This window comes from Rahnella aceris, assembly GCF_011684115.1.
GTDB lineage: Bacteria > Pseudomonadota > Gammaproteobacteria > Enterobacterales > Enterobacteriaceae > Rahnella > Rahnella aceris.
In genome coordinates, this window is sequence record NZ_JAADJV010000002.1 from 176,551 (window position 1) to 637,923 (window position 461,373).

Here is a 461,373-nt window from a genome sequence, read left to right on the forward strand (position 1 = left end):
TTTTCCAAGCTCAGTTAATAACACAACGCTGAACTCAAGTTTCTTACTCTGATCCTCGTCAAATATTTCCATTACCTTATTATCATAAAAAAAGTAGACTGAGAAAGACTCAGCTTTAACTGATTTAAAAGTTGTCGAAAGCCCCAGACCATCCGTCCCAGTAACTATACCAAGATGTTGCATTTTAGAAAGAAAATCAAAATCAAGCTCCTCAGACTCAAACTCACTATTAAGGCCATGGCCTTTTGTTTTAAACAAATAATTAACCATAACGTAAGAGAAAAGCCTTTCTATTTCGATTGCCTCTTTTTGTGATAAATTCTTAATAAAATCTAAAGTTCTTAAAGAAAACAAACCTGGTGTTTTTACTTCGCCAGCTAAAACCTTTCCCCATAAACTCTGCAATTGTTCTGAACTTGTTGCGGCTGCATTATCACGCCATCTCAATAACCAATCGTCTTCGATACTTTCTGTTACAGGCTGGGACTGGTCATTTGAGAGAACCTGTTCAGCTACTAACAATGCTCTTGTGACATTAATCTCTTTCTTTATCTCATTAGCGTACAAATGTTCACTTGCCTGGTGAAGCAATGTAGAAACATCCAGTTTGGGTTCAATTTTTGATTCATCATTTAAAATATTATTAGTTAAATTAATAAGCCTAGGCTTGTTCACATCATTAAAAGCGATAGCTTTTTTCCCATTTTTTATATCCTCAACATCAATCTCCGTCTGTGCTAACATCAGCAGCTCATTTCGCTTTAGCTCAAGACTTATCATCCCCTCCCTTCTCATCTGCCACGGTTTGAACAACCCCCCAATCCCCTTATCAGCCACCGTTTCCCACATTTTCCCTACTAGTTGAGAACCAAACACATTCAACTCCTTAAGTTTGAAAAAAAGTTATAAAATCTTCCTCTAGTTTTCATTAAAATTCACTAATCCACATTAAAAATCAAGCAAACCGACTCACTATAATAAATAAAATTTAACGAATTAGATGATTTTTAACAATATTATATCAATGATTTAAAAATATCTTACTGAAAGAAAATGGATTTTTAAACGTTCCCTACTTTTTAGTAGTGTATGTATAAACAGTGGTTCAGGTTTGGGAGCTATGGATTCCTCACAGGGCTATAATTGGTCTGATAAAAACCCTACATAGGCTGATACCTTCCGAGATGTTCAGTATTTCGAAGTAAACGGCGATAATTTAGGGGCAGGTTGAGTTGGAGCAAGAAAATGGACAAGAGTTACTCATGCAGTAAATATCATTTCCTATATTAAATGCTGACATCTTCTCACTGGATAAAAACTTCGAAAGCCATGCATTCATTGCAGCATGTTTTTGCATGTTCCCGAAGGGTGCCTGATAGCGCCTCTGGCTGCACTTTGCGGCGTTCTGACTCATGCATTAAAAACAGTGAGCCAAGTCAGAAGCGGGCAGACGGGTAACATTGCGCGCGGAGATATAAGTGATACAGCTTGCTGTGCATCAGCGCCTTTTATATTAATTTCGTTTCTTAGTGTGCCGACAACGATGACCAGTGACTCTTGTTTAGCAAGGAAAGATAAAGATAGCAGAGAATAAAATAGACACTTATGCCGATTTTATTAAATAATCTTATTCTCTTACTACTACTGTTTCTTATTTGCACGTTCGAAGTAGTCAAGAACATCACCAGGTTGCGACTTATAATCATCAATATATTTTAATAATTCTCTAGTGCTATTTATCATTGTATTTTCAAGGGATTCAATTTTTCCGAGCGTATCGTATAAATCACTCGGGTATTCTATGTTTTTTATGATGGGTAATAATGGATTAATATAGGCATTTAGATCAGACCTTGCTGTGACAACATTATTAATACTTTCACTTATGCAATTAATCTTGAACTGATTTTCACCAATAGGCTTCCATTGCATAAATCGTAGTCGTCGAAGTTTTTTTATTAAATCTATTTGATACTTAGCTAACTCGGAAAACGCCGTGAATTTAACAAACGATAATAATTCATTATAGTGGGCATCCACATCCTCGACATTTAGTTTACTATTAACATCAAATATATCATATAAAATATTACTAAAGTGAGGGGTTTTAATTCTATTAAAATATAGTATATTTCTTAACCTTGTGCTTTCATTGGCAATTTCATCATATAGAATAAAGTGTATATCTGTAGCCAAATACACTGATTCTTCATCGAGTTTCTTCCCCAACCATTCAGGGGCTTTTCTATAGACTAGATAAGCAACTATTAAAGTACCAAATGTGCTAACTGCACTAATCCAGTCAGTAATGCTTTTCTCAAATACTAATGCATCAAGAAAACAGATTGTAATAACCCCAAGAGAAAAGGCTATTAAGTGGGTAAGGTTTATATTCACTTTAATATATCCCCATAATTTAATAAAAAAATTTGGTGCGTCCATGGAAATCCTTTCGAAACATCAGGCAAATAAAGCAATTTACATGAACAACGGCAAGCTATCAAGCCACCTCATCTCCATAAATTGATATACAATCAATTGATAAACTTTGTTTTTTTGATGTTTCAACATAAAGCATTGAACAAAAAAACATCTTATTTTTGAAGATATAAATATCATATCCAATGAATGAGGAGGCTCACACAAATAAGTAAAACCCCGGTTATCGGTGAGGACTACTCTACTCTGGAGTAAGCTGGTAAGCCTTAAATCTAATCACCTCCTTCCCAAACCACGCATTCAACTCCTTAAACCGTTCCTGCAAGGGCGTCAGCTCATTGCGGACAAATACCAGTGACGCCTTAACCGAATCTCCAAAGCCGCCGCTGTTCTCTGGGATAATCCCCATCATCTGAGGCGGCACGCGGTGCGCGCACAGCAAATCGTTTTGGCTGGCTTTCTTGATGTTGAAGAAATCGTCTTTGGTTGCGACTTCACTTAACGGCAAAATCTTGATCCCGTCTGGCTTTCCGTTTGGTGCGTACATGAACAGGTTGCGGAAATTGCCCAGCCCTTTGGTGTCACGCATCGCCTTACGCATCTGGTCTATGTCCGAGCTGCTTTGTGCCGCGTCGGTCATGTACAGGATATATCCGGCGTGCGCCCGGATTTAAATCCGTGATCGACGCGCAGCCCTGGATAATCAGCAAGGTGACGCACAGCCTGGGCGGCAGTGGATTTGTGACGACGTTGAATCTGGAGGTCTTGCTGTCGGATGTGAGTTATGAGGCGAGCGGGGACGATAGCTTGTGAATGATTGATGCAAAGCTTCATAATTAGCGCATAAAACATCCCTAAAAACAGTAGTATATCCAAAACACCATTGGGAAGAGTGCGTATATAAGAAGGCCAACACACACGGCCTTCATAAACCAACGGGCATGACGCCAGATGTAACGCTCCCTTTCGTTAGCGTCACGGATCGCGCTTTGTATATCGTCCTGATTTGTCATCTCGTCTGCCTTGGGGAATTTGTCACCTGTTATGTAAAACACTGTAATCCCCGATGTATGTTTTCAGCAATAACATATAATGATTGAATATGATTAAAATGATTACATGGTGATTATTATGATGCACTGTCCGAAATGCCAGCACGCCGCCCACGCCCGTTCCAGCCGTTACCTGAGCATCAATACCAAAGAACGCTATCACCAATGTCAGAATATTAACTGCAGTTGCACGTTTAAAACCCATGAATCAATCGCTGACATCATCGTTGAACCAGGAACAGTTCATGCTGTTCAGTTGCACCCAGATAAGCATCAGCAGCAGTCCTTCCAGATGCACTAAAGAAAAAGCCCCGAATAAACGAGGCTTCATTTGTCGATGTGGTCAATGCGTGGACACTGAAATAAATAAATACATTTAATTCATATAGTTAACATCGTTTTCAAAGGCACAAAAATGTGCCTTTTTTAGTGCCTTTTTATTACTCAGCGCCGTTCAACAGTATCTGAACCTGTCAGTCTGATGTTCTCAATTGTCGACGGAGATATAAGCACGCACCAGAATAGCGCATCGTTGCTTCTGCCCCTGACCCGGAGGTTTTGACCGCAAAAAGCGTCTCCGGCGCGCCCCGGCGTTCTGCCAATAACTGCGGGTTGATTAAAAGCTCAGTCACGGAGAATCGACGCCTGTCGGTGTTCAACACAGGGAGAGGAGATTAGTATCACTTGTATCTGTCCAGAAAATCTAATCATAAACAAAGCACTGAGTAAGTATTACGAAACAAAAATGAGTTTAAATGACACCGGATGCCAGACAAGCGAGCAAATAACGTGTAAATAAGAACAATGTCTTGTTCTCTCAGCGCATGGATAGTCAGAAACATTAGCGTATGAGCTTTTTACAATTCCTGGCCTGTTCTTTTCGCTACCCCTGCCGATTTTTATTTCAGCCGCATTAAGAAGCAGTCAGCAAGGTATTCAATAAAAATTCACATGGCAAGCTTACTAGGAAATGTCTTAGCCATAATTTATATTACAAAACCTATCCCCTGTTCAGATAAGGGTTGTATATAGAAATTCAAAATAAGAACAATCTTGGTAAAAGAAGTCATTACTAAAAACTAACAGAACCCCCACATATTCCCTTACGGTTTGCAAGAAAAATCCCCTTGCTAATTTCAAAAGAAATTATGTAAAGTACACTCGAGATAAAGAGTACTAATTAAGATAATAAAATCAAATAAATAACATTTAGCAAAAATTCATACACAGCAAAAGTCAGTCCGAGAGGTTTACGTGAAAAGTAATCATGTTGATGAGCATGCTACATGCGGATTCTGTGATAGTAAATTAAAGGAAAACAGCACCCTATGTCCTTATTGTGGTGCTGAAATAATCATGGCCTATATTGACAGACCTACGAGGAAGTTAATTTTATATTTACGGATCATTTTGATTTTTATTTCAGCTCTTTTAATCCTGTTACTCTACCAAAACTATAACTTTGTTAATCTATCTGTCATTTTAGCGATACCTTTATTCTTACTTGCCTGGGTTATGCCATGGTTATTTTTCAGAATAAAAAACAAGGATAACTATATTTGGAGGAAAAAGAACCCGCTGATTTAGTTTAAAATATTTTTTTGTAATATAAGGCACTGAGGTTATAGCACTATGATTTAGTTACCTCCTCTTTCTACCCTCTTACTTTACTCAACCAGGCAACATTTTTGCAGACGCAGAGGTCGCTTTGAGCCTGAAATCGTAACGACGGTAAATGAGGAGGTTACTTGAAGTTATTTTCCTGGGAAAACCAATGAATTCCAACCCCGGCTTTATGGAGAAGAACTGCATGCAGTACCCGCAAGGATTTTTTATTAATGACATTTTCACAGCAAATCATGAAAAATAATTCTCCTGCAGTCAGGTTCGATTTTCCTGCATAGAAATAAGTACCGTTAAGTTCCTCAACTGTATCTAGTTTTTATCTTTTCATCCCTGATTATTTTCATTAACTTATTTACTCCATTAACTGACATGCATTATATGAAACTATAATAATCCATGTAAATATTAAAAATAACCTATACCTAAAAAGCAGAAGTTTCAATTTTACCGGATATCAAGCAGATAAGTTGAATAGATTATTTATTATTTGAAATGAATATAAAAAAACGGCCTCCAAATCTGAAGGCCGTTTTTAATTAACTGCTGTGCGGGGCGCAGCCGAACTTTACTCGTCCAGCATCACAACCTTACCAACATACGGCAGATGGCGATAACGCTGGGCGTAGTCGATGCCGTAGCCGACAACGAATTCGTCGGGGATCGGGAAACCGACGTATTCGACTTTTACGTCCACTTCGCGGCGCTCGGGTTTATCCAGCAGGGTACAAATGGCCAGAGATTTCGGGCCACGCAGTTGCAGGATTTCACGCACTTTGCTCAGCGTATTGCCGGAGTCGATAATGTCTTCGACGATCAACACATCTTTACCGCGAATGTCTTCGTCGAGATCTTTGAGAATCTTAACGTCGCGGGTGGTAGACATGCCGTTGCCATAACTGGAGGCAGTCATGAAATCCACTTCGTGCGGCACGTCCACGGCGCGACACAGGTCAGCCATAAACATGAAAGAACCGCGCAGCAATCCAACCAGCACCATTTCGCTGCCGCTGTCGCGGTAGTGTTCGGTGATTTCACGGCCCAACTCGGCAATTCGGGTTTTGACTTCCTCTTCGGAAATCATGACGTCAACACGATGTTTCATATAAAGACTAACCACCTGATTTAAGAATACTTATCGCTGTTTTTCAGAAAAACAGCGACCATATAGTGGAAAGGATTATATCAAAGAACCCGCCGATGAGTAGCGCTGGTGTCAGCTTCCTGTGTAACCGGGTCAGCTAAACTTAATCATTAGATACCGCGATATTTTTTATCCCAAAAGCACCATTTTTCAGATACGTAATTCAGTAATGCGTCACTCATCGTCTTCCCCGACCAGAATAATGCGGATCCCCAATTTTTCGATGGCATCGCGGTATTGGCTGCTAAGCCCGCTGTCGGTGATCAGCGTATCGACCTTGCCTAAGTGGCACACAACATTCGGGCTTTTGCGGCCAAATTTTGACGAATCCACCAGCAGGAAAATACGCTCAGCCGCTTTACACATCGCCTGACTGACGCCGTGAACTTCGTTGAATGTGGTAACACCGCCGTCGAGATCGACGCCATCTGCGCCGATAAACAGCTTGTCGAAATTGAATTTATCAAACGCGCTTTCGGCCAGACTGCCGTGGAAGGAGGAGGATTTTTTGCGATAGGTGCCGCCCGGCATCAGGATAGTCTGGTCATTATCCAGTTCCACCAGCGCATTGACGATATGCAGGCTGTTGGTCATGACGGTGATGTTATTAAACTGACTGAGGAAAGGCACCATCTGCATCACGGTGCTGCCCGCATCAAAAATCAGCGAGTCGCCGTCCTGAATTTCCTGAATAGCTGCGCGGGCAATGCGCAATTTTTTTCCGGTATTAATGTGGGTTTTACGGTCGATAGGCTGGTCGCCTTCTTCACGGCTGAGCACCACACCGCCGTAAGTGCGGATTACTGCACCCTCTTCTTCCAGCAGGGTGAGATCTTTGCGGATAGTGGTGCCGGTTGTGGCGAAATGCGCGGCGAGATCGTCCACCGCCGTCTTTCCAAATTGCTGTAAATGCTCCAGTATCGCCGCCTGCCGTTGCTTAGGTTTCATCACGATTTTCGCTCAAATTTTAAGATAAATTCACAGCCATCATTCTTTTTGAAAGATAATAGCTTTTAAAGTGAAAATATCATGATTTCGGTTCAATCGCTAATGATAGTGCAGTTTGAATATTCGGATCTTTCGGGAAGATCACACCTGTCATCAATTGTTCCCGGCTCATGCCATTAAGCGACGTTACCGGCCGGGGGCGGGCGAAAATCGTCAGGCCGCGCAGTAAAAAGCCGTCACAGACTTTTTCCTGTTTATCGAAAGCCAGCGCCAGTACCACTCTCGGTTTGAAACGTCCGCCGGAACGCCCGACGCCCACATTTCCCTGTAAACACAGTCTGTCGAATGCCCGGTTAAAACGCTGTAACTGCCACCAGCCGAGCGCGATTTGTGCCACCCAGGCCAGCACCGCACAGAATATTAATGCCGCAGTCGGGGTCATTATTTTCTCCTTAACATGATGTTGTTAATGACAGAGTAATCCGCCCCTGCATAACAGAGGCGGAGCACATCAGAACATCACCTGTCCGCCGGTGATATTGATCGACTGACCGGTACAATACGAGGCTTTATCGCTGGCATAAAACAGCAGCATATCCAGCACATCCTGATAGTCGCACCCGCGTTTCAGCGGCACTTTATCGATGTAATACTGCTCGACTTCATCGGCCTGAATGCCCAGTTTTTTGGCGTATTGCGGTAATAATGACTGGAACATCGGCGATTTGAGTAAATTGCCCAGCATCAGCGAATGCACGGTAATACCGTACTCCGCCAGATCCAGCGCCAGAGACTGTGTCAGCCCCACGCCGCCGAATTTGGCCGCGCTGTAACCGGCATTATGTTTGCTGCCCACTTTGCCGGATTTGGAGTTGATCTGAATAATGCGTCCCGGAATACGGTCGCGGATCATCAGGCGCGAAAACTCACGGGCGCAAAGGAAATATCCCACCAGATTGACCTGCAACGACAGATCAAAGTCGTTGAGGGCAAAATCCGTGATTGGCGATGCCTTCGCCATCCCTGCGCTGTATACCAGTAAACTGACCCTGCCGAACGTCTGATCCACCGCTTTCGCCAGTTGTTCTACGCTGGCTTCATTGGTGGCATCGACTGCAAATCCGAACGCCCTTTCCTCGCCAAACTGCCGGTTAATCTGCTCTGCCACCGATGCGGCATTCTTCTCATTCAAATCCGCCACCGCCACGCGATAGCCGGATTCAGCCAGCCCCTGACAGAGAAATGCGCCCAGCGTCTGCCCCCCGCCGATCACGACTGCAACCTGTTCCATAACTGACTCCTGACTCTGATAGTTAATCGATAAATTTCAATACGCTGCCCAGCGGAATATCGTCGGGCGTGGTGCCTTTTACATGTACGCTGCCGGGAAACTCAGCCTCGGCACTGCCGTCAAAACGCAGGGTGATATGCCCCAGCTCGCGCAGATTTTGCATCGCCACCTCTCCCACGGCGGTCACCGGATAACGCACATCAGCCAGTTCCATATACGCGCCACGATGCAATTCCCCTTCCATTTTCCCGGGCTGGTGAATGAAGCAATAATCCTGAATATCCGCTGGCGCCCCTTCACGGAAGGTGATCAGCATCTGGTCGGTTAAGGCTTCACGGGCGAAATCGCCGATTTGCGTAATAGTGGTTTGATAAATGGTTTGCACAGTGACTCCTTACTGGTAAATGAAAGCGGAAGCGGCCCAGGCGATAAGTACCGTCGGTGCGCCGGTCAGAAAACGGCTGACCAGCACCGAAGGCACGCCGACGCGCACGGTGTCCTGTTTGGCTTCGGCGAGCGAAAGTCCGACAGGAATGAAATCGCACGCCGCCTGAGCGTTGATGGCGAAAAGTGCAGGCAGCGCCAGATGTGGCGGGATATTGCCCAGCCCGATCTGCACCCCCACCAGCACGCCGATAACCTGCGCGATCACCGCGCCCGGGCCGAGGAAAGGAGAAAGCAACGGGAAGGAACAGATCAGCGCCAGCATCACCAACCCGACGGGGCTTTTCGCCAACGGCGTCAGCCCGTGCGCCACCAGATCACCCAGCCCGGAGGCCATAATGATGCCGATCAGCGCCGCCACGAACGCCATAAATGGCAGGATGGTTTTGAGCACGGTGTCGATGGTGTCGCGCCCGGCCTGGAATAAAACGGCTACGCCGGAGCCCATCCCCATCCCGACTTTCGCCAGCAGGCCGTCGCTTTGTTCGGTAATTTTTTTAGTGGTGTCGTAGTCGCGTCCTGCCGCAGCCGGTGCGGGTTTAGCCGCTGCGCTTACCGGCTCAGCCGCCTCTGCGCTTTCCAGCACGATGTCATGCTCACGGACACCGGAAACATAAATGTCTTCGGTAATAAATTGTGCCAGCGGGCCGGATTTACCGGTCGAATGGATATTAACCGTCGGGATGCGTCGCTTTGGGTAGATGCCGCAGCGCAGCGTGCCGCCACAGTCGATTACCGCCACACCGATTTCCTCTGCCGGTGGCTCACCTTCTTTAAAGCCGTCTACCGTTCCCCAGCCGGTCAGTTCTGCCAGCTTGTCGACAATCGCCGGGCGGGTGCCCGCCGTGATATACATCACTTTTTTGCCGGGTACCGCCTCAATCAGCAACGGACCACCCCAGCCACCTTCACCCCGGTTAATGCGAATCGTAACGCTCATTTTCTGCTCCGCTTTTTAGAATTTGACCTGATTAGAATTGAACCTGATTACAACTGAACCTCACGATCAAGCTGAATGCCCATCTTGCGTTCAAAGATGCGGGTGGTGAGATCCGTTACCCAGCCGCGGAAGAAGTTAGTCACCATACCGACCAGGAAATAACTGACGGCCAGCGGCCCGAGCGGTAATCCCAGCGTGGTCAGTCCGCTGGCAACGCCGAGATACACAAACAGTTCGCCGGGGTTAATATGCGGGAAGAGTCCGTTCATGGAATGGCAGCTGTAGGAGCCTGCGGCGTAATAGCTGGGTTTGTAGATTTCAGGCATAAAACGCCCGAGGCTGAGGGTCATCGGATTGCAGAAAACAAAGGTGCCAATCACCGGTAACAGCAGATAACGTGAAACCGGATTTCCGGCACAACGCTGCGCCAGACGTTCGATCCGCCGCTGTCCGACAAACACGATCAGCGCGTTCATGACGACCAGCAAACTAATTAAGAGAGGCAGAATGCCGGTGACCATGCCGACAAACACCTCTCCCCCTTTTTGAAACAGGCCGATAAACCACTCGGCACCGTGCGTTATTACATCGATCATCATCTTCTCCTGTAGGGATACGTGGGTTTAAGCTTTCATGTTTTGTTACTCCACGCTGAAAATATAATCATATTGAATTTATATTAATTATATATTGATCACATTTTGAAAGTTTAATCTTTCAAATTGAAAGATAGATATTCGAAGGAGTAGCACAGGCAAAGAAAGAAACGGGAGGGAAAGGAAAGACGCGGGCCGGAGGATCGCCCCCGGCCGCTGATTTTTAAGAAATTACAGAAAGGAAAGCAGTAAACCGGATCACGCGGATACCGTAAAGCCGAGCATCATGCCGGTGTCTTCGTGTTCCAGCAGATGACAGTGCGCCATGTAAGCATGTTGTTTATCCGCCAGATGATTAAAGCGCACCAGCACTTCGCTGCGGGCGCCTTCAACGCGCACGATGTCCTTCCAGCCCTGACGATGGGGCGCGACCGGCTGACCGTTTTCAGAAAGAATACGGAACTGTGTGCCGTGGATATGGAAAGGATGCAGCATCATGTCGCCTTCGCCCGAAAGGGTCCATTTCTCATACTGGCCTTGTTTCACATCGAAAGCGGGCAGGTTCATGTCGTAGGCTTTGCCGTTAATTTTGTTGCCCTGCATGAAATCATAACCACCGGACGATTGACTCATGTCCATTCCTGCCATACCGCCATGACCGTCGTGACCGGAACCGGACATACCCGGCATTGCGGCCATCCCGCCCCCGCCGTGATCCATGCTCATGCCGGCCATCGCCTTGTGGCCATAACGTTTCATCAGCGCCGCCATACCCTGCTGATCAAGCTGCGGATCCATCATCAGTTGCAGCCAGCGGGTCGGCAGATTATCCACTGACACCAGCGCCGGAAGCGGCACCAGCGTGTCCGGCAATGAACTGCCGCTTTGGGTCAGCGTCGGCTGAATGCGTAACACCGGCAACGGTTTGTCGAACGGTGCCAGCGTCATGCCCATTTGCTTCACCGGCAGCGTGACCAGATCAAAAGCTTTGCCGTCGCTGCAATCAATCAGCACTTCAAAACGCTCGCCCATCAGCAGCGGCAAATCGCTGACTTTCACCGGCTCAGGCAGGAAACCGCCGTCACTGGCGATGACATACATCGGCCGCTGATCGCTGGTGGCGATGTGCAGCGAGCGTGCATTACAGCCATTGAGTAAACGAAAACGTACCCAGCCACGGGAAATTCCGTGCTGCGGATACACCGCGCCGTTGGTCAGCATGTGTTGCCCGAACCAGCCGGCGGCGGCGGTCATGACGTCCATCTGATAATCGATTTTACCGGCGTCGTTCAGGCGCTTATCCTGCAAAATGACCGGAATATCATCCACGCCCCAGCGTTTTGGGATCTGCAACAGGTCACTGCTTTCATCTTCGATCAGCACCAGCCCGGCGAGCCCCATCGCCACCTGATAACCGCTGGTCTGATGCGGATGCGGGTGGAACCAGCAGGTCGATGCGGGTTGATCAAGTTGCAAACTGACTTTGCGATTCTGGCCGGGTTCGATTAATCCCTGCGGCCCGCCATCCACGTCACCGGGAATTTCCAGCCCGTGCCAGTGAACGGTGCTGGCCACATCCAGCCGGTTATTGATGGTGACGCTGACCGGTTTCCCACGACGGATACGCAGCGCGGGGCCGAGAAGATTACCGTTTACGCCCCAGGTTTCAGTGTTCACGCCAGGCAGAAACTGGCTCTGCCCGCGCTGTAATGTGAGCGTAATGGCGCTGCGGATATCCGGTTCGAGTAACGCCGGGATGGGCAATGCCGGGCGGTCAGCGGCGAGCGCGAAGCGGCTCCAGCCGGGCAGCATACTGGCGGCGCCCATCAGGGTCGTCCACTTCACGAAATCGCGTCGGTTCATTTTTCGGTCCTTTTGAAGGGTGATAACCAGACAGATGGCGCAGGCGTGCCATAATAGTACGACAGCCTATCCCTTCCCCTAAGGGGAAGGTCAAGCGGTTCAGCGGTAAAAGAAATTTGGTGCCGCTCAGTGCAAATATGGTAACGTCCTTTTAACTGCCTGTGAGCCAAGTCCTTCTGACTTTCAATCTACAAGAACAAGAACACACCCATGAAAAAAACAACACTGTGTTTGTTATTACTGTCGCTGCTCGGTTTCTCCTCCGCCAGTCAGGCGCTGAGTGAATCAGAAGCGGAAGATCTGGCGGATCTGACGGCAGTCTTCGTTTATCTGAAAAATAACTGCGGTTACGAACAACTGCCGAACACCCAAATCAAACGGGCTATCGTGTTTTTCGCCCAGCAAAATCGCTGGGACCTGAGCAATTACAACAGCTTTAACATGCAGTCGATGGGCGAAGAAAGCTACCGTGATCTGAGTGGGATCGCCGTGCCTAAACCGACAAAATGTAAGTCTCTGGCCCGCGACTCGCTGAGTTTACTGGCCTACACCAACTGAATTCTGTCAGCCGTTTTTCAGCCGTGTGCTCCGTCATTCTGATGCCGGAGCCTGTTTGCTTTCCTCCCTGTCCCCCGATTTTTCGCACCACGCCTGCCTCGTCTACACTTAATCTACATTCACCTGTCTGAAATTCAACCGTGCATGGACAGGCAGAGTTAGCTATCATGTGCGCCCATTTTTATGGCTGCGATTGATCAGGAGAAACAACGACATGTCCCGGAACTCGTCATCCAAAGAAATATGGTATGAGACGCTGCACGCCCATTTTGGCCAGTACTTCAGCGTCGATAAAGAGTTATACCGTGAGAAAACCGATCATCAGGATCTGGTGATTTTCGAGAATGCGGCGCTGGGTCGCGTCATGGCGCTCGACGGCGTGGTGCAAACCACCGAGCGTGATGAATTCATTTACCACGAAATGCTGACCCACGTCCCGTTGTTCGCCCACGGCAGCGCCCGCAAGGTGCTGATCATTGGTGGCGGCGACGGCGCAATGCTGCGCGAAGTGTCTCGCCACAAAGGCGTGGAGTCGATCACGATGGTGGAAATTGATGCCGGCGTGGTGGAGTTTTGCCGCCAGTATCTGCCCAACCATAATGCCGGTTCTTATGACGATCCGCGTTTCAAACTGGTGATCGACGACGGCGTGAACTTCGTTAATCAGACCACTGAAACCTTCGACGTGATCATCTCCGACTGCACCGATCCCATCGGTCCCGGAGAAAGCCTGTTTACGTCGGCATTCTACGAAGGCTGTGCCCGTTGCCTCAATCCAGGCGGCATTTTCGTGGCACAAAATGGCGTGTGCTTCCTCCAGCAGGATGAAGCGGTGAACAGCCACACCAAACTGAGCCACTATTTCAGTGATGTCAGTTTCTATCAGGCCGCGATCCCGACCTATTACGGCGGCATCATGACCTTTGCCTGGGCGACCAACAGCCCGGAATATCGCCAGATTGACAGCAAAACCTTGCAGGCGCGTTTCGACGCCGCAGACATAACTTGCCGTTATTACAATCCGGCGATTCATCACGGCAGCTTTGCCCTGCCGCAATATTTACTGAATGCCCTGTCAGCCGCACGCTGATACAGCATCCATAAGGGGGTGAACTAAATTGCAAAAGCTGAAACTGCATGGCTTCAACAACCTGACCAAAAGCCTGAGTTTTTGTATCTACGATATCTGCTACGCCAAAACCGCAGACGATCGTGATGGCTACATTGCCTACATTGACAAAGAATATAACGCCAACCGTTTGACGGAAATTCTCACCGAAACCTGCTCCATTATCGGTGCCAATATCCTCAACGTGGCGCGACAGGATTACGAACCACAGGGCGCCAGCGTGACGATTTTAGTGAGCGAAGAGCCGATGGACCCGCGTGATGTCGATACCACCGAGCATCCGGGCCCGTTGCCGAATTCCGTGGTCGCGCATCTGGATAAAAGCCATATCTGTGTGCATACCTATCCGGAAAGCCATCCCGAAGGCGGGCTGTGTACCTTCCGCGCTGACATTGAAGTCTCGACCTGTGGCGTGATTTCGCCGCTGAAAGCGCTGAACTATCTGATTCATCAGCTTGAATCCGACATCGTCACCATCGATTACCGTGTCCGGGGTTTCACCCGCGACGTGAACGGTGTTAAACACTACATCGACCATTCCATCAATTCGATTCAGAACTTCATGTCGCAGGATATGAAAGCACTGTACGACATGATGGACGTCAACGTGTATCAGGAAAACATCTTCCATACCAAGATGTTACTGAAAGAGTTCGATCTCAAACATTACTTGTTTAATGCCAAACCGGATGAACTGAGCGCGCAAGAGCGTAAAGAAATCACCGATTTGCTCTACAAGGAAATGCAGGAAATCTATTACGGCCGCAATCTGCCGTCAGTCTGATCAGAGCTGAATAAAGGAAAGGCCGGGCATTTTTGAAATGTCCGGCCTTTCTTTTGTATAGACAAATTCTGATATTGAATATTCCCCCGCCTGAAACTCAATAAGCATTACTTAAGTAAAATATATTTACATGGATGAATACCCGCTATACTCCTTAAGACAAATTAATATCAAAACAGTCATTAAATCTTTATTTAAGCTAAATTTAACGATGAAGGATCTGATATTTAAGCCAAATTACAGAAATAATATACAGATATTAAGTCAAACAAAATTGTTATATAACCAATAATTTAGCTTATGACAGATCAAAAGATCGCTTTTTTACTAAAAGCAGATAAATAACTTTAATTATCCCCCTCCTGACATTAGCATCCCCTTATTGCTTACTAAGCAACCAGCTCCATCCACCCGTAAGTAGAAATAAAACATGAAAATGATTAAATTAAAGACCGTATCCAGCTTGCTGGTCGCGAGTTCTTTATTGGTTTCCGGGGTTTCCCGGGCCGGGGAAAGTTTGTTGAGCAGCAATACCGAAGGGATGCGGCACTATGTGAGTTATGGTGCTGAATATTATAAGTGGGACGAATCCGTCAGTAATATGGACGGTAAATATGTTGCTGAACATGGCCCGCGCCTGCGCGTTAATTTCGGATCCAATAACTATCTCGATACCCAAAGCGGCTTATTAAAAGCCTGGGACATGAGCGTGATGTTCGGGATCGTCCGTTATAAAGGCAGTACGCTGGACGATCAGGCCAACGTGCCGAACGGCTCGCTGAAGGGCAAAACCTATTACACCGGCTACAGCGCGGACATGACCCGTGGCTACCGTTACCGGGCATCCGACAGTGTGTCTTTCGATATGAAAGGCGCTGTCGGCGGCCAGGCGTGGGTGCGAAATATCCGCTCTGACGATGTGTATATTGCCTCACAAAACACCACCCGGCAGTACACCGCCGTTGAAGTGTCTTTGCAGCCTTACGCCAAAGCGTCACTGGGGGCGAACTGGCAAATGACCGCAGATTCACGTCTGAGTCTGGAAGGCGGTGCGCTGTATCCGATTAAAACCTGGACGCACAGCAATCAGGGAGGGGTCTGGCTGGAGCCGAAATCCAGGCTTTCGCCATTTACCAGCCTGACCTGGAATATCAACAAAGATGTTTTTGTGAAAGCCAGTTATGTGCATCAGAAATACGGCAAGTCGGACGAGAAACAGGGTGATCTGAACGGACGCACCGTTGGCTATTATCAGCCCGCGACCACCACTTCCACCGTGGGTCTGGAAGCCGGTTTCTACTTCTGATGATTTCAGACAATAAGCGCCTCTCAAGCGGATTGTTCCGGTGTAAATAACCGGAACAATCGCTTATCTTAAAAGTCTCCTTTTCCAGAGGCTTACCTTTCTTATGGATCGTTTTGCAACACTGTCTGGCGTTCTCGCCATTTTATTGTGGAGCATGAGCGTGGCGCTCACCCGCAGTTTGTCCGAATCTCTGGGGCCTTTTGGTGCGGCCGCCTCTATTTATACTGTCAGCGGAATTTTAGTCTGGATGGTTGGCGGCAAACCGTCACTGCGTGGTGAATCTGCTGCATATCTGATCATCTGCGGTCTGCTGTTTATCTTTTATATGGTGGCATTTTCACTGGCGATCGGTCTGGCGCATACCCGTCAGCAAACGCTGGAACTCGGGCTGGTGAATTATCTCTGGCCCAGTCTGACATTGCTGTTTGCGGTTCCGCTGCTGAAATTACGCGTTCGCTGGTGGATCTGGCCGGGCGCGGTGCTGGCATTTGCGGGAGTGCTGTGGGCAATCAGCGGCGGTCACGGGCTGGATATTCACCAGATGATGCGCAATGTGCGCGGCAACCCGGTGGCCTACGGTCTGGCGCTGGGCGCGGCCGTGTCGTGGGCACTGTATTCCAATCTGGTCCGCGTATTGTGTAAAGGCAAAGGCGTGCTGCCGTTGTTTCTGCTGGCAACCGGCGGCGTATTGTGGGCGCTTTACTTCACGTATTCCTCCAGCCGTATCAGCCTGACATTACCTGCCATTCTCGAATTACTGGCGATGGGCGCGGTGACCGCAGTGTCGTATCAGTGCTGGGATATTGCGATGAAAAAAGGCAATGCGACACTGGTGGCCGCGCTGTCATATTTCACGCCGCTGTCATCGATTCTGATTGCCGGATTGTGGCTGCATACGTTGCCAGGCGCCAGTTTCTGGCCGGGCGTGCTGATGGTGGTCGGCGGTTCGCTGCTGTGCTGGACCGCCTCGCGGGGCAAGTCACTCAGCGGTTAGTCATCACGAAAGAACGGTATTTGGCGAGGACTTGCAGAAAGTCCTCGACGCCGCAAAACGCCAGACTCTCCTCGTCGTAATAACTCATCCCTTCTTCAATCTCATCGCCGTCGAAATCCAGCTGATTGGCACGGATCATCACTTCATCGTCGGCTAACAGCAGCGTGTATTCATGGCCGGCCATCTGCGTCTGCCGTTCGCTGCCCTTCAGATCGCTCAATGCCGCTTCGACGTTATCGAGCACGCTCAGGTCGCCCTTCACTTCTTCATTCAGCCAGTGACCAAGCACTTCATGGCCCATTGAAAAACGCACTTTGACCTCACCGGTGATGTCGCGCAAAAAATCGTAATCCATGGTGCAGTCCTCTGAAAAAATCACAATAAAAAAGGGAGCCGAAGCTCCCTTTCAACACTGGCGCAAATATAACGAGTTAGACTGCGGTTTGGAAGATCACGCCGTCAGCTTTATCGGTATATTCACTCAGCTTGTCGAAGTTCAGATAACGGTAAGTATCCACTGCGGTCTTATCCACTTCCGCCATATAACCCAGATATTCTTCCGGCGTTGGCAGACGGCCCAGCAGTGAGGCGATCGCCGCCAGTTCCGCCGAAGCCAGATAGACGTTAGCGCCGTTGCCCAAACGGTTCGGGAAGTTACGGGTAGAGGTGGAAACGACGGTAGAGCCGTCCGCCACACGCGCCTGGTTACCCATGCACAGTGAACAGCCCGGAATCTCAACACGCGCACCGCTCTTACCAAAGACGCTGTAATAGCCCTCTTCGGTCAGCTGAGCCGCATCCATTTTGGTCGGTGGCGCAACCCACAAGCGGGTTGGCAACGCGCCTTTATGGCTGTCGAGCAGTTTACCCGCCGCACGGAAGTGACCGATGTTGGTCATGCACGAACCGATAAAGACTTCATCGATTTTGCTGTTCTGTACGGAAGACAGCAGACGCGCATCATCCGGATCGTTTGGCGCACAAAGAATTGGCTCTTTGATCTCGGCCAGATCGATTTCGATCACTGCCGCGTATTCAGCATCCGCATCGGCTTCGAGCAGGGTCGGATTCGCCAGCCACTCTTCCATGCCTTTGATACGACGCTCGATGGTACGACGATCGCCGTAACCTTCAGAGATCATCCACTTCAGCAGAACGATGTTAGAGCTGAGGTATTCTTTGATCGGCGCCTGATCCAGTTTGATCGTACAACCTGCCGCTGAACGTTCTGCGGACGCATCCGCCAGTTCAAACGCCTGTTCGACTTTCAGTTCCGGCAAGCCTTCGATTTCCAGAATACGGCCAGAGAAGAGGTTTTTCTTGCCCTTCTTCTCGACGGTCAGATGACCTTCTTTGATCGCGTAGTAAGGGATCGCATGCACCAGGTCACGCAAAGTGATGCCCGGTTGCATTTTGCCTTTGAAACGCACCAGAACGGATTCCGGCATATCAAGAGGCATCACGCCGGTCGCTGCCGCAAAGGCCACCAGACCGGAACCCGCCGGGAACGAAATCCCGATCGGGAAACGGGTATGGGAGTCACCGCCGGTGCCGACAGTGTCCGGCAGCAGCATACGGTTCAGCCAGGAGTGAATGATGCCATCACCAGGGCGCAGTGAAACACCGCCACGGTTCATGATGAAATCAGGCAGCGTATGGTGGGTGGTCACGTCAACCGGCTTAGGATAAGCAGCGGTATGACAGAATGACTGCATCACCAGATCGGCAGAGAAGCCCAGACACGCGAGGTCTTTCAGTTCATCACGGGTCATCGGACCGGTGGTGTCCTGAGAACCCACGGACGTCATTTTGGGTTCGCAATATTCGTTCGGACGAACACCGGCAACGCCACAGGCGCGCCCCACCATTTTCTGCGCCAGCGAGAAACCTTTGTTGCTTGCAGCGACAGGTTTCGCAATGCGGAACACTTCGCTCTGCGGCAATTTCAGGGATTCACGGGCTTTGGTGGTTAAACCACGGCCGATGATCAATGGAATACGGCCGCCTGCGCGCACTTCATCGAGCAGGACATCGGTTTTCAGTTCGAAAGTCGCGAGCACTTCGTCGGTTTCGTGATTCCGCACTTCACCTTTATACGGATAGATGTCGATAACATCGCCCATATTCAGGTTGGACACGTCCACTTCGATCGGTAAGGCACCGGCATCTTCCATGGTGTTGAAGAAGATTGGCGCGATTTTACCGCCGAGTACCACACCGCCGCCGCGTTTGTTTGGCACATGAGGAATGTCATCACCCATGAACCACAGCACGGAGTTAGTGGCCGATTTACGCGAAGAACCGGTACCGACAACGTCACCCACGTAAGCCAGCGGGAAACCTTTTTTGTTCAGTTCTTCGATTTGTTTGATCGGACCGACGCTGCCCGGTTGATCCGGATGAATGCCTTCGCGTTCATTTTTCAGCATTGCCAGCGCATGCAGAGGAATATCTGGACGGGACCAGGCATCCGGAGCTGGTGACAAATCATCGGTATTGGTTTCACCCGTCACTTTAAACACAGTGACGGTGATTTTCTCAGCCAGTTGCGGACGTGACAGATACCATTCGGCATCCGCCCATGACTGGAGGATTTTTTTCGCGTGTTCGTTGCCCGCGTGTGCTTTTTCTTCCACATCGTAGAAGTTATCAAACATCAGCAGCGTGTGAGACAGCGCTTTCGCGGCAATGGGTGCCAGCGTTTCGTTATCCAGTGCATCGATCAGCGGGTGAATGTTATAACCGCCCTGCATGGTGCCCAGCAGTTCAACGGCTTTTTCAGGAGTGACCAACGGAGAGGTAGTTTCGCCTTTGGCGACTGCAGCCAGGAATCCGGCTTTAACATAGGCGGCTTCGTCGACGCCCGGTGGAACACGGTTAATCAGCAGGTCTAACAGAGTGTCTTCTTCGCCTTGTGGCGGATTCTTCAGGGACTCAACCAACGCTGCCATCTGTGAAGCATCAAGTGGCTTAGGGACGATGCCCTCTGCAGCACGCTCGGCTACGTGCTTACGGTATTCTTCTAGCACGACTTTCTCCTCGCTCTCATTGTCATTTATTATGCCTGGCTTCCATCATCAGCCTCGCGTCATGCCTGTAGGGACAGGGGAATTCAAACGGTCTGATGATTCGGGGACACTGCGGGTATGATTGTTTCTTTGTCGGTTTACGACACATCCTGAACCTGAGCACAGTGCCCTTTAGCGCCCGGGCAGCATAGCAGGATTTTGCCCGCTTGTTAATTCGTTCACATAAAAGCAACATTAAATCTTTGCTGAATCGTTGAGCACAGACGGATCGGCTGTTCATCCCAATTCGCCTTCTAGATCATCACAACAACCCTGATCACACAAGGGAATAAACGGCGGGAAATGCAGAAAAAAGACACAAAAAAACCGCCCCAAAGGACAGCCGGTTTGTATCTTCGAAGTGCTGGCAGGTCAGTGCTTCCTGAACAGAAAGTGAGTGAAAAACAATCTTATAACCCCCGGACTCATCTTGGGCTCGCAAAACACAACATTGGCAGGAAATACTTATTGCTCGGGAAAAACGATTTTGCTCTATTTTTGTACATTGAATTATTTGCCCTCATTCCAAAGCAGCCCGCAGTATGATTTTGATGATAAATAGTCTGAAACCGACACTCAGTGCGGACACGCCGGGAGGTCATCGTACATATCTGACTGTTTTATCTGAACAAACCTCACTTCAGGTCGTCTGCAAAGGCGACCTTTCTCAATAATAAATCATCGTAAACGTCGCCGTGCCATTCGCACTCCCGCTGCTGAGTGTTTGCCCGTTGAGATAGTAGCGGGCAAAAAAGGGAATACTCAGGCTTCCTTCGCTGGCCGAAGGGGTGATTGCCCATTGTTGTCCGAGGCTCACAGGCGAGGTATCGCCTTTCAGGATCTGAATTCCCACTCCGGATGCCTGCCCTTCCGCACCATTGCTGATTTTGATCACACCGGCGGCCAGCGAATCGTCAGCAGTGCCATCGATACGGATATTCACATTCGCCCCGGCATCACAATTGAGTTCGATGCTAAATGGGACATCGGGCGTGACGCCGCCAGCGGAGGCACTGGAAAAAAGCCCCGGCCAGACCGTGCCCAGAGAAACATTAATGGTGTTATTCAGCACATCGCAGCTTTCCGTTCTGATATTGATATTGCCTGTGTAGGAGAGCGTGTTGGCTCCCCCGCCCCCGAGGCCGGATTTGCCATACACACCCAGCCCGAAACGGGTCTGACTTTGCGCCAGTGCCGTATCCGAAATGTCATTGGCGGTTTTGACTAACGATAACGTGACAGCTATCTGATAGCTGAGGCTGCTATCCAGGTTACCCAGCGATGTGTTGCGCGTATCGCAGCTTACCCCGCCGCCAACCACACGTTGTCCGCTGGAGTTAGTCAGGGCAATACCGATACCCTCGACACCGGTAGAGTAAACGCCGGGGAAACCCGCGATTTCTGTGCCGTTTCCGTAGTAACAGGCGATGATCGGGTCGCCGGAGAGTTCGTTGCTGCCGTTTGTACCGCAAGTACCGCTGATGCTGAAAGTATGCTGACTTCCGGGAATATCCGCCCCAACAGGCAAAGAGGATGTTACCGCAACCGAACTTAAATCCCAGGACTGCGGCATTACCGGTGCGGTAGAACAGGCTGCCCATAATTTGCCAGAAAACAGAGCCAGACAAACCAGCAGTATCATCATTTTCATAAATACCTCATCGACATACGCTGCTGGCCTGAGAGACCGCCGCTTTTTGCGCACCAGATAATATAAACGGTGCTTCGCACTGTCCCCCTTGCCATGTCACTCTGACCGCGCCCTGATCCGACAAGCCACTGAGATACACCTGCCCCTGGTCGCCGACGATGGCGCGGTTTCGTTCGTCGCCCACCACAAACGCCTCTGCGCCGAAGGGCACAGGCTGCCCGTTATAGGTAAGGTTGAGCAATAATCTGCTACCGGCCCGCGTGGTAAAGGACGCCATAACCACGGCACCGGCAGTGGGAACAACGGAAAGGATGTTGTCGTCAATATCGACGTTTTCGTCCAGTGATGTGGTATCCAGCGCCACACGGGTTCGCTTGTACGGGCTGAGATAATTCACCACCGCGTAGCCGCGCCAGTCGGTATACACGCCGGTATTATTTTGCAATTTCACGCCCGCCGCCCCCGGGGCGCGGACAATGGCAATGGCAGAGAGATCGCTGGCAAGAGGCTGCGCGAAAGTGACACCGAAGGGATGGCCCACAATGGCACCCTGCCATCCGTAATTGACCTGATGAGTGTCCTGATTGTAGTTGTAGCCCCCGCTGAGCTGCGCGGCGCTGCCCAGATAATTCAGGCTGGCGCTACCACTGTTTCCCTGCCCGTGAGTGCCATAACCTTCACTGACGGCATAAGAGAGGTTGTTATCCTCAAGCAGCATGCCGTTGATACCGGTCTGATAAAGCGTCCGCCCGTGACTGGCGCTGTTCACGTTAGCCGTGGCCCAGGCGTTTGACAGCCAGCGACCCAGGGGGATACTGACATTAAAGGCGATCTGTTTATCGCTCTCAGTGCCGTAAGTACGGTTATCCGATACCGATAAGGCGTAATCGATACTGGCAATATTGACGTTGTAACTGATCCCCAGACTGCGCTGATTAATTTGCGACTGTCGGTAGTTTTGCTGATACCACGAAAGCGAAAGCGATCCCCACTGCCCGTTATTAATCATCTGGGTCAGGTTAAGGCGATACTGTTCCCGTGGCTGACCATAGTAATTTCCGTTGCTTTCGTCCTCACGCCAGTTACTGGCATCACTGAAATGATAAAAATCCCCGGCAAAGCGGATCCCTGCCAGCGACAGCGTTGAGCCTGTTGCAGTCACACTTTTGGCATATTGCAGCCGGTATGCCTGACCGCGTTCTGTGTGATTGTCCGTCAGTTCGCTGTTGGCCAGCGTGGTATCAAATGACAAGGATCCCCAATCCCCGACCATACTGCCGATACCGGCATTCGCCGCTTTGTAGTTCTGCGCCAGCTGACTGCCGCCAAACAGCGTCACGCCATAACCCAGACCATAAATCAGTGATCCCTGAAGAAATTCGGGTTCATCACCCCCGGACTGATAGGTGCGGTATTTCCCCAGTGTCAGGGCATATTTCAACCGGCCTTCGCGCTGCATGATCGGGATAGCAGAAAATGCCTGGGTAAAATGTCGCTCTTCGCCATTACTTTCCCTGACCGTTATCTCCAGATCCCCGGAAGCGGAAGTCGGGTATAAGTCGTCGATGCTGAAAGCGCCGGGCGGCACATAGGTCTGGTAGATCACCATGCCGTTTTGCTTAATCGTCACCTGCGCGTTGCTTCGGGCAATACCGCGGATCACGGGGGCGAAGCCGCGTAAGCTGTCAGGCAACATATTGTCATCGGAAGACAACTGCACGCCGCGAAAGGTAAAACTGTCAAAAATATCCGCAGGTGTCGTGCTTTCTCCCGCGATAAATTGCCCTTTGAGCACCGGCACATCGTGCTGGAGAAAGCTGTACGCCGAATCCCAGTCCTGCTGCGATTGCCCGTCAATGTTGCGGCTGTAACGCCAGGTGCTGTAGTTGCGCAGCCGCCAGCCGCCCCAGTTGGCACCACTTCTCAGGCTCAGAAACTGGCTCTGATCACTGCCGCCTGAATTTTGCCAGGTACGGGCACCGCTGAGGTTGTAATTAAGCAGTAAGGCCGGCGTTCCCTCATCCCATAACTCCGGGCTGACCGCGCCCCTTGCCAGCGTGTCGAGCAATCCCTGAGGGATGGTGATCAGGAGTTTCTGGCGGGAAAAGTCAAACTGGCTCACAACACCGGGCATCAGCGCCGTGAAATCCTCAACCGGCTTTTGTACAGGCCAGTCGCGTAATGCCGGAATGCTGCGGGTTCTGAGTCCCAGATTTTGCCATTGTGCCGGAGTAAAAAGCGGGGAGAGTGTCAGATCCCTCAAGGCGATAAACGTCACATCCTGCCGCCCTTTCGGCACATTGTTCACCAGCACATCCACGCGGTAAACACCCGGCGTCTGCCCGCCAGCCCGGGAAAATTGCGATATATCCACCGGCGCGCCCGGATGTTCTATTTCCAGTGCCTGAACGTTAAAACGGTCATCCGCGCGTGTTTCAGATGTTCCCAAAGCGATTCCCGCCAGAAGCCATGACCGCAAAAGGGAAGATGAAAGATGCGTAACGACATGATTTTTATTCATAACATGCCTCAGCGCATCCGGTTTTTTTCCACTGAACTGGTACCGCCATAATCATTGACGACCTGCCAGCTGACCTCGCCAGTGACCGCTCCCTGAGGCCAGGGATAACGGGCTTCCCCAAAGGGCGGAACCATGGTGTTACCTGTCGCCACACGGTTGCTGCCAAGGTTTAACCTGAAAAATGTGAAGTAATAAGGTGTCGGATTGGTCACCCGCAGCGTTGAGTCCTGACGGGAGAACTGCAACTGCCGCCAGGCGTTTTGCGCGGCGGGGGCGAGCAACGCTGCGGGCCGGTAAAAAAGCTTCAGGCGCGTCTTCACCACGATTTGCAATAAACCGGCGGGGGCATTTTCAGGCAAACGGGGGATGGATTTGATATTCAGCCAGAACAGGGATTCGCGATCTTCAGGCAGCACGCCGCCTGTACGGATAATTCGCAGACTGTTATCTTGACCGGCACTCAGCCGAAATAAAGGGGGAGTCACGATAAAAGGCGCAGGAACGGAGGATTTTTGTGTCCCGTCAGGTCCGTTATTATCCACCCATGACTGGATCAGAAAGGGCTCTGACTGTGCACCCTGATTACTGACGGTCAGCGAGGTTTCTTTTTTATTACCCGGATATATCACCCGCGTGGCTTCTGTAATCACACCCGCATAAACCGGAGGCACCGGAAAGAGAATAAATAACATCCCTGATAAAATAATAAAAAGACGCCGCATATATTCCTCTCATATTTCCGTCAATAAAAAAAAGACATCCGCGTCTGAAGCTCTGGCATCCCTGCCAGTTTAAAGAGATTATTTGTTGATTATTATTATTGATAATTAATGGTGAACTGAGAGGTCCCATTTGCTGCGCCTTCGCCTACGGTTGCCCCGGTACTTTTGTAGCGGGCGATAAAGTTCATATCCACCCCTTCGGCGGTCGCATCAATGGGATAAAAACGTGAGGCCGTGTAAAGAGGAATTGGTGTCCCCTGACTATCCGCAATTTCAATGCCTATACCGGTTGCGCCACCGCTAACTTCCAGCAGCTGATTATCCACTGCATCGGCGGTACCATCAAATTTGACGGCCGCAGCGGTGAAGGTTGTCGGGCAGTTGGTGAGTGAAATCGTGAACGAGGTCGGCGAAGAGGTATCACCGGCTGCCGTAAATGAGGTCGCGGCGACAGTGCCTAAATCCACATTAATGGATGCGTTATTTCCGCCATTCACATCACACGTCGTGGCAACAATTTGTCCGATGAAATTAATGGTGCCATCGGCTGCGTGTACAACGGACTGACTGAAACACAAAACCGTACCGAGAAGTAAAATAAAAGGATTACGCTTATTCATGGAATAATACCTGAGATTAAAATTGAATAAATCCCACCAGATTCATTTATCAAAGCTGGCGATATACATTCACTTTAAACAAGCAGGTATATTTGAGGTAATCACATCCCCTCACATTATTTTATCGATAACATTGAGCTGAAGAAAATAAATGAATGAGGATGTAATGAGATAAATGAGAACAGGCACAGTGTATGCCACGGGTGAAAAAAGGCAAAAAAACCGGAAATGAGAAATATTTCCGGTTTCAGACATGGACGACTTATTGCATAGAAACCTGGCGCACAAACTCTTTTCTGAGCTGCATGCTGTATTCCTTGCCGTAAAACTGCGTGGCAATGTCTGGCTGCACCACGTCTGTTTTCACTTGTTTGTTCATCGGCACCGCGCCGAAAGCGACATTCAACGCCCGCTGGGTTTCAGCTTGCGTTAACCAGTTCAGGAACACCGCCGACGCCGCCGGATGTGTGCTGTTTGCGGCAATAGCCGCAATATTGCCCCCTCCCGGCATACCAAAAGCCGGAATATAAAATTTCAGGCGCCCGGTAATCGCCCCGGATTTTTGCAAACCTGCCAGATGATCTTCCCAGGCGGGTACCAGCAATAATTCGCCATCATTCAGACGGGTCAGGCTATCCGCACCCGATGCGGTCTGGGTGATTTTTTCTTTATTACCGACGAACCATTCCCAACCCTTTTTCCAGTTTTTAATAATGTCAGGATCGACTTGCGTGGCATCGGCATCAAATGTGCCTGAGGAGAGGGTGACCACGCGCTGAATAAAGGCTTCGCCTGCCCCGCCGTTATTCGGATCGTTGTAACCAAACTTCTTCGGATTCGCATCGATAAAGTGTTGTAAATCATCGAGTGATTGCGGCAAAGGTTGATTGCCCATCTGTTGCGGATCGTAGGCCATACCGGTTTGGTTGCCCCAAAAGGCAACCGCATATCCTTCGGTATTCACGCTTTGCAACTGATGCACCGCATCCCCGTAACCCGGCAGCCAGTCTACCTGCGCCAGGGCATTTGCTTTACGGATGATCGGTAATTGCGCCACAGACAAGGCCACCACGTCCATTTTGCCTTTCTCGCGGCGAGCTTCCGCCAGCAGTTTATTCATGTTGCCATCAATCGACCCTTCCGGAATACGCACTTTAATTCCGTACTGTTTCTCAAAATCAGCAACGAAACTGCGCCATTGCGGTTGTAAATACCAGACGTTGAAGGTGACTGAGCCTTCTTTTTTGGCCTGTGCGACGACAAGATCCCAATCTTGTTGCGCCAGTGGCGTGGCGGTCGCTGCCCCGCTCAATAACATGCCACTGAGAAATAAAACCGTGCCTGTTTTCATGTTGAATGACTCCCTTATCAAGGATCACGCCTTGCCGGTTGACTGTGACAGATAATTCCCTTTCAACAGCTTCTCAATAATGACCATCAGGACTACGTTCGGGATCACCAGGATCATTGAGACTACCGCCGCATCCGGGCGCACAAAGGAATAGCCGAGAAAAGAATAAAGAATGGTCGGCACGGTAATAAAATCTGGCGCGCCCAGGACGTATGAAATGCTGAACTCTTCTAAACTGCGCACCAGACAAAAAATCAACGCGGCCAGGAAACTGGGCTTGAGCATCGGTAAAAAAGCATTGCAGAACGTTCCCCAATGGCTGGCACCGAGATCGCGACTGGCATCAATTAAATCCTGCGGCACCGCTTTAAACCCTGCGGACATAATGCGAATCGAGTAAGGCAGTGTCAGCACAGTGTGCCCTAACACGATGCTGATAAACGGGTTGCTGATATTCAGATTCATCAGCATGGCGCTGAAGAAAATCCCGATGATCATACCTGGCATGACCAGTGGGATCAGCGTGAGCATTTCCGCAACGGCTTTGCCCCGAAAAGTCATGCGCCCAAACGCATAAGCGGTGGGTAACGACAGCAGTAAACTCAGCATCGCCACGGCGGGCGCAATGGTGTAGCTGTTAAAGAGGGCTTCTGACAGCGAAGTTTGCTGCCACACCTGTATCCAGCGGTTAATCGACAACACTTGCGGGAATAAGTCCGGGTAGCTCCACGGGTGTTGCGGGTCAACCAGCGACCATAAGATAGCCATTGAAAATGGCAGTCCAAGCCAGACCAGATTGACCAGAATAAAGAACAACAGTGAAATCGTGACGATCAGGCGTCCATTCGCCGTGCGGTTCATTTGACCTCTCCTTTGCGGGTGGCGAGCGGTGTCAGGAGGATGGCGATAAGCAAGGTACCCAATGCTGCCGTCAGCATGATAATCACGGCAATAACCGCAGAGTTATTCCATTCGCCGTATTCCATGGCCGTGGCCTGCATCAGGCGAGCCAGCGAGTAGGTATTGCGCGGACCAGCGACGGAGAAGAAGGCAAAGTCGCCCAGCGCACCGATAAAAATAAGGATCAGGGACACTTGCACTGCGGGTAACGTCAGGGGAAAGATAACGTCCCGAAAACAGCGCCAGCGGCTGGCACCCAGGTTACTCGCCGCGTCCAGTACATCGGTACGGATTGCGTTAACTGAGCCACCGACCAGAATCAGCGCGAACGGCAGATTCTTCCAGATTTGTAAGATAACGACGCCCCAGCCAAAGTCATCGTTCTGCATACGCAGCGGTTGATCAATAACGCCCAGCGCCAGCAATAGCTCATTGATCACGCCGTGATAAGCAATAATATTGATGAACAGAAATGCCGCCACGAGGCCGGGAATAAACATCGGCGCACGCAAAACAGCAACGATACCTTCTTTCGCCACCAGCGGCTGACGGAGCCACAACGCCAGCGGGTAAGAGAGCAGCACCGCACCGAAAGCCCCCAATATTGAGACTTTAACCGAATAGATCAGCGCGCTGTGCAGCACCGGATCTTGTAATACGTTTTGCCAGTATTCGAGCGAAAACTGGCTGTCGCCGGAAAGATTGAAATAGCCGATGCTTTGTACCAGCACCACGTAAAAGGTCGATCCCATCAGCAACACAATGGTGCCTAGTCCACTGATCATCAGCAGCCAGGCGGTCAGCTCATTACGCCATTTCATCGTGCCCCTCCACTACTGGCTCGAGGAAGTGAATCGCATCCTCGGGTAAACGGAAGCAAACCCGCGCCCCGCTTTCGGCCTGCGGTTTTTTGACCAGTTGCAGACGTACCGACAATTTACCGTCATCGTTATCGCCCCATGCTTCGGTCAGGTTGCCCATAAACGCCATTTTGCGCAGCGTGAGGAAGAAATGGTTATCGCCGGTTTGTGGTTGCGGCACAAAGCGCGCATCTTCAGGCCGCCAGCAGATATAGCAATGCTCAGCGAGCGGAGGACGCGGAGAACGTACGTAAAACTCACCTAACTGGCAACGAACCCGATAAAAACCAGGCTGTTCCGCAGGAGTGATGTGGGCGATATCGATATTGGCTGCACCAATAAAATCAGCGACGAAACGGTTAGCAGGACGGTAATAAATCTCTTCTGGCGGCCCAATTTGCTCCACGTTGCCCGCATTGAGCACCACGATCTTATCGGACATGGTCAACGCTTCGGCCTGATCATGGGTGACATAAATGGACGTGAGTTGATATTGCCGCTGTAACTCTTTGATTTCAAAACGCACACTTTCACGCAGTTTCGCATCCAGATTGGACAGCGGCTCGTCAAACAACACCACATCCGGGCGCGTAACCATCGCTCTGGCCAGTGCCACGCGTTGCTGCTGCCCGCCAGAAAGTTGCACCGGCATTTTCAGGTGCTGATCCTGCAAGCCAACCTGCTTCAACGCCTCCGCCAGCCGCAGTTGCTGCTCGGCAAGAGGTAAGCGTTTTTGCTTCAAACCAAAACAGATGTTATGCGCCACATTCAGGTGCGGAAACAGCGCGTACGACTGAAAACACATTGCGGTGTTGCGCTTTTCCGGCGGCAAATTATTAACGGATTGCCCGTTAATCAGAATGCGTCCGCTGTCTGGCTGATGAAACCCGCCGATCATTTTGAGCAGCGTGGTTTTGCCACAGCCGCTCGGGCCAAGCAGGGTGACAAATTCACCTTCCTCGGCGGTGAAGGAGATCTCGCGGGCGGCGTAAAACGCGCCAAATTGCTTTGTAACCTGTTCCAGTGAAAGCGTCGACATAGTGTACAAATCCTGTGTTAATACTCCGGCAATTAAATTTACACACTAAATATAAAATTTATGTGACAAAGATCCTCAAAATCAAAACCAAGCCATAAAAACACAAAAACTAATTATTTATCATAATGTTGAATAATAAAAATAATCACTATAATTATTTTATTCCCATAATTAAATTTAAAGAGTAAATTTAATGGCCATATGTTCACACCATAAAAGGAACAGGCAATGGCGTTTAACTTTCATCAGGCCGCACAAGGCATCGTGCTGGCAAACAGTCACCGCGGCTACTCCAGCCGTTATCCGGAAAACACTCTGCCCGCGTTTATCGGGGCAAAAGAGGCAGGGACTCATTGCATTGAGTTAGATATTCATCTGACCGCAGATAATCATCTGGTGGTCACACACGATCACCGCATTGATCGCGTGTCGACCGGCACAGGTTTTGTCGAGCAAATGACGCTCGCGCAGTTACGGCAATTTGATTTCGGCGTTAAATACCATGCGCAATTTGCGGGCACGCCGATCCCTTTATTGCAGGATATTCTGCGTTGGGCGGTAGAGAATGGCATGGGCCTGATCGTGGAAGTGAAGCAACGTCGTCGACATGACGAATTTGTGTATCATCTGGTTGCCTTGTTGCAGTCAATGCCAGAGGCGCTGTCACATATTCAGTTGCTGGGGTTTAATCATGTGTTGATTAACCGCGTCAAAGCCCTGATCCCAGATTTAGCATTGCAGGTCGTGACGCTGGAGCGTTACAACAATCAACTGGCCGCCGTGCAGCATTCCCATGCCAGTTGCGTCTGTTTTGAATATGAGTTCGCCCATGTTGACGATCTTCGGGCCTATAAACAGGCGGGACTGGGGGTACGCATGTACCTGCATGAAGTGAAAAATGGCATGACGCCACTGGAGCAGTACCAGCACAAATTCGGGTATGATAGTCGCCCCGAGATCATGGGCTGGCTGCGTGAAGGTCTGATCGATATGCTCAGCCATGATGATCTTCCGTACCTGCAGGCGCTGATAGAAGAAGCGGGACTGCGCTGGGCCTGATAACAAAAACGATAGCCATATTATGAATGTAAAACCTGACCGTCTGGAACTGCGTCCTACCCAACGTTTGCTGCTGGAGCTGATTCGTCGCCATGCACCGGTGACACGCGCCGAACTGGCGCGCTATTCAAATCTCACTGCAGGGGCAATCACCCAACAATGCCGGGAGCTTTTATTTTCGGGTCTGGTTATCGAAGGCGAACGCAATATGGGGCAGCGCGGACAACCGTCGCTGCCCCTGCGGCTCAATCCTGGCGGCGCGTGTGCGGTCGGGCTGGCTTTCAGCCCTGGCTTTATCGACATGACGCTGGTCGATCTCAGTGGCCGCAAACTGTTCAGTATTTCTGAGCCTCATCAGGAAAATCAGCCGCTTGCCACCACACTAAAACAGATTAAAAACCTGGTGGAGCAGACGTTAAAAAAACGCCAGCTTAAACATGCGCGCATCCTCGGCATGGGGTATGCCGTGCCGGGTTTTCTCAAGCCCGATGGCAAAAAGCGTCACTGTGTGGCCTGGCTTTCAAGCTGGCGCGATGTCGACCTGCAACAGGCGTTTGAGGACAATTTGCCCTGGCCGACATGGGTTGAAAACAACGCCAATGCCTCGGCGATTGGCGAGCTGTATTCAGGTACGTGGAATTCCTATCGTGACATAACCTTTATCGATCTCGGCTACGGGATCGGTGCCGGGATTATCGCCGATGGCAAACTCCTGCGCGGCGGGTTTCTGAATGCCGGTGAAGTCGGTATGGCATTTCCCGGCGATAAACCGCGTCCATCCTATAAAGATCTGGTCGCGACGCTCACACAAGCAGGGTTAAGCGAAGCGCAACTACCGGCACTCACCGCAGAACAGCATCCCTTGCTGGAAGTCTGGTTTTCACGCTGTTGCGATCAGGTCGAGCAGAGCATCATGGGATGTCTGCAATGGCTGGATCCACAGTTGATTATTTTAGGGGGTGCCATGCCGAAAACCATCACTGAAAGGCTGACTGAGGTTTTAACGCAAAGGCTCGATGCCAGGCTTGATCCAGACCGCCCGAAAGTCCGGCTGGCGAACTCCCCGATGGGTGCCGAAAGCGCCTCGTGGGGCGCGGCGATGATCCCGTTGTATCAGGTGATTAATCAGGCATAGCGCACTATGCCTGACGACCGCGTGTTATATTGCTGTGCCGAATGACCAGTAATAAGGATCCGATAGCGTTGACGGTTTATCGACGTAGACATAGCCATAGGAATAGGCGTAATACAGTTTGCCCGAGTATGCCCAACCCAGGCTCATATGATGGGCATCAATTAGCGAAAACCAATCCTCACTGCCGCTTTTAGGTTGCATCTCCCACAATGTATTCTCCGAGGTGCAATCCTTTTTCCAGCCAACATAATCCCACGAATGGTTGCTCAACGCTGAGCGCAAGCATTGCTCCTTATTATATGCGGGTGAAATACGTACCCGTCCATCGGGTTGTCGTTTAACTGACATCCATGCGTAATAGCCGGCTCGCATCACCGCAATAGGTGGGTCGGGACGATAGGTCCATGCATAGGAATCATTGTTATTATAGAGAGCATAAGCATCTTTCTCGGAAGCCAGACTCTTGCCTTCCATGACTGCACTACCCAATTGCCAGGACAAAATCGATTGCATATAAAAAGAAGGTGTCCAGACATGTGGCGTTAATTTTCTATCAAGCACTCCAGTGCCAGAAAAATAAGTATTAATTGAATCCGTGTCGTCAGCCGTAATGACATTTGCGCCGATATCCCGCAGCCAGCCGAGGTTCATGCGATAATCATTTTTTTCTGCCGCTATTGTTGACGGACTGAGCTTATCCAGCACGCGGTAACAGCATGATGAGTCGTTATTATAAAATGCTTCTCTGACCGAGATATCCTGCGGGATATTTTTGTCATAGACCGTTTCGGTGTAGAAATTTAAATTTTTCCATAACATGTAATCTGGTACGGGTGAGAATATCTCCAGCGCTTTCCCTGCCCCTTTAATTACCGCCACCATTTCAGCCACCGTACCACTCACCGTATTTGATAACTGGAAATTGGCTGGCGCGTCATAGCTGCCCTGTTCATTTTGTTTGGTGCTCACTTCCTCAAAATCGGCGGAATCTTTAATTAACACAGAGACCATCGGGGCCAGTGTCGCTGGCGCGTTTGCCCATGCGCGAACGGCACAAACCGCCTTGCTATCGGAGATCCCGGCGGGACAGGCAAAGGTGGTGTCAGGCAAGTCATTTATTTTACTGGCATCATTAGGTGTAATCACCGGATCGATCATGATGGTGACCCCCGCCGGGATACCGGCGTTAATCAGTGCATTATTCCAAAGGTCTGGCGAGGGATATTCCGCCATATTCACTTTCATAATGATCCGCTGTAACAGGTTGCTGCCCGAATACGTAACCGATTTATTATACAGGGCCAGTGCAGTGGGCATGATGACGGAAGATGACTTGGTTTCGAGATAAATGAGTGACTGGCCATTATAGGCAATGTAATCATCTATCAGTTGATTGACCGTCGGTACCGTATACGTTGTCGGTTGTCGCGTGGCAACATTGACGAGGTACTTTTGCTGCAATTCTGCCAGTGTCAAACTACTCAGCGCCACATTCGGCCCGGAGTTCGCGATAGGATCATAAGTTGGCTCAAGCATCTTACCGATGTTGAGATCATGAAACACAACCAGTTCACCGTCTGACGTCGCGCGGACGTCCGTTTCCACGTTAGCGCGGCAACGATCATAGGACAGATGAAAAGCACCGAGGCTGTTTTCTGGCTGCGTGTCATTAAAATCCTCTCGATGCTGGGCCGTGACTATTTGGTTATTCTTCGCAAGGTTGTTTTGTAATTCATTCAACAATGTCGCCGACGTTGGACATTCCGTGGCATTCTTCCTTAATTCAGCGACAAACTGCACCGTTTCAACCGTTGCCTTCCCTTGCGCATCATCACCATCCGTACCGGAAAGTTTGAAATTGCCGTGTTCCTGTATCGGGATATTTTGAATCGCGATGGTATCTTCCCGCGGCTGGTAATCTGAATTCATAAAGAAAGCCAGGTCAAAATAATAAGGCTCATCACTTTTCAAACACGATTTTTCATCGTCATCGCCAACATCATAGAGAAACGTCCAGTCTTTACTCGGGGGAACATAGCCCCCCATTTCCGGGCATTTTTTGCTATACATTTTTACCGCATAAAATATGCCGGGAATAGACGTGCCATAAAGTTGCACGTTTTTACCATTTATGGCGGTAAAAATATCTAATGACCCCTGATATCCGGCAACACTGCCTGAAAAAGCTTGCCCATCCTGACCTGCATTACAGGTTGAATGAATCTCGGTTGAAGGAATATATTGCGTACTGGTTTGCGTGGTGAGTTGCTTAAAACCATTGGCAGGCGGCGCTTCATCAGTAATTACAATCGTATCGCTGTAGGTGATATTTACGTTTGATTGTGAGGTAAACATACATTCGGTTGCGGCCTTAGCCGACGGACATAATGACAATAAACATAATACGCTGAGCGTAGTCCTTAACTTAACGTCCATTGTTGCTCCATTTATATATCTAATGTAATTAAAACAATTAACCCCCTCCGTTTTAACATTGAATTTAAAATAAAATGCTACCAAGCTCACGAATAAAGCAATCAGACACCAAATATTAAACAATCAACGCATTAAACATATTCAATTTATATTTATCATTAACAACCTATTTGATATATAAATAACTAGCACCTAATATCAGGCAAAAAAAAACGCCTCCGGAGAGGCGTTTATCAGCAAAGGAGAAAATTACTTTTTCTTCGCTTTCGGGTTTGGCAGGTCGGTAATGCTGCCTTCGTAGATTTCTGCTGCCAGACCCACGGACTCGTGCAGAGTCGGGTGAGCATGGATGGTCAGCGCGATATCTTCTGCATCACAACCCATTTCGATCGCCAGACCGATTTCGCCCAGCAGCTCGCCGCCGTTGGTGCCGACAATCGCACCACCGATAACACGGTGAGATTCTTTGTCGAAGATCAGTTTGGTCATGCCGTCTGCGCAGTCGGAAGCGATAGCACGGCCGGAAGCTGCCCACGGGAAGGTGGCGGTTTCGTAGCTGATGCCTTTTTCTTTCGCTTCTTTCTCAGTCAGACCCACCCAGGCAACTTCTGGCTCAGTGTAGGCAATGGATGGAATGACTTTCGGATCGAAGTAGTGTTTCTTGCCGGAGATAACTTCGGCAGCTACGTGGCCTTCGTGAACACCTTTGTGCGCCAGCATTGGCTGACCGACGATGTCGCCGATAGCAAAGATGTGTGGCACGTTGGTGCGCATTTGTTTGTCGACGTGGATGAAACCACGGTCGTCCACTTCAATGCCTGCAGCGCCCGCTTCCAGCAGTTTACCGTTAGGCACACGGCCGATAGCCACCAGCACGGCGTCATAACGCTGTGGTTCAGCAGGGGCTTTTTTGCCTTCCATCGTGACGTAGATGCCATCTTCTTTGGCTTCTACGGCTGTCACTTTGGTTTCCAGCATCAGATTGAATTGCTTGCTGATTTTCTTGGTGAAGACTTTCACCACGTCTTTATCAGCCGCAGGGATCACCTGATCAAACATTTCTACCACGTCAATCTGAGAACCCAGCGCGTGATAAACGGTGCCCATTTCCAGACCGATAATGCCGCCGCCCATGACCAGCAGACGCTCAGGGACGCTTTTCAGCTCCAGTGCATCAGTAGAATCCCAGACACGCGGGTCATCATGTGGAATGAATGGCAGTTTGATTGGACGGGAACCCGCCGCAATGATCGCATTGTCGAAAGTGATGGTCGTCGGACCATTTTCGCCTTCAACAACCAGAGTATTCGCGCCAGTAAATTTGCCCAAGCCGTTAACGACTTTGACTTTACGGCCTTTCGCCATACCGGACAGACCGCCGGTCAGCTGGTTGATGACTTTTTCTTTCCAGACGCGGACTTTATCGATGTCCGTTTTCGGCTCACCGAAAACAATACCGTGTTCAGCCAGTGCTTTTGCCTCAGAGATCACTTTCGCGACGTGCAGCAGAGCTTTAGAAGGGATACAGCCAACGTTCAGACACACGCCGCCAAGCGTGGAATAACGTTCAACCAGAACAGTTTCAAGACCTAAATCAGCGCAACGGAAAGCAGCAGAATAGCCCGCAGGACCCGCCCCAAGTACCACGACCTGAGTTTTAATTTCAGTACTCATCATGACCTCTTAATTTATGTCCGGCGGGTCTGACGTCATTTTATATCGTAACGCCCATCATCCACCGGGTCGTTCTATCCGCCCGCAGTTTACAAAATTGTTAACAAATTTGAAACAACAAACGGCATCCGATTTGTGCTTTGCCCTGGAAAATCTCAAACAGCATGAAGAGATTATCAGAAAAAAGCCGGCCGTCTGGCCGGCTTTTCACTTACATCACCAGGCGGCGAATGTCTGACAACACGTTGTTGATGATGGTGATGAAGCGCGCACCATCGGCACCGTCAATGACACGGTGGTCGAAGGAGAGCGACATTGGCATCATCAGACGCGGTGTGAACTCTTTGCCGTTCCAGACTGGCTCAATGGCAGACTTGGAAACACCGAGGATAGCCACTTCCGGCGCATTAACGATTGGCGCGAAGTGGGTCGTCCCGATACCCCCGAGGCTGGAGATAGTGAAGCAACCGCCCTGCATTTCGCCAGCAGTCAGCTTACCGTCACGGGCTTTCTTGGAGATAGCCATCAGCTCACGGGACAACTCGGCGATGCCTTTCTTGTTCACATCTTTGAAGACCGGAACAACCAGACCGTTTGGCGTATCAACCGCCACACCGATGTTGATGTATTTTTTCAGCGTCAGTTTCTGACCATCTTCGGACAGGGAACTGTTGAAGCGTGGCATCTGCTCAAGGGCAGCGGCAACGGCTTTCATGATGAAGACCACCGGAGTGAATTTCACGTCCAGTTTGCGTTTAGCGGCTTCATCGTTCTGCTGTTTACGGAACGCTTCCAGCTCAGTGATATCAGTTTTGTCGAAGTGCGTAACGTGCGGGATCATCACCCAGTTACGGCTCAGGTTCGCACCAGAGATTTTCTGGATACGGCCCAGTTCAACTTCTTCAATCTCACCGAACTTGCTGAAGTCCACTTTCGGCCAAGGCAGCATGCCCGGCAGACCGCCACCCGTTGCAGCAGCCGGCGCGGCTTCAGCACGTTTGACCGCGTCTTTCACGTAAGTCTGTACGTCTTCACGCAGGATGCGACCTTTACGGCCAGTGCCTTTGACTTTCGCCAGGTTAACGCCGAATTCACGGGCCAGACGGCGGATAACCGGCGTGGCGTGAACGTAAGCATCGTTCTCTGCGAATTCGCCTTTGCTTTCTGCTTTAACAGCAGGAGCAGCGGCTTTTTGTTCCTGTTTCGCCGGGGCAGCCGCTTCTTCTTTCTTAGCCGCCGGAGCAGCAGGCGCAGCGCCTTCTACTTCGAAGACCATGATCAGAGAGCCGGTGCTGACTTTGTCGCCCGCAGCAATTTTGATTTCTTTCACGGTACCCGCGAACGGAGCCGGGACTTCCATTGAGGCTTTGTCGCCTTCAACGGTAATCAGTGACTGTTCTGCACTGATTTTGTCGCCCACTTTCACCATGATTTCAGTGACTTCAACTTCGTCGCCACCGATATCAGGCACGTTCACTTCTTTGCTGCCGGACTGAGCCGGTGCAGCAGGTGCCGCGTCTGATTGGGTTTCTGCTGCTGCGGCCGGTGCGGCTGCACCAGAACCTGCCACTTCGAAGACCATGATCAGGGAACCGGTGCTGACTTTGTCGCCCGCAGCGATTTTGATTTCTTTCACTTTGCCCGCGAACGGCGCAGGGACTTCCATAGAGGCTTTGTCGCCTTCTACGGTGATCAGCGATTGTTCCGCTTCTACTGTATCGCCCACTTTCACCATGATTTCAGTGACTTCAACTTCGTCGCCACCGATATCAGGTACGTTCACTTCTTTGCTTTCGCTGGAAGCAGGTGCGGCAGCAGCAGCAGGTTTCTCTTCTGCTTTGGCTTCCTGTTTCGCAGGTGCTGCATCAGCAGCACCGTCAGCGGCGTCAAAGATCATGATCAGTTTGCCGGTTTCGACGGTATCGCCGACCGCAACTTTAATTTCTTTGACCACGCCAGCTTGTGGAGAAGGCACTTCCATAGAAGCTTTATCGCCTTCAACGGTGATCAGCGATTGTTCTGCTTCAACTTTATCGCCCACCTTCACCATAATTTCGGTGACTTCCACTGCATCTGCACCGATGTCCGGTACGTTAATTTCAATAGCCATCTGTCTTTACCTCTTATGCCAGACGCGGGTTAACTTTTTCTGGATTGATATCGAATTTCTTAATGGCTTCAGCCACTACAGACGTTTCGATTTCGCCGCGTTTAGCCAATTCACCCAGCGCAGCAACCACAACGTAAGACGCATCCACTTCGAAGTGGTGACGCAGGTTTTCGCGGCTGTCTGAACGACCGAAGCCATCCGTACCCAGAACGCGATAATCGCTGGCCGGAACGTATGTACGAACCTGTTCAGCAAACAGTTTCATGTAGTCAGTAGACGCCACCGCTGGCGCGTCGCTCATCACCTGGGCGATGTACGGAACGCGTGGGGTTTCAGTCGGGTGCAGCATGTTCCAGCGCTCACAGTCCTGACCATCGCGGGCCAGTTCAGTGAAGGAGGTCACGCTGTAAACGTCAGAACCTACGCCGTAGTCTTTGGACAAGATCTCTGCCGCTTCACGTACGTGACGCAGGATGGAACCGGAGCCCAGCAACTGCACTTTCCCTTTGCTGCCTTCCAGCGTATCCAGCTTGTAGATACCCTTACGGATGCCTTCTTCCGCACCTTCCGGCATGGCTGGCATGTGGTAGTTTTCGTTCAGCGTGGTGATGTAGTAATAAATGTTTTCCTGCGCTTCACCGTACATACGCACCAGACCGTCATGCATGATGACAGCCACTTCGTAGGCGTAAGACGGGTCGTAAGAAATACAGTTAGGGATAGTCAGAGACTGAATATGGCTGTGACCATCTTCGTGCTGCAGACCTTCGCCGTTCAGGGTAGTACGACCTGACGTACCACCGATCAGGAAGCCACGCGCCTGTTGGTCACCCGCTGCCCAGCACAGGTCGCCGATACGCTGGAAACCGAACATGGAGTAGTAGATGTAGAACGGGATCATTGGCAGATCGTTGGTGCTGTAAGACGTTGCTGCGGCCAGCCATGAAGATGCGGCACCCAGTTCGTTGATACCTTCCTGCAGGATCTGACCTTTCTCGTCTTCTTTATAGTAAGCAACCTGCTCACGGTCCTGCGGGGTGTACTGCTGGCCGTTCGGGCTGTAAATACCAATCTGACGGAACAGACCTTCCATACCGAATGTACGCGCTTCATCGGCGATGATCGGCACCAGACGGTCTTTAATGGAGTCGTTTTTCAGCATCACGTTCAGTGCACGGACGAAAGCGATAGTGGTAGAGATCTCTTTCTTCTGCTCTTCCAGCAGTTGTGAGAAGTCTTCCAGTTTCGGCATTTCCAGCTTCTGCGTGAAGTTTGGCAGACGGGTCGGCAGGTAGCCTTTCAGCGCAGCGCGACGCTCATGCAGGTATTTGTATTCTGCAGAGTCTTTTTCCAGCGTGATGTACGGCAGTTTTTCCAGATTTTCATCGGTTACTGGCACGCTAAAACGATCACGGATATAGCGCACGCCATCCATGTTCATTTTCTTCACCTGGTGAGCAATGTTTTTACCTTCGGCAGCGTCGCCCATGCCATAACCTTTAATGGTATGCGCAAGGATAACGGTCGGCTGACCTTTGGTGTTCTGTGCTTTGTTCAGTGCAGCGAAGACTTTCTTCGGATCATGGCCGCCACGGTTCAGCGCCCAGATTTCGTCGTCGGTCATATCTTTGACCAGAGCGGCGGTTTCAGGGTATTTGCCGAAGAAGTGGTCACGAACGTATTTACCGTCGCGGGACTTGAAGGTCTGGTAGTCGCCATCCACGGTTTCGTTCATCAGCTGGATCAGTTTACCGCTGGTGTCTTTACGCAGCAGTTCATCCCAGCGGTTGCCCCAGATCACTTTGATCACGTTCCAGCCAGCGCCTGCAAAGATGCCGTCGAGTTCGTTGATGATTTTGCCGTTACCGGTTACCGGGCCATCAAGACGCTGCAGGTTACAGTTGATGATGAAGCACAGGTTATCCAGTTTCTCACGGGTCGCGATGGTGATCGCCCCTTTGGATTCTGGTTCGTCCATTTCACCGTCGCCCAGGAATGCGTAAACGCGCTGTGCGGAGGTGTCTTTCAGACCACGGTGTTCCAGATATTTCAGGAACTTAGCCTGATAGATGGCACCGATCGGGCCCAGACCCATGGATACGGTCGGGAACTGCCAGAACTCAGGCATCAGTTTAGGGTGCGGATAAGACGACAGACCTTTGCCGTGAACTTCCTGACGGAAATTGTTCATCTGGTCTTCAGTCAGACGGCCTTCAAGGAAAGCACGCGCGTACACGCCCGGAGAGATGTGGCCCTGGAAGTACACCAGATCGCCGCCGTCTTTTTCGTTGCGCGCACGGAAGAAGTGGTTGAAGCACACTTCGTACACGGTCGCAGAAGACTGGAAGGAAGCCATGTGGCCGCCGAGTTCCAGGTCTTTCTTGGACGCACGCAGAACGGTCATGATGGCGTTCCAGCGGATAGCAGTACGAATGTTACGTTCCAGCTCCAGGTTACCCGGGTATTCAGGTTCGTCTTCAACAGCGATGGTATTGACGTAGTTACGGCTGGCTGCGCCAGCAGCGACGCTTACGCCGCCCTTGCGCGCTTCACTGAGAACCTGATCGATCAGGAACTGTGCACGCTCAACACCTTCTTCACGGATGACCGATTCGATCGCTTGTAGCCAGTCGCGAGTTTCGATCGGATCCACGTCATTATTTACACGTTCTGACATGGTGCTTTTCCTTATCTGTCTCTAATACGTTGGTTTATCTGGAGCCTGTCTTCCTGCGCTCTTTCTAAAACGCGCTTCGCCGCTAAGAGAACGCACGAAGACAGGCCCGTCATGTAGTTGCCGTGAGCCCTCAAATGAAGGCTCTAAAAATTAACCCTGATGGTTAACTTTCATCTTTTCGTTGCTGGAGCCGTCGTAAAGACCGATCCCGCCGGGTGTGTTCCCTGCTGAGATCCAGCAAAACTTCTTCAATGAACGCCAGGTGACGGTGAGATGCGGCACGCGCTATTTCTGGTTCCCGTGCAACAATCGCCTCGAAAATACTGGCGCGGTGGTTGCTTACCGTCGCCAGCATTTCCCGACGTGAGTAAAGCAATTCAAAGTTCTGTCGAACGTTCTTCTCGAGCATCGGCCCCATACAGCGAACCAGATGCAGCAGCACCACATTATGGGCTGCTTCTGTTACAGCGACCTGATACTGCATAACCGCGTCGGCTTCTGCATCCAGATCTCCGCTGTCCTGTGCGGTCTGAATGACCACGTGACAATCGCGAATGCGCTGCAGATCTTCCTCTGTGCCACGAAGCGCCGCGTAATACGCAGCGATACCTTCAAGGGCGTGTCGTGTTTCAAGGAGATCGAATTGTGATTCAGGATGGTCGGCCAGTAACTCAGCCAGCGGATCACTCACGCTTTGCCACAGGTTACTTTGTACGAAAGTACCACCACCCTGACGGCGCAGGAGTAGCCCCTTCCCTTCCAGGCTTTGGATTGCCTCTCTGAGAGAAGGTCGCGATACATCAAACTGTTTGGCAAGTTCGCGCTCTGGCGGAAGCTTTTCCCCGGGTCTCAAGGTGCCTTCGAGGATCAGAAACTCAAGTTGCTGCTCGATCACATCGGATAACTTAGGCTGTCGGATTTTGCTGTAAGCCATATATGTGCGGTTCTCTGCGAGTAGCGACTCTGTTAAGTTGCCGGAGTCAATTGGTAATACCAATTTAAAAAACGTGGCCGTAAAGTAACAAAGTATTCACCTTGTGTCCATATGGCTACCCAGTAAATGCGTCGACCCCGCACATTTTAACAAATTTTTATCATTTATCTTTTTTACCCGGCCTCAGATCACATTTTATGGATCCTGAACAAATTTACAGTCAATTTGGCTATTTGTTATGCAGATGATGCATAAACCCCGTGCAAACTTTTCCGCATAACATTATTCTTGCCCGAACGGTAGATGATCCTGATTTTTAGGCACAATCCAGCCGTAAATAATTAGATACAAAAAGTGTAATTATCGCCTTACATTCTCTCTAACACACAGAATGTTATGGGTTTTGCCCCAATGACAGAGGACAGGTAAATGGTTGATCAACAACAAGGCGATGAGCTGAAGCGCGGTCTCAAAAACCGGCATATCCAGTTGATTGCATTAGGTGGGGCCGTCGGTACAGGGCTGTTTCTGGGCAGTGCTTCCGTCATTCAGTCCGCAGGGCCGGGGATTATTCTCGGTTATGCCATTGCGGGTTTTATCGCATTCTTAATTATGCGTCAGTTGGGTGAAATGGTGGTTGAAGAACCGGTTGCCGGTTCATTCAGTCATTTTGCCTATAAATACTGGGGCGGATTTGCGGGTTTTGCTTCCGGCTGGAATTACTGGGTGCTGTACGTTCTGGTCGCGATGGCCGAACTGACTGCCGTCGGTAAATATATTCAATTCTGGTGGCCGGAAATCCCGACATGGGCTTCTGCTGCGGTTTTCTTCGTGCTGATCAACGCTATCAACCTGACTAACGTTAAAGTGTTTGGCGAGATGGAGTTCTGGTTTGCGATCATCAAAGTGGTTGCCGTGGTGGCGATGATTCTGTTCGGTGGCTGGCTGCTGTTCAGCGACACGGCAGGCCCTCAGGCAACAGTTCGCAACCTGTGGGAGCAAGGCGGTTTCCTGCCCCATGGCATGACCGGGCTGGTGATGATGATGGCGATCATCATGTTCTCTTTCGGTGGCCTGGAACTGGTCGGGATTACTGCTGCTGAAGCGGATAATCCGGAAACCAGCATTCCTAAAGCAACCAATCAGGTTATCTACCGTATTCTGATTTTCTATGTGGGCTCACTTGCCGTCCTGCTTTCCCTGATGCCATGGACCCGTGTCGGGCCGGATACCAGCCCGTTTGTGCTGATCTTCCATGACCTGGGTGATGCACTGGTAGCGAATGCTCTGAACGTGGTGATCCTGACGGCAGCGCTGTCGGTTTATAACAGCTGTGTTTACTGCAACAGCCGCATGTTGTTTGGTCTGGCTCAGCAAGGCAACGCGCCTAAAGCATTGCTCAACGTCGACAAGCGCGGCGTGCCGGTGGCTTCTATCCTCGTTTCTGCTGCCACCACAGCGCTGTGTGTTCTGATTAACTACCTGATGCCGGGTGAAGCGTTTGGTCTGCTGATGGCTCTGGTGGTGTCTGCACTGGTGATCAACTGGGCGATGATCAGCCTGGCGCACATCAAATTCCGTCAGGCGAAACGTCGTGAAGGCGTGGAACCTAAGTTCAAAGCGCTGCTGTATCCGCTGGGTAACTATATCTGCCTGCTGTTTATGGCGGCAATTCTGGTGATCATGGCTATCACCCCGGGCATGGCGATCTCCGTATGGCTGATCCCGGTGTGGCTGGTAGTTCTGGCCATCGGTTACTGGGTCAAAAATCAGCAAAGCGGGAAATCCGTTAACGCTTAAGTATTCGTTTTAAAATTGAAACGAAAAAGCGCCCCGGTTAAGTGCAGACTTACCGGGGCGCTTTGTTAGGTACGTCACATTTCCTCCCGTATGACCAAAATGTCCATCTTCATGACTCTTACCTCCTGACCCCTCTTCCCTTCCCCGGCCAATACTCAGGGCTAACAAACAGTTTTTTAACAAAATCCTTTTATCCACAATCCGGAGAGAACATCCATGAAGGAAGGCGCACTGTCGTTCAAAGAGAAAGTGGCGTACGGAATGGGGGATGCGGGCTGCAATATGATTGGCGGCGCCATCATGCTGTTTCTTAATTATTTTTACACAGATATCTTCGGTTTAGCCCCGGCACTGGTTGGCGTATTGCTGCTATCAGTGCGTGTTATCGATGCCGTCACCGACCCGATCATGGGCGCGATTGCTGACCGTACCACCACCCGCTGGGGCCGTTTCCGCCCGTATTTGTTATGGGTTTCGGTGCCATACGTACTGTTCAGTGTGCTGATGTTCACCACACCAGAATGGAGTTACAACAGCAAAGTTATCTATGCGTTTGTAACCTACTTCCTGATGTCCCTGACTTACACCGCCATCAACATCCCCTACTGCTCGCTGGGCGGCGTCATTACAGCCGATCCGCATGAGCGTGTTGCCTGCCAGTCTTACCGCTTCTTTATGGTAGGGATCGCGACGCTGATCCTGTCTTCCACCTTACTGCCGATGGCCGACTTTTTCGGTGGCGCAGACAAAGCCAAGGGCTATCAGATGTCGATGGGGGTGATGGCAATCATCGCGCTGTTCATGTTCCTGTTCTGCTTCAGCTCGGTAAAAGAACGTATTCAGCCTGCGGTACCGTCAAAACATGCCTTAAAATCTGACCTGAAAGATGTGTGGAAAAACGACCAGTGGGTACGCATCCTGCTGCTGACATTCTGCAACGTGTGCCCGGGCTTTATCCGTATGGCAGCCACTATGTATTACGTCACCTGGGTAATGGAAAAATCCACATCCTTTGCCAGCATGTTTATCAGCCTCGGCGTGGTGGGCATGATGATCGGCAGTGCACTGGCAAAACCGCTGACCGATAAATACTGCAAACTGAAAGTGTTCTTCTGGGCCAATATCATCCTGACCATTTTCTCCTGCGGATTCTATTTCCTCGACCCGCACGCCACCACGCTTATTCTGGTAGCGTACTTCATCCTCAACATCATGCACCAGCTCCCTTCCCCGCTGCACTGGTCGCTGATGGCCGACGTTGACGATTACGGCGAATGGAAAACCGGCAAACGTGTTACCGGCATCAGCTTCTCCGGTAACCTGTTCTTCCTGAAATGCGGACTGGCGGTAGCGGGCGCGATGGTCGGCTTCCTGCTCTCCGCGTATGGCTACAATGCCAGCGCAACGCAGCAAAGCGACCATGCCATCAACGGCATCATGTTGTTGTTCACCGTCATTCCTGGCGTGGGCTACCTCATCACTGCCGGTGTTGTACGCTTACTGAAAGTTGATCGCGAAACCATGCGTACCATTCAGACAGATCTGGAGATTCGCCGCCGTAATTACCGCGAGCTGAATGAATATCACGACGAGAAAAATGCACAGGACGCAGAAGCACTCAGCGTCCCACTGACCAGCAAGGAGTTGAAACATGAGTAATTATCCCAACCCGCTGATTGAGCAACGTGCAGATCCGCATATCTGGCTGCACAGCGACGGAAACTATTACTTTATCGCATCAGTGCCTGAATATGACCGGCTGGAGATCCGCCGCTCGCCAACGCTGACAGGGCTTGCCGACGCGCCAGCTACCATTGTCTGGCATAAACCTGATACCGGCCCGATGAGCGCACTTATCTGGGCACCGGAGTTGCATTTTATCGACGGACAATGGGTGATCTATTACGCGGCCGCCCCCTCACAGGAGATTGTTGACGGCTTATTCCAGCACAGAATGTATGCGCTGGTGTGTGAAGAGGCGGATCCGCTCACAGGGAAATGGCAGGAGAAAGGCCGGATCCAGACGCCGATCGACAGCTTCTCGCTCGATGCCACGCACTTTGAGCATCAGGGCAAAAGCTATTATCTGTGGGCGCAGAAAGACCCGGAAATTCGCGGAAACTCCAATTTGTATCTGGCCGAAATGGAAAACCCGTGGACGCTGAAATCACCGCCCGTCATGCTCAGCAAGCCGGAGCTGGACTGGGAAATCATCGGTTTTTGGGTTAATGAGGGACCGGCGGTGATCAAACACGGTGATAAAATTTTCATCACCTATTCCGCCAGCGCCACCGACGAAAATTACTGTATCGGCCTCCTCACTGCAGACATCAACAGCAATCTGATGGATCCGGTGAGCTGGCATAAATCCCAGCGTCCGGTATTCACCACGCAGGCCCAGAACCGGCAGTTCGGGCCGGGACATAACAGCTTCACGCGCAACGAACAGGGCGCAGACGTGCTGGTATATCATGCCCGAAACTACACTGAAATTGAGGGTGATCCGCTGTACGACCCGAACCGGCATACGCGCATTAAAACCTTCCGCTGGGACGAGAATGGCATGCCCGATTTCGGAGAACCCGCCGCCGATAACCGTCCGCTGACGTTACAAAAACAGCACTGACAAAAAACAAAAAGCCCGGACACTAAAAATGTACCGGGCTTTTTTATGCAATATCGGATGATAAAAGAGAATTAAATCAAGGTGCCGTAAATCGTCAGCAGCGCTACAACCACCAGGATTATCATCGTCACTTTACGCGCGAGGCTCACAGCAGCGCGAGGTGTCTGTACCGGATCGGTATGCGGATCGCGCGCCAGAGAGAACTGCGCCAGCCGCGTTAATACATGGTATTGCGAAGAGTGAATATCGCCCAGCGAAGCAAACCAGGCCGGTAAGGCTTTCTCGCCATGACCAAGCAATGCATAAGCCACGCCAGCCAGACGAACAGGGATCCAGTCGAGAATATGTAACAGGGCATCCACGCCGGACTGCGAACGTTTCAACGGCGGCATATGGCGCGCCAGCCAGGTCTGGTAACCGCGCAATACGGCATAACCGCCCAGCGCTATCGGTCCGTAAGGCCCACAAACCACGAACCAGAACAACGGCCCGAGATAGTAACGGTAGTTAATCCAAAGCAGCGCATTTTGCAGCTCTCTCAGCCGGGCTTCTTCGCTGCAATCTGTCGGCAACCCGTGGATCAAGGCCAGCTCTTCTGCCATTTCCTTACAGGCATCAGCATCGCCCTGACGGGCGGACTTAAGGTAGGCACGGTAATGCTTGCGTTTGATGCCAGCGCCAATACACAGCAGACATAAAATCACCCAGAAAATCAGGGTTGGCACCCCGAAGAAGATCCCCTGCACTGCGCGCAATACTGCCCAGATGATCACCATCCAGACAATCGTAATGACCAGCGTTTTAGCCAGAGAAGCCTGCCGGCCGCGGCGGAAAATCACCTCAAACCGATGATCCAACTGCCAGTGTTCACCCAGTTTGAACAAGCGTTCCCAAGCCAGCACCAGGAGCAAAGTAAATAACGTCATCGATTGTCACTCTCTCTAAACACATCACACCCGTAAAAACGAAACCGAAAACCGGTTAATTACAGGTCAGAAAGGTCATTCTGCCCTACCGGCAGCGCTAACAGCTTGCGATAAAATGCCCAGTCGAATTCAGGGCCGGGATCGGTCTTACGCCCGGGAGCAATATCACTGTGTCCGGTAATCGCTTCAAGACTAATGGGATAATGCTTCATTAACAACTCAGTAACGGCAACCAGGTTGCGATATTGCGCATCAGTAAAAGGCTCAAAATCCGTCCCTTCCAGCTCAATACCAATCGAAAAATCATTACAGCGCTCACGCCCCCGCCAGCTGGATACACCCGCATGCCAGGCGCGTTTGTTAAAGGGCACATATTGCACAATCTCGCCATCACGACGAATTAAACAATGCGCAGCAACGCGTAAGTGACTGATTCCTTGAAAATAAGGATCATCCTGCGGATTCAGCGTACCGGTAAACAATTGATCAATATAAGGACCGCCGAATTTTCCAGGCGGCAAACTGATGTTATGGATCACCAGCAATGAGGGAATTTCATCTTCAGGACGGAGATCAAAATGAGGGGAAACGACCTGCCGGGCTTCTGTTATCCAGCCTTGTTTTAAGTGCATCAAAGACCTCAATGATGTGCTCAGGTGGTACTTATCACAGCAACAGGGTAGCATGTTTTTTTGTCCTTCTTATCCGCCATTTCGGAGTATTTGTATGTCTACCCGCAGCTACAGCCGTGAAAGTCGCCGCGCACAGTTACTCGAACGTATCCAGAATGATATTCCTTCTCTTGTTACTCAGGCTCTCGGTGAGGATCTTGGGGGCGAAGCCAATGCCAACAATGACTTAACTGCTCAACTGTTGCCGCAAGACAAAAATGCTAACGCCACCATCATTACCCGCGAAGCCGGTATTTTCTGCGGCCAGCGCTGGCTGGACGAAGTCTTTCTCCAACTGGCAGGCGATAAAATCACCGTCAAATGGCATGTCAAAGACGGCGACCACGTTTCTGAAAACCAGACCTTATGTGAACTCTCAGGCTCCGCACGCATGCTGCTGACCGGTGAGCGCACCGCTCTTAACTTCGTGCAAACCCTGTCCGGTGTGGCAACCGAAGTGAATCACTATGTGAAAATCCTTGAGGGCACAAAAACTCAGTTGCTCGATACCCGGAAAACCTTGCCTGGCCTGCGTACGGCACTGAAATATGCCGTGTTATGCGGTGGCGGAAGCAATCACCGCCTTGGTCTTGCCGATGCATTTCTGATTAAAGAAAACCACATCATTGCCTGTGGCTCGATAAAAGCCGCCGTAGAACGCGCCTTATGGATCCACGCCGACGTGCCCGTCGAGGTAGAAGTCGAATCCATGGATGAACTTCAGCAGGCGCTGGATGCGGGTGCTAACATTATCATGCTGGATAACTTCACTGTGCCGATGATGCGTGAAGGCGTTGCCATCACCGCAGGCCGTGCGCTACTTGAAGTCTCCGGTAACGTGACGGAAAAAACGCTCCGCGAATTCGCGGAAACCGGCGTGGATTACATTTCTGTCGGCGCGCTGACCAAGCATGTCAGAGCCATGGATCTTTCCATGCGCTTCAGCTAATCGCTGCGCTGTTGCCCCTGAATTCCTTTCGAGGGGCAACACGAATTCTTGCGATCTATTTCATCTTGCCGCACTACCCTCGCATTCACCCTTTCTGAACACCACCCCCTTTTTCATTTCATCTTTATTGTTGCGAGACATCGCACATATGTTTTGCCTGCCTTGCTGGCATACATATTTATCCTGGCAGATGTCGTGGAAAAGTCAGCAATAGCGCTGGAGTCAGGCTTTTTCTCCGTTTAGTTTGCTGCCTGAGAAACAACTACGCAGTCTTACGAAACGGAGAACGCCATGAAACGGCAACAAGGATTTACCCTCATTGAACTGATGGTAGTGATCGCGATTATTGCGATCCTCAGTGCCATCGGCATACCCGCTTACCAGAGTTATATCCAGAAAGCAGCCATGACTGACATGCTGCAAATTATGGTGCCCTACAAAACCGGCGTCGAACTGTGCGTCATCGATACGGGGGCGCTGACGAATTGCAGCGCCGGCAGTCAGGGAATTCCGGCGGCAGCTACCAGTCGTTATGTCAGCCAGATTCAGGTTAATGCGGGCGTAATTTCACTGACAGGTCAGCAGGCACTGGACGGTCTCAGCGTTGTGATGACACCGGTCCGGGATAATCAGGCGGGCGGTATCACATGGAGCAGAATCTGCACCAATGCCAGTAATACTTCGATGGTTGAAGCTTGCGAAAGCGTTTTTCGGTTTGACACCACAGGAGCGCCATAATGAGTGATATGCCACGGCGCCCCGAGTCTCTACCCGATAATGATCGCCTGCAAAGCGAAGCGTCACTTGAAGCACTGTGTCAGCGCTATAAAGCCGTTGTATTGCATCGCGACAACCAGACTCTTCATGTTGCATGCCATGAAACAGAAGCAGACACGGATGCCTTAAGTAATGTATTGCGCTTTACCACCGGCTTAAAAGTGCAGCTTGAACGCTGGCCACAAACGCGGCTTGAACAAGTCATGGAGCAAGGAAATTCAGAAATAAAGAAAAAAACGGCCGCAGACGAATCGTGGTCATCCGCGCAAAGCGATGAAAACAATGAACTGAATAATCAGAGTGATGCGCCGGTCATTAATTCTCTCAATCAGATACTCAGGCAGGCCATCACCCGCAGGGCTTCAGATATACACTTTGAGCCGTACGAGCACAGTTTCCGGGTTCGTATGCGAATTGACGGAGTATTGCAGGAAGTCCCCGGACCTGAATTTTCGATGGCAGCGGGCGTGTGCGCACGACTAAAGATTATGGGGCAGCTGAATGTCGCTGAGCGACGGTTACCCCAAGATGGCCAGCTCTCAGTCATGCTGCAAAATCAGAGATATTCCATGAGAGTATCTTCTCTGCCGACCTTACACGGCGAAAAGATCGTGCTGCGCATTCTGCATATGACTCAGCAGGATCTCTCTATGCCTCAACTGGGCTTCACACCACGGGATCTGGACTATTTCAAAGCTGCGCTTAAACATCCACAAGGGCTAATTCTGGTCACCGGCCCGACAGGCAGCGGAAAAACGGTCACGCTTTACAGTGGTCTTCGTCATCTTAATGCCATCTCCCGCAATATTTGCAGCGTGGAAGACCCGATTGAGATCCCGGTCAGTGGCATCAATCAGACCCAGATTAACAGCAAAACAGACCTCAGTTTTGCCAGTGTCCTGCGTGCGTTATTACGTCAGGATCCTGATGTGATTATGGTCGGAGAGATCCGCGATAAAGAAACGGCCGAAATCGCGGTAAAAGCCGCTCAGACCGGACATCTGGTGCTCTCAACACTGCATACCAATTCCACTTGCGAAACACTGACCCGCCTGCAACAGATGGGGATTGAAGGTTTTCATATTGCTGCCAGCTTGCGTCTGGTTATTGCCCAGCGGCTGGTACGAAAACTCTGCCCGCATTGCCGTAAACCGCATGTATCACTGGTCGAAAAAGGTGCTGATGGCAGCAGCGGACACATGCAGTTGTGGCTACCTGCAGGATGCCATCAATGCTTTTCGGGCTATTACGGACGCACCGGTATTTATGAAACGCTGAACATAACACCCGGTTTACAACAGGCGCTGGTGGCAGAGGCAAGTGTCAATGAGTTGAGTAAGATTGCCCGCGAACAAGGGCAAAAAACGTTGCAGGAAGCCGGTATGGCGCTGGTCGAACAAGGGATCACCTCACTTGAAGAACTTTATCGTGTTACCGGTGAAGGCGCGGATACATGAAAACTGACGGCGGCGCACCTCAGTCCTGGCGGTTATATCACTGGCAGGCTATCGACACTCTGGGAAGCCTTCAGCAAGATCACTGCATTGAGGTGGGTAAGGACGGCATTTACCAGCAGCTTTTTGCTGCTGGATTGCAACCGCTGAAAATCAGAATGAAGCAGCGATTGGGACGACGTTTCTGGAAAAATCAGGAACGTGTTGCATTCGTCAGGCAACTTGCAACGCTGCTACAAGCCGGGCTACCGCTGGTCAATAGCCTGACGTTGCTGGCCAACGAGCACCCGAAACCCGCGTGGCATTGTGTACTGTCAAATGTTGCGAAAGGCGTTCGCGAAGGAAAACCGCTGTCGGTAACACTGAATCATTATCCCGATGTATTTCCTGATATTTACAGACAGATAATTTCTATTGGTGAGCTAACGGGACAACTGGACAAATGCTGCCTGCAACTGGCGACTCAGCAGGAACAACAGGCTGAATTAAGAAGCAAAGTAAAAAAGGCGTTGCGGTATCCGCTGATTGTTAGCGTTATCGCTATCGTGGTCACTCTGCTGATGCTGACTTTAGTATTGCCTGAGTTTGCCAAAATCTATGCTTCCTTTGATGCCGAACTCCCCTGGTTTACACGCATGCTGGTCATTGCTTCTGATGCCCTCATCAGCATCGGCCCCTGGCTGGTGGGTACTTTTTCGTTTTGTTGTTTCGGCTATCTGCAGAAGTTGCACCCGCTTAAGCACTGGCAACTGCGTGAGCAGATGTTACTGCTCAGGTTACCTCTGACGTCACGACTGGTGACAGACAGTTGCCTCAGCCAGATATTTCAAACGCTGGCAATGACACAACAGGCGGGCATGACGTTAATTGCCGGGCTGGCAGCAGCGTCTGCATCAATGTCCAATCTGCATTTTCAGGCCGCACTGAACCAGATACGTGAGCAAATCATGCAAGGAACACCGTTACACAAAGCTTTTGTCCAGTCGCCACTGTTCCCGACCTTATGTCATCAGCTGATAAAAATCGGTGAAGAATCAGGGTCTCTGGACGAGTTACTGCTGAAACTCGCATATCTGCATCATGACAAAGCTAACTCGCTGGCAGAAACGTTGTCACAAACGATTGAGCCGGTACTCATGGCCGTAATGGGGGTGATTGTCGGTGGGCTGGTGATTGCGATGTATCTGCCAATTTTCCAGCTAGGTTCGGTTATGGGATAAATCAAAGAGGAAAAAGCGGCGAAAAATGTTTCGCCGCCATTATGGTCATATCCTTACTTACTGCCGAACAGACGGTTTTCCTGTTCCGCAACGCGGATGAAGGTTGTACGTTTGGTCAGTTCTTTCAGGCGCTCTGCACCGACGTAAGTACAGGCAGAACGCAGCCCACCGAGAATGTCACGCACGGTGTTTTCAACCGGACCGCGCAGAGGCAATTTGACTGTTTTACCTTCCGCTGCGCGGTATTCAGCAACACCGCCGACGTGGCGTTTCATCGCAGATTCTGAACTCATACCGTAGAAAAGCATGAATTTTTCGCCATTCTCTTCAACGACCGTGCCTTCACACTCGTCATGCGCAGCCAGCATCCCGCCAAGCATAACGAAATCAGCACCGCCGCCGAACGCTTTTGCCACGTCACCCGGAACAGCACAGCCGCCATCGCTGACAATCTGTCCGCCCAGACCGTGAGCAGCATCAGCACATTCGATAACAGCAGAAAGCTGCGGATATCCCACGCCGGTTTTTACGCGAGTCGTACATACCGATCCCGGGCCGATGCCGACTTTTACAATATCCGCGCCAGAAAGAATAAGTTCTTCCACCATTTCACCGGTCACCACGTTGCCTGCACAAATGACTTTATCGGGGCAAGCTTCGCGTACACGTTGCAGGAAACCCACAAAGTGCTCGGAATAACCATTAGCGACATCCAGGCAAACAAACTTCAGCAGAGGCGACAAAGCAAGAATTTGCAGGGTTTTAACGAAATCAGCTTCTGACGTCCCGGTCGATACCATGATATTACGCAGCACGGATTCATCGGAGGAAGTCACGAATGCCTGCCACTGTTCTACGGTGTAATGTTTGTGCACGGCCGTAAGCAAACCAAAAGACGCCAGTACGGTCGCCATACGGAATGTGCCGACGGTATCCATGTTCGCAGCAATAATCGGGGTGCCGGACCAGTTAAAACCTGAGTGTTTGAATGTGAATGTGCGCTCCAGTTCAACTTCGGAACGACTTTTGAGAGTGGAACGCTTAGGGCGGATGAGTACGTCTTTAAAACCTAACTTTAAATCTTCTTCAATGCGCATGGCGGGTTAGTCCTGGTTTGGCGACGGGTCGCTAGGGTGCACGAAAAATTTTTACACACCCTTTCCAGTGGTTTTATCATACACAGGAAAATGACAACGGCAAGATGGCTTTTACAACCTTCATCACAGACTTTTGATTGTGCAGATTAATAATTTTTCGCATCAAAACCGAGAACACCACGGCTTGCACTTACTCATAATCTCTTTATCATTTACCTAACTAATTTTATCAGAGCACCAGCATGAGCTATATCGTTGCATTGACCGGGGGTATCGGTAGTGGCAAAAGTACCGTTTCCGAAAGCTTCGCCCGTCATGGCGTAAGCATTGTCGATGCAGATGTGATTGCCCGCCAGGTCGTTGCTCAAGGTGAGCCAGCGCTGGAAGAATTAAGACAGCGATTTGGTGAAAGCATTATTTCCGCTGATGGCTCACTGAACCGCCCGGCCCTTCGGGCGCGGATTTTTAGCAATCCTGATGAAAAAGAATGGGTTAATAAATTATTACACCCCATTATTCATGCCAGAACACAACGTTTGATTGCTGAGGCGCAGACGCCGTACGTGCTCTGGGTCGTACCGCTGCTGATTGAAAATGGATTACAGACGCAAGCAAATCGCGTTCTGGTGGTGGATGTTGAGCCACATATTCAACTTTCCCGGACGATGTCGCGCGATGGCATCAGCCGCCAGCAGGCTGAAAGTATTATTGCTGCACAGGTCAGTCGTGAAAAACGTCGGGCCTGTGCGGATGACATTATTGATAACAGCGGTGATCCGAAATTAATTGAACCGCGTGTTGCCCAACTACATCACCGCTATTTGCAACTTGCGGTGTGAGTAAACAGACAGGATATTGCCAAGCATGACTGATGTAGCTGCAACCGTTCTCTTTGAACATCCACTGAATGAGAAAATGCGCACCTGGCTTCGCATCGAATTTTTGTTGCAACAGATGCATTCCAACGCACAACTCACTGATATTGCTTCTGCTCTGCTATTTTTTCGCACCACTTCAGATTTACTGGATGTACTGGAACGTGGTGAAGTCCGTACCGATTTACTGAAAGAGCTTGAGCGCCAGCAGCAAAAATTGTCTCAATGGAAAGATGTCCCGGGCGTTGATTTAGCAAGGATCGAGGGGCTGCGCGCTGAGCTTAAGCAATGTGCATCTGTGTTAATGAAAGCACCACGCATAGGGCAAGCGCTGAAGGAAGATCGCCTGATGGCCCTGGTTCGCCAGCGTCTGAGTATCCCCGGCGGGTGTTGCAGCTTTGATTTGCCGACACTGCATATCTGGCTGCATCTGGCACAATCACAACGTGATCGTGAAGTGCAAAACTGGCTCGAAACACTGGCTCCGCTGAATAATTCGCTCATGATGGTACTGGATCTGATCCGCCAGTCAGGCGCGTTTCGCAATCAAATCAGTCTGAATGGTTTTTTCCAGGACAACGCTGAAGGCGCAGATCTGTTACGATTGCGACTCTCGATGGAAAATCAGCTTTACCCGCAAGTATCCGGGCATAAAACCCGTTATGCCATTCGCTTTTTACCCCTCGACAGCGAACATGGCGTGGTTCCCGCGCGACTGAATTTTGAACTTGCCTGCTGCTAGGAGTTGCAAATGGACCCTGAAATCATTGAAGTAAATTGCCCGACCTGTCAGAAAATAGTGGTTTGGGGTGAACAAAGCCCTTACCGCCCTTTTTGTTCCAAGCGTTGCCAGCTTATTGATCTCGGCGAATGGGCCGATGAAGAGAAACGCATCCCAAGTAAGGGTGACGTGAATGATCTGGACGACTGGAGTGAAGAAGAGATTTAATCCAGACAACGGGTATAGAAAAAGGGGCTTCGGTCCCTTTTTCTATATGCCATCAAATTCTACACGTAATCAGTACTGATTGTTTTTGAGGGCTGTAACAACCACTTCGTTGGCGGGAGGGAATTCCTCCTCTTTCAAATCGGCCTGCGCAACCCAGCGCTTCGGCTGCCCTTCTTTGCCATACGGCTCGCCCTGCCAGTCTTCCACCAGGAAAAAATAGAGTGTAATGATGCGATCCGGGAATCGGTGCTCCAATGTTTTCAGCAGCACAGGAGATTTAGCATCAATGCCGACCTCTTCCTGTAATTCGCGAATAACAGCCTGTTCAGGTGTTTCACCCGCTTCAATCTTACCGCCCGGAAACTCCCAGAACCCCGCCATATGTGACGATGCATCGCGTTGAGTGATAAAGATTTCTTTGCTGGCATTCCGGATAATGCCCGCTGCGATATTAAGTTGTTTAAGCGCCACAGTTTCCACCTATCCGCTGACTGCAATGACTGTCTTTATGGGGACTTTTTAGACAAAAATAAAGGCGGCAATTACGCCGCCTTCAAGATTAACACGATGACTTAGCCGGAGATCTTACTTTTGCAGGCGGCCATGGCATTGTTTGTATTTTTTACCAGAACCGCACGGGCAGAGATCATTACGACCCACTTTGCGATCACCAGAAGAAGCAAGACGTGCAGCTTCGGCTACTTCGATTTCTTGCTGATCCTGATGGCTAAGCTGCTGCTGACGAGCCAGACGTTCAGCTTCTTCACGACGCTGAATTTCCATCGCTTCAACTTCTTCAGGCATACGAACCTGAACTTTGCTTAGTACGCTGACCACTTCATATTTCAGAGATTCCAGCATGGCAGCAAACATCGCGAAGGATTCGCGTTTGTATTCCTGCTTAGGATCCTTTTGAGCGTAACCACGTAAATGGATGCCCTGACGCAGGTAATCCATTGCCGCCAGATGTTCTTTCCACAGAGAATCCAGCGTTTGCAACATCACGCCTTTCTCAAAATTGCGCATCATTTCAGCGCCAACCACTTCTTCTTTACGGGCATAAGATTCTTTCGCGATTTCCATGATACGTTCGCGCAGGGTTTCTTCATGCAATTCCGGCTCTTTGTCCAGCCATTCTGCAATCGGCATTTCCAGCTCGAAGTCTTTTTTCAGACGTTCTTCCAAACCCTGTACATCCCACATTTCTTCCAGAGACTGTGGCGGAATGTAGCTGTCGATGGTCGCCTTGAACACGTCTTCACGGATGCTGGCGATGGTTTCGCTCACATCAGACACGTCCAGCAATTCGTTACGCTGGCTGTAGATCGCACGACGCTGATCGCTTGCCACATCATCGTATTCCAGCAGTTGCTTACGGATATCGAAGTTACGGCTTTCGACTTTACGCTGCGCATTGGCAATCGCTTTGGTCACCCATGGATGCTCAATCGCTTCGCCCGGTTTCATACCCAGTTTACGCATCATGCTTGATACACGGTCAGAGGCGAAAATACGCATCAGTGCATCTTCCATAGACAGGTAGAAGCGGGATGAACCGGCATCACCCTGACGACCCGCACGGCCGCGCAGCTGGTTATCAATACGACGGGATTCATGACGCTCGGTACCAATAATATGCAAACCGCCGGAAGCCAGAACCGCGTCGTGGCGAATCTGCCAGGCAGCTTTGATTTCTGCAATTTTCTCATCGGTGGCTTCTTCACCCAGGTTTTCAACTTCAACCTGCCAGCTGCCGCCCAGCACGATATCGGTACCACGACCCGCCATGTTAGTAGCGATGGTCACTGCGCTTGGCTGGCCTGCCTGCGCGACGATATCCGCTTCTTTAGCGTGGAATTTGGCGTTCAGAACGCTGTGCGCAATGCCTGCTTTGGTCAGTTCGTTAGAAACAACTTCTGATTTTTCGATGGAAATAGTACCGACCAGAACCGGCTGGCCTTTGGCAGTACACTGACGGATATCTTCGATAATCGCGCCAATCTTTTCCATTTCAGTCATGTACACCAGGTCGGCCATATCTTTACGCACCATAGGGCGGTTAGTTGGCACAACAATGGTATCCAGCTTGTAGATAGAGCTGAATTCGAACGCTTCGGTGTCCGCAGTACCGGTCATGCCAGCCAGTTTTTCGTACAAACGGAAGTAGTTCTGGAAAGTAATGGAAGCCAGTGTCTGGTTTTCGTTCTGAATATCCACGCCTTCTTTGGCTTCAACCGCCTGATGCAGACCGTCTGACCAGCGACGACCTTGCATGGTACGACCGGTGTGTTCGTCAACGATGATAACTTCGCCGTCTTTGACGATGTAATCGACATCGCGGGTGAACAGGACGTGCGCGCGCAGTGCTGCGGTCACGTGATGCATCAGCATGATGTTAGTCGGGGAATACAGAGATTCACCTTCTTCCATAATACCGGCTTCAACCAACAATTCCTCGATCAGGACCAGACCACGTTCAGTCAGGTGAACCTGACGTGATTTCTCATCAACAGAGAAGTGGCCTTCCCCCTGGAAGGAATCGGAATCTTCTTTTTCCTGGCGGATCAGTTTAGGGATCAGTTTATCCACACGCGTATACATTTCTGAGCTGTCTTCGGCCGGACCGGAGATAATCAGCGGTGTACGTGCTTCATCGATCAGGATGGAGTCAACCTCATCCACCAGCGCGTAGTGAAGTTTACGTTGCACGCGTTCTTCAGGGCTGAATGCCATGTTGTCACGCAGATAGTCAAAACCGTATTCGTTGTTTGTGCCGTAAGTGATATCAGCAGCGTAAGCAGCACGCTTAGCCGGAGAAGGCATGCCTGGCAAGTTGATTCCGATGCTCAGGCCAAGGAATTCAAACAGCGGACGGTTATTTTCGGCGTCACGCTGTGCCAGGTAATCGTTGACAGTGACGACGTGAACGCCCTTTCCGCTCAATGCGTTCAGGTAAGCGGGCAGGGTTGCGGTTAACGTTTTACCTTCACCGGTACGCATTTCCGCGATGCAGCGCTCGTTCAGTACCATACCGCCGAGTAACTGCACGTCAAAGTGACGCATCCCGAAGACACGTTTACTGGATTCACGCACCACAGCAAAAGCTTCCGGGATCAGGTTTTCCAGCACTTCACCTTTCGCCAGACGCTCACGGAACTCATTGGTTTTCGCCTGCAGTTGCTCATCAGTCAGTTTTTGGATTTCAGGTTCCATGCGGTTGATCAGGTCAACCACTTTACGCATGCGGCGCAATGTGCGGTCGTTACGGCTACCAAAAACTTTGGTCAATAATTTGATTAACATAGTGCTTAATATCTCTTGGAGGCCACCAAATGCAGCCAATAATTTGTTGATTTATAAATAGAGTTTAGAATTACAGTCTGTTAAATCAGAGAGAACGGGCCGGCACGAATGCCTTGCACCTGTGCTAACCACAGGCCGGTTTGATGCGATGAAGCAAGAGGGAGGAATGGCTGTTGCGTCTGACGGATGATAACCGGAGGTTTTGGCTCATGGGTCAGTAAAGCATTAAGGGTAACCAGCAACGCGAGTTGCTGAACATGCAACGGCTCAGCGGCCTGCATTTCTGCTTCCGGCTGCGCTACGGTGTAAACCACCTGCGGGGCCAAAGCAAAAGAAAGATGACGGATGACCGTGCGTAATGCATGCTGTTGCCAGTAATCAACACCAAAAGCCGGGCGGCGATTCGCCTGGAGTAACGCAAGATTACTCAGCCCTGTACTGGCGATGTTAAGACGATTTAGACTTGAGGACGTATTAGGAACCGCTGGCAGTTCCGTTTGCGACAGGCTCGTGGACACGCCAAGGCTTGCCGCGACCATCCCCAACAGGAGATGCGGCCAAAAATACCTTCTGCCAAATTGTCGCCAACGATTTAGAATGCCAATCACAAGTTTACAATCCGCCGGAGCCCATCATGCGCGATAGTCGCCCACAATTATTAGATATCCTGTTCGATGATGCCTCTTCGACTGAACAAAGCCCGCTGCGTATTGTTCAACAGCGTGCTGCGGCGTTATTGAAACTCAACCGCGCAGTGAAAGGTCTGTTACCGACGCCCATGCAACCATGGTGTCGTGTCGGTAATTATCGACAGGGAGTTTTAGTACTTGAAATAGCTAATGCCAGCTGGATGATGCGATTACGCTATGAACAACCCGCATTACTCTCTGCACTTCGAGCGCAAATTCTACCATCATTGTCATCAATCGACATCAGGATTAATCCTTCGCTCATGGCGAAAATGGAAAATGCTTCGCAGATCGCGATTAAAAATAAAGCGATCGCTGCAGAATCTATGCCCGTCAGGCATTTAAGCGCGCAGAGTGCAGAAGAATTAAGGGGACTTGCGAGCCGTAGCCCAGAGAAACTCAGAAAGGCTTTAGAACGACTGGCTGGCCTGGCCGGAGAGAGTGCCAAATCAACCAGTCGTAATAAGTAATACCAAAAGTACCGATTACGCCAATACTGTAGACGGTGCTTTAAAAGCCAGTGGCATTTCAGCTTCATCCTGGAATGTGACTAATTCCCAGGCTTCCTGCTTAGCCAGTACCGCTTGCAATAACTTGTTGTTCAACGCGTGACCCGATTTGTATGCGGTAAACGCACCAATGATGTTATGGCCACACATGAACAAGTCACCGATAGCATCCAGCATTTTGTGACGAACGAATTCATCTTCAAAACGCAAGCCATCTTCGTTAAGCACGCGATAATCATCCACAACAATTGCGCAATCAAAGCTGCCACCCAGGCACAAACCGCGTGACTGCAGGTACTCGATATCACGCATAAAACCAAAAGTACGTGCGCGGCTGATTTGGCGAACAAATGCTTCTGCGGAGAAGTTCATTTTGTAGCGCTGTGAGCTGGAATCAATCGCCGGGTGATTGAAGTCGATAGTGAAGTCCAGAGAGAAACCATTAAATGGTTTGAACTCAGCCCACTTATCACCGTCTTCAACACGCACGGTATCTTTGATGCGCAAGAATTTCTTCGCGCTGTTCAGCTCTTCAATCCCTGCATCCATCAACAGATAGACGAAAGGTGCAGCACTGCCGTCCATAATCGGCACTTCAGGCGCATCGACTTCGATAACGATATTATCGATGCCCAGGCCAGCTAATGCCGCATTAAGGTGCTCTACCGTAGAAATACGTACGTCATGCTCATTAACCAGGCAAGTACAGAGCATGGTATCACGCACGGATTTTGCATCTGCCGGGAAATCAACCGGTGGATTCAAGTCAGTGCGACGATAGATGACCCCGGTATTTGCCGGTGCAGGACGCAGAGTCAGGGTGACTTTCTTGCCGGTATGCAAACCGACGCCCGTCGCCTGAACGATACGTTTTAATGTACGTTGTTTGATCATCGTTTTTATCTCGCAATGTTTATCCATCCAACCGACCTAAGCATACCTTAAGGTCGGCGGGACAGTTTAGCACAAAGAGCGGAGATCCTACAATTCGGACTAGTCTGCCTGCTTACGCAGGAAGGCCGGGATGTCCAGATAGTCGGGCTCTTTATTAGATTGCGCGCTTTGATCATTCACCACTTTCGCCGCGGGTTTCGTTTCCTGCGGCAACGGAGACATCCCGTGCTGCTGGTAACGATGATCCATGACTGGCTGGCTGGCCGGTTTGTTGGTCACCAGAGTGATCTCAGGACGTTTGTCCATGCCGATACCCGTTGCAACAACGGTCACACGCAATTCGTCGTTCATTTCCGGATCAAGAGACGTACCGATAACGACGGTTGCGTTGTCTGATGCGAAAGCACGAATGGTGTTACCCACGGTTTCGAACTCATCCAGACGCAGGTCGAAGCCCGCAGTAATGTTGACCAGAACGCCGCGCGCGCCGGACAAATCGATGTCTTCCAGCAGCGGGCTGGAAATCGCCATTTCAGCGGCTTCTTCAGCACGGTCTTCGCCACATGCCACACCGGAGCCCATCATGGCATAACCCATTTCGGACATAACTGTGCGCACGTCAGCGAAGTCGACGTTCATCAGACCTGGACGGGTGATCAGTTCAGCGATACCCTGCACCGCACCTTTCAGCACGTCGTTGGCCGCACCGAAGGCGTCCAGCAGAGAGATACCACGGCCCAGAACTTTTAAAAGCTTGTCGTTCGGGATAGTGATCAGGGAGTCCACATGTTTGGACAATTCAGCAATACCCTGCTCCGCGAATGCCATGCGCTTTTTGCCTTCGAAGTTGAAAGGCTTAGTCACAACAGCAACGGTCAGAATACCTAAATCTTTTGCTACTTCAGCAACCACTGGCGCTGCACCGGTCCCGGTACCGCCACCCATGCCCGCTGCGATAAAGACCATGTCAGCACCTTCAAGCGCAGCGCGCAGGGCTTCACGATCTTCTTCTGCAGAATTGCGACCCACTTCCGGGTTCGCACCAGCTCCCAGACCTTTGGTAATACCGCTACCGATCTGAATCGTCTGGCCTACTGCCGTTTTACGTAACGCCTGAGCGTCTGTGTTAACGGCAAAGAATTCAACACCTTCGATGCGCTCACGCACCATGTGTTCGACAGCATTACCGCCGCCACCACCGACGCCGATGACTTTAATCACCGCGTCATTGGTCAGTTCCATAGGTTCAAACATAGTTTCTCTCCGTTTTGTGCCTGTCGCGTCGGGATCAAAAACCTTAACAGCATGATCCCGTTGTTAAAACATTAGAACTCTTTTCTCAGCCAGCTGTTGATTCGTTTGAACCAGTTGCCCACTGAGGCACGTTTTTCTACTTCGGCCTCACCGCTCAGGTGAGACTCCTTCCCGTAGTGCAGCAGCCCTACAGCCGTTGAGTAGTAAGGTTCCTGCGCATAATCCGTCAGCCCGGTGATGTTCAGGGGTTGCCCGATACGCACCTGGGTATGGAATACCCGCTGCGCACAAGCTGCCAGACCATCAATTTGTGCTGCACCGCCTGTCAGAACAATGCCGGCGGCCAGATGATGTTTTACGCCTTGCTGACGTAACTGCTCCTGCAATTGCAAAATTTCATCGTTCACTAAATTCAGCAATTCTGTGTAACGAGGCTCGATAACTTCAGCCAGTGTCTGACGCTGCAGACTGCGTGGTGGACGCCCACCGACGCTCGGCACTTCGACGTTTTCGTCTTTGCCGACAATTGAACCTAATGCACAACCGTGGCGAACCTTGATCGCTTCGGCATCGGTCGGTGGCGTTCCAAACGCATAAGCGATGTCGCTGGTGACCACATTCCCTGCATAAGGGATTACCTTAGTATGACGTAGTGCGCCGCCGGTATAAACCGCGATATCCATGGTTCCACCACCAATATCAACGACACAAACACCTAATTCACGTTCATCTTCCGTCAGAACGGCATAACTGGCTGCCAGACCGGCAAAAATAAGCTGGTCGACTTTTAAGCCACAGCGTTCTACCGCTTTCACAATGTTCTTCGCCATATCGTTATGGCAGGTAATCAGGTGAACTTTAGCCTGCATACGCACGCCGGAAAGTCCGACCGGGTTTTTAATCCCTTCCTGATAATCAATGGCATATTCCTGAGGGATCACATGCAGAACCCGATGCTCATCACGTACGCGTACCGACTTAGCGGTATGCACCACGTTCTCTACATCTTCCTGCGTGACTTCCTCTTCTGAAATAGGAACCATCCCTATTTCATTCTGACAACTGATATGTTTACCAGACAAAGCAAGGTAAACAGAGGAAATTTGGCAATCCGCCATCAATTCAGCCTGATCGATGGCGCGCTGTACGCATTTCACCACCGATTCCAGGTCATTCACGCCACCCTTGTCCATGCCACGGGATGGGCAACTGCCCACGCCAATAATATTGACCATGCCATCGGGCAGAACTTCCCCCACCAATGCGGCGACCTTTGCCGTACCGATCTCCAGCCCAACTACCAGTTTTCTGTCCGTCGACTTGATCATTGTTGTTTAGCCTGTGCCTGATTCTGTTGCTGATTACTGTTTTGCTGGTCAATAAACTCTGGTGCCCAACCTACTGACGCACCGCTGTCATAACGTAAATCGACATAAGTGATGCGTTTTTTATCGGCTTCAGCCTGTTGCTGGAATCGCGGGTAAAGCTCGATAAAACGTTGTAAACGCCCCATCCGGTCATCTCTCCCCAATTCCAGCCGGACGTCATTATCCAGAGTTAACTGCCACGAGTGACGTGCACTCATTGCCACTGCTTTCAACGTGAACTTGCCGGCGGCCAGCGCCTGACTCATCGTTTGAAAGCCCTGCAAAACATCCTGTTCGCTGCCTTCCGGACCGTAAAGCAACGGCATTTTTTGTTTGACCACACGCTCGGCGGGTATGCTGAAAGATTTGCCATCGGCATCAACCATATGCAAATCATTCCAGTGTGCGACCGGCACATACTCCACGAGATGTATCTTCAGTTCATTCGGCCATTGCTTACGTACGCTGACCTGTTTTATCCAGGGTAAACGCTCAATCTGCTGCTGAATGACGTTTACATCCTGCGTCATGAACGTTCCCGGTGCCCCTAAGGACAGAATCGCCTGACGAATATCATCGTTGGTCGTGTAATGCCGCTCCCCGGTGACAACTAACTGGGACAACGGCAATCGGTTTGCATCCTGCATCCAGCCGACAACGGCCCACGCACTCCATAAAATCGTTCCTACCACCAACAGCAGAAACACGATCCCTGCCAGCTGGCCACCGTTACTGCGACGGCCGTTGCTCTCGGCCGTCTCACGCTCTCGGGTATTCAGGGCGGCTTGAGACATATCAGTCTGCCAGTTCCAGAATACGGAAAACGAGTTGCGGGAAACTCAACCCGGCGTGTTTAGCCGCCATCGGCACCAGACTGTGGCTGGTCATTCCCGGCGACGTATTCACTTCCAGTAAGTTGAAGTTGCCGTCACCGTCCTGCATGACGTCGACACGTCCCCAGCCACTGCAATCGAGCGCCTGATAAGCCTGCAAAGCCAGTGAAGTCAACTGCTGCTCCTGCGCTTCGCTTAAACCGCTCGGGCAAAAATATTGTGTTTCATCAGACAGATATTTTGCCTGATAGTCATAAAACGTACCGGCTGGCTGGATGCGAATCGAGGGCATCACCTGGTTGCCCACGATAGCCACGGTATATTCCGGGCCACTCAGCCATTTTTCGATCAGTACGTTATCGTCATGCCTGAAGCCTTCCTGCAGGGCGGGTAACAACTCTTTTTCCGTTGTCACTTTGCTCATCCCGACGCTGGAACCTTCACGGCTTGGTTTGACGATCACCGGCAGGCCTAATTCAGCGATTTTTGCCGCCAGAGCGCCCTGCCCTGCTTCCTCAATTTGTGAACGATGCAGTGCGACAAACGGCGTGACCGGTAACCCTAAAGCCTGCCACACCAGTTTGGTGCGGAACTTGTCCATAGTGAGCGCCGACGCCATCACGCCGCTGCCGGTATAAGGCAAACCGATTTGCTCCAGCAAACCCTGCAACGTTCCGTCTTCGCCACCGCGACCGTGAAGTGCGATAAAGACTTTGCTGTACCCTTCTTCTTTGAGAAGCGCCACATTAAACGTTTTGGTATCGATGCCGTGGGCATCAACACCGGATTCGCGTAAACCAGCCAGCACTGCGGCGCCTGACTGTAATGACACATCGCGTTCTGCGGAAGTACCACCCAACAATACCGCTACTTTCTCAGACATGATGTTCTTCACCTTTCTTTACTGGTTGCAGCTTTTGATCTGCCAATTTACGGGCCACTCTGCCGACATTACCGGCGCCCTGAACCAGAACTAAATCGTCGCCTTCGAGGATTTGCGCCAGACTTTCCGGCACCGCCTCAATATCAGAAACCAAAATCGGATCAAGCTTGCCGCGTGCGCGAATAGTGCGGCACAACGAGCGGCTGTCTGCGCCAGGGATCGGCGCTTCACCGGCCGGATACACATCCAGCATGATCAGCACATCAACCTGCGAAAGCACATTTGCGAAATCGTCGTACAGATCGCGAGTACGGGTATAACGGTGCGGCTGGAAGATCATCACCAGGCGCTTGTTTGCCCAGCCCGCACGCGCGGCTTTGATCGTCGCATCCACTTCTGTCGGATGGTGGCCGTAGTCATCGACCAGCATCGCGCTACCTGTTTTACCGTTCACATTTTCCAGCGCGTATTCGCCCAGAAAATCGAAACGACGGCCAGTACCCTGAAAACCTGCCAGCGCGCGCAAAATAGCATCGTCGCTGATATTTTCGTCCGTCGCGACGGCAACTGCGGCCGCGGCGTTCAGCGCATTGTGACGACCCGGCGCATTGAGCGTAACGCTTATCAGCGGCAAGTCCTGACGGCGCAGCGTAAAGTGACCTTGCGCGCCCACCTGACGGTAATTTTCGATAATCACATCGGCGTCTTCGCTGAAACCGTACGTCGTCATATGACGTCCTACGCGTGGGATCAGCTCACGGATAACCGGATCATCAATACACATCACTGCGCGCCCGTAGAACGGCAGGTTGTGCAGGAAATTGATGAACGTCTGCTTCAGGATTTCAAAGTCACCCTGATACGTGTCCATGTGATCCGCTTCAATGTTGGTCACGATGGCCACCATCGGTTGCAGATGCAGGAAAGACGCGTCGCTTTCGTCTGCTTCAGCGATCAGAAAGCGGCTTGACCCCAGACGCGCATGCGTACCTGCCGCTTTCACCAGTCCACCGTTTACAAAGGTCGGGTCTAGTCCGGCCTCGGCATAAATACTGGTCACCATCGCCGTGGTCGTTGTTTTACCGTGCGTACCTGCCACGGCAATACCGTGGCGAAAACGCATCAGTTCAGCGAGCATTTCTGCACGGCGGATCACCGGAATACGGGCTTCACGCGCCGCAACAATTTCCGGGTTATCGGATGAAATAGCGGTGGAAACTACCACCACACTGGCATCCAGCACGTTCTCCGGGCGGTGATTGAAATAAATCGTCGCGCCCAGCGCGGTCAGTTGCTGAGTCACCGCGTTAGGTGCTAAATCAGAACCGCTGATCTGATAGCCTTCATTGGCCAACACTTCGGCGATACCACCCATGCCGGCACCACCGATGCCAACAAAGTGAATGTGCCGGACACGATGCATCTCGGGCACGAAGGTACGCAGTTTCGCCAATTGTTGTGTATTCACGTTTTTATTCACTATTTCAGGTTACTGATTAATCCGTTTCTTACGGCTGGGACCCCACACTGCGTGGCCCGTTCATTTTCATTTTTTGCTTGCGGCAACCACTTCAGCGGCTACACGCGCTGTCGCATCGGGGATGGCGGCGGCACGTGCTGCCATCGCCATTTCCATCAGATGGGTTCTGTCCCATCCGGCCATCAGATCAGCGACGGCGGCGGCACTAAAATCTTTCTGTTCGATAATCTTCGCGGCACCGGCTTTTTCCAGCGGCAGCGCATTCCAGTACTGTTGACGGTCTTTATGCTGGAAAGGCACAAAAATCGCGGGTAAACCTGCGGCGGCAATTTCACTGACCGTTAACGCACCGGAGCGGCAAACCACCACATCGGCCCAGGCATAAGCCTCTGCCATGTCATCAATGAATTCGGTCACTTTATGCTGCGTCTGACCGGCTTTTTCATAAGCCTGATTCACTGACGCCAGAGCACCTTTACCGACCTGGTGCCACAACGTAATCTTATCGCCCATCAGCGCTGCCACTTCCGGCATGCTCTGATTAAGGACTCGCGCGCCCTGACTGCCACCAATCACTAATACGCGGATTGGACCTTCGCGGCCGGCCAGTCGGGTTGCCGGTAATTCCAGCGCCAGCACGTCAGTACGCACCGGATTGCCAACAACGTCAGCATTTGGAAATGCCCCCGGAAACGCCTGCAATACTTTTTTGGCAATGTGCGACAACCCTTTATTGGTCATGCCGGCAATGCCATTTTGTTCGTGTAACACCACCGGAATACCCAGTGACCAGGCAGCCAGGCCTCCGGGACCGGACACATATCCGCCCATGCCCAATACCACATCAGGCTGGAAGCGCTTCATGATGGCCTTCGCCTGACGCCACGCATGATATATGCGAACCGGTGCCGTTAGTTGCGCTTTAAGACCTTTCCCACGCAATCCGGCAATTTTAATGAAATCAATCTCGATACCATGTTTTGGAACCAAATCCGCTTCCATTCGGTCTGCTGTACCCAGCCAGCGAACTTCCCAACCTTGCGCGATAAGATGATGGGCTACTGCCAGTCCCGGGAAAACATGTCCCCCGGTACCACCTGCCATCACCATTAAACGCCGGGTATTGCCACTCATCGGGCACTCCTTACAAACGCCTGGGCTTTTGCCAGCCGCGTTTCAAAATCCACTCGCAGCAATAACACGATTGCCGTCGACATAATTAACAGGCTCGACCCACCGTAACTGATGAGCGGCAATGTCAGGCCTTTAGTTGGCAACATGCCCGCCGCAGCCCCGACGTTAACCAACGCCTGGAAGCTAAACCACACGCCAATTGAACAGGCTAAAAACCCTGAAAAACGCTGGTCGGTCTCTAACGCGCGACGCCCGATGGACATGGCGCGAAAAGCGACGAAGAATACCATTAACAGGGCGAGAACCACACCGAAATACCCCAATTCCTCGCCTAAAATGGAGAAGATAAAGTCGGTGTGTGCTTCAGGTAAATACTCCAGTTTCTGGACTGAATTACCTAAACCTTGTCCCCAGAATTCGCCACGACCAAATGCCATCAGTGACTGAGTTAACTGGTAGCCACTACCAAACGGATCCGCCCACGGATTCCAGAACGATGTCACACGGCGCATACGGTATGGCTCGGCAAGAACCAGCAGTACCACTGCGAATACGCCCGAACCGATAATGGCCAGGAACTGCCACATTTTTGCCCCTGCCAGGAATAACATCGCCAGCGTGGTGATGAACAGTACAACCACCGTACCAAGGTCCGGCTGAGCCAACAGCAATACTGCCAGCACGACCATCACACCCATCGGTTTGCAGAAGCCCCAAAAGTTACTGCGCACTTCATCCACTTTTCGCACCAGATAGCTGGCGAGGTAGCAGAACAGTGACAACTTGGAGAACTCTGCCGGCTGAATACGCAGCGGCCCGAGAGAAATCCAGCGAGATGCCCCGTTAACCGAGCTGCCCACCACCAGCACCACCAGCAACATGATGACCGACAGCAGCAGCAGGACATTGCTGTACTTCTGCCAGACCGCCATCGGCACACGCAATGTCACCAGCGATAAACCAAAGGCCAGACCGAGATAAATAGCATCACGTTTAGCAAACAAAAACGGATCGTCTGCCAGACGCTGACCAATCGGCATCGACGCTGATGTCACCATCACGAAGCCGACGATAGCCAGCCCGAAGGTCAGCCACAGCAAAGTCCGGTCATACAACACCAGGGTGACGGACTCGCTTTCTTTGGCGCCCATCACCCAATCATTAAATTTGCCGACGAGGCTCAGCCCGGGTATCCGCATCAACCCAACTCCTTCGCCAGCGCGGTAAAGACATCGCCGCGTTGTTCAAAACTGCGGAACTGATCCAGGCTGGCGCAGGCTGGCGACAGTAAAACCATATCGCCGGAAACCACACGCGTGCTGATATCACGCATCGCCTGTTCCATCGTTTCAAACAAGGAAGAAACGTCAGGGCGCAAATCCGCCAGCTCTGCGCCATCACGGCCAAAGCAGTAAATACGCAGATTGTCGCCCTGCAAATAACGCGTCAGTGGCGAGAAATCAGCAGATTTACCGTCCCCGCCTAATAACAGATGCAGCGTGCCTTCAACGTGCAGACCGTTCAATGCGGCTTCGGTACTGCCGACATTGGTCGCTTTAGAGTCGTTAATCCAGCGAACGCCGTTATGTTGCCATGCCACCTGAAAACGATGAGCCAGACCGGTAAAGGTCGTCAGGGCTTTCAGGCTGGACGCATGAGGAATACCGACTGCATCCGCCAGCGCCAGCGCCGCCAGGGCATTGGTGTAGTTATGGCGTCCTGTCAGTGGCATCTCACGGGTATTCAGGACTTTCTCGCCACGCACACGTAACCAGATATCATCCTGCTGACGGGTCAGATGGTAATCACCCACATCAACACCAAAACTCACGCAGCGTTTATCCGCGCCACGTACCGGCATGGTCAGCGCATCGTCGGCATTGACGACGCATAATGCTGCGTTCTCATAAACTTTCAGTTTGGCTGCACGGTATTGCTGCAAACCAAACGGATAGCGGTCCATGTGGTCTTCAGTTACGTTGAGAATGGTCGCCGCCGCCGCGTGAAGACTGTGTGTGGTTTCAAGCTGGAAGCTGGAAAGCTCAAGCACAAACAGATCGTATTCGTGATCCAGCATGGTCAGCACAGGCAAACCGATATTGCCGCCCACGCCCACGCGCCATCCGGCCGCTTTCGCCATCTCGCCGACCAGCGTGGTGACAGTGCTTTTACCGTTCGAACCGGTGATAGCCACAATTGGGGTTTGCGTTTCGCGGCAGAACAATTCGATATCGCCAATGATTTCCACGCCAGCCTCTGCAGCTGCGCTCAGTGCTGGCGTTGCCAGCGCAACACCCGGACTTGAAATGATCAAATCAGCGTCCAGCAGCCAGTCTTCATTGAGTGAACCGAGATGACACTCAATGTTATCCGCCAGTTTATCGAGTCCTGGCGGGCTGACGCGGGTATCAATGACACGCGGCGTGACGCCACGTGCAACAAAGAAATCAACACAAGACAGGCCGGTAAGACCCAGCCCGATGATGACCACTTTTTTACCCTGATAGTCAGCCATAATTACCGTACCTTCAGCGTCGCCAGGCCAATCAGCACCAGCATCAGCGAAATAATCCAGAAGCGCACAATAACGCGCGGTTCCGGCCAGCCTTTAAGTTCGTAGTGATGATGGATAGGCGCCATACGGAAAATGCGCTGCCCACGTAACTTAAAGGACCCAACTTGTAAGATTACCGACAGGGTTTCGACAACAAACACACCGCCCATAATCACCAGCAAAAACTCCTGACGCAGCAGCACAGCGATAGTGCCCAGCGCGCCACCCAGCGCCAGAGAACCGACATCGCCCATGAAAACTTGTGCCGGATAGGTGTTGAACCACAGGAACCCAAGCCCGGCACCGACAATTGCGGTACACACGATCACCAGTTCACCTGCATGACGCAGATAAGGGATGTGCAGGTAGCTGGCGAAATTCATGTTACCGGTCGCCCACGCCACCAGCGCAAAGCCCGCCGCGACGAAAACCGTTGGCATAATCGCCAGCCCGTCCAGACCATCCGTCAGATTGACGGCGTTACTGGTACCGACAATCACAAAGTAGCTCAGCAGGATGTACATCAAACCCAGCTGCGGCATGATGTCTTTAAAGAACGGCACCACCAGCTCGGTCGCTGGCGTATCTTTACCAATGGCATACATCGTGAAAGCGGCGGCCAGCGCAATGACTGACTGCCAGAAGTATTTCCAGCGGGCGATCAGCCCCTTGGTGTCTTTACGCACGACTTTGCGATAGTCATCGATAAAGCCCACCACACCGTAACCCAGCAATACGAACAGCACACACCACACGTACGGATTGGACGGATAGGCCCACATCAATACGGAAATCGTGATAGACGCCAGAATCATCAGGCCGCCCATCGTTGGTGTACCACGTTTACTGAAATGTGATTCCGGGCCGTCGTTACGGACAATCTGGCCGAAAGACATTTTCTGCAGACGGGCAATCATGCGAGGCCCAATCCACAGCGACAGGAACAAAGCGGTCAGCAGGCTGACAATGGCGCGAAACGTCAGATAAGAAAAGACGTTGAAGCCGGAATAATATTTGACCAAATGTTCGGCCAGCCAAACTAACATGTTGCATTCTCCTGTAACGCGCGTACTACCTGCTCCATTGCGGCACTACGTGAACCTTTAATCAAAACGGTAATTACCGCATGTTCAGACAGTAAGCTCGTTAAACGGGCCGTCAGGGCTGCCTTATCTTCCAGATGTTCACCACACCCGCTGACATCACTGATGATGCGGCTGTCATGACCAATGCTGAATACTTTGTCGATACCGGCGTCGCGGATAGCTTCACCGACCTGACGATGGCAATGTTCGCTTTCAGCGCCCAGTTCAGCCATATCGCCCACTGCCATCACGCGGTAGCCCGGCATTTCCGCCAGCACCTGTGCGGCAGCGGTCATTGAACCCACATTCGCGTTGTAGCTGTCATCAAGCAAGGTTTTGCCCTCGCTGATAACGATCGGGAATAAGCGCCCTTTCACGGATTGCAGCGTCGCCAGCCCGGCGCGCACGTTCTCCGGCGATGCACCGACAGACATTGCCAGCGCAGCCGCAGCGAGTGCGTTAGCGATATTGTGACGACCCGGAACCGGCAGCGAGACATCAATGCTGCCCTGAGGAGAATGCAGTGTGAACGCGGTATTCAGCGGGCTGATGTTGACATCAGTGGCACTGAAATCGATGCCTTCACCGAAAGCGGGAGAAAAACGCCAGACGGTTTTACCGTTCAGCTTATGCTGCCAGTTCGCCCAATCGTTGTTATCCGCATTGATCACGGCAATGCCGTTTTCCGGCAGACCATCGAAAATCTCGCCTTTCGCACGGGCCACGCCTGCGAGGGAACCGAAACCCTCCAGATGTGCGGCGGACAAGTTATTCACCAGCGCCGTTTCAGGTCGTGCCAGGGCAGTGGTGTAGGCGATTTCACCCGCATGATTCGCACCCATTTCGATGACAGCAAAATCATGTTCTGCCGTTAAGCGCAGCAACGTCAGAGGAACGCCAATGTCGTTATTGAAGTTGCCTGCGGTATACAGCACATTGCCGCACTCGCGCAAAATCGCCGCGGTCATCTCTTTCACAGACGTCTTGCCGGAAGAACCGGTCAGGCCGACGACACGCGCCGGAACCTGCTGACGCACCCAGCCGCCCAGTTGCCCGAGCGCAATACGGGTGTCAGCAACCACTAACTGAGGAACATCTACCGGTAAGCGCTTACTTACCAGTAAAGCCCCTGAACCGGCTTTTACGGCATCAGCGGCAAAGTCGTGGGCATCGAATTTTTCGCCTTTCAGGGCGACAAACAAACAGCCTTCAGTGATCTGACGGGTGTCCGTCGTCACGCTGTCAATTTGAGTATCAGTGCCGATGAGCTCAGCGTTGAGCGCATCAGCCAGCGTTTGCAGGGAAACACGGATCATGCGATCACCCCCAGCAAACGTGCAACCGTCACACGGTCGGAATAGTCGAGACGCTGGTTTCCGACGAGCTGGTAATCCTCATGCCCTTTACCGGCAATCAACACAACGTCGTCTTCTTTCGCCTGCATGATCGCGCTGGTGACTGCTTCTGCGCGGCCATGGATTTCCTGCACACGTCCTGCATCAAGCAGACCGGCAAGGATATCTGCAACGATAGCGCGAGGCTCTTCGCTGCGAGGATTATCATCGGTAACAATCACGCGGTCAGCGTATTGCTCAGCAATAGCGCCCATCAGCGGACGCTTGCCTTTATCGCGATCTCCACCGCAACCAAAAACGCACCACAACGTGCCACGACAATGTAGCCGCGCTGCCGCCAGCGCTTTTTCCAGTGCGTCAGGAGTGTGCGCATAATCAACCACTGCCGTAGGTTTACCCGGCGCATTGAAAACTTCCATACGGCCACAAACCGGTTGCAGCTGAGAGGCGGTCGCCAGTAATTGCGCCAGCGGATAATCCAGAGAAAGCAGCGTGGCCAGCGCAACCAGCAGATTGCTGACGTTGAAGGCCCCCATCAGGCGGCTCTCCAGCTTGCCTTCACCCCAGCTTGAATCGATGTTTACGGTGGCACCGTTATCGTGATAATTCACGCTACGTGCCACCAGCCAGCGGCCACTCCAGCCTGCCGGAATTTTGTCTTCCATGCTGACCGCAATAGCATTTGGCGTTTTCGCCAGCCAGCGTGCACCGACTTCATCGTCAGCATTGATAATTTTTTGACCGACCTGATGTGAGGCGAAAAGCTGCCATTTGGCATCTTCATAGCTTTGCATATCACCGTGGTAATCAAGGTGATCACGGCTCAGGTTGGTAAATGCGGCAGCGGCAAACGGCAGTGCGGCAACACGGTGCTGAACCAGCCCGTGTGAAGAAACTTCCATTGCGGCAAAGGTTGCACCCAGTTTCACCAGGTCAGCCAGAATGTGCTGAACCTGTACGGCAGAACCGGTGGTGTTTTCCGCTGGTATCACGTTATCCAGCAGGCCATTGCCCACAGTGCCCATCACGGCACTGGTTTCGCCCAGCAACTGGCTCCATTGCGCCAGCAGTTGCGTGGTCGTGGTTTTGCCGTTGGTGCCAGTTACGCCAACCAGACGTAATTCTTTGCCCGGTTGCTGGTAAAAACGTCCCGCCAGCTCTGACAGCAGAATATTGAGATCCTCAAGATAAACCACCGGTACGCCATGCATCTGGCAGACCGTTCCGTGCTGTTGCTCACCCTTTGCCTCGGCCACAACGGCGGCGACGCCCTGGGCAATTGCCTGGGGAATAAAACGACGCCCGTCACTGGTATGGCCTGAAACCGCGACAAACAGATCGCCAGCAGCCGCAACGCGGCTGTCCAGAATCATGTCTTTTAGCGCTACCGCCGGGGCATCACTCACCCAGGGCGCTAAGATGTCGCGCAAATTACGATCTGCCACCTGAAGCCTCTTTTTGATTATTCACTATGTCTGCGTTTTCATCGGCAGTCAGCGCATCCGGTTCAACGTTCATGGTGCGCAATACGCCGCCCATGATGGCGCCAAACACCGGTGCGGAAACGGCCCCACCGTAATATTTCCCTGCCTGTGGATCGTTGATAACCACCACAAGGGCAAATCTTGGATTGCTTGCTGGCGCAACGCCGGCGGTATAGGCAATGTATTTGTTAACGTACTTCCCATCCGGGCCGACTTTTTTTGCGGTACCGGTTTTAATCGCAATGCGATAGCCCTTGATTGCCGCTTTCACGCCACCGCCGCCAGGCAGTGCCACGCTTTCCATCATATGCACAACGGTACGTACCAGCGGTTCAGGGAAGACGCGCTCGCCGGACACCGGCGGATCAACTCGTGTGATCGACAATGGGCGATAAACGCCCATGCTGCCGATTGTTGCGTAGACTCGCGCTAGCTGGAGAGGTGTCACCATTAGCCCGTAGCCGAAAGAGAAGGTGGCCCTCTCTATGTCAGACCACCGTTGTTTTTTAGGGTATAAGCCACTGCTTTCTCCGACCAGCCCCAAATTGGTCGGTTTTCCCAATCCGAATCGCGAGTAAGTATCTACCAGCTCAGCGGATGGCATCGATAACGCCAGTCGTGAAACACCGACGTTACTCGACTTCTGCAAGATACCCGTAACGGAAAGCTCCGCGTAACGGGCCACATCTTTAATCTCATGACCGTTAATCCGGTACGGCAAAGTATTCAGTACGCTGTTCTCGCGCACCACACCGTTTTTCAATGCCGTCATCACCACCATCGGTTTCACTGTGGAACCCGGTTCGAAGATGTCGGTGATGGCACGGTTACGCATCACGTCTTTTGGCGTATCCGGCATGTTATTCGGGTTGTAGGACGGGCTGTTAGCCATCGCCAGCACTTCACCGGTTTGCACGTCAACCAGCACCGCAGTGCCCGACTCGGCTTTGTTGAATGCCACGGCGTTGTTAAGCTCGCGGTAAACCAGCGCCTGCAAACGCTCATCGATGCTGAGCGCCAGATTGTGTGCTGCCTGGCTGTCTACAGTAGAAATATCCTCGATGACGCGCCCGAAGCGGTCTTTACGAATGGTACGTTCACCCGGTTTACCGGTCAGCCAGCGGTCAAAACTCTTCTCGACGCCTTCAATACCTTCGCCGTCGATATTGGTGACGCCAATAACATGCGACGTCACCTGCCCGGCCGGGTAATAGCGGCGGGATTCCTGACGCAGGGAAATCCCCGGCAGTTTGAGTTTACGGATATATTCCCCGACCGCAGGATTGACCTGACGCGCCAGATACACGAAGCGCCCATTTGGATTGGCAGTAATGCGGGAAGAAAGTTGGGTAAGAGGCATATTCAGTGCATCGGCCAGCGCTTTCCATTTGGTATCGGAGGTGATACCGCCGCGATCGCTAATTTCTTTTGGGTCAGCCCAGATGGCATTAACCGGTACACTGACCGCCAGCGGGCGACCAGAGCGATCGGTAATCATGCCACGGGAGGTTGGAATGGTTTGTACGCGAAGGGAACGCAGGTCACCTTCCTTCACCAGCTTATCCGGATTAATCACCTGCAGATACGCCACACGCAACATCAGGCCAACCAATGCCAGCAGGATACAAGCGCACAACAACGCAAAACGCCAGCTGATAAAGCTGGCTTGATTTTCGGGACGCTTTAACTTCGCAGTGCGTGTTGCTTTCATTCGCTGCCTGTATTCTCCGTGCGCATTTTAAGGCTGAACCACAATAATTTCTTGAGATGGATCAACGTGTTGCATTTGCAATTTCTCCGTTGCGATGCGTTCTACCCGGCTGTGATCACCGAGGGCGTTCTCTTCAAGGATCAGGTTGCGCCATTCAATGTCCAGCGCATCCCTTTCCAGGACTAATTGTTCGCGCTGAGCCGTCAGCAAACGCGTACGGTGAGCGGTAGTGACCACTAAAATTGCGCTGACCAAAACGGCGATCATCAGAATTAACGGGATCTTGCCGTTGCGAAGGATATCGCTGGCGATCACTCCTACTAATCCGTGGCGTTCGTTGCCTATCACGCGGTTGTTCTCTCAGCAAAACGCAGAACAGAACTGCGTGCCCGCGGGTTTTCTGCCACTTCGGCTTCAGAGGGCATCATTTTCCCGACTGATTTCAGAGAACGTCCACCAAGTTCCGCGATTTGCGCTTCCGTCATCGGGATACCGGCTGGCACCTGCGCGCCACGGCTATGCTGACGGATGAAGCGTTTCACAATCCGGTCTTCCAGAGAGTGGAAGCTGATCACGGATAAACGTCCTTCAGGTGCCAAAATTTCCAGTGCGCCATCCAGCGCACGTTCAATCTCTTCCAGCTCACTGTTGATGTAGATACGGATCGCCTGGAAGCTGCGCGTGGCCGGATGCTTGTGCTTCTCACGAACTGGCGAGGCATTAGCGATCAGATCCGCCAGCTCTTTAGTCCGGGTCATCGGCAATTCGCGGTTACGCTCAACGATCGCGCGTGCAATGCGTTTGGCAAAACGCTCTTCACCAAAAGTTTTCAACACCCAGGCAATATCTTCGGCTTCGGCTTTCATCAGCCATTCAGCTGCTGAATAACCACGGGTAGGATCCATACGCATATCCAGAGGCCCGTCACGCATAAATGAGAATCCACGTTCAGGATCATCAAGCTGAGGAGAAGAAACGCCTAAATCCAGCAGTACGCCGTCGATCTTGCCTTCGAGACCCCGATCCCGCACATAGTCGGCCAGATCAGAAAAAGGTCCGTGAACGATAGAGAAACGCGGATCATCAATAGATTCTGCGGCTTTGATCGCCTGTGGATCACGGTCAATCGCCAGCAAGCGTCCGTCCGGCCCAAGCTGGGACAGAATCAGACGTGAATGGCCACCACGGCCAAAAGTTCCGTCTATGTAAATGCCGTCCTGTCGAATGTTGAGGCCGTTAACGGCTTCATCCAGCAAAACGGAAGTGTGTTTGTAGTTTTCAACCATGCTTATAATGACAAGTCCTGTAATCGGTCAGAAAGTGGCTCCTGAGACGATTGTTCAGCGTCGATGTCTTCCTTAACTTGTTGATACCAGGTCTGTTCATCCCACAATTCAAACTTATTGAACTGCCCAACCAGCATCACTTCTTTTGCGAGCCCGGCATGCTGACGCAATGTTGTTGCAATCAGCAGACGCCCGGCGTTATCCATCTGACATTCACTGGCATGCCCCAGTAAAAGGCGCTGAATACGGCGCTCAATGGGGTTCATACTCGACAGACGGGACAATTTTTGTTCGATAACTTCCCACTCAGGGAGGGGGTAAAGGAGGAGACATGGGTGATGGAGGTCTATGGTGCACACCATTTGACCTTGCGATTCTTCGCTCAGTAAATCCCGATAACGGGTGGGTACGGCAAGTCGCCCTTTACTGTCGAGGTTAACCATCGTCGCGCCACGAAACATGACCGCTCTACCCCTCTGTGACCCTTTTCACCACTTTCCCCCACAAATTCCCACAGAAAAGAGTTTACGGATGGTTTTAAAACCTTGTCAAGCCAGAGCGGAGACGGTTTGGCAATATTTACGCAGCCACACAAATGCTTAGCGCAATGTGATGAGGTTTTTTAGAGGGGGTATAGAAAATAACGTCATGATTAGTTGAAGAAATTTCGGAGGGTTAATAATTTCGTTTAAAAAAAAGCCAAACTGAACATTATTTAACTATTTATATTCTTCTGCTATCCAACTCTCATTTCCTGACCGTTTTGCCTTAACAAAAATCATTTTCAATTTTTTTCTGGCTGTCACGTCTAAATCAACATCATTTTACATGCCAACCCGCATGGCATAAGCCTTCGGGCAGATTTAAAAGCCATCAGTACCGCAGCAAACTCACACCGCTGGAATTTAAGCGGGGAATTCTACAGCACTTTTGCGGCGAGCATTAACGTATTTTAGAAATTGATTGGAAGGTTTATATCAGCGGAAGGAAAGCAAAAACATTTGTTAATAATTCAGCAGTCTGGGAATGCTCCTAAATTGCCCATTAAAGTCATATGGGAATTCTCGTATTTTGATTATCAGAAACGGCAACGCAAATTACCGGAATGTTTTAACGCGATTCAGCAACGGTGAAAAAGACGGGCAGTCAGGTGAATACCCGTCCGGGGTTTATTTGCGGCTCAGGCGACCACGGCGGAACAAATTACGGCGGATACGGGTCAGCCCTGCTTTCGGCTTCTTCGGCTCATCCAGACAGGCCAGAACCAGCTCCAGTACACGTTCAGCCACATCGCGGTGACGCTGCGCCACGGCCAGAACCGGGCATTCGAGGAAATCGAGCAGCTCGTTATCGCCGAATGTGGCAATAGCGAGATTGACCGGTAAACGCCCTTCCATTTTCAGCGTCACGTCCATCACACCCTGTAACAGCTGGAATGACGTCGTAAATAACGCCTGCGGCATCGGGTGCGTTTTTAGCCATTCGGCAAACACTATGGCCGCTGATTCACGATCATAAGCATTGGCATAAAGGTATTCCGGCTGGCGTGGATCTTCAGCCCATGCCTGGCGGAATCCCTGCTCGCGCAGAAAACTCACGGAAAGCTCAGGCAGCGCGCCGAGATACAATACCGATTCAGCAGGAAAGGTGCGCAACTCCTGCGCCAGCATCAGTGCGTCATCCTGATCGGCACCCACAACACTGATGAAGTGTTCGGGATCCAGAGCGCGATCAAGCGCAATGATCGGGAAATCATCGTTGGCCCAGCGCTGATAGAAAGGATGTTCCGGCGGCAATGACGTGGAGATAATGATCGCATCTACCTGACGTTGCAGCAGATGTTCGATGCAGCGCATTTCGTTGTCAGGCTGATCTTCTGAACAGGCGATTAGCAGTTGATAACCCCGCTGACGGGCCTGACGCTCGAGGAAGTTGGCGATTTTGGTGTAACTGGTATTTTCCAGATCGGGGATCACCAGGCCAATAGAACGGGTGCGACCGGCGCGTAAACCCGCTGCCACCGCATTCGGGTGATAGTTATGTTCCTTCACGACAGCCATAACTTTTTCGACTGTCTTATCGCTGACACGATACTGTTTCGCTTTGCCATTAATCACATAACTGGCCGTTGTACGCGAAACGCCCGCTAACCTCGCGATCTCATCCAGCTTCACTGAGAAACCCCTTAATAAAGATAATGCTTTATCTAACCGCAGAAGCCTCTGCCGGGCAAGGTGTTTTACCGAATCGCTTCACCTGTCTCGCAAAAAATAAAGCCCAACTCAAGAGCCGGGCTTTTAAATATCAGATAAGTTTCACATCTTGCTGATTATTTACGCTTTAGCGCATGATTTTGTCGCCACGGGAGACACCCACTATGCCGGAGCGCGCAACTTCGACGATTTCAGCCACATCACGGATACTGGCTAAAAACGCGTCCAGTTTGTCACTGGTACCCGCCAGCTGAACGGTGTAAAGCGTTGCTGTGACATCTACAATCTGACCGCGGAAAATCTCAGTAGAGCGTTTAACTTCTTCCCGGCCATAACCGGAAGCCTGCACCTTCACCAGCATGATTTCACGCTCAACGTGAGCACCCTGCACCAGCTCAGTGACTCGTAATACGTCTACCAGCTTATGCAGCTGTTTTTCGATTTGCTCGAGCACCTTGGCATCACCCACGGTCTGAATCGTCATGCGCGACAAGGTAGGATCATCCGTCGGTGCAACGGTCAGGCTTTCAATGTTATAGCCACGCTGAGAGAACAGGCCAACCACGCGGGACAACGCGCCCGATTCGTTTTCCAGTAATACTGATAAAATCCGGCGCATGATCAGGTCCTCTCCGTTTTGCTTAACCACATTTCGTCCATCGCACCGCCACGGATGTGCATAGGGTAAACGTGTTCTGTTTCATCCACGCTGATATCAACAAATACCAGACGATTTTTCTGTTCCAGCGCCAGCGCCAGCTTGCTTTCCAGCTCATCCGGCGTGCGGATAGCAATACCCACATGCCCGTAAGCTTCCGCCAGTTTCACGAAATCAGGCAGCGATTGCATGTAAGACTGAGAATGACGGCCGGAGTAAATCATGTCCTGCCACTGCTTCACCATGCCCAGATAGCCATTGTTCAGGTTCACGACGATCACTGGCAAATCGTATTGCAGCGCGGTCGACAGCTCCTGAATGTTCATCTGGATACTGCCGTCACCGGTCACACAAATTACCGTCTCATCCGGCAGGCCGAGTTTCACACCCAGCGCAGCAGGCAGGCCAAAGCCCATCGTGCCGAGGCCACCGGAGTTGATCCAGCGACGCGGTTTATCGAACTTATAATACAATGCGGCAAACATCTGATGCTGCCCGACGTCCGACGTAACATAGGCATCGCCTTTGGTCAGACGGTGCAGCGTTTCGATAACCGCCTGTGGCTTGATGGTACCGGTATTTTTGTCGTAGCTCAGGCACTCACGCCCGCGCCAGTTCTCAATATTTTGCCACCAGTCGCGCAGCGCATCGAATTCCTGCTTTTCGTCGCTTTGTGCCAGCAATTCCAGCATCTGAATCAGCGTCTGCTTCGCATCACCCACAATCGGAATATCCGCATTCACGGTTTTGGAAATGGACGTCGGGTCGATATCAATGTGCATAACCGTCGCATTCGGGCAGTACTTCGCCAGATTATTGGTGGTACGGTCGTCGAAACGCACACCTACACCGAAGATTAAATCCGCGTTGTGCATCGCCATATTGGCTTCGTAAGTACCGTGCATGCCGAGCATACCAAGGCTCTGGCGATGGGTACCGGGAAATGCGCCCAACCCCATCAGGGAACTGGTGACGGGCAGATTCAGTTTCTCCGCCAGTTGCAGCAGTTCAGCATCACACTCAGAATTAATCGCACCGCCACCGACGTACAGCACCGGTTTCTTCGCCGCCAGTAAAGTCTGGACTGCGCGCTTGATTTGCCCGCGATGGCCTTGCACCGTCGGGTTATAGGAGCGCATCGCAACCTGATCAGGATAGGCGTAAGGCAGTTTAATCTGCGGGTTCACCACATCTTTTGGCAGGTCGACAACCACCGGGCCAGGACGGCCGGTAGAGGCAAGATAAAACGCTTTTTTCAGCACAGTCGGAATATCTTCCGCACGTTTTACCAGAAAACTGTGTTTCACCACCGGGCGGGAAATCCCCACCATGTCGCATTCCTGGAATGCGTCATAACCGATGAGTGAACTGTGTACCTGGCCGGATAGCACCACTAGCGGAATGGAATCCATATAAGCCGTGGCAATGCCGGTGATCGCATTGGTTGCGCCGGGACCGGAAGTCACCAGCACGACGCCCACGTCACCCGTGGCACGCGCATAACCGTCAGCCATATGAACAGCACCCTGTTCATGTCTCACCAGCACATGATCTATCCCACCGACCGTATGCAGGGCATCATAGATATCCAACACCGCACCGCCGGGATAACCGAATACGTGCTTAACGCCCTGGTCGATTAACGACCGGACGACCATCTCGGCTCCTGACAACATCTCCATGGTTTTGCCTCCAGGCTTTTTGCTTCTTTTATAGGATGACTTGTGTTTCAGCTAGCTGTTCTATCAGCAGCAATTTAAAGATAAATTGCTGAATTTTAGGACTTTCTATCGGGCTCACAAAACCCTGCTGTTCTTATTGGCGTTCAAGAATCTAACTCAGTACCTTAGCGTCAGAACCGGAGTCAGGCAAACGCCAAAAATTCTGCACAGGCATGATTTTATCGCCTCGCACTGCCTTCATTCTCCCGCTCGGGACAAAACACTGCCTGTGAGCACTAACCAGTCAGAAATATCAGGAAGGCTGGAAAAATTACAGTATTAAATTATGTCCATAGCGGACCTGAAACTAAAACGAGGGAAGAAAACCGGCGAAGTGACATACGCCGGTGATTCAGAAAGGAAAGTGATGAAACGGGCAGATGAAGCATTACTCCTGATAAAGCTGATCGATTTCCTTCTGATAACGGCTGAAAATATTTTTGCGGCGCAGTTTAAGGGTCGGGGTCAGTTCACCCGCTTCCATCGTGAAAGGTTTGGTCAGCAACACAAACTTTTTCACCTGCTCAAAACCGGCAAGATCATGCTGAATCTCGCGTAGCTGGTGGGCAAACAGCGAGAGGATCTGCTCGTTTTTCACCAGTCCGGCGCGATTGAAATAATCAATACGGTGCGCCTGGGCATAGACGTTCAGCACATCAAAATCAGGCACGATCAGCGCAGAAACAAAGTGCCTTTCATCGGCGATGACTGCCGCCTGCTCGATATAACGATCCTGCACCAGCGTGCCTTCGATACGCTGCGGAGCAATGTATTTTCCGCCCGACGTTTTCATCAGATCTTTGAGTCGTTCGGTAATAAACACATTCCCTTGTGCATCCATTTTCCCGGCATCACCGGTTTTAAACCAGCCGTCGGCAGTGAAACTGGCCGCCGTCTCTTCCGGTTTATTGAAGTAACCCCGCAGGAGTGTTGGGCCGCGAACCTGAATCTCATTCTCCTCGCCGATCCGCACTTCAATCTCTGGTAACGCCGTTCCGACAGAACCAAAGCGGAAATCATTTTCTTCCCAGCAGGTCACCGTCGCGCACGTTTCCGTCAGGCCGTAGCCGTATTTGATTTTCAGACCGAGTGATTCGAAAAACAGAATGACATTGTCGTCCAGACTTGCACCGGCGGCAGGCAGAAAACGCAGATTGCCACCCAGCAAATCACGCAGCTTTTTTAGCACCAGTTTATCGGCGAGAAAATGCGCAGGCGCCAGCCAGAACGGATAACGTTCGCCACGGCGCTCGATCAAAAACTTCTCTTTGCCCTGCCCGACGGCCCAGTGGAAAAGCCGCTTTTTGAGGGTTCCCGCGCGAGAGACTTTGTCGTGGATCGCGCTGAACACTTTTTCATAGAAGCGCGGTACCGCACACATTACTGTCGGTTTAATGGCCTGCAAAGCATCACGCACCAGATCAGTTTCGCGCAGGAAGACGTTTTGCGCACCGCAATGCATCACGAAGAAACTCCACGCGCGTTCAAAAACGTGCGCCAGCGGCAGAAAACAAAGGGAAACATCATGCTCCGAAATGCTCAGACGCCTTTCATGCTGCATCAGTTGCGTCGCCATGCTGCGGTAATCCAGCATCACACCTTTTGCTTCTCCGGTGGTGCCCGAAGTATAGATGAGCGTGAACAGATCACTCAGGTCACGGGCATTCACCCGCACTTCACGCTCAGCAGCTAAAGCAGCATCCCGGGGAACAATGCCTGAAACATGCCGGGCAATGGGTACGCCACGTAAATCGACATCATTGTCCAGCACCAGTATGTGTTTCAGCTGCGGGCAGAGATCACGCACAGCCACCGCCGCGTCATATTGTTTCTGACCGACGACAAACAAAATACGGACATCCGCATCATTGAGTACATATGCAGACTGCGCGGGTGTATTGGTGGCATAAACCGGCACGGTGACAGCACGCAATTGCAGGATCGCAAGATCTGCTGTCGCCCAGGCCATCGAATTATTCCCGCAAATGGCGATCCGTTCCTGAACGCCCACTTGCTCCTGCAATAACACGTCGGATAAGGCATCCACTTTCTCGCCCAGCTCACGCCAGGTCAGGGCAGATTCTGCCGCTGGCGACCACTCGCGAAATGCAGTCTGTTCAGCGCGGGCAACGACTTGCTGACGAAAACGGGAAATCAGATGGTAATTATTTAAGGTTGGATTCATTGAGCGTTTATACCGGCGTCCAGCGTAGTCAGTAAAAGGAGGGAGCTGACTGCATTGCTCTGTTACAAAGATTTAACGCAGTCTACCGACAAAGATTGCAAGGCGAAATGAAATTGTAGGAGCTGCAGCAGGGTTTTGGAAATATCACGCGGAATTTCTAAGACAAAAAAAACCTGCAGGACTCTAACGAGGAGAAAAAAACCTGCAGGATAAAAAACTATCTGATAAAGAACAGGCAGCCGCTTTCGCTGCGATCACCTCTGCCAAAAAAGTCGTAATGACTGACTGATTACAGAGAAACAACACACTGGCTCAATAATGTTTTCATCCACATATTACCTTTGTCTTTGCTGGATGATTCGTGCCAGGAAAGATAACAAGTCAGCGTATTTTTCATCCACGGCAGTGGAATGACGGATAAATTAAGTATCCCTGCATTTGCCTGTGCCAGCCAGCGCGGCACCAGTGCAACCATCTCGGTTTTGGAGACAATTTCCATGACGCTGAACAGATCGGTTCCTTGATAGGAAATCAGCGAAACTAACTCAGAGTCGTCGTAATAAGGTGAACTGAAAGAATAGAAGCGGTCCATCATCATGACAGCATGTTTTTCTTTCAGATACTTTTCATCAGACATATGCGGACTGATACGGGGATGATTTTGCGCCGCGACCAGAACCAGCTCATCATTAAATAAGGCATGATTGCAAAAATCAGCACGCTCAAATTTACGATAACTGATCACAAATTCTATATTCTGGTAACGCAGCTGATGTTCAATATCATCGTTAACAATCGTTTGCAGTTTAACACTGACACCCGGCGATAATTCTTCGGCGGCCTTCAGCACCAGGCTGGTGAAGCGTTTATCGAGCGGGCTGCAAATAGCGACATTAAACTGGCGTGTGCTGAGATAAGGGTCAAAACCTGCCCCCGGCAGTTCGTTCATCACCAGTTGCAAAGCCTGTCTGATCGGGCCAAACAGTTGACGTGCGCGCATCGTCGGTTGGATCCCGCGCCCGAAACGCACAAACAAGTCATCATTAAACATCACTTTCAAACGGGCAACGGCATTACTGACCGCTGGCTGGGACATCCCCAACATATTGGCTGCACGTGTAATATTTTGTAATTGCATGACGGCATCAAAAACCGTTAATAAATTTAAATCAACATTGCGAAGGTGCGTTTCTGCCTCAGCGGTTTTAGGTTGTATTTCTGTATCGGCGTCAGACATGATATCCCTCATAATAGACATTCGAATCCAAATAAAATGATTATCTTCAATAATCTATTTCGTAAAGCGCAGCATTGAGATGGTATTGGGGAACATAAATATTGGCAGAGAAAACGCAGCAAATTCTCATCAATTTATTTTCAGAAAAATATGAATTTTTGTTTCCAATAATCAGAAACAGAAATACAAATTTTATTTCCCACAAAGAAACTGATGATATCAAACAGCAAAATATTTCCGTAAACAACATTCTAAAAATGAATAATAAGTTAAGCCATACTAAATCATTTTTAATTCACTGTATTAAATAGAGTATTTATCCAGGCGCCCCCGGGCGGGTGCATTTTTTTTGTTCTTATTTTTCCGCCCCCCTTTAAAACCTTCATCCCGAGTACCTCCGCGACGCCAGTGTTTTATGCTAAATGAGATTCAATATCATTTTGGCGATTTTCTGGAATTTCCACACAGTGAAGGTTGACATACCGCACACATTCCCGTATCACTTTAGTCACTGTTTGAACGATATCCGTTCTGACCACCCGATGATGAGAAGCTGAAACACATGTTCATGATGACCCGTCTCCTAGGCCTACTACTCAACGCAGAATATTTGCGCGGTAAGCCAGTGGGCGAAAATCAGAACTGATTCAACTTCCACAGACAATAAACCCGCGCCGATGCGCGGGTTTTTTTTTATCTCCCGCAGGGCGCGAAAGTAAAAGCAGACAAGGAATAACCCATGAGCGAGCAAGTCATTATTTTCGATACCACGCTGCGTGACGGTGAACAGGCGTTACAAGCCAGCCTGAGTGTTAAAGAGAAGATTCAAATTGCAATGGCGCTGGAAAGAATGGGCGTTGACGTGATGGAAGTCGGCTTCCCGGTCTCCTCTCCCGGCGATTTCGAGTCCGTACAAACTATCGCACGCCAGATTAAAAATAGCCGTGTTTGCGGTCTGGCCCGCTGTGTGGACGGTGACATCGACGCCGCTGCCGAAGCATTACGCGTCGCAGAAGCTTTCCGTATCCACGTCTTCCTGGCCACTTCTACCCTGCACATTGAATCCAAACTGAAGCGCTCGTTTGATCAGGTGCTGGAAATGGCCACGCATTCCGTGAAACGCGCCCGTAATTACACTGACGACGTCGAATTCTCCTGCGAAGATGCCGGCCGTACCCCGCTGGATAATCTGTGCCGCGTGGTCGAAGCTGCAATCAAAGCCGGGGCGACCACCATCAACATTCCTGACACCGTGGGTTACACGACGCCGGTTCAGTTCGGTGGAATCATCACCAATTTGTATGAGCGTGTTCCAAACATTGATAAAGCGATTATTTCCGTTCACTGCCACGATGATCTGGGCATGGCTGTCGGTAACTCCATCGCCGCGATACAGGCCGGTGCGCGCCAGGTTGAAGGCACATTGAACGGTATCGGTGAACGCGCCGGTAACACTGCGCTGGAAGAAGTGATCATGGCGATCCGCACCCGCAGCGACTACATGAACGTTCACACCAACATTAATCACAAAGAAATCTACCGCACCAGCCAGATTGTCAGCCAGATAACCAACATGCCGATCCCGGGCAACAAAGCCATTGTCGGCTCTAACGCCTTCGCACACTCCTCCGGGATCCATCAGGACGGCGTGCTGAAAAACCGTGAAAACTACGAAATCATGACCCCGGAATCCATCGGTCTGAATCAGGTTCAGTTGAACCTGACTTCCCGTTCCGGTCGTGCTGCCGTTAAGCATCGCATGGAAGAAATGGGCTACAAAGAAGCTGATTACAATCTGGATCATCTGTATGCCGCGTTCCTGAAGCTGGCCGACAAAAAAGGTCAGGTTTTCGACTACGATTTAGAAGCACTGGTCTTCATTAACAAGCAGCAGGAAGAACCTGAATTCTATCGTCTGGATAACTTCAGCGTGCAGTCCGGCTCAAAAATTACCGCCACTGCGTCAGTCAATCTGGCCTGTGGCGAAGAAATCATTACCGAAGCCGCTACCGGCAACGGTCCGGTAGATGCCGTGTATCAGGCTATCAACCGCATCACCGGTTATCAGATTGAACTGGTGAAATACCAGCTGAGCGCCAAAGGTCAGGGCCGCGATGCTCTGGGTCAGGTTGACGTGGTCGTCTCCTTCAATGGCCGCCGCTTCCACGGTGTCGGGCTGGCGACAGACATTGTCGAATCCTCCGCAAAAGCGATGGTACACGTACTGAATAACATCTGGCGCAGCAAACAAGTTGAGATCGAAAAACAACGTTTGCAGCAGACAGGTCAGCAACACAACAACATTCAAAATAATCAGGAAACGGTGTGAACATGAGCAAGACCCATCATATTGCCGTCTTACCCGGAGACGGAATTGGCCCGGAAGTCATGGCCCAGGCATATAAAGTTCTGGACGCAGTACGTCAGCGTTTTGGCCTGAAGATCACCACCAGCGAATACGATGTGGGTGGCGCAGCCATCGACAAACATGGCAGCCCGTTGCCGCCAGCGACCGTTGCCGGTTGTGAACAAGCTGATGCGATTCTTTTCGGCTCCGTGGGTGGCCCGAAATGGGAACATCTGCCCCCAAACGATCAGCCTGAGCGTGGCGCATTATTGCCACTGCGCAAACATTTCAAGTTGTTTAGTAATCTGCGCCCTGCCCGCCTGTATCAGGGGCTGGAAGAGTTTTGTCCGTTGCGTGCCGATATCGCCGCAAAAGGCTTCGACATTCTGTGTGTTCGTGAACTGACGGGCGGTATTTACTTCGGTCAGCCTAAAGGTCGCGAAGGTCAGGGCATGCACGAGAAAGCATTTGATACCGAAGTGTATTACCGTTTTGAGATTGAACGCATCGCCCGCATCGCCTTTGAATCAGCGCGCAAACGCCGCAGCAAAGTGACCTCCATCGATAAAGCGAACGTGTTGCAGACTTCCATTATGTGGCGTGAAGTGGTTAACGAAATCGCTAAAGATTACCCGGATGTCAGCCTGAGCCACATGTACATCGATAACGCGACCATGCAGCTGATTAAAGATCCGTCGCAGTTTGACGTGTTGCTGTGTTCAAACTTATTCGGCGACATCCTGTCGGACGAATGCGCGATGATCACCGGTTCGATGGGGATGTTGCCTTCTGCCAGCATGAACGAGCAGGCGTTTGGTCTGTTCGAGCCTGCGGGGGGGTCAGCCCCGGATATCGCCGGTAAAAACATTGCCAACCCGATTGCACAAATTTTGTCCGCCGCACTGTTACTGCGTTACAGTCTGGGTGCTGATGATGCAGCCAATGCTATCGAGCAGGCGGTTAATAAAGCACTGGAAGCAGGCCACCGCACCGGCGATTTAGCTAACGGTCAGCAGGCGCTGGGTACCAATGAAATGGGCGATATCATTGCCCGCTTTGTGAAAGAAGGGGCATAACATGGCCAAAACTCTGTATCAGAAATTGTTTGATGCGCATGTGGTTTACGAAGCGCAAAACGAAACGCCATTGTTATACATTGACCGCCATCTGGTTCACGAAGTGACCTCTCCGCAGGCGTTTGACGGCTTGCGTGCGATGGGCCGTCAGGTTCGCCAGCCAGGTAAAACCTTTGCGACCATGGATCACAACGTGTCCACGCAAACTAAAGACATCAATGCGAGCGGCGAAATGGCGCGCATCCAGATGCAGGAATTAATCAAGAACTGTGCTGAATTCGGCGTGCAGTTGTATGACCTGAATCACCCGTATCAGGGCATCGTTCACGTTATCGGCCCTGAACAGGGCATGACGTTGCCGGGAATGACGATTGTCTGCGGTGATTCCCATACCGCCACGCACGGCGCGTTTGGCTCACTGGCATTCGGTATCGGGACTTCGGAAGTTGAACACGTTCTGGCGACACAAACCCTGAAACAGGGTCGCGCTAAAACCATGAAAATTGAAGTGACCGGCGAAGCTCCTGTCGGTATCACAGCGAAAGATATCGTTCTGGCGATTATCGGGAAAACCGGCAGCGCAGGCGGCACCGGTCACGTGGTGGAATTCTGCGGTAAAGCGATTGAAGCGTTAAGCATGGAAGGTCGTATGACCCTGTGCAACATGGCGATCGAAATGGGGGCGAAAGCCGGTCTGGTTGCACCGGATGAAACTACGTTTGCTTATCTGAAGGGCCGTCAGTTTGCGCCGAAAGATCAGAACTGGGACGCGGCGGTCGAATACTGGAAAACCCTGAAAACCGAAGATGGGGCGAAGTTCGACAGCGTTGTTACGCTGGATGCGTCTGAAATCGCACCACAGGTCACCTGGGGTACCAACCCGGGTCAGGTGATGGCCGTGAATCAGACCATCCCGGACCCGGCATCCTTTGCCGATCCGGTAGAACGTGCCTCAGCGGAAAAAGCGCTGGTGTATATGGATTTGCAGCCGGGCATTAAACTGACCGACGTGGCGATTGATAAAGTGTTCATCGGCTCCTGCACCAATTCCCGTATCGAAGATTTACGCGCTGCGGCAGCGGTGGCCAAAGGCCGTAAAGTGGCGAACGGCGTACAGGCCATTGTGGTACCGGGATCCGGCCCGGTAAAAGCGCAGGCGGAAGAAGAAGGGCTGGATAAGATCTTCATCGAAGCGGGCTTTGAATGGCGTCTGCCAGGCTGCTCTATGTGTCTGGCGATGAACAATGACCGTCTGGAACCGGGCGAACGTTGCGCGTCTACCAGCAACCGTAACTTCGAAGGCCGTCAGGGTCGTGGCGGTCGCACGCATCTGGTCAGCCCGGCAATGGCGGCAGCGGCGGCGGTCACCGGCCGTTTCGCTGATATCCGTGAACTGAACTGAGGAAAACACCATGGCTAAATTTACCCAACACATCGGTCTGGTGGTTCCGCTGGATGCAGCTAACGTCGATACCGATGCCATCATTCCAAAACAGTTTTTACAAAAAGTCACCCGTACCGGTTTTGGCCAGCATCTGTTTAATGACTGGCGTTTTCTGGACGATGCCGGTCAGGTGCCAAATCCTGATTTCGTGCTGAACAAACCGCGCTACAAAGGCGCGAGTATTTTGCTGGCACGCGAAAACTTTGGCTGCGGTTCTTCCCGCGAACATGCGCCATGGGCACTGACCGATTACGGTTTCCATGCTGTGATCGCGCCAAGCTTTGCCGATATCTTTTACGGTAACTCATTCAACAACCAGTTGCTGCCAATCACGCTGAGCGACGCCGAAGTGGATGAACTGTTTGAGCTGGTGAAAGCTAACGAAGGCATTCAGTTCGAAGTGGATCTGGAAGCGCAGACTGTTAAAGCGGGCGATAAAAGCTATCCGTTTGTCATCGACAGCTTCCGTCGTCACTGCATGATCAACGGTCTGGACAGCATCGGTCTGACCTTGCAGCATGAAGAAAATATCTCCGGCTACGAGAAGAATCAGCCTGCGTTTATGCAGTGATTATTATCTGTAAACGATGAAGAAGGCGGGCCCAGCCCCGCTTTCTTCATCAGCCTTCAGGCATCCCCGAAAGCCTCTGCAAAGTTACCCCTGCATAGTCATCCTGTCTTCAGTTTCTTTGTCACGATTATTTCACTTACAGCGATGGGATCCTGGTACTTGCCTGATAAAAAATCGACTGAACCATAATTTTTTTCGATGGAATAACAGTAATCATATTCAAAACACTTCTAATATTTTTACTCAACAACGGCGAATGCACAAATATCGGCCACCATTTAATTAGCTTTTCTTAGAAACTATAAACTCCATTAATGGAACAGCCTCTCTATATACTTTTTTAATATATTTAGTAATATCTAACATAGGATAAGAAGAGGATGTTTTAAATAATCCTAAATTGGGATCGAGAAAAAAACATTCCGAAGCACTGTAGCGAAACGCCGCAACGGCATGATAGCCAACCTCACCCGGTACCTCAGAAAACCGGAAAGCAATGATCGCTCCGGTGAGAGGGTGAGCCTGACCAAAACTGTTTACCCCGTTAAATAACATGAAATCATTACGTGTTATCAGACGATACTGTAAACCGGGAACGCCAGTTATTCTTTCCTTTTCTGCCTGACGGAAATTTTTATAATTAACAAAGACCTGATGGCGTCCTGTCTGACGTTTCGGATCCTGCTGGCTCTCCTTGCAGCTCCTCAGATAGCTCTCGTGCCGCCGGTATGAACGTTCAAGCAATAGCCTCAGCTTCGCAGTATCAGAGGGGATTAAGGCTTTCTTGTCAGGTGTCAGTGGCGTGGAGAACCAACCGGAAAGCCAGCCGGAAAACCAGCCCCCCCTTTGTTGTACCGGCCTTTCTTTTAATATATCGCCCAGCCACGTCAGGCATAACCCAATACAGCAGCCCTCAGATTTTTTCTCATCAATAAATGAATTATATGTTTTCCTGATAAGTACAACTGGAATCATATTTAATACCCTGCATTAGAATTTTAAGAAAGACGATATTATAGAAAATACTTTTCATTAGCCATACAGGTAAAGAGGATGCGAAGTACTTAAAACATTAATCTTTGCAGGATAAAAACAGATATTTCAAAATTATTAAGACGTTGCCGGAACAAGCAAAAAACGGAATATATTATTCAGTTGAATAGGTTAAAGAGCGAATAAATCGCTCATTAACCTTACGTCATTTAAACATCTTTGACTTTATACATCAGCCCGAGCGCCACCACCGCCAGCACAGTTGCCGCCCAGTAGACCGGATAATGGCCGAAGTTTTCCACGATAAAGCCCTGCAGCAACCCCGCGCAAATCACACCGGTGGAAATGCTGTTGGTGAATAGCGTAGTCGCTGAACCTGCCCTTCCCGGCATCAGATCCTGAAAATACAGCATGCCGATCCCCGCCACGATGCCGATGAAAATCGCATTGAACAGTTGCAGGATCATCAGCGCCGCCTTGAACTGAAACGCCACCAGTCCGGCATAGAAAATCACACCACTCGCCACGGCATACAGCATCAGCTTGCGTTTGCCGGTACGTTTCACCAGATATCCGGCCAGCAACATGGCAGGAATTTCCAGCCCGGCCGCCGTCCCCATCAGCAAGCCTGCCAGCCCTTCCGGCAGGCCCAAATCGCTGGTGATGTACAGCGGCATATCAATGACATACATGATATTGCAGGTCCACATCAGCAAAGAAGAAAAGAACAGCAGACGAACATCTTTGTTACGCCAGGCGCTGGCATGCACTACTTTTTCGTCCACTGGCAGTTCAAGGCGTGGTACTGAGGGCAGGAAAAACAGAATCATCAGTATGCTGCCGACAAACACCGCTGCCGCACTCAGGTACATTGGCGTAAAGCCGTAGTTCAACGCCACCATGAACGACAGCGGCGGGCCAAGCACCCAGGCCAGCGAGAGCATCGCACGCATCATCGAGCTGAACATCACCACTTCACTGGCGGAGCGATCCGCATGTTCCCGCGCCAGTGCAAAGAGCTGGGGCATCGACGCGTTACCTATGGCTGCCAGCAACACACCGACAGTGATCAGCACCAGATAATCGCGGCTGAAGGCAAAGACCAGACTGTTGCCGATCGCCATCAGGCAGCAGAACATCAGCAATTTCCGCCGGTCGCCTTTGTTATCGGAACGGTTAGCCAGCAGAAAGCTGATCGCGATCCCCGCGATGGCGTTAACGGTATAAAAGAAGCCGACCCACAGCGGACGGACCTTCACTTCGTTGGTCAGAAACAGACTCAGCGTCGGCGCCTGTAATGCACCCGCCACGCCGCACAGCAAGGAGACCACCAGAAAGGTGACATAAATACGATTAAAACGAGGTTTTGACATGACGTCGTCCCTGAGAAATGAATGCAGATAAAGCAAGACAGACAGTGTAGCGAAGTTTCAGTCGGTTCTGGAAAATGAGCATAAAAAAACCAGTGAGTTTCCTCACTGGCTGGTGACAATACACCATTACTCAGAAAATCGAATTTAGTCAGACCTGAAGTCACAGTCGCCGGCGGTATTGCTCGTCGTCCATCGTTTCCATATCCCACTGCGTGAGACGGGACAGAATATCCAGACGGTACTGCACCGGAACCCAGGACAGCCAGTCTGCATGATTTTTAGAGGCGTTTTTTTTGATGGCTTCAAAATAACGCTGATAGAAACGGGCGTTCAGACTGCGTTTCATGATGATCTCCGGTTGTTCACAACAGGCTTTCGTTGAGAAACAGTATCGGCGTAATATGAGGAAAGATAAATTGATGAAGATCGGCCACGGAGTTCCTCTTTTATGTCCTCATCCCGTTTGCAACAACAGTTCATCCGCTTATGGCAAAGCTGTCACGGTGAAGAAACTGAAACGACATTACAGGCACTGTCAGAAGTCCTGAACTGTTCACGCAGACACATGCGCTCGTTGCTCAGCACCATGCAGGGACAGGGCTGGCTGACGTGGGATGCAGAGGCCGGACGCGGCAAACGATCCACGCTGAAATTTCTTTATACCGGGCTGGCACTCCAGCAACAGCGCGCTGAAGAGCTGCTGGAACAGGACAGCATTGATCAGCTGGTACAACTGGTCGGCGACAAAACCCTGGTGCGCCAGATGCTGCTGTCCCAGCTCGGTCGCAGTTTCCGTCAGGGCAAACATATTCTGCGCGTACTGTATTATCGCCCGCTGATGAATCTGCTGCCCGGCACCATGTTGCGCCGTTCAGAAACCCACATTGCCAGACAAATCTTTAGCGGCCTGACACGCATAAATGAGGAAAATGGGGAAGCGGAAGGCGATTTAGCCCATCACTGGCAGGAAGTTTCGCCGCTGCACTGGCGGTTTTATCTGCGCCCCGCCATTCATTTTCATCATGGTCGCGAACTCGAGATGGCAGATATTATCGCCACGTTTATTCGCCTGAAAACGCATCCGCTGTTCAGCAACCTGAAATCAGTCACGACGCCCACGGCGAATGTCATAGATATCCACCTGAATGAACCCGACCGCTGGCTGCCGTGGTTGTTTGGCAATATCCACGCGATGATCCTGCCGCAGGAATGGCAGTCACTGCCTGATTTTGCCCGCCATCCGGTCGGCACCGGCCCTTACGCCGTGGTGCGTAATCTGAAAACACAGCTGCGCATCCGCGCCTTTGACGATTATTTTGGCTTCCGGGCACTGATCGACGAGGTGAATATCTGGGTATTACCGGAACTGAGTGAAGAGCTGGTGCATTCCGGCGTACAGCTTCAGGCCGATGAATCAGGCAAAAGCGAGCTGGAAAGTCGCCTTGAAGAAGGCTGCTATTTCCTGTTATTTGACCAGCGTTCGCCGGTCGGACAATCTGAAGAAACACGCCAGTGGTTGTGCGATTTACTCAATCCCATCGCCTTACTGAATAATGCCGAACCGATTTACCAGCGCTACTGGTCTCCGGCGTATGGCCTGCTGCCGCGATGGCATCACAAAGCGCCCCGGCCACGTCCGCCCAAACCGCAAAACCTGACGCAGGTAACGCTGACATTTTACGGCGAGCATTCCGAACATCAGGCGATCTGCAACGCCCTGCGCCCGTTGCTGGCGGAAGAAGGTATCGAACTGATTATTCAGATAGTGGATTACGCAGTCTGGCACCGCGGCGATGCCAAAAGTGATCTGTGGCTCGGCAGTGCCAACTTCACCCTGCCGCTGGAGTTTTCACTGTTCGCGCATTTCTACGAATTGCCGCTGGCAAAGCATTGCTTTAGCGAAGAGATGAACGACGATGCCGCCCTGTGGCACGCCGGGAATTTATCGATGGCGAAATGGAGCCAGAAACAGACGGTCAGCCATCAGATCCATCCCCTGTTCCATCACTGGCTGGTGCTACAGGGGCAACGCAGTATGCGCGGTGTGCGTATGAACACCCTCGGCTGGTTCGACTTTAAATCCGCCTGGTTTGCCCCACCGGACAGTTAATCGGACTATCGCATCGCGCCGTTAATCTCTAGAATGACATCCGTTCTCAACGGGGTGCCCGACTTGTTAAAGCTGCGATGTAAACGCCGTGAGCAAGTTTGGCTGAGATTTGAAACCCGTCGAACCTGATCCGGTTAATCCCGGCGGAGGGATTTGAGACTGCGCGATGCTTACTCAAAATCCTTTGCCCTTTCATTTTTTTGGAGCGCAAAGTTGAAAAAATTACTGTCCTGCCTGCTGTTACTTTCTGCACCTGCATTTGCGTCAAAACCTGTTTTGACGGTTTATACCTACGATTCTTTCTCTGCTGACTGGGGCCCCGGTCCCGCCATTAAAAAAGCCTTTGAAGCCCAATGCGGCTGCGAACTGAAATACGTGGCGCTGGAAGATGGCGTGTCTTTGCTCAACCGTCTGCGGATGGAAGGTAAAAACAGCAAAGCCGACATCGTGCTGGGGCTGGATAACAACCTGTTGCAGGCCGCTGAACAAACCGGTTTATTCGCCAAAGCACCGAAAACCAACGCCAGACTGACGGTGCCAGGCGGCTGGAATGACAGCACTTTCGTGCCTTACGATTACGGTTATTTCGCCTTCGTCTACGACAAAAATAAACTGAAGAATCCGCCAAAAAGCCTCGATGAGCTGATCAACAGCGACCAGAAATGGAAAGTGATTTATGAGGATCCACGCACCAGTACACCGGGTCTGGGCCTGATGCTGTGGATGCAAAAAGTCTACGGCGATAAAGCGCCGCAAGCGTGGGAAAAACTGGCGAAGAAAACTGTCACCGTCACTAAAGGCTGGAGCGAGGCTTACGGTTTATTCCTCAAAGGTGAAAGCGACCTGGTGCTGAGCTACACCACCTCTCCGGCATACCATATTGTCGAAGAGAAGAAAGATAACTACGCCGCAGCCGATTTTACCGAAGGGCATTACATGCAGGTCGAAGTGGCGGGCCAGCTGGCAAACAGCAAGCAACCGAAACTTGCTGAACAGTTCATGAAGTTCGTCACCACGGAAGATTTCCAGAAAGTGATCCCGACCGGCAACTGGATGTATCCGGTGGTGAATACCCCGCTGCCTGACGCTTTTAAACAACTGACGATTCCGGCCAAATCTCTGCAATACAGCGCACAGGATGTCGCTACTCATCGTTCACAATGGATCCAGGCATGGCAGAACGCCGTCAGCCATTGATCCCTCGCTGGCTGTTGCCGGGCGTCATCGCGTCACTGGCTATGTTGCTGGTGGCAGTACTGGCCTTAGGCTCTCTGTGGCGTCATGCGCCACAGATAAGCGGCGCATCGCTCTGGCACGATCCTTATCTCTGGCATGTGATCTGCTTTACTTTCTGGCAGGCGCTGCTTTCAGCGCTTTGCTCGGTGCTGCCCGCAATTTTGCTGGCACGCACCTTGTTCCGCCGCCGTTTCCCCGGCCGTCAGCTGTTATTACGTTTATGTGCGATGACGCTGGTCTTGCCGGTTTTGGTGGCGGTGTTTGGCATTCTCAGTGTCTACGGAAGACAGGGCTGGCTGGCGCAAATTTGCGGCTGGCTGGGCATGGATTACCGTTTCTCGCCGTATGGTTTACAGGGCATTTTGCTGGCGCACGTCTTTTTCAATCTGCCGCTGGCAGCGCGGCTCTTAGTGCAGGCACTGGAAAATATCGCCGTTGAGCAGCGCCAGCTCGCCGCACAACTCGGCATGAATATCTGGCAGCAATTCCGCTTTGTGGAATGGCCTGCCATTCGCCGGCAGATATTCCCCGCCGCCGCCTTAATCTTTATGCTGTGTTTCGCCAGCTTCGCCACGGTGCTTTCACTGGGTGGCGGTCCGCAGGCAACGACCATTGAACTCGCCATTTATCAGGCGCTAAGTTACGACTACGATTTAAGCCGCGCCGCCACGCTGGCCCTGATCCAGCTGTTTTGTTGCCTGGCGCTGGTGTTGCTCAGTCAGAAACTCAGTCAGGCGTTGCCGGTGGGCCAAACGCATTCTCAGCGCTGGCGTAATCCTGATGATTCCTGGCTGCGGCGCATCGCCGATGCCGTACTGATTGGCCTGGCGTTGTTGCTGATCCTGCCGCCGTTACTCGCCGTCATTACCGATGGCGTAAACCGTGCAGCGGTCGGTGTTTTGCAACAACCCGCGCTCTGGCAGGCATTATGGACATCCGTGCGTATCGCGCTCGGCAGCGGATTATTGTGTGTGCTGCTGACCATGATGCTGCTGTGGAGCAGCCGCGAACTGCGGTTACGCAAGAGAAATAGCTGGGCGCAGGCGATGGATCTGAGCGGTATGCTGATCCTCGCGATGCCGGGCATTGTGCTGGCGACCGGTTTCTTCCTGTTGCTCGGCGATACCACCGGTTTGCCACAATCGCCATGGCCGCTGGTGATCCTCACGAATGCGCTGATGGCCGTACCTTATGCATTAAAAGTGCTGGATAACCCGATGCGCGACGTGGCAGAACGCTACACGCTGCTGTGTCTTTCGCTGGATATGCATGGCTGGCAGCGGCTGCGCCGGGTTGAACTCAGCGCACTGAAACGCCCGATTGCACAGGCACTGGCTTTCGCCTGTGTACTTTCTCTGGGGGATTTCGGTGTGATTGCCTTGTTCGGCAACGAGAATTTCCGCACCCTGCCGTTTTATCTGTATCAGCAGATTGGTTCCTACCGCAGCCAGGACGGCGCGGTGACGGCGCTGTTATTACTGCTGCTATGCTTCCTGTTATTCACCCTGATTGAGAAACTGCCGGGCCGCCATGCTGACGCTGAATAAACTGACGTATTTGTACGAACATCTGCCGATGCGCTTCGATTTACAGATCGACGCCGGTGAACGTGTGGCAATCCTCGGCCCGAGCGGCGCCGGGAAAAGTACCCTGCTGAGTCTGGTCGCCGGTTTTCTGGCACCGGTCAGCGGGCAGATCCTGCTCAACGGCGCAGATCACAGCGTGACGCCACCGGCAAAACGTCCGGTGTCGATGTTGTTTCAGGAAAATAATCTGTTCTCGCATCTGACGGTGCGTCAGAACATGGGGCTGGGATTGCATCCGGGGCTGAAACTTACCGCGCAGCAGAAGCAGGAACTGGAAGAAATTGCCCGACAGGTCGGGCTGACTGAATGTCTGGACCGGCTGCCATCGCAACTTTCCGGTGGCCAGCGTCAGCGTGTCGCGCTCGCCCGTTGCCTGCTGCGCAGTCAGCCGGTTTTATTGCTCGATGAGCCCTTTTCAGCACTCGATCCGGCACTGCGCAGTGAGATGCTGACGTTGCTGGATAAGGTATGTGAGCAACGCCATCTCACGCTGCTGATGGTGTCGCACAATCTGGATGATGCGGCACGGATCGCGCCGCGCACGTTGCTGATCGTCGATGGCCGGATTTTTTACGACGGGCCGACGCAGGCACTGACCGACGGCAGTGCGCCGCAGGCCAGCGTGTTGGGGATAATGCCGGGGATCAGCGGGTGATCACTTGCCACAGCAAATGACCATAAACCGGCATCATCGGCTGTTCGCTTAACATCACCAGACTCACTGCGGTTGCGACCAGACTTAGCACACAGACGATGCGCAGACGCGCTAAGGGCAACCATTTTGTCATCGCATCAGGTGAAGCTTTGCCCGAACGGAACCAGCGCCACAGCAGCCAGGCACTCAGCCAGATCAGCACCACGGCGGCAAACAGCATCCATTTGAAGACCGAGCTGTTGTGACTGGCCGGAATATCAATGGCCACGCCCGCCAGAATGCCCGGCAGGAAATACACCGGTGGCCAGGTGATGCAGCCAATAATATTCGGCGGTGCAAATTTGTAAGGCGGAAGGTTCAGCATACCGGCAACCATCGGCACCAGCGGGCGTGTTGGTCCGATGAAACGCCCGATAATCACCGTCGCAAAACTATGGCGATCCAGCGCATAACCGGTTTTATCCAGTAATGACTGGTAACGTTTGAGGAAGCGCCAGCGATGCAGCGGTTCCTTGAAACCGCGGCCAATGAAATACGAGGCCCAGTCGCCGAAGAAACATCCCAGCCCCGCCGCCAGCCAGGCTTCGTACAACCCCACCTGACCGCTGCCGATCAACGTCCCGAGCGTCGCCATCATGACGGTACCCGGCAGGATCAGGCCCACCAGCGCCAGCGACTCGAAGAAAGCCACCACCGCGACGATAATTAATGCCAAGCCCACCGACTGAGCGACCAGATGTTGTAGATAGGCTTCCATATCTTCCCAGAATTCAGTTGCGCCAATTGCGCAGATAAATGAGACAAGTGTGAGTTTTCTGCATTCTCATTGTAGTAAATACATCAATCGGCTGAATTGTCAGCGCATGAACTATCACAGTCAACCGGGTAATTGTATGCGTATTTGGCAGAAACCTGAGCCATAGACAAAGACTGTATAAATAACCATACTCTGTTCTGATTCCTTATCTGTTCATCTTTACCGTTCCGAGGCGCTTATCACTTCCACCTTTGTCCGTCCCGCTTCTGCTGCCACTGACACCCCGCCGCGTCAGGGATTTGTGCTGACCCGCCACTGGCGCGACACGCCGCGCGGTACCGAGGTGGAATTGTGGCTGGCGACCGACGAAGGTCCGCAGAAAGTGCGCCTGCCTTTACAGGAATCGGTGGCGTTTATTCCGGCCGAACAACGCGCGGCGGCGGAGCGCATTCTCATTGATGAAAAAAATATCAGTCTGCGTCCGTTGCCGTTGCAGGATTTCCATTCCCGCGCCGTTCTTGGGCTTTACTGCCCGCAACACCGGCAGTTAATGCGGATTGAAAAATTGCTGAAAGAAAATGGCGTCAGTGTTTTCGAAGCGGATATCCGCCCGCCGGAACGCTTCCTGATGGAACGCTATATCACCGCACCGGTGTGGTTCAGCGGTAAACCGGGGCCGGACAAGCTGCTGATGGACACCAAAATGAAACCGGCGGAGGACTACCGCCCGCCGCTGAAACTGTGTTCTCTGGATATCGAAACCAGCGGCAACGGCGAGTTGTACTGCATCGGGCTGGAAGGCTGCGGGCAGCGCCACGTGTATATGCTCGGCCCGCCGAACGGCGATCCTAATGCTCAATTTGATTTCAACATGGTTTACGTCGACAGCCGCCCGCAGTTGCTGGAAAAACTCAATGAGTGGCTGGAAATCTATGATCCCGACGCCATTATCGGCTGGAGCGTAGTGCAGTTTGACCTGCGGGTTTTACAAAAACACGCTGACCGCTACAAAATCCCGCTGAAATTCGGGCGCGGCGGCGGTGAACTGGAATGGCGTGAACACGGTTTCAAACAGGGGCACTTTTTTGCTGCCGCTGCGGGTCGTCTGATCATCGACGGCATTGAAGCACTGAAATCGGCGTTCTGGAACTTCAACTCGTTCAGCCTGGAATTCGTCTCGCAAAGTTTATTAGGCGAAGGCAAAGCCAGCGATAATCCTTATCAGCGGCTGGCCGAAATCGAACAACGTTTTCGGGAAGATAAACCGGCGCTGGCACGCTATAACCTGAAAGACTGCGAACTGGTGACGCGTATTTTTGCCAAAACTGAACTGATGCCGTTTTTGCTGGAACGCGCCTCGGTCACCGGTCTGGCCGTGGATCGCAGCGGCGGTTCAGTGGCGGCCTTTACCCATCTTTATTTACCGCGCATGCACCGCGCCGGTTACGTCGCGCCCAATATGGGCGAATTGCAGGGCGAAATGAGCCCGGGTGGCTTTGTGATGGATTCGCGCCCCGGCCTGTATGATTCGGTGCTGGTGCTCGATTATAAAAGCCTGTACCCGTCGATTATCCGCACCTTTCTGATTGACCCGGTCGGGCTGGTCGCCGGACTGCAACAACCGGATGACGAACATTCCGTGCCCGGCTACCGTAACGCCCGTTTCTCGCGGGAAAAACATTGTCTGCCGGAAATTGTCCGCCAGATCTGGATGGGACGCGAAGACGCTAAAAAGCAAAAAAACAAACCGCTGTCTCAGGCACTGAAAATCATCATGAACGCCTTTTATGGCGTGCTCGGCTCCAGCGGCTGCCGCTTCTTTGATCCGCGCCTTGCGTCCTCCATTACCCTGCGCGGGCACGACATCATGCGCCAGACCCGCGAGCTGATTGAAGCCGAAGGCTTTCAGGTGATTTACGGCGACACCGATTCTACCTTTGTCTGGCTGAACAAAGCCCATTCGCAGGAAGAGGCCGACGCGATTGGCCGCCGTCTGGTTGAACAGGTGAATGCGTGGTGGAAAGGCCATCTGCAACAGGAATACGGGCTGGAAAGCGCCCTGGAACTGGAATTCGAAACGCATTATCAGCGTTTCCTGATGCCGACCATTCGCGGCTCGGAAACCGGCAGCAAAAAGCGTTATGCCGGTCTGGTGAAAGACGCCGACGGCGAGCACATCGTGTATAAAGGGCTGGAAACGGTGCGCACCGACTGGACACCGCTGGCGCAGGAGTTTCAGCAGGCGCTGTATGAGCGGGTGTTTCACCGCCAGCCGTATCAGGATTACGTGCGCGATTACGTGGCGCGCACGCTCAGCGGCGAGTTTGATGACAAACTGGTGTACCGCAAACGCCTGCGCCGCAAGCTGAGCGATTATGAGAAAAACGTCCCGCCGCATGTCCGCGCGGCGCGGCTGGCGGATGACTATAATGTGCTGCACGGTCGCGCCAAACAGTATCAGAATGGCGGCTGGATCAGCTACGTGATGACCACGTCCGGCCCTGAACCGCTGGAAAACCGTCAGTCGCCCATCGACTACGACCATTATATCGAGCGTCAGCTGGAGCCGGTCGCCGATGGCATTTTACCTTTCCTTCACGACGATTTTGCTACACTCATTACAGGGCAGATGGGATTATTCTGAGCAAAAAACGGGGCACTTTGGGATTCACAGGTGACGAAACGCTTACCTTCCATTACCATAGCGCCCTTTCCCATTTCTGAATCATCCTCACACAGTGAACAACTCCGCGCCATCTGGCGGGGAAAGAAAACTATTGCCCGTGAAACATCGCGGGCTGAGCAAGCATTGCGCAGTCGCCGTATACAGAGCACACAACACAGAGAGAGATTATGCCGTTTACATTGGGTCAACGCTGGATAAGCGATACGGAAAGCGAATTAGGATTAGGAACCGTAGTCGCGCTGGATGTGCGCATGGTCACCCTGCTTTTCCCCGCCACCGGTGAAAACCGTTTGTATGCCCGAAATGATTCCCCGATCACCCGCGTGATGTTCAACCCCGGTGATACCATCAGCTGTCACGAAGGCTGGCAGTTGCAGGTCGAAGAAGTTGTTGAAGACAAAGGTCTGTTGACCTATATCGGCACCCGTCTGGACACAGAAGAAACCGGCGTTGCCATGCGCGAAGTGCTGCTCGACAGCAAACTGACCTTCAGCAAACCGCAGGATCGTCTGTTCGCCGGTCAGATTGACCGTATGGACCGTTTTGCCCTGCGTTTCCGCGCCCGTAAATATCAGCGTGAACAGTTCCGTCTGGAATTCGGCGGTCTGCGCGGTATGCGTGCCAGCCTGATCCCACATCAGTTGCACATCGCTTATGAAGTCGGTCAGCGCCATGCGCCGCGCGTTTTACTCGCCGATGAAGTGGGTCTGGGCAAAACTATCGAAGCGGGCATGATTATTCATCAGCAACTGTTGTCCGGCCGTGCCGAACGCATACTGATCGTGGTGCCAGAAACCCTGCAACACCAGTGGCTGGTAGAAATGCTGCGCCGCTTCAATCTGCGCTTCTCTTTGTTTGACGACGATCGCTACGCTGAATCCATCCACGAAGCAACGAACCCGTTTGAAACTGAACAACTGGTGATCTGTTCCCTTGATTTCGTGCGCCGCAATAAATCCCGTCTCGAGCAGTTATCCGATGCGGCCTGGGATATGCTGGTGGTCGACGAGGCCCACCATCTGGTGTGGAGCGAAGACGCGCCGAGCCGCGAATATCAGGTTATCGAACAGCTTTCCCAGCAAATCCCGAGTGTTCTGCTGCTGACCGCTACGCCGGAGCAACTGGGCCAGGAAAGCCACTTTGCGCGCCTGCGCCTGCTGGATCCGGACCGTTTCCACGATTACGAAGAATTCATCGAAGAACAACAGCAATATCAGCCGGTGGCTGATGCCGTGACCCTGTTACTCAACAAAGAACCGCTGACGCCGGAAGCGCTGGCGTTGCTGGGTGAAAGTGTCGGCAATGCCGATACCGATGCCCTGCTGACCGCCGCCAATAAAGGCGACGAAGCCGCAGCGAAACAGCTGGTTTCCATGCTGATGGACCGTCACGGTACCAGCCGCGTACTCTTCCGTAACACCCGTAATGGCGTGAAAGGTTTCCCTGAACGTCATCTGCATGCAGTGAAACTGCCGCTGCCGACGCAGTATCAGACCGCGATAAAAGTCTCGGGCATTATGGGCGCGAAGAAAACCGCCGAAGCCCGTGCGCACGACATGCTGTATCCGGAACAGATTTATCAGGAATTTGAAGGCGAGAACGCCACCTGGTGGAACTTTGATCCGCGCGTCGAATGGCTGCTCGGTTATCTGACCGCCAACCGCGACGAAAAAGTACTGGTGATCTGCGCTAAAGCCGCCACTGCATTGCAACTGGAACAGGTTCTGCGGGAGCGTGAAGCGATCCGTGCTGCTGTGTTCCACGAAGGTTTGTCGATCATCGAACGTGACCGCGCCGCCGCTTACTTTGCTTCCCAGGAAGAAGGCGCGCAGGTTCTGCTGTGTTCTGAAATCGGCTCCGAAGGCCGTAACTTCCAGTTTGCCAGCAAGATGGTGATGTTCGACCTGCCGTTCAACCCGGATCTGCTGGAACAGCGTATCGGGCGTCTGGATCGTATCGGCCAGCAAAACAATATCGACATCATGGTGCCATACCTCGAGCAGACCGCGCAGTCGGTACTGGTTCGCTGGTTCCATGAAGGTCTGGACGCATTCGAACATACCTGTCCGACTGGCCGCACCATTTACGACAGCGCTTATGAGCAACTGATTGCGTTCCTGGCGGCACCTGCCGCGCAGGAAGGTCTGGGCGAGTTCATTCTTACATGTCGCGCCGAACATGACGCGCTGAAAGAGAAGCTGGAAAATGGCCGTGACCGCCTGCTGGAGATGCATTCCAACGGTGGCGAACGTGCTCAACAACTGGCGAAGGAAATCGGCGAGCAGGATAACGACGTTAACCTGGTCAACTTTGCGCTGAACCTGTTCGATATCGTCGGCATCAATCAGGAAGATCGCAGCGATAACCTGATCGTCCTGACGCCGTCTGATCACATGCTGGTGCCGGATTTCCCGGGTCTGCCGGAAGACGGTTGCACCGTGACCTTCGATCGTGAACAGGCGCTCTCGCGTGAAGATGCACAGTTTATCAGCTGGGAACATCCGATCGTGCGTAACGGTCTGGATCTGATCCTTTCCGGTGATACCGGCAGTTGTGCGGTATCGATCCTGAAAAACAAAGCGCTGCCGGTCGGTACCTTGCTGGCGGAACTGGTTTACGTGGTGGAATGTCAGGCGCCGAAGCATCTGCAACTGACCCGTTTCCTGCCACCGACACCGGTGCGTATGCTGATGGATCGTAAAGGCACCAATCTGGCGGCTCAGGTTGAATTTGAGAGTTTTAACCGTCAGCTGAATGCCATCAACCGTCACAACTCCAGTAAACTGGTGAATGCCGTGCAGCAGGATGTTCACGCCATGCTGCAACAGGCAGAAGCGGAAATTGCCGATCAGGCACGCGCCCTGATTGAAGCAGCGAAAGTGGAAGCTGACGAGCAACTGACCAAAGAACTGGATCGTCTGAAAGCGCTGAAAGAAGTGAACCCGAACATTCGCGATGACGAACTGGAATCGGTAGACTCTAACCGTAAGCAGGTGCTGGCGAATCTGAACGATGCCAGCTGGCGTCTGGATGCGATCCGCCTGGTGGTGGTGAGCCATCAGTAAGCCCGACGGGATGCAGCCGGTCTGCATCCCTTATTTATTTCAACCTGAATGCAGACTGAAACCGCTATGAGCGAACATCAACCGACTATCCCTGAACCGTCGAAAACCCGGCCGCTGGAGAATTACAATCCGCCGACCGATCCCTGGTTACAGGTGATTTTTCAGGATGAACACATCATGGTGGTCAATAAGCCGAGCGGGCTGCTTTCCGTGCCGGGCAAGCTGGCCGAGCATCAGGACAGCCTGATGACGCGTATTCAGCAGGAATTTCCTGAGGCTGAGTCCGTCCATCGTCTGGATATGTCCACCAGCGGCGTGATCGTGGTGGCGCTGACCAAAGACGCTGAGCGTGAACTTAAACGCCAGTTCCGCGAACGCGAAACCAAGAAAGTGTATATCGCGCGGGTCTGGGGACGGGTTGAAGAAGATTACGGCATTATCGATTTGCCGCTGATTTGCGATTATCCTAACCGGCCGAAACAGAAGGTCTGTCACGAGACCGGCAAGAAAGCGCTGACGCAGTATGAAGTGATGTCATGGGATGATGACGGCACAACGCGGGTGAAACTGCGGCCGATTACCGGACGTTCGCACCAGTTGCGCGTGCACCTTCTGGCGCTCGGGCATCCGATTCTGGGCGATAAATTCTATGCCCATCCGCAGGCACTGGCAGCGGCCGGTCGTTTGCAACTGCACGCACAGGAATTATCGTTTTATCATCCGATAACCGATGCGCCGCTGGTATTTAACTGCGAGCCGGATTTTTAACCATTCAAATAATACATTTTTCTTCAATCACTATTAAGTAATATGTATTACATTACCATCGTGTTGTTTTATCAGAATTTACCTTGCCAAAAAATATAATATCGGCTTCCTCACCTATTCCCTTCCCTGTTAATTCGCCCCGCACGCCTGATAACATCCCGCCCTATTTATTCAAATTTAATTATTCACCCTTCAGGGAAGACGACATGAAATGGAAACCAAAGCTGCTCAGCAGCCTGATTGCATTGGCGCTTTTTGATGCCGATGCCGGTATCATGCGTGAAGATGTTGCGGTTCAGGACTACCGCGACTTCGCAGAGAATCTGGGCAAATACACCGTCGGTGAAGAAAACATCGAAGTCTTTAAGATGGATGGTACGTCCGCAGGCATCCTGAATTTCCCTATGCCCGATTTCGGCGCAATTAACAGCTTAGGTTTTGCGACAGTCATCGCCCCCTCTTATGTCGTCAGCGTTGCTCACAATGGCGGTTATACCGCTGTCGATTTCGGTAATAAAGCAAAATATAAAACTTCCTATAAATTAATTAACCGAAATATTGACCCTCAATATCTCACCTGGAATAAAGATTTCCATGTTCCACGTTTAAATAAAGTCGTGACCGATGCCGCGCCGGTACCCACCGTGGATACTCAGGATGTGCGTAAGAACCGAGAACGCTATGTTTATTTCGCGCGAGCCGGTGCCGGAACACAATATCAGGTCGACCCCGTCACTAAAAAACCCGTTTATATTACCGGCGCTTACGAATGGAAAAGCGGCGGCACCGTGGTCAACCCAATCTTTGAACCGTCAAGATTACGCTGGGTTAACTACGGGCCGCCTGATGCACGTGCTCAGCCATTCAGTTCAGCGATACAAGCAGGCGACAGCGGAAGTCCGTTGTATGTTTATGATAACGTAGATAAAGAATGGAAAATCTTCGGTGTTTCCCCATGGGGAGGCACAGGAAAAACAGGATATGAATACACCAGTTATACGCTGGATATGCAGCTCAATTTTATGAACAAAGTGATTGCTGCTAATACCGATCCTGATGTGACCGACGTGGCAGCAGATGGCGATATTCATTGGACTGCGGCCAATATTACGCAAGGCGAAAACAGCTGGCAGTGGCACGGTGTTGATAAGCAACTCCCTTCGCAGGCCAGCAATGAAGAACTCGATGCCTCAAAAGATCTGCGCTTTGCCGGTGATGGCGGCCTGATCGTACTTGATAGCGCCGTCAATCATGGTGCCGCAAAACTGCAATTCTCGAACGATTACCGGGTGGTGTCGGCTGAAGGTGCGAACAGCACCTGGGTGGGCGGCGGGATCGAAGTCGATGCGGATAAAACCGTTGACTGGGAAGTGAACGGTTTAGCCGGAGATACTTTACATAAAATCGGCGAAGGTACGCTGTACGTCAATGCCGTGGGGAATAATGGCGGCGCGCTGAATGTCGGCGACGGGCTGGTGGTGTTAGCCCAGCAGGCCAATGAAGCCGGGGAGCAAAAAGCCTTCTCCAAAGTCACCATTGTCAGCGGTCGACCGACCGTGCAGATCGGCGGCGAAAACCAGATTACCGGCAGCGACATTTACTTTGGTTATCGCGGCGGCAATCTTGATCTCAATGGCTATGACATGGCTTTCAGCAGCATCAATCACAGTGATTCCGGTGCGGCCATTATTAACGGCAATGCAGACCAGCTCAGCACCCTGACGCTGAACAACAGCAGTAACCAGACCTTCGTCGGCCATCTCGGCAGTCAGGAAACGGCGTCGAATTTAAACGTCGATTATGCAGCGGACTCTTCCGCAGGCTTCTGGGAACTGGCGGGCGGTGCTGACCTGAATCAGCTCTCCGTGCAAAATGGCATTCTGAGACTGGCGGGTCGCCCGACTCCGCACGCCGGTAATGTAGTGTTCAGTGACGACTGGATTGATGAAACCTATACGATAAACAATGTGGATGTGGCCAGCCGTGCCACCCTGCGCGTTAACGAGCACGCCACACTGGATGCCAACGTGAAGCTCAACGAGCTGGCAAACATGATGCTGAACAGTAAATCGCATCTGAGCGGCAAGGTGGAACTGGCTTCCGGCAGTATGATTTCTGTTGATCAGACAGACAGTAAAACCACCAGCACCGACGGCAATAATGACGTGGTGATTGACGCCACTATTTCCGGTAACGGAACCCTGAAGAAAATGGCGCCGGGCGCGCTGTACATCAACAGCGAGAATACGTTCACCGGTGCCACCAATATTTACAGCGGCGCGCTGATCCTCAACGGCTCCCTTGCGTCCACCGTCACGATGGAGAAAAACACGGTGCTGGCCGGTAACAACACCGTCGCCGATCTGATCCTGAAAGATGATGTGCAGCTTCTGCCACACTGGCCAGCCGAAAACGAAAGCGAGAGCGATACATTTGTCGCGGCCACGCAAACCGTTAACGGCACAATGGCGGCGGGCAGCAATAATCTGCTCAGCCTGCGCACGCATTTCGATCCGGCTTTCACACAAACCGACAAGCTGCTGATCAACGGCGACATGGTTTCCTCTGCACCGGTGAGTGTTCAAGTCACACCGTCAGGGGCGGGTTTCTTCACCGATACGGATAATGATGGCGCGGCGGATAATCAGGAAGGCGTGTCGCTGATCCAGGTGGCCGGTAAGGCAACCAAAGACAGCTTCAGACTGGCGGGGGAATACGTGGCGCGCGGCGCTTACGCCTATAACCTGTATGCCTTCGCACCGGGCCGCAGCTCTGAAGAACAGCGTGAAGTGGCAGGCAGCGGCGATCAGTTCTGGGATTACCGTCTGCAAAACAACATGCTGACCGAAGGCGACAATACGGTACCGGTCGATAACACGCCGGTTCCGCCAGTACCGACGCCGGATGATGAAGACGATGGCGAGGACGACGATACACCGGTTCCTGAACCAACGCCGGATGAAGGTGATGACACGCCGGTCCCGCCGGCACCGACGCCAGATGACGATGATAGCGGAAAAAATACGCGTCCGGCCGTTACGCCGCAGGTGCCTTCTTATCTGTCTTTACCTTCCGCCCTGCTGAGCTACAACAGTCGCGTGAGTGAAACCTTCCGCAATCAGGTTCTGGCACAGGATGATAAGAAACAGAATCTCTTCTTCCAGTATCTCAACGGAGAAGACAACTATCATTCAGCACTCGGCTTTATGGATTATGGCTACGACTACACGCAGAAAGAAGAAGGCTGGCTATTGGGTGCCAAAGTGATGCAACTGGGTAACGACACCCACTCGCTGGCACTCAGCCTTGGCCTTTCCAGCGCTAATCTGGATGTCACGCCGGATGCCGCCGACGGCAACAGCAAAACGCAATACACCACCTGGGGACTCTCTTCACTGCTGTCGTATCAGTATGTCAGCGGTTTAACGGTGGATGTAGCTTCGGACGTCGCCATCTATGACGGCAATGTATCGACTGACCTACGCGGCAGTGACGTGGCGGATATCAGTGCGACCTCCTTCGGTGGCTCTGTGGATGTGGGATATAAAATCCAGGCGGGCAATCATGTGCTGACACCATTAGTTGGATTTGGTATTCAGCGCCTGCAAGTCGATGATTTTACGGATATTGATAATACGAAGGTTCATTATGACGATATCACCCGTCAGACTGCCCGCTTAGGGATGCGTTACCGCTACGACTGGGATACCGCAAATGCTGGTAAATGGGCGATTACGGCGAATACATTGTTCATTACAGATCTCAGAGACGATGCGTCAGTGGACATCGGAGTCACCTACAGCGACGTCAGCAACAGCTTCCACAGCGGTGCTGCAGGCAGTTCCGGGATGCTAGACCTGGGGATTATCAGCAATCCGATGCCGAATGTGTCACTGAATACCGGTGTACAGTATCAGCACAGGCTGGAAGATGAAGGGGTAGATTATTGGCAGGCTGTGGCAGGGGTGACGTTTAAGTTCTGACACCTGACACAAGGCTGTGTCCCACAAAGCAAAAGGCGCTCTGAAAAGAGCGCCTTTTTAATGATGACGTTATTTAAAGCCTTTTTCACGTTTGATCAGGTCATACGCCGCCTGAATCGCCTGTGCTTTTTCCTTCGCCATTTCCATCATTTCAGGCGGTAAACCTTTCGCCACCAGTTTGTCAGGATGATGCTCGCCCATCAGTTTGCGGTAGGCACGTTTAATGGTCGTTGCGTCGTCGGTGGCATTCACGCCCAGCACTTTGCAGGCATCTGCCAGCGTCGGGCCTTGCTGCGTCTGGTGATAACCGCCGCCATACGAGCGTCCCCCCTGCTGGTGACCGCCAAACTGCTGGCCGCCTTCCATCATGCGCAGGAACTGATCGAACTGCATCCGTGAAATCCCGAGCTCTTCAGCAATCACGTACAACACTTCGCGTTCATTGGGATGCAATGAACCGTCGGCGTACGCGGCCTGGATCTGGATTTCCAGAAAAGTCCGTATCAGGTCAAAACGACCAAAACACGCAGTGCGCAGTTCGCGCATTTTCTCACGCAAGGGATAGTCAGCTTCTTTCCCGTCGCGAAAAGCGCGTTGTGCGGCTTCGCGCTGCTCGCCGTGCAACTGCATACGTTCCATGTAAAGACTGGCGATCTGAATATCCGCCTCGGTAACTCTGCCTTTTGATTTAGTCAGATTTCCCATCACCTCAAACGTGGTGCGGAAAAAGATGGTTTGACGTGTCTGCTGATCGGCAAAATATCCTCTGCGTTTCGCTGAACGCGCGGTATCAAACATATGCCCTATCAGCAGCCCTGCTACAATTCCCCAGAAGCCTAAACCGGACCATAAGCCCAGGATAAGTCCGAGCAGTTTTCCCCAATACTGCATATACTCCTCAATTCGCCATGCCGTCGCTTAAAAATTGCTTTATCATAACCGGCATTTATCGTTGTGCCTAACGGCAGCAACGTAACAGGTGGGATTTAACACTAGCGCAACCATGATGAGTGAGATAGTCTCTGACCGTTTGCCGGCATGATGCCTCTGATGACGGAACACCATTTTACGTATGAAAAACAGACGTCTGAAAACACGCTTACCGACAATGCTGGCCGCCACAATCTGGTCAGTATTGTACAGTCACGGCGCAATGGCCGATCTCGCAGCACAATGTATGCTCGGCGTTCCGACCTATGACAAACCTTTGGTGCAGGGTGATCCTAATTCACTGCCTGTGACCATCAACGCCGATAAGGCGACCGGCAATTATCCTGACAGTGCGCTGTTTAGCGGCAACGTTAACGTTGTTCAGGGCAACAGCACACTGGATGCTGATCAGGTTCAGCTTAATCAAATCGCCAATCCCAATCAGCCGACCCCGACCCGAACCGCTACTGCGACCGGCAACGTGCGTTATAACGATAACCAAATCAAGCTGAATGGCCCGAAAGGCTTTGCGAACCTGACCACCAAAGATACTGATGTTCAGGATGGCGACTACCAGATGGTCGGCCGTCAGGGACGTGGTCAGGCTGACAAAATGAAGCAGCGTGACAACAACCGTTACACCATCATGGATAACGGTACATTTACCACCTGTCTGCCTGGCGATAACAGCTGGAGCGTCGTCGGTTCCGAAGTGATTCAGGATCGTCAGGAAGAAGTGGCTGAAATCTGGAATGCCCGCTTCCATATCGGTCCGGTGCCGGTGTTCTACAGCCCGTACATGCAGTTGCCGATTGGCAATAAGCGTCGTTCCGGTTTCCTTATCCCTAATGCTAACTACAGCAGCAATAATGGCGTTGGTGTCACCGTTCCTTACTACTGGAACATTGCGCCAAACTACGATGCCACGATTACGCCCAATTACATGAGCAACCGTGGTCTGCAACTGCAAAATGAATTCCGCTACCTGACCGTTGCCGGTGCGGGTCTGATGGAATTCGATTATCTGGGTAACGATAAGAAAATCGATCAGCAGTATGTCGAAGATGAAAACCGTACCAGCGATAAAACCAAGCGCTGGATGTATTACTGGCGTCATGCCGGTGTATACGATCAGGTTTGGCGCTTCAACGTCGACTATACCAAGGTCAGTGACCCTTATTACTTCACCGATTTCGATTCGAAATACGGTTCCAGTACTGACGGCTATTCCACGCAGAAATTCAGCGTAGGTTACGCGAACCAAAACTGGGATGTCACACTGGCCAGTAAGCAGTTCCAGGTGTTCTCAGATTTCGGGAACGCCAACGCTTACCGTGCACAGCCACAGCTGGATATTAACTATTACAAAAATGATGTGGGCCCGTTTGACCTGCATCTGTACGGTCAGGCGGTGAAATTCACCAGCGTGAACCCTGACAACCCGGAAGCCGTGCGTACACACTTCGAACCGACTATCAGCCTGCCACTCAGTAATGGCTGGGGAAGTCTGGATAACGAAGTGAAGCTGATGACAACCCACTATCAGCAGGATATTCCGGACGCGTATTACGATAGCAATCCGAACACCAAACTGCGTTCATCCGTGAACCGTACGATGCCTGAGTTTAAAAGCGACGGCAAAATGGTGTTCGACCGCACGATGGACTGGAACAGTGACTACACCCAGACCCTCGAACCGCGCGTGCAGTACCTGTATATCCCTTACCGCAATCAGAGCTCGATCAATACCTATGACTCGACGCTGTTACAGTCCGACTACACCGGCCTGTTCCGCGATAAAAGCTACAGTGGTCTGGACCGTATTGCCTCTGCAAACCAGGTGGCGAGCGGTTTAACGACCCGTATCTATGACGAAAATCTGGAAGAGCGCTTTAATGCCTCTGCCGGTCAGATTTATTACTTCCAGCCGCCACGCACCGGTGACGTTGATAGCGTCCTGGATAAAAATGATGATACGGGCAGCCTGGTGTGGGCCGGTGACAGCTACTACAAAATCAACAATTTCTGGGGTATCCGTGGCGGCGTGCAGTATGACACCCGTCTGGATGCGCTGGCTTTAGGCGATGCCGTGCTTGAGTACCGCGCAGACTCAGAAAGAATGATTCAGCTGAGTTACCGTTACGCCAGCCCGGAATATATTCAGGCAACGTTACCTAACGTTACCAACCCGGGTTATCAGGACGGTATTTCGCAGGTTGGCGGCATCGCCAGTTGGCCGATTGCTGACCGTTGGGCAATCGTGGGGGCGTATTATTACGACACCAAAGCACAGCAGCCAGCCGATCAGCTTATTGGTTTGCAATACAACACATGCTGCTGGGCTATCAATGTTGGTTATGAACGTAAGATCACCAGCTACGATACGGTTAAGTCAGAAAGTAAATATGACAATAAGATTGGTTTCAATATTGAACTTAGAGGCCTGGGTAACAATCAAACCCTCGGAACGAAAGAAATGTTGGCCAGCGGCATACTGCCTTATCAACGCGCTTTCTAAGCCCGAAACACGATTCATTTCGTGAAGACACGACGAATTCAGTGAACTTGAAACCCGCGCTTGCGGATTAGACAAATGGAAAAAGTATGAAGAACTGGAGAACACTTCTCCTCGGCGTGACGCTTTGTGCCAGCACTGCGTTTGCTGCCCCTCAGGAAGTTGATAAAGTTGCCGCCGTCGTTAACAACGGCGTGGTATTGCAAAGTGACGTTGATAGCTTGTTTAATTCTGTAAAACAGCAGGCACAGCAGGCTAAACAGCAGTTGCCGGATGATGCGACTCTGCGTCACCAGATCCTCGACCGTTTGATCATGGATCAGATCCAGTTACAAATGGCGACCCGAATGGGCATCACGCCAACCGATCAGGACGTGGATAAAGCCATTGCAGGTATTGCACAGCAAAACAACATTTCTGTTGATCAACTGCGCAGCCGTCTGGCTTATGACGGAATGAACTACAGCACTTACCGTACGCAGATTCGCAAGGAAATGATCATCAGCGAAGTACGTAACAGTGAAGTGCGTCGCCGTGTCACCATACTGCCTCAGGAAGTGGATCAGCTTGCCAAACAGGTTGCGGCGCAAAACGGCAGCGGTGCTGAATTCAACCTCAGCCATATTCTGTTGCCACTGCCAGAAAACCCAACTCAGGATCAGGTTGATTCTGCAGAACAGCTGGCGAAGAAAATTGTTGCTGATCTGAACAATGGTGCGGACTTTGGCAAACTGGCTATCACCTACTCGGCTGATTCCCAGGCACTGAAAGGCGGCAACATGGGCTGGGGCAAATTGCAGGAACTGCCTTCCCTGTTTGCTCAGGCGTTAAGCACCGCTCAGAAAGGCCAGGTCATTGGCCCGATCCGTTCTGGTGTTGGTTTCCACATTCTGAAAGTGAACGATATCCGTGGCGACAATAAAACGGTTTCTGTCACCGAGGTTCACGCCCGTCACATCCTGCTGAAACCTTCTGTCGTAATGACGGATGCGCAGGCGCGGGCGAAACTGGAACAGGTTGCGGCTGATATTAAGAGCGGTAAAGCCACATTCGCTGATGAAGCCAAACAGCTTTCTCAGGATCCTGGCTCTGCTAATCAGGGCGGCGATTTAGGTTGGGCGTCACCAGATATGTACGATCCTGCATTCCGTGATGCGTTGATGAACCTGAAAAAAGGCGAAATCAGTGCACCGGTTCACTCTTCGTTTGGCTGGCACTTGATCCAACTTATCGACACCCGTCAGGTCGATAAAACAGATGCGGCACAGAAAGAACGTGCTTACCGCATGCTGTTCAACCGCAAATTTGCGGAAGAAGCCCAGACATGGATGCAGGAACAACGTGCTGAAGCGTATGTGAAAATTATGGATGGGAATGGAAAATAATACTTCCGTGACACAATCTGTGGTCATTACCCCCGGCGAACCGGCCGGGGTTGGGCCGGATCTGGTACTGGCGCTGGCTCAGCAGGCATGGCCTGTTGAGTTAGTGGTCTGTGCCGATCCGGCCTTACTGCTTGAACGTGCTGAGAAACTCGGCCTGAATATCCGCTTACGCGATTATCAGAGAGCGCGTCCGCCAGAGCCTCAGGCTGCGGGCACATTGACCGTTTTGCCTGTTAAACTCGCCGTCCCGGTGACCGCAGGTAAACTTGATGTGGCTAATGCGCCCTACGTGGTGGAAACGCTGGCACGTGCCTGCGACGGTGCTATCAGCGGTGAATTCGCTGCACTGATCACCGGCCCGGTTCAAAAAAGCATTATCAACGATGCCGGAATTCCCTTCATCGGCCATACCGAATTCTTTGCTGACCGCAGCCATTGCGACCGTGTTGTGATGATGCTGGCAACCGAAGAGTTGCGCGTTGCGCTGGCGACCACGCATTTGCCTTTGCTGGCAGTGCCTGGCGCGATTACCCGCCAGTGTCTGCATGAAGTCATCACCATTTTGCATCATGATCTGAAAACCAAATTTGGTATTACCGAGCCGCAAATTTATGTGTGTGGCCTGAATCCACATGCCGGCGAAGGTGGCCACATGGGGCACGAAGAGATCGACATTATCATTCCTGCACTGGACGAACTGCGCCAGCAAGGGATGAATCTCATCGGCCCGCTGCCCGCTGATACGTTATTCCAGCCTAAATATCTGCAACATGCCGATGCTGTTTTATCGATGTATCACGATCAGGGCCTTCCGGTGCTAAAATATCAGGGATTTGGTCGCGCAGTGAATATCACACTCGGCCTGCCTTTTATCCGGACTTCCGTTGATCACGGTACCGCCCTTGAACTCGCCGCCACCGGCACCGCCGATGCGGGCAGTTTCAAGACAGCAATAAATCTCGCCATTCACATGGCAAATAACAGCAACGATAAATAACAACAATGAATAGTAGAGTCCACCAAGGTCACTTTGCCCGTAAACGTTTTGGGCAAAACTTCTTAACCGATCAGTTTGTTATCGATAGCATCGTGTCGGCCATTCACCCTATGCCGGGCGAGGCTGTCGTTGAAATCGGTCCCGGTCTGGCGGCGTTAACTGAGCCTGTTGCTTCGCGCCTGGACAGCATGACGGTCATCGAACTCGACCGCGATCTGGCAACGCGTCTGGAAAATAACCCTAAGTTTCAGGGCAAACTGCGGGTCATCCAGTCTGATGCGATGAAAATCAATTTCGGCGAACTGTCTGAAGAGCTCGGTCAGCCGCTGCGTGTCTTTGGTAACCTGCCGTACAACATTTCTACGCCGCTGATGTTCCATTTGTTCACTTATACCAACGCCATCAAAGACATGCATTTTATGTTGCAGAAGGAAGTGGTAAACCGTCTGGTTGCAGGCCCGAACAGCAAAGCGTATGGTCGTTTAACGGTGATGGCGCAATATTACTGCAATGTGATCCCGGTTCTGGAAGTTCCACCAGAATCCTTCACACCGGCGCCTAAAGTGGAATCCGCTGTGGTACGTTTAGTGCCGCATGAAGTGATCCCGTATCCGGTGCCTGATATTCGCATTCTGAGCCGTCTGACCACGGATGCTTTCAACCAGCGTCGTAAAACAGTGCGTAACAGCCTCGGCCACCTGTTCACTTCTGAACAAATGACCGAACTGGGTTTAGATCTCAGCATGCGTGCTGAAAATATTTCTGTAGAGCAATTCTGTAAACTGGCTAACTGGTTGTCCACACGACCTAAAACCCCGGAACTTCAGGAGTAGCGTTATGCTTAATTCGCCCCGCGTTTGTGTTCAGGTGCAAAGTATCTACGTTGAGTCACAGTCGATACCCGAAGAAGAACGTTTTGTCTTCGCTTACACCATCACCATCCGCAATCTGGGGCGTTTTAATGTGCAACTGCTTCGCCGTTACTGGCTGATAACCAACAGTAACGGTCGCCAGACTGAAGTCCAGGGTGAAGGGGTCATCGGTGAACAACCGCTGATCCTGCCAGGCAATGAATTTTACTATACCAGCGGCGCCATTTTAGAAACGCCACTGGGCACGATGGAAGGCCATTATGAAATGGTCGCACAAGACGGTGAAACCTTCCGTGTGCCTGTTCCGGTCTTCCGCCTCGCCATCCCTACGCTGATAAATTAATCCTCATGTCGACATATCTTATTGGTGATGTTCACGGCTGCATCGATGAACTCAAGGCGCTATTGGCGCAGGTGGATTTTAATCCGCAAAACGATGTCCTGTGGCTGACGGGTGATTTAGTCGCCCGCGGTCCGTCCTCGCTCGAAGTGCTGCGTTTTGTCAGCGGTTTGGGGGATTGTGTCCGGATGGTGCTCGGTAACCACGATCTGCATCTGCTGGCGGTTTACGCGGGGATCAGTTTCAACAAACCGAAAGACCGCATCACGCCCTTGCTTGAAGCCGAAGACGCTGACGAACTGATCAACTGGTTGCGCCGCCAGCCGGTACTGCAGGTTGATGAAGATCTGAAGCTGGTCATGGCCCACGCAGGGATCACGCCGCAATGGGATCTCGACACCGCTCAAATGTGCGCCCGTGAAGTGGAAGCCGTCCTGAGCAGCGATACTTATCCGCTGTTTCTGGATGCGATGTATGGCGATATGCCGAACAACTGGCATCCTGAACTGACGGGTCTGGCGCGTTTGCGTTTCAGCACCAATGCTTTCACCCGCATGCGTTATTGCTTCCCGAACGGACAACTGGATATGATCTGCAAAGATATCCCGGAAAACGCGCCGAAGCCGCTGAAACCCTGGTTTGATATTCCGGGGCCTTTACAGGAAGCAGGCTACAGTATTGCGTTCGGACACTGGGCATCACTGGAAGGGAAAGGCACGCCGGAAGGCATTTATGCGCTGGATACCGGCTGCTGCTGGGGCGGTGACCTGACCATGCTGCGCTGGGAAGACAAAACCTACTTCGCCCAGCCTTCAAACCGCCAGAGCGAAAAACAGCAGTCTGAAATCCCGAAAGCCGTTTGATCAAACAGCGGACATTCAGACAGCAAAAAGGCACCTGCAAAAGGTGCCTTTTTATTGTCACACGGCTCGCGCAGCCGTAGGATCAGGCGCGGCGATCAAGGATTTCGAAGCAATAACCATGAGAGTTCTGCTCATCCGCATCGTGGAATTCGCTGAATGTGCTTTCCCAGTCATCCGGCTCATAATCAGGGAAATGTGTATCCCCTTCGACTTCGGCATCAATGTGAGTCAGATATAAACGATTGGCCTTCGGCAGCAGTTGCTCATACACGCGGCCGCCCCCCATCACCATCACTTCTTCCACATCGCCGGCAGCCGCCAGCGCAGCGTCAACAGACGTTACCCAGGTCACACCTTCATGCTCGCCCGGTTTAGAGCTGATGACAATATTCAGCCGGCCAGGCAACGGGCGTCCGATTGACTCAAACGTCTTTCGCCCCATGATGACGGGTTTGTTGAGCGTATTACGCTTAAACCAGGCCAGATCACCAGGTAAATGCCAAGGCATAGCGTTTTCCATGCCAATAACGCGATCGGTCGCCAGTGCGGCGATCAGGCTAATAATCATTGTGAAGCCCTGTGTAGAAAAAGGATTTGTGCGTGACCCCAAAAAAGAGCTGCCACTATACGGAAAGCCCCATCAGCCGTCGATAGGGAGACCCACGCTTTACAAAGATATAAGAGAGCTCTTACCCTGCCGGGATATTCCCCGCCAAAAGTAGCGGTTCCGGCGGTAAAGGACGCTCAAAAGCAGGAAGGTACCGCCGTAATCCAGTCGAAAATGCTGAAGCGCTCACCTGCTTTTTTGCATGGTAGCTCCACGTTGTACAACAACGCTTACACACCGGGGCGTTTACGGTACAGCCACAATCCCGGTAACGATAATCCGATAGATAATGCCCCGACGATAAAACTGGCTTTCAGAAAATTGGTGAGTGCCGTCGATAGCAATGCTTCGCTGTAGCCCAGATGCGAAATCTCCACGACTGAGATCATCGCCGTGTAGGCAGAAATGCCGGGGAACATCGGTATAACAGCGGCAACGGTGAAAACTTTAGGATGTGCCAGTAACCAGCGTGACCATCGAATGCCCATAATGCCAATCAGTATAGCTGCCAGCAGGGAGGCCCATTCGATGTTTATCCCGCCGTGGATCAGCAACATCCGCGTGCCGTGGCCAACTGCGCCGAGCAGTGCGCAATAACGTAATGCCCGCGGCGGCACATTAAACACCATCGCAAAGCCCAGTGCGGGCACGGCAGCGAAAAGCATATCCTGAATCAGTGCCCATAAAAGGCTCATGACCACCCCCGTAAATCCCACAATGCCATTGCCATGACTACGCCAATGCAGGTCGCCAGTGTCAGCAGGCTGGCCATAGTCCAGCGCGCCAGTCCGGTATTCACATGCCCTTTGAACATATCCGCCACGGCATTAATCAGCGGAAACCCCGGCACCAGCAATAACACGCTGGCAGCCATTGCGACGTTTGATGACTGCTGAAAAATGCCCAGCCGCAACAGCAACCCTGAAATGGAAGTCGCCACGAATGCCGTGCAGCAAAAGTTGATGAGCGGATTCATATGCCGTGCAGTAAGGCTCTGGCGTACGGCCATGGCGACGCCGCTGGCAAAAAAAGTGACAATGAATGCATCCCAGCCGCCACCATTAAGTTTGCTGAAACACCCGCAGGAGAGCGCCACCATCAGGATCATCAGCCAGCGCGGATACCGCAGCGGTTTGATTTTTTGCAGGCGTTTTGCCACCAGTTGACTGTCGAGCAGTTTATGCTCGGCCAGGATCACCGTATGTTGGACTTGTGTCACAACCTGCATGTTGATCCCGCGGTCAACATTTTTACGCGTCGAGGTCAGACAATAACCGCCGCTTAAGGTGCTGAGCACAATGGCATTGGCGGAGATCGAGCTTTCCACCCGGTCCATTCCCAGCGCGACGCCAAGCCTCGCCGACAGCTGTTCGACCAGCATACTTTCGGCACCATGCTGCAACAGCATCAGGGCACATTCGATGCACAAACGGGTAATTTCACGTTGATGATGCGCCTCGGGGCTTTCACGCACCGGGTATTCTATGACCGGATCCTGCATACCATTCACCGCCCGCAAAAAAGCAATAAGAGTGATTTAACTTACTGAGGATTGGCGTATCATGCCGCCTTCTTTTGTTCCGAACATTGACGACGGTTATTTTCATGCTTGAAACCACCCTTTTTGTTGCCAGTATCGCCTTCCTCGGCATGCTTTCTCCCGGTCCCGATTTCTTTCTGGTCATCAAAAATGCGGCCCGCTATCCGCGCATCGCGGCACTCATGACGTCACTGGGTGTTATTTGTGGTGTGATTACGCATATGTCTTACTGCGTGGCCGGTCTGGCAGTGGTGATCACCACCACGCCGTGGTTATTTGATTTACTGAAATACGTCGGTGCGGCTTATCTGATCTGGGTCGGTATTCAGGCGTTGTTTTCGCGCAGCAACAGCAAAATGAACCTCGACGGACTGGAGCCACAGCAGGTAAAACTACGCACCGCGTTCGTGCAGGGTTATCTGTGTAACCTGCTCAATCCAAAGGCGACACTTTTCTTCCTGGCGATGTTTACGCAAGTCTTGCAGATTAACTCCACCTTCGGTGAAAAGCTGTGGTACGCCTCTATAATCGTCGGTTTGTCGGCCATTTGGTGGCCTTCGCTGGCGTTACTTATCCAGAGCCCGCCGGTGCGTCGTGGTCTGGCGAAAGCGCAGAAACTTATCGATAAACTGCTGGGCGGTGTACTGATCGGTTTGGGCATTAAAGTCGCACTGAGCTGAGTTCAGAAAGAAAAAACCGGTGCATCAGGCACCGGTTTTCTGTTTTAACGGCGGCTTAGCCCTTCGCTTCAATCACCTCTTTCTCAGGCGCTTTTCCGTCAATACTGCCACGCCAGCCCTGTTGCTGACCAGAAGCCAGACGCTCCTGATCCTGCTCGATAGCGGCTGTCAGCATATCTTTCGCACGCTGCATGCTGGCGATACGGAACTCAGTATCTTCGTAATTCTCGATAGTAGCCTCCAGCATTTTCAGGTTATAGCGGCGGAACAGATCTGCCTTCTCGCGGGCTTCGTACGCATCCAGCCCCAGCGCCTCCAGCACATCGCGGCCGACGCGCAAGGAGCCTTCAAACAGTTCACGCTCCGGCGCTTCGACACCCAACTGACGCAACTGATACCAGTGATCGACATCACGGGCGCGGGCAATTACTTTCAGATTCGGGAAATGCTCTTTCGCCAGCGCCGTCAGCTGAAGGTTGGCTTCCACATCGTCGATGGCATTAATCAGAACCTTCGCCTGCGCGGCACCGGCGGACTCCAGCAAATCAACGCGTGTGGCGTCGCCGTAAAACACTTTGGTGCCAAATTTACGCAGCGTTTCGATGTGATCCGGATCGTGATCCAGGACCACCGTGTGGACGTTATTTGCCAGCAGCAAACGACCGGCAATCTGACCAAAGCGCCCGAAACCGGCAATAATTACCTGCGCGTTCTCATCATCAATGGTGTCATGCGGACGGTCATCTTTCGGCGCATTGCGCTCAAGGCGCGCGGACAGTACCAGCAGCAATGGCGTCACCGCCATGGAAAGCGCCACGGCCAGCGTCAGAGCTTTCGACCATTCTACCGGCAACACACCTGCCATTTGAGCGGTGCTGAAAATCACAAACGCGAACTCACTGCCCTGCCCGATTAAGATGGCAAACAGGCCGCGCTGCTTTTTCGGCACACCCAGCCACGGCGCAACCAGCCACAACAAGGCGGCTTTCAGCGCCATAAAACCGACCAGCAATGTGGCAATAAGCAGCGGCTGATGGACCAGCGTGCCGAAGTCAATAGACATGCCGACGCCGATAAAGAACAAGCCGAGCAGCAGACCTTTGAACGGCTGGATATCGCTTTCCAGCGCGTGACGGTATTCAGAACTTGCCAGCAAGACACCCGCCAGAAATGCGCCCATCGCCATCGACATACCGGCCATTTCCAGCAGAATACCGAAGCCGAATACCAGAAATAGCGCAACGGCACTGAACACTTCACGCATGCCGGAGCGTGCCACGAAGTGCAGCAAGGGCCGCGTAACATAGCGCCCGAGCAACACCACCAGCACCAACGCACCGACCACTTTTGCCGCTGACAAACCAAAACTCATCAGCGTTGTGGCTTCGCCGGTGCTCGCCAGTAAGGGGATCATCGCCACCAGCGGGATGGCGGCGATATCCTGGAACAGCAACACCGCAAAAGCGCTGCGGCCAATGGGTGAAGCCGTCAGGCTGCGCTCACTCATCGCCTGCATGGCAATGGCCGTTGAAGAAAGCGCCAGCGTCAGGCCGATCAACAGGGCGATTTTCCAGTCCAGTCCGAGGAAATAACAGAATGCGCTGAGCACTGCGCCGCAGCCCACCATCTGAATGCTGCCGCCGCCGAAAACCGAGGCACGCATCGTCCACAACCGTTTGGGATCCAGCTCAAGTCCGATGACAAACAGCATCAGCACCACGCCGATCTCCGCAAAGGTCAGAATTGATTCGGCATCAGAGACCAGTTTCAGCCCCCACGGGCCGATAATGCAGCCCGCAATCAGGTAACCGAGCACAGAACCCAGACCCAGACGTACCGCAATCGGCACAAACAGCGCCGCCGAGCCGAGATAAATCAGGCCTTCAATCATCAGGTTATGGTTATCCAAGGCTCACCTCCGGCGGGCAGCCTTCTTTCAGACTCAGGCAGGCGGTTAAACGGCGACGATATTCTTCTCCCGCCGCTTTCAGCGCCACTTCATCGCAAATGAAGGTGTTGTGCACGGCGAAATACGGCAGCCAGTGCATGCCGCAATAAATGGCTGTCGCCTGTAACGGCTGCGCCAGCACGTCAAAATCGGGGTGATCACCCAGCTCGAAATGGTGCTCGTTACCGCCGGTCGTTACCGCCCACAAGCAATGTTTGCCATTTAAGGCATTGCCTTCATGGCCGTACGCCCAGCCGTGCTCGAGCACTTTGTCGATCCACAGTTTCATCAGTGGCGGCAAGCTGTACCATTGGAGCGGATGCTGGAAGACCACCAGATCTGCACGTTCAACGGCTTTCTGTTCAGCGGCAATGTCGATATTGAAATCGGGATAGAGGTCGTAGAGCGAACGCACTTCGACGTTGGGCAAATCACTGACTGCCGACAGCAGCCCCTGATTGGCTCTTGAATGGCGCGGATAGGGATGGGCGTAAATTATTAAAATCATCTGTGAACTCATATCGACAAAATATGCATTCATCATAAAGTATTTTTAACATTTATTAACTGCCGTAAATACGATGAAAAACAGGGCCCTCAGGCCCTGTCGATTTACATGAAAGGATTCACGGACAACTGACTGCCCCGAGATCCAGCCAGTTGTCACCTGCAACCGGCGTGACACCCCGAGTCCAGACCTTCGCTTTCCAGTTATGGCCGCCGTAAGTGGCCATTTCCCCCTGAACATAGGTGGCCGCATTGTCGTAAGGCAATGTGATATTGCTGACGAGTTGCCACTGATCGCTGCTGCGCGATGGCGGGTTGTTTTGTGTCCAGTATTTCGCCTTCCATATCAGCTGGTTGTAGCTGACGGCATCGCCGGTATTGTAGATTTTGCTGCTGTCCCAGGCAGGCACTTGCGCCGCCGCAGGATCCGTTGTCACACCACACCCGCCCGTGCTCGCCGGGTTAACCGTCAGTTGTAAGCTGGCAGACGTGGATGATTTTCCATCGCTGACCATCACACTGACCGGATACACTGTGCTGCTGGTGACCGCCGGAGCGGTAACGTTGATGGAGCTGGTGGTCAGCGAGCTGGCGCTCAGACCGGCGGGCAACGTCCACTGATACGTGAGCGGATCGTTATTGGCATCCGTCGCCTGTGCCACCAGCGCGAAGGTATTACCTGCCGTTACAGCCATGGTCGCTGGCAACGTCACCACCGGCGGCTGGTTCGCCTGAACCGCCGAGTTTGTCACCTGAACCTGCGCCGTGGCGCTCAGCCCTTGTGGATCGGTCACTTTCAGCTGGAATACCCACACCTGATCTTGCGCGGTAGTAAGGACATTAAACTGCGCTTTGGCTTTGTCTGCATTGGTCAGCGTCACCGCAGGCCCGGAGACTTTGGTCCACAAATACGTCAGGGCTGCATTTTCCGGATCACGGGAAGCAGAACCATCGAGCGTCACTGTCAACGGACCGGTCACGTTCTGATTTGTCCCGGCACTGGCCAGCGGCGCAAGGTTCGTCGTGCCGCCGCCGGTGCCATTCCCTAAGCCTTCATGCATGGCATTTAAAATATCGCCATTATCCGCATCAATTTCCCATGCAAACAGGCCACCCAACTGATTAGCCAAAACATATTTACCTTTCGCGACCACTGAACGGTTGTCGTCGTAAGTGATCAAATCGCCGGTGGAAGGCTTCCACAAATACGGTGCTTCAGCTGCGGCATCATACTTGTACTGCCAGTCACTGTTGGCTTTAAGTTTCGCCACCTGACGGTAATCAAGAATGCCATTTTCCCAGGTACCGGCGGTCGGGCCGGTCGCGGTCCCGGTGAAAGGATCGTTATTCTGGAAATTCTTCACCCCCGTCCAGCCGCGCCCATACATGGCCGCACCCACTACAATTTTGCCCGGCGTCACGCCCTGTGAAAGCAACGCCTGCACGCCATGATCGGTGGTGTAATCGGTATCGGGTTTCGAGGCGGAGCCGTACAACGCAGTTTGGTGTCCCAGCGTCGTCAGTGAGAAAGCGCCATAGAAGTCATAGCTCATCAGGAAAATATGATCCATATACTGCTGCGCGGCGCTGTAATCCACGTTATCAATTTTGTCCCGGCCTGCACTGATCGCCGAACTCAGTTCATAGGTTTTTCCGGTTTGGGCGGATAATTCATTGAGCATAGTCCGCAGCTCTTTCATCAGCTGCACATAGGTATCTCCATCCGCCGTGCTGCCCAGTGCAGGATTTTCACCGCCACCGCCCGGAAATTCCCAGTCGATATCCACACCGTCGAAGAATTTCCAGGTTTGCAGAAACTCCTTCACCGAGGCCACAAAAACATCCCGCTTCGCTTTGTCTTTCATGAAATAGAACGGGTCGGATAGCGTCCAGCCACCGATGGAAGGGACAATTTTCAGATTCGGGTAGGCTTTCTTCAGCGCCATCAGCTGGCCGAAATTGCCTTTGTAAGGCGCAGAATATTCACTGACACCTTGCTGAGGCATTTGCACTGCAGCCCAGGGATCATGGATCGCGACTTTAAAATCCTGACGCCCTGCACAGGCGCGTTGCAAGGCCTGAAAACTGCCCTCAATGCTTTTTAAGCTGTCGTTAATCCCATCCCCGCCGCAAATCGGCGTAAAGCCGTACAGGATATGAGTCAGGTTCTGCGCAGGGATTTTATCCACCGGGAACCCGCGACCGTACACGCCCCACTCGACAAAATAAGCGCCTACGACCTTGCCGGATTTATTGTTATAAGGCTGGTTGTTTTCCTTCAGCGTGCTGGTCAATGGTAGCAAATGGCTGCCATCGGTATCCGCCACTACAATTTGTTTGGCGTCACTGGTGGTACAGCCTTCGCTGTTACATAACGCAACCTGCAACTGATAGCGCCCGCCTTTATTGACAGCAAACGTGGCGCTGCCCGTTGCGCCGGAAGGGCCGCTCCAGACCTGCGCACCGTTCAGTAACACTTTGGCCGTCTGCCCCGCATCGCCGGTCCACAAATTCCAGGTGACGGTGACATCCGCCGCATTCTTTACAGTGACCAGTTGATTGTAGGCCGAGGCGGACTGATTGATATCAATGATGGCAAAGGTGGTTTCATCCGCACCGAGTGTCGGCTTTCCGGGAAGTGCCGCCTGTGAGACCGGCGCAAGAACCGCGCCGATGAGTAAAGCCAGAAGGGTGACAGGTGTTTTGTACATGTGAAATTCCTCATTTTGACTGAAAGCGCTGCAAGAAGGGTTAATTCTCGATGTGAACTAACCCAAGCTCCGAGTATAAAATCAGGAACAAAAACATAACAATAATTAAACATTAAAACATCATGACACCCATCACATTAACACAAAATATCGATCTAAAATAATAACTTATGATAAATTCACTTTCATATGAAGACTTTCATACATAAAAAATATAATTTTAATGATAAACATATTTAATGATTATATTTAACATTCTAGCCAAACACATATAAAAAGACGCCCGCCCCTTTCGGGAACGGGCGTCTTAACGACCGGATGGAAACAGAAGATACTTATTTGCTGATTTTGGCGTGCATTTCCTGCACCGAAATTACCTGTTCAGTCGGGTCAGAAGATAATGCCATTGCCGTCGCGAAACCACCGTTCAGCGTAGTGTCGTAATGCACTTTGTATTGCAGCGCACTGCGACGGATAAGCTTGGAGTCTTCAATCGCCTGACGACCCGCCGTGGTGTTCACGATATACACATATTCGCCGTTCTTGATACGGTCCTGAATATGCGGACGGCCTTCATGCACCTTGTTGACCAGACGCGGGTTAATCCCGGCTTCGCCCAGCACTACCGCAGTACCGTGAGTCGCATCCAGCTCGAAACCGCGTTTCAGCAGTTTCGCGGCCAGATCCACCACACGGCCTTTGTCGCCTTCACGAACCGACAACAGTGCGCGTCCGGCTTTCTTCATGCCGGAGTTGCTTCCCAGTTGCGCTTTGGCAAAGGCTTCTGCGAAGGTACGGCCAACGCCCATCACTTCACCGGTAGAACGCATTTCCGGCCCAAGAATCGGGTCAACGCCAGGGAATTTGTTGAACGGCAACACCACTTCTTTCACGGAGTAGTAAGGCGGGATGACTTCTTCGGTAATGCCCTGCTCTGCCAGAGTCTGACCTGCCATCACGCGCGCGGCGACTTTTGCCAGCGCCACACCGGTCGCTTTGGACACGAACGGTACGGTACGTGCAGCACGCGGGTTGACTTCAATCAGGTAGACTTCGTTGTTCTTCACGGCGAACTGGACGTTCATCAGGCCGCGAACGCTCAGCTCGAAGGCCAGTTTCTCGACCTGCTGACGCATCACATCCTGAATCTCTTTGCTCAGCGTGTAGCACGGCAGTGAACATGCAGAGTCACCGGAGTGAACGCCCGCCTGTTCGATGTGCTCCATGATACCGCCAATCAGCACGCGCTCACCGTCGCAGATAGCATCAACGTCAACTTCTACGGCGTCGTCAAGGAAGCGGTCCAGCAGAACCGGGGCGTCGTTCGACACGCTGACGGCGTTCTGGAAGTAACGGCGCAGGTCGATTTCGTCGTATACGATTTCCATCGCACGGCCGCCCAGAACATAAGACGGACGTACCACCAGCGGATAACCGATACCCGCGGCTTTCTCAACAGCCTGTTCGATAGTCGCGACTGTGGCGTTTGCCGGTTGTTTCAGGCCCAGACGGTTAACCGCCTGCTGGAAACGTTCACGGTCTTCGGCGCGGTCGATGGCATCCGGGCTGGTGCCGATAATTGGCACGCCAGCGGCTTCCAGTTCACGCGCCAGTTTCAGCGGAGTCTGGCCGCCGTACTGAACAATCACGCCTTTCGGCTGTTCGATACGCACGATTTCCAGCACGTCTTCCAGAGTGACGGATTCGAAGTACAGGCGGTCAGAGGTATCATAATCGGTAGACACAGTTTCCGGGTTACAGTTAACCATGATGGTTTCGTAACCGTCCTCACGCAGCGCCAGCGAGGCGTGTACGCAGCAATAATCGAACTCGATACCCTGACCGATACGGTTTGGACCACCGCCCAGCACCATGATTTTTGGCTTATCATTGGTCGGGTTAGATTCACACTCTTCTTCATACGTGGAGTACATGTAGGCGGTATCGGTAGAGAATTCCGCCGCACAGGTATCAACACGTTTGTAGACCGGATGCAGGTTGTATTTGTGACGCAGTTTGCGCACTTCGCTTTCTGACACGCCGACCAGTTTAGCCAGACGCAGATCCGCAAAGCCTTTACGCTTGAGCATGCGCAGGTAGTCGTGGGTCAGAATGTTGAAGCCGCCCTCGGCCACTTCATTTTCCAGTTTCACCAGCTCTTCAATCTGCACCAGGAACCAGCGGTCCACGTTGGTCAGGTTGAAGATGCCGTCAACAGACATCCCGGCACGGAAGGCATCAGCGATATACCAGATACGCTCGGCACCGGCTTCTTTCAGTTCACGACGAATTTTGGTCAGCGCTTCCGGATCATCCAGACTCACTTTCGGGTCGAAACCGCTCGCGCCGACTTCCAGGCCGCGCAAGGCTTTTTGCAGAGATTCCTGCTGTGTACGACCAATCGCCATCACTTCGCCGACAGACTTCATCTGCGTGGTCAGACGGTCGTTGGCACCGGCAAATTTCTCGAAGTTGAAGCGAGGGATTTTAGTCACAACGTAGTCGATAGAAGGTTCAAACGACGCTGGCGTTTTGCCGCCGGTGATATCGTTCATCAACTCATCGAGGGTGTAACCCACCGCCAGTTTCGCCGCCACTTTAGCAATCGGGAAACCGGTCGCTTTGGAGGCCAGGGCTGAGGAACGGGAGACACGCGGGTTCATTTCGATAACAATCAGACGACCATTTTTCGGGTTCACCGAGAACTGAACGTTGGAGCCACCGGTTTCTACGCCGATTTCACGCAGCACCGCCATCGAGGCGTTACGCATGATTTGGTATTCTTTGTCGGTCAGGGTCTGCGCTGGCGCCACGGTGATGGAGTCACCGGTGTGGATGCCCATCGCATCGAAGTTTTCAATGGAGCAGACGATGATGCAGTTGTCGTTTTTATCACGCACCACTTCCATCTCGTACTCTTTCCAGCCAATCAGCGACTCATCAATCAGCAGCTCTTTGGTCGGGGAAAGATCCAGCCCGCGTTCGCAAATCTCTTCGAACTCTTCACGGTTGTACGCAATACCGCCACCGGTGCCGCCCATAGTGAATGACGGACGGATGATGCACGGAAAGCCAACGTCAGCGGCAACCGCCAGCGCTTCTTCCATCGTGTGTGCAATACCGGAACGTGCGGTGTCGAGGCCGATTTTTTTCATCGCCACGTCGAAACGGCGACGATCTTCAGCTTTATCAATGGCGTCTGCGGTCGCGCCAATCATGGTCACACCGAATTCTTCCAGCACGCCCTGACGTTCCAGTTCCAGTGCACAGTTCAGTGCGGTCTGGCCGCCCATGGTTGGCAGCACGGCATCGGGACGTTCTTTTTCGATAATTTTGCGCACAACTTCCCAGTGGATCGGCTCGATGTAAGTCGCATCCGCCATTTCAGGGTCAGTCATGATCGTTGCCGGGTTGGAGTTCACCAGAATGACGCGGTAACCCTCTTCACGCAGCGCTTTACACGCCTGTGCGCCGGAGTAGTCAAATTCACAAGCCTGGCCGATAACAATCGGGCCGGCGCCCAGAATCAGGATGCTTTTTATGTCTGTACGTTTTGGCATTTTTTATTCGCTCCTGTTATCTGGCGTTGTTTGTGCGAAAAGCTTCAATCAGTTCGATAAAGTGGTCAAACAGCGGTGCCGCATCGTGCGGGCCTGGGCTCGCTTCAGGGTGGCCCTGGAAGCTGAACGCCGCTTTATCGGTACGGTGGATACCCTGCACCGTATGGTCAAACAATGATTTGTGCGTCACGCGCAGATTGGCTGGCAGGCCGGATTCATCAACCGCAAAGCCGTGGTTCTGTGCGGTGATCATCACGATATTTTTATCGAGATCTTTTACCGGATGGTTACCGCCGTGGTGGCCGAGTTTCATTTTCACGGTCTTCGCGCCGCTGGCGAGTGCCAGTAACTGATGGCCGAGGCAGATGCCGAAGACCGGTATGTCGGTTTCCAGGAAGGTTTTGATGGCGGCGATGGCGTAATCACAAGGCTCCGGATCGCCCGGGCCATTGGACAGGAAGATGCCGTCCGGATTCATTTTCAGGACGTCTTCTGCCGGAGTCTGTGCAGGAACGACCGTCAGGCGGCATCCGCGATCCACCAGCATGCGCAGGATATTGCGTTTCGCGCCGTAGTCATAAGCCACCACGTGGAATGGCAAGTCTTCGGCTTTTTTTGCTTCAGGCAGTTCGCCTTCCAGAGTCCAGCTACCTTGTTGCCAGCGGTAAGATTCCGTCGTGGTCACTTCTTTCGCCAGATCCATGCCTTTCAGGCCCGGGAATGCTTTGGCTTTTTGCAGCGCCAGTTCAGCATCCGGTGAATCGCCCGCGATAATACAGCCGTTCTGTGCGCCTTTTTCGCGTAACAGACGGGTCAGTTTGCGGGTATCAATATCGGCGATGGCAACGATATTGTTGCGCTTGAGGTAATCAGAAAGATTTTCTTCACTGCGGTAGTTGCTGGCTATCAGGGGTAAATCGCGGATGACCAGGCCTTGAGCATGTACTGCGGAGGATTCTTCATCAGCGGCATTGGTGCCGACATTACCGATATGGGGATAAGTGAGAGTGACAATCTGGCGGGAATAGGAAGGATCAGTGAGGATTTCTTGATAACCGGTCATCGACGTATTGAAGACCACTTCCCCCACTGCCGACCCTTCTGCCCCGATGGCCCGACCGTGGAATTGGGTTCCGTCTTCCAGAACCAATAGCGCTGACTTTATCAAAGCATCCTCCAAGAATAATAAATCACAATATCTGCATATTAATTCAGATAACCCGATCTAAATCAATGCAAAAATCGCTCCCGAAGCCAATTTTTGGCAAATTGCGCGCATTCTAATGATGGCAGTTCGGTTTGTCTACCAAAAGCGCCAATATTTCTCTGTTTTTCGCACAACTCAGTGAAAATGGACTCTCACTGCCATAAAAACACAGCCTAAGTCAGTATAGTAACCGTTTGCGGAAGAGGATGTCTGAAAAATGACGAAGAAAGGAGTTTTGTTACAGCTCAGGGAAACAAGGGAGTGCAAAAAACAAACAATACAGCATGATGGATCGGGATAAAGTCAGTAAAACACAGGATTCAAAATTAAAACAAACCCAAATAGCCATTTTAAATAAAAAAGAGAAGGGCAATCAAGGAACTGCCCTTTTATCAAAAGATTATGACCAAAACAACCACATCACATCTAAAACTTTGACTACAAATCTTCTAAACCAAGGACATCCCGCATGTCATAAAGACCACTTTTATGCGAGAAAAGCCACTTTCCTGCACGAACTGCGCCATTTGCGAAGGTCATACGGCTGGAAGCCTTATGGGTAATCTCAACACGCTCCCCGATATCGGCAAACATCGCGGTATGTTCACCGACGATATCGCCGGCACGAATGGTGGCAAAACCAATACTTTTTGGATCACGTTCACCGGTATGACCTTCACGGGCATACACCGCACAATCTTTCAGATCACGCCCTAACGCATCAGCAATCGCTTCACCCATTGCCAGTGCTGTGCCTGATGGTGCATCAACTTTATGACGGTGGTGCGCTTCCACGATTTCAATATCCGTGTAATCGCCCATGACTTTGGCCGCTTTTTCCAGCAGCTTGAGGACAACATTCACGCCCACGCTGAAGTTGGCCGCAAAAACCACCGGAATAACCTCAGAAGCCTGCTTAATTGCAGCCTTACCGGCATCGTCAAAGCCCGTAGTGCCGATAATCATACCTTTATGGTGTTTCTGGCAAAATTCCAGATGAGCCAGGGTGCCTTCCGGACGGGTGAAGTCGATCAAAATATCGAAGTCATTCTTCACGGCATCCAGATTGTCATGCACTTTAATGCCAGCAGTACCCACGCCAGCCAGTTCACCCGCATCGGTGCCCACTAAGGAAGAACCGGTACGTTCCAGCGCTGCGCCCAACACCACGCCTTCGGCGTCAGAGATGGCCTGAATCAGCTGCCGGCCCATACGGCCACCCGCGCCAACAACAGCCATGCGAATATCAGCGTTACTCATAATTACTCTCTTCTTTTTGTGGTTCTGCCGTGAAACAGAATCAGGTTATCGACCCCGCGATCTGGGAGCCAGCAAAATTGCCTCATAATTAGAAAATTATGATACAGCCCCGTTAATATCAGTAAAAGCCATCTGGTTTCAGGTTACGCAATCTGTGATTTTGTGTTAAACGACTGGCAAAACTGGAACTAACGGACAAAAAAACACCAAAAAGCCCGCCTTAATGCGGCTCGCATAACCATGCAATGTAGTGCATAAGTTTCAGCTTTCGTCCGCCCTTCTCCCTGCATCTTTCGCGACACTGATTTTATCACTCTCCCCCAGGGCACCGTCTGACAATATGTATTAAAGGAGAAAGAAGAATATGACGGTGATTTCTGAAAACGCGTATTCACATCCTTGCGTGAGACAGATAAGCAGCAAACAAAACATTTCTTAGATCTGAAACATTAAATTTTTATTATATATGGCGAAATAATATTGATAAAATCAATGATTATGATAATAAATAGCAACCTAATTTTAACTGCCGAAATTTGATTTAAACGACAGTCAAAATAAGTAGCCTGGCTTCATAAGGCGCGTCTTCACCCTTACCAGACAGTCATCAGTAAGGGGAATATAAAAAATACACACTGCCAATTTTGTTGCTGATTTTTCAGATCAGTATATTGGCACAGGGACTTAACATGAAATTCAAACTGAACAAAGTCACACAAGTGGCGACTGCAGGTCTTTTATTTGGTTTAGCTTCTTTTGCTGCACACGCAGAAATCACTCTGATTAAACAAGACCCACAGCCGAACGATCCGCTGAGCCGCCTGAACTTCCAGGTTGGCGGCAGTATTCGTCCGCAGTTCCAGTTCCAGAACGGGGTGAAAAACTACAAGACCAATGGTTTTGATGGCGGTACACGTTTCCGTTTTTCTGCTGATTATTATCTGTTTGATGACATCAGCTGGATTAACTACTACGAGCTGGGTGTGAATATTCCTGCCCTGACTGGCTGGGATAATCACCACGCAGATGGCGCGCATAACACCAGCCGTCGCATGCTCTACACCGGTCTGAAAAGCAAAACTTACGGCCAGTTGACCTTCGGTCAGCAAAACAGCGTTTATTACGATGTGGTCGGTGCGAAAACCGATATCTGGGATTACGACATGCTCGCCCAGGCACCGGGTAATGGTGTGAACGGCGATTACGATGGTTCTTACCGTTCCCGTAAGATGCTGAAATACAAAAACACCTTCGGCGATGCAGATGTGTATGCCTCTTACCTGTTCGAAGACAATGAGTTGCTCACCGGCAAAAACGGGCTGCGTTACAAACGTAACGGCGGCGGTTCTGTCGGTGTGGATTACCACATCACCAAAGATCTGACCTGGGGTACGGCGTACAACTACACCGACGCAGAAATGAGAAACCCGGGCGACAACACCTCTAAAGATTACAACCAGAGCATTGTTGGTACTGCGCTGAGCTGGAAACCCGGCAACTGGACAGCGTCCTTCGGTGGCGGTTACTACCATGACTTCCTGACGACTGGTGTGAAAACTGAAGATCGCTTCTTCGCGGGCGATGCTTATGGTCTGGAATACTTCCTGGGGTATGCTTTCCCAATCAATCAGCTGGCGGTCAAAACCATTCAGCCGTACTTCATGGGTGACCGTCTGACCTATGTAACCGGCCGTAATTACCAGCGTATTGATAACGGGTTGGGTGTGTCCTTCCAGCTCGATTACGGCTTCCGTGTTGATTACGAGCACGTGTTCACGTCCTCTACCGATAATCTCGGTGATATGAATCTGATCCGTCTGCGTTACGATTTCTAAATCTTAACGACTGAACTTTTGGGGCCAGCTTTACGTCTTATTGACGGGCTGGCCCTTTCTTTTTACACCATTTCATCTATCCCACGTACGCAAAGCCAGACTAAACTCATAGAGACAGCTGTCGCTATATCCACTATGTAACCTGCAGGAGAGCTTTGCGATGTCAGCATTTTTCCGGTCCGACGTGACTGCCATTGGCGACTACCGAGCCGAATTGGGTGAAACTCCCGTCTGGTGCCAGCGTACACAATCTTTGCTTTGGGTCGATATTCTGGCTCAGTGTGTTTTGCGCTACTGGCCCGACAACGGGCAAACTGAAATTCATGAACTCCCCTCGCTGACCAGCGCCGTGTTGCTGACCGAAAAAAGAAATCAATTTTTGCTGGTTTCCGTCGACGGGATCCATCTTTACGAGTACGAACAGAAAACCCGCCAGAAGCTTTGTGATTATCCCGGCGCGGAAGGCACCCGTCCGAATGAAGCAGCCATCGCGCCCGATGGTTCTCTGTGGTTTGGTACGCTGGATATAAAGGAAGAAAAAGATAACGGCGAATGGTTCCGCTATGAAGCGGGCGCAGAAAAGCCGGAAATGATGCTCGATGGCGTCGGTTGTACCAACACACTGGTCTGGTATGAAGGCAAAGTCTGGTTTGCAGACAGTAAGAAAAAACGCTTTTTCTCCGCCAACGCCCGCCGCATCAATCCACTGAAAATATCCTGTTTTTCTTCGGGCGATAAGATCCCCGATGGCTCTGCGCTGGCACAGAATGGCTGGCTGATCACTGCCTGCTGGGGTTCAAAATGCCTGCTGCGCCAGCAGATCAATCAGGGCGAATTACTGACACTGGATACCCAGCCAGTGCCGGTCACACAACCGAGTTGTTGCACGTTTGGCGGGCCGGATATGACTGAGCTGTTTATCACCTCGGCGCGAAAAAACCTCGATGCGCCACATGCGCTGGAGGGTGCGTTGCTGCACGTTGAAACCACCACCGTGGGTGCACCGCAGAATTTGTTTAAACTCCCGCCTCATTGATGCCGCAGGAGTGCAGACATAAAAAAACCGGCCACTTTGAGCCGGTTTTCATTTAGGGTCTGAGATCAGTCGATCTGACGCACATCAACACGCAGCTCTTTTGGCACTTCGAACACGATATTTTCCTCGCGCCCTTCGATGTTGATCACATCAAGCCCGCCAAAGGTTTTCAGCTTGCTGATCACGTCCTGCACCAGAATATCCGGTGCGGATGCGCCTGCCGTAACGCCAATGCTTTTCGCATCTTTCAGCCAGTTTTCCTGAATATCTGCCGCAGAGTCGATCAGATAAGAAGGTACACCGACACGTTGCGCCAGTTCGGCCAGACGGTTGGAGTTCGACGAGTTCTTTGAACCCACCACCAGCACAACATCTGCTCCGTCAGCCAGCGTACGCACGGCTTCCTGACGGTTAGTTGTGGCATAGCAAATATCATCTTTACGCGGCCCGATGATTTTCGGGAAGCGATCGCGAAGCGCATCAATCACCGCAGAAGTGTCGTCAACCGACAGCGTGGTTTGCGTCATAAAGCACAGGTTGTTTTCGTCTTTCACCTGCAATTTATAAACATCTTCCGGCGCCTCGACCAGATACATTCCCCCGTTCGGATTGCTGTACTGCCCCATGGTGCCTTCCACTTCCGGATGCCCGGCGTGACCAATCAAAATGGCTTCAGTGCCTTTACGGCTGGCGCGCGCAACTTCCATATGAACTTTGGTCACCAGCGGACAAGTCGCGTCAAACAGCATCGTCAGATCACGCGCTTTCGCTTCTGCACGTACCGCCTGAGAAACACCGTGGGCAGAGAAAATCAGAATAGACCCATCAGGTACTTCGCTGATTTGCTCGATAAAAACAGCACCGCGCTGACGCAGGCTGTCGACCACGTAGCGGTTATGCACCACTTCATGGCGGACATAGATAGGTGCGCCGTAAATTTCCAGCGCACGTTCTACAATACTGATTGCGCGGTCAACACCCGCACAAAATCCTCGCGGATTAGCCAGCAATATCTGCATGTTTCCCCTCAAGCTCCGGGTCAATTTCCAGCACTTCAATATCGAAATCGATATGTTGCCCTGCCAGCGGATGGTTGAAATCTACAGTGATTGAATCTTCTGTCACTTCACGGACAACGCCCGGCATTTCGCTGCCATCACGACCACTGAACAACATGATGGTGCCGACATCCGGCACCCCAGTTTCCTGAAAGTCACGGCGGGAGAAGAACTGAATCAGATCCGGACTTTTGCTACCGAATGCCGATTCAGGGGCTAACGTGAACGCCCGTTTATCCCCTACGTTCAACCCTAACAGCTGATTTTCCAGCGCGTCAGACAAGCTGCTGTCGCCAAGGCGAAACAGTGCAGGTTTGCCATTGGCGCGGGTTGATTCCGCCGTAGAGCCATCTTCCAGCTTCAACGTAAAATGCACCAGTACAGCGCTGTCATGTTTCACCTGTTGAGACATAGACCTTATCCTTTACTCTTTGTAGCTTCTGATGGCTTTGCCAGAAAACCTTCCAGCACCACCATGGCCGCGCCGACACAAATAAAACTGTCAGCCAGATTGAACGTAGCAAAATGCCAGTTACCGACGTAAAAATCGATAAAATCGACCACAAAGCCGTGATACAGGCGATCAAACAAATTGCCCAGCGCCCCGCCGATAATCATCGCAAAAGCGATATTGTTCAGCTTTTGCTTCGCGGTGCCGCGGTACATCAGCACGACCAGCGCCACGACAATCACCAGCGCGATTAACGCAAAGAACCAGCGCTGCCAGCCGCCTTTATCAGCCAGGAAGCTGAACGCAGCGCCATGATTTTGGGCGTAGAACAGATTTAAATACGGGATCAACGGCATGGATTCGCCGAGCTGGAAGTTTCCCATAATGAGAAACTTACTGCCCAGATCCACGATGATGACCACGACCGCCAGCCAGAGCCAGCGGAGTCCGGTGGAACAAATCGATTTACTCATTATGCAAACTTGCGCTCTTCGCCGTCACCGGCGATGTTAGTGACACAACGGCCACAGATGTCGCTGTGTTCCGCGTTCTGACCAACGTCAGTTGTGTAATGCCAGCAACGCGGACATTTGTCACCTTCCGCTTTCGCCAGACCGATTTTCAGGCCTTTGAGCAATTCACTCGGCACAGCGGCATCGTCTGCTTCAGACAGTGTGGCAACTTTCGCGCCTGACGTCAGGAGGACAAAGCGCAGTTCGTTGCCCAGAGAACGCAGGTCCGTTGCCAGCGCATCATCAGCAAACAGCGTGACCGCCGCTTCCAGAGAACCGCCCAGACGTTTATCTGCACGCGCCTGTTCAATCACTTTATTCACTTCGCCACGGACTTTCAGCAGTTCATCCCAGAACGCATCGTTCATGGATTCGTTGCCCGCCAGACCGAACAAACCGTCATACCACTCTTCGGTAAAGACAAATTTCTCACGACTTCCCGGCAGTTCTGCCCAAATTTCATCGGCAGTGAACGACATGATCGGTGCCATCCAGCGAACCAGTGCTTCGCTGATGTGATACAGCGCGGTCTGACAGCTGCGACGTGCAACGCTGTCGCTTTTCGCGGTGTACTGGCGATCTTTGATGATATCCAGGTAGAAGGATCCCATTTCGATCGAGCAGAACTGCATCAGGCGTTGAACGACGCCATGGAAATCATAGGCTTCGTACGCGGCAATGATTTCGTCCTGTGCGGCTTTCGCACGGCCAACAGCCCAGCGATCCAGAACAACCATGTCTTCCGGTGCCACGCTGTGCAGCGCCGGATCGAAACCGTTAAGGTTCGCCAGCAGGAAGCGCGCGGTGTTACGGATGCGGCGATAAGAATCCGCAGCACGTTTAAGGATTTCGTCGGACACGGCGATTTCGCCGGTGTAATCCGTTGATGCCACCCACAGACGCAGGATGTCGCCACCCAGCTTGTTCATCACGTCTTGCGGCGCGATGGTGTTGCCGATGGATTTAGACATTTTGCGGCCCTGACCATCCACGGTGAAACCGTGCGTCAGCACTTGCTTGTAAGGCGCTTTGCCTTTCATAGCAGTCGAAATCATCAGGGAAGACATGAACCAGCCGCGATGCTGGTCAGACCCTTCCAGATACAAATCAGGAGAATGACCGTTAAACTCAGGACGCACATCCACCACAGAAGAATGCGTTGAACCGGAGTCAAACCACACGTCCAGCGTATCCGGCACTTTGACGTAATCGGCAGCGTCCGCACCCAGAATGTCTTCCGGATTCAGATCCCACCACGCCTGAATGCCATCCACTTCAACACGTTTCGCCACTTCTTCCATCAGCTCAAGGCTGCGCGGATGCAGTTGCTCAGTGTCTTTGTGAACGAACAGAGACATCGGTACGCCCCAGGTACGCTGACGGGAGATACACCAGTCAGGCCGGTTAGCGACCATGTTTTCGATGCGCGCCTGGCCCCAGTCCGGGATCCACTGCACGCCTTTGATCTCTTCCAGAGATTGCTGACGCAGGCCTTTCTGATCCATGCTGATGAACCATTGTGGCGTCGCGCGGAAGATGATTGGCGTTTTATGACGCCAGCAGCACGGATAGCTGTGCGTTATTTTCTCAACGTGCAGCAATGCGCCTTTCTCACGCAGCAACTCAACGATCAGATCGTTGGCTTTAAAGACGAATTTACCGTCCAGCGTCGGGTAAGTGCCTGGCAGATAGCAGCCGTTCGGCCCTACCGGGTTCGCCACTTCCAGACCGTATTTCTGGCCGATAACAAAGTCGTCCGGGCCATGACCCGGTGCGGTATGCACGGCACCAGTACCGGCATCGAGCGTCACGTGATCGCCCATGATCGCCGGAACATCGAAACCGAGGAATGGATGTTTGAAGCGCAGCAGTTCGAGGTCCGCGCCTTTACATTCGCCCAGTACAGTCCATTCTGCGATACCAGCGCGTTTCATGACGCTTTCAACCAGATCGGTTGCCAGGATCAGACACTGACCTTCTGCCTGAATCAGTTGATAAGAAAACTCAGGGTTCAGTGAAATAGCGCGGTTGGCTGGCATGGTCCACGGCGTGGTGGTCCAGATCACCAGAGAAATCGGGCCGTTAAAGGAAGATACGCCAAACTTCGCAGCCACTGCTGCAGCGTCAGTCGCGTTGAACGCCACATCAATAGAAGGAGACGCTTTGTCGTAATACTCAACTTCTGCTTCTGCCAGGGATGAACCGCAATCTGTACACCAGTGAACCGGCTTAGCCCCTTTGTGCAGGTGGCCGTTACCGATGATTTTACCCAGCGCACGAATGATGTTGGCTTCAGTTTTGAAGTCCATGGTCAGGTACGGATGATCCCAGTCGCCCAACACGCCCAGACGGATGAAGTCTTTCTTCTGGCCTTCAACCTGCTCTGCTGCGTATTTACGGCAGGCTTCACGGAATTCTGCTGCCGTGACTTTCTCGCCGGGCTTGCCGATCAGTTGTTCGACTTTAAGCTCGATTGGCAGACCATGACAGTCCCAGCCCGGCACATACGGCGCATCAAAGCCCGCCAGTCCTTTGGACTTAACGATCATGTCTTTAAGAATTTTGTTTACTGAGTGACCAATATGAATGCTGCCGTTCGCATACGGAGGGCCGTCATGCAAAATAAAGGTTTTCTTGCCTTTCTTGGCAGCACGAATAATCCCGTACAGATCCTGTTCATACCAATTTTTCAGCATGTCAGGTTCACGCTTGGCCAGATCGCCACGCATCGGGAACCCTGTTTCCGGCAAATTCAGGGTGTTCTTGTAGTCACTCATAGATTCTCGGTTCCGTTTTCGGCTGGATTCCAGGCTTTGTTACACGCCTGTCAGTACATGTTTAGCGCAGTGTCTTTAACCCAAAGAATTCACGGGCCGTCACTTCATCGTTCGCAATTTGTTGCTTTAAAGCATCAAGCGAGGAGAAACGCTGTTCGTTGCGCAATTTCGCGCGGAGCACCACATCAATGTGGCACCCGTATAAATCTAATGTGGTGTCGAGAAGGTGCACTTCCAACTGCTTGCGCACGCCTCCGACTGTAGGACGTATTCCAATGTTCGCCACACCCGGCAGAGGTTCAGGCCCGAGTCCTAAGACTTCAACCGCATACACGCCGCGCACCGGAGACACGACCCGCTTCAACGGCACGTTTGCCGTCGGGAAGCCAATGGTGCGTCCCAGTTTATCGCCGTGTACGACCCGGCCCGAGATACTGAACGGATGGCCCAGTAAATTCTCGGCCAGCGCCAAGTCATCGTCGCGCAACGCATTACGGATCGCCGTGCTGCTGATGCGGTTCTCGCCTTCACGGAACGTTTGCGTGCTGATCACTTCAAAACCGTATTCTTCACCGGCTTTCTGCAATAGCTCAAAATCCCCCAGACGGCTGGCACCAAAGCGGAAATCATCCCCGACAGTCAGGAATTTAACACCCAGCTTCTCTACCAGCAGTTGTGAGATAAAGGCCTGCGCCATATGCGCTGCAAACCGGGGTTCGAAACGCACACATAAAAGGTAATCAACCCCGCACTCCGCCAGATACTTGGCTTTGTCACGCAAACTGGTCAGGCGTGCAGGTGCTTTATCACCGGCAAACAATTCCAGAGGCTGTGGCTCGAAAATCATTACCATCACCGGCAGCCCCAGACGTTGACCTTCCAGCTTAAGCTGTTCAATCAGGGCCTGATGACCACGGTGTACACCATCAAAATTGCCAATAGTCAGCACACATCCATGATGACGTGCTCGAATATTGTGTATTCCGCGAATTAGCTCCATAGCTGGCTCAAATCCAATGCTGACTCATAACGATGGAAATCGGCGGATTATACCTTGTACAGCCTCCAAGGTTAACCAGCGATTAGCAGGATCACACCATTCTCTCTTGCATACGGCAGATATTGCGGTTCAAATGGCGGCGTGGCGATGAAAATCTTTCGTTGCATACAGGGAATGCGTGACTTTTCGCATAAACAAAGCGTTAATGGCCGTAGTGGGCAGTTTGTACACTCTCCTGTCGATTTTTCTCGCGAAAGACTGTATTCCGATGCCGGAAGCTGTTAAAATCCTGCGCCATCACAACGTAACAAGCGACGAGTAAAGTTCACTCTTTAAAACGCCGCTTATTTGCACAAATCCGTTGACAAAAGAAGACCGAAAAGGCATATTCCTCGGCCTTTGAATTGTTCATCAATAGAAAAATATTTGGGAGTTGGCCTTGGCTAATATCAAATCAGCTAAGAAACGCGCCGTACAGTCAGAAAAACGCCGTAAGCACAACGCGAGCCGTCGTTCTATGATGCGTACCTTTATCAAGAAGGTATACGCGGCTATTGCAGCAGGCGACAAAGCTGCTGCACAAAACGCATTTAACGAAATGCAACCAATCGTGGACCGTCAGTCTTGCAAAGGCCTGATCCACAAAAACAAAGCAGCGCGTCATAAGTCAAACCTGACTGCGCAAATCAACGCAATGCAATAATCGCATTACGCTGAAATGCTTGATAAAAAAACCGGCTCACGCCGGTTTTTTTATATCTGAAATTTGAGTTCAACACTAAAAGCTATTCAAACAACGCTGAAAAGTCCGTATGGCAAATCCGCTGTACCGAAGGATGCTGAATCATTCTTTCGGCAAATATCACGTAGTACTCTTCCATAATCCCTTCCACCCGTCCGACTTCCTCTATTTTTTCATCCTGAAATTCAGTTGATGAATAAATAGCCGGAGCGACAAATATCGCGTTGTTGTTCATTCCAAACGCTTTCATCAGCGCGGCATCATCAAACTCACCGAGAATATTGACCTTCAGCCCCTGCGTATTAAACCAGTTCAGCAGTTTGCGCCCCAGCATTGAACGCCTGCCGGGGATGAGTAATGAACGACGCTCCAGACAAGCCGGGAAATTCATGCCTGCCGGTGGATTACAACAAAAGAAGCTGATCGGACTTTCACCCAGTTTGACCGAGAACAGCCCTGCCTGCTGCGTGGAGTCCACCGGGCAATCAGACAAAATCATGTCCAGTTTATGCTGGCTCAGTTGTTCGAGCAGCATTTCGTGAGTCGATTCAAAACAGCGCAGGTGAATTTGCGCGTTGTCCGGCACGGCAGCTTCCAATACGCGGCTGACCAGTCGTTTGGATAACGCATCCGCCACACCCACATCAAACAACAGGCTCGCCTCTTTGCGGTAATTCACGATATCCAGCATTTCCTGACTAAGGGTGAACATTTTATCCGCATAGCGGTAAACCAGTTGCCCTAACTCAGAAGGCACCAGCCCACGCCCCTGCCGTTTGAAGAGTTTCCCATCCAATCTTTCTTCCAGGGATTTAATCTGCCCGGTGATCGTTTGCGGAGTAAGGTGCAACACTTCAGCAGCTCCCACAACAGAACCTGATTTACACACGTGCCAAAAATAATACAAGTGGTTGTAATTGATATGAGGCATGGTTTCACCCTTTCCGAAAGTATGAAGTCAGCGTCATTATTAATTTGCACGTTTCTTAGGCAAGGCCCGGCTCAGGAGCAGGTATCCCAGAACCGCTGATGCGACTGATCCCATCAGGATGCCCATTTTGGCGTACGTCAGCAACGCAGGCTCCAGCGTCGCAAAGGCCAGAGAACCAATGAAAATCGACATCGTAAAACCGATACCGCACAGCACGGAGACTGCCGAAATTTGGCTAAAAGTTATGCCGGATGACAGCCGTGTAATCCCTGATTTCAAGGCGATCCCGCCGAACAGAATGATACCCAGCGGCTTACCGAGAAGAAGCCCGGCAGCAATACCCATGGGTAATGTCGAGAATGAACCCGCAACTGTCACGCCCTGCAAAGAGATACCCGCATTGGCGAACGCAAACAGCGGCAAAATAAACCAGGAAACATAGGGGTGGATCCCATGCTCCAGGCGGCGAGCAGGTGACCTTTTATTCTCTTTGGTTCTCAGCGGAATTAAGAAGCCAAGAATGACACCCGCCAGCGTCGCGTGGATACCTGATTTCAGCACACACACCCAGAACACAGCACCAATCAGCAGGTACGGCGTCAGCTTCGTTACCCCCCGCCAGTTCAGTAGAGCCAGTACAGCGATGCACACCGCCGATAACCCCAGTGCCATCATCGACACATCGTGACTATAAAACAGTGCGATGATCACGATGGCACCCAAGTCATCAATAATGGCCAGTGCCAGCAGGAACACTTTTAACCCGGTCGGCACTCGTGACCCCAGCAGTGCCATCACCCCCAGCGCAAACGCAATGTCCGTTGCCGCCGGAATAGCCCAACCCTGACGGGCTATTTCATCGCTGCCGTTAAACAGTAAATAGATTAATGCCGGAACAACCATACCCCCGAGCGCGGCAATAGCAGGAAACATCGCCTGCTCGCGGTTGGCCAGCGCGCCTTCGCACATCTCACGCTTTACTTCCAGACCAATCATCAGGAAAAACACTGCCATCAGGCCATCGTTAATCCACAGCAAAAGTGGCTTGTCGATCAACAGCTCGGAAAAACGCAGGGTGACGGGAATATCCAGAAATGCCTGATAAATCCCCTGCAACGGACTATTCGCCATGATTAATGCCACAATGGCTGCGATGATTAATATCACACCACCGGCGGCTTCCATCCGTAAAAACTGACGAATGATATTTGACATTCTGACTCTCCTGTAGAAAAACGTGGCAAGAAAAAGCTCACCACAAGGGTATGTCTGAATTGTACGCAAACTATCACTTCGTAAAAAGTCGATTATTTCTGGATTATACTTCGCTTTTTACGAATCATTGGTTTTCACATTGTTGAATAAAAATCCATAAAAAATCCCCGGCGCGTCAACCGCTGCCGGGGATGTTATCTGGCTTTCCGTCGCTCGATTTAGCGAAAGCTTAGCGGGTCAGATCATCAAAGAACTTTTTCACGCCGTCCAGGAAGCTTTTAGAGCGCGGGCTATTTTTCTCACCCGAAACGCCACCAAAGCTTTCTTCCAGATCACGCAGCAACTGCTTCTGCTTCTCGTTCAGGCTGACCGGAGTTTCCACTACCACCCGGCACATCAGGTCGCCCTGAACGCCACCACGGACAGATTTCACACCGCGCCCGCGCATACGGAACATTTTGCCCGTTTGCGTTTCAGCAGGAATTTTCAGGCTCACGCGGCCATCAAGCGTTGGCACTTCAATTTCGCCACCCAGTGCTGCCATGGCAAAATTGATTGGCACTTCGCAGTACAGGTTATTACCTTCGCGCTCAAAGATTTTATGCGCTTTAACCTGAACCTGAACGTACAAATCACCTGACGGAGCACCATGCTCACCGGCTTCGCCTTCACCCTCCAGACGAATACGGTCTCCGGTATCCACACCCGCAGGAATCTTCACTGACAGCGTTTTTGAACGTTCTACGCGACCATGACCATGACATTTGGTGCACGGATCTTTAATCACTTTACCGCGACCCTGACAGGTCGGACACGCCTGCTGGACTGTGAAGAAGCCCTGACGCATCTGAACCTGACCTGCACCATGACAGGTCGGACAGGTGGTCGGAGAGCTACCCGCTTTCGCGCCGCTGCCGTGGCAAACGTCACATTCATCCAGTGTCGGGATGCGGATTTCTTTGGTGACACCACGAACGGCCTCTTCCAGAGTCAGATCCATGTTGTAACGCAGGTCTGAGCCCCGGCTGGCACGCTGACGGCGCCCGCCGCCAAAGATGTCGCCAAAGACGTCACCAAAGATGTCGCTGAAATCTGCACCGCCGCCGCCGTAGCCACCACCGCCGCCCATGCCACCTTGTTCAAAGGCTGCATGACCATACTGGTCGTAGGCCGCACGCTTTTGCGCATCGGTCAGAATTTCATAAGCTTCTTTAATTTCTTTGAATTTGCTTTCAGATTCTTTATCGCCCTGATTTCGGTCAGGGTGATGTTTCATCGCCAGACGCTTATAAGCCTTTTTGATTTCACGCTCATCCGCTGTTTTGGATACGCCTAAAATCTCATAATAATCTTGCTTCGCCATGCTTTAACCTACCCTCAACATGCGTGCACGGGCGTAGAGTTTCCTCGACGCCCGTGCTGGTTATCAGTAAAGCTTCTTACTGTGCCCGCTTAAGGGCGATTATTTTTTGTCTTTAACTTCTTCGAATTCAGCGTCAACAACGTCGTCATCTTTCTGCGCGCTGGTATCGCCGCCTTCAGCCTGACCTTGTTGCTGAGCCATTTCCATCAGTTTGCCGGAAACCTGTACCAGCGCCTGGATTTTCGCTTCGATATCAGCCTTATCTTCACCTTTAGCAGACACTTCCAGTGCTTTCAGGGCTTCTTCTACTGCGGTTTTGTCTTCAGCTGGCAGTTTGTCGCCAGCTTCTTCCAGTTGCTTACGGGTACCGTGGATCAGATGGTCCGCCTGATTGCGGGTCTGAACCAGTTCTTCAAACTTACGGTCAGATTCAGCATTGGCTTCAGCATCGTTAACCATTTTCTGGATTTCTTCTTCGCTCAGACCAGAAGATGCCTTGATGGTGATCTTCTGCTCACGGCCGGTATTTTTGTCTTTCGCAGACACGTGCAGGATACCATCGGCATCAAGGTCGAAGGTGACTTCGATCTGAGCCTGACCGCGTGGTGCTGCCTGAATACCGTCCAGGTTGAACTGACCCAGAGATTTGTTATCACTTGAACGCTTACGTTCACCCTGCAACACATGGATGGTGACTGCAGACTGGTTGTCTTCCGCAGTAGAGAACACCTGACTGTGTTTGGTCGGGATGGTGGTGTTTTTAGTGATAAGCGGAGTCATCACGCTGCCCATGGTTTCGATACCCAGAGACAACGGAGTCACATCCAGCAGCAGAACGTCTTTCACGTCACCTGCCAGGACACCACCCTGAACTGCTGCACCGATTGCCACAGCTTCATCCGGGTTCACGTCTTTACGTGGTTCTTTACCGAAGAAATCAGCAACTTTCTTCTGAACCATTGGCATACGGGTCTGACCACCCACCAGGATAACGTCCTGAATGTCAGAAACTGACAGGCCTGCGTCTTTCAGCGCCACTTTCAGTGGTTCGATAGAACGGTTAACCAGGTCCTCAACCAAAGATTCCAGTTTTGCACGGGTCACTTTGATGTTCATGTGTTTTGGACCTGACGCATCAGCAGTGATGTACGGCAGGTTCACGTCAGTTTGCTGAGCAGAAGACAATTCGATCTTCGCTTTTTCAGCGGCTTCTTTCAGACGTTGCATCGCCAGTGGATCGTTACGCAGATCCATGCCTTGCTCTTTCTTAAATTCTTCAACCAGATAGTTGATCATACGGCTGTCGAAGTCTTCACCACCAAGGTGAGTGTCACCGTTGGTCGCCAGTACTTCAAAGGTTTTTTCGCCGTCAACTTCATCAATTTCGATAATAGAGATATCGAAAGTACCACCACCGAGGTCGTATACCGCGATAGTACGGTTGCCGATTTCACGATCCAGACCATAAGCCAGTGCCGCAGCAGTCGGTTCGTTGATGATACGTTTGACTTCCAGACCTGCGATACGGCCAGCGTCTTTCGTTGCCTGACGCTGAGCATCGTTGAAGTAAGCAGGTACGGTGATAACAGCTTCAGTTACAGGTTCACCCAGATAATCTTCAGCGGTTTTCTTCATTTTCTTCAACACTTCTGCAGAGATCTGCGGAGGTGCGATTTTCTGACCTTTAACGTCGATCCAGGCGTCGCCATTGTCAGCGCTTACGATCTGGTAAGGCATGATGCCTTTATCACGTTGTACTTCTTCATCCTGGAAGCGACGGCCAATCAGGCGCTTGATCGCGAACAGGGTGTTCTGCGGGTTAGTCACAGCCTGACGTTTAGCCGGAGAACCTACCAGAGTCTCGCCATCTGCCGCATAAGCGATGATGGAAGGAGTGGTGCGGTCGCCTTCAGCATTCTCCAGTACACGAGCAGTCGTGCCATCCATGATAGCTACACAAGAGTTGGTGGTGCCCAGGTCGATCCCAATAATTTTACCCATCTAAAACGTCTCCACTTAAATTCATATTCGTTCAGGTTGCTACTGTATATGTGGCCGATCTTTTCGATTTCAACAGCCCCATTTAACGGATTTCCCGACGGTAACAACTGCGGTTGGGAATAAGATGGGGCCATGCAGCTCAGCATCAAGGGGCAAAGTGAAAAAAAATCTTCAATTGCTGTTACGCCAGATCAATGTTTGCTGACGCAACCCTCCTTATGATGCCGCGCGCTTCTAAAGATATGTGGGTTTTTTACTCATTTCCCAAGCGTTTCTTCCCCCGATTATCAATTAATAATAATTCCGATACAGAGGATCTATGCACAGCAAAACGTTGGCAAATCCAGGCCCGCTCGGGTTGATGGGATTTGGTATGACCACTATCTTATTGAATTTACACAATGCAGGCTTTTTTCCCCTGACAGCAGTGATTGTCAGTATGGGGATTTTTTATGGTGGTTTGATTCAGATTCTTGCCGGGATGATGGAATTTAAAAAAGGGAATACGTTCGGCACGACCGCATTCACTTCTTATGGCGCATTCTGGTTAAGCCTGGTTGGCATCCTGATGCTGCCGCGCATGGGCATGGCTGAAGCCAGCAGCGAAAGCTTCCTTGGCGCTTACCTCGGCATCTGGGGCGTGTTCACCTTATTCATGTTCTTTGGCACCCTGAAAGCAAACCGTGGTTTACAGATCGTTTTCGGCAGTCTGGTTATTCTGTTCGCGCTGTTGTGCTTCGGTAATATGACCGGAAACACGGCGGTACTGCATTTTGCCGGTTTCGAAGGGATCTTCTGTGGCGCCAGCGCGATTTATCTGGCGATGGCCGAAGTGCTGAACGAGCAATATGGCCGTACCGTTTTGCCGGTCGGTGAGCCGAAAAACCACGCTCCCCAGGTTGACGCGGTTGTGGCATAAGCCCCCTCAGCCAGACGCAAAAAGCCCTGCGATGCAGGGTTTTTTTATGCATAAAAGAAATCACTGGCCGGAAGTTGCGCCTTCGGCAAATTTCTCTGTACGGATCGTTTCGCTGTTCAAATCGCGGCTAAGGTAAATACCGGTCAGCAAGCCAATCACCGACAAGGCCAGCACATAATAAGCCGGAGCCATCGGCGTCAGACGCATAATCAGCGTGACGAAGACCGGAGTCAGGCCGCCGAAAATCGCGTAGGCCATGTTGTATGAGAAAGAGATGCCGGTAAAACGCACTTCCGCCGGGAAGGCCCGCACTATCACATAAGGTACTGCGCCGACCACACCTACGCTCAACCCCGCCAGCGCATACATGCCCATCAGCACCGAGGCATCAGCCGCGACCATGTGATAGAAAGACCAGCTGCAAATCCCGAGGAAGAGACTGCCGAAAATAAAGGTTTTGCTGGCACCGAGGCGATCAACAATGCTTCCCGAGATAATGCATCCAAACATCAGCGCTACTGTAGCCAGACAGTTGGCTTGTAATGCGGCTGCCGCCGGAATGCCGAATTGCTTCTGCAACCAGGTTGGCGTCATCAGGATCACCACCACGATACCGGCGGATAACAGCCAGGTCATCAGCATCGATACCACGATTTCTTTTTTATGATTGGCCACGACAGATTTCAACGGCAATTCTTCCGCCAGCGCCTTATGCGCTTTCATTTCCATAAAGACAGGCGTTTCCTGTAACCATCGGCGCAGATACATCGCGATCAGACCAAAAATGCCGCCGATGAAAAACGGAATACGCCAGCCGTACTGACTGATGGTCGCTGGCGTCAAGCTGGTGTTCAGTAAAGTTGCCACCAGAGAACCCAGCAGAATCCCCAACGTTAAACCGGCGGTGAGGGTGCCGCAGGCGAAACCAATGCGGTTACGTGGCACATGTTCAGCGACAAACACCCACGCGCCCGGCACTTCGCCGCCGATCGCCGCGCCCTGTAACAGACGCATCAGCAGCAGCAACAGCGGTGCTGCCATGCCAATCGAGGCGTAGGTTGGCAACAGCCCCATTGCCAGTGTCGGTAAAGCCATTAATAAAATACTCAGGCTGAACATGCGCTTACGGCCAACCAAATCACCGAAGTGCGCCATGATGATACCGCCCAACGGGCGCGCCAGATAACCGGCAGCGAAAATACCAAAAGTCTGAACCTGACGCAGCCAGTCGGGCATATTGGCCGGGAAGAAGAGATCGCCAATTACCGCAGCGAAAAAGACGAAAATGATGAAATCGTAGAATTCGAGGGCGCCACCCAGTGCCGCCAGGGAAAGCGTTTTGAAGTCCTGCCGGTTCAACCGGCGCGATTGTGTGTGTTGCATAGGATACCGTCAGACACCAGAGTAAAAAATGGAAAAAGGTTTTGCCACCTTATGTAAAGTAATCCTTACTATAGCGGCAAATATTTTTCACACCAGTGGTGTCTGACGCTTAACGTCGCTAAATTTCAAAAAGGAACTGTATTCAGTTTTTTATCTCGCGGCGGGCACTTTTCGGACGGAAAGCTGCTACCACCTCATCATGCGTTTCAACGTAAGGTCCGTCGAGCAACTGGATGCAATAGGGCACACTGGCAAAAATGCCGGAAACAATCACTTTACCGTCGGCATCTTTCAGTCCTTCCAGCGTTTCCTGAATAGATTTCGGCTGGCCAGGTAAATTCAGGATTAAAGCCTGTTTGCGGATCACCCCAACCTGACGTGACAAAATTGCCGTCGGTACAAAGTGCAGGCTGATCTGACGCATCTGTTCGCCGAAACCGGGCATTTCACGATCGGCAACAGCCAGCGTGGCATCCGGTGTGACATCCCGGCGCGCAGGCCCGGTTCCCCCGGTGGTTAACACCAGATGGCAGCCGCTTTCATCAACCAGTTCACTGATAGCCTGTTCAATCAAAGGCTGCTCGTCCGGGATCAGCTTTTTCTCCAGCTTAAAAGGCGTAATAAGCGCTTTTTCCAGCCATTCTTCCAGTGCCGGAATACCTTTGTCCTGATAAACACCGCTTGAGGCGCGGTCCGACACTGATACCAGACCAATCCGTAATGTATCCATGCTATTTCTCCACAGCATTTTTCTTCGTAGTCACAGCACTCAGTATATCGGTAACCGGCCGGTGGTTTTATCGCAGGCACAAAAAAAGCGGCTGATTAGCCGCTTTATGCTGGAACTGAATGCTGATTACAGCAGGTCAGAAATCATTTTTTCCAGTTTACCCTGGTCGATTGCAAACTTACGGATGCCGTCAGCCAGTTTATCGATCGCCATTGGATCCTGGTTGTGCTCCCAGTAGAACTGAGATTCAGTCAGTGGCGCAGGACGTGGCTTGGTTTCGCCGGAGAAGGACAGTTTACGTTCCAGCGGGCCTTCGCTTTCTGCCAGTTCTTTCAGCAGTGCAGGGGCGATGGTCAGACGGTCACAGCCAGCCAGTTCGATGATTTCACCGATGTTACGGAAGCTTGCGCCCATCACGACAGTTTCGTAGCCGTGTTGTTTGTAGTATTCGTAGATTTCGGTTACGGACACAACGCCCGGATCTTCATGCGGTGCGAACTCTTTTTTGTCACCATTGGCTTTGTACCAGTCAAGGATACGACCAACGAACGGAGAAATCAGGAACACGCCCGCTTCAGCACAAGCACGCGCCTGTGCGAAGGAGAACAGCAGCGTCAGGTTACAGTTGATGCCTTCTTTTTCCAGTTTCTCTGCAGCGCGGATGCCCTGCCAGGTAGAAGCCAGTTTGATCAAAATACGGTCGTTGCTGATACCCGCATCGTTATACAGTTTGATCAGGCGTTTGGCTTTGGCCACGCTCGCGTCAGTGTCGTAAGACAGACGTGCATCAACTTCTGTTGAAATGCGGCCCGGTACCAGTTTCAGAATTTCCAGACCGATGTTCACTGCCAGTTTGTCAGCGGCATCAGTAATCTGCTGGTCGTGATCGCTGCTCTGGTCACGTGCCCAGGCGATTGCTTCGTCGATCAGTTTACGGTATTCAGGAATTTGCGCAGCGCTGAGGATCAGTGACGGGTTGGTGGTCGCATCCTGCGGCTGGTACAACTTCATTGCCGCGATATCTCCGGTGTCAGCAACAACCTGAGTCATTTGGCGTAGGGAAGTCAGTTTATCGGTCATTTTGGCATATCTCATCGTTTGGACGTTTTCGTATAGGCATTTTCATGCCTTGCCTTTGGCTGATGATAACATGCAAAAAGCCAGGCGCAAGGCGCATATCACGGCATGCTCGGCTACGAACATCTATGGATTTCTCACCTTCCAAAACACACAAAATTAGCCAAAATGCACATGTTACCCGTTCGATAAAACAGGTATGTTAGCCACCCAAAGTGGTCATTGCCCGCAAGCAAACAAATAAAAATGATGAAGGGCAAATCAACCAAGGACAATTTATGAACGACCTGCTGGATTTTTTCGATACTATTCTCTGGAGTTCAATCCTGATTTACCTGCTATGCGGCACCGGCATTTACCTTACGTTCCGTCTTGGTTTCATTCAGTTTCGTCACTTTGGCCACCTTTTCTCCCCCACTCTTTATAAGCGAAAACACATCACACGAGGTATTTCCCCGTGGCGGACGCTGTGTCTCAGCCTTGCATCGCGTATTGGTACCGGGAATCTCACCGGTGTCGCCATCGCCATTACGCTCGGCGGCCCTGGCGCTATTTTCTGGATGTGGATTATTGCAGTTTTCAACATGGCGACGGCAATGATAGAAAACACGCTGGCGCAGATTTACAAAGGCAATGTAGCCCATGAAAAATTTCGCGGCGGGCCGGCTGATTACATGGAAAAAGGGCTTGGAATGCGCTGGATGGGTATCTTGTTTTCCTTGTTGATGGTGATTTCCTGCGGCTTTATTTTCAGCGCCTTACAGGCCAATTCCATTGCTCAGGCTTCTTTCCATCTTCTGCATGTACCGGCGCTGTCCACCGCCTGCATTTTATCCGTGCTGGTCGCGATACTGATTTTTGGCGGTATACGCGCAATCACCTGGCTTTCGAAATGGCTTGTACCGCTGATGGCCTGCGCCTACTTGTTGCTGGCCATCTGGGTTATTGGTCATCACATTGAAAAGTTGCCACAGGTGCTGGTGCTGGTATTCAAAAGCGCCTTCGGCTTACAGCAGGCCGCTTCCGGCGCACTGGCGTATGGCGTGACACAGGCCATTACGCAGGGCATGCAACGCGGCGCCTTTGCCAGCGAGGCCGGTGTCGGCTCTTCACCCAATGCGGCGGCGATGGCGGGCGTAAGCCACCCGGCTATGGTGGGGTTCAGTCAGATGTTTGCCGTCTTCATCGATACCATGGTGATCTGTACCGCAACCGCGCTGATCATCCTGACGTCAGGAGCCCTTGATCAACCTGACGCCCCGGTTGGCATCCGGCTGATACAGCAATCGATTATGCCGGTGACCGCAGGCTGGAGCCATGTGGTTCTGGCCATTCTGGTCTTCTCTTTTGCGTTCACGTCGATTGCCGGAAACTATGCCTATGCCGAAAACAATCTGAATTTCTTTCACGGTTCTTCGCCCGTTAAATTACTGATTTTCCGGTTGATGGTCATCAGCATGGTGTTCTGCGGATGCCTGATGGAATTACAAGTCCTGTGGAAACTGGCCGATATCGTCATGGCGCTGATGGCAATACTCAATCTCACCGCACTGTTGCTGCTTTCGGGCATCGCGGTCAGCGTGGTGAAAGATTATGAACGCCAGCGACGGATGGGGAAAACGCCGGTGTTTAATCCTGATCACTACCCTGAATTACGCGGTCAGCTCCAGCCCGGCGTCTGGGATAAAAAAATGCCTCCGCGCTGATTTCCTGCGCTTTTACCTATCGATATCATGCCTCCATCGCAGTGACTTTTTTGCTACAGTAAGGCAACAAAAATCCTGAATGTGAACCGTCACTGACCAACGGACGAGACTATGCTGACCATTATTTCACCTGCCAAAACGCTCGATTACGAAAGCCCGCTTGCGACAACGCGCTATACCCAACCGGAGCTGCTGGATAAATCCAGCCAGCTGATTACCGTGGCACGTAAAATGTCTCCTGCGCAGATTTCTTCACTGATGGGGATCAGCGACAAACTGGCCCATCTGAACGCCGAACGTTTTAATGACTGGCAGCCGGATTTCACGCCGGATAACGCCCGTCAGGCCTTGCTGGCCTTTAAAGGCGATGTGTATACCGGTCTGCAGGCAGAAGATTTCAGTGAGAAGGATTTTGATTTTGCACAGAAACATCTGCGGATGTTGTCAGGTTTATACGGCCTGCTGCGTCCGCTGGATCTGATGATGCCTTACCGTCTGGAAATGGGTATCCGTCTGGAAAATCCCCAGGGCGCGAATCTGTATGCCTTCTGGGGAAATTTGCTGACCGAAAAACTCAACCAACTGCTCAGTGAACAAAAAAGCAAAGTGCTGGTGAATCTGGCGTCTGATGAATACTTCAAAGCGGTGAAACCCAAACTGCTGGATGGCGAAATCATCAAGCCGGTATTCCTCGACGAGAAGAACGGCAAATACAAAGTCATCAGCTTCTACGCCAAAAAAGCGCGTGGCCTGATGAGCCGCTTTATTATTAAAGAGCGTCTGGATAAGCCGAAACAGCTTCAGGATTTCAATCTGGAAGGTTATGAATTTGATGAATCACGTTCGCAGGGCAATGAACTGGTGTTTACCCGTCCTGAGCGCTGATTGACCTGATCTGCGGATACAAAAAAGCCCTCACGAAGAGGGCTTTTGCCTGTCTGAAACACAATATTTATTCAGGCAGCGCCATCAGGAATGCACGCATCTCGCTGAAATCAGCCGGAAGATTATGCGACAACAATGGCAGGTCAGCGCGATCCGCCAGTTCTTTCGGTAAACCGATGTCCTGATCCAGAATCGCTTCCACGCTTTCCTTGAATTTTGCCGGATGTGCAGTACCGATGAACAGGCCGAACTCGCCCGGTTGCAGCTGGTCACGCAGCACACGGTAAGCAATTGCCGCGTGAGGTTCAGAGATATAACCGATATTGGCCAGCTCGCGCATCGCGTCTTCGGTGGTGTCATCGCTGACCGCACCGAAGCCCAGATCTTTCAGCTGCCAGGTTTTACGACGATACAACTCTTCCACACGCGGCCAGTTGTTTGGCTGGCTGACATCCATAGCGTTCGACAGAGTGGCAACGGTTTTCTTCGGTTCCCACTCGCCGTTAGACAGGAAACGCGGCACCGTATCATTGGCGTTGGTCGCCGCAATAAAGCGTTTCACCGGCAGGCCGAGGGATTTCGCCAGCAGACCAGCGGTCAGATCACCGAAGTTACCGCTTGGTACGGAAACCACCAGCTGATTGCGCGCTTCCTGAGGCAGTTGGGCAACCGCTTCAAAGTAGTAGCAAATCTGCGCCAGCAGTCGGCTGATATTGATGGAGTTAGCTGAGTTCAGTTTCAGCGCGTGTTTCAGTTCTTCATCATCAAACGCCTGTTTCACCAGCGCCTGACAGGCATCAAAGTCGCCGTCGATGGCGACGGTATGAATATTTCCGCCAAGCGTACAGAACAGTTTTTCCTGCAACGGGCTGATTTTGCCGCGCGGATACAGAATCACCACACGAACATTTTTCAGACCGTGGAACGCATGTGCCACTGCCGCACCGGTATCACCGGAGGTCGCGGTCAGAATAGTCACCGGCTGATCGCCAGATACCTGAGTCAGGATCTGCGCCATGAAACGGCCACCGAAATCTTTAAAGGCCAGGGTCGGGCCGTGGAACAGTTCCAGACAGGCAATGTCGTCTTCTACTTTGGCAACGGGTGCCGGGAAGGCAAACGCATTTTTTACACGCTGATATAATTCTTCTTCCGGAATTTCATCGCCGATGAAAGCAGAAAGAATTCGGCTGCTGCGGGTGACGAAATCCAGTTCCAGCAAGCGATCAATTTCGGTCAGTTCAAACTCAGGCAATTCCAGCGGGAAGAATAATCCCTGCTGTTTTCCAAGACCTTGTTTGACGGCCTGAGCAAAGCTGACCTGCTCGTTGTGATCCTTCAGGTTGTACAGTTTCATTAGTTATCCCAATAAATTATCGAGTTATCCCAATACCCGCGCGCCCGCGGTATCAAGACGACAAATATGAACAAAGCCTTCGTCATTTTGCAGATAATGCGTCTGCAACCAGTCAGCCATACGTTTCGCTGTCGCACTGTCGTTGCACACCGCGAACAACGTCGGGCCGGAACCGGAAATCCCGCAAGCCAGCGCACCAATTTCTTCTGCGGCGCTGCGGGCTTCGGCAAAGCCCGGCAGCAGACGGGTGCGGTAAGGTTCAGCAATCACATCTTTCATCAGTTTTGCGGCCAGCGCAGGTTGCTGAGTGTGGCAGGCATGAATAAAGCCCGCCAGATAACGTCCGTGGCTGATGCAATCCTGACGGCGATACTGCGCAGGTAAAATGGCACGCGCCTCGGCCGTCGAGACTTTAATCCCCGGATACGCCATCACCCACAGCCAGTCATCAAAGCCTGGCACGTCCTGGCTGATGATATCGAGTTCTTCCAGCATCAGCTGAATGCCGCCTAAATAGCATGGCGCCACATTATCGAAATGTACGCTACCGGAAATCCGCCCTTCCAGCTCGCCCATCAGCAACAGCATCTGGTTTTCATTCAGCGGTTTACCGCAAAACTCATTCATCGCCATCAGACCGGCGACCACCGAACAGGCGCTGGAGCCCAGACCTGAGCCGATCGGCATGTTTTTTTCCAGCGTCATCGCCACCGGCACTTCTTTGCCGATTTCCTGACAGAAACGCTGCCAGCACTGATAAACGATATTGTCTTCCATGCGATCCGGCAGTTTAGACACAAACTTGCCTTCGTTTTTCAGACTGAACACTGTGGCCGCCTCAACGGAAACACAGTCGCCCAGCAGCGTGCCATCCACCGGAGACACGGCCGCGCCCAGAACATCGAAGCCTACGCTGACGTTCCCGATTGAAGCCGGGGCATACACCTTAACCATATTAAACTCCTAACTTCCATGACAGCGTTCTCAAAAGATCGGCAAACACACCTGCCGCTGTCACATCATTACCGGCACCGTAGCCACGCAGAACCAACGGCAACGGCTGATAATAGCGGCTGTAAAACGCCAGCGCATTCTCCCCATTTTTTACTTTATAAAGCGGGTCATTACCATCGACGGCATCGATTTTTACTTTGCATTGTCCGTCTTCGATAGCACCGACATAACGCAATACTTTACCTGCGGCGGTGGCATCCGCAACACGCCTGGCAAATTCGGCATCCAGTTCCGGCAGACGCGCCACAAATTCATTCACAGTGCCTTCGCTATTGAAGGACGGCGGCAGAACGGATTCCACGTCAATATCCGTCAGCTCCAGTTTGTAACCGGCTTCACGCGCCAGGATCAGCAATTTACGGGCAACGTCCATACCGGACAGATCATCACGCGGATCCGGTTCGGTATAGCCCATCTCTTTCGCCTGCAATGTTGCAGCAGATAACGACATGCCTTCATCCAGCTTACCGAAGATGAAGGACAGCGAGCCGGAGAGGATGCCGGAGAAACGCATCAGCTCATCACCGGCATTCAGCAGGTTTTGCAGGTTTTCGATGACCGGTAAACCCGCGCCGACGTTGGTGTCATAGAGGAATTTACGGCGTGAACCATCCGCCGCTTTACGCAACTGATGGTAGTAATTCATGGAAGAAGTATTGGCCTTTTTGTTCGGCGTTACGACGTGGAAACCGTCGGCAAGGAAATCGGCGTATTGATCAGCCACTTCCTGACTGGAAGTACAGTCAACAATCACCGGATTCAGCAGGTGGTATTCTTTCACCAGACGGATCAGACGTCCCAGATTCAGCGGCTCTTTCGCGGCACCCAGTTCATCACGCCAGGTTTCCAGCGCAATGCCGTGAACGTTAGTCAGCAATGCGCGGGAGTTGGCGATGCCGCAAACGCGCAGATCAATATGTTTGGTTTTCAGCCACGCTTGTTGACGGCGGATCTGTTCAATCAACGCCCCGCCCACGCCGCCTACGCCGATCAGGAAGACTTCGATAACCTGATCAGTGTTGAACAGCATCTGGTGGCTTACGCGCACACCGGTGGTCGCATCGTCGTTATTGACGACCACCGAGATAGAACGTTCAGACGACCCCTGCGCAATCGCCACGATATTGATATTGGCGCGCGCCAGTGCCGAGAAGAATTTCGCCGAGATACCGCGCAGGGTACGCATGCCGTCGCCGACGACAGAAATAACCGCCAGCTTCTCCATCACATCCAGCGGCTCAAGCAGACCGTCTTTCAGCTCCAGATAGAACTCGTCTTCCAGCGCTTTACGGGCGCGTTCCAGTTCGCTTTGCGGCACACAGAAACTGATGCTGTATTCAGAAGAAGACTGGGTGATCAGCACCACCGAAATGCCTGAACGGGACATCACCGCAAACACGCGCGCCGCCATGCCGATCATCCCTTTCATACCCGGACCGGAAACGTTGATCATCGCCATGTTGTTCAGATTAGTGATGCCTTTCACCGGCGTATTATCGCCGAGGCTTTCGCTGCCAATCAGCGTGCCTGGCGCCTGCGGGTTGGTGGTGTTTTTGATCAGGCAAGGGATCTGGAACTGGGCAATCGGCAGGATGGTACGCGGATGAAGCACTTTCGCACCAAAGTACGACAGCTCCATCGCTTCCTGATATGACATGGATTTCAGTAAGCGGGCGTCCGGCACGATGCGCGGATCGCAAGTATACACACCGTCGACGTCAGTCCAGATCTCACAACAGTCGGCACGTAAACAGGCAGCCAGCACGGCGGCTGAATAATCGGAACCATTACGTCCGAGCACCACCAGTTCGCCCTGCTCGTTACCGGCAGTGAAACCGGCCATCAGCACGATGTGATCGGCTGGAATAGCGCTGGCGGCGATACGCCGGGTGGATTCGTTGATGTCCACAGTCGATTCAAGGTAATGCCCCTGCGCGAGCAGTTTTTCGACCGGGTTAATGACGGTGACGCCAAAACCTTTGGCCAGGAACACCGCTTCCATAATAGCGATAGAGAGCTTTTCACCACGACAGATGATGGAGGCATTTACACTGTCCGGGCATTGTCCCAGCAGGGCAATACCGTGCATCAGTTGTTTAAGCTGAGCGAATTCGTGATCGACAAACGCTTTCACTTTCGGCAAATCAAAACCCGGTTGCGCGGCCGCCAGGCCGGTTATCAGCTGACCAAAAATGTTTTCCGCATCACTCATGATGGTCTGAATGTCCTGCCCTGCGACAGTTCGTTCAATCATAGCAACCAGATAGTTGGTGATTTTGGCAGGCGCGGATAATACCGTCGCGACCTGTCCCTGACGTGCATTGCTTTCCATAATGTCCGCAACCCGCAAGAAGCGTTCTGCGTTTGCTACCGAGGTCCCGCCAAATTTCAACACTCGCATTTCTGGTTCTCTCCTGAAGCTCTCGTTTAAATGTAAAAAAAAAGCCCGCACTGGTTAGGTGCGGGCTTTTTTTCTTTTTCCTGTACGCGTCAGCCCGCCCCGTTACCTGTGGTATCGGTGGTGGTAATAATTGTTGTGTTCAGGCTGATGATTCGCATTTTTATTTTCTGTCTGTCTTTAGGTTTGTACTCTGTCTGCCTCTATTAGCTAAAGCATAAGGCACAATAAGTCAATTTTTTTCTATTTTCGGCAGGTTAATCACGGACAGAATGAAATGGATAATTATCTGCCTTTAAAAGCATTTCCAGTACGATCGATAACTCTGCTATCACCGCACCGGATATCGAACTGTAGCGGTAAGGATTCCCCTCACATCATTGGGTCAGTTTTTTTTCGATGTCATGTAGCAAAGTATGCAGCATTGCCGCATCGCGCTGCTGCAAAAGACCGAGACGCTGATGCAGCCAGTCGGACAATTTCTGGTCATCTTCTGCCCCGACATTTTCCAGTAATCGCCCGACCCGTGCACGCAATGCCGACAACTGTCCCGCTTCGGCATTTTCAGGTTTCACTGAGGTCACCTGATTGAGAGACGATAACTGATAACAGAATACCATCACGGCCTGCCCCAGATTCAGCGACGGGTAATCCGCCACCATCGGAACGCCGGTCAGCACATCAGCCAGTTCCAGCTCTTCATTGGTCAGCCCGGAATCCTCACGGCCAAATACCAGCGCAGCGTGATTCACCCACTGGCTTTTCTCTTCAAGCTGCACCTGCAACTCCTGAGGCGTGCAGTAATAGTGAAATTTAGCCCGGCTGCGGGCCGTCGTCGCGACAGTAAAATCAATATCAGCCAGAGCTTCTGCCAGTGTGCTGAAATGCAGAGCATTTTGCAGGATGTCCTGCGAACCATGTGCCACCCAACCGGCTTCCGGCTTGAGATGTGCCTCGCTGTCCACAATACGCAAGGAAGCAAAGCCCATGGTTTTCATTGCGCGGGCTGCCGCACCGACATTTTCCGGGCGAGCCGGTGACACTAAAATAATATGAAGTTGCATATGACGCCTTTGCAGGAAGGAAAAAGAATTTGCCGCCTGTATTTCAGCGATGAAATTTTATCCTGTTTCAGACCTATTCATCGTTTATATTCTTCACAAGAACTTAACAGTCGACTTGATATATTCCTTTATTTTATCGGAAAAGCTTAACCGGGAGGTAAAAAAGCTGCTGGCAGGGTTAAGCACGTTCCCTTAAAAAATTAGTCATTATTTTTCATATGGATATATAATAATGATACATACAGATTTTGCATTTATCTTGGGTTTCCTGAGGATTAGCTGAATCGTGTACAATAAAGGCCGAAATGTGACTCAAACGTGCATTCTTGTAAGTGTTTTTCACTGTTCTGTTACCGTGCTACAATTGAACTTGATATATGTCAACAAACCGTAATTTTGTTGGGTGGTAATTTCGACACTCGCTGTTATATTGCTGTTAATAGGGTTAGGATATGCGCCGCTTTAGGACCCCGTGGAACTGCAGAAAGTGGAATCCCTGACCGAGCTTGCGATGTTGTTGCCGTTGATGGAAATTGCATCGAGAACGCATTTACGTACTTTAGTCATGTAACGAGTGAGATGGCCAATAAGGCATCGAAATTCATTGGGATATCAAGGACTTCTGTACTCCTATTTTCTATTTGTTGGCAATCTTAGGTAGCAATCATGCAGACCCCTCACATTCTGATCGTCGAAGACGAGTTAGTGACACGTAATACGTTAAAGAGCATTTTTGAAGCAGAAGGCTACATGGTGCATGAAGCCAATGATGGCGCTGAAATGCACCACATTCTGTCCGAAAATGATATCAATCTGGTTATCATGGACATCAACCTGCCAGGCAAAAATGGCCTGCTGCTGGCACGCGAACTGCGTGAACAAGCCAGCGTTGCTTTGATGTTCCTGACCGGCCGCGACAACGAAGTTGATAAAATTTTGGGTCTGGAAATCGGCGCTGATGACTATATCACCAAGCCATTCAACCCGCGCGAACTGACCATCCGCGCACGCAATCTGCTGTCCCGCACGATGAACCTGGGTACTACCGGTGAAGAACGTCGTCTGGTTGAAAGCTACAAATTCAATGGCTGGGAACTCGATATCAACAGCCGTTCGCTGATAAGCCCGCAGGGCGAACAGTATAAGTTACCGCGCAGTGAATTCCGCGCCATGCTGCATTTTTGTGAAAACCCGGGCAAAATCCAAACCCGTGGCGATTTGCTGAAGAAAATGACCGGCCGTGAGCTGAAACCTCATGACCGTACTGTTGACGTGACTATCCGTCGCATCCGTAAGCATTTCGAAGCGACTCCGGATACGCCGGAAATCATCGCCACTATCCATGGTGAAGGTTACCGTTTCTGCGGTGATCTGGAAGACTGATACAGAAGGTTGCCAACCGCTCTGCAGTCGATGTGATAAAACGTAAAGGCCAGCGAAAGCTGGCCTTTTGATTTGGATCCCTTGGTGAAACTCAAGGCTCAGCATGTCCCCACGGAATGATCGGCACCGCGCTGAGGGCATTTTTAGGTGAACCGTCCACGACTTTATCGGAATAACTCAGGTAGATAAGCGCATTACGTTTTTCATCATAAAAACGCACCACCTGCAGCTTTTTAAACACCAGAGAGGTACGTTTCTGGAAAACTACAGTGCCTTTGTCTTTGCCCTGCTTAATCTTATCGCTGAGCTCGATAGGTCCTACTTGCTGACAGGAAATCGCCGCATCCGATGTATCTTCGGCCAGACCTAATCCGCCCTTGATGCCGCCGGTTTTTGCACGACTGATATAACAAGTTACATTTTTAATATCAGGATCATCAAAGGCCTCGACCACAATTTTATGGTCCGGACCGAATAATTTGAAGACGGTATCCACTGATCCCACTTGCTCTGCACGCGCTGCTCCAGAACAAAAAATAAACATCCCAAATACAAAAATCCAACATTTATTCATTAAGTTACTCCACGTCATCAGCATGACGTTGTTTTCTAAAGAAACCACAATCAGAAAGCGTGCATTCACACTTTCGGAATGAAATACTCTGTAACACCTGTAAATAGCACAGATAGCCAAAAAAATCTTAAGCAGTCTTATCGGGAAAAAGTTGCTATTATGCCGCCCATCATTCTGTGCATTTATCTTAGTTCAACGAGGACGATCTATGGATCAAGCAGGAATCATTCGTGACCTTCTTAGCTGGTTAGAAACCCATTTAGACCAGCCCTTGTCACTCGACAATGTCGCAGCCAAGGCCGGCTATTCCAAGTGGCACCTGCAGCGCATGTTTAAAGACGTCACGAATAATGCCATTGGTGCTTATATTCGTGCCCGCCGCCTGTCGAAAGCGGCTGTCGCTTTGCGTCTCACCAGTCGCCCGATATTAGATATCGCCCTTCAGTACCGTTTTGACTCCCAACAAACGTTTACCCGGGCTTTCAAAAAACAATTCGCACAAACGCCGGCATTGTATCGTCGTGCTGAAGACTGGCATTCGTTTGGTATTTGCCCGCCTATCCGACTGGGTGCATTCATTCTGCCGCAACCCGAGTATGTCTCATTACCAGAACAGCATCTGATCGGCATGACGCAAAGCTATTCATGTACGCTGGAGCAAATCACCACGTACCGCAACGAGATGCGTCGTCACTTCTGGCGTCAATATATTGGGGAAGCGAAAACGCTGCCGCCCATTCTTTATGGCCTGCACCATTCACGTCCAAGCCAGGAGAAAGATGACGAGCAGGAAGTATTGTACACGACAGCGCTGGAAGCTCAGCACCTGCCGGAAAACGTTGAAGGTCAGCCTATTGTGTTGCAGCACGGTGAATATGCCATGTTCCACTACAATGGCACGCCGGAACGTTTGCAGGAATTTATTCTGACGTTGTACAGCACCTGTCTGCCAACATTGAAACTGACCCGCAGAAAGGGACAGGATATCGAACGCTTTTACACGAATGGCCATGCCCCCGGCACTGCGCCAACCGAAATACAGTGTGATTACCTGATCCCAATCCGCCGCTAACGCCTTCTGGCGTTAGCGTTGCAACTCGTCTAACGCGGGCAGATCAAGATGTGAGACATCGCCCGCCGTTTCCACAATCCAGCCATTTGCCAGCCAGGCGCTTTGCTGGTGATCAACACGCGACAGCGAACAGTTACGCAGGCGCAGACGGCGTTCCGCATAGGCAGGCAAGCCAAGGATCGTACTGATCAGACAGCCCAGCGCAATACCGTGGCTGACCAGCAGCGGCTTGCTTCCCGCCGGTAAATCCAGACAGCTGTCGAGCGCGGCACGCATACGCACGGCCAGTTCAGTCATCGTTTCACCTTCGGGGATGCGCCCTTTGGGTGAACCATCAACCATCTGCTTACGCCATATTTCTTCCTGCTCCGTCAGACCATCCAGAATACGTTCTTCCAGCACGCCCATGTGCAGTTCGCGCAAACGTGGCTCATTGATCACTTCACACCCGCAGGCATCAGCGATAATCTGCGCCGTGTGGCGGGTACGTCCTAAATCACTGGTGATAACGTGAGTGATCCCTTCTTTACGCACGCGCTCAGCAACCTGACGGGCCTGGTAAAGACCTTTAGCCGTCAGCGGGCTGTCTGACTGCCCCTGAATACGGCGGGCGGCGTTCCATTCTGTTTCGCCATGACGGACGAGATATACCTGTAACATGAGTGTTTTCCGTTATACTGCGTGAAATTTGCTAAAGGATGCTAAAACTCTATGTATCATGTTGTCGCTGCAACCACTAACCCGGCAAAAATCAAAGCTATCGCCATGGCTTTTGAAGACATTTTCGGCGCTGAGGCATTTCGCATTGAAGGCGTTGATGTCGACAGTGGTGTTCCAAATCAACCTATTGGCAGTAATGAAACCCGTACCGGGGCACGCCATCGTGTAATCGGTGCGCGTCAGGTTCGTCCCGAAGCAGACTTCTGGGTCGGCGTGGAAGCGGGTATCGAAGACAATATGACATTCGCCTGGATGGTGATTGAGAATATGCACCAGCGCGGCGAATCACGTTCAGCCAGTTTAATGTTACCTGAAATCATTTTACAGGGGATCAACCAGGGCAGTGAATTGGGGGATGAGATGGAAAAACTGACGGGTATCGCAGAGGTGAAGCGTAAAGGCGGCGCCATCGGCATTTTTACCGCCGGGAAACTGAACCGCACCAGCGTTTATCATCAGGCACTGGTGCTGGCTTTAGCGCCTTTTCATAACCCGGTTTATCAAACCCGCGCCCAGACCCATTAAAATTTCAGACTGAAACGGGCACTTCATTCGCCCGTTTTGTCTGCCAGCAGTTGCCCGCTCAACCAATCCTTTAGCGCTGCCGGAGCCGTTTTCAGGCCATTCGATCCCCGGGTTATCGTAGCGATACCGGCACCCAGCTGGCTTTTCAGTTCGCGCTGACTCATCTCTCCCCGCATCAGCTCCTGAATAATGCGTACCCGCGTTCCCAGCGCCGCACGTTCGTCGGGCGTCAGAAGCAGTTGCAGCAGATCCTGATGCAGATTTTCAGCAAAAGATTGCTGTAGCAGTGCCAGAAAGCACTGCCAGTCCTCATTGCCTTGTTGGGAAAGAGCAGGGTCAGTGATGGGTCGTTGATTCATGATTGGGCTGCCATACTATTAAACTAGTACAGCAGCTTATCATAAACGATACGGGATCAGTAACGCCTCTGCCATTCGGCATCCGTCAAAATCTTGGCCGGTTGATGTAAAAAATAGCGATAAAATGCATCATATGCCAACACATTTTTAACATATCGGCGAGTTTCGGAGAAAGGGATACTCTCAATGAACGCGACCGAATCCACCCTGCCCGCGCTGTTGCCCAGCCAGGTATTCACACGGGAAGGCCCGGCGTTGTAAGCAGCGCTGGATAAAATACGGTTGCGGCCAAACATCTGATAGACATATTCCAGATAGCTGGTACCGATGGTGATGTTCATTTGCGGATCCAGCAGCTGAGCCGGATTGCTGTAACCCTGCAAACCAAACATATCCACGGTATGCTGCGCTGTCGCAGGCATCACCTGCATCAGACCAGAGGCTCCTACCGGCGAACGGGCTTTCGGGTTCCACGCGCTTTCCTGACGGGCAATCGCCATCGCGTAGCTTTGCGTGATGCCTTTGTCATTGGTCGCACGGCGGAATTCATCCGGCCACGCCAGCGGGAAACGTTCTTCAAGATAATCCCAAAGCTTGCCGGTAATGGTCGCCTGCACGCTGAGATCGGGCCATTTCTGCTCGAAAGCGTAACGCGCCAGTGCCGACTGCTGAGATTCAGAACGACTGCTGACCAGATAGCTCCATTCAGTGCGTGCAAGATTGTCCATCTGCCAGTACATCAGTTCACGAACGCGGGCGACTTCCGGCAATTTCGCAATGCTGGCATCAGGCTTCGCAGCCACAGAAATTTGCATCGGATAAGCAACATTCAGCTTTTGCGCGGCGGCCATCGGATAGAATCCACGCCCTTTCATTAATGTGCGCAGCATCGCTTCACCTTGTGAGCGCTGACCGTTGTCGATCATCACTGACGCACGCCAGTACTGCCATTCATCTTCCTGCAGGGCATCCGAAGGTAAACGATCCAGCCACTGTCTCAGTCCCTGACGATCACCGGCGGCCAGCGCCATACGAATCCGACGCTCCACCAGCGTGGTGGAATGGCTGCGCAGAATAACGTTATCGCGCCATGCCGCCTGTTCCGGTGTGGCATCGCTGCCCATATAGCGCCAGGCGACCGCTTCTTCCAGATCCAGACGTTCGCTGTCGCTCATCTTCTGCAGACGTACGAGAACGGGGATCATCGAACGGGCATTTTCCGCATCATCACGGGCGATACGCGCAAACGTAATGCTGGTGGCATTGCGGGTAAAATCAGTCGGCCCGACACTGCGCGCAAAGCTTTCAATGGTATTCGGGTTATTTTGTAAATCCAGCAGCGCATCGCGCATGGTCTGGTAATCCGGCGGTAACTGCTTCGCCAGGAAGTTCACCAGATTCGTATTGCCGGTTTTCATCGCCAGGCCGATGCGTTGCAGCGTAGTCAATGCAGTCTGATTGCCTGCGCCCTGCCAGACGGAGAACAGCTTGTCGCAGGTATTCGGCAGTGACGTGCCGGTCAGCCAGATATCTTTCGCGCCATCAAACGCGGTTTTCTGATCGCCGGTCGCCCATTTGGCGTAATAGTAGTTGCAACGCGCAGCGACCGGTTTCGGCGGCTGCGGGCTGAAAGAGAGCAAACTGTTCCAGTCCTGACGACGCGCCAGCTCATTCACAAAGCGGGCCGGGAGGGAACGCGCAGGCGGCAATGTCGGGTTGGCTTTAACAAAGGCATTCACCTGCGCGGGCGTGGCATCGCCCAGTTCCTGCGTCAGTTGCCGGTATTCCAGATAAGGGTAAAGCGGATAATCTTCCAGCGTGGGCATCAGCTGACTGACGACGTCCAACTGATTGTTATCCCACGCCTGTTTAATCTGCATATAGTGCTGGCGTTGCGAGTCCAGCGAGTCAGCTTTCGCCACGCCCGATACTGTTACCAGCAACACGCTCATTGCCAGAGAGTGCCATTTGTCCACCTTGACCATACTTACCTTTATCCTCACGGGTTGTGCCGAAACTGTTTTGCATTCTGTAGACAGCCACTACGCTAATCGATTCATTTTTAAAATTGAAGCGATGTGCGGACAGCATCACAAACTTTACACAGTGTGGTGCAAGCGACGGACAGTTACCAGACAGCGGCAGATCTATTTTCTGTCACAGAACGTGGCGGCGGGAATAATTTCTCAGGATTCAATATCCGCAATTAATTAGCGGGTATTGCCCGGTAAAACGCCAATAGATAGCACCCTTACCATTTCAACCAAAATAACCACGCTGACAAAACTGAGATTTACTTACTTCAATTTACTTAGATATTTAATTCCTAAACAAACCCTAAATGAAGTGTAATTAATACCGAAATTCCTAAAGTACCTATCCATCTGTTTTTAAAGAAATTTATCCATTAACGTTGATACAAAAAAAAGTATTTATTGGCTCAGATCAAATTTATTCCCAGATAATTAATTATGATCACACCCTATTGTAAAATTGATTTTTTGATATTCACTATTTCGCCGTCAGGATTGAAATATTAATAGCAGCGCAGTTCATGGCTTATGGAAAAGTATATGACTCACTCAACTTCATCTGTAAAAACGAATGCCAGCCCCTCTTCTTCTGTCGCGACAGAAAACAAAAACTGGTATCAGATTAGTGGTAACGACGCCATGCAGCGTCTGGGAACTGGCGAGAATGGCCTGACCCGGCACGATGCCAGCGAGCGTCTGAAAGAATATGGCCCGAACGCCTTACCGGAAAAAGCCGCCAAAAGCGCCCTGATGCGTTTTCTGGCGCACTTCAATGATGTCCTGATTTATATCCTGCTCGCGGCTGCCATCGTCACCGGAGCCATGGGACACTGGGTCGACACGCTGGTGATTTTGGGCGTGGCCGTCATCAATGCGCTGATCGGTTTTTTGCAGGAAAACAGCGCTGAGAAATCACTGAAAAGCATTCAGAATATGCTGTCAAGTCAGGCAGTTGTCATGCGTGACGGACAGATACAAACCATCAATGCCGACCAGCTGGTGCCCGGTGATATCGTGCAGTTGCGCCCGGGAGATAAAATCCCGGCGGACTTGCGCATTGTCAGCGCGCATAACCTGCAGGTCGAAGAAGCCATTCTGACCGGTGAATCCACCGTGGTGGTGAAAAACGCACAGGTCATTGACGATGAAGTCATGATCGGCGACCGCCACAACCTGCTGTTCTCCGGCACCATGATCAGTGGCGGCACCGCAACCGGTGTGGTTTATGCCACAGGTAAAGACACCGAACTGGGTCACATCAACCAGATGATGTCGTCGATTACGCCGCAGCGCACCCCGCTGTTGCAGCAAATCGACAAACTGGGCAAAGGCATTTTCGCCCTGATTCTGCTGATGATGGCGTTCCTGTTTGTCTTCGCCTTTATCCTGCGCGATATGCCATTGGGCGAACTGCTGTTGTCGCTGATTAGCCTGGCCGTGGCTTCGGTTCCCGAAGGTTTACCGGCGATTATCTCGATTATTCTCTCCCTTGGCGTGCAGTCGATGGCGCGTAATCACGCCATTATCCGCAAGCTGCCGACAGTCGAAACACTCGGCTCCATGACGGTTATCTGCTCGGATAAAACCGGCACGCTGACCATGAATGAAATGACTGTGAAAGCCGTCATTCTGGCAGACCGCGCTTATCAGGTTGAAGGCGAAAGCTATCAGCCTAAAGGCCGGATTGTTGACGCACAAACCCGGCAACAGATTGATGTCACTCATACACCGGTGCTCAATACCTTCATCACTGCAGTTGATTTATGCAACGACAGCCAACTGATGCAGGACGATAAAGGCCACTGGGGCATTACCGGCGGGCCGACTTCCGGCGCACTGAAAGTGCTGGCGGCGAAATCAAACCTGAATACCGGCAAAGTCGAGCCGCTGGATAAAATCCCGTTCGATTCCAAACACAAATACATGTCGACACTGCAACGCATCAACGGCAAAACCCGGTTGTTCGTGACCGGCGCACCGGACGTACTGTTCTCTTTAGCCTCGTTTGAACTGACCGAAAACGGCGTGCAGCCTTTCCGCCGGGAATACTGGGAAGAAGAGATGGCGCGCTATGCCCGTCAGGGTCTGCGCATGGTCGCTGCGGCATTGAAAGATGAGCCGGAAATCGGTGGCGACCTGAACCATAGCCATCTGCAACAGGGTCTGATTTTTGTCGGTATCGCTGGCATGATGGATCCCCCTCGCCCGGAAGCCATTGATGCGATTGCCCAGTGTCAGCAGGCCGGGATCCGCGTGAAGATGATCACCGGCGACCATCAGGAAACCGCGATGGCCATCGGCAAAATGTTAGGGATTGGCAACAGCAGTGATTCCATCACCGGTTACCAGCTCGAGCATATGGATGATGCAGAACTGGCCGCTGCCGCCAGCCAGTATGATATTTTCGCCCGTACCAGTCCCGAGCATAAATTACGGCTGGTAAAAGCGTTACAGGATGACGGTGAAGTGGTCGGAATGACCGGTGACGGTGTCAACGATGCGCCCGCGTTGAAACAGGCTGACGTCGGTATCGCGATGGGGATCAAAGGCACCGAAGTTACCAAAGAAGCCGCTGACATGGTGCTGACCGATGACAACTTCGCGACCATCGCCAGCGCGGTCAGGGAAGGTCGTCGCGTTTACGACAACCTGAAGAAAACCATTCTGTTTATTCTGCCGACTAACCTCGCGCAGGGACTACTGATTATCCTGGCCATTCTGGCCGGGGCAGTCATCCCGCTAACGCCGGTTCAGATCTTGTGGATGAACATGGCGACGTCGACCACGCTGTCCTTCGGTCTGGCCTTTGAGCCGGGTGAGAAAGGCATGATGAGGCGCCGTCCGCGCGCGCCGGGTCAGCACGTCCTCGACCTGCATGCTGTCTGGCGTATCGCCTTCGTGGGTATTCTGATTGCCTGCAGTGCCTTTGTGCTGGAAGCCTGGATGCAACCGCGTGGTTACAGCAGCGATTTGATCCGCACCGTGCTGTTACAGACGCTGGTCACCGCGCAGTGGGTGTATATGTTTAACTGCCGCGTAATGGACCGTTTCCCGCTGACGCGCGAAGTGTTCGTCAACAAAGGGTTATGGATTGTTTCCGGTGTCTTACTGCTCCTGCAACTGGCGTTGATTTATCTGCCAGTCATGAACCAGTTGTTTGGCACCGTGCCGATGCCCCTGAAATTCTGGGGTATCACGCTGGTGGTTGGCGCGATGATCTTCGTGATCGTCGAAATCGAGAAATGGCTGGTTAACCGCTTCATCCGCAAGAAAGTCTGACGATTTATGCTTATGCCGGGTTACCTTGTGTAACCTGGCTTTTTCACATAAAAAACGTCACAATTCTGAAACTTTAGTCTTTTCCCCGCTCAATTCGTCTCAAAGATCTCACAAAACGTCCCAAAGCCCATTCTGCTGATTTACATCAATTCTTTAGCGCCTTATTACTCTCTCCAGGGGCATCCCTTCTCACAGCAATGTTAGTTTGGCCAGCGTCCGGCAACTTTTACGGGAATGCCCCATCGCTATACGATCAGTTTTATAAAAACGAGCTCTCTGGCTGTACCGCAGTCAAACAAAGGCCAACAAACAGGTAACACACAATGTCATCGCTCATTGTAGATAAGTGCTATTACACACAGCTGGCATTGCATTCGCTATTGCAATTAAACGGACAACATCCGAAAGATATTCTTTCGCTTAAGGACATCGACGAACTGCAAGCGACGTGCAATTCCCTGACGCCTGAAATCATCTTCGTGAATGAAGATTGCTTTACGTCTGATGCGCAATCAGGTCACGTTCTGCGGGAGGTGATCGACGCGCATCCCGGTACGCTTTTTTTTGTTTTCATTTCCAAGGAAAACCTGAATTATCAGAACTATGTGCCGATCCGTAAAAACATCATTATTTTGTCAAAATCCATCCGGACAGCCACTATTTATCAGTTGATTGCCCATAACCTGCTGCTGGCGCGCTCGGCAGAAACGGAACAACCGCTGGATCTCACGCCGGTCAGCCTGAGCCGGACTGAATCCAGTATTCTGAAAATGTGGATGTCGGGGCTGAACACGCAAAACATTTCTCAGCACCTGAATATCAAGCAAAAAACGGTGGCGTCACACAAAGGCAATATCAAGCGTAAAGTAAAAACTCAGAATAAACAGGCTATTTATCATGTTGTTAAACTCACCGATATTCTGACATCCGGGATGTTTGTCGGGCGTACTCAGCCACTGCGCCCGGACCGCGAAACGGATGAATTCACCATTCCATTCGGCTGATTTCTCCGCCACCTGCCGCCTGCCAGCAACATTCTTGCCTTACTGTGAACCTGATGGTTGGGAACCCGACTGAAACACGCTAAACTTCGCAGTCGGAACCCTTATCAGTCATGCCGCAATCAGGCGGGGCTGGCTTTAATTTGCCGCAGCGCCTGCCCTTCGCAGACAGCGCGCGGCCCGCAGAGAAAGAGGCTCAAAACAACGTGGCTCAATACGTATATTCCATGCATCGCCTCGGCAAAGTTGTTCCGCCGAAGCGTCATATTCTTAAGAACATCTCCCTGAGTTTCTTCCCTGGCGCCAAAATCGGTGTTCTGGGTCTGAACGGTTCAGGTAAATCCACGCTGCTGCGCATCATGGCCGGTATCGATACTGACATCGAAGGTGAAGCACGTCCGCAGCCAGATCTGAAAATCGGTTATCTGCCGCAGGAACCGCAACTGAACATGGAACACACCGTGCGTGAGTCCGTGGAAGAAGCCGTTTCTGAAGTCGTTGGCGCGTTAAAACGTCTCGATGAAGTGTATGCGCTGTACGCCGAACCGGACGCTGATTTCGACAAACTGGCGGCCGAACAGGGCAAGCTGGAAGAAATCATTCAGGCACATGATGGCCATAACCTGAACAGCCAGCTCGAACGTGCCGCCGATGCGCTGCGTCTGCCGGACTGGGATGCGAAAGTGGCAAACCTGTCCGGTGGTGAACGCCGCCGTGTGGCACTTTGCCGCCTGCTGCTCGAAAAGCCGGACATGCTGCTGCTCGACGAACCGACCAACCACCTGGATGCCGAATCCGTGGCATGGCTGGAACGCTTCCTGCATGACTTCGAAGGCACCGTTGTGGCGATTACCCATGACCGTTACTTCCTCGATAACGTGGCAGGCTGGATCCTGGAACTTGACCGCGGTGAAGGTATTCCGTGGGAAGGTAACTACTCCACCTGGCTGGAACAAAAAGATGCACGTCTGGCGCAGGAAGCGTCTTCTGAAGCGGCCCGTCGTAAGTCTATTGAGAAAGAGCTGGAGTGGGTTCGTCAGGGCGCGAAAGGCCGTCAGTCTAAAGGCAAGGCACGTCTGGCACGCTTTGAAGAGCTGAACAACACCGAATACCAGAAACGTAACGAAACCAACGAACTGTTCATTCCACCGGGTCCGCGCCTGGGCGACAAAGTTGTCGACGTGAAAAACCTGAGCAAGTCTTACGGTGATCGCGTTCTGATCGACGACCTGTCCTTCTCCGTGCCGAAAGGCGCAATCGTCGGCATTATCGGCCCGAATGGTGCCGGTAAATCCACGCTGTTCCGTATGATGTCAGGTCAGGAAGAAGCGAACGGCGGCACCATCGAGCTGGGTGACACCGTGAAACTGGCCTCTGTGGATCAGTTCCGTGATTCCATGGATAACAGCAAAACCGTATGGGAAGAAGTGTCCGGTGGTCAGGACATCATGCGCATCGGCACCACTGAAATGCCAAGCCGCGCCTATGTGGGCCGCTTCAACTTCAAAGGTGTTGATCAGGGCAAACGCGTTGGCGAGTTGTCCGGTGGTGAACGTGGTCGTCTGCATCTGGCAAAACTGCTGCAGGTTGGCGGTAACATGTTGCTGCTCGATGAACCGACCAATGACCTCGACATCGAAACCCTGCGCGCGCTGGAAAACGCCTTGCTGGAGTTCCCTGGCTGCGCGATGGTCATTTCCCATGACCGCTGGTTCCTCGACCGTATCGCGACGCACATCCTCGATTATCAGGATGAAGGTAAAGTCGAATTCTTCGAAGGTAACTTCACCGAATACGAAGAATACAAAAAACGTACTTTAGGTGCTGAAGCGTTAGAACCGAAGCGCATCAAGTACAAAAAGATGATCAAGTAATCATCTTTCGCCTGAATATAAGGCCCGGAAACGGGCCTTTTTTATGCCTTCAATTCACTGAAATCTAGCCTGCCAGCGCCTCGCTGTAACTCTTCGCAAAGCCGTATTCTTCCAGCATAAACTCAATAAAACAGGCCAGTGCCGGAGAATTCAGTTTTCGTCCCGGATAGACCAGATACAGATCATTCCCTTCCGCTTCCCATTCCGGTAAGACGCGCACCAGTGTGCCTTTCGCCACTTCGTCATGGCATAAAAATGCCGGTAACAGCGTGATACCTGCGCCTGCCAGCGCGCATTCCCGCGCATACAACAAATTGTCGGTGGTATGCGCCGCAGGCAGCAGCCAGCGGTGCCAGGTGTCGCCGCGATGTAGCACCCATTCCGACCACGCCCGGTGCGCGATACAGTGATGCGACGCCAGTTGCTGCGGCGAATCCAGAGACGGATGCTGCGCCAGATACGCCGGCGAAGCCAGCAGGTAACGCGGGCTGTGCCCCAGTTCGCGGCCAATCAGCGAGGAATCCTGTGGTTTACCCGTACGCAGCGCGATATCAAACCCTTCCTGCACCAGATCGACCAGCGCATCGGAAACGGAGACTTCCAGCGACACATCGGGATAACGCTTCTGAAACTCAACGTTCATGCGCGCCAGCAACGTCGCGCCGAGCCCCGCCGGACTGGTGATCCGCAGCCGTCCGCTCGGGTTATCGCGTAAACGGCGGATGGCCAGTTCTGCCCGTTCGCTGGCCTGCATCATCTCCTGACAGTGGATCAGGTAGCGTTCACCGGCGAACGTCAGATTAAGCTGTCGCGTCGTGCGGTTCAGCAACCGCAGGCCGACGGACTTCTCCAGCTGGCTGATGCGATGACTGACACTCGATTTGGGCAATCCTGCGCGGCTTGCGGCCTGTGTGAAGCTGCCACACTCCGCCACCAGCGCAAACAGTGCCATATCCTGCAACTGCTTAAACATGATTGTTCACCTCAGACGAACACTTTGTTAGTTATTGTCCATCTTATCAGCTTCCCGCCGGAGGACTAGACTGTCTCTATACCTAACGGAGAGAGAGAACATGACAATCAAAGCTATTGCCGTAAACCCGAAAGATCCGGCCCATTTTATTGCTGTTGAATTGCCACAACCCGTCGCGAAGGATTACGACCTGCTGGTGGAAGTGAAAGCCGTGTCGATCAATCCGGTCGATACCAAAGTGCATAAAGGCGTGCAAAAAAGCGGTCTGGACGCGCCAAAAGTGCTGGGCTGGGATGCCAGCGGCATCGTCAAATCCGTCGGCAGCGCAGTGAAAAACTTCAAAGCCGGTGATGAAGTCTGGTACGCCGGGGATATCACCCGCTCCGGCAGCAACGCGACAGAACAACTGATCGACTCACGTATTGTGTCCGTCAAACCGCAAAGCCTGAACTGGGCTGAAGCCGCTGCCATGCCGTTAACCACGCTGACCGCCTGGGAAGCACTGTTCGAGCACCTTAAAATCCAGGACGCGTCTGCCGATAAAACCCTGCTGATCATCGGCGGGGCCGGTGGCGTGGGTTCGCTTGCGATCCCGTTCGCGTCACTGCGCAGCAAAGTGAAAGTTATTGCCACTGCTTCGCGTCCGGAATCCGCACAATGGTGTCTGGATCGCGGTGCGGATCTGACCGTGAACTATAAAGATCTGAAAGGTGAACTGGCCAAACACGACATCAGACAGGTGGATTTCATCCTGTGCCTGAATGACACTGACGGTCACTGGGAAGCGATCTCTGATCTGATCGCACCGATGGGTCACATCTGTACCATCGTTGAAAATGAACATCCGCTGGATATGAATAAACTGAAGCTGAAAAGTGCCGCACTGCACTGGGAACTGATGTACACCCGCAGCATGTTTACCACGCCGGATATTGCCGAACAGGGCGAAATTCTTAAGCAGGTCGCGGCGCTGGTTGATGAAGGCAAAGTACAAACCACACTGAGTGAAACCCTTTCTGGCCTGACAGTGGAAAGCATCGAAGCCGCCCACGCCAAAGTGCTCGACGGCCATATGCAAGGTAAAGTCGTCGTCGCCTTCTAAGCACGATGCCGCTTTAAAAGAAAAGCCCCGTCACTTTCATGGCGGGGCTTTTTCATTCACGTATGTCCCCTATTCGCCATCGTCCACTTTTTGCCATTTGGCATCGGGGTCAAACGCCGTGATCGCTTTTGCCGCAGCGTCGGTATGCTCGCCTAAATCCTGCTGATATACCTCGCCCTGCTGATTGATCATAAAACTGGTTACGCCGGTATGGCCGTAAACCGCCGGCCAGGCGATCAGCGCAAAACCTTTGGTCATCTTGCCATTTTCGATGTAACTGTACGCTCCGCCGCTGGCGTTTGCGCCCTGCGCGGTGAGGATGCGGTAAAAGTAGCCGTGATAATCCGATCCCGGCTGATCATTGCCAAAGGCCGGACCTAACGGGCTGGTCGCTTCGCCCTGTTTCACCGGCCAGTACAGGCCGTCATGCTGGCCTTCCGTGCTGATAAAGCGCTGAGCATATTGCCCGGCAATCTGCTGATATTCGTGCTGCGCATCGGCGTAAGCGGAAACCGCCTGAATGGCGGAAAGCTCATTGCGGCCAATAGCACGGGTTTCGATTTCGGCGGCACCGGCGGCCATATCAAATGACCAGCCCTGCGCCGTGTGTTTCATCGGGATCGGCAACTGCCAGTTTTCCGGCCCGACATTCAGGTGTGCGGTGTCGCCGTGTTCTGCGATTTTATGGCTGATATGCCAGTCACGCAGAAAACGCGCCACCTCGTCCGGATCCACCTCTTTTCGCGGCAGATACTCCTGCCAGTTATTCCCGAGAAGCTTTTGCATAGACGCATCATCATGCGCTTCAATGGCTTTTACCAGTGCCTGCGCGGCAAGTTCCGGGGTGGTGAACGTCTGCTGTGCGAAACCGGTTAAAGGCAGCAACATCAGACCTGTGGAAATTAAAAAATTACGCAATCTCTTCATGACTTTTCCTCGTCAGTCTAGCGACGGTGCAAATGAGCTGGCTCTGTATTGGCAGGGCGTGACTGCTGGAAGTTCCGCATATGCTCGCGGCTCTGATTACCCCGCGATTGCTGCTGTTGCCACGACGGCCCGCGACTGGAGTTACCGCTGAATGCCGTGCTGCGTGATGCATTAAGATTCTGCCGCTGATGCTGGTTGATTTGCTGTACTGGCTGGCGCTTAGCATTGTGTTGAGACAGTGGCTGGTGCTGCGGCACCTGGCGACTGGCCGGATTATGCATACCGGCAGCCGGTGCTGAATGCGGCAGGTTTCGCTGCTGGGTATGCCCCTGTGTCTGCAGCGTATTCTGATGCTGATTCATCACCGATGCCGCCTGTTGACGGCGCTGATCCACATTTTGATTCTGCACACCGCCGTTGTTACGCCCGACCGCGTTGTTGTCGAAACCACGATAGTTATTACGCTGCGCCGCCTTGCTCAGCACCTGGTTTTGTGTCGCACCGTTCAGGTTTGCGCCGTGATTTGGCAGCCCTGCGTTGTAGGTCGGATTGTGCTGCCAGCCCGTGGTATTCGCATTTCCAGCAGGGTTGATCCCATTATTGTTGCCCGAGATACGGTTGTAATTGTTGACGTTCACATTGACATAATTGTTCTGCGAACCACCGTGATGATCATAATCATCGTCCCAGTCAATACTACCGAAAATGGCATAAGTCGCTGCCACACCGACACCAAACCCGATGCCAGACGCCACACCGTTAACAAACTGCTGTCCCGGAGGAGGTGGCAGATACACCGGCGGATAGGCTGGTGTCGGCCATGCGCCATACACCACATTCGGGTTGTAGCTCGGTACGTAAACAACCTGAGGATCCGCTGGCTCAATCACGATGGTTTGCTGCGCAGGCGCACTTTTCACCACAGTGGTTGAGCTGCTTTGTGCCGCCGGTTTAGGTTTGACTGTCACGGTCTGCTGCGGCGTGCTTTTCAGTGCCCCGCTGCTTTGTGCCACCTGACGGAATTTCTGCACGGTATTCATCACGTCGTCCGGTTGTGCCAGAAACGCGTTACCCAGATTCTGCACCCATGCCGGATCTTCTCCCATCAGCGCCAGCAATTGCGGGAAAGCCACCAGCGATTTCACACTCGGATCCCACGGCTCATTCGCCACCTGAGCGACGGCAGCGTCGCCCTGGTTTTGCGGATGGTCGCGTGACCATTGTACTGCCTGAATCACGTTAGTGGGATAAGTCGATGCCATGAGTACCTGTGAAAGCAGGCTGTCAGGATAAAGCGCAACAGGAGCCACCCACTGGTCGAGCTGAGCTTGTGTAAATGCCGCAGGTGCAACGGGTGCAGGAACCGGGGCTGCTGGCGGAGGAACGGCGGCTGATGCAGGCGGAGGCGCAGTCTGCGCCGTGGTTTCGGCCTGACTGCTGACCGGAAGCCAGCCTTGTATAAACATCACACTGGCCAGAGCAAATGCCCCTGCGCCGCACAATACTGCGATACCCCAGGGCTTGAATGATAAATTCATTCGGATCACCTTAGAAAGCCTCAGCGGGAATGAGAGGCAGATTGAATGAGTATAATCGGATAAATAAAACTCAACGGCCGCCACTGTATTTTTATTTCATGTCAGGGATTTACGCATAAAATGCGCAATAAAAAGCCTTAAAAAAAGCACACACACAATCCAATGAATAATAAGGATATTTAATTTTACAGTGTTACAAACTGAATTAATAAAATGACCAGAAAAGATAATCAGATCAATTAATTAATAATTGTGAGAGATAAATAATATATAAAATATTCATAGTGTGAATAATAAAAAAGCGCGTATTCCGGAGAACACACGCTTTCTTATTGCTGCTTGTTGATCAGCTCACAGGCGGCTCATTCAGCCGGCTGGTATCTGCTGCCAGCATATTCTGCACCAGCTCCACACATTCGAGAAAACGCTGGTCATAATCCGATGATTCAACGTGAACATAATCGACGTTGTTCTGTTTCAGCATGTCGATCAGCAGGTTCTGGAAAGACATCCGGTCAGACGTACTTCCCAGACTACGCAGGCCATCAGCGACCCACGGTGTATTGTTTTCAAGCAAGATAACCAGATCAAACCGGTATTCATCCATCAGCGCCTGCACGAACGGATGCTCACGCCCTTCATATTTTTTGCAGAAGGCCTGCGTGGTCAGAAAATCGGTATCAATAAACGCCACTTTATTGGCATATTTCACCGCGAAATCAATGTACTGCGCCTGACCGAGCGCGATTTTATCGTAATCTGAATATTGCAGCGCCATTTCGTCGCCACCAAGATGCGAGAAAACATAATCGCGGCCATATTCCCAGGCGCTGGTAGTGTTGAAGATATTGGCTAACTTGTTGACCAGCGTGGATTTTCCGCTGGATTCGCCACCTAAAATCGCCACGGTACGCACGAAGAACGGCTTCACTTCTGTCGGAATATAATCCCAGTAACGGAACGGATCCTGACGGATCTGGCGGCCACTGATATTCATAAAGGAGCGTTTCGGGTCAATCAGCACCGTTTCAATACCCAGATGTTCACGGTACTGCGGCGCATCAGCTTCTTCGCTGGAATAAATGGTATTGGGTTCAATGCCTTTCTGGCTCATGAACTCTTTAATGCCACGGCCCCAGACGTCCCAGCCGTGCGGATACGGCTCCATCCCCTCTTCGTTAAAGGCATGAATGCGGATGTTTTTCTGGTATTTGAAGGTCTGTAATAACCAGCGCAGGCGGTCGCTGACTGTAGGCTGCTGAGACATCGAACTGTTCTCAAACAGCTCGCGATCACGCGGCTCGTCATAGCCCATGATGATATGCAGTTCATCAACCTGACTGCAGGCGCGCTGGATCAGATAGATATGGCCGGTGTGCAGCGGATAAAACTTACCGAACACCACGCCGATATTCTTCTCGCGACGGGGAAACTCAAGATCCAGAAAGCGGTGCAACGCCTCGAGCTTTTGGGCGCTGGGACTTTTTATCTTTGCATTCAACAACTGGCTGAGATAACCCTTGGTCATCCCGCTGGCTTCGGCCACCTGTTGCAGCGTGCGTCCCTGTTGTTTTATCGCGGTTTTTAGATAGTCGAACTGTGACATGCCTTGTCCTCAGGTTTTTTTTACTAAACAAAAAATAGCACAAAGGCACTGAGCTGCGACAGCGGTTAACCGTTACAAATCGTCGAGGATCGCCAGCGCATCAGCCAGTTTTTTGACGCCAAACACCTGCATACCGGCGGGCACTTTTTTTGGCACGTTGGCGTGCGGCACAATGGCGCGTTTAAAACCGTGCTTCGCCGCTTCGGTGATCCGCTCCTGACCGCTCGGTACCGGGCGAATTTCCCCCGCCAGCCCGACTTCGCCGAACACCACTAAATCCTGCGGCAGCGGACGGTCACGCAGGCTGGACACCAGCGACATCAGCAGCGCCAGGTCAGCACTGGTTTCGGTGACTTTCACGCCGCCGACCACGTTAACAAACACATCCTGATCCGCCATCTGCAAGCCGCCATGACGGTGCAGCACGGCCAGTAATATCGCCAGACGATTTTGCTCAAGACCGACCGCCACACGACGCGGATTGCCCATCATCGACTGATCGACCAGCGCCTGAACCTCAACCAGCAACGGACGCGTCCCTTCCCACAACACCATCACGGAACTGCCGGAGGTGATTTCATCGCCACGGCTGAGGAAAATCGCCGACGGGTTGCTGACTTCACGCAATCCCTGCTCGGTCATGGCAAATACGCCCAGTTCGTTCACGGCACCAAAGCGGTTTTTGTGGCTGCGCAGCGTACGGAAACGCGAATCAGCATCGCCGTCGAGCAGCACGGAACAGTCGATACAGTGCTCGAGCACTTTCGGCCCCGCCAGTGAACCGTCTTTAGTGACATGGCCGACCATGACGATCGCCACGCCGCGCGTTTTAGCGAAACGGGTGAGGTAAGCCGCCGTTTCACGCACCTGCGCAACCGTCCCCGGCGACGACTGGATATCCGCCATGTGCATCACCTGAATGGAGTCGATCACCATCAGTTTCGGCTGTTCTTTATCCGCTATTTCGCAAATTTGCTCGATGCTGGTTTCCGACAACATATTCATGTTAGCCGTCGGCAGACCCAGACGGTGTGCACGCATCGCCACCTGCTGCAAAGATTCTTCCCCGGTGACGTACAGGGTTTTCATGTTTTCGCTGAGATGACACAGAATTTGCAGCAGCAGCGTACTTTTACCTGCGCCGGGGTTACCACCAATCAGAATCGCACTGCCCGGCACTACGCCGCCGCCTAATACACGGTCAAACTCTTTAAAACCGGTGCTGAAACGCGGAAGTTCATCAAGGCTGATATCAGAAAGTTTCTGTACGCGGCTGACGCCCGCATCACCGGCGTAACCGGTGAGACGTTCATTACGCGCTACAGTCGGAGAAGCGGCCAAACGGATTTCAGTAATGCTGTTCCAGGCCTGACAGGCACTACACTGCCCTTGCCAGCGCGGATAGTCTGCGCCACATTCATTACACACAAATGCACGTTTTGCTGCTTTTGCCACAACTTACCTCTTTGTATTGATTAAGACTGACTACCACTTAAAATGCAGAGAACGCCAAGAAGATCGGCATGACGGATGCATACTGCGGCCTGTTCGTAGACTTTCGGTTTGGCGTGATAAGCAATGCCCATGCCCGCTACCGCCATCATTTTCAGGTCATTCGCGCCGTCACCGATGGCGACGGTTTGCTCATGGGAAATACCCAGTTTTTCCGCCAGTTTCAGCAGGGTATCTGCTTTATATTGCGCATCGACGATTGGCCCGATCACACGGCCGGTCAGTTTACCTTCACGGATTTCCAGCTCGTTCGCGGCCACGTCGACCAGATTCAGCTGATCACGCAGGTATTCGGCATAATACGTAAAACCACCGGAAGCAATCGCCACATGCCAGCCCGCTTCCTGCAGACGCTGAACCATGACGGTCAGGCCCGGCATCAGCGGCAGGGTTTCACGCACCTGCTGGAGAATGCTGGCATCCGCATCTTTCAGTGTCGCGACGCGCTGACGCAGACTCGCGGCGAAATCCAGTTCGCCGCGCATGGCGCGCTCAGTGACTTCAGCCACCTGCTCACCGACGCCAGCCAGTTTGGCAATTTCATCGATGCATTCAATCTCAATCGCGGTAGAATCCATGTCCATAACCAGCAGACCCGGTGCACGCAGATACGGCACTTTCCCCAGCTGAGCAACATCAAATTCAAAGGATTCGGCGAGAAGCTGTACATCAGCGGTGAGTGAACCGGCCAGACGCACAACTTGATAACCTTCGACTGCCCAGGCGCTCACAATCACCAACGCGCGGCCTAACCGGCGCTGGAACAGCGTAATACTCTTCTTATCGAGTTTTCTTCCATAAAGGAGCCATCCGGTATGCCCCGCCCGGTAATCCAGCGGCATGACTTCGTCACCGCTCAGTGAAAGGGGAAGTCCCGGCCATTGGTGGATCTCCGCAGGAAGATCGCAATAGGTCAGACTGTTTGGCATGATGGCTCCTGTAGGGCGTTATGGCATTAAGAAAAACAAATATCACGATTTACCCAAAATCATTCAGTTGACTCAAGGCAGCAACTGAATGCACCTCCGGGAACTGACACGGGTCAGTGACCGGTATAAATGAAAGCAGCAGCTTGAAGGATGCCGGGTAAAAACTGGCATCAAGCTACCTTATCGTAGCGGCTTCTGGCAACATAAAGTCATCGAAATACGCAAGGAAACAGAATGGCCAAGGCCAAACTTAAATTTCGCCTGCACAGAGCAGCTATCGTATTGATAAGTCTGGCATTATTAGTCATCCTGATGCAAGGCGCATCCTATTTCAGTCTGGGACACCAACTGGCCCGTTCAACGCAGGTGGAACAGCTTGCTCAGACGCTCGCCAGACAGGTGGCGTTTTCCCTCGCGCCACTGATGGACAGCGACAATGATGGCGCTGATATCGCACAAATTTCCACTATTTTGAGTCAGCTTACCGATAGCAGTCGCATTCTTGACGCCAGTGTTTATGAGTCCGACGGTTCTCTGGTGGCGCATGCCGGTGAACAGGTGCCGGTTCGCGACCGTTTGTCGCTGGATGGCAAACGTGCGGGCAGCTACTTCAATCATCAGATTGTGGTGCCGATCGAAGATAAAAACGGTCCGAGCGGATTTTTACGCATTACGCTGGATACGCACGTGCTGGCGACAGAATCCAAACAGGTGGATAACACCACCAACCTGCTGCGTCTGATGATGCTCGCCGCGCTGGGCGTCGGTATTATTCTGGCCCGCACCCTGTTGCAAGGCCGCCGTTCGCGCTGGCAGCAATCTCCGTTCCTGCTGACCGCCAGCAAACCGGTGAAAGAAGATGATGAACAGGAAGAAGAGCCGGATGAATTCGGCCCGCCGCCGGTGCTGAACATTCCCGAGCCGGAATCTGAGGTCGCGCCGGCAAAACCTGCCACCGAAGCGCAAACGAAAGAAGCCGCACAAGCCGCTTACCGCAGCCTGAAACGCAGCAGACCGAAGTGATTCAGGCCAGCCGCTGAATAATTGATGTTAACCCTTCCACCTGCGCCAGCATACCGCTGGCCAGTTGGCGGAATTCAGGACTGATTGCCATATCGCTTTCTACCTTCCGCCAGAACTCACCCGCCCAATCCTGTGCATTCAACCACTTTTCTTTAGACACTAAAGGGTCGGGCGTTAAGGGTAAGGTTTCACGACGCATGGTACCGGCGTTGGTCGGTGCAAAAGCCATCGGCAGCATGTCATACACAGGCGATATCGAAAGAGCCTGCTTTAAAGGGTCAATGGCAGGATCGATAAATGACAGATTTCCCTGGTGCATATCGCTGTTGGCGATCAGTTTTCCGAAGGCATAAATCTGCTCAATTTTGTCGACTGTAGCGGCTGTAATGACCTTACTTTGGCGTAACCGCTGCGCGGTCAAAAACCAGTTGCTGTTTCCTCCGCCAAACTCAGCAGAGACGGCCTCAAGGGAAACCAGCCCGCGACGCCCGCACTCACCTGTCCGGTCAAATCTTTCGACCTCAAGGAAAACCTCGCCCTTTCTGCCGGTAAAAATTTCGGCTGTTGCCGCCGGAATGCCAGCCTCCTGCAAAACGCTTAACGCATGAGCTTCAGAGCGCAGTAAATCGCCCCAGCGGGAGGCGTTTTCATTGACAGCCGGAGGCGAAAATTTAACTAGAACCTGAGAGGCGTCCCGGCCTGCATGTTCTGCATAGCAGCTGAATTTAGGCTGCTCGCCTCCCGCAGATGATCCGACTTCCTCCCCTGCCAGACTTCTCTGTGCCAGCCGTTCATACACCTGAATTTTGTCTTCACGGGGAACGGGAATATCTTCAGGTTTATGAAACCATCGCTGATAGGCCATTTCTCCAATGACAAAATTCCCGACCGTTTCATCCCCCGCTCTTGCGAGAGCCACCAGCGTCTGGGATTCGGTCCACCTTTTAATGTCATCCGGAAAATGCAGGGCAGCGTTAATATCACGTCCCCACGCCCGACCTAAAAAGCCCTGAGGCCGCATATCGGTGATAAACCACGGCAGACCGTCGTAAATCAGCGACTGGCCGCTGACAACTTCCACTGCACAACTTTCACCCGGCCAGATGGAATATAGCGTCCCGACCTTTTCGGCATTTCCTGCCTCATTAATTTGGTAAAGCGGGAAGCTCCATTGGCCTTCCAGCGGACGCGGCAGAATATAACGGGTCGAGCGGCTTTGCCCGATTTTGACGATCTCAGGAATTTTAGTCAGCCGCCTTGAGAGCGTTGACTGGGTGATGTGCAGTTGCTCCGTGATCTCTTTTGCCGTCAGACTGCCCTGACGCAGTAAATCTACAAGTTCAGACATGAGCGGCTCAGTGATGAATAGGAAAATGCATAGCTAATAGCATAGATAAAAAATTAAAATAAATCGATATATCCTGAAGATATAAATTTGAATACGCAAAAAAACACGAAAAAACGCATAGCAAAACGGGCGCCATCCGGCGCCCGTTTTAGTGACTGCAATATTTGCAGAATTTATTCTTTGTCGCCCAGCAGAACGGATTCCAGCGCGATTTCGATCATGTCGTTGAAGGTCGTCTGACGTTCAGCGGCGGTGGTTTGCTCATGCGTACGGATATGGTCGGAAACGGTACAGATGGTCAGTGCTTTCGCGCCGAATTCTGCGGCCACGCCGTAAATACCGGCGGCTTCCATTTCCACACCCAGAATGCCGTATTTTTCCATCACGTCAAACATTTGCGGGTCCGGCGTGTAGAACAGGTCAGCGGAGAAGATGTTGCCTACGCGCGCGTTGATGCCTTTGGCTTTCGCCGCGTCAGCCGCGTTACGCACCATGTCGTAATCGGCAATAGCCGCGTAATCGTGATCTTTGAAACGCATGCGGTTCACTTTGGAATCGGTACAGGCACCCATGCCGATCACGATGTCGCGCAGTTTGATGTCGGCACGCACAGCACCACAAGAACCCACGCGGATGATTTTTTTCACGCCGAATTCAGTGATCAGCTCTTTGGCATAAATTGAGCAGGAAGGAATGCCCATGCCGTGGCCCATCACGGAGATTTTGCGGCCTTTGTAAGTGCCGGTGAAACCCAACATGCCACGCACGTCGTTCACCTGCTTAACATCCTGAAGGAAAGTTTCCGCGATGTGCTTGGCGCGAAGCGGATCGCCCGGCATCAGCACGACGTCAGCGAAGTCGCCCATTTCAGCATTAATGTGTGGAGTTGCCATCTTCTTATTCCTTAATCAGCGAGGTGTCATATTCATTATAAAAAACGCGGCCAGTATAAGAGACTGGCCGCGTAAGAAAAGTATCAGAGCATGGATTTGCCGTAATCCATCGGTGACAGGTCGAAGTATTTAGCGACTGTCTGGCCGATGTCCGCGAAGGTTTCACGGTGACCTAATGAACCTGGTTTTACTTTCGGGCCATAGATTAAGACCGGAATGTGCTCACGGGTATGGTCGGTGCCGCGCCAGGTCGGGTCACAACCGTGGTCAGCGGTGAAGATGATGATGTCATCTTCTTTCACCAGTTCCAGCAATTCCGGCATACGGCGGTCAAACAGTTCCAGCGCGGCAGCGTAGCCTGGTACGTCACGGCGGTGGCCGTAAGAGGAGTCGAAATCAACAAAGTTGGTGAAGACGATGGTCTTGTCACCCGCTTCTTTCATCTCTTTGATCGTCGCGTCAAACAACGCATCCAGGCCGGTAGCTTTCACTTTTTTAGTGATACCAACCTGCGCGTAGATGTCAGCGATTTTACCGACAGACACCACATGGCCGTCTTTCTCATCCACCAGCTTTTTCAGGATGGTCGGAGCCGGTGGTTCAACCGCTAAATCATGACGGTTACCGGTACGTTCGAAGTGACCGGCTTTGTCACCGATGAACGGACGGGCAATCACGCGACCAATATTGTAGCCACCTTCAGTCAGCTCTTCACGGGCGATTTCACACAGTTCATACAGGCGATCCAGCCCGAAGGTTTCTTCGTGACAGGCAATCTGGAAGACGGAGTCGGCTGAGGTGTAGAAAATCGGCTTGCCGGTTTTCATGTGCTCTTCGCCCAAATCATCCAGTACCACGGTACCGGAAGAATGGCAGTTACCGAGATAACCCGGCAGATTAGCGCGCTCAACCAGTTTATCCAGCAGTTCCTGCGGGAAGCTGTTGGTCGTGTCACTAAAGTAGCCCCAGTCAAACAGAACCGGCACACCGGCGATTTCCCAGTGGCCTGATGGGGTGTCCTTACCGGAAGACAGTTCGCTGGCATAAGCATACGCCCCGGTAATTTCAGCATTACCGTCCATGCCGTCAGGAATTTTACCGGTAGATTCTTCCGCAGCTTTCGCCAGCCCCAGACGGGTCAGGTTAGGCAGATTCAGAGGGCCTTTGCGGCCTTTGTCCGCATCGCCACGCGCACAGGCAGCTGCGATATGGCCCAGCGTGTCAGAACCGGCATCGCCAAAGCGCTCGGCATCTTCACTGGCACCGATACCGAATGAGTCTAACACCATGATAAATGTACGTTTCATTTTGCTCTCCTGCGAATGGTTACGCATTGGGTCACGCGGAACTGCCGCGCACCTGATCAATCTTAAATGGGGGCGATTTGGCCTGAAATCAAGCGTTACCACCGATCCGGCGGTAAACCACCGACGTGCTTTCCGGCGCTTTGTCGCTCAGGACAATGGCCGCACGCACTTCCTGCGCCGCCTGCTGCCAGGCCGCTTCACTGTTCGCGTGGATCATCGCCAGTGGCTGACGGGTATCCACTTGCTGGCCAAGCTGCGCCATATGGGTCAGACCGACGCTGTAGTCGATAGCATCGCTGGCGCGGCGACGTCCGCCACCCAGTGAAACGACGGCCATGCCCAGCGCACGGGTGTCCATCGCGCTGACAATCCCGTTGCCTTCGGCGTAAACCGGTTTGCTCAGCGTGGCCTGTTGCAGATAACGATCGTAATTCTCGATGAAATCGGTTGGGCCTTTCTGGGCGGCAATCATGCGGCCAAAGACTTCTGCGGCTTTGCCGTTATCCAGCACGGCCTGCAACTGACTGCGGGCGTCGGCGTCATCTTTTGCCAGCCCGCCGGACAGCAGCATTTCAACACAGAGCGCCATTGTCACTTCCAGCAGACGCGGATTCCGGTATTCACCCGTCAGGAAGCGCACGGCTTCGCGCACTTCCACCGCATTCCCTGCGCTGGATGCCAGCACCTGATTCATGTCGGTCAGCAGCGCCGTGGTTTTACAACCTGCGCCATTGGCCACATCGACAATCGCCTGCGCCAGATCTTCGGATAGCTGGTAAGTCGGCATGAAGGCCCCGGAGCCGACTTTGACGTCCATCACTAACGCATCCAGCCCTTCGGCCAGTTTTTTGGCGAGAATCGAAGCAGTGATCAGCGGGATAGAATCGACAGTTGCGGTGATATCACGTGTCGCATAGAAACGCTTATCCGCCGGAGCCAGCGAGCTGGTCTGGCCGATAATTGCCACGCCGACATCCTGAATGATGCTGCGAAAACGGCTGTCATCCGGGAAAATATCGAAGCCCGGGATGGCTTCAAGTTTATCCAGCGTACCGCCGGTATGACCGAGGCCGCGGCCGGAAATCATCGGCACATAACCGCCGCATGCCGCTACCATCGGCCCCAGCATCAGGGACGTCACGTCACCCACACCGCCGGTCGAATGTTTATCAACGATCGGGCCGTTGAGGTTGAGCGATTTCCAGTCCAGGACGGTACCGGAGTCGCGCATTGCCATGGTCAGCGACACACGCTCATTCATGGTCATATCATTGAAATAGATAGTCATTGCCAGCGCGGCAATCTGGCCTTCTGAAACCTGACTGTCGCGAATACCATTAACAAAGAAACGAATTTCTTCATCGCTTAAAGGCTGACCGTCACGTTTTTTACGAATAATTTCTTGTGCGAGAAACAAGGTATCCCCCTGCCTGAGCTGAACGCTAAATGTAGATGCGAATACCGGACGCTGTAAAACAGCGCCACGGTATTGGCATAACAACAGTGATTAGTAGCTGCTGGTGGCTTTCTGGCCAGCGTGACCGAGAGTGGTGAGCAGGCTTGCCAGCAGACTGGATGCGCCGAAACGGAAGTGACGTGCGTCAGCCCATTCGCGGCCCAGCAGGCGATCAGCCAGTGCCAGATATTGCGCAGCGTCTTCAGCGGTTTTCACGCCACCGGCCGGTTTAAAACCGACAGCTTTGCCCACGCCCATCTCAGCAATCACGCTCATCATCAACTCAGCGCTGTGCAGCGTGGCGTTTTCTGGCACTTTACCGGTAGAGGTTTTGATGAAGTCAGCGCCTGCGTTGATGGCGATTTCAGAGGCTTTGCGGATCAGCGCATCCTGCTTCAGCTCACCGGTTTCGATGATCACTTTCAGCAGCACATTGGCAGCCGCACAGGCTTCTTTGCACTGTTTCACCATCTCAAAACCAATCTGCTCGTTACCGGCGATCAGCGCGCGGTACGGGAAGACCACGTCAACCTCATCGGCACCGTAAGCAATTGCCGCGCGGGTTTCTGCCAGCGCAATCTCAAGATCATCATTACCGTGCGGGAAGTTGGTGACGGTGGCAATACGGATGTCCGGCGTGCCTTGCTCGCGCAGGGTTTTACGGGCAACAGGAATAAAACGAGGATAAATACAGACAGCAGCGGTGTTACCTGCCGGGCTTTTCGCCTGATGACAAAGCGCGATCACTTTTGCATCAGTGTCGTCTTCGTTCAGGGTGGTTAAATCCATCAGGTTCAGCGCACGTTGCGCTGCGGCGGTTAAATCGGTCATATAACTCTCCAACAATTTTCAATTCCAGCGACCGGCCGGGACTGAGCATACAGTCATGAATTCGTTCCGGCGTTTAACGTCGGCAAGAGAATTCTGCACGTTGGCGAGCGGACTTGGTTCCTTGAAGATAGCGTGCGTAAGCGGCGTGGAACGGCTTACGTGGCAACTGAGATCCTTCTCACCGCGCTTGGACTGGCTGACGCCAGTTCGTTGTGACTATTTGAACACGTCACATCAGGTTCCTGTGTGCATTATTTCACACAAAATGAAAACCGATTGCAACGTTGCTTGGCTAAATGAGACCTTGGTCACAATTCTTAGCCCTTATGCTCAGTATTCGACCCTTAATAAGAGTGTATACCCGAATCATGACAAACGGAGTTCGGGTGGCCACACCGCGATCACCAACCGGCGATCTTACGAGCAATGTTATAATAATAACATTTTAAAGAGAAATGAAATCGCAATACGCCAGAAACCCTTTCTGGAAAGGTTTCTATACGTCAGGGTAAATGTTATTTGAATCACAAAATTAAAATTTCGACGGTTTACCGGGAAGGGAGATTAAAGATGCGGCGGGTATTGTCGAGCAGTGCAAGAGCAATCTGTTCCGGCGTTTCACTGCGCAGGCTGCACAGAATGTCGAACACGATTGCCGCCCGTTCCGGGCGATTAGGCTGCCCCTGAAACCCCTGCAACGGCATATCCGGCGCATCGGTTTCCAGCAACAATGACGAAAGCGGTAATTCTGCCATCACATGACGGGTTTTCTGCGCGCGTTCGTAGCTGATAGTGCCACCCACGCCTATCGCAAAACCCAGTTTGATAAACGCCTGCGCCTGAGAAAGACTGCCTGCAAATCCGTGCACTACCCCGGTTGCCGGCAGTTTTGCCTGACGCAGCAGCGCCGCCAGCTGATCGTGGCTGCGACGGGAGTGCAGGATCACCGGCAACATCTCACGCTTTGCCAGCGCGAACTGCGCTTTCAGCAACCGCTGTTGTTGCTCAAACTTCGGCGCTTCCATGTATAAATCCAGGCCGATTTCCCCGACTGCCACCAGGCGTGGATCCCGCTGGCTGAGCAGTGAATCCAGTAAATCCAGACAACTGTCTTTATGTTCGGCGATATAAAGCGGATGCAAGCCCAGCGCGGCGTGCAATTGCGGGAATTTTTCGGCCAGTGTGAGAATGCCGCTGAAACGGTCAGACGTGACCGCCGGAACAATAATCTGCCCTACACCAGCTTCTGCAGCGAGGCGCAGGCTTTCCGTTTCCGCGCCGGTAAACGGCGGAAAATCGAAATGACAATGCGTATCGACGAAGGTGAAACTCACAGATTTTCGCCCTCACTGGACGGATAATTTTCTGATGACGCCGGACTTTCCGGTGGCGGCATGTCTGAGGATGCGTGCTGCGGTTGCGGCGCACTGACCACGTTGTCTTTAAATGCTGCCGGACGCACCACACCGCCGTCGGCGACCATATCCGTCAACACGGCTGGATCCAGAATGATTTGCTCAACCGTACTGACCGAAGCAGCCAGCGGGATCACATTTTCCGGTTCATCCTGCGGCACGATAACCTGTTTTGGCTGGCGGAATATCCGTGGTTCGATTTGCGGATGAGGGCGCTCGTTTTCACGCGGTAACAGCCAGTGTGCCGCAGCAGAAAGGAAGTACCGTCCGCAGCGACGGCCAAGATGGTAATCCTGATTAAGCGCAGGCAGACGACTGCCAAGCGCGTGGCTGGCCAGCGGTTTTGGCGGGAAGATTTCGAAAATACGCACATCGTCCGGCGGATTCTCAATAAATTGCTGAATGCGGTGATAACTTTCTTCGTGGTGCTGCATCATGCGCACCAGTTGTTGCAGGCTGCTTTCACTCAGCCATTGTTCCATGCGCTTCATCCATTGCGGCGTATAGAACATCGCCGAAGGCACGGTACGGATGACCACAATGGTATCCGCGCCACGGCGGTACGCTTCTTCAACCGGGATCGCGTCACTGATGCCTCCGTCCTGATAGCTGACACCATCCAGATCCACCCCCATGCGGTAAAAGCCCGGAATAGCACTTGAGGCTTTGATCACGGGTAGCCAGTTTTCCCGCGTCGGCGAGAAATAATTGGCCGCATAATCATCACTGCGACAGGCGCACATCAGGAATTCCCGGCCGTCGATCAACAGCTTTTCAGCACTGTCCATCGCCAGCGGCATGTTTTTAGCCGTTTCTTCAACCAGCCAGTCGAGATCGATAAGATGTCCGCCGCGCACAAAACGCAGCGGGTTGAAAAAGTCAGGGCTGGTGGTGTAGCGGGTGATCACCCTTCTGGCATAGCCGGGCTGCCCGCAGACGAAAGCAGAGAGATTTTGTGCACCCGCAGAGGTGCCCAGATATAAATCAAAGGGATTGAAACGCGCGCGCTGAAACTCATCCAGCACGCCTGCCGTAAAAATGCCTCTCTGCCCGCCGCCTTCGCACACCAGGGCAATCTTCCCCGGCATATAGGGTTTGTACGCCAGCGGTTCTATATTCCCCAGCGTGACAGGTATTCTGTATCCCAACGCATCGTCCTCACGCAAATGGCCCCACTCAGTTGGCCTTCATTTCAGAGCATACCTCGTCTTCCTGCTTTGCGTAGATTTCTTGCCAAAATCGGGCGACAAAATCGTTACGTCCTGTTAACGGCCAGATTGTACACATAAAAGAATCGCCCCCTTCAGTGAAGGGGGCGATGTCATTAATTAACACATTTTGGCATCACTGGAATGATGCGGTCAGAGTCGTTTACGACCGGTAAACAGGCTGACAAGAAACAGAATGATACCGACTACGAAGACGATTTTTGCAGCCCAGGCCGCTGTACCCGCCAAACCACCGAAACCGAGAGCCGCCGCGATCAACGCGATGATTAGAAAAATAATGCCCCAACGAAACATAAGCTTCTCCTTTACCCTATTTTCACTTTGCCATTTCAAAAGGTTGTGCCCCGCTTCGGGCCGGACTCATTGTGAAACATTTGCCTTATGACGCTTTATCAACCGACAGCATGCCGGTAACAAAAAAATGCTTACCTAATAAAGGTAGTCGAAAAATGAAAGTCTTAGCGTTTCCGACACAATATTTTTCTGACAGCAGGCAAATCTCGTCCAACACAAATCTTCAGCGGGCAACGTAAATGTAATTATGTGTTATTCAAAAAATGAAGCGCCCTGCCCGTGGGAAGGCGCTTCGTACTACAGACAGAGCACGTGATCGTTATGGTGCGACTTTCAGGTCATTTTTGACGCTTTTCACGCCATCAACGGTTTTCGCAACGCTTTCAGCACGGTCAGACTGTGCCTGATCTTTCACTGCGCCTGAGAGCTGTACCACGCCGTCGGTCGTTTCGACTTTCACGTTACGTGACGGGACAATGTCATCCGCCAGCAATTTGGCTTTTACAGAAGCCGTGGTCGCGCTGTCACCGGCATAGGCTTTAACGCTTTGATCTTTGCTGTCTTTGGTATGCAGTTTGTCGCTGACGGATTTAACACCTTCAACTTTGGTTGCCGCAGCAACAGCCTGCTCGGCTTCAGCCTGCGAACCGACAAAACCACTCAGCGTAACAACACCGGAATTCGTCGTGACGGAAATATCGCTACTTTTAATGGCTTTATCATCTACCAGAGCACTTTTCACTTTCGCGGTGATAGCGCTGTCGCCCATGTAGTTATCAACTTTCTTCATGGAACTATCGATTTTTGCACCTGCGCTATCTGTAGTCGTCGTTGCTGCCAGAGCGCTACCGCTCATCAGTGCGGTACCCAGAACTACGGCCATCATTGAATAGGCAAATTTAGAATTTTTCATCGATTTCTTCCTTTTGGTTTATGAGCCTTGTTGCGACTCTGCACGCCACATTCTTGGTGACGCCTTATAACAAATTGTATTGCTGCTGTTTTTACTTCCGTTGTAGCAGAGTACATCGTTTTATTCTGGCTTTTAATCGCCATTCGATATAACTCTCTATTGAGTGACTTTAAAGTAGTGCTTTAAGCCACCCTGTCCTGAACACACATTTAATATAGTCAAGAATGTTCAGATTAGTAGGGAGATCGTCGAATATGCCCTCTAATGCAGACAAGTCCGAAGGTTTACGCCAAAATTTGCGCAAAATATCGGCATATTGATAACAAAGCGTAAGATCCGGAAGGGTATCAGATAAAAAAATGGCTCCCTTTACAGGAGCCATTGAAAAATTATTGCGTTATAAATCAGTCTTCGGTAGTGAAATTACTGTTTATCCCACGCATCCTGCCAGTTAGTGCCGGTCGCAGGAGCATACGCCCAGGCCGCCTGACTACACCAACCGGAGTATGGGAAAGGCTTACATTGATAGATGCCACCGTCACTGCCTAATACCCGGGTTCCCGCGACGTATTTCTCACTACTTTGCGGATAAACATACTCATAATCCCCTGCCGCTGTTTTGGCTTTCACCAGAATCGTGGTCGTTGCGGTATCGGTTAAACCGGTGTTATCGGTCACGGTCACGTCAACAGTAAAGCGCGTATCAACTGTTACTTGTGGTGCATTGATCACTTCAGTGTTGGATGCTGCCCCCTGAGCCGGTGCGACTGGCAATCCAGCCGGATTAGTCCACTGATAATGTAAATCAGCAGCCTGCGTATCCGGATCTGTCACTTTTGCTGTCAGCGTCAGCGATTCACCTGAAGTCACGGTATACGTGGATTCAAGGGTAACGGACGGTGCAACAGGCTTAGACGCATCAATCACATTCACGCTGGTTTGCGCTGTGGTGCTGCCTTCGCCGTCACTCACGGTCAGCGAGAAGGTATACACCGCATTGGTCACCGGTTGCGCCACGCTGAATGTCGCTTTTGCCGCGTCGCTGTTTTGCAGCGTCACTGCTGGCCCGGAAACTTGCTTCCACTGATACGTCAGGGTGTCGCCTTCTTTATCGGTGCTGGCTGAACCGTCAAGCGTGATAACAGCGGTTCCATTAACCTGCTGAGCAATACCGGCATTAGCGACCGGCGGCGTATTGGTTTCTACCGGTGCCGGTGAACCGCTGGTGATTGGCGCAAAGATTTCGCTGTAAGCGTACATCGGAGCCTGTTCCGGCGTCATACCACTGTGTTCCGCAGAAACTTGTCCTGAAACACCCGGCTGATCACGCGCCACAGACCACGCACCGATCATACCCAGGCCATAATCTTTTGCCTGCTGATAAACCAGACGCGCATCGGAAAGATAGAACACTTCTCCCTGCACATCGTTATAGCCAATCATCGGCGTTGTCCCCAGCATGGCGTAAACCTGTGCGGCGCTCTTCTCAGGGTATAAACCTTTCACCTGAGTGAACAGATTATCGATGGCAGAAGTGGCACATTTACCGTGAATATTCTGACCTTCAGTGTTGGCTGACTGACATTGTACGTTGCCGTAATCCATCGCCATCACGTTAATCCCGGTCAGCACGACGCCCTGATCTTTGGCATCCTGCAACACTTCCATCCCTTCATGGGTTAAACCGGTTGGCAGAACAGGCAGGGTATACCAGACACCGATGTGACGGCCTTCGGCAGCCCAGCGATCCTGTACTAATTTGACGGCGGCATTGCGGCGCTGAATAGATTCTTTATCAGCCAGCCAGTTTCCTTCGATATCGAAGTCAAGCACCTGCAGGTTCAGGTTTTCGACAATGTCATAATAATGCTGTTGCAGATCATTCACGTTATTACAGGCTGCGGCCAGAGGCGCATTGTTCGCGCCGCCGATCGACACCATGATATCGCCGCCTGCTTCACGCAATGCTTTGATTTTGCTGTATTGCGCGTAGTTGGTAACACTGTAAGCGGTGCCCCACGTCGGTACACAGGTGTTAGCATCTTTAGCGACCATAAAGGCCATGGTGAAGTGGTTAACGTTCTGGTTTTTCGCCAGACCGACAAGGTCAGGCTGCATATTTAAGGTGAAATCGACATAAGGCGCATAGAACTGAGCAGGCCACGGATTTTTCGGCGTACCCACGCGCTCTTTCGTGCCGCTCCAGTCCATATACACAGCCCACGGTGAAACATCGTCAGGTTTAACTTTCTGAACTATTACAGAAGACTGATAATTTTTGCCGTTATATTTCACTAATGAATTAGCAGGATATAAGGTATCGATATTCAGCGTTGGCGCGTTATCAATTTGATCCTGAGAGTAGATTTGAACCGGACCTAGAGGTTTCCACGGATGGCCATTATTTCCGTCCGGGTTCTGATTAGCCGTCAGCGACGGATCATTATTAATGGTGTAAAACAGAGCTTCATACATAACTCCGTCTTTCTGAACTTTATCGCCCTGATTATAGGTTGCACTGCTGCTCCAGACCGGCGTCGGTGCATACACTACCCACGGGTTATTTTCTGCTGGTGCGAAACTGTGAGCCGGCGTTGGTTTAGACGTTTTGTATGTCATGCCATTTGCCAGAACAATATCACCGGCTAAATAATCACGGCTGCTGTCATAATCGACATAATTATTCTGCGTGCCGTCACCGGCAATCTCACAAACGGTCGGGTTGCCATATTGGCTCATTTCAGTCGCAGATGCGTCGCGCACCTTACGCCAAGGGTTGGCACCTTGATCTTGTTCCGCTGTGCCCGGGCAATTTGTCGCACCGACCCACCAGGCATTTGAGTAAACACTGCCGTCAAAGATGACTTCAAAGGTGTCACCCCCTTCCTGTCCGTTCCAGGCTTCAAGGGCAAAAGCGCTGGCTGAAGCCATCGTCAAACCGGCAACACAGAGCATCTGTGTGATTTTATTCATTCTCATAACTACATTCCTTATATATATATCATTGCCATGGCGGGATATTCATAGAATACATATATGTTTCGCGAGAAAACCTATTGTAATTCCTGTGAAATTAAGACTTTTGTTACTATTTCATAAACAAAAAATATTAATTACCCCCAAAACATATTAAATAAATATGAGGTAACTTATTCACCGCACATAATGGCATATCTATTAAGGAATGGACTCATCTAAACATAACTAATCGCACTAATAATTAAAATTAAGATTATTTAATAAGTCAGGTATATTTTTCATCAAAAGGCATACAAATATATAATAAGTACTCTGCCTTAACAAAATAAATTAATATATGTTTTATTAATGCAAAATTAAGAAACAATAAAAAAGGCGACATCAAAGTCGCCTTTTCAGAAACAGGAATGAATTAATGTTCGCGTGTTTTACGGAATTTCACTTCAGGATAACGTTCTGAAGCCAGATTCAGGTTCACCATAGTGGGTGCGATATATGCTAAGTTATCGCCGCCATCCAGTGCGAGGTTGGTTTCGTTCTTGCGTTTAAATTCTTCGAATTTCTTCACGTCGCTACACTCCACCCAGCGGGCGGTCGAGACATTCACCGATTCGTAAATCGCTTCCACGTTGTATTCGCTTTTCAGACGCGCCACGACCACTTCAAACTGCAGCACGCCGACCGCTCCGACAATCAAATCGTTGTTGGCGATTGGGCGGAAGACCTGTACCGCGCCTTCTTCTGAAAGCTGTACCAGCCCTTTCAGCAACTGTTTCTGTTTCAGCGGGTCACGCAGGCGGATACGACGGAACAGTTCAGGGGCAAAGTTAGGAATGCCAGTGAACTTCATGTTCTCACCCTGAGTAAAGGTGTCGCCAATCTGAATTGTGCCGTGGTTGTGCAGACCGATGATGTCGCCCGGATAGGCTTCTTCAACGTGTGAACGGTCACCGGCCATAAAGGTCAGGGCATCGGAAATCACGACGTCTTTACCCGTACGCACCTGACGCAGCTTCATGCCTTTTTCATATTTGCCGGATACCACACGCATGAACGCCACGCGGTCACGGTGTTTCGGGTCCATGTTGGCCTGAATTTTAAACACAAAACCTGTGAATTTCTCATCATCAGCTTTCACTTCGCGCAGGTCAGTTTTACGTGGCATCGGCGCAGGAGCCCAGTCCACCAGACCATCAAGCATATGGTCGACACCAAAGTTACCGAGCGCGGTACCGAAGAATACCGGCGTCAGCTCACCTTGCAGGAAAGCTTCGTGATCGAATTCATGTGATGCACCCTGCACCAGTTCCAGCTCATCACGAAGTTGCGCAGCCAGATCTTCGCCGACGGCAACATCCAGCTCTGGATTGTTCAGGCCTTTGACCACGCGAACTTCCTGGATGGTGTGACCTTTACCGGTCTGATACAGATACACTTCGTCTTTATAAAGGTGGTAAACCCCTTTGAACAATTTACCGCAGCCGATCGGCCAGGTAATCGGAGAACAAGCGATCTTCAGCTCGCGCTCCACTTCGTCCATTACTTCCATCGGATCGCGGATATCGCGGTCGAGTTTGTTCATAAAAGTCAGGATCGGCGTATCGCGCAGACGGGTCACTTCCATCAGCTTACGGGTACGATCCTCGACACCTTTTGCGGCGTCGATAACCATCAGACAGCAGTCAACGGCAGTCAGGGTACGGTAGGTATCTTCGGAGAAGTCTTCGTGCCCCGGGGTGTCGAGCAGATTAACCAGACACTGTTTGTACGGGAACTGCATCACGGACGTGGTGATGGAAATACCACGTTGTTTTTCCATTTCCATCCAGTCGGATTTGGCGTGATGGCTGGAGCCACGGCCTTTTACAGTCCCGGCTGTTTGAATGGCCTGTCCGAATAACAGAACCTTTTCGGTAATGGTCGTTTTACCGGCATCGGGGTGAGAGATGATGGCAAATGTGCGGCGCTTAGCCACTTCAAGGGCGTATTCACTTGGAGACATGTTTTTCACGTTTCTGCGGTTGGTCCGCCCTGCATAGGATTCACATCACGTCAGAAGGTGACGTCAGGCAAAGCGGTAATAAAAGTTATAGCCGGCTATTTTCACTGATTTAGACGGGATGGGCAATCAATGGTTTTTTTGTGTGGTGTGACTAAGAGAGCGCTTTAGAAACGGAAGTCGGTTGAAAGTGCGGCCCAGTGTTCTTGCAGAACTATTTTATGTTCTTCAAGCATCGGTAACTCCGTAAGCAAATCTGGCCAGCATTTACGCGCAATTTCAATGGCTTCATCAAGATGCACTTCAACGGCAGACCATGGTACACCAATTCTTTCAGCCCAGCGCTTGAAGGTCTGCATATTAATCACACTCCATCGTTTTTCTTTTGCCATATTCAAAGCCACACCATCGTCCCTCTTAACGTAGGGTTTGGTAGAAACAATGTCATAGGCAGGTGAAAGGACAGCGTCCACTCGATTGGGGTAGATCACCGTCCAGTTTTTTAGATGGGCATCCCCATTCGCCACTAAAATGTTCGCCAACATCCGGCGCGCCATCTGCTGAATATCGATGATTCCTCCTGCACCGACTCTATAAAGAGCACGACCAATATCGTCGTAGCTATAGCCCTTATATTTATTCCGCGCATAAACCTGAAAAATCTGTGCAAAATCCTCAGTATGCACGCGCCCTTCGTCCGTGCGGTCAAAGCGACGAATCGCGTAAGCATAAGGCTCATCAGGTAAAGGGATATCAGGTAAATTGACCAAATTTCGGAGCTCGACAAGCTTAATCTCAGGGATATTGACACCGATTACCTGCGCTAATTTCATCGCACTAAATTCATTCTCAGGCACTGCACGATGTGCCGTTGACGGAGTTTTGATAATCCAACTGTCTCCCCCGACAGCCGTACTCACGTTGAAACGGCCATCTTGTCGTAATGCAGAGAACTTCATCTGAACACCTGCCAGAGAAAATTTGTCGGTGCTATGCAAAACATCAATTTGAACGGCTTCCAGTTTGTCGCCACGAGATGTCAGCGCCCAGCCAGGTATTTCGCCCCCCTTAAGTGGCACGGCGGTTATCCCACCGGGCAGGTTATTACCGGCATAGGCCAGTAATGGGAACTCATCGTCATGATGGACTTTCAACGTCAACGCCATCCATTCTCGCAATGCGCCTTCTGACAACAAATTTGAAAGAACCGGGGGAAGCTTGTGAAAACTGATAAGCGGCTTATTGAGATATTCTGCCCGCACTTTTTGCGTCAATGTAAAAACGGGACGCTGACTGATGGGTAGTTCAAGATACTCCGGGGCAAAAGATAGGATATTTCGGCTGCCCGCATAATGTGCTAAAACCCCTACACACTGCTCATCAAGATACAGTGCTAAAGCCTCGACTGACTCCACCAGCTTCTCCATGTTTACTCCTTTAAATCACTTAAGATGTCATCCCAATCATTGTTAAGACTCTCTGGCTCCGGCTCAGATGGGCGGTTACCGTTACTAATTGTCGAATCAAGCAGCTCTTTAATCTCTTGTACACGCTGACGCGGCACCAACATGAGTTCCAGCTCCATGCCTTCCAGGATCCTCAGTAACGTTGAAAGACGGGGATCCGCACCCGCTTCAATTTTCTGATACTGCTGCTGAGTCATACCCGTTCTCATACGCATATCTTGTTGGCTCAGCCCTAACTGCCGGCGCCTTTGTTTTAATAAGGTCGGCAATTCATTGAGAGTTCTCATTAGCTATCTCCTGACAGACTACTTACAACAAAATAGCTGTTTTTCGGGTTATTTAACAACACATTAATTGTAATAATTAAAATTTACACTTAATTTGCTGTAAATAATTTTAATTACAACTCTTTAACTGTAAATATAATGAATTACACCTTTTTAATTGTAATTTTGGCGGAATACAACTAATTGGATGTAAATAGTATAAATTACAGTAAATGAGATGTTGTTACGGTATCACCCCAGCGGCAGCGCCATCATGATGGCATCTTCGCGGCCTTGTGCGGCGGGATAGTAATTACGGCGAATGGAAAGTTCATTAAAACCGAGGCTTTCATAGAGCGCGATCGCTTTGGCGTTGGAGGCACGAACTTCAAGCCATAATGTAAAAACATCTTTCTGTTCAAGTTGTTGTATCACTTCTTCCAGCAACGTACGGCCTAAGCCCTGACGCTGAAAAGCCGGATCGATAGCGATATTAAACAGTGTGGCTTCGTCGAGAACAATTTGAGTGATCGCAAAACCAGCCATCACTTCGCCCTGCATGATTTTGAGATTCAGATAGCGTTCGCCCTGATTGCTGGCAAGCGTATTTTCAGTCCACGGAAAGGCATGACTGGCTTGTTCGATGGCGAATGCGCGGGGAAGATCAGCGGGCGTCAGGATAGAAATGTTGTTCATTTTCACAGATCTGCTGCCAGAGCGCGCGTTTGGCGCCGGCGTCTTGATAGAGTTCGGCCAGGGCCGGAGTGGAGAGCTGCGGGCCAGTGAGAGTCAGCGGTTCGCTTACCCCCAGTCGCCAGATATTGCAGCGGGTATCTTCAGGTAACATAGTGACCTGTTCAGGCGTCAGGCGGTAAACTTCTGATTCTTTTAGCGTCAGGCTGCGCAAAACATCGCTGACCAGCGGATCATCTTCTGCTGGCGGAACGGCGGCGACGATCAGCAATTTAGTTCCCGCGGGCAGACTGACTGCCACTTCGCCTTGTAATACAGCAGGCCGGCGCAGCGTCCACTGGGTAATGCCCAGCTGTTGTAATAATGTATCTCGTCTGGATGCCATGCCTGATCCCTGCCGGTTGAAGTGCGAAAAGCCCGGCTATGCTAGCAAACACATCGAACATGCGCCAATAAAGCTCGATTACTCAATCAGAGACGAAGAGTATATAATCCCGCGTTCATTCCTGAGGAGCCTCACCCTGATGTCTGCATTAACTCCGGCCAGTGAAGTCATACTGCGCCATAGCGAAGAATTTGAAGGCCGCCGCGTCCTGTTCGCCGGTGACTTACAAGACAGCCTGCCAGCTGAAATTGACGCCGAAGAAGTTCGCGTCCACACCAATATGTATCACCACTGGCAGATGCTCAGCAAAGCGCTGGGAGATAACGTTCAGTTTGGCTTAGTTGCTGATGCTGAATTCATCGCGCCGTGTGATGTGCTCGTCTATTACTGGCCAAAGAGCAAACTGGAAGCGAAATTCCAGCTGTTCAACTTACTGTCACACTTACCGGTCGGCATTGATGTGTTTGTCATCGGTGAAAACCGCAGTGGCGTTCGCAGCGGGGAAACCACGCTGGAAGGCCTGTGCGAACTGAGTAAAGTCGACAGTGCACGTCGTTGCGGTTTGTACCATGGCCGTCTGGAAAAGCAGCCTGAGTTTGATGCTGACGGCTGGTGGGATCAGTACATGGTCGAAGAAGTGACCATAAAAACCCTGCCAGGCGTATTCAGCCGTGAAGGTCTGGACAGCGGAAGCCTGTTGCTGATCAACAGTTTCGAAGAGCCGGTTAAAGGTAAAGTGCTGGATGTTGCCTGTGGTGCCGGGGTACTGGCCTCGGTACTGGCCATGTACTCGCCGAAGATGAAAATCACGCTAAGTGATGTGAGTGCGGCCGCTATCGAAGCCAGCCGCGCCACACTGGCGGCAAACGATCTGCCGGGCGAAGTCATTGCCAGCAATGTCTATTCCGACATTGCCGGGCGTTTCGATATGATCATCTCCAACCCGCCATTCCATGAAGGTCTGCAAACCAGTCTGACAGCGGCGGAGCAGTTGATCCGTGGTGCGGTAAGCCATCTGAACATCGGCGGCGAACTGCGCATTGTGGCGAACGCCTTCCTGCCTTATGCCGCCCTGCTTGATGACGCCTTTGGCAGCCACGAAGTGCTGGCACAAAACGGCCGCTTCAAAGTGTACCGGGCCGTACGTGGACGTCCGCCGCGCGATCTGAAAAAGAAAAAACGTTAATCAGTCAGACGTTGAGGAAACGCATCAGTTCCGCGTTGTAGCGATCACCCGCTGCCACGCGGAAAGGAAACACTGCTTCGATCGCCGCGATTTCGGCTTCACTCAGGGAGACATCAAGCGCGGCGATGTTTTCCTCAAGATAATGACGATGTTTGGTGCCAGGGATCGGCACTATGTTATCGCTTTGCGATAATACCCACGCCAGCGCCAGCTGCGAGGGTTTCACCCCTTTCTCCTGCGCCAGTTCACTGATTTTCTCCGCCAGTTGCAGATTTTTCGCGAAGTTGTCCCCCTGAAAACGCGGGCTGTCGCGGCGGTAATCATCCAAATCCAGATCGTCCACTGAACGGATTTGTCCGGTCAGAAAACCCCGACCCAGCGGGCTGTAAGGCACAAAACCAATCCCCAGACGCTCACACGCCGGTAAAATATCGGCTTCCACATCACGTGACCAGAGCGAATATTCGGTTTGCAGCGCGGTGACCGGATGCACTTTATGCGCCCGTTCCAGAATGCTCACAGGCACTTCGCTCAGCCCGATATAACGGATCTTGCCTTCCCGCACCAGATCGGAGAGCGCGCCGATGGTTTCTTCGACCGGCACCGTCGGATCCGGACGGTGCTGATAATAGAGGTCGATAACGTCGGTCCCCAGACGCTTCAGGCTGCCTTCTACCGATTTGCGGACATAGTCCGGATGGCCGTTTGTACCCCGCACCTGCGGATGGGACGGATCACGCACAATACCGAATTTGGTGGCTAAAAAAACCTGATTGCGACGCCCTTTCAGGAAACGCCCCAGCAGTTCTTCATTGGTATGCGGGCCATACATGTCGGCGGTATCCAGCATCGTGACGCCCAGTTCCAGCGCACGCTCCAGCGTTGCCATCGATTCTTTATCATCCAGACCGGTGGTATAGAAGTCGCTCATGCCCATGCAACCTAGCCCCAGCGCTGACACCATCGGACCCTTTTTACCCAGCTGACGTTGTTTCATCGGATTTTCCTTATGACACAGAGAGGAGAAGTAACGGGATAAAGTTTGGTTGTTCTTTCAGGAAAGATAAATCAGCGAAAACGTGCAACACTGTTCATAAATCGCAAACAATCATTGAGAACAGTATGGATCAAATTCAGGCGATGAAAATCTTCATCCGCATTGCCGAACTGGAAAGTTTCAGCCGGGCTGCGGAAGACCTTAATGTGCCACGCGCCACGGTCAGTACGACCCTGAAACGTCTGGAACAGCGACTGGGTGTCCGCTTGTTTCTGCGCACGACACGGCAGGTCAAAATCACCGATGAAGGCAAAATCTATTATCAACGCTGCCTGCAATTGATCTCAGCGCTGGAAGAATCTGACGCCCTTTTTGCGCATCACAAAAACCAGCCAGCTGGCATTGTCCGCATCGACATGCCGCATTCTCTGGCGCGCGTGATGGTGATCCCCGCGCTGCCGACGTTTTACCAGCGCTATCCGCAGATAACCCTGAGTGTCAGTGCCAATGACAACGCCATCAATCTGCTCGATCAGGGGGTGGATTGCGTGGTGCGTGCATGGCCTTCGGAAGATGACAATCTGCAGTCGCGCCATCTGACAGACCTGAAACAAATCACCTGCGCATCGCCGGAATATTTAGCCAAATTTGGTACGCCGCAGACACCGGAAGATCTCACCGCACATCACGCCGTGGGCTATTTTTTTGCCCATCAGCGGGCAGATTCACATCTGGAATTCGTGACAGACGGAAAGATCGAAAAGCGACAACTTGCCAGCACGCTGACCGTCAGCGGCGCCGACGCGTACGTCGCCGCCGCAAAAGCGGGTTTTGGGCTGATTCAGGCCTCGGAACTGGCGATGACGCAGGAACTGGCACAGGGCGAACTGGTGGAAGTACTGCATCAGCATCTTCCGCCGCCAATGCCGCTGTACATTATGTATCCGCCCGGCCGCTTCCTGGCCCCGAGGATCCGCGTGCTGCTGGACTGGCTGATCGCGCTGTTTTCCAGCCCTGCTGACCCGGTGTGTAAGAACCTCATTATGGGAAAAATCGTTGATTAAACCATCGATTAACCTGACGACGTTCTGAGACATTGAACCATTCACCACGAATATGCTGTTTTTTACATCAAACGTCCGAAATGGGGGAAATAACTATTGACGCCTGTGGGAAAATCTCTAGAATTCGCCCCCGTGGTTGTGTTACTTGCTGATGACATTCCGATGAATGCGTCAACACAGTAATCAATTGGAACGCGATGGTGGCGGAATTGGTAGACGCGCTAGCTTCAGGTGTTAGTGTCCTTTGGATGTGAGGGTTCGAGTCCCTCCCTTCGCACCAATACAATCACAAGATTTATATTGCACGGCACGGTACGCGATGGTGGCGGAATTGGTAGACGCGCTAGCTTCAGGTGTTAGTGTCCTTTGGATGTGAGGGTTCGAGTCCCTCCCTTCGCACCACTCCGGTGATATAAATCGAATCCAGCAGTAAGCAGAAATCATCTGTGCGAAGGTGGCGGAATTGGTAGACGCGCTAGCTTCAGGTGTTAGTGTCCTTACGGACGTGAGGGTTCAAGTCCCTCTCTTCGCACCACGTGATTCTGTTCCTCAGTTTTTCCTTCCTGCAATACTTCTTTCAGTTTCAAAAAATAGAAAAGACCCGCAGCTTTACTGTGTTTCCTGTTTTTCATCTTAAAAAATCCTTTTATTACAACAAACTAAAATTCAACGTTACCGCAGCCAGACTTCCTGCCAGCGCCATAAATGATGGCAGCAACATATAGTGTCGCAACGTACGGTGGAACAGCATGCCCAGCGTGATCAGCATTGCAACGACTATCAGCACACGTAACTGATCGAGCGACATATGCGTCAGGGCAAGCAGCGGCATCAGTGCACAAGGCAACAATACGCCCCAACCGCTGGTAAGACGTTTGCCAAACATCCACACAACCGCCCAGATGCCACATGCAATGGCCATTGCTGGTATCATAACCTTGCTCCAAATAATGGTAATGAGAACTAATATCATATAGGATTTTTTCTCATTTACCACCTATTTACAGTCCCCCCCTTCGTTTGGGTGACACCTGACCGCAAAAGTGTTAGTTTTGTGGCAGTTAAACCACATTAGTACAGCCTCAATTAAGACAGTCACTATAAAAACAACATTTTATTGCGTTCTAATAATTACATATTAGAACTATTAGCCTTCCTGCATGGAATAATTACGCGGTATAGGGCGATAAGACACTTTATCTATTCAGAACAACACACGCTAAATAGAGTAAATTTGATGATATCTCATTCCTATGATGAGCTGCTTAAAAGCAAACATCGGCTGGCGATGTTGCTATTCTTTTTTTTAAATAGTGCAACTGCATTATTTTCTATGGCTTACCCGCCAGAGAATGCAGTCTCTACGCCATTTCCGTTGGTGCTGATTTTTGTGCTTTGTTTTTCAGGGCTGATATTTTCTTTTTTCAGTAAGAAAAATTACTCTGCCCATCTTAATATGTGTTCAGTCGCCGTCGGGCTGTTATGGGCCTGGCAAATAACCTTACGCTTTGAAGAAATCGGCCATCTGGATAAAAATTATCTTTTAGTCAGCTTGCTCAGTATATTCTTTATCAGTGCCATCGCTTTATCAGATAATTTTCTGGCTTTTTGCCTGCATGCAGTACCTTCTACTCTTTGCGTCATCTTCTTAGACGATTTCCAACATGTCGAGCGCATCTTATTTACCGTCTCATTGCCGCTGATTGGCCTTTGGCTGCATCATCTGATGCTCAAACGCAGCGATGAATTTACGCGCAGAATGGTGTCCAATCTCTACAGCGAACGGGAAAAATTCAGCGACCTGAGTATGCTCGATCCGCTGACCGGTCTTTACAACCGCCGGGGTTTGCAGAATAAGCTGGAAACACTGTTTAATCAGGATTCAGGGCACTACGTTATGCTGCTCGATATCGACCATTTCAAAGCCTATAACGACAACTATGGCCACACGATGGGCGATCAGGCATTGGTGCGGGTCTCTGCCGCTATCCGCGATGCAGTGCGCTCGCGGGATGTGGTTGTCCGTTATGGTGGAGAAGAGTTCCTGGTACTGATGTCCAACGTTAAACAGGAACACGCGGTTCGCATGGCAGAGCGTATCCAGAATAAAGTCCTCGGGCTGAATATCCCGCATTTGTTTAATGTTGAGGTCTCCACCCACGTCACGGTAAGTGCCGGGCTGGCTGCGCTGGAGGACGGTGACTTTATTAAGACTTTAGGTAAAGCCGATGCCTCACTCTATAACGCAAAAAACAGCGGCCGTAATAAAATATTTTATGCCTGGGAAGAGACCCAGGAGATACAGCAAGCCGTGGAAGAAAAAATAGCCTGACGATGATTTATATATAGTATTAATAACAACACACTTATTGTTATTAATTTTTGCGAACAATGTTCAGCGTTTTACCGGTTCGTCATAAAGAAAGCCGTCATTCATTTTCACTGCATAATCATTCAACTTTCAGCCAGATTAATGGTTCTGGCTGAAAGTAAAGAAACTTGTTTACTATAATGAATGTTACTAATCCCTGTTACTTTTCAACTTTTTAAATCTACTTAAATATGCCTGCACACGTCCGCTTTACCACGAAATAAGCACAGATAAAAATAATCCTAAAAGACATCTTGAGTCCATTTCCCACCCGTTATCGACCTCTTCTGCAACCACAATCCCTTTGTCTCTAAAAAGTCTCTAAAAATGTCCTAGTTTGTTGATTTAATGTAATTATTAATTCTCTTACTGGATTTGTGAACTGACTCATGTTCATCTTCCGGCGAGTGCCAGCGCTGATTTCTCTGTGGCACTGACCGGAAGGCTCCACTACCGGACACTTCTTACACTACCGCCACCCGCTGCTCATGTTTCTGAAGGATCAGTTAACAGCAGCGCTTTTGTTTATCTCATCACTCTACATAATAAAAGGTCCAGTGTATGAACAGTTCGATAGTGTTAGGGATTATCTGGCATCTGATAGGAGCAGCCAGCGCAGCTTGCTTCTATGCGCCATTCAAACAAGTTAAACATTGGTCATGGGAAACCATGTGGTCGCTTGGCGGCTTCTTTTCCTGGATCATTTTACCGTGGGCGGTCAGCTACGTGCTGTTGCCTGATTTCTGGGCCTATTATGGTTCATTCAGTTTTGCGACCCTGCTGCCCATTTTCCTGTTTGGCGCCATGTGGGGCATCGGTAACATCAACTACGGCCTGACCATGCGCTACCTCGGTATGTCGATGGGGATAGGCATCGCCATCGGCATTACCCTGATTATCGGGACGCTGATGACGCCTGTTTTACAGGGCAAAATTGGCATGCTGTTTGGCACAACAGGTGGCCAGCTTACCCTGCTCGGCGTATTTGTTGCGGTCATCGGTGTGGCAATTGTCAGCTATGCGGGTTTCCTGAAAGAAAAAGCATTGGGCATTAAAGCTGAAGAGTTCAATCTGCGAAAAGGGCTGATTCTGGCTGTAATGTGCGGGATTTTCTCCGCAGGGATGTCTTTCGCCATGAGCGCTGCGGTGCCAATGCACGAAGCAGCACGCGAACTCGGGATTGATCCGTTGTACGTTGCCCTGCCAAGTTATGTGGTGATTATGGGCGGCGGTGCGGTCGTTAACCTCGGTTTCTGCTTTATCCGTCTGGCAACACGTAAAACCATCTCTTTGCGCGCCGATATGTCGGTGGCGAAATCCCTGCTGCTCACCAATGCGGTCTTTTCCATTATTGGCGGCGTGATGTGGTATCTGCAGTTCTTCTTCTACGCCTGGGGCCATGCCAGCATCCCTGCAGAATATGATTACATGAGCTGGATGCTGCATATGAGTTTCTACGTATTGTGCGGAGGCATCGTCGGTCTGGTGCTGAAAGAATGGCTCGGGGTAGGCAAAAAACCAGTACGCGTTCTTTGTATCGGTGCGCTGGTGATTATTCTGGCGGCGAATATTGTCGGTCTGGGTATGGCACTGTAAGCGTTACGTTTCTCAACGACAGCAGAACTTATTCTGCTGTCGTTGAGGATAAAAGGATTTTGCCGGTCTGCTGTGTAAAACGCTGCCGGTAGTCCCGCGGCGAAACACCACTTGCACGACTGAACACCACAGAAAAATAGTTACTGTCATCAAAGCCGCATTCAGCGGCCACGTCACTGATCGTCATGTTGCCGTAGCGCAGCAAACTCATCGCCCGGCAAAGCCTCAACTGACGTAAATAATGGGTCACGCTCATGCCGGTGTACTGCTTGAACAGCGAACGTAAAGCACGCGGATTGAGCTGATGTTGCAGACAAAACGTTTCAAGATGGAAGGGAGCGGAGATATTTGCCCGCAGAGCCATCAGCAATAGATCCAGCTGATGCGCATCCGGTAACGCGCCACTGTCCGGCCGCTGACGAAAACGCAGTAACAACAGTGCCAGTTGCATCAACAGGGCTTCACTCAGCTGGATCGAAAGCGGCTCCGATTTCATACACTCTTTAGCAAGCTCATCCACTTTATCGCGCAAAACCGCCATGCCAAGCGTACTTAAACGCCAGTAACGTTGTTCCTGGCTGACATTTTCACCCGGTAATAATTGCGACCAGTCGGCTGCCAGCCCGAAACGCTCACGGCAAAACAGCACATTATCCAGTGCCAGTTCATTGACTGACTCATAGCTATGCCGGTCCCGCGAATTAATATAAAACAAGTCACCACAGGTGATGGGATAAGGGATGTCGTTCCAGACATGCAGACCATTACCGCGCCAGACAATGACCAGTTCATCAAAATCATGGTCATGACTCGGAAAGTCGGCCTGCGGGTGACGTTCAGCCACCACGACCGAATTCATTTTGGTCAGGAAGAAGTCATTTTTATTCAATTTCAATGACATAGATGCAATCTCAAACCCGTTTGACGACAAAATAAACGAGGCAGTTCTCAGGTAAGAATACCGGAAACCGCGAGAGGTGCCGTTTAACGCAACTGATCACGCATGAGTTTTGGCGACACCGAAAACTCCCGACGAAACTGTGTCGAGAAGTGGTTACTGTCACTGAAGCCGCAGGCATAGGCGATGTCGGTAATACTTTGATCGCTATGATGTAAACGACGGCGCGCCTCCAGCAACCTCAGTCGGTTGAGATACCGCTGTGGCGTCATGCCGGTGTAATGCTTCATCTGACGATGTAATGTTCTCAGCGCCAGCGAAAAACGTTCTGCAGCCTCGGTCCAGTTGACGTCCTCACTGTAATGCGACTGGAGCCATTGCAAAAGTTGATTGACCCTGTTTTCCGAGGTATCTCGCAATTGTGACTGGAAACAGTCCTGATAAAGCAGGATCAGCAGTTGTAAAAACAGACTTTCACGGGTCGCGATGTGTTCCATTTCAACACTGTCAGGCAACGCTGCAAGCTGGGTGATGCAGTTCAGTACCTGCTGAAGCACGCACGGACTGAGCTGCCAGTGGACCTGTGACTGATAGTGATGTTCCTGAGGAAGGAAGTGGCCGACGTCCTGAATGAACCGGAACGCCTTCGGCGAGCGGAACAGCACATTGGTCAGCCGCAGGTTATCCACATTTTCAAACAGATGATGATCGCTGGCGCGCACAAAACAGACCGTACCGGCCGTCAGTGTATAAGGGTTGTCATTGAAGATATGCACACCCGATCCGCTTTCCACCAGCATAATTTCGTGGAAATCATGGTAGTGCTCCGGGAATACATCTTGCGGAAGCCGCCGCTCAACCGTCACAGTCAGCTCAGGTGCCGCAAAATAATCATCACCTCTCAGTAACGTCATGTATCACCTCCGGTTCAAAATCCTTGTGCTTCGGGAACCAACCCTACCCTGCGCCCTGCGTTTTTGCCTTCAAACCACGGCAGCAAAAGCGCCATAAACGGTCATATTTCAAAGATTCAGCCTGTCGTGATGCAGATCTGCGGTAAAGATCACAATCGCGTATTCCGGTTTACTCCGGCGCGGCAAAACCCTGTTTCAGCCAGCTTTGAACCGTTATGTGATCTGCCTCGCATCTACCTTTTTAATGCTGCCATCCCGCCAAAACCGGTGGCAATCACCGGAAGGTGTCCCTCAGGCGCCTCCCCTACACTGGCCACATATTCAATAAGGAATGGCCGCTATGAGAACACACCATCTTGCCGCTATTGACCTCGGCGCTTCCAGCGGCCGGGTGATGCTGGCGACGTTTACCCGTCAGGATCCCGATCCGGCAGCGACGCTGACACTGAAAGAAATCCACCGTTTTCCTAATAACCTGATCCGCGTTGATGGCCACGATACCTGGGACCTTGATGCGCTGGAGAAACACATACTTGAAGGGCTGAATCGCCTCGACGCGTCCGGCGTTCAGCTTGACGGTATCGGGATTGATACCTGGGGAGTGGATTATGTCCTGCTTGATGCACAGGGGCAGCGGGTCGGCTTGCCGGTTGCTTATCGTGACAACCGCACGGAAGGCGTGATGGCGCGGATGGAACAGCAGTTTGGCCGCGAGAATTTGTACCAGAAAACCGGCATTCAATTCATGCCGTTTAACACACTTTACCAGTTGCGCGCGCTGAGCGAACAACAGCCTGAAATCGTCAGTAAAGCAGCCCACATGCTGATGATCCCGGATTATTTCCTTTACCGCCTCACCGGAAAACTGAACTGGGAATACACCAACGCCAGCACCACACAGATGCTCAATCTCGCCACCGGTGACTGGGATGAAGATTTGCTGAAACTTGCAGGTGTGCCGCGCCGCTGGTTGCAAAAACCTACACAGCCGGGTAACTCCCCGGGACTGTGGAAAAGCCCTCGCGGACGCAGCGTACCGGTATTCAGCGTCGCAACGCACGATACCGCCAGCGCGGTGGTTGCCGCCCCGCTGACCAGTTCACACAGCGCCTATCTCAGTTCCGGCACCTGGTCGCTGATGGGCATTGAAAGCCCGCACGCTTTTAACCATGCCCAGGCACTCCACGACAATATCACCAACGAAGGCGGTATCGACGGCAGCTATCGGGTGTTGCGCAATATCATGGGCTTATGGCTGTTCCAGCGGGTTTGCCGCGAACTGAACATCCAGGATTTACCGTCATTAATCACGCTGGCTAAAAACGTCACGCCGTTCACTTATCTGATTAACCCGAACGAAGATCGTTTTATCAATCCCCCCTCTATGGTGGATGCCATTCGCGATGCCTGTCGTCAGGCGGGTGATCCGGTGCCAGAGTCGCCAGCTGAACTGGCGCGTTGTATTTTCGACAGCCTTGCCATGTTGTATCGCAAAATCGCCTTGCAACTTGCTGATTTACAAGGGACACCGCTGGAAGATATCCACATCGTTGGCGGCGGCAGTCAGAACCAGTTCCTGAATCAGCTTTGTGCTGATGTCTGTCAGGTCAGCGTCAGCGCAGGCCCGGTGGAAGCTTCAACGCTTGGCAATATCGGCTGCCAGCTGATGGCGTTAAACGCCGTCAAAGATACCGCTGAATTTCGTCGCATTGTTGCCACGAATTTTGAGCAACACCACTACATTCCACGTATTCACGCGGATTTCGCTATTCACTGGCGCCGTTTTCAGGCGCTCTGTCACGTCAATGAGGAACTCGCAGTATGACTTCATCTATCGATCAAGCATGGACACTTGCCAAAGAACGCTTTGCACAGTTGGGTATTGATGCCGAAGCTGCAATCAAACAACTTGATACCCTGCCCGTTTCTATCCATTGCTGGCAGGGGGATGATGTCGCTGGCTTCGAAAACCCTGAGGGCAACCTGACCGGCGGTATTCAGGCGACCGGTAATTATCCCGGCAAAGCGCGCAACGCTCAGCAGCTTCGTGCTGACTTAGAACTGGCGATCTCCATGATCCCTGGCCCTAACCGGCTGAATCTGCATGCGATTTATCTGGAGTCCGATAAGCCCGTTGCCCGTAATGAGATTGAACCTAAGCACTTCACCGGCTGGGTTGACTGGGCGAAGAAAAACAAGCTGGGTCTGGACTTCAACCCGTCTTGTTTCTCACACCCGCTGAGCGCCGACGGCTTCACGCTGTCACACGCAAACCCGGAAATTCGCCAGTTCTGGATTGAACATTGTCAGGCCAGCCGCCGTGTCTCTGCCTCATTTGGCCGCGCACTGGGCACGCCGTCAGTGATGAATATCTGGGTGCCGGATGGCATGAAAGACATCACCGTCGATCGTCTGGCACCGCGCCAGCGCCTGATGAGCGCACTTGATGAAGTGATTTCTGAGAAGTTTGATATCACCGAACACATCGATGCCGTTGAAAGCAAACTGTTCGGCATCGGTTCTGAAAGCTACACCGTCGGCTCAAACGAATTCTATCTCGGTTACGCTGCCAGCCGCGGCACTGCGCTGTGCCTCGATGCCGGCCACTTCCACCCGACTGAAGTGATCTCCGACAAAATTTCTGCTGCGATGCTGTATGTGCCGCGCCTGCTGCTGCACGTCAGCCGTCCGGTACGCTGGGACAGTGACCACGTAGTTCTGCTGGACGACGAAACGCAGGCCATCGCCAGCGAAATCGTGCGCCATGACCTGTTCAACCGCGTTCATATCGGTCTGGATTTCTTCGATGCCTCGATCAACCGCATCGCTGCCTGGGTTATCGGCACCCGCAACATGAAAAAAGCCCTGCTGAAAGCCCTGCTCGAACCGACCGATTTACTGAAAAAACTGGAAGCCGAAGGCGATTACACCGCACGTCTGGCTCTGCTGGAAGAACAAAAATCCCTGCCATGGCAGGCCGTGTGGGACATGTATTGTCAGCGTCACGATGTACCGGTTGGCGGTCAGTGGCTGGATACCGTCCGTCATTACGAAACCAGCGTGCTGGCAAAACGTTAATTGCCGCCGAACGCAACAGAAACGCATTCACCTTATTCGCAGGAAAGAACCGATGAAAACATTATTTAGCTCGTGGTTTGTGCAAGGCATGGTCAAAGCGACCACCGATATGTGGCTGAAAGGCTGGGATGAACGTAACGGCGGCAACGTCAGCATGCGCCTGTTACCGGAAGACGTCGCACCTTATAAAAATGATTTTTACGACCAGCCGCGCCAGGTTGAACTGACTCAGCATGCGCCTGATCTGGCCAACGAATACTTCATCGTGACCGGTTCCGGTAAGTTTTTCCGTAACGTGCAATTAGCCCCGTCAGAAGCGCTGACCGTTATTCAGCTTGATGACAAAGGCGCCAGCTACAAAATCCTGTGGGGTCTGACCGCCGGCGGTCTGCCAACCTCTGAACTGGCCTCACATCTGCAATCTCACGCTGTGCGTAAACGTGTCACCAACGGTCAGGATCGCGTGATCATGCATTGCCATGCGACCAACCTGATCGCACTGACGTACGTGCTTGAGCTCGACAGCGCCAAGATCACCCGCAAGTTGTGGGAATGCAGCACCGAATGTCTGGTGGTCTTCCCCGACGGCGTGGGGATTGTACCGTGGATGGTGCCGGGTACCGATGGTATCGGCGCAGCCACTTCCGACCGGATGCAACATCACAGCCTGGTGTTGTGGGCATTCCACGGTATCTTCGGTTGCGGCCCGACGCTGGATGACGCTTTTGGCCTGATCGACACTGCTGAAAAATCGGCGGAGATCCTGGTGAAAGTGATTTCTATGGGTGGAATGAAACAAACCATCCAGACCGATGAACTGATTGCGCTTGGCAAACGTTTTGACGTCACGCCTTTTGAGGCCGCACTGAAAGCCTGATCAGGCACTTTATGCTCCAGACTTCATAAATCCTGCACGGGGAACAGTGGATGTTTCCCGTAGCAGGAAATGGCAAAGACCGCGGAGCAGCGCACAACAGGACACCTATTTTACTTACTCTATAGAGGGAATTTTTATGAGTTTCATGTTGGCACTTCCTAAAATCAGCCTCCACGGTCAGGGCGCAATCGAAGATATGGTTGCGATGCTGGCGACTAAGCAACACGGCAAAGCGCTTATCGTAACCGATGGCCAGTTAATCGAACTGGGTCTGCTTGACAGTTTATTCTCCGCACTTAAACAGGCCGGACTGCCTTACGCTATTTACGGCGGCGTGGTACCCAATCCAACCTCTGCTCACGTGGATGAAGGTTTCCGTTTGTATCAGGAAAACCAGTGCGATTACCTGATCGCTTTCGGCGGCGGCAGCCCGATTGATACCGCAAAAGGCATCAAAATTCTGACCGCCAATCCGGGGCCCGCCACAATGTATTCCGGTGTCGGCAAAGTTACCAAACCGGGTGTCTTCCTGGTGGCGATTAATACCACAGCGGGCACAGCCGCAGAACTCACCAGCAATGCGGTGATCATCGACAGCCAGCGTCAGGTGAAAGAAGTGATCATCGACGCCAATCTGATCCCGGATATTGCAGTGGACGACCCGGCGGTTATGCTCAAAATCCCGGCCAGTGTCACCGCTGCGACCGGCATGGATGCGCTGACCCACGCCATCGAAGCCTATGTTTCTGTCGGCGCACATCCTCTGACCGATCCGACCGCGCTCGCCGCGATTTCAACTATCACGCAATGGCTGCCAAAAGCAGTCGATCACGGCGATGATATTGAAGCCCGCGAGAAAATGGCGCAGGGACAATATCTGGCCGGTATGGCATTTAACAGCGCAGGCTTGGGGCTGGTTCACGCACTGGCGCATCAGCCGGGCGCGACACATAATCTGCCGCACGGCGTCTGTAATGCCATCTTGCTGCCGGTTGTCGAAGAGTTTAACCGCGCCAGTGCACCTCACCGCTTTGCCGATATTGCCCGCGCGATGGGCGTGCATACGCAAGGTATCAGCGAAACACAGGCCAGTATTGCGGCCATTGACGCTATCCGAAAATTGTCCACCCGCGTGGGTATTCCTTCCGGTTTCAAAGAGCTGGGGATTAAGGAAAGCGATATCGAAGGCTGGCTGGATAAAGCGCTGGCTGACCCGTGCGCACCGTGCAATCCGCGCACCGCAACTCGTGAAGAAGTGCGCGAGTTGTATCTGAAAGCAATGTAGTTTCTTTGCTCCCCCTGAAAGGGGAGAACACGGAAACAGCTCGGTCTGCTCCCTCCCTGCGAAGGGGAGGGTTGGGGTGGGGTATTAAGTAAAAGCGAATGTGTTGAAGTGTACTTTGACGAGGCGTTTATCTTTAAAACCCCCTCCCAGCCTCCCCCTTCGCAGGGGGAGGAGCTTTCCCTCTACCCCCCGATAATCTAACCGGAGAAAAACATGATCCGTAAATCCTTCGTGATGCAGGTTAATGCGAATGCACACGATGAATATCAGCGCCGTCATTCGCCAATCTGGCCGGAACTGGCGGAAACCCTGAAAGCCCACGGCGCGCATCACTACAGCATTTTTCTCGATGAAAAGCGTAATCTGCTGTTTGGCTATGTGGAAATAGAATCAGAAGAAAGATGGAACGCGGTAGCAAAAACGGAAATCTGCCAGAAATGGTGGAAGCATATGGCAGACGTAATGCCTGCCAATGCCGATAACAGCCCGGTCAGTAACGATCTTAAACCGGTCTTTTACCTCGATTAACCCTCTGCCCGGAGGGTTTTCCTTTTCCGGCAGACGGATTCTGCGCTTTTGAGGCGGTAAAACGCGTGGTGGCCGGTTTCGCTTTGCCTGAAACTGACGCCGCAAACTTCGGATCAAAACCGTCCGGCGGCACCAGGCAATCAGGCCGGATGCCAATCAGACGGCGCATGCCCATCGCGGTCAGCGCCTCGCGGATCACCGGCCAGTTCACCGGATCGTGATAGCGCAGCAAGGCTTTATGCAACCGCCGCTGACGATCGCCTTTCGGCACCACGACGTCTTCACTTTTATAATCCACTTTACCGAGCGGATTCTTGCCGCTGTAATACATGGTGGTGGCGCTGGCGAGCGGCGACGGATAAAAGTTCTGCACCTGATCCAGCCGGAAGCGATTTTTCTTCAGCCACAGCGCCAGGTTGATCATGTCTTCGGTACGTGTCCCCGGATGTGCGGAGATAAAGTACGGGATCAGATATTGCTCTTTTCCGGCCTGTTTGGAATAGCTGTCAAACAGCTCCTTGAAGCGGTAATAACTGCCCATTCCAGGCTTCATCATTTTGGACAGCGGTCCGGCTTCAGTATGTTCCGGCGCGATCTTCAGATATCCCCCCACGTGATGTTCGGCCAGCTCTTTGATATAACGCGGATCTTCTACCGCCAGATCGTAACGTACGCCCGAGGCGATCAGTATTTTCTTGATGCCCTTCAGGCTGCGCGTACGGCGGTAAAGGTTGATCGTCGGTTCATGGTTAGTGTCCATGTGCGTACAGATTTCCGGATACACACAGGACGCACGGCGGCAACTTTGTTCCGCTTTCGGCGACTGACAGCGCAGCATATACATGTTGGCGGTCGGGCCACCCAGATCGGAAATCACACCGGTGAATCCCGGTACATTGTCGCGGATCTCTTCTATTTCGCGGACGATCGACGCTTCCGAGCGGCTCTGAATGATCCGCCCTTCATGCTCGGTGATCGAACAAAACGCACAACCGCCGTAACAGCCACGCATAATATTGATCGAGAAACGGATCATGTCATATGCCGGAATTGTCGCTTTGCCGTAAGACGGGTGCGGTACGCGCTGGAACGGCAGGCCAAACACTTCGTCCATTTCTTCGGTCGACAGCGGGATCGCCGGTGGGTTGATCCACACATAGCGGTCACCGTGTTTTTGCATCAGGGCACGCGCACAGCCAGGATTGGTTTCGTGATGCAAAATGCGCGAGGTATGCGCGTAAAGCACTTTATCGGCCTTCACTTTTTCAAATGATGGCAACAGAACGTAGGTTTTCTCCCACGGTTTCGGCTTTGGCGCGCGCACCGTTACCGGTTGCGGGGCATCCGGCGCAGGCAACTCTCCTTCCGAGCACGGCAGATCTTCGCCATACGGGTTCATGATCGGTTCAATACGTCCTGGCTTATCGAGCCGCGTGGAATCCACACCGCTCCAGCCGATAAGCGCCGTTTTGCGCATCACGGCAGTGTTACGCACATCATGAATATCAGTAATGGATTCGCCCGCCGCCAGACGGTGCGCCACTTCCACCAGCGGCCTTTCGCCGTTGCCATAAATCAGCATGTCAGCTTTGGAATCCACCAGTACCGAGCGCCGCACGGTATCGGACCAGTAATCGTAATGTGCGATACGTCGCAGGCTGGCTTCGATACCACCGAGCAAAACCGGTACATCGCTGTAGGCTTCTTTACAGCGCTGCGTGTAGACCAGCGTCGCGCGATCTGGACGTTTTCCACCCACGTTACCCGGCGTATAGGCATCGTCATGACGCAGCTTCCGGTCGGCGGTATAACGGTTGATCATCGAATCCATATTGCCGGCAGTCACGCCGTAAAACAGATTCGGCTTCCCGAGCCTCATGAAATCTTCTTTGCTGGTCCAGTCCGGCTGCGCGATGATCCCGACGCGGAATCCCTGCGCTTCCAGCATGCGGCCAATGATCGCCATGCCAAAACTCGGATGATCGACATAGGCATCGCCGGTCACCACGATCACATCACAACTGTCCCAGCCAAGCTGTTCCATTTCCTCCCGGGTCATCGGGAAAAACGGCGCAGTGCCGTAGCATTCGGCCCAGTAACATGGGTAAGAAAACAGGGTGCGATCGGGTTGGATCAGACTGACTGGCATAGTAAGGTCTTCGTTCGGCGGCAAATAATTGGCCGCAAATTATACGGGGACGGAAACTGCGGCGGGTGAGCAAATCGCTTAAAATTGTTTTAGATCAAATTATGTTTTCTGACTGAGCGCCGTATTATATCCAGGCTGCTCCGGCGCGGAGGGTCTCAGCAGATCCAGTATTTCTTAAGAAGTCATTTCCTTTATACCGGCAATAAAGAGTGCTCAAATAGTCCATTGCTGAATCAGGTTTTAAAGGAAAAATAGCGTTATGGATAATAAACGTTTCCAGAAATTACTCTTACCCAAGCTTACCGAAGCCATGCTGTTTACGCGTTCACGACTGTCGCTGAAATCTGCCAATAAGTTTTATCCGGATAAAAGAATGATTGATGGTCTGATGATGTCGGATCCTAAAAAATACCGGCTGCATTCACTGGGCGGCGACAGGGATCGGGGTGCCATGGTGCGGGGTCTGCGAAAGCTCAATCTTTCCTCCCAGCAGCTTTACCGGAAAGTTGAAGAAGATTATCGCAACGGGAAAGAAAATGCGGGCAACTGCGGCGAAAATGCCCGCGTCGCATTTTGTTATATCAGTGAAAACATTCAAAAATGGGAAAGGCTCGCCGGTACGCCATTAAAAGTGATCAGCATCTTCATTACGCGTCCGGTCGACCATTGCCTGGTATTAGTCGGCACCCAGCCTGTACATAACAACGGCAAAATCCTTGAGAACGCACTGATTTGCGATCCGTGGGCAAAGATCGTCTGCCCTCTGGCGCATTATTCTCTTGAGTGGAAAATGAAAATGAATAAATGGTCTAACCGTGGCCTGAAGGGGAAATATCCCGGCGGTGTTTACGACCATTTTGCTAACAGGGATTCCCGTGAAGCGATCCGTATCGGCAAGTTCGTTATTTATGAACAAAATCAGTACAAAATTTCACAGCGGATCCATGATAAAAAGCTTTATTCGCTGATTGATCCCAATGCGATTACCTGACGTTTTCATTGCCATAAAAAAGGCCTGCCGGTTTCCCGCAAGCCTTTCTTTTTTGCTGAGCTCAATCTTATTTTTTCGCCAGCGCCTCAAACACTTTTTCAACGGCCACTGCGCCGGGATCTTTCACCCCTTTCAGGCTGTTGCTGCTGAGATAAGAAGAGCGCCCCGCATTGGCTTTCTTCATGCTGGCCGTGTCTTTGGCCCCTTTGGCTGCCGCTTTAGCCGCCCCTTTCAGCGCATCTTTTTTGCCAAGGGCTTCCAGCGCCGGTTGCAGTGCGTCGATCATCGTGCGATCCCCGAGATCTGCCCCGCCGTAATGCTTCATGCGTTCGAGACCGGACAGCAACGCTTTCGGCAACTTCTCACCCTCACCGACTTTCTTACCGGCGGCGGTAAAGAAGATCGACATCAGCACGCCGCTGGATCCGCCCATGACGGTCGCCAGACGATCGCCGACAACGCCCAGAAGATCGGCCACATTATTCAGCGGTAATCTTTTGCCTTTGTTTTCTTTCTGGATATCGCGCGCGCCGGTGGCAAACGTCGAACCGGTATCGCCGTCACCGACTTTGGCATCGAGTTTATTCAGCTCATCTTCCAGATCAGAAAGTGTCTGAGTAATGGTTTCAACGATTTTGCCAACCTGCGTATTGGACGAGGCTTTTACCGTTTTCTTATCGCTGATTTTCTTGCCTTTTTTGATCGCCAGTTTCTCAAGCTTCACCAGAGGCTGCCAGCCGGAGGCTTCCACTTCTGCCAGCAAGGCTTCCTCAATGCCGCCTTTAAGGGCAATCACCGAGAGCGAGAACCCTTTCATATCCAGCGCACTGACCAGCGATGCGGGGCCAATCAGATAACGGATCGAACTGCCGAGCGCAGAATGCACCAGTTCTTTGGTGATCTGATTCATTTCGAGCGGAGAGACGCCGCCGAGGTTATTGATCAGCACCGCCAGCTTGTCGCTTTTCTTCACATGTTCCGCAAGCTTGCCGACCAGCGTATCCACCACTTTTTTGCTGTTCTGGGTTTTCATGGTCGACACACCCGGTTCGCCGTGAATACCTAATCCCAGCTCAACGTGGCCCGATTCGATACGTTGCTCTTCTTCATCTTCACCGCCTCCCGGCAGGCTGCACCCCGCCGCCGCGACACCAATACTGGCGGTCGCATTAATCGCCTGCTGGGCGATTTTGGTGACATCTTTCAGGGATTTGCCCTGCTCAGCCGCGTAACCGGCAATTTTATGCACCAGCGCCGTACCGGCGATGCCGCGTGGCTGCTTGTTTTCCGGCAGGGAAATGTCGTCGGAGACCATCACCAGCTCGACGTTATAGCCCATACCTTTTGCTTTCTCAGCGGCCAGACCAAAGTTCAGACGGTCGCCGGTGTAGTTTTTGACGATCAGCAGACAGCCCGCTTTGCCGGTAACCGCCACAATCGCGTTCAGCACGGCGTCCACGCTCGGAGAAGCAAACACTTCGCCACACACCGCCGCCGTGAGCATGCCTTTGCCGACAAACCCCACGTGCGCCGGTTCATGACCCGAGCCACCGCCTGAAATCAGCGCAACTTTTTTCTTATCCCAGTCACGCCGCACGACAACGCGGATTGCCGGATCGATGTCCAGTTTTGCCAGGTTTTTGTAGGGAGAGGTCAGGATCACCCCTTCAATAACATCGTTAATCAGAGTCTTGCGGTCATTCATAAAGAATTTAGACATACCGGACCTTTCCTTTTAACTGTTTTCCAAGTGAAAAAAAGAGCTTCTACGCAGTATAGATAACCCAAAACATAACACAGGGAAAAGTAACGAAGGGGGCGGGAAAGGCGGTTTCCCGCCTTTTAGGAAATGATGAGAAAAGAAATCAATTGCAGGCGAGAACCTTGATAGCCAACCCGCCTGTCGAGGTTTCACGGTATTTCGAGTTCATGTCCTTGCCGGTTTCGTACATGGTTTCGATGACTTTATCGAGGCACACACGCGGTTCGCTGGTGCGGCGTAATGCCATACGCGACGCATTGACGGCTTTCACAGCCGAAATGGCGTTACGCTCGATGCATGGCACCTGAACCTGTCCGGCCAGCGGATCACAGGTCAGCCCGAGGTGATGTTCCATCGCGATTTCTGCCGCCATAAACACCTGCGCGGTGCTGCCGCCCAGCAGTTCGGTCAGACCTGCTGCCGCCATAGAACAGGCCACGCCCACTTCGCCCTGACACCCTACTTCCGCACCGGAAATCGAAGCGTTCATTTTGAACAGAATACCGACCGCGCCGGAAGCCAGGAAGAAGCGGCTGTACGAATCAGGGCTGATCGGGCGGATAAACTGATCGTAATACGTCAGCACGGCAGGAATAATGCCACACGCGCCGTTGGTCGGCGCAGTGACCACACGTCCGCCTGCCGCATTTTCTTCGTTAACCGCCATCGCGTACATGTTGATCCAGTCAACAACACCCATCGGATCGACATTGTTCTTATCCTGCGTCACCAGAATGCGGCGCAGTGCGGCGGCACGGCGGTTGATTTTCATCGGTCCCGGCAGCAAGCCTTCGGTATGAATGCCACGCGTAATGCCTTCGCTCATCACATTCCAGATGGCCGCAAAGTGATCGCTGATTTCTGTGCGTGTGTGTCCCGCCAGTTCGTTTTGCAGCATCAGTGCCGACAACGACAGGCCGGTGTCCGTACAGTGTTTTTGCAAATCGCTGGCTGAACGGAACGGATACGGGCGCACCACCGGATTTTCATCCTGCATACCAAATTTGCTGGCTTCGACAATAAAGCCACCGCCGATAGAGTAATAAGTTTGGGTATAGAGCAGTTCATCGCCGCTGAACGCACTGATTGTCATGCCGTTTTCATGCAACGGCAGATTACCGGAATGGAAATTCATGCCTGAACTGGCCGGGAAATCCACTTCTTTTGCGCCCTTGCCCAGCATCAGACGTCCGGTATTTTCTACCTCACGGATAAACGCCGGGATCGCATCGATATCCACATCATCCGGCATATTCCCCGCCAGCCCCATGATAATAGCCAGATCAGTGTGGTGACCTTTACCGGTTAATGATAATGATCCGTAAACATCAACCGCCACGCGGGTCGTTTGGGTTATATGGCCTGAAGAGATAAGTTCATCAGTGAATATTTTCCCGGCTTTCATCGGGCCAACAGTATGCGAACTGGAAGGACCAATACCAATTTTGAAAATATCGAAGACGCTGATCACGGTGGGTACTCCAAGTGAAATTATTTACGGGCGGAATAAACAGAAAAACGGGAGAGAAAGGAGCGGGATATTCCCGCTCACTTTATTTCAGAAGCTTTAATCATTAACCCATCAGGCTGAATACAATGGCTGACATCGCAATCAGACCCATTACAGCAACGAAGACATTACTGATATGGCCGCTGTATTTTTTCATCGCCGGGACTTTACGGATGGCATACATTGGCATCAGGAATAACAGCATCGCAATAATCGGACCGCCCAGCGTTTCGATCATGCCCAGAATACTTGGATTCAGGGTTGCCACTAACCAGGTGGTTAATAACATGAAGATACCGGTATAACGGTTCAGCGTTGGCAGGGCAATTTTCTTGCCTTTACTGCGCAAAGATTTAATCACCATGCCGTTAAAACCTTCGCGTGCACCCAGATAATGGCCGAGGAAAGATTTAGTAATGGCAATAAAGGCAATAAATGGCGCGATATATTCAATGACCGGGTTAGAGAAGTGGTTCGCTAAATAAGACAGAATAGACACGTTTTGCGATTTGGCTTCCATCAGGTCGGCCGGAGACAGGCTCAGGACGCAGCTGAAGACAAAGAACATCACCGTGATCACCATCATGATGTGGCTAAATGCCAGAATGCGCGAACATTTTTTCTCAGCGCCATCACCGTATTCTTTGCGTTTTGCCACTGCAAAAGAGGAGATAATAGGCGAGTGGTTGAACGAGAACACCATCACCGGGATCACCAGCCACAGCGTCATCAGCATACCGTGACCTACGCCGTTACCGGAAAGCGAGGCGTTTGTAAACACTGACATATTCCAGTTAGGAATAAGGTAAAGCGCCAGCGCCATCAGCACCGTCACAAACGGGAATACCAGAATACTCATCGCTTTCACGATCATATCCTGACCAAAATGCACCAGTGTCATTAATCCGAGGATCAGGATCAGTGACAGCAACGCACGCGGTGGCGCATTCATATGCATCTGGTGAGTAATAAAACTCTCAACCGTATTAGTGATCGCCACGCTGTAAACCAGCAAAATAGGATAAATGGCGAAGAAATACAGCAGTGTAATTAATTTACCGGCCGTAATACCAAAATGTTCTTCCACGACTTCCGTAATATCTTCACCCGCATTTTTACCCGATAAAACAAAACGGGTTAATCCGCGGTGAGCGAAGAAAGTCATTGGGAAGGCGAGAATCGCCATAATAATTAACGGAATTAATCCGCCAATACCGGCATTAATAGGAAGAAAAAGAACACCCGCACCAATTGCCGTTCCATATAAACCTAACATCCACATGGTGTCAGTTTTACGCCAGGAACTTATTGATTTTTCAGACAGCGTCCCGATTGTTGTATTATCCATGATTCCTCAGCACCTAATTATAAAAATACTTCCGTTTTCCCCAGGAATGGTTGATGTTTTTTTACTGCACCCGTCATCGAAAAAACCACCCTGACGGTTAAAACATACCATTAATGCGGGCATGATACCTATCAGCAGCATAAAAATCTGACTAACGGTGTGGCTTTGAGATCATGGTCACGAATATAGCTAAAATGCCGTCTATTATTCCTTTAAATTCCAATCTATTAACATTTCCTGCAATTTAAATTCATCAAACGGTGATTACGGTAACATTTATTTTTTGTCATATTTTGTTATGACCGTGACTATTATTTTAATAACGGTTGAAATAACACCAATGTGTATTATTTATCGACGCCGCCCCTCTTATCGCTGCTCAAAAATCAACCACGCTCATTAACCTAAACATTCATTAGATTCTCTTCAGTATTCGCTGTTTTCCTGGTTTCTGTAAAAAATTCTACACAAGATGCGTGTTGTTTCAGGGTGAAAAACTTTTTATTGACGCTTTCAGAAATCATGCCGATAAAGTTATTCTTATTCCGGTGAAACAATTTCAACCGGAAGAAACACAGAGTGACGCTATGGAAAAAGCCCGATCACCTTTTTACCTGTTAGTGAAGATACGTGTCGGCCATTTTTTTAAGGCTGCGTATGGCTTCGCCCTGCTGATGGTGCTTCTGATCGCTCCGTTAAAACCGGTTATCGCAGAAACCAGCGAGACGTCACCCGACGCCGCCGTCGCCCAGACCGTTAACGGTATCCTCAGTTATTCGCGCTGGCCCGACAAAACGACCTCGTCTTCTTTAACACTTTGCATCATTCAGCCAGTTAAATACGCGGCGCTACTCACGCCCGATGGCAGCGCTTTTGCTGGCAGACCGCTCAAAGTGATGACGTTGCCTTTTGACAGCCCGCTGCTGACCGCGCAGTGCGATGCCATTTATTCCGGCAGAATAACGGCTGAACAGCAGAACGATTTGCATCAGCGCCTGGAAGGCCATGCCATTTTAACGATCAGCGAAGAAGACGAGACCTGCGGATTACTGAACGCTTTCTGTCTGGTGATCACGCCCCTTCACACCGGATTCAAACTGAATCTGGACACGCTGTCCCGCAGCGGTGTGCGGGTTAATCCCGCCGTATTACAACTTGCCAGGGAAAAGGAGTAACCATGGAAAATAAAATTCCTGTTCCTGACACAGAACAGCCGCGCCAGCGCCCGACGCTGAGCGCCGCACTGAACAGAATCCATGTGATTGTGATTTTGACCGCGATTGGCCTTGCCGGTTTTTTACTGATCTTGCTGGCCCTGATCGCCCTGCGTTCGCATGCCGAAAATAATCTGCAACTGACCGCACGCGCTATCAGCTACACCACCGAAGCGGCGCTGGTGTTTAATGATCCTGCCGCCGCGCACGAGTCGCTGGAGTTCATCGCTAAACGCGGCGATTTCACGCAGGCTAAAATTCTGACCCCCGCCGGTGCAACGTTCACGGAATGGCAGCGGCCGGTGAACAGCAACTGGGACAAGCTCGGGCAGTTCGTCGGCCACCTGGCTTTCCCGGAGCCTGTCACGATGCCGGTGAACCATTCCGGTTCGCTCATCGGTACGGTCTGGCTCGCCGGTAATGGCGGAACCCTGGCGGGTTTCCTGCTGGAAACGGTGCTTAGCCTGATCGGCTGTCTGGTACTGACGGCCCTGGTGGCGCTGTATTTTTCCCGCCGGATGCAAAAAGGTATTGTCGATGCTCTCGGCCACATTACGCGCGTCACTCATGACGTCAGCGCTAACCGTTCGTTCAGCCTGCGTGTCCCTTCTGCGCCGATTGCCGAGCTGCACACGCTGAGCCAGGACTTCAACAGCCTGCTGACGGAGCTGGAAGCCTGGGAAAACCATATGCGTAACGAGAACGTCTCACTGACCCAAAAAGCATTGCATGACGGATTGACCGGCCTGCATAATCGCGCGTTTTTCATTGATACGCTTAATCAATGCTTTAACCCGATGCGCCCGGCGCTGTCACTCGCGTTGCTGTTTATTGATGTCGATAACTTTAAAGAGATCAATGACTCACTCGGTCATGCTGCCGGAGACCGCGTGCTGATGGTGATTGGTGAACGGCTGGCGAAAACACTGCGAAAAGGCGATGTGCTGGCGCGTCTGGGCGGTGATGAATTTGCCATCTTGCTTGAACCGATGGTTTCCACCGCAGAGGCCGTGGCTTTTGCCGAACGCATTGTTGAAATCATGAAAACCCCTGTCATCCTGCTCAATAACAAGACGCTGGATGTTTCTCTCAGTATCGGTATCGCGCTGTCGCCTTCTCAGGCCACTAACGCGAAAGAGTTACTGGATAAGGCCGATGAGGCCATGTACCGCTCGAAAAAAATTTCCGGCAGTTGCTGGCATGTTTCTTCAGGCATGCCGCTTCCTGTCGTGATGAAAGACTAAAAGGAATTAATGACAATGAATACCTGCAACACTTTCAAGACCTGGTTTCAGTTCGCCGCAATGGGGCTGTGCATTCTGCTGCTGGCCGCCTGTCAGACCAAACCGGCGGGATTAACGCCGGAACAGATCGCCGTACTGCAAAAAAACGGCTTCTCACAGACAGCCGAAGGCTGGGAACTCGGGCTGGATGCCAAAGTGCTGTTTGGCAATAATCAGGCGACGCTTTCGACAGAAAGTAAGCAGTCGGTGGAAAAACTGGCCAGTGAACTGCTGCATGTCGGGCTGAATAAAGTCAATCTCGACGGCCATACCGACAACTACGGCGACGCCGGTTACAACAACGATCTGTCTCTGCGCCGCGCCAACACCGTTGCCGCCGCCTTTGCCGATGCCGGCATGCCACGCGCCAATATCCATACCCGCGGATTAGGGCAGAGCCAGCCGGTCGCCAGCAATAAAACCCAGGCCGGACGCGCCCAGAACCGTCGCGTGTCTGTGATTATTGTGGTGTAACTTACAACAACCCCACCATATGCAGCGCCGCCTTGCAGTTATCCGTTCTGCGCCAGGCGAGCGCGATCTGCGTCGTTAATGTCTGCCCTGCCAGGGGCAGACAGCGCACATTGGTTTCATCAATCTTACTCAGCGACGCCGGCACCAGCGCGTAACCAAATCCTGTCGCCACCATACTCAGCGCCGAGGTAATTTGCGGACACTGCTGCCCGTAGCGCGGCGAAAATCCCGCCTCTTTACACGCCTGTGTCACGGCATCATAAAGCCCCGGCGATAAATCGCGGGGAAAGGTGATCAGCGTGTCGTGGCGCAGCGCTGCCAGCCGGACTTCTTTCCCCTGACTGAGCGGATGCTTCTTCGGCAACGCCACCATCATTTCCTCAATATCCAGCACCTTATAACTGAACTCCTTGCTGCGCTCGCAAGGCAGACGGATAAACGCCGCATCCAGCGCGCCCTCGCTCATCGCGGTCATCAGCCCCGCCATATCTTTTTCCTGCGGCTCCAGCACCATGCCCGGGTACTTGTCACGGAAGCGATGCAGCAGCTCAAACACCTGCGGATTGAAGGCCGTTGAGGTGGCAAAACCGATGCGCAGCGTACCATTCAGGCCGCGTGCCACCGCACGGGTACGTTCAAAGGCGGCATCGGTCAGTTTGATGATGGTTTGTGCGTCGTCGTACAGCACTTTTCCGGCTTCGGTAAGCTCGACGCCACGGGTCAGACGCTTGAGTAAAGGGGTTCCGATTTCATGTTCGAGCCGCTGGATTTGCTGACTCAGGGGAGGCTGGGATATTCCCAGGAGTTCGGCAGCACGGGTGAAGTGGCCCGCCTCGGCTACCGCGACAAAATAACGCAGATGACGAAGTTCCATATCAAAAACGTCTCAAAGTAAACACCTCCTTATATTGGAACTCAGGACGGAATGGGGTCAACCTTTTAGTTAGCAAAGTTAATTATTCGACGGAGACCCCCTGCATGAAAAGCCATTCTGAGTCCTGTTCCTGCGTCGCCGATATTGCCCGCACGGCGACAGCGTTTAAACATCAGCATCCTGACCGCGTGCTTTATCAGTCGTCACTGATGAGCGCCTTGCTGAGCGGCGTCTATGAAGGCGACACCACGATGGCAGACCTGCTGAAACACGGCGATTTTGGCCTCGGCACCTTTAACCATCTCGACGGCGAACTGATCGCATTCAACAGTAATATCTTCCAGTTGCGTGGCGACGGCAGCGCCCGGCGCGCCCTTCCTGAACAAAAAACGCCCTTCGCCGTCATGACATTCTTTAACCCGACTAATGAATACGTGATTGACCGCCCGCACAGCCGTGAACAAATCCACGCCGTAATTGATAACGCCGTCGCCAGTCAGAACACCTTCTGCGCATTGCGCATTGATGGTGAGTTCAGCCGCGTCGAGACTCGCACCGTACCGGAACAGCACCGCCCTTATAAACCGATGCTCGAAGCCATCGAAGCGCAGCCAACATTTCATATTGAAAACAGCCAGGGCGTGCTGATTGGCTTTCTGACACCTGCGTATATGCAGGGCATCAACGTGGCGGGCTATCACGAACATTTCATCAATCAGACACGCAGCAGCGGCGGCCATGTGCTGGATTACCAGGTTGAGCGCGGCGTGCTGACTTTCGGCACGGTCGAAAAGCTGTTGATCGACTTTCCGCAGGACAGTGATTTCCTGCACGCCAACTTATGCCCTGACGATTTAAATGATGCGATTCAGTCCGTTGAAAGTTAACAGTCCGCAGACAAAAGGAATAAAGCCATGAAAAATTCAGACAGCCAAAGCGAATGGAAATGCGGTGCGGATCTGGTCGTCGCGCAGCTTGAAGCACAGGGTGTCAAACACGTGTTCGGCATTCCCGGCGCAAAAATCGATCGTGTTTTCGATTCGCTGGTCGATTCCCGCATCAAAACCATTCCGGTTCGTCACGAAGCCAACGCCGCCTTTATGGCCGGTGCCGTCGGCCGCCTGACCGGGAAAGCGGGCGTCGCGCTGGTCACCTCCGGCCCCGGTTGTTCGAACCTGATCACCGGCGTTGCCACCGCGACCTCCGAAGGCGATCCGCTGGTGGCTTTAGGGGGCGCGGTGAAACGCGCCGACCACGTTAAACAGGTGCACCAGACCATGGACACCGTCGCGATGTTCCGCCCGGTCACCAAGTATTCCGCCGAAGTCACCTCGTCTTCCGCGCTGGCCGAAGTGCTGGCGAATGGTTTTCGCGCCGCCGAGTTCGGGCGTCCGGGTGCAGCGTTTATCAGCCTGCCGATGGATATCGTCAATGAACCGGCCAGCGGCAAACTCCTGACATCGCAACCGCCGGTACTGGGCAGCGCGCCACATGACGCGATATTGCAGGTCGCGCAATTACTGAAACAGGCCAAAAATCCGGTCCTGCTGCTCGGCCTGATGGCCAGCCAGCCGCGCAATGCCGAGGCGATCCGTCGTCTGCTGCATAAAAGCGATCTGCCGGTCACCAGCACCTATCAGGCGGCAGGCGTTATCGATCAGGCTTCGTTCCATCGCTTCGCCGGTCGCGTCGGTCTGTTCAACAATCAGGCCGGTGACCGCCTGCTGCGTAACGCAGATCTGGTCATCACCATCGGTTACAGCCCGGTCGAGTATGAACCGGTGCAATGGAGCAACGGCAGCGCCGAACTGGTTCACATCGACGTGATGCCCGCCGAAACCGACAGCGACTATCTGCCGGACGTCGAACTGGTGGGCGATATCGCCGACACACTGGATCTGCTGACAGAACAGATCCCGCAGCGCATCGATCTCAGTGCTTCTGCTATTGCTATCCTCGAAGATCGCCGTCAGCAGCGCGAACTGCTGGCCCAGAAAGGCCGCAGCCTGAATCAGTTTGCCATCCACCCGCTGCGTCTGGTGCGCGCGATGCAGGACATCGTTAACAGCGACGTCACCCTGTGCGTTGATATGGGCAGTTTTCACATCTGGATCGCCCGTTACCTTTACAGCTTCCGTGCGCGTCAGGTGCTGATTTCCAACGGCCAACAAACCATGGGTGTCGCGCTGCCGTGGGCGATTGGCGCTGCGCTGGTCGATCCCAGCCGCAAAGTGGTTTCCGTATCCGGCGACGGCGGCTTTATGCAATCAAGCATGGAACTGGAAACCGCCGTACGCCTCGGCGTCAACCTGCTGCACATCATCTGGGTCGATGAGGCCTACAACATGGTGGCGATTCAGGAAGAGAAAAAATACCATCGCACCTCCGGCATCCAGTTCGGCCCGATTGATTTCAAAGCCTACGCCGACGCCTTCGGCGCCAAAGGTTTTGCCGTCACCTCCGCCGAAACGCTGGAAAGCACCCTGCGCGCCGCCATGGACGTACAAGGCCCCGCCGTCGTCGCCGTCCCGGTGGATTACAGCGATAACGCGCTGCTGATGGGGCAACTGGAGATGGGGCGGATTTTTTAGAGGGTGGGGTTTTTAGATGCAAAACGCCCTTGTCAGGGCGTTTTTTTACTCGCAGCTATCATAGCTTTTAGCTCATCAATCGAGAGCGTACGGTCTTTTTTGCGATGAATGATCCCGTGACAATTGGCGCAAACGGGAACAAGATCGGTTTTTGGATTTACGATCTTCGATTTACCAAATTCGGAAACAGGCACAACGTGATGAATATGGATAAAGTCGGTCGCATATTCTCCGTAGAAATCACCAAAGTTGAAGCCACAAGCGAAACAGGTAGTGCCATGTATGCTTTTTGCCAACTTCTTCAGTTTTGGGTTTCTTTCATACTTTGTAACGAACTTAGAAGTTTTCTTCCCTTCCTCATATGAAACCAGAGACTCTTCATCGGCTTCATCTTCTATACGGATTTCCTCGCTTTTAATGTCATCCATAATAAAGCGTGATTCCGTTAGCGCAGACGCAACAGCAATATCGGCAAAAACCTCTCCTGATATGGGACGAACACTAAAACGCCAATAATTGGTTTTTTGTTGGTCTGGAATTTCTTCGTAATAGACACCGTCATTTTTAGCTAACACAGCCTGTTCAAACGGCTGGAAATCCGTCAATACTGCATATAGATGACCGGCTTCATCCGGTTTGATCTCGCGTATGCGTCCGATACCAAAATAGTGCGGGGCATCAGACAAACGCTGTGACGAATACTCTTTATGCTCTGCCTTTAGCCTCCCTTTGTAATACACAAAACGCATTCCAGGGCTGAGTGACTTTTGATACTGCTTAGGAAAATGATATCGCTCTCCCGTTTTGTCATCCCATTTGGAGTCATCACTCTCCGCAAGAACGACACACATCTCTTCGTCCATCATCTATCGATACCTGTTAGTTGAATCAATAGGTTGAAAGTATAAGATGTTCTCAATTGCATACAACTCATGCATTTATTTTTTGAATGGTTTGACTACTTTTATCGCCAAATAAACGCAATGGACAACGCCGTTACTTTTCAAGTTTCATACCTTTTCCAAGACACCTCGCAAAACTGAAAACTGCCTAAAAATTCCGCTTACTGTACAAATCCCCACGTATTAGACTCCCTTCGCTGCGGCAAAATCCGCAGTCAGAATTAGCGTTCTGTCATTTTCTGGTACCGACAACCCTATGAAAAAATGGGGAATGTGGTACGGTCTGTTCTCACCCAAATTATGGTGGCTCAGACAGTGGCTTCTCATGAAGCACCGGATCCAGAAAACCGGTAACGCTAACGCTGTTTGAGCTACCACCTCGAGGTTAGCGTCTCAAGTGGTAGTAAATTCACTATTTTCTGGAGTACTCAACATGCCTAACCTTTACGACAATACCCCGCTGGAACTGGAAGAGATCGTCGATCACTGCCGTGCCTTGTCTTATGCCATTGTGTCGCTGGATAATCCGCAGGCGAAAGATCTGCTGAGCTATATTCTGTGTGAACGGCTTGAAGTGCTGTATCAGACACTGGAAATGCCGATTAGCGAGGATGATGTGGTGAGCATCGACGTCGCGGAAGCACTGGCGCATTAAGCAGATTTGCAGACGTAAAAAAGCCAGCGCAAATGCGCTGGCCTGATGATCCACGAGGCATGTGAATTAGAAATCGTAGAAAACGGTAACCCAGGTGGCGTCCGCTTCGTCGTCTGTGGTGTGCGCTAATGTGCGCTCCACGTAAACAGACAAACCGTAACCGATGGTGGTACCCGCGCCCAGATAAACGTGGTTCGCGTGATATTCTTCGCCGCCTTTCAGTTGCAGGGAATCGGCTGCAAGGTATGGCTGGATCGATTTCAGGAACGGCTTGTCGATATTAAAGGTATAACCGACGAAACCTTCCACACCGTAACCGCTGCCTGCGAAGTAATGATCGACAGGATTTTCACGGGTGCTCGGCACGAAATCTTTGTAATAGCTGCCGGTCCCGACGATGTACCAGTTATTTGGCTGCCAGGTTAAAGCCGTACCAGATAACTGTTGATGATAATCTTTTTCGTTATATTGATTATCTTTAACCGTGGCATCAGTCAGGCTATAAGCCGCACTCCAGACTAAATCTTTGGTGAGTTTATAATCGAACCCTAAACCGCCACCATTATTGCGGCGATAATGCTGATTCTCGCCCGCCTGAATTTCATCTTCCGGCAATAAATAGTTGGCATATAACGTCACAGGGCCAAAGTCGTTGGTATATTTCAGACTACTTTTCGGCTTATTCGCGCCATCGTAACTGCCGTTAATACCAATACCCGTACCGCCCGCATGGCCATCGTTATCCCAGACGTCACTTTTAATCCCGACAACGGAATAATAAATACCGTACTGGTGGCCGTAGGTTAATGTCCCGTAACGATCGTCTTTAAAGCCCGCATATAACTGACGCTGAGTATCACGCTGACCGCCTTCCGGATAATGATCATTCATACCCAGAAGGTTCGCCATGTCCACACCCAGCTCGTAGTAAGCGATGACGGAGGTGTCTTGCGTCAGTTTATAATCACCACGGAAGCGGAAACGGGTGCCGCCATCGTGACCATTTTTATAATAACCCGGCTCCGGGCCGTTATTGAAAATCCACTCAGGGCGGATGCTCCCGCCTACCTGTAAACTTAATGGCGCCAGCAAAGCATTACTCTGAGGATTTTTATCTAAAACAGTAATCTCGGCCTGGGCGCTGGCAGATAATGCCGACAGCACGACGCCGCCAATTAAGATTGACGCTTTTAAATTGCTCATTATTACCCTGTCTTTATTATTTATGTGATGTGTGTGCGGTCTTGCGCCGCGTATAAATAATTAACATAGGTATGACGGAGGACAAAGTGAAAATTCAGAAAGTTCCCTATAAGAGAAAAATATGTTTAGGTGAATTATTAAACAAACAGGTTTTTAAATGTAACTCATAGAAACATTATTTGTATTATTGATTAAACAGGTATCAATACGATGAGTAATCCATCAATCGTAAACGATAAGAATGCCAGAATTGAAATATTTAATAACAATTACATCAGAAAAATAGCATCAATAAGTAAATCATGCCAGCGTGATAATAACACTACGTGACAACCCCCCGCTTTCATTATTTTAATTTGAGTGGTTTTCAACATCGCCAGAATAATATCCGGTAAATACTGTTATTCATTCACCCATTTCAATTTTTATCTCATGAATAGCGTTCTGGTGGTGAATATCCCCAATTCCCGGAACGGATTTTGCGAGACACATTCCAGATCTGACAACAAAACACTGTAAATATAAACAGGTTATTTCTTTGGCGTACGAACAGGCATAGAGTTCTCTGGCAGCGGCAATCACCTCGCCAGTACCGGGGGCCTCGACTCACTGACAATGGAATGACTTGTATGACTGATTCTGATAACCACACCGCGTTCACTACTAACTCTATCTCCGTCTTTCGCTCGCTTATCGCCGGGCTGGATTTCAGTCACTTTGATGATGCTCAGCTGTATGACCTCAATGCGCTGGCGTCAGAATCCGCCGGCGGGTTATGTCAGGGGCTGTTGTGCTTAAGCGAAGGACTGGAGAACAGCGAGATATTGCTCCCGGAAGGGATTGCGCAGGTCAGCGATTATCTGAAAGCTTCCGCTCACCTGATCCCTGTGCTCTTTGAATTATGCGAGCAGGCCAACAGCGGGCTCGCAAGAAGCAAAAAGCTTACGGTGTATCCGATGAACTGACACGCGCGGCGATATCCTGCATCACATTACGCGCTGTCTGGCTGATTCCACCGAGTTGGAAAAAACCGTGGATCACCCCCAGATAGCGCTGTGCGGTGCAATTCACGCCCTGCTCTGTCAGCCGGGAGAACAGCGCTTCACCTTCATCGCATAGCGGATCGTATTCCGCCGTGATGATGTGAACCGGCGGCAACCCAGAAAAATCATCACGCCATAACGGGCTGACTTCTGGATGCATGAAATCCGTTTGCGGATAATAAGCTTCGAACCCGCTGAGCAGCGTGTCGCTGGTCAGCACGTAATCATCGCCATTGCGCTTGTGGCTGTCAGATGCTGCCGTCGCGTCCAGCATCGGGTAAATCAGTACCAGCAGATGCGGCAGCCACTGCCCGGTATTTCGCAGGCGCAGCGCGGTGATCAGAGCCAGATGTCCGCCTGCGCTGTCGCCCATCAGCGTTATCCGGCCAAGCTCTATGCCAAGCCTTTCAGCATTCTGCCAGATAAAATTTGCCGCCAGTTCTGCGTCGTCATGCGCGGCGGGGTAGGTGTGTTCAGGCGCTAAGCGATATTGCACCGCAATCACCCGACTGCCGCTGTAAAAAGCAAGCTGACGGAGTTGATTATCATGCGTTGCGAAACCGCCACTGACAAAACAACCACCGTGATAATAGATAACGGCAGGCAGTGCGCCTTCTGCATTCAGCGGAGAGAAGATGCGTAACGAGATGCCGTCGATAACCATATCCTCAACCTCTGCACGTGGCTCAATATCACCCGCTAAAACTGTGCTGGCGATATATCCGGCGCGGCGCTGTGCAAAAGTCTGACTGCGCGACGACGGGCGACCTGCAGCGATGAAGTCATTAACAAGCCCGGCGATTGCGGGTTCCAGTGCCATGAAGAATTTTCCTGATTTGGGAGCGGGTAATTATTACATCAGTGTAAATCGCATGAGAGGGGGTGGAAAGTGCACAAAAAGCCCAAATGAACTGATTTTAGGCATAAAAAAAGACCTCAGTTGAGGTCTATTTACATACTAATGGTGCGAAGGCCGGACTCGAATAACTTATTCAACCACCTGATTTCAATATTATTTATTTTAAACGATGATGGTTTATACCCGCACTTGTACCCACAAACGAAAATCCGTACAAAAAGCGAGCAGATCGATAGAGCCGTTTCAGAAGCTATTCGGCACCGATTATACCAAACTCTCGTTTCCGTAATGCGTCATCGGATAGCTTTTTTAGAGCGCCCGTTTAATTGACTATTCCCTACCGAAAAACTTCTCTTGAAGCGCGGCGACACTTTAACGTCCAGTGAAATGGGAATCTGCTCAGATTTTCCACTGTTATAAGCACTCGTTGCTCCTACGAAACAGTAATCCACTTTCAAGAGTTCCAATGCCTCTATCACTACCGCTGCGGAACCTCCAGGAGCAGCAGGCATTAGCATGCCAGTAATTATATTTTTTCGTGCTTTAGTGTAGACGCCATAGCCCACTTTAAGCAGTAGCCCTTCCCTCACCAGTTCGCGTAACGCCCTACCAATCTGTTCGTAACCAGCAAGATCTTTGAAATCACCACGAGTAAACACATAACGCTTTGAGCGTTTCAGTCGTGTCTGAATGCGAGCTTTTGTGGTCATTGCACCCTCTCCTAGTCATTTTTTCATCATGACAAACATACAACACTGAACTTATCCTGCAGCTAGCATCCCCGGATAGTGTTTAGCGATGATGTTATTCATTCGGTCAATCAGATCCGGGCGCTTGAATGTGATGTGCGCACTTCCCTTCTGAAAATAACGGATTGAAAAATACGCATCGTCGAAAATCTCCGGGGTACTTTGCTGGTTAATGTGCTCACTCAGTCTGACCGTCACATCGTGGCGATTTTCCGGAATGGGTTTTCCATCCAGCAGAAACAACATGCGTTCAAGGTCAGCCAGTTGATCCCTACGCCATCCCCAGTTGAGCTTAAAGCCCCAGCGATTATGATCCACCAGGTTATTGATGATAATTTTTTTGCTGAATTGACATGGGCTGTTGGTTTTATAATCCCATGACAAGCCTTTGAACACATTGATGATGCCACGTTCAAACACATCTGCTTTATTGTGATGCAATTGCTCAAAGGTGCTAAGAATGTTGGCTTCGCTGATCTCAGGAATATCGTCACCCTCAAGATTGTTATCCCACTGCTTACGCGCCTGCGCGTCCATCAACGAAATCATCCCTGATTTTTGCATCAGGTCACGCCAGATGCTGCGATCAAGATTACGGGTTATCGTACTCATTGCAGTTTTCACGTTTTCCATAAGCCAACATCCACAACGAAAATCCTGACGCATCGCCCAGTCACGGGCAGTTTTGCCACCGATACTGCAGGTCAGTGTCGAGATGTCGTCAAGTTGCTGAATGAGTTGTTCAATCTGTAACAGTGCCGCATTGCGGCCTGTCACAATACGTTCAATACTGGTAGAGCTGATGATTTCGGTATGACCAGTTATTACGTCGGAGCCGTTATTGACTTGTATCTCAGACATGGATTATTTCCTTTATATCAATGCAAAGCGCCAGCCGAATGAGGGCTGGCGCTTTATGTAAGCGGTGTGTGAAAGAATGGCTAATCACTCGGTGATTTACTCTGCGGCCTGGAGGTAGCGAATATCCTGAAGAGCCTGGTTTTTACGTTAAGCTAAGAATGAGCGCGAGCTACCAGTCGAAGGTGGTAAAGCCGGGGAGAGTGTCGCCAAAGGAGTCAAAGTGAATGGTGCTGATGCCGTAGCGGCGCACCAGCGTCACAATCAGTCGACGACAGACTTTAGACAGCCCACGGCGTTTCAGGTGCAGTACCGGGAATGCCCAGGCATCGAGGCGGATCAGGTAGCCAGACCCCGTGTGATGGACCCATTCTGCGTCGCCATGAACATGATATTGCTGGGAAAGTGTATGCAGCAACGCATTATCTTCATCTGTGATATGCGCCGTACTGCACTGAATGCCGTTAGCTCTGGCGGTAATTGGCAGAGGATCTTCAATAATAATTTCGCCTGATGTACTGGCAATGCTAAGTGTGTAGCCGTTGTTGTTGATGATATTAATCAGCTCATCGATTTCAACACCGTCCACATCTACGGCGATTTTGCCCATGTTGAGCGCGAGGACGTTAATCCCATCAACTTCAACATTCATCGAGATTTTCAATGGTTTTGCTCCTGTCGGCGGGCTCTGCCACGGGTAATGCCACTCACTGCTTTATAACCACTGCGTTTCATCAGACCGGTGGCTTGCCTGGCGCGGAGAATATCGATTGGGGTGATAAACGGTGACTGCTCCATTAAGGTGAAACCAGGCTGGTCAGTTCGCACCAGTTCATATTTCTCCACCAGGAAGTTCACCGCATCGCTGAGAGATATTCCGGCGTCAATATGCTCACGGATGATGGTTTCATTACTGAACGGGGTATCACTGACTGTGAGTCCATAGTGTTGCTCGAGCAGATGCGTCAGCAGCTGTTGCCATATTTCGACAGGTGACGGGCAGGACGAAACCGCCCGTTGCGGGGTTAAAGGTAAAGTTTGCATGGGTTGGATTCTCTTCAGATTAGCGATGTTGCGTAATGGGTGTTGCGAAGAAGTAGTGCAGGTTATTCCTGGCTTGCCGGGTAAATAGTGAGATAGATATAGCCATGACTGCCCAATGAATCGGCTTCGCAGATCAGGCCATTGTGGTGCAACGTAACGCAATGCTGACAGCGAGGCTTGAGTTCACCCGAGAGCAACTTGAGTTCAAGCTGTTTGAGCATCAGCGGAAACGCCTGGTCAATTCGCAGCGCCTCATCCTCACTGAATGCACCGTTAAAACCCGCACGGTCAGCCAGAAAGTGCAAACGGTTGCCTTCCTGCACCAGACGCGCACCAAAGCTGGGAGTAACTTCACGGTTTAATCCCCATTGCAGGCTCGGGTTGTCCTCCGGTGATGTACTGGCTGAGGCGACTGATTTCATTTAAGTATTCCTTAATAACGAAGAGGGATTGTTAATTGAGGGTAATGCTGCGAATGACGACATACGGCCCGGAGCGGTCCTGACGACGCTCAGGAAAAACTGCCAATACACCTGTGATGTCCTGCACTTCCTGGCCGATGTAATGACTAACACTGCCATGCCATTGATACCTCCCCGTGCAGTAGCGAAACAGACGTGAACCTGGATGCTGCCGTTGTATCGCCATGGCTTCCCGCTTACTGATTATTTTCATGATTTAATCCTCACAACCATCCTCGTTCGGCAAATGACACCACATCGCTGCCTCCTGTCACGAGGTGGTCGAGCAACCGCACTTCCACCAGGGCCAGCGCCTCCGCTATTCGCTTTGTTACAGCCCGGTCGGCCTGACTGATGTCGGTGGTCCCGGATGGATGGTTATGGGCAATGATGACTGCCGCCGCGTTGTGACGCAGAGCCGACTTCACCACCTCGCGGGCATGGACTTCGGTATGGCTGAGCGTGCCCGCAAAAAGCGTTTCCTTCTCCAGCAGGCAATGCTGGTTATCGAGATACATCACGATAAACACCTCCCGCTCGAGATTCGCCATCTGTAGCTGCAACCAGGTTTTGGTAAAGACAGTGGAGGTGAATGCTTCGCCTGGCTGACGCTGGTATTTCTCCAACAGGCGCAGGGCTCGGCGAATAAGGCGTTGTTCACTGGTCGGCAGAGTCGACACTAAAGTCAGTTCAGACATTACGGCTCCTTTAATAAAAAAAGCCGCTGTTTGTGTGAAGCAGCGGCCTGTGTATAAGGGAAGGATGAATCAGGAGGTGCGGTCGTAAAACTGCCCGTCCACACGGCTCTGGAATGCTGAAGGCCAGCAGGCATACTGAATAGACAGGTTAATGCGCTGCTGATTTAACAGGCTTTGATAGGTACAAACGCGCCAACCCGGGTTCGCAGTGTCACTGCTCTGATTAATGAGGCGGTAAGGAATATAATCACCGTAATTTCCGGCATAACTGGCAACAGGTATTAATAATGATCCAGTAACCAGAATAACGCCCGATAATACGCGCAATGAAGCGGTTATATTTTTCATATTCTTTATTTCCAAATTAAATATGTTAATTAGTTAAATGGCGATAAATAGCCGTGATGAATTCACAACAACGCTAACAATGTGCAGAAGCAAAGTCAGATCGTTACTGTCGATCGGTTTTCAGTTATTGATCGGTGCGGTCAATCATTACCGGGTATATCAGGAAGCCAGTTGCAGCATTTTCTCTGCCATCACCCACAGGGCACGATTGAGCTGTGCGACATGAAATTGCTTCGTTAATTGTTTCAGCCAGGAATGGCAGAGAAACCTGATGTTCCGTCATCAGTAGCCTACCGGCACATGCAGGACGGGTAACGGACGGTCACGGCGAACGAGATTCACCGCACCAAAGCGGGATGCTAGTCGGGTCATAATGGGCTCTCTGATAGCGGGCTCACTGCTTCTGCCTGGCGGCAGAAGCAGTGAGGTAGTTAAAAGAAGAGATTCCAGATACTACGGGCAGTGCTGACAACGGTATCAATGACTTTGCGGACAACATGGGTGACGGCGCGTGGAAGCGGAAACTCGTCAACGCAAGCGCTCAGCGTTTCATCGAGCACATCACCGAAATCCTGACGGGCTTTTTTTAATACGGTATCGGTGCGGTAAAGCGGATTGACCAGGGAACTGACCGCACTGCTGGAGCGGGCGGGAAGAGCGTTGAACATCGTTTCGACCAGCGCCTGCATTTGCCAACCCGTGTCCGCTGAGACTGACACGACAGGGAGTGACGGGGCGCGGAACAAGCGGCGGATCACATCAGTTTTATCCTGCATGTGAGCTAACTGAGAAGGTGAAGGCGTATTTAACGCACCATTCCATTCACGACAGGGTTCTGTTTTGTCTCCTTGCGAAACGATGACCAGAACCTTATCGCAATGCTGTGTACCGGGCCGTAAGACGTTATGCCAGAACTCACCATCGACCGATAGCGCCCGGTCATCTGCTTTAATCAGCCAGAGTATCAAATCCAGTTCAGGCAACACTGACTGGTACAGTGCGCGATATTCTTCATCATATTCCTGACTTTCTCCCACACCAGGCAGGTCAATAAGCGTCACCATGCGGTTACCTGCCTGTAAGTGTAAACGCTGGGGCTCACGAGTACAGGCCCGGGAGTGGCCAACTGCCGATACAGGCTTCTGAAACAGGGCATTACAGAGGCTGGATTTTCCTGCACCCGTTTTGCCCATAATACCAATCACAGGCTGGTAATTAATGACGCTGTCCAGACGCTGGATAATTCCCCGTGCTACAGCAGAGGGCAGGAGTTCAAGGGGGGAATGTAATAAATTAAGCGCAGACTTTTCGTCCATCGATATCACCTTTGTGAATAGCTAAAAGAAGAGGAATACAGGCGTATTCCTCAAGGATTCACTGGGGTAATATATAACTGAAAATTATTTAAGTTTGTCCGTGCGTACTTTTACGCCTCTCATATTCTTCAGCAATCAGGCGATTCATAAAATCATCACGTTTCATATTGACGAATGCGATCATGTCATTCAGCTTTTTATCATTTTCCAGAGATAGTAAAAACTTTTTATTGATATTACCTTTACCTGCTTTTTCCCGGTGTTTATGGGAAGATAGCGCGGTGTTAATTCTGCGAAGAAATAATTCTTTACCCTCAGGGGTATCCAGAATGCAGTCATAAAAACCGGTCAGACAGATTTTTTTGTCGTCATCGGTAATAGGTAAAAAATATCTAGTGATATTATCCTTTGGCTTTGCGGCGTAATTCCAGAGATAATTTATTATTTCTGTGTTTTTTCCGCTAAAAGGATCTGGTGTATTGTTCTTTCTTTGCCAGTCAGATTTTAATTCATTGAGCATCTCCCTTTTTTGATTACCTGTGAGGTCTTCTGCATCAAAATATTCGACAATAGCATCAAATCTACCCTGGTGTTCAGGAAATACATCTCGACGCCTGCTGCGGTAACCCACTGTTTTATACCACAACCACAGACAAATTCTTTTATCTTTTTTAATCCAGTCAAATTCTGCTGCGGGTAATATTTCATCTTTACAGGAAGACTCCATCTTGCTGACAAATCTTTTTATATCCCGCACATTTCTTTCAAAATGATAATTAAGTTCACCATCAATCCAGGTACGTATTTCCTCCATATTTCCAGATTTATTTTGCCAGTCAAAATACTCTGGGGATCTTATTCCTGAACGTTCCCGGCTTTCCATATAACGGACATAATACTGGCATTTCCTAATATCCTTTTCCGAAAAATAATCATAACAATCCATTAGCAGTCATCCATTTCACAGGTAATCACACCGTGATTTTACCGTCATTTGAAGTGACTTTATGGTTGTTTTATCACAAAATTATCGGAATTTTATCGAAAATTTAGCGTGACTAATTGGGTTGTCTGAGCAGTACATCACGATGAGCGTCAGTTTCCATCGAGGGGTTTTCTGATTTAAATAATACGATGTAGTCATACAGACCATCACAAATACAGTGGGATTTGTTTTGTTATTGATGTCTGATAATATCAGATGAGCGAAGAACTCATGCGTCAGGACAACTCAAGGCTTGGCCGGTTATGATTAAATAAGGTTATTACTATTATTCTAAGAAACACCTCTCCCGCTATGAATATTAACCCACACAAAAAAAACCATTCAAACCGTCACCAACATCAATCAGATTAAAACTTACGTCCTCCTCACATGTTCATGAAACGACATAATGAGGAATGCACCATGAGATCACACCGCATTACAAACCCTAATCACCCGACTTACCCTGAACTGGAATCTCAGTTACACCGTCATGTTGATAATCTCTTCCGAAGATATTCAAAGCTTATTCTGCTGAGAATTGACTTTGCTTATCTGAGTCACTTATCTGAATTCACTCATCAGGATGTTCATGGTCTGTGTGCCGATATGGTTCAACTGGAAACCCGGCTAGTCGATATCAATGGCATTGCCGGTTATACCTGGGTGGCGGAATATGGAACTGACCATCGCTATCATGCTCACTGTGCAATATTTATCAATGGGCAGCTACGCAACAAAGCCTGGCCGATATTCCTTGATATAGAGAAACAGTGGAAGAGTGTCACTGACAATGAAGGATACGCCCATCGATGCACACCTCGGCGCCATTATAGAGTCAGGAGTGAAGAGATGACGGAACATGATAATGAAATGGGTGTGGATGCCATGAAATATATTCTCAGCTATATGGCAAAGACTGAGCAAAAGCCTGATGGCGTCCATAGCCGATTCAGCTCAATACCCGACAGGTCCCGGAGAGGGAGGCCAAGAAAGCCCAATTAAAAGTCATTAATTACGTCGGGCAGATATCTGATGAGCAGTACCCGTGAGCATATTGACTTTCTGCGTACTGCTCTCCCTTAATATCACCGGAGAGAACTCATCATGATATCTGAAAATACATCCCTGCTTAGTGACCAGCTGGTCGACATGAAATTCATTACTGCCTTTACCGGTCTGACCGATAAATGGTTTTACAAGCTGATTCAGGATGGTCTCTTTCCTAAGCCCCTTAAACTGGGGAGAAGTTCGCGTTGGTTTAAAAGTGAAGTGGAACAATGGCTGCAACAGCAAATAACACAATCACGTGGATAAGGAAGCATGACCATGTCACACCGTATTCCCCTTTCCACACTGATACGCACCAGCCAGCGTAGAATGAATCTATGTATTGCACGTGACGCCAGGACGGGCTCTCCCCTGAGGCGTCATCGCCACTTTCTGCAGGTCACATCAATCAACATTGCCGGTTACGGTTCCATGCTGTTCCCGGCATTTCTGCTGCCCGCTCTGCCTGACTGCATGCCTGGTGATAACGCAACGCTCACTACCTCAGATACGGGTACATTTGAATCACAATGTCCCTGGTACAGTATTCTGACCGCTGAAATTAACAGACTGGGGCTACCGGACGTTACCCGCAGAATTCGTTACCTTTCCCCCCTACAACGTGAAGAATACGCACTGGTGATATTCAGCAGATTGGCAGTGAGGTCGTCATTCCATGTGCCACCTGACCTTACGCAATGGCGGCATAGCCATCAGACTCTGTCTCACCTCACAGAAGAGCATCTCTTCTTTATCTTTTACAATCAGTGGCCTGACTCTCCCTATCGCCCGTAAGAATACACTCCCAATACCACAGGCGGATTGATCGGCAGAACCGATCGATATCGGAAAACTGATCTATAAAAACAATTATCTTTCAGGCAATACCCGCAAGTACCATAAGGGCGAATTCACTTTCTGCATCTATCAGCGGTGACCATGAGAAAGCCTGACCGGGCCATTTCAAGGGCAATGACTGGCGGATGACATCCAGGAAGGTTGCATACCGTTTCATCACTATAGTTCAGGGCTTATTACTCAGCCCGTTTCTACTTTTATCGTTTCGATGATAAAGGCCGCCGGAGTATTGTCCGCGCTCAGACTCTCCATGAATCAATCACCGGTTTTCTCCGGCGGGAGAGTGCTGCCTGCTGGCTGTAAAAGGTTAATAACATTCATGCTAAAAACGCTTTCGTCCTTCACGCCAAATTACGCTGCTGGTTTAAAACAACTCATCAACAGAGAAAATCTGTACCTGCTGTTATGGGTATTACTCATGCATTACGCATTGGGATATCAATATAAATTAATCTATGTTTTCTCTGCTTTCTCCGGATTATTACTGCTCAAGTATGCAGGGAAAATAATATACCGCTTCGTGGTGATGGTATTTACGCTTGCTGGTGCACTTTATGCGCCGGTTGGAATTAACTATGGCTTCCCGGATATCAATGTCATTGGCTCGCTGATGTACACCAGTACGAATGAAGCCCATGAGTTCGTCGGTAACATCCCTACTGCCGCCTGGCTACTATCTGCGTCTGTTATTGTCTCCGGTATAGCAACTATCGTGTCATCGTTTTCCGGGCATAAAAACGCACCCGTCACGCGGGGCATCTGTGGTTTTCTGGTGATATTCTTTGTTGCTTCTGCGTTATGGTCCCCGCTCAGACAGGGGCGAGTGCTCAGCAGCGGGTTACCTGAGATACGCTTTATTCATGACATCTATAAGTCGTATAGGGCGGTACGTGACAACAACCAGTACTTTGCCAGAATAATGACCACAGGCAGCATCTGGAAGCCGATCTCTTTGCCGGGTCAGCACAAAACCTACATTCTGGTTATCGGAGAAAGCGCACGCCGCGATTATCTGCATGCCTTCGGCGGGAAATATCCCAACACGCCATGGCTTGATAACACCCCGGCCACACTGTTTACTCAGTATATCTCTGCCGGGCCGTCTACCGTGCTCTCCCTGACCAACACACTGGCGCGTAGTCGGGGAAATGTGGCTGAGCTGAATAACAATATTGTGACACTGGCTTCACGTGCCGGATTTGAAACTTGGTGGATATCGAATCAGGGCAGGAAAGGCCATTTTGACTCACCCGTGGCATTAATAGGAGAAAGTGCAGATCATCCTTATTTTACTAAATCAGCCAGCTCTGATGACCGGGAGTACTCCCCGGATGATCAGTTGTTGCCGCAACTCGATGCCGCACTGAAACAGGGCGATGGGAAAAAATTTATCGTATTGCACCTGATGGGGTCACATCCGCAGGCCTGTGTGAGAACACGTGACCAGTATGATATCGATGCGGGCGCGAAAGAAATATCGTGCTACATCAAATCCATCACCATGACTGACAAGCTGCTGGGACAAATCCACGACATGGCTGAACGTGACGGCGGTGACTGGCCCATGATGTATTTTTCAGACCACGGGCTGTCATACATCAACAAAGACACGGTGGGGGCTTACTTAACGCACGGTGATAAAACACGCGAAAACTATGAAGTGCCGTTTTTCATCGTCGACAAACATCAAAAGGACAGAGTTATCATCCCGGTACGACGCAGCGGTTTACGTTTTCTGGAAACATTTTCACAATGGATGAAAATTCGCGATCCAGAAATAGTCCAAAGCTGTGATATGTTTTCTGCCGAAAACTGCAGCCAGGTGGACCAGGTTTTGAACTTCCAGGGACAACTGATGAACTACGATGAATTGCCTTTGGTAAAATAATGTTTGTAGACATTGAGTCTGAAATTTCACTAAGTAACCCAACTTTGGCTTGGTAGTTTATTCATTACTTCAGCTGCTGATTTTAATTTCCAGTAGAGTCAGATAGATCCAACAAGAAATTGCAACTTTGTCGTCAAAGAAGCGTAATTAAGCCCCATTTATAACACGGGGCTTTTTAAATACAGCTAAGATATTTCCGCTTCAATAATATAAACTGGTACAGTTTTTTCCTTTACCTGATAAGAACCTGGAGCACATTTCCCCGCTGTAGAAATTCCAACCGCTTCAACACTGACTAACGTTAGGACTGCTCCTTCTGCAAATATAGCCTCCTGTTCATGCCCTAAGTCAGCACCATTAGCATCATAAGCAAATACCTTAGTTTGAGGATCTTTTACTTTTAAAACCAAGATATCGATCCGACCAGAATCGTATGCCTTCCCGTTGTGTAAGGTTTCATTGAATGCCACGTTGGGACAAAGAGTAGTGGATAAGGGTCGTATAGTTGTAAATTTTGAGCCTGGCAAATATGTAGCTGGCCATAAGCCACCATGGAAAAGATACTGCCCATCAGTAAGCATTTTTCCAATTTGGTTTATCTCTGCTGATACTGCGCTAAGATTGCTATTGGCGTAAGATTGCTGATACTGCAGAAGAGCGGGTGGTGTAACTGATGGCATCAAAGCTGACCATACAGGGTGTTGATCAAGCATGGCTTTAATATGGATAGTCAAACCATTATCGGTTCCAGCTGTTTGAGCTGCGTAAAAAGCGCTCTGTACAGGTGTTGTTAAATTACATATCAGGGTTGTGTTGATGCGAGGTCCGGGACCATCGGGTATAACAACACCGATTTCCTCTGGCTTCATAACTCTTTTATTATAATGTATATAGGGTACTCTAAAAATATCGATTATTTGAAAACTCATCTAGTTACATCCTCCTTTTAAGAGACTCATTCCATATATAAACGACTGGCACTCGACTTACAGCTTACGCTGTTCCAAGCTGGTATAAATCGTGTTGATTTCGCCTTTTAAACTTTCGCCACGGTACACCATCGACGTATCGTACCGTTGATACTCACCTTCTCTCGCAGCGCTGAACCAGTTAAACGATCCCACGCACAGTAGCCCTTCATCCCCAATCACAATTTTACTGTGAACTCGATTAACCAGCTTCGTAGTGATGCCCATCTCGGTTAACTTATCCACTGCATCGTTGAGACGTTGCTGCTTTTCTTTGCGCTTTTCATAATTAGTGTGTTCGGTATTAAAATTTCTGTCCGTTACTACAGTAATATCAATGCCGCGCGAGCTCGCCTGAATCATCGACGCCAGAAAGCCTGTTTGTTCCAGCTTTTGCCAGGTCAACCAAGGGGAGACAATAGTAATGTTCTTACCGATGGTGCCAAAGGCTTGGTTCAGAAACGCATCATGCTGCTCCACGCCGTGTAGGGTTGAGATCTGCGTTTGTGCTGCGCTTAAGTCTTTGCGCCCCTGAAACTCAAATTGCAATGCATTGCTGGTGGAAGCAAACAGGTATTTTGCCAGCAGTCCACGTGGAGAAGAGCCAGGCTGGATCTCAAACAGGTCCATATCACCAAAGACCAAGAAGCTATCTTTTGCGCGGGAAACAGCGACGTTCAACATGCTGTTCTCGCGGTCGATGAAACCACCATCCTCATGTTTAGAATAGACTGAGGAGAAGAGCACGATCGCTCTTTCTGCCCCCTGCAACGAGTGCACTGTACCAACTGTTAGCGAATCCTCATCACCGCTACAGTTAATGTCGAGCATGCGTAACGCTGCTTTGATGGCGTTGACCTGCGCTGAAAATGGCGTCACCACCCCAACAACTTTATGTAGCGGCTTGTCGTAATGACGCTCGATTTCTTTTTTGTGAGCACTGAGCCAGGCCGCTATTGTCTCTGCCTCAAATACGTTAAAGCGGCTCCCACTGTTTGCCTGCATGCCCTTGCCATCAATATGTAAATAGCCCATCGCAGGAAAATGGGTCCCATTTTCGGTTCCCCGCTTTGGTTGTAACTTGCCGTGATAGCACAGAGTATTGCAGTAGCCAATAATGTTATCGAAGCAGCGACGGTGTTCGTACAGATACATCCCACGGGCTAAATCCAGATCGTAGTGATAGCGAGAATTAAACTGGGCAATCTTCATTACGCTGCCCGATGCTGCACTTTTCCCTGAATCACACACCAGTGCATAGGCATCCATGAGCTCTTCCTGGGTACCGCCAGGGAGAATGTTCTCCTCCACCATATTGCCAATATCAATGCAGGGTAAACTGTTCCAGATGGGCGCAATCTGCTCCGTATCGCCAATCACGAGCGCTTTCTTAGCCAGAGCGAAGGAGGCAGCAGCTACTTCCGGAAGCACCTGTCCCGCTTCATCGACGATCAGTAGGTCAGCAAAATTATATAAATAGTTATTATCAAATTTCTTAGCCCCACCGACAAACTCACAGGTCTTCATATGGTTAGGCAGCATGTAGCAGGTCATCACGACACAAGGAGTAATCTTCATTCTACGCTGCCAGCGAGCTTTCACGCTTTTCGCCCCGCTACGACTTTTTTCTTTTTGAAGATTATCAATCGTCGCCATATCCATCAGCCAACGACCTTCCCAGTAGTGGGTCGCCAACAGGAATGCCGGGAATCGCATCTTCATATCGGCAAGCTCATCAGCTCCAGCCAGACTCAGCTCTTCTTCACTCGTATGCCCTAGTGACTGGGTCAGTTCATGCCAATATCGGGTAGCCTCATTTTCGCGTCGGGAAACGTCTTGAGCAAGATCGATTTGCTGCTGATATCTGTTCTGTTCTGTTTGCGCTAGGGCAATAAGTTCGTCGATATACGCGTCGATACCTTCAGGTACGGTACCCTGGAACGCGGCTATTCTTGTGCCAAATGCCTCGTCCAGGAAGAGGTTAATCTGGTAGTGGCGCTTAGTACGGACTGCGGGAATCCAGGAGAAGATCGCATACACAATCGACTCACCCGAACGATATTGCTGCCATTGTTTTTTGCCTTGGTTCAAAAATGCGATTTCATTCGTGCTATCGAGCAATGACGTACTTTTGTTCTGAATATATTGGTCGAGATCTTCGCTAATAGCATTACGCTCCTGGCGAATAAGATTCAGGCATTCCCATGCGGTCTCGATGTCATTTAGATGCGCGGACTGCTTGGTTAAACACTCATGTAAAAGATCCACGACGCGTTCGGGAGAGCTGCAATCCGACGATGGGAACGCCGCCCTTGCCTTCTGCAGATATAAGACCTTTGCCTCTTCAACGTATTCAAGAGATTCAACGCGGTTAAAAAAATCATCCGTTTGGTATTTTTTCGCTGCGTCAGCCTTACGTCCAGAAGACGGGAAGTAAGCTCCATAGCTTTTTAGCTCAGGCAGCCAGCGCCCGGACATAGCTCCGGTGCCATTGGAAAAATCCTTACCGAAGGCTTCGATAATGTTGGTCACAGCCTGATTATTGGTTGAAGTGGCAATCACCACCGGCGGCTCGGTTTTATTGAGGGCCGCTCTTGCCCATTCAGTGGCAATGATAGAGAGAACTAGAGTTGTTTTTCCGGTTCCCGGTGGGCCATTCACCGCGAGGATATCGCCAGATTGCTGGGTGAGATAATGGCTTAGGGCATCTCGCTGCGCCATTGCCAAAGGGAAATCATCCCCGGAATGCCCCAGACGCTCGCAGAACATTGCATTGGCGGTGAGGAGAGGTTCTACAGATGGCATTTCAGTCGAAGCAAAGCGCGTTAGTAATGGAACCTTTTTTTTGCACGTCAGCAGATGGTCGTACAGAGGAAGGATATGAATACTGGCCCCGCCTGGCTGGTTCGCCTTGATAACATAACCATGCCCAGCCGGTTCGTATTGCTCGTGAGTAGAAATCCATTTTTCAGCCACGTTTTTCAGAAGATTGTTGGAATCTATAAGATACTTTTGCCACTGCAGCTGATGCTTTGCATAACGTTCAGCTCGCTGTTCGTCATTTTCCTCAAGGCGTTGCTGTTCATCATCCTCACCGAAGGTGATCGAATTATGCGTAGTTTTGTATTTGTCATATTGCGCCATCTCGCCAATTGAGAAGGTGCCTTTGGGGAGTGGCTCAAGAAGATCACGAGGAATGGTGGTTGCCCCTGTGGGGAATAAAAATCCTTCGCGATTCAGGAGAGCAGAAGTCACCAACGGCGTGGCGATACCTGGCGCGCCAGCCATTCGCTCTTTGCCATGCTGTATAAGGCGGAACCACGCTTGTGGGCGTAACAATACCTCGACGGTTTTAACCGTATCGCCTTCCCCCTCAAAGAACGCGCGAACAATTTCCTCATTCAATCGTCCCGTTATGACATCCATCCACTTGATGAATGCATCCGTATCTCTACGCTCAAATGCTCCTTTGCCAGACTCGGCATCTGCTAAGGAATTGCGCCAATATGACGCAAAACCCTGAGTGTTCCTGTCCATTGCTCATCCCATGACTTAATAAAAATTATTGATTTCGTTGATATAAAACCCTCATGGTTAAACATTGTCCACGATGCGAGTACGATCGCAAGAATTTGTTTGTATCGCTAAACATGGTGTATCACTGTACATATCGATGGCTACTTATCTGGTATTCTCAATTTTTAATATGCTGTTTGTCTTATCTCTTATGCAATTGATTTTGGCACGTAGTTAACCCTCGAAGCCGTCTAACTTTGGTACGTTACAGTGATCACCCAACTACAAGGTTGATTTTTTTAGTGAAGAGATACTCCAACCTGTACTCTTAACAAACTTTAACTATGTACGAGATTTGCAAATCCTGAAGTAAACAATGCTTCTTTGAAGAACTTCGCCAACTCAGCCTGATACTATCCAGCCAGCGGCAAAGCAAACAATCCATCATCATTGTATAGTTTCAAACAATTGTTAACTCGCAAGGACGTGTAGATGTCGACTTTTGATAGCACTAAGCTTCCCCTTAAAGACCTTCTCAAAGAAATCGTTGAGGGGAAAATTCAGTTACCAGATTTTCAACGAGGTTGGGTATGGGACGATGAGCATGTTCGTAGCTTACTTGTCAGCCTTGGTCGCTCATTCCCTGTGGGCGCAGTGATGCTTCTGGAAACTGGTGGAGAAGTACGATTTCAGGTCAGACCGGTTGAAAATGTTCCCTCTTCAGATTTACCATCCCCAGAAAAACTGATCCTTGATGGACAGCAACGGCTAACAACATTAACTCAAGTGCTAAAACTCGATGGGCCAGTGAAGACAACGACCGATAAGGGAAAACCAATCGATCGCTATTACTATATTCATATTCCCACAGCTCTTGCTGGGGCAGATAGGCTGGATGACGCGATTATTGCAACTGATGGTAATCGTCAAATACGAAGTGATTTTGGTCGGAAAGTTGATCTTGACCTTTCTACCCGAGAACTCGAATGCCAGCAGCTTTATTTCCCATGCTCTGAGATCCTTGAGGCGATGACTTGGTTACAAGATCTTTACACCCACAATTCTGGGGCTGTTCCACATTTCTTTGAATTCAAAACACAGATACTGGATGCTTATAACGATTATCAAATTCCCTTAATTGTGTTGAAAAAAAACACTACCAAAGAGGCTGTGTGCCTTGTATTTGAAAAGGTTAATACCGGAGGCGTACCACTGTCTGTATTTGAGCTTGTTACCGCAAGCTATGCAGCTGACGGCTACAATCTTCGTGATGACTGGTATGGAAGTGATGACAGAGCTGTTTCCTCACGTAAACAGCGCATTTCCGAAGAACAGATCTTAAACGGTATTGAAAGCACAGATTTTCTACAAGCCATCACCATGCTGCATACGCTGGAAAAACGCAAAGCGGATATAGCTGCAGGAAAAACGGGTAAACAAGTATCCCCAGTCAGTGCAAAACGAGCCTCTGTTCTTGAGCTTCCCTTAGACGCTTACAAAAAGTGGGCGGACGATGTAGAAAATGGGTTCACGTGCACAGCTAAGTTTCTTCGCCAGGAATGTTTTAGCTCTCAGCGTGAGTTACCTTACCGAACCCAGATTGCCCCCCTCGCAGCTGTGATGACCCTAATTTGCAGCGAGGACGAAGAACGGTGGAGAGAACCACAAATTCATCAGAAGCTTGCCAGATGGTTCTGGTGTGGTGTATTGGGTGAACTTTACGGTGGTGCAGTAGAAACGCGTATTGCTAATGATGTTGAAGAACTACTTACGTGGATTGAAAGTAATGGGGACCTTCCTCGAACAATTAATGATGCCAATTTCCAGATCGACCGTCTGGGATCACTCGCATCAAGACTGAGCGCCGCTTATAAAGGTATTAACGTGCTCGTATTACGCGAGGGTGCGCACGACCTCTTCTGGAAATCTCTGATTCGTGACCTGGAAAGCGACGACGTTTCATTGGATATCCACCATATCTTCCCGAAAGACTGGTGTGAAAAGAAAGGAATACCAAGACGCCAGTACGATTCAATCGTCAATAAAACACCGATTTCGTACAAGGCAAACAGGATGATAGGCGGATCAGCTCCATCGGCATATCTGGCATCACTACAATCTCACACCCAAGTACAACTAGATGATGACGCAATGAATGATCTCTTGAGAAGTCATCACATCCCAGTTGAACCCCTACGAGCTGACGATTTTGATGCATTCTATGAGCAGCGACAAAAAGAGTTACTTGGACTGATAGAGGGAGCAATGGGTAAAGATTTGAGCTCAGAGTAATAACATAAAGCTGTATAAGCGCAGATTTGATAAGACATATTTACAAGTCAAAGCGATATCTAATCTGACAACCAATTCTGTGCTAAAAGCGGACTCTGCATACTCTGGTGGGGTCAGTCCACTCATTGCGTATGAACATTTGATTATTGTATTGAACATGGTTGTTGACTAGAGCCCGTCTAACAGGGCAAGGGCCGTCCATAAATGCTTGTGGCCATTGTGAATATGGTTGACGAAATGTTCTAATGCATGATCTATGCTGTCTTTATAATCTTGAGGCCACAGAGATAGCGAGTGTCGATGGGCATTGTTAACCTTGAACGTGACTGATAACATAGCAGAACCCTTTAGCTCAGGCTCAATTCATCGGGCTAGTCGGGCGTTTAGCCAGACTCAAACTTATTGAACGTCATTTTGGTTGCGAAAGTCTCGCAACCAGAGCTCGTTCCTCACTCTGGTTGCGAGACTTTCGCTTCCTTCAGTAAAGGGTGCTCACATGCCCCTCAGGGGCATGGTTTATAGCGTAACCAAATGAAAAAATTAACAATTTTTTTTGCTTCGTCGCCCTTCATTGAGGCTTGGTTACACATCGTAAAGCCAAGCGATGAGGAAAATTTCACCTCGGAACAAAAAATTGCGCACATCAAACAAAGTATTGCGCTTATTATGCGTTCTGGGCCAAAAATGTATAAGGTTTACAGCATCCCGAAACGGAATGGCGGTAAACGAGTTATAGCTCATCCGGCAGCAATGCTTAAAGCCTTTCAGCGAGATCTGTGCCTACACCTTGCTAACTTATTGCCAGTACATAGTGCGGCGACTGCCTATCAGCCAGCTTCCAGCGTTAAAATTAATGCCTTGGCCCACGCTAGTAATCATTATTTGGTGAAAATGGATTTGGCTAATTTTTTCAACAGTATTGATGTAGATATTTTTGCGGCGGAATTGAGGCGTCACAAAATTGCATTGACATTGAAAGAGTTATCATTTATTCGCCAGTGTACGTTCTGGAGTCCAAGTAAAACCAGCACTGGCCGTCTCATTCTCAGCGTGGGCGCGCCTACTTCGCCGTTAATTTCTAATTTTGTTATGCATGCATTTGACGATATCATACAGAAAATATGTGAACCGCTGGCAGTTACTTATACACGCTACGCTGACGATCTTTTTTTCTCTACGAATGTACGAGATATCTCGTTCAAAATACCTGATCTAGTGGCTTATGTGCTGGCAAAAACCTATGAAAATCACTTTTCAATCAACCAGGCTAAAACCAGGTTTTCATCTAGGGCGCATAATCGGCATGTCACTGGTGTCACGATCACCAATGAGGGTGCATTATCTGTTGGCCGACAGCGTAAGCGAATAATATCTTCATTAATCCATAAGTACACCCTACAAAAAATCAACCTTGCTGAAACGAAGATATTACAAGGGTTACTTTCTTGGGCATTTTGTATCGAGCCGACTTTTGTTATCAGTATGCGAAAAAAGTATTCTGACAACGTCATCCAATCTATTATATCGGGGAATTGGAACAATGACAGAGCATAAAAAAGCCAAGATTACACGCACTGCGGCAGAAAAATTGGCTGGTGCTGAAAAAGGTCATTTAGGTGATCAATATGAAGTCGCAGAATGGTACAGCAGTGGACGTTATTCAGTTGAACAGGATGATAACAAAAAAAAACAACTGCTTGATAATATCGTTAATCAACTAGGTAATAAAAGACCGTACTTTACCCACCTTGATGCTGTTAATTTTAGAGGTGTCTGTAAACTACGCAATCGAATAAAATTCGATCCTTGGTTGAATGTATTCGTGGGTATTAACGGTAGTGGCAAAACGACGCTGCTAGATGGCATGGTGAAAATGGCATCGTGGATCGTTAATGGTATTCGCACAGGTGGTACCGGTAAGCATATTGACAACAGTGATATCAATAATCGTCCTACGTCACGCACCTGTGAGATAAATTCAACACTATACCTCGATGACAATACCGAATTTGCAATCAAACTCAATAAAAACAAGAATAGTACCGAAGGCACACGCAGTGAACTTGCCTCATTCAGAAATCTCGCGTCCATGTACCAATATGTAAATAGCGTAGCAACAGAAACTGCCTGTTTACCCTTATTTTCTTATTATTCCGTTTCGCGTTCTCAAGAAATCAAAAATGAGCAGCAGGATAGCAATGAGTTAACAACCTTCAATAAACTAGATGCCTATAATAAATGCTTCGATGAATACCGTAGCTTTAAAGACTTCCTCGACTGGTTAATTATTCATGATGCTAGTTCTGGATCAACTCAAAGTAACAGCGCAATTCGGCTTAATGAACTCAAAGCCGTTTATGAAAATACCCTAAAAATATATAACCTGCTGCCTGAACCTCTAAAACATGAATCTGACGTAGGTAAGAGTCTAAAAGAGGAACTGGATACACAGGCCAAAGAAATAAAACGTCTCAATTCCAATCTGCCTTTTTCCGATGCAGAGGTGGTTCGCGTGGTTAAACATGCCATTAGCTGTTTCCTTGATATTGATAATATTAGATTGGATATCAGTACAGAATCAGTGCGATTAATGCTTGATAAAAATGGTATTTCTATAGCCGCCGCCGCTTTATCCCAGGGAGAAAAAGCTCTTTTCTCACTAGTAAGTGACATCAGCCGAAGGCTTGTACTGCTTAATCCGAATAAAGGACTCGACGCATTAAAAGGAAATGGTGTCGTATTTATTGATGAAATAGAGTTACACCTCCACCCAAAATGGCAACAACAGATTATTTTTAAACTACGGGACGTATTCCCAAGTTTACAATTTATTTTAACGACACACAGCCCGCAAGTGGTCACCACAGTACCGCATGAATGTATTAAAATTCTCAAAGGTGATATCCAAGGTGTTTTAAGTATTACACAACCTGAATTCTCGCTCGGGGCTGAAGCTAAACAGGTACTGGAAGAAATTTTTGCCGTCAACTCAAGGCCGGATGAAGCAACTCAAGTGAAGGATCTCGAACGCTATAAACAATTAGTCCAAGAAGATAAATGGGATAATGAAGAGGCAATTAATCTGTTGAGCAAAGTTGAAATGTGGGGGCGGAATTGGGATCCTATTGTCAGACAATTGCAAATGGACGTTCGTCTGCGTAAATACCGACGGGACAATGATAAATGAAAAAAATTCTCAAAGGTAATGAACCACATGGGTTGCTAGAATATAAAGACACATATCCTGATGATGGCTGGAAAAAAGGTTTTACACGCAATGCTGGTGTCGAAGCTAATCATGAGGTCAAGCGTGCGCTGATTAGTGATCAGGGTGGCATCTGCGCCTATTGCGAAATTGATTTGAAGGATGCTGGTGGCCATGCGCTTAATGACTTTCGGGTCGAGCATTTTTATCCGGAGAATCCGAAACCAGAAGACCGGCGTAATGATGATATTAATTATGCGCTATTCTGGCCAAATCTTTTGGGGTGCTGCACCGGAGGTAATACCAAATATGTAGTTGATGCTCACCGGCGTTACACCAATCCAGACTTTTGTTGTGATGTGGGGAAATCTAATCATAACTGGACTACGCTTATTTTAAATCCAATTACAGATATACCGGAATCCCCTGCATTATTTTCATTTGATTTCACAAATGGCAACATTATGGTTTCCGAGTTTTGTCCTGCTGATCTAGAGTCGAAAGCCGAACAATCGATTGCTTTATTAAAATTAAACACATCAAAACTACGAGAATTCAGAGTTGAAGTAATATCGATATTAACTGAACAGCTGTTCACTGAAGCCGATACCGGTATAGATGATGAAGAAATTCATCGGCGGATGGAAACACTGGCCCGTGCTTATCTTATCCGCGATAACAACAACATACTACAACCCTTTTTTTCTACTGTGCGCGCATTCCTGGGCGCGGCAGCAGAGACAGTGCTGATGCAATTGGAATATAAAGGCTAGAAGATGTAGATATGCTGAGCCTTAAGACCTCCGATAAACTTTAAGGTTTTTTCTTCAGCACTATCTTTCTTATGGTGTTATCCACCCAGTATTCAATGGTTATACCATCTAGGATAGACTCGATAATAGGTTGCACTGTTTGCAGTAGAGTATATTGTTACTCTCTGGGTAGCATAGGTACTACCGTTGAAAGCTCTAAGCATGATTTTATGGCTCTATCTGAGTAAAGGTCTTATTAAAAGGTTGTTAGCTGGCGATTATACTAAGAACCTTTCAACTTAAAAATCATTAGTAATGTATCTATAGGTTTTTCTAAAAACCAATGCTCATTCTTTGATACTCGCTTTAATTTACTTTGATCATATATCAGGATGCCATCCAACTCATTCAGCCCATCTGTAAGATCTATTTTTTCAGGAATATTAGATTGATAGTGTACACTGTATCCACTATCATCAAATTCAGCAACATAAGCATAAATAACATCTGATGCTGATTTGCAAGCAGATTCCTTATTATGTTCATAGTCATGCCCTTCCACATTCCAGAAGGGGCTATTTATGTCACGGTCAGTGCCAGTTTCAATAGCAACGCTCAATCTGTCTACAAAATTATCTGTTAGTTCGTTTTTTTCGTCAACATCATAAGTTTGAAGCGAAAAGTTCCTTACCAAAATCAATCCACTATATTCGATTTTGCGTAACTCCACTGGCAATCGTTTTTCAAACTCATCCCAATCATTTAAATTAATAATAATCATATTATTCATCCAGCAATTTTTAACTCATTCACATAACTATAAAATTTCAAATTAACCAACAAAAAACACACTAGCGACCTGCTCCTCGCTCAAGGCCAACTGTCCATGTACAACAAGGGACACTATCAGATCAAGTCTGAGCTGCTACCCATAAGTGACTTACCATAACGGGTTTCCCTGAAATTATGATGAATTTATTTACGAGCTTGGGTGAGAGTCACAAAATTAGCTGAAGGTCAGCTAACAACACTTCCACATCAGTTAACACATTATATTTATTGAGAAAATCTCAATAATGCTCCTCAATGTACCCATACGCCTTCCTGAATAACTCTTTATCTTTACCTAATCCAAACTGAGCCAAAGTCAGCAATAGTGCCTTTTGGATTTCACGCGGACCGCTGTTAGAGTTCTGCCAGCCGTCAAAGCGAGTTGCTTTGACAATTTTATCAATTTGCTCAACAACATCGCCGATCAACTTCGGTGTTGTTTCAGGGCGGGTTTCCAGAAAGAGCTTCGTTAATGCTTGTTTATTATCCGCTTCAGTTACTGGCCGCTCACCCGTTTCTCGTTCGGCTTGAACTGTATCTTTCGCAGCATCCAACAAGCCTTTCAACCAGTCGATGGCCTTAATAACACCTGCTTCATAGTCCTGACGTAGTTTCTCCAGGCGCTCACCCAAAGCCACAAATTTAGGATCATGGCTGCCGCGCAAGCGCCCCATAAGATCAATCTCCAGGCGTTTGGCGCGTTGTTCCTGTTCTTTAGCGGTCAGGGTAAAAATAGCGTGCTCATCCATGACCAACTCGTCAATATCATCGCGAATACGATTGATATCAGTATGCTCATGGATCATCTTAATTGTTTCGGGGCCAAGGGCAGCCCAAACAAGTGCACCTGTCTGCCCCACCGGACGCACCGATTCATAAATTTGCGCCAACCATTTATAGTCTTGACGATAAGGGGTCAAAAAAGGATCTGGGTTGATAGCTGACCATAACTTAGATAACACTCCAAAGCTGGCAGCGAATTCATCACGCTTCTCGTTAGTTGGCAGACACTCTTGCGCGGCCATAATACCTTCAAAACCTTCGATGGACCGATCCACACCAGGGAAGAAGGACAGACATTTATTCAGTTGTAACGGCAATAACTCTTTAAATGCTTCAATTCCTTCTACAACTCCTTCAATTTCTTCAGGGTTATAGGCGAGAGCGGTACGCAGATTCTCGAATACGCCAAGGTAGTCGATAATCAATCCCATGTTCTTGCGTACATCATCGGTTTCGTACAATCGGTTAGTACGACACATAGCCTGCAGAAGCGTATGATCGCGTAAAGGCTTATCGAGGTACATGCAGTAGCAAATTGGTGCATCAAAGCCCGTAAGCAGCTTGGCGGTAACGATGATAAGCTGTAACGGATGCACAGGATCTTTAAAGCATTTAATCAGATCCTTCTGTACCTGCTCTTCCGCATCAATGTGCTGCCAGCGTTCGAAATCGGCTTGTTTAACAGGTAGCTCCAATTCGTCATGCCATTTGAGCCAGTCCTTGTTGAGCTTATCTTTTTTACCCCCCTCTTCAGCTTTAACCGGTGCCTGGTCAACGTTCATAACCACTTCAACCGCATCAAAACCGAGCTTTTCACCAAGCAAATAATACATCTGCACGCAGGCTTCGCGATCGTATACCACAACCATGCCTTTCATCTTTTTCGGCATAACATGGCTGGTAAAATGCTCAACAATGTCATTACTCACCGCAGCCATACGTCTGGGGGACTTCAGCATAATAGCCAGCTTACCGGCACGTCTGGATAATGCCGCTTTTTCTTCTTCATCTAGATTGTTTTCATTAACGAGTTGTTCGAACTCTTCGTTGATAGCGTCACGATCCACTCGGAGTTCGGCCAGCCGAGGTTCGAACTTCACTGGGTTAGTCGCGCCGTCACGGATCGACTGCTTATAGCTATAGCGGCTCATATAGCGACCCGGATCTTCTTCGGCACCGAACAACTTGAATGTATTACGATCAATGCCAGAAATCGGTGTGCCAGTCAGGCCATAGAAGTGAGCATTGGGCAACGCCCAGCGCATTTTCTCGCCTAACCCACCTTCCTGGGTACGGTGAGCTTCGTCAACCAACACAATGATGTTGTCACGATTGTTCAAGCCATTGGGGTTGCTATCGTCAATTTCGATATCTTTAAATTTAAAGATGGTGGTGATTAAAATGCCACGGCTGTCTTGCTCAATGTATTCGCCCAACTTTTTGCAGCTTTGCACTTTAATTAGATTCTTAACTTCGGCCCCACCAAAAGTTTCGTTAATTTGGCTGTCCAGATCTCTCCGGTCCACAACGATAAGTACAGTCGGGTTTTTTAACGCATTATCGGCACGCAGCATTTTAGCAGCGTAAAGCATCAGCAAGGATTTGCCCGATCCCTGGAAATGCCAAATCAGACCTTTCTTTGGATAGCCTCTACGAACACGCTCAACGATTTGTTTTGCTGCTTCAAATTGCGGATAACGCGGCAGGATTTTAACGCGCTTAAGTGGAGTATTTTTGCCCGTTTTGACGGTTGAAAATAATGCAAAAGATTCCAGTAACTGCAATAAGGTCTGCGGATTTAACAAACTCTCGCAGCTGTTGAGTACCGATGCCAATCCCGGCAGAATCTCATCACGAAGCTCAGTTTTATGCCAGGGCCCCCAGTCTTTAACTCGGGCATTAATTGCACCATAGGCAAAGGTTTTACCTTCGCTGGCAAAACACAGCACGTTAGGTACAAAGAAAGATTCAACATTTTTCCAATAGTACTTTTTGCCACCCATGAAGTCGGCGGCACCGTCTTGCCAGGTCACGCTAGGGCGCGTTGCGGTTTTAACTTCGCCCACCACCATTGGTATACCGTTCACATAAAGGACAATATCAAAATAAACTTCAGTGGCCGCGATATAGTGGACCTGCTGTGCCACCACAAAGTGGTTATTTTCTATATTGTCAAAATCAATCAGATTGATGGTGATATGATCGCCATTCTCACCAAAAGGCAAGGTTTTGTCAGCCATCAACCATTCCTGGAAGTTTTCATTGGCCTTTACCAAACCGGTATGTCGGGCTTCTAAAACCACCCCTCGCAGTTTGTAAATGACCTCATCAGCGTAGTCAGGCTGTCTGCCGATATCGGGGTTTAACGAACAAAGCGCGTCTTTTAACCACTCATCAACGAAGATATCCTGCGCTTGTTTAGGCAGGTTTTCGCCGTGGCAGTAAGTCCACTTGACCCCGCTTGAACCTTTTAAACGGTCGATAATTCCATTTTCTGTTACGGTTTGCTCGTTAAATTTTGCCATGTTATTCGCTCAATAGATGTGTCTTAATTTCTTCAAGGTGCTCAATTTTTCCGAATTGAGTTTGGCTAAAAGAAACCAATTCATTTAATGTCATAGCAATTGACTTTTGTACATCCAACGGTGGTAAGATTATTGGCATATTAAGCCATAGATCTGTTTTGAAGAGCATTTTTTCAATATGCACCCCGACACTACTGATATAAAAATAATTTCTTAAACAAGGAGTTCTCACTAACCAAGAAAAAAAACTCATATCTAAGCAATCTGTCGTATTAAATACATCATACTCATTCGAGACAATGCTTCCCGACAAGTAATGTGGAACCACACCGCAACCACCATGAACGATTTGTCGTTTTGATATAAGAAAATCGCCACCTTTTATTTCAAACTGACTTTTTACTTTAATGTTTTTCCCAAGAATAAATTCTCTTGCTTCAACCCCACCGAAAGCCCTTCTAGCAACTACAGTTCCATATTCAAGATGATCAAATAGTTCTACTGGCCGACTCACCTTAACTAGAATATCTTTAAGTTTTACAACCATATAATCTTCTGGGCAACGCTCATCAAGCCTGTCAGTAGGGGTGCGCTTACCTAGCATTCCACATGTTTCTTGAAGTGTTGACGATATAAGTTGTGATGTGGCTTCGATTTGTTGTTCTATTAATACTCTGTTCCTTTGGATATTTAGCAAATCATCCGCTAGAATTTTTTGACTATCTAAATTAGGGAGTAAAAACTCAACTTGCCCTAGATCTTTAAATTTTGTTCTAGGGGACAAAGAACCCGAAGAAGTTTTTATTGCGTGTGACCAAAGCTTATTAGAATGAATCAGAAATGGAAACAACTCTGAAGTAACTACAGCTTGATTAGCTTCAAGAACAATAATATCCCCAGAGCATATACCATCAAAATGTGCAATTGCTGCCTTCCGTAAATAAGGTCGTCTCTTGCCTAATAGGATATGACCTTTTTTAAAAACTCTTGTAAAACTAGGCTTATCTTTAGCAATATCCCCCCAGCGAGATATTGTTAGCGAGTTCGAATCGATGTGTTCCAAGCCAACATATCGATCATAACCATCCTTGAGAGGATTTGAACTAGTAAGCTTTGGCTCAGTACATATTTCATTCAACTTCATGATTTTTCTACTCATCTCGCCCCCCATTTGATACCAAGATTATCAAATAGATACTTGATGGTTTTTAAGTGGCTATTAGATTTAGCTTGATCAGACTTCCAAGCATCTATAGAGGCTTCAATGTCGCGGTTATCAATAAAAACGTTTTCATGCAGGTATAATGGCAACGATAAATTAAAGTTATTCTTTGCTATTTCCTCGACACTAATCAAAGCGACATTGTTTGACTTATTCACATTCGACTTAAAATACTCACAGATATTCTCTATATTTTTTTCTGACAAGAAATAATTAGATTTGATGCTAGTGATTTCATTTTTAGCATCTATGAAAAGTACACTTTTTTCTCTTTCCTGTGACTTGTTCTTATTAAGAACAATAATGCATGACTCCATTGAGGAGTTATAAAACAGGTTTGGACCCAGGCCAATCACAGCTTCAATAATGTCCGACTCAATGACCTGTTTGCGAATACTTTTTTCAGAATCGCGGAACAAAACGCCGTGTGGCCAAAGCATAGCCGCACGGCCGCTATCAGGTTTAAGGCTTTTGATAATGTGGGTGTAAAACGCATAGTCGGCACAGCCCTGCGGTGGTACACCATAAAGATTACGACCATATGGATCGGCGGCAAACTTGTCACGATTCCATTTTTTGATGGAGTACGGCGGGTTGGCAAAAATCACATCAAACTGCTTGAGCCGATCGTTTTCAATGAACTTAGGTTCGGCCAGAGTGTCGCCACGTAGCACATCAAATTCTTCGATATCATGCAGAAACATATTCATACGAGCGATAGCGGAGGTCAACAGGTTCACCTCCTGACCATAAAGATGCACTGAGCGCCACTCTTCACCCCTTGCACGGAGATCCATCACAGCATTTAGTAACATCCCTCCAGTACCGCACGTAGGATCATAGGCAGTTTCACCCGGTTTTAAACCCATGATGCGCGTCATTAAATGCACGACTGTTCGGTTAGTGTAAAACTCTGCAGCCGTATGGCCTGAATCATCAGCGAATTTTTTTATCAGATATTCATAGGCTTCACCGAGATCATCCTGAGCGACAGATTTAATGCCGAGTGGAATTTTACTGAAATGCTCAATCAGATCAGCCAGCAGATGATCGGGCAGTCGCTCTTTATTAGTCCACTGTGCATCACCAAAGACGCCGTGTAAACGCGGGTTATTGGCTTCAATTAAGCGGAGAGCATTCTGGATAGCTTCACCAATGTTTTTACTGGTATTGCGGACCTTTTCCCAAGCTGCCTCAGAGGAAATGTTGAAACGGTGAAACATCGGCATGGCGGCGTATTCAGCATCACCTTCATGGAGTTCCAGAGCTTCGTTATATTCTTCCAGATAGACATCTGACAGGCGTTTATAAAACAGCAAGGGAAAGACATACTGCTTGTAGTCTGATGCGTCGATTTGGCCGCGAAGAAACTCAGCAGCTCCCCAGAGCAGCTCTTCCAGTTTTTTATTACTCATGATACTCATGCCTCGAACCCTTCTTTGATAAGCAGGGCTTCCAGTTCCTCTTCTGCTTTTTCCAGTTCAGCCAGCTTCCGTTGAAAATCTTTGAGCGCCTCTTCCACAGTGATGGTTTCTTCTTCAAGTGGCTTTTGCACATAACGAGCAATATTTAGATTGAAGTCATTTTCTTCAATCTCCTTCAGAGGTACCCAGCGCGCAACGCCTTCGATTTCTTTTGCATTTGGCCCCTGTTGCGCCTGGTCATGATAGATTTGGTATATGTCATCGGCCTGTTTGTTGGACAGTGTATTCTGTGCTCGCCCCTTGGTATAGATTTCTTCAGCATTGATGATCAATACATAATCTCTATGCGCCGCCGAGCGATATTTGCGCAGCACTAAAATACACGCAGGAATACCAGTGCCATAGAACAGGTTAGAAGCGACACCAATTATCGCCACAATGCGATTTTCTTTCAGCAATTTGGTGCGAATTGTCCCTTCAGCTCCGCCGCGAAACAGCACACCATGAGGCAATACGACAGCCATACGCCCATTGTCGTTAAGTGAAGCAAACATATGCTGCACCCAGGCAAAATCACCATTTGTTTTAGGTGCCAGGCCATATTGCTTACGGCCATAGGGATCGTTTGACCAAAGATCGTATCCCCATTCCTTTAAGCTAAACGGTGGGTTGGCAACAACGCAATCGAAGGTTTCTAAACGATCGCTTTGTAAAAACTTAGGTTCACGCAGCGTATCCCCGCGAACAATATCGAAATCTTCCTGGCCGTGCAGGAACAGGTTCATTCGCGCGATGGCTTCGGTGGTCAGGTTTTTTTCCTGACCTTTAATTCTTAGTAAGCGCGGATCACCGCCGTTTTCTTTTACATGGTGAATAGTCTCGAGCAACATACCGCCAGTACCACAAGCAGGGTCGTAAACGCTCTCACCGGCTTTTGGATCAAGAATATTAACCATCAAGCGAACAATAGTTCTTGGGGTGTAGAATTCACCAGCTTTCTTGTTAGCTTTATCAGCAAAACGTTTGATCAGGTACTCGTATGCACGCCCCATGTCATCGTCACGGACACTGGCAACGCCGAGATTCACCTTGTTGAAATGATTAAGTAACGTAGCTAGTAACTCATCAGAAAGGCGTTCTTTATTGGTCCAGCTGGCATCGCCAAAAATGCCATGCAGTTTAGAGTTTGCCAGTTCTATACCACGGAAAGAGTCTTTTAAGGCCTGACCGATGTCTTTGGTCTCAGCGAAAACATCGCGCCAGTGACAATTCACAGGTATCTGAATGCGGTGAAACATCTTACCCTTGGCAAGCTCTGCATCCCCAACGCTCTCCATCGCATCGGCAAATTCTTCGTCATATACGTCACAAATGCGCTTGAAGAACAGGATTGGGAAAATGTAGGTTTTGTAATCTGACGCATCAATAGGCCCGGTGATGATATGGGCGGCATGCCAAAGATGGGCTTCGAGATCTTTTAGGTTAATCAGTGTCATTAATTTTTCTCTGTACGATTCTGCGAAGCAGGAACCTTTTGCAGTAAATCGTGTATTTCACAGTCAAAAAGCACGCAAAGCCTTTCTAATGTATCTAGGTCAACCTTCTGAGCCGTCTCTTTGTAAAGCAAAGTGATAGTGTTGCGACTCAGGCCAGTTTCCCTAACAACATCGGCTATTCGCATCTTATGTTCGCCCATGAGCCGAGCAAGATGGCAGCGGATCATAATGGTCCTTATCGTTGTGCTTAACGATGCAAATCGTATCCCAAAATGCGAAAAAAACAAAAAAAATTCAAGCTGAAATGAAATTACATCAGTTGGGAAAACATTGAACGTATGGACAGGAAGACATGCATACTCAACATGTTTAAATTCAGGATACATGTCGGGCATAAATACCCGACATAGGTTCCAGTGAGATCATATGCCAATTAGCGATACCTTGGCCTGCAGGAACTTATAACAAGGCATTGCTATCGTTTTTTGTCTTTAGAGTAATCAAACGGACTAACTCCCTTCTCTCGATTCGCATCAAGATAATCAGCCCACCACTGCAACATTAGCCTCCTCTCCCCCAGATGCTCTGCCTTATGAATGTAAGCCGCACGCACAGAGTTACGTTCCTGATGACTCATTTGACGCTCTACTGCATCCCTCGACCACAATCCCGACTCAATAAGTGAACTGCACGCCATAGTCCTGAAACCATGTCCACATACTTCCGTTTTCGTGTCATAGCCCATCACTCGTAGAGCCTTGTTCACCGTGTTCTCACTCATCGGCTTACGCGGATCGTGATCGCCCACGAAAATCAGCTCTCGATTTCCACTCATGCTTTTGATCTTTTCCAAAATGGCGAGAGCTTGACGCGACAAGGGAACAAGATGAGGCGTCCGCATCTTTGAACCACGCTGAGAATGTTTAACGCCTTCCAGTGGTTCACGCTCTCCCGGAATCGTCCACATGGCTGTTTCAGAATCCACTTCTGTCCAGCGAGCAAAACGTAGCTCGCTTGAACGGATGAAAACTAACAAAGTGAGTTCCACAGCTAGTCGAGTTAATGGCCTGCCGGAGTAATGATCAATGCGATGAAGTAATTCAGGAATGCGATTAAGTTCTAGCGCAGCGCGATGTTGCCGTTTAGCAGTAGCGACCGCGCCAGCGATCTCTTGTGCAGGGTTATAATCGATTAAACCGCTTTGCACGGCAAATCGCATAATGGCTGTAGTTCGTTGTTGTAGACGTGCCGCAACCTCAAGACGTCCAGACATCTCTACGGCTTTGATGGGAATAAGTAAATCTCGGGTCTTTAGTTCAGCGATATTCCGCTTACCAATTGCAGCAAAGAGATTATCCTCCAGGCTTTTCAATACACGAGCGCTATGAGACTCAGACCACTTCTGATTGCTAGCGTGCCAGTCCCTGGCTACCACTTCAAAAGTTATCGCTTCTTGCTCCTGCTCTATCTGAACAGCTTTCTTGTTCTCACTAGGATCAACGCCGTTAGCTAAGAGCTTACGTGCTTCATCACGCCGGGCTCTGGCATCCGCTAGCGATACTTCAGGGTATTTCCCCAATGCAAGCATCTTCTCTTTCCCGCCGAAGCGATAACGCAACCGCCAATATTTAGAACCGTTCGTGTGAACCAACAACACCATGCCGTCACCATCGGTAAGCTTATAGGCTTTTTCTTCAGGCTTGGCCGTACGAACCTTCACATCACTCAGAGCCATGTTGAGTATCCTTTCAAGGGTTCTGTGTGGGTACAAACATTATCGAACCGGGATATACCCGCATTTGTACCCGCATCAGTAAGTTGATGTAGATTGAATCAGGTTGACTTATGTTGACTGAAAAAGCGAGGAAAGCCTTGCGGGGACTGGATTTTAGGCATAAAAAAAGACCTCAGTTGAGGTCTATTTACATACTGTTGGTGCCGAAGGCCGGACTCGAACCGGCACACCTTGCGGCGGTTGATTTTGAATCAACTGCGTCTACCGATTTCGCCACTTCGGCACTGAAAGTAGTATGCGGAAAACGTGGGCATTATACCCAGCCCAGCCGGTCACGCAATAGTTATCCCGCCTTGTTCGGTTTAAGTGTTGAAAAAACAGTCATACACCGCAGCTCAGTGAGGATTTGCTGACAAAAATCTTCTGTTTACCCACGTTTTTCCAATGCCGTTTCTCAAACTTCGCATTAGTATACAAATCACGAATAGATCTTGCCCTGTTGATGGATACCAGCTTGTTGAAAAAACTCTCACTTTCGCTCCTCGCGCTGGCCTTCGCCAGTACGCCTTTATGGAGCCACGCGCAGCAGAATGCGCGTCTGGCGTCGCAGGTCGTGGATGACCATGCAGAACACATCTTTTACGGCAGCGGCGCGATGGGAATGGCGCTGGTTGTCGTTGATAACAATCAGCAGGTTTTCCGCAGCTTCGGGGAAACCCGTCCCGGTTCCGATGTGCGACCGCGTGAAGACTCTGTGGTGCGTATCGCCTCGCTGACCAAACTTATTACCAGTGAAGTGCTGGTAAAAATGGCGCAGCAGGGCAAAGTCAGTATTAACGATCCGTTGCGTAAATACGCCCCGGCCGGTGCCCGCGTTCCTGCTTACAGCGGCACAAATCCGATCACCCTGTTGAATCTCGCCACCCACACCAGCGGTCTGCCGCGCGAGCAGCCGGGCGGTGTCGCACATCGTGCCGTCTTCACCTGGCCGACTAAAAGTGATCGCTGGAGCTGGCTGAGTGTCGCCAAACTGACTGTGCCGCCGGGTGCACGCGCCTCTTACTCAAATCTGGCGTTTGACCTGCTGTCCGATGCATTATCGAAAGCCGCTAATCAGCCTTATACCCAGTTACTGCGCGAGCAAATCACTCAGCCGCTCGGCATGGTCGATACCACGCTGACGCCAAACGCCAGCCAGTGTTCACGCCTGATGGAAGGTCTGCGTCCGAGCCCGTGTATCAACACTATTGCGGCAGCAGGCAGCGGGGGGCTTTATTCCACGCCTGCCGATATGGGCCGCTGGATGCGTCAGTTCCTCGGGCAACGCACTACAACCGCCGATATGGCGCAGAAGATGTACTACAAGCGTACGGATCTGGTCTCGCTCAAAGGAATGGATGTACCGGGAATGGCGGACTCGCTGGGAATGGGCTGGGTAACGATGGCGCCGACGCCGTTGCTGCCACGTATCATTCAGAAAACCGGCGGCGGTGGTGGCTTTATCACGTATGTCGCGATGGTGCCGCAGCGCGGTGTAGGCGTGTTCGTGGTTGTGACCCGCAGCGAACTGACCAAGTTTAAAAATATGAGCGATGGCGTGAACAATCTGGTGGCCGATCTGGTGCGTAATAACGAGATCTGACGGCTCAGTTCTCAATATTCAGAATTCAGAATTCAGATGTAAAAAGCAGGCCTCTGAAAAGAGCCTGCTTTTTGTTTATCTGTACTGCCGGATTTAGCGTTTTTTCAGCAGTAAGAACATGCTGATGACGAAGAAAAGCCCGCTCGGCAGCAATGCGCCCAGAATCGGCGGAATGCTGTAAACCAGGCTTAACGGGCCGAATATCTGGTCAAGCACGTAGAACAGAAAACCGAAGCAAATACCGGTCACCACGCGCACCCCCATCGGTACGCTGCGTAAAGGCCCGAAGATGAACGACAGCGCCATCAGCATCATCACCGCAACCGACAGTGGCGAGAAGATTTTACTCCACATATTCAGCTGGTAACGTTTTGCTTCCTGCCCGCTCTGCTTCAGGTATTTCACATAGTTGTGCAGGCCGCTGATCGACAATGCATCTGGGTCGAGCGCAACCACACCGAGTTTGTCCGGCGTCAGGTTGGTTTTCCATACGCCGGTCAGCGTCTGCGAACCGGTGATTTGCAGTTGATCCGTCAGATCAGATTCATCCACCTGAGAGAGTTTCCACTCACCATTATCAAAGGTCGCGGATGACGCGTAACGGACTGACTGCAGTTTATTCTCTTCATTGAAATGATAGATGTTGACGCCGGTCAGCTCTTTTTCACCCGCCACGCGTTCGATGTAGATAAAATCGTGACCGTCTTTTGCCCACACTCCGTTTTGCGTGGAAAGCAGTGAGCCACCGTACATCTGTTGCGCACGGTAGTTACGCGCCATTTGTTCGCCCTGCGGCGCAACCCATTCACCAATCGCCATGGTCAGCAACACCAGCGGAATCGCCGTTTTCATCACGGAGGCGGCAATCTGCATGCGGGTGAAACCGGATGCCTGCATCACTACCAGCTCGCTGCGTGTTGCCAGCGTGCCGAGGCCCAGCAATGCGCCCAGCAGCGCTGCCATCGGGAAGAAGATTTCGATATCCTTCGGTACGCTCAGCAGGGTGTATAAACCGGCGCCAGCGGCGGAATATCCGCCCTGCCCGACTTTACGCAACTGATCGACAAACTTGATGATGCCGGAGAGTGACACCAGCATGAACAACGTCATCATGATGGTGTTGAAAATAGTGCGACCAATGTAACGGTCTAATACGCCAAACATCAGGCAGCTCCTCTCAGACGCGCGCGGATCTTGCGAACCGGCAAGGTGTCCCATGCATTAAGCACCAATGCCAGTGCAAAGTAGAGCAGGTTGGTTCCCCACATCCAGAGCATCGGATCCAGCTTACCTTTGGCACCGTTGGAGCGCAGCGAGGTTTGCAGCAGGAAGAAAATCAGATACAGCAGGATCGCCGGCAGCATACTGAGTACACGCCCCTGACGAGGATTCACCACGCTGAGCGGAACCACCAGCAACGCCATAATAAAGACTGAAACGATCAGCGTTAAACGCCAGTTCAGCTCTGCCCGCGCTTCCGGTTCGTTGGAATTCCAGAGTTGCGTCATGGTCATCTGATCCGACTGATTAGGGTCAAGCTGTACAGCCTGATGCCCGATAACCGCCAGATAATCGGTGAAATCCGTCACGCGAAAATCACGCAACAGCGCAGTGCCTTCATAACGGGTGCCTTTATCCAGCATCACCTGCTGGGAGCCGTCCGCACGCTGCAACATATGTCCTTTATCAGCGACCACAACGGAAGGCCGCTGGTTGCCGTTCGGCCGCAGTTGAGCCAGGAAGACGTTATGGAATTCCTTCCCTTTAACACTGCCAACGAACAGCACCGCATTGCCGTTCTGGGCTTGCTGGAACTGGCCTTCGACCATCGCGGCCATGCTCGGGTTGGCTTTCGCCTCCGCCAGCACTTCATCCTGATGTTTCGACGACCACGGGCTGAGCCAGATCGCATTCACGCCGGCAAAAACTGACGTAAATAGCGCCAGAACCAGCGCGGCGATGACCAGTGACCGTTTTCCAAGACCACAGGCGTGCATGACCGTGATTTCACTGTCGGTATAAAGTTTACCGAGCGTCATCAGCAGGCCGAGAAACAGACTGAGCGGCAGAATAAGCTGCGCCATCTCCGGAACGCCAAGGCCCAGAAGTGAGAGAACTAAATTTGTTGGGATATCGCCATCGACCGCTGCTCCGAGCACTCTGACCAGCTTCTGACAGAAGAAGATGAGAAGCAAAATGAACAGAATGGCAAATTGGCTCTTGAAGGTTTCCCTAACCAGATATCTAATGATGATCACGCTTAATACGCCTGTGAAAACTTGTCTTTTTGAAGGAAAATCGCTAGTTTCATCGCTAATCCGTCATTTATTCTCATCATATGGCAACCTTCGCAGCTAAAATAGTATTACAACACCGAGAATTGGGGTGTCCTATAGGAACTTGCTTATAGCCGCCAAAATAAAAACTAACGCCGTTTAAGGTTAACACAGGTCGTTAACACAATGACGGGAGAGTGTCTCCGGCGACTCATTCTAGCCGTACCTCCCGCCCTTGTCTTTAAGATTCAGGAGAGTGCATGGAGTTCAGCGTAAAAAGCGGTAGCCCGGAAAAACAACGCAGTGCCTGTATTGTAGTCGGCGTTTTCGAACCTCGCCGCCTGTCACCGATTGCCGAACAACTCGATAAAATCAGTGATGGCTACATCAGCGCCCTGCTTCGCCGTGGCGAACTTGAAGGCAAAGTGGGCCAGACCCTCTTACTGCATCATGTACCGAATATTCTTTCAGAACGCATTTTGCTGATTGGGTGCGGCAAAGAACGCGAGCTGGATGAGCGCCAGTACAAGCAGGTTATCCAGAAAACCATTAACACCCTGAACGACACCGGTTCTATGGAAGCCGTTTGCTTCCTCACCGAGCTGCACGTAAAAGGCCGTAATACTTACTGGAAAGTGCGTCAGGCGGTCGAAACCTCCAAAGAGTCGCTTTACACTTTCGATCAGTTGAAAAGCAACAAAACGGAGCCGCGCCGTCCGCTGCGTAAAATGGTGTTCAACGTGCCGACCCGCCGTGAACTGACCAGCGGTGAGCGCGCCATTCAACACGGTCTGGCGGTGTCAGCCGGTATTAAAGCCGCGAAAGATCTCGGCAATATGCCCCCGAACATCTGTAACGCCGCATATCTGGCGTCACAGGCCCGTCAGCTGGCAGATGCATTCAGCACCAACATCACGACCCGCGTTATCGGCGAGCAGCAGATGAAAGAGCTGGGAATGAATGCGTATCTGGCGGTGGGTCAGGGTTCGAAAAACGAATCGCTGATGTCGGTGATGGAATATAAAGGAAATCCTAACCCGGACGCTAAGCCTATCGTGCTCGTGGGTAAAGGTCTGACCTTCGATTCCGGCGGTATTTCCATTAAGCCCGCCGCGGATATGGATGAAATGAAGTACGACATGTGTGGCGCCGCAGCCGTTTACGGTGCGATGCGTGTGGTGGCTGAACTCAATCTGCCACTGAACGTCATTGGCGTGCTGGCAGGCTGTGAAAACATGCCTGGCGGCCAGGCATTCCGTCCGGGCGACATTCTGACCACCATGTCCGGCCAGACTGTCGAAGTGCTGAATACGGACGCCGAAGGCCGCCTGGTGCTGTGCGATGCACTGACCTACGTTGAGCGTTTCGATCCTGAGCTGGTGATTGACGTCGCTACGCTGACCGGTGCCTGCGTGATTGCGCTTGGCCATCACATCACCGGTTTGCTGTCGAATCACAATCCGCTGGCGCATGAACTGATCGGCGCGTCCGAACAGGCGGGTGACCGTGCATGGCGTTTGCCGCTGGCTGATGAATATCAGGAACAGCTGGATTCTAACTTTGCGGATATGGCAAACATCGGTGGCCGTCCGGGTGGTGCGATCACCGCCGGTTGCTTCCTGTCGCGTTTCACCCGCAAATACAGTTGGGCACATCTGGATATCGCCGGTACCGCATGGCGTTCAGGCAAGAACAAAGGCGCAACCGGTCGTCCGGTTGCGCTGTTGTCACAGTTCCTGCTCAACCGTGCAGGGCTGGATGGCGATGAGTGATTCCTCTGCTAAATAAGATATAATCTCCACTATCAGGGTCTGGTTCGCCAGCCCCTCCACAGGCGGGCGCACCAGTTGCGCCCCTGTTTTTTCTCAGCAGCACAGTGAACTCATCATGAAACAGGCAACCTTCTTTCTTCTCGATGCGCCGGACGCCAGTGGCGAGCTCAGCTCGCACGAAGCACTGGCCTGTCTGGTCGCCGCTGAACGTTACCGGATGGGCAAACGTGTTCTGCTGGCATGTGAAGATCAAAAACAAGCTGAGCGCCTGGATGAAGCGCTCTGGCAACGCGAGCCGAACCACTTTGTGCCCCATAATCTGGCCGGTGAAGGCCCGCGTTTTGGCGCGCCGGTAGAATTATGCTGGCCGGGAAAACGCGGCAATGCGCCACGCGACTTGCTCATCAGCCTGCTGCCTGAGTTTGCAGATTTTGCTACTGCTTTCCATGAAGTGGTAGACTTCGTTCCTTACGAAGATTCCCTTAAACAACTTGCGCGCGAACGCTACAAAGCCTATCGCAGCGTGGGTTTCTCTTTGACGACGGCCACGCCGCCCTCAGTCACCACATTGACCGACGAAAATACGAAGCGAAATGGATAAGACATATAACCCGCAAGACATCGAGCAGCCGCTTTACGAGCACTGGGAACAACAGGGCTATTTCAAGCCACATGGTGACACCAGTAAAGAAAGCTTTGCCATCATGATCCCGCCGCCGAACGTCACCGGCAGCTTGCACATGGGTCATGCTTTCCAGCAAACCATCATGGACGCCATGATCCGCTATCAGCGCATGCAGGGGAAAAATACTCTGTGGCAGGCGGGGACTGACCATGCGGGTATCGCAACGCAGATGGTGGTTGAACGTAAAATCGCCGCTGAAGAAGGCAAAACCCGTCACGATTACGGCCGTGAAGCGTTTATCAACAAAATCTGGGACTGGAAAGCAGAATCCGGCGGCACCATTACCCGCCAGATGCGCCGCCTGGGTGATTCCGTGGACTGGGAGCGTGAACGCTTCACGATGGACGAAGGCCTGTCTGACGCCGTGCGCGAAGTGTTCGTTCGTCTGTACAAAGAAGACCTGATTTACCGCGGAAAACGTCTGGTGAACTGGGATCCGAAACTGCGTACCGCGATTTCAGATCTTGAAGTGGAAAACCGCGAATCCAAAGGTTCCATGTGGCACCTGCGTTATCCGCTGGCTGACGGCGCGAAAACCGCTGAAGGCAAAGATTACCTGGTGGTCGCCACCACGCGTCCGGAAACCGTGCTCGGTGATACCGGCGTTGCCGTTAACCCGGAAGATCCGCGTTACCGCGATCTGATCGGCAAAGAGATCATTCTCCCGCTGGTAGGCCGTCGTATTCCGATTGTTGCCGATGAACACGCCGATATGCAAAAAGGTACGGGTTGCGTGAAGATCACCCCGGCGCATGACTTTAACGACTATGAAGTCGGTAAACGTCACGGCCTGCCGATGATCAATATCCTGACTTTCGATGGTGACATCCGCCAGACCGCTGAAATCTTCGATACTAACGGCGAAGAAAGCGATGCATGCGCCAACGATATCCCTGAGCAGTTCCGTGGCCTTGAGCGTTTTGCCGCACGTAAAGCCGTGGTCGCCGCCTTCGACGAAGCCGGTTTGCTGGAAGAAATCAAACCTCACGATCTGACCGTACCTTACGGTGACCGTGGCGGCGTAGTTATCGAACCAATGCTGACTGACCAGTGGTACGTGCGCACTGCACCGCTGGCGAAAGTTGCGGTGGAAGCCGTTGAGCAAGGCGACATTCAGTTCGTGCCGAAGCAATACGAAAACATGTACTTCAGCTGGATGCGTGACATTCAGGACTGGTGTATTTCCCGTCAGCTTTGGTGGGGACATCGCATTCCGGCGTGGTATGACGCCGAAGGCAACGTGTTTGTTGGTCGTGACGAAGCGGAAGTGCGCAGCGAGAACAACCTGGGCGCAGACGTCGTGCTGACTCAGGACGAAGACGTGCTCGACACCTGGTTCTCTTCCGGTCTGTGGACCTTCTCCACACTGGGCTGGCCAGAACAGACGCCTGACCTGAAAGCTTTCCACCCTTCAAGCGTGGTCGTCAGCGGCTTCGATATCATCTTCTTCTGGATCGCGCGCATGATCATGATGACCATGCATTTCGTGAAAGACGAAAACGGTAAGCCACAGGTTCCGTTCCACACCGTGTATATGACCGGCCTGATCCGTGACGACGAAGGGCAGAAAATGTCCAAGTCCAAAGGTAACGTTATCGATCCGCTGGATATGATTGACGGTATCTCGCTGGAAGATCTGCTGGAAAAACGTACCGGCAACATGATGCAGCCACAACTGGCAGAGAAAATCCGCAAGCGCACCGAGAAGCAATTCCCGAACGGCATCGAACCGCACGGTACTGATGCCCTGCGCTTCACGCTGGCGGCACTGGCGTCTACCGGCCGTGACATCAACTGGGATATGAAGCGTCTTGAAGGCTACCGCAACTTCTGTAACAAGCTGTGGAACGCCAGCCGCTTCGTGCTGATGAACACCGAAGATCAGGATTGTGGCCTGAACGGCGGCGAACTTGAGCTGTCACTGGCTGACCGCTGGATCCTGGCGGAATATAACCGCACGGTGAAATCTTACCGTGAAGCGATGGATAACTACCGCTTCGATCTGGCTGCCAGCATTCTGTATGAATTCACCTGGAACCAGTTCTGCGACTGGTATCTTGAGCTGACCAAACCGGTCATGAACGGTGGCAACGAAGCGCAACTGCGTGGCACCCGTCATACGCTGGTGGAAGTGCTGGAAGGTCTGCTGCGTCTTGCGCACCCGATTATTCCGTTCATCACCGAAACCATCTGGCAGCGCGTGAAATCGCTGAAAGGCATCACAGCAGAAACCATTATGCTGCAGCCTTTCCCTGAGTTTGATGCAGCAAAAGCGGACGAACTGGCGCTGGCCGATCTCGAGTGGATCAAGCAGGCGATCATCGCTATCCGTAACGTGCGTGCCGAGATGAACCTGTCTCCGGCTAAGCCGCTGGAACTGCTGCTGCGTGGCGCGAGTGCGGATGCACAACGTCGTGTGGAACAGAACCTGAGCTTTATTCAGTCTCTGGCGCGTCTGGAGTCCATTACCATTCTGCCTGCTGGCGACAAAGGCCCGGTCTCTGTTACTAAGCTGGTGGAAGGTGCGGAACTGCTGATCCCAATGGCCGGTCTGATTGATAAAGATGCCGAGCTGGCACGTCTGGACAAAGAGATGGCGAAACTGGACGGCGAGATTGCTTCCATCGAAGGCAAGCTGTCTAACGAAGGTTTTGTGGCGCGTGCGCCGGAAGCGGTTGTCGCCAAAGAGCGCGAACGTCTGACGGCCTGTGGTGAAGCGAAAGTGAAACTGGCGGAACAGAAAGCCACGATTGCTGCGCTGTAATCTCAGCCAGATGTAAATGTTAAAATCTATAAAAACAGATGCCAGTCAGGGAAACCTGACTGGCATTTTTTATTCCTGCTACACCCTGATTAACGCGGGGAATTATTCTGAAATTCCTGCAAAAAAGTATCTGTCATTTTTCTCACCAGCGTTGAGAAAAACTGGTTATTAAGTGCTGCTTTATTGTAAACCATATAGACCGGTTGAGAAGGCAACGTCATATCCGTCGACAACTTCTGGATATCAAAAGCATTTTTCATTTTTTCATAGAAACGTTCTGTGATAAAAGCCAGCATGTCGGATGTTTCTACCATCGAGATAATGGAGAGAAATGAAGGGCTGATAAACCGACATTTCCTGTCAACTTGCAGCAAAGTATTAACATCCAACCTGTTAGATAAAAGACTAGTACTCTCGGAATCAACGAAAATATGGCTCTCTTGCGCAGCCTGCTCCCTTGACAGGCTCCCTCTAAGGCGAGGATGCGATCGGCGGCAAATCATCACCGGCACTTCGCTGGAAATATGCTGGCTAACCCGGGAATGGCTAACGTGCGGATGAACGTCAAAAATGATGTCAGCCTTACGGAAAATCAGAGCATCTTCAGTTTCAGCAATCGAATTGCCGCTCGTGCTGTGCACTATTTCACAGTCGGGTGCAATTTCATCCAGTACCTTGCGCATCACGTTTATCGTAAACATTGAAATGTAAGGTGAGCAGTGAACAACAAGTCGGGTCGGCAGAGAATCAAACGAGATATTCTGCAATTTCGCCACTAAATTGTCGTAAGCCTCCGCCAGGCCTTCGTGTATCCCGATCGCAACGGTGGTCGGTGCCAGTGCCTTACCATCCCTGATGAACAATGCATCATTATAATGAACACGTAAGCGCCCCAGTGCCTGACTGACAGCAGAAGGCGTGATGCCAAGGGCATCTGCGGCTTTGGTTCCGCTACGATGAATAAAAACAGCCTCAAACGTAGTCAATAAATTGAGATCAAAATTTTTCACCATTTTAAAACGATCGGTGAGTGTGTTCTCTTTCATCCTGTCCAGTCCCCTGACCTCTGGTGAAATACGAGAGTTCGTATTCTCAACATCAATCATAGTCAAGATACTCAATTTTGGTCTCCTTACCAGCAATTAAATTTCATGTATCACTCTGTAAAAATAAGGTTTTTGTCTAAAAAAACAAATAATGCCTTTCATTAACACCACGGTATATAAAGTAAATAGCAGGCTGCAAGACAGTTTTAGTTAAACCTTACTTAACTATACCTTTAACAAAGTTAAAGTAAAATCCACTTTTTTTTTATAAAATATATTTTTTTCTTATAAATTTTCTATGATTCAAAAAGATATAACCATAATTAACTTTTCTGAAAAATATATTCAGCAAATAACACGGATTGAACCTCATTTTAAGCATTGTCGTTTTCGCCAATACGACTCGTCTCCTGTCCATCCCGATAAATGGAAAAATAAGGCGTGTTATCGGGACGAGTGTGATTTACTCATCTGCCATTTGGGGCGGGTGGTGGTGTGTACGAATCTTCACATTGAAAAAGAAACAACGAAGCCCCCAGTTTTCACCAGGGGCTTCGTTGTTTACCGCAATTAATTATACTGGATAACAAATGCTGCAGTGGCTTTCAGTTCGCCCCCCGTGATCTGCTCGTCAGTTTGTACATAACGTGCCTGCAACGGAATAGTGACATCCATTTCCTGGGTTGTGTTAACAATATTATAAGAAGTATTAAAATCCAGATCCTGACCATTCATTGCCAGACGGATCCCAAGTCCTTTTGCTTCACTATCTGAAGAAACAGGAATGATATTATTGCGACCTTCATTATTGAATACGCGGAAATAGACCGGTGTATTGGCACCGCAGGTAAGACGGATATTTGCATTAGCCGTTTTACTCGATTCACTGCCGATACCATCAAAGTCCTGATTACTCACCGGCGGCATAGGAACCGAGATGGATGAGGAATCGATAAAATCACAGCCAATTTCACTAATTGTCGCAAAAAAATTGTATGACCCTACTTTGTATTGGTTGCCACTATCATCATGTAAATACACGCTAAACAAAACGCCAATTATCCAACCCGGCGTAACCGTGCCGGTTTTCAGAAATTCAATATTGACCTGAGGTGACATGAGAGGTGAAACCGCGCTCGTTCTGAGAACGGTTGAATCATTGTTGACCACCTCTCCGTCTATTTTAACTCTGAAACCGATTCCTTCGGCACTACCTTCACCGGTCCCGCTTCCGAAAATATTATTTCCCATAGGCGTACGTGTGGCTTGCGTTTTAATAGTATAGAAGTAGGTACCAGTGCAAGAATCGGCAAATTTCTTCCCCCCTGCCGGATTGGCATTGGTATAGAAAACACTGCCTATGGGTGTTTCACGAGTTATTGGCAAAGTGCCTACACTCGTACTGAACCTATTTTCAGATTGCACATTCTGACACCCCGCGCTTGCGGCAAAACAGGTCAAAGCAATGGCAATGAATAACCCCAGATTACATATCGATTTCAATAAAGGAATATTCTGTCTGTTCATTATCTTTCTCATCATTATTTGCATTGTGCAGAGGCTTGCTTGATCAAATCTTCAGCAGTTTCCGGGGTGCTCGCGAGTTGATAACTGGCATAGCATTGCTTCTCTGTGCCATTACCCCATTTCGCCAACAAGCGCCCTTGTGCTGCCAGCCCGGTCAGATAGACCTCGCCGTTCTCACCAACAATGCCTGTATTGTCTGTTTCGCTGTCCATGACAGAAACTACAGTACCGAACGGCAATGGTGCACCTGCGTAAGTCATCGTAATTAACGCACGATCGCCTACTTTGGCATTATATTTCGCCAATACGACTGCGCCCTTGGTCGGTATAACGGTTAATGAAGGTTCTGCAATATCCAGTTTCGAACCCATACTTTCGGTTCTTAGCCTCACTTCATTTTTCTTGTACGGCTGAGCGTAAGGTACGACAGCATAACCACGCCAGTCGGTACTCACACCCGTACTGTTTTCAATGTAAACATCAGATGCCCCAGGTGCTTTAACAAGCGTCACACTGTCGCCCATATATTGAGAAAGCGTTACACCATTTTCATGTACTAATACGCCACCTGACAGGCCATAGGTCATTTGTTTATTTTGATCGGTATAGCTATACCCCACCAGCGCTTCACCGGATGAACCTTTATAATCTAATGAGGAAGACCCTGAGGCACCGCCGCCTTTATTTTCATAACCTTGTTGAACGCTATAACTAAGGTTATTATTTTCAAGTAATGTTCCATTAACACCCGCTTGCTGTGTTGTTGAACCATCTTTACGCGAAGTCATATTATAACTTGCCCAGGCCTGAGATGAATTCATGAATGCGCTGAACGGAATAGACATATTAAATGCCAGAACCTGATCGGATTCATCAATACCCGGGTTTTTGGTATAACTATAATTCAGGCCGTAAGTCATACCTTTAAATGAGCTGGTTAATCCGGTTTGTAATGACAGTTCTTTGCCATCGCCTCCCCAATAATCTTGTTCACTGGCGCTAAAATAAATCGTAGCAAGGTCGGCGATATTCTGATTAATGCTGGCCTGAATTTTACTGCGAGCATTATGGGTACGATTAAACTCGTCCAGCCCGTCTTCCGTTTCTGCGCTAAATTTCTGCACATCGTCAAAGGAATAATATCCTTTGGTGGAATAACGATAACCAGCAAGTTGCAAGTTGGTATCGGTTTGATCGATATTTTTCGCATACATGAGGCGGTAGGATTGCCCGGTCTTATCACCGATACCCTCAAGGGTACTGACTGCATGGGTGACGTCTAAAGACAACGCACCAATTCGGCCCATATCCATACCCAGGCCCGCCGATGCGGCCTTATAATTATCGGCAAACTGTGTGCCACCATAGGCAGTGATGTTTGACGAAAGACCATAAATTGCGGTCAACTGGCCAAAATAAGGCTCTTCTACATCTTCCACGCCAGAACGATAGCGACCTGCCGTGGCGCTGTATTTCAGACGCCCTTCACGTTGTAGGATTGGCACTGAACTGGTGGCCTGAGTGTATTGCGTTGTCGACCCATCGGCCTCTTTGATTGTTACTTTCATATCCCCACCGTTACTGGAGGGATAGAGGTCAGTAATCGAAAACGGTCCCGGTGCCACGTTCGTTTGATAGATGGTGTAGCCATCCTGCTCGATAGTCACCTGAGCGTTACTGCGCGCGATACCGCGAATTATCGGCGCATACTGGCGTAAACGGTCCGGCAGCATATTGTCATCAGAAGATAATTGCGCACCAGTGAACTGGACACTGTCGAAAACTTCACCCGGCGAGGAGTATTCACCGAGCGTCAGTTGCCCGCCCTGCAGGAAACGCACATCGCGTTGCAAGTAGGTTTGAATTGAATCCCATGATTGCGTTTTATCGCCATCATCATTGGTATTATCAGCATAGGTTGAATAATTACGTAAACGCCATGCACCAAGGTTAATTCCGCTACGCAGGTTCAAATAGTTAGATTGCGAGTCACCGCTGATCTCATCGTCAGTATCGGAGCCGGAATAGTTATAGTTCACCATTAACGCAGGGATACCGTCATCCCAAAGAGAGGGATCTACAGCATTTCGGATATGTGGCCGAACGCCGATTTGAGGGACAGTAATGTAATACTTCCCCCCTGCCAGATCGAGTTTTTCTGTGGCGTCTGGTATATAGGTTACCAGCGGTTTTTCCAGCGTCTGACCTGGAGATTGCGTTTTTAATGCCGGGAAAACGTCGTCTTTTACACCATACTCATAGAGTTGCGCAGGCGTCACTTTACCGAAAATCTTCCCCGGTGAATCAGGAACATCAACGAAGATAACAGAGCGTCTTTCAATTAACTCATTATTCAGGAAGACATCCACAGAATAAGTGCCAGGTGCTTGCCCACCTTCATTGGCAAAATAATTAAGATCGACGCCATCCATGTTACCGCCGTTGCCGACAGCTTTGAGCATTTCCGCACTAAATTCTTCTGCTGCAAAAGAATTATAATTAAATGCCAATAAAATTAATAAGGGCAGACTTTTTAGTTTGAATATCTGCTGTACTCCGCAATGATTAACAGTCCCGAAAAAAAAAGAGTGTTGTTTTTTCCTTGCAGAAAATCCTTTTTCGTCCTGCATTATTCTTCCTTATTAAAAATGGTGTTGAGCGATCTTATTTTTCAAATTTAAATTTTGGCATGACTTAGTTTTGAGATTCCGCCGTAATCATCAATAACCGTCCAGGAGACGTCATTACCCATAGGCGCTTTTTTTATTTTCGTACTTGCCAAAGGCGGAACCATAACACTTTCAGTTACTGGTGAGTTGTTTACAGTAATTTTACCGAATGAGACGTAATATGGCGTAGGGTTAGTCACAGTTAGACCTTCGCCCGAGCGGCTGAATTTAACCTTTGAATATATATCTTTTAAATCTTGATTGTTTAACGCGGCAGGACGATAAATCAATTTCAATCGGTTATTCACTGAGAACTGTAAGCTACCGCCTTCATCACTTTTCTTTTGTGATGGTGGTATCACCAGAACATTCATCCAGTAAATTGATTCCCGATCTTGTGGCAAACCAGCGGCAGATTTCAGCGCAATACGAATAATGCTATTTTGGTTCTTTTCAATTCTGAAAAGTGGCGGGGTAGCGATAAAGGGTATGCTTGCTTTACTTTCATCCTCAAAATTGCTGACCCAGGAGCGGACCAAAAAAACTGAGTCGATGCCTGTATTATTAACAGAAAGCGATGTTTCTTTCATATCACTGGAGAAAACAACTCGCGTAGCACCCACTGTTACACCAGCGGTAGCCTGAAAAATAAAACATAACCCTAACAGGCCACATATAAAAATGGCTGCACGTTTCATACAATACCTCGAAAAAAAACGGAATAAGTCACCTTATTCCGTATATTTATTAAGATTCAAAATTATTGATAAGTAATTTCGAACGGAAGATTAAGAGTCCAGGAGCCGGTGCCAACATTACTAGTCTTGGTACGAGTCAGAGCAGCAACATAGTTAAGGGTGTTATCCCCTTCAACCAGGGCAGCCGGCATATCAGTATTTGGAACCTGAAGAGTACCATCGGCTGCTTTGATGATAGTACCTACAGCACTAGGAGTTGCATCAGTAAACTGGTTAGAGGTACTTGAGTTGCCTTTAAACTTCACGTTTGCGCTCGTCACGGATGCAGGGCAACCACGCAATACCAGACTAAATGGCTCTGATGCACCCGGAGTAGTTTCACCAACAGCTAATGCATTAAGGGTAGATGCTGCTACTTTCTCAATAGTTACAGTCAAATCTTTTGACTCCAGAGAACAAGCAGTAGATTTAACGGTACCGGTAAAATTAAGTGTACCATCAATAGCGAATGCAGCCTGAGAACTCAGTGCAGCAAATACAAATACAGCTGCTGAAACCATTTTCATTTTCATGAGATAATCCTTTATATATTCAAATATCAGCGAATTAAAAATTCACTTATTTTATTAATTGTAAGACAGAGTGAAACTGGTCGTTGCATCAAATGCGCCACCAGTTACAGATTCGCCCACTTTAACCGGAGCTGCTTTCAGGTTAATTACTGCGGTACCCAGTTCTGGATTTACAGCCACTGGGTTCGATTCTGTCTGAACTGCCAATTCGCTGCCATCTTCGTTATACAGACCAATACCAAAGCCCGTTGCTAAAGAAGAATCAGATAATTTCAGTAATTTATTGTTGGTGACGTCTTTATCACCGTTGGTGGTCAACTTCACATTCGCTACGGCCGGGCAACCGGTCAGGTTAATCGTGATGTCTTGTTTTGCAACGGAGCCATCAACAATTGCACTGCCTGAAACATCACCAAATGCGATCGGTGCAAGTTCACCATCAACCGTACATGCACCGGCAATAATTTCACCTTTGAATTTCAGGCTACCAGACTCATCTGCCGCATGAACACTTGCAGCAGCCAGGCCTGCAGCTAACAGACCCACTTTAAAATAGGTATTCATTTTCATCAACATATCCCTTTGCTTTTTGAGTTTACATTTCATAGACAGTACTGTCCGATTTAATAAAGCAGTAAGTTCTGTAAAATAATTACGCGCCCTTACTTCTGGGGCAGATAATAGTGCATCACAGGGATAACAATACAGCCGATCTCCTTAATTAATATTTTAGTAAAGTTAACGAACAATGTTTTAACCTTGAATTACATGCAAAAACCTATATATTCGCAAACAAAAATACTAGTAATTAAATAACTTTAGAACATACACCACATTAAATGTACAGACTAAACAATACCAGTACCTCGCATTATCCAGTTGAAATATAATGGGATATTTCATAACAGCGCGGGAGGCAATCCGACGAAAAAGTATCAACGGGCATGACAGTAAAAAAATTAGCGGAGTGCCTAAAAAACAATATGTTATTAAAGCTGGCCAATCAAAACCGGAAATAAATGTTTATTATAAATAATAATAATTATAAAAATCATCAGAGGAAATAGAAAATAGGATGAAAAGATAATAAAAACAAAAGCACAGTTCTGGAAGTAACGCTGATACCCGCAAGTCTTATTAACGACCTGATCAGTTTTTCCAAATTGTTATCTTCGCCCGACTTTGCTTTTTCATCTGAAGTCGTTGAGTTGAAGATACTTAATGCTATCGGCGAATGCAGTCGCGAATTTTACGGTGACCTACGAGTAAGACTTCACGTTCTGACGGGTTCTTTCGCGGACCCGTCAGAGGTTTTAGATCATCACTACTCCTTTGCCGCATCCCTGATATGCCCGATACGTGACTGCATCGCAGGATGTGTGCTGAGCCAGTCAGGTAACACGCCGTCCGCTTTCTCCTTCTGCGATTCTGCGGATACCCTGCTGTATATTTCCGCCATTTGCTCAAGCGAGCGCCCTTCCCGCTTCATTTCTGCTATCGCCCAGTTATCCGCTTCACGCTCCATACCGCGGGAAAATTGCAGTTCATTCGCCAGCGATGCCGTTTGTAATAAGGTATCGCCAATGCCGCTGACATCGCCGGTCATCCATAACAGCGTGAGGGACACCAGCGAGGAACGCACCAGCATGCGCATGGGATGCCGGTAAGCGTGATGTCCCATCTCATGCAGCATTACCCCTGCCAGCGCGTCATCACCCGGGCTAAGCGCCACCAGTTTATCGCTGAGGATCAGCGTGCCGTCCGTCAGCATGAAAGCGTTAGCCACATCGGGAATATTCATCAGCTTCAGCCGGACCGGCGTACGGTCGGTGCGTAATGACGGCGGGATCACCTGCTGGAAAAGCTGCTGAAGTGCTTTCTGTTTATCGGCAGGCAACGCCGAATCCCGGAAATCACTGGCGCTGAGCAGTGTCAGCGTATGACGCCCGAGGTTTTGCTCAACAGTGGTGGGAATTCGCTGCGCAATCACATTGCTGGCCCACGGCAATAAACCGTAGATATAAAAGAAAATCAGCAGGCAGGTCGCCAGTAAGGTGAGGAGCACCCCGCGCTTATGGCTTTCCATGCGGTATACCCAGCCGGGCCGGCGATGCTGCCGTAACCAGTGACGAAATGCACCGTCATCGGCAGGCACAAAACGGCCACCATCGGGAAAAGTGAGAAACAGCGGGATCGTGCCCAGCGCATCAGAAACCTCGATCTCGCTGAGAGAAAAAGTCGGGTTCAGGTTTTCAGCTTCCAGCGTCAGACACGGGTCGCCGCCCAAAAAAAGGCGGGCAGCCTTGCGAGCTGCCCGTCCAGGAGGCTGATAAAAGCCTTCAATGATCATGCATTACATTCCGACGCCAAGGTCGAACGCCTGAGTCACTTCTTCTGCCACTGCCGTGTTGGCGGTGTCAGCATGCGCCTGAACTTCCAGCAGGGATAAATCACCGGTCACCGCCGTGCAGGCTGCCATATAGCGGGCGGAACGGACATGGGCGACAGGCGTTGCCAGCCCCAGCGAGCAGACCACAATCAGCGCATTGGTGAACAGCAGACCCAGATAAGACATCGTTTTCATGGATGAACGCAGTTTCACGCGGTCACCGATTTGCGTCTGGTTAAAGACGTAATTGCGCACAGCCACCACCTGATAGCTCGCCACCACCAGCGCGCCGACAAACATGATGATGAAGGCCAGAATGAAGCTGAATAAATTGCTCATCAGCATCATGCCCGCCATGTCTTCAGACATGCCCCCCATATAAGCCATCTGTAACAGCGTAGTGAAGAAGGAACCCATCAGCCACAGGGCGATGATCAGGAAAGGCAGGAATAACACAATGCCCAGCAGGCTATATTTAATAAATGCGGCTTTTTTCAGATCAGCGCGGAAAGCGGTATTGCCGAAAAAGAGATTATTCACATACAGATCGTGTGTCATGGCGCTGATAATACCCTGCACCGCTGCCACACCCGGTACCAATGCCACCGCCACTAATACCACGCTGATCAGAATCGCGCTGATACTGGCCATCTGAACGGCAATTAATACCACCGCAGTGATCGGAATATACAGCGCCAGCATTAACAGAATCGGACACAGATACATTGTCCAGTACGCACGGCCTGTTTTGCAGTGATAGTTAAAACGCACACCACGGTAACTGGTCATGATCGCGTTATAACGCCAGCTGCGGATAATCACCCAGGGCAATAGCGCGAGGAAAACCAGCGCAATCAACAGAGCCAGCTGAGGCAGCAGTGCGGCCAGAATATAAAAGACGATAATGCCGCCAATCACCAGCAAACGTCCTTTCAATATCTGAACGGGTTTTGCGTGGTAATCAAAACGGTCGCCATTAATTTCGGTATTACCGAGGAAATAACGACGACGGCGAACGGTCGCCCATGCCGAATAAATCCCCAGAGTGATGATGGTTAATAATGCATTAACCAGCCATATTGCGAAATACTCTCCGCCCTTGCCATGAAAACGTACCTGATGCAGGTTATCGTTATATTGATTATTATCTGACATTTTTATCTTTCGTCCTGAAAGGAATGGGAAGCCGCCCTTCTTAAAATAAAGAAAGGTGGCAGAGCACATTGTGTAACGATGAAGATTTAATCATGTCTCTGACCTTTCAGGCAACGAATTATTCCCTCTGCCAATGAAAAAAATTCGCATTTGGGATAAGTAAAATCATCGGGAAACGCCTGCGGCGTTGCATCAGCACGCCCTAAAATGGTATTAAAACGGTCTGTTTGTTTGCCTGTTATTGAAACTGAGTGAGTAACATGACGACCTCCCTTCCTGTCAGCGTGCGGGTGCGCCCGATACGCCATGAAGATAACGCTGCCATCGCTAACGTGATCCGCCACGTTTCTGCCGAATTTGGCCTGACCGCCGATAAAGGCTATACCGTCGCTGACCCGAATCTGGATCACCTGTTTGAAACCTACAGCCAGCCCCGTTGTGCCTACTGGGTGGTAGAACTGGACGGGGTGGTCGCGGGCGGTGGCGGCGTCGCACCCTTATCCGGTGCAGATAACGATCTGTGTGAATTGCAGAAGATGTATTTTATGCCAGCACTGCGCGGTCAGGGGCTGGCAAAACGACTGGCCTTACAGGCCATTGAACATGCACGCCAGCAGGGCTTTGCCCGCTGCTATCTGGAAACCACCGCCAGTCTGACCCAGGCGATTGCGCTGTATGAACGTCTGGGTTTCCATCACATTGACTGCGCCCTCGGCAACACCGGCCATGTCGATTGTGAAGTGACGATGTTAAAACACCTCTGACACCGTTGACGTTCTTTATTCGCGCTTTGCAAACAGGCATCTGAATGTTCACACATAAAGCCATTTCCGCGTTAAACGAACTGGAACTGACGGTCTACAACTACATCGTCAAAAACGGCGATAAAGTCATGTACATGACCATTCGTGAACTGGCGGATGCCGCAGGTGTCTCGACCACGACAGTTTTGCGCTTCTGCAAGAAAATGGATTGCGACGGTTATTCCGAATTTCGTATCCGTTTCAAGTTGTTTTTAGAGCATGAAGAAAAGCCGCCGGTGTCGTTTGGCATCAGTGAGATCATCAGTTATTTCAAAAGTATTAATAACAGTGATTTTGATGAATTATTAGAAAAGGCCGCCCGCCAGATTGCCAATGCGCAGCGTATTATATTTGTCGGCGTCGGGACATCAGGTTCATTAGGAAAATACAGCGCACGCTTTTTCTCTAATGTCGGAAAATTCAGTACCTTTATTGATGATCCTTATTTCCCGATCAACAGTGATATGTATAAAGACGCTATCGCTATTATTCTTTCTGTCTCGGGTGAAACGGAAGAAGTGCTGCGTTTTGCTACGCAGTTCAGCCAGCATAATTGCAAAATCATCAGCCTCACTAACAGCGAGAACTCAACACTGGCGCGGCTTGCAGACCTCAACATCTCTTATCACATGCCGCAAATAGTCCTCGAAGGACAATATAATATTACCACGCAGATCCCGGTACTTTATATTATTGAGACCATCGGCAAGAAATTACCGTTAATAAAACGTGACTCAGCGCAATGAAAAAACAGGGTGTTTTTAATAAGTAACAAATCACCCGATTTGATTTTTGTTATATCGTGACAATACCTTTTCTTTTGCTACACTCCTGCCGACGAGTAAAAAAACAAAAAAGCTCACCTCTGTATTCCCGCAGGAGAATAATAAACAATGGCTATTGATTACGCTCAGACCGCTCAGGATATTGTTAAATATATTGGTGGCGATAATAATGTGATTAGCATCACACATTGCGCCACACGTTTACGCTTTGCTCTGAAAGATAATAAAGCCGTCGATAAAGAAGAATTAAAACGAGTGAAAGGCGTTATCACCGTTATCGAGGCCGGCGGACAAATGCAGGTGGTGATTGGCAATCACGTGAGCGACGCGTACAAGCAGGTGCTGAAACTGATCCAGATTGATGAAAATGCACCGGTTTCTGCACCGAATGTGGGTATTGTCAGCCGCGTCATGGACGTGATATCCAGCATCTTTACGCCTTTCCTTTATCAGCTTGCCGCCTGCGGTATTTTGCAGGGGATTATTTCCTTCCTGGCTGCCATCGGCATTATGGACGCCAGCAGCGGTACCTACCGTATTCTTAATTTTGTGTCGTGGACGGCCTTTACCTTCCTGCCGGTGATGATTGCTTTCACCGCCGCGAAAAAATTCAACGTCAATCCTTTCACCGCAGTCATTACAGCCTGCGCGCTGATCAGCCCCGATTACATGAATATGCTGACGGCCTTTAAGATAACGTCGATCAACTCCGCCGATCCGGCCATGCAGCAACTGATGCGTGAAGCGGTCAGCAATCCTGATATTGCGAATATCCTGCAGAACGTGGTCGGTATTCCGGTTTCCGCACCAACGCTCGATTTCCTCGGTATTCCGGTGAAATACCTGAGCTATACCGCGTCGGTTATCCCGATCATTCTGATGGTCTGGGCAATGTCTTACATCGAGCACTTCTTCAATAAAGTGCTGCCGGTGGTGATCCGCAACCTGTTCACACCGATGTTCTGTATCGCGATTATGGTGCCGATGACCCTGCTGGTGTTTGGCCCGGTCGGAAACCTGATCGGTGGCGCGATTGGCGGCGTTTATAACACCCTTTATCACCTGAGCCCGACCATTGCAGGTTTCGTGGTGGGCGCATTCTGGCAGCCGCTGGTCACACTTGGCGTTCACTGGGGCATTACGCCGGTCACCGTCGGCAACTACGCGACGCTGGGTTACGACACTTTTACCGGCCTGCAGGCTTCTGCCGTCTTCGCGATGACCGGCAGCATGTTTGGCGTGTATCTGAAAACCCGCAGCCGCGAAATGAAAGGGATCTCATTGTCTGCGGGCGTCACCGGCCTGTTCGGTATCACTGAACCCGCTATTTATGGTGTGGCGCTGCGCCTGAAAAAACCTTTCCTGTGCAGTTGTGTCGCAGGAGGGATTGGCGGTGCGATTGCCGGTTCCTTTAATGCAGTTTCATGGAGCTACTGCCTGCCGGGGATTGCCGTACTGCCGGTGTTCTTCAAAGAAGGTCATATGCCACAGTTCCTCGGTTTCCTGTTGTCCATTAGCGTCGCCTTTGTGCTCGGTGCGTTGTTCACCTGGCTGGTCGGTTTCAAAGATGAACCCGATGTTACCGCGACCCAAAAAGTACCGGCAGAAACCCGTCGGGCTGCGCAGGCTGAAATGAATTAAATCTGACATTACGATCTACAGGGCAGAAGCAATCTGCCCTCATCAAGTATCCAGGGAGAATCAAATGAATCATCAGTTACCGAAAGATTTCTTGTGGGGCGGCGCGGTAGCGGCGCATCAGGTGGAAGGCGGCTGGAACCAGGGCGGCAAAGGCATCAGCATTTGCGACGTCCTTTCCGGCGGCGCGCACGGCGTTGACCGGGTGATGACCGACGGCGTGCTTGACGGCTACAGCTATCCGAACCACGAAGCCGTCGATTTCTACTCGCACTACAAAGAAGACATCGCGTTGTTCGCCGAAATGGGTTTCAAATGCTTCCGCACCTCGATTGCCTGGACGCGCATCTTCCCGAACGGTGACGAATTACAGCCAAACGAAGCCGGTCTGCAATTTTATGACGATATGTTTGATGAGTTGCTCAAACACAATATTGAGCCGGTAATCACCCTCTCCCACTTCGAAATGCCGTGGCATCTGGTGAAGGAATACGGCGGCTGGAAAAACCGTCAGGTCGTCGATTTCTTTGTGCGTTTCAGCCAGGTGGTGATGGAGCGTTACAAAGGCAAAGTGAAATACTGGATGACCTTCAACGAGATCAATAACCAGCGTAACTGGAAATATCCGCTGTTCGGTTATTGCTGCTCCGGCGTGGTATTTACCGAGGAGGAAAATCCGGAAGAGACGATGTATCAGGTGCTGCATCATCAGTTCGTGGCCAGCGCTAAAGTGGTGAAACTTGGCCATGACATCAACCCTGATTTTCAGATTGGCTGCATGATCGCCATGGTGCCGCTCTATCCGTTCTCCTGCCATCCTGACGACGTGATGTATTCCGTTGAAGCAATGCACGAACGCTTCCTGTTCAGCGACGTCCATATGCGCGGTTATTACCCGGCGTATGCGCTGAAAGAGTGGGAACGTCGCGGCTTCAACATCAAAATGGAAGATGGCGATTTACAGGCACTTCGCGATGGCTGTGCGGATTACATCGGCCTGAGCTATTACATGAGCAACGCCATTTCAGCGCACAATCCGAGTGATGATAATGGCTTGTCAGGTTTTGCGGGCAGCGTGCCGAATCCGCATGTGAAAGCGTCTGACTGGGGCTGGCAGATTGATCCCGTCGGGCTACGTTACACCCTGAATATTTTGTACGAGCGTTATCAGAAGCCGCTGTTTATTGTCGAGAATGGCTTTGGTGCGATCGACAAAGCGGGTGATGACGGCGTCATTCACGATGATTACCGCATTGCGTATCTGAAAGCACACATCGCGCAGATGAAAAAAGCCGTGCTGGAAGACGGCGTGGATCTGATGGGTTATACGCCGTGGGGCTGCATCGACTGCGTGTCGTTTACCACCGGGCAGTACAGCAAACGTTATGGCTTCATTCACGTCGATAAAAACGATGATGGCAGCGGCACAATGGCACGCTCGAAAAAGGAGAGTTTCGGCTGGTATCAGAAAGTGATTGAGAGTAACGGGGACGTGCTTTAATTAACGCCTCCCCCTGCGAAGGGGGAGGCATTCAGATTAATGACGTTTTCCGTCATCATCTTCATCAACGAAATCTTCGTCTTCGCCTTCTTCACCTTCTTCGTCGTCATCGCCTTCGAAGTAAGTGCCCCAGCCGTCATAGTTGACGCCGTTGGCCTCGGCCAGATTCATCAGTTGCTCAACCTGGATGTCGATCAACTCCGCTTTCAGCGCGATTTCACTGATCACGTCGCAGCACATCACGGTTGAACCATCTTCCACTTCCAGTTCTTCAGCGTCAGTGACTTCATAACCCAGTTTGAATGCTTCAACTGCTGCTTTCTCCAGAACTTCAAACTTCTCTGAAGATAAGTGGTGTTCGATAGTGTAAAGCGCGTCAGGATCACTGCCATCATCCAGCAGTTCTTCGATGATTAAGCGAGTCTCTTCACGTTGTTCTTCCAGCAATTCACGGTTTGCCATATCTCTGTCCTCAATCAATGTGACGTTTGTACGCTATTTTCACACACCGCAGGGCGCGTCTCCACTATAAACGACAAAGTTTTTGCTGCGGGGTTGTATTTGCATATTCATCCAGTTAAATTGAATTTAAATTCAATCCGAAATGCTTATGCGCTATGGAGCGACATCATGAGTTTGTTGAGTAAACGTCATTTTCTCAGGTTACTGGATTTTACCCCGTCAGAGATTTCGTCACTGCTGAAACTCTCCGCAGAATTAAAAGCGGCTAAGAAAAACGGCACCGAAAAAGCCCGCCTGCAAGGCAAAAACATCGCGCTCATCTTCGAAAAAGACTCAACCCGCACCCGATGCTCTTTCGAAGTTGCCGCATACGATCAGGGGGCGAAAGTCACCTATCTCGGCCCAAGCGGCAGCCAGATCGGCCACAAAGAATCGATGAAAGATACTGCCCGCGTCCTTGGCCGCATGTACGACGGTATTCAGTATCGCGGTTACGGTCAGGATAAAGTGGAAATTCTGGCGCAATATGCCGGCGTCCCCGTGTGGAATGGCTTAACCAACGAATTCCACCCGACGCAGTTGCTGGCTGACCTGCTGACCATGCAGGAACACCTGCCGGGCCAGCCACTGAAAGGCATGCGTCTGGCCTATCTGGGCGACACCCGTAACAATATGGGCAATTCGCTGCTGGAAGCCGCCGCATTATGCGGTCTGGATTTGCGCCTTGTCGCACCGTCGGCCTGCTGGCCGGAAGCAGAACTGGTCGCCACCTGTGAGCACCTGGCGAAAGAAAATGGCGGCAGCATTACCCTGACCGAAGATATTGCGACCGGCGTGAAAGAGGCTGATTTCCTGTATACCGACGTGTGGGTTTCCATGGGCGAGCCGAAAGAAGTCTGGAAAGAGCGTATTAATTTGCTACGCCCTTATCAGGTCAACAGCGCGATGCTGGCGCTGACCGGCAATCCGCAGGTGAAATTCCTGCACTGTCTGCCAGCCTTCCATGACGACCAGACCACGCTGGGCAAACAAATGGCGGAAGAGTATGGCCTGCACGGCGGCATGGAAGTCACCGATGAAGTCTTTGAATCCAGCCACAGCGTAGTATTTGATCAGGCTGAAAACCGTCTGCATACCATCAAAGCGGTGATGGTTGCCACCCTCGGTAACGACTGATTTCCCCCGGGCGTGCAGTAAGGATACACTTCCTGCACGCTGCAATCTTTACATCGTTTTGCACTTTATCCCGCCCGTTCCCGCCAGAAGACTGCATTTTCAGCTAACCTTTTTAAAGCGCTTTGGTCAAAAAAACAAAAATGCAGAAGAAGGAACCGATATGAGCTCAGTCAATCTTGAGTATGTTCTGCGGCTGGAAAGCCTGTTAAGCAGGATTTACCCCCGGGAACACATCGCCGACCTGCTGAAAAAAATCCTGCATCTCGCCGACAAATGGAATTACGGCAAACACCGCACCACCCGCTGGGTGGATGGTACCAATATTTATCTGATTACTTATGGCGATAATATCCGTCACGGCGAGCAACCGCCGCTGGCGACGCTCAATCATTTCGCTAACACTTATCTGCGCGACATTATCAGCGACATCCATATTCTGCCGATGTATCCGTACAGTTCAGACGACGGCTTTAGCGTCATTGACTACCGGCGGATCGATGAACATCTTGGCGGCTGGTCAGATATTCATCACCTTTCGGCCAATTTCAACCTGATGTTTGATTGCGTGATCAACCATATTTCCCGCTCAAGCGAATGGATGAAAGGCTATCTGCATGACGATCCGTATTACAAAGATTACTTTATTGCCGCTAATCCCGAGCTGGATTACAGCCGCGTCGTACGCCCGCGCGCTTCGCCGCTGCTCTCGCCATTTATCAAAACCGACGGCACCGAACTGTATCTGTGGACGACGTTTAGTGAAGATCAGATCGATATTAATTTCAAGAATCCTCAGGTCTTGCTGGAAAGCATTGATGTGCTGTTGCAATACGCCGCCAGCGGCGGGCAGTCGATCCGCCTCGATGCGATTGGTTATATCTGGAAAGAAGCCGGGACGCGCTGCATTCACATGCCACAGGCGCATAACATCATTAAAGTCTGGCGCACTATTCTCGATGAAGTGATCCCCGGCACGCGGATCATCACTGAAACCAACGTCCCGCACCACGAAAATATCAGTTATTTCGGCGAAGGTGACGAGGCACACATGGTGTATCAGTTCCCGCTGCCACCGCTGACCTTGCACGCTTTTTTGCGTCAGGACACCACCACGCTCACCCAATGGGCGCAAAGCCTGAATGCGGAAGCCCGTTACCCTGACACCACCTATTTCAACTTCCTTGCCAGCCACGACGGCATCGGTTTACGTCCGACCGAAACCTTCCTGACCGATGACGAACGTAAATACATGGCGCAGGAAACGCTGCGCAAGGAAGGCCGCGTGTCCTATAAAGACAACGGCGACGGCACCCATTCGCCTTACGAACTGAACATTAATTACCTGAGCGCGCTGACCGAACCGGAAGATAATACCGAGATGAAAGCCCGCAAGTTTCTGGCGGCACAGGCGCTGTTATTGTCGTTTATCGGCGTCCCGGCGATTTATATTCACAGCCTGCTGGGCAGCGAGAACGATCTCGACGGCATGCATCAGTCCGGGATCAACCGCCGCATCAACCGTAAAAAGCTGGATCTGATGGATATTGAAGCTGAACTGGAAAAAAAAGACGGCTTACGCGCCCGCATTTTTTACGGATTACAGGCACTCATCAGGCACCGCCGCGAGCACCCGGCATTTTCACCGCAGGCTGGCCAGCGCGTGTTTGATCTGGGCAAATCGCTGTTTGCGATGGAACGCTATGATCCGAAAACCGAAGACCGGATCAGCTGCATATTCAATATCAGCGATCATTCGCAGATGCTGAAGCTGGCGGTCGAAGGGAAGGATCTGATTAGCGGAGAAGTATTTAACGGCCAGATGCGTCTCCAGCCGTGGCAGGTGGTGTGGATCAAACACAAACTCAAAGCGCCGGAACGTCTCGGCAGGCTGCGTCGCTGGCGGATGAAGCTGATCAAGCGCACAAAGCGCTACACAATAAGCATTAAGCGGACAATGCGCTGACGTTCATTTTCACCACGGCTTTACGCACATTGGCCGGTTCGCCGACGGCGCACAGCGGTTTATGCACTTCGCCCGGATAAAACACCACGAAATCGCCGGTCTGCATGATCATGGTTTTTTCCTGCTCACCGGCAGCCAGGAACGCGATGTCTTTCTCTTCCAGCCAGTCGGTATCGACATACCCTGCCGGTAAGTTGCTGAACGTCATGCCTTCGGTGCCGTTGAGGATAATCTGGATATCCAGATTACGTGCGTGGAACTCGGCACGGCGTTCAGCCTGTGGCGCAGTGGAATCATTGGAAACCAGCACAAAAACGTCGTTGCCGCGGATATCATGTTTACCCAACGGGGTGTCCGGCGTGATGTGTTGTTTAACGTATTCAATGGCTTCGCGCAGTTCAGCGGGCAGATAAGGGACGAGATGCAGTGCGTGGATGTTTCCTGTGATCATCATAACCTCGGGTTTGTAATGCATGAGTGAAACAGCGTTTCATAAATACTAATCCTGTTTGCTGTCTGCTTGCCAGAGCGGGATCAAAATTTTGACTTTCTGGGGGATATTTTTGTGGCTGAACATCACCCGTAGCCGGTAAACAATGGTTATGCAGCCAGATTGCATAAACCCTGAAAACGTATTCAGTGTGGCCCTTTCATCCTGTTGGTATTACGGATTTTTTATAAAAACTCACTCACAGATCACAAAGTTAATTAAACCGAAAACACCTCAAATAAATCATAGTTATTTAAGGTTTCAGAGTATTTATAAATATTTAATCATGAAAAAAGACATTCTATGCAGACGAGAAATAAACCCCTTATTTTTTAGCGAATTATAACTGAGTAAACATTATCTCAATCGGTCATTAACTGTCAGGATAAATAATTACGCTGATATTTCGTTTATTATTCACTTTACTGCGCCCGCTAATAAATAAAACAATGACGCTTATCAATCAACATATAACCTCTTTCATCCGTTTATTCTGATGCGATCTGAATCACATATTAAATGCCTGAGCGGAATATTATTCACTCCGTTGCGGGCACATTCCATTTCAGGTTGAATATATTATTTATTCTCCGCGTAATTCATTTGCCCAAAACATTATTTGGTCTTCTTTTTATAAAAAGGGATAAATATGAAACGGCATTATGTAGGATCCGAAATAGGCCAACTTCGCAGCGTGATGCTTCACCGGCCAAATTTAAGTTTACAGCGACTCACCCCGTCGAATTGTCAGGAATTATTATTCGATGACGTACTTTCCGTTGAGCGCGCCGGAAAAGAGCATGACGTCTTCAGTCAGACCTTGCGCCAGCAAGGTGTGGAAGTATTATTGTTCACTGACCTGCTGACGGAAACCCTCGATAACCGCGAGGCCAAAGACTGGCTGCTCAGCCGGCAAATCTCGGATTACCGGCTTGGGCCACAATTTGCCGAAGAGATTCGTGGCTGGCTGGCCGATCTTCCTCACCGGCAAACGGCCCGGTTTATGAGCGGCGGATTAACATACAGTGAAATTCCCGATACATTCCATAATATGGTCACAGATACGCATCAGTTAAATGACTTCGTGATTAAGCCTTTACCCAATCATTTATTTACCCGTGATACCTCCTGCTGGATATATAACGGCGTGTCAGTTAATCCGATGGCAAAGGAAGCGCGTAAACGGGAAACCAATAATTTACGGGCCATATATCGCTGGCACCCGCACTTTACCGATAACGAATTTATTACTTACTTTGGCGACGACGAATTTAATTACGACCACGCCACGCTGGAAGGTGGCGATGTTTTAGTCATTGGCCGTGGCGCAGTATTAATTGGTTTATCAGAACGCACGACACCGCAGGGTGTGGAGTTCCTCGCGCGTTCACTGTTCAAACATCAGCAAGCCACCAAAGTGATTGTGCTGCAATTACCGAAACACCGTTCCTGTATGCACCTTGATACCGTCATGACACATATCGATCTGGACACTTTCTCGGTGTATCCGGAAGTGGTGCGCGACACCACGTTGTGCTGGACGCTGACCGACAATGGTCACGGTGGCCTGCGTCGCACCGAAGAACCACAGTTCGTGCGGGCAATCGGTAAGGCGCTGGGCATTGACGACATCAGACTCATCACCACCGGTGGCGACAGTTTTGAAGCCGAACGCGAACAGTGGAATGACGCCAATAACGTCCTGACCGTGCGTCCCGGCGTGGTCATCGGCTACGAACGTAACACCCGGACTAACGAAAAATACGACAAAGCCGGAATCACCGTTCTCCCCATTCCGGGTGATGAACTGGGAAGAGGCCGCGGCGGCGCGCGTTGCATGAGCTGCCCGCTTGAACGCGACGACATCTGATCACCTATACCGGGAAAATTTCATGAACAAACCTGTTCTGGTTGTCGCCCTCGGCGGCAACGCATTGTTGCGCCGTGGCGAACCGCTCGAAGCCGAACTGCAGCGCAAAAACATCCGTCTGGCGGCCGAAACGCTGGCTGCGCTATGCCAGAAATGGCGCGTCGTGCTGGTGCACGGCAACGGCCCGCAGGTCGGATTGCTGGCGCTGCAAAACAGCGCTTATCCGGCAGTCGCGCCCTACCCGCTCGATATTCTGGTGGCACAAACACAGGGGATGATCGGCTATCTGTTGCAACAGGCGTTGAAAAATTGTCTGCCTGAGAGTCGCGTCTGCACCCTGCTGACGCAGGTGGAAGTCAGCCTGCTCGATCCGGCATTTGATAAGCCGACGAAATACATCGGTCCGGTTTATACGCAGGCGCAGTCGGAAAATCTGGCCGCCGAAAAAGGCTGGGCGATGAAAGCCGACGGGCAGCATTTCCGTCGCGTGGTCGCCTCTCCTCAACCGCAGCGCATCCTCGAGATTGATGCCATCCGTGACTTGCTGGAAAAGCACTATCTGGTCATCTGTAACGGCGGCGGCGGTGTGCCGGTTCATCAGACCGCCGACGGGCTGGCAGGCGCAGAGGCCGTCATCGACAAAGACCTTTCGGCGGCGCTGCTGGCGCGTCAGTTACAGGCCGACGCGCTGCTGATCCTGACCGATGCCGATGCGGTGTACCTCGGCTGGGGCACGCCGGAGCAGCGCCCGCTGCATCAAATCACTACACGGGATCTCGCCGGTATGACCTTCGACGCCGGATCCATGGGGCCGAAAGTCAGTGCCGCCTGCCAGTTTGTCGACGCCTGCCACGGGCTGGCGGGGATCGGCGCACTGGAAGAGGGTGAAGCCATTCTGGCCGGTCTGAAAGGCACCTGTATCCGCGCGGAATAACCCGCCCTCACTTGATTATTTCAGGATGATGTTATGACTACCACATTGAAAAACCGTCATTTTCTTAAACTTCTTGATTTCACACCGGAAGAAATTCAGCAACTGATCACCCTGGCGCTGACGCTTAAAGACGATAAGCAAACGGGTCAGGAACGCCCTTGTCTGCGCGGAAAAAATATCGCGCTGATTTTTGAGAAAACCTCTACCCGCACCCGCTGTGCGTTTGAAGTCGCCGCGTTTGATCAGGGCGCACACGTGACTTATCTCGGCCCTGGCGGCAGCCAGATCGGACACAAGGAATCCATGAAAGACACCGCCCGCGTGCTGGGGCGAATGTATGACGGCATCGAATACCGGGGTTTTGCACAAAAGACGGTGGAAGAACTGGCGGAATTCTCCGGCGTACCGGTGTGGAACGGGCTGACCGACGAGTTTCATCCGACCCAAATCCTTGCCGACCTGATGACCATGCTTGAACACTCGCCGGGTAAAAAACTCAGTCAGATCAGCTTCGCTTATCTGGGCGATGCCCGAAATAATATGGGTAATTCCCTGATGGTCGGGGCCGCAAAAATGGGAATGGATATCCGTCTGATCGCGCCAAAATCCTTCTGGCCGGAAGAGACACTGGTCGCGACCTGCTGCGATATCGCCCGCACTACCGGCGCAAGGATCCTGCTGACAGAGCACGTTGATGAAGGCGTACAGGGCGTCGATTTTCTTTACACCGATGTCTGGGTGTCAATGGGCGAAGCCAAAACCGCCTGGGCAGAACGTATCAGTCTGATGACCCCGTATCAGGTTAATGCGGCGGTGCTTAACGCTACCGGCAATCCTGACGTCAAATTCATGCACTGCCTGCCCGCCTTCCATAACGAAGAAACCACCCTCGGCAAAGAACTGGAAATCGCTTACGGCATGAAAGGGCTGGAAGTGACGGATGACGTTTTTGAGTCTCCGCATTCCATCGTTTTTGATGAAGCCGAAAACCGTATGCACACCATAAAAGCGGTCATGGTCGCCACCCTTGGCGATGACTAAGCCCCTTGCGTGAAGGCGTTTTGCCTTCACGCTTTTTTTAAGGATTACGTTTATGCGTACATTCAAATTCCCTTCTGCCTACACCATTTTGTTTGTGCTTATCGCGCTGGTTGCGGGCCTGAGCTGGATTATCCCCGCCGGTCAGTACGACATGGCGATGAATGTCGGGCTGGGTAAAGAAGTTCCCGTCTCAGGCACCTATCACGCCGTTACCGGCAATCCGCAGGGGCTGGTGGATATTTTCCTCGCGCCCATTGATGGCCTGTACAACCACACCACCGGCCAGGCTGGCGCAATTGATGTCGCTTTATTTATTCTGATCATCGGCGGTTTTCTGGGCATCGTCACCAAAACCGGGGCAATCGACGCCGGAATTGAACGGGTGACTGTCCGGCTTAAGGGCAAAGAAGAATGGATGATCCCGATCCTGATGGCACTGTTCGCCGCCGGTGGCACCATTTACGGCATGGCCGAAGAGTCATTGCCATTTTACACCCTTCTGGTACCGGTGATGATGGCGGCCCGTTTCGACCCGCTGGTCGCGGCGGCTACCGTACTGCTGGGCGCCGGGATTGGCACGCTCGGCTCAACGATCAATCCTTTTGCGACGGTGATTGCCGCCAATGCTGCCGGGATCCCCTTCACCCACGGGATCGGCCTGCGCGTGGCGATTCTGATCGTCGGCTGGCTGATCTGCGTGATCTGGGTGATGCGCTATGCCCGTAAAGTGCGCCGCGATCCCTCGCTTTCTGTTGTGGCTGATCAGTGGGACAGCAACCGCGCCCACTTTCTCGGTAACCGCAGCGATGAACTGCTGCCCTTTACCGGCGTACGTAAAATCATTCTGCTGATCTTCGCGCTGGCTTTTGTGGTGATGATTTATGGCGTATCGGTAAAAGGCTGGTGGATGGGGGAAATCTCCGGCGTTTTCCTGGCTGCGGCGATCCTGGTGGGGCTGATTGCCCGCATGAGTGAGGAAGAACTGACCTCGACATTCATTGATGGCGCACGCGACCTGCTCGGCGTGGCACTGATCATCGGCATTGCCCGTGGCATCGTGGTGATCATGGACAACGGCATGATCACCCACACCATTTTGCACAGCGCAGAAGGCATCGTTTCCGGATTATCCAGCGTGATTTTCATTAACGTCATGTTCCTGCTCGAAGTGGTGCTGTCGTTTCTGGTGCCCTCTTCATCCGGTCTGGCGGTGATGACCATGCCGATTATGGCGCCTCTCGCCGATTTCGCCCACGTCGGGCGTGAACTGGTGGTGACCGCTTATCAGTCGGCATCGGGGCTGGTGAATCTGGTCACGCCGACCTCCGCCGTCGTCATGGGCGGTCTGGCCATCGCGCGGGTGCCCTATGTCCGCTGGCTGAAATGGGTCGCACCTTTGATGGGAATTTTACTGGTATTGCTGATGTTCGCGCTAAGTCTCGGTTCTTTGGTTTAACTCTTTGTAGAAAATGATTTTTTTGCCATGTTGACGTCCTTTATTTACCGGGAACATAACCATGAAAAGAACGTTGTCTACACTTGAAAAAGAACACCAGCAACTGATCCTCTGCCATCAGCTTATTGCCAGCCGGAGTTTTTCATCACAGGAAGAACTGCGTGTGGAATTCCAGCGGGCGGGATACCGCAACATCGGCCAGTCCACCATTTCTCAATTGCTGAAAATACTGGGCGTCGTGAAGGTACAGAATGCTAAAGGCAAAAAGATTTACGCCCTGAATGAGCAATCTCAGCTTATCCCTGATGCCCTGAGGCCAGTGAGTGAAATGGTCACCGATGTGGATCACAACCCTCAATTTGTCGTGGTACATGTCATGCCGGGCTATGGCCGCGCCGTGGGGCGGATTATCGATCAACACCGGTTGCCGGAGGTGCTCGGCGTGATCGCATCGAGTACTTCCGTGCTGGTTGCGCCACGGGAAATGACAGAGCTGGACAGAGTTTGCAGGATAATCAGGCGAATACTGGCGATAAAGGAAAACCACGGCAGCAACCGTTTGCCTTAGGCCATTTTTCCGCTTGATGTCGTCAATGACCCGCGTATAATGCGCCACAATTTGTCGGGAGAACCCATGAACAATCGCCAGGTTTTGTGCTCAGATGATCGACCAAACACCGTGCCATCAGGCAGCCCGCTGCCGTTGTTCTTCCGTGGTATTACCGTTTTACTGAAAGCCCCTCATTGAGGGGCTTTTTTTTGTCCGGAATTTGAGCGCCACACTTTTTTACGCGTAAAGAACAGGAGAATGACGACTATGGCCAATCCGCTGTATCAGAAAGACATCATTTCTATCAACGATCTCAGCCGCGAAGAGCTGGAACTGGTACTGGATACCGCTGCCAGCCTGAAAGCCAACCCGCAGCCTGAATTGCTGAAACACAAAGTGATCGCCAGTTGTTTCTTCGAAGCCTCAACCCGCACACGTCTGTCATTTGAAACGTCGATGCATCGTCTGGGCGCCTCGGTGGTGGGTTTCTCCGACAGCAGCAACACCTCGCTCGGCAAAAAAGGCGAAACGCTGGCCGATACCATTTCGGTCATCAGCACCTACGTTGATGCGATTGTGATGCGCCATCCGCAGGAAGGCGCGGCGCGTCTGGCGACCGAATTCTCCGGCGGTATTCCGGTGCTCAACGCAGGCGACGGAGCGAACCAGCATCCGACGCAAACCCTGCTGGATTTGTTCACCATTCAGGAAACTCAGGGCCGTCTCGACAACATTAAAATCGCCATGGTCGGCGACCTGAAATATGGCCGCACGGTACATTCCCTGGCACAGGCACTGGCGAAATTTAACGGCAACCGCTTCTACTTTATCGCGCCGGACGCGCTGGCGATGCCGGGGTATATCCTGACGTTGCTGGAAGAGAAAGGCATCGAATACAGCCTGCACAGCAGCATTGATGAAGTGGTGTCTGAAATCGATATTCTGTACATGACCCGCGTGCAAAAAGAGCGTCTGGATCCATCGGAATACGCCAACGTGAAAGCACAGTTTGTCCTGCGGGCTGCCGATCTGACCCATGCTCAGCCGCACCTGAAAGTGCTTCACCCGCTGCCGCGTATCGATGAAATCACGCCGGATGTGGATAAAACGCCATATGCCTGGTATTTCCAGCAGGCCGGTAACGGAATTTTTGCGCGTCAGGCTTTGCTGGCGCTGGTTCTGAACGCAGACACTGCACAGTAAACTTGAGGAGAAAACGATTATGACGCACGACAATAAACTTCAGGTTGAAGCGATCAAATGCGGTACGGTCATCGACCATATTCCGGCACAGGTCGGATTTAAATTACTGTCGCTGTTCAAGTTTACCCAGACGGAACAACGTGTGACGGTCGGCCTGAACCTGCCTTCCGGCGAGCTGGGCCGCAAAGACATCATCAAAATTGAAAACACCTTTCTGACCGACGAACAGGTCAATCAGCTGGCGGTGTATGCCCCGCGCGCGACGGTGAACCGCATCGACAATTACGACGTGGTGAAAAAGCTGATGCCGACGCTGCCGGACCGGATTGTCGGCGTACTGCGCTGCCCGAACGGCAACTGCATCAGCCGTTTTGAACCGGTGGACTCCAGCTTTGCGGTGAAACAGCGCGCAGACGGCGTGCACCTGAAATGCAAATACTGCGAAAAAGAGTTTGAGCATCAGGTGGTGCTCAATAACGACTGAGCCTTTATACTGGGGAACAATTTCTTGTTCCCCTTAACGCAAATCAGGAGACATTATGTCCCGCGAAATCAGCACTGAAAACGCCCCTGCCGCTATCGGTCCTTATGTTCAGGGCGTGGATCTGGGCAGTATGATCATCACTTCCGGCCAGATCCCAGTGGATCCTAAAACCGGCTCTGTGGCTGACGACATTTCTGCACAAACGCGCCAGTCACTGGAAAACGTACAGGCGATCGTTGAAGCCGCTGGCCTGAAAGTGTCAGATATTGTGAAAACCACCGTTTTCGTGAAAGATCTGAATGACTTCGCCACCGTTAACGCCACGTATGAAGCCTTCTTCACCGAGCACAACGCGCCATTCCCGGCCCGTTCTTGCGTTGAAGTCGCCCGTCTGCCAAAAGACGTAAAAATCGAAATCGAAGCCATCGCCGTCCGCCGTTAATTCGCGTCAGTGATGCACCAGACCAGCCTGCGGGCTGGTTTTTTTTGCCCCATTTTCAGGCAAACAAACTTCTCCTCGCCCTATAATTAAGCAGACCGGCCCCTTTTCCCCTGATTTTCAGCCCGTTTTGCACGCTGGCACACTTTATGCCTGATCTTCATTGTTATTGAACGATTCAATTGCAGCCTGTCCAGTTTGTGAGGTGATGATGATCAAGATTGACCTTTCCGATTCACCCTTTTTTGATGAAATGTTGATGGCTGAAGGCAAACACCGCAGCCATTATCAGGCCTACTGGCAGTGGTTGCAGCAAGCCGATCAACAGGCAGTCCAGCGCAAAAAAGAGGAAGCTGCGCTGTTGTTTCACCGGGTGGGGATTACCTTTAATGTTTATGGCGAAGATGATGGCGCGGAACGGCTGATCCCGTTTGACAGCGTGCCACGCATTATTCCGGCCAGCGAATGGCAGATGCTTGATCGCGGGATCCGTCAGCGGGTTCAGGCGCTTAATGCTTTTCTGCATGATATTTATCATGACCAGAAGATCCTCAAGGCAGGGATCGTGCCCGCCGAACAAGTGCTGGCCAACGATCAGTATCAGCCCTGCATGCAGGGCATCGATCTTCATCGTGATACCTACGCCCACATTGCCGGAACCGACATGGTGCGGGGAGGCGATGGCGAATACTACGTGCTGGAAGACAACCTGCGCACGCCGTCCGGTGTGTCTTACATGATGGAAAACCGCAAAATGATGATGCGGTTATATCCCGAATTGTTTGCCGAGCAGCGTATCGCGCCGGTTTCCCGCTACCCTTCCCACTTACTGCAAACCCTGCGCGAAAGCACCACCGTCAACGATCCGACCGTCGTGGTACTGACGCCCGGCCGCTTTAACAGTGCCTATTTCGAGCACAGTTTCCTCGCACAACAAATGGGTGTTGAACTGGTAGAAAGTGTCGATCTGTTCGTGAAAGACGGCGCGGTGTTTATGCGCACCACCGCCGGACCGTGCAAGATTGACGTGATCTACCGGCGTATTGACGACGCCTTCCTCGATCCGCTGGCGTTCCGCGCCGATTCCATGCTCGGGGTTCCCGGCCTGCTGTCGGTGTATCGATCCGGTGGTGTGGTGCTGGCGAATGCGATCGGTACCGGCGTGGCGGATGATAAATCGATCTACCCGTATGTACCGGAGATGATCCGTTACTACCTGGCGGAAGATCCGATCCTCAATAACGTGCCGACGTGGCAATGCCGCAAGGAAAGCGATCTGTCTTTCGTGCTGGCAAACCTGGAAAAAATGGTGGTGAAAGAGGTTCATGGCGCAGGCGGTTACGGCATGCTGATTGGGCCGACGGCCAGCAAGGCAGAAATTGAACGCTTCCGCGAATTACTGCGCATCCGCCCGGAAAACTACATCGCGCAGGAAACGCTGGCGCTTTCCACCTGCCCGACCTTTGTCGGTAACGGGCTGGCACCGCGTCATATCGACCTGCGGCCATTTGCGCTGACCGGTGCCGAAATTCGTCTGGTACCGGGCGGATTAACCCGCGTAGCGCTGGAAGAAGGCTCGCTGGTAGTGAATTCATCTCAGGGCGGCGGGACCAAAGATACCTGGGTGCTGGAAGAAAATCCGACGGAGGATGACGCATGCTAAGCAGAACAGCCAGCGAACTGTACTGGATGGCGCGTTATCTGGAACGCGCCGAGAATATTGCACGCCTGCTGGACGTGACCAATAAGCTGTCGATGATGTCGATCCGTGACGTCAACGCACGCGATGAAAACAATGATTTACTGGTACCGCTGACCATGACCGGTACGCGGACACTGTTCAACGAGCACTATCCGCAGGAGTCGATGGGTAATCTGCTCAACTTCTTCGCTCTGGACAGCTTCAACCACAGCAGCATTTTCAGTTGCCTGCAAATGGCCTGGAACAATGCGCATGCGGTGCGCGGCAGTCTTTCTTCTGAAGTCTGGGAAAGCATCAATGCCACCTGGATAGAGATGAAACTGATCCGCCGTCAGGGCGTCGGTTCTGCCGGTGCAGACGCTTTCTTCGACTGGGTCAAGGAGCGCTCACATCTGTTTCGCGGTGCGATGTTCGGCACATTACTGCGCAGTGATGCACTGAACTTTATCCGCCTCGGCACCATGCTTGAGCGGGCGGACAGCACCGCCCGCCTGCTGGATGCCAAAAATCAGTTACTGAATGCCGATGAAGATCCGGTGCGCGAGTACTACCGGATGGACACGCTGCTGCGTGCGGTCAGCGCCCGCGAAGCGTTCCACACGCTTTATAAGCAGCAACTTAGCCAGAAACGTATTGCCGAGCTGCTGATACTGCGCCGCGAGTTACCGCGTTCTCTGCTTTCCTGTGTCGAAATCATGGCCGAACAGCTGGAGGAAATCGGCGGCAGCGCAGGCAATTTGCCACGTCGCCGTGTCCATACCCTTCATGCTCAGCTTCGCTTCACCGAAATGGACGAGATTGTTGAGATGGGTCTCAGCCCCTGGTTGATGCAGTTTCTGGATCAGACCAATGCCATCGCTGAGAGCATTCATCAAACCTATCTGGAGGCCCAATAATGAAACTGAATGTCACACATCAGACGCATTACAGCTATGCGCAACAGGTTAAACACAGCACGCAATATCTGCGCCTCACACCGCAGGATTCCAGCCATCAGAAGATTTTGTCGTGGGATCTGACCTTGCCGGAATATGCCACCCGCACGCTGGATGCCTATGGCAATGTGCTGCATGTCCTGACGCTCGATCAACCCCATCAGGCGATCACCATTGAAGCCAACGGCGTGGTCGAGATTGAAGACAATACGGAAGACGATAATTGCGGGCATCTCTCGCCGCTGGTGTTTTTGCGCACCAGCCCGCTGACCCTGGCCGATGGCGCGATCCGCGATTTCGCCAGCCGTTATTACCGGCCGCAGGCACAGCATGAAAGTCTGTGCAGCCTGATGGGCGAACTGCTGCTGAAAATGCCTTACAACCCCGGCAGCACCACGGTGAAAGACAGCGCCTCACAAGCCTTTTCAGCACAAACCGGCGTATGTCAGGATCACACACACGTTTTCCTGGCCTGCTGCCGCAGCCTGGGCATTCCGGCGCGTTACGTCAGCGGCTATCTTTACTCGGAAGACTCGGCGCATGTGGCCATGCATGCGTGGGCGGAAGCCTGGCTGGATGACCGCTGGCAGAGCTTCGATGTCACCAATAACACCTGTAAACCGAATCAGCATTTGAAACTGGCTATCGGCATAGATTATCTTGATGCATGCCCGGTCCGCGGTATCCGGTTAGGGGGAGGAAGCGAAGACATGCGCACTGTCGCGGCCGTTGCCATACTCGACGTTCCGCAATGATCCTGAATACCTGAGGAAACCTTTTTATGACTTACTGTGTGGCCATGCGCTTGTCCTCTGGCCTGGTGTTTGTTTCAGATTCACGCACCAATGCCGGAGTGGACCATATTTCCACCTTCCGTAAACTGCATGTTTTTCATCAAAGCGATGAACGCGTGCTGGTGATCCAGAGTGCCGGAAATCTGGCGACCACACAGAGCATTATCAGTCTGCTGCATCGTCGCTGCGCAGACGATGAGCGGGAAAACCTGCTGAACGTGAAGTCGCTTTACGATGCCGCCAGCCTGCTGGGTGAAACGGTGCGTGAAGTGATTGCACGGGACAGCGGCGCAAATCAGGGGGGCAATACAGATTTCAGCTGCAATCTGTTGCTCGGCGGACAGATTAAAGGTGAGGGCCAGCGGCTGTTCCACATTTATCCGCAGGGGAATTTCATCGAAGCCACGCACGACACGCCGTATTTCCAGATTGGTGAGAGTAAGTACGGTAAGCCGATTATCGATCGCGTACTGAGCTACGACACCGCGCTGGATCAGGCGATGCAATGTGCGCTGATTTCGATGGACTCCACACTGCGCAGTAATCTTTCCGTCGGCCTGCCGCTGGATGTGATGACCTATCCGACAGACAGCTTCAGCGCCGCGCAACAGCACCGGATCACCGAAACACACCCGTATTTCGACATGATCCGCAAAGGCTGGGGCGAAGGCCTGCTGAGCATTTTTGCGCAGTTGCCGCCGCTGAAATTAGACGAGTAATAATCCACCACATCAGGTCTGGGGAAAATGGACAACCTCAGACCTGCCCCGTATTATCAATATCCCGTCCTTAATACGGATATTTGAGGTGCATATATTGTGGCAGTCACTATTTATGATATTGCCCGTCTGGCAAAAGTGTCCAAATCTACCGTTTCCAGAGTTATTACCAACCAAACCAATATTTCGCCAGATGCCCGTGAGCGCGTGCTGGATGCTATCCGCACGCTGAATTATCAGCCAAGCAAACTGGCGCGGGCGCTGACATCCAAAGGTTTTGATGCGATTTTAGTGATATCCACCCGTTCGACCAAAACAACCGCCGGGAACCCTTTCTTCTCCGAAATATTGCAATCCATTGCGCTGAGAGCGGAAGAAGAGGGTTTTGACGTTATTTTGCAGACGTCCAAAAATAGCGAAGAAGATCTGCAAAAGTGTGTCGCTAAAATAACGGAAAAAATGGTGAAAGGTGTGATAATGCTCAGTTCACCCGCCGATGAATATATTCTGGAACAGTTAGATAATTATCAGGTTCCTGTGGTGGTGATTGGCAATATTGAAGGAACATATCAGCACGTCTTTTCCGTCGATACCGATAATTTTCAGGACAGTTACCGGCTGACAGAACATCTTATTTCGCTCGGTCACCAGGATATTGCCTGCCTGCACGCGCCGCTGGATTATCACGTTTCCATTGACCGCCTTGCCGGTTATAAACGCGCCATGCAGGATGCCGGTCTGACTGCGCAACCGGGCCTGATGATTGACGGCGGTTATACCACCGAAAGCGCTTATCTGGCGGCGACGACATTGCTGCAAAAGGCGCATCCGCCGACGGCCGTTTTCGCCACGGATGCCGTGAAAGTCATGAGCATTTACCGCGCGGCCCATGAACAGAAAAAGATCATTCCCGATGAAATTTCCATCACCGGTTACAGCAGCGACAATATTTCGCCGATCCTGTCTCCGGGGCTGACCGGCATTGAAATTCCTATCCGCGAATTAGGCTGGCAGGGTTGCGGTGTGCTGTTCGATAAAATTTTCGATCGTCCCGGAGCGCATTCCCGCACGCTGGTGCCGACACAGCTGGTGGTGAATCATTCCGCCATAGAAATCACTGCCGGAAAATAAGAAAACCCAACCGGAAAACAGCTTCCGGTTGGGTGATGAGAGGCATCAGAAAGAATAGGTGACACCGACACCGGTATAATGGAATTTGGTCTTCGCATTGGCGCTGGCATCGGTATTATCGTGCAACTGCAATTCGTAGGCATATTCCAGTGAGATGGCAAAACCGTTGGGTAAAGGCTGATTGATTAACAACCCGAATCGCGTATCGGTTTCTCCTTCGCGTTCTCCGCGATCATCATTGTAATAATAGGTATCCAGCGTCCGGCGGGCATAAGGCGTCAGCACAGTTTTCCCGCTGGAGAAAAGATCGAAGCTCACCGGCAAATAGATACGCGCTTCCTGTTTAGCGAATTCCCCGCGCTGGCTGTCACCGGTATTCCATCCGCGATCTAAATAATAACTGACCTGCATCGCGATATCGTCGGTGAAACTGTATTTCAAACCAGTTTCACCTTCAAACTCTTTATTCAGATAACCGTTGTCGTCCATACTGTTATAATAATTATACAACGCCATCCAGCCGTTATATTTCAACGCAGGACTAAGCGACACCGACCAGTCTGGCTGAATGGTATAACGCTGGGTATTATAAGAATTGCCCTCTTTCTTTTTATCTTCATTATATTGCCACTGATAGTTCCTGAAACCGAGCATCAGCCCCAGCGCATAATCTGCGTTATCCACAAACTGATAATGCATATCGAATTCGACCTGATTAAACCAGTCACTCCGGGTATCTTCGGAGTAATCGACGTTATGGTCTTCCTGATAAAATGCGCCGTAGAAGTTCCACTTTCCTTTGCTGAAGTTAACAAATACCGTCGGTTCATAAGCGCCGTCTTTATCGCCCTGACCTTCTGTGTTCTCTGTTTCCTGCATGGCGCCGATCTGCACTTTCCAGGGTTCAGCAGGTAACGCAACGTTACCGATCGGTACCGGCGTCAGCATTGCCGGTGAATTATGATCTTCATTTTTATTTACGCTTTCGCTCTCAGCGGAAAAAGCCGACGAGCAGACTGTGCCGCATAATAATGCGGCAGCCACTTTCATTTTCATTATAATAATTCCTTTTACAGTAGGGACATATGGATATTAAAACAACGGATAACCTCTTTTAAAATTCGTGTTATTTATACACGTTAGTGACATAACTTATTAATGCGCGGTAATGACTTCCTCAGTTTCACAATCAAAGAAATGACATTTATTCATATCAAAGCACAGGGATAATAATTGTCCGGCCTGATAATCAGTATTAGCGTTTGAACGGCAGACAAATTCATGACCGCCAATCGAGCAATACAACATAAATTCTGCTCCGGTCAGTTCAGCCACCGTAATTCGCGCGTCAAAATGTGCGTTCTGCTGCTCTGCACCGGCGATATCTTCAGGACGGATCCCGAGTACCAGCGGTTTACGTTGATAACCCCGTGCATTCAATATCGTCAGTTTGTCTTCAGGCACCGGAATATGCAGACTTTCCGTCACGAAAAAGTTGCCATCCAGCGCACCACGGATAAAGTTCATCGCCGGTGATCCAATAAAACCGGCCACAAACATATTTTGTGGATGGTTATAGACCGTTTTAGGCGCGCCAACCTGCTGGATAATGCCGTCTTTCATCACCACAATCCGCGTTGCCATGGTCATGGCTTCGGTCTGATCATGGGTGACATAAATCATCGTCGTATTGAGTTTATGGTGCAGCTTGCTGATTTCGGCCCGCATCTGTACCCGCAGTTTGGCATCGAGGTTCGACAGCGGTTCGTCCATCAGAAAGACTTTGGCATCACGCACAATCGCGCGCCCGAGCGCGACGCGCTGACGCTGGCCGCCGGATAACGCCCCCGGACGTCGCGCCAGATACTCATTCAGCCCGAGGATCTGGGCCGCATACTCCACGCGCTGACTGATTTCCTCCGGCGCAATCTTTCTCAGTTTCAGGCCAAACGCCATGTTGTCGTACACGGACATATGCGGGTAAAGCGCATAGTTCTGAAATACCATCGCTATCTCGCGATCTTTCGGTGCGACGTCGTTCATGCGCACGCCGTCGATCAGCAGGTCGCCGGAAGAAATTTCCTCCAGCCCGGCGATCATACGCAGGGTGGTAGATTTTCCGCAGCCGGATGGCCCGACAAACACGATAAATTCTTTATCCGCGATCTCCAGATTGAAATCCTTCACCACGTGAACCTGTTTGTCGTAAATTTTCTGAATGTGTTGCAGTGAAATCTGAGCCATAATTTTTCCTTAAATATCAGCCTGATGATGCAACCATAGTTGCCTGATAACCGCCCACGACAGCCCGTCGGTAGAATCCAGACGGTGATTTGCCCCTTCCAGCGTGGCGCCAATGCCAATCGAGAAAATGCCTCCGGCACGTAATGCATCAATCCCCGCCTGCGCATCCTCTATCCCTGCGGCATGCTGCGGCGCGATATTCAGCGCCTCGCAAACCTTGAGGAAAATTTCCGGATGCGGTTTGGAATGCGTGATCCGGCGGGCGTCCGCGACATAATCGAAAGCCTGCTCCAGTCCTAACGCCCTGAGCACCTGCGGGGCATTTTGTGAAACGGAAGCCAGACCGGTGAGCACGCCCTGTTCACGCAACGTATGCAGCAATTCACTGATCCCCGGCAAAATGTCCGCCGTGGTCAGCCCGGCGAGTAATGCGACATAATCGGCATTTTTCTCCGCCGCCATTGCGTCACATTCTGCCTGCGTAAAAGTTCCGGTTTTTCCGCCCACAGCGAGGATCTTCAACAGCGATTCCTGACGACTGACGCCCTTCAGTTGCTCATTAAACGCAGCATCGATGGGGATCCCGATACGCTGCGCCAGTCGTTGCCAGGCCATAAAATGCAGGTGTGCGGTATCGACCACCACACCATCGAGGTCAAAAATAACGGCACGCGGCAGGGGTTCAGTTTTCATCATGAGATCCTTTCAGAATGAGGCTTTCCGTAAATGTGTGAGAGATGCCGTTGATCCAGACCTTCAGCGGCTGAGCATCCGTTTTGCTGAGGGTAAATTGCCGGGGTTCAAGCGACACCGTCAGGCGCGTTCCACGCCAGCAAAGGGGAAACTGTAACCGCGTCCAGCCCTGCGGCAGCGAGGGCCGGAAATGCAGTTCGCCTGACTGATAATCCAGCCCCGCAAACCCCATCAGCGCCCCCGTCCAGATAGCGGCCGTGGCGGCCGCATGAATACCGTCGTCCGAAGAGTGAGGTTCCTCGCCCAAATCGATGCGGCACGCCTCGCGGTAAAACTGCAATGCCTGTGCGACCTGCCCGGTCCGGGCGGCAACAATCGCATGCACCGATTTACTCAGCGAAGAGTCGTGAATCGTACGCGGTTCATAAAAACTGAGACTGGCAGCCTGACATTGTGGCGTGAACTGTGCGGGCAGCAGTTGCATGAGCATGACCACATCGGCCTGTTTCAGAATCTGCATCTCGTTGATTTCCGCACGGGAATAATCCAGCAAAATGGCCTGTGTGCCCTGCCGGGATTTATAGGCTGTCAGGTCGCATTGCGGTTTGCTGAGGAAGGAATCATCCTGCGCGATCACACCCTGCACATCGGGCTGCGGCAGATACAGGTGCGTCAGAAAATCTTCCGCCTGCGCAAAGAATGCGGCGTCCTCATGATTAAATTCATGCAGATACCGGCAGGCCTCCCGGACGTTGTACTGCGCCATATAATTGGTAAACGCATTATTATCAACATGTTCGGTGTATTCATCCGGCCCGATGACGTTGAGAATTGCCAGCCGGTCGTCACGCCATTCAGCGCGGCTCATCCAGAACCGCGCGGTTTCTTTCAGCAGCGCCAGTCCCATTTGTTGCATAAATTCCGTGTCGAGCGTGGCCTGGAAATAGCCCACCGTGGCATAGGCGATATCTGCCACCAGATGATGTTCTGCCAGCGCCGATGCCACCCGTTGCCGCTGACCGGTACGGATATTGATCGCGGCAAATTCAGGCGTTTCCTCTTCGCCGCTGAACGCGCTTTCCCACGGAAACAGTGCGCCCTGATAACCATTCTGCCGGGCTTTGTCCTGCGCCTGCGCCAGATGCAGATAGCGGTATTCCAGCAGTTTTCGCGCCTGTTCAGACGCATTCAGCAGGGCAAAAGGCAGGATAAATATTTCGGTATCCCAGAAAACATGCCCTTTATAGCCTTCGCCGGTCAGCCCTTTCGCCGCCACACTGGCGCGCGCGTCATGCGCCGGGATCATCAGCTTCAGGTGATACAGCGCAAAATCCAGCGCACGTTGATCCTGGGGATCATCTGACGCCACACAGACCCGTGATGCCTGCCAGTAATGCTGCCAGTGGCGGGTATTTTCCATCAGCAGGTGTCCGTAACCTTGCTGCGCGTGTGCCAGCAGGGCCTTCAGGCAGCGTGCTGCGAAGGTGTTTTCTGGCAGGAAATCTGCGTCGAGCGACGTGGCAATCCAGCTGAATTTCTCCAGCGTCACCGCTTCACCGGCAGATAACGGCAGGCTGATATGTTGCAGTAACTGGCGGTTTTTCGACGAAAAACTGCTGCTGGCGCGGGCAGGAAACAGGCACTGGCTGGTGATGATCGCCTGCTGCTGGCCGTCTGTGGTCTGATAACCGCCTTGTAAAACGTTTTGATCGAAAACCCGTACTGAACATTCATTCAGATGCTGTCTGCCGCTGTTGGTGAGCGTTGCATCAATGCCGGTGCTCACGCACAAATGTGCATCCGCATCCAGCGCGGTGACAGTTAAACGGCTCGCCACCAGCGTCAGCGGAGAAAGCGCCACAAAACGACGGGTTTCGATTTTGAACCGCTGACCGGCGGGCGACTGCCAGACCAGTTCGCGATACAGCTCACCGTTCATGGTGCGCAGTTCACGCTGATAGGACAGCAGCGTGCCGGAAAGCAGCGATAAACTTTCGCCGTCCAGCTCAATGCGCATACCAATAATATCCGGCAGATTCACCAGTTCGGTGACTTCGGTCGTATTCGCACGGTGATAAAAACCCGCGACAAACATGCCCCGCTGTTGATCGGTATAGGCTTCTTCGTGACAGCCACGGATACCAATCCGGCCATTGCCGCAGGTATGCAGGCTGCCGTACTTATTCAGGCGATGTGGTGAAAACGGGGCTTCGGGCAGGATCTGAGGCTGAATCATAGATACACGCTCTCCCCCGACTCTGCCGACTGATAGACAGCCGCCACCAGTTGCTGGATCCGGTATCCCTGTTCCGCGTCTGCCAGACTCACCGTTTCCCCGCGAACCGCCGCCACAAACGCCTGAACGCTGCGAACATGGCGCTGATCGTCGGCAACCTCCCGGTGGAATAACCTCACCAGTTCACCCTTTTCATCGGTATACACCTGGGCAGGAAACAGTGTGGCACCGGCCTTATCACCGCAAAACTCAACATTCATCACCGATTGCGGCTGAATATTCAGCGCAAACGCCGTTTCCAGACGCAGCAACCCGCCGTTGCAGAACTCAATCGCGGCAAATACTGAATCTTCCACGCTGTATTTCTGCGGATCCCAGCTTCCGAACTGCCCTTCACTTTTGCGGTTACCGATTTTCTGAAACATCTGCGCGGTGACTTTGCGCACCGCCGGAAAGCCGAGCACGTACATGGCGGCATCCAGCATATGAATGCCGATGTCGATCAGCGGTCCGCCGCCGGACTGCGTTTTATCCGTGAAATTGCCCCAGCCGGGCACGCCGCAGCGGCGCAGGGCGCGCGCGGTGGTGACATAAACCTCACCCAGTTCACCCGCTGCGACTTTCTGGCGTAAAATGCGCGCATCTTCGGCGAAACGGTGATGAAAGTCATAGGCCAGAATCCGGCCAGCCTGTTCCGCCGCCTGCCACATTTCCAGCGCCTGCGCGGCGGTCATGGCAGGCGGTTTTTCACAGAACACATGACAGCCGTGCTGCAATGCCGTGATCACTTGCTGATGATGGAAAAGGTTGGGCGTACAGATGCTGACGATGTCGGGCCGTTCAGCCTCCAGCATCTCTTCCAGTGAGGTAAAGGCACGGGCGATACCGTTGCGCCCGGCAAATGCCTGAGCGCGCGCCGTATCGCAATCCACCACCGCGACCAGTTCAAGCCCCGGAAGCTGGCGGTAACAGGCCACATGGACCTTTTCCGCCACCTGACCCGCCCCCACCAGCGCCACTTTCAGCGTTCCTGCCGGTTTCGTTATAAATTCCATTTCGCGGCCTGTCAGTCAGAGTAAATTGCGAAGATAAGTCAGTGAATCCTGATAAGCCTGGGTCGGATTTTCTGCCCGCACGCGGCATTCGTAGACGATATAGCCGTCGTAGCCATCTTCTTTCAGTTGCTGAAATGCGCGGCCAAAATCAATGCTTCCGCTGCCCGGCTGGTAACGATGATTGTCAGCAATATGTACATGGCCGAGCAGATCGCGTTGCTGATGGAACGCAGCGCTGAGGCAATCCTCCTCAATACTCATATGGTAAAAATCACCGATAATTTTGACGTGCTCAAGCGCGCCCTCTTCGATATAACGGCGTGCCTCCGCCAGCGTGTTTATCATGTGATCCTGATAACGGTTCAGCGGCTCCAGATACACCGTGGTGCCGGTGCGTCTGGCGACATTTTCCAGCTCCCGCAAGGATGCGCTGACCGCCAGACGGTCGCCCGCCTGACTGCGCGGTGAGGTCATCGGCGGCAGACGGTAGGTAAACATTCCCCAGGCGGCGGGCACGATAATCCCTTTACCGCCGACCTGCGAAAGGGCTTCCAGAATCGCAGTGATTTGCTGCAATCCGTTCAGACGGCGCTCCTCGATGAAATCACCGATCCAACCCTCATAGCCGCCGCAGGCGGTAATCACTGGCAGGCCAGTTTGGGCGATAGCCGCTTTCACTTCGTCGAGATGATTTACCAGCAATTTGCCGTCAATTTCAAAACCGTCGAAACCCATTGCTTTGATAAATTTGAATTTCTCCAGAATATTTTCCGGGAAGAATGCCTGATTTTGTGTACCGATTTTCATGTCTAAGTCCTTTTAGAAAGTGATGCCGAGCTTGATGCTCTGATCAGGATGCTGATCGACGTATTTCATGTAGCTCTCCGCGCTGTTGCTGAACGTGACCACCGGATCGATCAGGTCTTCGCAGTTCAGGTAGCCGTTCATCAGCAGTTCCCAGCAGGAGTCTTCGATGCGTTTACGGCTCCAGCGGGGATAATCGGGATTGGGTTCGCTGCATGCGCGGGAAAAGACAATTTTGGCATTGTTAAAGTGGGCTTCCCGCCCGAGGTTAAAGCCTTCGGCAAAGGGTTTGGCAAAGGCGACATAAGAAATTGTGCCGCCGTAAGCGATACCCCGCAGCGCCGCCTGCAATGCCTGGGCATTGCCGCTGGTTTCGATGATGACGTCCGCACCCTGTTTGCCGGTGAGTTTTTTGATCTCCAGCCCGATGTCAGTACCGATCGGGTTAAACACGGCATCCGCGCCGTTTTTCAGCGCAATTTCCCCGCGTTTTTCCAGCGGATCGACGCCAATCACGATGCTGGCACCGGCCTTTTTCGCCAGTTGCACAGCGATTTGACCGATCGCCCCCAGCCCGACAATCACCACGAAATCGCCGACACGGACATTGCCGTCACGCACACCACTCATGGCGAACTGCGCCGGGTCATAACAGACGGCGTTTTTCCATGAGGCACCGGCGGGCATTTTGCGCAATTTGTAATTGTTCACGGCGTTGACGATCACCGTTTCGCTCAGCGGTCCGTAAGTACAGACATCATCGCCCAGCGCGTAATCCGTCACCTCGCAGCCCTTTTCGCAAACGGTGCCCACCACCATGTTGCCGAGCTGGAATTCGCCGAACACGATACCGCGCGGCGCATCCGCCGGACGGGGGACAAACATGCCCCATTCAGCCGAAAACTCCTCGTCAATAAACGGGCTGACGCCGCGAAAATCTACCACTTCGGTACCGTGTTTCGGTGCGCCAAATTTCACGCGAATTTTGACTTCATATGCCGCGACCGGGCGGTCCTCATAATTCATCAGTTCAGCCACTCGCGGCTGGGTTGCGACCAGTTTTTTCATCGGATATTCCTTCATCTTTAATCAGTCAATATGCGTTTTAACGTCAGCCTTTTACGCCGCCGTCAGTAAGATTGCCTTTGATAAACCGCTCCGAAAGCGCGTACATCAGGACAACCGGCAGCGCGGTCACCAGCGAGGCAGCCATCATTCTTCCCCAGACATAATCCGGTGTGCTGAACAACGTGTTCAGGCCGACAGGCAGGGTGAAATTGGCAGAGCTGGAGAGGAAAATGGAGGCGAAGAGATAGTCATTCCACGCCACCATAAAGCAGTACACAAACACCGAAATGATGCCGGAGATCGCCAGCGGCACGGTGATGTAGAAAATGATTTGCAGCCGGTTAAGCCCGTCCATCATCGCCGCTTCTTCAATGTCGTGAGGAATGGTGTCGAAGTAACTTTTCAGCATAAACACGGCCGTCGGCAAGGTCTGAACCACCATGGTGATCACCAGCGCGGTAGTGGTGTCATACAGGCCCAGCGCCGAAATAATCTTGAACAGCGGCACCACCAGCAAAATGCCGGAAAACATGTAGACGGTATAAAAGCTGGCGTTGATGGTGACGCGCCCTTTAAAACGCAGCCGTGACAACGCATAAGCGCCCAGGATGCCGAAAAACACAGCGATCACGGACGCCAGTACCGACACGGTCAGGCTGTTTTTGAAGTAACTGAGGAACGGGAAAATCTGCGGATTGAAAATATCCACGTAATGATGGAAATCCCACTCCTGCGGGAACAGCGTCGGATGGCGGGAAATCGCCTCTTTACTTCTTTTGAACGAGGTCATCAGCATGATGAAAAAAGGAAATAACATCGCGCCAAGGAAAATCAGCAGGCTGGCATAAAAGCCCGCTTTGCGCAGGATCTTGCGGTTAGTTGCTGCCATTGATATTCACCCGTTTTCTGGCAAGAAGGATCACGATAAAGATCAGGGCAAACAGCACCATGGATATGGCGGCGGCTTTGCCTAAATCGTTAAAGGCGAAGGCGGTTTTATAGAGATACACACCCAGAATATTGACCTTGTTGGTCAGCAGGTAGACGTCGGCAAACATGTAGAACATCCAGATCGCGCGCAGCGTGACCACCGTTGCCAGTACCGGCATGATGGCGGGCAGCGTGACGATGCGGAATTTCTGCCAGGCATTGGCGCCATCCATGCCTGCGGCTTCGTACAGGGATTTATCGACGGTCTGCAAAATCGCCAGAAACGAAATAAAGGCGTAGGGGAAGTAACGCCAGATGGCGAACAACACCACCAGCACGAAGCTGCTGACCGGATTGTCGAACCACAGCGGGGCATCGCTGAACAAATGCAGCATGTCAGCACCGATCACATTCACAATGCCGTAGCCGTTGTTGAACATGTATTTCCAGGCAAATACCAGCGAAATGGAAGGTGTGACATAGGACAAAATCACCAGCGAACGCGCCGTTTTGCGAAAGCGGAACTCACGGTTAAAAAACAACGCGACGCCCAGCCCCAGCCCGGTACTGCCCGCGACGACCAGTGTGGTGTACCAGAACGTCACCCACAACGAGTGATAAAAGCCCGGATCGCTGAGAATGCTGATGTAGTTATCCAGCCCGACAAACCGGTTATCAAGACGCGGATTCAGCGGGATTTGCAGAAAGCTGATCTGGATATTCGACAACATCGGATACGCCACCAGCAGCCCCAGCAAAAAGATGCTGGGGGCGAGCAGAAGCAGCGCAAAACGACCGTCAGAATGGTTAAATTTACGTGATTTCATGATCTTCCCTGACAATTCAGGCTCCTCCGTTTAGCGTTTTTGCATCAGTGCTTCGATACGCTTTTGCCCTTCCGCCAGTGACTGCTGCGGATCCTTCTTCCCGACGGTCACGCCATTGAGCATTTCGCTGAGCACGGCAGAGCCTGTGATATCGCCCATTGCTGCGAAGTTTTTCTCCCCGACGGAACCGAACACCTGCACGTTGGCAAACTCGTTCACCAGCATTTGCGGCAGCGTGCCAAATGCCTTGATCACCGGATTGTTTTGCCAGGTGGCATTACCGGTCACGCCTTGGGTCACCGGCAATGCGGCACCCGGCGACATCAGCACCCAGGCTGTCGCGTTATCCGGTTTTTCGAGGAAGCTCACCCACCGTTCGGCGGCCTCACGTTCAGGCGTATCCAGCCCGTTGGAGATGGTCAGTGAGGTGATGGTGCCGTAAACGGCTTTGGATTTTTCAGTCGGCACGGCAAAACCAAGGTCACCGGCTTTGCCTTCGCTGTACACCGCAGGAAGAATATAAGTGGAGTAAATCGCCATCGGCACCGTGCCGTTCATAAAGGCGTCTTTGATTTCCATGACGTCATTGGAACCGGGCATCGAGAAGGTGGCGAGCTGACGGTAATAATCCAGCGCCTGCTGCATTTCCGGCGTGTTAACCGTGATTTGCCCCTGAGCATTCAATACGTTGGCATCGTTGGAAAGCGCAAACTGCGAGAAAGCCTGTTCGGTCAGAACACTTTCGGCGGTCGGTAACGCAATGCCATATTTTTTCCGCGCGGGCTGATTAAATGCCGTGGCAATGCGGGTGACATCCTGCCAGTTTTGCGGCGCAGAGAATCCGGCGTCGGCCAGTTGTGATTTGTTGTACCAGATCCCCTGTATCCAGCCGTGGATCGGTACGCCGGTGTAATTCTCGCCTTCTTCCGTGCGCACGATGCGCAATACGCCGGGATAAAACTGATCAGCACCTATGCCGTCGATCACCTGCCTGATGGCATCGCGGTCGATCAGCTGTTCCTGATCCATCACTTTGGCGTAATCGTGACTGACTTCAATCACGGCTGGCAGTGCGCCGGTACGGGCCAGCGTAATCACTTTGGTGTTGTAGGCATCTTCTTCCACCGGCACCGGTTTGATGGTGATCTGCGGATTTTCCTGTTCAAATTTCGCGATCAGCTGATTAATGACCACCTGACGTTCCTGCTCGACCGAAGAATGCATAAACTCAATGGTGACCTGTCTCTCTTTGGCGTCCTCACAGGCCGATAAACATAATGCGGATAATAATAATGGAGTTATAAGGATATATTTTCTTTTCATTTTTATATTCATGAACATCTCCTTTGCTAATTTATAGCCAGCCGAAATCACTGGCCTGTGAAATATCACACCCTTTAAATACAAAAAAATAACGGAACATCTTAATTAATGGCGTAACCAGATATACTGATAAGGCTTTAATGTTATCTCCCCGTCACATTTCAGTGAATGATTATAAGGTAAGACCTGATAATCCCCCGAAGGGAGCGTTACCTGAATATTGTTAGCGGAAAGGTTAAACAGACACACTATTTCCTGGTTTCCCTGCCCCCGGATAAAGGCAAACACACTTTCATGACATTCTATGACCCGCATCGGCGCGGAAGGATGAAATGCCGCCTGTTCAGTTCGGCAGATAATTAATTTCTTCAGTTCACCAAATACCCGCGCACGTAATGAATCAGGTTCAGATAATATCTGTCCAATTTCCGTGACATCATATTTCTGCCGGTTAATTGCCCGGTTATGCCCGGTGTTCTCAACCCCCTGAATATCGTTACGCGAACCCAGAATACTTTGGATATACACCGCAGGAACACCGGGGAATGCCAGCAAAATAGCGTGCGCCAGCATGAAGCGTTGCAGACGGATATCGTCGTCGTCCGACTGCCGGTTCAGCGCATCCATATAGGTGACGTTGATTTCATACGGGCTGGTGCTGCCATCCGGATTATTTTTATACGACACCCTCGCGCCTTCCTGTTGCAGCGCATCCACCAGCCTGAGGATCTCTGATTCCGGCAGTAATCCGCGCAACGGGTTCAGGCCAATGCCATCATGCGAAGCAAGAAAATTAAAGAAGGTGGTGGCGGGTGTGCAGGCATCCAGACCGGCGGCCCAGCGTTTCAGCGTTTCCCCGTTTTCACTGTGAATGGCATGCAGAACCAGCGGCGGCAGCGGGAACTGATAGACCATCTGCGCCTCATCAAACCCGTTACCAAAGTAACTGATGTTGTCCTGATGCGGCACATTGGTTTCGGTAATAATCACAGTACCGGGTGAAACATACTCCACCACGGCGCGGAATAGCTTCACCAGTAAATGTGTTTTGGGCAGATGAATACAGGAGGTGCCGGGTTCCTTCCACATGTAACCCACAGCATCAAGACGCACATATTCAGCGCCTTCCGACAGGTATTTCAGTAACACGTCCAGCATGTCGCGCAGTACGTCAGGATGCGCAAAATTCAGGTCGATCTGATCCGCGCTGAAGGTGGTCCAGACATGACGGGTTTCGCCATTTTCAAAGCGGAAAGGCGTTAACAGCGGCGATCTGCGGGGACGGGTCACGGCAGATAAATCACTATTTTCGTTCAGGCTAATAAAATAGTTTTCATATTTCGAATTGCCCGCCAGATATTGTTTAAACCATTCACTGCTCGCGGAAATATGATTACAGACATAATCAAACATCAGCCTTGAAGACTGGCCAAGCTTACGGATATCTTTCCAGTCCCCCGCCAGTGGATTGACCTGCTGATAATCAATCACCGAGAAACCATCATCCGACGAATAAGGATAAAAAGGCAGAAGGTGAACAATATTAAAAACATCCGCCAGATGCTGCTGATAAAAACTATCAAATACTGAAAGTGTTTTTTCTGCTTTGTTCGTGAACTGATCTGCATAGGTGATCAATACCACATCTTTTTCATCCCATCCCTGTTTGGCCGTATAGGTAATCTGATTTCTGGCAACCTCAATGCGTGTAATCAGATCATCTAAGAATACCGCTGACAATTTCCCTGCATATATCTGTTTCAGTAATCCCTGAATAGCGTCCATGATTTTCCTTTTTCCCTTTCCCTTTTTGTGGGACCGCTCCCACGGAATCGGAAATTACTCCTGCGTCCGGAGGTTGTCAACGAGGCAAACAGGCGGAAGGAATCAATAGAGGGGGAAACGCGGAATTATTATTGCAATCTGTGAGCAGATTCAAAATAAGCGGGGTACGCGAATGAAGGACAAAAAAGCAGGGACTATCCCTGCTCATCCATCTTCTGCACTAGCTTCTTCTCGACCTCAAACGGATCGATGCCACGCAATTGCAGGCGGCGGAAGCGAATGATATTAAAACCGTTCATGACCAGAAAACTGCCTTCGATAAGTGAACCGCCAATCGAGCCAAGCCAGATGTTGTGTGCCACCCAGCAGCAGGTTGAGCACCACATAATGCACCGGGTTGTCAGCCCGCTGGTGCGGAACAGCGCCCAGGTACTGACAACTGTCGCACCGACCGGTAAGAGTTCCATCCAGTGATGGGCGCGGCTTAGCCCCAGCACCAGGGTCAGGACGATGAAAATTACCATAATCAACTGGTTACGGGTACGCAGGGAAATCAGTGTGCGCAGAGAATTCAGTAAGGCGCTCATGCCAGCGGGCGCGGCACCCATCATCAGAAAATGCACGCCGATAATGGCGCTGTAGGCAGAAAGCTGTTGTTTGAAACGGCGGTCGCTGCGGTTGAAAAACATCGTGATGCCGACCATGAAGGCCACAACACCAACTGACTGGGCAAACCAGTAATACGTCATTTGTCAGGAGTCTCATACGTGGGGGTCTTGCGCTGCAAAAGCAAACGGCGTTCCATAACTGAAACGCCGTTTCATCCTAACGATAAACCTGACCGGTTACAATGTGACACCGCTTTTAAAAATGGCTAATTCGCGGAAATCATTGAGTTCGTTTTTGGCTTTGCGGCCATCGGCGATCGCCACGATCAGATCCACAAATTCACCCAGCAACTGATCCATACTGACATCGTGGATCAGGCGTCCGGCATCGAAATCGATCCAGTGCGGTTTTTTCGTGGCCAGTTCGCTGTTGGTTGCCAGTTTCACTGTCGGCACAAAACCGCCGTAAGGCGTGCCGCGTCCGGTACTGAACAGCACCATATGACAGCCCGCACCTGCCAGCGCACTGGTGGCGACGGCGTCGTTACCCGGCGCACTCAGCAGGTTCAGCCCCGGCGTAGTCAGGCGTTCGCCGTATTTCAGCACGTCCATTACCGGGCTTTGGCCGGCTTTTTGTGTACAGCCCAGCGATTTTTCTTCCAGCGTAGTGATGCCACCGGCTTTGTTACCCGGAGACGGGTTCTCGTAAATCGGCTGATTATGTTCGATGAAGTACTGTTTGAAATCATTCACCATGTGAACGGTTTTTTCAAACGTACTTTCATCGCGACAACGGCTCATCAGAATACGTTCTGCGCCAAACATTTCAGGCACTTCGGTCAGCACGGAAGTGCCGCCGTTGGCGATCACGTAGTCGGAGAAACGCCCCAGCAGCGGGTTAGCGGTGATACCCGATAAACCATCAGAGCCACCACATTCCAGACCGAATTTCAGTTCGCTGAGTTTACCGGCAACGCGTTTATCGTCACGCATTACAGCATACAGTTCGCGCAGGCGTTCCAGACCGGCTTCCACTTCGTCGTCGAACTTTTGCAGCGTCATGAAACGCACGCGCTCTTCGTCCACTTCGCCCAGCGTTTCACGGAACACGTCCACCTGATTGTTTTCACAACCAAGGCCGATCACCAGCACCGCACCCGCATTCGGATGGCGTACCATATTTTGCAGCATAGTACGGGTGTTCACATGATCGTCACCCAGTTGCGAACAACCGAACGGATGCGTGAACAGGTAAACGCCGTCGGTACCCTCCGCGTCATTGGTTTCTTTCAGGAAACGTGTCTGGATCTGGCGGGCTATCCCGTTGACGCAACCAACGGTCGGGATCAACCACAGCTCGTTACGGATCCCCACCTGACCATTTTTACGACGGAAGATCTGCACATCGCGATCCGCCATCTGTTCCGGCAGGCTGGCGAAATCCGGCTGATACTGGTATTCGTCCAGATCACTCAGGTTAGTTTTACCGTTTTGCGAATGAATATGCACACCCGGCTCAATCGCCGTCAGCGCATGCCCGATCGGCAGACCGTATTTAACAATGTTCTCCCCCGCCGCAATCTGGCGAAGGGCAAACTTGTGGCCACGGGCAACCGGCTGAGCCAACACGACGGTGTGACCGCCTGCTTCGACCTGCTCGCCCGCGTCGATATCGCGCAACGCGACGGCGACGTTATCAGCGGTATGAATTTGAATGATACTTTGCATAGTTGCTCTCTTAGCTGTAAGCCGCCAACGCGTCACGCATGCCAAGGTCTTCAATCGACTGCAATTGTTCGGTCACTTTTGCAGTCAGACCCGGCACGGTATTCAGGTCACGTCCCCAGTGTTCTTCATCCGCCAGCACAGTTTCGACCAGCCCGGCCAACGGCAGGCTGCCATTACGCACGTTACCCCACAGTTCGGAGAAACGGCTCAACCAGTGTGCATCGTCCTGCAGCGGATAAATTTCACCGTTACGTTCACCACGGTAAAACGCCAGCAAGGCTGCCAGTGCAAAGGTCAGGCGCGGAGGCAGAAGCTGATTCTTTTCCTGGCTCGCCAGCAGTTGCGGCAGAATGCGGGTGCGGTATTTGGTCATGCCGTTCAGGGCAATCGACAGCAGCTGATGCTGAATGAACGGGTTGCGGAAACGGCTGAGTACCGCCTGGGCAAAGGACGTCAGTTCATCCTGTGGCAAATCCAGCATCGGCGAGATTTCCTCAGCGATCGCCAGTTCGACAAAGCGGCTGATTTGCGCATCATTCATGGATTCGCCAACGGTGTTCAGCCCTGACAGGAAGGCCACCGGCACCAGCGCGGTGTGTGCGCCGTTAAGGATCGCCACTTTGCGTTCTTTATACGGTTTGATGTCGTCAACCAGACGGATATTCAGCGGCAGCTTGTCCAGACGCAGTTCCTGCGCGAGACTTTTTGGCCCCTGAATGACGAATAAATAGAAGTGTTCGGCACTGTCGAAGAAGCTGTCCTGATAGCCCAGTTCTTCCTGCAGGCTGTCGACTTCACTGCGCGGATAACCGGTAACGATGCGGTCAACCAGCGTTGAGCAGAAGGTGTTGCTGTTTTTCAGCCACTGGGTGAATGCCGCTGGCAATGCCCAAAGTTGTGCGTAACGCAGCACCAGTTCCTGCAACGCTTCACCGTTGTAGTCGATCAGTTCGCATGGCAGCAGAACCCAGCCTTTATCGGCCGCGCCGGAGAAATGGTTGAAACGCTCGAACAGCAACCGGGTCAGTTTAGCCGGGAAGCTGGCCGGAGGCGTATCGTCCGGACGGTCGCTTTCAACATAGCTGATACCGGCTTCGGTCGTGTTAGAAAACACGAAGCGGATATTCGGGTCACGGGCCAGCGCCAGGTATTCATCAAACTGGTGATAGATATTAATTTCGCGGTTAACGGAGCGGATGATCCGGGTATCACGCACCGTTTCCCCCTGCTCGTTCAGACCGCTGATGATGGTGGTGTACAGACCATCCTGCGTGCTGAGTGAAGGCGGAAAGTCAGTGTCAATCGGACGAACAACCACGATCCCGGCATCCAGATCGGTATGTTCATTCAGCAGGTCGATTTGCCAGTCGACAAACGCCCGCAGGAAATTACCTTCACCGAATTGAATAATTTTGTCCGGATGTTGACGGCCAGGGAAGTCACGGCGATTTAACCTTTGCATCTCACATTCACCTTAATTTGCTCAGACTCCGGTCTTTGAGGGCGGGAAAATTGCCCTATGGCCGTCGTTATCTGTTGGGATAGTTGTTTGTTATTTCAATGTTTATTTCAGGAGCGCAGGAACCTGCGCTCCGTCGTGCTACTCAGTTCAAGCCGATCAGTTCAGTTCAATCTGGAAATACTGTTTCGCGTTATCGAAGCAGATGTTTTTCACCATGCTGCCCAGCAGTTCGATGTCTGCCGGTGCTTCGCCCTCTTCCACCCAGCGACCAATCATCTGGCACAGAATGCGACGGAAATATTCATGACGCGTATAGGACAGGAAACTGCGGCTGTCAGTCAGCATGCCGACGAAACGGCTGAGTAAGCCGAGGTTGGCGAGCTGTGTCATCTGACGTTGCATGCCGTCTTTCTGGTCGTTAAACCACCAGCCGGAACCGAACTGCATTTTGCCCGGCATCCCTTCACCCTGGAAATTACCGACCATGGTGCCGATCACTTCGTTATCACGCGGGTTCAGGCAGTACAGAATGGTTTTTGGCAGGCCACCGGCCAGACCTTGCGCGCCCAGCAATTTGGACAGCGGCTCGGCCAGTGGCTGGTCGTTAATGGAGTCGAAACCAACGTCTGCGCCAATCAGCTGGAACATACGGGTGTTGTTATTACGCAGCGCGCCAATGTGATACTGCTGTACCCATTCACGACGTTGATATTCAGAAGCCAGATACAGCAGAACGCCGGTTTTGAACTGAGCAATTTCTTGCGCAGTTGGCGTTTCACCGCTCAGACGACGGGACAGAATGCCGTCCAGCGTCGCATCATCCGCTTCGCCGTAAACCACTACATCCAGCGCGTGGTCTGACACTTTGCAGCCGTGCGCCGCAAAGTGATCCATACGTTTTTTCAGGGCATCACGCAGATCGCTGAAACGGGTAATGGAGACATCCGCCGCGGCTTCGAGTTTCTTCATGTAATCGACGAAGGTTGCCGCTTCAATGTTGAAGGCTTTATCCGGGCGCCAGCTTGGCAGCACTTTGACATCAAAGCCGGAGTCTTGTGCCACCGCTTTATGATGTTCCAGAGAATCAATCGGGTCATCGGTAGTGCCGACCATTTTCACGTTCATCTGTTTCATGATGCCGCGGGCAGAGAATGCATCCTGCGCCAGCAATTCATTACCGCGCTCCCAGATTTCGCCCGCGGTAGACGGGGAAAGCAGTTTACCGGTGATGCCAAACGGACGGCGCAGCTCAAGGTGCGTCCAGTGGTACAGCGGGTTACCGATCGTGTGGGGAACCGTTGCAGCCCAGGCGTCAAATTTCTCGCGGTCGCTGGCATCGCCGGTACACATCCGCTCAGGCACACCGTTGGTACGCATTGCGCGCCATTTGTAGTGATCGCCTTTCAGCCAAATGTCATACAGGTTTTTGAATTTATAGTCCTGCGCAATCAGCTCAGGTGGCAAATGGCAGTGGTAGTCAAAAATTGGCTCATCTTTCGCGTAGTCGTGATACAGGCGACGTGCGAATTCTGTGTCGAGAAGGAAGTCTTCCGTTAAAAACTGCGCCATCTTAGGTTCCTCATCATGAATTCTGTAGAGTTGTCACTCAATGGTGCGAAGTTATCACACCAATTTAAGCTATCGTCCAGTACTTTTTAATGCACCAAAGCCATTAAAATGACTGATTTCATTCCAAAAAAACAAACTAATTCTCTGTAAAATAATGACTTTAGCGTCATCAGCTGCTGGTGCTTATTATCCTCACAATTAGAGTGTCATTTTGTGATGTCACTCAAACTTTAAATCTGTATGACAAGTTATTTCGTACCAAATGTGACAAAACCTAAAAAGTGCGCGCCGGCTTGCGGACATTCAACCGGGCTTCGGCCTCATTATCCTCTTCCCACGCCAGCAGGGCTTATGTAATCCATTTGCCCTTCAGGCGGCCTGCATCGGTCAATTTTTACCAGATAACAGTGTTCATTAACTGTTCACGATAAATGTGATCATTTCGTGAAGTTGTCACACCAATTACGTTTCATTTTTCAGGCTGTCATTGTTAAGCATTGACAGAAAAGTGTGAACCGGATCAATCAAAATACAGTTTTCATTGTAAAATCAAGTAAATAACCGTGAAGTTAAAAAAGTTAAGTAACCACACAATATAAATGTGGTTTTGTGATGTCATTCAAATTTTAAATCTGTATGACAAGTTATCTTTGCATCGCCCGGACAAGAGCGTCAGAGATTACCTGCCACGTCCTTTCGCTGTTTCCGGGCAAAACACTTCCCGGGTGCAGTCAGCCCCATGGCGAAGCAGTAATTCTGGTGTTCAGGACGTTCATCGGACCCTTACGCACAGATAACAATAACGCAGTGCGTAATAACACGGGCAGCTCCCAGTGAAATCATCTGGCGGCAACGTTCCCGAAAACACTTTAAGGAAAGCCAGAACCCCCACGCTTGTTCAGGTGGTGCGAAATACGCCCTGACAGCCTGATGTTGTCATCGCCGGATTATTTACTGGGAGAGAGTTAAATGGGTAAGATTAAAGGGTTACGCTGGTACATGATCGCACTCGTCACCTGCGGCACTGTATTAGGTTATTTGACACGTAACGCCATTGCGGCTGCAGCGCCAACGCTGATGAGCCAGTTAAACATCACCACACAGCAATATTCCTATATTATCGCCGCCTATTCCGCCTGCTACACCCTGATGCAGCCGGTCGCCGGTTACGTTCTCGACGTCATGGGCACCAAAGTCGGTTACGCGATGTTCGCTATTATGTGGGCCATCTTCTGTATGGCGACAGCGCTGGCAAGTAGCTGGGGTGGCCTGGCCATCGCCCGCGGTGCGGTCGGTATGGCAGAAGCGGCCATGATCCCTGCCGGCCTCAAAGCCAGCAGCGAATGGTTTCCGGCAAAAGAACGTTCTATTGCCGTCGGTTACTTCAACGTGGGTTCATCTATTGGCGGCATGATTGCGCCTCCGCTGGTCGTCTGGTGCATCGTGATGCATAGCTGGCAACTGGCCTTCATCATTACCGGCGTACTGAGCCTGATCTGGGCACTGAGCTGGCTGGTGTTCTATAAGCACCCTAAAGATCAGAAGAAACTCAGCGCTGAAGAACGCACCTACATTCTGGAAGGTCAGGAAGCACAGCATCAGACCAACAACGGCAAGAAAATGTCTGCCTGGCAGATCCTGCGTAACCGTCAGTTCTGGGGCATCGCGCTGCCACGTTTCCTGGCTGAACCCGCCTGGGGAACATTCAACGCCTGGATCCCGCTGTTCATGTTCAAAGTGTATGGTTTCAATCTGAAAGAAATCGCGATGTTTGCCTGGATGCCGATGCTGTTTGCCGACCTCGGCTGTATCCTGGGCGGCTATCTGCCACCGTTATTCCAGAAGTACTTCAAAGTTAATCTGATCGTTTCCCGTAAAATGGTTGTCACCATGGGGGCGGTTCTGATGATTGGCCCTGGCATGATCGGTTTGTTCACCAGCCCTTACGCCGCTATTGCTTTGTTATGTGTCGGTGGTTTTGCTCACCAGTCACTGTCCGGAGCGCTGATCACTCTGTCATCTGATGTGTTCGGTCGTAACGAAGTGGCTACCGCCAACGGTCTGACCGGTATGGCGGCCTGGATGGCAAGTACCATGTTTGCACTGGTGGTCGGGGCGCTGGCCGATACCATCGGTTTCAGCCCGCTGTTCGCCGCCCTTGCCGTGTTCGATCTGCTCGGCGCCATCATTATCTGGACAGTCCTGCAGAACCGTTCTGCAGTAGAACCTGTCCCGGCTCCGCTGAAAACCGCAAAAGCCTAAACGTCTGTTCGTCAGCCCGGTAACTCTCTTTACCGGGCTTTGCATTTTTCTGACATTTCTCCCATGCCTTTCTGTCCGATGCACGGTGCATCAAACTTTCGTAAAACGTATACTGGCACTTGTATAATAAGTTCACAGGTCTGTCCGACACTCATTTCTTACAGGTTTCACTACTTTAAAGAGCACTCATATGGAATCCACAGACACCAGACGCCTATATCAACAACTGGCTGCCACGCTCAAGGAACGCATCGAAACAGGCTTGTATCCGGTTGGCGAAAAGCTGCCCGCTGAACGTCTGATTTCAGATGAAATGGATGTCAGTCGCACGGTCGTGCGTGAAGCGATTATCATGCTGGAAGTTGAAGGTTATGTGGAAGTCCGTAAAGGGTCGGGAATTCATGTGATGTCAAATCAGCAGCGCCACCTTGTTGTGCCCGATTGTGGCAGCGAGTTTGGCACTGCCGGTCCGTTTGAGCTGTTACAGGCACGTCAGCTGATTGAAAGTAACATCGCTGAATTCGCCGCCACACAAGTCACCAAGCAGGACATCATGCGTCTGATGGAAATTCAGGAGCATGCCCGCCAGGAAGACCGCTTCCGCGATTCAGAATGGGATTTAAAATTCCATGTGCAGGTCGCACAGGCCACGCAAAACAGTGCGCTGGCGACCATCGTTGAGAAGATGTGGAGCCAGCGCTTGCATAACCCTTACTGGCGCAAACTGCATGAGCACATTGATGAGAAGTCCATTGAGAGCTGGTGTGAAGAACACGATCTGATTTTAAAAGCGCTGATCCGCCGTGATCCCCACGCCGCCAAACTGGCAATGTGGCAGCATCTGGAAAACACCAAACAAATGCTTTTCCGCGCGACCAGCGATGATTTCGAGTTTAACGTAGACCGTTATCTTTATTCAGAAAACCCGGTAGTTCATCTCGACCCGCCGGTACTCAATTCTAAATAAATTCCCCTTAAGGCAGGTTTATTCTCCCAACCTGCCTTTTTCGTGCCTCTGCTTTGCCCCCGCCAATCCTGTCAGGCACTGTCGAGTAGTGTCAGCCAATGTAAAACCCTTTTCCATAACGTGCTTCAGACTTAAATGATCAGTCTCAACGCGCTATATTTACCTGTCTGAGTTATTGTTATTTTGTTACAGTTAGACCACTTTTTTTACCCGTCCATGCCGAGTGAAACAGGCCCGGAGACGCGTAAATCCCCGAAAAACTCATGACCAGAAAGCCCGCCAGGGAAGAGGCGACCTTATCAGCAAAACAGGCAGCGTCGAGACAAATTCTCCGCTGATGTCTTTCGCTGACCCACTGAAAATGATGGAGTTTTACAACACCGATGGAAATTATCAGTTCGCTTATCGATGCCCTCTGGCAACAAGATTATAAAACCCTGGCTAATCCCCAATTAGTCTGGGCGTTGTATCTGATTTTATTCATGATTATTTTTCTGGAAAACGGTTTGTTGCCTGCGGCTTTTTTGCCGGGCGACAGCCTGCTGATCCTTGTTGGCGTTTTGATCGCCAAAGATGCCATGAATTTCCCTTTAACCATTTTCCTGCTGACCACCGCAGCCAGCCTCGGTTGCTGGCTGAGTTACGCCCAGGGAAAATGGCTGGGCAACACCCGGATAGTACAAAGCTGGCTGGCGCATTTACCCGTGCATTATCATGAACGTGCACACGCGCTTTTCCATAAGCACGGTCTTTCCGCCTTGTTAGTCGGCCGTTTTCTGGCCTTTGTCCGCACCCTGCTGCCAACAATTGCCGGACTTTCAGGCCTGAACAATAGCCGTTTCCAGTTTTTCAACTGGGTGAGCGGATTGTTGTGGATCCTGATCCTGACCTCGCTGGGGTATTTTCTCGGTAAAACCCCGCTGTTCCTGAAATATGAAGATCAGGTGATGAACTGCCTGATGCTGCTCCCTGTTTTGCTGCTGGTCGGCGGCCTGATCGGTTCGATTGTCGTGCTGTGGCGCAAAAAACACGCTGACCGTCAAAATAAAGGCAAGAACGCATAATGAACCGAAGATTACTCAAACGTTCATTTATCTGGCCTCTGCTGCTCATGCTGCTGGCGGCGGCGACTATGATCGGGCTGGCGGTATCACGTCTTCCGGCACCGACCAGTGCGCTGCAAATCCGTCCTGCCAGAGCGGGCGTCGCCTTACCCGATGGTTTTTATGTCTATCAGGGGCTGAGCCAGCGCGGTATTCACATCAAAAGCATTACGCCGCTCAATGATGCTTTGGTGGTACAACTCGACACCGCCTCACAACGCAAACTGGCGGAGACCGTATTGCAGGACATTTTGCCTGCCGGATTCGTTATCCAGTACTACGAACCTCAACATGCTACGACCTGGGGGGCGAAACTGGATCGTGAGCGTCTTAAGTTCGGATAAGACCATGCGCAGGATTTGTCTCATATCACCACATATTCAGCGGTAATATAATTTAGACGCTAGCATTCATAAAACTCATCAACAAATGGAATTAAGTGCACATTCGCTTAAACGTCAAAAGGAAAACCGATGATGAAAATCACTTTATCTGCCCTCACTCTTGTTCCTGCATTGCTGTTTACCACTGCCGCTTTTGCCGCACCTCAGCCGGAAAGTTGCGTGACTAAGCAACAGGAAATCCAGAAACAGATCGACGAAGCGCGGGCGCATAAAAACCAGAACCGCGTTGACGGTCTGGAGAAAGCGTTACGTGAAAATAAAGCGCACTGTACCGATGCAGGTCTGAAAGCAGAAAATCAGAAACGTGTTGAAGAGAAACGTGAAAAAGTTGCCGAACGTGAGCAAGAGTTGAAAGAGGTTCAGGCTAAAGGCGACCACGAAAAAATCATCAAGAAACAGCAAAAACTGGAAGAAGCGAAGTCTGAACTGAAAGAGGCTGAAGGCCATTAATCGCTTTTCAGACTGACAGATTTTGCCTCACGCCATAGCGGGTTTACAGCGATCTTGCCTTTTGAAACAGACAATTCGCATTTGCGATAACCCGAATATCCGCTATGTTAAAAGTTCGAATCAGTTAACGTATGGAGTGACTTACACATGGCTAGTAATACATCAGAACAACTGCGCGCTGAACTCAAGTCATTGGCGGATACTCTGGAAGAAGTTCTCCAGACCTCTACCGATAAGCCGAAAGCTGAACTCGATAAACTGCGTGGTAAAGCAGAATCTCTGCTCAAAGATACCCGCGAGCGTCTGAGTGATACAGGTGACAAGATTGCCTATCAGACCAAAGAAATCGCCGGTAAAGCTGACGATTACGTGCATGAAAAACCCTGGACGGGCGTCGGTATTGGTGCCGCGGTCGGTGTTGTGATTGGCGTTCTGTTAGCCCGCCGCTGATTATGGCTGAATCGATCAAACCTTCGCCACAAGGGCCGGGTAAGGGCCTGTTTGACATCGTGTCCCGCATTGCCACTGTGGTGGTGAGTATTGTGGAAACGCGTGTCCGGCTGGCTGTGGTTGAGCTGGAAGAGGAAAAGGCCAATATTTTCCAATTACTGCTTATGGCCGGTATTACCCTGATCTTTACTGCCTTTGGTCTTATGAGTTTGCTGGTTGTTTTATTCTGGGCCATTGACCCGGCCTATCGTCTTACGGCGATAGCAACAACGACCGGCGTGTTGCTGCTTCTGGCAGTGATCCTTGGCGCGATGACACTGGCGAAAGCCAAACGATCAACACTGCTTAGCCTCACCCGTAAGCAACTGGACGTCGATCGCGCTCTGCTGGAAAAGGATGACGAGCTATGAGCATTCCGAACCGTGCTATCGAAAAAGTCAGGTTGCTGCGCAAAATTGAGCGTCAGCGCGGCGAGCTTTCTCAGGCCGGTTCTGACTGGCTGGATGCCACCGCGAAAGTGGATCACTACTGGATAAAACTGGTGGATATGCGTAAATATCTGGTCGTAGGCTCAAGCCTGCTGGCTGTTTACGGTATCCGTCATCCCAGTGCAGTGGTTCGCTGGTCCCGGCGCGCTTTCGGTATCTGGGGAACGGTACGTCTGTTTCGCAAGACCATCGGCAACAAATAGCGTGATACCCATCCTGCAAAAAGGGCTGATTGAAAACAATCAGCCCTTTTCTTTTTGAATAACAATACGGTGGCTGTTCAATTTATTTGAACCATTCAGACAGATTTACTTGCTAACATAACTTATTCATCCGACTTATTATCTCGTCATCAACTGATGCGGTAACGGCAGGAAATATTTTCCGACCGGACCGGTAACACTTTTAGCTCAATTTGGGCGCACCACTTTCGGAGTCGAAGATGAACAAGTTACACGACACAGCTTTACTGGTTGCACGTATTCTGATGCCTATTCTGTTTATTGTTGCAGGTTGGGGCAAAATTAACGGTTACACCGCGACTGCGGGTTACATGGCTTCCATGGGCGTGCCAAGCTTCTTCCTGCCACTGACTATCTTGTTAGAGTTTGGCGGCGGTCTGGCAATCTTGTTCGGCTTCTTTACCCGTACCACCGCGCTGATCACCGCCATCTTCACTATCCTGACGGCGCTGATCTTCCACACTGATTTTGCACAGGGCGTGAACCAGATGATGTTCATGAAAAACCTGTCTATCGCGGGTGGATTCTTCGTCCTGTTTGCTTCCGGCCCTGGCGCATTCAGCATCGACCGCCTGATCAAGAAAAACTGGTAATTGCCCCGGCACCAGGGAGCAGCAACCACGCTATAATTAAATAAGACAATAAGTCAGACCTGCAGGGCGATGTGATTTATCACCTCGCCCTTTTTTATTACTTATCTGTAAATCTCCCCTAAATCATTCGGGTTGCATCAAGGCGGCTCGGAGGATGAGGGGGAAGGAGGAAAAATGGGACAACTAGTGAATGGCGTTTGGCAGGACACCTGGTACGACACCAAGTCGACCGGCGGTCATTTCAAACGTTCAGCAGCGCAGTTTCGTAACTGGATAACGCCTGATGGGACGCCGGGCGAACACGGCGTTGGCGGCTTTACCGCAGAACGCGACCGTTATCATCTGTATGTTTCGCTGGCCTGCCCGTGGGCGCACCGCACCTTACTGATGCGTACGCTGAAAGGGCTGGAAGACATTATCCCGGTGTCTGTCGTGCACCCGCTGATGCTGGAACACGGCTGGACGTTCGGCACCGATTTCCCGGCCGCGACCGGTGATGATTTGTATCATCTGAATTACGCCTATGAAATCTATCTGCGCGCGCAGAACGATTACACCGGCCGCGTCACCGTGCCAATCCTGTGGGATAAAAAGCAGCAGACCATCGTCAGCAATGAATCCGCCGATATCATCCGCATGTTCAACAGCGCGTTTGATGCCGTGGGTGCCAAAGCCGGGGATTATTATCCCGAGGCGTTGCGTTCAGAGATTGATGAGATTAATGAGTGGGTGTATCCGCAAATCAATAATGGGGTGTATAAGGCGGGTTTTGCGACATCTCAGGAAGCCTACGATGAAGCGGTTGACGGTGTTTTTGCGGCACTGGAACGTGCCGAGGAATTACTGGGCAAACATCGCTATCTGACCGGCAATCAGCTGACCGAGGCGGATCTGCGTTTGTGGACCACGCTGGTGCGTTTTGATCCCGTCTATGTCACACACTTTAAATGCGATCGCTACCGCATCAGCGACTACCCGAATCTGTACGGTTTCCTGCGCGATATCTACCAGATGCCGGGGATTCGCGACACGGTGAATTTCGCGCACATCCGTAATCACTATTTCCGCAGCCACGCGACCATCAATCCTTACGGGATTATTTCCACCGGACCGGCGCAGGATTTAGACTCTGAGCACGGCCGCGATAGCCGTTTTTGATTTCGTTCGGCTCCTTCCCCTTTCACACGGGGAAGGACACATTACTTCACGTCCCGCGTAGCCAGCAGCTTAGGGATTTCACGCAGGAACCAGGCTTTTGCCTCGCCCATGCTGTCGCGGCGCCACGCCATAATAATGTCGATTTCACGGTTATATTCCGCGCTCACCACCCGCAATCGCCCTTCCTCGATATCTTTCTCGACCATCGGATAAGGCATCGTCGCCACGCCCAATCCCGCCAGCAAGGCTTTACGCTTCTCTTCGATGGTACTGACCGTCAGACGCTGCTGTTTATCCAGCAACTGAACGGTTAATACCGGACGCTCACGGGCGGTATCCGCCACGGCAATCCCGCGGTATTTAACCCGGCTAACGTCAGACAGCGGCTCCGCTTCAAGATGGATCGGGTGATCCGGCGCGGCCACGTATATGCTGGCCAGCTTATACAGCTTGCGGCTGTTAATTTCGGTGGAAGAGCGGAAATGCATATCCGGCGCGATCACAATATCCGCCCGGCCTTGCTCGAGACGTTCCCACGCACCGGCCAGCACTTCGGTTAACAGGGACACCTGCGTATTGGCTTTCAGCGCCAGCTTTTCAATCAGCGGGAACAACTGCGCAGCGGGCGATAACGCTTCACACACGATGGTGATGTGCGTTTCCCAACCGCGGGCCAGTGCTTCGGCATCCACTGTCAGTTTATCTGCGGCTTCCAGCAATACTCGTCCACGTTCGAGCAACATCCGGCCAACATTGGTGAATTTTGTCCGATGACCTGAACGGTCAAATAACACCACATCCAGCTCTTCTTCAAGTTTCTGCATGGTGTAGCTCAATGCCGACGGGACGCGGCCCAGCTCATCGGCGGCAGCGGCGAAACTCCCCCTGCGGTCAATCGCATCCATGACCCGTAATGCTTCCAGTGTGAGTGCGCGATCCTTAGCCATTCTCTTCTCTTTCAGGAAATTTGAATATAGCGACCAGATTAACTGGCTAACAATCACACGTCCAGACGCTTACCATTTATACATCGAAATTTTTAAGAGAGGCGACCGCCATGATTACCAGCAGAACGGCAAAAGAGTGCGGTAGCGCTGACTTTGGCTGGCTCCAGGCACGGTATACATTTTCCTTCGGCCATTACTTTGATCCCAAGCTGATGGGCTACGCTTCCCTGCGCGTCCTGAATCAGGAAGTGCTGTCACCCGGCGCCAGTTTCCAGCCGCGCACGTATCCGCGCGTGGATGTGCTGAATCTGGTGTTGCAGGGTTCGGCGGAATACCGCGACAGCGAAGGCAACAGCATGCAGGTCAGCGCCGGTGAAGCAGCGTTGCTGTCGACGCAGGCGAATGTCAGTTACAGCGAACTGAACACCAGCACCACCCAGCCACTGACGCGAATGCAACTGTGGCTGGATGCCTGTCCTGAACACGAGAATCCGTTAACGCAGAAAATGGTACTGCCGGAGGCGACGCATTTCCTGCTGGCCTCACCAGACGGGGAAAAGGGCAGCCTGCAACTGCGGCAAAACGTGTGGATCCATCAACTGACACTGGCGGCGGGTGAAGCAATAACATTGCCGGTTCGTGGACCACGCGCCTATTTGCAATCAATTCACGGGCAGATTAATGCACAGGGCGCGGTCACCCACGAATCACAAAAACTGGCCTGCGGTGACGGTGCATTTATCCATCAGGAAAACAGCCTGACCGTTTCTGCCAGCACGCCATTACGGGCGCTGCTGATTGATATGCCGGTGTAGAACGTCCACTAAATCATGCAAATTGCAGGAAGGCGGCGAACGCATGAATCCCGATGAGCTTACTGAAGTAAGCGATTCGGGTGAGTAAGAGCAGCCAACGCGTCGGCAGTTTGAATGGTGACGGGGAAAAGGCGAAAGCCCGCGTAGTTAACACTACGCGGGCTTTCTGTTGACGAGGGAGTTGACCGTTAAGCCGGGTTCTGTCGTGGACAGTCATTCGTCTAGGCCAGCAATCGCTCACTGGCTCAAGCAGCCTACCCGGGTTCAGTACGGGCCGTACCATGTGAACCCCTATTTGGCCTTGCTCCGGGTGGAGTTTACCTTGCCACGAACTGTTGCCAGCCGCGCGGTGCGCTCTTACCGCACCCTTTCACCCTTACCTGATCCCGCTTGCGCGGGCCATCGGCGGTTTGCTCTCTGTTGCACTTGTCGTAAGCTCGCGCTTCCCAGGCGTTACCTGGCACCCTGCCCTATGGAGCCCGGACTTTCCTCCCCTCCTTCTGTCTCCCCCGAAAGGGACGGCAAAGAAGCGGCGACTGTCTGGTCAACTCCGCGGCGGATAATAGGGTATTACGCCCTATTTGTCACCCTCTTGCTCATCAAGCGCGTATTTATACAACGCATTCTTCTTCACACCGTGGATTTCGGCGGCCAGCGCGGCCGCTTTTTTGAGCGGCAGTTCTTTTTGCAGCAATGCCAGTGTGCGCAGGGCTTCCGCCGGTAAGGCTTCGGTATCGACCTTATGGCCTTCAACGATCAGCACCATTTCACCGCGCCGGCGCGTTTCGACTTCCTGCACCCATGCCAGCAGTTCACCCACCGGCGCACCGTGAATATTTTCCCAGGTTTTGGTCAGTTCACGCGCCAGTACGACATAACGATCTGGCCCCCAGACTTCGACCATATCCTGCAAACTGTCCAACAGGCGGTGCGTGGATTCATAGAAAATCAGCGTACGGGGTTCTTCAATCAATGCCTGCAACGTATCTTTACGGGATTTGGTTTTGGCGGGCAGAAACCCTTCGTAACAGAAACGATCAGAGGGCAAACCGGCGGCACAAAGCGCGGTGATCGCCGCACAGGCACCGGGTAACGGCACCACGCGGATACCGGCTTCACGGCAGCGACGCACAAGGTGATAGCCAGGATCATTGATCAGCGGCGTACCGGCATCCGAGACCAGCGCTATCGTCTGGCCTGCCTGCAATTTCGCCAGTAAATGCTCAGCTTTCTGCTGTTCATTATGATCATGCAGCGGATACATTTTTGCCGTGATCGCGAAATGTTGCAGCAGCAATCCGGTATGGCGGGTATCTTCTGCAGCAATCAAATCTACACTGTTCAGTACGGCCAGCGCGCGTTGGGTAATATCCCCTAAATTGCCAATTGGCGTCGGTACGATATACAGCGTTGAGGCAGAAATATCTGCTTGATCGTCTTGATTCATTGTTTCATCCGGATTGCCGATTTAATATTGAGCATCTTAAAAAAACATCACTGGAAACTGAATGCCTTCCTCAATGACCTTTCGTACCCGTTCGGGACGTTTACTCCCTGCCATCATCGTGGCCATGCTTCTTGCCAGCTGTTCAGGTCAGGCGCCGCAGGCACCGACAGAAAGTGTCCAGGGTGCAGCGTCCGGCAGCTCTGACTATTATTTGCAGCAGGCGCAGCAAAGCGGTGATGATAACAAGGCTGACTGGCAATTGCTTGCAGTGCGTGCCCTGATACGCGAAGGCAAAGCGCCTCAGGCGGCGGAACAGCTGGCTAAAGTGCCGCAAAATCTGACGGCTGCCCAAACCGTCGAACAGCAACTGACCAGTGCAGAAGTGCAGGTTGCGCTGAAAAATTATCCGGCAGCAGCCACCAGTCTGAGCCAGTTGGATCCCCACGATCTGACCAACGATCAGAAAGCCCGTTATTATCAGGCGCAAATCGATGCCAGTCAGGGGCGCACCAGCCTTGGCGTGATCCGCGCCTATATCGCGCAGGAGCCGCTGGTACAAGGTCAGCCGCATCAGGACAACATTGACCGCACCTGGATGGCGCTGACGCAGATGTCCGCACAGGACGTCAACAGCATCGTGATCAATGCGGATGAAAATACGCTGCAGGGATGGCTGGATTTACTCAGCGTCTGGCAAAGCAACAAGCAGGATCCTGATTTACTGAAAGCCGGGATTAAAGACTGGCAGCGCCGTTATCCGGTGAATCCGGCAGCGAAAAGCCTGCCGACTCAGCTCAATAATGTGCTGACTTTCCAGCCTGCTTCAACCGGCAAAATTGCGCTGTTTCTGCCAATGAGCGGCCCGGCACAGGTTTACGGGAATGCCATTCAGCAGGGTTTTAATGCGGCAATGAGCGGTCAGGTCAGCCAGCCAGCGGCACAAACGGCACCGACCGATCCAAACGCACAATCTCAGACGCCGGCAGACCCGAACGCAGCCGTCAGTACATCTGCACCGGACGCCAACGCGCAAAATACCGCGTCTCAAACCGATCCTTCCCAGGCTCAGCCTGCCGCAACCCCAGCCGCTGCGCCCGTGGCCAGCAGCAACGGGCAGGTGAAAGTGTATGATACCAATGGTCAGCCTCTGGCCGCGCTTCTGACGCAGGCTCAGCAGGATGGCGCAACGCTGGTTGTCGGCCCGCTGCTGAAAGATCAGGTGAACGCACTCGCTTCTGACCAGACGCCTCTGAATGTTTTAGCGCTCAATCAGCCAGAAACTGAGAAAAACAGCCCGAATATCTGTTACTTTGCGCTCTCGCCGGAAGACGAGGCACAGGATGCTGCGCGCCACATGTGGTCTGAGCAGAAACGTATGCCGCTGTTACTGGTGCCGCGTGGCAGCTTCGGCGACCGTATCGCGCAGGCTTTTGCTAACGAATGGCAGAAACTGGGCGGGCAAACCGTACTGAAACAAGGTCTCGGTTCCGCCGGTGAATTGCGTTCTTCTATTGGCAGCGGTATCCGCCTGACCGGTACGCCGGTCACCACCAGTGATGCAGCCGCGCCAGCACAAGCGCAGGGTGTCACAATTGGTGGCATTACCATCCCGGCGCCGCCGACAGATGCACAGATTACGCAAGGCAGTACCAGTGGCGCAGTGGATTCCGTCTACGTTGTTGCGACACAAAGTGAACTGACGCTGATTAAACCGATGCTGGATCTGGCCGTGAATGGCCGCGTGCATCCTTCAGTGTACGCCAGTTCACGCAGCTATCAGGCAGGTGCCGGTCCGGATTACCGTCTCGAAATGGAAGGCGTGCAGTTTAGCGATATCCCCTTACTGGCAGGCGGTAACCCTGCGCTGATGCAGCAGGCAGCCGCGAAGTTTGGTAACGACTATTCGCTGGTCCGTCTCTATGCGATGGGGATCGATGCCTGGAATCTGGCAAATCATTTCTCCCAGATGCGCACATTGCCTGGCTTCCAGGTTTCCGGCAGCACCGGAGAATTGAGCGCCAATAGCAATTGCGTGATCCACCGTAAATTGCCATGGCTGCAATACCGTCAGGGTTCGCTGGTGCCAGTTTCTTCTTAAGAGAAAACTGAAACAGCTCAACAGAGATCGGAATTCTCAGCCATTACAGGTACAAGGACGTACTGATGAAGTCTTTTTTGTCAAAAACGCGGGCGTGCGGCGATAAATACGAAGCATTTGCACGACGCTATCTCGAAAAAGCCGGGTTAACCTTCGTGGCGGCCAATGTGGCCTGCCGTGCCGGTGAAATTGACATGATCATGCGTGACCAGCAAACCTGGGTGTTTGTTGAAGTCCGTTACCGGCGCAACGCCAGTTTTGGTGGTGCGGCGGCCAGCGTGACGATTCAAAAACAGCAGCGCCTGTTACGCGCTGCCTCTTTCTGGCTTGCAGGAAAGAACGCAAGCTTTGACACATCATCTTGCCGTTTTGATGTTTTTGCCATCACCGGCAGCCAGATAGAATGGCTGCGTGATGCCTTCAATGCGGAATAAATATTACGACGACTGACTGGACGAAAACCCGTGCTGGATAGAATCAAAGTCTGCTTTACAGAAAGTATCCAAACTCAGATTGCGGCGGCAGAAGCCTTGCCTGACGCGATTTCCCGCGCCGCGATGACGCTGGTGCAATCGCTGCTTAACGGCAATAAAATTCTGTGCTGCGGCAATGGCACCTCTGCGGCAAATGCGCAGCATTTTTCCGCCAGTCTGATTAATCGTTTTGAAACTGAACGTCCTAGCCTTCCTGCAATCTCATTATGTGCAGATAACATTGTGCTCACTGCGATTGCCAACGATCGACTGCATGAAGAAATTTATGCTAAACAGGTGCGCGCCTTAGGTCAGGCGGGTGATGTTCTGCTGGCCATTTCTACCCGCGGCAACAGCCGTGATATTGTCAAAGCCGTTGAAGCAGCGGTAACCCGTGATATGACCATTGTCGCATTAACAGGTTATGACGGCGGCGAGCTGGCGGGTTTACTGGGGCCTCATGATGTTGAGATCCGTATTCCCTCTCATCGCAGCGCCCGCATTCAGGAAATGCATATGCTCACAGTTAACTGTCTCTGTGACCTGATAGATAACACGCTGTTCCCACACCAGGACGATTAAGGAGATCCCATGAAGGCGAGTCCTCTCTTTGCTGTATTGTTAAGCGCCCTTCTGCTACAAGGCTGTGTCGCCGCTGCGGTAGTTGGTGCGGCTGGCGTCGCAACAAAAACAACGACTGACCCACGTACGGTCGGCACTCAGGTTGATGACAGCACGCTGGAAGCCCGTGTCTCTAATGCGGTGAGTAAAGATAAACAACTGAAAGACGAAGCCCGCATCGTGGCGACTGCGTATCAGGGTAAAGTCCTGTTAACCGGTCAGGCGCCGACGGCGGATATGGCTTCTCGCGCAAAACAAATTGCGATGGGTGTTGAAGGCGCAACGGAAGTGTACAACGAAATCCGTACCGGTAAGCCGGTCAGCATGGGCACAGCGTCAATGGATACGTGGATCACCACCAAAGTCCGTTCTCAGTTGCTGACCAGTGATTCGGTTAAATCATCTAACGTCAAAGTCACCACCGAAAACGGCGAAGTGTTCCTGCTGGGTCTGGTGACGCAGGAAGAAGGTAAGTCAGCGGCTGGGATAGCGGCTGGCGTGAGCGGCGTTAAACACGTCACCACGGCCTTTACTTACGTTAAATAGCTACGTGAAATAATTCAGTACGTTATAACCAAAAAGGACAGCTCAGGCTGTCCTTTTTTTAATGTAAACATCATCCGCTCTAATGCAGTTTATGCTCTTGCAGGAAAGACTCACCACCGAGCTGGCTCATCTGACGCAGGATCCATTGCTGACGGCGTATGACATACGCAGAAGGCGCATTCACCTTAAACAGATGCGGATTCGGCAACACCGCCGCCAGTAACGCGGCCTGAGACGCAGTCAGGCGGCTGGCCGGTTTATGGAAGAAATGCTGCGCAGCCTGCTCGACGCCAAAGACGCCATCACCAAACTCCGCGATATTCAGGTACACCGTCAGAATGCGACGTTTTGTCCATACGGTTTCAATACCCACGGTCAGCCCGGCCTCAAGCCCTTTACGCACCCAACTGCGCCCATCCCACAGAAACAGGTTTTTAGCGGTTTGCTGGGATAATGTCGAAGCACCACGCATTTTTCCGCCGTCTTTATCCAGCACCGACTGAATAGCATCGACATCAAATCCCCAATGAGTCGGGAATTTCTGATCTTCCGCCGCCATCACCGCGAGCGCCATTGGTGAGGAAATCTCACTCATTGGCACCCAGTCCGAATGTGCAACATAACCAAAATCACCGGTCAGCCACGCGGAAATCTGGCGCTCCACCATCACGGCAGAAAAAGGCACGGGTAAAAAAGAAAAAAGAAGAATGCCCGCTACCCATAAGCAGAGTAACAGTATCACTGCGCGTTTTAGCCATAACAGCGGCGTACGCAACAGGCCTTTTCGAGTAATTTTATTCATTTGGCGCTTTCCACAACACATCCGACCATCTAATCAATCTCAATAATAACCTGCAAGATCAGGCTAGCGAAATGCTGCACAATATTGCTAACAATTGAGCAATAACAATGAAACTTTTGCTTACATTCAGAACGAAAAATTCCGATTAAACCACTACCATCAAGGAGTTCCGTCAAACAGTCAGGAACTCTTGCTTTTTTCACTGCGACTGATTTTTAAGCAAAAAAGTAAAATTTTTGTAAACTAATCAACAAAAGATACGTAAGATTAATTTATGATTCCGATCAGTGAAAGTGAATAAATTCTCATCAATTATTCCGTAATGCGTTAACGCACTAAGTCAAATACAACACCTGTGATACCTAAAAAATCAGCAGGGTGTGCACCTTTTTATCAGATAAAAAACGCATAAACCTAAGTGAAATTTTTTCATTTAAAATAAATTTCAGATCTCTTTTGGCTCCGGAGAGATCATTTCGCTGAAATTCACACTTAAACCATATATTACAACAAGTTGGCATAAATTTTTCAATTTATAGAACCGGTTTCATAGACGGGCATGTCGCAAATTCACCTGCAAAACCGCCTGCTATTGTTCACTTCCATAAGCAAAATTGCATGTCGCCAATACAACATCAACATGCTTCATTTGTATTCTGTCAAAAATCCTGCGATAAAGACTTGATGTTTTGTATAGACAAAGACTAATCTACATCACAGTTTTTAATGAATGTTGTAACAGTTCTGCTTATATTTGTTATGTTGATTGCTACAGGATGTATTAGACTTTAAACCTGAATTCCAAGACCTGCGAAAACCGAACCCTAAAAACTATCGTGGGTTACCTCTTTCCCTGGTGTTGGCGCAGTATTCGCGCACCCCGGCCTCGGCCGGGGTTATTTTTTTTCAGCGTTTGCCGTCCAGTCACGTAATACTTTGATGTCATTGCGCCATTCGGCCTTCAGCTCATCAATCCATTCCTGAACGTTATCCCACCAGGCTGGCAATGTCGGCGTCTGAATTTGTTGTGCCAGTTGCTGTAAATGTTTCAGGCCAACAGAACCCGCCGCGCCTTTGATTTTGTGGCCTTCCTCGGCAATCCCTTTTTGATCGCGTGCCGTCATGTTGGAATCAAGCACAGCCAGATAGCCCGGCATCATTTTTTCAAACATATCCGCACTCTGATAAATCAGTTTCGCCCCAACCAGGTCGATGTACTGCTCAAGCATGGCGGTATCAAGCAACGATTCGCTGTCTTTCATCACTACGGGTTCCTTTTCCACTACGGAAACGTCAGGCTGATGATCCCAGAACTGCTGAATCATCGCGGTCAGCGCGGAAACAGACAGCGGCTTGCTCAGCACGTCATCCATTCCCGCATCGAGATACTCTTTTTTGTCTTTCAGCACGTTTGCTGTCAGGGCAATCAGTGGCGGCAGACGTTGTCCGGCGTAATCGGTGCGCAGCTTGCGGGCAATATCCAGCCCTGTCATGTCAGGCAACTGGATATCCAGCAGTACCAGATCGAATTCGTCAGGATCGAACATCTCCAGCGCATCATGGCCATTCATCGCCACTTCCACGCTGTTACCTAACTTCTCCAGCACTGAACGCGCCACAATGACGTTCAGCTCAATGTCTTCGACCAGCAGCACGTGCAGCGCCGGTAAGGGCATGTCTTCTTCGTCACTGGCCAGGTCAGCCGGTGAATCCAGCGTTGGTGCGCGTACGACGAGCGTAAAGCAGGAACCCTGACCCGGCACGCTGCTGACGGTGATATCGCCGCCCATTGCCTGCGCCAGACGTTTTGACACCGCCAGCCCAATCCCTGTGCCGGTCGCCGGTTTACCGCCGTTCTGATCTTTCACCTGATAATACATGGCGAAGATTTTGTCCTGCTCATCCTGCGGGATCCCCAGACCGGAATCGCGCACGACAAATCGCAGCATATCGTTCGGTTCATAATGCACGCTCAGCACAATCTCACCTTCGCGGGTGAATTTGACGGCGTTGCCGATCAGATTCCACAGAATCTGGCGCAGACGCGTGCCGTCCGTCGTAATACTGCGCGGCAACGGCAGGTCAGGCTCCATGATAAATTTCAGCCCTTTCGGCTGGGCCAGCAGTCCGGAGAGATTTTCCAGATCGGAGAGGAATTCGGTGAAATCAACCGGCTGGTTATCAAGCTGCACTTTGCGGCGCTCAATTTTGTCCATTTCAATAATATCGTTGAAGATATTGCCGAGGGTGATCGCGCTGACATGAATGGTTTTCAGGTAGCTGTGCTGTTCTTTGTCCAGCTCGGTGTCGAGCAAAATGCGGCTCAGCCCGACGATGCCGTTAAGCGGCGTACGCAGCTCGTGGCTGATCGTTGAGATAAAAGTGGTCTTCTCACGGCTGGCGTTCTCTAACGCGTCCTGATAGCGCTTACGCTCGGTAATATCGCGTCCGAAGCCCATCAGCCCGTGTCGCTTACCGATACGGTCATAAAACGGCACTTTACGCAATTCGAAGCAGGCTTTGCGCCCGTCCGGATAGACCAGCCATTGTTCGTAGGTCAGGGAAACGTTGTGACGGAAAACCTTCTCGTCGGTTTCGACCACTTTCTCGGCGATATCCGGAGTATAAACGTCGTTGGGAGTCAGGCCGATCAGTTGCTTTTCACTTTTGCCGGTCAGCAGTTCCATCGCCCGGTTACAGCCGGAGAATTCTTTGTCTTCGTTGCGGTAATACACCAGGTCCGGCGAGGCATCGAGGAAAGAGCGTAATAATGCAGATTGCTGGCTCAGTTCGATCTGCGCCTGTTCGCGGTGCTGCATTTCGAGTTTCAGCTTATCGACCACTGCCAGACGCGCTTCTTCCGCTTTCACACGGTCGGCGATTTCCTGATTCAGTTGGGTGATGTTGTCTTTGAGTTGCTGATTCAGTTCGAGGTCGCGGTGGCGCATTTCTTCCAGTTTATCGACCAGACGCGCTAAACGCTGACGCGACTCTTCAAGTTGTTCAACCACCACCGACAGGAAGTAAACCGCCCAGGGCGTGATCAGCAAACCAAAGAAGATGGAACGAACGACGTCGATACTCTCAACCTGCCCGCGCAGGAGCATCGTGACCGCCATCTGGACAATCATTGCCAGTACCACCAGCGCAGACGCCAGCAACAGTGAGAATCTCACCAGCCCCAGCTTGACCATCAGATCGACATAATACTGCGCTAAAACCCGGATTTGCTTCATAACGTTTCCCTTAAAACGAAGTCGTCTGAATCATACCGCAAAACCTCACCGGCGTGATGGCAGGGGATAAATTGAGCGTGAAGTTTGTGAGATGCACCTTGCAGGGGCTTGTCATGGTGCAATGCAGGAAATAAGGGCAGAGTTATTGACTATTATCTGCGGTGATATTATTAATATCGGCCGGCTTTTATCAGGCTGCACGCGTTGCCAACTGCCGTCCAGCTAACATTTTTTCCTTTTATCCTCCGAATATTTTCTCTCCCGGTGCGTTTCGCACAGGCATAACTATTCATTATTACTGCAAATAAAGTCATTCGTGGCAGTATGAATAATTCTTATTACAAACACCGGACTAACACATTATTACTGTCAGGTTAAAAACAGTGACAAACCGCATGGGTACAGTATTTTCCAGTATAAAATACTGGTAATTACGCCCCTGCCAGCACGGTGCGGAGATCTTACGCTTTCCCCATAGTGAGTCAGCTCACACTTTACGTGCATGCCCCCATCGGAAATATGCCAGCAAAAACCCCACAAAACATATATATTTCAAATAATTAAATCTCTTTATATCACTTTTAATATAACTTAAATCGCCATTTGACCTGTCTGTGCTTTCTCGCTAAGTTGGGAGTCCGCTGGAAGCAATCTCGACGGGTGAGCAACTCGTCATATTTATGCAGTAATTGAAGACTCCCTCATTAAAACAAGTCAACCACCACTTGTGAGAACCATCACGAGAGGCCTTTGACGGAGATGTCCGGGCAATCAACGCACCGCAAGAGTGCGCGAAATTGCGGACAAACCTCTGTGTATAAGCCCGCTCGCGATTGGTGTGAGAGTCTCGCAGAGCCTGGGGAGGTTCACGTAATGTTGTACGATAAATCCCAAGAGAGGGACAACTGTGGTTTCGGCCTGATCGCCCATATAGAAGGCGAACCTAGCCATAAGGTCGTGCGTACTGCGATCCACGCGCTGGCCCGTATGCAACACCGTGGCGCGATCCTTGCTGACGGCAAGACCGGCGACGGCTGTGGCCTTCATTTACAGAAACCTGACCGCTTCTTCCGCATGATTGCTGAAGAACGTGGCTGGCGTCTGGCGAAAAACTATGCCGTTGGCATGCTGTTCCTCAGCAAAGATGAAAAAGAAGCTGAGGCAAGCCGCCGCATTGTTGAAGAAGAGTTGCAAAACGAGACGCTGTCCGTGGTGGGCTGGCGTGACGTTCCGACCAATCCGGACGTACTCGGTGAAATCGCGCTTTCCTCCCTGCCCCGCATCGAACAAATTTTTGTCAACGCGCCTGCCGGCTGGCGTCCGCGTGACATGGAGCGCCGCCTTTATATGGCGCGCCGCCGTATTGAGAAACGCATTCAGGATAAAGACTTCTATGTGTGCAGTTTCTCCAACGTGGTCACGATCTATAAAGGCCTGTGTATGCCTGCGGATCTGCCACGCTTCTATTTAGACCTGGCCGACCTGCGTCTGGAATCGGCCATCTGCCTGTTCCACCAGCGTTTCTCGACCAACACCGTACCGCGCTGGCAACTGGCTCAGCCTTTCCGCTATCTGGCGCACAACGGCGAAATCAACACCATCACCGGTAACCGCCAGTGGGCGCGTGCCCGTGCGTATAAATTCAAAACGCCGCTGATCCCCGATCTGCAAGACGCCTCACCGTTCGTGAATGAAACCGGTTCGGACTCCAGCTCGCTGGACAACATGCTGGAACTGTTCCTGGCAGGCGGGATGGATTTACTGCGCGCCATGCGTTTGCTGGTGCCGCCAGCCTGGCAGCAAAACCCGGACATGGACGACGATCTGCGCGCATTCTTCGACTTTAACTCCATGCACATGGAGCCGTGGGATGGCCCGGCCGGTATCGTGATGTCAGATGGCCGTTATGCCGCCTGTAACCTTGACCGTAACGGTCTGCGTCCTGCGCGCTATGTCATCACCAAAGATAAGCTGATCACCTGTGCGTCCGAAGTTGGCATCTGGGATTATCAGCCGGACGAAGTGGTCGAAAAAGGCCGCGTCGGACCGGGCGAGCTGATGGTGATCGACACCCGCAGCGGCAAAATCCACCATTCTGCAGAAACTGACAACGATCTGAAGGGCCGCCATCCTTATAAGCAATGGATGGAGAAAAACGTTCAGCGTCTGGTGCCGTTCGAAGACTTGCCGGAAGATCAGGTGGGCAGCCGTGAGCTGGAAGACACCTTACTGGAAACTTTCCAGAAGCAATTCGGCTACAGCAGCGAAGAACTCGATCAGATCATCCGCGTACTGGGTGAAAACGGTCAGGAAGCCGTCGGCTCCATGGGTGACGACACGCCATTTGCCGTGCTCTCCAGCCGTCCGCGTATCGTGTATGACTACTTCCGCCAGCAATTTGCGCAGGTCACTAACCCGCCAATCGATCCGCTGCGCGAAGCCCACGTGATGTCTCTGGCGACCAGCATCGGCCGCGAGATGAACGTGTTCTGCGAAGCCGAAGGTCAGGCTCACCGTCTGAGCTTCAAATCGCCAATCCTGCTGTGGTCTGACTTTAAACAGCTGACCACACTCGACAGCAAACACTATCGCGCGGAAACGCTGGATATTACGTACGATCCGACCGAACAAAATATGGAGCAGTTCGTCCAGAAACTCTGTGACGAAGGCGAACAGAAAGTGCGTAACGGCGCGGTTCTGCTGGTGCTGTCTGACCGCAATATCGCCCCGAACCGCCTGCCGCTGCCTGCACCCATGGCCGTCGGTGCGTTGCAGTTGCGTCTGGTTGAAAAAAGCCTGCGATGCGATGCCAACATCATTGTTGAAACCGCCAGCGCCCGTGACCCGCACCATTTCGCCGTGCTGATTGGCTTCGGTGCCACTGCGGTTTACCCGTATCTGGCCTACGAAACCCTGGCAAAACTGGTCGACTCCCAGGTCATCGAGAAGAAATACCGTGAAGTGATGCTGAACTACCGTAACGGCATCAACAAAGGCCTGTACAAGATCATGTCCAAAATGGGCATATCAACCGTCGCCTCTTACCGTTGCTCGAAACTGTTTGAAGCAGTCGGTCTGGCGAAGGATCTGTGCAACACCTGCTTTAACGGCGTCGTCAGCCGTATCGGCGGTGCCGGTTACAGCGACTTCGAACAGGACTTACTGAACCTGTCCAAGCGCGCGTGGCTGAAACGCAAAACGCTGGATCAGGGCGGCCTGCTGAAATTTGTCCACGGTGGCGAATACCATTCCTATAACCCGGACGTGGTCACTACCCTGCAAGCCGCTGTCAACAGCGGTGATTACGACGATTATAAGAAATACGCCAAACTGGTAAACGAGCGTCCGGTGGCCACACTGCGTGACTTGCTGAAAGTCACGCCAAAAGGCCAGCCGATCCCTGTTGATCAGGTTGAACCGGCGGAAGGTTTATTTACCCGTTTCGATACCGCAGCGATGTCTATCGGCGCACTGAGCCCGGAAGCGCATGAATCTCTGGCCGAAGCGATGAACAGCATCGGCGGACGTTCTAACTCCGGCGAAGGTGGCGAAGACCCGGCGCGTTACGGCACCAATAAAGTGTCCCGAATCAAACAGGTGGCTTCCGGTCGTTTCGGTGTAACCCCGGCGTATCTGGTCAATGCTGACGTTATCCAGATCAAAGTGGCGCAGGGTGCAAAACCAGGCGAAGGCGGCCAGTTGCCGGGTGACAAAGTGACGCCGTACATCGCGAAACTGCGCTATTCCGTACCGGGCGTGACCCTGATTTCTCCACCGCCGCACCACGATATTTATTCCATTGAAGATCTGGCGCAGCTGATTTTCGACCTGAAACAGGTCAACCCGAAAGCGATGATTTCGGTGAAACTGGTGTCTGAACCGGGCGTCGGCACTATCGCCGTTGGCGTGGCAAAAGCTTACGCGGATCTCATCACTATCGCTGGCTACGATGGCGGCACCGGCGCAAGCCCGCTGTCTTCGGTGAAGTATGCCGGTTGTCCGTGGGAACTGGGCCTGGTAGAAACACAACAGGCACTGGTGGCCAACGGCCTGCGTCATAAGATCCGTCTGCAGGTTGATGGCGGCCTGAAAACCGGCCTCGACATCATCAAGGCAGCGATTCTTGGTGCAGAAAGCTTCGGTTTTGGTACCGGCCCGATGGTGGCGCTGGGTTGTAAATACCTGCGTATTTGCCACCTGAACAACTGTGCAACGGGCGTGGCAACTCAGGATGAAAAACTGCGACGCAACCATTATCACGGACTGCCGGAACGCGTAGTGAACTACTTCAGGTTCATTACGCAGGAAACCCGTGAAATCATGGCCGAGTTGGGTGTCAGCCAGCTGGTGGATCTGATTGGTCGTACCGATTTACTGACTGAACTGGACGGTTTCACCGCCAAGCAAAACAATCTCGACCTTTCTGCGATACTGGCAACGGCCACGCCGCATGAAGGCAAAGCGGTGTACTGCACTGAAAGCAACCCGGCGTTCGACAAGGGTCAGCTGAATAAAGACATCCTGGAACAGGCCGCGCCGCATATCGATTCAAAACAGAGCAAAGCGTTCTACTTTGATATCCGCAACACTGACCGTTCCGTTGGCGCTATGTTGTCCGGTGCGATTGCAGAGAAACATGGCGATCAGGGCATGGCGGCTGATCCGGTGCGTATTAACTTCAACGGCACCGCAGGCCAGAGCTTCGGCGTCTGGAACGCAGGCGGCGTAGATTTAATGCTGACCGGCGACGCGAACGACTATGTGGGCAAAGGTATGGCGGGTGGCCGCATTGCCATTCGTCCGCCAATTGGTTCTGCGTTCCGCAGTCACGAAGCCAGCATCATCGGTAACACCTGTTTATATGGCGCAACCGGCGGCAAAATGTTTGCTGCAGGCCGCGCGGGTGAGCGTTTCGCGGTACGTAACTCCGGTGCCATCACCGTGGTGGAAGGCATCGGCGATAACGGTTGTGAATATATGACCGGCGGCATTGTTTGTGTGCTGGGCCGTACCGGCGTCAACTTCGGCGCAGGCATGACCGGTGGTTTCGCTTATGTTCTTGATGAAGATGGCGAATTCCGCAAACGTGTTAACCCGGAACTGGTTGAAGTCCTGGAAGTAGCCGATCTGGCTATCCATGAAGAGCATCTGCGCGGTTTGATCATCGAACACGTACAGCTGACCGCATCGACCCGTGGTGAAGAGATTTTGGCGAACTGGCCGGAATGGGCGCCTAAATTTGCCCTGGTAAAACCGAAGTCCAGTGATGTCAAAGCATTGTTGGGTCACCGTAGTCGTTCCGCAGCTGAGCTGCGGGTACAAGCGCAGTAAGAGGTTAAGATGAGTCAAAACGTTTATCAATTTGTCGACCTGCAGCGTGTTGATCCGCCTAAGAAAGCGCTGAAGATCCGCAAAATTGAGTTTGTGGAAATTTACGAGCCGTTCTCAGCAACGCAGGCCGCATCACAGGCTGACCGCTGCCTGTCCTGCGGTAACCCTTACTGCGAATGGAAATGCCCGGTTCACAACTACATTCCGAACTGGCTGAAGCTGGCGAACGAAGGTCGCATCATGGAAGCAGCCGACCTCGCGCATCAGACTAACAGCCTGCCGGAAGTCTGCGGGCGCGTTTGTCCGCAGGACAGACTGTGCGAAGGCTCCTGTACCCTGAACGATGAGTTCGGTGCAGTGACCATCGGTAACATCGAACGCTACATCAACGATAAAGCGATCGAGATGGGCTGGCGTCCGGATATGTCTCACGTGCAGCCAACCGGCAAACGCGTGGCGATCATCGGCGCAGGCCCGGCAGGTCTGGCTTGTGCAGACGTCCTGACCCGTAACGGTGTGAAAGCGGTGGTTTACGATCGCCATCCGGAAATCGGCGGCCTGCTGACTTTCGGTATTCCGGCCTTCAAGCTGGAAAAATCAGTGATGACCAAGCGTCGCGAAATCTTCACTGAGATGGGTATCGAATTCCAGCTCAATACCGAAGTCGGCAAAGATATCACTATTGATGCGCTGCTGGCGGAATACGATTCTGTATTCCTCGGCGTTGGCACCTATCAGTCCATGCGCGGTGGCCTGGCGAACGAAGATGCGCCGGGCGTGTACGATGCCCTGCCGTTCCTCATCGCTAACACCAAGCAGCTGATGGGCTACGATGACAGCCAGGAAGAACCTTACGTGACGATGGATAAGAAACGCGTCGTGGTGCTGGGCGGTGGTGATACCGCAATGGACTGCGTGCGTACCTCGATTCGTCAGGGCGCAACGCATGTAACTTGTGCGTACCGTCGTGATGAAGAGAACATGCCGGGCTCGCGTCGTGAAGTGAAGAATGCGCGTGAAGAAGGTGTGGATTTCAAATTCAACCTGCAACCGCTGAGCATCGAGCTGAATGATTCAGGCCGCGTATGCGGCGTGCGTATGGCGCGTACCGAACTGGGCGCTCCGGATGCACATGGCCGCCGTCGTGCAGAAATCGTGGCCGGTTCCGAACATGTGATGGAAGCTGATGCCGTGGTGATGGCATTTGGTTTCCGCCCTCACAAAATGGAATGGCTGGCAGCCCATGACGTTGAGCTGGACTCTCAGGGGCGCATCGTTGCCCCTGAAGGCAGCGACAACGCCTTCCAGACCAGCAATCCGAAAATCTTCGCGGGTGGCGATGCAGTTCGCGGTTCTGATCTGGTGGTGACAGCTATTGCTGAAGGCCGCAAGGCCGCAGAAGGCATCATGAACTTCCTCGAAGTCTGATCCGACGGGGCATCAAAACGGGGCTGCCAGCGATGGCAGCCCCGTTGTTTTTTTAATCGTATGCAATCTGCACTGGCGAAAAGAGGCGGCGGCGTATTTAAGGCAATAAAAAACCCCACGTAACAACGCAGGGTTTAAGCATGAAGCCGGATTGAGCGGGTTGTTATTTCACAACACGCAATGCCGGGCGACCACCGCGAGGCGGTGTCGGCGGCTCATCATCCGGATCTTCTTCAGCCACATCCGGCAAATCACCATCAATGACTGACATGGTCGGTTCTGTCGGCTCATCAGCGCTCAGGTCACCGTCAAAGGCACCTTCGGCTTCATAAGCAGGTTCAGGTTCGAACATGGTACCGGCACCGTTTTCACGGGCATAAATTGCCAGAACAGCAGCAATCGGTACAAACACGTTACGCGGTACGCCACCAAAACGGGCGTTAAAGCGTACGTCATCATTACCCAGTTCGAGATTGCCGACAGCACGCGGCGCAACGTTCAGAACAATTTGTCCGTCACGCGCAAACTCCATCGGCACCATCACGCCAGGCATCGTCACGTCAACCACCAGATGCGGGGTTAACTGGTTGTCCAGCAACCAGTCATAAAAAGCCCGCAGCAGATAGGGGCGACGCGGAGACATGTCGGTCATCTCCATACCTTAACCTCGGGTATGCAAACGCATTTCGCGCTCTGCTTCGGTCAGGGAAGCCAGGAAAGCATCACGTTCGAAGACGCGGGTCATGTAGCCTTTCAGCTCTTTCGAACCGGTACCTGACAATTCAATGCCCAGCTCTGGCAAACGCCACAACAGCGGAGCCAGGTAGCAATCGACCAGACTGAACTCTTCGCTTTTGAAATAAGGCATGTACGAGAAGATTGGCGCAATCGCCAGCAGCTCTTCACGCAGTTGCTTACGTGCAGCGTCCGCTTCAGTCGCAGAACCTTGCTCGATTTGACGCATCAGCGAATACCAGTCATTTTCGATGCGGTGCATCATCAGACGGCTCTCACCACGGGCAACCGGATAAACCGGCATCAGCGGCGGATGCGGGAAGCGCTCATCAAGATATTCCATGATGATGCGGGATTCAAACAGGGTCAGCTCACGATCAACCAGTGTCGGTACAGTGCGGTAAGGGTTGAGGTCAATAAGATCCTGCGGCAGGTGATCCATCTCAACCTGCTCGATCTCGACACTGACACCTTTCTCCGCCAGTACGATACGTACCTGATGGCTAAAAATGTCGGTCGGGCCGGAAAACAGCGTCATTACCGAACGTTTGTTGGCAGCGACAGCCATGAAAACCTCCAAGTTTATCTAGAATATTACAGCGAGTTATCGCCAGCCTGCAGTTTTTGTCCCGTAGTTTCATAGACAACCATCGGCAAGGCGAACCCAGCCAGGAAGCGCGGCAACGTCAACTGCTCGGCGAACAGGCACAAAAGTGTGTGATAGTTTACCAGATTTTACGCAGGCTGTGGGGGACGGTGAGACGATTTCATGGGGAATTGTGTGTCAGGAGATCATTTCCCCTGCAATTACGGAACAAAAGGCATAAAAAAACCCGGTGAAACACCGGGTTTTTGACGCTGATTTTCGTGCCGAAGCACTGTGCTGCAATAGCAGCAGAAAATTAACGCTTGGAGAACTGAGGACGACGACGTGCTTTACGCAGACCGACTTTCTTACGTTCAACCTGACGAGCATCACGAGTAACGAAGCCAGCTTTACGCAGTTCGCCACGAAGATTTTCGTCATATTCCATCAGTGCACGGGTAATACCGTGACGGATAGCACCAGCTTGACCGGAGATACCACCACCTTTAACGGTGATGTACAGGTCGAATTTCTCAACCATGTCGACCAGTTCCAGTGGTTGACGAACTACCATGCGGGCAGTTTCACGACCAAAGTACTGTTCCAGGCTACGCTGGTTAATTACGATGTTACCACTACCCGGTTTGATGAAAACACGAGCGGCGGAGCTTTTGCGGCGACCAGTGCCGTAGTATTGATTTTCAGCCATTGCCTATAATCCCGAATTAAATGTCAAGAACTTGCGGTTGTTGCGCCGCATGAGTGTGCTCGTTACCCGCGTAAACTTTCATTTTACGGTACATTGCACGACCCAACGGGCCCTTTGGCAACATGCCTTTAACCGCGAGCTCGATCACGCGTTCAGGACGGCGAGCGATCATCTCTTCAAAGGTCGCTTGCTTGATACCACCGATGTGGCCGGTGTGATGGTAATAAATCTTGTCGTTACGCTTGTTGCCAGTAACAGCAACTTTTTCTGCGTTCAGAACGATGATGTAATCACCAGTATCAACGTGCGGAGTGTATTCCGCTTTATGTTTGCCACGCAGACGGCGAGCCAGTTCAGTGGCCAGGCGACCTAAGGTCTTGCCGGTAGCGTCAACTACGAACCAGTCACGTTGTACGGTTTCCGGTTTAGCTGTAAAAGTTTTCATTAAAAGCTTACCCAATTAAAGTTACACGTTGGCGAACACCCGAACGCTTACTTGTTTATAAAATAAGTATTTGAGGTTCACACGACCATCGTCCAGCAAACCTACCCCTTCGAATAGCCAATGCTGGCACTTATAAAGTTTCGGGAAAAAAACTTTGTAGTAACGTGGGGTCGCAAGATTATAGAGAAGTCTCCCGCAAAGATCGAACCCTTTTTCGACAAAAAGGAAGATTTACCTCAACGTCTTCTGAGGGTTCGCCATGCAGGCTTTACTGCGCCTTTTTATACCACAGGCTGAGCAAATAATAATCAATTAAAATCACGGCAGATGCGGCCGCCTGAGGTATTCCTCACTCTGCATCTCCTGCAGACGCGAGAGACAACGCTGATATTCGAATTTCAGCCGTTCCCCCTGATAAATCTCAAACATCGGCACCGCTGCGGAAATCACCAGTTTTACATGGCGCTCATAGAATTCATCGACCAGCGCCAGAAAACGCCGCGCAGCGTTCTCACTGTCTGCGCCCATCACCGGCACATTATGCAGCAGTACACTGTGATAGATTTTCGACAGCGCAATATAATCGAGCTGGCTGCGCGCCTCTTCACATAAGGTATGAAATTCCACCGCCAGCACGCCGTCAACGGCAGCAATGGCTTGCAGCGGACGATGATTCACTTCCAGTACGGGTCTTTCGCCTGCCTCCGCGCCACTGTGATTGCCGGTCAGTTTGCCCAGCATGGAATGCATCGCGTCACTCGTATCAGGGCCAACAGGCGATAACCACAAATTGGCTTGTGTCAGCGTACGCAGACGGTAATCAATGCCGGCATCCACATTCAGCACATCGCAATATTCTTTAATCAGATCAATGGCCGGCAGGAACCGCGCGCGTTGCAGACCGTTGCGGTACAGCAAATCAGGCGGAATGTTCGATGTCGCAATCAGGGTGATACCGCGGGCAAACAGCGCCTGCAGCAACGTCGCCAGCAACATCGCATCGGTAATATCCGAAACAAAAAACTCGTCGAAACAGAGTACGTCCGTTTCCGCTTTGAAGCGGTCAGCAATCACTTCCAGCGGATCTTCCTGCCCCTGAAGCTCCGTCAGTTCTTCATGGACACGCAACATAAAGCGGTGAAAATGCAGGCGAAGCTTACGTTCACCGGGCAGGCTGTGGAAAAACAAATCCATCAGCCAGGTTTTACCGCGCCCCACGCCGCCCCACATATACAGTCCCTGTACTGGTCGCGAAGGGGTTTTCGGCGGAGATTTTGCAAACAAACGGCCCAGCAACCCTCCACGACCGGTGGTCTGAGGCATTGTTGCGGGCTGCGCGGAAAGTGCCTGATAAATCACATCAAGCTGTGCGACAGCCTGTTTCTGAACAGCATCCGCCTGGAATTCACCGGCATCCACAGCGTTCTGATAAAGGAAAAGGGGTGATTGAGATTGCATCTTTGTTAACGTCCCTGAGAAAAAATTTTTATGTTTTTCACGTCGTTTAGCCGCTTTTTTGCCGTGGGTTCGCCGCTTTTCCCGGCTGTCTGTGTATGAAAAAACCAACAGATAGCAGTGATTTTCCTCGCAGGATTCCACTCTGGCAAGGTTAACGGTTATAGTGGAGATATTGCATGACAAATGCGTGTAACAATTACGTTAAAACCATTGTGTAAAGAAGTTAAGTCATAAAAGTTACGTGAAAAAGCCCTGCGGGACAACGAAGTCAAAATAGGAGTCATTATGACCTGGGAGTATGCACTCATTGGATTAGTGGTCGGTATCGCGATTGGTGCGGTAGCGATGCGCTTTGGTAATCGTAAATTACGTGATCAACAAGTCATGAAAAACGAACTGGAGAAAAGCAAAGCCGAACTCGACGAATACCGTCAGGAACTGGTGGGCCATTTTGCCCGCAGCGCAGAGTTGCTGGATAACATGGCGACTGATTACCGTCAGCTGTATCAGCACATGGCTAAAAGCTCCAACAATTTGCTGCCCGATATGCCCGAGCAAGATAATCCGTTCAACTACCGCCTGACCGGCTCCGAGGCCGATAACGATCAGGTACCGGTGCAAATGCCACGCGATTATTCTGATGGCGCGTCCGGTCTGCTGCGTGGTGAGCGTCCGGTTCGTAAATAACAGACGCCCCTGACCTGCATAACAATCGTTATGCAGGCGTATTTACGGCATATGTCCCGTGCATGTGCCGTTCTCCAGACCCTTCCCGTGCTGTGAATCACTGTTCTATTGTCCATAACTGACGTCCATTACAGAAAGCGAGAGAGTTATCGTGATGAAGAAAAAGTCATTTTTGCTCAGTGTGTTAGCTGTTAGCCTTGGATTAACTTTCGCTTCTGCGCCTATGGCGAATGCCGCTTTACCTACGGAAGTTCAGGGACAACCTTTGCCAAGTCTGGCACCTATGCTGGAAAAAGTATTGCCCGCAGTCGTGGGCGTTCAGGTTTCAGGTACCCAGCCACCCAGTGCGGATGTCCCACCGGAATACAAATTCTTCTTCGGTCAGCAGGACCCTGAACCCAATCAGGGGCCACAGCCTTTTGAAGGGCTCGGTTCAGGCGTTATTATTGATGCCGCCAAAGGCTATGTGCTCACCAACAACCACGTGGTGAATAATGCGGATAAAATCAACGTTCAGCTCAACGATGGCCGTGAATATAAAGCCAGGCTCATCGGCAAAGACGATCAGTCTGATATTGCGGTGATCCAGCTGATTGATGCTAAAAATCTGACACAAATTACGATGGCGGATTCCGACAACCTGCGTGTCGGTGATTTTGCCGTCGCCGTTGGCAATCCGTTTGGGCTTGGCCAGACGGTGACATCCGGCATTGTTTCTGCGCTTGGTCGCAGCGGCCTGAATCTTGAGGGGCTGGAAAACTTTATTCAGACCGATGCGTCGATTAACCGCGGTAACTCCGGGGGCGCATTGCTCGATCTGAAAGGTGAACTGATTGGTATTAACACCGCCATCATTTCCTCTCAGGGTGGCAGCGTCGGTATCGGTTTTGCTATCCCGGCGAACATGGCGAAGAACCTCAGCCATCAGTTGATTGAGTTCGGTGAAGTGAAACGCGGCCTGCTGGGGATCCGCGGCAGTGAAATGACGCCGGAACTGGCGCAGGCATTCAAACTTGACAGCCAGCGCGGCGCTTTCGTCAATGAAGTATTGCCGGATTCTGCAGCGGCGAAAGCCGGTATTAAACCGGGCGACGTACTGATTACCCTGCAGGGGAAAACGCTGAGCAGCTTTGCTGAGTTACGCGCGAAAGTGGGCACCGCAGGTCCGGGCGTCACCATGCAGATTGGTTTGCTGCGCGATGGTAAACCGATGACTGTGAACGTCACGCTGGATAAAAGCCCGGCCGTGGAAGTCAGCATTGAGAAACTCAATCCTGCCTTGCAGGGTGTGACGCTCAGCGATCCGGCGGATAAAAACGCCAAAGGCGTGCATGTCGATGACGTGAAAAAAGGGACGCCCGCTGACCAAATCGGTCTGGAAAAAGACGATGTGATTATCGGTGTAAACCGCGAACCGCTCGAAAATCTGGCCGCTTTCCGCAAAATACTGGAAAGCAAACCTGACCTGATCGCGCTGAGCATCTTGCGTAAAGGGCAAAATATCTACTTATTCATGCCGTAAAGCGTTGAAAATCGGACGCAGGTGCTGCTGCGTCCGATTAACTCATGCTATTCTTCCCTCACTTTTTATCTCGCATCCCATATACCCATGTTTGTTAAGCTATTGAGATCCGCTGTTATCGGCCTGATTGTTGCTGGCATTTTGCTGGCGGCGGTACCTATGTTGCGTAAAAACATCACAGAACCGCTGTTTGACCGAAACTTCACCCAAAACAGCGAAGAACCGGTCAGCTATAACTCAGGCGTCCGCCACGCTGCTCCGGCAGTGGTGAACGTTTATAACCGCAACATGGGTAACAGTTCACAGAACGAACTGGCCATCCGCACACTGGGTTCCGGTGTGATCATGAACGACAATGGTTATATCCTCACCAACAAGCACGTAATCAATAATGCCGATCAGATCATCGTCGCATTGCAGGATGGCCGCGTATTTGAAGCCTTGCTGGTCGGCTCTGACAGCCTGACTGACCTGGCCGTACTGAAAATCAACGCCGGAAATCTGCCGGTGATCCCGATTAATCCACATCGCGCCCCGCATGTCGGTGATGTCGTGATGGCAATTGGTAACCCATATAACCTCGGTCAGACAGTCACGCAGGGTATTATCAGCGCCACTGGTCGTATTGGCCTCAGCCCGTCAGGCCGCCAGAACTTTCTGCAAACCGATGCATCGATTAACCAGGGTAACTCCGGCGGTGCACTGGTGAATTCGCTGGGTGAGCTGATGGGGATTAATACACTGTCCTTTGACCAAAGTAATGACGGCGCCACACCGGAAGGTATCGGCTTTGCCATCCCGACCGCACTGGCGACAAAAGTCATGGGCAAGCTGATTCGCGATGGCCGGGTTATTCGCGGGTATATCGGAATCAGCGGGCGCGAGGTTTCCCCTCTGCACGGGCCGAATAGCGGACTGGATCATATTCAGGGGATTGTGGTGAATGAAGTCACACCCAATGGCCCGGCGGCTAATGCAGGCATGCAGGTCAGAGACGTGATCGTTAACGTCAACAACAAACCGGCTGTTTCCGCTATCGAGACAATGGATCAGGTCGCAGAGGTTCGTCCGGGTACGGTCATTCCGGTGGAGATTATGCGTGACGGTCAGAAGCTGACCTTGCAGGTGACCGTGCAGGAATATCCTGATCACTGACGATCGCTGAAGACAGCAACGAAAAAGCCGGAAAGGTTTCCCCTTCCGGCTTTTTTATTGCATCAAGAGCTACGAATCATTCGCCGTTGAAGCGCTCAATTTTCGCACCCAGCTGACGCAATTTATCTTCGATACGCTCATAGCCACGATCGATGTGATAAATACGGTCAACCACGGTCACACCCTCGGCAATACAACCCGCCAGAACCAGACTCGCAGACGCACGTAAATCGGTCGCCATCACCTGAGCGCCAGACAGTTTTTCAACGCCATGGCAAATCAGGGTGCTGCCTTCGATTTCAGCATGTGCGCCCATACGGATCAGTTCAGGAATGTGCATGAAACGGTTTTCGAAGATGGTTTCGGTGATCACACCGGTACCCTCTGCCACCAGATTCAGCAAGCTGAACTGCGCCTGCATGTCAGTCGGGAAGCCCGGATGCGGTGCGGTGCGGAAGGTGACGGCTTTAGCCCGTTTACCATGCATGTCGAGACTGATCCAGTCTTCGCCCACTTCGATATCGGCACCGGCTTCACGCAGTTTTGCCAGTACAGCATCCAGCGTATCAGGACGGGCTTCGCGACAGGTAATCTTGCCACCGGAAATCGCGGCCGCCACCAGGAAGGTGCCGGTTTCGATACGATCGGGGACCACACGGTAAACACCGCCACCCAGACGTGCAACGCCTTCGATGGTGATTTTATCCGTACCCGCACCGGTAATTTTCGCACCCAGCGTATTCAGGAAATTCGCAGTATCGACGATTTCCGGCTCACGCGCGGCGTTTTCAATAATGGTGGTGCCTTCAGCCAATGTCGCTGCGCTCATGATGGTAACGGTCGCACCCACGCTGACTTTATCCATCACGATGTGCGCACCTTTCAGGCGGCCATCGACAGAGGCTTTCACATAACCTTCTTCCAGCACAATGGTCGCGCCCAGCTGTTCCAGACCGGTAATATGCAGGTCAACAGGACGTGCGCCGATAGCACAGCCGCCCGGCAGGGAGACTTCACCGCGACCAAAACGCGCCACCAGCGGGCCAAGAGCCCAGATAGAAGCGCGCATGGTTTTCACCAGGTCATACGGCGCACAAAACTCATTCACCGCACTGGCGTCAACGAAAACAGAACCGTTGCGTTCTATTTTGGTGCCCAGCTGGCTCAGCAGTTTGATGGTGGTATCGATATCTTTCAGATGAGGAACGTTCTGGAGTTCAACAGGTTCTTCAGCAAGCAGTGCGGCAAACAAAATAGGAAGTGCTGCATTTTTTGCACCAGAGATAGTGACTTCACCGCTCAGGCGAGTCCCACCCTGTACACGAAATTTATCCATTATGACTGCTCTCTATTCATTAAAACGACAGGTCAAATACGAGGAAGCTGCCGGAACTCCGGCAGTCTTATAAACCGCTCAGTTTACGGTCACGCGCCCATTCTTCAGGGGTATAAGCCTTAATAGACAGTGCGTGAATTCGATTGTCGGCGATGTATTCCATCAGCGGTGCGTAAACGGTCTGCTGTTTTTTCACGCGGCTCATGCCATCAAACATCGCACCAACGACAATGGCCTGAAAATGACTGCCATCGCCAGTAATGTGGGCTTCGTCCAGTGCCAATGCGTTCATCAGCACGTCTTTAATTTCACTCGTTTCCATAGGGATCTATTCTTCTGAAGAATCATAACAGCCCGATATCTTATAGGGATCGGCGCAATTCTTAAACCACGAAAAAGCCCCTGACGAAGAGTTTCGCACAGGGGCTTTACGGACATTCAGTCAATTATTCACATCCCGCAGCCTAACTCACGGGAACTGCTCATATATTTATTCAACAGAGCAGCCCGTAGTGTCCGACGGAATAATGTCCTGAAGGTTATACAAGGTAATCAGTGTTCTCAGCCTGTCGGTGATGCCCGCAATCGTCAGCGTAATCCCCTGCTGACGGGCTTCCTCGCGTAAATGCACCAGGAAAGCCAGACCGGAAGAATCCACACGCTCCAGCCCGGAAACATCCAGACAGGTCACGCCGGACATCAGCTTTCTGCGCATATCCCAGAATGCCACCAGCGTTTCGCGATCTAACTCACCGTGCAACATCAGTCGCGGCGGCTGCGATTCCCAGCGCAGGGCTTCACTCATTGTTGTTTATCCAGCGTGATCGGCTGAGCAGCGGCTTGTTTCAGACGCGCTGTCAGACCCTCGATACCTTTCTGGCGCAAGATATCTGCCCACTCGTTCTGTTTGGTCGAAATCATGCTGACGCCTTCGGCGATCATGTCATATGCCTGCCATTCGCCTGTGCGGCTGTTTTTACGCCACTGGAAATCCAGACGAACCGGAGGACGACCATTCGGATCGGTAATGGTGACACGGATAGCAATGATATCTTTATCCGCGTAGGACTGCTCTGGTTGCACCGTGTAGCTCTGGCCGTTGTACATCGCCAGCGCCTGACCGTAAGCCTGTTGCAGATAGTCAGAGAACGCCGCGAAATAAGCCTCGCGCTGTGCAGGTGTCGCCTGTTGATAATAGCGGCCTAATACCAGCGCGCCGGCGTATTTGACCTGCACATACGGCAGCAATTCTTCACGAACGATCTGGCGCAGATAGTTAGGATCCTGCTTGATTTTCGGCTGTTCGGTTTTGAGGCGGGTGAAGGTTTTGTTCGCTGCTTCATTCATCACGCTGTAAGGATTGGTCTTGTCCACAGCAGCATTCGCCAGCGGAGCCATAACCACCAACAGTGCAGCGATCACTAAACGTTTAAACATACTTATTTCCTCTTTTATGGAGAATCCGTAATGGCAAATTCTTAATGGGCAGCCGGCTGTGGCGCCGTATTAGCGTCAGGTGCAGGTGCAGCATTCCCTTCAGGCGCAGCAGGAGCCGCCGTTGCGTCAGGGTCAGCCTTGCCGTCGCCACTCTTATAAAGGAACTGGCCAATCAGGTCTTCGAGAACCATCGCTGATTTAGTGTCCTGAATAACGCCGCCGTTTTTAAGGATAGTCGTTCTCATTTCAGGGTCTTCAAAACCAATATTCAACGCCAGGAATTGTTCGCCCAGCAAACCAGACGTGCGGATCGCCAGCGTACTGGTGCTCGGGATCTGGTTGTATTTCTGGTCGATATCCATTTCGACACGTGGGGAATAGTTTTTATCAAGCGTTATGCTGCTGACGCGGCCGATAACCACGCCACCGACTTTGACCGGCGAACCGCTTTTCAGGCCGCCTATATTGTCGAAGTCCGCAGAAATACGGTAAGTCGGGTCGGAGCCGATGGAACGGATGTCGGCCACTTTAAGACACAGGAAGATCACCGCAATCAATGCGATGATTAAAAACGCGCCTACCCAGATTTCACTCTTTTTCGTTTGCATGGTTTAATTTCCAAACATCAGTGCTGTCAGCACAAAATCCAATCCCAGCACCGCCAGTGACGAATGCACCACAGTACGTGTCGTTGCCCGGCTAATCCCTTCGGACGTCGGTATCGCATCATAGCCATTGAACAACGCAATCCAGGTCACAGTGATAGCGAAAACAAGGCTTTTAATCAGGCAGTTAAGTAAATCAGTCCGCCAGTCTACCGCGGTTTGCATCGCTGACCAGAAGAAACCGCTGTCGATGCCTTTCCAGTCCACACCCACCAGCGAACCTCCCCAAACCCCCACGGCAACGAAAATCGCCGTCAACAAAGGCATGGAAATCAGACCGGCCCAGAAACGCGGTGCAACAACGCGGCGCAGCGGATCGATAGCCATCATCTCCAGGCTGGAAATTTGCTCGGTGGCTTTCATCAACCCCAGTTCGGCGGTCAGCGCGGAACCCGCTCGGCCGGCGAACAACAGAGCAGTCACCACCGGTCCAAGTTCACGCAGTAAAGAGAGCGCCACCATCATACCGAGGCTGGCCTCAGCGCTGTAGGTGGTTAAAATCAGATATCCCTGCAAACCAAGCACCATGCCGATAAACAAGCCGGAAACGAGGATAATCAGCAGGGAAAGTACACCAACGCTGTAAAGCTGCTTGATCAACAGCGGCCATTGCTTGGCAAATTGCGGCTTACCGACCAATGCCCGAAAGAGCATCAGACCGGCGCGGCCAAAAGACGCACAGGTGTTTATCCCGCGGCGCCCGACTGAGGCTAACGCCTTAATTAACATGAATAGGGAACTCCATCATCCGAGCAGCTCGGTTTTGTAATCACCGGCAGGGAAACGGAAAGGCACCGGTCCATCGGCAATACCGTCAAGGAACTGACGAACACGCGGATCAGGATTATTTTGCAGCTCCTCAGGTGTGCCTTCGGCAATCACATGCTGCGCGGCCACAATATAAGCGTAATCAGCAATACTTAGCACTTCAGGAACGTCATGAGAAACCACGATGCACGTCACACCCAGCGCATGGTTCAGTTCATCAATGAGTTTAACCAGGACGCCCATGGTGATCGGATCCTGTCCCACAAAAGGCTCATCGAACATGATCAGTTCAGGGTCGAGGGCAATCGCACGAGCCAGTGCGACACGTCTTGCCATACCGCCAGACAATTCAGCAGGCATCAGGTCACCGGCACCGCGTAACCCGACCGCTTCCAGTTTCATGGTCACCGTACTGCGCAGTAATTCTTCCGGTAATTTGCTGTGTTCACGCAGCGGGAACGCCACATTTTCGAACACAGTCAGGTCAGTAAACAATGCACCGGACTGAAACAACATACTCATTTTCTTGCGCGATTCGTACAATTTGCGACGGGACAACGTCGGAATGTTATCGCCGTCGAACCAGATTTCGCCGCTGTCGGGCGCAAGTTGTCCGCCAATCAGACGCAGCAAGGTGGTTTTACCGATCCCCGAAGGCCCCATGATTGCAGTGACTTTGCCACGCGGCACGGTCATATTTATCTCTTCGAAAATGGGACGATCGCCGCGCACAAAACTCATGCCTTTGATCTCAACCAGATTCGATTCGCTTTGACTCATTCAGTTTTTCCCTTCGGAATGCTTTCGCTAAGAATACGTCTGACACGCACAAGGTATCGTATAACTTTGGTATTTTTACAAAAACTTACCCCGGTTTCGTTACCAAAGTTGCCATCGATTTACTTTTCTGCCACAGACGGTCAAAATCAACGAATTACCATTTTAAAATAAAAGCCTTCATCGTCTAACATACAGGAACCCGCAGGCGTCATTTTCAGACAAAATGTCGCCTTAGCTCATGTTGACGAAGGAATCGCCTGCCCGCCAGGGCAACGAACCTCGCATTATACCCAATAAAGGATGTTTCATGCTTCTCGCTATCGTACTGATGATTGTCGGCTTGTTACTGTTAGTTTACGCCGCTGATCGTCTGGTGTACGGAGCCGCAGTGCTGGCACGCTCGATGGGCATCTCCCCGCTGGTGATTGGTATGACTGTCGTCGGCGTCGGAATATCCCTTCCTGAACTGGTGGTTTCCACCACCGCCGCCATCAACGATCAGATGGATTTGGCCGTCGGAAACGCAATTGGTTCGAATATCATTAATATTCTTCTGATTTTGGGCGGTGCCGCCCTGATTCATCCACTTTCCGTTCGTTCTGATATATTACGCCGCGAGCTCCCATTATTGTTACTGGTCACCGCACTGTGTGGTTTTCTGTTAAGCGACGGCGAACTCAGCCGGTTTGATGGTGTTTTGCTACTGGCCAGCGCAGGCGTGTTCATGATGCTGATGATAAAAATCGCCCGGGCCGCCGAAAAAGAGGGGCTGGATACGCTGACCTACGAGCAAATGTCCGAACTTCCGCAAGACAGTAGCAATACGGTCGCATTTTTGTGGCTGGCACTGGGCTTTATCATCATGCCGCTGGCGTCGGGCATGATCGTTGATAACAGCACTGTCATCGCGCGTTATCTGGGTGTCAGTGAACTGGTGATTGGCCTGACGGTGATTGCTATCGGTACCAGTCTGCCAGAACTGGCGACCTTTATCGCCGGCGCTATCAAAGGCGAAGATGACATCGCGCTGGGTAATATTATCGGCGCAAACATTTTTAATACCTGCCTGGTGCTGGGATTACCCGCGCTGGTAGCACCAGGTTCGTTCAACCCAGACGCGTTTCATCGCGATTATTGGGTCATGCTGGCGGTCAGCGTGGTGCTTTCCGGACTATGCCTGATGCGTAAACACCGTATCGGACATTTAGCCGGTGCATTACTGCTGTGTGGATTTATCGCTTATATGGCCGTGCTGTTTCTATTACCGGACAGCATTGCCTTCTGAACTCTGTCAGGAACCCACTATGGCTAACGATACCTTCGCCCCCGGTTTTGATTTTCAGGCCGTCGGACATGATGTGCTGAAAACAGAACGTGAAGGACTTGAGCAGTTAGATCAATACATTAACGGTGATTTTACCCGCGCCTGCGAAAAAATCTTCGCCTGCAATGGCAAAGTCGTCGTCATGGGCATGGGCAAATCTGGTCATATCGGCCGTAAGATGGCCGCCACCTTTGCCAGTACGGGCACACCGGCATTCTTTGTGCATCCCGGCGAAGCCAGCCACGGTGATCTGGGCATGGTATCGAAGCAGGATGTCGTCATTCTGATTTCCAACTCCGGCGAAGCCCATGAAATTCTGGGGCTGATACCGGTACTCAAACGTCTGGGCATTACGCTTATCTGCATGACGTCTAACCCCGAAAGCACGATGGGGAAAGCGGCAGATGTTCACCTTTGTGTAAAAGTGCCCAAAGAAGCCTGCCCGCTGGGTCTGGCACCGACCAGCAGCACCACGGCAGTGCTGGTGATGGGCGATGCACTGGCCGTCGCACTGCTTGAAGCACGCGGCTTCACACCGGAAGATTTCGCCCTGTCACATCCTGGCGGAGCACTGGGTCGCAAGCTGTTACTGCGCGTCAGCGATATCATGCACACCGGGGATGAAATTCCGCACGTCAGCCGTGAAGCTTCGTTGCGGGATGCGTTGCTGGAAATCACCCGAAAAAATCTGGGCATGACGGTTATCTGCAACGATTTGATGAAAATCGAAGGGATCTTTACCGATGGGGATTTACGACGCATCTTTGATATGGGCGTCAACATCAATACGGCATCGATTGCGGATGTGATGACGACAGGCGGTATCCGCGTGCGTCCTTCACTGCTGGCAGTTGATGCGCTGAATTTAATGCAGGACAAACACATCACTTGCGTGATGGTTGCTGATGGTGACCAGTTGCTGGGTGTGTTACATATGCACGATATGCTGCGCGCTGGCGTAGTTTAATTGAGGAATTCCCTGAATGAGTAATAGCGCAGCCCTGGTGGAAACCTGCTACGGTCCGGTCAGTGCGCAAGTGCTTGAACGGGCAAAAGCAATCCGCCTGCTGATTTGCGATGTCGATGGCGTTATGTCTGATGGCCTGATCTATATGGGAAATCAGGGAGAAGAGCTGAAAAGTTTCAACGTTCGCGACGGTTACGGTATCCGCTGCCTGCTGACATCCGATATCGAAGTCGCGATTATTACAGGCCGCAATGCGAAATTACTGGAAGATCGCGCTAAAACTCTGGGCATACGCCACTTGTATCAGGGGCAATCTGATAAGCTTTTGGCCTTCCGCGAACTGTTAGATACACTGTCTCTGCGGGCCGAAGAAGTGGCGTACATTGGTGATGACCTGATTGACTGGCCGGTGATGGCCGAAGTGGGTCTCTCTGTCGCGGTTCAGGATGCACATCCTGTTCTGTTACCGAAAGCGCATTATGTTACCCGTATCGCGGGTGGACGTGGTGCAGTACGCGAACTGTGTGATTTGATTCTGCTGGCGCAGGGTAAGCTGGAGGACGCCAAAGGGCTGTCGATATGAGTAAAGCAAAACTTTGGATTATTCTGGCGCTGACTGCCATCGTTCTGGTGCTGATTGGCTGGTCATTATCTGACAACAGCGATGATGTTCCGCAAGCGGTCAATGATCAGGATCCGACTTACCAGACGTCCCACACCGTTACGATGGTGTATGACCCGATGGGCAGCCTGACGTATAAACTGGTTTCAGACCAGGTAAAATATTACACCGCTGATCAGGTGTCATGGTTTACCAATCCGGTCGCGACCATGTATGACAAGAACAAAGTAGCCACCTGGGTATTGCGTTCTGATAAAGCGAAACTGACTCAGGATAAAATGCTCTATCTTTATGGGCATGTGCAGGCAGACAGCCTGACACCTGAGACATCACAGCTGCAAAGAATCAAAACGGACAATGCACGGGTTAACCTGACGACACAGGACGTTGCCTCAGACGATGAAGTGACGTTGTATGGTACAGGTTTTACATCTAACGGCATGAAAATGCGTGGTAATCTGCGTGACAAAACAGCAGAGCTGATCGAAAAGGTAACGACCTCTTATGAAATTCAAAGCAAAAAATAAAATCCGTGATCTCCTGATCGTCAGCTCATTGTTAGCCGTCAGCGTTCCGGCATTTGCCTTAAAAGACGATACAACGAAACCGATCACCATTGATTCAGCAAACCAGGCGCTCGACGTCAATACCAATACCGCGACCTTTACCGGCAATGTGGTCGTCAATCAGGGTACGATCCAGGTTAAAGCCGACAAAGTGGTCGTCATCCGCCCGCAGGGGGTTTCCGGTAAAGAAGTGGTAGAAGGTTACGGCAACCCGGTGACGTTCTACCAGATGCAGGATAACGGTAAGCCGATTAAAGGCCATGCACAGAAAGTCCGCTACGAAGTGGAAAATGACCTCGTCACGCTGACCGGCAACGCTTACCTTGAGCAACTGGACAGCAATGTGAAAGGCGACCGTATTACCTATCTGGTACAGAAACAGCAAATGGAAGCCTTTAGTGATAAAGGTAACCGTGTGACGACCGTTCTGGTACCTTCGCAGCTGCAACAAAAAACGCCTGCAGCGGGCGGCCAGCCGACCAAAAAGAGTAACTGATATTTTATGGCTAAATTAATCGCAGAGAATCTGGCAAAGGCATACAAAGGCCGTAAGGTCGTTGAAGATGTCAGTCTGATGGTCAACTCGGGTGAAATCGTCGGGTTATTAGGGCCAAACGGTGCGGGTAAAACCACCACCTTTTACATGGTCGTGGGCATCGTCCAGCGCGATGCGGGCCGCATTATCGTTGATGATGAAGACATCAGCCTGCTGCCGCTGCATACCCGCGCCCGTCGCGGTATTGGCTATCTTCCGCAGGAAGCCTCCATTTTCCGTCGTCTGAGCGTATTTGATAACCTGATGGCGGTGCTGCAGATCCGTGACGATCTGACCAAAGAACAGCGTAATGACCGCGCTAATGAATTAATGGAAGAGTTCCATATTTCTCATTTGCGCGATAACCTCGGTCAGTCACTGTCTGGTGGTGAACGCCGTCGTGTTGAAATTGCCCGTGCACTGGCAGCGAACCCTAAATTCATCCTGCTGGATGAACCGTTCGCCGGGGTTGACCCGATTTCCGTTATCGACATCAAAAAAATCATTGAGCATTTACGTGACAGCGGCCTCGGCGTACTGATCACTGACCATAACGTTCGCGAAACACTCGACGTTTGTGAACGCGCGTATATCGTCAGTCAGGGGAAATTGATCGCCCACGGCACGCCAGCCGACATTCTTGCTGATGAACAAGTTAAACGTGTTTATCTTGGTGAAGAATTCCGTCTGTGATCTGTGCCGCCGGAACCGTGCCTGTTTCAACCTACACTGAAACAGGCCGTCTCTGACAGAAGTGTTGCCGTTTTCACTCATCAACGGAATTAAGCCAAGATATGAAGCAAGGTTTGCAACTCAGACTCAGCCAACAACTGGCAATGACTCCTCAGTTACAACAGGCCATCCGCTTGTTGCAACTATCCACGCTTGAGCTCCAGCAGGAGATCCAACTCGCGCTGGAGAGCAACCCTCTGTTGGAACAAACCGACCTTCATGAAGAAATCGACTCGGTAGAAACCACCGACAGCGAAGGGTTAGACACCCGCGAGGCACTCGAGCAGAAAGACATGCCGGAAGAGTTGCCGCTGGACGCCACCTGGGATGAGATTTACACCGCAGGCACGCCGTCAGGCACCGGCAATGATTACAGCGACGATGAGCTACCGATTTACCAGGGCGAAACCACGCAGACACTTCAGGATTACCTGATGTGGCAGGTCGAGCTGACGCCGTTCTCTGATACCGATGCCGCGATTGCCACGTCAATCGTCGATGCAGTGGATGACACCGGTTACCTGACCGTCTCCCTTGACGACATTCTTGAAAGCGTCGGTGATGAAAATGTCACCATGGACGAAGTCGAAGCCGTACTTAAGCGCGTTCAGCGTTTTGATCCGGTGGGTGTCGCCGCCCGTGACCTGCGCGACTGCCTGCTGATCCAGCTTTCTCAATATGCGACTGACACGCCTTTCATCACTGAAGCCCGTCTTATCATCAGCGAACATCTCGATTTGCTGGCGAACCATGATTTCCGCGCACTTATGCGATCAACCCGGTTAAAAGAAGATACACTGAAAGGAGCGATGCTCCTGATCCAGTCTCTTGATCCGCGTCCGGGCCAGTCTATCAACACCGGCGAATCCGAATACGTGATCCCGGATGTGCTGGTGCGTAAAGTGTCAGGTGTCTGGGCGGTAGAACTCAATTCCGACAGCATTCCGCGTCTGAAGATTAACCAGCAGTACGCCGCGATGGGGAATTCCGCACGCAGCGACAGCGACGGGCAATTTATCCGCAGCAATCTGCAGGAAGCCAAGTGGTTAATCAAAAGCCTGGAAAGCCGTAACGACACGCTGTTGAAAGTGACGCGCTGCATCGTTGAGCAGCAGCAGGCGTTCTTTGAACTGGGTGAAGAATTTATGAAACCTATGGTACTGGCAGATATTGCCAGTGCCGTGGAAATGCACGAATCGACGATTTCACGTGTGACGACGCAGAAGTTCCTGCACAGCCCGCGTGGCATTTTCGAACTGAAGTATTTCTTCTCCAGCCATGTCAGTACAGACAGCGGTGGCGAGGCATCGTCAACCGCGATCCGGGCGCTGGTGAAGAAATTAATCGCAGCGGAGAATCCTGTAAAACCGCTCAGTGACAGTAAGTTAGCGACCCTGCTTTCCGATCAGGGAATTATGGTTGCGCGTCGGACTGTCGCCAAATACCGAGAGTCTTTGTCCATCCCGCCCTCAAACCAACGTAAACAGTTAGTTTGACCTCAACAGAGAAGGAAGACATTATGCAGCTCAACATTACCGGACATCACATTGAGATCACGGATCCCCTGAGAGAGTTCATCACGTCGAAGCTGGCTAAGCTTGAGCAGTATTTCGACAGGATTAATCAGGTGTATGTGGTGTTGAGCGTGGAAAAGGTGCAGAAAGTAGCGGAAGCCACTTTGCATGTGAACGGAGGCGAATTACATGCCACCTCGGAACATCAGGATATGTACGCAGCGATTGACGGACTGGTTGATAAACTGGCCCGACAGTTGAATAAACATAAAGACAAACTGAAACAGCACTGACATTCATGTAGCCAACCCTGTGCTACAAACCTTCGGGCATCGGCTTGTGACCTTCGGGAAACGAGCCGATATAGCTTTAAGGGTGAAACAGCGCAAAAGTGAAAGATGACATGATTAACGATACTGCAATGCAATTAACGTCGGTGCTTAATGCCGAATGCACCAAAAGCGGCGTTCATTGCGCCAGCAAAAAACGCGCACTGGAAATCATCAGTGAGTTGGCCGCCAAACAATTAAATTTGTCGCCGCAGGTGATTTTTGACGCCATTTTGACCCGTGAACGTATGGGGAGCACCGGGATCGGTGCCGGGATCGCCATCCCGCACGGTAAGCTGGAAGAAGACACTTTACGTGCCGTCGGCGTATTCATTCAGCTTGAACAACCGATTGCTTTTGACGCCATCGATAATCAGCCGGTAGATTTGCTTTTTGCCTTGCTGGTACCGGCAGATCAATGTAAAACCCATTTACATACATTATCTTTAGTCGCTAAGAAATTAGCTGATAAAACAGTGTGTCGCCGTCTGCGTGGCGCGCAAAGTGACGAAGAACTGTTCCAGATAATGACTGAAAACGAATAAATTGCTGATTCCCGGTACAGTGCCGGGAAAATGAATTCTGCACACTGAATGCCAGGGGAGTGACACCATGGTGCTGATGATTGTCAGCGGCCGTTCCGGTTCCGGGAAGTCGGTTGCCCTACGGGCACTAGAAGACATGGGTTTTTACTGTGTGGACAACCTGCCGGTGGTGTTATTGCCGCAGCTTGCCCAGACCCTTGTTGAACGTAATACATCAGCGGCCGTCAGCATTGACGTCCGTAACATGCCGGAAACACCGGAAGTTTATGAGTATGCGATGTCACAACTGCCGGAGAGCTTCTCACCGCAGTTGTTATTCCTTGATGCCGACCGCAATACTCTGATCCGCCGCTACAGCGACACCCGTCGTCTGCACCCGCTTTCCAGCAAAAATCTGTCCCTCGAAAGTGCCATTGATGAAGAAGCCGATCTGCTCGAACCACTGCGTTCGTCTGCGGATTTGATCATCGACACCTCCGAAATGTCCGTGCATGAACTGGCAGAAATGCTGCGTACCCGTCTGCTGGGTAAACGCGAGCGCGAACTGACGATGGTGTTCGAATCCTTCGGTTTCAAACACGGCATTCCGATTGATGCGGATTATGTTTTCGATGTGCGTTTTCTGCCAAACCCGCACTGGGATCCGAAACTGCGTCCGATGACAGGCCTTGATAAGCCGGTCGCGGCGTTCCTTGACCGTCATACTGAAGTGCACAACTTTATTTACCAGACCCGCAGCTACCTCGAACAATGGCTGCCGATGCTGGAAACGAACAACCGCAGCTATCTGACCGTCGCCATTGGCTGTACCGGCGGTAAACACCGTTCGGTCTATATCGCAGAGCAACTGGCCGACTATTTCCGTTCCCGCGGGAAAAATGTGCAATCCCGCCATCGCACGCTGGAAAAACGCAAATCATGACGGTGAAACAAACGGTAGAAATCAAAAACCGGTTGGGTATGCATGCCCGCCCGGCAATGAAGTTGTTTGAACTGGTGCAGAGCTTTGAATCAGAAGTGATGCTGCGCAACGACACGGGCATTGAAGCGGAAGCCAGCAGTGTCATCGCGCTGCTGATGCTCGATTCCCCGAAAGGTCAGAAAATCGAAATCGAAGCCACCGGCCCCGATGAAGAACAGGCATTGACGGCAGTGGTAAATCTGATTAATTCAGGTTTTGATGAAGACTGATAATTAACGCACTCTTTGAGCCGTATTAAATGCGGCTTAAACAGTCGATTGCAATGGCCTTGAAACTCTCAAAGTTTTCGCTGCTCAGCAGACGGCTCATTGAGCGTTCCCGCACAAACGTCACGAACAAATCGTAAATCGCCATCGCCTCTTCATAATCTGCCTTGCTGATTGCCAGCAGGAAAATCACGTGTGCTGTCTCCCCTTCTCCCCACGCAATGCCCTGCGGAGAGAGCAACGTTATCACCACGGTTTTCTTCGCCAGCAGCCCCAGCGAGTGCGGCAGCGCAATCCCTTCCCCCAGCATGGTCGAGACAATTTCCTCGCGCTCAACCACCGACGGATAAAACGCCTGATCGACGTAGCCTTCGGCTTCCAGCTGAGAGCACACATGGCGGAATAACTCCGCCTGCGTCATCGGTTCATCGATGATCATGAAGTGTTTTTCGTCGAAGAATTTTTCCAGCATATAAGGCCGGGTGCGATCAACCAGTACCAGCTTGCCAAGCTGCTCCATCTGGTATTCGGTCGGGAATGGCGACAGCACCACCACCGGTTTATTCTTCTCGCTGATGCGGGCGTTGGAGATGATGAAATCTTCGTCGATGTGTTCCAGTTGTTCGTAATCCCGCAACGTCACCACCTGTTTCATCACCAGCTGCGGATATTTGCGGCTAATCTGCGCCTGAATCATACGGATGGTCGAATTGCCGGTGTCGCATACCAGCATCACCTGCGGATGTCGCTGATAACCGATGTTGTAATGCCGCTCCAGCCCGACGCCGATATGCAGCACAAGAAACCCAATCTCGTTTTCACTCAGGGTGTACGGCGTGTATTTCCCCCAGCTCGACACCGCCGCCAGCGTGACGTCATACGCCATCGGGTAATGCTGTTTGATGTTGTTCAGCAGCGGGTTGGGGATATTAATCTGGTATTTCACCCGCGTAATCATGGTTTTGATATGCGTCAGCAGATCAGCGCGCAGCTGTTTATCACCTTGTAAATCATAACTATAGTGCGAATTGATATACGACAGGATGTAATCGACCAGCGATTCGTCATCGTCAGCATTAATGTCCGTTGGCAGGATTTGCTGCACGCGACGCGCGGCGATATTCACCCGCAGATAAGCTTCTTCAGAGGCCGGAATTTCCTTGCCCACCAGACTTTTCAGCTCCGCAGCCAGCCGCACAGAAACGTGTTTGACCGCCGGGTCACCGTCTTCAGCATCAAAATCAGTCAGCGGATAACCGCCGGCAATGCGTTTAATGGCCACCGCGCAATAGAGAATCAGATATTGTTCACCTTCGTCGGTCAGTTGAATAGAAGACTGCGTCAGAAGCTGATGCATAAAGCGCGTCAGCGGCACCAGCGCTTCCGACTCCAGGCTTTCCGCCTTCAGCAGCGGATTGGCCTGTTCTTCGGCATCGAGCTGGAACAACAAGTCGGTCAGGCAGGCGCGGATTGCCAGCTCCGCACCAAACAGCTTCATGCCATAGCGCGGCTTGGTTTCAATATTCAGATGATAGCGGGCCAGATGCTCCCTTACCTCAGCCATATCATTTTGCAGGGTTCCCCGGCTGACAAACCATTCATCAGCCAGATCTTCCAGCTTTAATGAAAAAGCTGAGGTCAAAAAGCGGATCAGCAGCGTCTTCACCCGCTCTGCGGCCGTACGCGGCGTCGGATTCGGTTTACGTTGTGTCGACTGCTGTAACGACGAGAACAGGCTCTGATCATCAACGCGCAGCTGATACCCGCTGCCACGGTTGTGTACGAAGGTCGCGCCATAGTCCGCGATGATTTCATTAAGCGCAGTGATATCCGCACGGACCGTCCGCGTCGACACCGACAGGCGTTTTGCCAGTTCATCCTGAGGCAGCGTTTCGGTTTGCAGCGCATCAAACAGTTGCGCCAGACGTTGATTGGGAAATCTCACCATTGTTCTTCCATATTATTCCGGCTACGGCGCGATCACCCTTTACGACGAACTGCCGACCGCCACAGAGTCATCGATAAACGCGGTTTGCCGTTTTCGGCAAATACCTTGAATCAGGTGATGTTATCGCTTCGTTGATTGATTGCGTAAATATATTTGCCATCCGGTAACAACATCAGTGTGCCCGGACGGCTTACCGCGCAGGAAAGGTCAGAACCTTCAGCCCACCAGCTTTTTGACGCTGGCCAGCAGGGTTTTCACATCGTCAGGACGGGTGTTACCGGTGGCGCTGTCGATAATCGAGCTGTAGATATGCGGGATGATTTTAGTGACGCCCGCCGCCAGCGCGATTTCCATAATCGGCTCGAAGTTTTCTAAATCGATACCGCCGGTCGGTTCCAGCCAGAAATCCTGTTCCGCACAGGCACGGGCCACGGCAGCGAATTCATCACGGGTTTTCAGGCCACCCATCGGGAAATATTTCACCGAGCTGCCGCCCATATCTTTCAGCAGCGCAATGGCGGTTTCCACCGGCACGATGGCGTCCGCAGAAGCAGAACTCAGCGGTCCGGTATTGATCTTCACAAAGCCGGGTTTACCGGTGGGTGAAATCAGACCGTTGACCACGCTGTCGTTTTGCCCAAGCATTCCACGGCTGGTACCGACGCCGGTAAAGACCTGATTGACGTGCTGCGGCTGAACCTGCGCTGAAATCTGGCTGACCATCAGAGACTGACGCGGATCGCCCGCGCCTAAACCGACAGACAACGCGTTTTCAATCAATGCGGCATACTCTTTCATGTCCGCCACCGCACTCGCGACGTCTGGATAATTTTTGGAAAGCACACCGACCAGTACATGACCTTCTGCCGCTTCATAGATATCACGGGCATTGTCTTTCGAGCCCGCCAGCACATTCAGGCACACGCGGTCACGATAGAAATTTGGGGTCAGCTTCATGCTTTGTCTCCGCTGAAAAGTTGTTTAAAACGTTGTGCGACGATGGTGAGCTGCGGCGGCGTCACGCTGCGCACATCGACTTCGATCTTGCCTTCGTTGGCGCGGTAGCCACGGAAATAAATCGCGATATCGCCGTTTTTCATGGCGTCCACAATGGCTTTGGTTTTCCAGCCCAGTACCGCTTCATCGAAAGTGATTTCCGTACGGGCGATATCACGTCCGGCGCTGTCCCAGACCACGCGTCCGGTAACACCGCTGATTTCATTCAGGCTGGCGATAAATGGCGTCATCTTGTCGACCATTTCCTGCCCGGTGGTTTTCGGCAAGGTGAGATAGCTTTCGATAGCCTGCGTCAGGCCAAGAATGCCTTCTTTGCCGACTTTCATCGCACGACCAATCCCGCCCGATTGCAGTTTTACCCATTCGACATACTGTTTTTTGCCGAGCACCAGCCCGCTGGTCGGCCCTTCGATGGCCTTCGCGCCACTGTAAATCACCAGATCCGCACCCATCTCGTAATAACAGGTCAGATCTTCTTCCGCGGCGGCATCGACGATCAGCGGCACATTGTGCTTACGCGCCACTTCAGCGGCTTCCGCAACCGACAAAATGCTTTTCTGCACTGAGTGGTGCGATTTTATGTACATGATTGCAGCGGTACGCGGGGTGATGCAGGCCGCGAGTTGTGCGGCAGAACATTCGTTGGCATAACCGGCTTCTACCACCTTGCCACCGCCCATCGTCACCATCGTCGCGACCGGTGCACCGAAATTCACGTTATGGCCTTTTGGCAGAACGATATCGTGCGGGATTTCCAGTGGCGCGGCGTGCAGGTTTTCCAGCAGCCAGGCGTCATCTTTGACGATCACCGCCGCCACAGATTGCGCGATCCCGGCAGAAGCGCAGGAAACCACCACCGCGTTTTCGACGTTTAGCAGTTTCGCGATGTAAGCGCCGGTTTTGTTCACCAGATCTTTCATCTCAAAGTAATGATTCAGACCGGTATTCACCACTGCTGCGACTTCTTCACGCGGCGTGGAAACGCCCAGCGCTGTCATACGACCGGAAGCATTAATGACTTGTTTTAACTGGTACTTTTCATACAGCGATTGTTCAGAAGACATGAGCAGATTTCCCTTCTTCGGTTAACAGAGTGACGCCCGCGACCACAGCGGCCAGAGGCACCAGCAAACTTTCGCCTTTCACGGACTGTCCTTCGGAATCGATAAACACCTGCGGCGCCTGACGGAGTTCGAACAGGGTCAGATCGGCGTCGGCACCGATTTGCAGACGACCTTTGGCAGGAAGACGCAGCGCATCAGCGGCATGCGATGTAACGCAATCAATCACCTGCGGCAATGTCAGGCCGACGCTGAAGAATTTCGACATCACCGTCGCCAGGCTGTGCACCGGCCCGTTGAGGCGATTGCGGCAATAAATATCGGAACTGATGGTGTGCGGCAAAATGCCCTGCTTAATGGCCAGCTCTGCCACTTCAAAGCTGAAACTCGCGGTGCCGTGACCGACATCCAGCAGCACGCCACGGCTGAGCGCCCGCTTAACGGAATCACGCAGCACGCCTTCCGGCGAGAGAATACGGTTCGGCTTGCCGTTATAGCAGTGGGTAATGATGTCGCCCGAGGTCAGTAAATCTGCGATTTCGTCGAGGTTCGGCGGGTTATTACCGATATGCACCATCAGGGGCAGGTCATCGTTTTCCTGCTGAATTTCTTTGGCGCGCACCAGTGGCTTAATGCCGTTCTGGCCGACCACACTGCTGCTCATGCGCGCTTTGATGCCAATGATAAAACCGGGATTTCGCGCGATGGCGTCACGCACGCCGACCTTGTCGATCTGGGTCATATCCGCCAGTTCGTTCTGCGTGACAATGCCGGTGCGGGCGATATTGAGAAACGCGTAGACGTTGGTTTTCGCCTCACGGGTAATCTGATAGAAATCGTCGACATCATTCGCGCCGGTACTGCCCGCATCGGCCACGGTGGTGACACCGCAGGCCACACCAATCAGATCGGCTTCGTCATGATAAATCGGCGATTTGGGGTAACAGTGAACATGGGAGTCGATCCATCCCGCGCTGGCGTAAACCTTGCCCTGAAGATCGAGAGTCTGGCGGGCGGTGGCACCGCAGGGCAACGTGCCAATGGCGGCGAATTTGCCGTCGCGGATTGCAATATCAGTCAGGCTGCCGTCTGCGCGTAATGCCTGCCGGATGATTAAGTCATACATACGACGTTCTCCATAATCTCGGGCGTCAGGAGTGTTCCTGACGCCCGTTTACTGCAGCTTTTCTTCTGTACTACTGCGTTCTTACAGTGAAACCGGGAAGACAGCGCCCAGCACCATTGCGCCGAGAATGGCACCACCGGTAATCGGTTTTTGCCACAGATAGAAACCCAGTGCGCCAATCAGCGAGCCCAGACCGATAGGAATCGATGCCGCCATCGCTGACAGGATAATCAACGGCCCGAGGAAGCGGCCGGAGGCATTACCCGCACCCATCATCACGTCAGCGCCGTAGGTAGAATTGCTCTGATTGATGGTGAATTTACGTGCCAGAATGATGATGTAACCGACGGCTAACCCGAGGATCAGGCCGGTTACCAGCGAGGCCGCGAAGTTCGCCACCGGGAAGATAATCCCCGCGCCGAGCAACAGTGCCGGGACGCCCAGGCCGATACCGGTCTGGATCGCACCACCGATATCGAGAATACCGACCAGCGAACCTTCGATGATGCGGGCAAACAGAAAGCTGGCACCGAAGGCCGCCACTGCGCCGTACACGCCGGTATCCATGCCGGAACGCAGCATTGATACAAACGCCACTTCGTTAAACGCACCGATGCCGTACAGGTAATACATGTGTGTCCCGGCGAAAACACCGGAAGACAGCAGTCCGACAAAAATCGGGAACGACCACTCGGCGTACCAGAAACCACGTTTGGCTTGTTCTTCCATTGTCATGTTCCTCTTACTTGCCGCTGAGTGAATTGTGAATGCCGTTCAGCCATGTCGGGACGTCCAGCATGAATGACTGCAACAGTTTGACGTCGAAGCCACGGAAGAAACCGCTGAGGACGAACAGCGCGATAATCGCCGCCATCATCACTTTGGTGACGTGGTTCCAGCCGCTTTCTTCGACGCCTTTACCGATCAGGATACCCAGCACCAGACCCGGTACGGCGTTACCCATGATCATCTGCGCCAGACCACCAAAAATAGTGGCCCAGAAACCGGAACGACGTCCTGCATCGATCGCCGCCAGCCAGAAAATCACCGGCATCACGGTGTTCACCAACAGGTTGGCCGCAGGCACCAGCACTTTGATTGCCGTGACCTGCAACGCCGCAGGCACCGCAGACGCAGTAGTGTTGAGGAAGGCGACCACAATCATGCCGATGATGCCGCCTGCAATCGCCATCTTGCGCGGGTCATGCATGGTTTCAGCCACATTGCGGTTTTTAAACATCAGGGCAGCGGTTGCCCAGTGGGGAATGATGCGGTGGTCAACGTCCTGGGTGAAAGAACCTGCCGCCACGGAAGAAGCCCAGGCGTTAAAGAAGAAGCCCAGACCAAATGAGAAATGCGAAGCCGGATCGCCTTCACAGGAGTTTAATTCCCCAAGCGTACGAAAAGCCCCCATTCCTTGCACGGTGGGTGCATGGAACATACGTGCGGCCCCCGCACCTACGCCCACGCCAACCAGTCCGCCGATAATAAGCGACTTAAATAAAATAATTAAAAACATCAGTATATCCTTGTCATTTATAGCTAACGTTTTTATTTCGTGACAAAAACTACCTGTTCCGTATTAATAACAGTCAGGTTGACGGTAATGTCTAACGCCACGTAATAACTCTTTCTTTCCCTGGCCAGAAAAAAGAACAGAAACTTTTCTCTTTTGACTGACTCTTCTGCCTTTATTATCCTGACGTCCTGCGGTTCTATACGCAGTAAGACATTATTGGCAGACGATTTGAGAACCGTTCTCTGAACCTGACTCAGTGCGGAAGAAAAGGCGGCAGCCTTATTTTCGCCCTTTCCTTCAACCCGAACTGTCGTGGTTAATTGTTGCTTCATTACGCCTGACCATACTTCTTGTTATAAGCTTCAACCAGACGCTGACCCAGTTCTTCTTTATCCATAAATCCGAACCCTAATACTAAACAGCCTTCGTTAATTGCCGTGACACCTTCATCCACTGAACGCATCCCGTACTTAGCTTTATATCCGTATTTGTTTTGAGCGGTAATCGCACCGGCACCGCCACTGCCGCAGAAAGAAATACCAAAGGTCGCACCTTCTGCTTTCATCACGTCACCGAGTTTCATATCTGCTGCCATACCCGGGACAACGATGGCTTTCCCGCCAGCCGCTTCCACGCCGGCTGCCACTTTCTGGCCTTTTCCTAAACGGTCACCGATCACCACTAATACTTGTCCCATCATTCACATCTCCGGATAATTAATTCGTTAAATTTTCAGTAAAAGGTTATTTAGGTTCGTTATCTCTTGCGACTTCTAAATGTACCGAGAGTAAATACGCTTCCTCAATCGGTAAGTTTCCAAACCAGCTGACCACGTCCTCTGCCATTTGCATGGACTCAGCAGAGATTTCATCAAATAAATCTTTTTCGACTTCAGGCAACGGCTCGCCGGTAATTGAGCGTAATACCATGGCTTTAACGTGTGACGTTAACATCTGCAACTGAACATCGGTGGTATAGATATTCTTCGCACTTTGCATCGCCTGAATATCCTTTAATACTTGCTCTGTTATCGCCGCAGCATCTTTCAATTCAATCCGCCCGGTCCCATTCACAGATGCGCTTGCGTTATTCACTCGCGATTACCTCTCTCCTTGCCTGACTCACTATTTTCAGCCATTTATTTCGTCTGTCTTTACCCTAACCCCGCGCAGATTTCCTGTGTAGAGGATCTTTTTCCAGTTCGAAGTGGAAATACGGTGCGCTGAGCAGATCCAATTCGCAAAACGAAAAGTTAAGTCGTTATATCACTGAATATTTCGGTTTGTAGCAGCGTATTTCACTGGTAATCGGAATTTTCGCAATGCGGATTAATTACCTCGCAATGCTTTCATTTCTGCTTAAGAATGCCTAGTATCAAAGAACACACGCAAATTCCCGACACCCCCGCGCTTACCCGCGGGGGTGTTATTTTTTGCCGACCGGCACCCCACCCGCATGAAGCGGGTGATGCAAAAGGAACCACGGAGAATGTTATGAGTAAACCGATACTGATCATCAACGAACTTGACGCAGAACGCCTGGATACACTGCTGGCACAACCGGCCTTTGCCAACACCCCGGTCGCCGATGCACTGAACGAAGAGTTAGATCGCGCAGAGATTTTGCCGCCCGAGCAAATCCCCGCCGACGTGGTCACGATGAACAGCAAGGTGCGCTTTACAGAAGGTAAAGACGGCGAAGAACATATCCGCACGCTGGTGTATCCCGCAGCGCTAAAAGACAGTAAAGAACAGCTGTCCGTGATGGCCCCGCTGGGAGCTGCCTTGCTGGGGCTGCGCACAGGCGGAAGTATCACGTGGGAAATGCCGAATGGCGAGAACAGCCGGATTGAAGTGCTGGAACTGTTGTATCAGCCGGAGGCGGCGGGGGAATTGCGTCGTTAAGGGTTTTCTTTTGCAGAGGCCGCTGCAATGGCGGCTTTACTTAAGAATGAGAAAATTTCGGTTTCTCACCTGCGGGAGCCGCTGCACGGCGGCTTTACTTGAGAATGAGAAAGTTTCGGTTTCTCACCTGCGGTGATCGCTTAACGCGCAGCGCCGAAACCGCCCAAGAGGGAGAAGTGCTTTCTCCCTCTTGGATCTCCCTCCGCTTTTTACTGCGCGCTGTCGCTGGCACAACGGACATGTTCTGCTGCATCGGTGAGTGGCGCAAAATGTCATCGCTGCGCGATTCCCTCATTTCAGGCTTCGAGCCATAGGTCTCGAGCCGTTCATTCGGTGCCATTTTTGAGCACGCCAATAAACCTATCTAGAAGATACAAATAATCTGCCGTTGAATTTAAGATCCTGCGGGCGATTCAGAAATCTTGCTGAGTGAGAGGTTGCAGACCTTAGGCTGCAATCCCGAAAGGAAGGCACCGCGCAGCGGCAAGATTTCCAGCCTGTCGCGGTGGTACCTGAAACAGAGCCAGCGAGCGAAGCGCGCAGTTTAAGACGTGGAGATTCCAAAGAGGGCTCGTCTTAGCCCTCTTTGGTCGGTTTCGGCGCGAGAGGCCGTCTGATCACCGCGATTGAGAAACCGAAATTTTCACCGCTTTCAGCACTCTCAGCACTCTCAGCATTGAGAAGCCGCTCAGGCAGCGGCCATCTGCCTACTTAAACTTCTTATGATTCTCGTTACGCGTAGCCTTAAACCCTTCGGCTTCTTTCTTCGCTTCATCCACTTTGCCTGCTTTGGCTAAAGCGGAAGCTTTATCAATCTGGCCGATCAGCGTATCCAGCCCTTTGTGGTAATCCTGCATTTCAGGGCTGTCCGGCGCTTTGCCTTTCAGTTTCGGTGGTGTGGCTTTTTTCGCGTCCTCGGCAGCCGCTTTCATGTTTGCCAGACCGGTGGTCAGTTCGGCCTGATCGCTGGTTTTCAACACCTTGCCGTAGTTATCAGCAATTGTATCCATGTCCGTTTCTAAATCTGCTGCCAGTGCTGCCGTGCTGCTGCCGAGCATGGCTATCACCGCTAACGCCATCAGTTGTTTACGCATGAACTTTCTCTCTATTGTTATTTGTTTATTAGATAAAACGACATTGCTTGTAAGGCTTTATAAAAATAGGCTGAGAGAGAGAAAAACGGGATGAATTTTTTGTAAAGAATTAAAGCAGCGATCGGGCGACCGCTGCTTTAAGGAGGGTTATTCGCCAGCGATTTTCATTGCCGGTAACAGCACGGAACCGCACTGGATATTGCTGCGGGTTTCGATGTCGCTGCCAATGGCGACCATATTGCGCCACATGTCTTTCAGATTACCGGCAATAGTGATTTCGCTTACCGGATACTGGATCTCGCCATTCTCGACCCAGAAACCTGCCGCGCCACGGGAGTAATCGCCGGTAACGCCACTGACGCCCTGCCCCATCAGTTCGGTGACGACCAGGCCTTTATCGAGCTTACGCAGCATTCCGGCGAAATCATCGCCCTGACCGGCGATGCGCCAGTTGTGAATGCCGCCCGCGTGACCGGTGGTTTGCAGACCGAGCTTACGCGCGGAATAGCAGGTCATCAGCCAGTTTTGCAGCACGCCGTCTTTGACGATATCACGACGCTCGGTGCGCACACCTTCGCTGTCGAATGGCGTGGAAGCCAGCCCCTGCAACAGGTGCGGATGTTCTTCAATGGTCAGCCACTCCGGCAAAATTTGCTTGCCGAGGCTGTCGAGCAGGAAAGACGATTTACGGTAAATGCTGCCACCGCTGATCGCCCCCACCAGATGCCCGAACAGGCCGGTCGCGACTTCAGAAGCGAACAATACCGGAGCCTGCATGGTCGGTAATTTGCGCGGCGCCAGACGTGACAAGGTGCGGCGGGCGCACTCTGCGCCGACCCATTCGGGGTCTTTCAGATCGCTCATTTTACGGGCGATGGAGTAGGCGTAATCGCGCTCCATGTCGCCTTCGTGTTCGGCAATCACTGAGGCGGAAATCGAATGACGCGTCGAGCAATAGCTTTGCAACATGCCGTGGCTGTTACCGAAAACGCGGATACCGTAATGGCTGTTGAAACTGCCACCTTCGGTATTGGTGATACGCTTGTCAGCCTGCAACGCCGCCTGTTCAGCACGTGCGGCCAGTTCGATGCTGCGATCCGGATCCAGCTCTTCCGGGTGGAATAAATCCAGGTCCGGTGCATCGAACGCCAGCATCTCTTTATCGGCCACGCCCGCGAACGGATCCGGCGACGTGTAACGGGCAATATCCAGCGCCGCCTGCACGGTGCGGGAAATAGCGTCCGGGCTTAAATCGGTGGAAGACGCACTGCCTTTACGGTTCTGATAATAAACGGTGATGCCCAGTGCGCCGTCGCTGTTGAATTCCACATTCTCGACTTCGCCAAAACGGGTGCTGACGCCGATACCGGTGGTTTTGCTGACCGCCACTTCTGCAGCATCTGAACCGGCTTTCGCCAGTTCCAGTGCCTGAGATACGGCCTGTTCCAGAGTCTTACGCTGCTGCGCTACTTGATTCACTACGTTCATCGGCATGCCATCGCTTATGAGATAAAAGGGATTGTTCTACACTGATATACAGAAAGTCTTATCTTTGAGTCTAACAGAGACTCGCCACAATTTCGCATTCACTCCGGCGTTGTTATGCCCAAAGTTGCAACAGAACATGGATGTATGCGGCATAACCCTGCATAATGCCGCCAAAGCAATAAAGCACAATCAAACTGACAGGATTACCTCGTTAAGAGGAAGCGCCCATGACAAAGAAAATTGACGACTGGCACGACGACGTTCCCGAAACCAACGAGAACGAAGATGATGAAGAAATCATCTGGGTCAGTAAAAGTGAAATTAAACGTGACGCCGAGGCGCTGAAAGATCTCGGTGCAGAAATGGTTGAACTGGGTAAAAACTCGCTGGACAAACTGCCTCTGGACGACGATCTGCGCGCAGCGATCGACTTAGCGCAGAAGATCAAGAAAGAAGGCCGCCGCCGCCAGTTACAGCTGATTGGTAAAATGCTGCGTTCCCGCGATGTTGAACCGATCCAGACCGCGCTGGATAAGCTGAAAAACCGCCATAACCAGCAGATTTCGCTGTTCCATAAACTGGAAATGCTGCGTGACCGTCTGGTTGAAGAAGGTGATGATGCGATCCCGCCGGTACTGGAGTTGTATCCTGAAGCCGATCGCCAGCAACTGCGCGCACTGATCCGTAACGCACAGAAAGAGAAAGCCACTAACAAGCCGCCGAAATCTTACCGCCAGATTTTTCAGTATCTGCGCGAACTGGCTGAAGGTCAGGAATAAAAAAACAAAAACCCGCCTTTTTACTTAACAGAAAATGGCGGGTTTTTTCTTTTCAGCCTTTAGCCTTTACTGCGGGTTTCTCCAGCAGATTCAGCCGCAACTCGCCTTCCAGTTCTTCCTCCGCTTCTTCAAACAACAGAATCAGCGCGCCGAAACGGCGTTTACGGCTGGCATTCAGATTAATGAAATCTATCTCAACCGGCAGTGCAATCCCGCCCGTTACCTCATCCCAGAGTGCGTCCAGATTCGCGCCGAAGCTGTCAGTCAGTGCAAACTGACGGACAAACTCGCGGTAGAATGCGGGTAAATCCGGGATGTGATTAAAATCGAAGCTCACTTTATTCATCGACATCACTCCACCCGAACGAAGTTCTGATAATGGTCTTTACTGACATAAATCAGCCCGTCGCTGGCAAACAACACGCGGTCAGCACCGCGACGCCCGCAGCGATAGTTAATATCCGCTTCGCGCCACACCCTTTTGTACGCCGAAGGCAAACGTCCTTCCCGGTTTGAGAAGCGGTCACCACCGATGGCTTTGCCCGGCAATACATCACATAAATTCCCGGAACGGGCATCCCAGCCGGCTTCCCGCGCCTTTTTCTTGGTGATGTAATTTTCAGGCAATTTATGGTTCTGGCGTAAATAGCCGATCACCGTTTGTTCATCGGTGCCCGGAACTATTGTGCCCTGATTATATGTCGTTTTCGCGACAACCTGCCCCGCGACACCGCACAGCCCGAAAAACACGGCGGCCATCATCAGATTGCGCACACACCGCCCGTTAAATGCCTTCATTGACGTCCTTTGTGTTGAGCCGGAATGAAACTGTTTCTGTTTATTGTTTCTTAAAAAGTAACTTCTGGAAAGCTGACTTAAAGATTCCCTAAATGCAGCGTTTTCACCTGCAAATATTCTTCCAGCCCCAGCACCGAACCTTCACGCCCCAGGCCGGATTCTTTTACGCCGCCAAATGGCGCGGCTTCGTTGGAAATCGCACATTCATTAATGCCAATCATCCCGCTCTCAATAGCATCCGCGACCCGGAAAATACGTTGAAGATTCTGGCTATAGAAATACGCTGCCAGCCCGAAAGGTGTGTCGTTGGCGCGTTTAATCACTTCCTCTTCCGTTTTGAAACGGAAACAGGCCGCCAGCGGACCGAAGGTTTCTTCATGCGCCACTTTCATGTCATCAGTGGCATCAATAATGACCGTCGGCTGGAAGAAGTTGCCACCGAGTTTGTGGCGCTGTCCGCCCTCCATCAGGCGTCCACCTTTCTCCAGCGCGTCCTTGACGTGCTCTTCAACTTTCTCCAGTCCTTTGATATCAATCAGCGGCCCGACAATGACGCCTTCATCCATGCCGTTGCCGACTTTCAGCTTGCGTACTTCTTCCACCAGCCGTGAGGTAAACGCCTCGTACACGCCCTCCTGCACATAAATACGATTGATGCACACGCAGACCTGGCCGGTATTGCGGAATTTACAAGTGATCGCGCCCTTCACCGCCGCCTCAATGTCGGCATCGTCAAACACGATATACGGCGCATTGCCACCCAGTTCCATCGACACCTTTTTCATGGTGTCGGCGCTGTTACGCACCAGCGTTTTGCCGATTTCCGTCGAGCCGGTAAAGGAGACTTTACGTACCGCATTGCTGGTCATAATCACGTCGCTGATGGCACCGGTGTCACCGGCCACGCCATTGATCACACCGTCCGGAACCCCGGCATCCTGCGCCAGTTGCAACAAGGCGAAAGCCGACAGCGGCGTGTTACTGGCCGGTTTGATGAGACCGGTACAGCCTGCCGCCAGCGCCGGCCCCAGTTTACGGGTGAGCATCGCCAGCGGGAAATTCCACGGCGTGATGGCCGCCACCACGCCGACCGGTTCGCGGGTCGCCAGAATGCGTGAGCCGGATTTGGCCGGAGGAATGATTTCTCCGTTAGCGCGTTTGGCTTCTTCGCTGAACCATTGCAGGTAGCTGGCGGCGTAATCGACTTCGCCCAGTGCCTCTTTCAGCGGTTTGCCCTGCTCGGCAACCATCAGCTCGCCCAGAAACTGTTTATTTTCCAGCATCAGTTCATACCAGCGATGCAAGATTTCAGAACGCGCTTTCGCAGTGGTTTTGCGCCATTCGGGGAATGCGTCACTGGCTGCCTTCACCGCGGCTTCTGTTTCTGCTTTACCGGCTTTGGCGACTTTGGCGACCACATCGCCGGTTGCCGGATCCAGCACATCAAAGGTTTCTTTGGCTTTAAGCCATTTACCACCGGCAAAATAGCCGGTCTTAAATAATGGATGCGTGGAGAGTTTATGAGGTTGGGCTGACATGAGGATCCTCCTGATTTATGCCGTTTTAAGCGATCTATCAGGTAAGTATAGCGGCTTGAGCAGAAGCGTCTGTCAGACAGCACTGAGAGACACAGATCGCAAAGTGAATTGTCATACGTTCACAGTTTCCGCATCCCTCAGTAAACTGCGGTGAACCCCACCCCATTTTTACAAAGGAAGAAGGCATGTCGACGCGCGAAAAAATGAATATCGGTGAACTTTATACAGACATGGACGAAGGATTGCCGGAGGAACGCGGTGCCGGAAAAGAGCGGGTGTATGATTTCAATCTCACGCGCCCTTCTGAAGAGGCAAAGCGCCTGCAATTGCTCAGAAGTATTATGGGCAGTCTGGGGGAGTCCTGCTGGATTGAGCCGCCGCTGCGCGTCGCGTATGGCACCCATATTCATATCGGCAACCACTTTTACGCTAACTTCAATCTCACGGTGGTGGATGACGCCACCGTGACCATTGGCAATAACGTGATGATCGCACCGAACGTCACGCTCGCCACCGCCGGACATCCCATCGATCCTGACATCCGCATCACCGGACAGCAATTCTCGCTGCCGATTGTCATTGAAGATAATGTCTGGCTGGGCACCGGCGTGATAGTCAATCCGGGTGTGACGATTGGACGTAACAGCGTGATTGGGGCTGGCAGTGTGGTGACCAAATCCATTCCCCCGGATGTGGTCGCGGCAGGTGTACCCTGCCGCGTATTACGTCCGATCACCGCCAGCGACCGTGAGGCTTTCCTGAAATAGCCGCCGGTCAGGCCAGGAACGCGTGCTGATAACGTTGCAGCATGTCAGTGAGGCGCCTTACCGGCTCGGTCACTTTCAGTGGTGCGTCGTACTCGACCAGTTTCTCCTGATACTCACCCAGCTCTTTCAGTAACCGCTGATAATAATAGGTGCGCTTGCCTTCACCTGAAGCAGAGACCACGTGATCGGCCGTATTACGGATTTTCTTGTGGAATGCCGACAGCTCATCATTCACCGGCACTTCTGCCAGTTTCATGCGCTGGTGCGCGATAATCAGCATCAGCGCCAGACGGTATTTACCAATATCGTTCGGGAACATCACCAGCAACTGGTTCAGCTGATGATAAAGCGCCGGAAGATGGTTTTCACGACGCCGGTACGCTTTGGTGGTCAGCGCCGATACCGCGCTGCTCATAAAGCGGTTAAGCAGCGTACGCCCGGTTTTCTCGCGAGACTTGTCGCGCACAATCAGCAACACCGCCATCGCGATCACCGTACCGATCGCCTGCCCCATCGCGTTATCCAGAAACGACGTGACGTTAAAAACCATCGGATTGCTGAGCACCAGAATATTAATGGTGCCCGCCAGCAATCCGAGCATACCGAGACGGCGCTTGGTCACTTCGATACCGATAAAGAAGGTGAAGATCCCCAGCATCAGACACAGCAGGAACAGGCTCTGCTGCGTTGCGGGCATGATCAGCATAAACATCATCGAGCCGACCGGAATCGCCAGCAACATGCCGATAATGAAATCCATCGCCATGCCTTTCGGGTTCGGCGTACGCATTGCCAGCGAAGTCACCACTGCGATGATAATCACGCAACCACTGGCTGAGGTCCAGCCGGTCCACAGCCACATCAGGCAGCCGATGGTTGTCGCCGTGAAGGTTCTCAGGCCGTTGACCAGCGCATGGTGACGTTCTGCTGAAACAGGCCGCACCACCACTTCGCCATCGAGCACCCCGCTTTCAATGGCGCTGATACTGCTGTTGGTCTGGATGCCTTTCATCAGCAACAGCGCACGGGTTCCGGCGCCGGTCCAGGCGCTGACCGTCATCAGTACGTTGTCGCTGTGCATGCCGGTAATCATCTGGCGTAATTGTTTCAGTCTGCGATGCACATCCGCCACGTTTTCAGCGGGTTCAGCAAACAATGCTTTCAGTTCAGGCGAGACCCGTTCCGGAGAGCTTTGCATAATCAGATAGGTTTCGCACGCCTGGGTGATCATGCTCAGCGAGGTGCTGTGCAGCGCTTTCAGGCGCCGATTACACCGCTGCCAGCGCGACGACTCCATCATCAGACTACCGCGCATCCCGTTCAGCGCGGTCGTGCTTTTCACCAGGTTATTCCAGGACTTATCGATTTCTTCCTTCGTCCCGCTATTCACGCAAATCCGCATCAGCGCAAACTGATCCAACATCAGCTGACTGACGGCACGGTCAATATCTTTTTTGATGGAACGGGGGGAGAACAACAGGTCAGCGACGATAGCGCAACAAATCCCGATAACGATTTCACTGCAACGCTCAACCGCAAACTGCGGAGTTTGCAAAGGCGAGCTGGCGGAAGTCACCACGATAATCAGCGCGGTATAACCAGCCAGACCCAGCGCATACGAGTTCTCGATACGAACCAGCGACGACCACCAGGTGCACACGCCCGCCCAGATGCAGCATAACAGCAGCATAACGACCGGTGCGCGGGCGGTAGCAATCACGATCACCAGCGCCGCGATACAGCCGATAAAGGTGCCGATAACCCGCAGAAAACCACGATGACGAATAGCACCGGCAAAGGGTTCGCCACCCGCCGCCAGCGCAGGTCCCGACGTTACGATCGCGGCAGTCATGGCCGACCAGCGCGGGGTTTCGAGTTGCAGATAGAACCCGAGAACCAGTGCGCCGAGGATCGCGAACGTCAGCTTGCAGGCAAAACGTACGCGCGGGATAAGTACGCTATTCATCTTTCCGGCCTTAACCAAACTCTCTCAGACGGTGCAGGAGGCGAAGGAACGGGGATCCTTCATCTTGTTTACGGTCATGGCTGCCGGTAATCACGACCGTCGCCGTGGTACCTGCCGGATAAGGATGTTGCTGGTCTTTGTCATCAAGCAGGATTTTCACTGGCACACGCTGTGCCAGACGCACCCATTCAAGGTTGCTGTCGATGGTCGCCAGACCGTTGGTCGCCGCAGAAGAGGAGCTGTTCGTCACCGCCGCCGCTACGCTGTCGACCGTACCGTGCATAATACGGTTGCTGCCGAGCGGCGTGATTTCCGCACGATCCCCTTTTTTCAGCCCCGGCAGTTTGGTTTCTTCCAGATACGCCAGAATGTAGAAGGAATTTTTCTTCACCAGCGCCACGGCAGTCGAACCCCGGTTAATGTAGTTGCCCGGATGAACGGTCAGGTTAGTTACCCAGCCATCAGCAGGTGCGACAACCACGGTCCGTTCCAGATCCAGCACCGCCAGATCCCGTGCAGCCTGCGCTTTCGCCAGCTGATGTTCAGCGGTTTGCAGCACGTTATTGGCCTGATCGATTTCTTCCTGCGACATGGCCTGTACGCCCAGTTTCACACGACGTCCGGCCTCGCGCTTTTTCTCAGAAGCCAGCGCCTGGTAATACGCGACGTCAGCACTCGCTTCGTCCAGCGCCTGCTGGTAGCGCGGCTGGTCAATTTTGAACAGTACCTGGCCTTTTTTCACCAGTTGGTTATCCGTTACTGGCACATCGGTAATCAGACCGGTGACATCGGGCGCGATGGACACAACGTCAGCGGTAAACTTGGCATCACGGGTCCATGGAGATTCTGTATAGAACGCCCAGGCTTTGAAGATTGCGATGACAGCCAGCACGACAAGAATCAACGTTATTGTGTAACGTATTATTTTTATGGAGAAATTTTTCACAACGCCCTCAGACGAACATGCAGGAGATCAGGTAGAAAAGACAGCAGTACAACGCTGTGTTGAACAATGCCGGGTGCCAGACAAAATCATAAATTCCGGTGGGTTGCAATATGCGCCGCAGCAGGAAAAACACCACCAGCGCCAACAATATTTCAAAAAACACCGGAGGAAACGACAATCCGAAAATCACCATTACCGGAAGCAAACTCATCAAAAATTCCTTACATTATTACGACGGACAAACACATATCGTCCCGCGCACGCATTATTCGTTATTTTAGGCAACGGCACGCGACCCCGGAGAAAATAATTCAACGGGAGCAGAGCAATGAAGCTGCAGAGTTGCCAGGGAAGTGTGCGAAGGTAAGCATGATGTCAGGAAAACTGAAACCTGAGCTTTATCGCCCGGAAGGGTATATTAGCGTGCTTATTATCAACAGATCAACGTTCTGTGATCTAAATCACTTTTAAGCCAGAGTTAACAATGGACCGATTAAAACGCATGTCGATCTTTGCTCAGGTCGTGGAAAGCGGCTCCTTCACGGCGGCCGCACGACGCCTCGACATGAGCGTTTCTGCCATCAGCCAGACGATTTCAAAGCTGGAAAATGACTTACAAATCAAATTACTAAACCGTAGCACCCGCAGCATCGGCCTGACAGAAGCCGGTAAACTCTATTATCAGGGTTGCCGGAAAATGTTGCACGACGTACGTGAAGTGCATGAACAATTGTATGCCTTCAACAACACCCCGACCGGAACATTACGCATCGGCAGTTCATCGACGATGGCACAAAATGTTCTTGCCGCGATGACTGCGGAAATGCTCACCGAATACCCCGGTCTGACGGTGAATCTGGTGACTGGCATTCCGGCACCAGACCTGATCGCTGACGGACTGGACGTGGTGATCCGCGTCGGCGCGTTGCAGGATTCCAGCCTGTTCTGCACCCGCTTAGGCTCAATGCCGATGGTGGTGTGTGCGGCGCGCAGTTATCTGGCACAACACGGCACGCCGGAGAAACCCGCCGATATGGTGAATTTCTCCTGGCTGGAATACAGCGTCCGCCCGGACAGTGAATTTGAACTGATCGCCCCCGAAGGTGTTTCAACCCGTATTACACCGCAAGGCCGCTTCGTGACTAACGACTCGCAGACCATGATCCGCTGGCTGAAAGCCGGTGTCGGTATCGCGTATGTTCCGCTGATGTGGGTGATTGAGGAGATTAATGCCGGTGAGGTGGAGATTCTGTTCAGGCGCTATCAGTCCGATCCGCGCCCGGTTTACGCGCTGTATACTGAAAAGGACAAACTGCCGCTGAAAGTGCAGGTCTGTATTGATTATCTGACGGATTATTTCAAACGGGTAAGCAAGGTGTATCAGGGATACCGGCAGGGCAAGAAAGTGACTCAGTGGAATTGAGTTCGTATCAAACCAAAAACCCACCTGACCTCCCCTTGTGAAAGGGGAGGGATAACACCGAAATAATCTTCTGCTACGCAGTGCCGCCGACGGTGAGATTATCCAGTTTCAGGGTAGGCTGACCGACCCCGACCGGCAGGCTCTGGCCTTCTTTACCACACACACCGACGCCTTTATCGAGCGCCAGATCGTTGCCGACCATGGAAATCTGTTGCATCGCTTCAATGCCCGAGCCGATCAGCGTCGCGCCTTTCACCGGTTTGGTGATGCGGCCTTTTTCGATCAGATAAGCTTCGGAGGTAGAGAACACGAATTTACCCGAAGTAATATCCACCTGACCGCCGCCGAAGTTTGGCGCATACAGGCCAAATTCTACGCTACTGATAATGTCTTCCGGCGTTGATTTCCCGGCCAGCATATAGGTGTTGGTCATACGCGGCATCGGCAGATGTGCGTAAGATTCGCGGCGGCCGTTACCGGTCGGCGCAACGCCCATCAGGCGCGCATTCAGTTTGTCTTGCATGTAGCCTTTCAGCACGCCGTTTTCGATCAGCACGTTGTACTGCCCCGGCACACCTTCGTCGTCAATCGCCAGTGAACCGCGCAGACCCGGCAGGGTGCCGTCGTCCACTACGGTACACAGTTCAGAAGCCACCCGTTTGCCCATCTGACCGCTAAATACAGAGGTTCCGCGACGGTTGAAGTCACCTTCCAGACCGTGGCCTACCGCCTCATGTAACAGCACACCTGGCCAGCCTGCGCCCAGCACCACCGGCATGCCACCCGCCGGGGCGGCGACTGCCGTCAGATTCAGCAACGCCATACGCACGGCATCACGGGCAAAAGCTTCCGCACGCACTTCACCGTTAACGGTTTCGAGGAAGTAGTCATAACCAACACGACCGCCGCCGCCACTTGAGCCACGCTCACGACGTCCGTCCTGTTCAACCAGAACGCTCACGGACAGACGCACCAGCGGGCGAATGTCTGCCGCCAGCGTGCCGTCGGTGGCTGCCACCAGGATGTTTTCATACACGCCGGTGATGCTGGCACTGACTTCCTGCACGCGCTTATCGGCCGCACGGGCAATTTTGTCGACGCGGTGCAGCAGTTCGATTTTTGCTTCGCGTGACAGGCTTTGCAGCGGATCCAGCGGAGAATAAAGAGATTTATAGGCAATTTCGCCCAGCGTATGCGCTTTGCCATTGCCCTGGTCGCGGACAATGCTGCGGGCAGCTGTTGCACTCAGGTTCAGGGCATTCAGCGTGATTTGGTCAGCATAAGCAAAACCGGTTTTTTCACCGCTTACCGCACGAACACCAACGCCCTGATCGATATTGTAAGAACCGTCTTTGATGATGCTGTCTTCGATCACCCAGCTTTCATGGAAACTGGACTGGAAAAAGAGATCGGCATAATCAAGACGACGTTCAGACAACTGGCCCAAAATGGAAAACAGATCCTGATGACTCAGATTATTAGCAGTTAGTAACTGCTCACTGACTAAGGCCAGACTCATAGATGTTCACTCTCTTTTAGACGACAATCCGGCGTGCAGACTGTGGTCTACACAGTCTGCACGCCGGACAATCCATTGTTACAAGGTTATTAACAGCCTAACACAGCATGAACGAGGTTTCCTGCCACCTTCACGGTGGCGTTACTGTGCGGCGGCGGCTTTTGGATGTTCAACCGGTTTACGCAGAATTTCGTTGATACGGGGTTCTGCGATAGTGCCGTCAATCTGATAGCGGATAAGCGAGATTTTATTCCACAGCGGTGCCAGCACTTTACTGGCAGCGAAGACTGCAACGCCGACTACCGGGTTGATGACGAACGCCGTCGCCACACCTACTGTGGCGGAAATTTCCGGCGCAATGACCGCTTCGAGATCCAATTGCTGATTCACGAAATTGACCTTCCCGGTGATGGCGATATCTGCTTCCAGTCCGTCAACCAGCAGATCGTCGGTATGAAGTACGCCGTCTTTAATCCAGGCCGTGGATTTGATGGAGTCAAAATAGAAGCCCTGGCCAAAGGTATCGCTGAAATCAAGACGCAGTTTGCGCAGCAGCGCATCGAAGCTGACCAGTCGCAGCAATTGTCCGGCGCGGCCCGTGCCGACATCCGCAATTTCGCCTTTGCCCAGCGTGTTTTTCAGGGTGCCGTTCAGTGTGCTGATATCTGGCTTCCACGGCACGGATTTCCAGTGCAAATCAAAGTTAACGTCAAACGGCGCGCCTTTCAGTGGTGTAGTCACGCCAAAGAATGACATGGCCTGCTCAATATTCTTACCGGTCAGCTTGCCTTTCAGGCCGGTGTTTTCGCCCTGCCCGTTCTGCCTCCAGTCGCCCTGCACGTCGAGACGTGCCACGCCGGTATCTATCAGACCGTTACGCAGCATCAGTTGATCGCCTTGCGGTGTCAGGTCAGCATTCACTTTGCGGAAGTTCTGGCCGAGGAACCAGCAGGCTTCACAACGCAGTTGCAATGCCGGCCAGCTGGCAAACGAAATTTTTTCAGTAGCAAACGGATTACCGCCCGGCTGACCGCTGCTGGCCACATCCGCGACCGTCCATTGCGGATTGAAATAGACGTATTTCAGATTAGCCAGCCACGGACCGTTGTCATTCATGTTCAGCCTGCCATCGATTTCCTTACCTTTGGCAGTGACCTCCATGCCCTGATGCCCTTGTACCGAGGTGAGGGTCAGGTCATTCCAGACCTGTCCGCCCAGTGTCAGCGCAGGCGTTGTCAGGATAATCTGGTGCGGGAAGCTGAAACCGGCCAGTTTAGTAGTAGTGTCCTGCGTCGCTTTATCCGGTGACAGCAAACCCAGCCAGCTTTCACCATCAAGTGCGGGCAGATGGAGCGTCAGACTGCTGTCATCCGGCAATGGAGGCGTTTTTTTGCTGTTTGCCTGCCACGATGCGCGATCGAGTTTCAGTTGTTTACCCAGCAGCCAGCGGCTGTTGAAATGATCTTTGCCCGCCAGCACACCTTGCAGATTAAAACTGTGCAGGTCGCCTTTGACATTCACCACCAGCGGCAGCGGATGACCGGCTTTCTTGCTCAACGGATCGGGTAAGTGACTGCTCACATCTTTCAGATCGGCGTTTACATCGACGGTATAGGTCGGGGTGCCTTTGTGCGGCAGCGTAATATTGACGTCGCCTTTCCACGGTGTACCACCCGAAATTTTACTGGCTGCTGCCGCTGGCAAGCCGGGGATTTTGGACAGTTGCCAGTTGGCATCCAGCCCGACCTGAACCTTGAAATCATCCGGCAGTTCCTGCGTGCTGAACATCACGTTGACCGGTTGCCCGAACCAGTTACCGGTAAGCCGGTTACTTTGCAGGTTGCCGTTGTCATAACTGAACTGGCCACTGAGCTGACTGATTTTGCTGTTCAGCGGTTTAATAAACAGACTGTTGTTATTGAGCGTGACGCCACCGGATGCACGCACAAGTTCACCATCGAGCGGAATATCCAGATGTAAGCGACCATTCACTTCGCCGCCAATCTGCAATTCCTGTAGCGCGGAGCCCAGCGAGTCATGCAACGGCGTATCCATGAAATAATCGCCGATATCTTTCCCCTGCCCGCGCAGGTCCGCATCAATAAACAGTTTTTCTTTCAGGTAGTCAGGAATATTGGCAACGACATTGTTACCGTCCACATTGCCCAGTTTGGTGTGCGCGGCTTTCATAAACAGGCCGTCATTAAGGAAATCGAGATCGATATCCAGATCAGTCAGCGCTGGCCAACCTGGCTGGAACTCAAAGGTCGAGTGGCGTAGCGGAACCCACACTTCAAACTGCCCTTCGTTCTTTTTGAACGGGAAATGATGTGGATTGCCGTTGAAGGTCAGGGTGGCGTTATCCACCTGACCGGCCTTTATGGCACCACTGAGATAATTTACCAGATGTTTGCCCATCAGCGGTTCAGGGAAATAGCGCCAGGCCTGACCGGCGTCATACAGGCGAATACCGGCCAGGATATTCAGCCACGGGTCACCTTTGACAGGCTGGTTGTAGCGGAAATCGCCCTTCGCCCACAGCGCGTTGGCTTTGACATCTAAGTCTTTACCCGACAATGACCAGCCATCTTTGCCGTTCTTCCAGTTAAAGGTACCGGTCGCCGCACTGATATCCAGAGGTGCGCGGAACATTTCGCCGTACGGCAGCAGGCTGTCTTGTAATTTCACCGTCATCTGCCCGCCCGCCACGCTACCTTTCAGGCCACCACTGAAATGATTGACACCCGGCAGCAGTTTCCAGCGCTGCCAGCTGACATCGCGCCAGTTCACATCAAAACGGGTCTGATCAGGCTGCTTTAGCGGGATATCCAGCGCGAGCCGATCAACGTTACCGGCGGGTTTTAAATCCTGCCAGCGCTCCAGTAAAGCCGGAGTCAGGAATGAGAAAGTCGGGATCACCGGGCCTAAACGTTCCAGTTGCAGATTGGTGCCACGGATGCGCAGCTCTTCACCCTGCGAGGGCCCGAGGAACTGGTTATTTTCCGGCAGATAAAGTACTTCAAGGCGGCCTTTCGGCCACGCCACACCATCGGTTTTCAGATTCAGCTGCTTCGTGCCAACCTGCCAGCCATTACCCTGACGGTTACCGTGTAATGTCAGATTATCGACATCGAGCTGGTGTTCCTCAGTGCCATTTTTCCAGGTGGCAGAGCCATTTTTCAGCAATGCGTCAGCGGCATAAATATCGCCACTACGCACCGTCAGCCACGCCGCAAGGCTGAAGTTAGCACTTTCCAGACCGGTATTATTGCGCAACCACCGGCTGAACCACGGTTTCATGTCGATATCATCGGCCTGAAGATAAATTTTCCCGTTATTGAGCAAACCATTGGTGTCGTTCAGATCCATACGCAACTGCACAATGCCGTGCTGCCCGTTAAAACTCGACAGGCTAAGCTGCCCTTCGGCGCGATGGCGGTTGTGGCTGTTCAGCCAGGTCATCTGAGGAATGTCGAATTCCGCCCGTGGACCGGAAGGCGTCAGGAAGGAAATGCGGCTGTTGCGCAGATCGAAATGGTCGACCTGTCTGAGGAAAATATCACTGACGCGGTTTGGCTGGATGCCGTTGCCTTTATTGCTTTCGCCACCCAGCGTGCTGTTTAAATCCAGCTGCAAATTGTAAAAAGTAAGGTCGCGGAACTGCCAGCGGAAATGCAGCAAGGATTGCCAGACGTCCAGCGCCAGGGTAATGCGCTGAACCTGCCACTTTGAGTCCGGTAATGTCACCTGTAGGCCTCGGATCTCCATGATCGGGCCAAAGGTTTTCCAGCTGGCGCTGACTTGCGATAACTCGATCGGTACGCCCGTGACCGCCTCGACTTTCCCGACCAGTTGATCCTGGAAGCGGGTCAACTGAGGCAATGCCAGACGCAAGCCACTGATCACCAAAGCCACTATCACGACAAGGGTTGCGCTGGTGGTTAATAAAATACCGGGCAGTCGCCTCAAACTTCTCTCCTTGTTTTCCATTCCATGCTGGTTTTCACCCGCACAGACGGCAATGGAAACCTTTAACTTCTTGATGCTTCAGACGAATAGCCATCGGATCACATCATGACGACGTCAAACTGTTCCTGACTGTAGAGCGGCTCGATCTGCACTTTCACCTGCTTGCCGACGAAGATTTCTACTTCGGCCAGTGCATGGGATTCTTCTCCCTTGAGCGCTTCCCCTACTGCGGCAGATGCGTAAACCAGGAAACGGTCAGAATCGTAGGCGTGATGCACGCGCACGATTTCACGCAGAATTTCATAGCAGACGGTTTCAACGGTTTTCACCGTGCCGCGTGCATGACAGGTCGGACAATCGCTGCACAGCACATGTTCGACGCTTTCGCGGGTACGTTTGCGGGTCATCTCTACCAAACCAAGGGCGGAGAAACCGTGAATACCGGTTTTCACGCGGTCTTTCGACAGCGCCTGCTCGAGGCTGTGCAGCACGCGACGGCGGTGATCTTCATTCGACATATCAATGAAGTCGATAATGATAATGCCGCCGAGATTGCGCAGCCGTAGCTGACGGGCAATGGCCTGCGTCGCTTCGGTGTTAGTGTTAAATATCGTGTCTTCCAGATTACGATGGCCGACAAACGCACCGGTATTAATATCCACGGTGGTCATGGCTTCGGTCTGATCGATAATCAGATAACCGCCGGACTTGAGTTCCACCTTGCGCTCGAGCGCACGCTGGATTTCGTTCTCCACATCGAATAGATCGAAAATAGGCTGCTTGCCACTGTAATGCTCCAGCTTGCTGGTCATTTCAGGCATGTATTCGCTGGTGAATTCGACCAGCAATTCATACGTCAGGCGGGAGTCAACGCGGATGCGGTCCAGTGCTTCACCGGCAAAATCACGCAGCACACGGTGCGCCAGTGCCAGCTCACCATACAGCTTGCATTTGGTTTTGTTGCGACGCTTGCGCTCCATCACCTTGGTCCACAAGCGTTTCAGGTAGGCCGCATCTTGTTTGAGTTCTTCTTCACCCACGCCTTCGGCTGCGGTACGAATAATATAGCCGCCGTGCTCATCACAATATTCTGAGACGATACGTTTGAGGCGATCACGCTCGGCTTCGCTTTCAATACGCTGCGACACGCCAACGTGTGACGCACCAGGCATGAACACCAGATAGCGGGAAGGCAAGGTAATGTCAGTCGTCAGACGCGCACCTTTGGTGCCCAGCGGATCTTTCACCACCTGCACCATCAGATCCTGGCCCTGATGCACCAGTTCTGCGATGTCACGCACGTGGAAATTTTTCTGCTCGTCACGCGCCACACATTCGGTGTGCGGCATGATGTCTGAAGCATGTAAAAATGCGGCTTTTTCAAGGCCGATATCGACAAATGCTGCCTGCATACCCGGCAGAACACGGCTGATACGCCCTTTATAAATATTGCCGGCAATCCCGCGCTTGGTCTCGCGCTCAATATGGATCTCCTGCAGAATGCCACCGTCAATGTAAGCCACGCGGGTTTCAGACGGGGTGACATTGACCAGTAATTCAGCTGTCATGTTTTCTCCTAAGCTCGCGTAAGGCAGAAAATTCATTGAGCAGTTCCTGAGTTTCCACCAGAGGAAGGCCCACAACTGCATAGTAACTGCCGCGAATTTCACGGACGAAACAACCGCCCTTTCCCTGAATACCATAAGCGCCCGCTTTATCCATGGGCTCACCGCTCAGAATATAATGTGCAATATCGTCGGAGGATAGTGAACGGAAAGTGACATCGGTCACAACCAACGTATTGAGGCATTCCTGCCTGTCGGCAAACGCAATGGCGGTCATCACCTGATGCTGTCTGCCAGACAATGCCTTAAGCATAACAGCGGCTTGCGCTTCGTCACGTGGCTTTTCCAACACTTTACCGTCGAGGACTACAATCGTATCTGCGCCAAGCACCGGCAAATCCTCTGCCGCGACCGTCACACCGGCCTGTGCTTTATCTTTCGCCAGCCGTAAAACATAATCTTGCGGGGCTTCGTCAGGCTGACGCTCTTCTGCAACCTCAGTCACCAGACGCTCAAAAGGCAGTTCCAGCAAGGCCAGTAATTCACGGCGACGTGGTGACCCGGAAGCCAGATAAAGTGCGGTCATAACATCCTCATTGCACAGCAAACTGACGACGAATTTTACGCATCAGCAGGAACAGCCATGGCCACAGCACACCGTCGACCACACTGCTCCAGAAAACTTCAGGCCGGAACGACACATTGACTACCAGGAATTCTCCCCAGAACACCATGACGTCCACAGCCAGCGAAAGCACCATAACAATCAGCGCTTGTTGCCACAGAGCCAGGTTACGGAATAACTGGAATTTGAACGCGACCAGGTAGGCGGTAATGGCAAAAGCCAGCGCGCGAATACCCAGGGTCGATCCCAGGATCAGATCCATAATAAACCCGACAACAAAACCGGTACCCACGTTGACGCGATGCGGTAATGCCATCACCCAGTAAATCAGGATCAGCATCAGCCATGACGGCCTGAACATATAAATCTGTTCAGGCCACGGCATCACCTGCAATAACATGGCTATTAAGAAGGATAGCCAAATAATCCAGCGTCCGTGGCTCCGGTAGCTGTTCATTGCGTCGCTCCCTGCACAGCAGGCGTGCTAACCGGTGTCGTTACCGTACCCGTTGCCGGTGGAGGAACAGGAGCTGGCGGCCCCATATCTCCCGGAGGTGGCAACACTTGCGGCATCATTTGCATCAGGCGTTCATTGGCCACGCGATGAACTTCATCCGGCGGTAAAGGATGCTCGCCATTACGGTCAGAGCCCCATAGTAACAGCAGGTAACGCAGACGTTGCAGACCGGCGGTCGGACGCGCCTGAATGACGGTATACGCACGCTGATTATCAACTTTAACCGAAGATACAACGCCGACCGGATACCCTTCAGGGAAACGTCCACCCAGACCTGAGGTGACCAGCACATCACCGACACGAATATCGGTGTTGCTTGGTAAGTGTTCAAGTTGTAAGTCATCAGCACAGCCGCTACCGGCAGCGATAACGCGGATGTCATTACGCAGCACCTGAATCGGCAACGCATGTGAAGCATCACAAATCAGCAGCACACGGCTGGTCAGCGCGGCAACAGCGATGACCTGGCCAACAACGCCTTTATCGCTGATGACGGGTTGCCCGATATACACACCGTTGTTGCTGCCTTTGTCGATGACGATCTGATCGCTGTAAGGATCATTGCTGGTGGAGAGAACCTGCGTCACCATTTTGTGCTCGTCCTGACGCAACGGCGATCCCAGCAGCTCGCGCAAGCGAGCATTTTCTTGTTTGTATTGGCCAAGCAGCATCAGGTCGCTGTTTTTCAGCAACAATTCCTGACGCAAAGCGCGGTTTTCAAGTTCCAGCTGGCCACGGGTGGCAAACGTAGAAGAAACCTGATCTAAGAATTCACGCGGGGCATTGGACAAAAAATAGAAGGGACTGACGGCAGTATCCATATAGGTGCGGATTTTAACAAACGTACCTATTTTACTGTCGGCAACAATCAGGACAATGGCCGTGAGAATAGCCAAAAAAAGTCGCAGTTGCAGGGAAGGTCCCCTGCTAAAAATTGGCTTCATAAAATATGCGAGTTCCTCGGCAACAGAAAGTTTCAGCCAGTCGAAGTAAAGACCTCACCTGACAGAAACGGCGGCAATCTCATGGGATAGCCAAAACACTGGCAGAGCTTTATCGCTCAGCCAGTGTTTGCACGGATCCACATTGAACACTGCACACTTCGCGTTGCAGGTTTTACCTGACGGACAACCACCTTCCCGGGCAGACTATTCTTGCTTGCAACAAGACTTGTTTGAATCAGCAAGTCTTCGCTGAGATTACTCTTCGCTGAATAAGTCGCCGCCGTGCATGTCGATCATTTCTAATGCTTTACCACCGCCACGGGCGACGCAGGTCAGTGGATCTTCTGCGACAACAACAGGAATACCCGTTTCTTCCATCAGCAGGCGATCAAGGTTACGCAGTAATGCGCCACCGCCGGTCAGCACCATGCCGCGCTCGGAGATGTCGGAAGCCAGTTCTGGCGGACACTGTTCCAGTGCAACCATCACCGCGCTGACGATACCGGTTAGCGGCTCTTGCAATGCTTCGAGAATTTCGTTGGAGTTCAGCGTGAAACCACGTGGAACACCTTCAGCCAGGTTACGACCGCGCACTTCGATTTCGTGAACTTCATCACCCGGATAGGCAGAACCGATGCTGTGCTTGATACGCTCAGCTGTTGCTTCACCGATCAGTGAACCATAATTACGGCGTACGTAATTAATGATAGCTTCGTCGAAACGATCGCCACCGATACGTACAGAAGAGGAATACACCACGCCGTTCAGGGAGATCACGGCAACTTCTGTGGTACCACCACCGATATCCACCACCATTGAACCGGTCGCTTCGGATACCGGCAGGCCTGCACCGATTGCCGCAGCCATCGGTTCTTCAATCAGGAACACTTCACGCGCGCCTGCACCTTGTGCAGATTCACGGATAGCACGGCGTTCAACCTGAGTTGCGCCGACTGGCACACACACCAGTACACGCGGGCTTGGGCGCATGAAGCTGTTGCTGTGAACTTGCTTGATGAAGTGTTGCAGCATTTTCTCAGTCACGAAAAAGTCAGCGATAACGCCGTCTTTCATTGGACGAATAGCGGCAATATTGCCAGGAGTACGACCCAGCATCTGTTTCGCGTCGTGACCAACAGCAGCAACGCTTTTAGGTGAACCAGCACGATCCTGACGAATAGCCACAACTGATGGCTCATTCAGCACGATGCCTTGTCCTTTTACATAAATGAGGGTATTGGCGGTACCCAGGTCGATGGACAAGTCGTTGGAAAACATGCCACGAAATTTCTTAAACATAACGAAGGGATAATCCTGCTAGCTGGGGGCGGAAAATAAAATCCGCCTACTTTACCAACCACGCGAAGCAGCGACAAGGCGCAAAAACGTCCTGCTTCCGTGAAAATTGTCCGTGATGTCGCCATTCACTTGCGGTGACTTTTTGAGGCTGATGGCACTGCGAAATAATTCTGTCTCGCAGGCTCGGTTTACCTCGGGCAGGCACCCAGGCGAAGTAGCAACACCACACATAAATTCTTACACTTTTACCAACATCTTCCATCCATCTGCGGTCTGAGTACAAACACCGGAAACCAGACAAGGGCGTAGGTCAAAAGCTGGCTCATTCTACGTTAAATAATGCATTAACGGTCACTTAAACATCGCGGTTGTGTGAATATTTTTTACCGACCGGTTCAACAGGCTCCGGACCGGCAAAAAAATCGCCCTGCCCGCCGTGGATCCCGCTTTTCAGCAGGACAGCCCACTCCTCTTTTGTGCGCACGCCAGAGGCAAATACCAGCGCCTGAGTCCCTTCGCACGCACTGAGTAAGCTTTGTACAAAGAGCTGATTTTCAACCCTTTTATCAATATCACGCACTAACCCCGGGTGAAGCTTAACTCTCTCCACCGGGAAAGTTTTCAGATAGGAGGTGCTGACCACCGTCAGTCCGGCTTGCGAAACGGCCAGACGACAGCCCAAACCCTGTAACAATCTGATCGCAGGACGCAGGCGGTCGGTATGTTGACAGAGATCCGCCTCAGCAAGTTCAATCAAAATTCGATTTCGTTGTGTTCTTTCGCACTGCAGCAAGGTATCGCGCAGCCAGCGAACAAATGAGCGCTGCAATAATGAATCAACCGTCAGGTGAAATGCTAACGTTTCATCCGGCCAACGGTTAAGTAACGGAATAATCTGACTTAACATGACCCGGTCAAAGCTTTGCGACAACCCGAACTGAACCACCAGCGGGATAAACTCCGCAGCCAGCAGTTCCTGCTCGCCGTCGAAGACACGCCGCTGCACCTCACGGTGATCCGGTTTGTTGTCCCGGGTGAAGGCGGGCTTCTGATAAAGGCGCGGGCCGCCGCGCGCCAGCGTGTTTTCCAGCAGGGTCCGCCAGCGCACGCTGCCGCGACCTTTTTCCGGCACATTTTTATCATAGATAAACCAGCTGTTACTGCCCTGGAACGCCGCATGTCGCGTCGCCTGCTCGGCCATGTCCATCACCTGATCCGGCGTCTGACCGAAACGGTAGGCGCTGATACCGATGTACATCAGCGCATCGCGGTCAATTAGCGACGAGGTCGGCAGGACGCCGAGCGCATTGACTAATTGTGAGGCCATCACTTCCGCTTCCTTTAAGGTGCGGTGTGGCAACAGCACGGCAAAATCACTGTGGAAATAACGTGCCAGCAGCGCATCAACATGGCGCATCACGAACGTCGATAACAAATTCACCATCGCCGAACGCAGTTCTTCGACCACTGCCTGACCGTGCGTTTCGCGCATGGTGTCGAAATCCGGCAAGCGCAGTAACATCAGCACACCGTGCGCACCCTTTTCTTCCAGTTGCGTCGCAAGCTGATTATCAAAGAACAGGCGGTTACTGAGGCCGGTTTGCGCGTCCTGCTGAGCATAAGCACGGATCAAGGTATCCACGCGGCTGCGCTGCTCACGTGCTTCATTCAGATCCCCTAGCAGACGATCTATTGCACTGCTGGCAGAATGCGGCCATTCGCCCACATGACCGGACAGCCCTTCTCGTTCGCCGCGTAATATTCTGACCGCGCGGTCTTCCAGCTTTTCCACACCGTCCGTTTCCTGACGTAACCAGCGAAAACTGAGCAGCAGCATAGCGAGCATGACCAGAATGGCGATCCCAATCGTGAACGTAGAACGCAGGGAGCGGATGTAACTGCTGACAGGATCAACATAGGAAATGTGCAGCGACATGGCGTGGTTGTGCATCAGCGGGATAATGGCAGTGTCATATTCCGGCATCACGCTGTCCCACGAGCGGTGTACATCCGGACGCTCGTGGTATTCAAAAACGGTGGTGTTATCAAGTTTGACTTCGATATCCGTGACATCAAGCATACGCATAGCCTGAGGCATCCAGCGTTGGGCATCTGCGGGGGGATGCGTCAGTAATGCCTGATCATAAGTCGTGGCAAGTGCCTGAAGATGTTGTTCGGTATCTTGTTTGTTCAGATAGATAAAGCTGAAAGTGACGCCAAGCAACATCAGTAACATTGCCAGCGCAACTAACATCGTTATCAGTGCCGATAGTCTGGTAGTAAATCGCATCCCTGTGCCTTACTCGCTACGGTGAGGGGGAAACAAACCCTTTCTCTGAGCTTGCCACGAAAAAACGCCGCTACTATAAAACAGAAAAATGCGATGAAAGGAGAAATTTTCGAAAGAGTCATTCGCATACATTCATAGCATAGCAACACAAAAACCAATCAATTCGTAATTCTTATATAAATGGTAAGCGCCTCCTCAATGTCTGCGGCAAAATGCGCTTTTTTAGCGTGATATCTCGCAAAGCGTCCGGTTTCACGCCATGCTTTGTTTATAACCATAAAAATGAATCACGAAAATGAGAATGCCGGAGAAGGCTATGTTCAAACCCCGCAAACTAACCGAAGCAGACGTCACACCCGAAAGTATTTTTTATGACCGGCGCAAAGTTTTACAGGCACTGGGGATCAGTGCCGCGGCACTCGCTGTTCCCCAAAATGCACGCGCAGATATCCTTTCCTGGTTCAAAGGCCATGACCGCCCTGCCGCGCCCGCCGGTAAACCGCTGGATTTCACCAAACCCGCTGCTTATCAAAATGACCTGACACTGACCCCCGAGGACAAAGTTTCCGGCTACAACAATTTCTATGAATTCGGGCTGGATAAAGCTGATCCGGCCGCCAACGCCGGGCAACTGGTTACCTCGCCGTGGAAATTAACAATAGAAGGCGAAGTTGCTAAACCGATGACGCTGGATATGGATGACATCATGAAGCGCTTCCCGCTTGAGCAACGTATTTACCGGATGCGTTGCGTCGAAGCCTGGTCGATGGTGGTGCCGTGGATCGGTTTTCAGCTGAGTGAGATTCTCAAACTTGCCGAACCGACCAGCAAAGCGCGTTATGTCGCGTTTACTACCTTATATGACCCGGAACATATGCCGGGGCAGAAAGACCGGTTTATCGGCGGTGGACTGAATTACCCGTACGTTGAAGGATTGCGTATAGATGAAGCGATGAACCCGCTGGCGATGATGACGGTCGGCGTTTATGGTAAAGCACTTCCGCCACAAAACGGCGCGCCCATCCGCCTGACCATTCCGTGGAAGTACGGTTTCAAAGGCATCAAATCCATCGTGAACATCAAATTTACTCAAGATGAGCCGCCGACAACCTGGAACCAGATTGCCTCCAACGAATACGGGTTTTACGCCAACGTGAACCCGCATGTGGATCACCCGCGCTGGTCGCAGGCAACGGAACGGTTTATCGGTTCCGGCGGCTTACTCGACGTGCAACGCCAGCCGACATTGCTGTTCAATGGTTATGCCGAGCAGGTAGCATCGATGTATCACGGTATGGATTTACGTAAGTTCTATTAAGGAAGAGGCGGTTCAGTTATGCGTCGTTTAAGCCCTGCCAATATTACCGGGTTGAAAGTGATCATCTATCTTTGCGCCATTTTGCCTTTTTTCTGGATTGTGCTTTCGATTAATCAGGGCGGGTTCAGCGCCGATCCCGCCAAAGATATTCAGCATTTTACCGGTAGGATGACTCTGAAATTTTTGCTGGTGACATTACTGGTCACGCCCGTCGCACGCTATGGCAAACAGCCATTACTGATCCGCACGCGCCGTTTGCTGGGGTTGTGGTGTTTTGCGTGGGGAACCTTGCATCTTCTCAGCTATTCATTCCTGGAGCTTGGGATCAACAATATCCGCCTGCTGGGAAGTGAACTGATATCGCGCCCGTATCTCACCCTCGGTATCATCTGCTGGATCCTGCTGCTGGCACTGGCCTGCACCTCCACCGTGTGGGCACAACGCAAAATGGGATCAACCTGGCAAAAGTTGCACAACTTCATTTATCTCATCGCCATACTTGCGCCGATCCACTACCTTTGGTCGGTAAAAGTGCTGTCGCCACAACCGGTGATTTACGCAATACTTGCCGTCATCTTGCTGGCATTCCGTTATAAAAAATTCCGCCAGTGGCTGCGATAAGCCGTGGAACTTTTGGCCCGGTTGCCCCTCATAATTTCGACAATTGCACCCACGTTGACCGGCCGAGGGTTGATTATCTTCGCTGATAAGACCAGTATTTAGCTGCGAATTGCCACGATATCATTATAATGCCCGACCTCATGCCGAAGAGACGGGCCGATTTGCCGCGAAATAGGTGACAAACCGGTGACATCAGGGTATTTTCTACAATCTTTGTCTAATTGCCGGAGATAGGCTCACAATGGCGCATAAGTTTGACATTTTGCTACTGAACGGTCCTAACCTGAATTTGTTAGGCACCCGTGAGCCTGAAACGTACGGACACACCACGCTCAACGATATTGTTAAAGGTTTGGAAGTGCAGGCTGCTGCTGCTGATGTAGCACTGAGCCATCTGCAATCCAATGCAGAACATGTCCTGATTGAACGTATTCATCAGGCACGCGGAAATGTCGATTTCATCCTGATCAATCCCGCGGCCTTTACCCATACCAGCGTGGCGCTGCGCGATGCATTACTGGGGGTGTCGATTCCGTTTATCGAGATCCATCTGTCGAATGTACATGCCCGCGAAGCGTTCCGGCACCATTCCTATCTTTCCGACATCGCAGTGGGCGTTATTTGCGGACTTGGCGCAGATGGCTACCACTTTGCATTACAGGCAGCGGTTAACCGCTTGTCAAAAACCCACTAATTTCTACGCAAAAAGAGTACGGAATCACACCCATGGATATTCGTAAAATTAAAAAACTGATCGAACTGGTTGAAGAATCAGGCATTTCTGAACTGGAAATTTCTGAAGGCGAAGAATCAGTACGTATCAGCCGTGCTGCACCTGCGCAGGCTTATCCTATGATGCAACAAGCTTACGCTATGCCTGTACAACAACAGCCAGGTCTGGCTGCTGCGGTTGCGCCAGCAGCTGCGCCTGCAGAAGCAGCTCCGGCTGCAATCAGTGGCCATATCGTTCGCTCACCGATGGTAGGCACCTTCTACCGTACGCCAAGCCCGGACGCTAAAGCCTTCATCGAAGTGGGTCAGAAAGTGAACGCCGGTGATACCCTGTGTATCGTTGAAGCGATGAAAATGATGAACCAAATCGAAGCAGACAAATCCGGTGTTGTTAAAGCAATTCTGGTAGAAAGCGGCCAACCGGTTGAATTCGACGAGCCGCTGGTCGTCATCGAATAACGAGGCGTACCATGGTAGATAAAATTGTTATCGCGAACCGCGGCGAGATTGCTCTGCGTATTTTGCGTGCCTGTAAAGAAATGGGCATCAAAACCGTTGCTGTGCACTCTACCGCTGACCGTGACCTGAAACACGTGCTGCTGGCAGACGAAACCGTCTGTATCGGTCCTGCACCTTCAGTAAAAAGCTATCTGAACATCCCTGCCATCATCGCTGCGGCGGAAATCACTGGTGCGGTGGCTATCCACCCGGGCTACGGTTTCCTGTCCGAGAATGCCGATTTTGCAGAGCAGGTTGAGCGTTCTGGTTTTATCTTCATCGGCCCGAAAGCTGAAACTATCCGCCTGATGGGTGACAAAGTTTCTGCGATCCAGGCGATGAAAGCGGCTGGCGTACCTTGTGTACCTGGCTCTGACGGCCCGCTGGGCGATGACATGGATCAAAACCGTGCCTTCGCAAAACGTATCGGCTATCCGGTCATCATCAAAGCTTCTGGCGGCGGCGGCGGTCGTGGTATGCGTGTTGTACGCGGCGACAAAGACCTCGAACAGTCCATCAACATGACCCGTGCGGAAGCTAAAGCAGCTTTCAACAACGACATGGTTTACATGGAAAAATACCTGGAAAATCCACGTCACGTGGAAATTCAGGTACTGGCTGATGGTCAGGGCAACGCCGTTTATCTGGCTGAACGTGACTGCTCCATGCAGCGTCGTCACCAGAAAGTCGTTGAAGAAGCGCCAGCACCGGGCATCACGGAAGATCTTCGTCGTTTCATCGGCGAACGTTGTGCCAAAGCCTGTGTGGATATTGGCTACCGTGGCGCAGGTACTTTCGAGTTCCTGTATGAAAACGGCGAGTTTTTCTTCATCGAAATGAACACCCGTATCCAGGTTGAGCATCCGGTTACCGAGATGATCACCGGTGTGGATTTGATCAAAGAGCAGCTGCGCATTGCGTCCGGCCAGCCACTGTCGATCAAACAAAGCGAAGTGAAAGTCAAAGGCCATGCGGTGGAATGCCGCATTAACGCGGAAGACCCGAACACCTTCCTGCCAAGCCCAGGCAAAATCACCCGTTTCCACGCACCTGGCGGCTTCGGTGTTCGTTGGGAATCGCACATTTACGCAGGCTACACAGTGCCTCCGTACTACGATTCCATGATCGGTAAACTGATCACTTACGGTGAAACCCGTGAAGTGGCCATTGCCCGCATGAAAAATGCGCTGGCAGAACTGATCATCGACGGCATCAAAACCAACATTGAACTGCAAATGCGCATTATGGACGACGAGAATTTCCAGCATGGTGGCACTAACATCCACTATCTTGAGAAAAAACTCGGTTTGCAGGAAAAATAAAAAAGACCGTACCGTTGCGTACTCTCTTATCAAGGCCGGATATTCCGGCCTTTTTTACGTTTTGAGGGGAGACAAGTAAATGGCGTTGGACAAACGTTTCTTACAAGCCAACCGTGAAGCCCGATGGGCTTTTGGGCTGACGATTGCTTATCTGCTGGCATGGAGTTTTGCCGCCTATATTCCTGACGATAAACAGGGCATCACCGGCCTGCCGCACTGGTTCGAAATGGCCTGTCTGCTGGTACCGCTGATATTCGTTCTTTTAAGCTGGCTGATGGTTCGCGTGATTTACCGCGATATTCCGCTGGAGGACAGTCATGCAGACTGAAGTCTTATTGCCACTGATTGCCTATTTGCTGCTGGTTTTCGGGTTGTCTGTTTATGCATATACCCGCCGCGAGCAGGGCAACTTCCTGACTGAATATTTCCTCGGCAACCGCTCCATGGGCGGCTTCGTGCTGGCCATGACCCTGACCGCCACCTACATCAGTGCCAGTTCCTTTATCGGCGGCCCCGGTGCCGCCTACAAATTTGGCCTTGGCTGGGTATTGCTGGCAATGATTCAGTTGCCTGCCGTCTGGCTTTCACTCGGCGTACTGGGTAAAAAATTCGCCATTCTGGCGCGCCGCTATAATGCGGTCACGCTGAACGACATGCTGTTTGCCCGCTACCAGAGCCGTCTGCTGGTCTGGCTGGCAAGCCTGAGTCTGCTGGTGGCATTTCTGGGCGCGATGACCGTTCAGTTCATCGGTGGTGCACGCCTGCTGGAAACAGCAGCCGGTATTCCTTACGACACCGGACTGCTGATTTTCGGCATCAGCATCGCGCTGTATACCGCGTTTGGCGGCTTTCGTGCCAGCGTGCTCAATGACGCCATGCAGGGACTGGTGATGCTGCTCGGCACCATTTTACTCCTGATCGCTGTCATTCACGCGGCGGGTGGCCTGCACAGTGCGGTGGATAAGCTCCAGCAAATCGACCCGAAACTGGTATCCGTGCATGGCGGGGATGACGTCCTTTCACTGCCGTTTATGGCTTCTTTCTGGGTTTTGGTGTGCTTTGGCGTGATTGGCCTGCCGCATACCGCCGTGCGCTGTATTTCCTACAAAGACAGCAAAGCGGTACACCGTGGCATTGTGCTCGGCACTATCGTGGTCGCCATTTTGATGCTTGGTATGCATCTGGCGGGTGCGCTGGGGCGTGCCATTTTACCTGATCTGAAAATTCCCGATCAGGTGATCCCGACGCTGATGATCACCGTGCTGCCGCCCTACGCCGCCGGGATTTTCCTCGCGGCACCGATGGCCGCCATTATGTCGACCATCAACGCGCAGCTTTTGCAATCATCTGCGACTATCGTTAAAGACTTGTACCTCGGTATTAAACCGGAACAACTGGCTAACGAGCGCAAGTTAAAACGCTTCTCAAGCTGGGCCACCTTTATACTGGGATTACTGGTCTTACTGGCCGCATGGCGTCCGCCGGAAATGATTATCTGGCTGAACCTGCTGGCGTTTGGCGGGCTGGAAGCGGTGTTCCTGTGGCCGCTGGTGCTCGGTTTGTACTGGGAGCGGGCGAACGCCACGGGCGCACTGAGCTCAATGATTGTTGGCGCGGTTTGTTATACCCTGCTCGCCAGTATTGACCTGCATATTGCCGGTCTGCATCCGATTGTGCCGTCGCTGTTGCTGAGCCTGCTGGCGTTTTATACCGGCAATAAGTTTGGTAAACAGCCACGCGAAAACGTACTCAAGCCGTCCTGATCGGGCGGCACTGATTTTACAGATTGTTAAGAAGAGAATGGCTATGCCTTGGATCCAACTGAAAATTAATACCACCGGTAACGACGCGGAAACGCTGAGCGACGCGCTTATCGAAAGTGGCGCCGTGTCCGTAACGTTCCAGGACACCCACGATAATCCGGTCTTCGAACCGCTGCCGGGCGAAACCCTGTTGTGGGGTGATACCGACGCCATCGGCCTGTACGATGCGGAAACCGACATGGACGAAGTGATCGCCATGCTGGAAAACGAACCTCTGCTGGGCAAAGGTTTCGTGCACAAAATCGAACAACTGGAAGACAAAGACTGGGAACGCGAATGGATGGATAACTTCCACCCGATGCGTTTTGGCGAACGTCTGTGGATTTGCCCGAGCTGGCGCGATGTGCCGGATCCGAATGCCGTGAACGTGATGCTGGATCCGGGACTGGCGTTTGGTACCGGCACCCACCCGACCACCGCGATGTGTCTGCAATGGCTCGACAGTCTGGATCTGACCGATAAAACCGTGATCGACTTCGGTTGCGGTTCCGGCATTCTGGCGATCGCCGCGCTGAAGCTGGGTGCAAAACACGTGGTTGGGATCGACATCGATCCGCAGGCGATTCAGGCCAGCCGCGATAACGCCGAACGTAACGGCGTATCAGAGCGTCTGTCGCTTTATCTGCCGAAAGACCAGCCTGATAACCTGTCAGCCGACGTGGTGGTCGCCAATATTCTCGCAGGCCCTCTGCGCGAACTGGCGCCACTGATCAGCGTGCTGCCGGTAGCAGGTGGCCATCTGGGGCTTTCCGGCGTACTGGCCAGCCAGGCGCAAAGCGTAGCGGATGCCTATAAAGACCAATTCGAACTGGATCCGGTGGCCGAGAAAGAAGAATGGTGCCGTATAACCGGTGTTAAAAAAGCCTGATGTCAGCCTCCCGCTTTTTCTGTTTGTTTGTGCAGAAAGAGCGGGTTTCCCCCCAAAATCCTTTTCCGGCCTTTTCCCGTATTTCTCCTGCCGCCTAAACCCCTTACACTTCGCAAGGTTTATTACTCAGCAAATGAAAGGGATAACTCTTGAAAGGAACAATATTGTCTGCCGCGCTGGCTGCACTTACGCTGTCAGTTTCTGCACAACCCGCCTTCGCAAACGAAGCGCCACATTGGTCATATGATGGCGACGCCGCCCCGCAAAACTGGTCAAAACTCAGCCCTGACTTCCATCTGTGCGAGCAGGGCAAAGCACAGTCGCCTATCGATATCAAAGAGGCGTTAGAGGTGCACCCTCGCCCGCTTAAACTCAGCTATCAGTTACCGCCGGTGAATGTCATTAATAACGGCCACAGCGTGCAGGTGAATGTTCAGCAGGGTGATTTTGCCACGCTGGACGGGGATAAATTCGTCCTCCAGCAATTCCACTTCCACTCTCCGAGCGAAAATACCCTCAACGGTAAATCTTTCCCGATGGAGGCGCATTTTGTTCATATGGATGCTGACGGTGAAATTGCGGTGATTGCCGTAATGTTTGAAACCGGCAAAGCTAATGCCGAGCTGGAAAAAATCTGGCAACAGATGCCGGAAAAAGCGGGCGAATCTGTCACGCTGAAAGAGAAAGTCAGTCTTGATGGCCTGCTGCCCACCGATCTGACGCATTATCGTTTCAGCGGATCGCTGACTACGCCACCTTGTACAGAAGGCGTTCGCTGGCTGGTCGTTAAACAACCTCAGACGCTGTCTGAGGCGCAGTTGAAGAAATTCCAGCATGCGATGCATCATGCGAACAATCGCCCGGTACAAGGACTGCATGGCCGCGTGGTAGTGGCAGAGTAATTCCGTACTGCAGATTAAGGTGCAGAATCTGTTTCTGCATCTCTTTGTCTTGTTTGTTCACCTTTCTGAAAATGAGTCACTTTTTAACCAAAAGACGATCTGCATCACAGAATTTTGTGGTTGTTGCTGCTTAAAACGTCAGATCTCCCCTTAGAATCAACTGTTATAACCGGATGATTCAGAGAGTTATTAGGAATTTGCCCAAGCGCACAATTTGACCGAAGTCACATAACTCAATGTAAAACCACGATAAAAAAACAAATCGTCATGAACTTCAGCGCTGACAAGACATTTTCTTATCAAATTGCTCAAAGTTTGGCCTTTCATATCGCAGCGAAAATGCGTAATATACGCGCCCTTGCGGACATCAGTATGGTCATTCCTAGTTCATGCGCATCGGACACCACCAGCTTACAAATTGCCTGATTGCGGCCCCGATGGCCGGTATCACTGACCGACCATTTCGTGCCTTATGTCATGCGATGGGGGCTGGAATGGCAGTATCTGAAATGCTCTCCTCCAATCCGGAGGTGTGGCGGACGGATAAGTCACGTTTGCGCATGGTACATAACGATGAACCGGGGATCCGCGCCGTGCAAATTGCCGGTTGCGACCCCGAAGATATGGCGGCTGCTGCACGAATTAACGTGGAAAGCGGTGCGCAAATCATTGATATCAATATGGGCTGCCCGGCCAAGAAAGTGAACCGCAAACTGGCAGGTTCTGCATTGTTGCAGTATCCGGATTTGGTGAAACAAATCCTGACTGCCGTTGTTAAGGCGGTAGATGTGCCAGTCACGTTGAAAATTCGTACTGGTTGGGCACCGGAACACCGTAACTGTGTACAAATTGCCCAATTGGCTGAAGACTGTGGAATTCAGGCCCTGACTATTCATGGCCGAACCCGTGCCTGTCTCTTCAATGGAGAAGCAGAGTACGACAGTATTCGGACAGTTAAGCAGAGTGTTTCCATTCCGATTATCGCGAATGGCGACATAACTGACCCGCATAAAGCCAGAGCGGTGCTCGACTACACCGGAGCTGATGCTCTGATGATAGGACGTGCCGCTCAGGGGAGACCCTGGATCTTCCGGGAAATCCAGCATTATCTGGACACAGGGGAGCTGTTACCTCCACCTCCTATGGGTGAGGTTCAGCGCTTGTTAATAGGGCACGTACGGGAATTGCACGACTTTTACGGTCAAGGCAAGGGATTCCGTATCGCCCGTAAGCATGTTTCCTGGTATCTCCAGGAGCATGCCCCAAATGACCAGTTTCGGCGCTCCTTCAACGCCATAGAGGATGCCAGCGAACAGCTGGAGGCGTTGGAAGCATATTTCGAAAATCTTGCGTAACAAAAAAGAGCTGACAGAACTATGTTCGAACAACGCGTGAATTCTGACGTACTGACCGTTTCTACCGTTAATTCTCAGGATCAGGTAACCCAAAAACCCCTGCGTGACTCGGTAAAACAAGCACTTAAGGGCTATTTTGCTCAATTGAATGGTCAGGACGTGAATGACCTGTATGAGTTGGTATTGGCTGAAGTTGAACAGCCACTGTTAGACATGGTGATGCAGTATACCCGTGGCAACCAGACTCGTGCGGCCCTGATGATGGGTATCAACCGCGGTACGCTGCGTAAGAAATTGAAAAAATACGGCATGAACTGATACTAATCAGTCGATGTCTTAAAAAGGCGCTTTTCCGCAAGGGGAGCGCCTTTTTGTTTTCTGCTTTGCCCGTAGACCTTTACCCCAAAATCTGCGCAAAACCTAACCCAGATCAACCCAAATGAGAATAATTATCTCCTGCATTCAGCGATTAAGCACTACCTTAGACGGACAATAAAACGTCTCCGGGAGTCACTCTGATGAAGCAACTTTATCTTCGTTTTACCGCAGCACTGAACAAACCTGATCTGGCGATTTTGCTGTTACGGATCACCTATGGACTGCTGATTTTTCACGGCTGGCATAAGCTGCATGACGGTCTGGGCGGTATTCAGGGCATGCTGGCAGGCTATGGTATTCCGGCATTTGTCGCCTACGGCGTGATCATAGGCGAAGTGATCGCCCCGATTATGATGATGCTGGGGATTTTCACCCGACTCGCCGCGCTGTCTGCCGCAGCGACAATGATTGTTGCGTGGATGATGGTCGGTATCCATCACACCTTTGCACTCACCCCGGTCGGTGCCTGGGCGATTGAAGATATCGTCTATTACTTCATGGCCGCCGTCGTGATCGCGCTGTATGGCAGTGGACGGTACTCTGTGATGAGCAACCCGCTGTATCGCTGATATTCCCTTTCAGCATGTTTCGCCAGCGGAGCATGCTGAAATATCATGTGGTGGATATCGCGACGTCTGAATGCTAATGCCTTCTTTCCGTAGTGTTTTCATTTTATTGTCTAAACCCACACGTAAATAAACAGTAAAGAGTGCGTTTATCGGACAATTACCCTCTGCGGTTAGATCACACGACATGTTATACTCACGGCAAGAGTCGAATTCGCCCCGCTCAACGCCTACGGACAGCCCTTCAGCTTCGCGATCCCGCCTTTTAATTGTGTCTTGATAAAGTAAAAGTGAGTCAATATATGTGCTTTCGGAAACGTTTACACCCGCATGTTGTCCCACTCTTTAACAGACAATTCGTATCGCGACTGAGCTAACCCCTGACGCGTTACCCCGGTTTTTTATGCAGATGATTGGGCTTTTATGAATTCTCCTCGCTTTCGCGCATCATTTTTACATCCACGTTACTGGCTGACCTGGTTTGGCCTTGGCGTACTGTTCCTGCTGGTTCAGCTTCCTTATCCGGTGTTAAACCGTCTCGGCATCTGGCTGGGCCGGACGTCCATGCGTTTCCTGAAACGTCGTGTGTCGATAACGCGCCGTAACCTGCAATTGTGCTTCCCGGATCTCCCCGCTGATCAGGTCGAAGCGCGCATCATCAGCAACTTTGAATCCCTTGGCATGGGCCTGCTGGAAACCGGCATGGCCTGGTTCTGGTCGGATGCCCGTGTTAAACGCTGGTTTGACGTCAGCGGCCTGCACAACCTGAAAAAGGCGCAGGAAAACAAACAGGGCGTGCTGGTGATTGGCGTGCATTTTATGTCGCTGGAATTAGGCGGCCGCGCGATGGGCTTATGTCAGCCGATGATGGCGATGTATCGCCCGCACAATAATAAAGCGATGGAATTTGTGCAGACCTGGGGGCGTATGCGGTCTAACAAGGCGATGCTCGATCGCAAAGATTTACGCGGTATGGTTCACGCGCTTAAAAAAGGCGAAGCTGTCTGGTTTGCGCCGGATCAGGATTACGGCCCGCGTGGCAGCGTATTTGCGCCACTGTTTGCTGTCGATCAGGCCGCAACTACCAGCGGAACCTTTATGCTGGCGCGTCTGGCAAAACCTGCGCTGGTGACCGTTGTGCTGGTACGTAAAGCAGGCGGTACGGGTTATGAACTGGTTATCCAGCCCCAGTTGCAGGATTACCCGATCGACGATGAAATGGCGGCAGCAGCCTACATGAATCGCGTGATCGAAAAAGAAATTATGCGTGCGCCGGATCAGTATCTCTGGCTGCATCGCCGCTTTAAAACCCGCCCGGCGGGTGCGCCTTCGCTTTATCGATAAGCGCCAGAGGCCATAAAACAGTAGCCCGATGCCACCGCGTCGGGCTTTTTTCATTCATTGCATCCAATAAGAGATCTGTAATCTTTATGGCTAAAAAACCCGACGCGACACCTTCTATCTTTGACCATCTCAAAGAGGATGACAGCTTTGACCTTTGGGGGCGCTCAGGCCTCAGTTCTGCGCTCAACAAAGCCAAACCTAAAACGCCGGACAATGACCAGATTGCGGCGGCGCGTAAACTGATCAAAGGCAGTAAAGATCAGGCCAAATAAGTCACTCTATTTTCTCCGCTGCACTGATAATGTCCCCTGTTTTAAATCCCGTCATGCCAACATCTCTCTCAGAACGCCTGGTCTGAGAGATTTACTCATCGTTTTGCCTCATTTTTTTTCCAAATATGAATGCACATTTCACTTCGCTGCAAACAGCGCGATCTGCACTCCAATATTGAAATATTCCGCACTCATTTAACGCAGCCACATTGACCGCGCACTGAAACGGGGCAATAAATTTTATACGCCTCGTCAATGTTACTGTGCAATTCCTCTACATGACTTGATTGATGGGGCGTTTTTCATGTTGGCACTCCCTTTGCAAAGACAGGTGCAGAGGGCGTTGCCCCATAAACAGACAGGGTGCTCCGGCACTTACACAATAATAATTTTCAGTTTTGTCTCACAGGACGCTTTATGAAAAAAATATTGCTCTCAACACTGATTGCCGCAGCAAGCTTCGTGACACTGGCTGGTCAGGCTCATGCAGGTACCACTCTGGATGCCGTTAAAAAGAAAGGATTTGTTCAATGCGGTATCAGCGACGGCCTGCCAGGCTTCTCTTACGCTGACTCCAAAGGCAAATTCACCGGTATCGACGTTGACGTCTGCCGTGCGGTGGCTGCTGCCGTGTTTGGTGATGCTGAGAAAGTGAAATATACCCCGCTGACTGCCAAAGAGCGTTTCACCGCGCTGCAGTCTGGCGAAGTGGACATCCTGTCACGTAACACGACCTGGACCTCTTCCCGCGATGCGGGCATGGGCATGATTTTCGCTGGCGTAAACTACTACGACGGTATCGGCTTCCTGACTCACCAGAAAGCGGGCCTGAAAAGCGCGAAAGAACTCGATGGCGCAACGGTCTGTCTGCAGGCCGGTACGGATACCGAGCTGAACGTGGCTGACTACTTCAAAGCCAACAAAATGACTTACACCCCGGTCACCTTCGACCGCTCGGACGAAAGTGCGAAAGCGCTGGACTCAGGTCGTTGTGACACCCTGGCCTCTGACCAGTCTCAGTTGTACGCACTGCGTATCAAACTCGGCAAACCAGACGAATTCATCGTTCTGCCGGAAGTGATTTCTAAAGAACCTCTGGGTCCGGTAGTTCGTCGTGGTGACGAAGACTGGCTGGCGATCGTCCGCTGGTCACTGTTCGCGATGCTGAACGCTGAAGAAATGGGCGTAACCTCTCAGAACGTGGATAAGCTGGCGGCTAACCCGACGACACCTGATATGAGCAACCTGCTGGGCAAAACCGGGACTTACGGTGCTGACCTGAAAGTGCCTAATGACTGGGTAGTAAAAATCGTTAAACAGGTCGGCAACTACGGCGAAAGCTTTGAACGCAACGTCGGTCAGGGCAGCGAGCTGAAAATCAAACGTGGCCAGAACGCATTGTGGAATAAAGGCGGGATCCAATACGCTCCTCCAGTTCGCTAAATATCCTTTCTTCATGAAGTTGAAAAGTGTTTAAGGATGTTGATGCACCGGTCGTTCCCCGGTGCATCACTTCCCGGTGAAAGATTGCTAAAGGCCATTCACTATGTCGCAACGCCCAACCGAAAAAGGTTCGTTATCGCTGACCAACCCAGCCGTACGAGCCTGGATTTATCAAATTTTCGCGGTGGTGTTGCTGGTAGCCTGTTTGGGTTACCTGCTCCACAACACCATTACCAATCTGACTACACGAGGGATCACCTCGGGATTTGCGTTTCTTGAAAAAGGTGCCGGTTTCGGCATTGTTCAGCATCTTATTGATTACCAGGAAGGTGACACCTACGCCCGCGTATTTGTTATCGGTCTGCTGAATACGCTGCTGGTTTCCGCGCTGTGTATCGTTTTTGCCTCGATTCTCGGGTTCATTATCGGCTTAGGACGCCTTTCCGATAACTGGCTGATTCGCAAAGTCTCGACGGTATATATCGAGACGTTCCGTAACATTCCCCCGCTGCTGCAAATCTTCTTCTGGTATTTCGCCGTACTGCGTAACCTGCCGGGACCGCGTCAGAGTCTGAATGCTTTTGACCTGGCTTTCGTCAGTAACCGTGGCCTGTATCTGCCCTCACCGGAACTGGCACCGGGCAGTCTGGCGGGCTTTATCGCCGTGCTGCTGGCGATTTTTGGCATCATCGCGCTGCAACGCTACAACCATTTCCGCCAGATCCACACCGGCCGGATCTGGCATATCTGGCCGTGGGCGATTGTGATGCTGGTTGTCTTTCCGGCGCTGGCGCACCTGATTTTCGGGCCTGCGCTGCACTGGGACGTGCCTGCGCTACGCGGGTTCAACTTCCGTGGCGGCATGGTGCTGATCCCGGAACTGGCGGCGTTAACGCTGGCATTATCGGTCTATACCTCAACGTTTATCGCCGAAGTGATCCGATCCGGCATTCAGTCTGTCTCACACGGTCAGCATGAAGCCGCCCGTTCGTTAGGATTGCCGAATCCTGTCACGTTGCGTCAGGTGATTTTGCCGCAGGCCATGCGGGTGATCATTCCACCGCTGACCAGCCAGTATCTCAATATCGTGAAAAACTCCTCTCTGGCGGCTGCAATTGGCTATCCGGATATGGTGTCGCTGTTCGCCGGTACCGTGCTCAATCAGACCGGTCAGGCAATTGAAACCATTGCTATTACGATGTCGGTGTACCTGATCATCAGCCTGGCAATTTCCTTCCTGATGAACATTTACAACCGGCGTATCGCGCTGGTCGAGCGTTAAGGGAATCCCATGACAATGACAACACTTCCTCCGGGAGTCAGAGCCGTGAAACCCGGAACGCCACTCGGAACGGCCGTGCTCTGGGCGCGTAAAAATTTGTTCTCCAGTTGGTTTAACAGCCTGCTGACGCTGTTCTGTTTATGGCTGATGTGGCTGCTGATCCCTCCGCTGTTGAACTGGGTTATTTTCCAGGCCAACTGGGTTGGCACGGCACGCACTGACTGCACCAAAGCTGGCGCGTGCTGGGTGTTTATCCACGCACGTTTCGGCCAGTTCATGTACGGGCTGTATCCGTTCGATCAACGCTGGCGCATCAACGTCACACTGATCGTCGGTCTGCTGACCCTTGCACCGATCTTCTTTAAAGCCATGCCACGCCGCGGACGTTATATCGCCTGCTGGATGGTGCTCTTCCCGATTTTCACCTGGATCATGCTGTACGGCGGTTTCCTGGGGTTGAGTCGCGTCGAAACCCGTCAGTGGGGTGGCCTGACACTGACGCTGATCATTGCCGCTGTCGGCATTGCCGGTGCGTTACCGCTGGGCATTATGCTGGCGCTGGCACGGCGTTCAAGCCTGCCTGTCGTGCGTATTCTGTCGGTGATTTTCATCGAGTTCTGGCGCGGCGTGCCGCTTATCACCGTGCTATTCATGTCCTCGGTGATGCTGCCGCTGTTTATGACCGAAGGGACGAGTATCGACAAACTGGTGCGTGCGCTGGTAGGTGTGGTGCTGTTCCAGTCGGCGTATGTCGCGGAAGTGGTGCGCGGCGGGTTACAGGCGCTGCCGAAAGGCCAGACGGAGGCCGCCGAATCACTGGCGCTCGGCTACTGGAAAACGCAAGGCTTAGTCATTCTGCCGCAGGCACTGAAAATGGTGATACCGGGTCTGGTCAACACTATTATCGCGCTGTTTAAGGACACCAGTCTGGTGATCATCATCGGCCTGTTTGATTTGTTCAGCAGCGTCCAGCAAGCCACCGTCGACCCTGAATGGCTGGGCATGTCAACCGAAGGCTACGTCTTCGCCGCCGCCGTCTACTGGATTTTCTGTTTTAGCATGTCGCGTTATAGCCAGCACTTGGAAAGACGCTTTCACACCGGACGTTCCGCACACTGAGGTAAACCATGAGCGACCATCAAGTCACTGAAAACCAAAATATGATGATCACGCTGGAAAACGTGAATAAGTGGTACGGACAGTTCCACGTATTGAAAGACATCAACCTGAGCGTGAAACCGCGTGAACGTATCGTGTTGTGCGGCCCTTCCGGCTCGGGGAAATCAACGACCATCCGTTGCATTAACCATCTGGAAGAGCACCAGCAAGGGCGCATCGTGGTGGACGGAACCGAACTGAACGACGACTTGCGCAATATCGAACGCGTGCGCACCGAAGTCGGTATGGTGTTCCAGCATTTCAACCTGTTCCCGCATCTGACCGTCTTGCAAAACTGCACCCTGGCACCCTGCTGGGTGCGTAAGATGCCAAAGAAAGAAGCCGAAGAACTGGCGATGCATTACCTGAAACGTGTCCGTATCGCCGAGCATGCGCATAAATTCCCCGGCCAGCTTTCCGGCGGTCAGCAACAGCGTGTGGCGATCGCCCGCTCGCTGTGTATGAAGCCCAAAATTATGCTGTTTGATGAACCGACTTCTGCGCTCGATCCGGAAATGGTGAAAGAGGTGCTGGACACCATGATCACGCTGGCGGAAGAAGGCATGACCATGTTGTGTGTAACGCATGAAATGGGCTTTGCAAGAACGGTCGCCGACCGGGTGATCTTTATGGATCGCGGGGAGATCGTGGAACAGGCCCCGCCGCTGGAGTTCTTTGCCAATCCGAAGTCAGCGAGGACGCGGGAGTTCTTGTCACAGGTGATTCACTGAGCTGAGGCCGCAGCTTGACCGGCATCTGAACGGAACGGTGAAAATTTCGGTTTCTCATTAGCGGTGATCACTTATCGCGCTGCGCCGAAACCGCCCAAAAGGGGATGGTGAGGTTGTGAAGTTAACGTTGAGGCCGGTTCTAAAATACCGCCGGAGGAGAGGTGGAAAACCGCGCGTCTTTTTGCGCGGGTTGTAACCCGAACGGAGGGCACCGCGCAGCGGCGGAATTTTGCGGCTATCGCTGCGGCACCTGAAACATAGCCAGCGAGCGAAGCGTGCAGTAAAAGAGCCCGGGATTCTTAAGGGCGGCGGCGATAAGCCGCCCTTAAGGCCAGTTTGGGTGGCAACCCAAGGTCTTGACCCTAATGTTTCAGATCTTTTTCAAAAGATCATCACCACATCAGCACCCCGATCACCGGCGCAATCACCACAGTGACAACCCCTGCCAGCATCATCACCAGACTCGATACCACGCCTTCTTCCGCACCCAGTTCATAAGCTCTCGCCGTACCCGCTCCGTGCGACGCCGCACCGAAACCGGCACCTTTTGCGAGGCCGCTTTTTACCGCCAGACGCAGAAACAGCATATCCCCGACCGCCATGCCGAATACGCCGGTAATCACCACAAACAACGCGACCAGATCAGGCTGGCCACCCATTTGTTTCGCGGCTGCCAGCGCAAACGGCGTAGTGATAGAGCGTACCGCCAGACTACGCTGGATTTCTTCGGGCAGGGTCAGCATGCGCGCCAGCCAGACGGAACTGCCGACGGCAACGACTATCGCCGTCAGCACGCCCGCACTCAGCGACATCCAGTGACGGCGGATCACCGCCATATTCTCGTAAACCGGCACCGCAAACGCGATGGTTGACGGCCCGAGCAGCCATAACAACCAGTGCGTCTCACCGAGGTAATCCTGATACGACGTGTGCGTCACCACCAGCAAAATCACCAGTACAATCGGCGTGAACACCAGTGGCATCAGCAGCAGTGTGCGCTTCTGGCGGTACAGTTTTTTGTTGCCGTAATACAACCCGAGGGTGACCACAAAACACAACATGCTGATCAGTAAATCAGTCACGGCTCGCCTTCCTTGCCGCCAGACGCTGCTCCAGACGATACACTTTATCGACAACCACGGCGGTCGCCCCGAGCGTCAGCATCGTGCTGATCCCAATCACCAGAAAGATTTTCCAGCCTTCGATCATCAGCAACTGGGCGTAATTCACCACAGCCACCACGGCTGGTACGAAGAACAGCAGCATTTCCGCCAGCAACCAGCGGGAACCGGCTTTCACCCATTTCACAGGCAAAATACGCAACATAATCAGCAGTAAAAGCATCAGCATCCCGACAATATTGGCGGGTAACGGCAGATGTAACGCAGTGACCAGACGATCAGCGATAACGAATAACACCGCGTACAACACCACCTGAACAGGGATCTGACAACGGATCAGCAGGGACGGCGCTTTAGTGCGCAACGCCAACAACATGGGGACGACCTCGAAAGAGGGAAAAGTGTGAAAATGAAGTATACGCTGGCAGGAAACCGGTAAAGAAATGAATTAAAATCATAAAAATGATTCCAGTTTGGAATACTTTGTAACTCGCCGATCTGACCGGGGAAACATCAGCCCATGGACGTCCGTACCTTACGCTATTTTGTCGAAGTGGTTCGCCAGCAGAGCTTTACCCGCGCGGCGGAAAAGTTGTTCGTCACCCAGCCAACGATCAGCAAAATGCTGCGTCATCTGGAAGAAGAACTGGAATGCACGCTGATTGTCCGCGAAGGACGGCGTTTACACCTGACCGACAGCGGTCAGGCGTTGTATCAGCGTGGCCTGAATATCCTTGAGGAATTCCGCCAGCTTGAAGCGGAACTGGAAGACATTAACTCGCTGAAATCCGGTCATCTGCGGCTGGGTATTCCGCCGATGGTCGGGACGCAAATCGCGCCACTTATCGGCAGCTTCCGCCAGCAATATCCCGGCATTGAACTGATTATTTCCGAGTTTGGCGGGCTGACCGTGCAACAGGCTGTGATTTCCGGCGAGCTGGATCTGGCGCTGACTGCCCTGCCCGCTGACGCCGTGCCTTCTATCGCCTCACTGCTGCTGTTCAGTCATCCGCTGTGCGTTGTGGTGCCGCGCACGCCGCACTGGCTGAACCGCACGCGCATCGGGTTCAGTGATCTGGCTGAAGAAAGCATCCTGATTTATAACGAAGATTTTGCCCTGTACCGCCAGCTGATGGATGCCTTTACCTCACACGGCTTTACGCCAAAAATTGCGGCGCGCAGCGGGCAGTGGGATTTCCTGGCGGCGATGGTACAAACCGGTATGGGTGTGGCAATTTTGCCGGAACCTGTCTGTCAGCGGCTGGATAAGAATGCGCTGATGTGGCTGCCACTGGATCCGCTGATGCCGTGGCAGCTCGGGCTGATCTGGCATCAGGGCAGCTATCTCTCGCACAGTGCACAGGCGTGGATCACGTTGTGCCGCGACTACTGGAAATAGCCAATAAAAAACCGCGTGAACCTGGCAGCGCACGCGGTTTTTTCATTTCTGACAGAAACTACACTTCTTTTTCGACAAGCAGCGCTTCAAGTAAATCGAGGTCATGCAGCAGTTTTTGCAGCGTCTCGTTACTGATTTTCTGCGTGGCACGCAGGTGATACAGCTCACCACGTTCAGCGCGCAGCGCAGTCAGACGGAAGCGACGCTCGAGATTTTCCAGCTTCAGCGCGGTTTCCATATCATCGCGGTTGGCCGTGCGTCGCCGTAACGTCCCGATAACCCGCGAACTGATTTCCTTCAGCGTCTGTTCATCAATATTTTCTTCGGTATCCGCCGCCAGACGCTCTTCCATCTTATGCAGGCTTTCAATCGCCACTTCCGCCGCGACCGATTTCGCCATGCGCTCTTCTTCGCGATAAGCGGTACCATCCGCCACTACCACGCCTTTGAGCAGGAACGGCAAGGCAATCACACCGGCAATCAGCGAGAACAGAATGACGCCGGTCGCCAGGAACACCAGCTGATAACGCGACGGAAACGCCGAACCATCGGCGAGGAATAACGGAATCGACAACACACCGGCCAGCGTAATGGCTCCGCGCACACCGGCAAAAGACGCCACCCACAGTTCACGCGTACTGTAGCTGCCAAACAGCAGCGGTTTCTTTTTCAGGAAACGGTTGCTGAAATTCTTCATCACCCACAGCCAGACGAAACGCAGGATCAGCAGCGCAAAGTAGATAATCCCGACATCGGCAAACAGGTGCCACGTCACGATAGACGGGTCGTGTGTCGCCTGATCAATTGAGTTCTCAAGGATGCCCGGCAATTGCAGGCCCAGCATGATGAACACCATGCCGTTGAACACGAACTCAAGCATCGCCCAGACGCTGTTCGCACGCAGACGCATCGCCAGCGGTGCATTACGAATAATGCCGGACTGGCTGATGGTCATCCCTGCAGCCACAGCGGCCAGAATGCCCGACACACCGATATGTTCGGCAATCAGATAAGACGCGAACGGCAACAGCAGCAGGAACACGATTTGTGTCGCCGGATCATCACCGCTCCAGCGGCTCATAATGCGCAGCGATTTACTGTACAACCACGTCACCGCCACACCGGCCATCAGACCGCCAATCGCGACTTTCAGGAACTCAACACTGGCACCACCGACGGTAAAGATCATCGTGCCCATCGCCACGGCGATAGCGAATTTCAGCGACACCAGACCGGACGCGTCATTCATCAGCGCTTCACCTTCCAGCACGCTCATGATCGACTTAGGAATACGGCCCTTACCGACAATGCCGCCCAGTGCCACGGCATCGGTCGGCGACAGCACCGCAGCCAGCGCGAACGCGGCCACCAGCGGAATATCCGGCACCATCATATAAATCAGATAACCGATACCGACGACGGTGAGCAGCACCAGCACCAGCGCCAGCCCGAGAATTTCGCGCCCGTGGTGGAGGAATTCACGGGTCGGGGTTTTCCAGCCATCGGCGAACAGCAACGGCGGGATAAAGAGGACGAGAAACAGTTCCGGATCGAAGTCCACGTGCAGGCCAAAATTGGGCCACGCCAGCAAAGCACCGACGGCAATCTGCATTAATGGAAGAGGAACCTGAAATGGCAACATTCTGGTGACGACACCGGAGAGCGACACCACCAGAATCAAAATCAGAATGGTAAAGAAGATTTCCATGCTTTCCTTAGACTCTTGTTTTTATGAATTTCAGCCAGACGCAGGTGAGTGAGTCCGGAGCGAACTAAGGAATAGTAGATCAAAAGGGGACGGGATTTAAATCAGTGCGTGCGGTTACATCAGAGATGGGTTTGCTCCTCCCCCTGCGAAGGGGGAGGACGGGAGGGGGTTTTAATGACAAAACTCATGCCAAAGCACACTTCAACCTACTGATTCGTCATTAATACCCCACCCCAACCCTCCCCTTCGCAGGGGAGGGAGCAAACAGATCAAATCGCCCATCCGCCCGCATAAAACACCACTAACGCTACGGCGATAATCACCGTGCCGATGTTCAGTTTTCGCCATTCGCCGGAGAAGATGCGTCCAATCACCAGTGCGCTGAAACCGAGCATAATACCGGTGACGATGTTACAGGTCAGAACGATAAATACTGCGCACAGTAACCCTGACATCGCATCCACGAAATCATTGAAATCCAGTTTGGTGACATTGCTGAGCATCAGCAAACCCACGTACATCAGCGCGGGTGCGGTGGCGTAAGCCGGTACCAGATAAGACAGCGGAGAGAGGAACAGCATCAGCAGGAACAGCACACCGACGACGGTAGCCGTCAGACCGGTTTTGCCGCCCGCCGCCGTACCGGCTGCCGATTCGATATAAACCGCTGCCGGAGATGCGCCAACCAGGGAGGCAAAAATACTGCTCACGGAGTCAGCCGTCAGGGCTTTACCGCCGCTGATGATCTGGCCGTTTTCATCCAGTAAGTTTGCCTGTCCGGCGACAGCGCGGATGGTGCCGGTGGCATCAAACACCGCTGTCATCACCAGTGCCAGCACGCTGGGCAATACCGCAGCTTTCAGTGCACCCAGAATATCGAGATCGAAAATCACCGATTTACCGTCAGCCCCCGCCAGAGAAGGCATGGCGAATAAACCCTGATATTTCACTGTTGGATCGAAGATCAGGCCGATAATGGAAATCGCGATAATCACCAGCAAGATGCCGCCCGGAACGCGCAGTTTCTCCAGGCCAAAAATCACCGCCAGACCAAGCAACGTCATCACGACCGGGAATGAGGTAAATGCGCCGAGTGCCACCGGTAAGCCGTCCAGCGGGTTTTTCACCACCAGACCGACGCCATTGGCGGCGATCAGTAACAGGAACAGGCCGATACCAATACCGGTACCGTGCGCAACGCCGGTTGGCAGATTGCGCAAAATCCACGAACGGATGCCGGTCACCGAGATAATAGTGAACAACACACCCATCAGAAATACCGCGCCGAGCGCCACCGGTACGCTGATGTGCTGGCCGAGAACCAGACTAAACGCGGTAAAAGCAGTCAGAGAAATGGCGCAACCAATCGCCAGCGGCAAATTCGCCCACAGCCCCATCAGCAGGGAGCCGAAACCGGCGACCAGACAGGTCGCGACAAACACTGCGGTTGGCGAGAAGCCCGCTTTGCCGAGCATCGAGGGCACGACAATCACCGAATAGACCATCGCCAGAAAGGTGGTTAAGCCAGCGATAACTTCCTGGCGGACGTTACTGCCACGCGCACTGATTTTGAAAAAAGCATCAAGCGGGCCTTTTGGCGCAACTGCGCGGCCAGCTTGAGGTTGTTGACTCGACATGGAAAATCCTCTGAATGTCTTTACTGATTAGCCGGCGTGGTCATTATGAAACCGTTTCTGCACGTTCACTTCCTTATTTGTCGCCTGAAATCGCCGAAAACGGCGTCAGAACGGCAAGGCAAACGTTTAACTCGCATCGCGTGTGGCAGGACAAAAAATTACGCAAACGATTATCCTGCCTTTAACCGCCGTACATCAACCGTGAATGACAACAATTTACCGTTGTCTGGTCAATAAAAACGCGGTTGTGGTGGAAATTTATCCGGTGGCAGAAAAAGAGACAAACAAGGAGGGGAAAGAAGGGAAATAAATAACAGGGTATTTATTGTGGTTTATCTTTTATAAGACGTTTATTACGTAAAACTCCGCCCGCAATGAACGCCTGAAAATATAAAAAATGGATAAGAAATTAACGCAAAATATTAAACGAACCGCCGTTTTCCAGCACTTTCTGATATGCCGGACGCGCTGTGACATTCGATAACCAGGCCTTCAGCAGAGGATATTTTCCCAGTCCGGCGCGGGCATTGATCGCCTCTATCGGGAAACTCATCTGAATATCTGCCGCGCTGAACTGTTGACCGGCGAAATAAGGATGTGTACTCAGATGCTGTTCCAGATAATCCATATGCGTATAAATCTGCTTATCCAGATAATTCTTCTGCACGCCCTGTCCTATGGCGCCGGCAATCGGACGGATGAGCCACGGCATCGGCGGTTTACCCAGACGGCTAAAAATCAGCTTCATCACCAGCAAAGGCATCAGAGAACCTTCAGCGTAGTGCATCCAGTAACGATACTGCTGATGCTCAGCAAACGCCGTGGGTTTCAGCGTGCCCGCCTCATCGTACACTTCCTGCAGGTATTCAATGATGGCGCCAGATTCCGCAAGGATCAGTCCGTTGTCTTCCAGCACCGGTGACTTGCCCAGAGGATGGACTTTTTTCAGCGATGGCGGCGCCAGCATGGTTCCTTTATCCCGCTGATAACATTTGATTTCGTAAGGGACGCCCAATTCTTCGAGCATCCATAAGATTCGCTGTGAACGGGAATTATCCAAATGATGCACAGTTAGCATAAAAGTCTTCTGTCCTTTTTCAATTAATTATTTGTTAACTATAGACAACACTTTCAAAGCGCGTATCAGATTCGCTTTATTAACCCTGACTTTCTTCAGGGTTAATTTATCAAAAATCTTTTTATTTGATTAAAATCACTTACGGATTAATCTTAATTATGCCAAAAAAATTATCGCAACTTCGTTCGCCTTTAATAAGGCTTAATGCCATTATCGCCGGATAACAAATTAACCCGTCGCTTTCGACTCTCTGTTGGTGGAGCCTCACATGTTTTCCAGTAATTACAACAATGTGCTTGTGATGTTTTCGTTCATTGTTGCAATGCTTGCCTCTTATACCGCGCTTGATATGGCAGGCCGGGTTGCCACCACAGAGGGAAAGGCTTCCCGACTTTGGTTAACAGGTGGCGCCATTGCAATGGGTATCGGCATCTGGTCGATGCATTTTATCGGCATGCTGGCCTTTAATGCTTCGATGCCAATGGGTTACGACCCTTTAATTACCCTGCTTTCTATGCTGATTGCCATCATTTCCTCAGCTTTTGCGCTGTGGCTGGTATGCCTTGAGGAGTTACCCACCGGGCGGTTACTTGCCGGTGCCTTGCTGATGGGCGGCGGTATTGCCGCGATGCATTACACGGGTATGGCGGCGATGCAGATGATGCCGCCCATTGTCTACGATTACCGTTGGGTCGCGTTATCTGTGGGAGTGGCGATTGTCGCCTCCGGCGCGGCGCTGTGGATGGCGTTCAATCTGCGTCATCAGTCACCCAATGTCCGTCTGCTGCGCATCAGCGCTGCGGTGGTAATGGGCGCTGCCATTGTCGGTATGCATTACATCGGCATGGCTGCGGCACAATTCCCGATGGACAGCCACAGTATGGCGGCGTTCAGCGGCGTAGACAATAACTGGCTGGCACTGCTGGTGATTGTGGTCACGCTGGCGATTCTGGCGATCACCCTGATCATTTCTATTCTTGATGGCCGGATGCAGGCACGCACCTCGATTCTGGCATCTTCGCTGGCACAGGCGAACCGCGAGCTGACCCAACTGGCGCTGCACGACAATCTGACCCATTTGCCAAATCGTCTGTTGCTGGAAGACCGCCTGAGTCAGGCGTTTCAGAAAGCGTCACGTGGCGAATCACAGTTTGCGGTGCTGTTTTTCGATCTCGACGGATTCAAAGCCGTTAACGATGCCTTCGGCCATCACATCGGCGATCAGCTGTTAATTTCAGTCACCGAACGCCTGCAATCGCAGCTGAGGGCGACAGATACGCTGGCGCGGCTCGGCGGCGATGAGTTTGTACTGCTGGTTGAGATCACCGAACCCACCGATGCCTCGCAACTGGCCGATAAACTGGTGCATCTGATTGCGCGTCCGTTTTACGTTTCCCGCTACGAACTGCTGGTCTCTGCCAGCGTGGGGATCGCGGTGTATCCGGGCGATGGCGAGAATGAACGCGAGCTGATGCTCAATGCTGACGCCGCGATGTATCACACCAAAAATTCCGGCCGTAACGGCCACAGTTTCTTCCAGCCGTCGATGAATGCCAACGCCCAGAACCAGTTGCAAATGCTCAATGATTTGCGTCTGGCGGTTGCACACCATGAGCTGCGTTTGCACTATCAGCCGAAATTTATTGCGCCTTACGGGCCGGTGAGTGGCTTCGAAGCGCTGCTGCGCTGGGAGCGCGACGGTAACCTCCTCAGCCCGGATGTGTTTTTGCCGCTGGCGGAAAAAACCGGACTGATTATCCCGATTGGCGAATGGGTGCTCAATGAAGCCTGTCGCCAGTTGCGGGAATGGCATCTGGCCGGCCATACACAATGGACAGTGGCGGTGAATCTTTCCACGCTGCAATTTGAGCAGGCGAATCTGGTCGAAATGGTGATTGAAACCATTGAACGCCATCAGATCCCGCCTGAAATGCTGACGCTGGAAGTGACAGAAACCACCGCGATGCGTAACCCGGATGCCAGCGTGGAAATTCTGGAGCGCCTGACACAGTACGGCGTAAAAGCCTCCATTGATGATTTCGGTACCGGCTATTCCAGCCTGCTCTATCTGAAACGTCTGCCGGCCAGTGAGCTGAAAATCGACGGTGCATTTATTAATGACCTGATTGCCGGTAGCGAAGACGCCAGTATCGTTTCTGCGATCATTGCCCTCGGCCAGACGCTGAACCTGAAAGTGGTGGCCGAAGGCGTTGAAACGATCCAACAGCAGGAATTTCTGACGCAACTGGGCTGCGACACCTTACAGGGTTATCTTCTGGGGCGTCCGATGACGCCACAACAGATTGCCCAACACCCCGATACGGACTGGGAGTCGCAGATAACCCTCACAGATAAAGCCTGACGCCCCCGGCTCAGGCTGTCGCCGTGCGGAAAAATCGCACGGCGTTGCGTAGCTCAACGCTTTGTTCCGTCAGGGATTGCGCCGCTGCCGCTGCCTGTTCCACCAGCGCGGCGTTCTGCTGCGTCACCCTGTCCATCTGGTCAACGGCAATCCCCACTTCGTGAATACCGGTGTGCTGCTCAGAACTTGCTGTCGAGATTTCTCTGACAATTTCAGCCACCTTATTCACCGAGCTGACAATCTCATTCATGGCTTTACTGGCGCGATCAGCCTGCAATGACCCTTCGGCAATTTTGCTGACGGTGCCCTGAATCAGATCTTTAATTTCTTTCGCCGCCTGCCCGCTTTTTTGCGCCAGCACCCGCACCTCACTCGCCACCACCGCAAACCCTTTACCCTGCGTACCGGCACGCGCCGCTTCCACAGCGGCGTTCAGCGCCAGCAGGTTGGTCTGGAAGGCAATGCCTTCAATCACGCTGATGATATTGATAATTTCATTCGAACTGCCGGAAACATCACGCATATGTGCCTGCATCCCCGTAACAATCACGCCGCCCTGAGACGCTGTTTTCGAGGTTTCCAGCGCCAGCTGGCTGGCCTGCCGGGCGTTCTCAGCGTTCTGGCTGACGGTCGCGGTCAGGTTTTGCATATTGGAACTGGTCTGCACCAGCGAGGCCGCCTGTTCTTCGGTGCGCTGTGATAAATCCACATTACCCTGTTCAATTTCACTGGCGGCATGATTGATGGATTCACTGCCTTCCATAATCTGATGAATAGTTTTATTCAGTTGCTGGTTCATGCCGTTCAGCGAAGCCAGCAAACTGCCGTCATCACCCGGTTTCAGCGTGATTTTTGCCGCCAGATTACCGGCGGCGATTTCACGCATAATAGAGGCGGCATAAGCCGGTTCACCGCCCAGTTGTTTCACCAGATGGTGCGCCAGCAGCAGTGCCATCGTCAGTGAAAGAATAAACGCCACGCCGACCAGCAGTAAAAACATCGCGCTGGCCGTGTGATAGCTGCTGCGCGCATCCGCTGCCGCCTTCTCACTGTTGGTCAGCTCGTTTTTGACCAGCGTTGCCAGATCCGCCATTAACTGTGTGCGATATTTCCGTGAGTTATCGCCACTGATTTTCGTGGCCTGCGCAATGTCGTTGCGTTCAACCGCCGCAATCACATCATTATTCGCCAGCGAAAACTGCTCAAAATTAGCGACGATTTGCTTAAACAGATCTGACTGACTGCCGCCGCTGTCCAGCTTCAGATACGCATTTTCCGCGTCTTTAAAGGTGGCAACCGCCTGAAGGATTTCGACCCGGTGGCCGTCGCGCGGCGCCCCCTCTGGCGAGGCGATATATTGCACCTGTTGCAGGCGTAATTCCGCCAGCGTGCCGCGCATCACCAGCGGATACTGCACGCCGGGAAGCCGGTAGGCACGGTAGTTTTCAATCTGCTGATTACTGCTGTTGAGCAGCCAGGCCGACATCGCCGCCAGAATCAACAGCAGGCTCAGGACGAGTGCGAATGCACCCAGCAAACGGGCAAGTATGGAAAGGTTGGTGATCTTTTTCATCTGGGCACATCGGAAAGTCAGTGACAGGAAACACTCATAACGGCCGGAATGAAGGGAACTTTAGGGAAAATGAAACTATATTTCATTTTGTTAAGCGCTGTCTTTCGTAATGTAATTTTAGGGTTACCGGACGAATTTTTCATGTTACCGGCCCGCCTTAAAAACATGATCTGCCACGCGTTGCAAAGATTTGCTCTCTCATAAAGAGAGAGCACTCAGCGCGACTCACTTTGGCTCACTTCGGTTCAAAAGCGGGCCATAACGGAGTGACTGCCGACAACAGATTCGCCGTACCGGCCGCCACCGACATGTGTCGGAAATTGTCGCTGCCGTCCGCTGTCTTCGCAAATTTCACCACCGTTTCCAGCCCGGCTTCCTGACACAACACCGTGCCGCCAGCGATATCCCACAGCGTGGTGCGCCGTTGCAGATGGCCGTCGATAATGCCTTTTGCCGCAAACACCATGCCGACCGTGGTACAGCGATAACAATGTACTGACCAGTCAGCCGCGCGGATCCCCTGATAAAAGGCCGAGGCTTCGTCCAGCTTGTCGTCCGCACTGTCGCCCAGCGACACAATCTGTACATCTTCAAAACGATCATCGCGACGGAAGGGTTTGTCGTTGAGGAAAATCCCCTTTCCGGATTCTGCTGCAAACAGGTCGTTTAAAACCGGCAGTGCCACAATGCCGATCACCGGCTGTTTATTTTCCACCAGCCCGAGCGACACGCCCCACAGCGGCGAACCGCGCAGGAAATTCGAGGTGCCGTCGATAGGATCAATCACCCAGCACGGCGCGTCGGTCAGAATGCCGCCCATCTCTTCGCCGATCACCGCATCCTGCGGAAAATGCTCTGCCAGCCGGGTGCGGATAAACTGCTCAACCGCCAGATCGGCTTCTGAAACGAAATCCTGCGTACGCTTACTGCTGATTTCGATAGCGTCCCGGCGGTGAAAAAAGTCCAGCGCCAGTCTGGCGGCCTGCGCCGCAATCTGACTGGCAACCGCCAGACGCGGGGACATCATAGTGTTGGTCATGATAAATCCTGAGTTTTCAGTCGGAAGGAACAAAAGCTGTCTTCATAGAATGCATCGGAATCGATGAATAAAAAATGACAACCTGCCACTTGCTAAAATAGCGTAAAACACTCTATATCTGTGTGCTTCAACTTTCTGAATTTTGCCGGAGATTTCCATGCCCGATGCCGCCCATTGGTTGCCCTTTCTGCTGATTTGTCTCGGGCTGGTATTAACGCCCGGCCCGAACATGATTTACCTGATTTCACGCTCACTCTGTCAGGGGCCGAAAGCCGGACTGATTTCCCTCGGCGGCGTAGTGCTGGGCTTCCTGTTTTACATGTTGTTTGCTGCGCTCGGCATTACCGCGCTGCTGATGGCGGTGCCCTTCGCTTATGACGCCCTGCGCATCGGCGGCGCTGCGTATTTGCTGTATATGGCGTGGCAGGCGGTGAAACCCGGCGGACGCTCGCCGTTTCAGGTCAGGGATTTACCCCGCGACAGCAATAAAAAACTGTTCACCATGGGGCTGGTCACTAATCTGCTGAACCCGAAAGCGGCGGTGTTATATCTGACGCTGTTACCGCAGTTTATCGTGCCTGAACAAGGGCATGTGCTGACGCAGTCGCTGATTCTGGGCAGCTCGCAAATTCTGATCAGTGCGACGGTCAACGCGCTCATTGCCCTTTCAGCCGGTTACATTGCCGTCTTCCTGGCCGGACGACCATTGTGGATGGTCATCCAGCGCTGGTTTATGGGTGCAGTGCTGGGCGGGCTGGCTATGCGTATGTTGCTCGACGGGCGTAAATAACCGGCCATTTGTCACGCGTCATATTCAGTTCCGCATCAACGCTATATAATCCTTTGCATAACGAAACCAGAGGATTTTTCCATGCGTCTATTTTCATCCCGATTTTTGCCTGCCGTTGCCTTGCTCGGGCTTGCCCTGAGCCTGGCTTCCCCTTGCGCTTTTGCCACACGCCAGATAACCGATCAGCTTGGCCGTCAGGTCACTATTCCCGATCAGGTGGATCGCGTCGTCGTTTTGCAACATCAGACCCTTAATCTGCTGGTTCAGCTGGATGCCACCAAAGATATTGTCGGCGTGCTGAACAACTGGCAGCGACAGCTGGGCAGCGGTTATGTGCGTCTTGCGCCGGAGCTGGCGAAAACGCCGGTGGTCGGCGACCTGACCAGCGTGAACCTGGAAAGCGTGGTGGCGCTTCATCCGCAAGTGGTGTTCGTCACCAACTATGCACCACAGGAAATGATCGACCAGATCAGCCAGGCCGGGATCGCCGTCGTGGCGGTTTCATTGCGGGATGATCCGAAAGGCGAAGAACATATGATGAACCCGGTGCTGCCGGATGAAGATGAGGCGTACACCGAAGGGCTGAAGAAAGGCATCGCGCTGATTGGCGATGTGGTCAATCACCAGAAACAGGCACAGGCGTTGATCGACTATACTTTTTCTCAGCGTCAGTTAACTGGCGAGCGGCTGAAAGATATTCCGGCCAATCAGCTGATCCGCACGTATATGGCAAATCCCGATCTGACCACTTACGGTTCCGGCAAATATACCGGCCTGATGATGGCGCATGCCGGTGCGATGAACGTTGCGGCAGCCACAGTGAAAGGGTTTAAGCAGGTCGCGCTGGAACAGGTGATCGCCTGGAACCCGCAGGTGATCTTCGTGCAGGACCGGTATCCGGAAGTGGTCGGGCAGATCACCGGTGATCCGAAATGGCAGGGTATTGATGCGGTCAAAAATCACCGCGTTTATCTGATGCCGGAATACGCCAAAGCCTGGGGCTATCCGATGCCTGAAGCGATGGCGATCGGCGAACTGTGGATGGCGAAAAAACTCTACCCGCAAAAATTCGCTGACATCGATATGCAAAAACAGGCTGATGCCTGGTACCAGCGCTTCTACCGGACGGATTTTAAACCCGCGGCAGACGCGGCGCGCGCGGGGAAATAGCCTCGTCTCCGGCGCTTTACGTTGAGGCAATGTGACAAGGAGACCTGATGACAAATACGATTAAAGTGCTGGCGGCAGGGAGTTTACGCCGCGCATGGGCGCCGCTGTGCGATGCCTTTACGGAAGAAACCGACAGCAAAGTCGACGTGGAATTCGGCCCCGCCGGGCTGTTGCGCGAACGTATCGAACAAGGGGAAAAGGTCGATCTGTTTGCCTCGGCCAATACCGCGCATCCGCTGACGTTGCAGCAGCACGGTAAGGCGCTGGACGTGGAAGCATTTTGCGGCAACAGCCTGTGTGTCACCGCCCGAAAAGGGCCGGAACTGGATAAACTCAACTGGCTGAGCGTATTACTTGATCCCCGTTTTCGGCTGGCGACATCGACACCGCAAAGCGATCCTTCCGGTGATTACACCTGGCAAATGTTTGAGCAGATCGAAAGGCGACATCCCGATGCCGGGGCTATTTTACGCAACAAGGCGCTGCGTCTGGTGGGCGGTGAGAAATCGGCCAAAATTCCGGCAGGCAAACTGGCGGCAGAATGGCTGATTTGCAGCGGTCAGGCCGATGTTTTTATCGGCTACACCAGTTATGCCGCGCTGTTGCGGGAAAATGATGCGCTGGAAGTCTACAACATTCCGGCGGATTACAACGTGCGGGCCAGATACGCGCTCGCGACCTGCACGGAGAAAGGGAAACCGCTGGCAGAATTTATTCTTTCAGAAACCGGCCAGCATATTTTGCAGAACGCCGGTTTTTGCGGGAGACATGCGGTGATGCCGGAATAGAAAAAATACAAACAGGTACAACGCGACCTTAGTGATCGAGGTCTCTTTCTTTCATTGCCCGCTGACGATCGTAATACTCATCTTCAGCGGCAGTGATTTCATCGAGCAGCGAATCCACATCGGCTTTGTGCGTATCTTCGGTGAACAATCCGGTCAGAATAGTTTCCGGTGTCAGTTTGCCGTCTTCGTACAATGCCCAGATTTCTTTGGCAAAGCGCGTTTCCAGCAACTGCGGTGCAAACTGCCCGTAGTACTCGGTCATGTTATTCACATCGCGCTCGAACATCGATTCAGCGTGGTTATTGGCAGCGGCGTCCACGGCCTGCGGCAGGTCGATAATCACCGGCCCTTCAGCGTCCATCAACACGTTAAACTCTGACAAGTCACCGTGAACGATACCGGCGCACAGCATGCGTACGATATTGCGGATCATGGTGTCGAAATCGGCTACCGCTTCTTCTTCAGTCAGGATGACGTCACTCAGACGCGGCGCGACTACACCGTCAGCGTCGGTGATAAGCTCCATCAGCAGCACGCCGTCCAGACAAATGTAAGGCTGCGGCACGCGCACACCGGCATTCGCCAGACGGAACAGTGCATCCACTTCAGCTGTCTGCCAGGATTCTTCCTGCTGTTTACGCCCGAACTTTGACCCCTTTTGCATCGCACGCGCGTTGCGGGTGTTACGGACTTTACGGCCTTCCTGATACTGCACGGCCTGCTTGAAGCTACGTTGTGTCGCTTCTTTATAGACTTTGGCGCAGCGGATCTCTTCACCGCATAAAACGGTGTAAACATCGGCTTCTTTGCCACTTTTCAGTCGACGGACCACATCATCAATCAGGCCGTCATCCACCAGAGGTTGGATTCTATTTGGGATTTTCATGCAGCCTTGTACCTTATTTCAGCGCATGAGGGAATGACCTGCGCAATATTCCCTGCATTACACACCAGACACGCCGTTCGCGTCATCCTTTCTGATCCTTATCGCTTACTGTTCTCAAGGGTACAGTTTAACGTAGTGGCGATGGAGTGGATACTTTATGCACATACGTTATCACTTTTTACCGCTGCTTTTCACCGTCAACGCCCGCCGGGGTTTTATGGCACCCTGATTAAATTTAACTTAAATAATTAATTTATGTCCGCTAATTATTTCTTACTGTAAATAAAGCATGCCAGTTAATAAATTTTTATGTCTTCGGAACTTTTTCTTTAACTTAAGCTTTTCGTGCTGTTTACGCTTCGTTTATTCAAGGCAAAAAACGGTATACGTTCCGTTTAGAATAGAGGTGATACTGTGCCGGTAATTTCCCGTTGCAGGTCTTCTGATATGAATACTATTTTAATAACCGGTGCCACTGGTTTTGTTGGCGGAGCTGTAGTTGAATATTTTCTGCGCCAGCAACTCACCACCAATAATGCATTATTACTCTTAGTCAGGGCTGACGATAATGCGACGGGACTCGCCAGAATTATCGATAATTTGAAGAAGTTTGAATTAAATGATACTCAGCTTTCTCCGCTAACTGAGCAATCAATATTGACCGGCGATCTGGCCGATCCGGAAAGTTTTATTCATGACGCGCGTTTAGATAATGTCACGCACGTTATTAACTGCGCCGCCATCGCCTCGTTTGGTCATAATCCGGCCATGTGGCGTGTGAATGTCGAAGGTTCACTGGCCTTCGCCAAACGTATGGTGCAGGTAAAAGGTTTGCAGCGATTTGTGCATGTTGGCACGGCGATGGCATCGATGCCGGATAAAGACAGCGTCTTCTACGAAGGCATGCCGGACAACGAGCAGAACGAAGATCTGGTGCAGTACACGGCTTCCAAGCGGGCGATTGAGAATCTTGTCCGCGCCGAATGCCCGTCGCTGCCGTTCGTGGTTGCACGACCGTCGATTATCGTCGGTCACACGCAGCATGGCTGCCAGCCTTCAAGCAGCATCTTCTGGGTGTTCATGATGGCGATTAAACTGAAGAAATTCACCTGTACGCTCGACGATCAGGTGGATGTTATTCCGGTGGACTATTGCGCGATGGTGCTGGTAAAACTGTGTCTCGCCAAAGACCTCAGCCATAACTTTTATCATATTTCTTCCGGCGAAGAGATGTGTACGCCATTCCATGCAATAGATACCTCGGTGGCAAAAGCCAATAATACTTCACGTATTATCAGTGAATATGAACAGACCAGTTATCAGGAATTTACCGGCATCCGCAAACAATTTAAAGATGTGCTCGGCCCATGTAATGATAAAATTATTTTACGTGCCATTAAACTTTATGGCGGTTTTGCTCAGTTAAACGTGAAGTTTGATAATTCTCGTTTATTAGATATGGGCATTCCAAAACCTGCTGCCTTTAACAGTTATATTGATAAATGTGTTTCCTCAACCCGTGGACAATCTATCAGCGAACTGATGCAGGTTGATTTTAAATAAACCCGGTGTCTGTTAAATATTAAACACTCCCCTAAATCATTCTCGTTGCTTCAAGGCGGCAACTGAATGAATCCCCGGGAGCTTACATAAGTAAGTGACCGGGGTGAGTGACCAATCTGCAGGGAGCAGATTGGAACGCTGCTTGCAGCGGCTCCTTCAGGAGCGAGGTCCATGGATGGGCCGAGTAACGCAACCAACGCAGAAGCAGCGTGAAGGATGACGGGGATTAGACAAGGCCGTTTCGGCCATACAGCCTGAAACCTTCGCGCTGATTCAGGCGGTCATAATACGCCGTCACTGCCGGTAACGCCGGACGGGACATGGGTGTCATCGACCAGCGGTTCACTGCCAGCCCGAGCGGAATATCCGCCAGCGTAAAATTATCCCCCAACACGTAATCGCCGCTGCGCTGAAGTTGTTCTTCCAGCATCTGCATATGACGGTTCCATTCGCTGACACCGGCATCAATCAGCGCCGGATCCTGATGCTGCGGACTGTTGCGCGCCAGCGCCGGAAACGCATAACGCCAGGAATTATTCAGCTCACCGGATTGCCAGTCCATCCACTGTTCGGTCAGCGCACGACGTTTCGGGTCAGATGACAGCAAATCTTCGCGCCCTTCCCGCGCCGCCAGATACCGGCAAATCACGTTGGATTCCCACAGTACAAATTCGCCATCGAGCACTACCGGCACCATCGCATTCGGGTTCAGTGCTTTAAATTCCGCAGTCTGGACAGACTGAAAACCCGAACCGAATTGTTCCTGTTCGAAATCCAGCCCCAGTTCCTGACAGGTCCACAACACTTTACGCACATTGATCGACGGTGATTTACCCAAAATCTTTAGCATGATTTCCCCTGTTAACGTGGTACACGAATAGCCGGTCACGACGGACGAATAAAGATCCGCGTGGCTGAGCCGTGATAAGTGGTATCCGTTTTTGCCACGAAACCACATTTTTCCGCCAGACGAACCGAGGCCTGATGCTCCGGCGCAATAATGCAGCATAGCTGACGATCGACGTGTGTACCGGCCCATTTCAGCACTGCCTGCGCGGCTTCAAAGGCGTAGCCTTTGCCATGAAATGCCGGAGAAACGACCCAGCCCATTTCCGCCATGCCTTTGAGCGAGGGTGTGATATCGCGCTGATAATCCGCCAGACCAATTTCGCCAACAAACGCGCCTTCTGCACCCGCCGTTTTTTCGAACACAATCCAGTAACCGAAACCGAGCATCTGCCAGTGGCCCGGATACCGCAGCAGACGACTCCAGCTGGCTTCGCGACCCGAAGGCGTGCCACCGATGTATTTCACAACCGCCGGATCGGCCCATTGCGCGGCAATATCTTCAAAATCATCAACATGATGGCCACGTAAAATCAGACGTTCGGTTTCGATAACGGGAGCACTGGTCTGCATGGTTTTTCCTGAATAAGGTGAATTACCATTAACTTAGCACCACAATTGTGCTGACCGGAAGAGAGGTTTTAGCGGGAAATAAAAATCAGACGATAATGCCGCCGCGCAGTGCCGTCGGCGTTATGCCACGCACGGATTTGAAACGGTTACTGAAATGGCTGGCGGAGCTGAATCCGCATTCCAGCGCAATGGACGTGATGTCCATCTGACTGGTTTTCAGCAAGTTTTCCGCGCGGATCAGCCGGGCATTCATCACGTACTGATGCGGTGCCAGCCCCATGCTTTGTTTAAACATGCGGGCGAAGTGGAATTCGCTGAGTTCTGCCAGCGCGGCAAGTTCCGGCAGTAATAAAGGCTGCCCGAGATGCGTGTGAATATAATCTTTTACGCGGTTGAGCATATGCGGTGCCAGCCCGCCGCGTACCGTTGGCAGCGCCCATTGCAGATGGGTGTAATGTTTCACCAGATGCGCCATCAGCAGATTGGCGGCGCTGCTGAGCATCAGTTGATTGCTGTTTTCCTGCCACTGGCTGCTGAGCAAAAAGTGGCGATACAACAGCGTAATTTGCGGATCCTCTCCGAATGTGCGTTCTTCCAGCTCAATCGCCGCCGGGCTGCGATCCCAGGTTTGTTCCACCAGATGTCGCAGGTGTTCGTCGGAGCAATACAGATGCACAAACGACAAATCGTCGCGCACATCCCAGCTCGACATACTGCCTTTCGGCATCAGACAAAAACGATCCGGCCCGCCGCCGTTCCGCCAGCCGCTGCGGGTTTTGTGGTAACACTCGTAGCCGTCGGCAACGTACAGGCTCAGCGTATGGTGATCAGCGCTTTCCTGATTCACGATGTCATTTTTGTTCGACCACGCCGCCAGCTGAATACCGGAACCCAGTTCCACACTGTCATGCAGAACTGCTTTGTGCTGACGCAGCGTTTCGAAAGCCTGATAGACCTTAGTCATGGCGTACCCGTGTGGAGGAAAGATGACGCCCATTTTACGTTTTTCCCCCGCCCCGGTACCAGATCTTGCTGTGCGGGTGACTGAAAAAATGCGCAAGAATATGCAACTCAGCGCAAAACGTTGAAAGCCAGCGGTCTGCCGTTACCACAGAATGTCCTCAGTCATTACTGTCTGAGTGAGAGAATTCTATGAACGCACTGCTTTATATTTTGGTGATCCTGATCTGGGGTACCACCTGGTTTGCGATTTATCTGCAACAGGGCGACGTGCCGGTCACGGTGTCGGTTTTCTACCGTTTCCTGCTGGCTGCGGTGATCATGCTGGTGGCATTGCTGGCGACACGCAGGTTGCGTCGTCTGGCGCTGAAAGATCACCTTTTCTGCCTGGTTCAGGGTTGCTGCGTTTTTTGCTTCAATTTTTACTGCTTCTATCACGCCGCAGCCTACATCACCAGCGGGCTGGAATCGGTGATTTTCTCGATGGCCGTGCTGTTCAACGCGTTCAACGGCATGCTGTTTTTCCGTCAGAAACTGGCTCCGGCAGTGATCCCGGCGTCGGTTCTCGGGCTGGCAGGTATTATCACGCTTTTCTGGCATGACCTCAGCGCCGCGCATATCGCACCGGAATTGCTCAAAGGCATCGGCCTCAGCCTGCTCGGCACTTACGGTTTCTCACTCGGCAACATGATCAGCTCACGCCATCAGCGTCACGGGCTGGATGTGCTTTCCACCAATACCTACGCGATGTTTTACGGTACAGCCGTCATGGGCGCGCTGAGCCTGATGCAGGGCGCTTCCTTCGCCATCGACCTGACGCCGCAATATCTCGGCTCGCTGGTCTATCTTTCCGTGTTTGGTTCGGTACTGGCTTTCGGCATTTACTTCACGCTGGTCGGCCGCATCGGTGCCAGTCAGGCGGCCTACAGTACGCTGCTGTTCCCGCTGGTCGCACTGACGGTTTCCACATTTTATGAAAATTATCAATGGCATGCCAATGCGGTTATCGGGCTGGCGCTGATCCTGCTCGGTAATCTGGTGATGTTCTGCCGTCCGGCCTGGCTGGAGATGTTCAGGCGCAAAGCCGCTGCGGCGTAGGACGGCTTACCGGCGGGTACAAAAAAACACTCGACAACTCTCCTCCTCGTGTTGCATACCTGAAAGGCCGCATCCTAAGAGATGCGCGCCCTACAGAAAATAATGAGGAGAATAAAATGCCTTTTGTACGTATTGATATGGTCGAAGGAAAACCCGAAACCTACCGCAAAACCGTCGGCGATGTGATCTATGACGCGCTGCGCTCAGCTCTTAATGCGCCGGAAAACGACAAGTTTATTGTCATCTCCGAACACTCTCCGGCAGAAATGATGATTTCCCCTGATTATCTGAATATCCAGCGCAGCCCGAACTGCATTGTGATTCAGGTAACGCTCAACACCGGCCGTACACTGGAAATGAAAAAGGCGTTCTATCACGCCGTCGCTTACGGGCTGCATGAAAAAGTCGGGTTACGTCTGGAAGATGTGTTCATCAGCCTGGTGGAAGTGCCGAAAGAAAACTGGTCCTTCGGCAACGGAGAAGCGCAATACGCGTGAGAAAAGGTCTGAAGGTAAACTTCAGGCCAACAAGTTCTCACCACCAATCAGCGGAATGATTCGGGCAAGCACGTCGTTAAAGACGCCACTTTCCGCAACAGCGATAAACTTTGCCTGACGGTGCCGCCAGTCCATTGTATGGATCAACGTGGTGGCAACCACACAAGGTGCGCTCAGATTGTTGACCGGCACTTCGGTCGGCGCGCCCCGGATGCTGCTGCTCACCGGCATACAAATCACCAGCCCGGTAACCTGATTATACGTTTCATGAGACAGGATCAGCGCCGGTCGATATTTGCCTATTTCCTTTCCTTTGGTGGGCTCAAAATCCAGCCAGCAAATATCCCCGCGCTTTGGTAAATACATTAATAATCAAGCTCCCTGTCAGTCGGTTCTGCCAATTCATCAGCGTGAGCATTATACGCGCTCAGCCCCGATAACAAGCTGGCCTCAGTGACCTTCTGCTTATCGGCTTTACGAATTTGCAGCCCGTCTTCAGAAATCTCGATATCAACGACATCACCTTCCTCGAATTGTGGAATTGACTTCAAATTTCCGGACAGCCGTAACGCGATGCTGTTACCCCATTTCTGTAATGTGGCCTGAGTACGCATGTTCATTTCTCCACCGTTGTATCTACAAAGAGTATACAACCAAAAACCCGTAACAGTATTCCTGATACGGGTTTTTGCGAGCTGCATTCCGGCTTTTTATTTTCCTGCGTTAAACGGAAGGATTAAATAATCCCGCCATTCGCCTTCAGCGTCTGGCCGTTGACCCACGCACCGTCGGGACCGGCGAGGAAGGCGACGACGGAGGCGATATCTTCCGGCTGACCGAGGCGCTCGAGCGGCGAGGTTTTGGCGATGGTTTCCACCAGTTGATCCGATTTACCGTTGAGGAATAAATCCGTTGCTGTCGGGCCGGGCGCGACGGTATTGACGGTTATCTGACGGCCGCGCATTTCCTTGGTGAGCACGCGGCTCAGCGCCTCGACAGCCGCTTTGGTCGCGGCATACACGCCATAAGTCGGCTGATATAACCCGACCACGGTTGATGAGAAATTGATGATACGTCCGCCGTCGTGCAGATGTTTCGCCGCTTCACGCAGCGTGTTGAAAGTGCCTTTCAGGTTGATATCGATAAGGCGGTCGAATGCTGCATCGTCGGTTTCGGCAATGGCGGAAAGCGTCATAATACCCGCATTATTCACCAGCACATCCACGCCGCCAAACGCCTGTTCCGCGCTGGCAAACATCCGGCCGACCGCCGCCGCGTCGCTGACATCCGCCTGCGCGCTGATAGCTTTTCCGCCTGCCTGTTCAATTTTTCTGACCACCGCGTCGGCTTCTGCCGCACCGCGTGAGTAGTTCACAATCACGGTAAAACCGTCGTGCGCCAGACGCTCTGCGATGGCGGCGCCAATACCCCGTGATGCGCCGGTGACCAGCGCGACGTTCTGTTTGGATGAAGTCATGATGCGTTTCCTTTTTTCAGTGATTCGGATCTGTTGTCAGTGAGGAAAGCGTAGCCGATTGACGCTGCCGGATAATTACCTGATATTCGTTATCACTATCCGGAAAAGGCGAACAATTATCATGGATAAACTCGACAGCATGCAGTTATTCACCCGCGTGGTGGAGCTGCGCAGTTTTACGCAGGCTGCACAAGCGCTGAATCTGAAACGTTCCACGGTGACCGATGCCATTAAACAACTGGAGTCGCGGCTGAACATCCGGCTTCTGCAGCGTACCACCCGACACGTCAGCGCGACGCTGGATGGCGAAGCCTATTACCAGCGCTGTCTGCGTATTCTGGCAGATGTGGAAGATGCTGAAATGGCGTTTGCCGGTGCGCAGCCGAAGGGGTTATTGCGGGTGGATGTACACGGTTCGATGGCGCGGCATTTTCTGCTGCCCGGCCTGGCGGATTTTCTGGCGCAGTATCCCGACATTGAGTTTTACATGAGCGAAGGCGACCGGCTGGTGGATCTGGTGCGGGAAGGCATTGATTGCGTGATCCGCGCCGGTGAACTGAAAGACAGCGATATGGTGGCGCGCCCGCTCGGTACGCTGCCGGAAATTACCTGCGCCAGCCCGGACTATCTGCAACGTTTCGGCATACCGGAAACGCCAGACGATCTCGCCGGTCACCGGATGATTGGTTTTCGTTCCAGCGCAACCGGCGGGCTGTTGCCGCTGATTTTTCAGGTGCAGGGCAAAAACCGTGAAATCCTGCTGCCAACCAGTTTGTCGGTCAGCGGCGCGGAAAGCATGAAAGAAGCGGCACGGCGCGGGATGGGGATTATTCAGGTGCCGCATTACGGCCTGCTGGAGGATCTGGCGCAGGGAAGTCTGGTACAAATCCTGGCGGATTTCCCGGCCGGTTCACTGCCGGTTTCCCTGCTTTACCCGCGTAACCGCCAGCTTTCACCGCGCGTACGGGTGTTTATCGACTGGATGGTGAAAGAGTTTGCGCGGCGCGATCCGCATCTGACATGATAGTTTTTCTGCTCTGAAAGCATGACGTCACAACGTTAACGACTGGAGATGCCGATGACCACACCTGCTGTATTGCTGCATATCGGCAGCGAAGAAACGCAAGTTATCGTCCGTAATGATGATGACGACGATAAAAGTTTGCTCCTGACACTGGGCTCACAACTCACCTCTGTCGGCTATTTTCGTCATTCACCGCCGACGCCGGATGAAATGGAAACTGCCATTATGGTGGTCGAGGACGAAGTGATACGCATCCGGCACGACATTCCGCCGGGCGCTAAACTGTTCAGCACGGACAACGATATCCGTGCGCTGGCCCGCATTGCCGGTGAGGCGGAAAATGAAGTGATGACATTGTCGCTCGACGCGGTGGAACGCACTTTCGACCGGCTGGCGCTGGTCATTAATGGCCGCCCGGCGCATTTCGAAGGTATCCCCGACGGCAATGATTTCGCCGCCACGCTGCTGATTTTGCGCGAATTTATGCATCATCTGCAATTTGATGAAATTGTGGTGAAAGGCATGAAATTTGAGATGTAATGATTAACAGCCCCGTCAGGGGCTGTTTTGGTTTTATCTACACTAATGAAGGACTGTTTTTCAACTGCGCAGCATCCGATTCCATCAGTACCATCCCGCTGAGATCCGGCAGGGTCTGATGATTCAGATAATCCCGGAACGACATGCGCGGGGCGTTATTTTCCCAGGCCGATTGCAGCGTGCCCAGCAGGTCAGTGGTTTTCGACGTGATTTCCGGCGTGGTGATGTCGGATTCCAGTGCGCCTTTCACATATTTCTGAATATGTGTTGAGTTGCTGGCGGACTGAGCCACTGTGGCACTCATCAGCGCACCTTTGTGATATTGCACGGACGTCGTGCTTTCTGCCTTGTCATCAATCTGATAGTAAAGGTAATTCTGCGAGTTGCGGTCGCTGGTCAGATTCAGTTTCAGCCCCGGTGTCAGCGATGCATGATAACTGGCGGCCAGATGTGACTGTTGCTTCTGCGTGATATTGCGGTCCTGCGTACCCGTGCCGGTGATCGTGCTGGTTTGAGAAACCTGATAAGAGAACGTATCGGTTTCATCCGGGCGCATCGGATTGGTGGAATCGACCGGTGTCTGCGAGACTGACGCCGTGAAATCCGCCAGCCCGGTCATCATGTTTTTATCGGTTTTGGTCAGCGAGAAATAAACCGGCTCAGCACCCCCGCTTTTATAAGTCGTCGCGGTTTCGCCATAATTGCTGTTCAGCGCCGTAAAGGCATCTTTGAACATGTTCATCAGCGATTCGTCACCATTGCCACGATTACCCGCGCTGCTGATTTGTTTCAGATAACTGTTCAGCGCCTGCTTCTGCTGGCTTTCTGTGCCCAGCAGTGCGCGCTTACTCATGTCGACGCTGATATCCACCGTGCCAGCAACACCGGTCGATTTCACTGAGCGGGTATTCGCATCAGCATGAAAATCCAGCGTCTGGGTATTGGTGGTGCCCAGCGTGGCGTGTAAGTCCACCGACGACAGCACCGAGGTATCAAACTTCGTCAGGCCACTCAGATCGAGCTTCGGCGGTTGCGCCGTCAGGCCATCAATCGCTTTCTGAAAACCTTCCGCAAGACCGGCCAGCGCTTTGCGATCGGCATCGCTGAGCGTGCCTTTGCTGACATTCACCTGCACGCCGAGTCCGTCATCATCACTGCCCAGCGTGATATCCACCAGTGCGCCGCTGGCAGTTTTAATGCTCAGGCTTATCTGGTTATCAGCTTTGGTATGAAGTTGGGTTTGGGCGGCAACGTTGGCCGCCGAACGGGTCGACTGAGCGGAAGTCTGCTTCATCACCGATTGCGAATAACTGCTGCTGTCGGTAGTGAAACGCTCAAGCAGCGCCGCACCGAGTCCGGTAAAACGCGCCGCATTGCCGGAATGGCTGAAGTTCGATGCAAGCTTTGAAGACATCAGATCACTGGAAGAACGTTCCCAGACCAGTGCCGGTTTGGTGATGTTGTAGACCGGCGAAGCGGTGTCCGCCTGGCCGATCATTACCGTGGTGGATTGCGCCGTCGAAGCCTGCTGCTGGCTGGCTGCAGTAGTGACTGCCGTCAGTGATTTTGTTGACGTAACCAGCGTGTTGAGCGCCTGATTACCTGTCGCAGAGATAACTGTCATCCCGATGAGTCCCTATGTTTTTGCGCCATAGCGCCAGTGGATACCTTGATCCTTCTGATGCTATTTTCGGCAAAAACACAGGAAGCTTTAAGGATATGTAAAAGTTGTTTCTTACGCCCCCGACGTTATTCCAGCGGACCGCCCAGAATGGTTTCGCACATGCCGGAAAGAATGCGTTCGCCGGTTTCGCTTTTCAGATCCTCATACCATTGTTCGGTCACGGCCATTTCTTTGCCGTGGGTGACATCGCAGCGTTTACGCGCCTTCAGCACCAGATCCTTCACGCGATATGCCCGTTTTTCCTGATAACGCAGCAATGCATCTTCAATGCCTAATGAATTGGTTTGCAGCATATTTGCCAGCACCACTGCATCTTCCATCGCCGCGCAACCGCCCTGCCCGATATCCGGCGTGGTGCTGTGGCCGGAATCACCGAGCAGCGCAATCCGTCCTCTGACCAGTTGCATAAAGGGTTCGATGTCGTGGATTTCAACGCGGTTGGTGGTTTCAGGATTGATCTGGCTGATCAGCTTCTGCACCGGTTCCGCCCAGCCCGCAAAGTAACCCTGTAAATCCTCGCGTACCGTAGTGCGATCCTCCGGCAAGCCTTTTGGCAGCGGCACATCAAAGAAAAAGTAGAAACGGTTGCCACTCACCGGCATCAGGGACACGCGTTTACCCTCGCCGACAAACGTCGTCCACTGGTCGGCAGGCGCGATGCTTTCATCGATTTCCACCAGGCCGTTCCAGTTAACATAACCGGCATAGCGGCGCTCCGTTGCATAACCCAGAACGTGCTGGCGGATAATGGAATGGGTGCCGTCAGCGGCAATCAGCAGATCGCCGGTCGCGGAAGTGCCGTCGTCAAACCAGGCGGTGACGCTGCCGGCAGATTCTTCAACGTGCGTCACGCGCTTGCCAAACTGCACCTGGTCGCGGCCATAAGTCTCCAGCAGCATCGACTGAAGTTCCGCGCGTGCCACCGGATATGGCTGCTCGCCGACGCTTTGGATCAGCGGATCCATACTGAAACGCGTCATGGTCTGACCCTGCTGATATTCTTTGTAGGCCATAAAACGCATGTTGCCGCCGAGTTCGCGCAGCGCCTCTTTCATGCCGAGATAATTCAGACACTTTACGCCGTTAGGCCAGATGGAAATCGCCGCACCGACCGGTTTGATCTCTTTCACTGCCTCGTATACCGCCGTTTCGATACCAAAACGCTTCAGCGCAATCGCCGCACACGCACCGCCAATACCGCCACCAATCACGATCGCTTTCATATTTTTCTCCCCTGAGTCTCTTTAGGGAAAAGCAATTTCTGTACCAGAAAGACGATTTGCCGCCAAAGCCTTGTATACAATCTTAAGTGAAATCAGTAACTGCCGAAGCGCAGGTGAAATGCGCTAAAACGAGGCGTCGTTTTGGAGCAAGAGTGGCGTAATAGCCGCGAAGTGAATCACTCTGGTGCGAAAGGATGGGGCGGAGAGAAAGCCGGAGGAAGATTTACATCAGACAAATATTCGCAAATCACTCCCCCAGCAGAGGGAGTGATAATTTGGATCCACAAATGCCGCAGTGCGTTACTTGCACCAACCCCAGTGCAGGTTACGAGGTAGCGTTCCCCACGTTTCTATGCAGGTATTTTCCTGTTTGGTCAGTGACTGGGAATATAAAGCCCGTCCCGTTCCTGTTACGCCTTTAATTTTTACGTTCGTCGCTTCAGCAGGAATAATAACCTGCTGAGTATTACCCAGCGATAATTTATATTCTTTATTGAAATTGGCTTTAGTACTGCTGTTGGTATAAGTGAGTCTGTAATAACCTGTGTAACCGCCTTTATTACGCAGACTCAGGACGTAACTTTTCGGTACAGGTGCCATTTCCGGGACGTTGAAATTAAGTGTAAATTCCGCTCCCGGTGACATTTCATCAATTTTATCATTGCTTACCATATATGTTTTTCCCATCTGCTTATTGTAATCAAGCTCAAGAATCAGCATATCGCCGTAATAAGCCGCCCCGCTGTTTGATGAAGAGATACCATGTGAATGGCCACCAAATCTTATCGAGCCGCCATACTCCCCCAGTATATCCCGCGTTGGAGTCTCATTTTCACTGTAACTTTCACCTCCATGCTCCAACGCTATTGTTGCTTTACCTTTTATGCCTGCATCGCGTAACTGCTCACGGAACCAGCCTTCACCGTCCCTGACCTTAACATCATACCGGCGGGCAGCATCCGAATTAAACCCTGAAAATTCCTTCGTATAATGCAAATTATTATTAAGCTGAATGAAACGAATACCCGCAATATCAAAACTGTAACCGAAACTGCCAATATAGTTGGTACTGAGATGCGGGAATTTATAACCATTCATGACGTCGTAATCAACGGAAACGACATCTTTCAAACTATTAATATGATCAACTAAATTCCGGATACTACGAATTGCACAGCGATTTTCCCACAAACCACAGTCATTCACATTGCCGTCATAATCATGATTACCCAGCCCGTACCAGTAAGGTGCATTAAGTTTGCCAAAAGCTTTCTTGGCATCAGACCACTCGCCACCATGCCCCCAGTGGGTAATGTCGCCGTTAATAATCGTCCCCCTGAAGGCATCACCGTATTTGTCTTTCAGTGTGTTAATTGCATCAATCTTCTTAAAGTTAGCTTTGCTGGGTACCGTGTTATATGGCGTAGATGTAGTCTCAGCCCCAAAATGCCAGTCAGACGTAATGGCATAATATTCTTTTGGATGAACAACACGCCACCAGGCATTATCTTTTTTATTTTCCGGGTAATACCAGTTTTTACTTTTCGCATTACCATTAAACTTTGCTTCAAAGAATTCAGTAGTCCCGTTAACCTGACGGCCATGTATTTCACCGACCGTCGTATCAGCGCTCCAGGCTTTTGGCGCAGCAATGGAACCATACACCGCAGAGGTTACCGCCGCGTCCGGGAAGACCTCCTGTCTCAGCTGTTCTTTCATATTTTTCAGTGCTTCGAATGTTTCTTCCGCACTGTCTGTTGAAACTTCGTAAGGACGGGAATGCTCCACCCCATTTACATCGGTATAACCATCTCCCCTTTTGCAACAACTGGAGAGATATTGTTATCACTGGAATCGACCGTTTTAGCTTCTAATAAACGCACGGCTTGTCCACCTGGCACAGTGATTGCTTTTATTTCATATGGACTTGAATTCTCTGAAACCTTATAGCCAGATATTTCGGTTGAGAGTTTCATCCGGGCATAGTCATTTTGATCATCAGGAATAGGTAACCCGTCCTGATGAGGGTCAGGTACCGGAACAGGCGCGGGAGGATTAGGAGAAGGACCCGGTGATATTTCCCGTTGCATAGAACTCATGTCGATCATCTTCATGCCATCAGGCACAGTGAGTACAACATCCGGTACATGGTAACCACCTCTTTGCGTTGCCACATTGCTAATATTTATTTCTGCTGAGGTATAAAATGGCAAACAAGCAGCGATAGCCATGGCTATCCTGCCATATTTAATTTTATTTTTTGAGACGAACACACTTTCACCCTTGAGGTTAATCATTTTACTGTTAGTAAATTATCGTACCTCGACATTATAATTTGTAACAAACATTTGTTTTAAAATAAATAATTAAGTTGACTTATTTTACAACGACCATTAAACAATCGGAATACAGAAGTTAAATACATATCAACGCTAAGAATAAAACCTCAAAAGTAGTTTTTCACTGTTATCTGTGAATCCGGAGATTCAGGAAAAAACGGAAGCTGAATAATGTTCAACCGTCAACATAAAGTACTGGCTGTAGTATTCAGAAAAAATATGTATCAGAAATTTTTCCATTTCATCGCTGATACCATTCTTAAAGGGAAAAATCGTCTCACCATAATTGGGGTCAAAGATTTTTATTTGATTGGATTCTGCCCTGAGACCTAATGAGTGTCCGCTGGAAGATTTTTTAATCGATATATGACAGCCATTGCCCTGACTGACACTTTTTAATATTGACTGCGCCATGGTAATTGCGGTATTTCCAGTCAATTTTATTTCCTCCCGAATAAAATTAACCTGATAAGATTTTAGAATGCCATGAAAAACACTTTTCATTTCTTTCATATTCCCGCTGGCACTCAGGTGTTCCTGAAAATTCATGATCCCCCGCACCACCGTCTTACCTTTTTCACTGGCAATATAGGCACTGAACCGACTCCAGCTTTGACCTGATATCAGGTATGCGCCCACCAGCCCCTGACACACACCGTTTTCAAGACCATATTCAACCACCCGGCCGGCGCGATCATAGACATTTCCGGTCCATGCGCCCTTACGTTTTTTCTCATCACAATGATCCCATTTATTTTTCTTAATATATTCCCCCTGTCGGAATTTATTATATATCCCATTATAATTTTGTATCAGTCTAACTGAATCCATTCTCATAAAATCACTTCATTCCATTATTAAGAAAAACTTTGCAAATGATAAAGAAAAAATACTTTCAATGTTGAACATGATTAATTCAGAAAACATAAAGGAAACCTTTTCTTCTAAGGGGTTCTCAGCCTCTGGTCTGGTGCGAGAGCGGGAAGGTTGATACTCTGCTAAGTATTGATATTTCGAATACCAAAAGCATAAACATTTAAAAAATGAATCGCTATCCGATGTTCAGCCCGCAGCAGTTGCTTAGTTTTGTCGCCGTCTGCGAAACCGGCAGTTTTACCCGTGCGGCCGACCGCGTGTACCTGTCGCAATCGACAGTCAGCCAGCAAATCCGCCGCCTGGAAGAAGCGCTGGGAAAACCTTTGCTGGAACGCACGTCTCATCAGGTGCAACTGACTGAAGAAGGTGAACGGTTGCTGGGTTATGCGCGGCGGATTATCGCCCTGAACGGTGAAGCGCACGATGCGCTGAGTGACCAGTGGCCGGACGGCGTAGTGCGTCTCGGCGTGCCTGAAGATTTTGCCGCGGCTACCACGTCCCTGCTGGCGCAATTCAGCCGCGCCCATCCGCATATTCGCCTCGATGTCACCAGCGGCCTGAGTCACGAACTGCGCCGCGCCTGGCAACAGGAGATGCTGGATATCATTCTGGTGAAACAACTCACCGGCGAAAAGGCCAACGCCTCGCGCCCCGAGCCGATGCTGTGGCTGGACAGCGCGGCGTTTCCGGCGTTTGAACGGGATCCCATCCCGCTGGTACTGTTTCCGCTCAACGGGTTATACCGCGAAGAACTGTGTCAGGCACTGGATGCTCTCGGGCGTAGCTGGCGTATCAGTTACAGCAGCGCCAGTCTCGCCGCGCTGGTCGCTGCCAGTGCGGCCGGATTGGGTGTCACCTTATTGCCCGCCAGTTGCCGCCAGCCGGAGCACCGGATTCTTGGGGCAGAAAGCGGATTGCCGCCGATTGATAACGTCGAGCTGGCGCTGTTTTACCGCCACGACGCGACGCCTGCGCAGATTGCACTGGCCGGAAAATTAAAGGATTTTTGTCAGCTTAGTTAGCCATTGCATTTTCCACTGGCAGGCAGTGGGAAAAATCGCAGCCGGAACCGGCGTCATCTTTTAAGGTGAAGGGAAAAGCAGCATCCTCCCGCATCATGATTAAGGAATTCGACGTGCAAAATCCTCAGCAACAAAGCCGCAGAAACTTTCTTTCGCATAGCGCCAAAATCACTGCCACCGGCGCGCTGTTAACCGCAGGTATGGCATCAGCCTCCCCGTTCAAACCGGGCGCGATGGACGAAAAATGTGACGATGCCAGCCAGATCAACGCAATTTCTGCGCCGCATTACCAGTTGCGCAATGTGCGGCTGGAAGAGGGTTTTGAGCGCGAAGGCGATATCGTTATTGCCACCCAAACCGGCCTGTACAACCTGGAAATCAACAACGGCAAAATCGTGGCGATCCAGCCTGCAAAAGACGCCCCGGCCAGCACCTTGCCTGCTTTTGATGCCAGAGGATTACTTCTGCTGCCCGCCACGCGCGACATGCATATTCACCTCGACAAAACCTTCTACGGCGGCAAATGGGAAGCGCCACGCCCGCGTAAAGGCAAAACAATCATGGACATGATTGCCCGCGAACAGGTGCTGATCCCCAAACTGCTACCAACATCGGTGGAACATGCCGAAGCGATCATCGGGCTGCTGCATTCCAAAGGCACCACCGTGGCGCGCAGCCACTGCAATATCGACCCGGTCAGCGGCCTGAAAAGCCTTGAGCATCTGAAAATCGCACTGGAAAAACATCAGCAGGATTTCAGTTGTGAAATTGTGGCGTTCCCGCAACACGGCTTGCTGCATTCGAAAGTCGATGGCCTGATGCGTGAGGCGATGCAAATGGGCGCGCAATACGTCGGTGGACTGGATCCCACTAACGTGGATGGCGCGATGGAAAAATCCCTCGACGCGATGTTTCAGATTGCACTGGATACGAATAAAGGCGTGGATATTCATCTGCATGAAACCACGCCGGCCGGTATTGCGGCAGTGAAATACATGATTCAGACCGTGGAGAAAAACCCGCAACTGAAAGGCAAAGTGACGCTCAGCCACGGTTTTGCGCTGGCGATGATGCAGGGCGCTGAACTCGATGAAGTGATCGGCGGGCTTGCCGAACAGCAGTTCACCGTCGCTTCCACCATTCCGCTCGGCAAACTGAATATGCCGCTGCCGCAGCTCAGCCAGAACGGCGTATTTGTCATGACCGGCACAGACAGCGTCATTGATCACTGGTCGCCGTTCGGCACCGGCAGCATGCTGGAAAAAGCCAGCCTCTACGCCCAGCTCTACGGTAACTCCGACGAATTTGGCCTGACGCGCTCCCTCGCTATCGCCACCGGCAACGTCCTGCCGCTCGACGACAGCGGCACACGCCAGTGGCCTGCGGTGAACGATAACGCCGAAATGATCCTGGTCGACGCCAGTTGCTCTGCCGAAGCGGTGGCGCGGGTGTCAGAGGTGAAAGCGACATTCCATCAGGGCAGATTAGTGTTTGGTGCGGTGGGGAAAGTGTGAGGCATTGAAAGTAGTAAACGCTGCCAAGCAAAAAGCCCCTTTCGGGGCTTTTTGTTGTTCTGAACGTTGATGCCCGAAGGCAATGAATCAGAACGGGATATCGTCGTCGAAATCCATTGGGGGTTCGTTGTTCTGTGCTGGCGCGTTGTTTTGCGCAGCGGGACGAGATTGCTGACCGCCACTGAACTGGTTGCCGCCTTGTGGCTGCTGAGGCTGACCCCAACCGCCCTGCTGGCCGCCTGCGGATGGCTGACCGCCACCTGCTGGTGCGCCACCGCTTGCACGGCCGCCGAGCATCTGCATGGTGCCGCCTACGTTAACGACGACTTCGGTGGTGTATTTTTCAACGCCAGCCTGATCGGTCCATTTACGGGTTTGCAATGCGCCTTCGATGTAAACCTGAGAACCTTTCTTCAGGTATTCGCCTGCGACTTCCGCTAATTTGCCGAACAACACCACACGGTGCCATTCGGTTTTTTCTTTCTGCTCGCCGGTGGCTTTGTCACGCCAGCTTTCAGACGTTGCCAGAGTGATGTTGGCAACCGCGCCGCCGTTAGGCATGTAGCGGACTTCCGGGTCTTGCCCCAGATTACCGACGAGAATAACTTTGTTTACGCCTCTGCTGGCCATGTGGATTCTCCTGATGATGTATGTCGTGGTTGAAACCACAGTTGAAGGTGATGAATTCACTTTGTGCCATTATAACCACAAAACGTGTTATCCGTACCATGCATGTAAAGCCTTGGAAGATTCCTCGCAGATCGGCCAGTAAACATTCCATTGTTACATTGAGTACTGGATATACATTCAGGTTTTGGGGTGGCACAGGCTGTGATTTGTGTCATAATTGCGCGTTACGTTCTTCTCTGTGCCCGATTCGATGGCTGGCGCGAAACTGGTTTTCACGGCGGTCACCGGCACGGTGAGCTATCAAGTTAATCCGGGAATGATGAATGGATAAGATCGAAGTTCGGGGCGCACGCACCCATAATCTCAAGAATATCAACCTGATTATCCCGCGCGACAAACTGATTGTTGTCACCGGCTTATCCGGTTCAGGCAAGTCCTCTCTGGCGTTCGATACGCTGTACGCCGAAGGCCAGCGCCGCTACGTCGAGTCGCTGTCGGCCTACGCACGCCAATTTTTATCCTTAATGGAAAAACCAGACGTCGACCATATTGAAGGTCTGTCTCCGGCGATTTCGATTGAGCAAAAATCAACGTCGCACAACCCGCGCTCTACCGTCGGGACCATCACCGAAATCCACGACTACCTGCGCCTGCTGTTTGCCCGCGTGGGCGAGCCGCGCTGCCCGGATCATAATATTCCGCTGTCAGCCCAGACCGTCAGCCAGATGGTGGATAACGTACTGGCACAGCCGGAAGGCCAGCGTCTGATGCTGCTGGCGACCATCATTAAAGATCGCAAAGGCGAGCATACCAAGACGCTGGAAAACCTGGCGTCGCAGGGCTATATCCGTGCGCGTATTGATGGTGAAGTGTGTGATTTGTCCGATCCGCCAAAATTAGAATTGCAGAAGAAACACACCATTGAAGTGGTCGTTGACCGCTTTAAAGTGCGTGACGATCTGGCGCAACGCCTGGCGGAATCGTTTGAAACCGCGCTCGAGCTTTCCGGTGGTACCGCCGTGGTCGCCGATATGGATGACCCGAAAGCCGAAGAAATGCTGTTCTCGGCCAACTTTGCCTGTCCGGTGTGCGGCTACAGCATGCGCGAGCTTGAACCGCGTATGTTCTCGTTCAACAACCCGGCGGGAGCCTGTCCGACCTGTGACGGGCTGGGTGTGCAGCAGTTCTTCGACCCTGATCGCGTGGTGCAAAACCCTGAGCTTTCACTGGCGGGTGGGGCTATCCGCGGCTGGGATCGTCGTAACTTCTATTATTTCCAGATGCTGCGCTCTCTTGGTGAGCATTATGATTTCGACGTGGAAGCGCCGTTTAACGAACTGAGCAGCGACGTGCAAAACGCCATCCTGCACGGTTCCGGCAAAACCACCATTGAATTCAAATACATTAACGATCGCGGTGATACTTCGATTCGTCGCCATCCGTTTGAAGGCGTACTGCACAATATGGAGCGCCGTTATAAAGAAACGGAATCCAGCGCAGTACGTGAAGAACTGTCGAAATACATCAGCAACCGTCCGTGTACTTCCTGCAGCGGCACCCGCCTGCGTGAAGAAGCCCGTAACGTATTTGTCGAAGAAACCACGCTGCCGGAAATCTCTGATTTCAGCATCGGCCATGCGATGGATTTCTTCCGCAATATGAAACTCAGCGGTCAGCGCGCCAAAATTGCTGAGAAAGTGCTGAAAGAGATTGGCGATCGCCTGAAATTCCTGGTGAACGTCGGCCTGAATTACCTCTCGCTGTCACGTTCTGCGGAAACGCTGTCCGGCGGCGAAGCCCAGCGTATCCGTCTGGCGAGCCAGATTGGTGCCGGTCTGGTGGGCGTGATGTACGTGCTGGATGAGCCGTCTATCGGCCTGCATCAGCGCGACAACGAGCGTCTGCTGGAAACCCTGATCCACCTGCGCGACCTCGGTAACACGGTGATTGTGGTCGAGCACGACGAAGACGCGATCCGCGCTGCCGACCATATTATTGATATTGGTCCGGGTGCAGGCGTACACGGTGGCGAAGTGGTGGCTGAAGGCACCGCTGAAGACATTATGGCGACCGAGAATTCACTGACCGGCCAGTTCCTGAGCGGTAAACGGGAAATCTCCGTACCGGCGCAGCGCGTCCCGGCGGATGCCACCAAAGTGCTGAAACTTTCCGGCGCTAAAGGCAACAACCTGAAAGATGTCACGCTGACGCTGCCGGTGGGCCTGTTTACCTGTATCACCGGCGTGTCCGGCTCCGGTAAATCGACGTTGATCAACGACACGCTGTTCCCGCTGGCACAGCGCGAGCTGAATGGCGCAACGATTGCTGAAGCTGCGCCGTACCGTGAAATCGAAGGTCTGGGCCATTTCGATAAAGTCATCGACATCGACCAGAGCCCGATTGGCCGTACGCCGCGCTCTAACCCGGCAACCTACACCGGTATTTTCACGCCGGTGCGTGAGCTGTTTGCCGGTGTGCCGGAATCACGTTCACGCGGCTACACGCCGGGGCGTTTCAGTTTCAACGTCAAAGGCGGCCGCTGCGAAGCCTGTCAGGGCGACGGCGTGATCAAAGTTGAAATGCACTTCCTGCCGGATATTTATGTGCCGTGCGATCAGTGCAAAGGCAAACGCTATAACCGCGAAACGCTGGAAATTAAATACAAAGGCAAGAGCATCCACGAAGTGCTGGAGATGACCATTGAAGAAGCGCGTGATTTCTTCGATGCCGTCCCTGCCCTTGCGCGTAAATTGCAGACGCTGATCGACGTCGGTCTGACCTACATCAGCCTCGGCCAGTCAGCGACCACGCTGTCCGGCGGTGAAGCACAGCGCGTCAAACTGGCGCGTGAGCTGTCCAAACGCGGCACCGGTCAGACGTTGTATATTCTCGACGAACCGACCACCGGCCTGCACTTTGCCGATATTCAGCAACTGTTGGAAGTGCTGCATCAGCTACGCGATCAGGGCAACACCATCGTGGTGATTGAACACAATCTGGACGTGATTAAAACCGCGGACTGGATTGTTGATCTCGGGCCAGAAGGCGGTGCGGGCGGCGGACAGATTCTGGTCGCCGGTACGCCGGAAACCGTCGCGGAATGCAAAGAATCGCATACTGCGCGCTTCCTGAAACCGTTGCTGGAACGCCACAGCCAGCAGGCGAAGAAAAGCGCTTAAGCCATAGCAAAAGGCCTTCCCAAACGGGAAGGCCTTTTGTTTGTCCTGATTACAGACCAAATCCTTCTCTGATCCTTTTAATGACATCTTCTACAGACCCCCGCTGATTCAGTGACCTGAGATCAATATTCTCATCTGACAGTTTTGTGAGAAAGCTCTCCATGTCAGCCCGAATGTTCTCGGGAATGGTGGCAGCCTTTCCTGTCAGTTGACCTGATAACCGGATCACATCATTTCTGTGCTTATTCACAACACGGGAATCCACAGGTTCTCCTGCCGCCTTGCGGGTTGACAGATCAAGCCACGCATTCATTTTTAAAGGGATTAACCTGTCTGCTCCGATATACGAGAATAATTCCGTGCGCAGGAGGCCATCCCTGAGGAAGGAATAATAATGTTCATCGAGGAGGATAGCTGAGAGGCTGGAAACACCTTCATCTTTGGGGATCGGGATAATCTGAGCATCTTCCGGAGGTTCCATTCCTTGTGGAGAACGCGAGAAAAGTTCAATCTGAAAGGGGTAACTCGTGTTTTCTGGTTTCAGAAACCGGTAAAAAATGGGCTTTCCCTCACCCGTCTGGCGGATTTCGTAGTTGCCTGACTTTATAAATTCCCAAAACAGACTGACAAAATCAGGGCTCAGCGCCTCAATAATGAGGACAATATCCAGATCTTTGGTGGCCCGAAATTCTCCCCCGGCTTCATCCATAGTGATCCAGGATGCGACACCACCGATGAGGACGTATTGATCCTGATATTTTTTGAAATACTCGCCAAACAGTTTTAGTCCCCGAATTTCATCCATGGGTATTGATCCTTAAGTTCACTGAGCGCCAGTTGGACCCGTTCATCCTGATTATCTTTCTGTGTCAGATACAGAGATATTTCATCAACGATATGTGTTGAAGCTTTGGGACTCCGGTAGCTCCAGATTTCAACTGTAGCTACAGCGCTGTCGATATGAGTCACTTCATCAAATTCCCCCCTTTTCAGGAGTGAAGTGAATACTTCCCGGGTCATCGCAAACACAGGCTTAGCGCCACGGGCCAGCATCGTGTATTCCGCTAAAGCGCTGTCTCCGGCATAACAGACCCCCTCATCTAAAGGAGGTAGCTTGTTAATCCAGACGATTTTCTTCACCGGATTACGCATCAGCAGAAGAGATTTTACGAAAGTCTCTGAGCGCGAAAATCTGAGTGAATAAAATCGGGTCGAAAAATCTTTCTCATGCGTTGAAGCAAGAAGCCCGGATTTTGTCAGCTCAGAAATGGCTTTTGAGAGCGTCACGCGACTGTAATTATATAAGCCCATCAACTGCTCAGCCGTACAGGTAATACCGGATTTAGAGAATGACTCATCCCATAAAAGCTGGATGAGCATAGCCTGAGTGGCCGGAGAAAAATCGTTTTGCACGTCTTTGCCGGCGCTTTTTTTACGAATTCTGAAGGCATCGCGCAAATCCATGGCCAGTTCAGGAATAAATAACTGCTTTTTAATCGCAATAAAATTTATGTGATGGTCAATCAAGCTGCGGCGTTCCGCCAGATTCATATTTTCGCAGACGTAGACAACCACCTTATCTGTCATCCTTTCAATGAGTGACAGACGTTTCCTTATCGTGACAATGCCCGGATAGGTGTCATCCCGCTGTAAAGCCGCCAGCAGAATCAGAGGAGCGTCACCCGGCACACCAACTTCCAGTTCGAAGAAACCAAACAACTCCTGAAGACTGAATGAAACTGAGAGTTTTACTTCGGTGGCTGTAGTGCGAAAGCCTAAAACCGTTTCAAGGTAGCTAACCAGTTGCGTTATCTTCTGTGTCATTTGCAGATCCGTGTAAAGTCATTTTTTAAAGTATAAAGCAAATCACTTTATACATCGAAAAAGACTTTACACGGTGTGACCCTACTTAAATATCTTCTGCACAAACTCCGCATAGGCCGGGCGCCAGACGTCCATTTCATGGCCGAGATTCGGGTATTCGTGGTAATCGAATTTAATCTTTTTCTCTTCCAGCTCGGTTTTCAATCCGGCAATGTCCTTCCCTGTTACCACATCTTTCTCGCCGACAACCACGGTGAAATTTTTCAGTTGTGCATTGATTTTTTCCGGTTCAGCTAAGCGTTTCGCCACATCCGCATTGGGTACGGTGGTGGTGCTGACACCGCTGAGTGTCGCCAGCCAGCCAAACTGGTCGAGATGCGTCATGCCACTGACCAGTGTCTGATAACCGCCTTGTGAAAGCCCGGCCAGCGCGCGTCCGGTTGCGTCATCACGCACACGGAAGGTTTTAGAAATCAGCGGGATAATATCACCGGTCAGCTCTTTATCTGCGGCGGCAGCATTGCGCGGATAAAACTCTTTGCGGCGATCTTTGGTGACGTAATCTTCCGGCACCACGCCTTTGGCGTCGGTTTCGGTATCCGGAATGACCACCAGCATCGGCACGATTTTTTTCTCCGCCAGCAGGTTATCCATGATTTGCGGAATGCGCCCCTGATCCAGCGCCGAGCGACCGGTGTCGCCAAAGCCGTGATAGAAATACAGCACCGGCAACGGCTGTGAAGCATCGGTGTAACCCGGTGGCGTCCACACCGCGACCTGACGTTCGGAATTCAGCGCGGCGGAATGATAGGTCAGCGTACGGACTTCGCCGTGCGGCACGTTTTTCACATCAAGAATACTGCCGGGCACCAGGATCAAACTGGTATTCACCTGACGCTGTGGCTTGGGCATTGCACTGCCAGGATCGGCAATCCTCAAGCCATCCACGTTGAAGAAATATTCATAGAGATCAGGCTTCTGTGCACCCGATGTCCAGCTCCAGACACCTTTATCGTCCTTGGTCATCTGATGCGGAATGTAGGTCACCGGCGTGGCACCGGTCACCACATCGACATGTTCGGCAGTCGGCGCATACAGCCGGTAAGTGATGGTTAAATCAGGATTCACCGCCGTGATGTAATTTTTCGCAGGCACCGACGCATCAGGATCCTGCGGCAAGCTTTGCGCAGAGACGGTCAGCGGGAACGGCGCGCTGAGCGCCAGAATCAAAAGCGTGGCAAGATTCAGCCGGTTACGGGTCATCATCCTTTCCTTCTGGGTTGGCGTGAGCAAACGGACAACCTGTCCTCAAGTAACTCACTGTTTTTGCACAACTCTCAGAGTAGGTTATTTTTACCGCCAGCGAGCGTGATCGGCGTCACTGTTCCGAAGATGCATCTAAAGCATGAAGCTGCGGCAGTGCACTCAGCCGCTGATAAGCAAAATCCCAGAAAGTCCGTACCTTGCGCGGCATTTGCTGTACCTGCTGCGCCACCAGTTGTACCGGCAACGGCAAAGGTTCGAAATCCTTCAGCAGCCGCACCATACGGCCTGCCTGCACATCATCCCTGACCTGATACGACAATAACCGTGCGATCCCCTGCCCGCTGCGCACCGCCAGCAGTTGCGATTCCACATCGTTGGAAAGTAAACGTGGCGACAGCCGCACGCGCAAATCGTCCTCATTCGGCCCGAAACGCCATTCACGGATTTGGGTGCGCAGCGTGCCCATCACCGTCTGATGAGAAGCGAGTTCCGACGGATGCTGTGGTTCGCCATGCTGCGCCAGATACGCCGGACTGGCGACCAGAACGCGGGTGACTTGCGCAACCTTACGGGCGACTTTGCCTGAATCTTCCTGATGACCGATGCGCACCGCCAGATCTAACCCTTCGTCAATCAGATCCAGATTACGGTCATTTAACATCATTTCGATTTGCATATCAGGATGTTGCGCCAGAAATTCCATCACCAGCGGCGCGACGTGTTTACGACCAAACTGTACCGGTGCGGTGATGCGCAGCAGGCCGCTGAGCTGGGTTTCCGCGGTATCTTCTACCGCGTTCTGATACTGGCTGAGCAGCAGTCGCGCTTTTTCCGCCAGCCGTGCGCCTGCTTCTGTCGGCGCCAGACTGCGCGTGGTGCGCTCGACCAGCCTTGCGCCGAACCGGTGTTCCAGCGAAGCAATGGCGCGGGTGATCGCCGGAGGAGAACGGTGAAGTTTACGGGCAGCTTCCGCCAGGCTGCCATACTGAAGTACAGCGACAAAAATCGCCATTTCATCTAAACGGTCCATAGATTCTTCCACCAGGTGAAACGCTCAATTTCAATCTTCGTGGATCCCAATCATTTGATGCAAGAGTAATCTTGACGCCAGACCCATAAAGGAGACATTCCATGCCAGCCATTCAACTTTACAGCACACCGCTTTCCGGCCATTGCCACCGCGTAACTCTGTTGCTGAACATGCTCAGCCTGCCCTTTGAGAACAAAGACGGCGGCAAAGACATTCGTCAAACCGCCGAATTCGCGCAGTTAAATCCGCTGCAGCAGGTGCCGGTGCTGACCGACGGCGAACTCGTTGTCACCGACAGCAATGCGATTCTGGTGTATCTGGTGAAACGTTACGCGCCCGACAGCCACTGGTTGCCGGAAGATCCGGTGCAGGCCGCTGAGGTGCAAAAATGGTTGTCCCGCGCCGCCGGTGAAGTGCGTTACGGCCCGGCATCTGCCCGTATGGTGAAACAGTTCGCCGCACCGGAATCTTATGAAAGCGCGCTGGCCGTGACGGCAAAGTTTCTGCCACAGCTTGAACAGCATCTGGAAAGCCGCGAGTTTCTGGCGACGGAGCGGGCAACGATTGCCGATCTGGCCTGTTACAGCTATGTGGCGACGGCTCCGGAAGGCGGCGTTTCGCTGGCGGATTACCCGGCGATTCGCCGCTGGCTGAAACGGGTGGAAAGCCTGCCGGGCTTTACGCCACTTCCGGCGTTGCCACTGCCTGAAATTGTGGGGTAAAACGCGATGAACAATCCTTTCCATGCAGACGAAATCCTGGCACAGGACATGGCAGGGTTTGATGTTTCCGTACACGGCATCCGCGATGCGATGCCGGAACAGCACCGGCTTTTTTTCGCCACGCTGCCTTATCTGTTTATCTCAACACTGGACGAAAACGGCTGGCCGGTGGCAACTCTGCTGACCGGCCCCGCCGGGTTTATCAGTACGCCGGATGACATCCATTTGCGGATAAATGCGCCGCGACGGGCGGACGACCCGGCCCTGGCTGCTTTACAGCCGGGGAAACAGATTGGCGGGCTGGGGATCGATTTTTCCAACCGGCGGCGTAACCGCGTGAACGGCAGGATCGGGCGCATGGATAAAAACCGCATTGAGATCGTCGTCGATCAAAGTTTTGGTAATTGTCCGCAGTATATCCAGATACGCAAACTGGCCGATGTGCCCGTCAGTTTGCCGCTGGCTGCGCGGGAGGATATGACCGAACCGGATGCTGACGCCCGCGCACTGATTGCCCGCGCCGATACGTTTTTTATCGCCAGCCACGCGCACGGCGGTGCCGATGTGTCGCATCGCGGCGGCCAGCCGGGATTTGCGCATCTGGTGGGAAACCGCTTGTGGGTGCCTGATTTTCGCGGCAACCGTTATATGAATACGCTGGGGAATTTGCTGGCAGAACCGCGTGCAGCGCTGCTGTTTATCGATTTCGAAAACGGTGACCTGCTGCATCTTCAGGGACACACGCAAATCCACTGGCAGCCGGAGGATATTCCCGGGCCAGCAGGCGCAGAACGTTACTGGAGTCTGGACATCACCCGCGTGTGGCGCTTTCGCGGCGCACTGCCGTGGCGGGCAGAGGTGGCGGACTTCTCTCCTGCAACCCTCAGCAGTGGCAACTGGCCGGATAATCAGCGGCCAATTTCCTGACGCACCGCCTCCGGCAGACCGGATACCACCAACTGGTAGGAATCATCAATCAGATAATAAAACTGTGAATCGGGCAGCGAGCCGTCGAGGAACACGGTATTCCAGTGCGCTTTGTTGAGATGATCTCCCGGCACAATATCCGGATGTGCTGCCCGTAATTGCTCTGCCAGTTCAGGGCTGGTTTTCAGCGAAATAGCCTCGCGGCCATCAATTTCACACACCATGGCAAACATCGCGTCGCCCACTTTTACCTGATTTGCGCCGCGCTGATTTTCAACACTTTGCTCCGCACCGGGTTTTCCCATGCAATAGGTCAGCAATTCCGAACTGGTCATGTTTGGGTTTCTCCTTGTAACGTGATGGCTACGTAGCACGAAAGTGCCCTCGGTTAACCATAGCAAACCTGAACGATTTACAGGCTTAACACAGACGTCTTTTCTTTGCCGGTGACAGGATCTGGAATCTCCCCTTTTTTGCGCGCGCCGATTTCCTCAATGATTCTGGCAAAGCGTTCCTCATTGAGTTTGTAAAATACGCCCATAATGATCGCCGCACTGATAGCCAGTGCACAGGGCCAGATAAAGATCAGCT

400 protein-coding genes, 4 tRNA genes, 1 other RNA gene, 3 pseudogenes, 1 riboswitch and 1 other annotated feature (2 of these 410 cut by a window edge) are annotated in these 461,373 nt (G+C 51.5%); of the genes and pseudogenes, 171 read left to right on the top strand and 237 right to left on the bottom strand.

What is annotated here, in order from left to right; genetic code table 11:
- From GW591_RS13250 to GW591_RS13260, 3 genes and pseudogenes are all read right to left on the bottom strand, one after another.
- On the bottom strand, window positions 1-876 hold the 5' portion of the coding sequence (locus GW591_RS13250; protein WP_166860782.1) for a DUF2806 domain-containing protein. It extends 153 nt beyond the left edge of the window; 876 of the gene's 1,029 nt are visible here — the first part of the coding sequence; its start codon is at window positions 874-876; the stop codon falls past the left edge of the window.
- A gap of 765 nt (window positions 877-1,641) precedes the next feature.
- Complete coding sequence (locus GW591_RS13255; protein WP_131638355.1) at window positions 1,642-2,442, bottom strand: hypothetical protein; 801 nt, start codon at window positions 2,440-2,442, stop codon at window positions 1,642-1,644.
- 238 nt (window positions 2,443-2,680) lie between these two features.
- Window positions 2,681-3,103: pseudogene (locus tag GW591_RS13260) on the bottom strand (phage portal protein); the annotation flags it as partial.
- On the opposite strand from GW591_RS13260, the pseudogene GW591_RS24115 reads away from it, so the two are divergent.
- Window positions 3,097-3,252, top strand: a pseudogene (locus tag GW591_RS24115) (phage late control D family protein); the annotation flags it as partial. The pseudogenes GW591_RS13260 and GW591_RS24115 overlap by 7 nt on opposite strands.
- Window positions 3,253-3,570: 318 nt before the next feature.
- Window positions 3,571-3,792 carry a DNA-binding transcriptional regulator gene (locus GW591_RS13265; RefSeq protein WP_071823644.1) on the top strand — a complete coding sequence of 74 codons (222 nt, stop codon included), beginning with the start codon at window positions 3,571-3,573 and terminating at the stop codon, window positions 3,790-3,792.
- Between the two features lie 1,521 nt (window positions 3,793-5,313).
- On the opposite strand, the pseudogene GW591_RS24240 reads toward GW591_RS13265, so the two are convergent.
- From GW591_RS24240 to cueO, 9 genes and pseudogenes are all read right to left on the bottom strand, one after another.
- Window positions 5,314-5,430: pseudogene (locus tag GW591_RS24240) on the bottom strand (STM2901 family protein); the annotation flags it as partial.
- A gap of 252 nt (window positions 5,431-5,682) precedes the next feature.
- Window positions 5,683-6,219, bottom strand: a complete 537-nt coding sequence (gene hpt, locus GW591_RS13275; RefSeq protein WP_013576959.1) for a hypoxanthine phosphoribosyltransferase — start codon at window positions 6,217-6,219, stop codon at window positions 5,683-5,685.
- 213 nt (window positions 6,220-6,432) lie between these two features.
- Window positions 6,433-7,206: a glucitol operon DNA-binding transcriptional repressor SrlR gene (gene srlR, locus GW591_RS13280; RefSeq protein ID WP_013576960.1), complete on the bottom strand. Its 774-nt coding sequence runs from the start codon at window positions 7,204-7,206 to the stop codon at window positions 6,433-6,435.
- Window positions 7,207-7,285: 79 nt separating this feature from the next.
- Window positions 7,286-7,648 (bottom strand): transcriptional regulator GutM, encoded by a 363-nt coding sequence (gutM, locus tag GW591_RS13285; protein WP_013576961.1) that lies wholly within the window; start codon window positions 7,646-7,648, stop codon window positions 7,286-7,288.
- A 69-nt stretch (window positions 7,649-7,717) separates the two neighbouring features.
- Window positions 7,718-8,497 carry a sorbitol-6-phosphate dehydrogenase gene (srlD, locus tag GW591_RS13290; RefSeq protein ID WP_013576962.1) on the bottom strand — a complete coding sequence of 260 codons (780 nt, stop codon included), beginning with the start codon at window positions 8,495-8,497 and terminating at the stop codon, window positions 7,718-7,720.
- A gap of 22 nt (window positions 8,498-8,519) precedes the next feature.
- A complete protein-coding gene (srlB, locus tag GW591_RS13295) occupies window positions 8,520-8,882 on the bottom strand; it encodes a PTS glucitol/sorbitol transporter subunit IIA (RefSeq protein ID WP_013576963.1) in 363 nt (120 codons plus the stop codon).
- 9 nt (window positions 8,883-8,891) lie between these two features.
- Entirely contained in the window at window positions 8,892-9,881 is a 990-nt protein-coding gene (srlE, locus tag GW591_RS13300; protein WP_166860784.1) for a PTS glucitol/sorbitol transporter subunit IIB, read from the bottom strand.
- A gap of 47 nt (window positions 9,882-9,928) precedes the next feature.
- A complete protein-coding gene (gene srlA / locus GW591_RS13305; protein WP_013576965.1) occupies window positions 9,929-10,477 on the bottom strand; it encodes a PTS glucitol/sorbitol transporter subunit IIC in 549 nt (182 codons plus the stop codon).
- A gap of 258 nt (window positions 10,478-10,735) precedes the next feature.
- Window positions 10,736-12,340 carry a multicopper oxidase CueO gene (gene cueO / locus GW591_RS13310; protein WP_166860786.1) on the bottom strand — a complete coding sequence of 535 codons (1,605 nt, stop codon included), beginning with the start codon at window positions 12,338-12,340 and terminating at the stop codon, window positions 10,736-10,738.
- Window positions 12,341-12,550: 210 nt separating this feature from the next.
- On the opposite strand from cueO, the gene GW591_RS13315 reads away from it, so the two are divergent.
- The 5 genes from GW591_RS13315 (at window position 12,551) to yddG (ending at window position 17,111) form a co-directional block, all read left to right on the top strand.
- Window positions 12,551-12,898, top strand: a complete 348-nt coding sequence (locus GW591_RS13315; RefSeq protein ID WP_013576967.1) for a YacC family pilotin-like protein — start codon at window positions 12,551-12,553, stop codon at window positions 12,896-12,898.
- Window positions 12,899-13,112: 214 nt separating this feature from the next.
- On the top strand, window positions 13,113-13,988 hold the full coding sequence (gene speE, locus GW591_RS13320) for a polyamine aminopropyltransferase (protein ID WP_013576968.1): 876 nt from the start codon (window positions 13,113-13,115) through the stop codon (window positions 13,986-13,988).
- A 28-nt stretch (window positions 13,989-14,016) separates the two neighbouring features.
- Window positions 14,017-14,811, top strand: coding sequence for an adenosylmethionine decarboxylase (gene speD, locus GW591_RS13325; RefSeq protein ID WP_013576969.1), 795 nt, complete (start codon window positions 14,017-14,019; stop codon window positions 14,809-14,811).
- A 430-nt stretch (window positions 14,812-15,241) separates the two neighbouring features.
- Window positions 15,242-16,117: a hypothetical protein gene (locus GW591_RS13330; RefSeq protein ID WP_015690452.1), complete on the top strand. Its 876-nt coding sequence runs from the start codon at window positions 15,242-15,244 to the stop codon at window positions 16,115-16,117.
- A 103-nt stretch (window positions 16,118-16,220) separates the two neighbouring features.
- Window positions 16,221-17,111, top strand: a complete 891-nt coding sequence (yddG, locus tag GW591_RS13335; protein WP_013576971.1) for an aromatic amino acid DMT transporter YddG — start codon at window positions 16,221-16,223, stop codon at window positions 17,109-17,111.
- Here the strand turns inward: yddG and yacL are convergent.
- From yacL to GW591_RS13385, 10 genes are all read right to left on the bottom strand, one after another.
- Window positions 17,101-17,466: a protein YacL gene (gene yacL / locus GW591_RS13340; RefSeq protein WP_013576972.1), complete on the bottom strand. Its 366-nt coding sequence runs from the start codon at window positions 17,464-17,466 to the stop codon at window positions 17,101-17,103. The two genes, yddG and yacL, sit on opposite strands and share 11 nt — an antisense overlap.
- A 76-nt stretch (window positions 17,467-17,542) precedes the next feature.
- Complete coding sequence (acnB, locus tag GW591_RS13345; RefSeq protein ID WP_013576973.1) at window positions 17,543-20,140, bottom strand: bifunctional aconitate hydratase 2/2-methylisocitrate dehydratase; 2,598 nt, start codon at window positions 20,138-20,140, stop codon at window positions 17,543-17,545.
- A gap of 706 nt (window positions 20,141-20,846) precedes the next feature.
- Window positions 20,847-21,830, bottom strand: coding sequence for a fimbrial protein (locus GW591_RS13350; RefSeq protein ID WP_225444937.1), 984 nt, complete (start codon window positions 21,828-21,830; stop codon window positions 20,847-20,849).
- 7 nt (window positions 21,831-21,837) lie between these two features.
- The gene (locus GW591_RS13355; protein ID WP_166860788.1) at window positions 21,838-24,279 is read right to left on the bottom strand and encodes a fimbria/pilus outer membrane usher protein; all 2,442 of its coding nucleotides are present in this window, start codon (window positions 24,277-24,279) and stop codon (window positions 21,838-21,840) included.
- 80 nt (window positions 24,280-24,359) lie between these two features.
- On the bottom strand, window positions 24,360-25,073 hold the full coding sequence (locus GW591_RS13360) for a fimbrial biogenesis chaperone (protein WP_166860790.1): 714 nt from the start codon (window positions 25,071-25,073) through the stop codon (window positions 24,360-24,362).
- 95 nt (window positions 25,074-25,168) lie between these two features.
- Window positions 25,169-25,693: a fimbrial protein gene (locus GW591_RS13365; RefSeq protein ID WP_166860792.1), complete on the bottom strand. Its 525-nt coding sequence runs from the start codon at window positions 25,691-25,693 to the stop codon at window positions 25,169-25,171.
- 262 nt (window positions 25,694-25,955) lie between these two features.
- The gene (locus GW591_RS13370) at window positions 25,956-27,011 is read right to left on the bottom strand and encodes an extracellular solute-binding protein (RefSeq protein WP_369794759.1); all 1,056 of its coding nucleotides are present in this window, start codon (window positions 27,009-27,011) and stop codon (window positions 25,956-25,958) included.
- Between the two features lie 57 nt (window positions 27,012-27,068).
- Window positions 27,069-27,905 carry an ABC transporter permease gene (locus GW591_RS13375; protein ID WP_013576978.1) on the bottom strand — a complete coding sequence of 279 codons (837 nt, stop codon included), beginning with the start codon at window positions 27,903-27,905 and terminating at the stop codon, window positions 27,069-27,071.
- On the bottom strand, window positions 27,902-28,765 hold the full coding sequence (locus GW591_RS13380) for an ABC transporter permease (protein ID WP_013576979.1): 864 nt from the start codon (window positions 28,763-28,765) through the stop codon (window positions 27,902-27,904). The genes GW591_RS13375 and GW591_RS13380 overlap by 4 nt, the downstream gene beginning before the upstream one ends.
- Window positions 28,752-29,843, bottom strand: a complete 1,092-nt coding sequence (locus GW591_RS13385) for an ABC transporter ATP-binding protein (protein ID WP_013576980.1) — start codon at window positions 29,841-29,843, stop codon at window positions 28,752-28,754. The genes GW591_RS13380 and GW591_RS13385 overlap by 14 nt, the downstream gene beginning before the upstream one ends.
- Before the next feature lie 228 nt (window positions 29,844-30,071).
- Here GW591_RS13385 and GW591_RS13390 point away from each other — a divergent pair, with 228 nt between their 5' ends.
- Both GW591_RS13390 and GW591_RS13395 read left to right on the top strand, forming a co-directional pair.
- Entirely contained in the window at window positions 30,072-30,902 is an 831-nt protein-coding gene (locus GW591_RS13390; protein WP_015690456.1) for a glycerophosphodiester phosphodiesterase, read from the top strand.
- A gap of 22 nt (window positions 30,903-30,924) precedes the next feature.
- Window positions 30,925-32,037 carry an ROK family transcriptional regulator gene (locus GW591_RS13395; protein WP_013576982.1) on the top strand — a complete coding sequence of 371 codons (1,113 nt, stop codon included), beginning with the start codon at window positions 30,925-30,927 and terminating at the stop codon, window positions 32,035-32,037.
- 24 nt (window positions 32,038-32,061) lie between these two features.
- On the opposite strand, the gene GW591_RS13400 is transcribed toward GW591_RS13395, so the two are convergent.
- From GW591_RS13400 to pdhR, 5 genes are all read right to left on the bottom strand, one after another.
- Complete coding sequence (locus tag GW591_RS13400) at window positions 32,062-34,473, bottom strand: glycerophosphodiester phosphodiesterase family protein (RefSeq protein ID WP_225444938.1); 2,412 nt, start codon at window positions 34,471-34,473, stop codon at window positions 32,062-32,064.
- A 249-nt stretch (window positions 34,474-34,722) separates the two neighbouring features.
- Entirely contained in the window at window positions 34,723-36,147 is a 1,425-nt protein-coding gene (gene lpdA / locus GW591_RS13405) for a dihydrolipoyl dehydrogenase (protein ID WP_013576983.1), read from the bottom strand.
- A 211-nt stretch (window positions 36,148-36,358) separates the two neighbouring features.
- Window positions 36,359-38,257, bottom strand: coding sequence for a pyruvate dehydrogenase complex dihydrolipoyllysine-residue acetyltransferase (gene aceF, locus GW591_RS13410; protein ID WP_015690459.1), 1,899 nt, complete (start codon window positions 38,255-38,257; stop codon window positions 36,359-36,361).
- A gap of 13 nt (window positions 38,258-38,270) precedes the next feature.
- On the bottom strand, window positions 38,271-40,934 hold the full coding sequence (gene aceE / locus GW591_RS13415) for a pyruvate dehydrogenase (acetyl-transferring), homodimeric type (RefSeq protein WP_013576985.1): 2,664 nt from the start codon (window positions 40,932-40,934) through the stop codon (window positions 38,271-38,273).
- A gap of 163 nt (window positions 40,935-41,097) precedes the next feature.
- Window positions 41,098-41,868: a pyruvate dehydrogenase complex transcriptional repressor PdhR gene (gene pdhR, locus GW591_RS13420; RefSeq protein ID WP_013576986.1), complete on the bottom strand. Its 771-nt coding sequence runs from the start codon at window positions 41,866-41,868 to the stop codon at window positions 41,098-41,100.
- 429 nt (window positions 41,869-42,297) lie between these two features.
- Between pdhR and aroP the strand changes: the two genes are divergently transcribed.
- The 3 genes from aroP (at window position 42,298) to GW591_RS13435 (ending at window position 46,294) form a co-directional block, all read left to right on the top strand.
- A complete protein-coding gene (aroP, locus tag GW591_RS13425) occupies window positions 42,298-43,668 on the top strand; it encodes an aromatic amino acid transporter AroP (RefSeq protein ID WP_015690460.1) in 1,371 nt (456 codons plus the stop codon).
- A 216-nt stretch (window positions 43,669-43,884) separates the two neighbouring features.
- Window positions 43,885-45,327, top strand: a complete 1,443-nt coding sequence (locus tag GW591_RS13430) for a glycoside-pentoside-hexuronide (GPH):cation symporter (RefSeq protein ID WP_166860794.1) — start codon at window positions 43,885-43,887, stop codon at window positions 45,325-45,327.
- Window positions 45,320-46,294 (top strand): glycoside hydrolase family 43 protein, encoded by a 975-nt coding sequence (locus tag GW591_RS13435; protein WP_013576989.1) that lies wholly within the window; start codon window positions 45,320-45,322, stop codon window positions 46,292-46,294. The genes GW591_RS13430 and GW591_RS13435 overlap by 8 nt, the downstream gene beginning before the upstream one ends.
- A gap of 71 nt (window positions 46,295-46,365) precedes the next feature.
- Here the strand turns inward: GW591_RS13435 and ampE are convergent, their stop codons facing one another.
- Both ampE and ampD read right to left on the bottom strand, forming a co-directional pair.
- Window positions 46,366-47,220, bottom strand: coding sequence for a beta-lactamase regulator AmpE (gene ampE, locus GW591_RS13440; protein WP_013576990.1), 855 nt, complete (start codon window positions 47,218-47,220; stop codon window positions 46,366-46,368).
- Between the two features lie 59 nt (window positions 47,221-47,279).
- Window positions 47,280-47,852: a 1,6-anhydro-N-acetylmuramyl-L-alanine amidase AmpD gene (gene ampD, locus GW591_RS13445; protein ID WP_166860938.1), complete on the bottom strand. Its 573-nt coding sequence runs from the start codon at window positions 47,850-47,852 to the stop codon at window positions 47,280-47,282.
- Window positions 47,853-47,946: 94 nt separating this feature from the next.
- Between ampD and nadC the strand changes: the two genes are divergently transcribed.
- The 4 genes from nadC to hofC all read left to right on the top strand — a co-directional run bounded on the left by nadC (window position 47,947) and on the right by hofC (window position 52,291).
- Window positions 47,947-48,840, top strand: a complete 894-nt coding sequence (gene nadC, locus GW591_RS13450; RefSeq protein WP_166860796.1) for a carboxylating nicotinate-nucleotide diphosphorylase — start codon at window positions 47,947-47,949, stop codon at window positions 48,838-48,840.
- A gap of 291 nt (window positions 48,841-49,131) precedes the next feature.
- Window positions 49,132-49,578 (top strand): prepilin peptidase-dependent pilin, encoded by a 447-nt coding sequence (ppdD, locus tag GW591_RS13455; protein WP_112150986.1) that lies wholly within the window; start codon window positions 49,132-49,134, stop codon window positions 49,576-49,578.
- The gene (gene gspE, locus GW591_RS13460; RefSeq protein ID WP_126125173.1) at window positions 49,578-51,074 is read left to right on the top strand and encodes a type II secretion system protein GspE; all 1,497 of its coding nucleotides are present in this window, start codon (window positions 49,578-49,580) and stop codon (window positions 51,072-51,074) included. Before ppdD ends, gspE begins: the two co-directional genes overlap by 1 nt.
- On the top strand, window positions 51,071-52,291 hold the full coding sequence (gene hofC, locus GW591_RS13465) for a protein transport protein HofC (RefSeq protein WP_131638361.1): 1,221 nt from the start codon (window positions 51,071-51,073) through the stop codon (window positions 52,289-52,291). Before gspE ends, hofC begins: the two co-directional genes overlap by 4 nt.
- Window positions 52,292-52,344: 53 nt before the next feature.
- Here hofC and GW591_RS13470 read toward each other — a convergent pair whose 3' ends face one another.
- The gene (locus GW591_RS13470) at window positions 52,345-53,388 is read right to left on the bottom strand and encodes a GMP reductase (RefSeq protein ID WP_126125175.1); all 1,044 of its coding nucleotides are present in this window, start codon (window positions 53,386-53,388) and stop codon (window positions 52,345-52,347) included.
- A gap of 242 nt (window positions 53,389-53,630) precedes the next feature.
- Between GW591_RS13470 and coaE the strand changes: the two genes are divergently transcribed.
- The 3 genes from coaE to yacG are packed head-to-tail and all read left to right on the top strand — an operon-like array spanning window position 53,631 to window position 55,212.
- Entirely contained in the window at window positions 53,631-54,227 is a 597-nt protein-coding gene (gene coaE, locus GW591_RS13475; RefSeq protein ID WP_166860798.1) for a dephospho-CoA kinase, read from the top strand.
- 25 nt (window positions 54,228-54,252) lie between these two features.
- Window positions 54,253-55,005, top strand: a complete 753-nt coding sequence (gene zapD / locus GW591_RS13480) for a cell division protein ZapD (RefSeq protein ID WP_112150989.1) — start codon at window positions 54,253-54,255, stop codon at window positions 55,003-55,005.
- Window positions 55,006-55,014: 9 nt separating this feature from the next.
- A complete protein-coding gene (yacG, locus tag GW591_RS13485) occupies window positions 55,015-55,212 on the top strand; it encodes a DNA gyrase inhibitor YacG (protein ID WP_013576999.1) in 198 nt (65 codons plus the stop codon).
- Between the two features lie 69 nt (window positions 55,213-55,281).
- On the opposite strand, the gene mutT is transcribed toward yacG, so the two are convergent.
- The 3 genes from mutT to secM form a co-directional block, all read right to left on the bottom strand.
- Window positions 55,282-55,683, bottom strand: a complete 402-nt coding sequence (gene mutT, locus GW591_RS13490) for an 8-oxo-dGTP diphosphatase MutT (RefSeq protein WP_037033571.1) — start codon at window positions 55,681-55,683, stop codon at window positions 55,282-55,284.
- A gap of 114 nt (window positions 55,684-55,797) precedes the next feature.
- Window positions 55,798-58,515, bottom strand: a complete 2,718-nt coding sequence (secA, locus tag GW591_RS13495) for a preprotein translocase subunit SecA (RefSeq protein ID WP_013577001.1) — start codon at window positions 58,513-58,515, stop codon at window positions 55,798-55,800.
- Between the two features lie 80 nt (window positions 58,516-58,595).
- Window positions 58,596-59,123 (bottom strand): secA translation cis-regulator SecM, encoded by a 528-nt coding sequence (gene secM / locus GW591_RS13500; protein ID WP_037033422.1) that lies wholly within the window; start codon window positions 59,121-59,123, stop codon window positions 58,596-58,598.
- Between the two features lie 26 nt (window positions 59,124-59,149).
- Here secM and GW591_RS13505 point away from each other — a divergent pair, with 26 nt between their 5' ends.
- Window positions 59,150-59,674, top strand: a complete 525-nt coding sequence (locus tag GW591_RS13505) for a DUF721 domain-containing protein (protein ID WP_119262103.1) — start codon at window positions 59,150-59,152, stop codon at window positions 59,672-59,674.
- 15 nt (window positions 59,675-59,689) lie between these two features.
- Here the strand turns inward: GW591_RS13505 and lpxC are convergent, their stop codons facing one another.
- From lpxC to leuO, 21 genes are all read right to left on the bottom strand, one after another.
- The gene (gene lpxC, locus GW591_RS13510; RefSeq protein WP_015690467.1) at window positions 59,690-60,607 is read right to left on the bottom strand and encodes a UDP-3-O-acyl-N-acetylglucosamine deacetylase; all 918 of its coding nucleotides are present in this window, start codon (window positions 60,605-60,607) and stop codon (window positions 59,690-59,692) included.
- Window positions 60,608-60,706: 99 nt separating this feature from the next.
- Window positions 60,707-61,861: a cell division protein FtsZ gene (ftsZ, locus tag GW591_RS13515; RefSeq protein ID WP_013577005.1), complete on the bottom strand. Its 1,155-nt coding sequence runs from the start codon at window positions 61,859-61,861 to the stop codon at window positions 60,707-60,709.
- A 71-nt stretch (window positions 61,862-61,932) separates the two neighbouring features.
- Entirely contained in the window at window positions 61,933-63,189 is a 1,257-nt protein-coding gene (gene ftsA, locus GW591_RS13520) for a cell division protein FtsA (protein ID WP_009634688.1), read from the bottom strand.
- Window positions 63,186-64,022, bottom strand: coding sequence for a cell division protein FtsQ (gene ftsQ / locus GW591_RS13525; RefSeq protein WP_013577006.1), 837 nt, complete (start codon window positions 64,020-64,022; stop codon window positions 63,186-63,188). The genes ftsA and ftsQ overlap by 4 nt, the downstream gene beginning before the upstream one ends.
- Window position 64,023: 1 nt before the next feature.
- The gene (locus GW591_RS13530) at window positions 64,024-64,944 is read right to left on the bottom strand and encodes a D-alanine--D-alanine ligase (RefSeq protein WP_112150990.1); all 921 of its coding nucleotides are present in this window, start codon (window positions 64,942-64,944) and stop codon (window positions 64,024-64,026) included.
- Window positions 64,937-66,412 carry a UDP-N-acetylmuramate--L-alanine ligase gene (gene murC / locus GW591_RS13535; protein WP_015690468.1) on the bottom strand — a complete coding sequence of 492 codons (1,476 nt, stop codon included), beginning with the start codon at window positions 66,410-66,412 and terminating at the stop codon, window positions 64,937-64,939. The genes GW591_RS13530 and murC overlap by 8 nt, the downstream gene beginning before the upstream one ends.
- Window positions 66,413-66,490: 78 nt before the next feature.
- Entirely contained in the window at window positions 66,491-67,558 is a 1,068-nt protein-coding gene (murG, locus tag GW591_RS13540) for an undecaprenyldiphospho-muramoylpentapeptide beta-N-acetylglucosaminyltransferase (protein WP_112150991.1), read from the bottom strand.
- Window positions 67,555-68,757 carry a cell division protein FtsW gene (gene ftsW, locus GW591_RS13545; protein WP_013577010.1) on the bottom strand — a complete coding sequence of 401 codons (1,203 nt, stop codon included), beginning with the start codon at window positions 68,755-68,757 and terminating at the stop codon, window positions 67,555-67,557. Before ftsW ends, murG begins: the two co-directional genes overlap by 4 nt.
- The gene (gene murD, locus GW591_RS13550) at window positions 68,757-70,073 is read right to left on the bottom strand and encodes a UDP-N-acetylmuramoyl-L-alanine--D-glutamate ligase (RefSeq protein ID WP_015690469.1); all 1,317 of its coding nucleotides are present in this window, start codon (window positions 70,071-70,073) and stop codon (window positions 68,757-68,759) included. The genes ftsW and murD overlap by 1 nt, the downstream gene beginning before the upstream one ends.
- Window positions 70,074-70,075: 2 nt before the next feature.
- Window positions 70,076-71,158, bottom strand: a complete 1,083-nt coding sequence (gene mraY / locus GW591_RS13555; RefSeq protein WP_013577012.1) for a phospho-N-acetylmuramoyl-pentapeptide-transferase — start codon at window positions 71,156-71,158, stop codon at window positions 70,076-70,078.
- The gene (gene murF, locus GW591_RS13560) at window positions 71,152-72,513 is read right to left on the bottom strand and encodes a UDP-N-acetylmuramoyl-tripeptide--D-alanyl-D-alanine ligase (protein ID WP_112150992.1); all 1,362 of its coding nucleotides are present in this window, start codon (window positions 72,511-72,513) and stop codon (window positions 71,152-71,154) included. Before murF ends, mraY begins: the two co-directional genes overlap by 7 nt.
- A complete protein-coding gene (murE, locus tag GW591_RS13565) occupies window positions 72,510-73,997 on the bottom strand; it encodes a UDP-N-acetylmuramoyl-L-alanyl-D-glutamate--2,6-diaminopimelate ligase (RefSeq protein ID WP_013577014.1) in 1,488 nt (495 codons plus the stop codon). Before murE ends, murF begins: the two co-directional genes overlap by 4 nt.
- Window positions 73,984-75,747 carry a peptidoglycan glycosyltransferase FtsI gene (locus GW591_RS13570; RefSeq protein WP_119262108.1) on the bottom strand — a complete coding sequence of 588 codons (1,764 nt, stop codon included), beginning with the start codon at window positions 75,745-75,747 and terminating at the stop codon, window positions 73,984-73,986. The genes murE and GW591_RS13570 overlap by 14 nt, the downstream gene beginning before the upstream one ends.
- Before the next feature lie 27 nt (window positions 75,748-75,774).
- A complete protein-coding gene (gene ftsL / locus GW591_RS13575) occupies window positions 75,775-76,095 on the bottom strand; it encodes a cell division protein FtsL (RefSeq protein WP_013577016.1) in 321 nt (106 codons plus the stop codon).
- Window positions 76,092-77,033: a 16S rRNA (cytosine(1402)-N(4))-methyltransferase RsmH gene (rsmH, locus tag GW591_RS13580; RefSeq protein ID WP_037033435.1), complete on the bottom strand. Its 942-nt coding sequence runs from the start codon at window positions 77,031-77,033 to the stop codon at window positions 76,092-76,094. The genes ftsL and rsmH overlap by 4 nt, the downstream gene beginning before the upstream one ends.
- Before the next feature lie 2 nt (window positions 77,034-77,035).
- Window positions 77,036-77,494 carry a division/cell wall cluster transcriptional repressor MraZ gene (gene mraZ / locus GW591_RS13585; protein ID WP_013577018.1) on the bottom strand — a complete coding sequence of 153 codons (459 nt, stop codon included), beginning with the start codon at window positions 77,492-77,494 and terminating at the stop codon, window positions 77,036-77,038.
- Window positions 77,495-78,202: 708 nt separating this feature from the next.
- Window positions 78,203-79,207: a catabolite repressor/activator gene (gene cra / locus GW591_RS13590; protein WP_013577019.1), complete on the bottom strand. Its 1,005-nt coding sequence runs from the start codon at window positions 79,205-79,207 to the stop codon at window positions 78,203-78,205.
- Window positions 79,208-79,373: 166 nt separating this feature from the next.
- Complete coding sequence (ilvN, locus tag GW591_RS13595; RefSeq protein ID WP_112197242.1) at window positions 79,374-79,865, bottom strand: acetolactate synthase small subunit; 492 nt, start codon at window positions 79,863-79,865, stop codon at window positions 79,374-79,376.
- 2 nt (window positions 79,866-79,867) lie between these two features.
- A complete protein-coding gene (gene ilvI, locus GW591_RS13600) occupies window positions 79,868-81,586 on the bottom strand; it encodes an acetolactate synthase 3 large subunit (protein ID WP_013577021.1) in 1,719 nt (572 codons plus the stop codon).
- A 427-nt stretch (window positions 81,587-82,013) separates the two neighbouring features.
- Window positions 82,014-83,810 (bottom strand): AMP-dependent synthetase/ligase, encoded by a 1,797-nt coding sequence (locus GW591_RS13605; RefSeq protein WP_013577022.1) that lies wholly within the window; start codon window positions 83,808-83,810, stop codon window positions 82,014-82,016.
- A gap of 289 nt (window positions 83,811-84,099) precedes the next feature.
- A complete protein-coding gene (gene leuO, locus GW591_RS13610; protein ID WP_013577023.1) occupies window positions 84,100-85,047 on the bottom strand; it encodes a transcriptional regulator LeuO in 948 nt (315 codons plus the stop codon).
- Between the two features lie 739 nt (window positions 85,048-85,786).
- Between leuO and leuA the strand changes: the two genes are divergently transcribed.
- From leuA to leuD, 4 genes are read left to right on the top strand one after another with little or no spacing between them, the layout of a single operon-like run.
- Entirely contained in the window at window positions 85,787-87,376 is a 1,590-nt protein-coding gene (gene leuA, locus GW591_RS13620) for a 2-isopropylmalate synthase (RefSeq protein ID WP_013577024.1), read from the top strand.
- Between the two features lie 2 nt (window positions 87,377-87,378).
- Window positions 87,379-88,470 carry a 3-isopropylmalate dehydrogenase gene (leuB, locus tag GW591_RS13625; protein ID WP_013577025.1) on the top strand — a complete coding sequence of 364 codons (1,092 nt, stop codon included), beginning with the start codon at window positions 87,379-87,381 and terminating at the stop codon, window positions 88,468-88,470.
- Window position 88,471: 1 nt separating this feature from the next.
- Entirely contained in the window at window positions 88,472-89,872 is a 1,401-nt protein-coding gene (gene leuC / locus GW591_RS13630; RefSeq protein WP_121019701.1) for a 3-isopropylmalate dehydratase large subunit, read from the top strand.
- Window positions 89,873-89,882: 10 nt separating this feature from the next.
- Window positions 89,883-90,485, top strand: a complete 603-nt coding sequence (gene leuD / locus GW591_RS13635) for a 3-isopropylmalate dehydratase small subunit (RefSeq protein ID WP_013577027.1) — start codon at window positions 89,883-89,885, stop codon at window positions 90,483-90,485.
- 282 nt (window positions 90,486-90,767) lie between these two features.
- On the opposite strand, the gene GW591_RS13640 is transcribed toward leuD, so the two are convergent.
- From GW591_RS13640 to sgrT, 3 genes are all read right to left on the bottom strand, one after another.
- Window positions 90,768-91,460: a hypothetical protein gene (locus GW591_RS13640; RefSeq protein WP_013577028.1), complete on the bottom strand. Its 693-nt coding sequence runs from the start codon at window positions 91,458-91,460 to the stop codon at window positions 90,768-90,770.
- Between the two features lie 227 nt (window positions 91,461-91,687).
- Entirely contained in the window at window positions 91,688-92,851 is a 1,164-nt protein-coding gene (locus tag GW591_RS13645) for an MFS transporter (protein ID WP_037033441.1), read from the bottom strand.
- A 160-nt stretch (window positions 92,852-93,011) separates the two neighbouring features.
- Complete coding sequence (gene sgrT, locus GW591_RS13650; RefSeq protein WP_037033442.1) at window positions 93,012-93,197, bottom strand: glucose uptake inhibitor SgrT; 186 nt, start codon at window positions 93,195-93,197, stop codon at window positions 93,012-93,014.
- A 102-nt stretch (window positions 93,198-93,299) separates the two neighbouring features.
- Here sgrT and sgrR point away from each other — a divergent pair, with 102 nt between their 5' ends.
- From sgrR to thiQ, 4 genes are all read left to right on the top strand, one after another.
- Window positions 93,300-94,961 carry an HTH-type transcriptional regulator SgrR gene (gene sgrR, locus GW591_RS13655; protein WP_112197245.1) on the top strand — a complete coding sequence of 554 codons (1,662 nt, stop codon included), beginning with the start codon at window positions 93,300-93,302 and terminating at the stop codon, window positions 94,959-94,961.
- Between the two features lie 40 nt (window positions 94,962-95,001).
- Window positions 95,002-95,131: riboswitch (TPP riboswitch) on the top strand.
- Between the two features lie 43 nt (window positions 95,132-95,174).
- On the top strand, window positions 95,175-96,158 hold the full coding sequence (thiB, locus tag GW591_RS13660; protein WP_013577032.1) for a thiamine ABC transporter substrate binding subunit: 984 nt from the start codon (window positions 95,175-95,177) through the stop codon (window positions 96,156-96,158).
- Window positions 96,134-97,744, top strand: a complete 1,611-nt coding sequence (gene thiP, locus GW591_RS13665; protein WP_166860800.1) for a thiamine/thiamine pyrophosphate ABC transporter permease ThiP — start codon at window positions 96,134-96,136, stop codon at window positions 97,742-97,744. Before thiB ends, thiP begins: the two co-directional genes overlap by 25 nt.
- On the top strand, window positions 97,728-98,438 hold the full coding sequence (gene thiQ / locus GW591_RS13670) for a thiamine ABC transporter ATP-binding protein ThiQ (RefSeq protein WP_013577034.1): 711 nt from the start codon (window positions 97,728-97,730) through the stop codon (window positions 98,436-98,438). The genes thiP and thiQ overlap by 17 nt, the downstream gene beginning before the upstream one ends.
- On the opposite strand, the gene GW591_RS13675 is transcribed toward thiQ, so the two are convergent.
- Complete coding sequence (locus GW591_RS13675; RefSeq protein WP_013577035.1) at window positions 98,428-99,195, bottom strand: DedA family protein; 768 nt, start codon at window positions 99,193-99,195, stop codon at window positions 98,428-98,430. The two genes, thiQ and GW591_RS13675, sit on opposite strands and share 11 nt — an antisense overlap.
- 238 nt (window positions 99,196-99,433) lie before the next feature.
- Here GW591_RS13675 and GW591_RS13680 point away from each other — a divergent pair, with 238 nt between their 5' ends.
- The 4 genes from GW591_RS13680 (at window position 99,434) to GW591_RS13695 (ending at window position 109,697) form a co-directional block, all read left to right on the top strand.
- Complete coding sequence (locus tag GW591_RS13680) at window positions 99,434-101,839, top strand: DNA polymerase II (RefSeq protein WP_318645648.1); 2,406 nt, start codon at window positions 99,434-99,436, stop codon at window positions 101,837-101,839.
- A gap of 209 nt (window positions 101,840-102,048) precedes the next feature.
- Complete coding sequence (rapA, locus tag GW591_RS13685) at window positions 102,049-104,946, top strand: RNA polymerase-associated protein RapA (RefSeq protein ID WP_121019698.1); 2,898 nt, start codon at window positions 102,049-102,051, stop codon at window positions 104,944-104,946.
- A 66-nt stretch (window positions 104,947-105,012) separates the two neighbouring features.
- Window positions 105,013-105,714, top strand: coding sequence for a bifunctional tRNA pseudouridine(32) synthase/23S rRNA pseudouridine(746) synthase RluA (rluA, locus tag GW591_RS13690; RefSeq protein ID WP_015690474.1), 702 nt, complete (start codon window positions 105,013-105,015; stop codon window positions 105,712-105,714).
- A 206-nt stretch (window positions 105,715-105,920) separates the two neighbouring features.
- A complete protein-coding gene (locus tag GW591_RS13695) occupies window positions 105,921-109,697 on the top strand; it encodes a S6 family peptidase (RefSeq protein WP_112150999.1) in 3,777 nt (1,258 codons plus the stop codon).
- Between the two features lie 69 nt (window positions 109,698-109,766).
- Here GW591_RS13695 and djlA read toward each other — a convergent pair whose 3' ends face one another.
- The gene (gene djlA, locus GW591_RS13700; protein WP_013577040.1) at window positions 109,767-110,588 is read right to left on the bottom strand and encodes a co-chaperone DjlA; all 822 of its coding nucleotides are present in this window, start codon (window positions 110,586-110,588) and stop codon (window positions 109,767-109,769) included.
- Between the two features lie 181 nt (window positions 110,589-110,769).
- Here djlA and lptD point away from each other — a divergent pair, with 181 nt between their 5' ends.
- The 6 genes from lptD to apaH all read left to right on the top strand — a co-directional run bounded on the left by lptD (window position 110,770) and on the right by apaH (window position 117,599).
- Window positions 110,770-113,145 carry an LPS assembly protein LptD gene (lptD, locus tag GW591_RS13705; RefSeq protein WP_013577041.1) on the top strand — a complete coding sequence of 792 codons (2,376 nt, stop codon included), beginning with the start codon at window positions 110,770-110,772 and terminating at the stop codon, window positions 113,143-113,145.
- Window positions 113,146-113,231: 86 nt separating this feature from the next.
- A complete protein-coding gene (gene surA, locus GW591_RS13710) occupies window positions 113,232-114,527 on the top strand; it encodes a peptidylprolyl isomerase SurA (RefSeq protein ID WP_013577042.1) in 1,296 nt (431 codons plus the stop codon).
- The gene (gene pdxA / locus GW591_RS13715) at window positions 114,517-115,524 is read left to right on the top strand and encodes a 4-hydroxythreonine-4-phosphate dehydrogenase PdxA (protein ID WP_166860804.1); all 1,008 of its coding nucleotides are present in this window, start codon (window positions 114,517-114,519) and stop codon (window positions 115,522-115,524) included. Before surA ends, pdxA begins: the two co-directional genes overlap by 11 nt.
- Window positions 115,525-115,529: 5 nt before the next feature.
- The gene (gene rsmA, locus GW591_RS13720; protein ID WP_112197249.1) at window positions 115,530-116,357 is read left to right on the top strand and encodes a 16S rRNA (adenine(1518)-N(6)/adenine(1519)-N(6))-dimethyltransferase RsmA; all 828 of its coding nucleotides are present in this window, start codon (window positions 115,530-115,532) and stop codon (window positions 116,355-116,357) included.
- Between the two features lie 4 nt (window positions 116,358-116,361).
- Entirely contained in the window at window positions 116,362-116,739 is a 378-nt protein-coding gene (apaG, locus tag GW591_RS13725; protein WP_013577045.1) for a Co2+/Mg2+ efflux protein ApaG, read from the top strand.
- A gap of 5 nt (window positions 116,740-116,744) precedes the next feature.
- Complete coding sequence (apaH, locus tag GW591_RS13730) at window positions 116,745-117,599, top strand: bis(5'-nucleosyl)-tetraphosphatase (symmetrical) ApaH (protein ID WP_121019696.1); 855 nt, start codon at window positions 116,745-116,747, stop codon at window positions 117,597-117,599.
- Window positions 117,600-117,681: 82 nt separating this feature from the next.
- Here the strand turns inward: apaH and folA are convergent, their stop codons facing one another.
- The 3 genes from folA to GW591_RS13745 form a co-directional block, all read right to left on the bottom strand.
- Window positions 117,682-118,167: a type 3 dihydrofolate reductase gene (gene folA, locus GW591_RS13735; protein WP_013577047.1), complete on the bottom strand. Its 486-nt coding sequence runs from the start codon at window positions 118,165-118,167 to the stop codon at window positions 117,682-117,684.
- A 269-nt stretch (window positions 118,168-118,436) separates the two neighbouring features.
- Window positions 118,437-118,901, bottom strand: coding sequence for a threonine/serine exporter (locus tag GW591_RS13740; RefSeq protein WP_037033453.1), 465 nt, complete (start codon window positions 118,899-118,901; stop codon window positions 118,437-118,439).
- On the bottom strand, window positions 118,898-119,707 hold the full coding sequence (locus GW591_RS13745) for a threonine/serine exporter family protein (RefSeq protein ID WP_121019695.1): 810 nt from the start codon (window positions 119,705-119,707) through the stop codon (window positions 118,898-118,900). The genes GW591_RS13740 and GW591_RS13745 overlap by 4 nt, the downstream gene beginning before the upstream one ends.
- Window positions 119,708-119,811: 104 nt before the next feature.
- Here GW591_RS13745 and GW591_RS13750 point away from each other — a divergent pair, with 104 nt between their 5' ends.
- Entirely contained in the window at window positions 119,812-120,426 is a 615-nt protein-coding gene (locus tag GW591_RS13750) for a LysE family translocator (RefSeq protein ID WP_013577050.1), read from the top strand.
- A gap of 55 nt (window positions 120,427-120,481) precedes the next feature.
- Here GW591_RS13750 and kefC read toward each other — a convergent pair whose 3' ends face one another.
- From kefC to dapB, 6 genes are all read right to left on the bottom strand, one after another.
- The gene (gene kefC / locus GW591_RS13755; RefSeq protein ID WP_112151002.1) at window positions 120,482-122,335 is read right to left on the bottom strand and encodes a glutathione-regulated potassium-efflux system protein KefC; all 1,854 of its coding nucleotides are present in this window, start codon (window positions 122,333-122,335) and stop codon (window positions 120,482-120,484) included.
- Entirely contained in the window at window positions 122,328-122,882 is a 555-nt protein-coding gene (gene kefF, locus GW591_RS13760) for a glutathione-regulated potassium-efflux system oxidoreductase KefF (RefSeq protein WP_013577052.1), read from the bottom strand. The genes kefC and kefF overlap by 8 nt, the downstream gene beginning before the upstream one ends.
- Window positions 122,883-123,000: 118 nt before the next feature.
- The gene (locus tag GW591_RS13765; protein WP_013577053.1) at window positions 123,001-125,592 is read right to left on the bottom strand and encodes a glycosyl hydrolase family 18 protein; all 2,592 of its coding nucleotides are present in this window, start codon (window positions 125,590-125,592) and stop codon (window positions 123,001-123,003) included.
- A gap of 335 nt (window positions 125,593-125,927) precedes the next feature.
- Window positions 125,928-129,152 (bottom strand): carbamoyl-phosphate synthase large subunit, encoded by a 3,225-nt coding sequence (gene carB, locus GW591_RS13770; RefSeq protein ID WP_013577054.1) that lies wholly within the window; start codon window positions 129,150-129,152, stop codon window positions 125,928-125,930.
- A 16-nt stretch (window positions 129,153-129,168) separates the two neighbouring features.
- Window positions 129,169-130,320: a glutamine-hydrolyzing carbamoyl-phosphate synthase small subunit gene (carA, locus tag GW591_RS13775; protein ID WP_013577055.1), complete on the bottom strand. Its 1,152-nt coding sequence runs from the start codon at window positions 130,318-130,320 to the stop codon at window positions 129,169-129,171.
- 477 nt (window positions 130,321-130,797) lie between these two features.
- Window positions 130,798-131,619 (bottom strand): 4-hydroxy-tetrahydrodipicolinate reductase, encoded by an 822-nt coding sequence (gene dapB, locus GW591_RS13780; RefSeq protein WP_013577056.1) that lies wholly within the window; start codon window positions 131,617-131,619, stop codon window positions 130,798-130,800.
- 689 nt (window positions 131,620-132,308) lie between these two features.
- Here dapB and GW591_RS13785 point away from each other — a divergent pair.
- Together GW591_RS13785 and GW591_RS13790 are read left to right on the top strand one after the other, a co-directional pair.
- Entirely contained in the window at window positions 132,309-133,454 is a 1,146-nt protein-coding gene (locus tag GW591_RS13785) for a porin (protein ID WP_112151004.1), read from the top strand.
- A gap of 160 nt (window positions 133,455-133,614) precedes the next feature.
- On the top strand, window positions 133,615-134,490 hold the full coding sequence (locus GW591_RS13790) for an SMP-30/gluconolactonase/LRE family protein (protein ID WP_013577058.1): 876 nt from the start codon (window positions 133,615-133,617) through the stop codon (window positions 134,488-134,490).
- A 65-nt stretch (window positions 134,491-134,555) separates the two neighbouring features.
- On the opposite strand, the gene ispH is transcribed toward GW591_RS13790, so the two are convergent.
- The 5 genes from ispH to ribF form a co-directional block, all read right to left on the bottom strand.
- Window positions 134,556-135,509: a 4-hydroxy-3-methylbut-2-enyl diphosphate reductase gene (ispH, locus tag GW591_RS13795; protein ID WP_013577059.1), complete on the bottom strand. Its 954-nt coding sequence runs from the start codon at window positions 135,507-135,509 to the stop codon at window positions 134,556-134,558.
- Complete coding sequence (gene fkpB / locus GW591_RS13800; RefSeq protein ID WP_166860806.1) at window positions 135,490-135,960, bottom strand: FKBP-type peptidyl-prolyl cis-trans isomerase; 471 nt, start codon at window positions 135,958-135,960, stop codon at window positions 135,490-135,492. Before fkpB ends, ispH begins: the two co-directional genes overlap by 20 nt.
- A 5-nt stretch (window positions 135,961-135,965) precedes the next feature.
- Window positions 135,966-136,472, bottom strand: coding sequence for a signal peptidase II (gene lspA, locus GW591_RS13805; protein WP_013577061.1), 507 nt, complete (start codon window positions 136,470-136,472; stop codon window positions 135,966-135,968).
- Entirely contained in the window at window positions 136,472-139,288 is a 2,817-nt protein-coding gene (gene ileS / locus GW591_RS13810) for an isoleucine--tRNA ligase (protein WP_121019693.1), read from the bottom strand. Before ileS ends, lspA begins: the two co-directional genes overlap by 1 nt.
- A 61-nt stretch (window positions 139,289-139,349) precedes the next feature.
- The gene (gene ribF, locus GW591_RS13815; protein WP_166860809.1) at window positions 139,350-140,288 is read right to left on the bottom strand and encodes a bifunctional riboflavin kinase/FAD synthetase; all 939 of its coding nucleotides are present in this window, start codon (window positions 140,286-140,288) and stop codon (window positions 139,350-139,352) included.
- A gap of 439 nt (window positions 140,289-140,727) precedes the next feature.
- Between ribF and rpsT the strand changes: the two genes are divergently transcribed.
- Complete coding sequence (gene rpsT, locus GW591_RS13820; RefSeq protein ID WP_013577064.1) at window positions 140,728-140,991, top strand: 30S ribosomal protein S20; 264 nt, start codon at window positions 140,728-140,730, stop codon at window positions 140,989-140,991.
- A gap of 82 nt (window positions 140,992-141,073) precedes the next feature.
- Here the strand turns inward: rpsT and nhaR are convergent, their stop codons facing one another.
- The 4 genes from nhaR to dnaK all read right to left on the bottom strand — a co-directional run bounded on the left by nhaR (window position 141,074) and on the right by dnaK (window position 146,540).
- Window positions 141,074-141,961, bottom strand: coding sequence for a transcriptional activator NhaR (gene nhaR / locus GW591_RS13825; RefSeq protein WP_037033463.1), 888 nt, complete (start codon window positions 141,959-141,961; stop codon window positions 141,074-141,076).
- 39 nt (window positions 141,962-142,000) lie between these two features.
- Window positions 142,001-143,176, bottom strand: coding sequence for a Na+/H+ antiporter NhaA (nhaA, locus tag GW591_RS13830; protein WP_013577066.1), 1,176 nt, complete (start codon window positions 143,174-143,176; stop codon window positions 142,001-142,003).
- Between the two features lie 229 nt (window positions 143,177-143,405).
- A complete protein-coding gene (dnaJ, locus tag GW591_RS13835) occupies window positions 143,406-144,539 on the bottom strand; it encodes a molecular chaperone DnaJ (protein ID WP_013577067.1) in 1,134 nt (377 codons plus the stop codon).
- A 99-nt stretch (window positions 144,540-144,638) separates the two neighbouring features.
- Window positions 144,639-146,540: a molecular chaperone DnaK gene (dnaK, locus tag GW591_RS13840; protein WP_013577068.1), complete on the bottom strand. Its 1,902-nt coding sequence runs from the start codon at window positions 146,538-146,540 to the stop codon at window positions 144,639-144,641.
- Window positions 146,541-146,859: 319 nt separating this feature from the next.
- Here dnaK and satP point away from each other — a divergent pair, with 319 nt between their 5' ends.
- Window positions 146,860-147,459, top strand: a complete 600-nt coding sequence (satP, locus tag GW591_RS13845; protein ID WP_013577069.1) for an acetate uptake transporter — start codon at window positions 146,860-146,862, stop codon at window positions 147,457-147,459.
- Between the two features lie 60 nt (window positions 147,460-147,519).
- Here satP and GW591_RS13850 read toward each other — a convergent pair whose 3' ends face one another.
- The 3 genes from GW591_RS13850 to tal all read right to left on the bottom strand — a co-directional run bounded on the left by GW591_RS13850 (window position 147,520) and on the right by tal (window position 150,652).
- Window positions 147,520-148,842, bottom strand: a complete 1,323-nt coding sequence (locus GW591_RS13850) for an MFS transporter (RefSeq protein WP_166860811.1) — start codon at window positions 148,840-148,842, stop codon at window positions 147,520-147,522.
- Between the two features lie 142 nt (window positions 148,843-148,984).
- Entirely contained in the window at window positions 148,985-149,572 is a 588-nt protein-coding gene (mog, locus tag GW591_RS13855) for a molybdopterin adenylyltransferase (protein ID WP_013577071.1), read from the bottom strand.
- A 126-nt stretch (window positions 149,573-149,698) separates the two neighbouring features.
- A complete protein-coding gene (gene tal, locus GW591_RS13860; protein WP_037033577.1) occupies window positions 149,699-150,652 on the bottom strand; it encodes a transaldolase in 954 nt (317 codons plus the stop codon).
- Between the two features lie 275 nt (window positions 150,653-150,927).
- Between tal and GW591_RS13865 the strand changes: the two genes are divergently transcribed.
- On the top strand, window positions 150,928-152,355 hold the full coding sequence (locus GW591_RS13865) for an alanine/glycine:cation symporter family protein (RefSeq protein WP_126125179.1): 1,428 nt from the start codon (window positions 150,928-150,930) through the stop codon (window positions 152,353-152,355).
- Window positions 152,356-152,466: 111 nt separating this feature from the next.
- The gene (gene yaaA / locus GW591_RS13870; protein WP_037033470.1) at window positions 152,467-153,240 is read left to right on the top strand and encodes a peroxide stress protein YaaA; all 774 of its coding nucleotides are present in this window, start codon (window positions 152,467-152,469) and stop codon (window positions 153,238-153,240) included.
- A 67-nt stretch (window positions 153,241-153,307) separates the two neighbouring features.
- Here yaaA and thrC read toward each other — a convergent pair whose 3' ends face one another.
- The 5 genes from thrC to GW591_RS13895 form a co-directional block, all read right to left on the bottom strand.
- Window positions 153,308-154,597 carry a threonine synthase gene (thrC, locus tag GW591_RS13875; RefSeq protein WP_013577075.1) on the bottom strand — a complete coding sequence of 430 codons (1,290 nt, stop codon included), beginning with the start codon at window positions 154,595-154,597 and terminating at the stop codon, window positions 153,308-153,310.
- 24 nt (window positions 154,598-154,621) lie between these two features.
- A complete protein-coding gene (gene thrB, locus GW591_RS13880) occupies window positions 154,622-155,551 on the bottom strand; it encodes a homoserine kinase (RefSeq protein ID WP_037033471.1) in 930 nt (309 codons plus the stop codon).
- 1 nt (window position 155,552) lies between these two features.
- Complete coding sequence (gene thrA, locus GW591_RS13885) at window positions 155,553-158,012, bottom strand: bifunctional aspartate kinase/homoserine dehydrogenase I (protein ID WP_013577077.1); 2,460 nt, start codon at window positions 158,010-158,012, stop codon at window positions 155,553-155,555.
- Between the two features lie 34 nt (window positions 158,013-158,046).
- Window positions 158,047-158,163, bottom strand: a sequence feature (Thr leader region).
- The gene (gene thrL / locus GW591_RS13890) at window positions 158,102-158,170 is read right to left on the bottom strand and encodes a thr operon leader peptide (RefSeq protein ID WP_071823645.1); all 69 of its coding nucleotides are present in this window, start codon (window positions 158,168-158,170) and stop codon (window positions 158,102-158,104) included. It overlaps the preceding feature by 62 nt.
- Before the next feature lie 216 nt (window positions 158,171-158,386).
- Window positions 158,387-159,073 carry a tRNA/rRNA methyltransferase gene (locus GW591_RS13895; RefSeq protein ID WP_013577078.1) on the bottom strand — a complete coding sequence of 229 codons (687 nt, stop codon included), beginning with the start codon at window positions 159,071-159,073 and terminating at the stop codon, window positions 158,387-158,389.
- A 666-nt stretch (window positions 159,074-159,739) separates the two neighbouring features.
- Here GW591_RS13895 and arcA (GW591_RS13900) point away from each other — a divergent pair.
- Window positions 159,740-160,456 (top strand): two-component system response regulator ArcA, encoded by a 717-nt coding sequence (gene arcA, locus GW591_RS13900; protein WP_013577079.1) that lies wholly within the window; start codon window positions 159,740-159,742, stop codon window positions 160,454-160,456.
- A 91-nt stretch (window positions 160,457-160,547) separates the two neighbouring features.
- Here arcA (GW591_RS13900) and creA read toward each other — a convergent pair whose 3' ends face one another.
- The gene (gene creA / locus GW591_RS13905) at window positions 160,548-161,030 is read right to left on the bottom strand and encodes a protein CreA (RefSeq protein WP_013577080.1); all 483 of its coding nucleotides are present in this window, start codon (window positions 161,028-161,030) and stop codon (window positions 160,548-160,550) included.
- 208 nt (window positions 161,031-161,238) lie between these two features.
- Between creA and robA the strand changes: the two genes are divergently transcribed.
- Complete coding sequence (gene robA, locus GW591_RS13910) at window positions 161,239-162,102, top strand: MDR efflux pump AcrAB transcriptional activator RobA (RefSeq protein ID WP_013577081.1); 864 nt, start codon at window positions 161,239-161,241, stop codon at window positions 162,100-162,102.
- Window positions 162,103-162,114: 12 nt separating this feature from the next.
- On the opposite strand, the gene gpmB is transcribed toward robA, so the two are convergent.
- Window positions 162,115-162,762 carry a 2,3-diphosphoglycerate-dependent phosphoglycerate mutase GpmB gene (gene gpmB, locus GW591_RS13915; RefSeq protein ID WP_013577082.1) on the bottom strand — a complete coding sequence of 216 codons (648 nt, stop codon included), beginning with the start codon at window positions 162,760-162,762 and terminating at the stop codon, window positions 162,115-162,117.
- 51 nt (window positions 162,763-162,813) lie between these two features.
- Here gpmB and yjjX point away from each other — a divergent pair, with 51 nt between their 5' ends.
- On the top strand, window positions 162,814-163,347 hold the full coding sequence (gene yjjX, locus GW591_RS13920; RefSeq protein ID WP_013577083.1) for an inosine/xanthosine triphosphatase: 534 nt from the start codon (window positions 162,814-162,816) through the stop codon (window positions 163,345-163,347).
- Between the two features lie 23 nt (window positions 163,348-163,370).
- On the opposite strand, the gene trpR is transcribed toward yjjX, so the two are convergent.
- Both trpR and sltY read right to left on the bottom strand, forming a co-directional pair.
- Complete coding sequence (gene trpR / locus GW591_RS13925) at window positions 163,371-163,706, bottom strand: trp operon repressor (protein ID WP_013577084.1); 336 nt, start codon at window positions 163,704-163,706, stop codon at window positions 163,371-163,373.
- Window positions 163,707-163,762: 56 nt separating this feature from the next.
- Window positions 163,763-165,682 carry a murein transglycosylase gene (gene sltY, locus GW591_RS13930; RefSeq protein ID WP_173362118.1) on the bottom strand — a complete coding sequence of 640 codons (1,920 nt, stop codon included), beginning with the start codon at window positions 165,680-165,682 and terminating at the stop codon, window positions 163,763-163,765.
- 597 nt (window positions 165,683-166,279) lie between these two features.
- Here sltY and GW591_RS13935 point away from each other — a divergent pair.
- From GW591_RS13935 to ettA, 3 genes are all read left to right on the top strand, one after another.
- Window positions 166,280-169,018 carry a cation-transporting P-type ATPase gene (locus GW591_RS13935; protein WP_126125181.1) on the top strand — a complete coding sequence of 913 codons (2,739 nt, stop codon included), beginning with the start codon at window positions 166,280-166,282 and terminating at the stop codon, window positions 169,016-169,018.
- A gap of 323 nt (window positions 169,019-169,341) precedes the next feature.
- Complete coding sequence (gene rcsA / locus GW591_RS13940; protein ID WP_013577087.1) at window positions 169,342-170,022, top strand: transcriptional regulator RcsA; 681 nt, start codon at window positions 169,342-169,344, stop codon at window positions 170,020-170,022.
- 203 nt (window positions 170,023-170,225) lie between these two features.
- The gene (gene ettA / locus GW591_RS13945) at window positions 170,226-171,893 is read left to right on the top strand and encodes an energy-dependent translational throttle protein EttA (protein ID WP_015690481.1); all 1,668 of its coding nucleotides are present in this window, start codon (window positions 170,226-170,228) and stop codon (window positions 171,891-171,893) included.
- A gap of 64 nt (window positions 171,894-171,957) precedes the next feature.
- On the opposite strand, the gene GW591_RS13950 is transcribed toward ettA, so the two are convergent.
- Window positions 171,958-172,866: a LysR family transcriptional regulator gene (locus GW591_RS13950; RefSeq protein ID WP_013577089.1), complete on the bottom strand. Its 909-nt coding sequence runs from the start codon at window positions 172,864-172,866 to the stop codon at window positions 171,958-171,960.
- 100 nt (window positions 172,867-172,966) lie between these two features.
- Between GW591_RS13950 and GW591_RS13955 the strand changes: the two genes are divergently transcribed.
- A complete protein-coding gene (locus GW591_RS13955; RefSeq protein WP_037033476.1) occupies window positions 172,967-173,968 on the top strand; it encodes a zinc-binding alcohol dehydrogenase family protein in 1,002 nt (333 codons plus the stop codon).
- Between the two features lie 69 nt (window positions 173,969-174,037).
- Here GW591_RS13955 and GW591_RS13960 read toward each other — a convergent pair whose 3' ends face one another.
- The 5 genes from GW591_RS13960 to serB form a co-directional block, all read right to left on the bottom strand.
- On the bottom strand, window positions 174,038-174,895 hold the full coding sequence (locus GW591_RS13960; protein ID WP_166860813.1) for a DUF2950 domain-containing protein: 858 nt from the start codon (window positions 174,893-174,895) through the stop codon (window positions 174,038-174,040).
- 17 nt (window positions 174,896-174,912) lie between these two features.
- Window positions 174,913-176,433 (bottom strand): DUF3300 domain-containing protein, encoded by a 1,521-nt coding sequence (locus GW591_RS13965; protein WP_166860815.1) that lies wholly within the window; start codon window positions 176,431-176,433, stop codon window positions 174,913-174,915.
- Between the two features lie 346 nt (window positions 176,434-176,779).
- Window positions 176,780-178,039 (bottom strand): multifunctional transcriptional regulator/nicotinamide-nucleotide adenylyltransferase/ribosylnicotinamide kinase NadR, encoded by a 1,260-nt coding sequence (gene nadR / locus GW591_RS13970; protein ID WP_013577093.1) that lies wholly within the window; start codon window positions 178,037-178,039, stop codon window positions 176,780-176,782.
- Between the two features lie 72 nt (window positions 178,040-178,111).
- Window positions 178,112-179,494, bottom strand: coding sequence for a DNA repair protein RadA (gene radA, locus GW591_RS13975; RefSeq protein WP_013577094.1), 1,383 nt, complete (start codon window positions 179,492-179,494; stop codon window positions 178,112-178,114).
- A 20-nt stretch (window positions 179,495-179,514) separates the two neighbouring features.
- Window positions 179,515-180,480 (bottom strand): phosphoserine phosphatase, encoded by a 966-nt coding sequence (gene serB / locus GW591_RS13980; protein ID WP_013577095.1) that lies wholly within the window; start codon window positions 180,478-180,480, stop codon window positions 179,515-179,517.
- A 234-nt stretch (window positions 180,481-180,714) separates the two neighbouring features.
- Between serB and GW591_RS13985 the strand changes: the two genes are divergently transcribed.
- On the top strand, window positions 180,715-181,503 hold the full coding sequence (locus GW591_RS13985) for a YtjB family periplasmic protein (RefSeq protein ID WP_013577096.1): 789 nt from the start codon (window positions 180,715-180,717) through the stop codon (window positions 181,501-181,503).
- Window position 181,504: 1 nt separating this feature from the next.
- Here the strand turns inward: GW591_RS13985 and yjjJ are convergent, their stop codons facing one another.
- The 15 genes from yjjJ to GW591_RS14060 form a co-directional block, all read right to left on the bottom strand.
- The gene (gene yjjJ / locus GW591_RS13990) at window positions 181,505-182,851 is read right to left on the bottom strand and encodes a type II toxin-antitoxin system HipA family toxin YjjJ (protein WP_013577097.1); all 1,347 of its coding nucleotides are present in this window, start codon (window positions 182,849-182,851) and stop codon (window positions 181,505-181,507) included.
- Window positions 182,852-183,024: 173 nt separating this feature from the next.
- A complete protein-coding gene (gene deoD, locus GW591_RS13995) occupies window positions 183,025-183,744 on the bottom strand; it encodes a purine-nucleoside phosphorylase (RefSeq protein ID WP_013577098.1) in 720 nt (239 codons plus the stop codon).
- Window positions 183,745-183,827: 83 nt separating this feature from the next.
- Window positions 183,828-185,051 carry a phosphopentomutase gene (gene deoB / locus GW591_RS14000; RefSeq protein WP_013577099.1) on the bottom strand — a complete coding sequence of 408 codons (1,224 nt, stop codon included), beginning with the start codon at window positions 185,049-185,051 and terminating at the stop codon, window positions 183,828-183,830.
- 88 nt (window positions 185,052-185,139) lie between these two features.
- On the bottom strand, window positions 185,140-186,468 hold the full coding sequence (deoA, locus tag GW591_RS14005) for a thymidine phosphorylase (protein ID WP_013577100.1): 1,329 nt from the start codon (window positions 186,466-186,468) through the stop codon (window positions 185,140-185,142).
- Window positions 186,469-186,558: 90 nt separating this feature from the next.
- A complete protein-coding gene (gene deoC / locus GW591_RS14010; protein ID WP_013577101.1) occupies window positions 186,559-187,338 on the bottom strand; it encodes a deoxyribose-phosphate aldolase in 780 nt (259 codons plus the stop codon).
- A 548-nt stretch (window positions 187,339-187,886) separates the two neighbouring features.
- A complete protein-coding gene (locus tag GW591_RS14015; RefSeq protein WP_013577103.1) occupies window positions 187,887-188,672 on the bottom strand; it encodes a metal-dependent hydrolase in 786 nt (261 codons plus the stop codon).
- Window positions 188,669-189,841, bottom strand: coding sequence for a patatin-like phospholipase family protein (locus GW591_RS14020; RefSeq protein ID WP_379670700.1), 1,173 nt, complete (start codon window positions 189,839-189,841; stop codon window positions 188,669-188,671). Before GW591_RS14020 ends, GW591_RS14015 begins: the two co-directional genes overlap by 4 nt.
- 273 nt (window positions 189,842-190,114) lie before the next feature.
- On the bottom strand, window positions 190,115-190,276 hold the full coding sequence (locus tag GW591_RS14025; RefSeq protein ID WP_013577105.1) for a DUF1328 domain-containing protein: 162 nt from the start codon (window positions 190,274-190,276) through the stop codon (window positions 190,115-190,117).
- Window positions 190,277-190,595: 319 nt separating this feature from the next.
- Complete coding sequence (gene osmY, locus GW591_RS14030) at window positions 190,596-191,189, bottom strand: molecular chaperone OsmY (protein ID WP_013577106.1); 594 nt, start codon at window positions 191,187-191,189, stop codon at window positions 190,596-190,598.
- Window positions 191,190-191,612: 423 nt separating this feature from the next.
- A complete protein-coding gene (locus GW591_RS14035) occupies window positions 191,613-194,168 on the bottom strand; it encodes a PKD domain-containing protein (RefSeq protein WP_013577107.1) in 2,556 nt (851 codons plus the stop codon).
- Window positions 194,169-194,580: 412 nt separating this feature from the next.
- Complete coding sequence (prfC, locus tag GW591_RS14040) at window positions 194,581-196,170, bottom strand: peptide chain release factor 3 (protein ID WP_013577108.1); 1,590 nt, start codon at window positions 196,168-196,170, stop codon at window positions 194,581-194,583.
- A 164-nt stretch (window positions 196,171-196,334) separates the two neighbouring features.
- Window positions 196,335-197,594: a type II toxin-antitoxin system HipA family toxin gene (locus GW591_RS14045; RefSeq protein ID WP_166860817.1), complete on the bottom strand. Its 1,260-nt coding sequence runs from the start codon at window positions 197,592-197,594 to the stop codon at window positions 196,335-196,337.
- 2 nt (window positions 197,595-197,596) lie between these two features.
- On the bottom strand, window positions 197,597-197,920 hold the full coding sequence (locus GW591_RS14050) for a helix-turn-helix domain-containing protein (RefSeq protein ID WP_013577110.1): 324 nt from the start codon (window positions 197,918-197,920) through the stop codon (window positions 197,597-197,599).
- A 231-nt stretch (window positions 197,921-198,151) separates the two neighbouring features.
- Window positions 198,152-198,595 (bottom strand): ribosomal protein S18-alanine N-acetyltransferase, encoded by a 444-nt coding sequence (gene rimI, locus GW591_RS14055; protein ID WP_013577111.1) that lies wholly within the window; start codon window positions 198,593-198,595, stop codon window positions 198,152-198,154.
- A complete protein-coding gene (locus GW591_RS14060; protein ID WP_013577112.1) occupies window positions 198,564-198,977 on the bottom strand; it encodes a DNA polymerase III subunit psi in 414 nt (137 codons plus the stop codon). Before GW591_RS14060 ends, rimI begins: the two co-directional genes overlap by 32 nt.
- A 139-nt stretch (window positions 198,978-199,116) precedes the next feature.
- On the opposite strand from GW591_RS14060, the gene rsmC reads away from it, so the two are divergent.
- The gene (gene rsmC, locus GW591_RS14065; protein ID WP_013577113.1) at window positions 199,117-200,163 is read left to right on the top strand and encodes a 16S rRNA (guanine(1207)-N(2))-methyltransferase RsmC; all 1,047 of its coding nucleotides are present in this window, start codon (window positions 199,117-199,119) and stop codon (window positions 200,161-200,163) included.
- Window positions 200,164-200,167: 4 nt separating this feature from the next.
- Here the strand turns inward: rsmC and GW591_RS14070 are convergent, their stop codons facing one another.
- A complete protein-coding gene (locus tag GW591_RS14070) occupies window positions 200,168-201,160 on the bottom strand; it encodes an aldo/keto reductase (protein ID WP_013577114.1) in 993 nt (330 codons plus the stop codon).
- A gap of 125 nt (window positions 201,161-201,285) precedes the next feature.
- Between GW591_RS14070 and GW591_RS14075 the strand changes: the two genes are divergently transcribed.
- The 4 genes from GW591_RS14075 (at window position 201,286) to GW591_RS14090 (ending at window position 202,759) form a co-directional block, all read left to right on the top strand.
- Window positions 201,286-202,224 (top strand): LysR family transcriptional regulator, encoded by a 939-nt coding sequence (locus GW591_RS14075; protein ID WP_013577115.1) that lies wholly within the window; start codon window positions 201,286-201,288, stop codon window positions 202,222-202,224.
- Window positions 202,225-202,418: 194 nt separating this feature from the next.
- Window positions 202,419-202,504 (top strand) — tRNA-Leu (locus GW591_RS14080).
- Window positions 202,505-202,540: 36 nt separating this feature from the next.
- Window positions 202,541-202,626: transfer RNA gene (locus GW591_RS14085), tRNA-Leu, on the top strand.
- 46 nt (window positions 202,627-202,672) lie between these two features.
- Window positions 202,673-202,759 (top strand) — tRNA-Leu (locus tag GW591_RS14090).
- Window positions 202,760-202,873: 114 nt separating this feature from the next.
- On the opposite strand, the gene GW591_RS14095 is transcribed toward GW591_RS14090, so the two are convergent.
- Complete coding sequence (locus GW591_RS14095) at window positions 202,874-203,158, bottom strand: DUF1435 domain-containing protein (protein ID WP_013577116.1); 285 nt, start codon at window positions 203,156-203,158, stop codon at window positions 202,874-202,876.
- 303 nt (window positions 203,159-203,461) lie between these two features.
- Between GW591_RS14095 and GW591_RS14100 the strand changes: the two genes are divergently transcribed.
- Window positions 203,462-204,556, top strand: a complete 1,095-nt coding sequence (locus tag GW591_RS14100; protein ID WP_112198609.1) for a GGDEF domain-containing protein — start codon at window positions 203,462-203,464, stop codon at window positions 204,554-204,556.
- A 600-nt stretch (window positions 204,557-205,156) separates the two neighbouring features.
- Window positions 205,157-206,191: an L-rhamnose/proton symporter RhaT gene (gene rhaT / locus GW591_RS14105; protein WP_013577118.1), complete on the top strand. Its 1,035-nt coding sequence runs from the start codon at window positions 205,157-205,159 to the stop codon at window positions 206,189-206,191.
- Between the two features lie 28 nt (window positions 206,192-206,219).
- Here the strand turns inward: rhaT and rhaR are convergent, their stop codons facing one another.
- Together rhaR and rhaS are read right to left on the bottom strand one after the other, a co-directional pair.
- Entirely contained in the window at window positions 206,220-207,092 is an 873-nt protein-coding gene (rhaR, locus tag GW591_RS14110; protein ID WP_013577119.1) for an HTH-type transcriptional activator RhaR, read from the bottom strand.
- An 83-nt stretch (window positions 207,093-207,175) separates the two neighbouring features.
- Window positions 207,176-208,003 (bottom strand): HTH-type transcriptional activator RhaS, encoded by an 828-nt coding sequence (gene rhaS / locus GW591_RS14115; RefSeq protein WP_013577120.1) that lies wholly within the window; start codon window positions 208,001-208,003, stop codon window positions 207,176-207,178.
- A gap of 340 nt (window positions 208,004-208,343) precedes the next feature.
- Between rhaS and rhaB the strand changes: the two genes are divergently transcribed.
- The 5 genes from rhaB (at window position 208,344) to rhaM (ending at window position 213,771) form a co-directional block, all read left to right on the top strand.
- The gene (gene rhaB, locus GW591_RS14120) at window positions 208,344-209,828 is read left to right on the top strand and encodes a rhamnulokinase (protein ID WP_013577121.1); all 1,485 of its coding nucleotides are present in this window, start codon (window positions 208,344-208,346) and stop codon (window positions 209,826-209,828) included.
- Complete coding sequence (locus tag GW591_RS14125; protein WP_013577122.1) at window positions 209,825-211,081, top strand: L-rhamnose isomerase; 1,257 nt, start codon at window positions 209,825-209,827, stop codon at window positions 211,079-211,081. The genes rhaB and GW591_RS14125 overlap by 4 nt, the downstream gene beginning before the upstream one ends.
- Before the next feature lie 52 nt (window positions 211,082-211,133).
- Window positions 211,134-211,958, top strand: coding sequence for a rhamnulose-1-phosphate aldolase (gene rhaD, locus GW591_RS14130; RefSeq protein ID WP_013577123.1), 825 nt, complete (start codon window positions 211,134-211,136; stop codon window positions 211,956-211,958).
- A 136-nt stretch (window positions 211,959-212,094) separates the two neighbouring features.
- Window positions 212,095-213,243 (top strand): lactaldehyde reductase, encoded by a 1,149-nt coding sequence (gene fucO, locus GW591_RS14135; RefSeq protein WP_112198611.1) that lies wholly within the window; start codon window positions 212,095-212,097, stop codon window positions 213,241-213,243.
- A 213-nt stretch (window positions 213,244-213,456) separates the two neighbouring features.
- Window positions 213,457-213,771 carry an L-rhamnose mutarotase gene (gene rhaM, locus GW591_RS14140; RefSeq protein ID WP_013577125.1) on the top strand — a complete coding sequence of 105 codons (315 nt, stop codon included), beginning with the start codon at window positions 213,457-213,459 and terminating at the stop codon, window positions 213,769-213,771.
- Here the strand turns inward: rhaM and GW591_RS14145 are convergent.
- Window positions 213,746-215,920, bottom strand: a complete 2,175-nt coding sequence (locus GW591_RS14145; protein WP_166860819.1) for a YgiQ family radical SAM protein — start codon at window positions 215,918-215,920, stop codon at window positions 213,746-213,748. The two genes, rhaM and GW591_RS14145, sit on opposite strands and share 26 nt — an antisense overlap.
- 259 nt (window positions 215,921-216,179) lie before the next feature.
- Between GW591_RS14145 and GW591_RS14150 the strand changes: the two genes are divergently transcribed.
- On the top strand, window positions 216,180-216,911 hold the full coding sequence (locus GW591_RS14150) for a hypothetical protein (RefSeq protein ID WP_013577127.1): 732 nt from the start codon (window positions 216,180-216,182) through the stop codon (window positions 216,909-216,911).
- A 67-nt stretch (window positions 216,912-216,978) separates the two neighbouring features.
- On the opposite strand, the gene GW591_RS14155 is transcribed toward GW591_RS14150, so the two are convergent.
- From GW591_RS14155 to GW591_RS14165, 3 genes are all read right to left on the bottom strand, one after another.
- Entirely contained in the window at window positions 216,979-218,631 is a 1,653-nt protein-coding gene (locus GW591_RS14155) for a dihydroxyacetone kinase subunit DhaK (protein WP_166860821.1), read from the bottom strand.
- A gap of 145 nt (window positions 218,632-218,776) precedes the next feature.
- Entirely contained in the window at window positions 218,777-220,144 is a 1,368-nt protein-coding gene (locus GW591_RS14160; protein ID WP_037033510.1) for an L-serine ammonia-lyase, read from the bottom strand.
- A gap of 103 nt (window positions 220,145-220,247) precedes the next feature.
- On the bottom strand, window positions 220,248-221,531 hold the full coding sequence (locus GW591_RS14165) for an HAAAP family serine/threonine permease (protein ID WP_013577130.1): 1,284 nt from the start codon (window positions 221,529-221,531) through the stop codon (window positions 220,248-220,250).
- A gap of 587 nt (window positions 221,532-222,118) precedes the next feature.
- On the opposite strand from GW591_RS14165, the gene GW591_RS14170 reads away from it, so the two are divergent.
- Genes GW591_RS14170 through GW591_RS14180 form a run of 3 tightly spaced genes read left to right on the top strand, consistent with a single transcriptional unit; the run spans window position 222,119 to window position 224,502 of the window.
- Window positions 222,119-222,706 (top strand): YfiR family protein, encoded by a 588-nt coding sequence (locus tag GW591_RS14170; protein WP_013577131.1) that lies wholly within the window; start codon window positions 222,119-222,121, stop codon window positions 222,704-222,706.
- A 2-nt stretch (window positions 222,707-222,708) separates the two neighbouring features.
- Window positions 222,709-223,989 (top strand): diguanylate cyclase domain-containing protein, encoded by a 1,281-nt coding sequence (locus tag GW591_RS14175; RefSeq protein WP_013577132.1) that lies wholly within the window; start codon window positions 222,709-222,711, stop codon window positions 223,987-223,989.
- Between the two features lie 15 nt (window positions 223,990-224,004).
- Window positions 224,005-224,502, top strand: coding sequence for an OmpA family protein (locus tag GW591_RS14180; RefSeq protein ID WP_013577133.1), 498 nt, complete (start codon window positions 224,005-224,007; stop codon window positions 224,500-224,502).
- A gap of 1 nt (window position 224,503) precedes the next feature.
- Here the strand turns inward: GW591_RS14180 and GW591_RS14185 are convergent, their stop codons facing one another.
- Window positions 224,504-225,376, bottom strand: a complete 873-nt coding sequence (locus GW591_RS14185) for a LysR family transcriptional regulator (RefSeq protein ID WP_013577134.1) — start codon at window positions 225,374-225,376, stop codon at window positions 224,504-224,506.
- 104 nt (window positions 225,377-225,480) lie between these two features.
- Between GW591_RS14185 and budA the strand changes: the two genes are divergently transcribed.
- Both budA and alsS read left to right on the top strand, forming a co-directional pair.
- Window positions 225,481-226,263, top strand: a complete 783-nt coding sequence (gene budA / locus GW591_RS14190; RefSeq protein WP_013577135.1) for an acetolactate decarboxylase — start codon at window positions 225,481-225,483, stop codon at window positions 226,261-226,263.
- Between the two features lie 27 nt (window positions 226,264-226,290).
- On the top strand, window positions 226,291-227,967 hold the full coding sequence (gene alsS, locus GW591_RS14195; RefSeq protein WP_037033516.1) for an acetolactate synthase AlsS: 1,677 nt from the start codon (window positions 226,291-226,293) through the stop codon (window positions 227,965-227,967).
- A gap of 32 nt (window positions 227,968-227,999) precedes the next feature.
- Here the strand turns inward: alsS and GW591_RS14200 are convergent, their stop codons facing one another.
- Entirely contained in the window at window positions 228,000-228,833 is an 834-nt protein-coding gene (locus GW591_RS14200) for an HNH endonuclease (RefSeq protein ID WP_198670057.1), read from the bottom strand.
- 469 nt (window positions 228,834-229,302) lie between these two features.
- Here GW591_RS14200 and GW591_RS14205 point away from each other — a divergent pair, with 469 nt between their 5' ends.
- Window positions 229,303-229,524 (top strand): hypothetical protein, encoded by a 222-nt coding sequence (locus tag GW591_RS14205; RefSeq protein WP_013577139.1) that lies wholly within the window; start codon window positions 229,303-229,305, stop codon window positions 229,522-229,524.
- 66 nt (window positions 229,525-229,590) lie between these two features.
- Here GW591_RS14205 and GW591_RS14210 read toward each other — a convergent pair whose 3' ends face one another.
- Window positions 229,591-230,727, bottom strand: a complete 1,137-nt coding sequence (locus tag GW591_RS14210; RefSeq protein WP_119262123.1) for a porin — start codon at window positions 230,725-230,727, stop codon at window positions 229,591-229,593.
- Window positions 230,728-231,356: 629 nt separating this feature from the next.
- On the opposite strand from GW591_RS14210, the gene GW591_RS14215 reads away from it, so the two are divergent.
- Complete coding sequence (locus tag GW591_RS14215) at window positions 231,357-231,692, top strand: hypothetical protein (RefSeq protein WP_112197410.1); 336 nt, start codon at window positions 231,357-231,359, stop codon at window positions 231,690-231,692.
- Here GW591_RS14215 and GW591_RS14220 read toward each other — a convergent pair.
- From GW591_RS14220 to GW591_RS14270, 11 genes are all read right to left on the bottom strand, one after another.
- The gene (locus tag GW591_RS14220; protein ID WP_131638389.1) at window positions 231,670-232,590 is read right to left on the bottom strand and encodes an alpha/beta hydrolase; all 921 of its coding nucleotides are present in this window, start codon (window positions 232,588-232,590) and stop codon (window positions 231,670-231,672) included. The genes GW591_RS14215 and GW591_RS14220 overlap by 23 nt on opposite strands.
- A 332-nt stretch (window positions 232,591-232,922) precedes the next feature.
- Window positions 232,923-233,339 (bottom strand): DUF6088 family protein, encoded by a 417-nt coding sequence (locus GW591_RS14225; protein WP_166860822.1) that lies wholly within the window; start codon window positions 233,337-233,339, stop codon window positions 232,923-232,925.
- Between the two features lie 51 nt (window positions 233,340-233,390).
- Window positions 233,391-234,239: a DUF4942 domain-containing protein gene (locus GW591_RS14230; RefSeq protein WP_166860824.1), complete on the bottom strand. Its 849-nt coding sequence runs from the start codon at window positions 234,237-234,239 to the stop codon at window positions 233,391-233,393.
- 169 nt (window positions 234,240-234,408) lie between these two features.
- A complete protein-coding gene (locus tag GW591_RS14235) occupies window positions 234,409-234,900 on the bottom strand; it encodes a DUF5983 family protein (RefSeq protein WP_166860826.1) in 492 nt (163 codons plus the stop codon).
- A complete protein-coding gene (locus GW591_RS14240; protein ID WP_166860828.1) occupies window positions 234,897-235,280 on the bottom strand; it encodes a TA system toxin CbtA family protein in 384 nt (127 codons plus the stop codon). Before GW591_RS14240 ends, GW591_RS14235 begins: the two co-directional genes overlap by 4 nt.
- A gap of 62 nt (window positions 235,281-235,342) precedes the next feature.
- Window positions 235,343-235,702 carry a type IV toxin-antitoxin system YeeU family antitoxin gene (locus tag GW591_RS14245; RefSeq protein ID WP_166860830.1) on the bottom strand — a complete coding sequence of 120 codons (360 nt, stop codon included), beginning with the start codon at window positions 235,700-235,702 and terminating at the stop codon, window positions 235,343-235,345.
- Window positions 235,703-235,733: 31 nt separating this feature from the next.
- Window positions 235,734-235,955, bottom strand: a complete 222-nt coding sequence (locus tag GW591_RS14250; protein ID WP_166860832.1) for a DUF987 domain-containing protein — start codon at window positions 235,953-235,955, stop codon at window positions 235,734-235,736.
- 10 nt (window positions 235,956-235,965) lie between these two features.
- Window positions 235,966-236,439, bottom strand: coding sequence for a RadC family protein (gene radC / locus GW591_RS14255; protein WP_166860834.1), 474 nt, complete (start codon window positions 236,437-236,439; stop codon window positions 235,966-235,968).
- Between the two features lie 69 nt (window positions 236,440-236,508).
- Window positions 236,509-236,787, bottom strand: coding sequence for a hypothetical protein (locus tag GW591_RS14260; protein WP_166860836.1), 279 nt, complete (start codon window positions 236,785-236,787; stop codon window positions 236,509-236,511).
- Window positions 236,788-237,218: 431 nt separating this feature from the next.
- Window positions 237,219-238,103, bottom strand: coding sequence for a GTPase family protein (locus tag GW591_RS14265; RefSeq protein ID WP_166860838.1), 885 nt, complete (start codon window positions 238,101-238,103; stop codon window positions 237,219-237,221).
- 88 nt (window positions 238,104-238,191) lie between these two features.
- The gene (locus GW591_RS14270) at window positions 238,192-239,049 is read right to left on the bottom strand and encodes a hypothetical protein (protein ID WP_166860840.1); all 858 of its coding nucleotides are present in this window, start codon (window positions 239,047-239,049) and stop codon (window positions 238,192-238,194) included.
- A 462-nt stretch (window positions 239,050-239,511) separates the two neighbouring features.
- Between GW591_RS14270 and GW591_RS14275 the strand changes: the two genes are divergently transcribed.
- The 3 genes from GW591_RS14275 (at window position 239,512) to GW591_RS14285 (ending at window position 242,884) form a co-directional block, all read left to right on the top strand.
- Window positions 239,512-240,093, top strand: a complete 582-nt coding sequence (locus GW591_RS14275; protein ID WP_166860842.1) for a rolling circle replication-associated protein — start codon at window positions 239,512-239,514, stop codon at window positions 240,091-240,093.
- A gap of 102 nt (window positions 240,094-240,195) precedes the next feature.
- Entirely contained in the window at window positions 240,196-240,405 is a 210-nt protein-coding gene (locus tag GW591_RS14280) for a helix-turn-helix transcriptional regulator (RefSeq protein ID WP_050945997.1), read from the top strand.
- Window positions 240,406-241,315: 910 nt separating this feature from the next.
- The gene (locus GW591_RS14285) at window positions 241,316-242,884 is read left to right on the top strand and encodes a phosphoethanolamine transferase (RefSeq protein ID WP_166860844.1); all 1,569 of its coding nucleotides are present in this window, start codon (window positions 241,316-241,318) and stop codon (window positions 242,882-242,884) included.
- A 185-nt stretch (window positions 242,885-243,069) separates the two neighbouring features.
- Here GW591_RS14285 and GW591_RS14290 read toward each other — a convergent pair whose 3' ends face one another.
- Together GW591_RS14290 and GW591_RS14295 are read right to left on the bottom strand one after the other, a co-directional pair.
- The gene (locus tag GW591_RS14290; RefSeq protein ID WP_166860847.1) at window positions 243,070-243,813 is read right to left on the bottom strand and encodes a hypothetical protein; all 744 of its coding nucleotides are present in this window, start codon (window positions 243,811-243,813) and stop codon (window positions 243,070-243,072) included.
- A gap of 57 nt (window positions 243,814-243,870) precedes the next feature.
- Window positions 243,871-247,389, bottom strand: coding sequence for an AAA domain-containing protein (locus GW591_RS14295; protein ID WP_166860849.1), 3,519 nt, complete (start codon window positions 247,387-247,389; stop codon window positions 243,871-243,873).
- Between the two features lie 471 nt (window positions 247,390-247,860).
- Between GW591_RS14295 and GW591_RS14300 the strand changes: the two genes are divergently transcribed.
- The 4 genes from GW591_RS14300 (at window position 247,861) to ptuB (ending at window position 253,638) form a co-directional block, all read left to right on the top strand.
- Window positions 247,861-249,660 (top strand): GmrSD restriction endonuclease domain-containing protein, encoded by a 1,800-nt coding sequence (locus tag GW591_RS14300; RefSeq protein WP_166860851.1) that lies wholly within the window; start codon window positions 247,861-247,863, stop codon window positions 249,658-249,660.
- A gap of 531 nt (window positions 249,661-250,191) precedes the next feature.
- Window positions 250,192-251,214: a retron St85 family RNA-directed DNA polymerase gene (locus GW591_RS14305; RefSeq protein ID WP_166860853.1), complete on the top strand. Its 1,023-nt coding sequence runs from the start codon at window positions 250,192-250,194 to the stop codon at window positions 251,212-251,214.
- Window positions 251,201-252,847 carry a retron Ec78 anti-phage system effector ATPase PtuA gene (gene ptuA / locus GW591_RS14310; protein WP_166860855.1) on the top strand — a complete coding sequence of 549 codons (1,647 nt, stop codon included), beginning with the start codon at window positions 251,201-251,203 and terminating at the stop codon, window positions 252,845-252,847. The genes GW591_RS14305 and ptuA overlap by 14 nt, the downstream gene beginning before the upstream one ends.
- A complete protein-coding gene (gene ptuB / locus GW591_RS14315; RefSeq protein ID WP_166860857.1) occupies window positions 252,844-253,638 on the top strand; it encodes a retron Ec78 anti-phage system effector HNH endonuclease PtuB in 795 nt (264 codons plus the stop codon). Before ptuA ends, ptuB begins: the two co-directional genes overlap by 4 nt.
- A gap of 262 nt (window positions 253,639-253,900) precedes the next feature.
- Here the strand turns inward: ptuB and GW591_RS14320 are convergent, their stop codons facing one another.
- The 8 genes from GW591_RS14320 to GW591_RS14355 form a co-directional block, all read right to left on the bottom strand.
- On the bottom strand, window positions 253,901-254,398 hold the full coding sequence (locus tag GW591_RS14320) for a hypothetical protein (protein WP_166860859.1): 498 nt from the start codon (window positions 254,396-254,398) through the stop codon (window positions 253,901-253,903).
- Window positions 254,399-254,687: 289 nt separating this feature from the next.
- Window positions 254,688-257,756, bottom strand: coding sequence for a type I restriction endonuclease subunit R (locus GW591_RS14325; RefSeq protein ID WP_166860861.1), 3,069 nt, complete (start codon window positions 257,754-257,756; stop codon window positions 254,688-254,690).
- Window position 257,757: 1 nt separating this feature from the next.
- Complete coding sequence (locus GW591_RS14330; protein ID WP_166860863.1) at window positions 257,758-258,915, bottom strand: restriction endonuclease subunit S; 1,158 nt, start codon at window positions 258,913-258,915, stop codon at window positions 257,758-257,760.
- A complete protein-coding gene (locus tag GW591_RS14335) occupies window positions 258,912-260,393 on the bottom strand; it encodes a type I restriction-modification system subunit M (protein ID WP_225444939.1) in 1,482 nt (493 codons plus the stop codon). The genes GW591_RS14330 and GW591_RS14335 overlap by 4 nt, the downstream gene beginning before the upstream one ends.
- 5 nt (window positions 260,394-260,398) lie before the next feature.
- Entirely contained in the window at window positions 260,399-261,898 is a 1,500-nt protein-coding gene (locus GW591_RS14340) for a type I restriction-modification system subunit M (protein ID WP_166860867.1), read from the bottom strand.
- On the bottom strand, window positions 261,898-262,293 hold the full coding sequence (locus GW591_RS24295) for a helix-turn-helix domain-containing protein (RefSeq protein ID WP_455769641.1): 396 nt from the start codon (window positions 262,291-262,293) through the stop codon (window positions 261,898-261,900). Before GW591_RS24295 ends, GW591_RS14340 begins: the two co-directional genes overlap by 1 nt.
- 80 nt (window positions 262,294-262,373) lie before the next feature.
- Window positions 262,374-263,633 carry a tyrosine-type recombinase/integrase gene (locus tag GW591_RS14350; RefSeq protein ID WP_166860870.1) on the bottom strand — a complete coding sequence of 420 codons (1,260 nt, stop codon included), beginning with the start codon at window positions 263,631-263,633 and terminating at the stop codon, window positions 262,374-262,376.
- Window positions 263,634-263,831: 198 nt separating this feature from the next.
- Window positions 263,832-263,916 (bottom strand) — tRNA-Leu (locus tag GW591_RS14355).
- 219 nt (window positions 263,917-264,135) lie between these two features.
- Between GW591_RS14355 and ampH the strand changes: the two genes are divergently transcribed.
- On the top strand, window positions 264,136-265,275 hold the full coding sequence (gene ampH / locus GW591_RS14360; protein ID WP_013577143.1) for a D-alanyl-D-alanine-carboxypeptidase/endopeptidase AmpH: 1,140 nt from the start codon (window positions 264,136-264,138) through the stop codon (window positions 265,273-265,275).
- Between the two features lie 93 nt (window positions 265,276-265,368).
- Here the strand turns inward: ampH and lptG are convergent, their stop codons facing one another.
- Both lptG and lptF read right to left on the bottom strand, forming a co-directional pair.
- Window positions 265,369-266,439, bottom strand: a complete 1,071-nt coding sequence (gene lptG / locus GW591_RS14365) for an LPS export ABC transporter permease LptG (protein ID WP_013577144.1) — start codon at window positions 266,437-266,439, stop codon at window positions 265,369-265,371.
- Window positions 266,439-267,533: an LPS export ABC transporter permease LptF gene (gene lptF, locus GW591_RS14370; protein WP_013577145.1), complete on the bottom strand. Its 1,095-nt coding sequence runs from the start codon at window positions 267,531-267,533 to the stop codon at window positions 266,439-266,441. The genes lptG and lptF overlap by 1 nt, the downstream gene beginning before the upstream one ends.
- Window positions 267,534-267,811: 278 nt before the next feature.
- On the opposite strand from lptF, the gene pepA reads away from it, so the two are divergent.
- The 3 genes from pepA to GW591_RS14385 all read left to right on the top strand — a co-directional run bounded on the left by pepA (window position 267,812) and on the right by GW591_RS14385 (window position 272,772).
- A complete protein-coding gene (gene pepA, locus GW591_RS14375) occupies window positions 267,812-269,323 on the top strand; it encodes a leucyl aminopeptidase (protein WP_013577146.1) in 1,512 nt (503 codons plus the stop codon).
- 115 nt (window positions 269,324-269,438) lie between these two features.
- On the top strand, window positions 269,439-269,924 hold the full coding sequence (locus GW591_RS14380) for a DNA polymerase III subunit chi (RefSeq protein WP_013577147.1): 486 nt from the start codon (window positions 269,439-269,441) through the stop codon (window positions 269,922-269,924).
- Window positions 269,917-272,772: a valine--tRNA ligase gene (locus GW591_RS14385; RefSeq protein ID WP_013577148.1), complete on the top strand. Its 2,856-nt coding sequence runs from the start codon at window positions 269,917-269,919 to the stop codon at window positions 272,770-272,772. The genes GW591_RS14380 and GW591_RS14385 overlap by 8 nt, the downstream gene beginning before the upstream one ends.
- Before the next feature lie 89 nt (window positions 272,773-272,861).
- Here GW591_RS14385 and GW591_RS14390 read toward each other — a convergent pair whose 3' ends face one another.
- The 8 genes from GW591_RS14390 to GW591_RS14425 all read right to left on the bottom strand — a co-directional run bounded on the left by GW591_RS14390 (window position 272,862) and on the right by GW591_RS14425 (window position 282,828).
- Window positions 272,862-273,893 carry a LysR family transcriptional regulator gene (locus GW591_RS14390; protein WP_205569701.1) on the bottom strand — a complete coding sequence of 344 codons (1,032 nt, stop codon included), beginning with the start codon at window positions 273,891-273,893 and terminating at the stop codon, window positions 272,862-272,864.
- Between the two features lie 495 nt (window positions 273,894-274,388).
- Window positions 274,389-275,345 (bottom strand): fimbrial protein, encoded by a 957-nt coding sequence (locus tag GW591_RS14395; protein ID WP_013577150.1) that lies wholly within the window; start codon window positions 275,343-275,345, stop codon window positions 274,389-274,391.
- A 14-nt stretch (window positions 275,346-275,359) separates the two neighbouring features.
- Window positions 275,360-277,975, bottom strand: a complete 2,616-nt coding sequence (locus tag GW591_RS14400; protein ID WP_013577151.1) for a fimbria/pilus outer membrane usher protein — start codon at window positions 277,973-277,975, stop codon at window positions 275,360-275,362.
- A 47-nt stretch (window positions 277,976-278,022) separates the two neighbouring features.
- Entirely contained in the window at window positions 278,023-278,712 is a 690-nt protein-coding gene (locus GW591_RS14405; RefSeq protein ID WP_013577152.1) for a fimbrial biogenesis chaperone, read from the bottom strand.
- 62 nt (window positions 278,713-278,774) lie between these two features.
- Window positions 278,775-279,284 (bottom strand): fimbrial protein, encoded by a 510-nt coding sequence (locus GW591_RS14410; RefSeq protein ID WP_013577153.1) that lies wholly within the window; start codon window positions 279,282-279,284, stop codon window positions 278,775-278,777.
- Between the two features lie 54 nt (window positions 279,285-279,338).
- The gene (locus GW591_RS14415; protein ID WP_015690498.1) at window positions 279,339-279,854 is read right to left on the bottom strand and encodes a fimbrial protein; all 516 of its coding nucleotides are present in this window, start codon (window positions 279,852-279,854) and stop codon (window positions 279,339-279,341) included.
- 754 nt (window positions 279,855-280,608) lie between these two features.
- Window positions 280,609-281,634: a M48 family metallopeptidase gene (locus GW591_RS14420; protein ID WP_013577155.1), complete on the bottom strand. Its 1,026-nt coding sequence runs from the start codon at window positions 281,632-281,634 to the stop codon at window positions 280,609-280,611.
- 3 nt (window positions 281,635-281,637) lie between these two features.
- Window positions 281,638-282,828 (bottom strand): YjgN family protein, encoded by a 1,191-nt coding sequence (locus tag GW591_RS14425; RefSeq protein ID WP_013577156.1) that lies wholly within the window; start codon window positions 282,826-282,828, stop codon window positions 281,638-281,640.
- Between the two features lie 260 nt (window positions 282,829-283,088).
- Here GW591_RS14425 and GW591_RS14430 point away from each other — a divergent pair, with 260 nt between their 5' ends.
- The 4 genes from GW591_RS14430 (at window position 283,089) to GW591_RS14445 (ending at window position 287,555) form a co-directional block, all read left to right on the top strand.
- Window positions 283,089-283,592 carry a GNAT family N-acetyltransferase gene (locus tag GW591_RS14430; protein ID WP_013577157.1) on the top strand — a complete coding sequence of 168 codons (504 nt, stop codon included), beginning with the start codon at window positions 283,089-283,091 and terminating at the stop codon, window positions 283,590-283,592.
- Window positions 283,593-283,636: 44 nt separating this feature from the next.
- Window positions 283,637-284,377: a MurR/RpiR family transcriptional regulator gene (locus GW591_RS14435; RefSeq protein WP_013577158.1), complete on the top strand. Its 741-nt coding sequence runs from the start codon at window positions 283,637-283,639 to the stop codon at window positions 284,375-284,377.
- 147 nt (window positions 284,378-284,524) lie between these two features.
- Window positions 284,525-286,057 (top strand): PTS transporter subunit EIIC, encoded by a 1,533-nt coding sequence (locus GW591_RS14440; protein WP_166860872.1) that lies wholly within the window; start codon window positions 284,525-284,527, stop codon window positions 286,055-286,057.
- Between the two features lie 64 nt (window positions 286,058-286,121).
- Window positions 286,122-287,555 carry a 6-phospho-beta-glucosidase gene (locus GW591_RS14445; RefSeq protein ID WP_013577160.1) on the top strand — a complete coding sequence of 478 codons (1,434 nt, stop codon included), beginning with the start codon at window positions 286,122-286,124 and terminating at the stop codon, window positions 287,553-287,555.
- A 36-nt stretch (window positions 287,556-287,591) separates the two neighbouring features.
- Here GW591_RS14445 and rraB read toward each other — a convergent pair whose 3' ends face one another.
- Window positions 287,592-288,017, bottom strand: coding sequence for a ribonuclease E inhibitor RraB (rraB, locus tag GW591_RS14450; RefSeq protein WP_037035103.1), 426 nt, complete (start codon window positions 288,015-288,017; stop codon window positions 287,592-287,594).
- Between the two features lie 168 nt (window positions 288,018-288,185).
- Between rraB and argF (GW591_RS14455) the strand changes: the two genes are divergently transcribed.
- The gene (argF, locus tag GW591_RS14455) at window positions 288,186-289,193 is read left to right on the top strand and encodes an ornithine carbamoyltransferase (protein ID WP_037035102.1); all 1,008 of its coding nucleotides are present in this window, start codon (window positions 288,186-288,188) and stop codon (window positions 289,191-289,193) included.
- A 160-nt stretch (window positions 289,194-289,353) separates the two neighbouring features.
- Window positions 289,354-291,156, top strand: a complete 1,803-nt coding sequence (locus GW591_RS14460; protein ID WP_013577163.1) for a sugar phosphorylase — start codon at window positions 289,354-289,356, stop codon at window positions 291,154-291,156.
- Here the strand turns inward: GW591_RS14460 and GW591_RS14465 are convergent.
- A complete protein-coding gene (locus GW591_RS14465; protein ID WP_013577164.1) occupies window positions 291,137-291,607 on the bottom strand; it encodes a YhcH/YjgK/YiaL family protein in 471 nt (156 codons plus the stop codon). The genes GW591_RS14460 and GW591_RS14465 overlap by 20 nt on opposite strands.
- A gap of 688 nt (window positions 291,608-292,295) precedes the next feature.
- On the opposite strand from GW591_RS14465, the gene arcA (GW591_RS14470) reads away from it, so the two are divergent.
- The 13 genes from arcA (GW591_RS14470) to GW591_RS14530 all read left to right on the top strand — a co-directional run bounded on the left by arcA (GW591_RS14470) (window position 292,296) and on the right by GW591_RS14530 (window position 304,904).
- Window positions 292,296-293,516: an arginine deiminase gene (arcA, locus tag GW591_RS14470; RefSeq protein ID WP_126125222.1), complete on the top strand. Its 1,221-nt coding sequence runs from the start codon at window positions 292,296-292,298 to the stop codon at window positions 293,514-293,516.
- Between the two features lie 22 nt (window positions 293,517-293,538).
- Window positions 293,539-294,450, top strand: a complete 912-nt coding sequence (gene arcC, locus GW591_RS14475; protein WP_013577166.1) for a carbamate kinase — start codon at window positions 293,539-293,541, stop codon at window positions 294,448-294,450.
- A 33-nt stretch (window positions 294,451-294,483) separates the two neighbouring features.
- Complete coding sequence (gene argF, locus GW591_RS14480; RefSeq protein WP_013577167.1) at window positions 294,484-295,491, top strand: ornithine carbamoyltransferase; 1,008 nt, start codon at window positions 294,484-294,486, stop codon at window positions 295,489-295,491.
- Window positions 295,492-295,543: 52 nt separating this feature from the next.
- Window positions 295,544-296,947: a YfcC family protein gene (locus tag GW591_RS14485; RefSeq protein ID WP_013577168.1), complete on the top strand. Its 1,404-nt coding sequence runs from the start codon at window positions 295,544-295,546 to the stop codon at window positions 296,945-296,947.
- Window positions 296,948-297,008: 61 nt separating this feature from the next.
- Window positions 297,009-297,515 (top strand): arginine repressor, encoded by a 507-nt coding sequence (locus tag GW591_RS14490; protein WP_013577169.1) that lies wholly within the window; start codon window positions 297,009-297,011, stop codon window positions 297,513-297,515.
- 249 nt (window positions 297,516-297,764) lie between these two features.
- Window positions 297,765-298,700: an aspartate carbamoyltransferase gene (gene pyrB / locus GW591_RS14495; RefSeq protein ID WP_013577171.1), complete on the top strand. Its 936-nt coding sequence runs from the start codon at window positions 297,765-297,767 to the stop codon at window positions 298,698-298,700.
- 19 nt (window positions 298,701-298,719) lie between these two features.
- Window positions 298,720-299,184, top strand: coding sequence for an aspartate carbamoyltransferase regulatory subunit (gene pyrI / locus GW591_RS14500; RefSeq protein WP_013577172.1), 465 nt, complete (start codon window positions 298,720-298,722; stop codon window positions 299,182-299,184).
- A 55-nt stretch (window positions 299,185-299,239) separates the two neighbouring features.
- A complete protein-coding gene (gene ridA, locus GW591_RS14505) occupies window positions 299,240-299,626 on the top strand; it encodes a 2-iminobutanoate/2-iminopropanoate deaminase (RefSeq protein WP_013577173.1) in 387 nt (128 codons plus the stop codon).
- A 208-nt stretch (window positions 299,627-299,834) separates the two neighbouring features.
- The gene (locus GW591_RS14510; RefSeq protein ID WP_013577183.1) at window positions 299,835-301,286 is read left to right on the top strand and encodes a circularly permuted type 2 ATP-grasp protein; all 1,452 of its coding nucleotides are present in this window, start codon (window positions 299,835-299,837) and stop codon (window positions 301,284-301,286) included.
- A complete protein-coding gene (locus GW591_RS14515; protein ID WP_013577184.1) occupies window positions 301,280-302,221 on the top strand; it encodes an alpha-E domain-containing protein in 942 nt (313 codons plus the stop codon). Before GW591_RS14510 ends, GW591_RS14515 begins: the two co-directional genes overlap by 7 nt.
- A complete protein-coding gene (locus GW591_RS14520; RefSeq protein WP_013577185.1) occupies window positions 302,221-303,015 on the top strand; it encodes a transglutaminase family protein in 795 nt (264 codons plus the stop codon). Before GW591_RS14515 ends, GW591_RS14520 begins: the two co-directional genes overlap by 1 nt.
- Before the next feature lie 26 nt (window positions 303,016-303,041).
- On the top strand, window positions 303,042-303,773 hold the full coding sequence (locus tag GW591_RS14525; protein WP_013577186.1) for a proteasome-type protease: 732 nt from the start codon (window positions 303,042-303,044) through the stop codon (window positions 303,771-303,773).
- 99 nt (window positions 303,774-303,872) lie between these two features.
- The gene (locus GW591_RS14530) at window positions 303,873-304,904 is read left to right on the top strand and encodes a LacI family DNA-binding transcriptional regulator (protein WP_013577187.1); all 1,032 of its coding nucleotides are present in this window, start codon (window positions 303,873-303,875) and stop codon (window positions 304,902-304,904) included.
- A 45-nt stretch (window positions 304,905-304,949) separates the two neighbouring features.
- On the opposite strand, the gene GW591_RS14535 is transcribed toward GW591_RS14530, so the two are convergent.
- From GW591_RS14535 to uxaC, 15 genes are all read right to left on the bottom strand, one after another.
- Window positions 304,950-305,960, bottom strand: a complete 1,011-nt coding sequence (locus GW591_RS14535; protein WP_013577188.1) for an OmpG family monomeric porin — start codon at window positions 305,958-305,960, stop codon at window positions 304,950-304,952.
- A gap of 99 nt (window positions 305,961-306,059) precedes the next feature.
- Window positions 306,060-307,148 carry an ABC transporter ATP-binding protein gene (locus GW591_RS14540; RefSeq protein ID WP_112151035.1) on the bottom strand — a complete coding sequence of 363 codons (1,089 nt, stop codon included), beginning with the start codon at window positions 307,146-307,148 and terminating at the stop codon, window positions 306,060-306,062.
- Window positions 307,149-307,157: 9 nt separating this feature from the next.
- Complete coding sequence (gene pgmB / locus GW591_RS14545) at window positions 307,158-307,841, bottom strand: beta-phosphoglucomutase (RefSeq protein WP_119262128.1); 684 nt, start codon at window positions 307,839-307,841, stop codon at window positions 307,158-307,160.
- Window positions 307,831-310,077 (bottom strand): glycoside hydrolase family 65 protein, encoded by a 2,247-nt coding sequence (locus GW591_RS14550; RefSeq protein WP_166860875.1) that lies wholly within the window; start codon window positions 310,075-310,077, stop codon window positions 307,831-307,833. The genes pgmB and GW591_RS14550 overlap by 11 nt, the downstream gene beginning before the upstream one ends.
- Window positions 310,074-311,132, bottom strand: a complete 1,059-nt coding sequence (locus GW591_RS14555; RefSeq protein WP_119262130.1) for a Gfo/Idh/MocA family protein — start codon at window positions 311,130-311,132, stop codon at window positions 310,074-310,076. The genes GW591_RS14550 and GW591_RS14555 overlap by 4 nt, the downstream gene beginning before the upstream one ends.
- Window positions 311,133-311,147: 15 nt before the next feature.
- On the bottom strand, window positions 311,148-311,939 hold the full coding sequence (locus GW591_RS14560; RefSeq protein WP_015690503.1) for a sugar phosphate isomerase/epimerase family protein: 792 nt from the start codon (window positions 311,937-311,939) through the stop codon (window positions 311,148-311,150).
- Between the two features lie 12 nt (window positions 311,940-311,951).
- Complete coding sequence (locus tag GW591_RS14565) at window positions 311,952-313,004, bottom strand: zinc-dependent alcohol dehydrogenase (protein ID WP_112151039.1); 1,053 nt, start codon at window positions 313,002-313,004, stop codon at window positions 311,952-311,954.
- Between the two features lie 43 nt (window positions 313,005-313,047).
- Window positions 313,048-313,893 (bottom strand): carbohydrate ABC transporter permease, encoded by an 846-nt coding sequence (locus GW591_RS14570; RefSeq protein ID WP_166860876.1) that lies wholly within the window; start codon window positions 313,891-313,893, stop codon window positions 313,048-313,050.
- Window positions 313,880-314,761: a carbohydrate ABC transporter permease gene (locus GW591_RS14575; protein ID WP_166860878.1), complete on the bottom strand. Its 882-nt coding sequence runs from the start codon at window positions 314,759-314,761 to the stop codon at window positions 313,880-313,882. The genes GW591_RS14570 and GW591_RS14575 overlap by 14 nt, the downstream gene beginning before the upstream one ends.
- Before the next feature lie 30 nt (window positions 314,762-314,791).
- Window positions 314,792-316,084, bottom strand: a complete 1,293-nt coding sequence (locus GW591_RS14580) for an ABC transporter substrate-binding protein (protein ID WP_191996256.1) — start codon at window positions 316,082-316,084, stop codon at window positions 314,792-314,794.
- Window positions 316,085-316,189: 105 nt separating this feature from the next.
- The gene (locus tag GW591_RS14585) at window positions 316,190-317,869 is read right to left on the bottom strand and encodes an alpha-amylase family glycosyl hydrolase (RefSeq protein ID WP_153376082.1); all 1,680 of its coding nucleotides are present in this window, start codon (window positions 317,867-317,869) and stop codon (window positions 316,190-316,192) included.
- 194 nt (window positions 317,870-318,063) lie between these two features.
- The gene (locus GW591_RS14590) at window positions 318,064-318,618 is read right to left on the bottom strand and encodes a YgjV family protein (protein WP_013577199.1); all 555 of its coding nucleotides are present in this window, start codon (window positions 318,616-318,618) and stop codon (window positions 318,064-318,066) included.
- 96 nt (window positions 318,619-318,714) lie between these two features.
- Window positions 318,715-320,205 carry a UxaA family hydrolase gene (locus tag GW591_RS14595; RefSeq protein ID WP_037035079.1) on the bottom strand — a complete coding sequence of 497 codons (1,491 nt, stop codon included), beginning with the start codon at window positions 320,203-320,205 and terminating at the stop codon, window positions 318,715-318,717.
- A gap of 10 nt (window positions 320,206-320,215) precedes the next feature.
- Complete coding sequence (locus tag GW591_RS14600) at window positions 320,216-321,667, bottom strand: tagaturonate reductase (protein ID WP_166860880.1); 1,452 nt, start codon at window positions 321,665-321,667, stop codon at window positions 320,216-320,218.
- 156 nt (window positions 321,668-321,823) lie between these two features.
- Window positions 321,824-323,236, bottom strand: coding sequence for a glucuronate isomerase (gene uxaC, locus GW591_RS14605; RefSeq protein WP_112197450.1), 1,413 nt, complete (start codon window positions 323,234-323,236; stop codon window positions 321,824-321,826).
- A gap of 969 nt (window positions 323,237-324,205) precedes the next feature.
- Here uxaC and GW591_RS14610 point away from each other — a divergent pair.
- The 10 genes from GW591_RS14610 to GW591_RS14655 all read left to right on the top strand — a co-directional run bounded on the left by GW591_RS14610 (window position 324,206) and on the right by GW591_RS14655 (window position 331,353).
- Window positions 324,206-325,498, top strand: a complete 1,293-nt coding sequence (locus GW591_RS14610; RefSeq protein WP_013577203.1) for an MFS transporter — start codon at window positions 324,206-324,208, stop codon at window positions 325,496-325,498.
- A gap of 190 nt (window positions 325,499-325,688) precedes the next feature.
- Window positions 325,689-326,465, top strand: a complete 777-nt coding sequence (gene exuR, locus GW591_RS14615; protein WP_013577204.1) for a transcriptional regulator ExuR — start codon at window positions 325,689-325,691, stop codon at window positions 326,463-326,465.
- Between the two features lie 383 nt (window positions 326,466-326,848).
- Window positions 326,849-327,529 carry a DedA family protein gene (locus tag GW591_RS14620; protein ID WP_013577205.1) on the top strand — a complete coding sequence of 227 codons (681 nt, stop codon included), beginning with the start codon at window positions 326,849-326,851 and terminating at the stop codon, window positions 327,527-327,529.
- Window positions 327,529-327,912 carry an EnvZ/OmpR regulon moderator MzrA gene (gene mzrA, locus GW591_RS14625; RefSeq protein ID WP_166860882.1) on the top strand — a complete coding sequence of 128 codons (384 nt, stop codon included), beginning with the start codon at window positions 327,529-327,531 and terminating at the stop codon, window positions 327,910-327,912. The genes GW591_RS14620 and mzrA overlap by 1 nt, the downstream gene beginning before the upstream one ends.
- A 132-nt stretch (window positions 327,913-328,044) precedes the next feature.
- A complete protein-coding gene (locus GW591_RS14630; RefSeq protein ID WP_015690507.1) occupies window positions 328,045-328,422 on the top strand; it encodes a DUF1090 domain-containing protein in 378 nt (125 codons plus the stop codon).
- A gap of 147 nt (window positions 328,423-328,569) precedes the next feature.
- A complete protein-coding gene (locus GW591_RS14635) occupies window positions 328,570-328,872 on the top strand; it encodes a DUF883 family protein (RefSeq protein ID WP_013577208.1) in 303 nt (100 codons plus the stop codon).
- 2 nt (window positions 328,873-328,874) lie between these two features.
- The gene (locus GW591_RS14640) at window positions 328,875-329,282 is read left to right on the top strand and encodes a phage holin family protein (protein WP_013577209.1); all 408 of its coding nucleotides are present in this window, start codon (window positions 328,875-328,877) and stop codon (window positions 329,280-329,282) included.
- Window positions 329,279-329,563, top strand: a complete 285-nt coding sequence (locus tag GW591_RS14645) for a YqjK-like family protein (RefSeq protein ID WP_015690508.1) — start codon at window positions 329,279-329,281, stop codon at window positions 329,561-329,563. Before GW591_RS14640 ends, GW591_RS14645 begins: the two co-directional genes overlap by 4 nt.
- 239 nt (window positions 329,564-329,802) lie before the next feature.
- Window positions 329,803-330,195 carry a DoxX family protein gene (locus GW591_RS14650; RefSeq protein WP_013577211.1) on the top strand — a complete coding sequence of 131 codons (393 nt, stop codon included), beginning with the start codon at window positions 329,803-329,805 and terminating at the stop codon, window positions 330,193-330,195.
- Between the two features lie 174 nt (window positions 330,196-330,369).
- Window positions 330,370-331,353, top strand: a complete 984-nt coding sequence (locus GW591_RS14655; protein ID WP_131638404.1) for a glutathione S-transferase family protein — start codon at window positions 330,370-330,372, stop codon at window positions 331,351-331,353.
- A gap of 41 nt (window positions 331,354-331,394) precedes the next feature.
- On the opposite strand, the gene GW591_RS14660 is transcribed toward GW591_RS14655, so the two are convergent.
- Window positions 331,395-332,300 (bottom strand): LysR family transcriptional regulator, encoded by a 906-nt coding sequence (locus GW591_RS14660; RefSeq protein WP_013577213.1) that lies wholly within the window; start codon window positions 332,298-332,300, stop codon window positions 331,395-331,397.
- A gap of 110 nt (window positions 332,301-332,410) precedes the next feature.
- Here GW591_RS14660 and GW591_RS14665 point away from each other — a divergent pair, with 110 nt between their 5' ends.
- Window positions 332,411-333,115, top strand: coding sequence for a pirin family protein (locus GW591_RS14665; RefSeq protein ID WP_166860884.1), 705 nt, complete (start codon window positions 332,411-332,413; stop codon window positions 333,113-333,115).
- A 173-nt stretch (window positions 333,116-333,288) separates the two neighbouring features.
- Here the strand turns inward: GW591_RS14665 and rnpB are convergent.
- Window positions 333,289-333,667, bottom strand: an RNA gene (gene rnpB / locus GW591_RS14670) — RNase P RNA component class A.
- Between the two features lie 25 nt (window positions 333,668-333,692).
- Window positions 333,693-334,562 carry a 16S rRNA (cytidine(1402)-2'-O)-methyltransferase gene (rsmI, locus tag GW591_RS14675; RefSeq protein ID WP_013577227.1) on the bottom strand — a complete coding sequence of 290 codons (870 nt, stop codon included), beginning with the start codon at window positions 334,560-334,562 and terminating at the stop codon, window positions 333,693-333,695.
- A 61-nt stretch (window positions 334,563-334,623) separates the two neighbouring features.
- Between rsmI and GW591_RS14680 the strand changes: the two genes are divergently transcribed.
- From GW591_RS14680 to dolP, 4 genes are all read left to right on the top strand, one after another.
- Entirely contained in the window at window positions 334,624-336,660 is a 2,037-nt protein-coding gene (locus tag GW591_RS14680) for a penicillin-binding protein activator (RefSeq protein WP_166860888.1), read from the top strand.
- A 65-nt stretch (window positions 336,661-336,725) separates the two neighbouring features.
- Entirely contained in the window at window positions 336,726-337,094 is a 369-nt protein-coding gene (locus GW591_RS14685; RefSeq protein ID WP_013577229.1) for a YraN family protein, read from the top strand.
- Window positions 337,095-337,124: 30 nt separating this feature from the next.
- Window positions 337,125-337,715, top strand: coding sequence for a DnaA initiator-associating protein DiaA (gene diaA / locus GW591_RS14690; RefSeq protein ID WP_013577230.1), 591 nt, complete (start codon window positions 337,125-337,127; stop codon window positions 337,713-337,715).
- Window positions 337,716-337,724: 9 nt separating this feature from the next.
- The gene (dolP, locus tag GW591_RS14695) at window positions 337,725-338,300 is read left to right on the top strand and encodes a division/outer membrane stress-associated lipid-binding lipoprotein (protein ID WP_013577231.1); all 576 of its coding nucleotides are present in this window, start codon (window positions 337,725-337,727) and stop codon (window positions 338,298-338,300) included.
- 79 nt (window positions 338,301-338,379) lie between these two features.
- On the opposite strand, the gene mtgA is transcribed toward dolP, so the two are convergent.
- Window positions 338,380-339,102, bottom strand: coding sequence for a monofunctional biosynthetic peptidoglycan transglycosylase (gene mtgA / locus GW591_RS14700; RefSeq protein ID WP_013577232.1), 723 nt, complete (start codon window positions 339,100-339,102; stop codon window positions 338,380-338,382).
- A gap of 896 nt (window positions 339,103-339,998) precedes the next feature.
- Window positions 339,999-342,338 carry an aerobic respiration two-component sensor histidine kinase ArcB gene (gene arcB / locus GW591_RS14705; RefSeq protein WP_112198094.1) on the bottom strand — a complete coding sequence of 780 codons (2,340 nt, stop codon included), beginning with the start codon at window positions 342,336-342,338 and terminating at the stop codon, window positions 339,999-340,001.
- Window positions 342,339-343,211: 873 nt separating this feature from the next.
- Here arcB and gltB point away from each other — a divergent pair.
- Both gltB and GW591_RS14715 read left to right on the top strand, forming a co-directional pair.
- Window positions 343,212-347,669, top strand: a complete 4,458-nt coding sequence (gene gltB / locus GW591_RS14710) for a glutamate synthase large subunit (RefSeq protein WP_112151045.1) — start codon at window positions 343,212-343,214, stop codon at window positions 347,667-347,669.
- A gap of 9 nt (window positions 347,670-347,678) precedes the next feature.
- A complete protein-coding gene (locus GW591_RS14715; RefSeq protein WP_013577235.1) occupies window positions 347,679-349,097 on the top strand; it encodes a glutamate synthase small subunit in 1,419 nt (472 codons plus the stop codon).
- Between the two features lie 163 nt (window positions 349,098-349,260).
- On the opposite strand, the gene sspB is transcribed toward GW591_RS14715, so the two are convergent.
- The 5 genes from sspB to zapE all read right to left on the bottom strand — a co-directional run bounded on the left by sspB (window position 349,261) and on the right by zapE (window position 353,030).
- Entirely contained in the window at window positions 349,261-349,755 is a 495-nt protein-coding gene (gene sspB / locus GW591_RS14720) for a ClpXP protease specificity-enhancing factor (RefSeq protein WP_013577236.1), read from the bottom strand.
- Window positions 349,756-349,758: 3 nt separating this feature from the next.
- Complete coding sequence (gene sspA / locus GW591_RS14725) at window positions 349,759-350,400, bottom strand: stringent starvation protein SspA (RefSeq protein WP_013577237.1); 642 nt, start codon at window positions 350,398-350,400, stop codon at window positions 349,759-349,761.
- A gap of 334 nt (window positions 350,401-350,734) precedes the next feature.
- Complete coding sequence (rpsI, locus tag GW591_RS14730; protein ID WP_013577238.1) at window positions 350,735-351,127, bottom strand: 30S ribosomal protein S9; 393 nt, start codon at window positions 351,125-351,127, stop codon at window positions 350,735-350,737.
- Window positions 351,128-351,143: 16 nt separating this feature from the next.
- Complete coding sequence (gene rplM, locus GW591_RS14735) at window positions 351,144-351,572, bottom strand: 50S ribosomal protein L13 (protein WP_013577239.1); 429 nt, start codon at window positions 351,570-351,572, stop codon at window positions 351,144-351,146.
- 318 nt (window positions 351,573-351,890) lie between these two features.
- The gene (gene zapE / locus GW591_RS14745; RefSeq protein ID WP_013577241.1) at window positions 351,891-353,030 is read right to left on the bottom strand and encodes a cell division protein ZapE; all 1,140 of its coding nucleotides are present in this window, start codon (window positions 353,028-353,030) and stop codon (window positions 351,891-351,893) included.
- A gap of 285 nt (window positions 353,031-353,315) precedes the next feature.
- Between zapE and zapG the strand changes: the two genes are divergently transcribed.
- From zapG to degS, 3 genes are all read left to right on the top strand, one after another.
- Window positions 353,316-353,717 (top strand): Z-ring associated protein ZapG, encoded by a 402-nt coding sequence (zapG, locus tag GW591_RS14750; protein WP_013577242.1) that lies wholly within the window; start codon window positions 353,316-353,318, stop codon window positions 353,715-353,717.
- A gap of 154 nt (window positions 353,718-353,871) precedes the next feature.
- Window positions 353,872-355,239 (top strand): serine endoprotease DegQ, encoded by a 1,368-nt coding sequence (gene degQ / locus GW591_RS14755; protein WP_013577243.1) that lies wholly within the window; start codon window positions 353,872-353,874, stop codon window positions 355,237-355,239.
- 87 nt (window positions 355,240-355,326) lie between these two features.
- On the top strand, window positions 355,327-356,394 hold the full coding sequence (gene degS / locus GW591_RS14760) for an outer membrane-stress sensor serine endopeptidase DegS (protein WP_037035040.1): 1,068 nt from the start codon (window positions 355,327-355,329) through the stop codon (window positions 356,392-356,394).
- Window positions 356,395-356,470: 76 nt separating this feature from the next.
- On the opposite strand, the gene murA is transcribed toward degS, so the two are convergent.
- The 7 genes from murA to mlaF form a co-directional block, all read right to left on the bottom strand.
- Complete coding sequence (murA, locus tag GW591_RS14765) at window positions 356,471-357,730, bottom strand: UDP-N-acetylglucosamine 1-carboxyvinyltransferase (RefSeq protein ID WP_013577245.1); 1,260 nt, start codon at window positions 357,728-357,730, stop codon at window positions 356,471-356,473.
- Between the two features lie 67 nt (window positions 357,731-357,797).
- Window positions 357,798-358,052, bottom strand: coding sequence for a BolA family iron metabolism protein IbaG (ibaG, locus tag GW591_RS14770; RefSeq protein ID WP_013577246.1), 255 nt, complete (start codon window positions 358,050-358,052; stop codon window positions 357,798-357,800).
- Window positions 358,053-358,220: 168 nt separating this feature from the next.
- Window positions 358,221-358,535, bottom strand: a complete 315-nt coding sequence (gene mlaB, locus GW591_RS14775) for a lipid asymmetry maintenance protein MlaB (protein ID WP_013577247.1) — start codon at window positions 358,533-358,535, stop codon at window positions 358,221-358,223.
- A complete protein-coding gene (gene mlaC, locus GW591_RS14780) occupies window positions 358,532-359,167 on the bottom strand; it encodes a phospholipid-binding protein MlaC (RefSeq protein WP_013577248.1) in 636 nt (211 codons plus the stop codon). The genes mlaB and mlaC overlap by 4 nt, the downstream gene beginning before the upstream one ends.
- A 41-nt stretch (window positions 359,168-359,208) precedes the next feature.
- Window positions 359,209-359,775, bottom strand: a complete 567-nt coding sequence (mlaD, locus tag GW591_RS14785) for an outer membrane lipid asymmetry maintenance protein MlaD (RefSeq protein ID WP_166860892.1) — start codon at window positions 359,773-359,775, stop codon at window positions 359,209-359,211.
- Between the two features lie 3 nt (window positions 359,776-359,778).
- Window positions 359,779-360,561 carry a lipid asymmetry maintenance ABC transporter permease subunit MlaE gene (gene mlaE, locus GW591_RS14790; RefSeq protein WP_013577250.1) on the bottom strand — a complete coding sequence of 261 codons (783 nt, stop codon included), beginning with the start codon at window positions 360,559-360,561 and terminating at the stop codon, window positions 359,779-359,781.
- A gap of 15 nt (window positions 360,562-360,576) precedes the next feature.
- Window positions 360,577-361,380, bottom strand: a complete 804-nt coding sequence (gene mlaF / locus GW591_RS14795) for a phospholipid ABC transporter ATP-binding protein MlaF (protein WP_013577251.1) — start codon at window positions 361,378-361,380, stop codon at window positions 360,577-360,579.
- 307 nt (window positions 361,381-361,687) lie between these two features.
- Here mlaF and GW591_RS14800 point away from each other — a divergent pair, with 307 nt between their 5' ends.
- From GW591_RS14800 to npr, 11 genes are all read left to right on the top strand, one after another.
- Window positions 361,688-362,665 carry a calcium/sodium antiporter gene (locus GW591_RS14800; RefSeq protein WP_013577252.1) on the top strand — a complete coding sequence of 326 codons (978 nt, stop codon included), beginning with the start codon at window positions 361,688-361,690 and terminating at the stop codon, window positions 362,663-362,665.
- A 19-nt stretch (window positions 362,666-362,684) separates the two neighbouring features.
- Window positions 362,685-363,671 (top strand): arabinose-5-phosphate isomerase KdsD, encoded by a 987-nt coding sequence (gene kdsD / locus GW591_RS14805; protein WP_013577253.1) that lies wholly within the window; start codon window positions 362,685-362,687, stop codon window positions 363,669-363,671.
- Window positions 363,672-363,687: 16 nt separating this feature from the next.
- On the top strand, window positions 363,688-364,254 hold the full coding sequence (gene kdsC / locus GW591_RS14810; protein ID WP_013577254.1) for a 3-deoxy-manno-octulosonate-8-phosphatase KdsC: 567 nt from the start codon (window positions 363,688-363,690) through the stop codon (window positions 364,252-364,254).
- Window positions 364,251-364,820, top strand: coding sequence for an LPS export ABC transporter periplasmic protein LptC (lptC, locus tag GW591_RS14815; RefSeq protein WP_013577255.1), 570 nt, complete (start codon window positions 364,251-364,253; stop codon window positions 364,818-364,820). The genes kdsC and lptC overlap by 4 nt, the downstream gene beginning before the upstream one ends.
- Window positions 364,798-365,355, top strand: a complete 558-nt coding sequence (lptA, locus tag GW591_RS14820; protein WP_013577256.1) for a lipopolysaccharide ABC transporter substrate-binding protein LptA — start codon at window positions 364,798-364,800, stop codon at window positions 365,353-365,355. Before lptC ends, lptA begins: the two co-directional genes overlap by 23 nt.
- A gap of 6 nt (window positions 365,356-365,361) precedes the next feature.
- Window positions 365,362-366,087 (top strand): LPS export ABC transporter ATP-binding protein, encoded by a 726-nt coding sequence (gene lptB / locus GW591_RS14825; protein WP_013577257.1) that lies wholly within the window; start codon window positions 365,362-365,364, stop codon window positions 366,085-366,087.
- Between the two features lie 101 nt (window positions 366,088-366,188).
- Window positions 366,189-367,622 (top strand): RNA polymerase factor sigma-54, encoded by a 1,434-nt coding sequence (gene rpoN, locus GW591_RS14830; RefSeq protein ID WP_013577258.1) that lies wholly within the window; start codon window positions 366,189-366,191, stop codon window positions 367,620-367,622.
- 23 nt (window positions 367,623-367,645) lie between these two features.
- Window positions 367,646-367,933, top strand: a complete 288-nt coding sequence (gene hpf / locus GW591_RS14835; protein ID WP_013577259.1) for a ribosome hibernation promoting factor — start codon at window positions 367,646-367,648, stop codon at window positions 367,931-367,933.
- Between the two features lie 98 nt (window positions 367,934-368,031).
- Window positions 368,032-368,514 carry a PTS IIA-like nitrogen regulatory protein PtsN gene (gene ptsN / locus GW591_RS14840; protein WP_173362074.1) on the top strand — a complete coding sequence of 161 codons (483 nt, stop codon included), beginning with the start codon at window positions 368,032-368,034 and terminating at the stop codon, window positions 368,512-368,514.
- Window positions 368,515-368,581: 67 nt separating this feature from the next.
- Window positions 368,582-369,436, top strand: coding sequence for an RNase adapter RapZ (gene rapZ / locus GW591_RS14845; RefSeq protein ID WP_013577261.1), 855 nt, complete (start codon window positions 368,582-368,584; stop codon window positions 369,434-369,436).
- On the top strand, window positions 369,433-369,705 hold the full coding sequence (gene npr / locus GW591_RS14850; protein ID WP_013577262.1) for a PTS phosphocarrier protein NPr: 273 nt from the start codon (window positions 369,433-369,435) through the stop codon (window positions 369,703-369,705). The genes rapZ and npr overlap by 4 nt, the downstream gene beginning before the upstream one ends.
- A gap of 25 nt (window positions 369,706-369,730) precedes the next feature.
- Here the strand turns inward: npr and GW591_RS14855 are convergent, their stop codons facing one another.
- The 9 genes from GW591_RS14855 to GW591_RS14895 all read right to left on the bottom strand — a co-directional run bounded on the left by GW591_RS14855 (window position 369,731) and on the right by GW591_RS14895 (window position 377,467).
- The gene (locus tag GW591_RS14855) at window positions 369,731-371,650 is read right to left on the bottom strand and encodes a BglG family transcription antiterminator (RefSeq protein WP_013577263.1); all 1,920 of its coding nucleotides are present in this window, start codon (window positions 371,648-371,650) and stop codon (window positions 369,731-369,733) included.
- 216 nt (window positions 371,651-371,866) lie between these two features.
- A complete protein-coding gene (gene dagF, locus GW591_RS14860) occupies window positions 371,867-372,607 on the bottom strand; it encodes a 2-dehydro-3-deoxy-phosphogluconate aldolase (RefSeq protein WP_119262140.1) in 741 nt (246 codons plus the stop codon).
- Complete coding sequence (locus GW591_RS14865) at window positions 372,604-373,731, bottom strand: DgaE family pyridoxal phosphate-dependent ammonia lyase (RefSeq protein WP_013577265.1); 1,128 nt, start codon at window positions 373,729-373,731, stop codon at window positions 372,604-372,606. Before GW591_RS14865 ends, dagF begins: the two co-directional genes overlap by 4 nt.
- Entirely contained in the window at window positions 373,721-374,854 is a 1,134-nt protein-coding gene (locus GW591_RS14870; protein ID WP_119262141.1) for an amidohydrolase/deacetylase family metallohydrolase, read from the bottom strand. The genes GW591_RS14865 and GW591_RS14870 overlap by 11 nt, the downstream gene beginning before the upstream one ends.
- A gap of 81 nt (window positions 374,855-374,935) precedes the next feature.
- Window positions 374,936-375,583 carry a DUF4310 family protein gene (locus GW591_RS14875; protein ID WP_119262142.1) on the bottom strand — a complete coding sequence of 216 codons (648 nt, stop codon included), beginning with the start codon at window positions 375,581-375,583 and terminating at the stop codon, window positions 374,936-374,938.
- Between the two features lie 13 nt (window positions 375,584-375,596).
- Complete coding sequence (locus GW591_RS14880) at window positions 375,597-376,373, bottom strand: DUF4311 domain-containing protein (RefSeq protein WP_037035026.1); 777 nt, start codon at window positions 376,371-376,373, stop codon at window positions 375,597-375,599.
- A 32-nt stretch (window positions 376,374-376,405) separates the two neighbouring features.
- The gene (locus GW591_RS14885) at window positions 376,406-376,705 is read right to left on the bottom strand and encodes a DUF4312 family protein (RefSeq protein WP_037035025.1); all 300 of its coding nucleotides are present in this window, start codon (window positions 376,703-376,705) and stop codon (window positions 376,406-376,408) included.
- Entirely contained in the window at window positions 376,705-377,070 is a 366-nt protein-coding gene (locus tag GW591_RS14890) for an SFCGS family glycine-rich protein (RefSeq protein WP_013577270.1), read from the bottom strand. Before GW591_RS14890 ends, GW591_RS14885 begins: the two co-directional genes overlap by 1 nt.
- 46 nt (window positions 377,071-377,116) lie before the next feature.
- Entirely contained in the window at window positions 377,117-377,467 is a 351-nt protein-coding gene (locus tag GW591_RS14895) for a PRD domain-containing protein (RefSeq protein ID WP_166860895.1), read from the bottom strand.
- Between the two features lie 399 nt (window positions 377,468-377,866).
- Here GW591_RS14895 and rnk point away from each other — a divergent pair, with 399 nt between their 5' ends.
- Window positions 377,867-378,277 carry a nucleoside diphosphate kinase regulator gene (rnk, locus tag GW591_RS14900; protein ID WP_013577272.1) on the top strand — a complete coding sequence of 137 codons (411 nt, stop codon included), beginning with the start codon at window positions 377,867-377,869 and terminating at the stop codon, window positions 378,275-378,277.
- 707 nt (window positions 378,278-378,984) lie between these two features.
- On the opposite strand, the gene cybC is transcribed toward rnk, so the two are convergent.
- Both cybC and pmbA read right to left on the bottom strand, forming a co-directional pair.
- Entirely contained in the window at window positions 378,985-379,371 is a 387-nt protein-coding gene (gene cybC, locus GW591_RS14905; protein WP_013577274.1) for a cytochrome b562, read from the bottom strand.
- A gap of 147 nt (window positions 379,372-379,518) precedes the next feature.
- Window positions 379,519-380,859, bottom strand: a complete 1,341-nt coding sequence (gene pmbA, locus GW591_RS14910) for a metalloprotease PmbA (protein WP_015690526.1) — start codon at window positions 380,857-380,859, stop codon at window positions 379,519-379,521.
- Between the two features lie 227 nt (window positions 380,860-381,086).
- Between pmbA and yjgA the strand changes: the two genes are divergently transcribed.
- The gene (gene yjgA, locus GW591_RS14915; protein WP_013577276.1) at window positions 381,087-381,638 is read left to right on the top strand and encodes a ribosome biogenesis factor YjgA; all 552 of its coding nucleotides are present in this window, start codon (window positions 381,087-381,089) and stop codon (window positions 381,636-381,638) included.
- 52 nt (window positions 381,639-381,690) lie between these two features.
- Here yjgA and GW591_RS14920 read toward each other — a convergent pair whose 3' ends face one another.
- The 3 genes from GW591_RS14920 to GW591_RS14930 all read right to left on the bottom strand — a co-directional run bounded on the left by GW591_RS14920 (window position 381,691) and on the right by GW591_RS14930 (window position 383,974).
- Window positions 381,691-381,984: a barstar family protein gene (locus GW591_RS14920; RefSeq protein WP_013577277.1), complete on the bottom strand. Its 294-nt coding sequence runs from the start codon at window positions 381,982-381,984 to the stop codon at window positions 381,691-381,693.
- Window positions 381,985-381,989: 5 nt separating this feature from the next.
- Window positions 381,990-382,436 carry a ribonuclease domain-containing protein gene (locus tag GW591_RS14925; protein ID WP_013577278.1) on the bottom strand — a complete coding sequence of 149 codons (447 nt, stop codon included), beginning with the start codon at window positions 382,434-382,436 and terminating at the stop codon, window positions 381,990-381,992.
- 77 nt (window positions 382,437-382,513) lie between these two features.
- Window positions 382,514-383,974 (bottom strand): NAD-dependent succinate-semialdehyde dehydrogenase, encoded by a 1,461-nt coding sequence (locus GW591_RS14930; protein ID WP_013577279.1) that lies wholly within the window; start codon window positions 383,972-383,974, stop codon window positions 382,514-382,516.
- A 185-nt stretch (window positions 383,975-384,159) separates the two neighbouring features.
- Between GW591_RS14930 and GW591_RS14935 the strand changes: the two genes are divergently transcribed.
- Window positions 384,160-384,741: a maltose acetyltransferase domain-containing protein gene (locus tag GW591_RS14935; RefSeq protein ID WP_013577280.1), complete on the top strand. Its 582-nt coding sequence runs from the start codon at window positions 384,160-384,162 to the stop codon at window positions 384,739-384,741.
- A 7-nt stretch (window positions 384,742-384,748) separates the two neighbouring features.
- On the opposite strand, the gene aaeB is transcribed toward GW591_RS14935, so the two are convergent.
- Genes aaeB through aaeX form a run of 3 tightly spaced genes read right to left on the bottom strand, consistent with a single transcriptional unit; the run spans window position 384,749 to window position 387,864 of the window.
- The gene (gene aaeB, locus GW591_RS14940) at window positions 384,749-386,707 is read right to left on the bottom strand and encodes a p-hydroxybenzoic acid efflux pump subunit AaeB (RefSeq protein WP_013577281.1); all 1,959 of its coding nucleotides are present in this window, start codon (window positions 386,705-386,707) and stop codon (window positions 384,749-384,751) included.
- A 10-nt stretch (window positions 386,708-386,717) separates the two neighbouring features.
- A complete protein-coding gene (aaeA, locus tag GW591_RS14945; protein WP_013577282.1) occupies window positions 386,718-387,653 on the bottom strand; it encodes a p-hydroxybenzoic acid efflux pump subunit AaeA in 936 nt (311 codons plus the stop codon).
- Between the two features lie 7 nt (window positions 387,654-387,660).
- Complete coding sequence (aaeX, locus tag GW591_RS14950) at window positions 387,661-387,864, bottom strand: p-hydroxybenzoic acid efflux pump operon protein AaeX (RefSeq protein ID WP_013577283.1); 204 nt, start codon at window positions 387,862-387,864, stop codon at window positions 387,661-387,663.
- Window positions 387,865-388,137: 273 nt separating this feature from the next.
- On the opposite strand from aaeX, the gene aaeR reads away from it, so the two are divergent.
- Entirely contained in the window at window positions 388,138-389,076 is a 939-nt protein-coding gene (gene aaeR / locus GW591_RS14955; RefSeq protein ID WP_013577284.1) for an HTH-type transcriptional activator AaeR, read from the top strand.
- Window positions 389,077-389,149: 73 nt separating this feature from the next.
- Here the strand turns inward: aaeR and tldD are convergent, their stop codons facing one another.
- The 8 genes from tldD to csrD all read right to left on the bottom strand — a co-directional run bounded on the left by tldD (window position 389,150) and on the right by csrD (window position 401,804).
- On the bottom strand, window positions 389,150-390,595 hold the full coding sequence (gene tldD, locus GW591_RS14960) for a metalloprotease TldD (protein ID WP_013577285.1): 1,446 nt from the start codon (window positions 390,593-390,595) through the stop codon (window positions 389,150-389,152).
- Window positions 390,596-390,736: 141 nt separating this feature from the next.
- Complete coding sequence (yhdP, locus tag GW591_RS14965) at window positions 390,737-394,564, bottom strand: AsmA2 domain-containing protein YhdP (protein ID WP_166860899.1); 3,828 nt, start codon at window positions 394,562-394,564, stop codon at window positions 390,737-390,739.
- A gap of 98 nt (window positions 394,565-394,662) precedes the next feature.
- Window positions 394,663-396,132, bottom strand: a complete 1,470-nt coding sequence (rng, locus tag GW591_RS14970; RefSeq protein ID WP_013577287.1) for a ribonuclease G — start codon at window positions 396,130-396,132, stop codon at window positions 394,663-394,665.
- The gene (locus GW591_RS14975) at window positions 396,122-396,715 is read right to left on the bottom strand and encodes a Maf family protein (RefSeq protein ID WP_013577288.1); all 594 of its coding nucleotides are present in this window, start codon (window positions 396,713-396,715) and stop codon (window positions 396,122-396,124) included. The genes rng and GW591_RS14975 overlap by 11 nt, the downstream gene beginning before the upstream one ends.
- Window positions 396,716-396,722: 7 nt before the next feature.
- Window positions 396,723-397,211, bottom strand: coding sequence for a rod shape-determining protein MreD (gene mreD, locus GW591_RS14980; RefSeq protein WP_013577289.1), 489 nt, complete (start codon window positions 397,209-397,211; stop codon window positions 396,723-396,725).
- Window positions 397,208-398,215 (bottom strand): rod shape-determining protein MreC, encoded by a 1,008-nt coding sequence (gene mreC / locus GW591_RS14985; RefSeq protein WP_013577290.1) that lies wholly within the window; start codon window positions 398,213-398,215, stop codon window positions 397,208-397,210. Before mreC ends, mreD begins: the two co-directional genes overlap by 4 nt.
- 255 nt (window positions 398,216-398,470) lie before the next feature.
- On the bottom strand, window positions 398,471-399,514 hold the full coding sequence (mreB, locus tag GW591_RS14990) for a rod shape-determining protein MreB (RefSeq protein WP_013577291.1): 1,044 nt from the start codon (window positions 399,512-399,514) through the stop codon (window positions 398,471-398,473).
- Between the two features lie 355 nt (window positions 399,515-399,869).
- Window positions 399,870-401,804 carry an RNase E specificity factor CsrD gene (csrD, locus tag GW591_RS14995; RefSeq protein ID WP_013577292.1) on the bottom strand — a complete coding sequence of 645 codons (1,935 nt, stop codon included), beginning with the start codon at window positions 401,802-401,804 and terminating at the stop codon, window positions 399,870-399,872.
- 316 nt (window positions 401,805-402,120) lie between these two features.
- Here csrD and msrP point away from each other — a divergent pair, with 316 nt between their 5' ends.
- The 18 genes from msrP to GW591_RS15085 all read left to right on the top strand — a co-directional run bounded on the left by msrP (window position 402,121) and on the right by GW591_RS15085 (window position 418,417).
- The gene (gene msrP / locus GW591_RS15000) at window positions 402,121-403,122 is read left to right on the top strand and encodes a protein-methionine-sulfoxide reductase catalytic subunit MsrP (RefSeq protein WP_112151057.1); all 1,002 of its coding nucleotides are present in this window, start codon (window positions 402,121-402,123) and stop codon (window positions 403,120-403,122) included.
- 18 nt (window positions 403,123-403,140) lie between these two features.
- Window positions 403,141-403,743: a protein-methionine-sulfoxide reductase heme-binding subunit MsrQ gene (msrQ, locus tag GW591_RS15005; RefSeq protein ID WP_013577294.1), complete on the top strand. Its 603-nt coding sequence runs from the start codon at window positions 403,141-403,143 to the stop codon at window positions 403,741-403,743.
- A gap of 241 nt (window positions 403,744-403,984) precedes the next feature.
- Entirely contained in the window at window positions 403,985-404,437 is a 453-nt protein-coding gene (aroQ, locus tag GW591_RS15010; RefSeq protein ID WP_013577295.1) for a type II 3-dehydroquinate dehydratase, read from the top strand.
- A 32-nt stretch (window positions 404,438-404,469) separates the two neighbouring features.
- Window positions 404,470-404,934 carry an acetyl-CoA carboxylase biotin carboxyl carrier protein gene (accB, locus tag GW591_RS15015; RefSeq protein ID WP_013577296.1) on the top strand — a complete coding sequence of 155 codons (465 nt, stop codon included), beginning with the start codon at window positions 404,470-404,472 and terminating at the stop codon, window positions 404,932-404,934.
- A gap of 11 nt (window positions 404,935-404,945) precedes the next feature.
- Complete coding sequence (gene accC / locus GW591_RS15020; RefSeq protein ID WP_013577297.1) at window positions 404,946-406,295, top strand: acetyl-CoA carboxylase biotin carboxylase subunit; 1,350 nt, start codon at window positions 404,946-404,948, stop codon at window positions 406,293-406,295.
- 85 nt (window positions 406,296-406,380) lie between these two features.
- Window positions 406,381-406,623, top strand: coding sequence for a YhdT family protein (locus GW591_RS15025; protein WP_015690529.1), 243 nt, complete (start codon window positions 406,381-406,383; stop codon window positions 406,621-406,623).
- The gene (panF, locus tag GW591_RS15030) at window positions 406,613-408,058 is read left to right on the top strand and encodes a sodium/pantothenate symporter (RefSeq protein WP_015690530.1); all 1,446 of its coding nucleotides are present in this window, start codon (window positions 406,613-406,615) and stop codon (window positions 408,056-408,058) included. The genes GW591_RS15025 and panF overlap by 11 nt, the downstream gene beginning before the upstream one ends.
- 43 nt (window positions 408,059-408,101) lie before the next feature.
- Window positions 408,102-408,986: a 50S ribosomal protein L11 methyltransferase gene (gene prmA, locus GW591_RS15035; RefSeq protein ID WP_015690531.1), complete on the top strand. Its 885-nt coding sequence runs from the start codon at window positions 408,102-408,104 to the stop codon at window positions 408,984-408,986.
- A 149-nt stretch (window positions 408,987-409,135) separates the two neighbouring features.
- Window positions 409,136-409,888 (top strand): carbonic anhydrase, encoded by a 753-nt coding sequence (locus tag GW591_RS15040; RefSeq protein ID WP_225444940.1) that lies wholly within the window; start codon window positions 409,136-409,138, stop codon window positions 409,886-409,888.
- Window positions 409,889-410,277: 389 nt separating this feature from the next.
- Complete coding sequence (gene dusB / locus GW591_RS15045) at window positions 410,278-411,243, top strand: tRNA dihydrouridine synthase DusB (RefSeq protein WP_013577302.1); 966 nt, start codon at window positions 410,278-410,280, stop codon at window positions 411,241-411,243.
- A 21-nt stretch (window positions 411,244-411,264) separates the two neighbouring features.
- Window positions 411,265-411,561, top strand: coding sequence for a DNA-binding transcriptional regulator Fis (gene fis / locus GW591_RS15050; RefSeq protein WP_004097144.1), 297 nt, complete (start codon window positions 411,265-411,267; stop codon window positions 411,559-411,561).
- Between the two features lie 197 nt (window positions 411,562-411,758).
- A complete protein-coding gene (locus GW591_RS15055) occupies window positions 411,759-412,190 on the top strand; it encodes a DoxX family protein (RefSeq protein WP_370447499.1) in 432 nt (143 codons plus the stop codon).
- Between the two features lie 420 nt (window positions 412,191-412,610).
- Window positions 412,611-413,531 carry a kdo(2)-lipid IV(A) palmitoleoyltransferase gene (lpxP, locus tag GW591_RS15060; protein ID WP_013577304.1) on the top strand — a complete coding sequence of 307 codons (921 nt, stop codon included), beginning with the start codon at window positions 412,611-412,613 and terminating at the stop codon, window positions 413,529-413,531.
- A gap of 86 nt (window positions 413,532-413,617) precedes the next feature.
- Window positions 413,618-413,803 (top strand): hypothetical protein, encoded by a 186-nt coding sequence (locus GW591_RS15065; RefSeq protein ID WP_112151061.1) that lies wholly within the window; start codon window positions 413,618-413,620, stop codon window positions 413,801-413,803.
- 417 nt (window positions 413,804-414,220) lie between these two features.
- A complete protein-coding gene (locus GW591_RS15070; protein ID WP_013577306.1) occupies window positions 414,221-415,246 on the top strand; it encodes an amino acid ABC transporter substrate-binding protein in 1,026 nt (341 codons plus the stop codon).
- A gap of 103 nt (window positions 415,247-415,349) precedes the next feature.
- Window positions 415,350-416,528 (top strand): amino acid ABC transporter permease, encoded by a 1,179-nt coding sequence (locus tag GW591_RS15075; RefSeq protein WP_013577307.1) that lies wholly within the window; start codon window positions 415,350-415,352, stop codon window positions 416,526-416,528.
- A gap of 9 nt (window positions 416,529-416,537) precedes the next feature.
- Window positions 416,538-417,647, top strand: a complete 1,110-nt coding sequence (locus GW591_RS15080) for an amino acid ABC transporter permease (RefSeq protein WP_041673173.1) — start codon at window positions 416,538-416,540, stop codon at window positions 417,645-417,647.
- Between the two features lie 8 nt (window positions 417,648-417,655).
- Window positions 417,656-418,417 carry an amino acid ABC transporter ATP-binding protein gene (locus tag GW591_RS15085; RefSeq protein ID WP_013577309.1) on the top strand — a complete coding sequence of 254 codons (762 nt, stop codon included), beginning with the start codon at window positions 417,656-417,658 and terminating at the stop codon, window positions 418,415-418,417.
- A gap of 392 nt (window positions 418,418-418,809) precedes the next feature.
- Here GW591_RS15085 and GW591_RS15090 read toward each other — a convergent pair whose 3' ends face one another.
- Together GW591_RS15090 and GW591_RS15095 are read right to left on the bottom strand one after the other, a co-directional pair.
- Window positions 418,810-419,499 (bottom strand): LrgB family protein, encoded by a 690-nt coding sequence (locus GW591_RS15090; protein ID WP_166860902.1) that lies wholly within the window; start codon window positions 419,497-419,499, stop codon window positions 418,810-418,812.
- Window positions 419,492-419,914, bottom strand: coding sequence for a CidA/LrgA family protein (locus tag GW591_RS15095; RefSeq protein ID WP_112151063.1), 423 nt, complete (start codon window positions 419,912-419,914; stop codon window positions 419,492-419,494). The genes GW591_RS15090 and GW591_RS15095 overlap by 8 nt, the downstream gene beginning before the upstream one ends.
- Before the next feature lie 144 nt (window positions 419,915-420,058).
- On the opposite strand from GW591_RS15095, the gene GW591_RS15100 reads away from it, so the two are divergent.
- The gene (locus GW591_RS15100; RefSeq protein ID WP_166860906.1) at window positions 420,059-420,937 is read left to right on the top strand and encodes a LysR family transcriptional regulator; all 879 of its coding nucleotides are present in this window, start codon (window positions 420,059-420,061) and stop codon (window positions 420,935-420,937) included.
- Window positions 420,938-420,995: 58 nt separating this feature from the next.
- Here GW591_RS15100 and GW591_RS15105 read toward each other — a convergent pair whose 3' ends face one another.
- From GW591_RS15105 to GW591_RS15115, 3 genes are all read right to left on the bottom strand, one after another.
- Window positions 420,996-422,645 (bottom strand): Na+/H+ antiporter, encoded by a 1,650-nt coding sequence (locus GW591_RS15105; protein WP_013577313.1) that lies wholly within the window; start codon window positions 422,643-422,645, stop codon window positions 420,996-420,998.
- Window positions 422,646-422,914: 269 nt separating this feature from the next.
- Entirely contained in the window at window positions 422,915-424,282 is a 1,368-nt protein-coding gene (locus GW591_RS15110; RefSeq protein WP_013577314.1) for an NCS2 family permease, read from the bottom strand.
- 409 nt (window positions 424,283-424,691) lie between these two features.
- Window positions 424,692-425,360, bottom strand: a complete 669-nt coding sequence (locus tag GW591_RS15115) for a glutathione S-transferase family protein (protein WP_037034997.1) — start codon at window positions 425,358-425,360, stop codon at window positions 424,692-424,694.
- A 268-nt stretch (window positions 425,361-425,628) separates the two neighbouring features.
- Here GW591_RS15115 and GW591_RS15120 point away from each other — a divergent pair, with 268 nt between their 5' ends.
- The gene (locus GW591_RS15120) at window positions 425,629-427,722 is read left to right on the top strand and encodes a putative bifunctional diguanylate cyclase/phosphodiesterase (protein ID WP_015690534.1); all 2,094 of its coding nucleotides are present in this window, start codon (window positions 425,629-425,631) and stop codon (window positions 427,720-427,722) included.
- A 10-nt stretch (window positions 427,723-427,732) separates the two neighbouring features.
- On the opposite strand, the gene GW591_RS15125 is transcribed toward GW591_RS15120, so the two are convergent.
- On the bottom strand, window positions 427,733-429,295 hold the full coding sequence (locus GW591_RS15125; RefSeq protein WP_112151064.1) for a methyl-accepting chemotaxis protein: 1,563 nt from the start codon (window positions 429,293-429,295) through the stop codon (window positions 427,733-427,735).
- Window positions 429,296-429,530: 235 nt separating this feature from the next.
- The gene (locus GW591_RS15130) at window positions 429,531-430,334 is read right to left on the bottom strand and encodes an inositol monophosphatase family protein (RefSeq protein WP_013577318.1); all 804 of its coding nucleotides are present in this window, start codon (window positions 430,332-430,334) and stop codon (window positions 429,531-429,533) included.
- A gap of 157 nt (window positions 430,335-430,491) precedes the next feature.
- Here GW591_RS15130 and GW591_RS15135 point away from each other — a divergent pair, with 157 nt between their 5' ends.
- The 3 genes from GW591_RS15135 (at window position 430,492) to GW591_RS15145 (ending at window position 433,082) form a co-directional block, all read left to right on the top strand.
- Window positions 430,492-431,124 (top strand): LysE family translocator, encoded by a 633-nt coding sequence (locus GW591_RS15135; protein ID WP_013577319.1) that lies wholly within the window; start codon window positions 430,492-430,494, stop codon window positions 431,122-431,124.
- An 81-nt stretch (window positions 431,125-431,205) separates the two neighbouring features.
- Complete coding sequence (locus GW591_RS15140) at window positions 431,206-432,294, top strand: ABC transporter substrate-binding protein (protein WP_126125233.1); 1,089 nt, start codon at window positions 431,206-431,208, stop codon at window positions 432,292-432,294.
- Window positions 432,295-432,341: 47 nt separating this feature from the next.
- A complete protein-coding gene (locus tag GW591_RS15145) occupies window positions 432,342-433,082 on the top strand; it encodes a molybdate ABC transporter substrate-binding protein (RefSeq protein WP_013577321.1) in 741 nt (246 codons plus the stop codon).
- Between the two features lie 28 nt (window positions 433,083-433,110).
- On the opposite strand, the gene GW591_RS15150 is transcribed toward GW591_RS15145, so the two are convergent.
- Window positions 433,111-433,968: a PA4780 family RIO1-like protein kinase gene (locus tag GW591_RS15150; RefSeq protein WP_013577322.1), complete on the bottom strand. Its 858-nt coding sequence runs from the start codon at window positions 433,966-433,968 to the stop codon at window positions 433,111-433,113.
- 447 nt (window positions 433,969-434,415) lie between these two features.
- On the opposite strand from GW591_RS15150, the gene GW591_RS15155 reads away from it, so the two are divergent.
- Window positions 434,416-435,531, top strand: a complete 1,116-nt coding sequence (locus GW591_RS15155) for an SDR family oxidoreductase (RefSeq protein ID WP_166860909.1) — start codon at window positions 434,416-434,418, stop codon at window positions 435,529-435,531.
- Between the two features lie 226 nt (window positions 435,532-435,757).
- On the opposite strand, the gene GW591_RS15160 is transcribed toward GW591_RS15155, so the two are convergent.
- From GW591_RS15160 to GW591_RS15170, 3 genes are all read right to left on the bottom strand, one after another.
- Complete coding sequence (locus tag GW591_RS15160) at window positions 435,758-436,381, bottom strand: glutathione S-transferase family protein (protein WP_013577324.1); 624 nt, start codon at window positions 436,379-436,381, stop codon at window positions 435,758-435,760.
- A gap of 35 nt (window positions 436,382-436,416) precedes the next feature.
- On the bottom strand, window positions 436,417-436,950 hold the full coding sequence (locus GW591_RS15165) for a GNAT family N-acetyltransferase (RefSeq protein ID WP_013577325.1): 534 nt from the start codon (window positions 436,948-436,950) through the stop codon (window positions 436,417-436,419).
- 85 nt (window positions 436,951-437,035) lie between these two features.
- Window positions 437,036-437,914 (bottom strand): AraC family transcriptional regulator, encoded by an 879-nt coding sequence (locus GW591_RS15170; protein WP_162906083.1) that lies wholly within the window; start codon window positions 437,912-437,914, stop codon window positions 437,036-437,038.
- A 188-nt stretch (window positions 437,915-438,102) separates the two neighbouring features.
- Between GW591_RS15170 and GW591_RS15175 the strand changes: the two genes are divergently transcribed.
- Window positions 438,103-439,008, top strand: a complete 906-nt coding sequence (locus GW591_RS15175) for a DMT family transporter (RefSeq protein ID WP_013577327.1) — start codon at window positions 438,103-438,105, stop codon at window positions 439,006-439,008.
- Between the two features lie 116 nt (window positions 439,009-439,124).
- Window positions 439,125-439,505, top strand: a complete 381-nt coding sequence (locus tag GW591_RS15180) for a tautomerase family protein (protein ID WP_013577328.1) — start codon at window positions 439,125-439,127, stop codon at window positions 439,503-439,505.
- A gap of 21 nt (window positions 439,506-439,526) precedes the next feature.
- Here the strand turns inward: GW591_RS15180 and GW591_RS15185 are convergent, their stop codons facing one another.
- The 3 genes from GW591_RS15185 to GW591_RS15195 all read right to left on the bottom strand — a co-directional run bounded on the left by GW591_RS15185 (window position 439,527) and on the right by GW591_RS15195 (window position 440,982).
- On the bottom strand, window positions 439,527-439,871 hold the full coding sequence (locus tag GW591_RS15185; protein ID WP_013577329.1) for a type II toxin-antitoxin system PemK/MazF family toxin: 345 nt from the start codon (window positions 439,869-439,871) through the stop codon (window positions 439,527-439,529).
- On the bottom strand, window positions 439,871-440,125 hold the full coding sequence (locus GW591_RS15190; protein ID WP_223510138.1) for an AbrB/MazE/SpoVT family DNA-binding domain-containing protein: 255 nt from the start codon (window positions 440,123-440,125) through the stop codon (window positions 439,871-439,873). Before GW591_RS15190 ends, GW591_RS15185 begins: the two co-directional genes overlap by 1 nt.
- A 116-nt stretch (window positions 440,126-440,241) precedes the next feature.
- A complete protein-coding gene (locus tag GW591_RS15195; RefSeq protein WP_013577331.1) occupies window positions 440,242-440,982 on the bottom strand; it encodes an SDR family oxidoreductase in 741 nt (246 codons plus the stop codon).
- A 121-nt stretch (window positions 440,983-441,103) separates the two neighbouring features.
- Here GW591_RS15195 and GW591_RS15200 point away from each other — a divergent pair, with 121 nt between their 5' ends.
- Window positions 441,104-442,006, top strand: a complete 903-nt coding sequence (locus GW591_RS15200; RefSeq protein ID WP_013577332.1) for a LysR family transcriptional regulator — start codon at window positions 441,104-441,106, stop codon at window positions 442,004-442,006.
- 54 nt (window positions 442,007-442,060) lie between these two features.
- Window positions 442,061-442,546 carry a hypothetical protein gene (locus tag GW591_RS15205; protein WP_121019655.1) on the top strand — a complete coding sequence of 162 codons (486 nt, stop codon included), beginning with the start codon at window positions 442,061-442,063 and terminating at the stop codon, window positions 442,544-442,546.
- Window positions 442,547-442,583: 37 nt separating this feature from the next.
- Here GW591_RS15205 and GW591_RS15210 read toward each other — a convergent pair whose 3' ends face one another.
- The 5 genes from GW591_RS15210 to GW591_RS15225 form a co-directional block, all read right to left on the bottom strand.
- Window positions 442,584-444,170, bottom strand: coding sequence for a hypothetical protein (locus GW591_RS15210; protein ID WP_121019654.1), 1,587 nt, complete (start codon window positions 444,168-444,170; stop codon window positions 442,584-442,586).
- Between the two features lie 125 nt (window positions 444,171-444,295).
- On the bottom strand, window positions 444,296-445,453 hold the full coding sequence (gene hpxO, locus GW591_RS15215; protein ID WP_166860912.1) for an FAD-dependent urate hydroxylase HpxO: 1,158 nt from the start codon (window positions 445,451-445,453) through the stop codon (window positions 444,296-444,298).
- A 300-nt stretch (window positions 445,454-445,753) separates the two neighbouring features.
- Window positions 445,754-447,241: a metallophosphoesterase family protein gene (locus tag GW591_RS15220; protein WP_318645599.1), complete on the bottom strand. Its 1,488-nt coding sequence runs from the start codon at window positions 447,239-447,241 to the stop codon at window positions 445,754-445,756.
- Window positions 447,242-447,246: 5 nt separating this feature from the next.
- Complete coding sequence (locus GW591_RS24130; RefSeq protein ID WP_225444941.1) at window positions 447,247-447,684, bottom strand: hypothetical protein; 438 nt, start codon at window positions 447,682-447,684, stop codon at window positions 447,247-447,249.
- A 255-nt stretch (window positions 447,685-447,939) separates the two neighbouring features.
- On the bottom strand, window positions 447,940-448,629 hold the full coding sequence (locus tag GW591_RS15225) for a YopT-type cysteine protease domain-containing protein (RefSeq protein ID WP_131638582.1): 690 nt from the start codon (window positions 448,627-448,629) through the stop codon (window positions 447,940-447,942).
- A 206-nt stretch (window positions 448,630-448,835) separates the two neighbouring features.
- Between GW591_RS15225 and GW591_RS15230 the strand changes: the two genes are divergently transcribed.
- Both GW591_RS15230 and GW591_RS15235 read left to right on the top strand, forming a co-directional pair.
- Window positions 448,836-449,690 carry a LysR family transcriptional regulator gene (locus tag GW591_RS15230; protein WP_037034979.1) on the top strand — a complete coding sequence of 285 codons (855 nt, stop codon included), beginning with the start codon at window positions 448,836-448,838 and terminating at the stop codon, window positions 449,688-449,690.
- Window positions 449,691-449,785: 95 nt separating this feature from the next.
- Window positions 449,786-451,204: an amidohydrolase family protein gene (locus GW591_RS15235; protein ID WP_166860915.1), complete on the top strand. Its 1,419-nt coding sequence runs from the start codon at window positions 449,786-449,788 to the stop codon at window positions 451,202-451,204.
- An 87-nt stretch (window positions 451,205-451,291) separates the two neighbouring features.
- Here GW591_RS15235 and GW591_RS15240 read toward each other — a convergent pair whose 3' ends face one another.
- Window positions 451,292-451,834, bottom strand: coding sequence for a single-stranded DNA-binding protein (locus GW591_RS15240; RefSeq protein WP_013577340.1), 543 nt, complete (start codon window positions 451,832-451,834; stop codon window positions 451,292-451,294).
- A 323-nt stretch (window positions 451,835-452,157) separates the two neighbouring features.
- On the opposite strand from GW591_RS15240, the gene uvrA reads away from it, so the two are divergent.
- A complete protein-coding gene (gene uvrA, locus GW591_RS15245) occupies window positions 452,158-455,013 on the top strand; it encodes an excinuclease ABC subunit UvrA (RefSeq protein WP_013577341.1) in 2,856 nt (951 codons plus the stop codon).
- A gap of 49 nt (window positions 455,014-455,062) precedes the next feature.
- Here uvrA and GW591_RS15250 read toward each other — a convergent pair whose 3' ends face one another.
- The 4 genes from GW591_RS15250 to GW591_RS15265 all read right to left on the bottom strand — a co-directional run bounded on the left by GW591_RS15250 (window position 455,063) and on the right by GW591_RS15265 (window position 459,133).
- Window positions 455,063-455,818, bottom strand: a complete 756-nt coding sequence (locus tag GW591_RS15250) for a hypothetical protein (RefSeq protein WP_166860919.1) — start codon at window positions 455,816-455,818, stop codon at window positions 455,063-455,065.
- Window positions 455,797-456,837: a hypothetical protein gene (locus GW591_RS15255; RefSeq protein ID WP_013577343.1), complete on the bottom strand. Its 1,041-nt coding sequence runs from the start codon at window positions 456,835-456,837 to the stop codon at window positions 455,797-455,799. The genes GW591_RS15250 and GW591_RS15255 overlap by 22 nt, the downstream gene beginning before the upstream one ends.
- An 81-nt stretch (window positions 456,838-456,918) precedes the next feature.
- The gene (locus GW591_RS15260) at window positions 456,919-458,100 is read right to left on the bottom strand and encodes an esterase (RefSeq protein WP_013577344.1); all 1,182 of its coding nucleotides are present in this window, start codon (window positions 458,098-458,100) and stop codon (window positions 456,919-456,921) included.
- Between the two features lie 115 nt (window positions 458,101-458,215).
- Window positions 458,216-459,133: a LysR family transcriptional regulator gene (locus GW591_RS15265; RefSeq protein ID WP_013577345.1), complete on the bottom strand. Its 918-nt coding sequence runs from the start codon at window positions 459,131-459,133 to the stop codon at window positions 458,216-458,218.
- 101 nt (window positions 459,134-459,234) lie between these two features.
- Between GW591_RS15265 and GW591_RS15270 the strand changes: the two genes are divergently transcribed.
- Entirely contained in the window at window positions 459,235-459,855 is a 621-nt protein-coding gene (locus tag GW591_RS15270; RefSeq protein ID WP_112151075.1) for a glutathione S-transferase, read from the top strand.
- Window positions 459,856-459,861: 6 nt separating this feature from the next.
- Window positions 459,862-460,782, top strand: coding sequence for a pyridoxamine 5'-phosphate oxidase family protein (locus GW591_RS15275; protein ID WP_166860921.1), 921 nt, complete (start codon window positions 459,862-459,864; stop codon window positions 460,780-460,782).
- On the opposite strand, the gene GW591_RS15280 is transcribed toward GW591_RS15275, so the two are convergent.
- Both GW591_RS15280 and GW591_RS15285 read right to left on the bottom strand, forming a co-directional pair.
- Entirely contained in the window at window positions 460,764-461,117 is a 354-nt protein-coding gene (locus tag GW591_RS15280; RefSeq protein ID WP_013577348.1) for an MmcQ/YjbR family DNA-binding protein, read from the bottom strand. The genes GW591_RS15275 and GW591_RS15280 overlap by 19 nt on opposite strands.
- Before the next feature lie 77 nt (window positions 461,118-461,194).
- A protein-coding gene (locus GW591_RS15285) for an MFS transporter (RefSeq protein ID WP_013577349.1) crosses the window boundary here: on the bottom strand, window positions 461,195-461,373 show its final stretch. It continues 1,237 nt past the right edge of the window; only the last 179 of its 1,416 coding nucleotides appear in the window; its start codon lies beyond the right edge, outside the window — the gene reads right to left on this strand; it ends in the stop codon at window positions 461,195-461,197.

Coding starts and splice junctions, on each gene's coding strand:
- GW591_RS14510 (WP_013577183.1), top strand. CDS start 299,835: ATGATCAAGATTGACCTTTCCGATTCACCCTTTTTTGATGAAATGTTG.
- GW591_RS14485 (WP_013577168.1), top strand. CDS start 295,544: ATGCGTACATTCAAATTCCCTTCTGCCTACACCATTTTGTTTGTGCTT.
- mraZ (WP_013577018.1), bottom strand. CDS start 77,494: ATGTTTCGTGGCGCGACGATGGTTAACCTCGACAGTAAAGGGCGACTT.
- GW591_RS15150 (WP_013577322.1), bottom strand. CDS start 433,968: ATGAAAATCCCAAATAGAATCCAACCTCTGGTGGATGACGGCCTGATT.
- GW591_RS15230 (WP_037034979.1), top strand. CDS start 448,836: ATGAATCGCTATCCGATGTTCAGCCCGCAGCAGTTGCTTAGTTTTGTC.
- hofC (WP_131638361.1), top strand. CDS start 51,071: ATGAAAACTGACGGCGGCGCACCTCAGTCCTGGCGGTTATATCACTGG.
- GW591_RS14260 (WP_166860836.1), bottom strand. CDS start 236,787: ATGAAAAATATAACCGCTTCATTGCGCGTATTATCGGGCGTTATTCTG.
- speE (WP_013576968.1), top strand. CDS start 13,113: ATGTCCCGGAACTCGTCATCCAAAGAAATATGGTATGAGACGCTGCAC.
- GW591_RS13470 (WP_126125175.1), bottom strand. CDS start 53,388: ATGCGCATTGAAGAAGATTTAAAGTTAGGTTTTAAAGACGTACTCATC.
- ftsZ (WP_013577005.1), bottom strand. CDS start 61,861: ATGTTTGAACCTATGGAACTGACCAATGACGCGGTGATTAAAGTCATC.
- dagF (WP_119262140.1), bottom strand. CDS start 372,607: ATGAAGCTGACCCCAAATTTCTATCGTGACCGCGTGTGCCTGAATGTG.
- GW591_RS14885 (WP_037035025.1), bottom strand. CDS start 376,705: ATGAAGCAACAATTAACCACGACAGTTCGGGTTGAAGGAAAGGGCGAA.
- ilvN (WP_112197242.1), bottom strand. CDS start 79,865: ATGCGCCGGATTTTATCAGTATTACTGGAAAACGAATCGGGCGCGTTG.
- thiP (WP_166860800.1), top strand. CDS start 96,134: ATGGCAGAACGCCGTCAGCCATTGATCCCTCGCTGGCTGTTGCCGGGC.
- GW591_RS13570 (WP_119262108.1), bottom strand. CDS start 75,747: ATGAAAGCAACACGCACTGCGAAGTTAAAGCGTCCCGAAAATCAAGCC.
- GW591_RS15070 (WP_013577306.1), top strand. CDS start 414,221: ATGAAAAAAATATTGCTCTCAACACTGATTGCCGCAGCAAGCTTCGTG.
- GW591_RS15135 (WP_013577319.1), top strand. CDS start 430,492: ATGCCCGATGCCGCCCATTGGTTGCCCTTTCTGCTGATTTGTCTCGGG.
- GW591_RS14660 (WP_013577213.1), bottom strand. CDS start 332,300: ATGGCTAAGGATCGCGCACTCACACTGGAAGCATTACGGGTCATGGAT.
- prmA (WP_015690531.1), top strand. CDS start 408,102: ATGCCTTGGATCCAACTGAAAATTAATACCACCGGTAACGACGCGGAA.
- GW591_RS13785 (WP_112151004.1), top strand. CDS start 132,309: ATGAAATTCAAACTGAACAAAGTCACACAAGTGGCGACTGCAGGTCTT.
- GW591_RS15100 (WP_166860906.1), top strand. CDS start 420,059: ATGGACGTCCGTACCTTACGCTATTTTGTCGAAGTGGTTCGCCAGCAG.
- GW591_RS13375 (WP_013576978.1), bottom strand. CDS start 27,905: ATGAACCGCACGGCGAATGGACGCCTGATCGTCACGATTTCACTGTTG.
- yjjX (WP_013577083.1), top strand. CDS start 162,814: ATGTATCATGTTGTCGCTGCAACCACTAACCCGGCAAAAATCAAAGCT.
- GW591_RS13935 (WP_126125181.1), top strand. CDS start 166,280: ATGACTCACTCAACTTCATCTGTAAAAACGAATGCCAGCCCCTCTTCT.
- zapD (WP_112150989.1), top strand. CDS start 54,253: ATGACTGATGTAGCTGCAACCGTTCTCTTTGAACATCCACTGAATGAG.
- GW591_RS15255 (WP_013577343.1), bottom strand. CDS start 456,837: ATGACACAGAAGATAACGCAACTGGTTAGCTACCTTGAAACGGTTTTA.
- GW591_RS13265 (WP_071823644.1), top strand. CDS start 3,571: ATGATGCACTGTCCGAAATGCCAGCACGCCGCCCACGCCCGTTCCAGC.
- GW591_RS14280 (WP_050945997.1), top strand. CDS start 240,196: ATGATATCTGAAAATACATCCCTGCTTAGTGACCAGCTGGTCGACATG.
- rhaB (WP_013577121.1), top strand. CDS start 208,344: ATGAGAACACACCATCTTGCCGCTATTGACCTCGGCGCTTCCAGCGGC.
- rhaM (WP_013577125.1), top strand. CDS start 213,457: ATGATCCGTAAATCCTTCGTGATGCAGGTTAATGCGAATGCACACGAT.
- kdsC (WP_013577254.1), top strand. CDS start 363,688: ATGAGTAATAGCGCAGCCCTGGTGGAAACCTGCTACGGTCCGGTCAGT.
- hpf (WP_013577259.1), top strand. CDS start 367,646: ATGCAGCTCAACATTACCGGACATCACATTGAGATCACGGATCCCCTG.
- GW591_RS14665 (WP_166860884.1), top strand. CDS start 332,411: ATGATTACCAGCAGAACGGCAAAAGAGTGCGGTAGCGCTGACTTTGGC.
- serB (WP_013577095.1), bottom strand. CDS start 180,480: ATGCCAAACAGTCTGACCTATTGCGATCTTCCTGCGGAGATCCACCAA.
- ptuB (WP_166860857.1), top strand. CDS start 252,844: ATGAAAAAAATTCTCAAAGGTAATGAACCACATGGGTTGCTAGAATAT.
- yacG (WP_013576999.1), top strand. CDS start 55,015: ATGGACCCTGAAATCATTGAAGTAAATTGCCCGACCTGTCAGAAAATA.
- GW591_RS14265 (WP_166860838.1), bottom strand. CDS start 238,103: ATGGACGAAAAGTCTGCGCTTAATTTATTACATTCCCCCCTTGAACTC.
- GW591_RS14305 (WP_166860853.1), top strand. CDS start 250,192: ATGAAAAAATTAACAATTTTTTTTGCTTCGTCGCCCTTCATTGAGGCT.
- GW591_RS14100 (WP_112198609.1), top strand. CDS start 203,462: ATGATATCTCATTCCTATGATGAGCTGCTTAAAAGCAAACATCGGCTG.
- GW591_RS14595 (WP_037035079.1), bottom strand. CDS start 320,205: ATGCAAAGTATCATTCAAATTCATACCGCTGATAACGTCGCCGTCGCG.
- ftsQ (WP_013577006.1), bottom strand. CDS start 64,022: ATGTCTCAAGCCGCCCTGAATACCCGAGAGCGTGAGACGGCCGAGAGC.
- cybC (WP_013577274.1), bottom strand. CDS start 379,371: ATGCGTAAACAACTGATGGCGTTAGCGGTGATAGCCATGCTCGGCAGC.
- GW591_RS14635 (WP_013577208.1), top strand. CDS start 328,570: ATGGCTAGTAATACATCAGAACAACTGCGCGCTGAACTCAAGTCATTG.
- GW591_RS14585 (WP_153376082.1), bottom strand. CDS start 317,869: ATGGACGCTATTCAGGGATTACTGAAACAGATATATGCAGGGAAATTG.
- arcC (WP_013577166.1), top strand. CDS start 293,539: ATGAACAAACCTGTTCTGGTTGTCGCCCTCGGCGGCAACGCATTGTTG.
- GW591_RS14880 (WP_037035026.1), bottom strand. CDS start 376,373: ATGTTTTTAATTATTTTATTTAAGTCGCTTATTATCGGCGGACTGGTT.
- leuA (WP_013577024.1), top strand. CDS start 85,787: ATGAGCGAGCAAGTCATTATTTTCGATACCACGCTGCGTGACGGTGAA.
- GW591_RS14975 (WP_013577288.1), bottom strand. CDS start 396,715: ATGACCGCACTTTATCTGGCTTCCGGGTCACCACGTCGCCGTGAATTA.
- GW591_RS24130 (WP_225444941.1), bottom strand. CDS start 447,684: ATGGCTATCGCTGCTTGTTTGCCATTTTATACCTCAGCAGAAATAAAT.
- GW591_RS14295 (WP_166860849.1), bottom strand. CDS start 247,389: ATGGACAGGAACACTCAGGGTTTTGCGTCATATTGGCGCAATTCCTTA.
- hpt (WP_013576959.1), bottom strand. CDS start 6,219: ATGAAACATCGTGTTGACGTCATGATTTCCGAAGAGGAAGTCAAAACC.
- GW591_RS14925 (WP_013577278.1), bottom strand. CDS start 382,436: ATGAAGGCATTTAACGGGCGGTGTGTGCGCAATCTGATGATGGCCGCC.
- mreD (WP_013577289.1), bottom strand. CDS start 397,211: ATGAACAGCTACCGGAGCCACGGACGCTGGATTATTTGGCTATCCTTC.
- GW591_RS14935 (WP_013577280.1), top strand. CDS start 384,160: ATGTCGACGCGCGAAAAAATGAATATCGGTGAACTTTATACAGACATG.
- GW591_RS14180 (WP_013577133.1), top strand. CDS start 224,005: ATGAATACCTGCAACACTTTCAAGACCTGGTTTCAGTTCGCCGCAATG.
- GW591_RS14095 (WP_013577116.1), bottom strand. CDS start 203,158: ATGATACCAGCAATGGCCATTGCATGTGGCATCTGGGCGGTTGTGTGG.
- budA (WP_013577135.1), top strand. CDS start 225,481: ATGAAAAGCCATTCTGAGTCCTGTTCCTGCGTCGCCGATATTGCCCGC.
- murD (WP_015690469.1), bottom strand. CDS start 70,073: ATGGCTGACTATCAGGGTAAAAAAGTGGTCATCATCGGGCTGGGTCTT.
- mlaC (WP_013577248.1), bottom strand. CDS start 359,167: ATGTTTAAACGTTTAGTGATCGCTGCACTGTTGGTGGTTATGGCTCCG.
- ileS (WP_121019693.1), bottom strand. CDS start 139,288: ATGAGTGACTACAAGAACACCCTGAATTTGCCGGAAACAGGGTTCCCG.
- rapZ (WP_013577261.1), top strand. CDS start 368,582: ATGGTGCTGATGATTGTCAGCGGCCGTTCCGGTTCCGGGAAGTCGGTT.
- GW591_RS15210 (WP_121019654.1), bottom strand. CDS start 444,170: ATGACAGTTATCTCTGCGACAGGTAATCAGGCGCTCAACACGCTGGTT.
- GW591_RS14185 (WP_013577134.1), bottom strand. CDS start 225,376: ATGGAACTTCGTCATCTGCGTTATTTTGTCGCGGTAGCCGAGGCGGGC.
- GW591_RS24295 (WP_455769641.1), bottom strand. CDS start 262,293: ATGCCCGACATGTATCCTGAATTTAAACATGTTGAGTATGCATGTCTT.
- GW591_RS14680 (WP_166860888.1), top strand. CDS start 334,624: ATGCCTTCCTCAATGACCTTTCGTACCCGTTCGGGACGTTTACTCCCT.
- GW591_RS14340 (WP_166860867.1), bottom strand. CDS start 261,898: ATGACACTGATTAACCTAAAAGATCTCGAAGCCCATCTTTGGCATGCC.
- gltB (WP_112151045.1), top strand. CDS start 343,212: ATGTTGTACGATAAATCCCAAGAGAGGGACAACTGTGGTTTCGGCCTG.
- mog (WP_013577071.1), bottom strand. CDS start 149,572: ATGGATACATTACGGATTGGTCTGGTATCAGTGTCGGACCGCGCCTCA.
- GW591_RS13740 (WP_037033453.1), bottom strand. CDS start 118,901: ATGAGCCTTTTATGGGCACTGATTCAGGATATGCTTTTCGCTGCCGTG.
- GW591_RS15160 (WP_013577324.1), bottom strand. CDS start 436,381: ATGCTAAAGATTTTGGGTAAATCACCGTCGATCAATGTGCGTAAAGTG.
- GW591_RS15235 (WP_166860915.1), top strand. CDS start 449,786: ATGATTAAGGAATTCGACGTGCAAAATCCTCAGCAACAAAGCCGCAGA.
- GW591_RS15145 (WP_013577321.1), top strand. CDS start 432,342: ATGACAAATACGATTAAAGTGCTGGCGGCAGGGAGTTTACGCCGCGCA.
- GW591_RS14020 (WP_379670700.1), bottom strand. CDS start 189,841: ATGCCGGGGAAGATTGCCCTGGTGTGCGAAGGCGGCGGGCAGAGAGGC.
- GW591_RS14145 (WP_166860819.1), bottom strand. CDS start 215,920: ATGCCAGTCAGTCTGATCCAACCCGATCGCACCCTGTTTTCTTACCCA.
- accB (WP_013577296.1), top strand. CDS start 404,470: ATGGATATTCGTAAAATTAAAAAACTGATCGAACTGGTTGAAGAATCA.
- msrP (WP_112151057.1), top strand. CDS start 402,121: ATGTTCAAACCCCGCAAACTAACCGAAGCAGACGTCACACCCGAAAGT.
- GW591_RS14875 (WP_119262142.1), bottom strand. CDS start 375,583: ATGGAAGAACAAGCCAAACGTGGTTTCTGGTACGCCGAGTGGTCGTTC.
- aaeR (WP_013577284.1), top strand. CDS start 388,138: ATGGACCGATTAAAACGCATGTCGATCTTTGCTCAGGTCGTGGAAAGC.
- aroP (WP_015690460.1), top strand. CDS start 42,298: ATGGTTGATCAACAACAAGGCGATGAGCTGAAGCGCGGTCTCAAAAAC.
- GW591_RS14070 (WP_013577114.1), bottom strand. CDS start 201,160: ATGAAACAACGTCAGCTGGGTAAAAAGGGTCCGATGGTGTCAGCGCTG.
- srlA (WP_013576965.1), bottom strand. CDS start 10,477: ATGATCGATGTAATAACGCACGGTGCCGAGTGGTTTATCGGCCTGTTT.
- GW591_RS15270 (WP_112151075.1), top strand. CDS start 459,235: ATGCCAGCCATTCAACTTTACAGCACACCGCTTTCCGGCCATTGCCAC.
- GW591_RS15195 (WP_013577331.1), bottom strand. CDS start 440,982: ATGACTTCATCCAAACAGAACGTCGCGCTGGTCACCGGCGCATCACGG.
- pdxA (WP_166860804.1), top strand. CDS start 114,517: ATGGAAAATAATACTTCCGTGACACAATCTGTGGTCATTACCCCCGGC.
- GW591_RS15155 (WP_166860909.1), top strand. CDS start 434,416: ATGAATACTATTTTAATAACCGGTGCCACTGGTTTTGTTGGCGGAGCT.
- mlaD (WP_166860892.1), bottom strand. CDS start 359,775: ATGCAAACGAAAAAGAGTGAAATCTGGGTAGGCGCGTTTTTAATCATC.
- GW591_RS13530 (WP_112150990.1), bottom strand. CDS start 64,944: ATGTCTGAGAAAGTAGCGGTATTGTTGGGTGGTACTTCCGCAGAACGC.
- fucO (WP_112198611.1), top strand. CDS start 212,095: ATGAGTTTCATGTTGGCACTTCCTAAAATCAGCCTCCACGGTCAGGGC.
- GW591_RS15110 (WP_013577314.1), bottom strand. CDS start 424,282: ATGTCGAGTCAACAACCTCAAGCTGGCCGCGCAGTTGCGCCAAAAGGC.
- GW591_RS14200 (WP_198670057.1), bottom strand. CDS start 228,833: ATGATGGACGAAGAGATGTGTGTCGTTCTTGCGGAGAGTGATGACTCC.
- pyrB (WP_013577171.1), top strand. CDS start 297,765: ATGGCCAATCCGCTGTATCAGAAAGACATCATTTCTATCAACGATCTC.
- GW591_RS14350 (WP_166860870.1), bottom strand. CDS start 263,633: ATGGCTCTGAGTGATGTGAAGGTTCGTACGGCCAAGCCTGAAGAAAAA.
- GW591_RS14890 (WP_013577270.1), bottom strand. CDS start 377,070: ATGGGACAAGTATTAGTGGTGATCGGTGACCGTTTAGGAAAAGGCCAG.
- csrD (WP_013577292.1), bottom strand. CDS start 401,804: ATGCGATTTACTACCAGACTATCGGCACTGATAACGATGTTAGTTGCG.
- GW591_RS13950 (WP_013577089.1), bottom strand. CDS start 172,866: ATGTTTAAGCAGTTGCAGGATATGGCACTGTTTGCGCTGGTGGCGGAG.
- GW591_RS13390 (WP_015690456.1), top strand. CDS start 30,072: ATGGCGTTTAACTTTCATCAGGCCGCACAAGGCATCGTGCTGGCAAAC.
- GW591_RS14610 (WP_013577203.1), top strand. CDS start 324,206: ATGGGTAAGATTAAAGGGTTACGCTGGTACATGATCGCACTCGTCACC.
- GW591_RS15080 (WP_041673173.1), top strand. CDS start 416,538: ATGACAATGACAACACTTCCTCCGGGAGTCAGAGCCGTGAAACCCGGA.
- nadC (WP_166860796.1), top strand. CDS start 47,947: ATGTCTACCCGCAGCTACAGCCGTGAAAGTCGCCGCGCACAGTTACTC.
- yaaA (WP_037033470.1), top strand. CDS start 152,467: ATGCTGACCATTATTTCACCTGCCAAAACGCTCGATTACGAAAGCCCG.
- murA (WP_013577245.1), bottom strand. CDS start 357,730: ATGGATAAATTTCGTGTACAGGGTGGGACTCGCCTGAGCGGTGAAGTC.
- GW591_RS13395 (WP_013576982.1), top strand. CDS start 30,925: ATGAATGTAAAACCTGACCGTCTGGAACTGCGTCCTACCCAACGTTTG.
- alsS (WP_037033516.1), top strand. CDS start 226,291: ATGAAAAATTCAGACAGCCAAAGCGAATGGAAATGCGGTGCGGATCTG.
- srlE (WP_166860784.1), bottom strand. CDS start 9,881: ATGAGCGTTACGATTCGCATTAACCGGGGTGAAGGTGGCTGGGGTGGT.
- GW591_RS14410 (WP_013577153.1), bottom strand. CDS start 279,284: ATGAAAATGAAAATGGTTTCAGCAGCTGTATTTGTATTTGCTGCACTG.
- mreB (WP_013577291.1), bottom strand. CDS start 399,514: ATGTTTAAGAAATTTCGTGGCATGTTTTCCAACGACTTGTCCATCGAC.
- carB (WP_013577054.1), bottom strand. CDS start 129,152: ATGCCAAAACGTACAGACATAAAAAGCATCCTGATTCTGGGCGCCGGC.
- mreC (WP_013577290.1), bottom strand. CDS start 398,215: ATGAAGCCAATTTTTAGCAGGGGACCTTCCCTGCAACTGCGACTTTTT.
- srlD (WP_013576962.1), bottom strand. CDS start 8,497: ATGGAACAGGTTGCAGTCGTGATCGGCGGGGGGCAGACGCTGGGCGCA.
- GW591_RS14025 (WP_013577105.1), bottom strand. CDS start 190,276: ATGTTTCGTTGGGGCATTATTTTTCTAATCATCGCGTTGATCGCGGCG.
- lpxP (WP_013577304.1), top strand. CDS start 412,611: ATGAATTCTCCTCGCTTTCGCGCATCATTTTTACATCCACGTTACTGG.
- rsmA (WP_112197249.1), top strand. CDS start 115,530: ATGAATAGTAGAGTCCACCAAGGTCACTTTGCCCGTAAACGTTTTGGG.
- GW591_RS14415 (WP_015690498.1), bottom strand. CDS start 279,854: ATGAAAATGAATACCTATTTTAAAGTGGGTCTGTTAGCTGCAGGCCTG.
- GW591_RS14540 (WP_112151035.1), bottom strand. CDS start 307,148: ATGGCTCAGATTTCACTGCAACACATTCAGAAAATTTACGACAAACAG.
- rraB (WP_037035103.1), bottom strand. CDS start 288,017: ATGGCAAACCGTGAATTGCTGGAAGAACAACGTGAAGAGACTCGCTTA.
- fkpB (WP_166860806.1), bottom strand. CDS start 135,960: ATGTCTCAACAGGTGAAACATGACAGCGCTGTACTGGTGCATTTTACG.
- GW591_RS14490 (WP_013577169.1), top strand. CDS start 297,009: ATGAAAAGAACGTTGTCTACACTTGAAAAAGAACACCAGCAACTGATC.
- lptC (WP_013577255.1), top strand. CDS start 364,251: ATGAGTAAAGCAAAACTTTGGATTATTCTGGCGCTGACTGCCATCGTT.
- robA (WP_013577081.1), top strand. CDS start 161,239: ATGGATCAAGCAGGAATCATTCGTGACCTTCTTAGCTGGTTAGAAACC.
- deoB (WP_013577099.1), bottom strand. CDS start 185,051: ATGAAACGTACATTTATCATGGTGTTAGACTCATTCGGTATCGGTGCC.
- GW591_RS13605 (WP_013577022.1), bottom strand. CDS start 83,810: ATGAATCCAACCTTAAATAATTACCATCTGATTTCCCGTTTTCGTCAG.
- GW591_RS14035 (WP_013577107.1), bottom strand. CDS start 194,168: ATGAGAATGAATAAAATCACACAGATGCTCTGTGTTGCCGGTTTGACG.
- GW591_RS15225 (WP_131638582.1), bottom strand. CDS start 448,629: ATGAGAATGGATTCAGTTAGACTGATACAAAATTATAATGGGATATAT.
- uxaC (WP_112197450.1), bottom strand. CDS start 323,236: ATGGCGCAGTTTTTAACGGAAGACTTCCTTCTCGACACAGAATTCGCA.
- GW591_RS14560 (WP_015690503.1), bottom strand. CDS start 311,939: ATGAAAATCGGTACACAAAATCAGGCATTCTTCCCGGAAAATATTCTG.
- GW591_RS14405 (WP_013577152.1), bottom strand. CDS start 278,712: ATGAAACGTGCAGCCATTTTTATATGTGGCCTGTTAGGGTTATGTTTT.
- GW591_RS13380 (WP_013576979.1), bottom strand. CDS start 28,765: ATGAAATGGCGTAATGAGCTGACCGCCTGGCTGCTGATGATCAGTGGA.
- GW591_RS14865 (WP_013577265.1), bottom strand. CDS start 373,731: ATGTCTTCTGAACAATCGCTGTATGAAAAGTACCAGTTAAAACAAGTC.
- GW591_RS13765 (WP_013577053.1), bottom strand. CDS start 125,592: ATGTACAAAACACCTGTCACCCTTCTGGCTTTACTCATCGGCGCGGTT.
- zapE (WP_013577241.1), bottom strand. CDS start 353,030: ATGCAATCTCAATCACCCCTTTTCCTTTATCAGAACGCTGTGGATGCC.
- rhaD (WP_013577123.1), top strand. CDS start 211,134: ATGAAAACATTATTTAGCTCGTGGTTTGTGCAAGGCATGGTCAAAGCG.
- yjjJ (WP_013577097.1), bottom strand. CDS start 182,851: ATGTCTGAACTTGTAGATTTACTGCGTCAGGGCAGTCTGACGGCAAAA.
- osmY (WP_013577106.1), bottom strand. CDS start 191,189: ATGAAAAATTCTAAATTTGCCTATTCAATGATGGCCGTAGTTCTGGGT.
- GW591_RS15205 (WP_121019655.1), top strand. CDS start 442,061: ATGACCACACCTGCTGTATTGCTGCATATCGGCAGCGAAGAAACGCAA.
- GW591_RS14400 (WP_013577151.1), bottom strand. CDS start 277,975: ATGCAGGACGAAAAAGGATTTTCTGCAAGGAAAAAACAACACTCTTTT.
- nadR (WP_013577093.1), bottom strand. CDS start 178,039: ATGTCACAGTTCGACTATCTAAAAACCGCGATAAAACAACAGGGACGC.
- GW591_RS13960 (WP_166860813.1), bottom strand. CDS start 174,895: ATGAAGAGATTGCGTAATTTTTTAATTTCCACAGGTCTGATGTTGCTG.
- GW591_RS13400 (WP_225444938.1), bottom strand. CDS start 34,473: ATGGACGTTAAGTTAAGGACTACGCTCAGCGTATTATGTTTATTGTCA.
- GW591_RS14580 (WP_191996256.1), bottom strand. CDS start 316,084: ATGAAAAGAAAATATATCCTTATAACTCCATTATTATTATCCGCATTA.
- dnaJ (WP_013577067.1), bottom strand. CDS start 144,539: ATGGCGAAGCAAGATTATTATGAGATTTTAGGCGTATCCAAAACAGCG.
- GW591_RS13865 (WP_126125179.1), top strand. CDS start 150,928: ATGAACGACCTGCTGGATTTTTTCGATACTATTCTCTGGAGTTCAATC.
- GW591_RS14870 (WP_119262141.1), bottom strand. CDS start 374,854: ATGTATGACTTAATCATCCGGCAGGCATTACGCGCAGACGGCAGCCTG.
- uvrA (WP_013577341.1), top strand. CDS start 452,158: ATGGATAAGATCGAAGTTCGGGGCGCACGCACCCATAATCTCAAGAAT.
- GW591_RS15095 (WP_112151063.1), bottom strand. CDS start 419,914: ATGTTGTTGGCGTTGCGCACTAAAGCGCCGTCCCTGCTGATCCGTTGT.
- GW591_RS14570 (WP_166860876.1), bottom strand. CDS start 313,893: ATGGCAGCAACTAACCGCAAGATCCTGCGCAAAGCGGGCTTTTATGCC.
- hpxO (WP_166860912.1), bottom strand. CDS start 445,453: ATGAAAGCGATCGTGATTGGTGGCGGTATTGGCGGTGCGTGTGCGGCG.
- mraY (WP_013577012.1), bottom strand. CDS start 71,158: ATGTTAGTTTGGCTGGCCGAACATTTGGTCAAATATTATTCCGGCTTC.
- GW591_RS13790 (WP_013577058.1), top strand. CDS start 133,615: ATGTCAGCATTTTTCCGGTCCGACGTGACTGCCATTGGCGACTACCGA.
- exuR (WP_013577204.1), top strand. CDS start 325,689: ATGGAATCCACAGACACCAGACGCCTATATCAACAACTGGCTGCCACG.
- pmbA (WP_015690526.1), bottom strand. CDS start 380,859: ATGAACGTAGTGAATCAAGTAGCGCAGCAGCGTAAGACTCTGGAACAG.
- fis (WP_004097144.1), top strand. CDS start 411,265: ATGTTCGAACAACGCGTGAATTCTGACGTACTGACCGTTTCTACCGTT.
- sgrT (WP_037033442.1), bottom strand. CDS start 93,197: ATGAAACGCAGTCTGAACGCCCGTTTCTATCAGCGTTATTTTGAAGCC.
- GW591_RS13315 (WP_013576967.1), top strand. CDS start 12,551: ATGAAAAAAACAACACTGTGTTTGTTATTACTGTCGCTGCTCGGTTTC.
- nhaA (WP_013577066.1), bottom strand. CDS start 143,176: ATGTCAAATATCATTCGTCAGTTTTTACGGATGGAAGCCGCCGGTGGT.
- deoC (WP_013577101.1), bottom strand. CDS start 187,338: ATGACCGATTTAACCGCCGCAGCGCAACGTGCGCTGAACCTGATGGAT.
- GW591_RS14525 (WP_013577186.1), top strand. CDS start 303,042: ATGACTTACTGTGTGGCCATGCGCTTGTCCTCTGGCCTGGTGTTTGTT.
- leuO (WP_013577023.1), bottom strand. CDS start 85,047: ATGTCTGACGCCGATACAGAAATACAACCTAAAACCGCTGAGGCAGAA.
- GW591_RS15075 (WP_013577307.1), top strand. CDS start 415,350: ATGTCGCAACGCCCAACCGAAAAAGGTTCGTTATCGCTGACCAACCCA.
- sspB (WP_013577236.1), bottom strand. CDS start 349,755: ATGGAGATGACCGACATGTCTCCGCGTCGCCCCTATCTGCTGCGGGCT.
- ridA (WP_013577173.1), top strand. CDS start 299,240: ATGTCCCGCGAAATCAGCACTGAAAACGCCCCTGCCGCTATCGGTCCT.
- aaeX (WP_013577283.1), bottom strand. CDS start 387,864: ATGAGTTTGCTTCCGGTAATGGTGATTTTCGGATTGTCGTTTCCTCCG.
- secA (WP_013577001.1), bottom strand. CDS start 58,515: ATGTTAATCAAATTATTGACCAAAGTTTTTGGTAGCCGTAACGACCGC.
- GW591_RS14565 (WP_112151039.1), bottom strand. CDS start 313,004: ATGAAAAAACTGGTCGCAACCCAGCCGCGAGTGGCTGAACTGATGAAT.
- pepA (WP_013577146.1), top strand. CDS start 267,812: ATGGAGTTCAGCGTAAAAAGCGGTAGCCCGGAAAAACAACGCAGTGCC.
- GW591_RS13645 (WP_037033441.1), bottom strand. CDS start 92,851: ATGTCAAAACCTCGTTTTAATCGTATTTATGTCACCTTTCTGGTGGTC.
- GW591_RS13360 (WP_166860790.1), bottom strand. CDS start 25,073: ATGCGGCGTCTTTTTATTATTTTATCAGGGATGTTATTTATTCTCTTT.
- GW591_RS15120 (WP_015690534.1), top strand. CDS start 425,629: ATGTTTTCCAGTAATTACAACAATGTGCTTGTGATGTTTTCGTTCATT.
- GW591_RS15185 (WP_013577329.1), bottom strand. CDS start 439,871: ATGTATTTACCAAAGCGCGGGGATATTTGCTGGCTGGATTTTGAGCCC.
- GW591_RS14650 (WP_013577211.1), top strand. CDS start 329,803: ATGAACAAGTTACACGACACAGCTTTACTGGTTGCACGTATTCTGATG.
- GW591_RS15165 (WP_013577325.1), bottom strand. CDS start 436,950: ATGCAGACCAGTGCTCCCGTTATCGAAACCGAACGTCTGATTTTACGT.
- GW591_RS15085 (WP_013577309.1), top strand. CDS start 417,656: ATGAGCGACCATCAAGTCACTGAAAACCAAAATATGATGATCACGCTG.
- GW591_RS14465 (WP_013577164.1), bottom strand. CDS start 291,607: ATGATCACAGGAAACATCCACGCACTGCATCTCGTCCCTTATCTGCCC.
- sspA (WP_013577237.1), bottom strand. CDS start 350,400: ATGGCTGTCGCTGCCAACAAACGTTCGGTAATGACGCTGTTTTCCGGC.
- ribF (WP_166860809.1), bottom strand. CDS start 140,288: ATGGAGCTAATTCGCGGAATACACAATATTCGAGCACGTCATCATGGA.
- gpmB (WP_013577082.1), bottom strand. CDS start 162,762: ATGTTACAGGTATATCTCGTCCGTCATGGCGAAACAGAATGGAACGCC.
- GW591_RS14270 (WP_166860840.1), bottom strand. CDS start 239,049: ATGGATTGTTATGATTATTTTTCGGAAAAGGATATTAGGAAATGCCAG.
- GW591_RS15200 (WP_013577332.1), top strand. CDS start 441,104: ATGGATAAACTCGACAGCATGCAGTTATTCACCCGCGTGGTGGAGCTG.
- GW591_RS14385 (WP_013577148.1), top strand. CDS start 269,917: ATGGATAAGACATATAACCCGCAAGACATCGAGCAGCCGCTTTACGAG.
- GW591_RS14290 (WP_166860847.1), bottom strand. CDS start 243,813: ATGAGTTTTCAAATAATCGATATTTTTAGAGTACCCTATATACATTAT.
- GW591_RS14170 (WP_013577131.1), top strand. CDS start 222,119: ATGGAAAAAGCCCGATCACCTTTTTACCTGTTAGTGAAGATACGTGTC.
- leuC (WP_121019701.1), top strand. CDS start 88,472: ATGGCCAAAACTCTGTATCAGAAATTGTTTGATGCGCATGTGGTTTAC.
- rcsA (WP_013577087.1), top strand. CDS start 169,342: ATGTCATCGCTCATTGTAGATAAGTGCTATTACACACAGCTGGCATTG.
- GW591_RS14555 (WP_119262130.1), bottom strand. CDS start 311,132: ATGGAATTTATAACGAAACCGGCAGGAACGCTGAAAGTGGCGCTGGTG.
- radC (WP_166860834.1), bottom strand. CDS start 236,439: ATGTCTGAACTGACTTTAGTGTCGACTCTGCCGACCAGTGAACAACGC.
- GW591_RS14715 (WP_013577235.1), top strand. CDS start 347,679: ATGAGTCAAAACGTTTATCAATTTGTCGACCTGCAGCGTGTTGATCCG.
- GW591_RS14075 (WP_013577115.1), top strand. CDS start 201,286: ATGGATCAAATTCAGGCGATGAAAATCTTCATCCGCATTGCCGAACTG.
- GW591_RS13745 (WP_121019695.1), bottom strand. CDS start 119,707: ATGCAGGATCCGGTCATAGAATACCCGGTGCGTGAAAGCCCCGAGGCG.
- GW591_RS14600 (WP_166860880.1), bottom strand. CDS start 321,667: ATGCAAAGGTTAAATCGCCGTGACTTCCCTGGCCGTCAACATCCGGAC.
- apaG (WP_013577045.1), top strand. CDS start 116,362: ATGCTTAATTCGCCCCGCGTTTGTGTTCAGGTGCAAAGTATCTACGTT.
- GW591_RS14245 (WP_166860830.1), bottom strand. CDS start 235,702: ATGAAATCAGTCGCCTCAGCCAGTACATCACCGGAGGACAACCCGAGC.
- GW591_RS13255 (WP_131638355.1), bottom strand. CDS start 2,442: ATGGACGCACCAAATTTTTTTATTAAATTATGGGGATATATTAAAGTG.
- mlaB (WP_013577247.1), bottom strand. CDS start 358,535: ATGAGTGAAGCCCTGCGCTGGGAATCGCAGCCGCCGCGACTGATGTTG.
- gutM (WP_013576961.1), bottom strand. CDS start 7,648: ATGACCCCGACTGCGGCATTAATATTCTGTGCGGTGCTGGCCTGGGTG.
- rnk (WP_013577272.1), top strand. CDS start 377,867: ATGAGTAAACCGATACTGATCATCAACGAACTTGACGCAGAACGCCTG.
- surA (WP_013577042.1), top strand. CDS start 113,232: ATGAAGAACTGGAGAACACTTCTCCTCGGCGTGACGCTTTGTGCCAGC.
- GW591_RS13640 (WP_013577028.1), bottom strand. CDS start 91,460: ATGATTCCAGTTGTACTTATCAGGAAAACATATAATTCATTTATTGAT.
- yddG (WP_013576971.1), top strand. CDS start 16,221: ATGGATCGTTTTGCAACACTGTCTGGCGTTCTCGCCATTTTATTGTGG.
- GW591_RS14045 (WP_166860817.1), bottom strand. CDS start 197,594: ATGGAGAAGCTGGTGGAGTCAGTCGAGGCTTTAGCACTGTATCTTGAT.
- lptD (WP_013577041.1), top strand. CDS start 110,770: ATGAAAAACAGACGTCTGAAAACACGCTTACCGACAATGCTGGCCGCC.
- GW591_RS15115 (WP_037034997.1), bottom strand. CDS start 425,360: ATGCTAACTGTGCATCATTTGGATAATTCCCGTTCACAGCGAATCTTA.
- GW591_RS15280 (WP_013577348.1), bottom strand. CDS start 461,117: ATGACCAGTTCGGAATTGCTGACCTATTGCATGGGAAAACCCGGTGCG.
- GW591_RS13430 (WP_166860794.1), top strand. CDS start 43,885: ATGAAGGAAGGCGCACTGTCGTTCAAAGAGAAAGTGGCGTACGGAATG.
- GW591_RS14285 (WP_166860844.1), top strand. CDS start 241,316: ATGCTAAAAACGCTTTCGTCCTTCACGCCAAATTACGCTGCTGGTTTA.
- GW591_RS14165 (WP_013577130.1), bottom strand. CDS start 221,531: ATGGATAATACAACAATCGGGACGCTGTCTGAAAAATCAATAAGTTCC.
- ilvI (WP_013577021.1), bottom strand. CDS start 81,586: ATGGAGATGTTGTCAGGAGCCGAGATGGTCGTCCGGTCGTTAATCGAC.
- ftsA (WP_009634688.1), bottom strand. CDS start 63,189: ATGATCAAGTCGACGGACAGAAAACTGGTAGTTGGGCTGGAGATCGGT.
- GW591_RS14230 (WP_166860824.1), bottom strand. CDS start 234,239: ATGTCTGAGATACAAGTCAATAACGGCTCCGACGTAATAACTGGTCAT.
- argF (WP_013577167.1), top strand. CDS start 294,484: ATGACTACCACATTGAAAAACCGTCATTTTCTTAAACTTCTTGATTTC.
- GW591_RS14210 (WP_119262123.1), bottom strand. CDS start 230,727: ATGAGCAATTTAAAAGCGTCAATCTTAATTGGCGGCGTCGTGCTGTCG.
- GW591_RS13750 (WP_013577050.1), top strand. CDS start 119,812: ATGCTTGAAACCACCCTTTTTGTTGCCAGTATCGCCTTCCTCGGCATG.
- aroQ (WP_013577295.1), top strand. CDS start 403,985: ATGGCGCATAAGTTTGACATTTTGCTACTGAACGGTCCTAACCTGAAT.
- lspA (WP_013577061.1), bottom strand. CDS start 136,472: ATGAGTAAATCGATTTGTTCCACCGGACTCCGCTGGCTCTGGCTGGCG.
- GW591_RS13895 (WP_013577078.1), bottom strand. CDS start 159,073: ATGCAACTTCATATTATTTTAGTGTCACCGGCTCGCCCGGAAAATGTC.
- rapA (WP_121019698.1), top strand. CDS start 102,049: ATGCCGTTTACATTGGGTCAACGCTGGATAAGCGATACGGAAAGCGAA.
- mlaE (WP_013577250.1), bottom strand. CDS start 360,561: ATGTTAATTAAGGCGTTAGCCTCAGTCGGGCGCCGCGGGATAAACACC.
- GW591_RS13330 (WP_015690452.1), top strand. CDS start 15,242: ATGAAAATGATTAAATTAAAGACCGTATCCAGCTTGCTGGTCGCGAGT.
- folA (WP_013577047.1), bottom strand. CDS start 118,167: ATGATTATTAGCCTGATCGCCGCACTGGCGACCGATCGCGTTATTGGC.
- GW591_RS14225 (WP_166860822.1), bottom strand. CDS start 233,339: ATGACCACAAAAGCTCGCATTCAGACACGACTGAAACGCTCAAAGCGT.
- arcB (WP_112198094.1), bottom strand. CDS start 342,338: ATGAAGCAAATCCGGGTTTTAGCGCAGTATTATGTCGATCTGATGGTC.
- GW591_RS14425 (WP_013577156.1), bottom strand. CDS start 282,828: ATGTCAGATAATAATCAATATAACGATAACCTGCATCAGGTACGTTTT.
- GW591_RS14320 (WP_166860859.1), bottom strand. CDS start 254,398: ATGATTATTATTAATTTAAATGATTGGGATGAGTTTGAAAAACGATTG.
- GW591_RS14275 (WP_166860842.1), top strand. CDS start 239,512: ATGAGATCACACCGCATTACAAACCCTAATCACCCGACTTACCCTGAA.
- GW591_RS14335 (WP_225444939.1), bottom strand. CDS start 260,393: ATGAGTAATAAAAAACTGGAAGAGCTGCTCTGGGGAGCTGCTGAGTTT.
- prfC (WP_013577108.1), bottom strand. CDS start 196,170: ATGTCTCCAAGTGAATACGCCCTTGAAGTGGCTAAGCGCCGCACATTT.
- argF (WP_037035102.1), top strand. CDS start 288,186: ATGAGTTTGTTGAGTAAACGTCATTTTCTCAGGTTACTGGATTTTACC.
- deoD (WP_013577098.1), bottom strand. CDS start 183,744: ATGGCAACTCCACACATTAATGCTGAAATGGGCGACTTCGCTGACGTC.
- ampH (WP_013577143.1), top strand. CDS start 264,136: ATGGATACCAGCTTGTTGAAAAAACTCTCACTTTCGCTCCTCGCGCTG.
- GW591_RS13435 (WP_013576989.1), top strand. CDS start 45,320: ATGAGTAATTATCCCAACCCGCTGATTGAGCAACGTGCAGATCCGCAT.
- mzrA (WP_166860882.1), top strand. CDS start 327,529: ATGAACCGAAGATTACTCAAACGTTCATTTATCTGGCCTCTGCTGCTC.
- lpxC (WP_015690467.1), bottom strand. CDS start 60,607: ATGATCAAACAACGTACATTAAAACGTATCGTTCAGGCGACGGGCGTC.
- GW591_RS15250 (WP_166860919.1), bottom strand. CDS start 455,818: ATGGATGAAATTCGGGGACTAAAACTGTTTGGCGAGTATTTCAAAAAA.
- aceE (WP_013576985.1), bottom strand. CDS start 40,934: ATGTCAGAACGTGTAAATAATGACGTGGATCCGATCGAAACTCGCGAC.
- rsmH (WP_037033435.1), bottom strand. CDS start 77,033: ATGGTTGAAAACTACAAACACACTTCCGTTTTGCTGGATGAAGCCGTT.
- GW591_RS14550 (WP_166860875.1), bottom strand. CDS start 310,077: ATGATTCAGCCTCAGATCCTGCCCGAAGCCCCGTTTTCACCACATCGC.
- npr (WP_013577262.1), top strand. CDS start 369,433: ATGACGGTGAAACAAACGGTAGAAATCAAAAACCGGTTGGGTATGCAT.
- GW591_RS14520 (WP_013577185.1), top strand. CDS start 302,221: ATGAAACTGAATGTCACACATCAGACGCATTACAGCTATGCGCAACAG.
- GW591_RS13365 (WP_166860792.1), bottom strand. CDS start 25,693: ATGAATAAGCGTAATCCTTTTATTTTACTTCTCGGTACGGTTTTGTGT.
- mtgA (WP_013577232.1), bottom strand. CDS start 339,102: ATGAATAAAATTACTCGAAAAGGCCTGTTGCGTACGCCGCTGTTATGG.
- rsmC (WP_013577113.1), top strand. CDS start 199,117: ATGTCTGCATTAACTCCGGCCAGTGAAGTCATACTGCGCCATAGCGAA.
- GW591_RS15275 (WP_166860921.1), top strand. CDS start 459,862: ATGAACAATCCTTTCCATGCAGACGAAATCCTGGCACAGGACATGGCA.
- GW591_RS13965 (WP_166860815.1), bottom strand. CDS start 176,433: ATGAATTTATCATTCAAGCCCTGGGGTATCGCAGTATTGTGCGGCGCA.
- GW591_RS15175 (WP_013577327.1), top strand. CDS start 438,103: ATGAACGCACTGCTTTATATTTTGGTGATCCTGATCTGGGGTACCACC.
- GW591_RS15130 (WP_013577318.1), bottom strand. CDS start 430,334: ATGACCAACACTATGATGTCCCCGCGTCTGGCGGTTGCCAGTCAGATT.
- GW591_RS14150 (WP_013577127.1), top strand. CDS start 216,180: ATGGATAATAAACGTTTCCAGAAATTACTCTTACCCAAGCTTACCGAA.
- degS (WP_037035040.1), top strand. CDS start 355,327: ATGTTTGTTAAGCTATTGAGATCCGCTGTTATCGGCCTGATTGTTGCT.
- thrB (WP_037033471.1), bottom strand. CDS start 155,551: ATGGTTAAGGTGTATGCCCCGGCTTCAATCGGGAACGTCAGCGTAGGC.
- thiQ (WP_013577034.1), top strand. CDS start 97,728: ATGCTGACGCTGAATAAACTGACGTATTTGTACGAACATCTGCCGATG.
- yjgA (WP_013577276.1), top strand. CDS start 381,087: ATGACAAAGAAAATTGACGACTGGCACGACGACGTTCCCGAAACCAAC.
- GW591_RS14460 (WP_013577163.1), top strand. CDS start 289,354: ATGAGCTCAGTCAATCTTGAGTATGTTCTGCGGCTGGAAAGCCTGTTA.
- GW591_RS14395 (WP_013577150.1), bottom strand. CDS start 275,345: ATGAACAGACAGAATATTCCTTTATTGAAATCGATATGTAATCTGGGG.
- GW591_RS13695 (WP_112150999.1), top strand. CDS start 105,921: ATGAAATGGAAACCAAAGCTGCTCAGCAGCCTGATTGCATTGGCGCTT.
- thrA (WP_013577077.1), bottom strand. CDS start 158,012: ATGCGAGTGTTGAAATTTGGCGGGACCTCGGTAGCAAACGCAGAACGC.
- rpsI (WP_013577238.1), bottom strand. CDS start 351,127: ATGGCTGAAAATCAATACTACGGCACTGGTCGCCGCAAAAGCTCCGCC.
- aceF (WP_015690459.1), bottom strand. CDS start 38,257: ATGGCTATTGAAATTAACGTACCGGACATCGGTGCAGATGCAGTGGAA.
- GW591_RS13505 (WP_119262103.1), top strand. CDS start 59,150: ATGCGCGATAGTCGCCCACAATTATTAGATATCCTGTTCGATGATGCC.
- lptB (WP_013577257.1), top strand. CDS start 365,362: ATGGCTAAATTAATCGCAGAGAATCTGGCAAAGGCATACAAAGGCCGT.
- GW591_RS14240 (WP_166860828.1), bottom strand. CDS start 235,280: ATGCAAACTTTACCTTTAACCCCGCAACGGGCGGTTTCGTCCTGCCCG.
- tal (WP_037033577.1), bottom strand. CDS start 150,652: ATGACCGATAAACTGACTTCCCTACGCCAAATGACTCAGGTTGTTGCT.
- GW591_RS14920 (WP_013577277.1), bottom strand. CDS start 381,984: ATGAATAAAGTGAGCTTCGATTTTAATCACATCCCGGATTTACCCGCA.
- GW591_RS14125 (WP_013577122.1), top strand. CDS start 209,825: ATGACTTCATCTATCGATCAAGCATGGACACTTGCCAAAGAACGCTTT.
- GW591_RS14300 (WP_166860851.1), top strand. CDS start 247,861: ATGTCGACTTTTGATAGCACTAAGCTTCCCCTTAAAGACCTTCTCAAA.
- GW591_RS14430 (WP_013577157.1), top strand. CDS start 283,089: ATGACGACCTCCCTTCCTGTCAGCGTGCGGGTGCGCCCGATACGCCAT.
- lptG (WP_013577144.1), bottom strand. CDS start 266,439: ATGTTTGGCGTATTAGACCGTTACATTGGTCGCACTATTTTCAACACC.
- GW591_RS14800 (WP_013577252.1), top strand. CDS start 361,688: ATGCTTCTCGCTATCGTACTGATGATTGTCGGCTTGTTACTGTTAGTT.
- GW591_RS14575 (WP_166860878.1), bottom strand. CDS start 314,761: ATGAAATCACGTAAATTTAACCATTCTGACGGTCGTTTTGCGCTGCTT.
- kdsD (WP_013577253.1), top strand. CDS start 362,685: ATGGCTAACGATACCTTCGCCCCCGGTTTTGATTTTCAGGCCGTCGGA.
- GW591_RS15180 (WP_013577328.1), top strand. CDS start 439,125: ATGCCTTTTGTACGTATTGATATGGTCGAAGGAAAACCCGAAACCTAC.
- trpR (WP_013577084.1), bottom strand. CDS start 163,706: ATGAATCAACGACCCATCACTGACCCTGCTCTTTCCCAACAAGGCAAT.
- GW591_RS15170 (WP_162906083.1), bottom strand. CDS start 437,914: ATGACTAAGGTCTATCAGGCTTTCGAAACGCTGCGTCAGCACAAAGCA.
- GW591_RS13985 (WP_013577096.1), top strand. CDS start 180,715: ATGGCCAAGGCCAAACTTAAATTTCGCCTGCACAGAGCAGCTATCGTA.
- satP (WP_013577069.1), top strand. CDS start 146,860: ATGCACAGCAAAACGTTGGCAAATCCAGGCCCGCTCGGGTTGATGGGA.
- rplM (WP_013577239.1), bottom strand. CDS start 351,572: ATGAAAACTTTTACAGCTAAACCGGAAACCGTACAACGTGACTGGTTC.
- GW591_RS14220 (WP_131638389.1), bottom strand. CDS start 232,590: ATGGCACTGGAACCCGCAATCGCCGGGCTTGTTAATGACTTCATCGCT.
- GW591_RS14655 (WP_131638404.1), top strand. CDS start 330,370: ATGGGACAACTAGTGAATGGCGTTTGGCAGGACACCTGGTACGACACC.
- ptuA (WP_166860855.1), top strand. CDS start 251,201: ATGACAGAGCATAAAAAAGCCAAGATTACACGCACTGCGGCAGAAAAA.
- degQ (WP_013577243.1), top strand. CDS start 353,872: ATGAAGAAAAAGTCATTTTTGCTCAGTGTGTTAGCTGTTAGCCTTGGA.
- GW591_RS13675 (WP_013577035.1), bottom strand. CDS start 99,195: ATGGAAGCCTATCTACAACATCTGGTCGCTCAGTCGGTGGGCTTGGCA.
- GW591_RS14620 (WP_013577205.1), top strand. CDS start 326,849: ATGGAAATTATCAGTTCGCTTATCGATGCCCTCTGGCAACAAGATTAT.
- lpdA (WP_013576983.1), bottom strand. CDS start 36,147: ATGAGTACTGAAATTAAAACTCAGGTCGTGGTACTTGGGGCGGGTCCT.
- sgrR (WP_112197245.1), top strand. CDS start 93,300: ATGTCCTCATCCCGTTTGCAACAACAGTTCATCCGCTTATGGCAAAGC.
- nhaR (WP_037033463.1), bottom strand. CDS start 141,961: ATGCCTCATATCAATTACAACCACTTGTATTATTTTTGGCACGTGTGT.
- GW591_RS15265 (WP_013577345.1), bottom strand. CDS start 459,133: ATGGACCGTTTAGATGAAATGGCGATTTTTGTCGCTGTACTTCAGTAT.
- coaE (WP_166860798.1), top strand. CDS start 53,631: ATGAGCTATATCGTTGCATTGACCGGGGGTATCGGTAGTGGCAAAAGT.
- lptA (WP_013577256.1), top strand. CDS start 364,798: ATGAAATTCAAAGCAAAAAATAAAATCCGTGATCTCCTGATCGTCAGC.
- GW591_RS13385 (WP_013576980.1), bottom strand. CDS start 29,843: ATGTCGACGCTTTCACTGGAACAGGTTACAAAGCAATTTGGCGCGTTT.
- ampE (WP_013576990.1), bottom strand. CDS start 47,220: ATGACGTTATTTACTTTGCTCCTGGTGCTGGCTTGGGAACGCTTGTTC.
- pyrI (WP_013577172.1), top strand. CDS start 298,720: ATGACGCACGACAATAAACTTCAGGTTGAAGCGATCAAATGCGGTACG.
- rhaR (WP_013577119.1), bottom strand. CDS start 207,092: ATGTCATTGAAATTGAATAAAAATGACTTCTTCCTGACCAAAATGAAT.
- GW591_RS14440 (WP_166860872.1), top strand. CDS start 284,525: ATGGCTATTGATTACGCTCAGACCGCTCAGGATATTGTTAAATATATT.
- ampD (WP_166860938.1), bottom strand. CDS start 47,852: ATGCACTTAAAACAAGGCTGGATAACAGAAGCCCGGCAGGTCGTTTCC.
- GW591_RS14640 (WP_013577209.1), top strand. CDS start 328,875: ATGGCTGAATCGATCAAACCTTCGCCACAAGGGCCGGGTAAGGGCCTG.
- GW591_RS14535 (WP_013577188.1), bottom strand. CDS start 305,960: ATGAAAATGAAAGTGGCTGCCGCATTATTATGCGGCACAGTCTGCTCG.
- GW591_RS13850 (WP_166860811.1), bottom strand. CDS start 148,842: ATGCAACACACACAATCGCGCCGGTTGAACCGGCAGGACTTCAAAACG.
- rng (WP_013577287.1), bottom strand. CDS start 396,132: ATGACAGCTGAATTACTGGTCAATGTCACCCCGTCTGAAACCCGCGTG.
- GW591_RS13370 (WP_369794759.1), bottom strand. CDS start 27,011: ATGTTATTGAGCGGGGCAGCGACCGCCACGCCACTGGCGCAACAAGAT.
- tldD (WP_013577285.1), bottom strand. CDS start 390,595: ATGAGTCTGGCCTTAGTCAGTGAGCAGTTACTAACTGCTAATAATCTG.
- GW591_RS14645 (WP_015690508.1), top strand. CDS start 329,279: ATGAGCATTCCGAACCGTGCTATCGAAAAAGTCAGGTTGCTGCGCAAA.
- murG (WP_112150991.1), bottom strand. CDS start 67,558: ATGAGTGGCAATACCCGGCGTTTAATGGTGATGGCAGGTGGTACCGGG.
- GW591_RS14250 (WP_166860832.1), bottom strand. CDS start 235,955: ATGAAAATAATCAGTAAGCGGGAAGCCATGGCGATACAACGGCAGCAT.
- pgmB (WP_119262128.1), bottom strand. CDS start 307,841: ATGAAAACTGAACCCCTGCCGCGTGCCGTTATTTTTGACCTCGATGGT.
- leuD (WP_013577027.1), top strand. CDS start 89,883: ATGGCTAAATTTACCCAACACATCGGTCTGGTGGTTCCGCTGGATGCA.
- rhaS (WP_013577120.1), bottom strand. CDS start 208,003: ATGACGTTACTGAGAGGTGATGATTATTTTGCGGCACCTGAGCTGACT.
- GW591_RS14930 (WP_013577279.1), bottom strand. CDS start 383,974: ATGTCAGCCCAACCTCATAAACTCTCCACGCATCCATTATTTAAGACC.
- zapG (WP_013577242.1), top strand. CDS start 353,316: ATGACCTGGGAGTATGCACTCATTGGATTAGTGGTCGGTATCGCGATT.
- GW591_RS14325 (WP_166860861.1), bottom strand. CDS start 257,756: ATGGCAAAATTTAACGAGCAAACCGTAACAGAAAATGGAATTATCGAC.
- kefF (WP_013577052.1), bottom strand. CDS start 122,882: ATGATTTTAATAATTTACGCCCATCCCTATCCGCGCCATTCAAGAGCC.
- GW591_RS14685 (WP_013577229.1), top strand. CDS start 336,726: ATGAAGTCTTTTTTGTCAAAAACGCGGGCGTGCGGCGATAAATACGAA.
- GW591_RS14050 (WP_013577110.1), bottom strand. CDS start 197,920: ATGAGAACTCTCAATGAATTGCCGACCTTATTAAAACAAAGGCGCCGG.
- pdhR (WP_013576986.1), bottom strand. CDS start 41,868: ATGGCTTACAGCAAAATCCGACAGCCTAAGTTATCCGATGTGATCGAG.
- apaH (WP_121019696.1), top strand. CDS start 116,745: ATGTCGACATATCTTATTGGTGATGTTCACGGCTGCATCGATGAACTC.
- yacL (WP_013576972.1), bottom strand. CDS start 17,466: ATGGATTACGATTTTTTGCGCGACATCACCGGTGAGGTCAAAGTGCGT.
- aaeB (WP_013577281.1), bottom strand. CDS start 386,707: ATGAATAGCGTACTTATCCCGCGCGTACGTTTTGCCTGCAAGCTGACG.
- panF (WP_015690530.1), top strand. CDS start 406,613: ATGCAGACTGAAGTCTTATTGCCACTGATTGCCTATTTGCTGCTGGTT.
- GW591_RS14435 (WP_013577158.1), top strand. CDS start 283,637: ATGTTCACACATAAAGCCATTTCCGCGTTAAACGAACTGGAACTGACG.
- ibaG (WP_013577246.1), bottom strand. CDS start 358,052: ATGGAAACGAGTGAAATTAAAGACGTGCTGATGAACGCATTGGCACTG.
- ispH (WP_013577059.1), bottom strand. CDS start 135,509: ATGCAGATATTGCTGGCTAATCCGCGAGGATTTTGTGCGGGTGTTGAC.
- creA (WP_013577080.1), bottom strand. CDS start 161,030: ATGAATAAATGTTGGATTTTTGTATTTGGGATGTTTATTTTTTGTTCT.
- GW591_RS14445 (WP_013577160.1), top strand. CDS start 286,122: ATGAATCATCAGTTACCGAAAGATTTCTTGTGGGGCGGCGCGGTAGCG.
- ppdD (WP_112150986.1), top strand. CDS start 49,132: ATGAAACGGCAACAAGGATTTACCCTCATTGAACTGATGGTAGTGATC.
- GW591_RS15065 (WP_112151061.1), top strand. CDS start 413,618: ATGGCTAAAAAACCCGACGCGACACCTTCTATCTTTGACCATCTCAAA.
- dolP (WP_013577231.1), top strand. CDS start 337,725: ATGAAGGCGAGTCCTCTCTTTGCTGTATTGTTAAGCGCCCTTCTGCTA.
- dusB (WP_013577302.1), top strand. CDS start 410,278: ATGCGCATCGGACACCACCAGCTTACAAATTGCCTGATTGCGGCCCCG.
- GW591_RS14330 (WP_166860863.1), bottom strand. CDS start 258,915: ATGAGTAGAAAAATCATGAAGTTGAATGAAATATGTACTGAGCCAAAG.
- GW591_RS14380 (WP_013577147.1), top strand. CDS start 269,439: ATGAAACAGGCAACCTTCTTTCTTCTCGATGCGCCGGACGCCAGTGGC.
- thrC (WP_013577075.1), bottom strand. CDS start 154,597: ATGAAACTGTACAACCTGAAGGATCACAACGAGCAGGTCAGCTTTGCT.
- GW591_RS14420 (WP_013577155.1), bottom strand. CDS start 281,634: ATGATCATTGAAGGCTTTTATCAGCCTCCTGGACGGGCAGCTCGCAAG.
- GW591_RS14590 (WP_013577199.1), bottom strand. CDS start 318,618: ATGACGTATTACTGGTTTGCCCAGTCAGTTGGTGTTGTGGCCTTCATG.
- arcA (WP_013577079.1), top strand. CDS start 159,740: ATGCAGACCCCTCACATTCTGATCGTCGAAGACGAGTTAGTGACACGT.
- GW591_RS13955 (WP_037033476.1), top strand. CDS start 172,967: ATGACAATCAAAGCTATTGCCGTAAACCCGAAAGATCCGGCCCATTTT.
- rluA (WP_015690474.1), top strand. CDS start 105,013: ATGAGCGAACATCAACCGACTATCCCTGAACCGTCGAAAACCCGGCCG.
- rimI (WP_013577111.1), bottom strand. CDS start 198,595: ATGAACAACATTTCTATCCTGACGCCCGCTGATCTTCCCCGCGCATTC.
- mlaF (WP_013577251.1), bottom strand. CDS start 361,380: ATGAGTCAAAGCGAATCGAATCTGGTTGAGATCAAAGGCATGAGTTTT.
- rhaT (WP_013577118.1), top strand. CDS start 205,157: ATGAACAGTTCGATAGTGTTAGGGATTATCTGGCATCTGATAGGAGCA.
- GW591_RS14175 (WP_013577132.1), top strand. CDS start 222,709: ATGGAAAATAAAATTCCTGTTCCTGACACAGAACAGCCGCGCCAGCGC.
- srlR (WP_013576960.1), bottom strand. CDS start 7,206: ATGAAACCTAAGCAACGGCAGGCGGCGATACTGGAGCATTTACAGCAA.
- GW591_RS15140 (WP_126125233.1), top strand. CDS start 431,206: ATGCGTCTATTTTCATCCCGATTTTTGCCTGCCGTTGCCTTGCTCGGG.
- GW591_RS14060 (WP_013577112.1), bottom strand. CDS start 198,977: ATGGCATCCAGACGAGATACATTATTACAACAGCTGGGCATTACCCAG.
- accC (WP_013577297.1), top strand. CDS start 404,946: ATGGTAGATAAAATTGTTATCGCGAACCGCGGCGAGATTGCTCTGCGT.
- dapB (WP_013577056.1), bottom strand. CDS start 131,619: ATGAGTAACGCTGATATTCGCATGGCTGTTGTTGGCGCGGGTGGCCGT.
- djlA (WP_013577040.1), bottom strand. CDS start 110,588: ATGCAGTATTGGGGAAAACTGCTCGGACTTATCCTGGGCTTATGGTCC.
- GW591_RS15240 (WP_013577340.1), bottom strand. CDS start 451,834: ATGGCCAGCAGAGGCGTAAACAAAGTTATTCTCGTCGGTAATCTGGGG.
- GW591_RS15190 (WP_223510138.1), bottom strand. CDS start 440,125: ATGAACATGCGTACTCAGGCCACATTACAGAAATGGGGTAACAGCATC.
- GW591_RS14205 (WP_013577139.1), top strand. CDS start 229,303: ATGCCTAACCTTTACGACAATACCCCGCTGGAACTGGAAGAGATCGTC.
- leuB (WP_013577025.1), top strand. CDS start 87,379: ATGAGCAAGACCCATCATATTGCCGTCTTACCCGGAGACGGAATTGGC.
- dnaK (WP_013577068.1), bottom strand. CDS start 146,540: ATGGGTAAAATTATTGGGATCGACCTGGGCACCACCAACTCTTGTGTA.
- cueO (WP_166860786.1), bottom strand. CDS start 12,340: ATGAACCGACGCGATTTCGTGAAGTGGACGACCCTGATGGGCGCCGCC.
- GW591_RS14515 (WP_013577184.1), top strand. CDS start 301,280: ATGCTAAGCAGAACAGCCAGCGAACTGTACTGGATGGCGCGTTATCTG.
- murF (WP_112150992.1), bottom strand. CDS start 72,513: ATGATCCGTGTTTCCCTGCAAACGCTGGCTGATGCGCTCAACGCTGAG.
- gspE (WP_126125173.1), top strand. CDS start 49,578: ATGAGTGATATGCCACGGCGCCCCGAGTCTCTACCCGATAATGATCGC.
- msrQ (WP_013577294.1), top strand. CDS start 403,141: ATGCGTCGTTTAAGCCCTGCCAATATTACCGGGTTGAAAGTGATCATC.
- arcA (WP_126125222.1), top strand. CDS start 292,296: ATGAAACGGCATTATGTAGGATCCGAAATAGGCCAACTTCGCAGCGTG.
- rpoN (WP_013577258.1), top strand. CDS start 366,189: ATGAAGCAAGGTTTGCAACTCAGACTCAGCCAACAACTGGCAATGACT.
- rsmI (WP_013577227.1), bottom strand. CDS start 334,562: ATGAATCAAGACGATCAAGCAGATATTTCTGCCTCAACGCTGTATATC.
- GW591_RS15260 (WP_013577344.1), bottom strand. CDS start 458,100: ATGACCCGTAACCGGCTGAATCTTGCCACGCTTTTGATTCTGGCGCTC.
- GW591_RS15105 (WP_013577313.1), bottom strand. CDS start 422,645: ATGGAAATCTTCTTTACCATTCTGATTTTGATTCTGGTGGTGTCGCTC.
- GW591_RS15125 (WP_112151064.1), bottom strand. CDS start 429,295: ATGAAAAAGATCACCAACCTTTCCATACTTGCCCGTTTGCTGGGTGCA.
- GW591_RS13350 (WP_225444937.1), bottom strand. CDS start 21,830: ATGAAAATGATGATACTGCTGGTTTGTCTGGCTCTGTTTTCTGGCAAA.
- GW591_RS14855 (WP_013577263.1), bottom strand. CDS start 371,650: ATGGTGAGATTTCCCAATCAACGTCTGGCGCAACTGTTTGATGCGCTG.
- GW591_RS14630 (WP_015690507.1), top strand. CDS start 328,045: ATGAAAATCACTTTATCTGCCCTCACTCTTGTTCCTGCATTGCTGTTT.
- GW591_RS14155 (WP_166860821.1), bottom strand. CDS start 218,631: ATGTCTAAATTCTTTATGAATGACCGCAAGACTCTGATTAACGATGTT.
- GW591_RS14215 (WP_112197410.1), top strand. CDS start 231,357: ATGACTGATTCTGATAACCACACCGCGTTCACTACTAACTCTATCTCC.
- ftsW (WP_013577010.1), bottom strand. CDS start 68,757: ATGCGGATACCCGGGCTGAGCCTCGTCGGCAAATTTAATGATTGGGTG.